A 355,028-nucleotide genomic window follows, 5' to 3' on the forward strand; every position below is an offset into this window, starting at 1 on the left:
GCGCAAACCTGCTCTTCGGCAGGCAGTCGGTATTCCACCGTCTCGACACGTAAGCCATCCAGTTTTGCTTCGCGCCCTCCGCGCTGCTTCTTGCGCTTATAGGTGACCGTCTCGATTAGCGGTTCTTCCTTAGTAGGATCGGCCTCAGCCTCCGCTTCGTTGAACAGGTCGAGCTGATCCGGGTGCGTCTTCTCGCTAGAAGCACCAAAGCGTTTTTGCTGAGCCAGTTGAAACTGTTCTTCGTACCACTTACCGCTGATGATGGACCGTCTACGGTAAGTGGCACCCAGCGCGGAGATAGAGAAATACGGGGATGAATTTGAGGCTTTCTTTAGCTTGCGGTTCCAATACTTAAACTGCTCCAACGTAACGCCATTATCCTCGCACCACTTGGCCACAGAGAGACCACTGGCTTTGTAGCTCGCGATCCGGCTCGACCATTCGTGATGGCGTGCTTCCTTTTTCGTCATTTCGGCAACTCCTCTTCCTTGGTTGCCTTCATCTTCTCACGATTATTAGGCGCTTAGAAGGTGGGTTGGATTTGACGCTTACGTTTAATATGGTGGATTAGCGTTTGTCACCAGCTTTCGATCAGTTCTGATGTATATCGTACCTCAGAATGGTTTAAACGAGGCTCAAACATCCATCATGATATATTTTGTACATCCAAAGGATAGCCATAAGGCACTTTTCGGCTAATGCTGCGATATCTGCTGCACCAAATACACTAAAATCGTAAAACGAGCCACTTTGTCCCATCCTGATGTATAAAGTGCACTCAAGCGATCTCCGCCCTAGGCTTACAGGGTGCCTCCCAGGAGGTAGCTTTCGAATGCGCCGTCTATTCCCGGAAGCGACCACCTTTGTCTGCAGATTTCAACTGTTTATATAGAATCATTTCTCTTTTATTTTAATAAAATATGAAATATAACTACTCTATATAAAATAAATATTGACTATCAGCGAGTGAACAAGCAAAATGAAAGGGGATACATAGGAGGTAAAATGATGAGGAAAAGAACGGTCACTGCGCTGCTGAGCATTACTTTATTTACGGCTTGCACGAATGAAGGAGGAGTGTCTGTGAACACCAATACTAACCGCAATTCTATATCCACACCCGCATTTCAAAATGTATCGGTGCATGATCCGTCCGTAGTCAAAGCCGATGATACTTATTATGTGTTCGGATCACACCTGGCCGCTGCCAAATCCCGGGATCTGATGTCCTGGACGCAGGTATCTTCCGGTGTACAGGACGGGAATCCCCTGATTCCGAACGTTACCGAGGAACTCCGGGAGACGTTGGACTGGGCCCAGTCGGATACACTGTGGGCAGCAGATGTAATTCAACTCGCCGATGGCAAGTATTACATGTACTACAATGCCTGTAAAGGTGATTCCCCGCTGTCCGCGATGGGGATCGCTATATCCGATCATATTGAAGGGCCTTATAAGAACGCCGGGATCTTCCTCAAATCGGGTATGGCCGGACTTGGAGATGACGGTGAGATATATGATGCCACCCAAAAGCCGAATGTAGTTGATCCGCATGTGTTCTTTGATAAAGACAGCAAGCTGTGGATGGTGTACGGCTCGTATTCCGGCGGTATTTTCATTCTGGAAATGGATAGTAAAACGGGGTTTCCACGGCCAGGTCAAGGATATGGTCAAAAGCTGCTGGGCGCCAATCATGCCCGGATTGAAGGCCCTTATATGCTTTACAGTCCTGAAACCGATTACTATTACCTATTCCTCTCTTACGGAGGGCTGGATGCGAACGGAGGCTACAATATACGGGTAGCCCGCTCGAAGTCGCCCGATGGACCTTTTGAGGATGCCGAGGGACAGGATATGATTGATGCGAAGGGGACCGCGGGCGTTATTTTTGATGATCCGGCCTATTCGCCTTACGGGGTTAAACTGCTTGGGAATTTTGAATTGGAGAGTGTGGAAGGGGAAGGCAGAGGGCACGGTTATGTATCTCCCGGGCATAATTCAGCATACTACGATGAAATGAGCGGCAAATATTATTTGATCTTCCACACCCGCTTTTCCGGCCGCGGAGAAGAACATGAAGTGCGGGTGCACCAGATGTTCTTGAACAGCGAAGGCTGGCCGGTTGTGGCTCCGCACCGGTATGCAGGAGAAACTATTGGCACTTATAAGCAGCAGGACGTAACGGGCAAATATCACTATGTGAATCACAACAAAATCATCACGGCGGATATCGTTTTGTCCAAGGTTATTGAATTAACCCCGGACGGCCAAATATCCGGGGCCGTAACCGGGACCTGGGCCCTTGAAGGGGAACATGCAGCGGAGCTGACCATTGACGGAAATGTATATAAAGGGGTGTTTTCCCGGGAATGGGATGCGGCTGCAGAACAAGAGGTTATGACCTTTACCGCGGGCTCCAAAGAGGGCATATCCATCTGGGGCAGTCATGTCTCTGCGGCTACGAAGTGATTTTAACTGGACAAACATGCTACAATAGCTGATAAAGGAGTGATTACATGGCAATCAGCATTCAGGTTCAGAACACGCCGAACCCCAATTCTGTTAAAATCAATACCGATCAGACCATTTTTGAAGGCCCGTCCAGCACATCGCTTAAAAGCGGGGATGCCACAGACCATCCGCTGGCTGCTGCTCTCTTGAGTATTGAAGGTGTAGATAACATTTTTGGCATCCGTGATTTTGTGACGATCAGCAAAACTGCGGATGCAGAGTGGGATACGATTTTGCCGCAAGTGGAACAGGCTTTTGTTTCGGTATATAATTAAAACAGCAGATGAACAACGAACACCTTCAGTTGCCGGGATTGACCCGGTACTGGAGGTGTTTTTGGTCAATCACCCGGTATACTTGGAGATGACGATCACCGCATTATGGCCGCCAAAACCAAAGGAATTGGAAATGCCAATATGCAGGTTCGCTGCCCGGGCGATATTCGGCACATAATCCAGATCGCAGATATCATCGGGTTCTTCCTGATTGAGGGTTGGAGGAACCATGCCTGACTGAATACTCTTTACCAAAGCGATCGCTTCCAAACCTCCGGCAGCCCCCAGCGCATGTCCAGTCATAGACTTATTGGCTGTGACAGGAATCCGGTAAGCCCCGTCACCGAACAGCTTTTTGATGGCGAGCGTCTCGGAACGGTCGCCGACAACGGTGCTGGTAGCATGAGCGCTGATCACATCGACATCCTCCGGCCGGAGCCGGGCTTCATTCAAAGCCAGCTTCATGGCCTGGTAGGCACCGGTTCCCTCCGGATGCGTGGCCACCATATGATAGGCATCGGAGCTGGCTCCATACCCGATCACTTCTCCATGGATCTGTGCGCCCCGGCGAAGGGCATGGGTGAGGGATTCCAGAATAACAATTCCCCCGCCTTCTCCAATCACGAATCCATCCCGTTTCCCGTCAAAAGGGCGGCTGGCCGCCTCTGGTTCTTCATTTCGCGTCGATAATGAAGTCGCGTTCCCGAAGCTGGCCAGTGAAATTTCACTGATTGCCGCTTCGGAGCCCCCGGCAATTACTATATCGGCTCCGCCGTAGCGGATCAGCCGGAAGGCTTCGCCAATGGCGGTGTTGCCGATGGAGCAGGCCGTTACCGGGGATAAGGTTGGCCCCGTTGCTCCCAGCCTGATACTGATCATGGCCGCGGCCATGTTGGAGATCAGCATCGGAATCAACGTCGGGCTGACCCGTTCCGGTCCGCGGGTCCGCATAAGCTCCCCTTGATCCATCAATGTTTGAATCCCGCCCACACCTGAACCAACGTATACGGCCAGCCGCTCCCGGTCGATCTTCTCCAGATCAAGGCCTGAATGCGTCCACGCATCTTCGGCGGCAGCGAGCGCAAACTGGCTGAACCGGTCCATCCGGCGTGCCTCTTTGCGGCCAAATCTGGCTTCTGCATCGAAGTCTTGCACAATTCCGGCGATTTTTGATTTGAAGCCGGTTGTATCAAAGGAAGTGATCGGCGCAACCCCCGATCGGCCCATGATCAGATGCTGCCAGAATTGTTCTACGGTATTTCCAAGTGGCGAGATAAGTCCCATGCCGGTAATGACCACGCGTTCCATAATGTTCCTCCTCCAAAGTGTGTTGTACAATGTATTTTTTCATTTTTGTTATCCTATTACAAGTTGTAGTTTATACTAGTATAATTACTACTATATTGAGGGGATAGGAGGAGAAGGGGATGTCAAATCAGACAAGACTACAAGCCTTATCCGATTTCTTAAAAGCCCGGCGTGCGGCTATTTCACCCGCAGCCGCAGGCCTGCCGGAAGGCACACGGAGGCGGACGCCGGGGTTGCGGAGAGAAGAGGTGGCACAACTCGCAGGCGTTAGCAGCACCTGGTATACCTGGCTTGAGCAAGGCCGGGATATTAAGGTATCCCCCTCCGTGCTGGATTGTGTGGCAAGTGCACTGCAGCTGACAGCGGATGAGCGCAAATATCTCTATGCACTGGCGCTGGAGACAGGACCGGGCAGCACCGCTTTTACCCATGAGGAGCCTTCCGTGATCAGCCCGCCGCTGCAAAAGATTCTGAAGGAGCTAAGCACCTGTCCTACGCTTATATCTGACCGGCGCTGCGGTATCGTGGGCTGGAATGAAGCGGCGGCACATGTCTTTCTGGACTTTGCCAAGCTGCCGCCGGAACAGCGGAATATGATCCGCCTGTTATTTGTGCGTAAGGAATTTCAAAGGCTGGCCGTGAACTGGGAGCAGTTCGTCAGAGGTTATTTATCCATTTTCCGTGCGTATTACGGACAATACATGGAGGATCGCTGGTACGATGATTTTTTGGAAGAAATGAGGGAAGAGCATCCGCTTTTCAACGGGCTATGGGAGCAAAGCCGGGTCAGCTCGGCCCCGGACGTGGTACTGGAATTCAGACATGCCAAAGCGGGAAAAATGCTCTTTCACTTAACCTCATTGCAGGTGCACGGGAGTGCAGACTTGCGGTGCAGTATCTATACACCCGCCGGAGACTCCAATACAGAATTCAAACTGAAGCAGCTAATGGATACTTATAATACGGAACAATAGGAGAACAGCCGAATAACCCCTCTGCTGATTGCTCAGTCAGAGAGGTTATATTAAAGAGGAAGATGCATGGGCAAGTATGGGGCGGATACTCTTTTAGAAGATTAGAAGTCTGAAGTTGCTACTTGAATAAATCCAAATGCAGCTCCTGCAGCAGTAGCTTGTAATGCTGCAACCAAAAGAAGTTGTACGGAAAGTGTAAGACTGTTGCCTCCTGGAATGACATAAGTGATGACCGGGGCATTTACGCGTGTAAGCACCAGGTTGACAGGATTGGCAGAGTTGTTTTGTACGGTTACTGCGGCATTGGTGCCACCAGCCAGATTTTCATAATAAGATTTGCCGACACCAGCAGCTAAAGTGAAAAATTGTTGCGGTAATAAGATAGCCATGGGTATGACCTCCTTTGCGGTTTGATAGAATATTCTATGTGCCAAATCTAGCAATGCACTAGCGAATGCCTCGGTGAGAGAGCACATTTTAATAGGGTACATAGCTCCGCAAAGGATGTTGTCAGCCTATTGTTTTCCGTAGACCCGGTACAAGCCGACTCCGAATAGCATGCCAAGGAACGACAGGGCCGATATGGACAGGAACAGGATTTGTCCGCCGAATGCTTCATAGATTGCGCCTCCTGCGTAGGAAGCTACAATCCCGGACACCCCAAAGAACAACAAAGCAAGTACGGTCTGACCCGTCGCCCGCCATTCCACGGGGACAATTCCGTAGAGATATTGAATCGCCGCCGAATAGAACACCGGAAAGGTCAGCAGCTGCAGGATTTGCAAATAGGCGAGCAGCTGCGGATCGGTCAGCCAGGCGGATAGAAAAAAACGAATGAAATAAAATCCGCCCGCAGCTGCGATGAGTATCAGCTCTTTCCCTTTGCGCAGCCACCAGAAACTTAGAGCAAATACGGCAATTTCACTGATTGCCGCCAGAAACCAGGCCTGGCCTACAAGTTCAGGGCTTCCGCCCAGCTCCCCAATGTAGACGCCAAGGAAGGTATCATTCATTCGGGCCGGGATGGAGCAGACAAAGACGAGTCCAAGGAACAATAAGGTCTCCTTGTTGCTAAGGAATTGTCTCAGGCTGCTTAAAGTAACCGGCTTGCCGCTAACCGGAGCGTCCGGCATCATCCAGCTCACCAGGAGACCAAGCCCGGCAATTCCGGCAAATAGCAGAGCCATGCTGTGTACGCCAAAGTACGACATGACATATCCGGTCAGCAGAGCGGTTACCCCGTAACCCAGCGCTCCGTAAGTGCGAATTGAACCATAGCTGATCCCGGAAGCCTCGGCTATGCGGAAATTCAGGCTCTCGGTCAGCGGATCAATGGGCATTAGGAAGAAATAGAGCAGCATCGCGAATAGAACGAGCTGGAAGTAGCTGTCCGAATCATACAGGAAATATCCGGTGACGGCCGAGCAGAACAGCAGGAGCAGCATCACCTTGCGGATCGTACGGGTCCGGTCGCTGATCATGCCCCATAAAGGCTGGGCAACAAGGGTAATAAAACCGCCGGTCCCGATAATAAACCCGATCTGTGCCGGATTGAGACCTTGTTTGTCCAAGTATACAGGCAGGAAAGGGATGAACATGGCCAGAAGTGCAAAATACAAAAAGTTGAATCCTTTTAACAACCTTGCAGCTTTCATAATTTCCCCCATCTCTCGCGTGTCTTGTGTAGTAATTTCACCATACATCCAGCCTATTATTCTATGATAAAATAAGACTTACTACAAGCGGCAAGGAGAATCAACAACAATGAAACTGGTATCCTGGAATGTAAACGGGCTTAGAGCATGTGTTACCAAAGGTTTTAACGAATATTTCAATGAAATGAAAGCAGATATCTTCTGTGTGCAGGAGACGAAGCTGCAGGCGGGACAAATTGTACTGGACCAAGGCGACGAATATACCCAGTACTGGAACTATGCCCAGAAGAAGGGGTACTCGGGTACGGCTGTGTTCAGCCGCATCAAACCGCTCTCTGTCAGATACGGCATAGAAGAGGATGAGGAAGCCGAAGGACGGATTCTTACACTGGAGTTTGAGGACTTTTATCTGGTGAATGTCTATACACCCAACGCTAAACGTGATTTGTCGAGACTGGGCTACCGGATGGAATGGGAGGACCGTTTCCGCACCTACCTCCTGGCCCTGGATAAGCTTAAGCCGGTCATTGTCTGTGGTGATCTGAATGTGGCTCATGCAGAGATCGACCTCAAGAATCCGAAGCCCAACCAGGGGAATTCCGGGTTTACCGAAGAAGAGCGGGGCAAGATGACCGAATTACTGAATGCCGGATTTATCGACACGTTCAGGCACTTTTACCCGGAGCAGGAGGGTGCTTATACCTGGTGGTCCTACATGCCCAAGGTCAGGGAGCGGAATGTAGGCTGGCGGATTGATTATTTTTTGGTTTCTGCCCGGCTGGCGCCAAGGCTTGAAGATGCCCGGATTGAATGCAGCGTGATGGGCAGTGACCATTGTCCGGTGGTTCTTGACCTTCTGGATGCCTAGAACAAAAAGACAGCGATACGCCCACTGTTGGTGTACCGCTGTCTTTTTTATTGGTTTATGGCAAGCCCCGGGGAGTGATCCGGCCAGGAAATGGTATGTGAAGTCCGGCTGATCTGTTCATAAAGGAGTACCGGATTCTTCTTGAACATTCGGATAATCAGATGGATGATACCGGATAACTGCAGAATGGGGACCAGAATTTGCAGTATAAGCAGACCGGCTGCCGGGATGGACTGGTTCATAGTGGCTTCCAGCAGCAGAACATGCAGTCCGAAGAATACCCAATACAGCAGTCCGTATCTGACGAAAAGCATTCTCAGCGTGACATGCTCACTGCTGCCGCTTACCCGAATCCGCACGATCCATTTGCCGAGTGTCCGCCCGTTGGTGAAATAAGGAAGCAGAATGAAATATATGCCCGTCGCAATCCAGTAGGCAAAGGGTAATTCAAAGACATACAAAATGCCGGTGCCGATCATACAAATCCCGCCGTCGATCATAAAAGCAATTCCGCGTCTGGTATAAGTGACCCGTTTGGCCCCCAGATCAACGCTTTGGTCCAGCTGTTCAATCCGCGGCAGCAAGCCGGAGATCCACTCGGCGATCCGGTAGCCGATAATTCCGCCGAGTGTATTAGCGATTAGATCATCAACATCAAAGACACGGTGAGGATAATCATAGAATCCGTAAATGCCGGTAATCTGTGTAACCTCAAAAAATAAGGAGAGGCCAAAGGACAGCAGAATACAGACCATCCAGCGGGCCCGGAAATAATAATTCAGGAACATGCCGAACGGAACCATCAGAAGGACATTGAAGATTACCTGTAAAAAGGCGCGCTCCCGAAGCAGACTCAAGTAAGTTGACGGTTCAGATCCAACGATATTGGATTCACGCATGATATCCTGAATAAATTGCAGCGGGATCGGCTGCAGTGCGCCCCCAAGCTTTGGCAAATTATGCCGGGAGGCCGGCAGCGGCAGCATGACCAGATAAAAGGCGTTCATCAGATAGAGCAGTAAAAGATAGAGCACAAGAGCTCTAACTTTATTGATATAGCCATGCCGCCTGTACTGGACAATCAGAAAAGGTAGGGTAAAGAATAACGCAGCTACGGGAAAGGTCATAAATGCATAAGAGATCGGAAATAGATACGACTGAAACATAAGCCACCTGCCATAGAGTATATTTTGTAGAGTAGGTTCCGGGATTTCATTATTGTTATTCATAGTCCACGCAAAAAGCCGACAATGAACGAATGTCCATTCTCGGGCCCTCAGCTCAAATTATAGTGTTTTTCGAAAAATATCTCAACTTATTATTTCCAGAGCCACGGCATACATATGTGTGGAGAGGAGCGTGAGTGGGGTGGAAAAGAAGGTCCAACACTATTATCGGCTGAAAATGAAGCAAAAAGAAATGGAGAAGGAGCTCACGGAGCTGCGGCAGGAAATTCTGGCTTACTGCAGCGAGCAGGGGAGTACTGAAACAGAGATCGGGAGCTACAGAGTGAAGCTGGTGACACAGAACCGGAAGGAATATGATGATCAAAAGCTGTACGAAACCCTGGCTGATCCCGAGGTATGGCGGATGGTCTCCAAAACCGATTCGGCGAAGGTGGCAAGCCTTACCAAGCTGAATGTAATTTCGGAAGAGGTTATCTCGCATACCTTTGCGGTGAAGACGGTGACTCTGCTTCAGGTTGATAAAAAGTAGCTGCTTTCGCAAATGCGGCGGATTTACGTTAAAATAAGATGAGCAGTGGACCCGATCCCGGCCAGCCTCTATGCTGCCGGGATCTTTGTCATGTAATAAGACGACGAAAGAAAGAGCAGGAGGAAACAGAATGATGAAAGTCTTTGAACAAATGCTGGACAAATATGCGGAGCTGGTCGTCAAGGTGGGAGTGAATGTGCAGCCCGGGCAGGTGCTGATCGTGAGTGCACCGCTGGAAACCGCTGAGCTTACCCGGCTGATTGTCGGCAAAGCGTATGAAGCAGGTGCCAAATTTGTGCAGGTGGACTGGGATGACGAGGCAGTTACACGTATCCGTTATGAAAAAGCCCCGGATGAGTCATTTGATTACTATCCGCAGTGGCATGCCGACATGCTGGAGAAATTCGCCGAAGAAGGCGGCGCCATTCTACATATTAAAGTACCGAATCCGGAATTGTTCCAGGGCATTGATTCCGCCAAAGTCTCAAGAGCGGTCAAAGCTGCGGCTGTGGCCCGCAAGAACTACCAGAAATACACACGCAACAGCAAAATCAGCTGGTCATTGATTAAAGCGCCAACGCGCGTCTGGGCAGACAAGGTGTTCGCAGACCTTCCGGAGGAGCAAAGAATTGAAGCCATGTGGGAAGCGGTATTCCAGATGAACCGGGTTGGCAATGAAGATCCCGTAGCCGCCTGGCGGGAGCATATCGGGGACTTGAAGGTAAGCCAGGACCGGATGAATGCCAAACGCTACAAGAGCCTGCATTACCGGGCACCGGGTACTGATCTGCATGTTGAAATGCCGGAAGGCCATCTGTGGCGCGGCGGCGGCGGCGAGAATGACAATGGTGTGTATTTTGTGGCCAATATGCCGACCGAAGAGATTTATACGATGCCGCTGCGGACAGGCGTGAACGGAACCGTTGCCAGCACTATGCCTCTGAACCTGAATGGACGGCTGGTAGATGGGATCACGATGACTTTTAAAGAGGGTAAGGTTGTCGACTATAACGCAGAAACCGGACGCGAGCATTTGACTTCTTTGCTGGATACGGATGAAGGGGCTTCTTATCTTGGAGAGATGGCCTTGGTACCGCATGATTCACCGATATCCCGGCTGGGCCGGATTTTCTACAATACCGGCATTGATGAGAATGCTTCCTGCCATTTCGCGCTGGGCAGTGCTTATCCTGTCAATATTGAGGGCGGGACCGGAATGAGTAATGAAGAGCTGCTGGCCAAAGGGGCAAATGTGAGCCTGACCCATGTGGATTTCATGATTGGCTCAGGCGAGCTGGATATTGACGGTGAGCTGCCGGATGGGACCCTGGAGCCAGTGTTCCGCAAGGGGAACTGGGTTCTCTAACGTTATTTTACGAACAAGACAGCAAAACAGCGATTCTCCTGTTACCCGGGGAATCGCTGTTTTTGTTTCGGGTTAAAGCCAAGCGGAATTTATCCCTTTGAGCCAATTATTGGGCCAAGTCTCCTGTGAAAGTATCCCCTTTAACAGGAGACTTCCCGTCTGCCCAGCGGACCGGAATGGATTTGGATGTGAACAGATCCGGGCCGTCCGACACCTGGAAATGCAAGTGGGCTTCACTGGAGTTTCCGGAGTTGCCGAGTAGGCCGATGACTTGACCGGTGGTTACGGAATCGCCGGGTTTGACGGTGACGGATCCTTTTTTCAAATGGGCCAGATAGCTGTATTCTCCGCCATGATCAATGACGACCAGATTGCCTGCCGGCTCCTTCTCGTTCATCACGCCAACGGGTACATTGTCCGCGATGTCGTTCTTGACGGAGACTACGGTCCCGTCAGCCGGTGCCGTAATGTCCAGGCCAAAGGCATGATAACTCTCATTCTTCAGCGGATCACCGGAATAGGAGAATTGATCGACAGCCTGGACGAGATCATAGGCGTACCGCTGGGTCTCATGTTCATAATGGTAGTTGTCCAGCACATTGGTTCCGCCCCAGTAGACCAGCAGGTCATCTTTGAAAGGAGGGGAAAAAGCAGTGCGGGTCATTGTCTGATCAGTCTTTGGATAGGACTGCAGGTTCAGAATTTGGATGCCCAACAAACCGCCCTTCTGATCGAAAACAGCCGAAATTCCTTTATCCCCTGCAGTGCTTTTCCAAGTCCACTGTTCGGTGCCGTTAAGGAGCATCATTGAAGAGGGCGCAAAAGCATCTACACCTTGGACAAATTCGCCCGTCGTTGTTTTAACCTCAGTCTCACCAAACTGCTGCTTCAGCTCCCCGCTGAAAAGAGCGTGGATTTCTTTGTACTTCCCGTCCAGCATGGCCTGCGGGAGGTCTTCTGGCTGCAAAGTGGAGGCTTCTGAGGTTCCTGCTGACTCAACCGGCTGACTTGGTGTCGGAGCTGCTGTAGCCGCTTCGGTTGTCTTTGGCTTCACCTGCTCTGTATTGTTCTGTTCCGCGCCGTTCCCGCATCCGCTTAAAATAACGGCCAGTGCCGCCGTTCCCCATATCATTTTGCCAAAAGGTCTTGTACGTTTCATCTGTTGTGTCCCCTTTCACTGTTTGGACTTTCTCTCATTTAGTATAAAGGCTGAACATTACCACACATGAAACGCCAGCTTAACAGTTCATTAATTATTGTACCGTTTGCGGCAGAAGAATTAAGATTCTGTTAAGATAGCGGCCTCACTGCCGTGATCTAAATCATGTTAAGATATTTGGCAGAGAAGGCTGCAAGGGGGAGAACAAATGAAGGATGCTGCTATTCTGCTTGTTGATGATGAACAAGCAATTATTGAGTTAATCAAAACGGTTCTGCATAAAGAAGGGTATACCCGGGTACATTCATCTGGCACCGGGGAAGAGGCGATTGCGGCCTGCCGGTCCCACACCTATGATCTGATTGTGCTGGATGTGATGCTGCCGGGCAGGAGCGGGATTGAGATCTGTCCTTTTTTGCGGGAGACAACCAATGCGCCCATCTTATTTCTATCCGCGCGGGTTTCCGACTTTGACAAGCTGACCGGCTTTGCGGTGGGTGGAGATGATTATATCACCAAGCCGTTTAATCCGCTGGAGCTGGTGGCCCGGATCAGGTCGCAGCTGCGGAGGTACCTGGAGCCCCTCCGCGGGGCGGATGGTACGGCGGACAAGGCTTATGAGATGAATGGGGAGCCGGGTTCCATATATGATTTTGGCCGGTTTCAGGTGGATGCGGAGGCTGGGGAATTGAAGGTAGAGGGGGAGAAGGTCCCCTGTCCGGCGCTTGTATTTCAATTGCTGCTTTTTTTGTGCAGGCATCCGAACCGGCTGTTTACCAAAAGCGAGCTGTATGAACAGGTCTGGGGCTTGGGAGCTCTCAGTGATGATAACACTGTTATGGTCCATATCCACAGAATCAGAGAGCGTATTGAATATGAACCTGCCAACCCGGTATTTCTGGTCAACGTAAGAGGTATGGGATATAAACTGGTGCAGCAGCCTCAAGGGAGAATCGGGCGGGTATGAATATTCGCAAAAAATTGACGTTGCGGTTTGTGCTGCATTCAGTGGTTGCCGGACTGATTGTACTCCTGATCGCGGGTCTGACCGTGTTTTGGGTAATGCAGCGGTTCTCCGATATCAGCCTGTCCAATAATTTTGCTTCGATTGGATTGGAGCGTCTTGTAGAATCTTCAACGTTTGACGCGGACGGGATCACTTTCGATGTTAAGCTGCTGGAGCAGGTGAAGGAGAATGGCGGCTGGCTGCAAAGCCTGGACGAAGCCGGGAACGTGGAGAGTTCATACCATACTCCAAAGGATGTGCCGCTCCATTATGGGCCGGGGGAGTTCGTGGCCTACTGGAATGGAGAACAGGATTTTCCCTACAATCTGTACTTATGGATTCAGGAAAAAAACGGGCGGCTGTACACCCTCTTGTATGGGGTTCCTAAAATCATACAACCGGTCCTGGATATTCTCGCAAAAACTCCACCTGCCTATTCCGGGGGGAAACCTCATCTGCCAACCGGGCTTACAGAGAAATTGATGGCAAAGGAAGGGTATATTCAGCTGCTGGATGCCGAAGGGAAGGAAGTGGCATCACTTAACCGTCCTTCCTCAGTGCCGGTTAGATACAGTGTGCAGGAATTGGCGCTGCGTTCCGAATACGGCGACCGGTACGGGTATTATACCTCTACTGTGTATCATGCTGACGAAAAGATGACCTACGTGGTCGGCTCACCTGTGGCTCAAGGAAATAAGACAGGCCTGAAGGGGAGTGGCATGCAAGCGGAAACCGAGGTGCTCTTATTGGGTATTGCCGGTATGCTTGCTGCCACCCTGCTGTTGCTCGCGCTGCTGTCCCTGTATAATGCCCACCAGTTCGGAACCCCGATCCTGCATATGCTGGCCTGGCTTGATGCGCTGGGGAAAGGCCGCTTCACCGAACCCTATAACCGCAACAAGCAGCCGCTCAGCCGTCACCGCTCAGGCAAGTGGAAAAAGCGGTACCGGATATTTGCAGACGTCATGCGCTCTCTGGATACCTTATCGGGTATCCTGCAGCGGGACCGCGAGCTCCGTCGGCAGACGGAGGTGCTGCGGGAAGAATGGATCACCGGCATTACGCATGATTTGAAGACACCGCTGTCTTCCATTAAAGGTTATGCCCATCTGCTGGCAGAAGGGCATTATGACTGGTCGCCTGAAGAAGTCCGCAGGTTCTCTGGGGTGATGCTGGAGAAGTCGGCGCATATCGACAAGTTAATCAGCGATCTTGATTTGACCTACCGGATCAAGTCGGGGATTTCACCGCCGCAGATGGAGCTGATTGAGCTGAACGGCTGGCTGGAGAATGCGCTGGACCAGGCCGGGGCCAATCCGGCTTATGGAGAAGGCAGAATCAGATTTGTCTCTGCGGGCAAGGAAATCTGGGTACGGCTTTATGCGCCTTGGCTGGAACGTGTGGTTAATAATCTGACAGCTAATGCTCTGCTGCATAATTCACCGGATACCCGGCTTGACGTCATACTGACCGCTGATGAGGAGGCAGGGCTCTCTATTCTGTTCCGTGACAATGGCCAGGGCATGGATGAATTGACGAAGGCTCATCTGTTCGAGAGATATTACCGGGGGGTGGACACCTTATCTACTACACATGGTTCCGGGCTGGGCATGGCCGTCTCGAAAGGGCTGATTGAAGCTATGGGAGGGGAAATTGCGGTTCAATCCACACCCGGCAGCGGCACAGATATCACATTGTCGTGGGAGAAATCATCGGCAGTACGGGTTGATTCCCCAGGGTAATATGCTAAGATGTGAGGAGGCCTTCTAAATACGGAAGGCCTGTATAGTTATGGAGGGGGACTGAAGATGGAGATCAGAGAAGCGGATCTGCCGGGAATCGGCCGCAAGTATTGTATCCGGACACGGGCGGGTGAGCAGTTGACCATCGTGGTTCATAATGATGAACGGCGTGAAGTGTATCATATGGAAGAGAAGGGTGAGGGGACACTGTCCGTGGTTACACTGGATGACGAGGAGTCCAGAACCGTCTCGGCCATCCTCGCCGGGATTACCTACAAGCCGAAAGCGCTGGAAGCGCAAGAGGTGCTGCTGGATGACCTGGTGATTGAATGGCTGCGGCTGGACAGCACAAGCTGGTTCATTGGCCGGAGCATCGGTGAACTGGGCATACGTGAACTTACGGGTGCGGCTATTATCGCCGTTGTCGAACGGGACAAGCATAAAGTGTTCAATCCGGGACCGGAATATGTATTCACAGCCGGCTCCACGCTGGTAGCCTCTGCTGAACGTTGCCAATTCAAGGCGCTGCAGCGGTTGATGAACAATAGGGATACATTGCATGTTGAGAAGTGATGCCGCCAACAGGCTGCACACTGTGAACGGAGATAATGCCCTCTAATTCAGTGGAATCCACGATGAATTAGAGGGTATTTTGTATAGAGCTCGAGTAAATTACGTCCGGATTGGCACCAGGTCCCATATTTGATAAGATCAGAAAAAGGAGGTTATACCTATGGCCAATTCAATTACTTTATCAGACTATGGAACTGGCGGGGATTCAGGCTACATGCGCATGTCGAACGGGCTGACGTCTGTTTTTATTGATGTGCTGGTACTTAGCGGTTCTGCATTGGCCGGAAGTGATCGGGAGAAGGAGTTCGTCATCTGGCTGGCTCAAAGGGATCAAAATGTCGTCGGAATTGGAACCGTGGGCTTCAGCTTGGATGAATTACCGTGGAGCCGGGAAGATTTCGTGTCCAATCAGGAATTTATGCTCCGCGTCATTGATGGCGCCCTGGCAAAGACAGGGTGGGAGGTGCTGGCTTATGAGCCTGCCTTTGAATATATAGAAAGTGCACTCCTGCAGTTTCGGCAGCTGGTTCTCGCTTTTGGTCCTGAGAAGGTCGATACAAGCCATTACGAGGAGTGGTCCGCAATAGAAGAGGATGATTACTGGCCCACGATTCCACCGGGGTACCCGCAGTGTAGCAAGCACCACGTTTATTTGTCATGCCACGGCTGTGTATTTTGTAATTATGAGAGAAATGAGTCCTCCAGTGAAGTCGAAAAGTAACAACAGTGTCGCTTTTGTCAATGAAACCTCTTGTTCTGTTATGATGAACTTATAAATACCTCTAACATGGTCTCAGCTATGTTTGGGGATGCCAAACTCTGGGTAATTGAAGAGGTATGATTTGGAAGTGAGCAAGGAGGAAGAACTGAATGTCAAGGACTGGGTCTGCTTTAAGTCAACCATGGGAAGGAGGCTATTCAGGTGAACCAAACCAAACGCACAATCATCTGTTAATCCAAGCGTTTCAACAATGCATTTTCAACATAAAGGAACATCTTTCGGATACATATTTGTTTTTGCTGGCGGACGCAAAGGGAATTCTGCTGGATTTGGAGCATAGTGAGAGCCTTCAGTGTATGGTGAGCCGCTCACCCGTTCGATTGGGACTGAACATGTCTGAGCGAAGCTGCGGCGTCAATGCCATTTCGGAAGCAATGAAGCATGGGGGGCCGGTCTATTTACCGCCGGAAGGGCATGGGAGTCCGTTTTTTCGGAATTGGCATTGTTTCTCCACCCCATTAACGATAGGCAATCAGCAGCTCGGCTATATCGATGTCTCCACTATTAATGCAGATATGAAAAGTGAGCTGGTGGCGATCGCGAAGCTGATTCCAGCCCATATTGCGAGCTGCTACCAGGAACAGCTGGCGGCCCGTGAGGCGGCACAGTTTCCCGTGAACTTGACGGATCGGCAGCTTAAAGTGCTGCAGTTGATTTCACAGGGGTTGACGGTTAAGGCCATTGCGCTCAAGCTCAAAATTAAAGAATGTACGGTCAATCATCATAAAAAAATTATTTTTGACAAATTGGGTGTGCAGTCCAGCACAGAAGCTGTTTCCATTGCAAGCCGGCTTTCTTATTTATAGATCCCCTATAGTTTTATATAGGTGGAAATATGAGGTGTCTGTGATAAGCTCTATGGGTATGACAAAAAAGAGAGAATTTACAATTGGAGGGTATCATGTCTAAAAAGAAATTTGCATTCATGTCAGCGGTGATGATGCTGGTGCTGGTGATGGCTACAGCATGCGGGAACAGTAAGAAGGACGTCGACCTTGGCACAACGGAGAAGGGTTCCTATACAAATAGTTATTTTGGCGTATCCCTCAAATTCCCTGAGGATTGGCAGGTTCAAGATGCTGAAGGGATGAACGAGCTTGCGAATGCCGGTAAAGAAGTGATTGCCGGTAATAACGATGTCAAGAAGAAGCAGCTGGATTTGGCCGAAGCCAAGACGCTTAATCTGCTGATGACTTCCAAATATCCGCTTGACGGCGGACAGGTAGGTCCTTCGACGATGATTGTTGCCGAGAAGGTCAGTATGCTGCAAGGTGTGAAGTCCGGCAAGGATTATCTGGAGGCATCCAAAAAGCTGATGGTAGAAAGCCAGCTTCCTTACGACTTTAAAGAGATCTCCACTACCAAAGTCGGCGGCAAAGATATGGACCTGATGCAGGCCACGATCAACAATGGTGAGAAGCTTATTACACAAGACTATTACAGCGCCATCATCGACGGATATGCATTTAACTTTATCTTCACTTATGTAGATGAAGCTACGAAAGCCGAAACTGATAAAATTCTGAGTTCAGTCGAATTCAAATAATATTTGAAATAGACTCCTTAGTTAGTAATGGAACAACCTCATGACCCGGTGTGCTCAACAAGCACTGCCGGGTTTTTACCTATATTGTGATGGAGGCGATTGGTATGCATTTACCCGAATATGGAAGCGAAAACGCCGCTTATCTGCTTCATGTGGAAAGGGAGACTGAGCCAGTGGTTCAGGAAGGGGGAATATATGTCAGAGAACCAAACCCTGCCTATTCCTGGCTGATTGATGTTGAGTTTGACGGGTTTACACTTGCTGATGAAGAATTGCTGAAATTGCTAAAAGGGTATATTGTCTATGGATTTGTCTGCGGGTTAGAGTTTTGGACAAGTGTGGGCAGGCGGGCGGCAGGAGAATGCCACTATACCCAAATTTGCATCTGTGCAGATATCTTCGATAACGTGCAGATGGAAGTCTCCGCAACGGAAGCAGAACTGGAGGCGTTGCTGACACGAATTCCCGGCCTGTTTCGGGGCCGGGGCAGAGTCAAGGTGACCCCACGTGAAAGTCCGGTAGCCGCTGTTGGCCGGGCCCAGGAGATACTTGATGGGTATGAGCAGGAAAAGGCGTGGACAGATGAACACGAGCTTACCGTCAAGCTTGTTGCAGAACCAGGGAAACGATACAAGGGGGCCGAGATTTGGGACGTTATGCTTAGTCTGGGATTGAAATGGGGAGACATGGATCTTTTTCATGCTCAGAATGAGGGACCTGATGGGGACGATTATTTATTCAGTGTCGGTACTGAAACGGAGCCCGGATACTTCTGGCCGATGACGTTGGCGGAGGATGAATTCGAAAACTTGCTGTTCAGCATGAACGTGGTCCGGACGGAGGAACCACAGAAGGTTTTTCTGGCCATGTGGAGAAGTGTGGGGTATGCCTGCAGCAGGCTTGGCGGGAGCCTCCTGAATACATATGATGAACCGGCTACCGCCAATTTCTATTTACAGTCTATCAAACGCACCGAGACACGATTGGCAAGGCGCGGGATAACTCCCGGAGCCGATCTCGCTTTGTTTCTGTTCTAAAAAAAGGCTGCACCATAAGCCATAAGATGGCAGATTGGGACAGTCCTTTGTTTTTTGAGTAGGATAGACGCTAGCGGTCGTCACCAGCCTTCGAGCTGTTCTAATGTATAAAGTACCTCAGAATGGTTTAAACGAGGCTCAAACATCCATCATGATGTATTTTGTACATTCAAATAATAGTAATAAGGCACTTTTCGGCGAATGGCTGCGGTTCCTGCTGCACCAAATACACTGAAATCGTAAAACGAGCCCTCCTTTTTCCCATCTTGATGTATAAAGTGCACTCTAGCGATCTCCGCCCTAGGCTTACAGCGTGCCTCCCGGGAGGTAGCTTTTGAATGCGCCATCTATTCCCGCCTTTTAAAGGCTGATGCTTGACTAGCTGTCATGTGGACGCTTGACGTCTGAGCCGAAAAGGGCTACCCGATGGTATGAACGATGTTTCCTTCGCTGTCTTTGATGTTGGTCCTGACAATACGAAAGGAGATGCCGTTTAAGGAAGGGACGGCAAACGTACCGGCTGCCGGGCGAAATCGAGGCGTAAGCTCCGACACGGTCTGCTGATCCAGTCTTAGAATAATTTCGTTCTCGCTTTCAGCAATTTCCGCCCGCTCTCCAGGTTCAAATACAACCCGGATGCCTGAGCTTACAAGGGATAAGTTCCTTCCCTTTGTAATCCGGCCACGCAGGAGTTTGCCTACGATCTCGGCTTGTTTGGCTCCAAGCTGCAGGGTAGGACCGGGTTGTTCCGCCGGACTATCCGAAGCAGGCTCCCAGGCCAGCTGATCGACGAACAGGAACGCAGTGTTGGAGCCTTCTGTCTCACTGCCTTGCTGGACTGCAGTGGAAACTGAAGGAAGCTTAAGCAGACTGTCCCGCGTAAGATCGGTTAAATATAAGGGCAGATGCTCGGACGCGGCAGACAGCACACCAAAGGTATTCCAGACCTGCATGGCCTCCAGCTCATCCAGCGTAATTCCGATCATTTGCAGGAATTCCACCTTCCCATTGGGGGTATCCATTTCCGGCAGCTGCGGGTCGGTGATGAATGCAAGTGCGGTTAATTTGGTGTCGGCACCCAAACAAATCGGACCGTTGGCATCCATATAATCGCCTGAGCGGAAGACGTTGCCGCTGCTGAAGATATATCTGCCCATATTTTGCAGCAAATTGAGCGCCCAAGCAGGGGGCTCTTCCTCAGCGGCAGACTTGGCCAGTCGGAAAGTCAATTCAAAGCCGTAGCCGCTGTAATTGGGATCACTTGTCTCTTTTTCATAAAGCTCGGAGAAGCCGTAGGTTACAAAATGCCAGTGAGGCAAGGGCTCCTTGACCACATAGGCGCTGATTCCATTAAGAGGGTCCGGTCCCCCCAGATTATAAGGAATGACTGTTCCATAATGTTTGGGCACCTGATCGCCATATAAGTTCTCGAGTGCGGCTTCTATAGCGTCCCAGCCGGGAGCTTCCATTTCATCAAAGTCTTCATTCAGGTTCTGATCATCGCTCATGTGTCTGCCTCCCAGCTTCGTTTGGAGCATATTTTACCATCAAATCTATGAGGACTCAAATAGAGAGCGGCCTGAGAGATTTCGGCTTATTGCATTTGGTTGTACCGATCAATGGTCAGGCTTAAGGTTTTGCCGAATTTTTCGGGTGTCCCCTTTTGGGTCTCCCGGAAGAAGGAGCTTTTTAGATAGAACTCTTCTACACGTTGTTTCTTATTGACCCGTTCGATGATTTCAGCAGCAGCAATTTTTACTTCTTTGGCCTGGTCTACAAAACTTTCCAGCGAATAAGCCTCGAAACCTTCCTGAGTCACTCTCGTTTCGTCAGTTGAATAGGTGGTCAATTGTTTGAGATCTTCTGTCAACACGTCGTATTTGGCTTTGAATTTCACCATATCGAGCTCGAGAATATTATCTGCCAGAACTCCCTGGTCGTCCATTTCTGCTGCCAATTTCTCGGCATCCAGCATAAACATCATTACGCTGTATTTCAGCAACTGGTTATTATCCTTGTATTGCTGAAGTTCAACCTTGGTTCGTTCATCGGCCAATTCTCCAAGATATGTAAAGAAGACCTGGGAGGCTTCTTCATAAGCGGCATTGGCTTTTAGAATGCGGGAATGCATTGTTTTGCTCCCGGCAAACCCGTCGTCCACATACCCTTTGATTTCGTAATACTCATGAGCCTCGCCAAGTACCGCCGTCAGCTCTTGCAGTGCCGGTTCCAGGAGTTTAGCTTGAGGGTCAAGCTTCTCGAAGTTTGGTGCTTTATCCATCAAATCGAAGGCGTTGTTTATGGTCTCATCATCATATTTCGTAATCGATAACAGGGTGGCGCTGAAATATTTATCAATGACCGGTGCGCTTTCCACTCCGAATTCTTCAAAATAATCATTCAGCACATCCTGCAAACGTCCGGTCATAAAGTTATTGAGGTCGACGTAGGCATTGTATTTAGCAAGCTCCAGCATTTCGTTTTCTTCGGCTAAGGCCTCCTCGTCAATGACTTCGGGGGATGGGGTGGGCACGGCGGTTGCCGCTGCGGCAGCAGTAACGCTGTTATCTTGTTCGGGCGTTGCAGAATCGGACGTTCGGGTAGAACAGGCGGTAAAGAGGGTACAGATTAACAACCCAACAGCGAACAACTTAACATTTGTCTTCAAAACAGAATCCTCCACTTTTCTCTAATTAAGATGCAGAAATATAATAGCACTTTGGTTAATTATCTCATATAAAGAATATATTCGAAACTACATTTATATATAGGAGGGTGAATGATGAGAGAGATCTACTTGAAAGAATTTAAAGAGGACAGTTGGGAGGAGATGGTGCAGCTCTATCAGGAGCTGTATAACGAGGTAGAACCCGGTTTGAGAACAAGAGTGGAGAGCAGCGGCATTCCCGAAGATATCCTTAGGGTTCTGCTGCCGGACATGGGAGAGTATCTGCTGACCTGGATGGAGGAACAAGTACCTGCGCTTGGCTATGAGAAACCGTCCGATTATTTAAAAACCGCAGAAGGGACCCGGGCGCTGAAGTCGGCCATTCTACGAATGCCCCGATAAGCAGCCGGAGCGTGTATCCAGGCAGAAGAAATGACCCGCATCTATGGAAGCGGGTCAGGAGCAAAAGGACTTCATGCGGGATTTAATTAGCGGACCATAATTTTGCGTTCACCGGCAAGGAGCCGCAATTCTTTTGGCAGGCGGTCACGTTCGGACTCCGGGATCTCTAATTGAACACCATAATGGAATGAACCGGTCTGCTCTTTGTTCCATTTCAAGGTTCCTTCTATGTATAACGGTTCTTCGTGCAGCACCAGTTCCATTCCTACACGGACATGATTATTCTCTACCTGAATATTCAGGGGAATCGACAAGCGGCAGCCCGAACGGCTGATATCATGGAGTACGGCACTGACAGGTTTTGCCGGAACGGCAGCACCATTGATGCTGAGGATATGAAGCTCGAAGGGAACAGGTTCTTTAAAGTCATAACGGAAGGGTTCATTTCTGCGATTGGTCGACATAGGTACCTCCAACTTTTCCCATAATGGTCTTTCCTATTTCTATCGACAGGAAGTGCCTTGAAATGAAGAGTTGACGCCGGGTTTGGTAGGATGGAACACATTTAGTATAATAATAGAATCATTTACGAAAGAGGCAAACCAGAATGAATGAACTTCTCCAAGGTTTTGCTGCCGAACCGCTATTAATCTATATAGCTTCAGCATTACTCCTGATGCTGATTACGGCCTTAAGTATCCGGGGTCTTATCCGCAGACGGGCCAGAATCCGCCGGGCCGAGCTCGACCCGTACCGGATCACCATCCATGATATTGACCAGATGGAAGGTGCAGATTTTGAACGTTATCTGCACCGTTTTTTTGTGGAACTGGGTTATGAGGAAGTGTACAAGACCCAGGAAAGCAAGGATTTCGGGGCGGATCTGGTCTTTACGGACCGCGAAGGGTTCCGCAATGTGCTTCAAGCCAAGCGCTATCAGCCCGGGAGCCGCATAGGCTTAAGTGCAGTGCAGGAGATCTATTCGTCCATGCGCTATTATGAGGCAGACCGGTCGATTGTGCTAGCCTCGGCTGGATATACGGCTTCCTGTGAGACATTGGCGGGAGTTAACGGGGTCAGACTGCTGGACCGGGATGATCTGCTGGCCTTGATTGAGGATTTCCAATCAGGAGAGCATGAAGCGGCCATGGACCGGATTGAGAGCGAGCCGGAGCTGATCGACTCCCCGTGGAGCGCTGGTTCCGGCTCAAGCCCCAAGAAGGCTGTTCTTCAGCATGAACAAGGCTTCCTATCACGCAGACTTAGGTAGATCTGCACGGAAACAAAGATGGAGGAGGGGGAACATGCCGTATATGTCTATGTATGGGCTCTGTCACTTCCAGTTATGATCCACGATCGGCGTCCATTATTATCAACATAAAGATTCCTTTCCCGGACGGATGCCGGGAAAGGAACGCAGAGAGCGAAGGTGATTAGATCAAACGATAACCTGAAGGCAGGTTGCCGCTGCGGCGGATATTGCGGATTTGCGCCAGGGTCAAACGTTCATTGGTAGAGATGAGTGATTCCACATCGTTACCGTTGATATAATCATCCAGATCACGGATGCTGCGATTCCCGCGCAGGACCCGGAAGTTCCCTCTGAACCGGGTACGTGTGAAAAGTACCAGCGTGGCATTGCTGCTCGTAGAAAAAAAACGTAAGCTTTCAAAGCCGTCCAGAATGTTATCGGTGTTGCGGATACCCAAATTTCCGGTATAAACTCTTGATGCACCGCGGAAGTTCTCATCTTCATAGACAGTCAGGCGCGGGTAAGTCTGAGATATTTGTACTTCTTTGCTCATGTTCATTCCTCCTTTTACAATCAATCTATGTCTTTGATACAAGATTGGAATGGAGGAAGGACTATTAAAGCGCCTGTTTTCTCTGTAATAGGGAAACTATGACGAAGAGGGATTCCGGATGGATGTTGTACCGTGGTTTGAGTTATAACCGCGGATCAGGTCAAGTGGAAGGCATTTTGCCTTTGGGTTCGGCCCGTGAATAGCAACAGGAGATGTCCCGGCAGCCCTTTATGGCTTTGGGGACATCTCCTGTTGTCTGGTGTTGCCAAAAAGTCTAAATTACTGGCTCAAGGTATAAAGATAATAGCCGTAGTCCGTAGGTGTTCCCGCATGGCCCAACTGTCTCAGCATGGCTGTGACATTCCCCCGGTGATACGTTCCATGGTTAACCAGATGCTGGATATAATCCACACAACGGGCACTAAAGGTTCCGGATGGATAGACAACTTCAATATTATCGTGTTGATCGATGAATTGGTGGAGTTGTCCGGCGAGCTCCGCCATCCGTTCTCCCAATTCTTCAATACGCTTGTCTCTGGTTTCCTCGACAATCGTGTTAATCGAACACATCAAACGCTCAACATATTCTTCATTCACCTCAGGGACACCCCCCGAGGTGAAGAAGGACATCCAGCCCCGATCAATGACATAGATATGCTGCATGGCAGCGTAAATCGTCGGGAATACACTGACGATTTCCTTCCGGTACACCTCTGCGGATAAATGCTGTAGATGTGTGCACAGGATCTGGTTGGCCCAAGCATGATAATCCAGTTGCTGCAGGACATATTTCTTCAATTGGTTTTCCCCTTTCGAGTGGGGAATCACGCAGTTTAAGGGCGATTATGCGTCAAACCCCTTAAAAATTAGCCCTTGCTTCATAGAATTTCCCATATCGAACGCCTCCCTGATCTTTTCTAGAATCATAATATCATAAATGCTGCTCCTCTTCACTCAGGTTAGCCACTCTGGAGTTTGTAAGATGCTGTACATATTCTTTCTTGGTCAGTCCGAACAGAATGGAGGACATATATTGTCCATTGGTATAGATGTCCTGGCGGCGGATACCTTCTTCCACACATCCGCTCTTTCTCAGCATGGCAGCTGCCGCTTCATTTCCTTCCAGAACAGCAGTATTGAATTTGTTCAGTCGGCGCTCAAAAAACGCATATTTCAGGAGAATATTCAAAGCATTTGTACCATATCCCTGGTCCCGGTGGTCCCGGTCAATGTGCAGGCGGATATGGAATGTGCCATTCCTTTCGTCAATCCGGTTCAAGTGAATTCCCCCGACATTTTCAGCGTTGAGGTTTTCAATGGTAAATGTCAGGTTGCTGGAAGCGAAATCTCCATAGGTTTCTGTAAAAGACTTTGCTTCTGTGATGGTAGGCGGCAGCTTAACCGCATTCTCCAGAAGGCGGCGCGCCGTCGTATCGAATCGGTTAATGTAATGGGCTTCCCAATCTTCAGGATGAACAGCCCGCAGCCTGATGGAGTCATTTTGCCAAAAATAGTGGGTATAATCGATTTCCCGCATAGGAACCTCCTTAGGTTGTGTCCGCTTGTATATTCTTTTACCCAATAAAAAGACCGGAACCCTCCACATCTGGAGAATTCCGGTCTTGCAGGGACAAGCTTAACGCGTGCCTAGTCTGTCAGGGTTGAGTCTTTTTAATTTATACAGCTCCGGAAGAATAACTCCGAGCAGAATTAGAGCAACGCCGAACCACTGCAACTGACTGACATGTTCATGCAGCACGAAGGAAGAGAGCATAACGGCAACCGGCAGCTCGGCTGCGCCGAGAATACCGGCCATGTCTTCTCCAATGTGAGGAACACCAACCGCGAACAGGACCGGTGGAATGAATGCACCGAACAAACCGAGAAGGAATCCGAACAGGAGCAGCGGCCCCCACAACATGCCATTAAACAGGAAATGCGGCGGGAACAGTATAAACAGCAGCACAAGTCCCCCTGTCACCATCCAGGCACTCCGGTAGGCCGGGTGAACCGAAGGTACAGCTTTGCCGCTAAACAGGATGAACAGGGAATAACTGACGGCGGAAAGCAGCCCCAGGATTATTCCGGTTATATTGAATCCGGCAGTGCCTTGCTCCATGATACCCGCGGCCAGGAGTGTACCCCCCAGCAATACGATCAAAGTCAGCAGTACGACTTTGTTGGGACGCTGGCGTCTGCTCACAGCTTGAATGAGGACGCTGATCCAGGTGAACTGGAATAATAATATGATAGCCAGTGAAGCAGGGATATAGCGAAGCGACTGATAATACAATAGACCGGTGACTACGGTTGGTGCTCCAGCCATCATCAGCAGCAAGCGGTTCTTCCAGGTCAGCTTAGGTGAATTAATAACGCCGGCAGCAGTAACGGTTCCCGGCTGGTTTGGAGTGCGCTTGGCTCTAAGCTTGGTATACCCGGCAAGCAGCCAGGAGAGGATGAATCCGGTCAGCAGCTGGCTGCCAACCACTTCGCCGAGCTGGTAGCCTTCTCCGTAGGCCAAAACGACAATAGTAGACAATACACCATAACTCATTGCCCCCACCAGGACAGATAACAAATATTTCATGGTCAACCTCCTATAATTAAGTACAATAAACACAAAAAATCCCAACCACAGCAGCCAGGAGAAATGAGCTTCATCCTTAGCATCGTAGTTAGGAAGTATAGGCTTCCTGTAGAGACCCCCGCCCTAAATGCCTGAGAGTTTTCCTCCGGCTCACGGGGTTATACGAGAACAATATGCAGTTGTTTTTACGACGACTGTTCAAATATTACACGGCAAGGGAGCTGTTGTCAACTGTGTCCCCATCCCTAAATGCAGTTATAATAGAGAGATGAAGCGAACCGGCAAGGGCAGAGACCGGAAGGAGAGGGTGAACATGAACGGAGAGTTGCATCAGCAGCTGTTAATCACAGCTTTAGGCAATGGCTATCTGATCAGCGGGGAGGAGGCCGTCAGCAAAGAAATGGGTTCTATTGATTATATGGAGGTAAGATTTAGAAATGAACATCATACCTGGAACTGGTCTGAATGGCTTAGGCACCTTCGTCAGGAAAGATGCCAGCGGATGATGCTGAACAGCAATTCAACTTCAGCGGCTTGGCATAGCAGTGCCTACATCAACCAAACTGCACCTGCAGGCGTAACTACCCTGGGGAATTCGGGGGAATCCCTTTGGAGCTCAGAATGGAAACTGGATCCATTCCGGTCACAGACGAAATGGAAGGTCACCTACACGGAGCAAAAGGTCCTTGATCCAAATATGAAGGGGGTTCGGGAGTTCATTCCCATTGCTGAATTATCCGAGGTACTGGCAGAGGTGCTGCACCGGACCGGACGGCTGGCAGAGGATATCGAAGAAGTTTTTTGGAAGAAAAACTTCTTCGACCCGGCTCTTGCCATTCTAGAAGGAACAGCAGCGATACCCCAACTCTGCTTCGACTTGCCTTCCGTCTATTCTGACAAAACGCGTCGGTTGTTGAATGCCGTGTATAAAGCCTGGGTATTTGGAGGCATGGGCTCCTGGAATGACAATCCGCCCTATTCTGCACATCTGAAGGACCGGCAACAGGAATATGACGAAGTCTCTGCGGAACTGTACAAAACACTGCAGCAATGTGCACGTGGAGCTGTGAATTCTGTGGTCCTCTTATGAATGTTAGGGATTTAGTCCGAATGTGGAATCAATCACCGGTACAACTGATAGATATCCGTCATCATGTGCTGAAGACCGGGGACTCTTTTCATGCCTATACCTTTCCAGCCAATGGGTTCTTGTTCGTCCATCAAGGGGCAGCGAAAGTAAATCTTGACAGTGCCGAGTACCTTTCAACAGAATTCAATGTCATGCATAACATCAAAGGGGCCGTCCTTCATATTTCGGGTATCAACCAGCCGGTTGACTATTATTTGCTTTTATACAAACCTCTTGTTGGACAATCCCGCCTTTCCCGGGACGTGCAAGCGGATCTGGTTGGTCCGCAGTCCTATGTCTTTCAGGCCCAATATCCGTTATCCCTATTGTCGCTGCTTGTGCAGATGATTGATCTGTGGACGACGGGTGAAGAACTGGACAGGCTGCAGGTGTCGGGGCTGTTCATCCAGTGGGTGCATGAACAATTTCGCCAGCTGAGCCTGGTGGAGGACGAGCATTTGGAGCCGGATCTGGCCCAGAGAATCGCCCAATATATCCACGAGCATTTGCATAGGACTATTTCTATGGAGACCATGGCGGAAATATTTCATTATAGCACACATCATTTGGCCAGAGTCTTCAAGCGCAAATATGGCTACAGCCCAATCGAATATGCGATTCAGACCCGGATTGCCAGAGCAAAGACCTTGCTTAGCGAAAGCGATGTGTCCATTCGGGAGGTCGCCGAAAGCGTGGGGTATAAGGATTTATATTATTTTAGCCGGATCTTTAAGAGGGTGACCGGCGAGACTCCGGCACAATTTAAGCTGCATAGCCCGCGTTCAAAAAGTTCAATTCGTCCTAAAGAGATGCCGGAATCGTTCATTGCTCCCCGTTGTGGACAACGTTATATTGATAACAATGATAATCATTATCAATATGACACCTGGAGCGTGAATGAAGTGAATGTTCGATTGAAGTCTTCTTTTGCTGTAACTTTGCTGTTTAGTTTGTCTTTACTGCTGGCAGCCTGTGGGGGAGCTGGCACGGATGAACCGGCCGTAGAGACAAGAATGTATAAGGATGCTATGGGAAGACAGGTAGAAATACCGGTAAATCCAAGCAGGACAGTCGTTCTTACTTATGGAGGGTATTTGCTCCCGCTGGACCTGAAGCCGGTAGGTGTCAACCAGGAGACGCTTGACCAGTATCCGCAGGATATGGCTGATGTGGAGAGCATCGGCAAAGGGACAGGCAATAAAGAAGCGATCCTGGCGCTGCTGCCGGATCTGATTATTTTACCGGATTATCTGAGTGAGGATATTATCGTATCTTATGAGAAGATTGCCCCAACCGTCGCTGTTGCCTGGGGAGGCGATCCTGATGTTATCGACACTTTAAGAACTGTAGGTGATATTATGAACCGCAAGCAGGAAGCGGAAGCCTGGATTGCTAAGTTTGAAGGGAAGCTGCAGGGAGTTCGGGACCAGGTAAACATTCAGCTTGAACCGGGAACAACGGCGATTTCTTTCGTTCTCTCAAGTGGAGAAGTGCTGCTGGGGGGCGAAGGCGGGACGCTCGGCAAACTGATCTATCAGGATTTCGGTTTCAAGATGCCTGAGGAATTCAAAGCTTTTGCGGACGGGGGAACCGTCTTGTCGATGGAGAAGCTGGTTGACCAGCCGGCGGATTACTTCTTTACACAAATGGACGAAGATGAATTCAAGCAGATGACGGAGCTGTTCAAGGAACCTGTGTATCAGACCATCCCTGCTGTGAAAAACAACCGGATCATTAACGTATCCCGGGAAAAGTGGAACTACGGTCCTTATACCGTGGAGCAAGGTGTGGATGCCTTAATCCAGCAGGTATCACAGCTGCAGCAATAAACGGTACAGATTTAATTAATCCCAATCCATATAGAATTCAGCTTTCAGCTGTCCAGGTTTGCATTCCGGGCAGTTCAATTGAACTGGAACCTTGTGTTCTATGAATGAGCGTTTCATGGTTTCGTCGCATCTATTACAAGTATAGGAGATAGTGCGACGATTCCGACCTCATCTCCATATATAGTGCAGTTCTTAGTGCGCTGCAGGCAGGACATACAAATAACGTATCGGCGGCATCACATGTCAGCCGGAAGGCTTCTCCCATTCTACTCACCTCTTTTGAGTTCTAATTTCATCCTACCATAATCTCTTTTAAGCAGCCCGTTTTTGCATTCTTAAGGTTAATTTATGATTCGTGTAATTTTATTGTAAGCTCGCAATGGTATAATTATCCAATGCAGTTCATTTTACAATAAAAAAGCAAGGAGGTTATAGGGTGAATATTTCGCTAATGCCACGACAGTGGTCCCCTCAAACATCCGGTTCACTAACTCAATTACAATCGGAGTCACGCAGTCAAGGCAAAAAAGGGATGCAGGATAATGAACTTCAGAAGCTGCAAGAGCATCAGCTGAAATTAAAAGAACATCGCTCCAATTATTTAACGCAAGCCATGGAGAAGAACACCAGTCCAGAGGTTATAAAAGCTGAGCTGGAGCAGATTGATATGCAAATTCAGGACATTGAGAAAACCATTCAGAAACAGCTGATGGAGGATAAGCAAAAATCGCTGGGAATGGATGAAGAGCGCAAACAGGATGTCCAGAAAGGCATTGCTGAAAAAAAAGAAAGGTATGAGAAGGAAGCAAATCCGGTACATCCGGGTGTAGCTTCTACGTACACTATGAATGCTGTTCTTTCAGGGAATATTCAAATAAAGCAGTCGAGCAGTATTAAGCTGGCGCAATTGACGCTGCAAAGTGAAGCGAAGAGCTGGGAACATAGCGATATGGAGAAATCCATGAAGCTTAAAGCGAAAGCAGAGGGTCTGAATGACAAGCTTATGGGCACTGCAACAGAAATTAATGAACATCTGCTGGCTGGTTTAGAAAAGGATGTGAAGGCTGAGGGGAGCAAAACAAACATCCCGCCGTCATCTCAAGGCACGATTCATGAAGACAAGCAGCAGGAGCTTCAAGCTTATGAAGCTGTGAAAAAGGGAAACAAAGAAACGACCGGCGTGTTGCTGGATATTATCGCATAAACAATACATAGCTTCGCCTAAAAACAAATATTTGAGTGTGTTATCCTATGTTTAACAAGGAGGTGGGGAGTGATTAGCTCCCCGCCTATCAAACCTATGTACCGTCCGGTATACGGCAGTTCATAAATTAGTGTTACTTGGCCACGTTAGCAGGCTCATAAATAAGGCAGCGCAGGCTTTGATCCGGATAGCGCATTTCCGCATTATAACTGCTGCCGTCTTCCAGCAGTAGTTTCACCGCTACCATTCCACGTTTGTTATTGGTTACAGTGTCTGTCAGGAAGGCTTTAGTGATCTTCCGGGTTTCCCCCTGTTTGTCTGTTACTATTTTGGTAGCCGCATGAATCCAACTGGCATCCTTTTGAATGAGGCTGGCGGCGGATGTGCTGATTGGGGTTCTTTTTAATGAGAAATTACTGGCGGTTGTATCGACTACGATGCCCGTTGGCCCATCAATGATCACATTATATTGCCAGAACTCCTTGCCTTGGCCACTTAAGGTCAGGGATTTGTAAGGGCTGAATTGAATAGCCCAGGTCCTGCGCTTATCAAGCCCGGCTTCGTCGTAGATCACTTTTGTTTCCAGTTTGGCTACATCAACATCGAAAAGTTTGCCCACACTTGAAGCGGCCAGGACAACGGCCTCTTTCTGACTTAATTCTTCAGGCCCCGGCACGGCTTTTACATGCCGCTTGGACATGACATAGTTCACCCGATAGGACCAATCAATGAACTGTAAGAGTTCCTCGTCGGTCAGCGGACGATCAGGATAAGTGAATGTATTCATTTTCAGGTCATAATAAAAATCTGACTGTCCGGGTTGCATAGGAAAGGAGCCCTTGGGACGAACGCCGTCATAGACATATTGGTCCTCCAGTATCTGTCTCCGCTTAATTTCCGCATCTGTCATTTCCCGGCCAGTGAGACGGGGATCACTATTAACTTGCCTGTCCGCAAAATCATAAACCTGCTGCAGTTCCTCTTCTGTCATCAGCTCCAAATCACTGTTTACAGTGGACACCGGCGCAGGTGCTTCTACTTTCAATACGGGCGCTTTGCTGCCAGACGAGGCCAAGCGGGCCATATCTTGCAGTACAGGTTTATTTTGCGCGGCAACGGGCGTGTTCACAATTCTCGGGACAGCCATTGCGCTGACCGTAAGTACACTTCCAGAGAACAGGAGTACAGCAAGTGAAGCAGTGAATTTCTTGTTGCTCATGTAAATAACCTCCATCAGGATTGGATGATGTTGAATCTTCCTAACCTTAATCCCAAGATGTTATAGAATAAGAGGACAGTTGTTATGAAGTTGTAAAAAGAGACGGATGCTGGTTCCCTCACCGGGAACAGAGTCAAGGGAGAGTCTCGCCTTATGTGCCTCGGCAATTTGCCGGCAAAAGGACAAGCCCAGACCTGCACCGCCGTGTTCACTTGAACGGGCTTCGTCGCCCCGGTAAAATGGCTCAAAGACACGTTTGGCCTGCTCAGCAGTCATTCCGGCTCCGGTATCGCGGATTTCCAGCACGGCATCTCCATTCTGTTCATAGGCCAGCAGCTGGATTGTGCTGCCTGGCTTAGAGGCGTGAATGGCATTTTCGATGAGGTTGACCAAATACGAAGCCAGCAAATCAGCGTCTCCCCAGACCTGAGGAATCGTGTGGTGGAGGTGCAGCTTTATGCCTGCATCGGCCAGCTTGGGTTGTTCTGATTGCTCGACTGCCTGAAAAAGCTCCGTAAGCTCCACCTTCCGGAGAGTGAGTGCCTGGTGCCGGAGCACCGACAAGTCCAGCAGCTTGAAGGCCAGATTCTTCAGGCGCAGGGTTTCACTAAGAATATAACGGCCGGCAGTCTGCTGTTCTTCCTCGCCAATATTGGCGGTAGTCAGAAATTCGGCGAACCCCTGCATGCTGGTTAAGGGTGTCCGCAGCTCGTGGGCCAGATTATCCACCATCCGCTGCTTATCTTCGGCCATCTCGGAGAGCGCGGTGACCCTGTGCTCCACGGCCTCCGCCATCCGGTTGAAGTTCAGGGCGAGCTCGCCGAATTCATCTTTGCTGCGCAGCTGTACCCGCTTCGAGTAGTCGCCTTCGGCAATTGTTTTGCTGGTCTCTGACAGCAGCTTCAGCGGTTTGGTCAGCTGCCGGATCAGCAGATACAGCAGCAGCAAAAGAACCGGTCCGACAATCCAGTTAATCATAACAAAAAAGCGGCTCAGCTCCTGCTGCTTGGCGAACAGCCCGCTGATATCACGCTGGTAGACCAACTGCAGATGCTGGTAGGGAGCGGGGAGCGGGCTGGAAAGCTGAATAGACTGTTCGTCCAGCAGCTCAGCCGGGTCGCGGGTTCCAGAATCGGGCGAGGCGGGGGTCCCTGCCCGGGAAGGGTAAACCCGTTGTCCGTTGTCCCATAGCTGCAGGTGGATTCCCTGCTTGCGGTAATATTCGCTGTAGGACTGGGCAACACTGGCCAACAAAATAGGAGTGATTCGGGTGCCACGTGTCTGGATGGAATTGAGGTTTTCATAAATATTATTTGCGATGAGCAGCTGCTCGCTGGCGGCTCTTTGCGTTTCGCTGTCCATGTTCAACTGCCAGCTTTTTTTCATCACCATAATCACACTTACATCCAGGGCGGCTATGAAGAGGGCGAGTACCGCCAGCAGAATTTTATGCCAGAATCTCATAATCAGACCTGAACTTCCAGGCGGTAGCCCAGCTTAAAAACGGTTTTGATCCGGTCTTCCCAGCCCAGTTTTTTACGCAGCTGCCGGATATGGACATCAACAGTACGGCTTTCGCCTGCAAAATCATACCCCCAGGCCAGTTCCAATAGCTTTTCGCGCGACAAGGCAATATTCCGGTTACGGATTAATACTTCCAGCAGCTCGAATTCCCTTACGGTTAAGTCTACCGGTGTTTGATCCACAAGCACCTGCCGTTCCAGGTAACGCACTTCAACGGTATCGCAAATGAAGCTCGAGGTGCTTTTTTCACTCCTGCGCAGGACCACATTGATTCTTGCCAAGAGTTCAAGGATCTCAAAGGGTTTCATGATATAATCATCCGCGCCCAGCTCGAAACCTTTGATGCGGTCGGCCAAGGAATTTTTGGCTGTAATCAGAATCACCGGAATCTGCAGAGGGGCAATCCGCTGCATGACCTCAAAACCGTTCAGCTCCGGAAGCATCACATCCAGCAGAATCAAATCGGGTTTCTCGTGTTCCAGCATGTCAAAAACATCAGGTCCGCGGTAAGCTTTGCTATACGTATGGCCAACCAGCTTGAGATTCATTGTAATTAAATCACTGATTGGACGTTCATCTTCAACTACCAATATATTTGCCATGCGCTAATTCTCCTCCTGAAATCTCACAGACATCATCTTCACTTCCGTAATACACTATATACAACAACAGGAAGGATTGTCCAGATGTAAGACATGCCTAACAGGCCAGGAAGGTTTCAAAATTACGATGCAGCTTTAATAGGTATGGGAGGATAATATACCCAGAGAATCATTGATACATAGCTAGAAGGAGTGTATACATAAGCATGAAGTTGAAGACTACGTCGCTGACAATCAGATTTATACTGCTGGCCATATTTGTTTTTGTGGTTGTAGTGATTTTTTTGTTCGTCCGGCCTTTTTTTACGGCACTTATCAGTGAAGAGGAGGCGGCTGAAGCTGCGAAGAATTATGCACAGGCAGAATATGGCGAGGAAGTGATCATTGATGAAGTGTTTTTACACGGCGGCTATTTGTCGTATTTGGTGGATGGACACTTTCAAGATGCGGATCAAACGTCATTCAGATTGCTAGTAGATGATGATAATGGGGAAGTCAAAGATTTTGAATTCTCCAAAAGTTATGCCAATATGAAACTGCGCAAGCAGATGGCGGAGTTTCGCGGCGAGCTTGAAGCTGTGGGTTACCTGACACCCAAACGTATGGTATCGGTGTATAAAGATACATATGTGTCTGCTTACAGTTGTGCTGATACCAGAACCTGCCGTATCCAGGAAATTCAGGTGGCGCTGCCTGTAGTCAACAGCCAGACCGAAGAGCAAGCCTTTACCTTTTTATATGAATGGCAAAAGAAATTCCCCGAGCGGATCGACAGTATTTTTGTCGGGAACGTGGAAGGGGAGGGCGTATCCAAATGCCTGCGGCCGGAGAGCAGCTACGAAGACCGCTCTACACAGTACAGCTATGAAGAATTTATGCAGCAAGGGGAATGTGTCAATACAGGGGATAAATAAGGCAGGAGTCCATAACTATGAAAATACGGTGTCTAATGGAGCTCAACTTGTCCTCTAGAGCCCAAACTAGATTATAATAATAAAAACTAGCTAAGGGGATGGGAGTTAGATGAGATGGAAAGTCGTGACGTTGTCCGGGGTGGTAGCTATCCTGTGTGCTGCGGCCCTATTTGTAGGCAATACTGGCAACAAAGAGTCCGCTAAGCAGGAGGCGGGAACAATTAAGCAAATGGTACAGGATTTCAGTACGCGCAAGGCCACAGCGGCCTCGGCTTCGATCACTTCCACGCAATTGATCGTGACCGGTGAGGATTCCAAGGAAGCGGCTTATGACTTGCCGGAGGATGAGTTTTTTCTGTCAATCGCACCATACGAAGAGAGTACACATCCTTGTGCGATCCATAGTCTGACTGGCTGTCAAGGGGAAATGACGGACAAAGAGTTTATCGTAACGATCAACGACGCAGACGGGAAAGTAGTTTTGGACAAGGCTGCAATGAAATCGCAGTCCAACGGATTTATTGATCTGTGGCTGCCGCGCGACCAGACATACCGCATTACAGTAGAGCATGAAGGGAAGACAGCGGAATCCGAAATCTCCACATATAAGCAGGACAACACTTGCCTTACGACGATGCAATTAGGTTGATCACCAGAATGAGGGGCTCCCGTTATTTGTAGTTTCCGGAGGTACTGCTCGTATTTAAATAGCCGGGGAAGCGCTGAGTATAGGCCATTGGCAAGAAAAGTTGGTCCATAGTATATTGAATGTATAAAAGAAACCCTCCTTTAAAATGGATGCCGACACTTCCATTTTACCAAAGAAGGGTTTCTTTTTTTGTGATCATAAAGAAGATGGGGTCGTTCTTACACTTAAACAGCGGAGCGTCCACTTAAGCGCACATGTTTTAAGCACACACGTTGATCCAACTAATAAACAGAGGCTGCCCCAAGCAGCCATTTCATGGCTTTTGGGACACCCCCGTTTGTGGTTTACTCCATTGAGTAACGGCACAGCCGCTAGCTTATTGTGCTTTTACGAATTCAGCGGATTTAATACCGGCTTGGCGGCCAAAAATAATGATTTCAGCAACAGAGTTGCCGCCAATCCGGTTCTGGCCATGTAATCCGCCTGTAACTTCGCCTGCTGCAAAGAGGCCAGGAATAGCTTTGCCGTCTTTATTTAATACTTCAGTGTTCGTATTGATCTTCACACCACCCATGGTGTAGTGGATCCCGGGACCGATTTTGATGGCATAGTAGGGCGCTGTGGACAAGTCGTTGTCCATCCCTGTTGTCCGGCCGAATTCAGCATCCTTTTTGTTCTTCACTGCGCTGTTCCATGTATCCAGAGTGGATTGCAGCTTATCCGCCGGAACACTCATTTCCTTAGCTAAAGCTTCGATGGAATCCGCCTGAATGACGAAGCCCATTTTTTCATACTGCTGGATGGCTTTAACACGGGATTTAACGCCGGAGTCAAAGACAAGGTAAGCTGATTTCTCTGCAAGCGTGTTGATTGCTGCGGTAACTTTATCACGGGTATTCAGTTCATTCGTGAACCGGGTGCCTGCACTGGAAACAAGGAGGGACCCTTCTCCACGCACGGCTTCCCCAATAAGATAAGATTTTTCCTGTTGTACTGTCGGGTGAACTTGAATTTGATCCATATCGACGGTTGTCCCGCCAAGCTTCTCAATCATCTTGATGCCGTCCCCGGTGCTGCCGATCTGGTTCGTGGTCACGTATCCTTCCAGGTCCGGTCTAACCTCGGAGATCATGTCCATATTGGACCCGAAACCGCCGGTTGTCACAACGACAGCAGAGGCAGCAATGGTTTTCTCATCTGTTTGGTTGAATAGGACTTTGACGCCGTTTGCTTTGCCGTCTTGTTGTGTAATTTCCTTAACATCAGCGTTCACAAAAAGCGGGATTCCTTGCTCTTGTACGTTCTTCACCAAACCTTTAACAAGGTATTGTCCAACTGCCGAGCCATCTTCAGGACGGTGTGTGCGCTTTTCGTTCATGCCGCCTGTAATTGTGAGGTTGTTCAGCCTAATCCCGATAGAATCCAGCCAATCAATAGCGCCCGCGGAATTGTCTACGAAGAAACGAAGCATCTCTTTGTCATTTGTATCATGACCGCCTTTTAAGGTCTCTTCATAAAATAAATCATTGCTGTCAGCAATGCCTTGCTCTTTTTGGAATTTTGTTTCGGAAGCGTTCATTCCTGATGAGGATTTGGTTGTATTCCCGCCGGCAACCGGCATTTTTTCCAGAATAACCGGGTTCATACCTTTTTCTTTAGCCTCAAGCGCAGCAGACATACCTGCACCACCTGCACCGACAATGATAATATCATATTCCTCTTTTAATTGATCGAGCGGAGTGTAGCTTGCTTCAGAGGCTCCTGAAACGGCTTCAGTTGTTACTTTCTTTTCACTCTCTGCGCTCTTGTTCCCGCTGTTTCCAGTGTCCGTACTCTTGTTGCCGTTGCCGCATCCTGCGATAGCGAGGATGAGAGAGAGAACGAGAATAAGAGCAACTGCTGTTTTTTTCTTCATTTTAAACCCTGCCCCCTTGTGCATAATTTCACAATTATCATAGCGGCAAAGCTGCTGCTTTTGGAAGCTTACGTAATTAAATAAAACGTTTTGTAACTAAAGTAAGTGAATATCTAACGTACTTCGGGGCCTGCAAGCCCCCATCTCAACTTAAGTGGAGAGAGGGCTTGTACTAGATCCCGCTGGAAAATGGTCTTACCGCTATTTTTTAGACAACCGTAAATTGACTTAATTCGTCTTGAAGCTTCTGGGACATTTGGCTTAATTGTTTCGAGAGTACAGCAACCTGTTCGATGCTATCCAGTTGTTCCTGCGTGTTGGCGCTAACCTCTTCAGTCGATGCAGAGTTCTCCTCAGTGGTGGAAGAGATGATCTCCAGCGCCTGTAAAATTTCATCCTTATGCCTGTGGACAATGGAAGTGTTGTTGCTGATCTGGATCATCCGTAATTTCAATTCCTCCAAATCCTTGTTCAGGCTAAAAAATACTTGCTTGGTATTCTCCACGGCTCTGGCATTTTCCTCGGCAATTTTTAAGCCTTTGGCGGTATGCTCAACCGATATACTGGTTTTTTCTTCAATCGCACGGACCTTTTTGTAGATTTCCTGTGTCGCGAGTTCAGTCTGGTTAGCCAGCTTGCGTACCTCTCCGGCAACAACGGCAAATCCTCTGCCATGTTCTCCTGCACGTGCAGCTTCAATGGAAGCATTAAGCGCCAGCAGGTTGGTCTGATTGGCAATTTGATTCACCGTGTCTACGATGCTCGAAATTTCATGACGGCTCAGATCAATATCTTCAATAATAGATGAAACTGCCTGTGTCGAATTGTGATTTTCTTCCGCCGATTTGGATAACTCTTCAACTACCGCAAGACCCGAGCCGCTTTGGTTGGCAGAGGTTTGCACCATAGCTTCTACGGCCTTTGCATCACTCGCGATTTCGTCGATTTGGCCCGACAATGCTCCGGTTTTGTGTAGAATATTCTCCGATTCAGCGGACTGGTAATTGGTCGCATTGGCAATCTCATTGATGGCTGTAGCCGTCTCGTTCATCGTTACCGCGGTCCTGGAAGAAATGGATTGCAAATTGTGAGAAGACTGGGTTAGGATCTGAGCGGTGTTTCCGACCACCTGGATCATCCCTTGAATCTTTTGGACCATCGTATGAATCCCTTGAGCAATTTGCCCGATTTCGTTGCTGGAATCTGCATCAAATTGCACGGTTAAATCCCCGTCTTCAATCCGTTTGATTTTTGTGAGCAGCTTTGGTATCGATCTTAACAGGTAACGCAGCGTCATATAGCAAATTAGGACCAACAGGATGGTTGCCGCGGCAAAACCGCCAAGCGTAATCCAGGTAAAAGCTTTTAAATCGCTAAGCGCCTCTTGCTCTGAAATGGTCAAGCCGACGGACCAACCCGTATCCGTACTGGTTGCATACCCGATATAACGACGTTCTCCATTATCATTAATTAACTCTACTCCGGATTCGCCGCCAATCATTTTCTTTCCGATCTCCCCAAGATCTCCCGGGTTTTCCGTGATTTTTTCTTTCAATACTTTGTCCTCGTTGGGGTGATATAGGATATCACCTGTTTTGGTGGCAAGAATCGAATACCCGGTACTTCCGAGCGAATAGCTTTGCATAATGGCCGGGATATCTTTGAAAGCAATATCCACTGCAACAAATCCGATCAATTGATTGCTGTCATTTTTGACTGGATAGAAAATTCCCATGAGCAGATTACCCGAATTGATGTCTACATAGGGTTCAGAGTAGTATAAACCGTCTGCTTCGACAGCCGGATTGAAGTAAGGACGGGCCTTGATATCGAAATCAGGTTTGGAAGAAACACCATCATTCTGGAGGAAGTAACCTTTGCCGGATATTCCGGCAACCCAGGCGTCGGCAAAAGAGGGCTCTGCCTTTACAATAGCTGCCAAAGTTGCTACTGTTTCCGCAGCGTGAGGAGAAGTTTTCACCATTTCTGCGGATGGGGTAGTTTCTAAATATTGCTGAAATAATTTGTTCGTTGACATTTGTTTGACAAGCGAACCCTTTTCCTTAAACAATGCATCAAATTGGCTGACGATGCCCTGTGTCTTGGTTAGAAGCATGGACTCTTGCTGAGTTACCAGAATGCTTCGCGTGCTTGCAAACATGAATGTCCCCAGGATTGAAAAGACGACAACAATAATGGCCAACAAAACAATCGACAATGTATTCGCGATGCTGGATGATCTAAATATCCGCTTTTTTAAAATTTGCGACATGTTATCATCTCCCCTGATGTTAACTTGAGCGAATAGCTCTTAGATAATATGTCGGAATTGTGAAGTTATTGTATTAGTATAAACAAGTCTAAATTTTGGTACGCAAATTCTAAATACGGACGGCAGGGTACTATTGTTCACCGCAGCCAGTCTGGAATAGATAGAGAGTAGCCAGATACATATAAAAGCAGGTGCTCCGCAGCTTTAGGGCCGGGGCACCTGCTTTTTGTTTAAGGTCATCCGTTAAAAATAGTTGAGCGACTGCCTCCAGGAACCCTCACATTAGTTACGAGACTTGTATCAATTGCCAATATAGAAGATGCATTGGAACAAAGCTACGAAAAATTCAGGCTCTTGGATCGGGGAAGCGGCTTCGATTTCCAATCTTGTCTTAAACCATTCCGTCGGCTTCATCTTCCACCTAGCCAACACATCCTCTCCCTGCAAGAACTTCGCCCAATCCAACATATCTTTTTTTAACATGTATTCTTGATTTTGATAGGTGATCTTAAATTCCGGGGCGAGCGTTTGCCATGTCGTATAAGTAACACGGAAGAAGTCTTGTGTATTACAGCGTTGGACGATATACTCTGGTCTCCCGAGCCATGGCGCCGTTTTCTTGCATTGAAACACCAGATGCCCATCCGTTGAATATACATTGACCTGTGCGGACCAATCAATATCGAACATATAATTGCACACTTTTACTACGGAGTTCGGATAAACTCTCTGGAACGTACACGCCACATTTCCTTCCTCGTCCGTTACCTCAATACGTTTGGTCGAAGGTTTCAGCTTGGGCGGGTTGTAGGAATAGCTCTTCAATGACGTCTTTCCCTCCTATTGTAAAATTTGACATGCTCCCGCTGCTACCATCCTATCATCAATTGTTTAAATATTGAACTATCCTGCCGTTACCCGCAAAAATTTAACCTTGAATATATAGTCCACTACTGTTATATTACACGTATGGAATATATAAAGGAGATAAACAATGAATCGTCTTTCCAATGTGGAATTTATGTTGCTGCAAATTATTGCGGAATCCAAACTGGCATCGGGGTACCAAATTAATAAGTTGGTAGAGCTAAGAGGCTACAGAGAATGGGCGAATATAAGTACTACTTCTATTTACGCCGGATTGCAGAAACTGAAAGAGAAAGGACTGATCCAAACCGAAGATTCCGGTCATAAGTCCGGCAAAGGACCTTTGCCGTCTACATATGTCATGATGGAAGCCGGTATAGAAGCTTTAAGGAATGAAATCCTCATAAGCTTAACTTCTACACGGGAGCGGGATAACCGTTTTGACCTCGGACTAGCAGCTCTCCCTTTTATAGGGAACAATGAAGCCGTGGAAGCTTTGCAGAAACGGCAGAACTTTCTTGAGGACACATTGAGGAACATAGGGCAGAAATTTGAATCGCAAGGCGGCAATTCATTGCCGCTGCACGTTAGGGCTCTTTTTCTTCACCCGATGAGTCTCATTGAGCATGAACAGTCATTTGTCGCCAATCTGATCAGCGAATTAACAGAGGAACTGGAGGGACATGCACATGATGATTAAAGATTTTACACCTTATATGGGAGAACACTGCGAGACGACAGCGATGGGCAATCTCCTTCAACATGAAGGTATTCGATTATCGGAGCCGATGTTATTCGGTATTGGTCAAGGCTTGGGGTTCATTTATTGGGATTCGAAGGGAATGGACTTTCCTTTTATTGGGGGGAGGGTGAAGCCGGATGAACTGTCCGCTGCCATAGCATCCCAGCTTAATTTGAACATCAGAGTGCAAGAAACCTCGTCTGTGACAAAAGCATGGCAGAATGTGCAAAGCGTCATTGAGCGGGGAATTCCTGTGGGCCTTAAATTAGATTCGTATTATTTAGATTACTTTACGAACAAAATACACTTTGCAGCCCACTATGCTGTGATATATGGCATGGATGACGAATATGCCTATATGGCAGACACAAGCCAACAAGGCGGACTTGTGACAACACGATTGTCGAATTTAACCCTGGCAAGAAACGCGAAAGGGTCCATGAGTTCCAGAAATCGCTCTTTTACAATCGAGCAAACAGGCGCTCTCCCGGCACTTGCACCCGTCATACGATCATCCCTTATCAACAATGCTCAGGACTACTTGAATCCGCCCATCCGCAATTTAGGGAATAAAGGAATCAAAAAAATGAGTGGTGAAATCCTGAATTGGCCTTCAAGAAGCAAGGATCTAGAGAAAGATCTGTGTTTGACTGCTTTACTGATGGAAAAAGCGGGGACTGGCGGTTCCTTATTTCGAAACCTGTATAGAGATTTTCTAAAAGAATGCGTGGATTTGTTCGGTAATTCTAAATTAGAGCGGGCCTACTTTTTGTTTACGGAAATCGCGCCGATGTGGGCAAATGTTTCAGCGCTGATTGATAATGCGGGAAGAACCGGAAATCAAGAGGAGCTAAGACTTACATCTGAGCTTATAGCCGACATTGCGGAGAGGGAACGAGTAGCTATGGAGTTAATATTAACTTTATGAGGGGGATTGTATTGAACTGTATATGCCAGCCTGCCAACTATCGGGAGACTGGCATATGATATCTTATCTTCATTATCGTTTAGAGAGCCGCATATTCCCCTTACTTGCCTGTACCCAGAAAACTCTCCACAATAAACTTCAACTGTGCTTCCAAAGAAATCGGGTCATTATAGTAGGAGCCTTTCTCATCAATAAAAAAGACCTGGTTATTTTTCAGCGCCGGGAGTGACTTCCATACCTTGCTTCCATATACGACATTCGCATCTCCATCATCCCATCCCCAGTTGCTTGTGAAGATGTAGTCTCCGGCATATTCAGGCAGCAATTCAATCGATAAATCTCCGCCGAATTCCTCACCGTCGATCAGAGTCTTCTGGATAATGTCCGGGGCCTTTAACTCAAGGTCTCCGTAGAGGATCTCACCGCCTCTTCCACCTTTGTCACCCCAGGCATAGATGCCTTTTGCATAGGGTTGAAGGATCGACACCGTTTGATCGCTGACAACCTTGGTGATTTCTGGCTTAACCTCAGCAATTTTGGCATTCCACTCTTCAATCCACTGCTGCGCCGCAGCTTCCTTTCCGGTGATTTTTCCGAATTCCAATAACAAATCCTGTGGAGTACCTGAACCATACTTAAGCCTTACCACCGGAGCGATTTGCGCCAGTTGTTCATACTGAGACTCTTCGATGTAGTCAAAAGTGATGATCAGATCCGGGTCCAGTTCCAGGATGGCTTCAGCATTCGGCTCTGCGCCAATATTGATGATATGATCAAGGCGCCCTTCATGGAATGGATTTTTTAATGAGCCATCGGCTGCAGCAATCGGTTTGACATCCAGCACGAGCAAATTACCAATCGCACTTCCTGTCAGATCAATAATCCGCTCTGGATTCTTCGGGATCGTAACTTCTCCTTTACTGTCCATATAGGTTTTGGTTGCTGCAGCAGCATTTCCTGTGTTAGAACTCTCTTTGGCGGTGCCTGCTTCCTGATTGGTTGCACTCACTGGCAGAGAATTATTAGTCCCTGTGCCGTTGTTGTTTGCAGTATTCGAGACAGTAGAGCAAGCACTAATCAACAATGTAAAACATAACAATAATGCCGCAGTGGCAATAGACGCCGGTTTTGTTCCTCTTTTCACTGGTAATCCCCCTAGTTTGCGTAAATGATAATAATTCTCATTGCTTATGATACTATAGCACCGGGAATTATCCGCTGCAAGGGCAGATTTCGGATGAAAATCAGGCGATTTTGGTACAGGTCCGTCTCCCCGGAATTGCAATTTGAATTGTGCCGGAGGCAGACCGTAATGTTTTTTAAAATTCCGGCTGAAGGTATGCGCATCAGGATAACCAACCCGCTCAGCCAGCTCCTGTAGCGGGAAATTTCTGTTTAGTAAATAGTTCGCGGCAACCTCCATACGAATTCCCGTTAATACACGAATCGGACTTCCATTCATCCGGCTCTTGAACAGCTTGCTTAAATAACTGACACTGCAGTCAAACAGCTCGGCTAAGGTATCCAGTGTGATCGGCTCCATATAGTGGTCCTGCATATAACGAAGCGCCTGAACCAGCAAATCCGGCTTGACGGGTTCAATCCCTTGACGCTGCATCTGCCCTAATAACTCATGAATGAATTGGTAAAACAATGTCCTCGCGTGCAAAGAATGCAGCGGGTCGAACGTCATCCAGTCTTCATACATTTGTTCAAGCTTGTTCAGGAGTGGCACAGGGTAAGGTGGATCAAAGCTATATTGGTACTTAAACGGATCCTCCCGTTCGAGCTGCTGCTGCAGCTTTTTGGATGAGGGAAGCATAAGAACTGCCTTATACAAAACAAGCCAATATTCAAATGATTCCTCCGCCAAAATCTGGAGAGCAGCCCCGCGGCCGCCATGTAAAATCTGATTCTGTCTCAATGTAACCTGCAAATCGTCCATTTTCACACGGGCATGTCCTTGATATGCATATACAAAAGCGCTGGCCGGCAGTTGGTAGAGCGGAAGCTCTGTTCCTGCCTCCAGTCTACCACTGCGGATATCCAGCACTTTAACCGACGCATGGTTCCATAGCTTAATATGATCGTTCAGTTTCATCTCAGCTCTCCGTTTATCTATAATTATTCAAATTATAATTGATAGTTATTCTCAATTACAAGCATGGAGTTCATGAAACTTGACGGATGGAAGTGCCTAATTAAGCGGCTGGAGAACTATAATACGAAAAGCCCGCGCCAAGCGCGGGCTCAGGTTACAACAGCAGCCTACTTTGATTCAGGACGGGCCAGTTGGGTGCTCACAAGAGTCATCACTACGGTCAGGCCGAGGAAATACAGCGGCATCGTCAATAACGATCCATTATGCAAAAGGCTCATTCCGGTCGTAATCAGGCTGACGATCACATAGTAGCCCAGTCCAAAGACTGCGCCGGCGGTTCCGAGAACGTCTCCATAATTTACGAGGGCCAGACTGAGGCAATTTGGAATGGTCATCCCGATGCCGAGAAGCAGGATAAAAATATAGACGACAATGAGTACCATACCGCTTAGATTATCATGTATACCGCACGCCGTAAGCATTGTCAGGCTAACAGCGCCCAGCACTGAAATGACCGAGCCGATAACAATAATATGCTCTGGCCGGAAACGGGTTAACATCTTCCGCGACAGCAAAGCGCCCCAGATGGAGGATAATGCCACGAAGATACCGAAGAAACCGAATCGGCCGGGGCTCATATGGAAAAATTCCATAAAAATAAACGGAGCTTCGGCATAGTAGCTAAACAGTATGCCATTGGTTGCTCCAATGAGAAAGCCGAATCCCCATACCCTGCGGTCTGTCAGCAGACGCCTGGTCACGGAAAGGCTACTGATTCTCAGCGGGGCTGCTATTCTGGTCTCAGGCAGAGAAGTCCAGGTATACGCCAAGATAGCCACACTCATGATTACGAGCGTGAGGAATACGGCCCGGAAGCCCAGCGACTGATCCACCCATCCGCCAATAAGCGGTCCTACGGCAGGCATAAACGCCAGGGCCGCAGAGATCTGGGCAAATACCGCATTACGCCTTGCCCCATCGATACTTTCACGTAAAATCGTCTGCGTGACGACAGAGCCGGTGCTGGCACCGAAAGCCTGAATGAAGCGGCAGGCCAGCAACCATTCAGCAGAGCCGGACAGATAACAACCGAGACTGCCCAGGCCATATACGAAAATGCCCCACACCATGGCTGGGCGCCGGCCGATGGAATCGGACAGCCTTCCCCAGCAGTACACACCAAGCGCAAAGCCCAGAAAGTAAATACTGAGCGTCAGCTGAATCATATTATTGCTGGCTCCGAGATGATGAGCAATATCGGGTAAAGATGGTGTATATATCGTTTCGCTAATTTGCGGGAAACCCACAAGTATAATTAATAACAATAATGATGGTTTTGAGATTTTTCTTTGCACAGCGAATATCCCCCTTATTGTTTGAAAATCTCAATAAGCTGGCAAAGAAATTACGGGATCGGGGGTTTGCATTTGCTTAATCTGGAAAATGAGAGCATGATAGGTCACCTTTTTTTAATAGGGAGATAAGGGGGATTTTATCTAAGGAGTATTTTAACAGAATTTCAGATGTGAGACTACGAAGAAAATGGCCATTACCGGTGATAATAAACTAGTAGAAGAGTATATCCAACCTATGAAGAAGCGGATGCCTATTTGCAAAGCCTGTCTGCCCAGGGCAAATAGTTCATTAACTTTAGAGAAGGTCCTTCCGGGCCTTCTCTTTTTGTTATGGCTTTAGCCAGTTGAGTGCGTGAAACGCGCGAAACAAAAAACCACCCGCTATGCGGGTGGAGGGAACGAGGGTTTGACCACTAAGACCATTCCGATAGAATTGAGATGTTCAGGCTCAAACGAAAGGAATGGTCTTAGATGGCAAACAAGAGCTATAGTTTAGCTCACACGAAGTGGATGTGCAAATATCATATCGTGTTCACCCCGAAGTATAGACGGAAAGAAATATATAATCAAGTGAGGAAAGATTTGATCGAAATCTTCAAACGTTTATGTAAATACAAAGGAGTGGAGATTATAGAGGGTCACATGATGCCAGATCACGTCCACATGCTGGTGGCCATCCCGCCGAAGATCGCCGTGTCGACGTTCATGGGATATCTGAAAGGAAAAAGTTCGCTCATGATCTTTGAAAAGCATGCGGGGCTAAAGTATAAATATGGAAATCGATAAATTTTGGGCAGAAGGGTACTACGTAAGCACCGTGGGTCTAAATGAAGCCACCGTAGCCAAATACATTCGTGAACAAGAAGCACATGACCAGGCGATAGATAAACTGAGTGTAAAAGAGTACGAAGATCCATTTAGTGAAAAAAGGAACAAAAAGAAATAAGCCCGTTTAACGGGTAAGTGAAAATGACAAATTACACTGAGCCTGAACAAATGTGTGGTCAGGCTAGCGTCTTTAGGCGCAGTTTGGCAACAGGGGGTTATACCCCAAGAGCAAACCACCCGTTGGACGGGTGGTCCTGATTTTGTAGAAGACCCCGCAATTCTCCTGGGGGGCAGGGTCGTTGCAAAAGTATGTATAATCGTTGACGGCTCTATACCTGGTAGATTTTAAGCTCCTGCTGAAACAATTTGTCTCCATAACGGATGGTACGAGGATATTGTTCGGGCCTTGCCAGCTTGTAAAGTACAGACTGACCTTCATGGTAGTAGGCTTTGTGCTCGCACTCATCATACAGTTTTCGGGACAATTGCTGAATCAGATTGTGATTATCGGTACCGCACCATCCGAACTGTACCATGCCTAGCTGATCAATCGGATCTTGATAGGTGTCCAGGATAATGTAAGTTCCAGGTTGATCCTTATGAACATATTTAAGCACATGACCGGTATGGACAGGCTGCTCCAGAGCATTCTCATAGATGTCATGAAAAGGGATCGTTATGTTCAGAGCGTCCATGATGTTCTGAAAGTTAGGATGCACCAAATATTCTTCAGCATCTTCATCCGGCCAATAAGCCAGTTCATACAAAGGTGCCATAATTAAAAATTGTTGTTTCATTCTGCTCCTCCTTTTATTTTACAATACCTTGTAGTGTAAGAGATCCAGGTTATGCTTGTAAAGGGAGTATTCATACAAATATGGAATCTTACTTCTTCGCAGCACAAAAAAGCCCGCGTCCCCTGCGGGCTTCCTCATATGTCAGGTCCTAGGCCTCTTCTCCCGCCGCCACCGGATTCTCCTCATACGAAATCCAGTCACTCTAACTGCCCGGATACAGCTTCACATTCTTGTACCCGGCCTTTTCCAGCGCCAGCACATTCGGGCAGGCGGTCACGCCGGAGCCGCAGTAGACGATGATTTCAGCGTCCTTGTCCGGCTCGGAGAAATGCTCCGTTATTCTCCGGTTACTCCGGCGGCAGTATAGGACAGCTACTGCAGTATCCATGATCCGCTCTGAGCTGATAGGCCAGACAGCAGGTCGCCTTAATAGATATTTTGCGGTGCGGAGGGTTGGGGTCCGTTCTGAATTTGGGCATGATGCGGAACGGATTGCCGGGAAGTCCAAATACCTCCGGTTCGAGTTCCCAGGTCATAGATTTGAATTGCTCGATGATAAGGTTGCGGCGGCTGTCACCTGCTGCGTCCCGGGCTTCCTCTTCCATATAGGTATATAGCTGATTATAAATATGCTTCCATAGCATCACTGCCTTGGTCTGTGCGGCCTCGGCAAGAGCAAGAATAATCGGTCTAACATTATTCTTATAGAACAAACTAAGCTCATCTAGTAATTCTTCCCCAGAACTAGGTTTGTGGCAGAGATCGTCCCGATTTTCATGGACATGAAAGGAGAATATGGGGAATCCCCCAGTGCGGATGAGCTGTACAGACATGTTGCTCAGGCACAAGGCACGAGCCATCGGGTGTGCAGCCGTGAGCAGTGCATATTTGGCTCCGCAAAGTCCGGCGTACCAGCTGCAAAAGATGGCAGCTGCCAAACGCTTGTCATCTGTTCCGAGCATGGAAGCATACGTTATGAGCAGATGCTCAGCATTTGCAGGCAGGCTTAATTCGGTAAGCGATAAAGTAACCACTGCATTCTCCGCAGCTTCCGAATGGATGAAAAAACGTTCTGCCCATTGTATCTTGTCGGTTTCGCACATCCTTAAATCCCCTTTATTCCGAGTTGCCTTCAAAAGCCTGGAGAACCGAATCAATCGCATAGCGGTTCGCCAGCGGAGACATGCCCAGGTTAAACCAATCCTTGCCCGCCATCGTATACACCTGATTCTTTTTGACCGCATTCATGTTCTTCCACAGAGGACTATCCAGCATGTCTTCATAGGTTTGCTTAACCTCAGCACTGTCCTCATTATTCAGCTGAATAATGAGGTGGTCGGGATTATACTCCGGCAATTTCTCAAGTGATATGGATAATGACAGATCTTTATCGGGGAAGTTCGGAATCATCTCCAGCCCAAGCGTGGTATGAATAAACTTTCCGCGATCGATCTGATCCCCGTAGAGGATGAGGCTGTTAGGCATAACCATCATATACATCACGGTTTCGTTGCCAACCAGTTCATCAAGCTTCTGCTTGGCTTCAGCTTCCTGGGCTGCCAGCTCCTGAATGACCTTCTCTGCAATATCCTTCTTGCCCAGGACCTCGCCTATATCCTTCAGTTCATCACGCCAGTCATCGCGCTGTGGCAGCAGAACCGTCGGCGCGATCTCGGATAACTGGTCATAGTCCTTGCCTGACCACCAGACGGGAGCAAGGATAAGATCAGGTTCAGAGGCCAGTATCATTTCAAAATTCGGGGTTTCTGCAATGCCCATTTTAAGAGTATCCTTGAACGGTTCTTGCAGATAGGCAGGGAAATCCTCATGGTAGTTCTGTACAGCTATGGGTGTAACACCTAATGCTAGCAGAAACTCCGGATAGACTACGGAGAGCCCGACGACTTTGGTTGGATTGGCAGGGATCTTAATCTCACCTTTTTCGCTATTTACTACACGAATGTCCGCTTCAGCTGTGGCGGCAACCTTGGCCTGTCCATTGTTATTTGAGCAAGCTGCCATTACCAATACCAGCACAATAGCCATACTGAACGCCATTCCTGTTCTTATCTGTCTCATTTATTCTGTAACCTCCTGAGTTTCGATACCTTAAGTCTCACTTGCGAGTGAGAATCAATATCACTGTTAGGAGTATAAAACAATCTTTTGGATTCGACTATTGACAATATCGCCAATATTTTATGTACGATTACGCCAAAGAGACAACACCAGGTCGAGGATCAGCTCCTGTGTGAACGATGTATACTCTGTCCAGGGGAAGGGAGGGAGGTGGTCAACGCGCGAATATCCGGCGGGATCAGGATGCTTCCACGACTCCTTGTCTCGGAGCTCAGACCAGACGGCCTGCGAGTGGACATCCTCATCCACAATCAACAGGAGTCTGTCCGCATCCGCAGACCCCAGCTCTTTCAGCGTCAATGTCTGATGGCTAAGCTTGCGATTAACAACGGACGCCGGGAGCAGATGCAGATCATCGTAGAGCACTTCGCCCAAGCTTCGGTTAGACAACACGGTAATCTTCTGACCGGATATTCGGGCAATAAGAAGCTTGTCCTTGGCGAGTTCATGATCTAAGTCCGCCCGGACAGCCTGGGCTTTGCGCTCATATTTGTCTAACCATGCCGCCGTTTCCTTTGACTTGTTGAGGCATTTTCCGATGAATCGTAATTGTGTCCGCCAATCCATTCGGAACCAGGACACGAGATAAGTGGGTGCAAGCTCTTGAAGCTGCTGCTGCATGTCCGGACTTAGCGATTGCTCCAGCCCCAGAATAAAATCAGGATGGAGGGAGGTGAGCTGCTGTATTCTGGTATCGTCATCCTGGGCAAGGGGCAGTACCGCACCAGGCTCATATTTACGGCGGTAATATTCAGTCCAAGGATGGTCAGCCGGAGCTGCGCAGGGAATAATATTCAGGGTAAGCAGTGCCCCAATCAGGCTGCCGTGGTATGCAACAATTTTCAGCTTGGCATTTCGCATGAATGTTGCCGGAGCTACACCGGTAATTTGCTTGAATTTGCGCCTGAAGTAAGGAATGTCCTTGTAACCGACGTAAGCGGCGATATCCTTCAATTTATAATTTGTTTGCGGCAGCATAAGGCTCCTTGCTTGTCTGATCCGGTATTCGGTCAGGTATTCAATCGCGCTGAGACCATATTTCTGCTTGAACAGTCTGATGAAATGCCTTTCGCTAGTGCCTGCCTCGCCAGCCAGCAGACGAATGGAGATCTCTTCGCGGTAGTGTTGCTCTATATATGTCTTGACCCGCTCCATAACAGCATCAGTATCGCTCAGCTGCTGCTGGCCGGCATCGCTCAGAAGACTATACAGCAGCTCATAGAATCCGCTCTGGGCATGCAGCCGCTGCAAGGGGGTTATGCTTCCCATGGAAGCGGCGATGGCCTCACAGTGTTTGCTGTAAGTAATAGTTGAAGCAATCGCTGCTTCTCCTTCCAAGGGGAATGGTATATGAAGCTCCGATGAGCTTGTCTGTTCCTGATGTTCAGGCAGATCATGCTGACCAAATACATCAAACCGCAGAACGTATAATCTCTGGTCTCCTGAACCCTCTAGACCGGCTTCGATCAATTGCCCTGGCAGGCAAACAAACACAAAACCCGCTCTGAGTTCACTATACTTGCCATCTACCGTTATCCAACCCCGGCCAACTATTGGAATCAGGAGCATATGCGATTCAAGAAATTGCAGCCGAAGTGACCACTCTCCATTGGGACTGTTGTTCTGTGAGATGCTTCGAAGCCTGAACCACATCTGATCAAGCTGTCCGAATGTTCCCGCAGGCGGGACGCCATCCTTACCGTTCATTCTTCGCACCACCTTCCGCTATGCATTAACGTGCAGATCCCGGCATCTGAGGCCGCAAGCCACCGGGATAAGGCATCCTTTTCCCGGTTGAAGCCGACGATTCGCTGTGCGGAATATCTGCTGTTTACCGATGAGAGATTCATGCTGCACACTACTTTCCATTCAAATTTGAAACAAAAGGGACGTTTATATTCTATCCATATATTATACTATTTCTTAATCCGTAACTTCAGCAGACTTCGCAGCTGCATGAACCATTATTTTCATACTCAAAGGGGAGAGTGTAATGAAAAAACGCCTGTCTATACCGGCAGCCTTGCTGGTTATCGTGATGCTCGTCGGACAACTTGGACTGTATTCCTCTCCTGTCAAAGCAGCTCCAGATTCAGGGGGAGCGGTCGTAACGGAAACGAAGTCGTCCCACCGCGCAAACCGTCATGACCGGGAGCCGTTCAGGGTGTCAGTCTGGATCGGGTTCAGTGATCGCCTTGTCGTCGGTGGAGGCTAAGGATATTTTCCATCCATTTTGAGGGGGTGAGATTCATATGCCTGCGAGGACAGCAACACTCGAACGACCGACTACCGTTATTGTCACCTTACACAAGTCGCCTGATCATTATAGTGACGGATTTAACGTGTTGCCGTCTTCTTTTTGCTTTTCAATGACTAAGATGGCTTCCAAAATACTATATAGTATTTACATTTTGCAATACACAAGTTACAATAATTCCCATCCAATAACTGGGGATGAATAAAGTGTTAACACGGATTATGTGTTCGCAATTACTTTCAACCACATTGTTTCTCGTCACGTTGGGTTTGTTTTACCTATTAAAGATAATGCTGTCAGGGGAAATTTCGAGTACGACGGGAAGAATTTATTGTGTCATCTTTTTCGTCCCTCTAAGCGCGCTGTGGGTGATGCTTGTAAGCATGTATAATCGAAGAAATCCGAAAGACCGCATTAATGTCTGGGCAGTAATCCCGTTTGAACTTCGACTACTTCTATTGTTTACCCATAACTGCAGGAACAGTCATTTTGATTCCACCCAATGATGTCTATACTATAATCTCTTTCGGATTGATGGAATTGGGTAAATTTCTCGTCTATAGTCTGACAATATTGAAGTATAGCCGCGTCTGATTCTATTAAAACGGGCAGGTTTCAGCCTGGCGGGAAAGACGCAGGATGGCCAAGGGAAAAGTATGGTTTTGCTTATATGAAGTGGATTTGAACCTGATGGGTGACAGATCAGCGCAAATAATGTTCAAAACTAAGTTTATTTCTACTGAGGGGAGATCAAATTTCTATGAATACAGCCGTCAAGTTAATGCAAAAATTCAAAGACCGCGATACCCAGAATAAGCTGAAGGTCTATCGGGACAAAGCGGAGCTCATCAGGAACCGGAATTTGCATGCGTGGGACGATGGGCAGCTTCAAGCGGAATCCCTCCGGCTGCAAGAAAAAGCAAAATCGGGCACGCCTTTAGATGAGCTGCTTGTCGATGCTTATGCGTTAGTCTGCGAGGCAGCGAAGAGAAAGCTCGGATTACAGCCTTACGAAGTCCAGATCATGGCTGCCATTGCTCTACATGAGAGATTTCTGATCGAGCAGCATACCGGTGAAGGAAAAACACTCTCTGCTGTTATGCCTGCATATCTAAATGCACTGACCGGCAAAGGCGTTCATGTGCTGACTTTTAACGATTATTTGGCCAAGCGGGATGCGGAGTGGATGGGCCCAATCTATCGATTCCTCGGGTTAACGATAAATTCGGTTCAAGCCGGCATGAGCCTTTCCGAGAAACGGGAAGCGTATGCCAAGGATATAACCTATGTTACGGCCAAAGAAGCGGGATTCGATTACTTGCGCGACACAATCGCACTAAGCGAAGCCGATACCGTGCATCGTCCTTTCCACTACGTTATCGTCGACGAAGCGGATTCGCTGCTTCTCGACGAAGCGCGGGTGCCGCTAGTCATCAGCAGCGATTCGGCCTCTTTCAGGTCCGACGGCTTTCGTTTCGCAGAAGTGGCTCGGCAGCTCAAACAAGCAGAGCATTACGACTTCGACGAGTTCCAGCGGAACGTTTACTTAAATGAAGGAGGCGCTGCGAAAGCGGAATCGCTGCTGGGATGCGGCAATTTGTACGATAACCATAACAGTCACTTGCTGACGTCATTAAATTGCGCGCTGCATGCGGAATCGTTATTAAAGAAAGACGTCGATTATATCGTCCGGAACGGCAAAATCGAGCTGATCGAAGAATATACCGGCCGAGTGGCGGAGAACCGGTATTTGCCGGACGGGCTGCAAGCCGCGCTTACGGCCAAAGAAGGGCTGCAGTCCGTAGCCGGCGGGAAAATTCTTGGGACGATCACCATTCAACACTTCATCAGCCTGTATCCGCAGATTTGTGGAATGACGGCTACCGCGCATGCTTCCGCTATAGAATTCGAAGATATTTATGCACTGCAGGTCGTGCAAATCCCGCCGAACCGGCCAAACATCCGGATCGACCATCTGCACCGGATTTATACCCATAAAGAAGCCAAGCTTAAGGCACTCGTACAAGAAATTTCATCCGTCCATAGGACGGGACGTCCAATTCTCATTGGTACGTCAAGCGTCGAAGAGTCTGCTATGCTGGCAAAGGCACTAGCGGCTGCCGGCGTACCTTTCCATGTTCTGAATGCTAAAAATGACGCGGAAGAAGCCGACATTATCTCCAAAGCGGGAGAAAACGGTGCAGTGACGGTGTCTACGAATATGGCGGGACGCGGCGTCGACATTCGGCTCGGCGGCGGCGATCCCGTGCAAGCAGAGGTAGTCGCCAAGCTGGGCGGGTTATATGTGATTGGCACCCATGTGAACGAAAGCGTGCGGATCGACGACCAGTTGCGCGGGCGTTCCGGCCGCCAAGGCGACCCGGGAGCTTCCGTTTTTTATGTAAGCTTGGAGGACGAGTTGCTGCTTCGCTTCGGCATCCATAAAGCGGTTCGCGCTCCAAAGCAGAATGAGGCTCTTGAAGAGCCAGTACTCAGCAGCAAGATCACAAGTATTCAGCGTATTGTTATGGGCCAAAACTTCGATATCCACAAGGAACTGAACTGTTATTCAGATATGGTGGAGGATCAGAGGCGGCTTCTATACGAGGAGCGGCTCCGAATTTTGAAAGGCGAGAAGCCGATGAGTCCTTCGGAGCAGCGGGTCAGGCTTTTTTATATCGACGAGTTCTGGGCTGAACATCTTGCGTACATTTCTTACCTTCGCGAAAGCATCCACTTGGAGAGCCTTGCCAGCCGTAATCCGATCGACGAATTTCATGCGCAAATCACCGAAGCCTACGAGCAAATTCCTTCTAAAGTAAATAGTGCGTCGGAAAATATGCTTGAAAGGCTTGGAGGTTCGAATGACCCGGCGGAGTGGGAAAAGCTCGGTTTGAAGAGCCCTGCCTCCACCAGGACTTATATTATCAGTGATCAATACATCCAGAATAAGCGCAGCTCATGGACCGGAACGACTGTATTTGCTTATTGGATTCGCATGATTATGAGGCCGATATTCAGGCTGTCAAAATATTGATACAGCGTAGCTTTTTCAAAGATGATCGCGTTGCCGCCCATATGCTGCACGAAATAATGGCTGATCTGAACTATTCCCAGAAGATTTGGAAACAGGTCGATATGGCCGGCTACGAGCGAACGCTCGATACATGCTACACTGAAAATGTTTTCCGAAGCGAAGCGTTGACTCCCTGTTGACTTGAGATACCTCTTGCTGCTCTGTACGAACTTTACATCGACATATGCACAGCACAAAGAGCCCGCGTCAGATGCGGGCTCTTTGTGCTTACTCTTCCCCCGTAGCCACCGGATTCACCTCATACGAAATCCAGTCACTCCAACTGCCCGGATACAACTTCACATTCTTGTACCCGGCCTTCTCCAGCGCCAGCACATTCGGGCAGGCAGTTACGCCTGAGCCGCAGTAGCCGATGATCTCAGCGTCCTTATCCAGCTTGGAGAAATGCTCTTGCAACTCTTCGGCACTCTTGTAGCTTCCATCTGGATTCTACGTGTCTTTCCAGAAAAAATTAAAGGCGCCCGGTATATGTCCGGCCTTCTTATCCAAGGATTCTTCCAAACCCAAATATCGTTTTGCGGGCACAGGAATCGATGATGATAGGGAAGGCCGAAGCCGGAGGGTTAGCGAGTCCGGTCTCTGCGGAAACCTGGCGCATCTTGTCCACGTCAACCAGCATCTGTGTCTGCACATTCGGCTGAAAAGAACTGGGCACCCGCACCGGCTGATGATCCGTAACCGGGAATTTCTCTGCCTTCCAGGCGCTGAAGCCGCCCTCCAGAATGTAGACCTGTTCGTGTCCCAGATAACGAAGCAGCCACCAGAGCCGGGCGGCGTTCATACCGCTTTCGTCGTCATAGGCGACAATACGTGAATCATTCCCGATGCCAAAGCTTTGCTAGCCGCGCAGCGAATGCTTGCAGGTCAGGCAGTGGATGGCGTCCGCCGTGTTCCTCTATCGGGCTGAACAAGTCCAGCTCCAAATCGAGATAGACCGCCCGGAATATGCTCTTGCTCATAACTTGCTCTGCCTGCCTGGGGTTACCCCAGCGTAAAACGGCAATCCACAATTGTCTGCTCCGGTTCATAGAGCCTGGCCAGCAGCCAGCGTTTGGAAACGGTAGATTCCATAAGTATCCCATCCTTTGCTCAATCAAGATGAAATTTATTCTAACGGAAAAACCAGGGATTGGCAGGATATGATCCAAAAATAGCTAATTCCGGTCCACAAACTGAGCTTCGACGGCAGCGGTTGCCGGCGGCAGCTCCATACCTTGCTTCCAGATCAGAATCGGTTTGTCATCCTCCGGCCCATAATATATGGCCTTGATTTTCGTGGAGGGGTCTGTGCGTTTGCCATTTAATAGTTCGAGGTCTATAGTGTCGTACCTGTTGCCAAGCCCGATCTCCGCAGACTTTCTGGTTTTGATGACAGGCCGCATAGGAGTTATATAAAAGATTCCGTCACCCTCCGTTTGGCCTTTGACTCGATTCACCAGGTATCCATCGGTCATTTTCACATGATAAGCGATTTTTCCGTCCTTGAGCCGGCTTATATCGGTGATCTTGATAACATTAGAGGGTACTTCTGTAATATTCCAGCGGAATAAGCCGGTATACCCTAGAATGATAACGCCGCACACGGCTGTGGCCAGGAGCAGACCTTTGAGAAATGCCGCAGCTTTGGAGCGGTGCCAGTAGCCTTTGAAGCTGGCCAGACCGGTGCTTTCCTGTTTGTTCTTCACTATGACCTCAAAAGGCAGATTGCTGCTCTGTTGCAGCTTGTGCAACGCGGTGGTACATTGCTCGCAGGTAGCTAAGTGGGCCTCAATCGATTCCCTGGTATCTGCGCTGCACACCTCATCATAGTAGAGCGGCAGCAAATCCCCGACGACTTCGCAGGACAGTTTGTTCATCAATTTTCCTCCATTAATAAGTCTTGTATGATGTTTCTTGCGCGGTGAAATGTAACCCTGGCCCAGCTTTCTGTTCTGCCAAAAACCTCACTGATATGGTCAAAGGACAGCTCTCCGAATACCCTCAACGTAAAGACTTCCTTATAAGGCTCTTTCAGACTGTGCAGCAGCTTATGGATTCGCAGGGCTTCTGTTTTGTCAATCAGCTTTTGTTCAATCGAGAGGTTGTTTCCTCGTGTTTTTTCCTGTGGGTCGCCCAGATCGAAGCGTTTTTGTTTGTCCATATACTTGAAGTAGGTGTTTTTTGCGATTTGACACAACCAGACACTGATTTTACAATTGCCTTTGAACTGGTCAATATTTTTCACTGCTTTTACAAAGGTTTCTTGCGTAATCTCCTCGGCAATCTGTTGATCTCTGCTTAGAGACAACGCAAATAAGTATACATCCTGAAAATATTGCTCGTAGATTTGTTCTACATCAGCCACTTGTTCACCACCTTACATATATAAGATCCGATTGCGGGAGATTCGTTACAAAAACAAATAAGAGAAGGGCATAAGCCTATAGATACGATTGTAAGCCAGCTTTGGCCAGAGTGGAATGGAACGCTGAGAAAGCGGAGCGGCGGTTCAAATATATCGACGGGAATTCGCCCACTGAGGAGGAATCTGGACCGTATTCTAGCAAAGATAAAAGGATATCTTCGTGGCGTTGGTTACCTGTTACAACAATAGAAAAGATAAACTAAGAATTGAGAACATTCTAGTTGCTGTGAAATGTTACTGAATACTTGTAGCTCTTTTGTTTGCGCTTGTTGGTATGTTGTTTGGTAATAAGTCACCAGAAGATGATTCAACTAAATAGAACGCAACGAAAACGAAACGTCGCCGTTGGACCAGACGACTGAACGAAACCACGAAACGCAGACGTTTTCGTCGAGACCCTTTGACCTACCTCAAACAGATTGAAAATAAGTTGTGTTAGTAAATTAGTCAACCGTAGCAAAAAATGTCGTGTAGCTGATAATAGGACGAAATATCAAGAATCCATTGACAATAACACAGTTATCCTATAGGATTTAAAAAAAGATAACTGACTGACTAATCAATCGGGAGGGGGGTATGGATTGCTTATAGATGAAAACAACGGAAACATAGATCGTAGAACTCAACTGATGAAGATAGCGCTAGAGAAGTTTGCCCGACACGGATATCATCAGACGAAAATATCTGACATCGTTCAGGAAGCGGGCGTAGCCCAAGGAACCTTTTACTGGCATTTTAAGAGTAAGGAAGCCATTGCGCTGGAGATTATCGAAACGGGCAAGGAACAGCTGCTGCAAGTGATATCCCAAGGTTATCGTCAAGATCCCGGAGATATAACGGATATGGTAAAAGCTTCAGAAGTTCTGTTCCACCGGTTGTTCAATTTCGCCGCAGATAACCGCCATCTTATGGAGATCCTCCTCATGGGAAATGGGGCCGACCAAACAATAAGGAACCGTATTTCGGCTACCCGAAATGCGATGGAGCAAGCTTTTCGCCACAATATAGAAAGAGCGATAGAGCTTCAAATGCTACCTGAGGGAATAGAGGTTGAGCTTCGCGCTGCTTTGTTGATGAGTATGTGTGACGGTTTGCTCTCACGCTGGTTATTTGGCTCCGAAGAAATTCATACAAAGGTTGCGCAAGCCTCTGCACAGCAATTAGCCACTGAATTGGCCAATTTCGAATTTTACGGATTGTTGGGAAGAATATAGAAAAAGGGAGAGAAACCATATGATAAAACGTAAATTTGCTGTGGTTACAATAACAGCTCTAGCAGTGTTCGGTCTGGTTCTAAGTGCTTGCGGAGGGAACTCGGACTCGGGAATTAAAGCAACAAATGAACTGGAACAAATTAAAGAAGCGGGCGTGATCAAGGTCGGTACAATGGGAACCTATCCACCGTATACCTTTTTGAATGAAAAGAAAGAAGTAGATGGCTTTGACCCTGATATCGCCAAGGAAATTGCCAAACGTCTTGGAGTGACAGCAGAATTCACGACTCAGGATTTCTCCGGGCTGATCCCAAGTCTGCAAGCAAAGAAATTCGACATCGTTATTAGCCAGGTTACGATAACAGATGAACGTAAGAAGCAAATTGATTTCACGGATTCTTACATCACGAACAATGTCAAAATTATCGTCAATACTAAAAATACAGATATCACGAAGCTGGAAGACTTCAAGGGGAAGAAGATTGGGGTTGGACTGGGAACGAACGATGAAACCTACCTGCGTACCGAAGTGCTGCCAAAAGTAGGTGATTTCGAGATCAAGACGTATGATGACGTCATTACCTCACTGAAAGATCTGGATGCAGGACGGATTGATGCTACCATTAATAATCTGTATGCCTTGAAACCGGTTGTGGATGAGAATGGCTTTCAGATTAAAGCGGTTGGTGAAGCAATCAAATCCGATATGGCGGGTGTAGCTCTTCACAAGGATAATACAGAACTGCGGGATGCAATGAATAAAGCTTTGGCGGATATGAAGGCAGACGGCACCTACGATACTCTTTTTCAAAAATGGTTCAATGAGACACCCGCAAAATAAATGTTGGAGCGTGCGCCCTATGGCGGGAAGGGGGTAGTATCTATGCAACTCGTGTTCGACAACCTGCCCTTCTTGTTGAAGGGAGCCGGTTTTACCTTACTGCTGACGCTTGTCTCCATGTTCTTCGGTCTGATCATCGGACTAGTGGTGGCTATCGCCCGCCTCAAAGGGAATCTGCCGATTCGGTGGATCGCCCGTTTCTATGTGTCTATCATTCGCGGTACACCGCTCCTGGTACAGATTGTTATCATTTATTATGGGCTTGTGGATTATGGAATTACGCTCGGTTCCCTTACAGCAGCCTATATTGCGCTTAGTGTGAATGCCGGGGCTTACTTGTCTGAGACGTTTCGCGGGGCCATTCTGTCTGTTCCGAAGGGACAATTGGAGGCTGCTTATTCAACCGGAATGACGCCATGGCAGGCGATGCGCAGAATTGTGCTGCCCCAGGCTATGCGCATTGCCATTCCACCTATGGGGAATACGTTTATTGGTATGCTGAAGGAGACCTCACTCGTTTCGGTTATCACGGTCAGCGAACTGCTGCGTCAAGCACAGCTGCTCATTGCCCAATACTATCAATATATGCCTTTTTACCTGGGGATCGGAGTGATGTATTGGATTATGAGTACAGGGCTGGCCTTCATCCTGGAACGGTTCGAACGGAGATTAGCCAAAGCTTACTAAACATGGAGATGACGTTAACATGATAACGACTACAGGCTTATCCAAGCATTTTCAGGATCATGAAGTGCTGAAGAGCATTAATATAGAGGTGGCAGCACAAGATATTGTCGTCGTCCTGGGACCGAGCGGTTCAGGCAAAAGCACATTGCTTCGCTGCTTAAATGGTCTGGAGGACATCTCAGGTGGCAGCTTTGAAGTAAATGGTATTGTGGTGGATGCCACAGCCTCCAGACGTTTGCGTCAGCAGGCCACCAGGAATATCCGCAAGCAGAGCGGGATGGTGTTCCAGCAATTTAATCTATATCCACACAAAACAGCGCTCGGCAATGTGATCGAAGGTCTGATCACCGTGAAGAAGCTGCCGAAGGATCAAGCTGTAACTATAGGCCGAAAGCTTCTGGATCGCGTTGGACTGGCGGACCGTGAAGAATATTATCCTTCCCGGCTCTCTGGCGGGCAACAACAAAGAGTGGCGATTGCCCGTTCTCTGGCCATGGAACCCGCAGTAATGTTATTCGATGAACCTACTTCTGCGCTTGATCCCGAGCTTGTGGGTGAGGTGCTGAGTGTGATGCGTGAGCTGGCTCAGGAGGGCATGACGATGCTGGTCGTGTCGCATGAGATGAAGTTTGCCCGTGAAGTGGCGACCAAAATCATTTTGATGGCAGATGGGAACATCATCGAAGAAGCGGCTCCGCAGCGGTTTTTTGAAGATCCAAAAGAGGAAAGGACGCGCAGATTCTTGCGTCAGATCAATGAAATTTAAGGAAGAAGGTTAAAATATAGTGAAAGTTTCGACAATTTGGAAGGGTAAACGGATGTTTAATTCTATAGGACCTTCAGGTTATTCTGTAGAGATGGATGCAACTCCCAAATACGGCGGAAACGGCGAAGGCATGACTCCCATGGAATTGCTGCTGGCTGGTTTGGGAGGCTGTATGGGTATCGATATCACGATGATTCTGGACCGATTCCTATCTGGGATCACACGACTTGAAATTGAAGCAGATGGCACACGCAAGGAAGCGAATCCTTCCGGATTTACAGCGATTGATCTGTTCTTTCATATCGATGGGGATGTCCCCGATTACCGGCTCTGGAAAGCCATCCTGATGGCTGAGGAGAAGTATTGTGCCGTCTCTGATTCACTCAAGGCAGAGATCCACTTGCATTTAATCCTCAATGGAGTAGAGGTAAAGAAACCCGAGAAAGCAATCTAATGCTATGATTGGACTGAACCAAGAGACGTATGAGTCTGCTGGTTCAGTCCTCCAAATTCCTTATACATATTTCGTGCTAATTTTATTCTTCCCCCGTCGCCACCGCATTCTCCTCATACGAAATCCAATCACTCCAGCTCCCGGGATACAATCTCACATTATTGAATCCCGCACGCTCCAGCGCCAGCACATTCGGGCAGGCAGTTACGCCTGAGCCGCAGTAGACGATGATCTCAGCGTCCTTATCCAGCTTGGAGAAATGCTCCTGCAACTCTTCGGCACTCTTGTAGCTTCCATCTGCATTCTGCGTGTCTTTCCAGAAGAAGTTAAAGGCGCCCGGTATATGTCCGGCCTTCTTATCCAAGGACTCTTCCAAACCCAAATATCGTTCGCGGGCACGGGAATCGATGAGGATAGGGAGGGCCGAAGACGGAGGGTTAGCAAGTCCGGTCTCTGCGGAAACCTGGCGCACCTTGTCCACGTCAACCAGCATCTGTGTCTGCACATTCGGCTGAAAAGAACTCGGCACCCGCACCGGCTGATGATCCGTAACCGGGAATTTCTCTGCCTTCCAGGCGCTGAAGCCGCCCTCCAGAATGTAGACCTGTTCGTGTCCCAGATAACGAAGCAGCCACCAGAGACGGGCGGCGTTCATACCGCTTTCGTCGTCATAGGCGACAATACGTGAATCATCCCCGATGCCGAGCTTCGCTAGCCGCGCAGCGAATGCTTGCGGGTCAGGCAGTGGATGGCGTCCGCCGTGTTCCTCTACCAGGCCGGACAAGTCCAGCTCCAAATCGAGATAGACCGCCCCCGGAATATGCTCTTGCTCATAACTTGCTCTGCCTGCCTGGGGTTGCCCCAGCGTAAAACGGCAATCCACAATTGTCAACTCCGGTTCATAGAGCCTGGCCAGCAGCCAGCGTTTGGAAACGGTAGATTCCATAAGTATCCCATCCTTTGCCTACTTTATTATGGAATTAATTATAGCGGAATAGCCGCTAATTAGTATACATTCATGAATTGGGCTTCGATGTTATCATTCGCGGCCCCGGAATGCTGATCAGGAGCTGGCTATATGGGGAGTAGAACTACCTACATTGCGGACCCCTCGTCGGCAGCTAACATCAGCTGGTATATTTTCCGTGTGGTATTTACATTGCGGACGGTCATATAACGGTATAGTTTGGTGCCGATGAGCTTGGTCATTCCGCTTGCATTGACGTTCTCCCGTTCCACAGAATATAGCATTGCACCAGATACATAGATTAGAGTGCCAATCCCGGACTTAAGCGGCAGCTCGTCCAGTACAGAGGCTGTATTGACCTCATCCCAAAGGAACATCACATCACTTTTCAGCTGCTCATCGTTGCTCCATGAATCAGGAAGGGCTTCAATGACTGTCCGAATCTCATCCATACTGCGGACGATCACCCGAATGCTTAGGCCGAAATCCTTGGCGATGGCTTGTTCGAGTACCTCAGGCAGCTGCTCTTGCGGGTAGGTTTGACTTGCAAAAATAATATTGCCGGAATTAATGTAGGTTGTCACGGAAGTGAGTCCTGCTTGTTCAAAGGTTTCTTTCAGCAGCTTCATGCTGATTTTGTTGTTGCCGCCCACGTTGATGCCCCTTAATAAGGCTACGTAAATCATATGTATCCCTGCCTTTCGCTCTCAATATGATTTTATTATAGAAGCGGCCTGAACGAATGACAAATAATTGGAGATTAACCGGATGCTGAATACGGGTATATATGGAGAGGGTATGTCAGGAGTGAGAGGAAAGCAGGATCGAGTAGAGATTGTAAACAGGAGAGGCGGAAGCTTATGTACTCATTATCTGTAGAGGAACTTGTCGATGTGGAGAATCACGCTTGGGAGGAAGTCAGAGAGCTGTTAAGCCAAGGAATAAGTACATATAGAACGATAACTGCGGAACCGGAAGCCGCCGCGAATACACTGGTTCGTCTGCAGGTGAGCACCAAGTCATATTTGGGAGCTATTGCCTACGAGACCGGCGGGATTGTGTTTGAGCATGGGTGGATTTCGCTGCTTGGCGCGGGTGGAGACGGCATTTATGGCAGCTTGACTTCGTGGAACGGGTTATCGGGTTTTGAGGATACCCCGGCACTTTGTGGGATGCTGATCGTGGCTTATGATATGGCGGGCGGGTTTTTCGGACTGGATACAGGACGTTTTGGCCAGACGGGCCATATCTATTATTTTGCCCCGGATACATTGGAATGGGAATCTACTGAACTAACCTATTCCGGTTTCATCGGTTGGCTGGCTGAGGGGGATCTGAATCTGTTCTATGAAACGTTTCGCTGGGAGGGCTGGCAGGATGCTGTCGGCAACCTTCAGCCAGGCCAGGTGTTTAGCTATTATCCGCCGCTGTGGACAGCAGAGGGCAGCGGTGAGCTCAGCAGCAAAGCGCCGATCATGGTAACGGAGGTCTGGAAAGCGGCAAGCAACGGGTCCTGAACCTCTCTGCATACTTATGGCCGTGTGCTGATATTCACCGCAGCAAGTATGCAATCTGAAATTCTAAACGAACATGGAGTGAAAACAGATGTACAAACTAGAAGACATTTGATTTCTTCTGTCTGACGGACACCATCGAGATGAAGATTGGGCGGCTCAAGCTGCTGCGCTTATCCGCTGAAGTGGATAATTACACGGATATCCTCATCGTATGGCATGCAGGCTCGCAAAAAATCGGTTACTACGATGTAGAACATCAGGAATACAAAGCTTTGGCCAAATTCGCGGATTTCATGGCCGATCCAGTGAAATATATTGGCCTACAACTTGACGGGTAACACAGAAGTAGCGGCAAAACATCTACAGTCCAACATTACAGGAGGTATTCATATGAGCGGAACAGAGCATCTGCAAAAACATCAGATTCACGTTTGGGTAGGCACTTATACCGGGGATGACGACACCTGGAGCCACTATTTCGACCAGGATGAATACGGAGCGGATTGCGGGTTTTGTACAGACACGGGTATGGAATGGTTCGACTATGATTTTTTTGCCGAGTATAACGCAGGGGAAGTGCTTAAGGTTGAAGACGTCTTGCTTGAAGTGCCTTTCTCGGAACAGTTCGAGGACGAACTGTTTGCAGCTTGCCTCCAATATGGGGTAAAAAGAGCCACTCATTGTGTCAGCCTAATGGATTTTGACGGCAGTGCCAAGCCCGGTCAAGCCTATAATCAACTGGTTTATGTCGGTGCATTCAAGGCAATGGCATGAAGAGCGGCGCGGACTCGAACGTTCAGGTACGCTCTGTTGTGTCTGAGGCCCTGCGGTTTCCGGGATCGCAGCACGAGAACATGGGGTATCGGCTGCATCTCCATAAACCGCAGTTGCTGGACGTGGTGCAGTATGATTGGGTGCAAATAACAGTGGGTACAGCCGGCACTTCCTCCTGGGCAGCTTTTAGGGCCGTGGTGATGGATTCTCGCCCCGAATCACTGCTGATCTATGCCAGTCCACAATATGGTCCCCAGCTGCAGCACATGCAGAAACTCAAGCGGATATTCTCGCCTCTACAATCCATCCAAGGGGCGGAGCAGCTTATCGAGAGCTACGGCTATATGCCTCCGTTTCATTACCATGAAATTTCCTGTGTGGCCTGGGAGGTGACCGAGCGCGGTACAGACAAAAATCTGCTGCTGGCGATTCTTTCCTCTCCCGCTGTCCCCGCCTCGCAGCACATTGTCTTCCGCTTTGACGGTGTCCATGAAGACAACCTTTCCCCGTTCGAGGATAAGAATGTGATCCTCCAGCTTGATTTTTCATATGAAGGTGAAAGTATCCGGGTTAAATGTGATTCGGAGCAAGGATTTGGCGGACAATTTCTGTGCCGTTCTGTCAGCATTGGCCGGGACAGTTGAACTTCCAACTCCTTCGTTGCTGGTAGTTCAAGCTCTTTCTTTTTGTTAAAATAAGGGGGGAACGACCAGGCGGTTATACAGAGAAAGGAGCATAAGGCTACGGAATATTTACTAAAACGTCATTGGCCGGAATGGAATGGAACGATTCAGCAGCGCGCCGGAGGATGGAACAATACAACCTTTTTTGTGGAAAATAGAGCAAAGCGGGCGGTGCTGCGCATTTATAACACGCACAGGGACAAAGACAAGATCGAATTTGAACATGACATCTTACATGAGCTGGGCCAGCTGCCCTTATCATTTCAGGTACCCATGCCAATTCCGACGGAATCCGGTGTTACATTGGCACTTACGGAGGAGGGCAAATATGCCTGCCTGTTCAAATATATTGCAGGTGAATCTCCTGTGGCGGAAGATACCGGTTATGCCTTTTCTTTTGGCGAAGCGGCAGGGGAAATGTCCGCAGCTCTTGCAGCAGTAAATACACAGCTGTCGCCGGTGTATCGGCCCTATTATGAACTTCAGCACGCCTATCCGCTGTGCAGCAGGGACAGCATCCGGGAGTTGTGCCAACATCCGCCGGAACCTTTGAGGGAGCTGCAGCTGGAGTTGAACGTTCTGCTCGAGGCTTATGAGGACATTGTTGATTCATTGAGTGAACTGGAGCAGCTGCCCCATCAGCTTGTGCATGGAGATCTGAATGCTTCCAATCTGCTGGTGGAGCGAGGCGATCCCGGGCAAGTGGCTGCGCTGCTGGATTTTGAGTTCTGTACCCGGGATGTGCGGGCGATGGAGCCGGCGGTCATTTTGTCGGGTTTTCTGGGGGAAGCCGGTGAAGAAGAGAAGGTTAAGGAATTCTGCCGGGGCTACAGCCGCCGGGTGCGCCTTGCTGAAGCTGAGATTGCCGCTTTCCCCACACTGATGAAGTTAAGAAAAGTGGATGTATTTCTGCATTTTGTAAGCCGCTTTCTGGAGGGGACCGATAAGTCGGAGGTACTGTGCGAGCAGGTAAAGCTGTTGTCCGCAGATATCCGGCAGCTCTCTGCCCGGAGCTTGGAGATGCAGGAGCAAATGAGGCAAGCGATGATGGAAGAGAGGAAATGAGAGCAGGAGCCGGGAGGAAATCCCGGCTTTTTTTGAAAATATAAGAATTTATATGTTTCACGCTATATATTATCCTTCTATTTCTCGCTGAAACACCCCGTCCTTTAAAAGGACGGCGTAGCCGTTTTCACTTGGAATGCTTAATCGAATAGTTCTTTTCGTGCCATCAATTTTTGCCGCTTCGTCTACGGTAGAGATGCAGGAGCAAATAGGAGACGGCAAATGCTGCTGTAACCAGCCATAAAGGGATACGCGGGTCCAGCTTGTACGCCCAACCGCCGATGATGCCCGCAGGTGCAGTGAAGAGCAGGATCAGTACGGAGAGCATAGAGAAAACTTTAGCCCTTTTATCGTCGTCGATGGCATTCTGCACGGCAGCTTCCAGATAAGGTGAGCTGATCATGAGGCCCACTGCTGCCAGTATGGTGCTGAACCCAATCCAGACAAGGCTGGACGAAGGGTATACCACCAGCATTACATTCGACAGCGCGGAGAGTCCAAAGCCTGCCATCATAGAGCGATTGGCACTCTGATCAGGGATTTTGGGCATAAGCAGCCAAAGTGTCAGCAGCATAATTACGGAGGAAACTGCCGGAAACAGGGAAATGATGCCGCTCTCCAGCAACAAATAATCTGCCAGATACAGCGACAGATAGGTGGTCTTCAACGTCGCCTGAAAGTTGAACAGGATGTACACACCAAAGATCAGCAGCAGATTGCTGTCTGCCCACAGCTCACGGAAAGCGCCGCCATATTCGACCATGCTCTGCTTGAGTCCCAGCTCACGCGTTTCCAGACGTTTTTTGATCCCGGCTTCGGTTTCGCGGGTGGTTAAATGACGGCCCACGAATTGAAAGGTCATGAAAAGAAAAGCGAGCACATACATGATCCGCATGCCCTGGACCATTCCGTAATGGTTCACGAGCAGGCCGCCCAGTGGTGCGAACAACCCGCCGATGACACTGATGATCTGCAGCAATGTGAACACATAAGTCCTGTCGGCGGGTCGGGTGTCTTCTACAATCAGGCAGTAAAAGGCAATATGCGGCACACGCTGGAAGCCGTTTATGACGGCAGCCGCCACAAAAAACCACAGGTTCTGCGAAAAGGCCCACAATAAAGTAGCCAAGCTCCAGCTAAGCAGGTCAAAATATAAAATAGCCCGCTTGCGTCCCAGACGGTCCGTTAAATATCCGCTGAGCAAAGAAGAGAACACCTGCACGATCAGTCCAATGGTGGTAATCCAGCCAATGTTCAACTCCGTCATCCCCAGCTCGTACATATAAAGGGTGGCATAGGTGGAGAACATGCTGAACGGGATCAGGAAAAACGGCTCAAAGGCCAGACAGCCCCGGCTGTTTCCCTGCAGCCGGGCAAATAAAGGTCTTGCCATAAGGTAATCCTCCAGGGTCATAATACAAATCTATTAAAAAGATAATTATATGATAAAGCCAATGACTCGGAAAGTGAATTTTTACGAGTGCAAAATCAACATGGAGTTATTTGCGTTCCAACAACGCAAATAGGATAATTAGCAGAATATAGGGAGAGGGGGACTACTATGGGAGAAGAATGGGTTCACTCGATGAGTGGCGTTCCTTGGACTTCAGCCAAAATGAATAAAGCTGTTCAAAAGCTGAGACACAGGGCTACAATTGGTTTTGCGTATGAGACAGACCACGCGGACGATCTGGTCAAGCTGGATGAGCGGGTATTTGCCAAACGGCCGGATCTGATCCTGCATGTCTGGGCAACAGGGAAAAAAGGGGGATATTCGGAGGAATTCATGGAGTTGCTTGCGGGATTAAAGCATGTAAAGGCGCTGCAGCTGGATTTCCGGAAGGAACAGGATCTGAGCAAGCTGGAAGCCTTGAACAGGATTGAATTCCTGCGTCTCCATACTGCCAAGCCGCTAAATCTTGATTTTATCCGGGCGTATAAGCAATTAAGGTTCCTGGAACTAAGGGGAGGATTTGTTGATTTGACGCCGCTCGCGGATTGTATCCATCTGGATACGTTGATTCTAGGCTGCACGGTTAAGCAATTGGAATTTGCCCGGAATTTGCCGCTGATTTATTTGATGCTGGATAACTGTAAAATAACTTGTCCGCTCGACGCGCTTGCCGGCTCGAAGCTGAAAATGCTGAGCTTGTCTTCCATCCCGAATCTGATTGACATTTCGGAACTTGGAGAGTTCAGGGAGCTGGCTTATTTAAGTTTGACTTTGTCCAAAGTAAAGCAGCTATGCGACTTCTCCAAGCTGGTGAACCTGCGGGAACTGGAATTAAAATATATGAAATCTCTGGAGTCGGTAGCGAGCATCTGGGCGGCCGACAGACTAGAGCAGCTGGTGTTGTCGGAAATAAATACGGGGATCAAGGCAGAGGCTTTTGCTGGACTTGCGCAAATGCAAAACCTTCGCCAGGTGGATTTCCAGTTCATTGATTTCAACAAAGGTCGTATTGCTGCGATGCGTAAACATATGCAGGAGGCGGGCAAGGAACATCTTCTTTATGAGAACATTCCTGAGGACAAGCGGTTGAAGTCTATGGCGATTATGCATCTCTCCAGCATTTTGATGTAGAGATACATGGGGAGAAGCTAAATTACAACTGCAACGGGTACTTCCGTTTTTGGCTTGCAACATGATTTGGGCAAAAAAAATCGCCCCTAAATGTGGCGGAAGTGTGAATTTTATAAAATTACTGCTTATATTATACCATAAAAATACAAAAAAATCAAGTATTGTTTCACTCACCCTCTTAATGCTACAACTGAGATGAGGTGATGGAGAATGGAAAATAAAAGTTTAACTGCGCTCGTCAGTGCGTTCTCAAGAGCGTATCACGCAGAGCATAATCAGATCAAAATTTTTGATGATCAACTGGCCAGACAACTATTGACCGATGAGGAATACGAGAATATTGCCAGCAATATGTCACAGGCGATTGCTTTTTTCCAGCCCGGGTTTGCTGGTTCACAGGAGCAGGCGCTGCGCAGAATCGTTGATCATCAACTGTCTCCATCTCCACTTGGCAGGGCAGCATTTGCTGAACAGGCACTTGCGGTTGCCGCCACATTGGGTGCCAGACAATATATTGTTTTTGCCGCAGGTTACGACACCTTCGCTTACCGCCAGCCGGAGTGGGCAGCGAAGCTGCAAATCTTTGAAATCGATCATCCTGCTACTGCAGCCGACAAACGCAGACGTGTATCGGCCCTGCATTTGGATGCGCCGTCCAATCTGCACTGCATTTCAGCCGACTTTCGTGATCCGGATTGGCAGGACCGTGTGCTGGCCAACCCCGCTTTTGACCCTGCTCTAATCAGCTTTAGCAGCTTGCTGGGAATCAGCTATTATTTACCCAAGGATGTGTTTAAGCAATTCTTGTCAGCGATTGCTTCATTGCTCCCGACCGGCAGCAGCATCGTCTTTGATTATCCCGATGAGCAGACGTTCACGTCGCAGGCAGGTGAACGGGCGCAGAAGCAGGTGATGATGGCCGCGCGGGCAGGGGAGCCCATGCAGGCAAGCTATTCTTATTCGGAGCTGGAGCAGATGTTGGAAGAGGCCGACATGCTTATCTATCAGCATTTGACTCCTGTAGAAATTACCGGACAACTGTTTCACGCCTACAATGACAGCCAGCCTGCACATAAAATAACGGCATTCGATAATGTGAACTACTGTTTGGCGGTTAAACGATAATTTGCTGTAAAAAGCCCCCGTAGGTCGCGGGCTTTTTGCCTTTATTATTCCGCAGGGGAAGGCTCCAAGCTTAGGATCACATTTCCTTTTTTATGTCCTTTTTCCACATACCTGTGAGCCTCGGCACACTCTTCGAGCGGATAACGTCTGTCTATTACCGATTGTAGCTTCCCCGCCTCAACAAGCGCTTTAAGGAAGACCAGATTTTCTTTACTCTGTCTTAGGCCTGCAGCCGTAAACATCGCTTTTTTGCTGCCGATTTTTGAAGTCCATAACATCTGGAGCATAATTCCCAGTGAAGGGGCAGTGGAGAGATAGACACCCTTTGGTTTTAGCGAGCTTTTGCAGCGTGAATATGAATTTTTGCCTACCGCATCAAAAATAATGTCATAGGTCTGACCATTTTTGGTGAAATCCTCTTGGGTATAATCAATTACTTTGGCAGCTCCCAGGGATTTAACTAATCCAAAATTCGCGGCACTGCATACCCCGGTAACCTCTGTACCGAAGTATTTGGCGAGTTGGACTGCATAAGCCCCGACTGCTCCAGAAGCACCATTAATAAGAACTTTTTGTCCACGCTGAATCTTTGCAGCATCTCTAAGGAAAATCAATGCTGTTAACGCCCCGTCACAGACGCCGACGGCTTCAGCATAGCCCATATTGGCCGGTTTTGTAGCCAGCGTTTCGTTTTCACTCAGACATTTGTATTCGGCATGAGCACCGAAGCTTTTTGGACTAACTCCAAAAACCTGGTCACCTTCTTTAAATAACTTTACGTTTTTGCCTATGGATTCAATTTCACCGGCCAGTTCTACCCCCAATATTGCATTTTTTGGTCTTCTGAAACCATACATTAATCGGACAGCAAAGGGGTCGGCCTTGCGGAAAGCACAGTCAGAAGGAGTTACAATTGCTGCATGTATTCTTATCCGTACTTCATCGTCCTTGGGTACAGGTAAGGCTTCCTCCTTGAGCTGAAGAACTTCCGGTGTTCCGTATTTTGTACATACGATGGCTTTCATAAATACTCCTCCTTATTGTCTAAAAAAAACACTTCTTCGAGCGGTGAGTTGAAGACGAGCGCAATCCGAAAAGCCAATTCGAGAGAAGGGGAGTATTTTTCCTTTTCGATGGATACAATGGTCTGCCTGGTTACCCCTACTTTTTCAGCCAATTGTTGTTGTGTCATCTCATTATGTTCAAATCGTAATTTCCGAACGTTGCTGCGAATAAGCAATTTACCCATTCTAGACACCTCTCCGGTAAAGATAGAGCTGCGTGATTACTCCAACCACCTCTGACAGCAGCCCCGAGAAAATAAGGATGATAAACATCGCATAAGGCGGCATGTTCAGGACCAGCGATCCCATCGATAAAACAAAGCCAAGTATAAACACATAATGAGAATTCCGGGACGCTTTTAATTCAATTAACTTGTCAAGCTCATCAGTAAAGGAAGGTTCTTTTTCATTTGTAGTTATTCTGTAAATAATGTTGAACACGATAGTGATGATGATTTTGGCGGCAATCGACACCGGAATCAAGATTAGAATGACAGAAGCCCAGAAACGGAAGGTTTCTGCCGACTCTTGGACGGCTTCCGGGTAGGTTTGAAACACATATAAGCAATAGAAGCCAAAAATCACTATGGTGCTGAATAAAGAAACAACGTTCTTTTTTTCTTGATAGGACATCATTTGCTCCTCCTGTACGTTGAAATATACTTCGAGTAAAAGTATGTGTACATAATGTAATATAAATAATACACAAAGTAAAGTATTTTTAACATTGGTTTGCGAACTAGCATTGATAATGATTTTCAATTAGAACAGAGACAGCAAAATAATCATGCCATAGCTTATGAATAGGTTCAGCAGCTTTTGGCCAGGAGGAATAATTCATGTTAATCCAAACCAGATCCATTATCGTTGAAAAAGGAAACAGTGAACAAGTAGTCGAACGCTTCAGTGGCCCCGGCCCTTTATATGAAATGGAAGGACTGATTGATTATACAGTGATGGTCAATAAAAGGAACAAAGAGCAAGAAGAAGTTCTGGTGATGATTCGCTGGGAATCAGAGGAAGCCTGGAAGAACTGGGAGAAAAGTGACGCACATCTGGAGGGCCACCCCAAGAGCAGGGGGCAGGAGAAGCCGGCTTATGTGGTTAGCACCAGCGTGAATATGTACCAAGTACAGGCTGTAAAAGAAGGTAAGGCTTCCGGTAAGCAGTTGTAGAAAAGTTGCATATTAACACCCCCTTGATCTTAGTCGAAGCCGTCTATTACATTCCCTTTCTATTATGGAGTAGTGCCCTTATTCAGAAGTGAGGTGCACACCAATATACTAGAAAGTAATGAGGTGGAGAGACGCATTATGAGATTAACGGGAAAAAACATCATGAAAGTTCTATTATGTATCGTTATTATGTCGGGACTTACCAACATGACAGGGTTCGGGCTGCCACAGAATCATGCCGAAGCCGCCGCCGAGAGAACCTTTAAGATTGCGGTTCTGCCGGATACACAAATGTATTCCAGGTATAAACCTGAAATTTACAATGCGCAAACGGAGTGGATCAAACGGTTTCAGTACAGTGAGAATATCGTATTCACTACACATCTCGGCGATATTGTCGATCAACGGACCAAGCAGGACGAATGGATCAATGCCGACAAGGCGATGAAGATCCTGGATGCTGCCGGAGCCCGTTACGGATATATTGCGGGAAACCATGATGTTGCCGATTGGGTAGATGATGACAACCGCAATGATAACGATCAATATAATAAATATTTCAACCAGTATTTCAAACCGGCTGTCCGGATGAAAGACAAGGTTGCAGGGGTCTCCCCCAAAGGCTATAGCTCTTATTATACGTTCGAAGGCAACGGCAAAACCTTTCTCGTTCTGTTCCTGGATTGGAGAGCGGGTGCAAATACATTAGCCTGGGCCAATAAAGTTCTGGAGGAGAACCCAAGTTATCCGGCCATTCTGGCTACCCATGAGCTACTGAACATTGCGAGCGACCGCAAAACGGCAACGATGACCGATAACGGGCAAAAGCTGTGGGATCAGTTGATCAAAAGCAACGATCAGATCTTTTTAACCTTAAGCGGGCACAATCATGGCTCAGCTTCCATGGTGAAGACCAATGATTATGGACATGAAGTGTTCATGTCACTGATTGATTATCAAGGTTATTATATGGGCGGAAACGGACTGATGCGCACGCTTGACTTCAATTTGGATGCAGGAACCATTACAGCCAAGACATTCTCCCCATGGGTAATGAATCTTCCGGAAGACACCCGTGATGATTCGTATGATCTGGAGGAATTGACGGAGCCTGAGGCTAAATTTACGGTACATATGAATTTTAATGAGCGCTTCAAGGGGATCTGGGACAGTCAGAACCGGGTACCGCAAGCTGTCAATACGGATATTACGGTCAAAAACGGGCAAACGTTCAAAGGTAAATTAAAGGCGGCAGATGCTGACGGGGATGCGCTTTCTTATGCGCTGCTTGATCCCAAGCCGACGCTCGGCACTGTAACCTTAACAGATGAAGCTAGCGGTGCCTTCACATACACACCGTTTGAGAATGCCTCGGGAACAGATACTTTTGCTTTCAAGGCGAGTGACGGCAAAGCCGATTCCTCACCTGGGAGTGTTACGGTTAAGATCCGCAGTGCAAGTATGGGCAGCGGGGAGGTGGCACACTGGAAGTTCGAAGCTCCGGCAGACGGTTCATTTAACGTTAAGGATATGACGGGAAATGGCAACAATCTGATCCGGGTTGACCAAATGACCAAAGATGTGCCGGATATTACGATGGAGTGGTCTACAGACAAATCACCTTTCTCCAAGAGCGCTGGAAGCCTGCAAATCTCCAGCTACAAAAACCCTGATGAAATCTCTTATCTGCAAACCGTAGACGAGGCGCCAATGAATGCTATGGAGTTCAAGGACGGTTATACTATCGAAGCTTTTGTGCGTATCGCCAAGAACTTTGATGCTGCTAAAAACGGCTGGATGAGCGTACTCGCCCGCGGCGGCACTGGGAAAGATGCGAATAAAACTGACGGTGACCGGGACGAGCCTATTGCGACACTCTCCGTGTCTACCCTCAAAGAAATGCAGTGGGCCGTATATCCTACCAACCTGAACGGGCTGAAAACCAACTGGTCGGGCGAGACCATGTTCGATTGGGTACATGTCGCCGTTGTCAATGACGGACATCTAAGCTATATGTACGTTAACGGCTCGCCGGTGCTGCGCAACAACGAAGGAACGAGCGGGGAGTCGCAAGGAATTGCCACGGCTATGAGAAACGGCAAACCGATTCCTTGGATCGTCGGTGCTTATCATTATGATAATATCTTTGAAAAGGGGTTCAACGGCGGAATTAATGAAATCCGTATCACAGACCATGCGCTGGACAAAAGCGAGTTCCTGATTAACGAAAATGAAACACCGGTGGCGGCTGCAGACACTGTTTCCGTTTCACAAAACACCGTCCTGAATGGCCGTGTTACGGCAACCGATGCGGACCAGAATCCGCTGACCTATCATCTTGCTAAAGAGCCGTCCAATGGAACAATAATATTAAATGAGGCTGACGGAAGCTTTAAATACACTCCAAAATATAATTACAATGGTTCTGACTTTTTCACTTTCCGGGCTTACGATGGTAAAGAGTATTCAGAGGAGACCCGGATTGACGTTACTGTATTGCCGAATCATACACCTGAAGCACTGAACGGCGATTTTAAAGTCACTCCAGGAGAAGTCTACCAAGGCAAGCTCCAGGCTACGGATGCCGATGGCGATCCGCTGCGGTACGCTGTAGTTAAACAGCCGGCTAAAGGCACCCTCAAGGTGATGGATGCTGCCAGCGGGACGTTCACGTATACTCCGGCAGATGGCCAAGAAGGAGTGGACTATTTCACGTTCCAGGCCACGGACGGCAAGAATCAATCGCTGGAAGCGGCTGTCATTGTACAAATCTCAGCAATGCCGGAACAGTCACCGGAATGGAAGGCGGACAATCTCACGTATACTGTAAAGCAGAACGGAAAACTCACGGGTAGCCTGAGTGATGCCTTGAGCCTGGAAAGTATCAGTGCCGGGAACACTGTGATTTTGGTGCAGCAACCGGCCAAGGGAACGGTTTCCGTAACAGATTCCACCTACGGTGAATTTGAATATCTTGCTTATGATGGGGCTTCGGGTATAGATATTATGGGTTTCCAGTTCACAAATGGTGAGAACACTACCAATGTTGCTTATGCCGTTGTTCAAATCTTGCCGAATGGCAAGGCCACGGCCGGCTCGCTACAACTGCAGACCGAGTTGAACACTGCGGTAACCGGACGGCTGTCCGCTACTGACCCTGACGGAGATGCACTTCATTTCCGTGTGACTGCTCTTCCGCAGCACGGCACAGTCACAATAACTGATGAAGTCTACGGGAATTTCATCTTTACACCGGCGAGCGGTTATACCGGAATGGACAGCTTCATCTTTGTTGCAAACGATGGTCTGGAGGATTCCAATACCGCCAAGGTCAGTATCGAGGTGCTTGCTCCGGCAGCAACTCCGGCGCCCGGCAACGGAGGCGGCAGCTCCAATCCGGCACCGGTACCTACTCCGATGCCATCGGCAACGGTTGCACCCACAGCAACAGCAGTACCGACAGCAACACCTGGCCAGACGGCCGGCAAGGGCGGAATGCCATCCTCTACTCCGAACGCTGGGGACAGCGGAGCACCTGCCGCGGCTCCTTTCAAGGATTTAGCCGAATCCTGGGCCAAATCTGCCATTGATAAACTGTATGCCCGAAACGTAATTAACGGGTATGCAGACGGGACCTTCCGGCCGAACCGGGAAATGACACGCGCCGAATTCGCCGCCCTGATCGTGAAGGCGCTCGGCCTTGGCGCAGAGAACGGCGGTTCCTTTACCGATCTGCAAGGGCACTGGGCAGAGCCGGCCGTAGAAGCAGCAGTGAAGGCGGGAATCATTAATGGTGTGGGTGCTGCCAGGTTTGCCCCGGAAGATAAAGTAACCCGCGAGCAAATGGCGGTTATGGCAGTACGGGCTTTTCAGTTGAAGAATGAGGGCAGTGATCCGAACAAATTCACTGATCATACGGAGATTTCCGCCTGGGCGAAAGACTCTATGAACGTGCTGACAGGTCTTGGCGCGGTGAAAGGGTATGCCGACGGATCATACCGTCCGGCTAAATCGGTTACTCGTGCTGAAGCGGCGACACTAATTGCCGCTTTGCTTGAAAGAGAAGAGAATCAATAATATTTTTCGGCTATTAGGCCTGAAGGGCGTCCCGGTTACCGTGCAAACGGATTTCCGGGACGCCTTTTTAAGCATCCCGGCATTAGTCAAAATGAATAAAGCTGATCGTCATATCTTCAGCGTAAAAGGCCCGCATCGGATGCGGGCTCTTCGTATTTGATTTTGGAGGATTTTCCCTGCAATTACTTTACAACGTCAAAATGTTAGTGTACTATTTAACTAATACACAGACACGATGTTTTTTCAGCAGGTAATCCAAACTAATTGTAGGGGATGAAAGTATGAACCAGGAAACCACAGTACAGCATCATTCGGCAGCCGTGCTGCAGATGAAAGGGGTCAGCAAAATCATCAAAGGGAAGGCGATTGTAGATAAATTGTCCTTTGAAATCCGCAAGGGGGAGATTGTTGGTTTGCTGGGACCCAACGGGGCCGGTAAAACAACGACCATCCGGATGATGACGGGGCTCATTAAGATGAGCGAAGGAGACGTGATTGTTAACGGGTACAGCATGCGCGAGCATTTTAATTCCGCTATTGCCCACATTGGAGCTATTATCGAGAATCCGGAGTTCTATCCCTATATGACAGGGCTTGAGAACCTCAGACAATATCAGCGTATGACCGATCAGCTTGAACCGGGGCGTATTGATGAGGTTGTGAGGCTGGTCGGGCTGCAGGATGCGATGAACAAGAAAGTCAAAGCCTATTCACTGGGGATGCGGCAACGGCTGGGCATCGCCCAAGCGCTGCTGCACCGGCCCAAGCTGCTGATTCTTGATGAGCCGACCAACGGGCTGGACCCGGCAGGCATTCGCGAAATGCGTGAATATATGCGGACCATTGCGGAAGTTGAAGGGATTTCGATCCTGATCTCCAGCCACATGCTGGCCGAGATTGAGCAGATCTGTCACCGGGCGGTAGTCATCCAGAATGGACGGCTGATTACGGTGTCCGAGCTGGGCACGGCGCGCAGAACAGATGAGCATGTGATTCTCACGCTGCGTGTGGATTCTGTGGAGGCGGCAGTGGTTGTCGCTGAGCAGCAGGAAGGTGTCGAGCTTATGGAGGCTGAACCGGAAATTCGGCAAATCAGGGTCAAAATGATGGATAGCCGGGTTCCGGATTTTGTGAAGGCGCTTGGCGCACGCGGGGTGGGTCTATACCGGATAAGTGAGGACAAGCAAAGCCTGGAGGAAGAATTTCTGAAATGGACTGGAGGCAATCAAATTGCGTAATTTCAACAGACTGATCGTAAATGAATGGCTAAAAATGTCGCGAAAGAAGTCCTTTCTGATTCCCTTTCTGATTGTTCTGGTACTGCCACTACTGGTGGGCTATGTCAGCCATACCTTCAGTACTCAGACTCCCGAGCCCGGCGGAGCCTTCATGAAAGATTCTCTACTGCCGAGCGGCATCGGCCAGATCGTTACGATTCTGGCTGTGATTGGAACAGCTGGCATGGTAGCCAAAGAATACAGCCTCGGCACGATTAAATTTCTGCTGATCCGCGCACGCAGCCGAACGGTCATCCTGGGCTCCAAATATATGACAGCCCTTTTATACGGATTCACTCTTACGCTGGTAACGCTGATTTCCGGATTTACTGCTGAAATGATCTGGTTCGCTGACGGTATCCAATCACTCGATGTACAGATGATTCTAATGTCTTTGCTGTATGGCTTGGTTTACACGGCGGTATATGTAACCTTTGGTTTTATGATGGGGATTCTGACGACTTCTACGGGAGCCACAATCGGTATTACGATGTTTGTGATCATGCTTGACAAGATTATGATATTCCGGGATTTCTACAAATATATGCTCTTTCCGAACATGAATTTGTCGGTCTATCAGGATGGGGGAGCCCCCCTGCCGGGCATGACACTCAGTTTTTCCAGCATCGTTCTTTCCGTGTATACCCTTCTTTTCCTGCTAATCAGCTTTACCGTGTTCAGACGAAGGGACGTTGCTTGATTATGAAGATTGAATTCGATAATAATCTGCCGATTTATCTGCAGATCATGAATTATCTCAAAGGGGAGATTGTAACCGGGAAGCTGGGCCCTGGCGATAAAATTCCATCAGTGCGCGAGCTGGCCGGAGAGCTGCAGATTAATCCCAATACAGTGCAGCGCACGTTCCAGGAACTGGAACGCGAAGGGATTGTGGAGACGAGACGCGGTATGGGCAGGTATGTCACACAAGAGGAAGAGAAAATTATGATGATCAAAAAAGAGATGGCCAAAGACATCTTGGACCGTTTTATCCGCGGCATGAAGGATTTGGGTTTTAAGGAAGATGATATTGTTGCTGCGGTCAAGGAAAGCGTAGAGAAAAATGAGTAGAATTGAGGGGATAACGAGGATGGACACGGTACTTCAAGTGCATGAGGTCTCGAAAAATTACGGAGCCAAAAAAGCGCTGCGCGGCGTTTCCTTTCAGCTTGCTGCAGGCAAGATCACCGGACTGCTCGGCAGCAACGGCAGCGGAAAAAGCACCTTGTTGAAGATAATCGCCGGATTGACCTATCCTTCTTCGGGGGAGGTCACGGTGCAAGGGACGCGGATAGGTCCGGCCAGCAAAGCTTTGATTTCTTATATGCCGGATCGTCCATTGACGGAGCCTTGGATGAATATAGGGGACGCGCTTACGTATTACGCCGATTTCTATGCGGACTTTGACCGGGAGAAGGCAGAGCGGATGCTGGATTTCATGAAGCTGAAGACCAAGGACCGCGTGAAGCATCTGTCCAAAGGAATGAATGAACGGCTGCAGCTGACTCTGGTGCTGTCGCGCCGGGCCAGTGTTTATTTACTGGATGAACCGATTGGCGGAGTGGACCCGGTAGCCCGGACTGCAATTCTTAACGCGCTGGTGGAGTTCTACGAAGAAGACAGTACCCTGTTGGTCTCCACCCATCTGGTGACGGACATCGAGCGGATTTTTGATGATGTGATGTTTATAAAAGATGGGGAGCTTATCATGCATGGCGAAGTGGAAGAAATTCGTCTTCAGCAGGGGAAAAGCATTGATGAATTGTTCAGAGAGGTGTACGCGGAATGCTAAAGCTGGTAAAATATGATTTTTTGCGCAACCGGGACCAGATTCTGGGGTTGTTTGTGGTAATGGTCCTGCTGCAGGCAGGATTATGGATAACCTCTGAGATCTCAGCATGGGGCACAACAAGCTTGTTGCTCCTTAGTCTGGGCACTTATGTCACCGCCGGGATGGTCTTATTGATCCAGGCCTGCCGGTCATTCAGCTATAATCTTCATTCCTTCAGCCGCAATTTGCTGCCCGTTGCTCCGATAGCCCATATCATGTCAACGCTCATACTTCTGCTGCTCCTGTTGGCAGGGCTGACTCTTATTGCAATCCTGCACATGGGAATCTATCTGCTGTATGATGCCTCATGGCTGCCGGAAGACTTCTGGCAGGTGTTAGCCAGTAGTATGCTGCAAATGATGTGGAGCGCTTTTTTTCTGATGACGATCCTCATGCTGGCCATCACGGTGGCCGCAAGTGTCCGAACCCGCGGGAAGGTCTGGATGGGTATCGTGATTTTTTTCCTGCTGCAGAACCTGCTGACGCTGGCAGAGCAGATCATGTTCGGAAATGCCGCCGGAACCCTCAGCAATGCTTTTCAGTTTCATATCGAGAGCACAGTCAGCGATGGGATGGTTGTGACTCGGTATACTTATAATGTATGGTCCACTCTTTTTGAGGTTGGGGTGGCCGCTGTGGCGATCTGGATCATTACGTTATTGTTCAAGAAAAGAGTGGAGTGTTAAAGACTTCGCTTGCTGCACCTCTCTATAGATCAAAACCAAGACGCCCTCCATGCCGGAGGGCGTCTGTCTTCCATATCCTTATATACTTTCAGGACTGCTTGAGCTGGTCCATAGTTCCAGTTCATGCAGAAGCATGGCTTCTTCAGCTTCGTCAAGATCCAACCTGACGCCGTACTGGTATTGGCCAAGTCCGAACATCCAGCCCCATCGCACGCTGCCTTCAAACTGCAGCTTGTCCTCATTTAATTGAAAATGAATGATAAGCTTGGTGTCGCCTGCCGTAAATCGGAGGTTAAGTGAGGTGCGAACCTTGCATCCTGAACGGCTGAGGTCCAGAAGCACACCTTCCGTTAATTTTCCGGCACCGGGCCCGGTATTGCCGGCCGGCACTTCCAGCCAGCATTCGATGGGCTGATTCATGACATACCGGAATGGTTCTTTTCTGCTGGGGCCTTCCATGATTTGCCTCCGTTCGTTTATTTGCTATTATATCGAAATGAACGCAAGAGAACAATCTCCTATGGTGCTATCTTTCAAAAAGAAGTTTCGTCAAATGGACCTGTATTCATTTCGCCTGCTTTTTGACCGATAAAAGGTGAAAAAGGACCTCTCATGATGATAAAAAGGAGAATGTAACGTGTCATTGAATTTGCGCACAGTGTTTGCCAGCGCATTTGCAGTCATAATTATTTTGCTGACTGTCCTGTTAAGTTATGTGATTAGCAAGCAATCCACCCAATCGGTAGAGGTGAGCATCGGAAGCTCGCTTTCCGGGGTGGCCTATCAGATGTCCGAGAAGCTGGACCATTTCATGTGGTCACGTGCAGGGGAAGTCGAGGTTCTCAGCAAGCTTAATGCGCTTCAGGAGCCTGTTGACAAGGCTGAGATCAGCCGCCTGCTGGACCAGCTACAGGAGAGCTTGCCCGTGTTCACCTGGGTAGGGTTTCTGAATTCCAAGGGCGCCGTATTAGCGGCAACCGACAACATTTTGGAGAGCAGCGATATCAGTCAACGGCCTGTGTACCAGGAGGCGCTGAAAGATACATTCATCGGGGATGTTCACGACGCGGGGCTGCTGTCCAAGCTGCTGCCGAATCCGACCGGAGAGGCCCGGCAGTATGTTGATGTTAGCGTGCCTGTGTACAGCAGCAATCAACAGCTTAGCGGAATCTTAGCGGCCCATTTAAGCTGGGAGTGGTCAGCGGAGGTCGAGAAGTCTATACTGGCTCCGCTTGAGAAGCATCTGAAAGATGTTGAGGTATTTGTCGTGAGCAACAAAGATGACACTATCCTCCTGGGCCCGGAGGGAACGGCCGGTGAACGGATGAGAGGAGAAGCACTGGCGGAAGCCCGTTCGGGCGGCAATTCCTGGCTGGTGGAGTCTGTGGGAGGAGACAAGGAGTATTTGACCGGCTATGCCTATGGGGATGGCTATATGAATTATCCGGGTCTGGGCTGGTCCGTTATTATTCGGCAGCCTGTGAAGGTTGCGTTGGCTCCGGTATCCCATCTGGAAAGATTCATTGTCTTGGCCGGTTTGGCCAGTGCCGTATTATTCGGGGTTGCCGGCTGGTTCTTGGCGGGCTGGATTGTGCGTCCTCTGCGCAATATTACCAGAGCAGCTGATGTGTTAAGCTCCGGGGGAGATATGGAAATTCCATCGTCCAGCAGCTTTAGGGATGTGGCCATCCTATCTGCATCTTTGCGTAATTTGGTCAATAATCTGACCCAAACCGAGACCGCATTGGGAGAAAGGTCCGATAACGCCTATCATGATGAGCTTACGAAGCTGCCAAACCGCTCGGCGCTGGACCATTATCTGGCCCAAGCAGTAAAGCGGGCCAAGCAGAAGCAATCCACCCTCAGCATATTATATCTGGCTTTGGACGGGTTCAAAAAAGTAAATGATACCCTGGGGCCTGCCGGCGGCGATTTGCTGCTGCAGGAAATGGCGCGGCGATTGCTTCTTTGTACCAGGGAACACGAGATTGTGGCCCGCCTCGGCGGCGATGAATTTGTGGTAGTTCTGCATACTTCGGCGGCGAAGCCGATGCATGAAGCGGAGGCAGTAGCTTCGAGGATCATAAGCCATATCAACCTGCCTGTTGATATTCACGGCCAGACCGTATCTGTCGGGTGCAGCGTGGGGGCGGCAGTCTGGAGTTCTCAAGGGCATACGATCAAGGAGACGCTGCAGCTGGCCGGTGAAGCATTATATATTTCCAAACGAAGCGGCAAGAATCGAATTACATTTGAGGCGGCTTCCTGATCCATATTCATATGTACATATATATATACCTGCCTACCTATCGTGCAGATGGCCAGGTCTGAGGAATGGGGCTTAGCGTAATCTCTTCCTGGGCTTGGCCCACCATTTAATCCAGAGAAACCCTTCATCATCACGGAAAAATTTAATGCCCACCCAGCGCAAGGGGGTCCACAGCTCTTTGAAATAATATGAAGGCATAGTCATATAGTCCCTTTCAAATAGTTCTAATATACTATATTCTACGCCAACCCTATGAAGATCTCAACCACATTCACACAAAAAATAGAGATGGATACACCCAAAAGCCCTGTTCCTCACAGAACAGGGCTTTCGGTTAACGTATCTGCCTTGCCTTACACTCCACTGCCTATCTCAACGCTGCCGGGAGGATTCGGCGATTCGGTCAGCCTGGACTTTGAGCGGCGGTCTGGCAGCCCCGTAGTGAGCTTTTCCACTTCATATAGACGTCCCAGGCCTTTCCTGTATCGAGCAGCGCTTTGCAGATGTACATGCCTTCCTCTACTGAACCGGCCTTGCCCGCCAGATGAAGTCTGACGGCACTGTTCAGCAGGGTCTGATTGTAGAAGGCCAGGTGGCCCCCGCCCTGCATTACTGCTTCTGCTGTCATCAGCTGCACGCGCGCGGTCCAGTTTACTTCAGGTACGGCTATATCCAGCCCAAGGGATTCAGGGTCAATAATATCCAGGCTGGATTGTCCATCTGCAATGGTATACACACGGGAGGGACGGTCGATATAGAGGTCCTCGGAGCCTTCAACGCCTTGGACAATCAGCGCCTTTTGGTATCCCAGCTTGATCAGAAGTCTGGCCAGGCGGTCGAATACCGTGTTGTGGTAAATGCCGAAGACAATATAAGGCGAGCAGCCGTAATCAACCAGCTTCTCGGCCGTGTTAAAAATAGTCCGCATCCCCATCTCTTCCCGGATATCACGGATGCCGCCTAGTGGCGGACACCACTTCTGTGCATCTGCATACAGCACATCGCTTTCAGAGGCAGCCAGCATGGCCTCCTCACGGCTATGCCGTGCGATGTCAATCCCGGCTTCAAACATGATATCCTGCAGCGTAATGCCCCATTTGGGAGGCAGGGAATCGGCACCGTGCAGAGTCACTGGCAGACCTGCGGCGGAGAGCAGAAATGCAGTGGGAAAGGTCGCGATAAAGGATATTTTTCTTCCGTCGTAGGGTCCGGCGCAATCCAGGCCTTCACGCTGCGGTGTGCGGTGTGCATATTTCCGGCAGACATGGACGAAGGCTTCAAGCTCCTCCACGCTCTCCAGCTTGATGCGTTCCGCTATCAGAAAAGCTCCGATCTGTACGGGGGAAGCCGTAAGACCCAGGATAGCTTCCGCGGCCCGGGCTGCTTCTTCATAATTTAAATCGCGGGCGCCTCGTTTGCCTCTGGCGACTTCTTTTAATAGGTCGATCATATTGCTGACGCCCCCTTAGGTTTGGTCCTGCAGTAATTGGTACACCTTGACGATGGAGGTGGCGACATCCACCATCCTTTTGCGTTCATTCATAGCCTGTTTGCGGAGCAGATCATAGGCTTCCGACTCGGAAATATTCTTCACCTTGGACAAGATGCCTTTGGCCATGTCAATCCATTTGCGTTCCTCAAGCCGGGAGAGGAGCTGCTCCCGTTCTTTCATCCATTGCTGGCGTTCAAAGCACTGCTTGGCGCTGAAATGAAGGCTCCAGTGAATCTCCTGGGGGTGCATGGAGGGAGCCAGCAGGCCATCCACCATGATGTTATCTTCGCACGCGGTGACGGACAAAGTAGCGGTCTCATCGGTGCACCACCAGAGAATCGGGGCTGTTTTTTGCTGCATGAGCAGCATTCCCCAGTGATTAATCTCTGTAATGGGCAAGTTGAGAATGGAAGCATCGGCTTCTGTGATCCGGGAGATGGCTTCCTCCTCAGTCCCAGCAACTTCCACAAGATAACCGCAGTCCCGCAGCACGGTGTCAGGTCTGCCGGGCGAGCCCGCCGCCGGTTCATTAGCGGTAAGGCTGTTATGAATAACCAACAGGGAATGCATAATTTGACGCCCCTTTAAATCATAATGTCTTAAGTATGATGTTATATTATATAACACAAAAACAGGCTATCTGTCGATAATTTTTAGATTTTTAAATTTTATATGTCATAATTGTTGACGTATTTCAGATTTCTGTAGTATAGTCGATTTAACAAATGAATCAAGAACGAATACAACGATGTATTCGGAATTAGCGGCAATGGCGCCTGCTATCACTTTACGCACTGGGGAATGGTATGATTCCGGGCGGGAGTGGAGCGGGCTTTTCGTGTTTTTCACATAGAGAGGAGATTGAGAGAAATGACTGTATCACGTAAAAAATTGGTGCTTGTAGGCAATGGGATGGCAGGGGTAAGAGCGGTTGAGCATTTGCTGAAGCTGGCCCCGGAAGCATACGACATTACTATATTCGGCGCTGAGCCGCATCCTAACTATAACCGGATTATGCTGTCGTCCGTCCTGGCCGGCGGAGCGAGTATGGAAGAAATCATTATCAATGATCTGGAGTGGTACCGCAGCAACAATATTACACTGCACACAAGGCAGACGGTTACTTCCATAGATACCGTGAACCGCAAGGTGGTTTCCGACGGGGGGATATCCGCACCTTACGATGAGCTCATACTCGCTACAGGCTCCGATCCGTTTATGCTTCCGCTCCCGGGAGCAGACAAGGAGGGGGTCATCGCATTCCGTGATATTAAAGACTGCGAGATTATGCAGGAGACCTCGAAGTCCTACAAAAAAGCAGTGGTCATCGGTGGCGGGCTGCTCGGCCTGGAGGCGGCAAGAGGGCTGCTGCATCTGGGAATGGAAGTCTCGGTTGTTCATATTCACCATTATATAATGGAACGTCAGCTGGACGAGGCAGCCTCCGCAATGCTGCGCAAGGAGCTGGAGGGGCAGGGCATGAAGTTCCTGCTCCGCAAGCAGTCAGAGGCCATCCTCGGCAAAAAGAGGGTCAAAGGCTTGCTGTTCGCTGACGGCAGCATGGAGGATGCGGATCTCATCGTGATGGCGGTCGGCATCAAACCTAATGTGGCCCTGGCCAAGACGGGCGGGATCGAAGTCAACCGCGGCATCGTGGTGAACGATTATATGGAAACCAACATTCCGCATATCTTTGCTGTTGGAGAATGTGCCGAGCATAGAGGGATAGCTTATGGACTTGTCGCTCCTTTATATGAGCAGGGTGCAGTGCTGGCCAAAAGATTAGCCGGAGCGGCCACTGAAGGTTATGCCGGTTCCGTGACCTCGACAAAGCTGAAGGTATCCGGGGTGGATGTTTTCTCGGCCGGACAATTCAGTGAGCCGGAAGGCTCCCGGGCTCTTCGTTTTCAGGATGAGATTGATGGGATCTACAAGAAGCTTGTTATTCAGGACGACACGCTGATTGGAGCGGTCCTCTTCGGGGATACAAGCGACGGCGCCCAGCTATTCTCCATGATCAAGAACAAGGAGACGGTGAAAGGGAAGGAAAAAGAGCTGCTGCTGGGTATTTCAGCGGACGCCTTGTCTTCTTCTGGTGGCGGGAACCGCCTGGAAGCGATGGCTGAAGATGAGATTATCTGCGGCTGCAACGGAGTCTCCAAGGGAGCGATTGCCGAAGCTATTCAGAGCGGAGGCTGCACCAGTGTGGGCGAGATCCGCAGCTGCACCAAAGCTTCGGCATCCTGCGGCGGCTGCAAACCGCTCGTTGAAGGCCTTTTGCAGCTGTACGCCGGAGATGCTGCGGTAACTGTGAAAGAGGGGATTTGCGGCTGTACTCCGATGAGCCGCGACGAGATTGTCGCCGAGATCAAACGGATGGAACTGAAATCCGTTAAGGAAGTTATGAATGTGCTGGGCTGGATGCAGGAAGAGGGCTGTTCCAAATGCCGACCTTCCCTGAACTATTATCTGGGCATGTTGTGGCCGGAAGAATATATGGATGAGAAGGAATCGCGGTTCACGAATGAAAGATACCATGCGAACATCCAAAAGGATGGCACCTTCTCCGTAGTTCCGCGAATCTATGGCGGAATTACCTCGCCTGCCGAGCTGAAGAAGATTGCCGAGATTGCCGAGAAGTTCGAGGTGCCGATGGTGAAGTTTACCGGAGGACAAAGACTCGATCTGCTTGGAGTGAAGAAAGAGGATCTGCCGAAGATGTGGGAAGAGCTGGATATGCCCTCGGGACATGCTTACGGAAAAACACTGCGTACCGTAAAAACCTGTGTGGGCTCAACCTTCTGCCGCTTCGGTACACAGGATGCGATTGGGATGGGGGTCCGGCTGGAGAAAGAGTTCGAACGGCTTAATGCCCCTGCCAAAGTAAAGCTGGCCGTCTCGGGCTGCCCGCGTAACTGCTCCGAAGCGACCATTAAGGATTTTGGAGTGGTTGCCATTGACGGCGGCTGGGAACTGCATGTCGGCGGGAACGGCGGGGTACATGTAAGAGCGACTGACTTGCTCTGTGTAGTGAAGACGGAAGATGAAGTTGTGGAATGGGCCAGCGCCTATCTGCAATATTACCGGGAGAATGCCGCCTGGAATGAAAGAACCTCCAACTGGGTTGAGCGTGTAGGTGTGGAGAGTATTAAGAAGGCGCTGGAGAAGCCGGAAGAGCGGCTTGCCCTGCAAAAGAGAATCCAGACGACTCTCAGCCGGATGACCGATCCATGGAAACAGATTGTGAACGAGCCGGAGCTGCGTAAGAATTTTGAGCCGATCGCAATCGCACAGTCAGAGACAGTATAAATTAAGGGGGAGTTCACAATGACGATGACCAAGATGCTGGTTGGAAAAATTACCGATATAGACCCAAAAGGATCGCGCACCTTCAGGGTGAACGAGACGGAGATTGCTCTCTTTCGTTTATCCGGTGGCGAGGTTCTGGCGGTGGAGAATAAATGCCCGCATAAAGGCGGGACTTTATCGGACGGGATGGTCTGCGGCTCCAAGGTCCATTGTCCGCTTCATGACTGGAAGATCGACCTGCATAGCGGTGCTGTGCAGGAGCCGGATACTGGCTGTGTGACTACCTTTGAAGTAGAAATTGATGAAAACAGCGGCTCTATCTATGTAACCGTATAGTCAACACGCGTCAGCAATCATAATGGGGGATTAGTCATGGATTACGTGAAGCCCGCTGCAGTTCTGACTGCAATGATAGAGGCGGGCAAAAATAAAGCGGAGCTGCCTGTCATGCAGCTTCTGGTACGGGGCATTCTGGGCGGTGCGATTCTTGCCTGTGCCACAACACTTGCCTACACGGCAGTGGCGCAGACCAAGATTCCCATGGTCGGTGCAGTTATTTTTCCGGTTGGATTCGTAATCATTATTCTGCTCGGCCTGGAGCTCATCACAGGAAGCTTTGCGCTGATTCCACTGGCGGTACTGGAGAAGAAAACGACCGTAGGCCGTATGCTGAACAACTTTGTTTGGGTGGCTGCCGGACATCTGATCGGCTGTGTCGTCTACGCTGTGCTATATGGACTCACCCTGACGAAGATGGGGACGGATATGAGCAATCCCCTGATTCAAACGTTAATTACTGCCAGTGAAGCGAAGACTACTGCTTACAAGCATTTAGGCGGCAACGGCATGATGCTGGTTACGATCAAGGCGATGCTCTGCAACTGGATGGTCACATTGGGAGCAGTCATGGCTATGACCTCAACGTCCACCTCGGGTAAAATAATGGCCATGTGGCTGCCGATTCTTATCTTTTTTGGACAGGGCTTTGAGCATACCGTGGTTAATATGTTTGTTATTCCGGCAGGCATGATGCTGGGGGCGGATGTCAGCTTCGGCGACTGGTGGATCTGGAATGGAATTCCGGTGCTTGCCGGCAATTTTATTGGTGGAGTGCTGTTTACCGGAGTCCTGTTTTACCTGTCACAACGAAGCTTTAAAGAAACCCGCAAGGGGGCGGAGCAAGGTATCGCGCCCGTCCGCAAATCAACGGTGACAGAAACTGTAGGATTGGAGCGAAGCCTATGAAGCCGGGAATGGTGTCGATTGTCGGAGCGGGTCCAGGCGACCCTGAGTTGATTACAATAAAAGCAATGCGCCGTATTCAGGACGCGGATATCATTATGTATGACAGGCTGGTTAACGAGGAGCTGCTCAGCTATGCCAAACCCGGTGCCCGGCGCATCTACTGCGGGAAATCCCCGGGCTGCCACTCGATGCCACAAGACAAGATTGAGCAGCTGCTGGTCCAATATGGAGCCGAAGGGTATCGGGTAGTTCGTTTGAAAGGCGGGGACCCTTTCGTCTTTGGGCGCGGTGGAGAGGAAGCGCTCGCTGTGGCCGAAGCGGGAATTCCGTATGAAGTCATTCCGGGAATTACCTCGGCGATTGGTGCTGCCGCTTCCGCCGGAATTCCGCTGACACACCGGGGCCTTGCAGCTTCGCTGGCGATTGTTACCGGCAGCCGCTGCCATGAACAGAATGCTCCGGTTCGCTGGGATGAGCTTGCCCGAGGTGTGGATACAATTGCCGTGTATATGGGAGTGAGCCAGCTCGGCTTCATTCGCGAACAACTTTTACTGCATGGCAAAAGTGCAGCTACACCTGTGGCCCTGCTTGAGAACGGAACTACAGCGCGCCAACGGATCATTACGGGCACGCTGGATAACATCGATAAGCTGGCCGTGGCAATGAAGGTCACCAATCCGGCGCTGATTATCATCGGCGAAGTCGTCAAGGTGCGGGAACAACTGCTTCATCTTCAAAATGATGTGAAATCACAAATTGTCTAAATCTGCTCTGTATCCAATGAAGAGCAATAGGTACGCAGTTCGCAGTAAGAGGTGTCCGGCGGAAAGTCAATTCGACTTCCGGGGCAGCTCTTTTTTGCTGTGCTGTCCACCTTCAAGCAGGGGATCAGCACAAGCATTTCACCCGGAGTCTGCATGTACTAATCAAAAGGATGTGATGAGATGACGGAAGCGGAATTTATGGCCGCCATCGCCCCTTACGCTGTGCAAGATATGCGGCGAACCGGAATTGCGGCTTCGCTTACCATCGCCCAGGCTGCGCTTGAATCCGGCTTCGGCAACAGCGAGCTTACGGTTAGAGCCCATAACCTGTTTGGAATGAAGGGCAAAGGGCCGGCCGGAAGCATAAATATGCAAACTACTGAATACGTTGATGGAAAAGCGGTAAAAGTAACGGCTACTTTTCGCGCTTATCATAACTGGGGAGAATCCGTGAAGGATCATTCGGCACTGCTTTTGAATGGAGTCTCATGGAACCGCAATCTGTACAGCCGGGTAGTGGGAGCCCCGGGACAAACCGCAGCCAGGGAAATCGCTGCAGCCGGTTATGCGACAGATCCGAATTATGCCGCGAAGCTGATTCAAATGATGGACAGGAACAATCTGTACCAATATGACAAGGAAGCCGAGGAGGGGGACGAATTGTCTGCTGAGGATAAACAGAAGCTGACGGAACTTGAAGTGGAGCTGAAAGCCTTACGTGCGCTGCTAGACAGACTGACCGTAAGCAAGGACACCATTAACCTTGTGGCCGACCGGGTGTCAGCGCTCGAGAGCCGCGCCGGGATGGCGGTTCCGGTGTGGGCACAGCCTGCGGTACAGGCGGCGGTAGAAGCCGGATTGCTGGACACCCCGGGAAGCGGAAGTTATGATTTTTACCGAATATTGACCGTCCTGAACCGTGCAGGTCTGCTAAAGGCCGGAAAGGAGTGAAAGATGACATGGGCAATGCTGCGCTGGACAGTGTGCTTGCTTTTGCATCGGTGTTGGCTGTATTTGTGATGGCGCTTGTCCAGCTCGTGAAGAACAGTGTGAATCTTCCGAAAACAATCATTCCTGCCGTCGGGCTGGTTATAGGGCTGCTGGTCGGGGCTCTTGCTTATCCATTCACAGAGATGGAACTGGTGCTCCGGCTGTGGGCCGGTGGGCTCGCAGGGCTGTCGGCGACCGGACTTTTTGAGCTGGCCTTTAACAAGCGGAGTGGGACCACAAAAGACGAGTGAACTGAGCTGATTGTATAGATTGAACCTGAAAATATAAAAAGATGGGAAGAGTGACGGAGGGGGATTTTGGAAATGGAGGAGCGGTAGCGACCGCCCGAAAGCTTTCCGCAGGAAAGCTCGCATCGTAAGCATGAGCTGTCTGCAGATTTCAACCGCGTAGAGCGGTATAAATGAAGAAATCTGCAGACAACAGCGGCTGGAAGTCCAAACATTCGCCGTAGTCGCGATCCAATACCAATTAGAAAAAATTATAAGTCCAATCTATATAGTAGCTCAGGCAGGTTAGACTGGCTTACAAGAAATCAGACTTTTCTCCCCGGTAATCCAACCATGCCATACGGCAAGGTCTGAAATACAATATTGTATGTCCACAAGGAAGGGGGTGCTCATATGGGCACTTATTTAGATGCAAGAACCTCGCAGAATGCCAGTTTTGCCAACTCTATCTCCATACCGATTCTGCTCATCAATACACCGCAGCTGTTTGGACAAATCGGGTTGATTACCGAAGGGGCCGGAGCGAATCCGCGCGTTCTTCTTAAAGGTACTATTTCTTTGCAGATCCCGCTGGCTTTGCTGGGAATTACGATTACGATTGTCAGAGGCACGTTGCCGACGGATCCGCTCGTATATTCTGCTACTTCAACCTTTAATCTAAGTCTTTTGGCTCCGCAAGTGATTGTCTTCTCCGCAGCTGATTTCCTGCCGCCGATTACGCCGCAGCTGACTTACACGGCATTCGTCGCTTCGAACGCGCTCGGGACGATCCGGGTAGGACCGGAAAGCTTTGACGGTATTCTTGTCTCGGATTAGAGGAAGGATATAGGCTTATTGTTGCGTCATTGGCCCAATCGGTAAAGGGACTCGGGGCATATGCTGTATTGTAGTCATAAAGAACGAGGAGGTTATCTCATGGGTGCAGATTGCGGTTATGGCGGCAACGTTGGTGGAGTGGGTATGGGCCCGGGAAGTCCCTGGACATCTACAGGAGCGATTCTGGTCCTCTATATCCTGCTTGTAATTATTTTAAGTGCTTGCATGTTCTAGTGATAATAGCTAATCTGAAGCCCATCTCCGGCATTGCCGGGAATGGGCTTCTTTTAATTATGGTATAATTAATTTAAAATTTAAAGGGAAAGGATGTAATGACTATAGAGATTATGGAACGCTTAAGAAATGAAACGGCCGTTTATCATAAAGAAATTGAACAGAACAAATATGCGGCAGCCATCATGAACCAGTCTTTGACACTGGAGGATTATAGAAATTATCTGGAGAAGTTTTACGGTTTTGTGGAACCTGCTGAAACGCAGGCGGCGGCTTTGCTTGAAGCACAGCAAACGGGATTTGATCTGGGAGTCAGGGGAAAGACGGCGCTTTTGGAAAGAGACTTGCTTTTTTTAGGGGCCAGTGAGCAGGAACTTGAAAAACTTCCCAGATGCAGCGAGCTGCCGGATATTTCTACTATCCCCCGCCTGCTGGGTTTCTTCTATGTGATGGAAGGTTCTACGCTGGGCGGCCAGATGATAACCAAGCTGCTGAAGAAGAATCTGCCGGTCAGTCCCGAAACGGGCCTCGAATATTTTAATGCTTACGGACCGGACACGAAGGAACAGTGGGCCGGATTCCGTCAACTGCTGACTGAGGCATCTGCTGCTCATCAGGCTGATGAGCAAATCGTGGAGGCTGCCAAGGCAACCTTTCACCTGCTGGGGAAATGGTTGGAACTCCACACAGACTAGCAATTCGCTTTGATATGCAAAGGGGCGTCCCACAACCATTCCGCATGGTTGTAGGGCGCCTCTTACGTTTAAACGATAAGTTTATGGAAAGCCGCGGAATCAAAACGGTCCCCCTGCAGAAGCCATTGCCCATTCACATCAAATAGAGTCAAAACGCCTTCCAAGGGTACGCGGTTTTGCTCTTTTCCATCCGGACCAAACAAAATCAGCTCCACCTTATACCTTAAGTCCACTATAGTATCCCTGTGGTCCATCACGCTGAATTGAAGACTTTCCGGTTTTAAAGAAAGCTGCTGTTTATTGGCGATTTTTAATGGCAAAGCGGTGTACCCCGTATCCACAGCTTTTTTCTTAAAATATTCTGTAAAAAAAAGCGTCATCTCTTCATTTCTGGTTTGAAGTGATTCGGTGGATAGGATATCTTCGCAAGCGATAACATTGTATTCTTTATTTTTGTATGCTTCTGCAGCTTTTATTGCCGCATTTATGGATTGTTCATTTAAAGTATTATTCTCTGAGGCAGGAGCTATGTTTTGAGAGTCACTGGTTGATACAGATGAACTGCACGCCGTAACTAATAAAAGTGATAATAAGGAAATGAAAAGCACACTCGGGAACTTCCGCACAATAATCCCTCCTCTATAAGCCAATAGGATAACTTTACCATATATCTCATGTCAAAACCATTATGGCTGTTCGTCCTTGTAACTCATAAAGTGGCAGCAGAACGCAGCAAATCGCTCTGTAATACTTTTTTCGAATCAAAAAGCCCATTAAAGAATATTTCACCTATTAATCGCGGTTTGTTACTCTTACATTGTTATCTAAAGGAGGTAAAAAGGATGAACTATCGGAAATTGGGTGCAAGCGGCTTATCGGTCAGTGAGATTGCTTTTGGAAACTGGATTACCCATGGTGCTCAAGTGGATAATGACACGGCCAAAGCTTGTGTCCATGCTGCACTGGATGCGGGAATTACTACATTTGACACAGCGGATGTGTATTCGGACACGAAGGCGGAGACGGTGCTGGGACAAGTCTTAAAGGAGTGCGGCGGGAAAACATCGAGTTGTGTACCAAGGTCTATCAGCCTACAGGAATAGGGCCTAATGATCGAGGGCTTTCCCGAAAGCATATTATGGAAGCCTGCAACTCTTCGTTGAATAGGTTGCAGACGGATTATATAGATGTTTATTATGCCCATAGATTTGATAAAAAGGTTTCGCTGGAGGAGACCTTTCTGGCCTTCTCGGATCTGGTGCGCCAAGGGAAAGTTCTGTATGTCGGGATCAGCGAATGGACGGCTGAACAGATAACACAAGCGGCGGTTTTGGCCCGGGAGTTGAGAGTTCCCCTGGTGGCTAGTCAGCCACAATATTCGATGTTATGGCGAGTGATCGAAGCGGAGGTGATCCAAGCCTGCGAGCGGGAAGGAATCGGACAGGTGGTCTGGTCACCGCTTGCGCAAGGAATTCTTTCAGGGAAATATCTGCCGAATGAACCGATACCGCAGGGGTCCCGTGCTTCAACTTCAGCGGGTTCTCCATTTTTTGAACGATTAGCTGGTCAGTGGCTGCACACAGAGGTTCTTGAGGCTGTATCCAGACTTTCCTCGCTTGCACGTGAAGCGGGGTTGACGCTTCCGCAATTGGCCTTAGCATGGGTGCTGCAGAATCCACAGGTGTCGGCTGCAATCATAGGGGCATCCAGACCAGAGCAAGTGAAAGAAAATGTTAAGGCTGCAGGGATACGTCTTGAGCCTGAATTGATGAGTGAGACCGATAAGATATTAGAGGGACTAGTTGAGCGTGATCCTAAAAAAACCGGTTAAATACATCTCATTTGCTAACACTTTGCCTGGAATTCTTTTCTTGTAAAATCTCAACAAATGCAGAGATGATGGCCTGATTCGTATCCGTTCTCCAAGCGGCATAGAAGGGGACAGGCGGCGCTTTTTCTTCAAAGGGACGATACACGACTCCGCTGCGCTGGAAAACGGAAACCGAAGAAGGGACAATGGAAACCCCCAGGTTCGCTGCCACAAGGTTTACAATGGTATACATCTGCACCGCTTCCTGTACAACATGGGGATAAACATCATGCTCTGCGCAAAAGCCCATAATAAGATCATAAAAAGGAAGACCGAGCTGACGCGGAAAAAAGATGAAAGGTTCGGAACGCAAAGAGGAGACTGACAATGCCGGCAGCTTAGTAAGCAGATGTTGATCAGGCAATACGGCAACCAGGGTCTCGTTAATCAAGCTGCAATGATTAATATCCTTTGCCGGCTCAATGAAGCGCATGAATCCGATATGGAGAGTACCTTCATGCAAGGCCTGCCATTGCTGAGCAGAAGTCAGTTCCCGTAGATTTAGCTGTATTTTCGGGAAACGTTCCCGGAATATTTTCAGAACATCGACCATCATTCCACCCTCTGCAGAACCGATAAAAGCAATGTTTAAATGTCCAATGATGCCTTGACTTGCCAGTTGTACAGTTTTAATAGATCGCTCCAAGTTGAGATAAGATCATTTTGGCTTCCTCTAAAAAAACAGATCCCGCCGGTGTGATGCGAACTTGACGCTTGTTCCGTTCAAATAGTTGCACACCAAGTTCTTGTTCCAGGGCTTGAATCTGCTGGGTTAACGGAGGTTGTGTCATATTTAATTTCTCCGCTGCACGATGGAAGTGAAGCTCTTCCGCAACCGCAATAAAGTATTGTAATTTTCGTATATCCATTTTGTGGTCCTCTTTCTCAGCAGATAAAGGTTGACGTGCCGTGAAAAACTGCTGTTAAATGCACATTTTACAAGGAATTTCTCCTTTTCCAAAGCAGGATTTACAAGGAGTATTAGTCCAGAACATAAAATCCACCTGTAGCCCACTTCCACCGCAGTTTGGACATTTAATAACTTGACGACCACCACATCTTGAACAATTTGTTTGCAGAGGTATAGTTTTTTTGGGGGGTTCATTTTTTATTGACTTTATATTCTTATTTAATGCCGCATTAATTTCGGTACGCATAACGGGTTCTTCTCTTTTAGCTATTAGACTTAACTCAATAGCTTTTTCGATAGACTCACTAAAAAAATCTTGTTTAATAAACTTTTTCAATGATTGTATAGGGGTAGGGCTATCAAGGATTTTCTTAAGCTTTTTTCGCTCAACTTCAGCAATATTAGAGGAAGATAGATTATTATATAGTAGATTTGCTATTTTGGGATGATCGCAAAGTAGGGCAAGTATAATATCCTCTATCTCAATTAATCCGTTTTTCAACTGGAAAGAATTAAGTTTCTTCTCAACATTTTTAATATCGCCTAGGTAAACATAAGGTATGTATTCTTTCATAGGTACTTCTCCCGTTTCACAAAGTTAAGATTATAAGGATAATAAGACCCCATTACCTTGGTCGGGGGCCATTCTGCATACTATTCTCTTGATATTATAACATAAAGGGGAGATGGCGATGGTTTGGGAGCAGGATGGGCTTTTCCGACAGCGAGTGAAACAGAGATCCAGCGGACAAAGTTGCGAATGCTGTGATTTTGCTGGACAAGCTGTGCTGGGTGTATGAGCAGTACCGGCGCCGTAGAGAGTGACTCTGCCTGGCTGGCCCCCGACGAACGCAGCAGCAGCATAAACGACGACATGCCCGCACAGGAGTTTGCGGGCTTTTTGTATGCCGTCTTTGAATGGTACTGTCGGCTTCCAGTGCGAGGACGCGGTGGCTGATTTCTTCGGTAGGAACAGGTCAACGCTTATGACCTGCGAGCAGCATGACCGTGCCTGCAGGACTATAGAGTTGTACCCGATTTTCTGTGTCGTCAATTAATCGCGTTACCAGTAGCGTCAACTGCTATCTAAGGTGCGAAAGTTGAGTTGTTTAGAAAAAAGGATGCCCCCACAAGGTGGAGCACCCATGCTAACCCTATACTTTTACAATTAAATAAAGGTATAAATTTAATCTGCTTGATGATGTGTTGTGGAGAGATGTGACCCAGACATGTGGATGTCTGGGGAAATTTTCTACAGCATATACAGGGGCTAGCGGATCGGTTGCAAATCCTGCACTGATTACTCTTTCAGTTGATGTTCCGGATAAACGGCAAACCAGATATTCATTCGGATTCAATACAAATGTCCACTTATAAAGTTTAAAGCCTTGACCATGAGCATCACTATCTGCTTCTTGAGGGGTGAACTCAACATCTCGATTCGGTACTACCCTACTTACGGCTCCAGACATTTTTTGTTGCGGAAAATAAGTGTTCGTATGGACCCAACCAGCAGGTGTGGAGGGGACATATGAATTTGCAAAATGGGGATTACGGTACATTCGATTAACAACTCCTTTAGTTGAATGGTCTATCTTATGAACCCATAAAAAAGTTGAACGTTGTCCTTAGAATTTATTTGTAATCAAAAGGAATTGATGTAAAATAATCTCTATTAAAGTGGACGGTGGGTAAAAACTGTCTTTATTTTAAATTACTCTCTTTGTCCCATCCCGGGCGAAGCAGGCTGGCCCTTTTCCGGTCTTATAAAATAGTTTGAAATTTTTGTTGATTTGTGACGATAATAGGAATATAGAAACTTTTACCAAGGGGAGGTTGTGATGCAGAAATTTATATCCTGAATATAGTAGGTGCGACTCTATTTGCTGGAGCCTTGTCCTTTGCGGATTCCGCGGGGCTTATCGGGAAGAAAGTAACCGGAGTATTTACAATTGAGAAAAATGGAAAAAAGGTCGCTGAAAGCGGCTATTATTAACGGATCTGCCTATGCTCCGGTGTGTGCAGTTGCGGAAGCGACTGGAGCGGGATTAACGGTCGAAGGGAAGAAGATAATTATGAGCGAAACGAATACTACGACAGCAGCTAATGGAGGTCACAAGACAATCGCTGAACTGCAGATTGATCGCAAGAAAATTACAGGTGCGATTGACCAACGGAAATTGAATAGCACTGACTTAGAAGCGAATGCCATTCCATTATTTGAGGCATACAAACAAGTAGTCGACAAGAAAAAGACAGAAATAGCTACACTCCAGCAGCTAACCGAAATTGATGCAAAGATCACTGTGTTGCTGAAATAGAATGATAAGAAAATTACTACTATTTTTACTCGTCGTCATGTTCTTATCCGCATGCTCTTTAAATAGCGAGCAGAATTTACAAGAAGAGCCTACGAAATCACCCCAAGAGATCAACCAGGCATTATCAGGCCTGGTAGAGCAGAAGGACGAGGTAGAAGAATTCTCGGCCTATTATGCACAAACAACCCATGAAAACAAAGACAAGAGTGATTTTTACGTTTATTTCATCAGAGACAAAGAAGGTATTGTCTCAAATCTGCGATTTGTGATTCATTATGTAGGTACAGTTCCGATCAACACAAACTGGATTAAGATCAATGCTGATGGACAAATTTTTGAATTTAATAATATAGATTATTCAATACAAAAGTCCTTTTATTATAATACTGCACAGGAAATTTATGAAAGCGATGTTTTTCTTGCTGATCTCAGGATGATAAAGGCAATGGCTAACGCAGACAAAACAATTGTGCGATGTATTGGAGGTGTCTACCAAGAAGACATAGTTTTGAGTAAAGGGCAGAAACAGGCAATGCTGAATGTTCTCAAGGCCTATAAGAATGCCGGAGGGATAAATGAATTCTATGGTGATGAACTTTGAGTCCTTGTACGAGGGCTCTTTTATTTTGCTCGAAAGGAGAAAATAAAGCATCGAATTTTGTCTCAACCACATTAGGATATACATTTGCGAGATGGCTTTACTCGATCTACTTCAAACGAATAATAACTTATGTTGCAAGGACGAATAAAACAACAATCCCAATTAGGATAAGTAGTTTGTTCAGAAAGGACAATAACCTTGAAAATACCTGTCAACCTAATACACATGGTGGGGTATTTTTTGCGTTCAGGAGTTTTCTCCTTACCAGTGATATGGAATTAAATTACATAATAATCCATCCGGATGCATCGAAAAGAGACCTCGCGGATCATTCCGTGAGGTCTCTTTTTAGGAAACTTTTTTATAGGGGTGGGAAAATATCCAGGGCAGTAGTCTTGTAAATAAAACTGAGTTGCGTGCCTTGAAGAAGCTTGTCTGGGGGAAGGAATAAACAGACCGAAGCCAACCGTCCAACTTAACAAGTTGGCGGTTTTTTGCGTTATTTTGGAGAACTCAGAGGCATTATTAACCTTAGACTCATAAGCATATATTACAAATTAACTACCTTACTAAGGGAATAACGGCGATGTGGGTAATAAGTTATTAATCAGATGAGGAGGTTTACCATGAAAAAAACGATCTTAACTTTAACAGTAAGTTTTGTTCTCTCGTCTACCGTGCTTCTGGGCGCATGTAGTAACAACGAAACGGAAAACGTGGGGGAACCGACAGTAGTTCCCACAGCCACATCACCGTCCAACGATGCTACAGTCAGTCCTGAAGTGACCGATGCTCAGAAAGCAACCGAAGTACCGGAAACCACTAGCCCGGATGACAGCGGGCCTCAGGTCTCGGACCGTCCTGCAACCAAAGAATTCGGTGAACTAGAGGGAGGTGTTCCCGGGCAAACAGGAACGCTTACTGAGGGCAATGGATTTTCGTTGTATCTGTTTCATGGCTTCATCCTAGATGCTGACACAGGCCGCTTAGCGCTGGCTGAGGACACCAACTATTATGCAGACATTGAAAAGCTGCCTTCAGACTATAATCTTGCCGAATTGGAAAAGCAGGGCCAAAGCGAGCTGTCTACTTTCGGAACGCCCAACGACTACAGTGGGGAATTGATCGAGCATCCGCTAGGTCATGCCGAACTGTACTTACAAGTTTCCGGCACCAAAGGTTTGGAGGATTATATGGTCTGGAAAAATCAGGCGGGAGAAGCCTATCTCTTTCGCATACACAACCCAAATGGTGAATTGTCTGATGGATTCGCCAGCTGGCTAATGGTTTCTCTATCGACGATTGAAGAGAATTAGTTTATCCCTTCAGGTCGGTTTATCCGAGAACGCTTTGAATTTTTAGCATATATAAAATAACCCGCCGGGCGCACGCCTGACGGGATTTTTTCTGTTTATATTATAAACTCCGTAAATACCGGGCTCCGCAGCATGCCGAGCTTCGGCAGAAACAACATCAGATACGAAGCTGACTTTTCACCGAAGCTCTGTAAAAACCTAAAGTATAAGTAATTTCAGTCGGACAGCGACTATTAAATGAGTTTCATCCGCCGAGTGGGCAAAAGGAAAGTAAGAGAATTGGAATGGAAAAACCCTTGATACATATGTCATTACACAAAAATAATCGGGGCCCTATTTCTAGGGCCCCTTTCATGGGAGAGGAGAAACCGGACGAAGAGCTTATGGGGAAACGTAAGCCTGCTCCGCGGTTGTCTACGACATTTTGTGATGTCGATAATTATATGATGTCCGCTTTTGCCCACTCCTATACATTGAATTTAATAAATTGTTTCGAATGCGGTGTGTCTGCAGGAGAACAGGAGATATGACATATAAAGACAAACTTTTTTATTTCATGCTCCGAATGTGGTACGATAGGCGTGAACTTATGCCGGTTTCGGCATAATAAACAGCAGATATAGAGCGGGTGAACGAACAGGTGAGAGTGGTATCGGGAAGTGCCAAGGGAAGGCCGCTAAAAAGTGTCCCGGGAAGCGGGACAAGGCCTACAACCGATAAAGTGAAAGAAGCGATTTTCAGCATGATAGGCCCTTATTTTGAGGGCGGAGCGGTGCTTGATTTATTTGCAGGAACCGGGGGCCTGGGTATTGAGGCTCTCAGCAGAGGGATGGAGCGGGCGGTATTTGTGGATATGGAGCCCAAAAGCATTGAAACAGTACGCGCCAATCTGAAGTTGGCCAGGCTGGAGGCCGGTGCGGAAGTGTACCGGAACGATGCCGGAAGAGCTTTGGCGGCAATGGAGAAGAGGGGGCGTTCTTTTGATCTTGTCTTCCTGGACCCTCCCTACCGGCTGAAGCACGGCGATGAGCTGATGCAGAGTATGGTGGATAAAGGATTGCTGAATAAGGAAGCTGTGATTGTACTGGAACATGAGTCGGGATACAAGTACCCTGAGGAGATTCCGGGATTTACCTGTCTGCGCCAGGCAGTGTATGGGGATACGACTGTTTCGATTTACAGATATGAGGCCGCTGGCTCAGAAGAAGCCGGAAGTGACGAGGAGGCAAATGATGAGTCTGCAAATTAGGGAAGAGCGTGTTGCTATTTATCCGGGAACTTTTGATCCGGTGACTATGGGGCATATGGATATTATCCGGCGTGCTGCCAAGCAATTCGATCGTTTAATCGTGGCGGTTCTGAACAATTTGAGCAAAAATCCGCTGTTTTCCGTCGAAGAACGGACGGATCTGCTGCGTCAGGTCACAGCGGACATTCCGAATGTGGAAATTGACAGTTTCCGAGATTTGCTGGCCAATTATGTGCGGCAAAAAAATGCCCAAGTAATTGTACGGGGGATTCGCACGATTACCGATTTTGACTATGAGTTGCAGATTGCTTCTATTAACCATAAGCTGAATCCGGATGCTGAGACCATTTTTATGATGACGAATCCGAAATACTCCTATCTCAGTTCAAGCGTTGTGAAGGAACTGGCCCATTTTGGCGGGGATATGATGGATCTGGTGACCCCTGAGGTTGAGCAGGCCATGAAGCTGAAGTTCAACCGGATGAACGGCGGAGCGAAGTGAACATATAGATTACTGACGATAACACCAGCAATAACGCAAGCAGCAGTAATTGCAGGCGGAGCAGCTGGGGGAAAAGGTTCCACATTGTAACGTTCGCTGCAGTGCCGGACGGAGCCGCAGTAAGGCGGGCAATGGCAGGCTGAACAGCACCCGGGGCATAGAGCACCTTCCATAGACAAAAGGTTAACCCAAAAGCATATAGACCGTGCAGCAGGCGAACGGCAGCATAAGGCAGGAACCTGACACTGGCCGGTTTGAGCAGGGTCAGCACCTGCATCAGGGCGCAAACCCCGCTCCAACCCAGTGCTGCGGACAATAGAGCCATGCTCCCCGTATTTAAGGTGCTTGAAGCAGCAGCTTGGCCTGAACCTGAAGTCAGGGCTTGTGCGCCCAGATGAAGCTCAAGCAGGCTGGAAGGCAAGGAGCCCGGAAGACTGGGCAACAGAGATATAATAATATTGATAATAACGGCGAACATAATCATATACCCGCCTACAATCATCAGGTTCTGGACTGCGGAGGCAACGGATTCGCCGAGCAGCTTGCCGAAGCTGCGGCCGTCGCGGGTTCTTGCTTCTGAAGCGGCATGGATGATACGGCGAATCAGGGACTTTTGTACAGTAGTCCGGCTGTTCATGGCCGGCTGTGATTTCTGATGAGGCGGGGGTGCAAATCTGGAGGCGGTAAAGCCGGCCAGCAGTCCCGAGACCCAATGGATGATCAGCAGGGTATACCCGGCTGATGCGCTATGCAGAAAGGTGGCACCCACCACAATCAACAGGGTCACGGGGCTGGCAAAATGGCTTAGGGCAGCCAGGCGGCCAGCCTCCTTATCGGTTATAGAACCTTGCTGATGCAGTTGCATCACCCCTTGGGTGCCTCCCGGGAAGCCGGTTGTTGCCCCCAGCGCGAGCGTCCAGCCTCCTGCCCCCGGCAAGCGGAATAACCGGACCATCAGCGGCTCCAGCAGCACACCGAACCCATGAACCAGACCTGAGGCGGTCAGCATCTCGGACAGAATCAGGAAAGGCAGCAGAGCAGGGAACACCAGTGTCCACCATAGCTTCAAGCCCTGCATAGACGCTTCGAACGATGATTCGGGTGCGAGTACAATGGCAACGGCGAGCAGGATAGCAAACGCTCCGGGGACGAACGGCAGGGAGCCTGTGGCGATCCGGCGTATTTTAGTGTTCATTCTCATATCACCTCTTCATAGCTTAGGGAAGGACGGGTATTGTTAACAGGTTATGCGAAGCAGACAACCGTCATGACTAAGGAAGATTGGTGGTTTTTTTTAACTCATTGAAGTGGTCAGAAAGAAGGGGAGAGCAGTGAAGCAGCTGAAGCGTCGCGCGGGATTGCGTGCCGTCACCTATTTATTTACCTTTGTGATTGTCGTTTATGTGGCGGTTTTTATGAGTACCCCTTATATTGTTTACCAGCCCGGGAGTGCGACTGAAGTGGCTCCAATGATTAAGGTCGAAAATGCGGATCCTGCGGAACAAGGGACATTTATGATGACCACCGTATCTGCAAGCTATGCCAATCTGGTTCTGCTGCTGGCCTCCGCATTTAATTCCAATGCCGAGATTGCCCGCAAGGAGGCGCGGCTGGGGGATCGGACGGAAGAAGAGTATGCAGCGGAGCAGGTTTTTTACATGAGCAGCTCGCAATCTTCTTCAGTGCAGGCCGCCTATAAAGCCGCCGGAGTTCCTTATGAGGATGTGGTCGACTATTTGTATGTTTTCTCGGTTCCTTCAAGCAGCAATCAAAGCCGCTTTCAGCCGGGTGACAAAATCATGAGCGTTGACGGAGAGACGGTCAGTGATCCTGAGGTTTTATCCGCTTTGCTGGCTTCCAGACAAATAGGCGGTCAGGTTGAAGTTGTCCTGCAGCGAGGAAGCGACAAACTGCAAGAAAACGTCACGTTGGTCGAGGTAAAGGATAAGGAGAAAGCAACGACACGCCCGGGTCTCGGAGTGGTCATTGCCGCAGTGCGGAAGGTTGAGCCCAAAGAGGCAGGGAAAGCCGTCAGCTTTGTGGATACCGAGGTAGGCGGCCCCTCTGCCGGCCTGATGTTCACAATGGAAATCTATAACCGGCTGACCCCGGGGGATTTGACCAAAGGGCATCGCATAGCGGGAACCGGAACCATCGATGCAAACGGAGAGGTCGGGGCGATTGGCGGTGTGAAGCACAAGATCGTCGCGGCGGACCGTGAGGGTGCGGAGATCTTTTTTGTTCCGGTCAAAAATTACGAGGAGGCCCGGGCGAGAGCGGACCAAATAGAGACCGCAATGAAGCTTGTGCCTGTGGCCACTTTGGCCGAAGCCCTGCAGTATATGGAGGGGCTGCCGGTCACACCCTGACCGGAGGCTCCAGGAAGTCCCGGTACAGATCGGTCCGCGACGGGGATGTGAATGCTCCGGCATAAGCGGCAGCCGCCTGGAGATCCAGCTCCAGCTGGGGATGGGAGCAAAGCGCTGGCCGCATGACAATCGGCAGACTGGCGCTTTGCTTCATTTTTTTGAGCAAGGCTCGCCCGTTTTCGCTGAAGCCCAGCACCCGGATATAGCCGGGCCCCTCTGCAAGGACGGGTGAGGCAAGCTCTTCTTTTGTATGATTCAGCAGAACATGCAGCAGCAGACGCTGCAGACGTGTATGCGTGTAGCGTTTGGTCTTTAATGCGCCCAGCAGGCCTGTAACCGTGAACTGCTCCATCAGCGGCAGTACACGCAGCAGGCGGTTCTCCAGGCCTTCATTCATGTCATGAAAAGCGCGGAGCCGGGAAGCACTGCTGGTCGCAAGGATATGCCTTAGCGGAACCTGAAAGTTCTCCAGCCCGAGCGGCCCTCTTCCGGCCGCATGTTCGCGTTCCAGGATGGACAAGCTGTAATCAGGGAGATAAGAGGCGGGCGATCCGCCTTCTGCCAGCAGCCTGCGAATAGCGGTGGCGCTGGCAATGGCCGAGCCCGGCTGCAGCGGGTCGTGAAATCCGGCACCCGTCCGGGGCACCGTCAGCGGTCGGATCTTACTGCGGAGCCGCTGCAGGGCGATCAAATAATGGAGGCCGAGGCTGTTGTTCGGCTGGCGCAGCAGCTCTGCAGCCTCCTCTAGGCTCCCGTCGCCGCTGCGGGAACCCACCCAGACCGCCGCCGCCGCTGCGCTGTAAGCGGCGGGGAAGCTCGTTCCGAGCGCCATGCGGCGGCGGATCTCGCCTTGAAGTTCACTGCTTTCCTCTGCCAACACCTTGGCCAGAGGAAGCAGTGAACCCAAAGTGCCCGCTTCGGAGCCGAAGCACAGGCTGTCCACGACCCCGGTCGCTTCCAGCAGGGCCACAGCTCCGAAGGCGAACCATTCCGCCGGCTGCACTGCGTAAGCCACCGGCAGTTCCAGGACGAGGTCGGCGCCCATGTGGAGCGCCATCTCTGTCCGGGCGTGCTTGCTCACCGCCGCCGGCTCGCCGCGCTGGGTGAACGGTCCGCTCATGACGATAACGGTGCTTTGGGCACCGGACAGTTTTTTGGCTTCGTTATATTGATGGACATGCCCATTGTGTAAAGGGTTGTATTCTGCTACAATTCCAACTGTTGTCACAGCGCTTCACTCCAAATCCGTCAAATATTAGGGTTAAGATAGTTATATCATAATCTGGCCCAAATTCTGAAACAATATAAAGGGGAAATGGTTGACAAAGTGTGGAATTACTAGGTATAATAAATTTTGTTTGTTTGGAGTGATATTATGAACATTCAATTTCGCAAGTTAGCGAATGCCGACGAGCCTTTACAGCTCCATGATACTGTGGATGTTAGCGAGGTTGTCAAAGGGCGCAAGGATATTCTGGCTGTTGCACCACTCTCAGTAGACCTTAAAGCGCTGCCCGCGGGAACCGATAGTGTGAACGTGGTGGGAACACTGAGTGGAGAGGTGGACATGTTATGTTCACGTTGTCTCACGGAGGTCAAGAGCAAGCTTAACATTCCTTTCGCTGAGACTTTCAAGTGGCTTAAACAGCCAATTCTTCCGGACGATGAAGATGAGGAACTCATTTACATCAAGGATGAGAGTGTGGATCTTATCCCGTATGTGGAAGAAAATTTCGTACTGCACTTACCGGATTCGGTATTGTGCAAGGCAGACTGTCTTGGTCTTTGTCAGAAATGCGGACAGAACTTGAACGAAGGCACCTGCAGTTGCGACAACACAGTGATCGATCCTCGACTCGCTGGGTTGAAAGACTTTTTCAAATGAAACATTGACTACAAACCAAGCGTCCCGCAGTTGTGCGGGGAAAAATCAAATTAGGAGGTTGAACACAATGGCAGTACCTCAACGGAGAACGTCCAAAACACGCCGTGACAAACGCCGCACCCACTTTAAACTGGTTGTGCCGGGCATGGTGAAATGCGAACAATGCGGAGAGCTGAAACTGGCTCACCACGTATGTAAAGTTTGCGGAACTTACAAAGCAAGAGAGATCATCAAACAATAGTTTGTGTTCTGGAGACGGACGCCTTCCCTCAGGAAGGTGTCCGTTTTTGCGTCCATACTGCTGCGCACACCATTCGCCGGCGTTCCTTGCCCCGCTCTATGGAGCTTGATGTAAAAGGGGGGCGGTCTGGTAAGGGGATATTCAAATTACCGTGGTTAGATACTATGCTTGCTCAAAAGAGGAGTACGGTTCTGATTACCGCGGGTCGATAAGACTAGCAGCGCGGTTTTGGTGTGTTTGGTGGTAGCTTAAATCTCTCTGATCGCGCTCAAAAGTTGAGTCTGATGTATTTCGTACATAGAAAACTAGAAAATAGTCTGCCAAAGTCCGTACGAAAGGCAAAAGTGCCTTACAATGTGCCGCGCGGACCGAATTGACTCAAAGGAAAGGCAAAAATGCCTTAGAATGTGCCGAGGGGACCAAATTGGCTCGAAGGAAAGGCAAAAATGCCTTACAATCTACCAACTCTACCTGAGTGGGCCAAATTAACGTTTGGCATTCACTTTCAATCTGTCTTTACAAACGCTGCCCCATCGGATTTGCTTGGCCTGTCAACGCCGGTTAGCTTTCCGCCACTGCAAACCATCCCCCACCCTAAACCATCCCCCCGAAAAGCAGCGGTTAATGCAGAGTTTAAGACGATTACTGTACTGGAAGTGTGTCAGATGATGAACTCCTTTATTTTTGGCCCAAACAGTCGTACAGACGCCACAAAGCTGGTGGAGATAGGAACCTTCGTACAACTTTCGGCACTTAATTCGAGAAACGAGTTACGAGGGTGAGAGATACTAGATACCTGATACCAAATACCACCCACCAGACACCAGCGCTAGCTACAAGACAGTTTCCCCATTCAATATGTGCAACATTCCAGCCCCGGTTTACAGGGGTTCCTCCATTATCCGGAGGACTCCACATCTACTTCCTCTATCTCCAATCCATTGTTGTTTAAAAACGTCTTTTGAAGTCAATGCTTTATTTTTGCCGCAGCATGCTTTATACTACATATTAGTACCAGGTTCTAAAGAACTTATATGAACGCCATGAAGAGAACAACAGCGGCCATACTGAGGGGCCGGATGCGCTTTTCAGCAAGTTCCAGGAGGTGAGCCGCCATCGAGCGGATGTCCAAGAAAGAGCGCCAGCAGCAGCTGCTTCACCTGATCGGCGGCAATCCTTTTGTAACGGACCGGGAACTGACCCGCCAGCTGAAGGTGAGCATTCAGACGATCCGGCTGGACCGCATGGAGCTGGGAATTCCCGAGCTGCGTGAACGCATGAAGCAAATGGCGGAGCATTCCTATGATCAGGTACGCTCTTTGCCTGCGGATGAAGTGATCGGTGATATTGTGGATTTGCAGCTCGATAAGAGCGGTATTTCCATATTTGAGATACGTGGGGAGCATGTCTTCTCCAGAAATGGCATCGCCCGCGGCCACTATGTGTTCGCCCAAGCCAATTCACTTGCAGTCGCTGTTATCAATGATGAAATTGCGCTGACAGCTTCAGCCGATATCCGCTTTGTACGCATGGTTCGGCTCGGAGAGAAATGTATCGCCAAAGCGCAGGTGCGGTCACAAGCCGGCCGCGGCGGCAAAGCCGAAGTAGATGTCTTTACATATGTCGGTGAAGAGCTGGTGTTCCAAGGCCATTTCATTGTGTACCGGTCTGCAGTCGAAGATAATAGTGAAGGGGGAAACCGCAGTGTTGATCGCCATTGATGCCATGGGCGGGGACAACGCTCCTGAGAGTAATGTCGAAGGGGCGTTGTCCGCGGCCGCGGAGTGGGCAGATACACAGATTGTGCTGGTGGGGGACGAGGCTGTACTTGAGCCGCTGCTGAAGAACAAGCCGGCGAACCTGTCCATTCGCCATGCTGGCGAAGTGATAGGTGCCGATGAAGAGCCTGTGAAGGCGGTGCGCCGCAAAAAGGATTCATCCATGGTCGTAGCCGGACGGATGGTCCGCGAAGGTGAAGCGGACGCAATGATCTCGTCCGGCAACACCGGTGCCTTGATGACAACGGGCTTGCTTGTTGTTGGAAGGATGCAGGGCATCGAGCGCCCTGCGCTGGCACCGATGATTCCGACGCTGGACGATGTCGGAGTACTGGCGCTGGATTTAGGCGCCAATATGGACGCGAAGCCTCAGCACCTGGCACAATACGCACAGATCGGCAGCATCTACCGGAAGAAGGTACATGGGATCGCCAGACCGCGGGTAGGGCTGCTGAACGTGGGGACGGAACCCGGCAAGGGCAACGAGCTGACCAAGGAGGCTTATCCGCTGCTTGAGAATTTGCCGGGCATTCATTTTGTCGGAAACGTCGAAGCGCGTGATGTGCTGACCGGCAGCTGCGATGTGCTGGTCTGCGATGGTTTTGCCGGCAACATTCTGCTGAAGTCTCTCGAAGGGACAGCCGGTGCGATTTTTTCGCTGCTGAAGGAACAGTTCAGCAAGTCGCTGAAGACGAAGCTGGGCGCGGCGATGCTGATGCCGGAGCTTAGAGGCCTCAAGGGCAAGATGGATTACAAGGAGCACGGCGGAGCGCCGCTGCTGGGTCTTGCCGGCCTCGTCGTGAAAGGACATGGCTCTTCTGACGGCAACGCCGTCAAGAATGCGGTCAGACAAGCACGGATCGCGCTGAAGGCGGATCTTGTGCCAAGTATATCGAAGGAAATTAGCGGGAAGTGAGTGACGAAATGAAACAGTTGCGGCCAGTTGGAATTATCGGTACAGGGAAATATGTGCCGGAGAAGATATTAACCAACAGTGATTTGGAAAAAATAGTAGATACCAATGACGAGTGGATTGTCAGCCGTACAGGTATCCGGGAACGGCATATTGCCGCTCCGCATGAGGCGACCTCCGATCTTGCTTACGAGGCAGCACTCAAGGCATTGGAGTCCGCCGGCATGACAGCGGATGAACTTGATCTTATTATCATTGCTACTGTTACACCGGATAGCGCATTTCCTTCCACGGCGTGCATTCTGCAGGATAAGCTTGGAGCAAGAGGCGCGGCTGCCTTTGACCTGTCGGCGGCTTGCTCCGGATTTGTCTACAGCCTGGCAACCGCAGTGGGTTTCATTCAGAACGGAATGTACAACAATGCGCTGATCATCGGGGCGGATACCTTGTCCCGTATTACCGACTACACGGACCGCAACACCTGTGTGCTTTTTGGGGACGGCGCTGGCGCTGTAGTGATCGGGGAAGTACCAGAAGGACGCGGATTCCAGTCGTTCGATCTGGGCGCGGAAGGCTCCGGGGGCCATCTGCTGAAGCTTGAAGCGGGTGGATCTCGCCTGCCTGCCTCCCAGCAGACAGTCGAAGACAAAAAACACTTCATTTATATGAATGGCCGCGAGGTCTTCAAATTCGCGGTGCGTGTGATGGGCTCCGCTACGGAACGTGTCCTGACCAAAGCCGGTCTGGCCAAGGAAGATGTCGATTTGTTTGTGCCGCATCAGGCGAACATTCGCATCATCCAGTCGGCCATGCAGCGGCTTGAGCTGCCGCCGGAGAAATGTGTAATCAATGTCGACAGATATGCGAATACCTCGGCGGCATCGATTCCGCTCGCTCTGGTTGAAGCAGCGGAAGAAGGACGCATGAAGGAAGGCGACGCGGTGCTGATGGTTGGCTTCGGCGGCGGCCTGACCTGGGGAGCTTCCGTACTAATCTGGTAGCAGAAGGAGTTCTATACATGACAAAAATCGCTTTTATCTTTCCCGGCCAGGGCGCACAGTCCGTTGGTATGGGCAGGGATGTATATGAAGCAGTGCCCGCCAGCCGGGCTATATTTGAAAAGGGCGATGAGGTGCTGGGATTTCCGCTCAGCAAGCTTGTTTTTGAAGGTCCGGACAGCGAACTGAAGCAGACTGTGAACACCCAGCCTGCGCTGCTGACCGCAAGCATCGCTTATCTTGAAGCGCTCCGCGGTCAAGGCTTGACCCCCGATTATGTGGCAGGCCACAGCCTTGGCGAATACAGCGCACTGGTGACCGCCGGTGTCCTTTCCTATGAGGATGCAGTTAAGCTGGTGCGCCTGCGCGGCCGGTTCATGGAAGAAGCAGTTCCCGGCGGTCAGGGGGCAATGGCTGCTGTGCTCGGGGCGGAGCGGGAGGCGCTCGCTGAGCTCTGCCGCACCATTTCGGCAGAAGCTGGAGCCGTTGAGCTGGCCAACGTCAACTGCCCGGGGCAGATTGTGGTGTCCGGTACAGCTGCGGGGGTGAACGCTGTCGTGCAGCGCGTCAAGGAGGCTGGCGGCAAGCGGGCGATTCCGCTCGAAGTCAGCGGACCGTTTCATTCCTCGCTGATGAAAGAGGCGGCAGATCGCCTCGCAGCCGAACTTATGAGCGTCACCTTTAATAAACCTTCAGTTCCTGTTATTGTTAATGTTACTGCTGCGCCGGTCACCGATCCCGAAGAAATTCGGGAGCTTCTGGTGCGTCAGGTGTACTCGCCCGTTCTTTGGGAGGACAGTGTGAACTGGCTGCTTAAAGACGGCGTGGATACTTTTGTGGAAATTGGCTCTGGGTCGGTACTGACAGGTCTGATCCGCAAGATTGACAAAAACGTCAAGCTGGTTAACATCAACAGTCTTGAAAATGCCCAGGCTGGCCTTCCACAGGTATAGCATGGATCATTCAGGCCTACGGCTGAAAGGGGAATACACAATGTTCGCAGCATTAAAGGGGCAGACGGCCCTGGTCACGGGCGCATCGCGCGGCATTGGCCGCAGCATTGCGCTGGCGCTGGCCGAGCATGGCGTGAAGGTGGCCGTGAACTTTGCCGGCAGTGAAGCGGCTGCGCAGGAGACTGTAGACCGCATCACGGAGCTTGGCTCGGAAGGGATCGTGCTCCGGGGCAATGTCGGCAAAAGCGACCAGGCGGAGAACCTTGTCAAAGAGGTTCTGAACACTTGGGGGCGCATTGACATTCTTGTCAATAATGCCGGCATTACCCGGGATAATCTGATCATGCGCATGAAAGAGGAAGAATTCGATCAGGTCATTGAGACGAATCTTAAAGGTGTGTTTAACTGCCTGAAAGCAGCAACACGTCCGATGATGAAGCAGCGTTATGGCCGGATCATCAATATTTCCTCTGTTGTGGGAGTGACAGGTAATCCCGGCCAGGCGAATTATTCGGCAGCCAAAGCGGGCATTATCGGGCTCACCAAGTCGGCGGCGAGGGAGCTTTCCTCTAGAGGGATTACTGTGAATGCCATAGCCCCCGGTTTTATTGATACCGATATGACGCGTGAGCTGTCCGAAGAAGTGCGTAGCGAGCTGGTACAAGGAATACCTCTCGCCCGTCTAGGGCAGCCGGAAGAGATTGCTATGGCGGTTGTGTTTCTTGCTTCCCAGGGAGCAGGATATATGACCGGCCAGACCCTTCATGTGGATGGCGGCATGTATATGTAGGTTCAGGCATAGAAACAATCGGGATAGCAGAGAATTAGAGAGGCCTGGATTTGCGTTTTTTGCGCTCTATGGCATTTTGATCTCATATCTCGTATAATACCAAAAGAGGAGGTGAACCGGATGTCCGATGTATTGGAGCGTGTAAAGCGCATTGTCATCGACCGCTTAGGTGCCGATGAAGCTGAGGTAACATTAGAAGCGTCTTTCAAAGATGATTTAGGTGCTGATTCTCTAGATGTAGTTGAATTAGTAATGGAATTGGAAGATGAGTTTGACATGGAAATCTCAGATGAAGATGCTGAGAAGATTACGACCGTGGGTGAAGTTGTGAAGTACATACAATCTCATACCTAGAGTCATATGATTGAGAGTCCCGTTCCTCATGGGCGGGACTTCTCCTCATTTTACAGCACTAAATTTGTCAAAAGGATGCGACTCAGCATCTTTACGGGGAATATAACAGGACTGCGTAATCACGCAGCGACTGAAGTTTATATAGCATTAAACCGAAGTATAATTTACAACCTACAGATGGGGTGATTACGTTTGAGTCATAGAGTGGTTGTAACCGGTATGGGCGTAGTGACGTCGCTTGGCAAGGACCTGGAGACATTCTGGGAGAACCTGATGAACGGCAAATCCGGGGTATCATTGGTTGAAGCCTTTGATGTTAGCGAATATACTACCCGGATCGCTTCTTCTGTCAAAGATTTTGATGCCGAGGCCTTATTCGGCCGCAAGGAAGCCCGCAAGATGGACCGCTTTGTACAGTTTGCCGTAGCGGCAGGCGAAGATGCTCTGAAGGATAGCGGACTTACTATCGGCAAGGATATCGATGCCGAGCGGATCGGTGTATCTGTGGGCTCCGGTATCGGTGGACTGGGAACCTGGGAAGATCAGCACAATATGCTGCTGGAGAAAGGCCCCAAACGGGTCAGCCCGTTTTTCATTCCGATGATGATTGCCAACATGGGCTCCGGCCAACTGTCCATCAATCTGGGAGCCAAAGGTCCAAATACGACACAGGTTACCGCTTGTGCGACAGGAAGTCATTCCATTGGTGAATCGTACCGCTTTATCCAGCGCGGGGATGCTGATGCCATGATCTGCGGCGGTGCGGAAGCAACTATCCGTCCTACAGGCATGGCCGGCTTTTGCGCAATGAGAGCGATGTCGACACGCAATGACGAGCCGGAGAAAGCGAGCCGACCGTTTGATGTGGACCGCGACGGTTTTGTCATGGGAGAGGGTGCCGGAATTCTGATTCTGGAATCCCTGGAGCATGCACAGAAACGCGGGGCAAGAATATATGCCGAAGTGATCGGCTATGGTCTGAGCGGCGATGCTCACCATATGACGGAACCGGATCCCGATGGCGCTGCGCGCTGTATGAAGATGGCTATCCGCGATGCCGGAATTGCTCCGGAAGATATTGATTATATTAATGCGCACGGTACTTCCACACCGGTGGGAGACAAGTCGGAGACAGCTGCCGTCAAGAAGGCATTGGGTGACCATGCCTATAAGGTAGCCATCAGCTCCACGAAGTCAATGACCGGTCATCTGCTCGGAGCAGCCGGTGGCGTGGAAGCGATCATTTGCGGTCTTTCCCTGCAAAAGGGAATGATTGCGCCTACGATCAACCTGGACAATCAGGACCCGGAATGCGACCTGGATTATGTGCCGAATGTTCCGCGTAAAGCGGATCTGAACATTGCCATGTCGAATTCGTTCGGATTCGGGGGACATAACGCAACCGTTATTTTGAAAAAATATAATCAGTAAGGGGACAGCGCAGTGAAAGGAGACCTGAAGCAGCTACAAAATCAACTTCAAATCCAATTTCACGATTCTGGACTTCTGAAGCAGGCTTTCACCCACGCATCCTATGTGAACGAACACCGTTTCAATCAGCATCAGGACAATGAGCGGCTCGAATTTCTCGGGGACGCGGTCCTGGAGCTTACGGTTTCCGAATATTTGTACAACCTGCTTCCGGACAGACCTGAAGGGGAATTAACTAAGCTGCGGGCTGCCATTGTGTGCGAGCCTTCACTGGTTAAATTCGCGGAAAGTCTGGGTTTTGGACGGTATGTATTGCTGGGTAAAGGGGAAGAGCTTACGGGCGGACGCAGCCGCCCGGCCCTGCTGGCCGATGTATTCGAATCTTTCGTGGGAGCGCTTTATCTCGACCAAGGACTGGAAACGGCCCGGAAGTTCCTGGATGATCACGTGTTTCCGCTGGTGGAGACGGACGGCAAGCTGCAGATGCAGATGAGCGATTTCAAGACTGAGCTGCAGGAGTTGATTCAGCATCACGGGATGGGGACGTTGGAATATCGTATCATTGAAGAGCGGGGACCGGCGCATGAGCGCGAATTCGTCTCCGAAGTATTTATGGCGAGCCGTTCGCTCGGCAGAGGAAGCGGCCGTTCCAAGAAGGAAGCGGAACAGCAGGCGGCAGCAGCTGCACTGCTGCGCCTGAAAGAAGACGGCGCCTGAGTGGAACTTAGAAAAGTGAGCGAGCAAAGAGCGGTAAAGGTCTGAATCCGGCAGGAAAGCGGAATTTAGACCTTTGCTGCTCTTTTTTTATATATAGTTAGATTGAACAAGCATCTTAGAAATTTATGGATATCGTGGAAGAAGTGGATGAATTCACGTGGAAATGAAAGGATTTGCCCTTTTTTGTGGTTTGACAATCTTTAATGGGTAGGTTTAACATGTAATTAATTAATATAAATACCATATTAGGGATGTTGAGGCTGGGATGCAGAGATGTCTGAGACTGAATTTGAATACCAGGAGAAGATTCGAAGGCTTGCCGTCAAGATTGTGAAGCATTATCGTGGCAAGGGTCCCGAGAGTGTAAAGGTAAGGCTGGAATATAAGCCCTTAATTATTATAGAGATCCGGGGGATTCTCTCCAGTTTATCCGAAATCTTACTTAAAGAAGGTGCGGTACATCTCATTACAGAATATTGGAAAGTGCTGAAGCCTTATTTGGAGAGAGAGTTTATAGCAGAGATCATAGAAACGCTTGGCAGCCCATTTACATATACATGGAAGATTGAAGATCCGACTCCAGGTGAGAGGGCCATTATTATTCAATTAAATAAATCGGTTTGATTAAAGAGAAAGGGCTTTTGCCCCTTAGCTTTTTAATAAGCCAGTACATGGTGTATTTCTGATTATACTTTGTATTGGCTTTTTTTTGTTGTTATATTGTGCAAAAAATCACAAGGAGTGGTGAGAAACTATGGGGAATAAAGTGCTGACTGTATGTCCGTATTGCGGAAGTGGTTGTCAAATGAATTTACTGGTGGAGGAAGGAAGAATAGTAGGCGCTGAACCTGCGGATGGAAGAACGAATGAAGGGAACTTGTGCCTGAAAGGACACTATGGATGGGATTTTCTGAATGATCCGCAGATTCTAACCGCCCGGATCCGCAAGCCGATGATTCGTAAAGCAGGGACACTGGCAGAGGTATCTTGGGAGGAAGCCATTCAATATACGGCCGAGAAACTAACAGTAATCAAGGAAAAGTATGGACCGGACGCAATCATGGGAACCGGTTCAGCCCGTGGACCAGGAAACGAAGCCAATTATGTTATGCAGAAATTTATGCGCGCAGTTATTGGAACCAATAACGTTGACCATTGCGCCAGAGTATGTCACGGGCCGTCCGTAGCTGGGCTTACCTATTCGCTTGGGGATGGCGCAATGTCCAATTCGATTCCTGAAATTGAGGACACAGATCTGCTGTTTATATTTGGATATAATGCAGCGGTTACCCATCCCATTGTGGCCAGAAGAATCGTAAGTGCGAAGCAGAAGGGCGCAACGATTATCGTAACCGATCCCCGCAAGACGGAGTCGGCCCGCATTGCAGATACTTGGCTGCCCCTTAAAGGCGGCACGAACATGGCGCTTGTCAATGCCTTTGGTCATGTGCTAATTGCTGAGGAGTTATATGACAAGCAGTATGTAGAGAAATATGTGGAAGGTTTTGCGGAATACAAAGCCAGTGTACAGAAATATACGCCTGAATATGCGGAGAGCATTACTGGTGTGCAAGCGGCCGAGATCCGCAAAGTCATGCGGCAATATGCGACTGCAAACAAAGCGATGATTCTGTACGGTATGGGGGTATGTCAATTTGCCCAAGCCGTGGACGTTGTAAAAGGGCTCGCCTCACTGGCGCTTCTGACCGGAAATTTAGGCAGGCCCGGTGTCGGAATTGGTCCGGTCCGGGGCCAAAATAATGTACAGGGTTCCTGCGATATGGGGGCACTGCCAAATGTCTACCCGGGATACCAGCCTATTACTGATGACAAGATCCGCAAAAAATTTGAAAAGGCCTGGGGCGTTGCTTTGCCTCGCAAAGTCGGGTTTCGGATTACCGAAATTCCTCATCTCGTTCTGAAGGAAAACAAGGTGAAGGCTTACTATATTTTTGGCGAAGATCCGGTGCAGAGCGATCCAAATGCTTCAGAAGTCAGAGAGACACTGGATAAACTGGAATTTGTAATTGTCCAGGACATATTCATGAACAAGACGGCCCTGCATGCGGATGTTATTTTGCCGGCCACATCCTGGGGGGAACATGACGGGGTCTACTCCTCGGCTGACCGTGGATTCCAGCGGATCAGAAAGGCCATCGAGCCGCCGGGTGAGGTGAAGCCCGATTGGCAAATTATAAGTGAGCTCGCCACGGCGATGGGCTATCCGATGTCCTACCGGAATACGGAAGAGATATGGGATGAAATGAGGGGGCTCTCCCCAGCGTTTGCCGGAGCCAGTTACCGGAAGATGGAAGAGCAGGGAAGCGTTCAGTGGCCATGTCCGTCCGAAGATCATCCGGGCACACCGTATTTATATAAAGGGAACCGGTTTACCACTTCCAGCGGCAAAGGACAGTTATTCGCCTGTGAATGGAGGGCACCGCTGGAGCAGCCGGATCAGGAATATCCATTGTCCTTGTCCACAGTACGTGAGGTAGGGCATTATTCGGTTCGGACCATGACCGGCAACTGCCGTGCCCTCAGTCAACTGTCGGATGAGCCCGGCTTCATCCAGATTAGTCCGGCAGACGGATCAAGCTTAGGGATAGAAGACGGCCAGCTTGTAAATGTTGTTTCCCGCCGAGGCAGAGTATTAGCCCGAGCGCAGATCAGCAACCGTATCAAAACCGGGGCCACCTATATGACCTACCATTTCTGGATTGGGGCCTGCAATGAGCTGACGGGCGATTATCTGGACCCTGTCTCCAAAACCCCCGAATACAAATATTGTGCGATACGCATCGAGAAAATTGCAGATCAACTGCGCGCTGAACAACAGGTTCAGCAGGAATATGAGGCGCTCAGACATCAAATGCATGTGGAGGCGAGCCCGGTATGAATAATGTACAGCCGAAACCGTTTGTCATTGCCGAAGCGGGCAAATGCATAGGCTGCAAGGCTTGTGAACTGGCTTGTTTCGCAGTTCATAACGATGACAATGGTGTTGGGGCGGTTGTGGGTACAGTTACGGTACCGGTTATTCCCCGGCTGCATGTCATTCGAACAGAAAGCTTCACACTGCCGGTCCAATGCCGCCAGTGTGAGAATGCGCCTTGTGCAGAAGCCTGTCCGGTTCAAGCGATCCGGCAGGAGGAGGGGGTGATAGTTATTCATGCGGAGAGCTGCATAGGCTGCAAAGGTTGTGCCATGGCCTGTCCGTTTGGTGCCATCAGTCTGTATAAAGCCTACAGCAACGGCAAGGTAGTTCCGCAGATTCAGCTGAAGGACCAGCAACACACCCCGCTGGAGCGTATGGCCAAAGTTATCGCCTATAAATGTGATTTATGCCGGACCAGGGATTATGAGGGAGGAGCTGCGGGAAACGTTCCGGCTTGCGTAGAAGTCTGTCCGGTAGAGGCACTGTCACTGGTTCATCCGGATACTCGTTTATCCAGGTCCCGGACAGCCGCGGCTATGCGGCTATAATACCACTCTAATTGAGAAAAGAAGGTTGTGCCATGTCGTATGATCCAATCATTCATATTGACGAACAATTATGTACCGGCTGCAGACGTTGCGCGGCTGTATGTCCTGTGGACGCCATTATCGGCGAACCGGGCCATCCGCAGACCATTGATGCTCATCGCTGCGTCGTTTGTGGACAGTGTGTGCAGATTTGTACCGCTTATGCTGCGGACAACGAGTCGACGCTAGCCTCCCGAGCGGTAAAGTTACAGGAAAGAGGGCAGCTGCCCAATGTGCATGAGCCTTTGTTCGCTGCCTATTCGTCAGGAGATATCCAGAAGGTTAAAGCTGTTCTGGCTGATCCGAAACGGTTCAAGGTGGTCCAGTGCGCCCCTGCGATCCGTGTATCTCTGGCGGAAGAGTTTGGGCTGCCCTTCGGCACTTTAACCCCGGGGAAAATGGCGGCGGCGCTGCGAAGGCTAAAGTTTGACCGCATCTATGATACGAATTTTGCTGCAGACGTGACGATTATGGAAGAGGGCTCGGAGCTGATTGGAAGAGTGATGTCAGGAGAGCGGCTGCCAATGTTTACCTCCTGCTGTCCGGCCTGGGTTAAGCATGCGGAGACGGCAGCACCGGAGCTGCTGAATCATTTGTCCAGCTGCAAGTCCCCGATGCAAATGGGCGGAGCCTTGTTCAAGACATACGGAGCAGAGCTGGATGGGATTGCACCTGCAGATATTTTCAGCGTTGCGGTTATGCCCTGCACCTGTAAAAAATTTGAATGCAGCAGAGAAGAGATGAATGTGGAGGGTTGCCGTGAAGTGGATCTCGTCATTACTACAAGAGAGCTGGCCAGCTTAATCAAGGATCAAGGCATCGATTTCATACATCTTCCCGAGGAGCCGTTTGATTCACCGCTGGGCAAATACTCTGGAGCGGGCTCGATCTTCGGTGTCACAGGCGGAGTAATGGAAGCTGCGATTCGAACGGGGTATGAACTGATCACCCATGAGCAGATTCCTAATCTGCAATTGGATTTTGTCAGGGGAGAAGAAGGAATTCGGACGGCAGAAGTTCAAATTGGAGATTTGGAGCTCAAGGTGGCTGTAGTTGCTGGACTTAAATATGTTGATGCTGTTCTGGCAAAAGTTGGAGAGGGCACCTGCCCGTATCATTTCATTGAAGTTATGGCTTGTCCCGAAGGTTGTGTCAGCGGCGGCGGCCAGCCCAAGCTCTTGCTGGAAACGCAACGGAAATGTGCTTATCAGGCCAGAAAAAGTGCAGTCTACCGCCACGATTCTCATCAGAAGGTCCGCAAATCCCATGAGAATCCCGATATTATCAAATTATATAAGGATTTCTTAGGTGAACCCTTAGGCGATACTTCACATCATTTACTGCATACCAAATTTGTTGACAGAAGCGTTAAGGAGGAGATGTCATGAACCGGTTTGTTATTGCCGATCCCGATAAATGTATAGGGTGTCATACTTGTGAAGTGGCCTGCGTAGTTGCACATGCCGGGAACAATATGTTCCTTGAGGGAGAGTGCGGGGGTGACTTCTATCCCCGGCTGACTGTCGTCGAGACCGACGAAGTTACTGCACCGGTGCAGTGCAGACATTGCGAGGATGCTCCTTGTGCCAATGTGTGTCCGAATGGCTCCATTACGAGCAGAGACAACAGCATTTTCATCAATCAGGATAGCTGCATTGGGTGCAAGACCTGTATGCTCGTATGCCCCTATGGGGCGATTTCAATGGTTCCGGCATATAAGAGTGGCCAGAAGCAACATCAATCCGGGCTTCATTCCAATTCATCGGGTGCATGGAGCCGCAAGGAGAGAATCGTTGCGAACAAATGTGATCTGTGTGAAGACAGCGGTCACGGTCCGGAATGTGTGCGGGTGTGTCCCACAAATGCACTCCAGCTCATCGTTCCAAGTCAGATTGAGGATTCCATTTCCGGGAAAAGACTGGCCAGTGCGCAGTCATTACAGCAATTCGGCGGTTTTTCGCGCCTCTGATTCAGCCACTATAACGCAGAAAGCAAGGTGGAATGTTTGTCTGACATCCTGGTCGATTCGTTTGGTCGTTTACATAATTATGTGCGTATCTCCGTTACGGAGCACTGCAACTTGGGTTGTCAGTACTGCAATCCGGGCAGAGTGGTAGGGGCTACGGAGGCTAACCTGCTTACCTATGACGAAATTGTAAGGACCGTAAGTGTGCTCGCTGAGATGGGGGTAACCAAGGTGCGCCTTACCGGAGGAGAACCGCTGCTGCGTCCGAACCTGGAAGAACTGGTGGCCAGGTTAAGAGCCATCTCCGGGATTAAACGTGTCGGGTTGACCACAAATGGACTGCTGCTCGCCAACAAAGTGCAGAAGCTGCGTGATGCCGGGCTTACGGATCTCAACGTAAGCCTGGATTCTCTAATTCCTGAACGGTTTTCCAGAATCACCGGAGGTGGGGATGTCAGTAAGGTGTTGCATGCTCTGGCAGCCGGTTTTAAGGCTGGATTCGAGGTGCTGAAGCTGAATGTGGTCTTAATGAAGGGGATCAACGATGATGAGATTGAATCCTTTCTGCAACTGACTCTGAAATATCCGCTGTACATCCGATTTATTGAATATATGCCAATGGGTCGTGACCTCAACGGATGGGAAGCGGGATATATGCCCTTGGAAGGGATACTTGAGCGTTGTGCCAAGGCGGGTTTTAGTCTTGAAGCAGATCCGCACTTGGGCAGGGCATCTGGTGAGCCCACAGGAAAAGAAGCGGATTCGGGTCCCGCCCGTTATTTTCGTATCCAAGGAGCAGCAGGGGAATTTGGTTTGATTAATCCGGTCAGCCAGCATTTCTGTAATTCGTGTAATCGGCTGCGTATTACGGCAAATGGTCACTTTAAGCCATGCCTCTGCTGGAACGAAGAACTGTATATCCGGCCTTACATTGGACAAACAGAGCTGCTGAAACAGTTGTTCCTGCGCGCATTGGAAGCCAAACCTAGCCAGCATATGATGTCGGGTCAACCGGGTACCATGCCTCCGTTGAAGGCCACCAATCGCCTGATGTCGCAGATTGGGGGATGAGAAGCAATTGAACGATGATCCATTGTTTCGTATAGAATCGGATTCTTTGGGGAATGCAGCGGTTCCCGTTGAAGCTTATTATGGAATTCACGCGGTAAGGGCGCGGGATAATTTTGCGGTTAGCGGCCGAACGGTGAATCTGCGGATCATCCGGGCTATAGTAATGGTGAAGAAAGCGGCAGCCAAAGTAAATGGCAGGCATGGGGATATTCCCGAACAGGTGGCCGCGGGGATTGTATCTGCTTGCGATGAAATTCTGCTAGGACAGTGGGATAAGCACTTTATTGTTGATGCGTATCAGGGCGGAGCGGGAACAAGCACGAACATGAATGTTAACGAGGTGATCGCCAATCTGGTCATCGAGAGAATCGGTGGCTCCAAGGGGGATTACCAGCTGATCCATCCGATAGATCATGTGAATCTCCACCAGTCTACGAATGATGTGTATCCCACTGCCATGCGAATTGCAATGATTCCGCTGCTTCGCTCGCTTAGTGAAGAGTTTGCCTCTCTACAGGAGGCACTGCAGGAGAAGGAACGGGAATACGCGGATGTGTTAAGGTTAGGGAGAACGCAACTAATGGACGCACTGCCAATTATGGCGGGACAAAGCTTTGGTGCTCATGCCAAAGCGGTCGCACGGGACCGGTGGCGGCTGTATAAGGCGGAGGAGCGTCTGCGTGAGATTAACCTCGGAGGAACGGCAGTGGGCACAGGAATGAATGCCCCCCTTGCTTATATCTATGCCATTGCGGAAGAGCTGCGGGAATTAACCGGAATGGGGCTCTGCCGCAGCGATTTTCCGATGGATGGAACACAAAATATGGATGTGTTTGTGGAAGTCTCAGGTTTGCTCAAAGCCGCTGCGGTCAACTTACTGAAGATATCTGGAGATTTTCGGCTGCTTAATGCCGGACCCTCCGGCGGAATGGCAGAATATATCCTGCCCCCTATGCAGGTAGGTTCTTCGATCCTGCCCGGTAAAATGAACCCGGTCATTGCGGAGGTGGCCGGGTCTGTCGCGATGAAGGTGATTTCCAATGATACAGCGGTCACTCTGGCGGCGGCCAGCGGGCAGCTGGAGCTGAATGCCTTTGCTCCTTTAATCGTTGAATCCCTGCTTGAATCTCTTGAAATTCTTACCCAGGCTGTACGGCTGTTTCATGAACGATGTGTGCAGGGGTTAATAGTCGATGCTGCGCATTGTCTAGAGCAATTGGAATGCTCCGGCGTTATGGCTGCTGCAGTGGTAACGTATCTGGGTTATGAAACCGCAGCTGAACTGGCTAAGTCTGCGGCGGCCTCGGGCCGGCCGCTAAAAGATATTCTCCTGGAACGCGGCCTGATGACCAAAAAGCAGATCGATGCCATATTGCACCCGTTAGAGGTTACCAAACCTGGCATCCCCGGAAGATCAAGAGATGAATAAAGGGTCTAAGATAACGAAGGAGCGCATGTTATGAGCTTAAACGATACCCCGCGTGGTGAACGAATGCACATTGCAGTTTTTGGAAGACGTAATGCCGGCAAATCCAGTGTGATTAACGCTTTAGGCGGTCAGGAGACGTCCATTGTTTCACCCGTCAGCGGGACAACGACAGATCCGGTCTATCAACCGATGGAGTTGCTTCCGGTGGGGCCGGTAGTGCTCATTGATACCGCCGGATTGGATGATAGCGGAAATTTGGGCGAACAGCGGATTCGCAAAACAAATCAGGTTCTGACCAAAACCGATCTGGCATTGCTGGTGATTGACGCTCTCCACGGCGTAGACAAATTTGAGCAGAATCTGTTGCGGAACCTGTCAGACAAGAAGGTTCCGGTTATCCTACTATTGAATAAAATAGATTTGCTCAAAGATCATGGTAACGGCGCGGAACACACTGCAGTGGCGGCCAAGGTAGAAGAACAGCTCCATTTGAAGCCGATAATATTCAGCGCTCTCAGGAATACTGGTGTTACTGAACTAAAAGCTGCAATGGTCAGGGAGTTGCCGAGGGACGAAGACCGGTTCCGGTTAGTGGGCGACCTGCTGCATCCCGGCGACTTGGCTGTTCTGGTTGTGCCGATCGATAAGGCGGCTCCCAAAGGGAGACTGATTCTGCCCCAGCAGCAGACCATTCGTGACATCATGGAATGTGATGCAGTCGCTGTTGTCACTAAGGAACAGGAGCTTGGACACACACTTAAGACGCTGGGGCGCAAGCCGAATGTGGTGATCACGGATTCACAGGCATTTCTCAAAGTTCAGGCAGACACCCCAAAGGATATCCCGCTCACGTCCTTCTCCATATTGTTTGCCAGGTATAAGGGGGATCTCCCTCAACTTGTGCGTGGGGTGCGGGCCATCGAACGTTTGCGGGACGGAGACCGGGTGCTCATTGCGGAAGCCTGCACGCATCATCGGCAGTCGGATGATATTGCTTCCGTGAAGATTCCCCGCTGGCTGCGGGAATTAACAGGCAGACAGCTTCAAATAGAACATGCTGCAGGCAGCGATTTCCCCGCAGGACTTGGGCTTTATTCACTCATCATTCACTGCGGAGCGTGTATGTTGAACCGCAAGGCGATGCTGCAGAGGCTTGAGGAGGCCGAACATGCGGGTGTTCCGATTGTGAATTATGGTGTATTTATTGCCTATGTGCAGGGGGTGTTCCCAAGAGCCATCGAAATGTTTCCGTCTGCAATGCTGGCTTGGGAGGAGGGAGGCAGATAACCATTCATGCATATACTAAAGCGGGGTGTTCCAAAAGCCAAAGCAATGGCTGCTGGGACGCCCCGCTTTTTGTGACAAACCTTAATTTAATGCGACCTAAAACCGTAAATCTCTTTCGCCGTTATGGATACGCTGAAGCTGCTTTAGGGTCGCTTTTTTGACCGATTCCTTGGGAATGCGCTCCAAATTGTCATGAATCGTCTGCTCTCCAATGGCCCGCATCTCCTCATCGGCGTAATCCAGCAGGTATTCCTGAAACGTCATCAGGGAGTTCGGCTGACAGACGTTATGGATTTGGCCGGATTTGGCCAGCTGCATGAAACGGTCTCCCGTGCGGCCTTCCCGGTAACAGGCGGTGCAGTAACTGGGTACATATCCGTCCTGGCAGAGATTTTTAATAATTTCCATTGGGGAACGGTGATCGCCTACCGTGAATTGCGGGTTGTCATCTTTATCTTTGTTCACACTGTATGCGCCAACGCCAGTGGCGGAGCCTGCGCTGATCTGGGAAATACCGAGCTTGATAATCTGATCGCGGAATTCGGAGTCTTCGCGTGTAGAGAGGATCATTCCTGTATAGGGAACGGCAATTCGCAGAACGGCGACGATTTTGGCGAAATCGGGATCGCTGACCAAATAAGGGTAACTGTCAAGGTTCACATTCTCCGCTTCGCGCAGGCGGGGGACGGAAATCGTATGCGGCCCGCAGCCATACGTCTGTTCCAGGTGTTCGGCATGTTTTAGCATGGCTATGGTTTCATATTTGTAATCATAGAGCCCATACAGAACACCAATCCCGACATCCTCGATCCCGGCTTTCATGGCCCTGTCCATGGCGGTCGTATGCCAATCATAATCGCTTTTGGGTCCTTGTGGATGGTGATGCTTATAACTGGGTCTATGATAAGTCTCCTGAAATAAAATATAAGTTCCAATACCCGCCTCAGCCAGCTTGACGTAGTCGTCAATTGTGGTTGCGGCGATGTTGATATTAATCCGGCGGATGCTGCCATTGTCCAGCTTCGTATCGTAGATAGTCCTTATGCAATCGAGAATATAATCGATGGAACAATTACGGGGATCTTCACCCGCTTCCAGCACAAGCCGTTTGTGACCCAGAGACTGCAGAACGGTAACTTCCTGGGCAATATCCTCTAAGGTTAAGCGGCAACGTGTGAATTCGGAATTGGAATGTTTGTATCCGCAGTACACGCAATTATTGACACAGTAGTTGCTGACATAGAGCGGTGCGAACAAAACAATCCGGTTGCCGTAGATCCGTTCCTTGATCTCTCTGGATACCTGAAAGATTTCATGGAGCGTTTCCGGATCTTCCACATATAAGAGGACGGCTGCTTCTTGTGACGTCAATCCTTTACATTGTCTGGCTTTCTCAAGGATTGCGGACACCTTGCCCCGATCGGATCCGGCCGTTTCTCCAAATTGCAGCGCTTCTTTGATCTCTTCGTCCTGAATGAAATCCGCCGGACGACTTTCATTTACTCGGCTCACGAACATCCACTTCTTTCTGGGTTCATTTATTTGGATTGACAAGTAGGGCAACAAGCTGATTTGGGCAGCTTCCTTAAAGAGGAACTTGCTGTGCAGAGGAGCGGGATAGAAATTTCAGACTATCTCCCCGGCCCATATCAACATGGAATCCGGCAGCTTTAATCCGCTGCTCCAGGCAGAATCTGCATTGTGCGGATTCATCACCCAGACAGATTTTGTTGTTGTAAAGCGTATATTGGGCTCTAACAGTTAACGGGGAGAGATTAGGCATGACTACATTGGCCCCTGCTTGCAACGCCAGCTCCCGTCCGTTCGGATGGGCGGTTCCCATAGCTGTTGTAGCAGGAATTAGAGCATTCGGCACGAAGAGCCGGGCAAGAGCAATCATATCAAGTGTATTCATAACCGTCCCGGCCGGCTCGTCCTTTAAGGGAGTGGCCTGATGCGGCAAAAAAGGGCCAATGCCGATCATATCCGGTTCAAGCTCCTTAAGATAAAGCAGATCTTCAGCCAAATCCCCGGGCGTTTGTCCAGGTAAACCGACCATGAAACCTGCACCCACTTGATAGCCGAGAGACTTAAGGGCCGTTAACCGGTTCCGGCGGCTGTCAAAGGCCATGGTGGGGTGCAGGGCTTCGTACAGCTTGCGGGAGGCCGTCTCATGGCGCAGCAAGTAACGGTCCGCACCGGCCGCGAGCAAAGCGGCGTAAGCCGCATCATCCCGTTCACCAATCGACAGAGTTACTGCTGTATCAGGAAAAAGTGTCTTGATGTGTGTAATGATATCTGCCAGCTTCTCCGTGGTATACCAGTCGTCTTCTCCGCTCTGCAGAACAAAGGTACGGTAGCCCAGTTCATACCCTTCCCGGCAGCATTCCAGAATCTGTTCAGGCTGGAGCCGATAGCGGCTGACCGTCTTGTTGCCGGAACGTATGCCGCAATACAGACAATTTTGCTTGCATATATTGGAAAACTCGATCAGCCCGCGTAAAAATACACGGTCGCCATAACGTTCCATTCTTTTCAGATGGGCAAGATGATGCAGCCGTTTTTTTAGATTTTGGTCCAGATTCTTCAGCACAGCAATGATCTCTTGAGATTCCAGTGATTCTTCTTCATATAGACGATCCAGCAATTGTTCCGTTGACATCACTCCCTATTCTGAAGGGTAATAACTATAAAACAAAAAATAACAAAAGTGAATTCCTAGTAAAAATTGTAACAAAAGTAAAATAAACGAACAGTGAGTTTTGTGCTTGAAATTTCTGGTTTACGGAGGGGGGAATGCGGGACAACCGGAGATGCGGTCTGGCCGGGTATACACATTACATGAATTCTGACGAATGAAACCAACGGTAGTGATTCCCAACTGTTCTGCCAGCTCAAGTGCAAGTCCGGTGGGGGCAGATTTGGACAAAATCATTTCGCAGCCTATTTTGGCTACTTTCAATAAAATTTCCGCAGAGATCCTTCCGCTGAAGACAACAATTTTGTTATTGAGATTCATATGCTGCTTCAGGCAGTAGCCGTAAATTTTGTCCAGTGCATTATGACGTCCAATGTCGCTGCGGGCCAGCAGCACTCCGCCGGCATCGCAAATTGCAGCAGAATGGACGCCGCCAGTGCGGTGGAAGAGCTCTGATCCGGTTTGCACTTCCTCCATTAAGCGGAAACAATCGTCAAAAGAGAGAGACACATGTACCCCGTCCGCAATTTTGGCCGTTCTGGCATCATTAACGTAGACGAAACCATGCCGGCTGGACCCGCAGCAGGAAGTTACATATCGCTTGGCGAACAACTGTCGGTGTAGTGGGCTTAAGCGGTCTGTAGTTACGTGGACGAAACCTTCTTCTTCCTGACTCCATATCGCCTTAATATCCTGGATCCCTCTAATGATTCCTTCGGATGCCAAATAACCGATAACCATGTCCTCGATATATTCAGGAGTGCATACCAGAGTGACGAATTCATCGCCGTTAATTTTGACTGTGACCGGATGTTCCGTAACGATAACATCATCTTCCATCGTAATATGGCCACTGCGGTAACGTATAATTTCCCCATGCTGCTCGGGTCCCATTTCCAATGCAACCACCCTTTGTCCTTAGAAATTGAACATCTTAACATTTCCTTTAGTTGGTAAAAGTACTATAAAAACACACTATTACTACATCACTTTTCCTAAAAAGTGTCAATTTAATATCTCACATCCTACCTTTGCGTTCTTCATTAATCAGCGCTATTTTAGGGTGCTTAACGCTATGGTATAATGATGCAGAGGTGACTAACGAGTTATGTTTTTGAAACGGATTGAATTAGCCGGCTTTAAATCCTTTGCCGATAAAACGGAAATGGAATTTGTACGCGGCATTACAGCGGTAGTTGGACCGAACGGAAGCGGCAAAAGCAATATTTCCGACGGGATTCGCTGGGTACTGGGTGAACAAAGCGCCAAATCGCTGCGCGGCGGCAAGATGGAGGATATTATTTTTGCCGGCAGTGATGCAAGAAAAGCGGTGAATTACGGTGAGGTATCGCTCACACTGGATAATGAAGATCACGTATTGCCGCTGGATTTCAGCGAAGTGACGGTAACCCGGCGTGTGCACCGCAGCGGTGAAAGTGAATATTTAATTAACAAACAATCCTGCCGTCTGAAGGACATTACGGAGCTGTTCATGGATACAGGTATCGGGCGTGAGGCTTATTCCATTATTGGACAAGGCCGGATTGAAGAGATTCTAAGCACCCGTTCCGAGGACCGGCGGGGAATCTTTGAAGAGGCCTCGGGGATTGTTAAATATAAATCACGCAAAAAAGACGCCGGGCGCAAGCTGGACGAAACCGAGCAGAATCTGCTGCGCATCCACGACCTGATCAGCGAATTGGAGGATCAGATTGGCCCGCTGAAGGATCAATCCGAGAAAGCTATCCGCTTTAAGGAATTGCGTGAACAATTGAAGCATCAGGAAATTTCGGTGTATGTCCACCAGATCGAAGGGATACATACCGCCTGGCAGGAGGGCAATGCGAGGCTTGAGACCCTGCGGAATGAGCAGCTGGAATTATCTACAGTCGTTTCAGCGCATGATGCAAAGCTGGAGAGCGGACGTTCTGCGCTGCGGACTCTGGAAGAGCAGATTGAGAAGCAGCAGGAACAATTGCTTCGTTATAGTGAAGCTTATGAGAAGAACGAAGGTTACGGCGAGGTATTGAGGGAACGCCGTAAGAACCTGGAGAACAACCGGGAACAGCTTACTTTGACTCTAGGTTCTGTAGGAGAACGCTCCGAAGGCCGGCAGCGTGAGCTTGCCGCTCTGGAGCAGAAGCTGGCCGAGTCCCGCGCTGCACTTGCCGGGCTGCGCCAGCAGCTGGCGGATGAGGAAGCGAGACTGGAAGGTGTCGCTGAAGGGATCAGCCAAAGCAAGGAAGAGAAGCTGAAGAGCGCTCTGCTGGAGCTGATGAACCAGATGGCCCAGGCCCGGAACGAAATCCGCTATGCGGATCAGCAGAAGGAGACCCTGGAGCGCAGACTAAGCCGCAGCGATGAAGAAGGCGACAAATGGACTGCCCGGCTGGCAGAATTGAATGCTGCCCAGAAGGGGCTGCAGCACAAGATCGCTGCACTCGGCAAAGAGCTTGGCGATCTGCGCAGTGCCTATATCTCGGAGAGCGAGCAGCTCAGCAAGCGGCAGAAGCTGCTGGAGGAGACTGGGGCCGGGCTGCGCAAGTGGGAACAGAAACGCGAGGCGCAGGTATCCCGCTTCGAGACCATGAAAGAAATGCAGGATGACTTTGACGGCTTTATGCTCGGCGTTAAAGAAGTGCTCAAGGGAGCACGCAAAGGTCAGCTGAGCGGTGTGCATGGTGCCGTAGCTGAGCTGATCTCGGTTCCCGAGAAGCTGGAGCTGGCGGTAGAGACCGCCATGGGCGCTTCACTCCAGCATGTGGTCATGGAGAATGAAGCGGTATCCCGGCAGGCGATTGCCTTCCTGAAGCAGCGTCAGCTTGGCCGCGCGACGTTTCTGCCGCTGGATGTAATTCGTCCGCGGCAGATTACCGGCAGTGACCGCGGTATGGTCGAGGGTGCGGAAGGTTTTGTAGGCATCGCTTCGGAGCTGGTCGGCTATGATGAGCAATATGCCAGCATTGTGGGCAGTCTGCTGGGAAATGTAGTTATCGCCGAAAGCCTGGAGCAGGCGAACCGTATAGCTGCGCGCTGCCAGTATCGGTACCGGGTTGTAACCCTGGAGGGCGATGTGGTGAATGCCGGAGGTTCGATGACCGGGGGCAGCCAGCACAAGAAGAATAACAGCCTGCTCAGCCGCAAGCGCCAGCTTGATCAGCTCAGCAGTGAAATTGCCGAAAGCGAACGTCAAATTACCAAGCTGAAACAAGGCATAGGCCGGCTGCGCGAGGAGCAGGAGAATGCAAGCGTGAAGCTGGAAGAGCTGCGGCGGGACGGTGACGAGAAAAGACTGGAAGAGCAGCGTGTCTCCGGCGATCTGAAGCAGCTGGAGCAGGAACTGCGCCATGTGCAGGAGCAAGTGGAAAGTGCGGGTGCGGAGCGCAGCGGTTTTGAGAATGAGGTGCGCGGAATGGAGGAGGCCCGGAAGTTGGCCACGGCCGAGCTAATGCGTCTGGAGAAGGAAGAGAAGGATGCCCACGAAGCCATCCGCAGTGCAGAATCCGCACGTAAAGCGAATGAATCGGCGAAGGAAGAGCTTCAAGGCAAACTGACCAGCATGAAGGTTTCGGAGGGGAAGCTGGATCAGGAGATTTTTTCTCTGGAAGAACAACTCCGCCGCACAAGACAAGATGCCGGCTCACAGGACAAGGAATTGCGCCAGAACCGCAGCCTGCTGAGTACCATTGAGCAGGATTTGGCGAACAATGCCCTGGAAGCCGTGAAGCAGAAGGAAGATCTGAACAACTACCGCCTCAAAAAAGAAGAGACAGCGAGCACCCTGGACTTTGCCCGGGCAGAGCGTTCGGCATTGACCCGCAAGCTGGAACTTGAGGAAGGAGAAACGAAGGAACAAAGGTTGGCTTTAAAAGCCGTAGAGGACAAGCTCCGCGCGACCGAAGTATCGGTCGGCAGACTTGACGTGGAGCTGGACAACATTCTGCGCAAGCTTAGTGATGATTATGAGCTGAGCTATGAGCTGGCGAAGCAGCGTTATCCCGTTCCCGAGGATGTGCCTGCGGCTCAGGCTGATGTTCAGCGTTTGAAGCGCAGCATTTCAGCCCTGGGTGAAGTGAACCTCGGCGCCATTGAGGAATATCAGAGGGTGCATGAGCGTTTTACGTTCCTCAGTGGGCAAAAGGATGATCTGGTTGAAGCCAAAACCACCCTCTACCATGTCATCCGCGAGATGGAAGAAGAGATGTCCAAACGGTTCAAGCAGACCTTTGATGCGATCCGGCGCGAATTCGGCACCGTATTCACCAAGCTGTTCGGCGGTGGACGGGCGGATCTGATGCTGCTGGACCCTGAGCATATGCTGGATACGGGGATCGACATTGTGGCCCAGCCTCCCGGCAAAAAGCTGCAGAATTTACAGCTGCTCTCCGGCGGAGAACGTGCGTTGACCGCGATGGCCTTGTTATTTGCCATTTTGCAGGTCAAGCCGGTGCCTTTCTGCGTACTTGATGAAGTGGAGGCGGCACTGGATGAAGCGAACGTGGTCCGTTTTGCCCAATATTTGCGTGAATTCTCCGAACAGACGCAGTTCATCGTCGTGACGCATCGCAAAGGAACCATGGAGGAAGCCGATGTGCTGTATGGCGTCACCATGGAAGAGGGCGGTGTATCGAAGCTGGTATCCGTGAAGCTGGAAGACGAGGAAGCGGAGATAGCCTAAGGGTATTGAGTGTACAAGCTTCACTAAGGAGGTTCTCCAGGCAATGTCCAAGGTGAACATCAGAAGACCCACACTGGAAGATACCGGTGATATGCACCGGTTTTTCCGATTCATGATTACAGATACTTTTCGCAAGGAAGGTGCCGGGGAATGCCTTGAGGATATCGAGCAGGAAATTGCCGGCAAGGTGCAAGCGCTGCAAAGCGATTTGGCAAGCAATGGGGTGGCCAGAACGTTCTTCATCGCGCTGGTTCAGGGACAACTTATCGGCACGATCGAATATGGTCCGGCCAGCAGCCTGATCAACGAATGTACTAAAGGTGCTTTGCAGCATCAGGTAGAAGTAGGCAGCGTATTTGTCCATCCGGACTACCAGGGCAGAGGTATAGGGTCACTAATGTGGAATGTGGTGCTGGTAGCTCTGCTCAGCCATGGGATCGAAGAATTCTGCCTGGACAGCGGGTATGCCGCCGCACAGAAGATTTGGAAGGTCAAATTTGGCGAACCGGATTATATCATGCAGAATTACTGGGGAGCGGGTCAGGATCATTGGATTTGGACCAGACAGACCCGGGATATGAAATTACTGTTCAAGGCGTAATCAGGGTAAGAATAAGAGGAGGAACGCAAGTGAGTTTTTTTCGCAAGCTGAAAGAAAGTATCTCAGGCAAAACGGAAAGTGTAACCAAGCAATTCCGCGATGGTCTGGAAAAAACCCGCAAGGGATTTGTGGAGAAGGTCTCTGACCTGATTATCCGCCGCAAGAAGATCGATGAAGAATTTTATGAAGAGCTCGAAGAAATTCTGATCGGTGCCGACGTGGGTGTGAACACGGTAATGACTCTTGTTGAAGAACTGCGGGCCGAGGTGAAAAAAGAGCGTATCGAGGATGCCTCCGAACTCCAGCCGATTCTGTCCCGCAAGCTGATGGAGCTGCTGCGCGGCGATGATGACAACAGCCTTAATGAAAACCCCGATGGAATTACCGTAATCCTGTTCGTGGGCGTAAATGGCGTCGGCAAGACAACTACAATCGGCAAGCTGGCGCACCGGTATAAGCAGGAGGGCAAGAAAGTACTGCTGGCTGCCGGAGATACCTTCCGTGCGGGAGCGATCGAGCAGCTGGAGGTATGGGGCAAACGTGCCGGCGTGGATGTCATCAAACAGCAGTCGGGTTCTGATCCGGCTGCGGTCATGTACGATGCCGTTCAAGCCGCCAAGCAGCGGAATGTGGATGTGCTGATCTGCGATACGGCGGGCCGGTTGCAGAACAAAAGCAATCTTATGGAAGAGCTCAATAAAATCTTCCGTGTCATTCAGCGTGAAATTCCTAGTGCGCCCCATGAGGTGCTGATGGTATTAGACGCGACAACGGGTCAAAATGCGCTAACCCAGGCCAAGCTCTTCGGTGAAAAAAGCGGCGTTACAGGTCTGGTGCTGACCAAGCTCGACGGGACGGCCAAAGGCGGGATTGTGGTAGCAATCCGCCAGGAGATGAACCTGCCGGTTAAGCTGGTTGGCCTCGGCGAAAAAATGGAGGATCTGCAAACCTTTGATTCCCAGCAGTTTGTGCATGCCTTGTTCGCCGGAATGATCGCCGAGCAGGAAGCGACGGAGGAGAAGTAATTAGATCCTACTTAAAGAAATAGCGACAAGGATGCAAGGGAAGCCGGTAGCAAATACCGGCTTTTTTGGCGTCTGGTCCTACGATAACACCAGAGAAGTTCACCAGATAAAAAATACAATATATGAAAAATTCACAATAGAAAGGCTTAATCTCAAAATAAGCGGTTGCCAGACTTCACGGACCAGAGTAACGTTATTTGGCGAAATCAGCTCATTTTTCTGGTCAAACGGACTCAGGAGCCGCTAATTGATCCCTTGACCTTGTTTTGGGCTAGAGAACATACAATAAGAGCACCTGTGTCCGTATAAAAGGACAATACCCTTCGTTGTCTCAAATAAGAGCATCTGTGTCCGCTCCTTGCACAGCCGGTCCCGGTGGGAACAGCTAAAACCGGGAACTTCCAAAGCACGCTTCACGCTTCTGCAGATCATCGACTTCAGATTAGTAATTATTTTGTGCAAATTTGCACGTTGATGATTAAAATGAAGGTAAAATTGGGTAATCTGAAACAGAGCCATTTCATTTGAAGGATACGGAAGGAGCGAGTGCATTTGAGCCCAAATATAGCGAAAAAACAGCGTTTTCTCGGAAAAACAGCCATTATCACGGGTGCGGGCTCCGGTATTGGCAGAGCAACCGCCATTCAGATGGCAAAAGAAGGTGCAAATGTTGCTTTGTTTGATCTGGTGAATGAGCGTACTTCCGTCTTGGAGCAAAAGCTGAACAAGCTGCGCAAGGACTGCGCTTTGGCCATTGATGTGGATACCTCAGATGCCGGGCGGATGGAAGAAGCCGTGCGCAGAACGGTTGAGCATTTTGGCGGGCTGGATATTGTTTTTGCCAATGCCGGAATTAATGGTGCTGTCGGCCCCATTGAAGAACTGAGTCTAAGCGACTGGGAGCGGACAATCACAGTGAACCTGACCGGGACCTTTCTCACGCTGAAATACACTATCCCGCACCTTAAGGAAAAAGGAAAAGGCAGCATTATTATCACCAGCTCCATTAACGGGAACTCAAGGTTTGCCAGCTTCGGGTGGTCGCCGTACAGTACAACGAAGGCAGGACAGGTAGCATTTGCTAAAATGGCGGCACTGGAGCTTGCCAAATTCAAAATACGGGTCAATGTGATTTGTCCCGGCGCCATCTCAACGAACATTGACGAAAGTACGGAATTCAATGAGGACGTCGAGTCTATTGTTATTCCCATCGAGTTCCCTGAAGGGGCGCAGCCGCTGGCCGACGGCCCGGGCAAACCGGATAATGTGGCAGATCTGGTGTCTTTCCTCGCTTCGGATGAATCGATTCATATTACGGGAGCCCAGATTGTGATTGATGGAGCAGAATCTTTGTTATCCTAATCAAAAAAAGCAGGGGTTAGAGCTGCTGAATATCCCAACATCCGTAGCCGGTCGCTAGACCTGGACTGCGGATGTTATTTGCGTTTACAATAACGGAAGGATCGGATAATATATCCAGAATCGATAGGGGTTAGCAATAAATTCCCGGCAACGTGAAGGGGTTGAGGCTGAAGTGGATTCGGCAATAGCAAAAGGGAAAATCAAAGTCATTCTTACCGGTGCTACAGGAATGGTGGGGGAAGGTGTGCTCCATGAATGCCTGGGGCCGGCTACACCTATTTAACCCGTGATCTCACCCTGAACCTGGCCGGACTGCTCGTGAAGCAGAATGCGGGGATGGTGTTCTGCTATGTATCGGCAGTCGGTGCAGATCCATCCGGGCAAAGCCGGAGCATGTGGGCCAGAGTAAAGGGCAGGACCGAACAGGAACTGCTGAAGCTGCCCTTTAGGCAAGCGTACATGTTCCGTCCGGGTTTCGTCCGGCCTACCCCGGGGCTGCAGCGGACGCATAGCTATTATAAGGCGATCAGCTGGCTTTATCCTGTGCTGCGTCCTTTATTCCCCAAATATGTGATTACCTTAAGCGAAATAGGGCAAGCCATGATTCACAGTGTTACCCGCGGATATGGGCAGCCGGTGCTTGAGAGCAAGGAGATTGCCCATTTGGCGAAGCCCTCCAGCCCGGAGAAGTGATGGCGTGTTACTACAGGGATTTGGTTGAATAAGGCCCTAACTGCTTTTTGGAGAAGCTGTAAGGCGAATTCATATTTTTAAGCCACATGTTGCCTTTAATAATAAGGAGATACACGGCGGTAATGAAATAAACCGATCCGATCACCCAGTCAACCGCTCCCGCCAAATGGTGCGTGACGATGTAGTGGATGTACCATCCGCCGATAGGGAAATGGAACACCAGGACTGCGAATAAACCAGGATTATAAACGGTTTTTGCTTTTAGGTTGGCAAAGATGCCGTGCCAAATAAACTGGAAAAAGCCCATAAAGATCGGAGCAAGCGCCAGCCAGATCACATTCGGAAACAAGACCGGGAGAAGATAAAATACATAGGCGATGATCAGATTAATGACCATGGCGGATTGTGTATTCAAAGGATAACGCTCGGGATGTTCGCTTTTGAATATTACGACGTTAAACAATCCGCCAAAATAACCGGGCCACCGATACTCCTCGAACTGATGCACCAGGATCGCGACAAAGCTAAGCCACAATATTAGATTTAATTCGGACATGTTCTGTAGATTGATCCCTATTCCGATCCCTGTGATTACTCCGACAAGAATACCGAGATCAGGCCAATATTTTCGCAGCAGATTCATTGTTCATCTCTCCTTAGCGTTTTTTAGTTGTGAAAATAACGTTCAAACAATAAGTCGATTTGCCATTCGACGGGATTGACCCGAACTCCGGCTCCGGCTTCGAGAATCGGCAACATCAGTGCCGGCATAAAAATCGCCCCGAATATTTGCATCATCATCATCATCAATAGTTCCGGATTTTGTTCCTTCGTAATCTCCATAAGAATGCCTTGGATCTTGTGGAATCCTATCGCCTGCATAAACTCCCCGTATTCATATTGCGATGTAAACATGGTAGTGCCCATAGTAATAATACGCGCAACCAACTCCGGATACTGCTGGATAACCTGCACATAATGGAGCAAAAATGCTTTTAATCTCTGCTTAGGCGGTAAAGTCAGCTCGTTCAGCACAGTAAATGACTCTTGAAATCCCGACAGCAAAATCTTGATTACTTCATTAATGAGCTTATCCTTAGAACCAAAATAATAATTCACCAGTGAAACGTTGGTGCTTGAGCGGGCTGCGATCTTGCGGATCGTGACACTTTCGAAGCCTTCTTGCCTGAACATGTCCAAAGCAGTACGCAAAATCAATTCTTTTGTTTCGCTGTTCTTATCCGTGAGCGGCATAGTATTCCTCCTGTCATTTAGTAAAACAGTGATTTAAATAACAATTAAAACAATGTTTTAATTAAATGTATCATCCTTTTTATCACAAATCAATGGGCGATAGCGAAAGTTGAAAAACTATTTTAAAACTAAACGAAACTAATATATTGTTGTTATAAAATAAACAAAATGTTATTATGTTTATAAATAATAGAAAAGCAGGTGTTGCTGTTGTCTGAAGATCAGGAAGTCATAAGCATATCGGAGAAGTTCTGGAACGCTTCCATAGAGGAGCTTAAGAAAGGATATGTGTTTGAAGAGAGGGACCGCTGCGGAATGTATGTTTGTCTGGTGTGCGGTGAGGCTTTTGAGAAGGGCGTGATTCATAAGGACGGCGACAAATATTATGAAGCGGAGAAATCCGCAGCTGTACATGTGGAACGTATGCATGGGACCATGTTCCAGTGGCTGCTGGGACTCGATAAGAAATTGACCGGACTTACTGATCTGCAGAAAGGTCTGCTTAATGCCTTCCGGCAAAGCTTGAGCGATGCCCAAGCGGCGCAAGAGCTGGGAATCGGGAGCACCTCGACCGTGCGGAACCATAGGTTTACTCTGCGTGAAAAAGCCAAGCAGGCCAAGCTGTTCCTGACCATCATGGAGCTGGTAGACGAGAAACCGCCGGCAGCTTCTCCTTTTGTCAGCATTCCACGTTCGGCTTCTATGGTTGATGAACGTTTTGCGATTACCGAAGAAGAAAATGACGAAATTCTGAAAGCCTATTTTAAACAGGGACCAGATGGACCGTTGTCGGAATTCCCCAAAAAGCAAAAACGAAAAGCGGCGATTCTGCGCCAGCTTATCAAACGTTTTGAACCGGGGCGGGAGTATAGCGAGAAGGAAGTAAACGAACTGCTGAAAGAGGCATTTGCCGATTACATCACCCTGCGCCGTTATTTGATTGACTATGGTTTGCTGGAACGCGAGGAGAGCGGCAGTCATTATTGGGTGAAAATATAGGCTCAAGCTACTAAACAGCTTACGACTAAACAGGGGAACACGGCTGAGGGCTGGAGGGATTCTGGAGACCAACCGCTGATTTTGGTTCTGAGCCAAATATAAAGGGAGAGAACAAACATGGATAAAGCAAGACGCAAGGAGCTGGCCTACGATTATGCCCACTCCCACCGGCCAATGGGAGTTTTCCGGATGGTGAATACGAAGAAGGACAAGTCTTTTGTAGGCAGCAGTCTGAATTTGGACGGAGTGTGGAATAAACATAAATTTATGCTTGATATCAACGCTCATGACATCAAGGAGCTGCAGACTGACTGGAACAAGGATGGTGAAGCAGCATTCCGCTTTGAGATCCTCGAACAGATTAAACCGGAGGAGGATTTCGTGCAGGAGGTTTCCGACCTGGCTAAATACCGTAAAATGCTGCCCGACCTGGAGCAGAAATGGCTGCAGGAGCTGTCGCCTTACGGGGAACGCGGCTATAATAAAGAGAAGAAACGCGAAGACAGCTAAACCTGGCAGAATGTAAGAAACATAAAGGTATAATCATAGGTGAAAGGAGGGAGGGGTATGGCGATAATGTCATGGCTGGCTGAGCAGCGGATTCAGGAAGCGATGCGCAGCGGGGCGTTTCAGGATTTGCCGGGTCATGGCCAGCCGCTTGAGCTGGAGGATATGTCGGGTGTTCCCGAGGATTTGCGGATGTCCTTCAAAATCATGAAAAATGCCGGCCTGCTGCCCGAAGAAATTACTCTGCGCGCGGAATGTGTTACCTTGGAGGAACTGCTGGCTGCTTGCCACAGCAGCGGGAACAGCAATACGGAAGAAGCCAGAAGCCTGGAACGCAAGCTTTCCCTCAAAAGGCTCCGTCTCCAGGAGTTGCTGCGGGAACGCGGCCTTGATGGGAGCAGTGCATTTAGGCAATATAGTGAGCAGATCCGTCAGAAGATGACGGAGGGCGGGGATTAAAGAAAACGATAGTTCGGAATAAGGTTGGAGGTGTCCCTGAAGCCAGGAAATGGCTGCGCGGGAGACCTCTTTGCGTTGGATAGACATTTGCAAAAAGAAACCGCCTTTGGGTAAATGGAAGAGAAGGCTAACTAATTTAAAATGCCTCTCGTGGGTCATCTGGCGCAGCTGTGGGTGGAAAGAGAGGCAAAAATGCCTCTCATGGGCCGTCTGGCGCGGATATGGGCGGAAGGAGAGGCAAAATGGCCTCTCGTGGGCCGCCTAACGCGGATTTGGGCGAAAAGAGAGGCAAAAATGCCTCTCGTGGGCCGCCTAACGCGGATTTGGGCGAAAAGAGAGGCAAAAATGCCTCTCATGGGTCACCGACGCGGATTTGGGCGGAAGGAGAGGCAAAAATGCCTCTCATAGGCCGCCCGGCGCAGCTGTGGGTTGAAAGAGAGGCAAAAATGCCTCTCGTGGGTCGCCCGGCGTGGATTTGGGCGAAAAGAGAGGCAAAAATGCCTCTCATGGGTCGCCCGGCCAGCTTTGGGCGAAAAGAGAGGAAAAAATGCCCAAAAATGCCTCTCGTTAAAAGTGACGCTCGAGATCGGGTGGCTTTTCTCTCGCCCGTAATCTGCTGAAGCAAGATACTCCTTTTTTGGCAAATTATCAAATAACAGGGGGTATCATCCAGTAGAAAAGTTGCCTATGAAACAGCCCCATTTGACGTTTCTATAAAGTAGACCCATTCGGGGTCCCCTTCATCCAGATTCTCAATGATGCCGCTTGGGATAAAACCCATGGAGAGGCAAACCTGCTGCATGGCCGAGTTGGACGCGTTGGTGGAAGTGAACAGCTTGCCCGTCGGACAATGATCTATGATGTACTGGATAAGCGCACGGGCAACGCCCTGTCTCCGGAAATCGGGGCTTACTATCACCAGTTGAATAAAGCAGCAGCCGAAAAATGAGGTATCGTAGCAGGCAAAGCCTGCGGGTTCACCATGTACAGAACCCAGAACACATTGATTATTGCGAATATAGTTAGCGAGTTGGGACTTACGGCTATCGTTGCCGATTACGCAGCTGTCAATCCGGACCAGAGCGGACAAATCGGCAGGGGTGGCTTGGGCAGTGAACATGAGATGATGTCTCCTTTAGTTAAAATGGATGAAGTATGAGTATCCGCCAAAGCGCGTCTATACCGGCTTGGTCTTGATCTTTGCCGCGCTTTCGCTCATGATTACTAACATAATATCAGATTATGGAGAGATATGATGAAGCAACTTCCTATTATGCAGGTACTGCCCGATCTGCGAAACATATTGCACACTTCCAAGGCCGCCGTATTGATTGCCGAACCCGGAGCAGGGAAAACGACGGCGACGCCCCCGGCTTTTCTGGAGGAGCCATGGCTCGCGGGCAAAACCATTCTTATGCTTGAGCCAAGACGGCTCGCAGCCCGGTCCGCTGCCGTGTATATGGCAGCCTGTCTCGGCGAGAAGGTGGGGCAAACCGTAGGCTACCGGATGCGCGGCGATACCAAGGTCAGCGGCAATACGCGGATTGTGGTTGTTACAGAAGGGGTGCTGACCCGGATGCTGCAATCCGACCCCTCGCTGGAAGAGGTGGGCCTTGTGATCTTTGATGAATTTCACGAACGGAGCCTGCATGCCGATCTGGGGCTGGCCCTAGTGCTGGAATCCCAGGCTGTTCTTCGGGAAGATCTCCGCATCTTAATTATGTCTGCAACCTTGGACGGAGAGCGGGTAGCCGCACTTTTGGACGGAGCCCCTGTGGTGGATTGCCCCGGCCGGACTTACCCGGTGGATACTGTATATGCACCGCCAGGTTCCCAACTGCCACTTGAGCAGGCCGCTGCCGTTGCTGTTAAACGTGCTTTGGCCGAGCAGCCTGGAGATGTGCTGGTGTTTCTGCCGGGAGAACGGGAAATCCGCCGGACCGGGCAGATCCTCGAATCCGGCGTACTCGCTCCCGGGACGGTGGTGCGGCCTTTGTATGGCCAGTTGCCGCAAGCCATGCAGGATGCGGCAGTAGCTGCCTCTGTCCATGGTGAGCGCAAAATTGTGCTGGCTACCTCCATAGCAGAAACCAGCTTGACGATTGAAGGTGTGCGTACCGTTGTCGATACGGGACTGCGGCGGACGCAAAGGTTCTCGCCGCGTACCGGTATGCCCCGGCTTACAACGGTGCCGGTCTCCAAAGCATCAGCCGACCAGCGGCGCGGGCGCGCCGGCCGCACGGCTCCGGGCGTCTGCTACCGGCTCTGGAGCCAGGAGGAGCATGCCCGGCTTCCGGATGATAACGTTCCGGAGATAAGGGAAGCCGACCTGGCGCAGCTCGCATTGGAGCTGGCGCTGTGGGGCGTGCCGGGTCCTGCCGCGCTGGCCTGGCTGGACGCGCCGCCCGCCGCGTCTTACGCGCAGGGCGTGGCCTTGCTGCGCCAGCTCGGCGCGCTTGACGCCGGCGGCGCCATTACGCCGCACGGCCGGCGCATGGCCGCGCTCGGCGCCCACCCGCGCGCCGCGCACATGCTGCTGCGCGCGGCTACGCTTGGCGCCGTGCCGCTCGCCTGCCGGCTGGCGGCGCTGCTGCAGGAGCGGGACCTTTTCAAGGGTCCCGCGGCCCAGGACAGCGACCTCGCGCTCCGCGTAGAGGCGCTGCTCCGGTTCGAGCGCTCCGCCGATACGGGCGGAGCGGACCCGGCGGCACTGCGCGCGGTGCAGCGCGAGAGCCGCCATGCCCTGGCGCAGCTGCAGGCCGCGCCGGGCGATCCCGTGGACAGCAGCCTTAGCGGGCTGCTGCTGTCCTTCGCCTATCCCGACCGGATCGGACAGAAACGCGGGGACGGTGCGTTTCTGCTCTCCGGCGGCCGGGGGGCGGCCATGCGGGAAGATCAGCCGCTGGCGCGCTGCTCCTATATTGTGGCTGCCTCAGTGGACGACCGGGCAGCACAGGGCAAAATTATGCTGGCCGCCGAACTCACCGAAGGCCAGCTGCTTAAGCACCATGCGGACAGCATCACAGAGGAGCTTGAAGTGTACTGGGAACAGGAGAGTGAAAGCGTCAAAGCCCGCCGCCGCAGGATGTTCGGGTCACTGGTGCTGAAAGAAACTACACATGAACGGCCATCGGCAGAGGAAGCGGAGAAAGTACTGCTGACTGCACTGGCTGCGAACGGGCTAGAGGTGCTGCCGTGGGAGAAGGGGACCGTGCAGTTGCGGCAGCGGATGAAGTTCATGCATTCGTTTCGGAAGGATTGGCCGGATGTATCGGATGAAGCACTGCTGAAGTCACTGGACAGCTGGTTGTTACCCTATCTTCAGGGCATGCGCAGCTTTCGGGATCTGCAGCGGGTACCGCTCGCCCGGGCCCTGGAAGGAATGCTCGATTGGCAGGGACGGCAATCGCTGGAACAAGAAGCACCCACACATATCACAGTGCCCAGCGGTTCCCGGATTCCGCTGGATTACGGCAATCCGGCAGCGCCGGTATTGGCAGTAAGGCTGCAGGAGATGTTCGGTCAGGTGGACACACCAAGAATTGGCGGAGGCAAAGTGCCTGTGGTGCTGCATTTGCTGTCCCCGGCCCGCCGGCCGATGCAGGTAACTTCCGATCTGGCCAGCTTTTGGCGCAGCACCTATTTTGAAGTGAAAAAAGACCTGAAAGGGCGTTATCCTAAGCACTATTGGCCGGAGGATCCGCTGCAGGCGGCCCCAACCAACCGGACAAAACCTTACTCCAAAAAGTAGAGGGTTGGTAGATGAATTAAATAATAAGATGTTTGGCCTCCTGCCTACGGGGTAATAATGTAGCGAACGACAATTACTAAGGAGGGCTTCAAGTGACTAAAAAAATAGTAGGTATTTTTGATACGGAACAAGAAGCAACCAGAGCAATTGAAGGTTTGCAAAACCAGGGCGTTCCCAGCAATGAAATTTCAGTAATTACCCGTGATCGTGATGATCTCAAATCCATCTCGGAGGAAACGGGAACCATGGCCCCTGAGGGTGTGGCTACCGGAGCAACAACCGGTGGTGTCGTCGGCGGGGTTGCCGGCCTGCTGGCAGGCATTGGCGCTTTGGCGATTCCCGGGATTGGACCGATTCTTGCAGCGGGACCGATTGCGGCTACACTGACCGGAGCTGCCATTGGTGCAGGCGCCGGCGGACTTGTCGGCGGATTGATCGGACTCGGTATTCCCGAAGATGAGGCCAGAGAATATGAGGGTTACGTGGACAGCGGCAAAATTCTCGTCCTGGTAGACGACAATGGAAGAGGCCGTGATATCCATGGCGTATTCAGGACGAACCGTTCGCTCAATTCCTCGCGTTATGACAGCATCTATTCGGACAGTAATCTAGCAGATTCGGATAGACTTGCGAATGATACGAGAGTAGGCAACACGATGGGCAATAGAGGTTCGATGGATGCACAAGTCGATCCGGATATTTACAATGGTAACAAGATGTAATTATTATCTTTCTTCTATATAAATTATAACTTGTAATTTTTCTGTTTGGGAATGGATCATGACTACGGTGAATGTTTGGACTTCCGGCGGACGTTACCGCTCCTCCAGTTCCAAAATCATCCCCCTCCGTCACTTTCCCTTATTCTTAAATTTTCAGGTTCAATCTATATAATAGATCCCAAGCAAACAACGCGTGCCGATTTCATCGGTACGCGTTGTTTGCTGTTTATAGTACCGCCATGCGGTGGTATAAGCCTTAAACATCGGCCTATTAGCGCTGATCAGGGGTTACCACTGTCCCTTTAAGCGGCATAGGCTCAACATCCGTTCCTTCAAAATACAGCGGTAATCCTTCTGCCAGAATAGGAGCCGGGGTCTTTAACGGGTTCTGGCGCTGGTGATGGATATGTAGATGAGGCTCCGAAGTGGAACCGCTGTTCCCGACATGCCCAAGCAAATCACCGGGCTTCACATGATCTCCAGCCTTGACGGCAACCGTGTCTTTTTTCAAATGATTCAGCAGCAAATAGGTTCCGGTCTCATCCATCTGCAGATAGAGATAATTTCCTTCCATTGATAGTATTTCTTCCGTTCCGGGAGGAATGTCCGCTTCATCATCATAAGCGGCAATGACCGTTCCGGAGACCGGGGACAACACCTCCCGATCCCAGATTCCATAATCCTCAGGGTCTGTACTGCCAGTGTCATAAGGCTCCATTACCAGGTCGTAGGCCCAGCGTTCAGACGGCCACAGGACATGCGGCAGATTATCCGAAGTGGAATCGCCTCCCCAGCCGACTACCGTTTGTTCAGCAAACGGCCATTTCACGGTTACTGAAGGGTGAAGGCTGTGGGCCTTCACGGGATAAGCCAAAGGCACGACATTCAGGGTTAGCAGGATATGCAAGGTCAAGCCGGCAGCTATAAATAAATTTACCATTCGGAGAGCGATCGGCTTATTACGAAGGGATTTCAGTAGAATCAGCAGCACATTAACCATAACGGAAATACCCCCTGCAACAGGGAGGATGAACTTTAGAGCCAGCCAGGCATAAGCACCGGCCAACCCGTGAACCCACAGCACAGTAATCCATAAAAGGACAACAACCAACATCATCAGACTGCTTAAATAACCAAATTTGCGGATATTTCTTACCATAAACGTTCCTCACTTTTTAATAATTGATTGTATTAGTAAGACTCCGTCTAGTTCCAAAACCCTGCAACTTAAATCTGCCCCTACTACCCACCATTCAATATATGAAAAATTCACAATAGAAAACCTAAAAAAACTATATCTAACTCCTACGTGCAAAACCATTATTTAAGAGGGGGTTATATACATAGAATCAAAAAGGAAAAAGGGGACTCTGGCTCCAAATTACAGGTTGTGAAAGTTGGAAAATAGTGCTTATACTAGAGTCACAGAAGGAAACAAAAGGTAATAACACTTATAGGGAGGTGCCTCATGGCATTTATGATCGCCCAACGGGCTTTTATCAAAGTATATTTGATTACGATGGTGGAACAGCATCGGGGATATGGTTATCAGATGCTGGAGGATTTGCGCAGGGATTTCAAGGCTCTCGGCTATGCCCCTCCGCAAAGTGAAATTTACCGTGCGCTGCATGAGCTGGTGCAGCAGGGGATTCTTTACCGCACCAAACAGCTGAAGGGAAATGATCCGAAGGTGGATTTTCAGGAAATCGTACTCTACCATTTCACTTCCGATGGGGAAGAGAAAGCCAAGCTCTACAAAAAACAGGTCAAGACCGATTTGGACCGGTGTCTGGGTATGTTGAACAAAGCGGTTTCCGATAATTTTTGAAGGAGGGGGAATTACAATTCCCCCTCCTCATCATCTCCTGAGCCGGAGGTAACGGGCGAGCTGGCGCTGCCATAATCCTCAACGCTTTCCCAGGCTCCAGCGTCATCAAATCTGCCGCTTTTCTCCTGGCGGTTCTCACCGGCACCTCTGGGCGGAGTGGTCATCACGTCTTCTTCTGCAGGCCGGGCATCGGAGAGATCACGGGCCGGAGTATGCTCAACGGTGTAAGCGGTATAAGGGATGGCTTCCAGCCGTTCATACGGAATTTCTTCTTTGCTGGCTATACAGATGCCGTAAGTTCCCTCGTCCATACGCTGCAAGGCCGCTTCGATTTCCTCAAGCTCTTGTGCAAGCTTATCGTTTATGGCCAAATCTCTGCTGCGCTCGAAAGTCTCTGTTCCCACATCGCCTGGATGATTATCCACAGAGGAGAGCTCGCCGGTTGACATCCGGAGTGAATCCCCCAGAAGGCCTTCGCTTTCGTTGTCTTGAGTAAAATGCTGCTGCAGTGTTTCCCTGCGTTCAAGTAAAGAAGTTTTTAAATGGCTAAGCTGCGACTCGGTCAAATGATTCATGATGCACTCTTCCTTTCTTTGAGAATATTATTGCTGCGTATCATTCCTTACCCCAATACCCCTGGAAACAATCAATCAGAGGTTCAAAGGAGATTCAATATGGGGGGATATTCTCAGGCAGGCTTCGCCCTGTTATAATGAGTACTGCCGGAGGATTGCAGTTTACACATGGAGGTATTAAAGATGGATGAACATATGAAACGAAGATTGGATAAACAAAGAAAACTTTTCAGCCAGCTCGGCATTGGTCTGGATGCACTGACCATTCATGAGAAAGAGTTCAGTATGAAGCTCCGTGGATATGATGCGGAGGAGGTTGATACATTTCTGGACAGTGTAATCAAGGATTATGAGCGCTTTTATGCGACCATTGCCGATTTAATGGACAAGTGGCAGGAGCAGCAGATTGAGCTGCGTGATCTGAAAGCCGAGACCAAGCCGGCACCGGCACCTGTACCAGTGATAACCGGAATTATGCCGCAGGATTTGGAAGAGATCATCGGCAAGCTGGAGAGCAATATCCGTCAGCTTAAAGACAAGCTTCCGCGCAGCGAGGGTTATCTTTAAGAAATGGCCTTATACAGTGACCTTATGGGGGTTAAGCCTTTGTACGACAAACAAGCTAGAGGCCTCAGAATTCGCGGCAAAATCGCTTTGGGCTATTTCCTTATTCTATTGATGCTTGGATTGTTTCTAATCATAGTGTCCACCAGAATTACGAGCCTGGAGAAGGAAACGGTCTTTCTTAGCGATCATGATATGAGGGTGCATGAGCTTACATACCAGATTGAGAAAAGCGTGCTCGATATGGAGACAGGGCAGCGCGGTTACGCGCTGACAGGAGATGTGGAATATTTAACGCCTTATAATAACGGGATGGTGAAGTGGCGGATTGCTTATGCCGAACTGACTGACCTGATCGCCGATAATCCGGCCCAGCTGCAGACTTTGAATACCATTGAAGAGAACATTGAGAAGTGGATCAGAGAGGCCGGGGAACACGTGGTTAACCTCAAGCAGCTGGGCCAGAATGCTGCAGTCAGCGCCTACTTTCAGAAAGATCCCGGCAAAACGATCATTGATTTCGTCCGCACGCAATCGGAATTTTTCCGCGAGAATGAACGGACCCTCACCATGGACAGGATTATTAATCTTAAAGACAGCAACCAAAAGCTTCTAATAATGATGTACATTCTTTGGAGTCTGGTGGCAGTAATGGCTACATTGATTACTTTCATCATCTCAGGGATGATTATCAAGCCGCTTGGCCGGGTCATTCAGGCGATCTACAACATCGCCAGCGGCGGCAATATGTCCGAACGGATCGTAGTCAGGACACATGATGAAATCTATGAACTTGGGGAAGCTACGAACCTGCTGCTGAATACGGTTCAACAGGAACAGTGGAGCAGTGAACAGCTCAACAGTATGGCTCTCGTACTTCAGGAAACTACGGATTTGCCTCTGCTGTGCCGAATCTTTGTGAATAAGCTGGCTATTATGCTGGAGATGCAGTACGGATCAATCTATGTATTGGACAAAGAGGATACGCTGAAGCTTGCCTATGCCTATGCCGGCAGCAAGAACAGTACAAGTGCTGCCGGGACGCCAGCGATTGCAATGGGAGAAGGGCTGGTTGGACAATGTGCTTTGGACAAGCGGGTGCTGGTACTGGAGGACCTTCCGCCGGATTTTATTATTCATTCCGGACTCGGAAGAACTGCACCGCGTTATGGAATTATAGCTCCTGTTGTTTTTGAGAACAGGACCTTGGCTGTGCTCGAGATTGCCTCTCTTACCAAGTGGGCTGCACACCACCAGGATCTCTTGAACCAGCTGCTGAAGATGATGGGAATCTCACTCAACTCGGTAATTACACGCATGGAAATTCAGAAGCTGTACAGTGACTCGCAGGTAATGAATGAAGAGCTCCAGGTACAATCCGAGGAGCTACAGGTACAGTCGGAGGAACTGCAGGACCATACCCATGAGCTTATGGAACTGAACAATGCACTTCAGCACCAGAAAGCGGTAGCCGAATCTGCCGCTGCTGATCTGGAACGTTACAATAAACAGCTTGAACTAAGCTCCAAATACAAGACGGAGTTCCTGGCGAATATGTCGCATGAGCTGCGGACGCCTCTGAACAGTATGCTTATTTTGTCACAGCTGCTTGCCGAGAACCGCAGCGGGACACTGACGGAGGAAGAGCAGAATTACGCTTCTGTCATCCACTCCTCGGGGAGTGATCTGCTTGGCATGATTAATGATATTCTTGATCTGTCCAAGGTGGAAGCCGGCAAGATGCTGGTGGAGCTGGATGCGGTTAATTTGACCGAGCTTCCGTCACTGCTGCAAGGTTATTTTGCCATGACTGCGGAACAAAAGAGCCTGGAGTTCACGATTGAGATAGCAGGCGGGGTTCCTGATCTGTTCTTTACCGATGAAATGCGGCTGCACCAAATCCTCCGCAACATCCTGTCCAATGCCTTTAAGTTTACGGAGAAGGGGAGCGTGCACGTTACTTTATCCAAGCTGGATCAGTTCCATTCCCCGCAATATTCAACAGATGAGCCAGTGTTGGCTTTTGCGGTTAAGGATAGCGGAATAGGGATCTCGGAGGACAAACTTGCCTTGATTTTTGAGGCTTTCCACCAGGCTGATGGTACAACGGCGCGCAAATACGGCGGTACCGGCCTTGGATTGTCCATTTCCCTGCAGCTCGCACGCCTGCTTGAAGGACATATTGATCTAAGCAGCACGCTAGGCAAAGGCAGCACATTCACGCTTATTCTTCCCTGCCGGGAAAAGGCTGCGGATGCAGAGCCGGCTCCTGGGGGTGCCCGGGCGGAAGCCTCGGCAGCGCTTGACTCCGGGATCAGCAGAAGCGGGGAGCTTTTTGACAAGCATTATGCCCAGCTTCAAGGGAAAAGGGTATTAATTGTAGATGATGATGCACGTAATATTTATGCCTTGAACAAAGGCCTTGAACCTTATGATATGGATATCCTGACTGCCCAAACCGGATTTGAATGTCTGCAGGTGATCCGGGAGCAGCCGGATGTCGATATCGTGCTGCTGGATATCATGATGCCGCATCTGGATGGTTATGATACACTCTCGATCATCCGTGAGGAGCTGGAGCTGCAGGAGCTGCCCATTATTGCGATCTCGGCCAAAACGATGAAAGAAGACCGGGAGAAGTGTCTGGCTGCCGGTGCCACTGATTTCATCCGCAAGCCTGTTGATCTTAAGGAGGTAGTCAGCGGATTGTACAGGTGGCTGAGTGCCGGCCACAGCAGGACTGGACGCAAAACTTGACATTCAAAAAAAGACATTGACGGCAGAGAGTCGATGAATTATGATAGTTGCATAAATGATCATTTATACGTTAGTGGCGTGTTACCGTAAAGGGCATGAGCCAAGGATTGTCTTGTGATATATAAGACTGTTCTTGGCTCTTTTTGTTGCTTCAAATTGACAATTATTGGAAGGAGGGGGAGGCCATGGCACGGGGAAGTGAACAATTTCAGGTACAACGTGTAATCGGTAACAACGTGGTAATGGTACAGGGGGAACAGAATGGCAAAGAGTATGTCATTATTGGCAAAGGCATCGGGTTTGCGGTTAAAGGCACAGGAGTCATCGAGGCTGGGGATCACCGGATCGAAAAGCTGTTCAGGCTGGAAGACCGTGAAGAATGGAGCCAGTATCAAATACTGCTGGAAGATATTGATCCCAAAGTAATGCGGATTACAGACGAGATTATAAGCGAGATCGCCAGTCAATTTCCCGGCAAATTAAATGACAAAATTTACTTGGCACTCCCAAGCCATATCCAATTCACCATTTACCGTCTGCGCAACGGAATGGATATTGTCAATCCTTTTTTACAGGAAACCAAAATGACCTTTCCCAAAGAATTTGAGATCGCTTACAGGGCGGCGGAGAAAATAAACAGGGAATTTGAAGTGCAAATCCCCGAGGATGAAGTAGGCTTCCTCACGTATCATGTCTATTCAGCGGTCAGCAATGTACCGGTGGGGCAGCTGGTGAAGGTCTCCAACATCGTCAGTGAACTCGCAGAGCTGATCCGTACAGCACACAATATAACCTTTGAGCACGGCAGTATGAATCATGTCCGTTTGATGATCCATCTGAGGTTTTCGCTGGAGCGGATATTGCAGGGGGCCTTTATTGATAATCCTTTTGTGAAGCACATCAAAAAAGAATACAAAGAAGAATACAAGCTGGCTCAAAAACTTGGAAAAGTAATGCAGCAATCTCTGGAGGTTGAGATCCCGGAGGAAGAGTTATGTTTTCTGGCTATGCATTTGAACCGGCTTCTTCAGACCTCACGCAAAGACAAATAGAGTACTTAAGGAGTGGCAAGTATGTTTTCCAAATGGAAATCCAAAAAAGAAGATAAACAGACCGGGACCACACTGGAGATCATCGCCCCTGTCAGCGGTAAAGCGGTTCCTCTGAAGGAAGTGCCGGATGCGGCATTTTCCGGAGGTCAGATGGGCAGGGGGATCGCTATACAACCGGATGAAGGCAAGCTTATCGCCCCTTTTGACGGAACGGTTGCACATATAGTGAAATCGAATCATGCGCTCATTCTGGAGCATTCCTCGGGAGCGCAGCTGCTGCTGCATATCGGCATCGATACTGTAAGTCTTAAAGGGTCCGGCTTTGTCAGTCATGTTGCCAGTGGAGATGTAGTAAAGGCCGGACAGACCTTGATTGAGTTTGACCTGAAGGGTATACAGGAGGCAGGTTGTGCCACCATCTCACCCATTATTGTGACCGGCCTTGGGGAACAGCAGAGGATTGTGGATGAACTGTATGGCCAGGTGATTGCCGGCAAAGACCGGATTATAACGATAACTTCTCTGTAGCACTCCATAGAGTACGGATAGTATACAATTTAATTATGGAAGGATGATTCATCCATGTTGGCTTTTATGCAAAAGTTAGGGAAATCACTCATGCTGCCTGTAGCTACCCTGCCGGCGGCAGCCATTCTTCAAGGTCTGGGGCTGCTCAATTACGAGAAGGATTTGCATTTGGGGAGTGCGGTAGGAGGGTTCCTGAATCAATACTTTGCCCCTTTCCTGAACGCCGGAGCCGGAGCCATATTTGGCAATTTGGCTTTGATCTTTGCCATCGGTGTGGCTATTGGCTTTGCCGGGGATGCAGTAGCCGCTTTATCGGCACTTGTGGCCTATTTGGTACTGGAGAATGTGCTTGGAATCGTTCCTTTGCAGTTTTCGTTTATAGATGACAAGGTTGTGCTGGACATGGGTGTACTCGGCGGGATATTTGCCGGGGCCTGGGCCGCCTTCCTTTATAACCGGTATCACATTATCAAAATGCCGGATTGGCTCGGTTTTTTTGCGGGCAAACGTTTCGTCCCTATTGTTACCGCTGTATCCACCATGATTTTGTCCGTATTGGTAGGGATGATCTGGAGTCCGATTCAGGATGTGATCAGCCAGTTCGGAAATGGGGTGGTAGACCTGGGGGCAGTCGGAGCCTTTATCTTTGGGACGGCCAACCGACTCCTGATTCCTTTTGGTCTGCATCATGTGCTCAACAGTATTGCCTGGTTTCAAATCGGTGACTTTACCAATGCGGCCGGGGAAGTGGTGCATGGCGATTTGACCCGCTTCTTCGCCGGAGACAAAACAGCGGGAATGTTCATGACCGGATTCTTCCCGATTATGATGTTTGCTCTCCCGGGAGCGGCATTGGCCTTTATACACACAGCCAAGCCGGAGAAACGCAAATTGGTAGGTTCGATCTTTATCGGATCAGCGATCGCGTCTTTCCTGACGGGGATCACAGAACCGCTGGAATTCTCTTTTCTTTTCCTGGCACCGTTGCTGTACGTTGTGCATGCGGTACTAATGGGCTTGTCCATGGCTCTGATGTACATTCTGGATGTGAAGCTGGGTTTTGGTTTCTCGGCCGGACTGATTGATTACTTGGTGAACCTTAAGCAGTCTACGAATGCCTGGATGCTTATACCGGTAGGTCTAGCCTTCTTCGTTCTGTATTATGTACTCTTCCGCTTCATTATCACCAAGTTCAACCTCAAGACACCCGGGCGCGAAGATGAGAATGAAGACGAAGAATTAAAAACCTCTTCCGGACAAGGCAGAACAGCTCTTTCTGGTTCAAGCCGTGCCGCCCAAATATTGGATCATATCGGCGGCGCGGGGAATATCCGCAGTATAGATGCCTGTATCACCCGGCTTCGTCTTGTAGTTAACGATGAAAAGGCTGTAAAGGATACGGCTTTGAAGCAGCTGGGGGCTTCGGGAATCATGAGACTGGGGCAAGGGGCAGTACAGATTGTATTTGGACCGCAGTCCGAGCAGATTAAAGATGATATCAAAAAACTGATGTAAGAATAAAGAAGGTAAAACCAGATATTCTCATATTAAATAAGGAGCTGTCTCAAAGGGAATGTTCTCCCGTACCGCTTTGGCAATCTGTCGGGAGAGTAGATGCGCTGCGTGTAGGCGTAAATAATGACTTTGGTGAGCATTTCAGGATGGTAGCTGTCGCGGCCGCCGCCGGGGTAGGCAGCGTCAAAGAAGGTGTTATCCAGCCGATTCACAGCTGTGTTAACGATACGAACGAGGTAGTTTTCTGGAATATCTTCTTCCAGATCCATTGGCAAGCAAAGTGGGTCCATGGGTTATTGAATGTACAAAGAAACCTCTCCTTTGAAATGGTTGGTCGCACTTCCATTTTATTAAAAGAGAGGTTTCTTTTTTGTGTTTTTTAAAGATTGAAGATTCGTTTTCCGCTTAAACAGTGGAGAGGACGGACTGATTGTGGAAAAGCGGTAGCGGTCGCCTTTGTCCACAGATTTTCACCACTAAAGAGAATAAATAAAATCTGGGGACAACAGCGGTTGGAACAACGGTCCGTTCGCGGAGCGTCCGCTCAAAAAGCCTAAGTATATCTGACGTAAAAAAAGGCTGACCCAAGCAGCCATTTCATGGCTTTTGGGACACCCCCTTTTGTCTAATTACGTTAAGCCATCTAATTTAAATGGATTTGACAACCGATATAATACTGCGTATGTAAGCACGAAAGACGAAAGGACGAGAGAGAGAATGTCAATGCTCAAGAAAACGGTGGATCAAGGGCTGTCACAACAAGAATCGGGGAATGTAGAGAATTATATGGCTTTTGAGGATAAGCTGATCCTCCACAGAAACAAGCTGATGGGCTATATGATTCTGCTCATATCACTGTTTGCTGTACCTATGCTGGCCATCTATGAGAACGTCACCAATGGTATCATTATTATTATTACCGCCATCGTAATCAACGGGGGCTTTTTCTATTTGCTGAAGAGCAAAATCGCCTTCAGACAAATTCCTTATATGATTGTGGTGCTCTCCAGTTTATTAATGATTTATTTAAATACGATGGACCCCAGTCTGATCTCATTAGTCAGCTTTGCTGTGCTGCTGACTCTGTATCCTACTTACAAACCGCTGCTGGTGTACAGCATCATTAGCATTTTACAGCTGAACTACTTCATCCTGTATCCTGCAGCTTCCGAATCTCCATCCTTTATGTGGACCGATAATGTCAAGCTGATCATGCCTTTGATCGTGTTGTTCGTACTATCATATCTGTCGCGTCAATTAATAAAGAATGTATTCGAACGCACGCTTGAATCTAAACAAGCGCAGCAGAATATGGAGTTTATGCTTGAACAAATGAAGTCATCCATCCAAGAAATGGGGGCCTTTAATCGCAAATTGCAAAAAAGTGTAAAGGTAACCGGTGAGATTACGGGTGAACTGACGATCGGGTTCACGGAGATGACCCGGGGGGTTGAGAGTCAGGCAGTAAGTGTAAGTGATATTTCGAGTGCCCTTAGCGAAGTTAATACAGCGATTCAGACCGTAGCCGACAACTCCAGCATGATGCGTGAATTGTCCAACACAACAGCGGAATCCGCCGGGCGGGGGAATGAGAAGATCACGGAATTGTCTCACAGCATCACAGACATTCGTGCGATGATGGAAGGGATGGCCCTCGCCATGGAAGAACTCCATGAACAGAACCACAGCATCGGGACAATCGTAGAGACCATTCAGTCGATTGCAGCGGAGACCAATTTGCTGGCCCTCAACGCAGCCATTGAAGCGGCTCGTGCGGGTGAGCAGGGCAGAGGATTTGCCGTAGTTTCTGCACAGGTTCGGAAGCTGGCGGAGCACTCCCATCAATCAGCGGAAGAAATCGCCGGGCGTCTGGGCAGCTTGAGAACCAAAGTGGAGCATTTGTCCTCCCAAATGGAGCAGGGCAAAGTTATGATCCTCACTAGCGAATCTACTGTTAAGCATTCGGAGCAGGTCTTCCGGGAACTGTCCGAGATCGCAGTGCAAGTCGTGAAGCAGGCCGAGGAAGTCGAGGAGAAATCGATTCATGTCCGCAACTCTTCCGATGTGATTGTTACAGAGGTTGATTCTATCTCGGCAGTCACAGAGGAATCCAGTGCGGCTTCTGAGCAGATCCTGGCCAGTGTAGAGGAACAGAAGATGATCGTCGATGAGGTTGTCGAAGGCTTTGAACGTTTGGAAGAGCTTATAGAAAGCCTTGAGTCCTTATCCAGGCAGGCAAGCTGAATGAATCCATAACCGATACCGGGGCAGTTCCTTTGATTTACAAAGGGGCTGCCTTTTTGTATGTTTGAAGAATGAATATGATTATTTTCGAGAATGTTGATACAAAACTGAAACGGCGTCCGTCTTACTTATAGCTGCAGCTGATAAGGAGGATTTACAACATGGAAATTCCGAAATCGGAAGTTTTTCAAAATATATTTTATGAGCATTACCCTATAGTAAGGCGAAAGCTGGTCGCACTGGTGCGTGACGAGGCGGCAGCCGATGATCTCGCACAAGATGTATTCCTCAGGCTCTACCGTAACCCACCCGATGATCCCGCGGCAATAGGTGCGTGGCTGCACAGAGTGCTTACCCGGATCGGGTACGATTATATGGATAAGAAAGCAAGAGAGCGGCGTCTGCAAAATAAACAGGAGCTGTTCTACGACCAAGGGCCGGCTTCCCCCTCGGGAGAGGAAGCGATGCTGCGCAAGCTCGACCAGGAGGATGTCCGGGAATGGCTGGAGGAACTGCCTGAGCGGGACCGTCAAGCGTTGCTGCTGCGCTACTCCGGCTATAGTTATGCGGAGATCGCCGGTGAACTTGGAGTCCGGCCGCCCGTGGTTGGCACCTTGCTCCATAGGGCGACTGCCAAATTAAGACAACATGCCACTAGCGCACAATCCTGACCCAATAGAAAAGAGTTCAAAATTAGGAGGTATTACGAATATGAGCAACAATTCTGCTGAACATAAAGAGGAACAACGCAAAACAGATGAAGCCTGGAGCAGGCTGCAAAACAAGCTGGGGGAAGAAACAATGCATCCCAAATGGGCGGAGTGGGAACAGGGCATGACCCTGGCATCCGCTTCAGTAGCGAATGGGAATACCGCATCTGCACCCGGGCCGCAGGCGACTGAGCCACTGCCGCTTACGGCAACGATGCAAACTGATCCCACTAGAGTAAAAGCAGGGCGGGCTCGCCGCCGGAAAATGAGCCGCAGCCGGAAATGGGCTACTGCCGCAGCCGGGCTTGCAGTGTTTGCGGTGATTCTCTCCACACCTGTCGGAAATACAGCCATGGCCGCGATATTGGGACAGTTCCGGATGGAGAAGGTTACGGTTGTTCAAGAGGATGATCTCCGGAATATGTTTTACCAGATAGACAGTAACGGAAACATCAATGAGACAGTGAATGCATATGGAACCTTTACAAGTGCCTCCGGAACGTTTGGCGGAGAGGTCAAGGCAGATCAACTGAAGGATAAGCTGGGTTATCCTGTAATACATGCGGCACTGAATAATCAGTCTCAGGTCTTGAACGTTTCACCATCCCGTGAAATTACGTTGAACCTGAATGTGTCTAAGGTCAACGAAACCATGCAGCGGCTGGGAGCCAAAGAGCTGCTGCCTGAATCAGTAGATGGCAAACCGCTAACTTTGCAGACCCCCGAAATCGTATACTATGACCTGACCACAGAGGATGGGAAGTGGAGCAGCTTATCACAAATGAAGACCCCGACGCTGCAGGTAGACCCTTCTATTGAAATAGAAGAAGCCCTGAAGGCAGTTGTGAACTTCCCGCTGCTGCCGGATTATCTGAAAAGCAGCCTGGAGCAAAGCAGTGTCCTTTCCGGTGAACTGCCGATGCCTATTTTTGCCGGGAAAGATGCGGAGCAGTTGGAGATAGCGGGTACAACAGTTATCCTGGATCAAAAAGAATATGGTGACAGTGTAACATTTGAAGCTGTCTGGATTCGTGACGGTCTGATGTACAATCTGAGTGGAGGAAATAGGTTTGCAACCAAAGAGAACATAATTGCGAAGGTACAGGAGCTGATACAGTCATGAGTCAGGCAGCCATTGAAGCCATAGGACTAACCAAGGTATACGACAATGGGCGTGGCTGCCGTGATGTAAGCATAACTGTAGGGAAAGGGGAAGCCTTTGGCTTCCTCGGCCCCAACGGTGCCGGCAAAAGCACTTTCGTCAAAATGCTGGTCGGATTAATTATGCCGACAAGCGGAAAAGCCCAGCTGCTCGGCCATCCAATCGGATCACTGGAAGCCAAAGCACAAATCGGTTATTTACCGGAGCTATATCGCTACCAGGAATGGCTAAGCGGAATCGAAGTCATCCGGCTGCATGCCAGATTATGCGGGCAGGAACGTTCGGTCACGGAAGAAAGAATTCCCCGGCTGCTTGATGAAGTGGGCATAGGGCAACGCGGAAAAGACAGGGTAAAACATTATTCCAAAGGGATGCAGCAGCGTTTGGGTCTGGCGTGTGCCTTGGTCGGAGATCCGGCCATTCTGTTTCTGGATGAGCCTTCCTCGGCCATGGACCCGATCGGACGCAAAGAGGTGCGGAAAATTCTGGAAGGACTGAAGCAACGAGGCAAGACCATTTTTCTTAACTCACATCTGCTGGAGGATGTAGAATTGCTGTGCGACCGGATGGCGCTGCTGAATAACGGCGTTATCCTGCGGCACGGCAGTGTATCCGAGGTACTCAACAAGCGAATGAGCTGGCGTTTTAAAGTCGGCGGATTTTCGCCTTTTTTGCTGTCCTGGCTCAAAGAGATTACAGATCTCCATATTGAGCTGATTGTCCCGGTGCAGCCCCCCGGTGCTGACGGACCCGGTACAGTCGGTGATGGGCAGGACCCAAGTGTGGTGTGGCTGGAGGCTGAACTTGCGAATGAGGAGCAGGCCGGCTGGTTGAATGCGCTTATGAATGAGCAGGGGCTGACGGTCTACGAAATTACGCGGACAAAAGAACGGCTGGAGGAGTGGTTCATGAGCGCTGTCTCTGGGCTCAGCCACAGGGGGGAAGACGAATGAGCATTATTATGAGTATGACCTGGAAGGAAATGCTGCGCAAGCGGGTGATGCTGCTGACCCTGATTATGACGTTTGTCTTTCTGGGGGCGTTCTGGTTTGTAGCCGGGACTATCGGAAGTCGCGGCATGCATCAAGGGAATGCCTTGGCCAGAGGAGAACAATTGCTGGTAGATTTCGCCAATGGCTCCATTATCCTTTCTTTGGGATTCTTTTTTGGATCATTTGTTCTAGCTTTCCTGGCCATCTTCAGCTCATTCTCGGCCATCTCCGGAGAGGCCGAGCAGGGGGTCATGCAGGCGCTGCTGCCGCGCCCGCTCCCCCGCTGGAAATGGTATTTGGGCCGTTGGCTCGGCTACGTTACGCTTGGAGTATTATACGCGTTGCTGCTGTTCATCGCTATTCTGCTAATTACCGAGTCTCATGCGTCCATACCCAATGACCCTCAGGCCTGGTTCACTTCGTTCCTGCTGTTCGCGTCCACTGTCCCTCTGCTGATCACAATCTCGATGCTCGGGTCAGGGTTCTTCACTGCACTGGGCAACGGGGTATTTATGACCATGCTGTATGGTGCAGGCTGGCTGGGAAGTATGATTGACAAACTCAGCAGCTCGCTGAAGCTGGAGACAGAGGCGCTGAACTCGCTGCAGATGTTAACCGGATTGATATCGCTTCTGATCCCTGCCGATGGTCTGCAGCGCCGGATGCTGGCGGAGCTGTTCAGCCTGGACGATATGGGGAATCTCATGAATTCCATGGGTACTTCTATGTTCGGATTAAATGATTTCTCAAATTTACCGTCCAACAGCTTTGTGATCTATGCGGCTGTCTATATGATTGTCTTATTTCTGGTCGGGATGTTGCGTTTTCAGCGCAAGGATCTGTGATCCCTTACAAAAATAGCGCCCTTGGGGCTTCCGGAACTACCGGAAGTCAGCAAGGGCGCTTTTGCGCGAGAAACCGTATCAACGGTTCACGCTCATTTCTTCAATCCAATCGCTGGACCAGTTGCCGATTTCTCCGAGAATCGGAGCCAGTGCGGCGCCTTTATCCGTTAAGGAATACTCAATGCGTACCGGCATTTCGGGATAAACAGTCCGCTGAATAACCCCTTCGTTCTCCAATTCTTTCAGGCGGTCGGATAATACCTTGCCGCTGAGGTTGGAAAGGCAGCCTTCAATTTCGCCAAAACGGCGCGGCCCGGTCATGAGTACAAAGACGATCAAGGCGACCCATCGTTTGCTGAGCAGATCAACCGCTTTTTCAAAGCGAGGGCACATTTCAAAATCCTTCATTTCAATCACCTCTGCATTCATTATATCATAAACTTACATAAAGTAATTATAAATATTTAAAGATATATTATAACTTGACGAACTTATATTACGATGATAAACTAACTTACAAATAGTTACTTAACTAATGAGGTTAAAGGAAGGTGCACTCATGATTAAACCAGATATCATAGCTTTGTTACAACATAAAATCAAAAGAATAACCATGGATGATTCTACTAATATATTGGTCGGACCCATTACCTTGCCTGTGAATCTGGATGGAGAGACAATAACCTTCAAATGGTACAGCTGGCTCAAAGGGGTGGATGAAGATCTGGCGGAAGACAGCAGCGAAGCGACGGAGAAACTGATTGAACGTTTGTCTTCAATGAACCTGGCGGAAGGCCAGCAATCCAGCGTATTGGTATACGGAGACTTTGCCGAGGCCGAGGATGCTATGATTCGGATGCACAGTATCTGCCATACGGGCGATATTTTTGGCAGCAAACGCTGTGACTGCGGATTCCAGCTGCACCAATCTATGAGAATGATAGTGGAGAACGGCGCGGGTGCTTTATTCTATCTCGCCAACCATGAAGGCAGAGGCATCGGCCTGTTCAGTAAAGCGATGGCTTATATTTTGCAGGAAGAAGGATACGATACTGTAGAGGCGAATCTGGAGCTTGGCTTTGCGGATGATGTACGGAACTATTCGGATGCCATCGGTGTGCTCAAGTCCCTGCGCCAGCAACCGGTAACGCTGATTACCAACAATCCGAAGAAACTGGAAGCGTTGAAAGCTGCGGGCATGAATGCCGTGAAGCGGGTTCCGCTGTGGGGCGATGTCTCCTCGTTCAACGAGAAATATTTGCGGACAAAGGTGGCCCGTTCCGGTCACCTCGAAGCCGTTAAGGATGCAGAGACCGCTTCCTGATCTATTATCACCCGGAATGAAAAGTAGATAGTGTGCTTTTCCATTCCTTCGATTATAATGGGATACTGAACCTAATTCTTAGATTAGCGAGGTACAATATGGCTGCTATTCAAGTGCAGGACTTGCGCAAAACATTCAAAGTCCAGAAAAACCGCGAGGGCCTCAAAGGGGCCTTCGCTGATTTGTTTAAAAGGGAATACACCGAGGTCACAGCGGTCAAGGACATTTCCTTCACCATTCCGGAAGGGGAGATCTGCGGATACATCGGCGAGAACGGGGCCGGTAAATCCACCACGATCAAGATGCTGACCGGTATTCTGGTGCCGACTTCCGGAACCCTGTCTGTCGGAGGTTATGTGCCGTATACGGAACGTGAACGGTTCGTCCGCAATATCGGCGTGGTCTTCGGCCAGCGCAGCCAGCTCTGGTGGGATATCGGTGTCATCGAATCCTTCCAGCTGCTGCGCAAGGTATACCGGGTCTCCGAGCAGGACTTCAAGAAACGGCTGGACGAGCTGGTGGAACGGCTGGAACTGCAGGATCTGCTGAACCGCCCGGTCCGCAAGCTTAGTCTGGGTCAGCGGATGCGGTGCGAGCTGGTGGCTGCGCTGCTGCACAATCCGTCGATCCTTTTTCTCGATGAGCCGACGATCGGACTCGACATTGTTGTGAAATCGGAAATCCGTGACTTTCTGAAGGATATGAATCAGGAGCATGGCACCACTATTCTGCTGACAACACATGATTTGCAGGATATTGAAGCCCTTTGCTCCCGGGTAATCATGCTGGATGACGGACGGATTATTTATGACGGCGGTCTGGAAGAGCTGAAGCAGCGCTGGGGCACCGGACGCGAGGTTCTGTTCCAGTTCGGGACTGCGACCAAGCTTGCCCAGCTGCAGCAATGGACGGAAGGAATGCCTGTAGCCTGGACAGCTGAGAACGAGCTCGGCGCCAAGGTGTGGATTCCGCTTACGCTGAATGTCTCGGATGTGCTGGGAAGTGTGGTTGGCAAGGCGGACATTACGGATATCAAAATCATTGAAACGAATACGGATGACATTGTCCGCAGCATTTATCAATCGGGATCTGCCGAGAAACCGGACGAGATGGCGGCTGCACTCAAGGATGAAAGAGAGGCCCAGCATGTCTGATAAGCTTAACGCTGCGAGCTCTTCCGGTTCTCCGGCTGCTGGAGGCTTGAGACTGCTGCTCGGCGCCTATTTTGATTTCATCCGCATCCGCTTCCTGACTATGCTGGCTTACCGGGTCAACTATTATTCCGGCATTTTGATTTATATCCTTAATATCGGGGTGAATTACTTCACCTGGATGGCTATTTATGGCGACGGCGAGTCGCTGGGCGGCTTCACAGCGGCACAGATGACTTCCTATGTCGCGGTATCCTGGATGGCGCGGGCCTTTTATTTTAATAATCTGGACCGGGAGATCTCTACGGATATTCGGGATGGCAGCATTGCCATTCAGTTCATCCGGCCCTACAACTATGTTCTGGTCAAAATGATGCAGGGACTTGGCGAAGGCCTGTTCCGTTTTATGATGCTGATGATCCCGGGCATGGTTATTGCCATACTGCTATTCCCGGTGCAGTTGCCGACAGATTTGTCTGCGTGGGCAGGGTTTCTCGTCATGCTCTTCTTCAGCTTCCTGATCAGTTCACAGATTAATATCATTACGGGATTATCGGCGTTTTTCGTCGAGAATAACGAGGGTGTCATGCGCATGAAACGTGTGATCGTGGATTTGTTCTCCGGACTGATCGTCCCGATCACTCTTTTTCCGGACTGGCTCTCCTCCATACTTAAGGTGTTGCCGTTCCAGGCGATAACGTATCTTCCAGGCTCCGTGTTTACGGGCCGGGTGCAGGGAGTGGGAATCTGGAATGTTCTGGGCATCCAGGTATTCTGGTTCCTGCTGCTGCTGATTCCGATTGTCTGGTTATATCATGCGTCGCGGCAGCGTCTGTTCGTGCAGGGAGGGTGAGGAAGAAGTGTATTACCTGGGATTATTAGTGGAATATTTAAAGAACTACATGAAGACCCGGCTTACCTACCGCGCCGATTTCTGGGTGGAGGTTGTGTCGGACCTCTTGTTTCAGGCCACCAATTTTATTTTTATTCTGGTGATTTTTATGCATACAGACAGCCTCGGGGGCTGGAATCAGAATGAAGTGGTATTTGTTTATGGCTTTTTTATGGTTCCGTTTGGTGTATTCAGCTGCTTTGTGAATATGTGGGGCTTCAGCGAGCGTTATATTGTCAAAGGCGAAATGGACCGGATTCTGACCCGGCCTGCCCATAATCTCTTCCAGATTCTGCTTGAGAATGTGGACCCGCCTTCCTTGATGGGCTCGTTCATCGGCCTGGTAATTATGGCGATCAGCGGTGCGAACCTGGGGCTTCCGTTCGAGTGGTGGACGATTCCTGCCTTGATTGTATTGACATTAAGTGCGGTAGCCATCTATACAGGCATCTATACCACGCTTACTTCATTATCGTTCTACTCCGATGCCCCGACAGGGATTCTCCCGCTCATGTACAACATACAGACCTACGGACGTTATCCGGTTACGATCTACAACCGGGCGATTCAAGTATTGTTGACCTGGATTATCCCGTTCGCCTTCGTCGGCATCTATCCGGCTGCCCTTTTTCTGGAAAGGGATGAGATGAGGAACATGGCACTCCTGACCCCGGTGGTGGGAGCGGTGTTTATGACGATTGGGCTGTTGTCCTGGAATTATGGGGTAAGAAGATATAAAGGAGCAGGCTCGTAACACAGCAACTGCTGGAACATGAGGGCAGTCCGGAGCATCGGACTGTCCTTTTTAGTCTGCCCTGACGGGGCTTAACTTAAGAATTGGTATGCTTCCTCCGGCCGAAAGTGGCTATGGGTATAACCGCTTTGTTCCTGTACGCTGTCTTTATCCAATCGCTAAGGGAGAGACACCGTATATGAAGGAGTATGAAATTGATTTTAGAAAAGGACTGGCGGATTCTCTGCCCATTGTTGCCGGATTTATTCCGGCTTGTTTCACGTTTGGCATAGTTGGAACAAGCTTGGGACTGAGCGGGATGGCCGTGTTCCTGCTGTCTGCATGGGTCTTCGCGGGGGCGAGTCAATTCATTGCAGTCAAGCTGCTGGCCGCAGGAAGCTCTGCGCCGGTTCTTTTGTTGATTACGTTGATAGTGAATCTGCGGTATTTATTCATTGGTGTGTCCTTTGCCGGGAAGCTTAAGCAGGGGTTAAGCCTGCCCGCTAAACTCGGAATCGGATTCACCCTTACCGAGGAGGTCTACGCCGTCGCTATGGCCAGAGCTTCCGCAATACAGGGCAATGAGGGAAAACAAGCGGATGTGAAAAAGAAGCTGCCGCCAGCCTATCTGGCTGGCCTGCAATTCCCCCCATATGCAGCGAACCTGCTCGCCACGGGAGCCGGCATTTCATTAGCGGGTTACGTCCCGTCCATGTATTTACCCGCCTTAAATACTTCATTATATGCCTTGCTGATTGCGCTGGTAGTACCCCAAATCCTGCGGAAGCCGACCCATTTGGGGACTTGCTTGTCCGCTGCCGGCTCTTCCTGGCTGCTGCATCCCTATCTTGGGGACTTGACGGTGCTGGCGGCAATGTCGATAGGAATGATCGCGGGCATGTTCTTTCGTTCAGGCCGGCTGCAGACAGGAGAGGAATACATATGATAGCGATCATTGCAGGCATGGCGCTTATTACCTTTGTGCTGCGGGCCGCCCCCCTGCTGCTGGCTGACATTATCGGCCGCTTTCCCGCCAGAATCCGCTTGCTGCTGGATCATCTGCCCATTGCAGTCATGAGTGCATTAATTATCCCCGGAATCACCCAGGTTGACCCGGACTCTACTCTTGTGGGTATTGTATCCGGGATAACCGCTGTTATACTGGTTGTAACCAATAAAATGCCTCTGCTGCTTGTTATTCTGGGTGCCGTTGCGAGTGCGGTTATCACGAAGTTATGTATGTTGTCTTAACAGCTGGGTGAAGGATCGTAAAAGGGAGAATCGGCATGAAGCATGAACTACTGGTCAACTTGGACAGAGTACGGAATATCCCACTAAGCCGGCAGATCTATGAACAGATCCGGGAGCAGATTCATTCCGGCGCTTTGGGCGGCGGGGATGGGATACCGCCAAGCCGGGTTTTGTCCGAACAGCTTAGCGTATCCAGAAGTGTTGTGCTGGAAGCCTATGATCTGCTGCAGGCAGAAGGTTATCTGGTGACAAAGCCGGGAGCGGGAACGTTTGTGGCTTCGTTGCCGATGAATAATCATAACCGGACTGAAATATCCAACGCTTCTGCCAGCACTGGCACACGGCCTGTATTCCCTGTGCAGGGGCCACAGTTTGCCGGTCCATTCATGGCAGTGGAGACGGGAGGCAATCATGTCTCTTGCGATTTTCGGCATGGGGTGCCGGCTTGGGATGCTTTTCCCATGGACCGCTGGCAAAAAGCCCTGCAGCACGCCTGCCGTCAGGCCTCGCCAGATACCTTGGGGTATGGACGGGTAGAAGGTTCACTTGCTCTAAGGCAGGAGATTGCCAGATTAATACGGTCTACCCGTTCTGTTCCGGTCCAGCCTGAACAAATTGTCATTACGGCTGGGGCAACGCAGGCGCTTCATATTCTCTCCCGGTTATGTCTGGCTGGAGGGGGAAAAGTCATCATGGAGGACCCGGCCCATCCTGTTGTCCGGGAGATGTTCCAATTCTCCGGCGGCGAAGTTGTGCCGGTCCGGGTGGACGAAGAGGGGATCAAGGTGGATGAGATCGGGGAGAGTCTCAAGCTGGCGGATTCAAGGGGAGCGCAAAAGACAGCGAAGCTGGTCTATGTCACCCCGTCTCATCAATTTCCGCTGGGGGTGACCCTGTCCTTACGTCGCAGAATGGAGCTGCTGGAGTGGGCCAAAACCCAGGATGCCTATATTATCGAGGATGATTATGACAGCGAATACCGGTATAACGGTCCCAAAATATCGGCGCTCGCCGGGCTGAATTCGGGTGGAAGAGTGATCTATGTCGGCAGCTTCAGCAAAGTCATGTTTCCCGCTCTGCGAATCGGATATGTCATTCTGCCGCCTTCTTTGCTTCAGGGCTTCCTGGCCGTAAAATGGATTACGGACCGATTGTCGCCAACACTGGACCAGGAAGCACTCGCCGAGTTCATCCGCAGCGGGCAATACGCCCGGCATGTGGCACAGATGGGCAAGCTGTATGCGGCACGAAGGGCTTGTCTGGTTACCTGCCTAATCGGGGCATTCGGAGAACGTCTGAAATATTATGGAGACGAAGCGGGGTTACATCTGCTGGTGGAGCTCGATTCGTCAGCAGATGAAGAGCTTCTGGCAGAGACTGCTTTAAAGTACGGAACCCGAATTTATCCGGCCTCGGCTTATTTTATATCACACAAACCCGCGGGGCCTGTATTTCTGCTGGGTTATTCCAATCTTGGTGAGAACCAGATCCGGAGGGGAGTAGAGAGCATGGCGAAAGCAGAAGCGGAAATCCGGCTTTTGGTGCCTAACGAATGATGCATGCACTCTTGTCGCATGATATGTGTAAACAATGGAGCCTGCCGGACTTCTATTTTGACAAAGGAGGACACAAGATGAAACGGGATATTCAGCAAGTACCCTATGGTTATGAACCTCCCGCTGAGCAGCGGAAAGGGACCTTGATCTATTATGATTCTTTTGAACATACCTCGGATGAGGAATTGGAGCAGGCTGCCCGTACAGCAGAAGAGCGCCAGTTCCAGAAGCTGGTTCTGTATCCCCTGCATGAGGAGACCGTACGCCGCATGTCGAAGGAGCCGGTTCGTTCATTCTACAAAAGAGAAGACCGGCTGCATGAATGGAAGCGGGAACAAGGCCGCTCTTATATCACAGTAGAAGGCTTAGAAGGCAAACGCAAAAAATACACCCCCCTGGACTCCGCGCTCCGTCATGTGGCTGAGGTGTACCCGTCGCCGTATTTTCTGTATTTGACACCGGAGATGGCGAACCAGTTTGCTTCTTTTTCCTCTTTTGAAGAATGGATTGTGAAGCTTCGCCTGCTGCTGTCGTCGGCTCCCGATTCGCTGCATCCGCGTCTTTTGAAATACCAGCACCGCTGGGATGTGAATGGGGAAGAACGTACGGAGGAATGAGCCTGTGAGAGGCTCTTTTTTTGTTTGTACATTCTTCAGAATCAGTGAAGTGAGCAATTCGAAAGAAATGTGGGCTGCTAAAAATGTTAAAATTTAATTGAAAAACAATTGACATTCTTTATGAAAACGTGGTTTCATTATGTAGACCGATTGTTATAATGCAAAGGGAGTGTCAAGCTTGTCGAACAAGCCGAATGCGCGTGAAGCGATTGTGGATTGCGCGTCGAAATTGTTTTTCACACAAGGCTACCACGCAACAGGACTGAACCAGATTATTAAAGAGAGTGAATCACCGAAGGGATCTCTTTATTATTATTTTCCCCACGGCAAAGAGGAACTGGCTTTAACCTGTATCCATCGCACCAGTGACATTGTCACAGAGAAGCTCAAGGATCTTGCAGATACCAGCCCCGGTATCGGTGAGGCAATGAGAGAATTCTTGCTGGGCATGGCCGAGGAAGCGGTAAGTTCTTCTTATGAGCGAGTGGTTCCATTCAGTTTCTGGCTGGCGGTGGAGACGTCCTGTGTGAGTGAAGAGTTGAGGCAGGCCTGCCAGACTGTATTCAGTGATTGGCAGGAAGTTGTGAAGCAGCATCTCATGGAGGAAGGTGTTGGCGAGACGGAAGCAGCCGACAAAGCCTCTGTTGCGGTGTCCTTGTTTGAAGGCGCATTGCTCCAGACGTTGACGTTCCGGGATGAACAGCCGCTGCTTGCGGCAGCGAAGCTGATCCCAGCATTACTCAGTTAGAGAGAATATAGAGAAAACATATTTGGGAGGAACAAAGAGTGGAAGCTACAATGCAAGGCTCAACACAGCCTGGAGAAAAAAAGTTTAAAACGATACCGATTCTGGTTTCTTTGCTGCTCAGCGGATTTATCGGCATGTTCAGTGAAACAGCGTTAAATGTGGCATTAAGCGATCTGATGAAGGTTCTGAGCATTACCCCCACCACAGCACAGTGGCTGACAACGGCTTATCTGTTGACCTTGGGGATTCTTGTCCCGATTTCGGGTCTTTTATTGCAATGGTTTTCCACCAGGCAGCTGTTTGTGGCTGCACTGTCTTTTTCCATACTGGGCACATTTCTGGCAGCAATTTCACCAAGCTTCGAGTTCCTGCTGACGGCCAGAGTTGTGCAGGCCATGGGCACAGCGCTGCTGCTGCCGCTGATGTTCAATACGATTCTGGTCATTATTCCTGCTGAAAAAAGAGGTGCGGCCATGGGGATGATCGGTCTTGTCATCATGGTTGCCCCGGCGGTGGGACCAACGATTGCCGGACTGCTGATCGAGAGCCTTAGCTGGCACTGGATTTTCTGGCTGTCGCTGCCGTTTCTGGTGCTTGCACTGGTGTTCGGCATTCTGTTCATGCAGAATGTGACCAAGGTCACGAAACCCCGGATCGACCTGCTGTCCATTGTCCTGTCATCCATTGGATTTGGCGGCATTGTGTTCGGATTCAGCAGCGCTGGGGAAGCGGAAGGATGGGGAAGTCCGAAAGTCATCTTTACCATTGCCATTGGTGTAGTGGCGCTTGTATTGTTCGGCATTCGTCAAATGAAGATGAAGCAGCCAATGATTAATCTGCGCGCTTTTAAATTTCCGATGTTCGTTGTAGGTGTAGCCATGGTCTTTATCTGTATGATGGTTATTTTGTCCTCCATGCTGATTCTGCCGATGTATTTGCAGCAGGGCCAAGGGTACACAGCATTTAAAGCGGGCTTGCTCTTGTTGCCAGGCGGGATCATTAACGGATTGATGTCTCCGATTATGGGCCGTTTGTTTGATAAATACGGACCAAAATGGCTGGTGATTCCGGGCCTGATTATTGTGGCGGTAACCTTGTGGTTCTTCTCCGGAATTACGGCTGCATCCACGGTGGCCTTTGTAATTGTCCTCCATAGTACACTCATGATTGGTGTGTCAATGATCTTCATGCCGGCTCAGACCAACGGTATCAATCAATTGCCGATAGAATTGTACCCGGATGGAACGGCGATTATGAATACCCTGCAGCAGGTAGCAGGAGCTATCGGTACCGCGCTGGCAGTAAGTATCATGACTGCAGGCAGCAAAAATTACCTTAAGACGGTAAGCGATCCTGCCGATCCTTCAAATGCCCTCCCGGCGTTCACCGAAGGGGTACAGAATGCGTTTATGTTTGGTATGGGAGTAGCAATTGTGGGTCTGATTCTGGCCTTCTTTATCAAACGTGTCATTGTGCAGCATAAAACACAAGCATCCATGCACTAAGCGAGTGACGTATGAGCACATAACTGCAGTTAGCCCTTTCCCGGCTTTAGAGCCGGGGAGGGGCTTTTTTGACTGTAAGGAAGAAAGCGGTTAGAATGATACATAGAGTTACGATGTATAGATAAACTAGGTATATCAGTGTTGACTTTAATAACCAACGAAAACCGAAAGGGGGAGATCAAATGAAAGTAGGCAAAGAAATGCTGAAGGGCAGCACCGGAGTGATGGTCCTGACGTTGCTCTTGGACAAACCGCTGTACGGTTATGAACTGATCAAAGAGCTGGAGCAGCGGTCACAGGGAGTATTCCGTTTAAAGGAAGGGACATTATATCCGATCCTCCATGCAATGGAAAGCGAACGTTGGGTGGAAGCCTACTGGATGGAAGTCGAAGGGCGCAAGCGTAAATACTACAGAATACTGGAAGAAGGCAAGGAGAAACTGAAGGAAAAGCGGGCGGAATGGCTTTTATTCAAAGGTGCTGTAGATTCGGTGCTGGGGGAGGGGAACGCATGAGGACGGCCCATGAAGAGGTGGAGCGTTATCTGGATACGGTATGCTCGCAGGTGAAGGCCAAAGAGATGCATGTTGAAATTCGGCGGGAGCTTGGCTGCCATATAGAGGATTTGGTGGCGGATAAAGTAGAAGAAGGCGAGAGCGAAGACCAGGCCACTGTGTGGGCATTGGTTCAGATGGGTGATCCGGTCCAACTGGGCAAAGGATTGCATCAGGTACATAAACCTCGAATTCCGTGGGGGATCCTGGCAGCCATGGTGTTATTCTCAGCGATCAGTTTGCTCGCCATGGGGTCTGTCGAAGCCAGCTCGGAAGGTGCGATGGGTGAAATCGGGTTTATGAGGAATCAAGGCGTTTATATTGTGATGGGCATGGTGCTGATGCTGGGGATGTATTTTATAGATGTTCGTAAGTTGAAGAAGTACTCATGGCTGCTATATGCCCTAACGTTATTTGGGGTTTTCGCGAAAATTGGCTGGGACACTGAAATAAATGGTACCGGTAGATGGTTCGTTATGGGCCCTTTTTCGATAGATTTTGTTGCCTGCAGTCCTTATTTTTTTGTGGCTGCGCTGGCTGGGATTTTTTCGAAACAAAAGTTAATGGGCAAACAGAGTATTTTTTTCAACGATATTCTTAAGATCCTCGCTCTGTTAGTGCCTTCATTCCTGTTCATCCAAGTGCGTAGCTACCCGGAGTTGGTTATATATATCCTCTCATCCTTGGCCGTGTATGGCTGGGTTTCGCGCAGAAGGTGGACAACACTGTTCATTAGCGGACTTTATTTGAGCGGCGGATTAATCTACCTATGGAACAGCCCGTACTTGAGAGAAAGATTATCGAATAGGTTCAGCTATACACACGATCCGAATGGCAATGGCTATATTTATGTCAAAATAAAAGAAGCACTGAGCTCTGCCGGCTGGAGCGGACACGGATTCGGGGCCCACCAGGGAAATCTCCCCTACGTCTACGCCGATATGCTCCCGATCTATCTCATCCGCTGTTTCGGTTGGGGAGGCGGGTTGCTGCTGGCGGCCCTGGTAGTCTGGTTCCTCATCAAGCTGATAGCTGCCCTCCATGCCGTCCGTAATCCCTATGGTAAGACACTTATTGTGGCACTTGGCGGTATGTTATTCCTGCGTCTGTTATATGGTCTTTCCTTGTGGAGCGGCTCCATGCTTGTAGTAAGCCTGCCATTTCCGTTCCTCAGCTATGGCAGTCATGTACTGATAGAATATGCGGCAGTGGGTCTGCTGCTGGGAATCTACCGGAGAAAAGACATGTTGCCCGAAGTACAGCTTCCCGCTGCCCAATAAATACCTGCCGGTTCAGCGGCAATTGTTTCAGCTTCATCCTTGCCGTCCAATCATAAGTATGAAGATAAACTGAATATCGGAGGGTTATATGAAACATTCTAACGGCTTGCATCGGAATCGTAAAAAAGCACTGCTCCTCGGTGTTGCTATTGCCATGGGCTCAGTTACAGGCGCTGCCGCAGGGGACGTGCAGCAGGCTTCGGCTGCCCAAGTGCAGCAGCCTTCTGCGATCTATGCGCAATTCCAGAAGCAGTTGAAGAAACCGGGCAATCTGATTCAGGCACGCAATTATCTGATTAATCATATCAATCAGGTCAGTGTATGGAATGCCACGGTAATGACACTGCAGCTGGAAAATGCACAACTCGCGGATATAGGGGATTACTCGGAGAAAATATACCCTGAGCACATCCAAATGGCCGTGGAGAAGGCTTCCGTTAAAGGAGGGTTGACTTATACCAACCTGCTGAACAACCTCCCGGATGCCAAAGTCCGGGCCCTGCTGATCGAAGGCCGCGATAAAGGCTATAAAATGGAAAGCAGTGAAGGCCTGTATTATCCGGTTATGCATTATGAGGCGTTCAAACGCTTCAAATCTTTTGTCAGCCAAGAGGTCGCCGCTTATATTGATATTATGGCAGCAGAGTCCAATCATCCGACCGCCTTTGATGCAGGAATTGTAATTCCTTGGGAAGAGCTGATTAAACGTACGCTGGCGATGGAGTCTTTTATCCGCCAATATCCGAATTCTAACCGGGGCGCTGTAATCAGGGAAGAATTCAAATATGCCAGACATCAGGTTTTCTACGGATTGGATAATACACCTGCCTATGGTTATGAGTCCGATGATACGCCGTCCACGCTCGATCCGGAGCTGAGGCAAGCATATGAAGCCGCAATAGTAAACGGGGTGGGCAACAGCGAAGTGCTGGCCCAAATCAAAAAGCTGCTCACACTGCTCGAAAGCACCGATTATACGTACACCGCAGAAATCGACCGCTACTTGGAGCCTTTTCAGCTAAATTAAAGAGTAGAGCCTCTTAACGCTGTTAAGGGCTCTTTTTGATCAGGAGGAATAACGGTGCAGGCAATAGGCAAATACGCGAGGTTCTGTTAGAATATCTGTATAAAACGTTTACATATTCTGAATAAGGAGGGATGGATAACCGATGAAACGGGTAACCGTGAGAACGCCCAACGCCATCTTGGCGCTGCTGTGCATCTTGCTGCTGAACGGGTTGTTCTCCGGACATGCTGATGCAGCTTACGTAGGATCATCGACAGACTCCGCGCTGCAGCAGCTGAAGCTTTCAAAGCAGCATAACCTCCCCAAAGGGTTTGTTTATCTGGACGAGGTTATTCCCACTGCGCAATATGAGATCAGGTATTATGGAGACAATAACTTCACCGGCAGGCGGGTGACCGGATATAAGGCTCCGCTGGCCATCTTCTCGCAACAAGCCGCAACTGCGCTCAAGGCAGTAAGTGATGACTTGGACCGCAAAGGCTATATTCTCAAAATTTATGATGCCTATCGCCCCCAAAAAGCGGTCAACCGCTTCAAAAGCTGGTCGCTGGACGCCTCGGACACCAAGATGAAACAGCAATATTACCCAACGCTCAACAAACGTGATTTGTTCAAGCTGGGGTTCATTGCTTCTAAATCCGGTCACTCCAGAGGCAGTACCGTTGATCTGACACTGGTCCATAAGAGTACGGGGGAGCAGGTGGATATGGGAAGCCCGTTTGACTTCTTCGGAAATATCTCCTATTACGACAATCCGTTGATCAACAAGACACAGCAAGCTAACCGGGCGATTCTCAAGGCGGCGATGGCCGCGCAGGGATTCAAGCCGTACAGCAAGGAATGGTGGCATTTCACCCTGATCCAAGAACCCTTTCCAAAGCGATATTTTGATTTTGATGTAGAGTGAGCATAATAATATTAACTATGGAAGAGGAGGATTCGATTTTATGAACAAAATCGCCGCCGTTATCCTGAGTTTTATTTTGCTTGCCACAGGGTCCTGGAGCTTAACTGCCGGTAAAGTCTCCGCAGCTTCGGGTACAGCCGGCATTATCTTGAACGGCCAGGCCTTGAAGTTTGACGGACCCGTTCCCTATCGCAGCGGCTCGACACTAATGATCCCCTTGCGTGAAACCGCCGAAGCCCTGAGATACAAGACCACCTATCAACAGGATAAAGGAACCATTCAGCTGGTTAGTCCGCAGCTTAAGGTGGAGTTCAAGCTTGAAGTTCAGGAGCTTACCCTTAATGGCACGGACAAGGTTCCTTTTAAAGGTTCAGCCGTTTTTAAGTACGACCGGGTGTATGTGCCTTTGTCCTTTTTTTCGGCACTGGGATTCGTCACCGGATATGATGAGGCAGCCAATCTGGCTCAGATCTACTCTCCGGACGTAACAGCCGGAGCCATTGCCGGATTATTGTCAGCCGGGAAGTATCAGGAGCTGCAGGAACGTTTTTTCAGTGAAGCCCTGAAGCTTGATGCACCGGCATTGCAGCAGTCATGGGAAGGGATAGTGCTCCCGGGCGGAAATTATCTGGGCGTCAAGACCACTCAGAGCAGCCGCAGCGAGGATCAAATGACCATCCAAAGTGTGTTGTCCTTCTCCGGAGCTGAGGCAGAGCTCGAACTTCTGCTGGACGGTTCCGGCAAACTGATCGAACTGCGGCTGACGCCGGTCAGCAGCAGCCCAAACCATGATCTGCCCTAAGCAGGGATTGTATACCTGAGAATTCTTGAACAAGAGACTGTGCGGCTCCCCTAAGGAGCATGCGCAGTCTCTTTGACGTCTGTGACTCCGTCCGGTGCAAATATGCAGGATGTGTACTTGACAAAGAACAGGAAGAGGAGTAAATTAAAATTCTAATTAATCAGTGTTTAAATCGATGATTAGAAACAGGAGGGACAGGAGAACTGTTATGGACAAAGGCGAGAACACAATACAACCAGACAGAGATACGAAACAGGTGATTCTCAATGCTACAGTAGAGTTGATTCATCAGGAAGGCTTCAAATGTGCGACCCTCCGCAAGATTGCTGCCAAAGCGGACACGAATCTGGCGTTAATCAATTATTATTACGGTTCCAAGGACCAATTGCTTAGTGATGCGGTGCGGATGCTCATTTCTACCTTCGATGACGTGTTTGAACCGCTTGACAACAAAGATTTGGCCCCCATAGACCGGATGAAGCAATTTTTCGTAAACTATGTCAACCGCCTGCAGCAGTATCCGGGGTTGGCCAGACAGATGGTAGATCAGGGACGGCTTATCATGGGCTCCAAGGACGAGTATGCCCGCTATTGGAAGGTTATGAAAGTACAGAAAATGCACAGCACTTTGCAGGAAATTACAAATGAACACGATGAAGTCAAGCTTACGATGATATTGCTGCAATTACATGGTGCCGTTGTACTTCCTGCAATTATGATGTCCTGTCTCCCCGGGGAACAAGAACAGTCCGAACCGATTTGTTCTTTTATGCCCATTGAGGAGCAGATCGATCATTTGTTTGAGCATTTCTTTCATCAATATAATATATAAAGAAAAGAGTGGAGCATTGTATGTCTAAAATAAACAATGGAAGTGTCGCCGCAGCGGAACAGCCTTTCTCGCTGAAAGCGATCCTTCCGCCGCTGCTGGCGATTATTGTCGGCATGATCATGGTTATCCTGGATGGCACGGTAGTGAATGTCGCAGTCCCCGAGCTGGTTAAGTATTTCTCTTCGGATCTCTCAACAATTCAATGGGCCATAACCGGGTATACGCTAGCCTTGGCGGCTGTCATTCCGCTTGCAGGCTGGATGACAGACCGCTATGGTTCCAAGCAAGTCTTCCTTGCTACTGTGACAATGTTCGTGCTTGGCTCCATATTGTGTTCCGTAGCACAGACTTCATCACAGCTGGTTCTGTTCCGGGTTATTCAAGGTTTGGGAGGCGGCATGGTCGCTCCTATCGGTATGGCCATGGTCTTCAAGCTGGCACCTATTGAACGAAGAGGCTCCATCATGGGTATGCTTGGCATTCCGATGCTGCTTGCTCCCGCAATGGGTCCGATCCTGTCCGGTTGGCTGGTGGAGTCCGTCAGCTGGCACTGGATCTTCCTGATTAATCTGCCTATCGGTATTATTGCCATCATTCTTGGCGTGAAGTACTTGCCGAAGTCAGAGAAGAAAGGCAAAACCCCGCTGGATCTGTTCGGGATGATTCTGGCGCCGATTGCCTTCTCCATGCTGGCTTATGGAGTAAATGAAGGGGGAGGCATCGGCTGGTCGTCCACTCAGGCGATAGCAGGACTATCGGTGGGAGGCGTGGCCCTCATTCTCTTCATCATCGTTGAGCTTCGGCACAAGTATCCGCTTCTGGAACTGCGTGTATTCCGTTCCACGGATTTTACCCGCGGCATTATTTTAACCTGGGTAACTCAAGCTGCCTTATTCGGGTCCATGCTGTTTGTGCCGCTGTATTTGCAGCAGATCCGTAATTTCACTCCACTTGAGACTGGCCTCATCCTGCTGCCACAGGCTTTGGCTTCCGGAATCGGCATGCCGCTCGGCGGACGGCTGTTTGACAAGATTGGCGCCCGTCCGCTCGCCTTTGTCGGACTGACGATTATCTCAACTGCATTATTCCTGCTCTCGGGAATTACAGTGGATACCAGCCTCCCTGTCATAATGGTATGCCTCGGCTTGTTGGGACTGGGAATGGGCTTGTCTATGATGCCGCTGAATACTCATGTGCTGAACTCCGCGCCCCGTGAATGGGTCGGCCGCGTTACTCCGCTTACAGCGGCAGCACAGCAGGTAGTGGTGTCCTTTGCAGTCGCCGGCATGACCGGTTATCTCACCAGCCAAATCACCACACATACGGCTGAAATGGCTCAAGGCAGCAACCCGCTCAGCGCTGCGGTTCTAGGCTTCAACGATGTATTCTTTTTGTCAGGCTGTATTGCTGTAGCCGGTGTTGTCATCAGTACTGTTCTGCGCAAACCCAAGTCATGGGGGAAGGCTTCGGGCGATGAGGCTTCGGCAGTGGAGCCGGCCATGATGTCCGGGCATTAATTGAGTTTAAGCATTAATAAAAATAGGATCAGTAAACCTAAAACACCCCGTACAGCCATTTAACCTTGGCTGTACGGGGTGTTTCCATTTCAGGACATGATGCTGCCGGTCTATCCGGCACGCCGTTTACGCTGCGAAGTACCTGGTGCCCAGGTCATTTTACCCAGCAGCTCTGGGGCCACAATTCCGAGCAGGACAAGTGCGGCACCGCTATAGCCCTGCAATGACAACACCTCACCGGCAAACAGGTAGCCGAACAAAGCTGCAAATACCGGCTCCAGGGCGAAGATCAGACCGGTTCGGGTCGGAGAGGTGTATTTTTGGGCCACCGGCTGAAGAATAAACCCGCAGGCACTGCAAAGGATGCCAAGTGCCAATATAGCCATCCAGGTGGGCAGGGAAGAGGGCAAAGAAGGTGTCTCCAGCAAAGTGGACAGGACCAGCGCATATCCCCCGGCAAAGCCCAGCTGGAGGATGCCAATACTTAGCGAATCGCTAGTCTTGACCGCCTTTCCTGTAACAAGGATATGGGCGGCGTAGAATACAGCTGACAGTATGCACAGGAAGTCTCCGGGGCGAATCTGGAAGGAACCGTTTAAAGTGAGCAGCCCGATTCCGGCAATAGCTAACGTGGCGCCAAAAATCTGCGGAGGGCCTACCTTTTTTTTGAATACCAGGACTTCGAGCAGGGGGACAAAAATTACGGTTAGCGCAACCAGAAATCCGGCATTGGAGGTCGTAGTGGTCTTCAGTCCAAAGGTGATGCAGGTAAATACGCCCAATAGCAAAAATCCCAGCAGCGCTCCGTATTTCAAAGTTCTGATATCTACTCGTCTTAGACGTTTGTGGAACAAAGCTGCGGCCAGTATAAAAGCAAGCCCGAAACGAAGCGCAATCAGATTGAATTCACCGAGTGTATCAAGGCCCATTTTCATGAAAATATAAGAGGACCCCCAGAACAGGGTTACAATCAGCAGCAGCAGTTCGGCCTTCAACGGTTTCATTCATCATCATCCTTCTTTATTTCAGCTGGATATAGTATAATACGCTCGAATCCATAAGTTAACTGAATGTTTATCATGACTTGCATGAGCTAATCTAATGTAAATACAGGAGGAGATTCCGGTTTGAGCATCCATAAATATGAGGTTTTTGTGAAAGTGGTAGAGCTGGGCAGCCTGACAAAAGCAGCAGAGCTGCTAGGATTCACCCAATCCGGAATCAGCCATACACTCAGTGCCCTCGAAGCGGAATTTGGCTTCACTCTGCTGATCCGAAACCGCTCTGGCGTCAAATTAACGATGAACGGAGAGCAGGTACTGCGGCCAATCCGGGAAATTCTGCAATGGAATGAGCAATTGAAGCAGGAAGTCGCAGCCATTCACGGGCTGGAAGTGGGGACATTGACGGTTGGCACCTTCACAAGTGTGTCCGTGCATTGGTTGCCTGATATGATCAAACAGTTCCGCAGAGAGTACCCCTATATAGAGTTCAAGCTGATGGAGGGCGGGTATCTGGAGATTGAACAGTGGATTGAGGCCGGGGTGGTGGACTGTGGTTTTCTGTCGCTGCCAACCCGTGAGAAATTCGAGGTCATCCCATTGAAAAAGGACCGGATGCTGGCCATCGTCGCGAAAGAGCATCCCATTAGCAGTGCCCCGTATTTTCCGCTGCCGCAGATTGCCCATGAGGATTTCATTATCCCGAAGACCGGCTCGGATTATGATGTCCGGCGGGTGCTGGAGAAAGCCGGGATTGTGCCCAATATTAAATTCTCGGCCGGGGATGATTACGCGATTATGGCGATGGTCGAGAAAGGGCTTGGGATGAGCATATTGCCGGAGCTGGTATTGAAGCGCCAGAACTATAATATAACTATGCTGGAGCTAGAGGAACGGAGCTTCCGCTCGCTGGGCATTGCCGTCAATTCCATCAAACATGCTTCTCCGGCCACACGCCGGTTCCTGAAGCATGTAGAGCAATGGCTGAAGGTGAATATTTAATGAAGAAATAAATGGATAAGGGATTGACGGTGGTCATTCTTCATGAGAGAATGTACGCGTGTACATTTTACTTGCAGGAGGAGGATTTCCATCGCCAGCCGACAAGAGGTGGCCAAGCTCGCAGGCGTCTCCGAAGCGACAGTCTCCCGGGTGCTGAACAACGTGGGACCGCTCAAAGAAGAAACCAAGGAACGGGTGCTGGCCGCCGCCCGCCAGCTGGGTTATACACCAAGCTCGCTGGCACGCAGTTTTGCCCGCCAAAGAAGCGGGAACCTGGGTGTAGTCATGCCCTATCTGCCCAAAGCCCGCCTGTTCTCCGCTTATTATTTCTCAGAAATTCTGAGTGGAATCGGAAGCAAGGCCAGGGAGGAAGGGAATGATCTGCTGATGTTGTTTCGTGATCCGGCCGAAGTTATGGATTACAGTGGTCTGTTCCGGATGCGCAAGATTGATGCCTGTATTGTGCTGGGAGCCAAAGAAGATCCTGCCGAAGTAGCTGCACTCCGCAATCTCAAGGAAGAAGGGCATTCCTTCTGTCTGATCAACCAGCACTTTGAGGGCGAGGACTTTCCTGAAGTGGATGCGGATCACATTGACGGGAGCTACCAGGCGGTTATCCATTTGCTGGAGCAGGGTTTCCGCAAGATTGCCTTTCTGAACGGACCCGAAGTCTATTCCAACAGCAGAGACCGGCTGACCGGCTATACCCGGGCGCTTGCGGCGAAGGGGCTTCTCCCTGAACCCTCGCTGCAGTTCAGAGGTAACTTCAGCCGCACCAGCGGACTGGCGGCAGCGCGGGAGGTTGTGGCTAATCTCGGACAGATTGATGCTGTGTTTGCAGCCAATGACCGTATGGCGATCGGCCTGCAGCAGGGTCTGCGTGAGCTGGGAATTCCGGGAGCGCAGATGCCTGCCATCATTGGCTACGATGATTCGGAGGCCGCTGAATTGACGACACCTTCCTTGAGCAGTGTGCGCGTCCCCTTTTTTAAGCTGGGAGAGCTGGCTGCGTTCAAGGTGCTTGAAATGACGGCCGTCAGAGATACAGAAACTTCTTCCCGGGCGACCCGGATTCAATTGCCTACTGAGCTCATAGTTCGTGCTTCATCTACATTCATGATTCCCAAGGAGGACTAAGATGACACAGCTTCGTATCGGAATGATTGGTTACAAGTTTATGGGAAAAGCCCACAGCAATGCTTACCGCAGCCTGCCCATGTTTTTCCCAAAGGCGCTGCAGCCACAAATGTCTGTGATCTGCGGACGAAACGCCGAAGCACTGGCAAATGCGGCCAACCAGCTCGGCTGGTCGGAAAGTGTAACGGACTGGAAGGAGCTGATTGCCCGCGATGATATTGATCTGATCGATATCAATGCGCCCAGCAACGCCCACAAGGAGATCGCACTGGCGGCAGTCAAGGCGGGCAAGCATATTTTCTGTGAGAAGCCGCTGGCCCTGACGCTCGCAGATTCCCGGGAAATGCTCCAGGCAGCAGAAGATGCCGGTGTGGCTCACATGGTTGGCTTTAACTACCGATTCTCTCCGGCCGTTAGATTGGCCAAAAAGCTCGTCGAAAGCGGCCGTTTGGGAAAAATCTATCATTTTCGGGCCTGGTTCCTCCAGGACTGGATTCTGGACCCTGAGTTCCCGCTGGTATGGAGGCTGCAAAAGGAGGTAGCGGGTTCCGGCTCACATGGTGACTTGGGCGCGCATTTGATAGATCTGGCCCATTTTCTGGTGGGTGATATGAAAGAAGTTATCGGGATGAGCGAGACCTTCATCAAAGAGCGGCCGCTCGCAGCTGAAATGACGGGTCTGAGTGCCAAAGGGAGCAAGGATGGACCGCGAGGAGAGGTTACCGTTGATGATGCGACACTGTTTCTGGCCCGTTTTGCAACCGGTGCCATGGGCAGCTTTGAAGCGACGCGGTTTGCGGCCGGCCATCGTTCCACCAACTCTTTTGAGATCAACGGGAGTCTGGGCAGTGTGAAATTCGACTTTGAACGGATGAATGAGCTGGAAGTCTATCTGACCAGTGATGAAGAGGATGTGCAAGGATTCCGCCGTGTTCTCGCCACCGATCCGGTGCATGAATATGCGGAGGCCTGGTGGCCACCGGGGCATACGATCGGGTTCGAGCATACCTTTATTCACGAAATGCTGGAGTTGTCCACCGCCATTGCGGAAGGCCGCCAGCCGGAGCCGAATTTTCATGATGGCGTGAAGTGCCAGGCTGTCCTGGAAGCGGTAGAACGTTCGGTTGACGAGCGGCGCTGGGTTTCCCTGGCGGAGATGTAACCATTCTAATTAAAGGAGTGTTGACGATGAAAAAAGCATTGATCGTATGGGGAGGCTGGGACGGCCACGAACCGCAGCAGGTTGCAGAAATATTCGCCGGACTGCTGCAGAGCGAGCAGTTTGAGGTTGAAGTCTCGGATACCCTGGAGGCATTTGCCGATGGCGAGAAGCTGCGTGGACTCGATCTGATCGTTCCTGTATGGACGATGGGGCAAATCTCGCAGACGCTGGTGGACAATGTCTCTGCTGCTGTGCAGAACGGGACAGGACTGGCGGGATGCCATGGCGGGATGTGTGATTCCTTCCGGAACAATGTGGATTGGCAATTTATGACCGGCGGACAATGGGTTGCCCATCCCGGCAATGACGGTGTCGATTACACCGTGCAAATCTGCCAAAGCTCAAGCCCGCTCGTGGAGGGTCTGGAGGATTTCAAGGTTACTTCCGAACAATATTATCTGCATGTTGACCCTGCTGTGGAAGTACTGGCGACCACCCGGTTTCCGGTAGTAGATGGCCCCCATAAGCTGAACAAGGCGGTCGACATGCCGGTGGCCTGGACCAAACGCTGGGGCACCGGCCGGGTCTACTATAACTCGCTTGGACATCATGCCGATATTGTTGAGCTGCCGCCTGTGAAGGAAATGATGCGGCGTGGATTGGTATGGGCAGCAGCAGGAAAAGATCTGGTGAATGTAGTGAATCCGGCTGCAACCTACAGCGGCATGGCTGACAGTCAATAAAATTCCGGGAGCGATCAACCAATGGACAAAGTAAAAGTAGGCATTATCGGCTGTGGTAAAATCAGCAGCATTTATATGGAAAACTGTCAGAAGTTCGAAATGCTTGAGCTTTTAGCTTGTGCAGATATGGATCTGTTGCGGGCACAGGAGCAGGCAGACCTATACAAGATTCCCCGGGTCTATACCACCCGCCAGCTGCTGGATGATCCCGAGATTGAAATCGTTATCAATCTGACCATCCCGGCAGCCCACGCCGATGTCAGTTTGCAGGCGCTGGAAGCCGGCAAACATGTGTATGTGGAGAAACCGCTGGCGGTTACCCGGGAAGAAGGCCGTCAGGTTCTGGATTTGGCAAAAGAGAAGGGCCTCTTGGTAGGCAGTGCGCCCGAAACCTTCTTTGGCGCGGGAATCCAGACTGCACTCAAGCTGATCGAAGATGGTGTGATTGGACGGCCGGTTGCCGCAACCGCGTTCATGATGAGCCGGGGGCACGAGCATTGGCATCCCGATCCGGAGTTTTATTATGCCGCTGGCGGTGGACCGCTTTTTGATATGGGGCCTTATTATTTGACAGCCCTGGTGCAGCTGCTGGGGCCTATCCGTACAGTGGCCGGAATGACAAGCAAAGCACTGGAGGAACGTACGATTACGAGCGAGAAGAAAGCCGGGCACAAAATTCCCGTGGACATCCCTACCCATGTCGCCGGAACACTACGCTTTCAGGACGGGGCGGTGGCTACACTGATCACCAGCTTTGATATTTTTGGCGGAAGCAGCCTGCCGCCGATCGAAATCTATGGGACGGAAGGAACGCTTCAGGTTCCTGACCCCAATACCTTTGGCGGCCCTGTAAGGTACCGGAAGCTGGGCGAGAATGAATGGACGGAGCAGCCGCTGCTGCCGGGTTATGACCAGAACACACGCGGCATCGGGCCGGCTGACATGGCTTACGCCATCCGCAGCGGACGCGAACACCGTGCCAGCGGTGAGCTTGCCTACCATGTGCTGGAGGCCATGTGGGCCTTCCATGATTCATCTGATTCCCGGCAATTCTACGACATGCAGAGCTCCTGCAGCCGCCCGTCAGCTTTGCCTTCCGGACTGGCTCCCTACACTTTGGACTGACCGTGTATTGATCCAAGCAGGGTCCTTCACACAGAAAGACCGCATTCCATTATTCATTGGAACGCGGTCTTTCTTCATGATAAGAAGAGACTAAAAAGTAATAACCTGCTTATGCCTGCTGTACCTTCACTGCTGTCTCTGGATCCGGTGCTGCAAGCCTGGACGAAACGATAAGCAGGACTACGGCAACCGCTACCCCGGCAGCGCCAATCCATGTGATGGACAGCAGCGAAACCCGGTTCAGTACCATGCCTCCAATCCCTGCACCGGCAGCCATGGAGAGCTGCATCGCGGAGCTGTTGAGACTCAGCATAATACCTGAGGATTCAGGAGCAAGCGTCACCAGGTTATATTGCTGCGCCGGACCGGAGGACCAGGCAGATAACGACCAGAGAATCAGCAGAGGGAATACAAGGATCCAGTGACTGGCCGCTAGTGCCAGCAGCACCAGCATCACGGTATGCACAAGCATCCCTGATAGCAAGGTGGGCAGGACTCCCCAGCGGTCAGCGCTGTAGCCTCCGAGCTTGGACCCGACCAGACTGGCAATGCCAAAGGCCAACAATGCGGCGCTTAAGGTCTGTTCACTCATTCCTGTAATCGTTAGGAGGTAAGGGGAAATATAGGTGTAAGTAATGGAGTATCCGCCGAGCCAAAAGAAACTTACTGCCAAGCCCATAGCAATTCTAGGGTTTCTCAGAAGACCCAGCTGCTGCCGCAGAGGGATTGGCGCATCTCCATCGGTAGCGGGGATACTCCGATGAATGACAATCACAGCAAGGAGAGCCAGCAGCCCGATGCCCCCAAAGACCCACTTCCAGTCATAGACAGCAGCAATCATTCTGCCGAGCGGCACCCCAATGATTAGCGAAGCTGTAAAACCCATTACAACTGTAGCGATGGAGCTGGCCTGCCGGCCCGGCTCTGAAATTTTGGCAGCCAAGCTTAAAGCTGTAACGACGACCACACCTGCGCCGAGCGCCATCAATACTCTGGCAGCCAGGAACCAGCCATATCCCGGCAGCACAAAGGCCAGCATATTGGCCACTGCAAAAAGGGCCAGCGAAAACAGGATCAGTCTGCGCCGTTCCCAGCGGACCGTCAGGGCCATAGATACGGGAGTGCACAGCGCGTAGACCAGTGAAAATACCGTAATAAGCTGGCCTGCGGCGACCAGGGAGATGTCCAGGCTGCCTGCTATTTTATCGAGAATCCCTGCAATGATATATTCTGAAGTCCCGACCAAAAAACTCACAAGCGCCAAAATATAAACTTTTAACGTATTCGACATGTAAGAAACGCTCCTTAAATTGTTTTTATATTTCTAAATATATCGAAATAATAAGCAAAAAAAATCAGTCCAGCAAATAGGGAATATATTTGCGGGCTGTCGCCACATTCAGGCTGTAATAGATATAAGTACCTTCTTTGCGGGAGTCAAGCAAACCGCTCTCAGCCAGCTGCTTCAAGTGATGCGACAGCGTGGAGAGGGGGATCGACTCCAGGCGGCTTTCCAGCATTGCCGGGCAGAGGTTATTATCCTTGATGAGCTCCAGCAGGATCTTGTAGCGGGTAGGCTCGCCCAGTGCTTTATGAACCTTGACGGCTTCCCTGTTTTCTTTGCTGACTTCGACCATGTTCATCATACTCCTTCCTGATATATTTCTATATTCATGGAAATTAAAATATCATGTTCTGCCGGAAAAGTAAACCCTGCACCGATAAATCCTTTTATTTGCGCAGGGCTGAAGGGGTAAGGCCTTTATACTGTTTAAACAGCTTGGTAAAATAGTTTGGATTGTCACAGCCGACGCGGCCGGCAATTTCGGTGACGGTGAGATCCGTATTCAGCAGCAGCTTTTCGGCTTCAGCCACACGGCAGACATTGACATAGTCGATAAAGGTGCGGCCGGTGAGCTTTTTGAAGGTTTTGCAGAAATGATAGGGGTTCAGGCTTACAGATTTGGCCGCTTGCTCCACCGTGATCTTGTCATCGTAATGCAGCTCCAGATATTCAAGCAGCGGCTTAAAACGCTCCCGGTTCATGGAATGACGCTCATGGGTCCGTCCCGACGTCTGCTGAGGTCTAAATGTACGGGACAGCAGCAGGAGCAGCAAATGGAGCTGATTCTTAATCACAAGCTGATACGCCGGGCGGCTCTCCTGAAATTCCTCAATAATTAAATCCATCAGGGCAAGGGAGGAAGCGCAGGCAGGGACCTCTTTGAACGGCATCACCGGAAACTGGTATTGATTCTCCAGGTAAGGAGCTACGAACTGTTTGTGCTGGGGATCCTGGTTCCAATCCTTGTACATGGAGCTGTGAAAAACAATGGAAACAAAGCTGACCGCTTCATTCTGCAGGGCATAAGCAACATGAAGCCCCCCTGAAGGGACAAACAGGATTTCTCCCGCAGCAACTTCATAGGGCTGGCTGTCCACATGGAATATGGCATGGCCCTTTTTCATAACGATAATCTCCAGATGTTCGTGCCAATGCATATACATAATATTCTGTTCCGCTTTAGCCTCCGGGAAATCATTGAAAAACAAGCGGAACGGATAGATGGTTTGTTCCGGCAGAGGATATTCTTTTAGTTCTTTCGGATAATTCAAGGACCTGTCAACTCCCACAAGATTCAGCTATAAATACACAAGATAAGAAGAGATTTCACATAAAATGAGCAATATACTAAGGTAGCTGAATTAAATATAAACCAATATTGGAGTGGTATACAAGATGAAAGACACATTGCGGATCGGAACTTTGGTAGGAGGCGGAGATGCGGTGAGAGTAATCCCGCAGATCGTAGGCCACGGCTTCGAATCCTTTAGCTTAACTTTCTGGCAGACTACTGGAGCTACGGATCTGGCGGAGACTGCCAAACGTGTGCGGGAGCTGGCTGAAGAGCATGATTTTATCATATCTACTGTAGGCATCTTTGGTAATCCGCTTACAAACGAAGGGGATAATTCGGATACTTTGGCAAGTTGGGAGCGCTTAATCGACCATGCACATTTGTTTGGCACTGACCTGATTTCCGGATTTACAGGCCGTCTGCCCGGTGCATCCATTGACGATTCCCTACCCAGATTTGCTGAAGTTTTTGGTGAATTGTCCAAACGGGCGGCTGACCGCGGACTGCGGATTGCTTTTGAGAACTGCTCCATGGGAGGCAATTGGCAATCCGGTGAATGGAATATTGCCCACAATCCGTCAGCCTGGGAGAAAATGTTCAATGCCGTACCCGCTGACAATCTCGGTCTGGAATGGGAGCCCTGCCACCAGATGGTTGCCCTGATCGATCCGCTTCCGCAGCTGCGCAAATGGACGGACAAGATCTTCCATGTGCATGGCAAGGATGCTACGATTGCCTGGGATATTATCAAGGAATATGGCATTCATGGACCAAAGGAGTATGTGTGGCACCGCACCCCGGGCTTCGGAGATACGAACTGGTCGGATGTCATTACCATCCTGCGGCAAGCGGGCTACAAAGGCACCATTGACATCGAAGGCTGGCATGATCCGGTATACCGTGATGAACTGGAAATGACGGGTCAGGTTCACGCCCTCAATTATCTGAAGCACTGCCGTGGTGGCAGCTTCGTGCCAAATCCGGTCTAAACCTATACAGCGAGGAGAATTTCAATGATCGCACAGTATCGTGTGGCCGTTGCCGGTTGCGGAGGCATGGCGAATGCCTGGATAGAATATGCCCTGGGACGGCAGGATACGCAGATCGTGGCCCTGGTGGATATCCATCTGGAGGCGGCACAGGCGATGGGCATCAAGCATGGGCTAAGTTGTCCAGCGTATACGGATATCAAACAGGCAATCGAAGAGACGAAAGCCAATGTGGTGTTTGACGTGACGGTTCCGGGCAGTCACTTTAGTATCGCCAGTACGGCCATGGAACAAGGCTGCCACGTGTTCGGCGAGAAACCGCTGGCTGAAACCATGCAGCAATGCAATGAGATTGTTGCCCTGTCGGAGCAGACCGGGCGGACTCATGCCGTGATGCAGAACCGCCGCTTCGATCCACGGATTCGTTCGCTGCGCGGTCTTCTGGAGAACGGCACCATTGGCCGAACCGGTTATATAGGGGCCAGCTTTTTTCTGGCTCCTCATTTCGGCGGATTCCGTGATGCAATGAACAGTCCGCTTTTACTGGATATGGCGATTCATACCTTTGATCAGGCACGTTATATCACGGGGGCAAATCCGCAGACCGTCTACTGTCAGGAATTTAATCCCCCCGGCTCCTGGTATGAGGGAAACGCAGCGGCGATCTGTATTTTTGAGATGAGCGATGGCTCCGTATTCTGTTATCAGGGTTCCTGGTGTGCAGAAGGCGCTCCCACCTCCTGGGAAGCAGCCTGGCGGGTTATCGGTGAGAAAGGCACAGCCATCTGGGATGGCCTGGACATGCCATATGCGGAAGTGGTCACAGCGGAAGAGCAGGACGGCAAATTTGTGCGGGATCATCTGCGGATCGAAGGAGAAGCTGTTGTGATGGACAAAACATTCCATCAAGGCTGTCTGGAAGAGATGTTCCTGGCCCTCGCCGAAGGGCGTTCTCCTGAAACAGATTGCCATGATAACCGGTACAGTATGGCGATGGTCCTTGGTGCTCTGGAAAGTGCAAAAAGCGGGAATAAGATTGAGCTTTCAGCCTTTATGAACACAAAAGATTAATATGAATCACAATTTAAGAAACGGCCAGGGTTCCTAAAGGACGCTCAGCCGTTTCTTTTTTTGTGCTATAATTTAACTTTATGACGATGTGCGGACTTAGGGAATGGTTCCCGGCAAATACATAATTAAATTTGATTGAGGTGTCTGAATTTGTACAAGTTTATCCGATTTATTCAACCTTATTGGTTCGCAGCCATCCTGGGGCCGCTTTTTATGCTGCTCGAAGTCTGTATGGATCTGCTTCAGCCGAAGCTGATGGCCAGCATTGTGAACCAGGGGGTGACTGCAGGGAACCTGAGGCATATTGCTGATACGGGAGCATTGATGCTGGCTGTTGCTGTTGTCGGCTTGATCGGCGGGGTCGGCTGCACGGTCTACTCGACCATTGCTTCGCAGAGTTTTGGTGCGGATCTGCGGCAAGAGCTTTTTCAAAAGGTGCAATCCTTATCCATCCGCAGTCTGGACCGTTTCGATTCCGGCTCTGTTGTTACCCGGCTTACCGGAGATGTTGTGCAACTGCAGAATCTGGTACTGGTCGTACGCCGGATGTTTGCACGCCAATTGTTCCAGTTTGCCGGAAGTTTGGTTATGGCTTTTATTATTAGCCCGCGTCTGTCACTGCTCTTGCTGGCAATGATTCCATTGTTGGTTCTGTTTCTGTATGTAACGACCCGGCTGACCGTTCCCCTCTACGGAAGAGTGCAGGAGAAGCTGGATCAGTTGAACACGATGATGCAGGAGAACTTGGCCGGGATTCGGGTCGTCAAAGCCTTTGTGCGCAGCCGGCATGAAGAACAGCGTTATGGAGACAGTAACTCCAATTTCCTGAAGGCCAGTCTGAAAGCGGCGAAGCTCGTCGCCATTAATACACCGGTGATGTCGCTGATTCTTAACTTCAGTGTGGTAGGGGCGTTGTGGTATGGAGGTGTTTTGTCGAGAGAAGGAGTGCTGCCGGTAGGAGATTTGGCGGCATTCCTCACTTATATTACCCAATTGCTGTTCGCTACGCTCGGCATGGGCAACCAGTTAATGACCCTCTCCCGTGCCAAGGCTTCAGCAGACCGGATAAATGATGTTCTGGTTGTGCCCGCAGATCATGTTGGCGAAGCTGCAAGCGGGAAAACGCCCGCGGCGGCTATTGAGAAGCTTGAATTTCGCCACGTCAGCTTCAGCTATGACGGCAACCCGGAGCATGCTGTGCTGCGCGAGATTAATTTTACGGCACTGCGGGGCCAGACCGTTGGAATTATCGGGGTGAACGGCTCCGGTAAATCCACTTTGGTGAGCTTGATTCCGCGGTTCTATGATGTGACACAGGGGCAGATTCTCCTGGACTCCTGCAATATAAATGACCTGCAGCCTGAAGTGCTGCATCAAAAAGTGGGGATGGTGCTTCAGCAGTCACTGCTCTTCAGCGGAACGATTCTGGACAATATCCGTTATGGCAAACCGGAAGCGGGACTGGAGGAGGTGGAAGCGGCAGCGAAGCTGGCTCAGGCGCATGATTTTATTATCGGCTTGCCTGACGGCTATCAGACCCTGCTTGGCCAACGCGGTGTGAACTTGTCCGGAGGGCAAAAGCAGCGGATTTCCATCGCCCGGACCCTAATGCTCAAACCGCAATGCATTATTTTGGACGACTGTACCAGTGCGGTGGATCTGAACACGGACCTGCGTATACGGCAGTCTCTGCAGAACGTCATGAAAGACAGCATTTGTCTGATCATCGGCCAGAGAATCGCGTCCATTCAGCATGCGGATGTCATTCTGGTGCTGGAAGAAGGGCGGATTACAGCGCGGGGTTCGCACCAGGAACTGCTGCACAGCAGTCCCCTTTATCGGGAGATTGCAACATCCCAGCAAGGAGCACAGCCATGAATTCGACATCTGCGACATTAAAAAAACTGGGTGGCTACCTGCTTCAGCAGCCAATCCGCCTGATCTTGGTCATTGCTTTGACGGTGGCCGCTGCCGGCCTTACATTAGCATGACCTTATTTAATTGGTGCCGCCCTGGACCGGTATATTATCCCGGGAGAATATGATGGATTTCTGCAGCTGTGTCTTCTTCTGACCGGTGTATATGCCGGAATCAGTCTGGTGAACTGGCTGCAAAGTATTATTCTTGCCGATGTCTCGCAGCGGACCGTCTGGAGCCTCCGCAGGGATCTGTTCCATCACCTGCAGCAGCTGCCGGTCCCTTTTTTTGCCGGAAAAAGCCATGGTGAGCTGATGAGCCGCACAACCAATGACATCGACAATGTCTCTAATACGCTGAACCAAAGTTTGGTGCAGATCATTTCAAGTGTGATTATGCTGTTCGGCTCCTTCACTCTCATGCTTATGTTAAATGTCTGGCTGACGCTGGTCGCTCTGGTAACAGCACCCTTGATCGCAATCGCAGCCAAGCAGATCAGCCGCAGAACACAGGCGGGCTTCAAAACACAGCAACAGGAGCTGGGTCAATTAAACGGTTTTATTGAAGAAAGCGTCTCCGGGCATAAGGTGGTCTATTTGTTCCACCAGGAAGAGCGGATTGCTGCCCAGTTTAGCGAAACCAATGAGAAACTGAAAAAAGCCGGAATAAAGGCCCAGATTCTCTCTGGCACAATGGGTCCATTAATGAACCTGTTCAGCCATCTTAGCTATCTGCTGATTGCAGCAATAGGCGGCTGGTTGGCTGTCCGAGACTTGGCTACGGTTGGTGTGATTATCAGCTTCCTGGGATACTCCAAGCAGTTCAGCGGTCCGCTGAATGAAGTGGCGAATCAATACAACATGATTCAATCGGGGGTTGCCGGTGCAGAACGTGTCTTTGAAATGATGGAGGTGCCTTCGGAATACGAGGAGGGCTTCCTGAAACCTATGGAACCGATTGCCGGCAAGGTGGAATATAGAGGGGTTGGGTTTGGGTATGATTCCGGCAAGGCTATTCTGCGGGAGATCTCCTTCACTGCAAATCCTGGAGATACGATTGCACTCGTGGGGCCAACGGGGGCGGGGAAAACGACGATTGTCAATTTGCTGGGCCGTTTTTTTGAAGTGGACGAAGGCCAGATTCTGATTGACGGCACCGATATTCGCAAAGTGGACCGAAACAGTCTGCGTTGCCAGCTCGGCATTGTGCTTCAAGATGCGCATCTGTTCTCAGGTTCAGTCCGCGAGAATATCCGTTATGGCAGACTGGACGCCTCCGATGAAGAAGTGGAACAAGCGGCGGAGCAGGCTTATGCCCATTCGTTTATTATGCGCTTGCCGCAAGGGTATGAGACGGAACTGTCCGCCGAAGGCGGCAATCTCAGCCAGGGCCAGCGGCAGCTGATTACCATTGCCCGCGCCATTCTGGCTGATCGGGCGCTGCTCATTCTGGATGAGGCGACCAGCAGTGTCGACACGCTGGCGGAGATTCATATCCAGAAGGCCATCAGGAAGTTGATTGCAGGACGTACGAGCTTTGTTATAGCCCATCGGCTCAGCACCATACGCCACGCCGATACCATCCTGTTTATTCAGGAGGGCAGAATTGCCGAGCAGGGCAGCCATGAGGAGTTAATGCAGCAGCAAGGCCTTTATTTCAAACTCCATGGCAAAGGCCAGCGGAGCGAGAATGAAGAGGACGCTGCACCGGCAGCAATGTCGCGGCAGTGAGCCGGGGAGACGCCGAATTCAAAGGCATTTATGCCTCCCGTTCCGGCTGGATCAGCGGAACGGTTGAATTCAAAGGCATTTATGCCTTCCGTTCCGGCTGAATCACCGGAACGGCTGAATTCAAAGGCATAAATGCCTTTCGTTCCGGCTGAATCACCGGAACGGCTGAATTCAAAGGCATAAATGCCTCCCGTTCCGGCTGAATCAGCGGAACGATTGAATTCAAAGGCATTTATGCCTTTCATTCCGGCGGGATCCGCGGAATGGCTGAATTCAAAGGCATAAATGCCTTCCATTCCGGCTGAATCAGCGGAACGGTTGAATTCAAAGGCATAAATGCCTTCCGTTCCGGCTGGATCAGCGGAACGCAAAGGGGCTGTTTCATTCGTCATCTAGCGATGACTCATGAGACAGCCCCTTCGTTTTTAGAACCCTTTATATTGTGGTTCTTCTTTTTCAAGCTCCTGTACCCTTGATTCTACTTGCTGTACGATTTGTTTGGTTTGATCTGCGGCATTGGTGAATAAAGTTTTGGCATCCTGATTCTGTGTTTCCAGGGCGAATTGCTCCAAACTCGCTTGAGCTCCTTTTAAAGAGGCTACACATGTCTTGACCTGTGAGGCAACTGTCATTGTTTTGTCCCTCCGTTTCGTTGGTATGTGACTGATTGCTACCTGATAAGGATGAACCTCAGCTTCCTGTATTATTCAGGGAGGTTGAAGTTTGAAACAACATAAGAGTAATTAAATCCCAGTTTTATTCTTAGCCATTTTACAAATAATGAAATAAGGAATTGAAGATCCCTGGGAGGTTATTACGCATGCCTGAATGGCTGGAGGTTATTGTACGCACACTTTTTGCTGTGGTGGTCCTGTTCTTGTTAACAAAGCTGCTGGGGAAAAGACAGGTGTCGCAGCTGTCCTTTTTTGAGTACATTACAGGCATCACCATTGGTAGTTTGGCTGCATATATTTCACTGGATACAGACAAGACCTGGCACCTGGGGCTTATCGCCCTTATGGTATGGGTGGCGGTCTCACTCGGTATCGAATTTCTGAAAATCAAAAGCAAAAAGGCGCGGGATTTCATTGATTTCAAAGCCCAAGTCCTGATTAAAGATGGTAAAATTCTAGAAGATAATATGAAAAAAGAACGTTTGTCCGTGGATGAGCTGCTCGAAGAGCTGCGCAAAAAAGATGTATTCAAGGTTGCCGATGTGGAGTTTGCCATTATGGAGTCCGACGGTGCCATTAATGTGCTGCTGAACCGCGAGAACCAGCCTCTGACACCCAATCATTTGGGCGTCAAAGTAGCTCCGGAGAAAGAGACAAAGGCAGTAATTATGGACGGAAAAGTGATGGATGAACCACTGGATGCACTGTCTCTGACCCGTGGCTGGCTCCAGGGTAAGCTGGAAAAACTTGGCTTGAATCCCGAGAATGTCTTCCTGGGACAAGTTGATTCGTACGGCGAGCTGACCGTTGATTTGTATGCCGACAAGGTGCAGCCTCCCAAGCTGCAGGAAAAACCGCAACTGTATGCAACCCTGAAAAAATGTGAAGCGGATCTCGAAATGTTCAGCCTGTCCACCCAAAATAAAGCGGCCAAGCAAATGTATGAGGATTGCTCCAAGGATATGGTAGCCATGCTGGACACCCTGAAGCCATACCTGCAAAATTAATCAGATTACAATTTACTCAGACGGGACCAGCCGCTGATATCGGGCAGGGTCTGTTCCATGAAAGGGCCTGCGGTATGATTTGTTGTCAGTGTCAGGTTATCCTGTCCCAGCTTAACCCCGAATAATTGCTCCAGATGAAAGACACCGGACGGCAGGCTGGCGGATTCATATACAGCCAGAGCGACCGCAGCAGCAGTCATTGCCGTTATTCTGGCTTCCTCGGAACCTTGAATGCTCCATTCACTGAGGGCGGGAGCACCATCTTTTTGTCCGTAGGCATCCACTTTTACAGCGAACATGTCCGAGCCAAAGCGAAGTTTGCCAAAGGACTTTACTGCAAGCTTTCGCATCATACGGCCCCGAAGAAGAGGCATAAGCCCCAGCTTTTGCATAAAGGCCAGTGCAGCTGTCGAGAATCTGGAATCAAAGCATAATCGGGTAGCAACGGATGAAACATCAAGCGAGCCGGGCAGGGTCTGCTGATCGGAAAAAGGGAACCGGAACGCTTTTCGCTGTCCTAAACGGCCGCCAAAGTCCGTTTTTCGGCCGGCAGTGAAGCTGTTCACGGGAATCCGGCTTCCCTTTTGCGTGATGTCATAAGTGGCACTCAGATTATCCACGGTCCATTCAATGGCTGCCTGTCCATGGCTGTCACCGAGACCGAGCATAATTGAAATTTCAATGCGCTGCGTCTGATCCATCGCAAGTTTGGCTTCCCGGGCCAGGAGATTGGTAAGACCAGGTGCCAGGCCTACGCTAATTACAGCGCTCCCCTTAAGCCCGGACTCCGTGGTATTCAGCGCTTCAAGCTGCGTCAAAAACGCTCCATTTGCCGAGACATCGACATAATGTGTCCCGCTGTTTAAACAGGTGATGACGAAAGAAGGGTTCTCCTGATCCAGACACATCACCACAAGCTTCACCCGCTCAAGCCGCTCTGCAGGGAAAGGATCACCCAGATTAAGCTGAAGTGGCCGGACCTTCCCGCCGGTGGAGGCACAAAACTGCTCTGCCCGTTCCAGGCTGCGGCCTGCCGCAAAGACATTGCCCGGGTAACGGGCAGCCAGCAGCTTACATATTTGCCCTCCGACATGACCATACCCTCCTATTACTATGATGTCCTTTTTCATTGACCAGCACCTGCTTTCTTAATGGCAAACCAACCCTCAATCAGATAAGAAGTGAAATAACGGTTGACCCCGGTAAAACCTGCTTCAAGCAGCAGAGCTTCTATCTCGTCAGCCGGGATCGGATGGGAAGTTACACCTATGGACGAATCGAACTGATCCCAGCCCTCCAGGGTAATGCCATTGTCCAGCATATGTGTTTTCCAGGCCTTCATTTGCAAGGACCAGGCCTCTGTGCGGATGTCACCCTGGATAGCAGCTGCAAAAAATGGAGCACCAGCCTGCATCCGACTAGCGATTTCACGGAGCAGCTGCAGCTTTTGCTCTTTTCCTTTGAGGAAATGCAGCACCAGCATACAGGTAGCCGCATCATAGGGGTTGCCATAAGCCAGATTATGAAGATCACATTGGTGCAGCGTGACCCTGGCGCCAAGACCGGCAGCGGCCATACGGTTTCTGGCGATTTCCAGCATCGCTTTGGAGGGATCTATCCCCGTGAAGGACCAGCTCTCATGTGCCCCCAGGGTTACCAGCTCTTGTCCGCCTCCGGCTCCAACGATAAGAATATTCGCGGTGTGGTGTGCTTCCAAGTGTACCGATAATAGACGGTCCAGCATGTTGTACAGCAGGGGGTAACCGGGTATTTTTAAGGCGATTGTGCGCTCATATTGTTGTACATCGGGATGCTCCCAGCTTCTCGGGATATCCTTGCGGGATTCATTCATTGTAGCCTCTCCTGACGGGATGATATAATATCTTTTTATAACTAATAACTATTCTCAATTATCGGGAAGAGGAATGAAATACACCATCCCAGATATCTGGGATTATAGAAGGGGAACGGCGATGCACGAAGGGATAAAAGCCATTAAACGGCTGTCAGAGAAGCACAACACAGAGCAAATGTCTTCCCAAAAATATAGAGAAACGGTAATTGCCAGGCTGCGCGAGGCCGTTCCTTTTGCAGCGGCCTGCTGTACGGTTGTGGATCCGTATACCTTGCTCTCAACGGGGGCGGTTACCGAGCAGGGAGTCGAGAATATACACAGCAAGCTGTTTGAGCATGAATATTTGCAGGACGATTATAATAAATATGATGAACTCGCACAGGCCAGAGTGCCGGTGGCAACGCTGAGCGCGGCAACAGGTGGACAGTTGGAACGCAGCAGCCGTTACCGTGAAGCACTGCAGCCTGCCGGATTCGGAGATGAGCTGCGGGCGGCCCTGCAGAGCGAAGGGGCTTGCTGGGGATATCTCACCTTGTTCCGTTCGCAGGATTCCGCTATGTTTCAGGAAGAGGAACGGGCGCTTGTCGCTTCCGTCACACCGGAGATTGGGGCAATGCTGCGCAGTTACACCTTGCAGCTGGCGGCAGTGAAACGGTCTGCGCAGGAAGAGGAGCATGGAATTATGGTTCTGTCTGAACAATTAATTCCCTTAACCTTTAATGCCGTTGCCCGTAAATGGCTGTCAAGGCTCCGGGAAATGGAACAACTGGGCGATGATACCCTTCCAAACCCGGTGAGAGCGGTTTGCTCGCGGGCACTTGCAGATAGACAGAGCGGCAACGCAGCAACTTCCAGAGCCAAAATAAGTCTGCGCCTCGCTCAGGGGAACTTTTTGACTATTATGGCCAGTCTGCTGGAGGGACCTGCTGGACTTACACAGCTGGCAGTGTTATTTGTGCCTGCCAAATCTTCCGATATTTTGCCGATTATTGCCGAAGCCTATGCACTGTCGGTGAGGGAGCTGCAAATTGTGGAGCATATTGCCAAGGGCTTATCCACCAAGGAGCTTGCTGAAGTCCTGCACATTTCCCGTTACACCGTACAGGATCATTTGAAATCGATTTTTGCCAAAACGGGGGTTACCAGCCGCAGAGAGCTGAACTGGACGTTATTCTCACAATATAATCTGGATTAGATAGCAGCTAATCCGGATTGTTGTCGTCGTATGGGAATCCAAACGATGGTCGAATACAATTTCACTAATTTGTAATCATATGGAATAAAAAAGCTGTACAATTACAAAAATTTACTTATAGTATAGATAGGCTCCTTCAACTAAGTGACCGCTTGCCTGGTAGGCCTGTATCTGCTCAGGAGGGGAGGAGGAAACGCGAAAGCCCGCAAATGAATGCCCAGTACGGAAGAGTGGTTAAAAATAAAAAACACGGAGGTAAATGTTCACGTGAAAATTAAATCGAGATTTTCGTATGTATTTATGATTGCGCTTTCAACTGCCCTTGTAGTGACCGGCTCTGCGTGGAACACGCCAACAGCTCAGGCTGCCAATGTTTTTAGCGATAATTTTGAGAGTGGAAATGCCGGGAATTGGAGCAGTACAACAGGTACATGGAATGTGGTGCAGGACGGGGGTTCGTATGTGTATTCTCAATCTGGAAATACGGAAGGGCGAACCTCTGCGGGCAGCAGTTCATGGAGTGATTACAGTGTGCAGGCTGATGTCAAAATAGATGATTTCAATGGGAACAACCGCACTTATGTAAGCGGGAGATATGTGGACGGCAACAATTATTATGCGGCTTCAATCTCCAACAGCAATGGAGGAACACTTGAAATCCGCAAAAAGGTAAGCGGTTCCAGCACTACACTGGCTTCCAAAACAGATATTCCGATTACTGCCGGTACGGTCTACACGGTAAAGCTTGAAATGAACGGGAGCAGTATTAACATGTACTTGAATGGTGTGCTGCAACTAAATGCACACGATAACATTTTGACTTCAGGCGGTATTGGCCTCATTGCCTATAAAACAGCGGCTAAATTCGATAATGTGATTGTAGACGGCGCTGATGGTACCACACCAACACCAACACCAACAGTAGCGCCTACAACTGCTCCAACCCCTACAACGGCACCAACAGCAACCCCTGCCCCAACCGTAACTCCAAGTCCAACAGTTGTACCTACAACAGGGCCGACTGCAACTCCAGTCCCTACTTCACCTCCAGTGAGCAATGCACTTTATGTCTCACCGGAGGGTTCGGCCGGCAATGCAGGAACCCTTGGCAGTCCAACAACCTTATCCTCGGCCATCACCAGAGTAACACCCGGCGGCACGATCTATATGCGCGGAGGGAATTATAGTTTCTCTTCGCCGGTAACCGTTGAACGTGATAACAGCGGCAGCCCGGGCCAGCGTAAAAGTATAGCCGCCTATGGAAATGAAAAGCCGGTTCTGGATTTCAGCGCCGAGTCTTTTGGTTCAACCGAGCGGGGCTTGCAGATTTTTAGCCACTACTGGCATGTAAAAGGGCTGGAAGTGAAGGGAGCCGGCGACAACGGCATCTTCATTGGCGGCAACTATAATATTGTGGAGAATGTAGAAGTTCACCACAACCGGGATTCCGGGCTGCAAATCAGCCGTTATTCCTCCTCACTGTCCAATATGAGTGATTGGCCGAGCTATAACGAGATCATCAATGTCTATTCCCACGACAATTTTGACCCGGACAACGGGGAGGATGCCGACGGGTTTGCCGCCAAGCTGACCATTGGACCGGGCAATGTTTTCGACAAATGTATTGCTGCCTGGAACACCGATGACGGCTGGGATCTTTATACCAAATCGGAGACCGGGCCTATTGGTGTTGTCACGATCAAGAACAGCATCGCTTACAAAAACGGACAGACATCGGACGGCAATACCACAAGCAACAGTGACGGGAACGGCTTCAAGCTCGGCGGCGAAAAAATTGCCGTCAACCACATTGTGCAGAACAGTGTCGCCTTCCAGAATAAAAAACACGGTTTTACCTACAACAGCAATCCGGGCAGTATCCAATTAAGCAACAATACCTCCTGGAGCAACGGACAAAGCAATTTTGCTTTTGATACGGGTACACACCTGTTCACGGGCAATTTATCCTTTGCGGGCGGAGCCAGCGATAAGACCAGCGGTACGGATGTCCAGAGCTCTAACGTCTGGTGGAAAAGCGGCAAAAGCGTCAACGCCAAAGGCCTGGTGGCCAGCAGCAGCGATTTCGTCAGTCTTACCCCTTCCGTAGTCCGGAACGCGAATGGAACGATCAGCTTGGGCAACTTCCTGAAGCTGGCCGGCGGCAGTGATCTTATCGGCAGCGGCACGCCGAATGGTACCAATATTGGAGCAACCTTTCAGTGAATGCGGCCGCAGCAACCAATCGTGTAAGGAGGAATGATTATGTTGCGTAAAAGTGGGCAGCTAAGGAGCCTTTCCGGAATGGGTCTGTCGATCCTGCTGGCCTTTATGCTAGTTCTGCCGGGGAATGCGGGGGCAGCCGGTTCATCGGAAGTTTATAATCTAAGCGGCTTTTCGGCAGGCAATACTGGTGGGGGAATAATAGAAGAATCCAATACGGCACTATACAAAAAAGTCTACACAGCAGCGGATTTGGCGGTTGCGCTCAAAAAAAATTCCGGCTACAAGGTCATTGAGATTATGAACGATCTAGATCTCGGCTGGAATGAGCTTCCGGCAGCGGCCCAAACTTCACCCTTTGCCAAAAACAATTCACCGCTCACCCATCCGGTACTTCTCCAGACCGGAGTGAGCAAGATCAACATTGACGGGTTTGACGGCCTCACGATCTTTTCGGCGAATGGTGCCACGCTCAGACATGCAGGCTTCACCATCAAACGCAGCTCCAACGTCATCATCCGCAATCTGGAATTTGACGAATTATGGGAGTGGGACGAGGCGAGCAAAGGCGACTATGACAAAAATGACTGGGACTATGTCACCCTGGAGCAGGATGCCAATGTCTGGATCGATCACTGTACGTTCAACAAAGCCTATGACGGATTGGTGGATTCCAAAAAGGGAACGTCAGGTGTAACCATCTCCTGGTCGGCTTTCAAGGGGGATGACGGGAGTCCGGGCAGCTGGGTAACCCAGCAGATCAACGCGCTGGAAGCCAACAAATCCGCTTATCCCATGTATGCTTATCTGCGCAGCAGTGCTGTAGGACTCAGCAAAGACGATATTATTGCGGTAGCGGCCTCACAAAAGAAAGGTCACCTGGTAGGCTCGAATGCCTTTGATTCCAGCAATGCCAAGCTGTCCATCACCCTGCACCACAATTATTATCTTGATATTCAGGACCGCTTGCCCCGGTTAAGAGGGGGAAATGCACATGTATACAACATTCTGGTGGATAACTCGGCTTCCTGGGCAGCCAAAAAACGCTTAACCTCCGCCATGGAAACGGCAATCGCCTCTAAAGGGTATCACTTTGGTGTAACGAGTAATGGGGCTATTGCCACGGAAGGAGGGGCCGTCATGCTGGAGAACTCGCATCTTATTGATGTGTTCTATCCACTCCGCAACAACCAGACCGATCCTTCGGATGGAAGCTATACCGGTAAAATCAAAGCCGTTGACACGATGTACTCGCTGGATGGAACTGCCTTCCGTGGAAACAGCGAAAGCTCAGGCAGTCCGCTTGCACCTGTGCCCGCGGCGATCCTTCCGTTCTCCTGGACGGGAATTTCTTCATTGCCTTACAGCTATACCCCGGATGACCCGTCCACCCTGCTAACCCGCTTGACAGCAGCAGAAGGCGCGGGAGCCGGCAAGCTTAGCTGGGCCAAAGAGAACTGGCTGAGAACAACATACTGAACTCATCCGGTAGGATTTAAGTGAATTCTAGCTTTACCCTCTACAATGGAAAAGATTTGGTAGAAGGGTGTCCTGCAAGCTATAATATGGCTGAGGGATACCCTTTATTTTTGCAGGAAGAGAGGAGATTGTCTTATGGAGTACATAAAATTGGGATCAACCGGCCTTGAGGTGTCACGGCTTTGCCTGGGCTGCATGAGCTACGGCATACCCGAACGCGGCGCTCACGCGTGGACGCTGGGAGAAGAAGAGAGCCGCCCTTTTATTCAAAGAGCACTGGAGCTGGGCATTAACTTCTTTGATACAGCCAACATTTATTCGGACGGAACGAGCGAGGAAATCGTCGGCCGGGCGTTAAGGGATTTCACCACACGCGATGAAGTCGTGATCGCCACCAAGGTTCATGGCCGGATGCGTCCGGGACCCAATGGCGGCGGGCTGTCGCGCAAGGTGATTATGAGCGAAATTGATCATAGTCTGAAGCGGCTGGGTACGGATTATGTGGATCTCTATCAGATTCACCGCTGGGATCACGAGACTCCCATTGAAGAGACGCTGGAGGCGCTTCATGATGTGGTAAAAGCAGGGAAAGCCCGCTATATCGGCGCTTCTTCCATGTATGCCTGGCAGTTCATGACTGCCTTGCATGTAGCTGAACGCAATAACTGGACCAAATTCGTCTCTATGCAGAACTACGTTAACCTGCTGTACCGTGAAGAAGAACGTGAGATGCTGCCGCTCTGTGAAGTTAATGGGATTGGCGTTATCCCGTGGAGCCCGCTGGCCCGCGGACGTCTGACACGGGATTGGGAGGTCTCGAGTGTCCGTTCCGACACCGATGAATTTGCCAAACAGCTCTACTCCAGGACAGATGAGGCAGACCGTCTGGTTGCCCTTAGGGTCAAAGAAATTGCTGAAGAACGCGGAGTGCCGCGGGCACAGATTGCCTTGGCCTGGGTTCTGCAAAAGAAGCCGGTCACCGCACCGATCATCGGGGCGACCCAAATGCATCATCTGGATGACGCAGCGGCAGCCGTTAATCTTAAGCTCAGCGACAGTGAAATTATCCGGCTGGAAGAGCTGTATGTTCCGCATCCGGTCACAGGCGGCTTGAATAATTTCAAATAATGATTTTCAGGGAGTGCCTCGAAAGCCGTAGAAACGGCTGCTGTGGCACTCTGTTTTTTGACGCATGATTCAGGAAAGTCGCCCAGCCAAAATAGTCTATTTCTTCTCCATGGAGGCGCTTTCTGTTATGATGATCCTAGTATATTCCTTTTCCAAGGATAGGAAGGTGTTCATTTTCATGAATCTTCAAGAGGTTACAGAACTTATCCAATCATTAAAAACCAATCTGGCTACCGTCATTGTAGGTAAAGAAGAGGGTGTAGATCTGCTGCTGACTGCCCTGCTGGCCAATGGGCATGTCCTGCTGGAGGATGTGCCGGGTACCGGCAAAACCCTGCTGGCCAAAGTGCTCGCCCGCTCGCTGGACTGTTCATTTAAACGCATTCAGTTCACTCCGGATCTGCTGCCGTCGGATTTAAGCGGAATCAACTTTTATAATCAGAAGCTGGGTGAATTTGAGTTCCGTCCAGGGCCTTTGTTTACGGGTATTCTGCTCGCAGACGAGATTAACCGTGCAACGCCCCGTACCCAGTCGAGTCTCCTGGAGTGTATGGAGGAACGGCAAATAACCATTGACGGAGTGACTCACAGTCTGGAAGCACCCTTCCTGGTCATTGCAACCCAGAATCCGATTGATAATCAGGGCACTTTCCCGCTCCCGGAAGCCCAGTTGGACCGCTTTCTGATGCGGATTACCACCGGTTACCCCACCTTCGAGGAAGGTGTACATATTCTTCAGCGTTTTCGCGAGAGCAATCCGCTGGAGGAGGCCCGTCCTGTAGCTTCAGGCCGGCATATTGTGGAAGCCCAGCGATTCGCGGCAGCCGTACGGGTCAGCGAAGAGCTCCTGGGCTACATTGTCCGAATCACCGAAGCTACACGCAACTCTTCCACCGTGAAGTTAGGCGCAAGTCCCCGCGCCAGCGGGGCGCTGCTCCGCTCTGCCCAGGGTTATGCGCTGATTCAGGGCCGCCCCTATGTCACTCCGGATGATATCAAAGCGGTTGCTGTTCCGGTTCTGGCACACCGCCTGCTGCTGCAGCATGGCTTGAAATCCCGGGAAGGCCAGGCTGCCGAACTTGTGCAGCAAGTGCTTCGTGAAGTGGACGTTCCTGCAGAACCTGCTGTGCCCTTAAGAGGCGGAAGGGTGGAGTAGGTGATGACTCTCCCTGGATTCATCCTCAGCACCTTGGCTCTTCTTATGGTGCTGACCGTCATTTATCAGCGCAGCGCGTTGCGCCATGTGAGCTACAAGCGGTATTTCTCCGAGCAGGCTGTGTTTGAAGGGGATCGCCTTGAGATGGTTGAGGAGATCGTGAATGCCAAGCTGCTGCCGCTGCCCTGGCTGCGGCTCGAATCGAGCATTGCCCGGGGGCTGGAGTTCGGCATCCAGGAGAATCTCGGGATCAGTACGGGCGAGATTTATCAGAATCATGTCAGCATGTTTTTTCTGAAACCGTACAGGCACATCAAGCGGCGCCATTCTGTAAGCTGCAACAAGCGGGGATTCTACCGCCTGGAGTCGGTAACGATGACAACCGGGGATCTGTTCGGTCTGGCCCGTAAAGTGAAGACTTTCCCGCTGCAGCTGGAGCTGCTCGTGTATCCGGGGCTGCTGGATATCGGCAACCTGCCACTGCCGGTTCACAGCTGGCTGGGAGAGTTGCCGGTGAAGCGCTGGATGGTGGAAGACCCGTTCCTGACGGCGGGAATCCGGGAATACAGTGCAGGCGATTCGATGGGACTCATCAATTGGAAGGCAACAGCCCGCACCGGGGTAATGCAGGTTCATAAAAAAGACTACAGCGCAGACACCCGGCTTGTGATCTGTCTGAATGTGGAAATCAGCGAGTCCATGTGGAGAAATGTGACCGATGTACAGCGGATTGAACAGGGCATCCGCTACGCAGCCACCGTAGCGGAGTATGCCCTCCTTCATGGGATCGAAACAGGGTTCATTTGTAATGGAAGCCTGGGCGGGGACGGTGCCAAAACGCCTGTAACCACTGAGTCCATGGCACAGCTGGAGGACTTTCTGGAGCTGTTGGCCAGGCTGACCCTGGACCGGACAGTGCCGATGAACCGGCTGCTGGAGCTGCAGGCTGAAAGTACTGCGGCAAGTAGCGATTTCCTGATTATTTCCTGCCATCAGGGAGCTGGTCTTGAAGCTGCTGCGCAGCAGCTTCAGGCACTTGGTCACGGCGTCGAATGGCTGGTTATTCCGGAGCAAGGGAGGGAAGGCGCATGACTTTGTTTCCTCCTTCCAGAATCCGCGGGACTCTAAGGCTGTGGGGGCGATGTTTCCTGGAGCTTCTATTGTCCTTGCCGTTATGGATTCTGGTTCAAGTCTACGCGTTAACCGGGCAGCCGGGCACGTTGTGGATCTATCTCCTGCCGCTCCTCTCCCTGGCAGGCGTCCTGCTCAGTACACTCTGCAATGTGCGGTGGAAGCAGCTGGTTTGCGCCCTGGGAATCGGTTTTGCTTTTGGATTCCTGGCCGGCGGTTTTGAGTCCAGGGACAGCTTTATTTGTATTGCGTCAGGAGGGTTATGTGCGTTTCTCGGGATGACCGCGCCATCGCGCAGCAGCAATACAACAACCTATTGGTCAGGAATTGCCCTTTATTTTGTTGCGGTCCTCACCTTTGGACAACTGCCGGACTTGCAGTCCAGCGTCCCTGTACTGACCTGGAGCGGCAGCATCTGCCTGATCGTGATTCTTCTGTCAACTAACAGCCAGCATCTGCGTTACAGCTCATTTGCAGGAGATGAAGCTCCTTTGCCTACAGGACTGCGCAGGCATAACCGGTGGTTCGTAGCCGGGTTCATTCTGGCTGCTGCGGTATTGGCTGCAGGTGCCGGGAAATGGCTGGGGGCTCTCGCGTGGAATGCGGCAAGAGCATTGATTGGCTGGTTCCTCCAATTGTTCTCGGGCAGCGAAGAAACACCGGTCCAGAGTCAAGCCCCACCTCCGGCGGCCCCGGTGTTACCGGCGGCGGAAGCAACTCCACCGGGGCTTTTGGCCAAGCTGCTGGATCTTTCCTTTTACCTGTTGGCTTCATTGGTCATTGGATTCTTGGTCTATTACGGGCTTCGCTGGCTCTATAGAAACACAGGCGGGATCTGGCACAGGGTGATAGCTGCACTGCTGGCTATGCTGCGCAGAGAACAGCCGCAGACAGAACCTGCCGCTTATCGGGATGAGGAGAGAAACGTTTTTACCTGGGAGCAGGCCGTTCGGGGAATGAAAGACTTTCTGAACAGAAGCCTGACGATAGGCTCCCGCCGGGACCGCTGGGATCAGACAGGAAGCAACCGGGAACGAGCCCGGTGGATGTACCGTGAGTGGCTCGCAGCCAAGCGGGGCAAGGGCTATGAAATTAAGAGGTTCCTGACGCCTCAAGAGACAGCAAAAGATGTCTTGGACTGGACTGCCCGGAATGACAAGCAGGCGCAAAAGCGGGGAATCAATGACCCAAGCTCCCAAAAGCTGATTGAACTGTATGAACAAGCCAGATACGGGGATCAGGAGCCTACGGATGCTGAAGTGGCTGCGCTCAAAGCAGAACTAAAGTTATAAATGGAGGAAAGGTTCACCGTCCATGACTCTGTACTTAACTACAGATTGTAAGATAAGTCTATAAAATCTGTAGGAGGTATTGGTTATGAGGACAGATATCGGCATGCCACAAAGGTAAACCCGTGGAGATCCGGTCGGAAATGGCGAAGTACGGCTGAGGGGGTATGCCTTTGAATTCAGCCATTCCGGTGAATTAGCCGGAACGGAAGGCATAAATGCCTTTGAATTCAGCCATTCGGGTGAATTAGCCGGAACGGAAGGCATAAATGCCTTTGAATTCAGCCATTCGGGTGAATTAGCCGGAATGGAAGGCATAAATGCCTTTGAATTCAACCATTCCGGGGATTCAGCCGGAATGGAAGGCAAATGCCTGCATTGCTGACACTACTGCATTCGAACCTGAAAGGATTACCGGACCAGTTCATCCAGGCCAGGCGACCATGAAGCCTTATTGAGCGATGTGATCAGATTTGCCCGAACGTACCCGAGTGTCGGGTGTTGAAGAAACCGTGGAAATAGGGGACAACTGGTGGAGCATATTTCAGTTCCTGGCAGCTCTGCTACTTGAGGGGCAACAGGTTATCAGGAATATAGGATCCATAATAGCTCAGAAGAAAAACCGCAGAAGCATTAATGAGAGTATTCCGGCTATTACAGATCCAAGCAGACTACGTGTCCGGATAGCCACCCAGAAGGTAGGCAAGGCGGCAATCCACTCCATATTGCTGGCCAGCAGTGATAACTCCCCATCCTGGATGAACAGCTCCTCTGCAATCAGAGCGGACATGACGGCGATGGGGACATAATTTAACCAGCGCATGCCCCAGTCGGGAAGATTGATCCGGCTGAGCAGCATGAGCGGAAGAACCCTTGGAACGAACGTAACCAGGGCAGCCCCCGCAATAATCAAAAAAATATCCATTCTTATTTCCATTTTTCAATCCCCATTCCGCAGGTCGCTGCCACAAGTGTAGCCGTGATTACACCCATGCTGGGCGACCATAATAACGAGACCCCCACCGCAATCAGCACAGCAATTAGACCTACGGCAATATCAATGGCATATTTTTTGCGGCTCTGTACGGCCATTACCAATAGGCCAATGAACATTGCAGGCAGGGCAAAATCCAGACCGAAGCGCTCCGGGCTCGTAATCCATTGGCCCAGAAACGCCCCCGCTAAATTGGCGATGATCCAATTCAGGTAAGCAGCTATGTTCAAGCCATGCATCCATTTCTCACTGATGTTCCTGCGACTGGCACTTTTGTGAATCGCCACACCAAAGGTCTCGTCCGTGAGCAGAGAACCGACCAGCATATTGCGCAAGGGCGTGAGATGCCGGAAATAAGGCGATAAGGCAGCGCTAAGCAGCAAATGACGCAGATTCACGAACAATATGGTAATTACAATGCTTGCAGCACTGCTACCGGCTGCAATCATCCCCGAAGCGATGAACTGGGCAGAGCCGGCATATAGAATAATCGACATCATGGCAATTTCGGCTATTGTAAGCCCGGCGGTTTTTTCGACGACCCCGGCAGCAAAGCCAATGCTTAAATATCCCAATAGCGTGGGCAGGCAATCTTTCACTCCCTTTAGGAAGCTGTCCTCATTCTGCGGGGCCGCATGCGGTTCCAGCCCGGCCGTCTCCAGTTTCATTAAAAACTCCCTCCTTTTAAGCATAAAACAAATACTATAAGAGCAATTTTCAACACTGTCAATTCCCCAGCTTGCTTCAGGCCCCTCTTGTATTTAGTACCAACCAATTCTCCAGCGAATGAACCGATCCTGCGGGGCACTGTTTCTGAAGCGATTGGTTCATCCCATGGCTGATTGCATGATTGTTGTCCGCGCCAAGGTCCCCTTAACATGTGAAGAGAGGAGCCTGCTCGTCATTCACACCATCATTTGCTAAAGGGGGCCCAAGATCGTATGGCTGAGCTGTCGGAAACATCAATGCTGCATCCCGGAGTTACAGTCAATAAACCCGTCAAACCAAGCTATTTGCGGAACATCAGGAAACACTGGATGCTTTATGTCATGATCCTGCCCGGTATTTTGTTCTATATTATTTTCAAGTACATTCCGCTGGGAGGAAGCGTGATCGCTTTTCAGAACTTTCAAATTATGAAAGGAATTTGGAATAGCCCATGGGTGGGCCTGGACAATTTCAAGTTTATTTTTACGTACCAGGATTTCTATCATGTTCTCCGGAATACGGCGCTGATTGCCTTTTACAAGCTGGTGATCGGTTTCCCTGCTCCAATCCTGCTGGCGCTGATGTTCAATGAAGTGAGGAAAATGCTGGCGAAACGCTTTTTGCAGAGTTTGTTCTATCTGCCTCATTTCCTCTCCTGGGTGGTCGTCGGGGGGATCGTCTTTGAAGTGCTGGCCTCGGGTGGATTTGTAAACGCTGTCCGTGGCTGGTTCGGCTTCGAGCCGATTCTGTATATGCAGCAGGAGCAGTATTTCCGGCCCATTGTCGTTCTGTCCTCCATATGGAAAGAGGTAGGATGGGGAACCATTATCTACCTCGCTGCGATCAGCGGCATTGATCCGACCCAATATGAAGCGGCCGTGATGGACGGAGCCAACCGGTGGAAACAGACGATTTATATTACTCTACCCGCGTTGTTCCCGACCATCCTTATCCTGTTCCTGCTGAATATCGGAAATTTCCTGGAGCTGGGCTTCGATCAGGTCTATAACCTGCTGACACCGATGACCTATTCGGTAGGGGATATTATCGAGACTTATGTATACCGCTCGGGTGTACTGCAGGGGCAATACAGTGTAACGACGGCCATCGGACTGTTTCAGTCCATCATCGGCTTCATTCTGCTCTGGATCTTCAACCGGCTGGCCAAAAAAACCGGAGAGGGGTTGTGGTAATGAAGCAGACCTTTGGGGAAAAGTGTTTTCAAATAGCCAACTATGTCTTCCTGACGGCTGCTGCCTTTACCATGATCCTGCCGCTGCTGCATCTGCTGGCGGTTTCCCTAAGCTCTCCGGTTGCGGCAGACTCCAAGGAAGTTTTCCTGTGGCCGGTCGGCTTTACATTCGCTTCCTGGAAACATATTTTGCAAAGCTCGGGGTTATGGCAATCTTTTGGTGTAACCGTGTTCATAACGGTAGCGGGTACAGCGCTGAGTATGCTGTTTTCAGTGCTGACCGCTTTTCCGCTGTCGCGCCGGGAGTTCCTCCTCCGTAAGCAAGTGATGCTGGGCATCGTCATCACGATGATATTCAATGCGCCGATGATCCCGTTCTTCCTGACGGTAAGGGAGCTGGGGCTGATGAATTCGCTATGGTCCTTGCTCATTCCCGGCGTCATCGGCACATTCAATATGGTTATCCTGCGCACCTTCTTTATGAGCTTGCCGAAGGAGCTGGATGATACCGCCCGGATTGACGGCTGCCATGATTTCCGGATTCTGTTCCAGATCTATCTGCCGCTCTCCAAGCCGGTGCTGGCCACGGTCAGCCTGTTCTATGCCGTAGGGTACTGGAACACGTTCCAGCGGGCGGTACTTTTCCTCCGTGATCCCGGGCTGTGGCCGCTGCAGATGAAGCTGCGGGCCTATCTAACCAGCCCGGAGGAACTGGCTCAGGTGAACATGTTCCTCGGCGATTATAACTTCAACACAACCACGTTAAAGGCGGCGACGATTCTTTTTGCAAGCGTTCCCATCATTTTGGTGTATCCTTATTTACAGAAATATTTTGTGAAGGGTTCCCTGCTGGGGTCGCTGAAAGAATAATACATTACCAAGGGGATGATTCCATGAGAAGACAATTGACCCAAAAGATTGTACCGCTACTCCTCAGTCTTGCCGTGCTGCTGGTGGCCGGCTGCGGCGCAAGCACCCCGAACGCCGGAAGCAATGAAGGTACAGCCGGTAAAGGGAACTCTGGAGCTGTCAAAGTCAAAGTATTCAAAAGCCATATGGGCATCGGCAGCTTGCCGGCTGCCGATGATCCGCATGTGAAATACATCGCGGAACAAACAGGGGTTCAGTATGAGCTGATTACCACACCTCCCGGCTCGGAGCCTTCCGAATATTTGAACCTGATGATCGCCTCGGATGAGCTGCCGGATATCCTGCGTCCGATCGGAGGCGTCGAGCAGACGCTGATCCAGCAGGGGGGAGCGCTGCCGCTGGATGAACTGCTGCCTGAATATGCCCCGCATGTCTGGGAGAGCATTCCCCAGGAAGCTTGGGACATCGTCCGCTCCGCTTCCCCTGACGGCAAAATCTATTATGTGCCCAAGGTGTTCCTGGTGCCGGAACGCGCCCCCTTGATCCGCAAGGATTGGCTGGATAAGGTTGGCCTGGAGATGCCAAAGACCGAAGCTGAATATGTCGAACTGCTCAAAGCCTTCCGCGACAAGGACCCGAACGGCAACGGCAAAGCGGATGAGCTGCCGACAAGCGGAAGGGAATTCGGCCGATGGATGGACCATCTGTTCGCTATTTACGGGGTGGCGATGTGGGAAGGGTATCCCGAATGGGATGAATACGATGGGAAAATCCAATATGCAGGGACTACCGATAATATGCGGGAAGCCATCAAGTTCATCCGCATGCTTTATGAAGAAAAGCTGCTGGACAACGAAACGTTCCTGAACAAAGGGGAAGTCTGGCAGGCCAAAATCAACAATAACCTTGTGGGCAGCTGGTACCATTTGCCGGCGAATGTGCGTGACCGGTACAATGCGATGCTGACCCAGGCTCCGGATGCTTATATTGCGGCGATGCCGCTGCCCAAAGCCGAGGGTTTTGAAGCCTTCGTAACCCAGAAGAGCATGGGCGAACCGGAATGGATGATTCCGGCCGCCAAGCAGGAGAATGCTCCGAATGCCCTGAAACTGCTGGATTTCTTCTATAATTCCGAGAATGATGAATTTGTCCGCTTCGGGCTTGAAGGGGAGCAGCATGAAGTCAAGGACGGGCGCAAAGTAATTATCCCGCCTGCCGACAACAAACCGCTTGCACTTGGGATGAAGAATTTGACCACCGCAGACGACATGAACAAGCGGATTGAAGAGACGTATCCAGCGGACCAGCAGCAAATGGTCAAAGACATGTTCAAAGTGAGCACCGCCGATGCCCGGCAAATTGCCGGTGACGGTCTTCCGGCTTCCGTATATGAAGGTTATCCCGATATCCAGTCCCACAAGCTGTTCCAGGAGGTATTGACCAAGATTGTCATCGGCGAGCTGCCGCTGGAGGCTTATGATGAATACGTGAAGAAATGGAATGCTTCCGGGGGCGAAGCGGTAACCCGGCGGGTGCAGGAATGGTATGAGAAGGTGAAAAAATGAGAAAAAGATATGCCATCTGCGGTGTCAGCGGCAGAGCTTTGGGCCAATTCGCCAAACCGATCCATGAGCTGTTCTCCCATAATTCGGAGGTCGTAGCCCTGCTGGATACGGACCCTGCACGTTTTGAGGCCTATCGCTCCCGGTTCCCGCAGCATACGGAGGTTGCTGTATATGGAGCTTCTGATTTCGGGGTCATGGTCGATGAGATGAAGCCGGACTGCATCATCGTCGCCGGCAGGGATGATACCCATGTGCGCTATATTACAGCAGCGCTGGAGCGTGATCTGGACGTGATCACCGAGAAACCTATGGCCACTACGGGGGCTGATGCCAGACGTATTCTGGAAGCGGAAGCAGTGAGCCGGGGCAAGGTGACCGTAACCTTCAACTACCGCTATATGCCGATTCACATGCGGATCAAGGAGATGATTCAGGAGGGCAGGTTAGGCCGCATCACCTCCATAGACCTTAACTGGTATATCGACACCCATCACGGCTCCAGCTACTTTAAACGCTGGAACCGGGAACGGGCCTTCTCGGGCGGGCTGTCTGTCCATAAAAGCACCCATCATTTTGATCTGGTCCAGTGGTGGATCAATCAGAAGCCGGTGGAGGTCTTTGCCTACGGAGCCCTGAACTATTACGGTGCTGAAGGTGAATGGAACCCGGCACGGGAAGATGGAAGACACTGCCGTACGTGCAGAGTCTCGGAAGACTGCGCCTATTATTCCCGCTGGACGCCGCGCAGCCGCCAGGTCCGGGTGCCGGATGACCACCTGAACCTGCTCGGCGCAGACCCTAAGGATTTCCCGTACACGTCATACCGTCCGGACCAATGCATTTTTGATTCCACTATCGAGATTGAAGATACGTATACGGCAGCTGTGAAATATAACGGGGGAGCGCTGATGAGTTATTCGGTCAATTTCTCTCTTCCTTATGAAGGTTACCGGCTGGCGGTAAACGGCACACGGGGCAGGCTGGAGACACTGGAATACCATATGCCCGCCCGCACGCCTTTTCCCACACCGGTCCAGACCATTGACTTCTTTCCGCTGTTCGGATCGAAGGAGACCATCCATGTCGTACACCGTGAAGGGGGGCATGGCGGGGGAGACCCGCTGCTGCTTGAGGATATTTTTCTGGGCGAGGACCGGAACCGGCCCTACCGGATTCTATCGGGGGCCGCAGACGGCGCTTATTCCGTTGCCGCCGGGGAGGCGGTATGGCGTTCCGTGGAAGAACACCGGCCCATTGCCATAGACGAAGTGCTTGACGGCTGGGGAAGTACAGTGCCGGCCCAGAAAGTGAGGGAGCAGTGAACATGAGCAGACACGGATATTTCGAGCCGGAAGAGAGCATCGCCTACCAGAGCGGTGAGGACGTAATGCACACCCTGATGACCATTGCGGCAAGATACATCGGGGCCAATCCGCCGCACCCTCCGGTCTACAGGGTAACCAGGCCAGGACCTGTGCGCAAGACGGATGACCACCGCTACTGCTTTCCGGTGGGAGAACTGTTCCCCGGCATGCGGCAGGAACAAAAGGTGTATGCCTGGGCAAAGCTCTGGAGCGACAGCGAGCATGACTTCATTTTTCATGTGACCTGCTTCGGCCCGCTCAGGATTTACCATAATGGAATTGCTGCCTATGGCTCCGCAATTGATGAAGAATATCCAGCGCTCCCTCTGCTGAAGCTGAAACTCCGGCTGCTTAAAGGCTGGAATGATTTCGTGCTGGAATTCAGCTGTGGACAGCATGGAAGCGGCGGCCTGTTCGGCACCGGCTCCAGGAAGAACAAACCCCTGCACTTCATTGTGCCTTCTCTGGAGCGGGAGGGGGAGGAAGGCTGGCTCTATACGGAGCCGCTTGATGCCCCGCTGTTAAAGATTCCGGCAGGTCCCCTAAGGGAGGAGGTTACCGGGGTGAGATGGCTGCCCCGGCAGGAAGAGTCTGGAGCTGCACCGCCAAAGGGACAGCTGGCAAGGATGTATGGCCTGTCAAGCGGAATGTCTGCCTATGCGTGGACGAAGATCAACGGCACGTACTGCGGCCGGGAGCCTGTGATGATCTCCGGTGAAGCCTTCAGTCCGGTGGAATTCTCGGTTGACGGGCAACTGGTCTTCCGGCAGGAACGGGCGGGAACCTTCCGCTTCGAGCTGCAGCTATCCCCTGCCAGCCATAACCTGACTGCAAATTGTCTCTGCGGTGAGCAGGCTTGGGGTTTCCGGCTGGACCCGGCTTCGCTTGCGCTATTGACTCCAGCCCAGGATGTAAAAGGCTACAGCGGAAAATGGCTGTACCTGGGTCCCTTTCAGGCCGGGCAGGAAATTGACCTGGCTGCCTGCCAGACCATGAAGCAAACGGTCCGCAGCGGAACGGATGAAGAAGTGTACTGGCGGACGGAGCTGCAGGACGGAGAGGTGCGTCCGTTCCTGGAGAATGAATGGTTCGGCAGATGGAACTATCCGCTTGGAGTCACCTTATATGGCCTGCTTCAGCTCGGAAAAGCGGGGCACCGGCCGGATATCCGCGACTACGTGCTGGACCATATCGAATTTGCCTCTTCACGTTTCAGCTATTCCTTATGGGACAGAGCCCGTTACGGCGCTGCGGGCCTCAATAATCAGCTCTCGCATATCGACAGCCTGGATGACTGCGGATCTTTTGGAGCCACCATGCTGCTGGCCGGGCAGGAGCGCAAGCTGGAAGGTGCCGCGTTGACTGCAGCTCATATCGCGGACTATATTTTGCATCGGCAGGACCGTCTGGAAGATGGCACTTTATACCGCAAGGTTGGTGTCTCAAGAACCATGGATAATACCATGTGGTGTGATGATCTGTACATGAGCATCCCTTTTCTGTGCAGATATGCGCATTGGTCGGGTGACGGAAAGGCGCTGGATGAAGCGGCAAGACAGGTGCTTTTGTATAAAAAATACCTCTATATTCCTGAGCGGCAAATCATGTCTCACGTGTTTGATGTGGAACGGGGCCAGCCCACACTTACCCCATGGGGCAGAGGCAACGGCTGGGTGCTGTTCTCCTTGTCCGAGCTGCTGACGGTCTTGCCTCATGAGCATCCTTCCTTCACAGCTCTCCTTCAGTTCTACTGGGAATTGTGCGCAGGATATTTGGGACTGCAGGGCAGGAACGGATTATGGCATCAGGTGCTGACAGATCCCGAGTCGTATGAAGAAACTTCCTGTACCTCAATGTTCATCTATTCGTTCGCCCGGGGGGTACGTCTGGGCTGGCTTTTGGACCCGGAGCCCTATTCCCAAGCTGTTCTGCGGGGCTGGAAGGGACTTACCCGGCGGTCGATCGACAAACAGGGAAATGTATACGGGGTATGCCGGGGCTCCAGCTACGCTTTCTCCAATCAATATTACAAACATGAGCTGAGCTGGAATCTGAACGATACACATGGGATCGGTATTGTGCTTTTGGCCGGACTTGAAGCCATGTCCATGCAGGATTGGCAGGTGCACGCTCCGGCAGCGGAAAGAGTCGGGACTGCGGCCAAACCGGGGAGCCGGACCCCTTAAGGAGACAAAATAGGCTGCAGGGCCGGGTCGTATTGGGCAAGCGGGCACTGTATAATGGCGGTATATTGCACATAAGGTGGGAGATAACTGTGACCCTTTCCTTTTTAAAGTGGCTGAAATTCAATTTCACCAATACCCAGACCCGGCTGCTGCTGATCCTGACCATTGCCGTCTTTATGATTATTATCGCGGTCGGTATGACCACGTATTACTCCTCCAAATCGGTATTGCAGCAGGAGCTTAGTGAACCGCAGCACCAGATGCTGCGCATCAGCATGAATGACATTGATGAGGTTATCCGGGAAAGCGACCAGATCGCGGTAAAAATCGCACTGAACAGCAACGTGTATAAATTTCTGACGAATGAAGTCCAGGGCTCTTACCGCAACATCACGGAGCTGCTGCAGTTTCTGGAAACTTTAATCAGCAGTACACCTTTTATTAAGAGCGCTTACATCTATGATATGGAGCGGGAGAGCATGGTTGCTTTTCCTCAAGGGTACAGCTCCAGCAAGGCCAATTTTCCCGATTCGGATTGGGTGGGGGTGGCTGCTGAACTTCAGGACCGGCCCATGCTGGTCAAGCAGCGGGAGATCCCCGCAGGTTCAGGGAAATCCGTGTCGCAAATTACACTTTACCGGAAGATTATGCTAGCCGGGCAGCTGAAGGGGATGATCGCGGTGAATTTCAAGACGGAGCAAATGTTTGAGCATATGCTGCTCTCCTCCGTCTCCCACCTCGACAGCCACCGTTTCATTCTCGATACCGACAACCAGCCGTTGTATGATCTCGGCAATTATGCCGTCGGAGAGGAGGCGGTTGGTCAGGTGCTGACCCGGCTGGAAGGTGAAAAGCTTGGTGAATTCAAGCACGAAGGCAAACTTCTGCTGGCTTCACAGATCATTTCGCCGTACACCGGCTGGCGTTACCTGTCAGTGATATCGCAGGACAGTCTGCTGGCCAATGCCCAGAAGATCCGCGATATCGTCTTCGTGGTATCTTTGATGGCTCTTGTGGCCGGGGCGGCCACAATCACTTTCTATAATGCCGCCGCCTTCAGACCCGTAAGACGGATGAGGCAGCTGCTCAGCGGTTATGACCGGGAGCGGATCAGCCCCGAACTGATTGATCTGGAGAAAATAACGGGCCAGCTGCTTACGGATCATGCCCAGCAAGCCATTAATCTGCGGCAGACCCTTCCGGAAGCCTCCTCCAAATTTCTGACGGATATTTATACCGGCAATATGACAGGTAACCGGGAAATCGGCGAGAAGTGGAGCCGTTACTTCAAAGATTGGAATGATGAGCCGCTGGCGGTCGCCATGTTATCCATCGACGATTATCACGCCTGGTGCGAACGCTTCAAGAAGTCGGATCAATCACTGCTGAAATTTGCCATCGCTAATATCATTGCTGAGCTGCTGTCCGGACAGTGGCGGATGCTGTCTTCTGATCTGGGCAGAGACCGGATGCTGGTCATGCTGCAGCCGCTTGCGGCGGGCAGGGACATCAGGGCAGCGGGGGCCATCGGAGAAGCGCTTACGATGATCCCCCGGCTGCTCAAGTTCCAGGTCTCGGCCGGCCTCAGTGGATATCATGACGGGTTCACGCGTCTTCAGCAGGCGATGCATGAAGCGGAGAGCGCACTTGACTACAGATTGTACCGCGGATATGAACGCGTGATTCCGTTTGAAGATATTTCCGGCAATCAGCTGCCGGAGAGCGCTGCTGGAGAACATGAAATCATTGCCAAGCTAACTGAAACCATCGAAGCCGGCAGGGGAGAAGAGGCCCTGAAAGTGCTGGATAAAATGATCAGTCGCATTAAGGGCGAGCAGTGGCACCCTTCCTCGGCGCTGGCGTTTCTTACGTCTGTTGCAGAAACGCTGGAACGCATCCGTCTGAACCGTGAGACAGAAGGCTGCGGAATCGAGGTGTCCGGTTTGCGGACAATGCATCTGGAGGCGGCCTGGACTCTGCTGCGGCGGCAGGCAGAAGCATTGGCCGAATGGTTCGGCAGTCTGCTGCTCAGTAAGGATTTCATTCTGTGCCAGCAGATGATTGCATTTATGAACGGCCATCTGGAGGACAATGTAGGCATTCAGGAGATTGCCGAACATGCCGGCATCGGCACCAGTCTGGCCAGCCAGCTGTTCAGGCAGGAAATGAACGATACCCTTCACGGATATTTCACGAAGCTGCGGATGGAACGGGCCTGCGAGCTGCTGCTCGATACGGATTACAGGATTTCCGAAATCGCCTCCATGGTGGGCTACCAGCATGAGAACAGCTTTATTCGCGTGTACCGCAAATACAAGGATATTACGCCGGGCAAATACAGGGAGATGATGCGCAGCCGCAGAGATTCTCTGCTGGGTTCCTAAGATCCCCTGCCCGCTTAATGAGAAGGAGGCAGCGCCATTTATGGATCGTAAATCGGTCGTCACCAGGAACCATCCGGTATTGACACAGCTTGAGCCCAGGTCGCCTTTATCCGTAGGCAATGGAGAATTTGCGTTCAGCGCTGATTTTACAGGCCTTCAGACCTTTCCGGATGCCTACGAAATCCCCCTCGGCACACAGTCCAATTGGGGGTGGCATTATACCGGCGGCCATCAAGTCTTCGGAGATCAGGATATTACCTATCAGGCATTTGAAACCTACGGGCGCAAGGTGCTGTACCCCATGAAACCGGAAGACAAGGAAGAAGCTTACCACTGGCTGCGCCAGAATCCTCATCGTCTTCAGCTTGGGCGGATTGCGTTTCGGCTGCTGCGGGAAGACGGGGAGGCAGCAGGCGTTGCCGATGCGGTTCCGGTGCGCCAGGAAATGAACCTCTGGACTGGTGTCCTGCACAGTGAGTTCACAGTGCAGGGAGCTGAGGTGAGGGTGGAGACAGCCTGTGACCCACAGCGGGACTGCATAGCCATTCGTGTGCACTCCGGGTTAATCCGTGAAGGCCGCCTGCAGCTGTTCCTTGTTTTCCCGTCACCCGATATGACCCACCGGAGCTGGTCCAAATCTGTATTCCCCGACTGGAAGCAGGACAGCAGACACCATACCGAGCTGACGGAGGCCAGCATGGCTTCCGCTTCGCTGAAACGCAAGCTTGATGAAGATGAATATGCCGTGAAATGGATCTGGGATGCGGGCCGTCTGGAGCAGACCGGACCCCATGAATTTACGCTGCTTCCCGAGGTTGTCCAGGACACCGGCTGCTGGTCCTGCAGTATAGCTTTTGCTGCCCGGGAGCCGGAGCCGCAGCCGGCGGAAGTTGTACTGCGCACAAGCTCGCATCACTGGGAGGAATTTTGGAACAACGGAGCAGCGATGGACCTGTCCGGCAGTACAGATCCCCGTGCTGCCGAGCTGGAGCGCAGAGTGGTGTTGTCCCAGTTCCTGTGCGCCGTGCACAGCGGAGGGTCCATGCCGCCGCAGGAGACCGGCTATATGTACAACAGCTGGTTCGGCAAAATGCATCTGGAGATGCACTGGTGGCATGCTGCCCATTTCCCGCTGTGGGACCGTGCCGACTTGCTGCGCAGAAGTATGGACTGGTACCTGACCATCCTGCCGGAAGCATGTGAACTGGCCCGATCCCAAGGTTATGCCGGGGCGCGCTGGCCCAAAATGGTCGGCTATAACGGGCGGCAGACCCCGTCACCGGTAGCGCCTGGCTTGATCTGGCAGCAGCCGCATCCGATGGCACTGGCCGAGATGTGTTATTTGGCCCGGCCTGAGCGGTCCGTACTGGAACACTACAAGGACATTGTATTTGCAGCGGCTGACTTTATGGTGTCCTATACCTATTGGGACGGGGAAAGAGAAGCTTATGTGCTGGGTCCGCCGCTGATCCCCGCGCAGGAGAATCATGCCATGAACGAGAGCTTGAATCCGCCGTATGAGCTGGAATACTGGAAATTTGGGCTGGAGATTGCCGTGCAGTGGGCGGAGCGGCTGGATCAGCCGGCCAATCCGGCCTGGACGAAGGTGGCTTCGCATATGGTGAGGCCCCGGCAGGAGAACGGGGTTTATCTTGCTCATGAGAATTGTCCCGGCACCTTTACCGACAAGAACCATGACCATCCCTCGATGCTTGGAGCGCTTGGACTGCTGCCCGGATCGCTGATCGATAAAGAGATTATGAGGAATACACTGCTTAAAGTCAAAGAATGCTGGGACTGGGAATCCGCCTGGGGCTGGGATTTTCCCATGTGCGCCATGACAGCGGCCAGACTGGGGGAACCGGAGCTGGCGGTGGATTTTCTGCTGACGGATGCTACGAAGAACACGTATTTGCCAAATGGACACAATTATCAAAGACCGGGCCTGTGGGCGTATTTGCCGGGGAATGGCGGTCTGCTGACGGCTGTCGCCATGATGGCTGCGGGCTGGGCCGGCGGAGAGGAACGGGAGAATCCGGGATTTCCGCAGGATGGAAGCTGGTCTGTGGAGTGGGAAGGGCTGAAACCCCTGCTCTGATCAGCCAGCCACTCACTTTAGAGAGGAAGGGGCAAGCCACATGACGAAAGGAACAGTAACCCCTGCAGAATGGAAAATGTATCATGACCGGATAACCGGTCTTCCGGTCCGGCAATTGACGGACTACATGGCGCACAGCCATCATTTGTATTTTACCGAAAACGGGTGGTACGACAAATGGCGACGGCTGCTGTTCGTCTCGGACCGGGGCAATTCGGCCAATCTGTTCTCGATTGATATGGACAACGGTGAAATCACGCAGCTTACAGATTACAAGAACAATGACCAGTTGGAGGCCTGTCTCCATCCAGAGGGCACTTATGCCTATCTTAGACGTGGGGAGGCCGTTATATCGCTTGACCTGAACTCACTCCAGGAGCGGCTGCTGTATGAATGCCCTGCCGGATACAACATCGGCAATCTCAGCTGCACCGCCGACGGCTTGTCCGTTCTGACCTGCATCCAGGAAGACCTGTCCGGCAGGCTGGATCTGGATCTTGGCAACGGATATGTCGGCCACCGGGAGCTAATGGAGGCTGCGCCTTCCAGCATCATTTTATCCATCAACCTTGCCTCAGGCCAGACCAAAGCGGTATACCCGTCCGATTGCTTCATCACCCATGTGAATGCATCGCCCACCAGGCCATGGTTAATGACCTTTTGTCATGAAGGTCCCTGGCATCTCGTGGATCACCGGATCTGGGGCCTCAACCTTGAGACGGGTAAGGTCTGGAGAATCCGTGAACGGCTTGCTCCCGGTGAAAAGGTGGGGCATGAATTTTTTTTCCCGGATGGGGAGCGGATTGGCTATCATGGCTTTCGCCCTGACGGCACCAATTTCTTCGGAGCCATCCATTACGACAATTCTGATCTGGAAGAGACAGAGTTTCATTTTGATACCTGGCACGCCCACGCAGACGGATTATCCCAGGCAGTGGCCGACGGCAAGGGGAAGGTGAAGACCCTGAACCTCTGGCGCAGGACGGCGGAGGGTCACTTTGATGTGCCCCGGGTTCTGTGCGAGCTGCGCTGCAGCTTTCATTCGCAGAAAGTGCATGCCCATCCCCGGTTCACCGGACAAGGGGAGCGGATCGTGTTTACAAGCGACCGAACGGGGTACGCCAATGTCTATCTCATTGATCTTCCGCAGGATACATCCACGCTGCCTGTGCTTGAAAGCTGACCAAAACTATATAGGTGGGCGGATCATCAAAAGGAGGGATTTCGATATGGCCGAAACTTCGGCAAAGGTTATTGTACAGGAGCGCAGAATGTCCGTCAAAATTGCAGATACCCTGCTCTCCGAATGCACGGATGGCAATCACCCGAAGCTTGCGGGCAAATGGGGGTACGTGGGCGGGATGACGCTGATGGCCCTGGAACGGGCAGCCGTATGGAACCGGGAGCGGAAATACGCTGAGCTTGTTGACCATCACATGGATGAACTGATAGAACAAGACGGGACTATCCTGACGTATCGGCTGGAGGATTACAATCTGGATATGATCAATGAAGGCAAAAATCTTTTCACCTTGTGGAAACGCACCGGTGAAGACAAATATTATCAAGCGATCCTGCAGTTGGCTGCCCAATTGAAAGGACCGCCGCGCACAAGTGAAGGCGGGTTCTGGCATAAGAAAATATACCCGTTCCAGATGTGGCTGGACGGTATTTATATGTCCTCGCCGTTTCTGGCCGAATACGCCAGCATCTTAGATCATCCGGACAGCTTCGATGAAGCGGCGCGGCAGATTCTGCTGATCGAGCAAAAGACCCGCAATCCCCGGACCGGCCTGTTGCATCACGCCTGGGATGAGAGCAGGGAACAGCGCTGGTGCGACAAGGACACCGGCCAATCCTTTCATGTCTGGGGCCGGGCCATGGGCTGGTATGCGATGGCGGTGGTGGATGCGCTGGAGCATTTTCCGGTCGATCATCCGCAGCGGGGGCAGATCATGGGGATCTTTGAGCGGATGTCCTATGCAATCGCCCATGCCCAGGACCAGGACAGCGGGCTGTGGTATCAGGTGATGGACCAGAACGGCAGGGAAGGCAACTATCTGGAGGCCTCCGCTTCCTGTATGCTAACCTACGCGCTTGCCAAAGGTCAACGCCTGCATTATTTGGCCGAGCTGGACCGCAAAGTCGTTGAAAATGCGTATGCGGGTATCTTGAAGCAACTGGTCACCGAGGATGAAAAGGGAGTGCACCTGCACCGGATTTGTCACGGTGCCGGACTTGGCGGAAAGAAATACCGCGACGGTTCTTATGCCTATTATATCAGCGAACAGATCGTCAGCGATGTCCAGATGGGAGTAGCCCCATTCCTGCTGGCCAGCATTGAAATGGAGCAACGGGGAGCAGGGGGAGAGTGAAAAAGCGAAGCGGGCAAATGGACACAAGGCCAGAAAGGAATAGGCTGCGGCTTAGGTATCCCGCTGCCTGGTGGCAAGGGATGTGGCGCGAGGCGCTTCCTTCCGGCAACGGAAAGCTTGGCGCCTCTGTGCAAGGGGGCATCCAGGAGGAAACGGTACTGCTCCTGCACAGTGAATTGTGGCACTGGGGCCGGAAGGATGAGCTGCCCGATGTCAGTCATACATTGCCGGAGACCCGGCGGCTGATGGACGAGGAACGATACCTCGAGGCAAGCTGGCATCTGAGCCGGACCTTGCAGGCAGAGGGATATGCTTCTAGGCTTTCCTCCCGTTTTCCGCTGGCGGCATTGACGGTGTCGATGAACTGTGAGCGCGCTTTCCGCAAATACCGCCGGGAACTGGATATGGACACGGGCGAGGTGCAGGTCCGCTGGCAGGAGGGGAGCCGGAGCTATTCGAGAAGCTTATTCGTCTCCCGTGCCGATGATTGTATCGTCTATGAGCTGGAAGGCCGGGAACTGGAGGAGGCTGGCACGGCTCAGGCAACAGGGGCAGCAGACAAGCCATTGCTAGCGGGGACAGTAGGACTCCGGTTTCACCCGGGCGACCGCGTGCGGGAAGACGAGGAGTTCAGCGCGCTGAAGTTGTCAGTAACAGTCAGAGCAGAAGGCGATTACCTGTTATATAGCGGCCGAAATGACGACGGCCAGGACTTTGGTGCGGTGCTGCGCCTGATACGGGTGACAGAAGAGCCCATTCAGGTAGGGAGTTCGGCTGACGGAGCCTTAAGCGAAAAGCTCCATTTCCAAACGTCAGGCAAGCTGCTTATTCTTGTCAAAATGTTTGCCGCAGGCGAGCGGGAGCAGGAATGGGCGCGGCTGAAGCAGGAGCTGGCTGCGCTTGGCAGCGATTACGGTACGCTGCTGGCGGGGCATACTGCGCTGCATCAGCCGCTTTTCCGCTCAGCCGAGCTTGATCTGGATGATGCGGCGGATGACGGACGTAGTAATGAAGAGCTGCTGCTGGAAGCCTATGAAGGTGAAGCTCCCACCGGGCTAGTCCGCAAGATGTGGGCTTATGGCCGGTATCTGTTCATCAGCGGAACCTCTGAGGACGGTAGCTTGCCTTTTGGACTATACGGCTTGTGGGGGGGAGACTACCGGCTGATCTGGGGTCATAACATGGCCAATGAGAATGTGCAGATGATGTATTGGCATGCCCCCGTCGGGGGATTGTCCCGCCTGAACCAGCCGTTATTCCGTTATTACAACGGATTGATGGAGGACTTCCGGGACAATGCACGCAAGCTCTTTGGCTGCGGCGGTATCAATATCCCGGCTGGAACAACGCCCGGTAATGGTGTCCCGAATCAGATTGTCCCGGTCATCATGAACTGGACCGGGGCGGCCGGCTGGCTGGCCAGACATTATTATGAGCATTACCAGTATACGGGCGATAGGCAGTTTCTGCTGGAGGAGGCTTTGCCTTTTATGAGGGAAGCGCTGCGCTTCTATGAGGATTTTCTGGTGCTGGACGCAGACGGGCAATATACTATATACCCGTCTGTCTCCCCGGAGAACACGCCGGAGAATTTCATGCCAAGGGACGGGCAGCAGCTGGCTCACCCTATGCCTACAGCAATCAATGCCACAATGGACATTGCCATTATCAAGGAATTACTGCAGCATGTCATTGAAGCCAGCCGTACCGCCGGAATCCACTCCGGCGAGATTCCGCGCTGGGAAGCCATGCTGGAACGTTTGCCCTCCTATATCCTGAATCAGGAGGGGGCTGTGAAAGAATGGCTGCATCCCGCTTTTGAAGACCGGCGTAATCATCGTCATCTTTCCCATGTGTATCCTGTTTTTCCGGGACAGGAAGTCACCCGGGAGGAGCAGCCGGAGCTGTTCCGGGCCTTCGAGACGGCCGTGCATCAGCGGCAGCTTGGCGCCCAGAGCGGCTGGTCCCTCGCACACATGTCATCCATATACGCACGGCTTGGCGACGGGGAACGGGCCCTGGAATGTCTGGATATCCTCGCAAGGTCCTGTATGCTTAATAATGGCTTTACCCTGCATAACGATTGGCGCAATATGGGAGTGTGCATGTCTATGCCCGCAGCACCCGTGCAGCTGGATGCCAACCTGGGCTGGGTCAATGCGGTGCAGGAGATGCTGCTTTATGTATCGCCGCAATGGATCAAGCTGCTGCCGGCACTGCCTGCGCGGTGGACGAGGGGTTCTATTCACGGCTGGTGCATACCGGGAGGCAGCTTGTCTCTTGCATGGGATCGGACAACAGGAACTTTTCAGGCAGAGCTGACCGCCAGCCGCCGGATCACCACGAAACTTCAGCTTCCGGAATGGATCACTGCTTGTAAATTGCATAGCAGGAAAGACAGCAGCTTGGTTTGGTCCGCTGCGGACGGCGGCTATGTGCTTGAACTTGAAGCCGGTGGAAAACTGGTTGTTGAGCAGACAGCATTCGGAAAATAGAAGATTGGTAACAACATTTGAGTGTCGAAACAGCGCATTTTGCGCTGTTTTTTCGTGTAAATTCGTATAAAAAGGAACAAAATGGTTACAATCAGCTCAGAAGGGTTACAACTTGGATACAATTCCCTTTGCCCCTGGCTCTATAATTATTTTAGTAAATAATTATGGGGGGAAATTAATGAGAAAGTCTGGAAATACATACATCGCATTGTTACTGAGCACCTTTATCATCAGTCAGCTGAGCGGCCCAGCAGCCTCGGCCGCTTCTTCTGTGCCCACATCCGGGTTGTTGAGGATAGCTGCAGCTGTACCCGCTTCAACAACCTCAACTGCCAGCAACCTGGGTTCTGTCGTGCTCGGTCCGAATATCAAAGCAACCCTTGAAGATGTGAACCTGTGGCCACAATCGGGCGGAAATATTCTAACGTATACACTTAACTATTCGAACGGAAGCGGCAGCAACGCCAATCTGATCCAGTATTTCCCCAGAGTGGCTACGCCGGGGGGCACTGTGATTGCCGCTAATCCTATAACCAGCGATGCCCTGAAGAAAAAAGTGGCTCCAAAGGGCAACCTGCGGGTGACCTATTATGTCAACGTCGGCAAATTAAACTCACTCAAAGGTGTAAAATTCCCGATGTACGTCTGGGACACCAAGACCAAAGGTTATCTTAAGCATGCGGGCAGCTTCAATCTGCCGGCCAACTATTCTCCGGTCACCCCCATCGGCAAAAGCCAGACCACTGCCATGGGAGACATCCCGGTTGCCGCAGGTGCAGAATCGCTGCAGCTGTACAAATATGAAGGAAAAGTTTATGCCAAGATCGGCCTGAATCTGACCAACAAAGGCAATAAAGTTCTCAGCGATCCCGGCTATTCAGCTTATCTGGTTACAGCCAGCGGTACAGCGTTTGAACTGGCACTGGACAGCGCCCAAGCCGGTTACAAAATTCAGCCCCAGGAGAAGAAGCTGATCTATTATCTGACGGAGATTCCGCCGTATCTAAAGACGGATAATATGAAGCTGCAATTTACGCAAAAGGACGCAACACTGAAGGTGGAGCTTCCCAAGTCTGCATTCAAGCTTCCTGCCGCAACAACGCCCAATTTGGTCGTAGGCCGCGGAGTTGTGAAGAAAATTATGATTAACAACAACACTATTGAGACGCTTCTGAGCAATGCCAATGTATATGCGGAGAACGATAAGGGGATGTGGACCTTTCAGCTTCGTGTAAAAAACACCGGCAACAAGGCCGTTACTTTACCCACCTATGAATTGTCCGTGAAGTCGGCTAAAGGCAAAACCTTTCCGATTGACGCCAAATCACTGAACGGCATTACCATAAAGCCGCTGGAAGAGAAAGTCATCCCGCTTAGTGCACAGCTGCCGCTGGAGGTGGAGCAGAACACCCTGCAGCTGCTGATGATTGAAGCCTTCAGTGCCGGCCAGTCCCAGTCCCAGCCTCAATCCCAACCTGACCCTGGCGCGGCCACGCCGGAGGCCAATGCCGGGGGCAATGCTGGGGGCGGCACGGGTGAAACACCAGTAATTCCCGGGGCTACCGCCAAATTGTCAATCCCGGTCGCTTATTTCTCAATTCCATATACCTTGCGTGCCGATACGCAAAAAGGCTTGGATTACACAGCAACTACCCCGTACGGAACTTTCACTTACAGCCTTGAATCCATACAGCGTTTCCCCTGGAAAGCCGAGGATATTGTTGTAGCCAAAGTCAAGCTTACTAATACACAGTCAGCGGCGCTCTCTTTACCTGAGATTAAGGGAGGCATCAAGGCAGACAACAGTGATTTTACCGCTTCGACCGAGCTGTTTATGGACAAGGAGACGGCGACTCTGGCACCGGGCAAGACGGCTGATGTCTTTCTGATGACCAAAATTCCGTACACCCAGGATTTCAGCACTCTTAAACTCAATCTTTTCTCTGTCATCAAAGAAGAAAATGTGCCGATTCTAACGCTTAGCACCACCAGCATGATGAATGCGGTGGAGCAGATTGAACAAGGGGGCAGCTACAGCATTAGCAGCACTGGCAAAAATGCCAAGGTGAAGGAAAGCAAAACCACGATTTATGAAGGGCAAAACGCTAATATCGTCTACACGGAAATGCTTCTGAGCAGTGAGGAAAAGAGACAAAGCAAGATGGCCCGTCTGCAGGGTTATTACAAAATGGCCGATGGGCAAATCTATGAGGCTACCTCCAATCAGCCGGAAACTGCCGCCACACCTGGCGGCCAGCAGCTAATTTCCTTTTGGGCCAAGCTCCCCAAATCCGTTGGGACTTCCGATGCGTCGCTGTATCTGGGCCCGGGGGTTACCGGCAACAAGCTGACTGAAACAGGCCAGGAGCCAAGCGGATTTATTAATATCGCTTCCCTGGCGCTTAACCCGGTTGTAACACCGCCGCAGAAGGATTTGAGCGCAGTCAAGCTGAACCCTTACACCTTATCCGTGCAGCAATCGGAGGGCCGGAACTTAAAGGGCAGCGACACTATCAGCATTTCGATGAACTATAATCTGCTGCGTGACAGCAGCTACGAAATGGGTGCTTTTAATCATAAGCTGGTGCTCAAAATGACGGATCCTTATGGCCAGTCCCAGGAAAAAAGCCTGGCGCTGGGTACAGAGCTGACAGAAGGAAATAACAACTCGTACGCGGTTTCCTTCAGCAGCAACATGTATAAGAACCTGGCCGGCGGGACCTACCGCATAACACTTTATGATGAGTTCCAAGGTGAGCGGATCGAATTGGCCAGCCAAGCCTACAATTTGACCATTGAACGGGTTCAGACGAACGACAAGAACTGATCATCTCTATTACAAGTACGCGAAGGAGCAGCTCCTATGTTGCGAGTGGAAAAGGTAAGTCATACTTTCAAAAACGGCAGTGAGACCACCTCGGTGCTTCATGACATCAACTTTGCCGTAAAGCAGGGAGAGATGGTGGCCCTGCTGGGCAGTTCGGGTTCGGGTAAATCTACGATGCTGAACCTGATGGCCGGGCTGATGAAGCCGACTGAAGGCCATATTTTTATCGCTGACCATGACTTGGTGAAGATGAGCGAGAACAAATTGTCCGTGTTCCGGCGTAAGCATATCGGATTTATTTTTCAGGCTTATGAGCTCATCACCAGCTTGACCGTGCGTGAGAATGTGGAGCTGCCGCTGGTATTCCAGTCGGTAGCACCCTCGATACGCAAGCAGAAAGCAATGGCTTTGCTGGAGAATGTGGGGATTCCCGACAAGGCGGATTTATTCCCATCCCAGCTGTCCGGGGGCCAGCAGCAGCGTGTCAGTATAGCGCGTTCCCTGATTACGGAGCCCTCCGTTATCTTTGCCGATGAGCCTACGGGAAATTTGGATTCGAAGACCGAAAAGGAAATTATCGGTATTTTGCTGAATTTGAACAAAAAAATGAAGACGACCTTCATTGTCGTTACCCATGACCAGGAGGTTGCGGAGCAGATGCAGCGGATCTTTACGCTTCGAGACGGTTATATGATTACTAAGAAGCAAACCCCTGCCGAACCGGAGTCCGAAGGGGGTGAAGTCCATGCGGATTAGTGATATCACCCGGCTGGCCTGGGATCAGATCAAGCGGCGGAAGGTCGTCACAGGTTTGTGTATGGCAGGTCTCTCCATTGGCTGTGCCGCCATTATTGTGGCACTTAGCATCGGGGACTCCGCCCAGAGTTACGCCGACCGGGAAGTGAACCGCAATTTCAAAATGGATGAAATTACGGTCAGGCCGAATGAAGGCATTCCGGGGCAGGGCGGAGGTTCGGGAGCCGGAAATTCCGCCAATAAGTTTGACCCGGGCCGGCTGACCCGCCAAAAAGTGGAGATTATCCAGAAGTTAAATCATGTGACCGCTGCGGCTCCCTTTCAGGAAGTGGGCTATGTCCAAATGCTTACGGTGGATAACAAGATTTCGGATGCGCAGATCATCGGTACAGATCTGAGTTTGTTAACCAAATATGGGAATAAATTCAAACAGGGTGGGCCCTCCGATACCTTGGGTGGCGTTATTCTCAACTATGGGGCTACTCTGGGCCTGATCGATTCGGAAACGCGGAAAAATCTCTACGAGAAGATGAATGGCACCTACGATCCGAAGGTGATGGAGCAATATGACAGCTTAAGCAGGCTTCCATCCGACATGTATCAGCAGCAGATTCAGCTGCAAGCGCCGGATATGGCCTCACAAACAGGAAAAATGCTGACAAGCTCTCAGATGCGGGTTATTGGTACACTGGCGCTTCCGAGTGGCATGGACGAGAATATGGCCATGTATGACAAGAAAATTTATGTTTCCCTGGAGACCGCAGAGCAGCTCTCAGAGGAGCTTAAATTAAATGCGAACAACGGCGCGGATAGCAGCAGCAGCTCGAAAACCGGAGTTTTCAACTCGGCCATTGTCAAAGTGGACAGTGTGGATAACATCGTCCAGGTAGAGAAGCTGGTCCAAAAGCTGACTCTTCAGACCAGTACAAATCTGTTCCAGAAAGAACAGCTTGCCGAAACCTTTAGCATGTTCAAAAAAGTGGCGCTCGGAATCGGTGTGTTCATTCTGATCATCGCTTCCATCTCAATTATTGTAGCAATGACCATGTCTACCCATCAGCGGCGGCGCCAGATTGGCATAATGAAGGTACTGGGTGCCAATATGGGGCAGATCCGGAACATGTTCATTACAGAAGCTGCATTGCTGGGACTACTGGGCGGATTGCTCGGCATTGGATTTTCCTATCTGATCGTATCAGGCATCAACAAGCTTGTCGGAACAGGCGGCGGATTCGGCGGCGGAGAAGCTCTGGTCATTTACATTCCGCTCTCCACGCTTCCGGTCGGTATAGCTTTTGCCATCATGACGGGAATTATATCAGGCATTTATCCGGCAATCAGCGCATCCAGAACCAATGCGCTCACCGCGATCAAACGGGATTAGACATTTATAAGTTGAAAGGAAGCTGGGCGTGATGAAAAGGATTATCAAGTGGATCATATTTGCGTTGATCATCTTGGGAGCAGGGTATTTCCTGTACACCCAAATGAATAAGCCTACAGCAGAGATGGAGAATATTGAACCGCCGCAAGTCATTAGCTTTGAAGTGACCCAAGAGACAGTGACCAGCTCCGTCCAGGTCAAGGGGAAATCGAAGTATCAGAACGAGACGCGTGTATATGCGCCATTTGCATCCAAGGTCAAGAATTGGAAAGTGGAAAACGGTGGACAGGTGAAGAAAGGCGATGTGCTGTACAGCCTGGACCAGGAAGCTCTGGAGAATGAAATTGCCACTGCTGAAGCTGCCATCAAAAAGGCAAAGCTGGAGGCGGAGCTGAATACCTTTGTAAGCCAGCAGGAAGAGGAGAACGCCGTGCTTGGAGCGACAGAGGCCGAGCGGTTAAAAGTGCTTGCCGCACAGGAAACGGCACGCCTGGGCAATGAGCTGAATGAGGTTAACGCCAATATTCAAGCGCGGGAACTGGAAGAGAAAAAGGCCAGGCTCCAGACAGCGATTTATCGTGCGCCTGCTTCAGGGATCTTTCTCTTCGATAATTCAAGCGAACGTCCGCAAGCCGTAACGGACAACCAGTATATTGGCAAGATTGTAGACCTCAGCAAGCTGGAATTTATAGCTCAGGTGGGGGAGCAGGATGTTTTCCGAATTAAGAAGGGCATGAAAGTCAAGGTCAAATTGACAGCCATGAAGGAGCTTACATTGACCGGTGAGGTGACCAAGGTAGCGAAATTTGCCACGGCCACCTCCGGGGAGAACAATGCCAGCACTAGCTCAACACCGCAGTTTGAAGTCGTCATCTCCCTGCAGCCTGACGAACACCTCATAGGCGGACTTAGTCTCAACGGAGAGATTGAAACCACCCGCAAAGAGAATGCCGTTGTCGTATCGAGCATAGCCATCCAGCATGAAGGGGATCTCTCCTATGTTATGCTGGACAAGGGCAATGGCCAATACGAACGTACCGAGATCAAAACCGGGCTGGAGACTAGTGACAACACCGAAGTGCTGTCAGGACTGAAGGTTGGGGACAAGGTAGTGCTGCAGTAAATTATCACTGCTTATTGATTTATTCAGGAATCGTGTGGGACCAGTTCACAACATCTTTGTTAAGTTTGTTCAGGTCAGGAACAGCTACCGGTTCATCGCTTAGAGCGTATCTGGCTTTCAGGCTTAATATCCGGTTGACACTTTCGTCAATGCGCGACTCGGCAATGGTCCCGTTCCTGACACTGAGCAGCAGCGCCTCACGCACTTTCCGTTCATTGCTGTATTCATGGGCGATCAGGAGGATATCGCTGCCTGCCTGGACCGTGTCCACAGCAGCTTCTGCCAGATCATAATTCTTCAGAATGGCACCCATGGTCAGGTCGTCAGTAATCACAACCCCTTGGTAACCCATAACCCCGCGCAGCTGCTCTCCGATAATAATCGGGGACAGCGATGCGGGTTTGTCCTTGTCCAGTTGGGGGAACAAAATATGTGCAACCATTACCGCAGCCGCATTCTCCTTGATGGCCGCCTGAAAAGGCAGCCATTCCAGCTTGGAGAGCTCGGCTGCGGTTTTGTTCACCACAGGGAGCTCCAGATGCGAGTCTACCGAAGTATCGCCATGTCCGGGGAAATGCTTAACGACCGGCACAACCCCTTCGCTCTCGATGCCTTTCATCTCAGCGATACCAAGCTTGGTTACCAGGGGGGCATTGCTGCCGAACGAACGGTCTCCAATGACCGGATTATCCGGGTTGCTGTTAATATCCAGCACCGGCGCAAAGTTCATGTTGAACCCTGCGGCAAGTACCTGCCGGGCGAGCAGGCTCCCCATCATCCGGGCTGATTGAGGGTCATTGGTTCTGCCGACCTTGCCGTTTGCAGGAATAGAGGCATACTCCGCCGGCATCCGGCTGACTTTGCCGCCTTCCTGGTCCACACTCATGAACAACGGGACAGGGTTGCTTTTATTGCTTTGTTTCAGCGCATTCACCAGACTGACCATGCCATCCAGTCCTTTAATATTGTCAGCATACAAAATGATGCCGCCAACCTTGTCTTCAGCAATCATCCTTTGGGTTTCCGGGTCAGGTTGAGTACCGTCAATCCCGACCAGGAGCATTTGGCCGATCTTATCCTCCAGGGTCATGGCAGCTATTGTCAGCGCTACAGGATCATTATTGCCGGCGGTCTGGGCTGGAGCCTCTTCATTACGCGGCGGCGTGGTAGTCTTGTCCGTTGGCGAAGGGATAACCGAAGGAAGCGGTGTTGCCGCCGAAGCAGAAGGAAGAGGCACGTGTGAAGCACTTCCCTCAAGGCTGCCCGCGCTGTTGCAGCCGGCGAGTATACTCAAGGTCAGAGCCAGAAAGGCTGTAGCCAGCAAGCGGGCTTGTCTCGGTTGCTGTTTGATGTACTGCTTAATACGTAAGCTTGGCGATAACATAGGGCAGATGTATCCTTTCCTCAGGCATATAATATAACTATAACGCCTGCTGTGAGTTTGACAAGGAAAATACCTTTATCGGCCAGCTGGGATGCCAGGGCACTTGCTGACATTCTGGCACGATGATAAGATGGAGGAGACCACTTACATACCAAACTTTGAAGAACGAGGTGACTGTCCAATGAAGGATGGATTATTAGTAAACGCCCTAAATGAACAAATGAATTTTGAATTTTATTCGGCTCACGTATATCTTGCTATGGCGGCTTATTGTTCCGGTGAAAGCCTGGACGGTTTCGCTAATTTCTTTTTGGTACAGGCTGAAGAAGAACGGTTCCATGCCATGAAGATCTATAAATTCCTCAATGACCGCGATCACCGGGCCACACTCGCCGCGTTGCCGCAGCCAAAGAATGAATATACCTCTATGCTGGATGCCTTTGAGCATGCCTTTGCCCATGAACAACAGAACACCAAGAAATTCTATCACCTGGCTGACCTTGCTCTGGACGAACGCGAACATGCGACCATCTACTTTCTGAAATGGTTCATTGATGAGCAAGTGGAAGAAGAAGCGCTGTTCAGCAACATTATTGCCAAGCTCAAACGCATCGAAACAGACAGCAATGCCTTCTATATGCTGGATGCCGAGTTCGCCGGCCGCTCTTTTACACCGCCGGCCGAATAACAGGGTCCAGGTTCGCTACAAGCCCAATTTCTCAATGAAACAGCTGAGAAATTGGGCTTTTTTGTGTTGCTCCAATAACACCCGTAGTAATTCCAGGTATTGGGTATCTTGCTTTACCAGGAAGAATGGAATATAATTTACCTACCGGTAAGTAAATTATAGGAGGTCTTGGGAATGGGGAACAAAGAAAACACGCATAAAAATATTGTGGAAACTGCATTCAAAATGTTTTCTGACAACGGTTTTGATAAAACAAGCTTGTCGATGATTGCCAAAGAGGTTGGGATATCCAAACCGGCCATTTATTATTATTTTGAGTCAAAGGAGCAATTAATCGATTATATATTCGACGAAATCTGCAAGGAAATCGAACATCAAAACGATTTTTCATTGGACCGTATTTCGATCGATAACTTTGAAGCAGAACTGATCTCGATTGGCTATCGGATGATAGAAGAGCATGAGCATGATGAATATTTTAATAAAATTTTTAACGAATATATCCTATTGGCATCCCGGAATGAGAAATATCGGAATCGGCTGTATGAGATACAAAAAGGTTATTTAACAACCTATTATGACCTATTGAAATTCGGTGTGGAGATTGGGGCAGTATCTGCTGGAAATATAGAATCGAAAGCCAATCTGCTCGGGATGCTTATCGATAATATTGGCAACTTCATGTTAACGGGATTTCAACTGGATTACAGGGGGATTTGGAAAGAAGCTGTCACAAGTGTTCTAAAGGAGGATAAATCATGACGGTTTCATCTCCAACCAAACGTGTTGAAGGACTGGATTTTGCCAGAGCCCTGGCTTTGTTCGGAATGCTAATTGTCAACTTTGCTGTGATCACGGGAGTTGAAGGAAAGGGCTCAGACTGGCTTATCCGGTTTACAGGTATTTTTCAGGGCAGGGCTGCGGCGGCATTTGTTATGCTGGCGGGTATCGGAGTTGCATTGATGACAAGAAAAGTCAGAAACAATGCTTCACCCGCAAGTATTCGCAGCACCCGCCTGGATTTATGGAAACGTTCAGCTTTTTTATTGGTGTCAGGTCTGCTTTTATATGCTGTAGGCTGGACGGGAGACATTCTTCACTATTATGGCGTGTACATGTTCATTGCAGCTTTTTTAATCACGGTTCCCCGGAAGGTTGTTATTGTGGCAGCAAGCGGTGTTGTGATCATGGCTCAAACCATGCAAGTGACATTCAACTATATGAACGGATGGCACCCGGAACAGCCTTTTATGGAATATCTCGACTTCTGGACGGTGGAAGGATTTTTAAGAAATCTGCTGTTTAACGGTTACCATCCGGTATTTCCGTGGATTTGTTTCTTTTTGATCGGTATGGTCATTGGCAGGCTGGATTTATCTAACCCCTTAGTAAGAAAAAAGCTCCTTGTGACTTCATTGCTATCAGCAATTATAGTAGAATCTTTATCCCGGATTCTATTGCAAACGTCGCTTTCGGTGCTGGATGTGGAAAGTGCTGAATACTTGTTTCAGACCGGCCCGGTTCCGCCCAATCTTTTCTATATCTTATCCAACTCCTCTACTGCACTTGTTGTGATTATCCTATCTGTCTATTTTGCTGAGAGGTTTGCCGGACATTGGTTTACCAACGCTATTGTGAACACCGGCCAAATGACCTTAACCCATTATGTCAGCCATGTCCTGATCGGGATTGGGCTCCTATCCTTCTTAAATCGACTGCAGAACCAGTCACTGGCTTTTTCACTCCTGTTCTCCTGTTTGTTTTTTGCTGCAAGTATCTTATTCTCTGTGTTATGGAAAAGAAAATTCACTAGAGGCCCTATGGAGCTGCTTATGAGAAAAATATGCTAAAAGTTTACCTAGGGCAAACAATATTACATCATACAACACAATTCCTGCCGCTCAACTCTCTTTGGCAGAGTGAACTATTGCGCGGGTCGGCAACACTGTTTCTCTAGACCCACCCGATTCCCGGAGTGTAGTATAGAACAATACTATTCTTTGGGGGTTCTTTTGTTGGAAAATTACAGTGACATTAAACAAGGCGAAAGGGGCGCTTGGCTTAGTATAGCTGCGTACATCCTGCTGGCTGCCATCAAGCTGATGATTGGGGCCGCTTCAGGCTCGCAGGCATTGCATGCGGATGGTCTGAATAACAGTACGGATATTGTAGCTTCCATAGCGGTTCTGGTTGGGCTCAAGATTTCCCGCCGGCCTCCGGATTCCAACCACAGCTATGGGCATTTCAGAGCAGAGACCGTCGCTTCTTTAATTGCTTCCTTTATTATGTTCGCTGTAGGTTTTCAGGTACTGTATCAGGGGGTAAACAAGTTCATCCAACCCGTGATGGAGCAGCCGGATTTGCTCGCAGCCTGGACGGCAGCCGGCTGCGCGGTTGTTATGATGGGGGTATATATGTACAACATCCGGCTTGCGCGCAGAATCAACAGCAATGCAATACAGGCGGTGGCTCAGGATAACCGCTCGGATGCGCTGGTCAGTGCAGGTGCTTTTATCGGCATTCTGGGTTCCCAGTTCGGCTTGCCCTGGCTTGACCCGCTGACCGCGTCGCTCGTAGGTCTGATGATCTGCAAAACGGCCTGGGATATTTTCCGCAAGGCAACACATGATCTGACGGATGGTTTTGACGCCGATGAGCTGGAGCAAATGAAGCTGACTGTGGCCGAAATAGATGGGGTAAGGTCTATTAAGGAGATCAAAGCCCGAATCCATGGCAATAATGTTCTGGTGGATACGACGGTGCTTGTCAATCCGGAGCTGAATGTGGTGCAGAGCCATGATATTACCGAAGCGATTGAAGACCAGCTCAAGCATCGCCATCGGGTCTCCAACGTTCATGTGCATATTGAACCCATTTAAAGAGGATCACGAGGAGCTGCCAGGATGACCTGGCGGCTTTTTTGTTGTATAGGAAATGATGCAATGCCCAAAATGTGGATATCTTGGAACCTTCAGATGATATAGCGGTGCAGTGGGATTGGGCTCCATCCGCGGAGTGAAGCGGACAGAGAAGACCTTATTTTGAGAAAAAGTCTGCTTTCCTGGGGGATTCGGACTCAGGAGCCGTTATATCGTTCGATTGAGCCTAGAATGAAGGGAGATAGGACAATTAGCGGAATCTCTGTCCGATTATCCTGCTGAATAGCCGAATCCTCCCCAATAGCGGAATCTCTGTCCGTTTGTCCTGCTAAATAGCCGAATCCTCCCCAATAGATTTCCTGTCCACATCAGCCGCGGATAGATCGTGAAGGGACCGCATCATGTCCGCAGAGGGACCCACGCAAAATCGCACGGTCAACAATGCATGTCCTAACCTTAGCTTATGGGCGAGAGTTGTGCGCATTGTACAACAATGTGAGTTCTATGCAAGCCAAATGACGATAATCTTGCCTATTGTTCAATAACCATCCGGGCCTAGTTAAGCTCCGAGTTGTTATTCACCCGTTAGGGTGATTTTGTTCTTGTGCTGAACATGGATCTTCACCGTCAGAGGTTGACTTTTACCTATCAACCATGTATATAATAACACTATGTTATTAACAATAAGATATTATCTAATAAAACACTCAAGGAGCCTAAACTATGTCCCCCAAAAATGCAGTCGACCGCAACGGTTTGACCGAACAGAAATTTCTGGAAGTATACGATGCCGGCACTTTTGAACACCCGTCCGTTACTGTGGATATGCTGATCTTTACCGTTTTGAACAGAGCCCAGGATAATTACCGGAAGCTGCCGGATAAATCCCTGCAATTGCTGTTAATTAAAAGGGGAGAGCATCCTTTCTTGGGGCAATGGGCGTTGCCCGGCGGGTTCGTTGCTGTCTCTGAGAGCATTGAAGCGGCTGCCCGCCGGGAATTATACAGTGAGACAAACATAGACAATATCTATATGGAGCAGCTGTATACCTGGGGGGACGTTAACCGTGATCCCCGCACACGCGTTATCAGTTGTTCCTACATGGCCCTCGTTGACCGTTCAACGCTGAATGTCCAGGCCGGCGACGATGCCGATGAGGCGGCTTGGTTTGAAGTGGGTTATGAGGTTATCGAGGAATTCCGCCGGGAGACTGCGGATGGCAGTGAGCTGGAAAGGCTGCTGCGCATCTCGCTCAGCAGCGAGACCGACAGCTTGTCAGGCACCGTACGCATTCTGGAATCTGTGCAAGGCCATGTCAGGCAGCTGAAACGCGAAATCGTGGAGAGTAACGGGATTGCTTTCGATCACGTCCTGATGATTCAATATGCGATAGAGCGTCTAAGAGGCAAGGTCGAGTATACCGATATTATTTTCAACCTGATGCCGCCGCTGTTCACTTTGTCCGAGCTGCAGAGAGTTTACGAGATTATTCTTGGAAAAGAGCTGCTGGCGGCCGCCTTCCGCCGGAAAATCGCTGATGCGGTAACCGAGACGGAGGAATTCACCAAAGATGCCGGCCATCGGCCGTCCAAGCTATACCGTTATAATCAGCTCAGGAATTTTATGCCATAGAAAGTGAGGGTGTATGATGGAGAAATTCACTTATTTCCACAAAAGTGAATCCCCTTTTTCCCAGCTGTACCCGGCATTATTTGAAGTGCATGATGTCCAGTTTATCAGTGCGGAGCAATACATGTTTTACTCCAAAGCCATGCTGTTCGGTGACATTGAGCTGGCTGAACAGATCCTCCGTGCCCGGCTGCCGAGTGGGCAGAAAGCTCTTGGCTGCATGGTGCGCAGCTTCGACCCTAAGGTCTGGGATCAGCACTGCAAAGCTATTGCCTATGCAGGCAATTATGAGAAATTCATTCAGAATGAGGAACTGCTGCAAGTCCTGCTGGATACAAAAGGCACCACACTCGTCAAAGCCGGCAGGTCGGACCTTATATGGGGCGTAGGTCTTGCAGAGGATGATCCGCGCATACATAACAGGTCGTCCTGGCAAGGACATAACTTACTGGGTGAGATTCTGACGCAGCTTCGTGAGAATCTGATCCATGGAAATTGACCTGTACATAACAATCATGGACGCTTTTAATCATTTAATACCTTGAACTGTCCAGTTCATTCTTATAAACTGAAAAGATGCTGATTTCAAAATATCATCCCATCCACAATATCAAAAGGAAGTGCAATCATTTCTACTTTTACGGAGAACAACAAATATAAAGCAGACTGCGAGCAATGTTTTGGCCTGTGCTGCGTAGCTCTGCCTTATGCCAAGTCCGCTGATTTTGCTTTTGATAAAAATGGGGACACGCCCTGTCTCAATCTGCAAGCCGATTATCGCTGCGGGATTCATACCGCGCTAAGAAGCAAAGGATTCCGTGGCTGTACGGTCTATGAGTGTTTTGGTGCAGGACAAAAGATCTCACAGGTTACTTATGCCGGTAAGGATTGGCGTGAACACCCCGGTAACGCTAAAGAAATGTATGATGTTCTGCCTGTCATGCAGCAGTTGTATGAAATGCTGTATTTTCTGAATGAGGCAATGGGGCTGCCAGAGACTGCCTCTATGCATGAGGAGCTGCAGGCAGCACTTACAGCAACGGAGCGGCTCACTGATCTGAGCCCCGCTTCCATTCTGGCGCTGGATGTTCCCGCCCACAGGGCGGTTGTGAATGTTCTGCTGCTCAAGACCAGTGAACGTGTCCGTGCAGGAGCTGTCCCTCCGTTGCCGAATGCCAAAATACAGCACAAAATCAGCAAGGGAAGCGATTTTATCGGTGCAAATCTGCAAGCAGCCAACCTTCGGGGGGCCAATCTGAGAGGGGCTCTGCTTATTGCCTCCGACCTAAGAAAAGCCGATATCCGCAAAGCTGATCTGATCGGCGCCGATTTAAGAGATGCCCATCTGGGCGGTGCCGATTTGACCGGGAGTATTTTTCTGACCCAGGCGCAGGTGAATTCCGCGAACGGCGATAGGACTACGCGATTACCGGCTCATCTTAGCATTCCGGAGCATTGGTTATAAGCCACTGGCATCTCTGACCGCAGAGATGCTCTTTTTCGGGCTTTTCCGCGGCGGCTGCTGCTGGATATCCCTCTGCAATTTGTCATGCTCACCGATCACTTTTTATTCTACGTTAATCTTTTATGTTATGCTTTGAGGTAGAGTATACAGATCAAGAACAAAGGGGTGTGACTATTGAAAAAAATGCGAATGTTAGCTTCAGCATCGGTTATGGTGCTGGTGTTGGTCCTTGTCAATTTGTATATTGGAATGCATGTCCGGATTCTTATTGGCTACTTGCTGCCAGAGTTGCTTTCCGCGGTGTTTTGGCCGGTATTCCTGCTGATTGCTTTTGCCTATATGATCGGAATGCTCCCTTGGCCGCAAGCGGTGAAGCCCGTTGGCCGGTTTTTTAAGGTGCTCGGCTCCTACTACTTGGCCTGTATGGAGTTCGCAGTGATCGTGCTGCCGTTGACGGATTTGCTGTATTGGGTGCTGGGACTGACAGGGGTTGACCGTACTTTGTTTACTGCCGAAGCTGGCGCAGCACTTACGTTCCTGCTGGTGGCTTTCCTGGTGTGGGGTTCAAGAAATGCCTGGAGCACGATCGTTCGCACTCATCGCCTTCCTGTTGAGAAGAAATCAAGCACTAGTGCAGCTCTGACTGTTGCCGTGGCCTCAGACCTGCATCTGGGCAATATCGTCGGCAACCGGCATCTCCGCAAAATGGTTGCTGAAATCAACAGCATGGAGCCCGACGTTATTCTGCTGGCCGGTGATGTGCTTGATGACAGCATTGAACCGTTTGTCCGCAACCGGATGAGCGAGCAGCTCAAACTGTTAAAAGCGCGCTATGGGGTGTATGCCGTCCTCGGGAACCATGAATACTACGGCGGTTCGATCAAAGAATATACCGAGCTGATGGCCGGCATCGGCATTAAGGTGCTGCAGGATGAAGTGGTTGAAGCCGCTGGCACTTATATTGTTGGCCGAAAAGACAAAACTGCCGAAGCCATGGAAGGAGGCCGATTAAGCGTCGCTGCCTTACTGGAAGGACTCGATCTCTCACGTCCTGTGCTGATGATGGATCATCAACCGACCGGATTCGGTGCTGCTGCCCAGGCAGGGGTGGATGTCCTGCTGTCAGGTCATACCCATCGTGGTCAAATTGCCCCCAATCACTGGATTACCAAACGTCTGTTTGAGCTGGATTGGGGATATCTGCGCAAAGAGAACCTGCACGTGGTAGTCTCTTCGGGATATGGAACCTGGGGGCCGCCGATCCGTCTGGCCAGCCGTTCGGAGCTCATTAAGCTGGAAGTCATGCTCGAAGGCAGCAGACATTACAGCGAAGAGCCCATATCGGCCAAAGCTGTGTTAATCTGAAGAATCTGCAAGGATAGCATGGACTTATTCTGAATTCCGGTACCTGTTAGGGTGCCGGTTTTTTTGCAGGCTTCAACAGAAGGGGCTTTGACAAAACCCAGGGAATGTTATACTTTAAATATAGTTAAGCGCTAAACTAATGGAGGGTGAACCTAACTGATGGAGGATTTGCAGGAATATGTACTGGACCCGCCCTTGACTACCCGCGTTTTTTTCACTTTGGTGGAGACAACCGCGAATCTTGTAGCCGTATCCGAGAAATATTGGCAGTCTACCGGCCTCAATGGTGCTCGCATCCGCATTCTGGTTGAGATTACAAAGCAGGGCGGCAGCATACTCCCTTCAGTTCTGGCGGAGCGGATTGGCGTTACCAAAGCCAATATCAGCCTGCTGCTTGTTCCGCTGGAGAAAGACGGCTATATTACCCGCTCCAGTCATTCACAGGATGGCCGAAAAACCGTAATTTCCATAACCGGGCAAGGGCAGCAGCTCTTGACCGGACATCTTCCGGAGAACCGCCGGGCGGTGGCCACGCGGATGCAGGGGTTGGATGAGCAGGAAATGTTAATGTTGATTTCTTTATTGCAAAAGCTGAATGGAGGATGAACCCATATGAAGATTCTAATCACAGGAGCCACAGGTCAACTGGGGAGTTTGATTATTGAACAGCTTTTGCAAAAGCGGCCCGCTGGCCAAGTCATCGCCGGCGTCCGCAATCAGGAACGGGCAAAACGATATACGGATCAGGGTCTTGAGGTTCGGTTCGTGGATTACGACCAGCCGGAGTCGCTTGCCGCAGCTTTTAACGGGATTACCCATCTGCTGCTGATCTCAAGCTCGCACAAGGACGATCAGGTCCGCCTATTGCAGCACAAATTTGTTATCCAGGCGTCCAAACAGGCCGGTGTGCAGCATCTTCTGTACACCAGCTTTGCTTTTCCGCCGCAAGGTCCAATTCCTCCGAACCATGTCCATCTGCTCAGTGAGCAGGCCATTATGGAATCCGGATTGGAGTATACTTTTTTGCGCAATGCGTTGTATATGGATGTGGTAGCTGTGTTCGGCCTGAATGAAGCCGTTGCCGGTGGTGAACTTATCACGCCTCCGGGTGAATGGTCATTTAATGCGGTTACGAGGCAGGACCTAGCATGCGGGACCGCAGCTGTTCTGGCCTCAGGCGGCGGGCAACACAAGCGGATTTATGAGCTCACTGCATCTCGTCCCTGGAATTTCACAGCCTTGGCTGAAGCGTTAGCCGAGCTGACCGGCAAGCAAGTTGTGCACAGAACAAGCGCTGAGTGCAAGCACTTTATCTATGATTTTCTCGGCAGGATCGACACTGCTTCGACTTCGGCAGATCTGGAGCATTTGCTGGGCCGTCCAGTAACCGGACTGAAGGACAGCATCAGGCCTTTTGTTCAATCCGCTGCAGGCAAGAAATAATCACTTGACTTGGTGTCAACACCAGGTTGTAGGATAACCCTATATGAATGAGAGCAATAATCCCAACATTTTATCGATAGGGGGCTAAGTGACGGTATGAACAAGACCATGGAGAGCTACTCAATGAAACAATTTGTGGAAAAAACAGGGTTTACCGAAGACGCGATCCGTTATTATGAGAAGTTTGGCTTGCTGGAGCAAGTGAAACGCAAAACGAATGGACACCGTGTGTATGACGGTAAGGATCTGGAAAAGATGGTGCTTATCAAATGCCTGAAAAAATCCGGGATGCCACTGGAAGAAATGAGGCTGTATGTGCAGCAATCCGCGGAGGATGACGAGCAAACCATCGCTGAACGGGATCGGATTCTTAATGGGCATAAGCAGAAAATCGAGGAGCAAATGGCGCATTTGCAGACCATCTTAGATTTCATCAATGCCAAGGTCCAAAGCGGCAAAAAAATGGGCGAGTTCTAAACAGATTTGGGAGTGTGAAGACATGAAGAGGATTCTAGTGACCGACGATGACGCCAATATCCGCACTTTATTAAAGCATGTGTTAACCCGGGAGGGCTATCACGCAGTGGAAGCCGAAGACGGGCAAGAAGCCATACGTATGCTGAAGGTGAATACGGTAGATTTGGCGGTCGTGGATGTGATGATGCCGCATGTGAATGGATTGGAGTTATGCCAATATATCCGCGAAACCTACGATATCCCGATTATCTTACTAACCGCGCGCCAGCAACTCAGTGACAAAGAGCAGGGTTATTTGCGGGGGACGGATGACTATGTGACCAAGCCATTTGAACCGGAGGAACTGCTGTTCCGGATCAAGGCGTTATTCCGCAGGTATTCCATAGTCTCCGCCGACAAGATCCGTTTGAACCGCCTGGTGATTGACCGCAAGAATTACGAGATTAACGTTGAAAATGAGGTCTTGCTGCTTCCGGTAAAAGAGTTCGAGCTGCTGGCACAGCTGGCGCAATACCCGGGGCGGTTATTCACGCGCAGCGAGCTGATAGAGCTGGTGTGGGGAGCGGATTACGAAGGAGATGAGCGGACAGTGGATGTGCATATCAAACGACTGCGCGGGCGGTTTCAGGACTATCAGGAGGACTTTGTCATCCGTACTGTTCGGGGCATCGGTTATAAAGTAGAGCTGGGAAGCGTATGAAATCACTATATGTACGAATGTGCCTGGTCTTTTGCTCCGTAATTATCATCAGCAGTCTGCTCGGGTTTCTGGTCTCCAACCTCTATTATCAAGCCCAGGTCAAACCCAAAAACGATGCCAAACTGACTAGTATGGCCACACAAATCCAGCAATTTGCCGAACGCCATCCCGGCCAGCTGGATGATTTCCTTTCAACTGCCGCCGGGCTGGGCTATAAGCTTTATTTAACCAACGCCGCCGGTGACGAGCGTTATTACGGCAAGCCTTTCCGGGAAAAGGACCTGGAGAAACAGTATGTGGAGCTGGTGCTTGACGGGCAGATCTACCATGGAATTGCCGAATTTCCTGGCAAAATGTTCATCACCGGTTTTTTTGACAACCAAATGAAGAATTCGATTGGCGTTCCGCTGCAGACGGAGACCGGCCGATATGCGTTGTTCCTCCGTCCGGATGCCGAAGTGCAATTCGGTGAGCTGCGGATCTTTTTTGCCGCCATTATCGGGTTGACCCTTCTCTTCAGTCTCGGTTTTGTTATGATTACCGTCTTTCATGTCGTGCGTCCGATTACGCGTCTTACCGCAGCAACCAAACGGATATCCAAAGGAAGATACGATATCAAGCTGAATACCTGGCGGCGCGATGAAATCGGCCAGTTGGCTTCGCATTTTATGCTGATGAGCCGTGAATTGGAACGGACAAACCGGGCACGTCAGGATTTTGTCGCCAATGTATCGCATGAGATCGAATCTCCGCTGACGTCCATTCAGGGTTTTGCCCACGCGTTAAAAGATCCGTTGCTGCCCGATGCCCAGCGCCTGGAGTATCTGGCTATTATTGACGGGGAGAGCCGCCGTCTGTCGATGCTCAGCAAGCAGCTGCTCACTTTGTCTTCGCTGGATTATGAGGCCCATTCGCTGCAGCGGCACACTTTTGATCTGAAGGCACAGCTGCGGCAGGTCTTACAGATTATGGAGTGGCGGCTAACGGAGAAAGAACTGGCCGTCCGTCTGAACGTTCCCGATATTTCACTCCATGGGGACGCCAATCTGTTATATCAGGTGTGGATGAATCTGCTGTCCAATGCGATAAAATATACCGCGGATGGCGGTTCAATTGCGATCTCCGCTGAGCTTGCTGATCGTGAATGCAGGGTTACCGTCTCGGATACGGGTGAAGGTATTCCTCCCGAAGAGCTCCCAATGATCTTTGACCGGTTCTACAAAGTGGACCGTGCCCGCACACGGCACACGCACAGCAGCGGATTGGGGCTGGCCATAGTCCACCAAATCGTGGCTGCACACGGCGGCAGCGTTGAGGTTAGCAGCATTCCGGGGGAAGGGACTACATTTACAGTGCGGCTGCCGCTTTTGTAATTCATTATTCATACTCCGTTCATCTTCTCCTTCTAAACTGGGCTTATACAGATTAAGAGGAGTGGTATTATGTTTCTAGCTTTACGGGAGATGCGGCATGCCAAAGCCAGATACCTGCTGATTATGGTCATTATGCTGCTGGTCTCATTTCTGGTCCTGTTCGTCACCGGACTGGCCAAGGGACTCGCCTATGCGAATATTTCGGCAGTGGAGAATATGCCCGCTAATTATTTTGTGGTCCAGGAAGATGCCGACCACACGTTCAGACGCTCACAGATGACAGTCCAAGACCTTCAGACTGCGAAGTCGGTCGCCGGAGACGCCAATGCCGCGTCACTGGCCGTTCAGACAAGCACCGTTACCGCTGCGGAGAACAAGCTAAAAGTGGATGTCACTTATTTTGCAGTGGACATGGAAGGAATGCTGGCTCCTCGCATTACTGAGGGCAAGGCCGTTACGAATGATCAACGGGGCAATGTCATTGTCGACCGGAAGCTTGCCGAATCGGGCATTGTCGTCGGCAGCAAGCTGTATGACCAGGCCACTGGCCTGGCTTGGACCGTTGCCGGATATACCGAAGACAGCTCGTACAGCCATACTCCGGTTGTGTATATGAACAATACAGACTGGCAGGCTATGCGGACAGGTGGAGGCCAAGGTAAAACGTCAGCAGAGTCAGTCCCCTATAATGTGATTGCTCTTCATGGCAGTTCAGAGCAGGCACACACGATCACCGAAACTCTGGATCAGGTAGAGGTTATTACCCAAAAAGAGGCCGTTTCAAGTATCCCGGGTTATTCCGCTGAACAGAGCTCGCTGATGATGATGATTGTGTTCCTTTTTGTGATTTCCGCGTTTGTACTCGCCGTATTCTTTTATGTGATCACGATCCAAAAGACCAGCCAGTTCGGTATCCTCAAAGCAATGGGGACCCGGATGTCCTATTTGGCCTGGAGTGTAGTGGGTCAGGTACTGCTTCTATCTGTAGTCAGTCTGTCGATTAGTCTGCTGCTGACCTTCGCGATGAATGCTGCACTCCCGGACTCGATGCCGTTTCAGCTGGAGCCTTCCACACTGATACTCACCGGTTGTTTATTCATCGGAACCTCGCTGGTTGGCTCCTTGATCTCGGTGGGCAGAGTGGCCAAAATTGATGCGCTCGAAGCGATAGGGAGGGCTTACGCATGAGTACGAAGCTGATGATGAAGCAAGTGACCCAGACCTACGGGGACGGGGATTCCACCCTGTCAGTGCTGAACAACCTGGATTTTGAGGTGCAGGAGGGGGAGTTTGTCGCAGTACTGGGTCCATCCGGATCGGGAAAAAGCACATTCCTGTCCGCAGCCGGAGCACTGCTCACGCCCACCAGCGGTGAAATTTACATCGACGGGGAGTCTATTATACAGAAAGATAAAACCCAGCTCACCGAGCTGCGCCTGCACAAAATCGGCTTTATGTTTCAGAGCGCGCAGCTGTTGCCATATCTGAAAGTTGAAGAACAGCTGCTCTACGTGGCCCGGCTGGCCAAACTGAACGCGAAAGAAGCCCGGCAACGCGCCGCAGATCTGCTAAAGAGGCTGGAGATCAGCGGGAAAAGAAACCAATATCCCGAGCAGCTCTCCGGTGGGGAGAAGCAGCGCGTCGCGATTGCAAGAGCCTGGATGAACAACCCGGCGATTCTGTTCGCAGATGAACCGACCGCAAGTCTGGATTACAGACGCGGCAGGGAAGTGGTACGTATGATTGCCGACGAAGTCAAAAAAGAACGCAAAGCAGCCGTGATGGTTACACATGACGAACGGATGCTGGAATGGTGCGACCGCGTGCTGCATCTGGAAAATGGCAAGCTGGTGGAGAAATAACGGCTTCACCTTTGGAGCTGTCTCAAAAGCGTTTTATGCAAAATGTAGACAGCTAATCTTATAAAAATCGTAAACAAGCAGTGAGTCTCCGGTTATTGGAGACTTGCTGCTTGTTTTTTGGGTTCATTGCGGCTTGTTTCAGGAAATTATGGACAAGTGAAAGCCGCCAGACTCCGAGCGTCACTGTTTCCTTCCCTCGATGCAGCAAGCGCCGGAATTTCCGGTTGTTCTTCAGTTGATCTAATACACTTTCCGGCTTACTGATGCCTATTAGGCCGAACGGAAGGCAAAAATGCCTTTGGATAAGTCTTGCTCAGGCCTTTGGATGAAACACTACCCAGCTTTCCGCGAACCCTTGGCATCACATTTTCGTACTGCTGGAAATCATTGTGTGTCTACTTTTTGGGGAAAACTTGTTATGGTATTAAGAATCTGCGGGCCAAAACTGATAAATTACAGAGGTGAATTGAAATTATGGTCAAAAAACACTGTTTATTCTGTGATGCGATCGTCCCCATTGAGCCTGGAGCAGCTTCTGACAAATATATAGGATGTTATTGCTCCCCGGGCGGGTTCTACAGCCTTGCGGCTGACAGCTATGAGCCCATCAACGCCTTGTCTCATCACATCAAACGCGAAGTCTTTCCCATAATATCCGCTTATATCCGGGAACAGACCGACCGTGGTAACCCGGTTATATTATCCTTGCCGGAGGTTGAGCGGCTGGCTGTTTCTCCGGAAATTCCGGTAACTCTGGAGGATAAAGGGGGACGTTTCCTGGCTTATCTATATAGACATTCCGATGGGCCGGAAGAACCCGTGGTGATTCAGCCCCTTGCGCACAGCTATAACCTGACTTATTCTCCGAACCTGCAGGAGCTTGTGTATATTATAGATAAGCTGGGGAATGAAGGCCTGATTATTAGAGAGGGCATGTCTTTTAAGCTGACGCCAAAAGGGTGGGGCGAAGCATCGGCCCATGCCGGGGGCCGCAAGCTGAAGCCCGGCTGTCTGCTGATCGCAGCGGATGAAGCCACCTACAGGGAGTGGGCTGATATCGTTGTCCCCCAATTGGAACAGTGCGGCTATCAGCTCCGCTTGTACAACCATAGCGGCCTTGAAGCCGGTGACAGGTATACTTTGGAGCAGCTCTCCGGAAACAAGCTGATTATCGCCGATCTGACCGGTTCAGCACCGGGCGTTTTATTTGCTGCGGGATATGCGCTCGGCCAACAGATTCCGGTTATCTGGACGGAGCACGTCAGCAGCAGCTGCAAGCTGTCCGTTCAGCCTGATCAGATTCGTCCGCTGGCATGGGACGATCTGGAGGAGCTGGCTAGCTTGATCAAGCAGAGGTTGATGAAGTAGGCATTTCCACACAGGAATAGTCTTCAAAAAACACTGAACAGACGAAAGGGGAGGTCCCAATCAGCCATTTTTTGGCTTTTGAGACCTCCCCTTTGTTTTGGGGTTACACTCTCCGTGAACGCCGGCTAAACGCCCGAATAGGCCATAAAGCCACCATCTACTGGCACTGTAATCCCCGTGACAAAACCTGACATTTGCTCATCGGCCAGCCACAGCAGAGTGCCCAAGAGATCCTCCGGTTTGCCGAAGCGCCGCATTGGTGTATGGGTGATGATTTTGTGCGATCGTTCAGTTAGTTGTCCATCCTCATGCATTAACAGCTTCTCATTCTGCTTCGTCAGGAAAAACCCAGGGGCAATCGCATTAACGCGAATCCCCGATTCTGCAAGGTGCACAGCCAGCCACTGCGTGAAGTTGTTGATTCCAGCTTTGGCTGCGCTGTAGGCCGGCACCTTGGTCATTGGCGACACTGCGCTCATGGAAGAGATGTTGATGACTCCGGTTCCCGGACGGCCCAGCATCTGTCTGGCAAAGATCTGCGTAGGAATCAGCGTACCGATCATATTCAGATCCATTACCTGGCGGAATCCGGGAATGCTCAGATCAAAAAAAGATTGGACCTCCGGATTCTCCAGGTCAGCCTCGCTGAAAATTTCGTTTGTTGTATTGGCAGACGGATTATTCCCGCCCGCTCCGTTAATTAACAAATCGCAGGCGCCAAAATGTCCGCTGACTTCCTCGGCAGCCCGGGTCACGCTGTCCTTGTCTGTCACATCACAGGCAAGGGCTAGCGCTTGGCCTCCGGCTGCCTTTATTTCAGCTGCAACCTCCTGCCCCTTGTCCAAAGTGCGGTTCAAGATGACAACCTTTGCTCCCTGACGCCCGAGTTCCACGGCCATTGCCCGGCATAAAATGCCGGCACCTCCGGTAACAACAGCCACCTTGCCCGCCAGCGCGGGTTGTAATGCAAGCTCAGCCATGGGTAACGCCTCCTTCAACAGCTGCATTCCAGCCTTTATGATAAGCCTTAACAATTCCGGGAAAATCGACTGAGTCGTCTTCGGTACGATGCGAGGTCTCATGATTGTTAACGTTCTCAATAACCTGGGACCTTACATTATCCTCCACACCGGGAATTTGCACGATTTGTGCCAGGATGGCGGGATCATTGTCTTCTCCAAAACAGCGCAATCCCATACGTATCTTCATTCACCTCTTCTTATTTGTAATAGTGGGGGTATTTCTGTTTGAGCATCGTCTGATCGGCAATCGTTAACTCCATATGTTCTCGCATCAGGCTGTCGCCATGCTGCACATCCTGCTGTTCTATAGCTTCATAAAGAAGCAGATGCTGCTGATACAAGTATTCCCAGTCATAGTCTGCGGCTAGCCTAAGCATACGACTCCGGTTGAGATGAACTTTAATCTGCTGCACTACGTCCCACGTGTTCTTTTTGGAGCAGCCTTCAAAGATCATGTGGTGAAACTCCTCATCGAGCTGAAACATAGATTTGTAATCCTGCTCCTCGATACAGACCCTTTGCATCGCCAGGTTCCGCTTCATAGAAGATAAGCTGTTGGCGGGAAATGCCGCACACGCGAGCCGAATGACAGCCCGTTCCAGATGCTCACGCATGAAACGGGCTTCTTCCACCAGTACGGAGTCGATCAAGGAGACCACTGTACCGCGCTGCGGATATACTTCCAGCAAGCCTTCCTGGGCCAGGCGGACAAAACTCTCACGGACAGGAGTGCGGCTCACATTAAATTTAATCGAGATTTCTTTCTCCGAGATCCCTGTGCCGGGTGGAAGCTCCAATTGAAGAATCTGACTCTTCAGTACTCGGTAGACGGCATCGCGGGTGGAGACGGACTGTAAGGTCTGGCTCAAATCCAATAGTTAACCTCCTGTTGGTTGAATAAATTCTTTCTGTAAATTAATCCTACTACACTTGTATGGTAGTATGGTAGTGAGAATTTACTTTTTTTCCATTTGGGCCAAATAATAAGCATATTCCAAGGGACGGGTATGGATAATTTCCCGGTTAATAAACGTTTCGATATCGTAGTAGATATCTTTTTGCGGTTTACCGTTTAATTCTATAATCCAGAGTCTCAGCTGTTCGTCGAGTACAAAATCTACACTGAGTTCACCCAAGGAGCCCATATGTGAATCTGCAACTTGGGCCGCCATGAGGCTTGCCTTATGCAAGGTCTGCAGGGTCTTACTCAGTTTTTTGGGTGTTAACAGCCGTTCGAAAAGTTCGATCGAGTCATGGACACTTTCACACATACTAGTATTGAAATATTGCTCATAGGCCACCCTTGAGGTGATCGCTGAAATAGTCCAACTGCCTGAAATATCCTTTTGTACCAGCACACGGATGTCAAAATAGCATTGATTCAGCTGCAGCGTGCGGATACCTTGCTGAACTATATAATCCCCTGGTTTCAGAATGGCTGTAAGCTTCTCCCGGAGACCCTCATATTTCCGGCAAATGGCCAGCGGAGCAAGGGTGTGCAAAGAAATATGAGTGTCCCCCTGCTCCTTGCGTTCAATACGGTAGACGGAATTTCCTCTCACCCCGTAAGTCGGCTTAATATAGAGCAGTTGGTGTTCCTTCAAAAGTTGGTCCAGATCTAAGGTATTGTAACTAAATGTCTCAGGTATAAGGTATAGGAGTTCTGTCTGAAGCAGACTGTTATGGAGCTCCCACTTGTTAAAAAAGTTAATGCTGTTGAAGCACTTTTTCTCCCCAATTAGCGCCCCAAGACGTCTAACTGTAGTTGATTTCTTATTAAATGCACGGTTATACACTACATCCGGGAGCGGAAAGCGGCGTTCTTTAAAAGCCCGCTTACTTAAATATTGTCCTTTAATTCTGCGTTCCTTCCACATGATATCTTCAGGAGTAAAGGCGAAAAGCTTGAGATTCAGATGGCGGTGCTGTTGATGAAGCGCCAAAATGTTTTTTCTGCTGCTCCTCCGGGCTACAAGAATCCCTACTAATGGACGATCTTTCAACGTTACCACTCCCCCGTCTTCAACATGCTGGAATATTAAATGCCAGCATGGACATAACGGCATGGGACAATAACATAACTCAATAATGATTGAGCGAATGCAGGACTTGATTAGCCTATTTTTAGACCGGAATGGGCTTTTGCCGTGTGTATCGCCAGCAGCTTTTAATATAATGTATGGCATTTGACTAGAAGGAGTTGAGCCAATTGGGGAAATGTAAGTGTCCACCTGGCCCTCCTGGACCGGAAGGACCGGAAGGACCACAAGGACCGCGAGGACAACAAGGACCACAAGGACTGCAAGGACTGCAAGGACTGCAAGGTATTCCGGGGCCGGCTGGGGCGACCGGTCCTGCTGGACCAGCGGGAGAACGGGGACCCCGGGGATCGGAAGGGTTGATGGGCCCTGCTGGTCCAGCCGGTATAGCAGGAGCACCGGGAGCTCCAGGCCCGGCAGGAGCGACCGGTGCGACAGGTGCGGTGGGTGCAACAGGGGTAACGGGTCCGCCTGGCGGCTTAACGGGACCGGTAGGGCTAACCGGAGCGACGGGTCTAACAGGTGCACCTGGAATCACCGGAGCAACGGGTCTAACAGGCGCTCCAGGCATCACGGGAGCAACGGGAAATACCGGGCCGCAGGGTCCTGAGGGCGGTGCAACCGGCGCGACTGGACCAACTGGACCAGCTGGTGCGGTTGGTCCAGCAGGACCAATAGGACCGGCAGGGGCGGTCGGACCAGCAGGACCAGTAGGACCGGCAGGCGCGGTTGGACCAGCAGGACCAGCAGGTGCAGTAGGACCGGCAGGACCAGCAGGACCAGCAGGTGCGGCAGGCGCAGTTGGACCGACGGGAGCTACCGGCGAAGTGGGACCGGCAGGAGCAGTTGGAGCTACAGGTGCAACCGGTGCTACTGGAGGTGTGTTAGGCTTCGCGGATTTCTTTGCACTGATGCCGCCTGACAATGCAGCAACTGTGGGAGTCGGCACAGACGTAAGTTTCCCGCAAGATGGGCCTACCAGCGGAACATCCATCTTCAGAATTAGTGCCAGTTCCTTTAATTTGGCAGCCATAGGCACTTATCAAATCTTGTTTCAAGTCAGCGTAACCGAAGCTGGGCAGTTGATTCTAACACTTAACGGTGCAGATCTGGCTTACACGGTCGTTGGGCGGGCTACAGGCACATCTCAAATCGTAGAGATGGCCATTGTACAAACAAGTGTAATCAATTCGATTCTTACTGTGCGAAATCCTGCCGGGAACTCCACGGCGCTTACTATTACGCCATTGGCTGGAGGAACACGTCCAGTCTCAGCACATTTGGTGATCACACAGCTAGCTTAGAGTGATCTGCGACTCGGATTAATCAGCTGCCCGCGAGCTTGGCGCAAGCAGAACCCCTCCACTACTTCGTACTCTTGCGGTAGGCGGAGGGGGTGACTCCGGTGCTTTTTTTGAAATATTTGGAGAAATGGGCCAGTTCCATGCCGACCTGCTCCGCAATGTCCGAGATACCGGAATCGGAATAGGTCAGCAGTCTTTTGGCGAATTCCATCCGTTTGAGCTGTACATAATGCATGGGTGGAACGCCGGTGAATTTTTTGAAATAAGGAATGAAATAATTCGGATGCAAATGGACAAGCTCGGCCAATTCTTCAACTTCCATGGGATAGGGCAGACGTTCGTCGATATAATTAAGCACATGAGCCAATTTGCCTTGTTCACTGGTCTGGAAGAACTCGTTCATGAAATCGGTATAGCCGCCGGATTCCAGACATATTGCCAGCAGTTGAAGAAGTGAGGCATGGATGCGCAGTGTGGAGAGAAAATCGTTATTCTGATATAGCCGGATCATCTCGGCAAAAATTCGCCGCACTTCATCCGGATCTGGCGCATCGCTGATATAGAGCTTATTCGCCGCATGGAACAAAGGCCACTCCCCAATTCTGGCATCAAAGTGGCAGAAGTACCGCGCATAGGGATTGTTCATAACCGTAACTGTTGATTGGGTAGTCCCGGCAGGCATAATCATAAGCTGATGGGGCTTGGGATAATGGGTTACCCCGTTTAGAGTTACGCTGCCTTCACCGCTGTCCAGGAAATATAGCCGATTGAACGAAGGCGACTGTTCTGTCCGGTTCCACCCGTAATAAGTGTTGCGGTAATGGGCATGCGTAACGGTTACAGTCAGGTTCTCAAGCAGGCGGCCGGGAATCGCATTGGGCGTATTCATCCTGAACTCCTTTGCAAACGTTTTATTTATAGTATACCTGATCTTATTTATCAATTACATCTTAGTTTTATACAAAAACAACTTAGTTCCCTTCATGTTCTTTCCCTCAGAAAAGGGTTATTCTCATAACATAAACTCATATGGGGAAGTGACTAGGTTTGGAGACAACAGTCCGCTTTGGAATTATAGGAATCGGCAATATGGGCCGGGCGCATGCGCTTAGTCTGCTGGAAGAAATCCAGGGTGCCGAGCTGGCCGCCGTTTGTGACCTGCGTCCAGAAAGTCTGGAATGGGCCGGGGAGCATTTGCCGGATCATGTGCTGAAATTCAGTCATACGGGCGATTTATTCACATCGGGGGCTATTGATGCCGTCTTAATCTCCACCCCGCATTATGATCACCCGACTCTTGCTGTTGAAGCTTTTAAGCATGGGCTTCACGTCCTGGTGGAGAAGCCGGCGGGTGTATATACCAAAGCCGTACAGGAAATGAATGATGCCGCCGCTGAGTCGGACCGGATCTTTGGCATTATGTACAATCAGCGCACCAATCCGCTTTATCAGAAACTTCGCGACTTGATAGGTTCGGGGGAGCTCGGGGAGATCCGCCGGACGAACTGGATTATTACCAATTGGTACCGCTCTCAGAGCTACTATGATTCGGGCGGCTGGCGTGCAACCTGGGCAGGTGAAGGCGGCGGAGTACTGCTGAATCAGGACCCGCATCAGCTGGATTTGTGGCAGTGGACCACAGGAATGATGCCTACACGGGTTAGAGCCTTTTGCCAATTTGGCAAATACCGCAAGATTGAAGTCGAAGATGATGTGACCGCTTATGTGGAATATGAGAACGGGGCAACCGGCCTGTTCGTGACGACTACCGGTGAAGCGCCGGGGACCAACCGGTTCGAAGTGACGGGCGACAACGGTAAAATTGTACTGGAAGACGGGAAGCTGACCTTCTGGCGCCTCCGTACGCCTGAGCCGCAGTTTAACGCTGAATACAAGGGGGGATTTGGCTCGCCGGAATGCTGGAAATGTGAAATTCCGGTCGAATCTGGCGATGGAGGCCAGCATAAGGGCATTCTGCGCAATTTCACGAATGCCATTCTGAAAGGGACGCCGCTTTTGGCTCCGGGTGAAGAGGGGATCCTGGGTCTGACCCTTTCCAATGCCATATATCTCTCCGCCTGGACCGACAACTGGGTAGAGCTGCCGATTGATGCGGATTTGTTCTATGAGAAGCTCGCGGAGAAGATTCAAAGATCCAACTTTCAAAAGGATGGTACCCAGGGCGCAACTCTGGATGTTTCGGGAACCCACTAACTTTCCCATACAAATGATGCAGAGAGGATTGATATGATGAAACGCTCAACGATTGCTGTTCAATTATATACTCTTCGTGAATATACCCAGACCCCCGAGGGCCTCAGAAGCACATTTCAAAAGCTTGCCGACATTGGCTATCAAGCCGTTCAGGTGTCGGGAATCGGTCCGATAGATCCGAAGCTGGTCAAGGAGTACGCCGACGAATCGGGCCTGACCATCTGTGCGACCCATGTACCCTGGAATCGTCTGCAGAATGATCTGGATGCGCTTGCAAAGGAGCATTTGCTGTGGAACTGCAAATATATTGGCCTCGGCGCACTCCCTGCTGAATACCGGAGCAGCCTCGAAGGTTACCGCTCTTTTGCCCGAATCGCTTCCGGCATTGCCCGCACGCTGAAAGATAAATATGATTTGCATTTCATTTACCATAATCATGATTTTGAGTTTGAACGTTTTGAAGGGACTACGGCGCTGGAGCTGATGGTAAAGGAGACGTTACCTGAAGACGTCGGCTTTGAACTGGACTTGTATTGGGTACAGGCCGGGGGCGGAAGTCCGGTGGAATGGATACACAAGGTGGGCGGCAGGATGAAGGTAGTTCACCTCAAGGATATGGTTATTGCCGATGGAAAGCAGGTATTTGCCGAGATCGGCGAGGGAAACATGGACTATCCAGCAATTATTGAGGCCTGCCGCGATACGGGAGTAGAGTGGTATGTGGTTGAGCAGGATGTCTGCCGCCGCGACCCGTTTGAAAGTGTGAAGATCAGCCTGGATTACCTGCTGCCTTATGCAAAGGAGGATTCCTTGTGAGCAGGAAAGACGGAATGATGTATGCCCCTTCCCATGAAAGCAAACCTGTTGTAAAACCCGGCGAATTTGTTATCGCCGCCATGGCCCTGGATCACGGTCATATTTATGGTATGTGCAATGGGCTGGTCGAAGCGGGAGCACAGTTGAAGTGGGTATATGATCCTGATCCCGCCAAAGTAAAGGCATTCCTGGAACGTTATCCGGGCGCTCTGCCCGCCCGCTCTGCCGCTGAAATCCTGGAGGACCCCGAGGTGCATCTCGTGGCCGCTGCCGCTGTTCCTTCCGAACGTGGTCCGCTGGGTGTGAAGGTTATGGGGGCCGGCAAAGATTATTTTACGGACAAAGCTCCTTTTACATCGCTGGAACAGCTGGGAGCTGCCCGCATTCAGGCCGAGTCCACCAAGCAGAAATATATGGTGTATTACAGCGAGCGGCTTCATGTAGAGAGTGCTGTATATGCAGGAGAGCTGATCCGGCAAGGTGCGATTGGCCGCGTTCTCCAGGTCATCGGGATGGGGCCGCACCGCTTAAATGCCCCCAGCCGTCCGGACTGGTTCTTCCAGCGCGAGAAATATGGCGGAATTTTGTGCGATATCGGGAGCCATCAGATAGAGCAGTTTCTCTTTTATAGCGGCTGCCGGGAGGCTACGGTACTTCACAGCAAAGTCGCCAACTATAATAACAGTGCCTACCCGGAACTGGAGGACTTTGGAGATGCAACCCTGGTGGGAGACAACGGGGCTACGCAATATTTTCGTGTAGACTGGTTTACGCCGGACGGTCTGGGAACCTGGGGGGATGGCCGTACCATCATCATGGGGACCAAAGGTTATATCGAGCTGCGAAAATACAGTGACATTGCCCGTTCAAATACGGGGGATCATGTGTATTGGGTGGATTCGCAAGGGGAGCATTATGAGCAGGTAAGGGGGAAGATCGGTTTTCCTTTCTTCGGGGAGCTGATCCTGGACTGCCTGCATCGGACGGAGCATGCCATGACGCAAGCCCATGCCTTCAAAGCGGCAGAATTATGTCTTATCGCTCAGGCTCAGGCTGTCAATCTGACACCCGAGACCTTAAGATAACAACGCGCCGACATAATGAAGATCGGATGGTGCTATAGATGAAAGAACTTGGAGCAGCCATTATCGGCTGCGGAGCCATATTCCCCTTGCATGCCAAGGCGATTCAGGCCACAAAGGGAGTGACACTGCTAGCGGCTGTAGACCGGGAGGTTTCCTTAGCAGAGCAGGCAGGACACGAATTCGGTTGCCTGGCTGTAAGTGATTACCGCGAGCTGCTGAGCAATCCGGATATAGACGTTGTGCATTTATGCACTCCCCATCACTTGCATGCAGAAATGGCCATTGAATTCCTGGCTGCGGGCAAACATGTGCTCACCGAGAAACCGATGGCCGTCAACCTGGCTGCGGCGCAGCGTATGCTTGAAGCGGAGAAGCGCAGTAATGCACAGCTCGGCATCGTATTCCAGAACCGTTATAACGAGGCTTCGCTTAGCATCAAAAAGATCATAGAATCCGGACAATTGGGCCAGCTGGTGTGTATGAAAGGCATTGTTACTTGGCACAGGAGCAAAGAGTATTACACAGGTAGTCCATGGCGGGGCCGTACTGAAACCGAAGGCGGCGGCGTGCTGATGAACCAGACCATCCATACGCTCGATCTGCTGCAATGGTTCGGCGGGGAAATCGCCTCGGTCCGGGGTTCTGTAACCACAGATGCGCTGGATGGAATCATTGAAGTGGAAGATACGGCCCATGCCTACATTATCTTCAGGAATAAGGCCACCGCCTTGTTCTACGGAACGAACGCGTATCGCGTCAACTCTCCGGTTGAGCTGGAGCTGGTATTTGAACAAGGGTCCCTTCATTTACGCAGAGATCACCTATATCTATGGCAAGAGGGAAAGGAAACACTGTTATGCGAACCCAGCTTCGCAGTAACCGAAGGGAAATCTTATTGGGGAACCGGACATAACCGTCTGATTCAGGATTTCTACGACCATCTCGCGTCAGGCCGTGAATTCTGGCTGAATGGTGCCGAAGGCATCAAGTCGCTGGAGTTGATTGCGGGCATTTACAGTTCTTCGATGACTAATTAGACTTGACCCCTCTGCCCCAATCCGTGTTAAATAGAGTAGACACATGATGGAACGCGAGAGAGGGAATAGACAATGGAACGGGCAATGTTTGCAGGAGGCTGCTTTTGGTGTATGGTTACACCTTTTGAAGAGCTTCCGGGAATTCACGGAATCGTCTCGGGGTATGCTGGGGGTTCGGTCGTGAATCCAACTTATGAACAGGTGAAGACTGGGACTACAGGTCATTATGAAGTTGTACAAATTACGTACGATCCGGAGCTGTTTTCTTATGAGCAGCTGCTTGAGCTGTATTGGCCGCAAATCGATCCGACCGATGACGGCGGGCAATTCCAGGATAGAGGGAGCCAGTACCGGACGGCAATTTTTTACTATTCGGATGATCAACGGATGTCTGCCCTTGTCTCCAAAAGCAAGGTAGTGCTCAGTAAACGGTTTCAGGGTCCGGTCGTAACGGGAATCCTGCCAGCCCCCACCTTTTACCGGGCGGAAGAATTCCACCAGGATTATCACAAAAAAAATCCCAAACACTACAAAGAAGACCGGGAACAATCCGGCCGGGATTCATTTATTACCAAACACTGGTAGAGTGTTGATGTAATTGTAGAGAGGTGTCTCATTAGCCATGCGAATGGCTGCTGAGGCACCTTTTGTTAATCAGCCATGAATTGTACGTTTTTTTGCGGAACCCCGGCTTTGCTTCATACTTTCTACACATTTGCCCCATATACTACGGACGCTGATGCTACAATTAATAGGCCGAGACAGACCTGTGTTCAATATAAACAACAACTACACTGTAGAAGGTGACCCTATGTCAAAGATCCAGGCACTGATCGTAGACGATGAATGGAATATGAGAAATTTACTGCGGATATACTTACGGAAGGAAGGTTTTGAGACATCTGAAGCTGCAACTGGACAGGAAGCGCTGGCCTGGGTGAACAAGCAATTCTTTGATGTTATATTGCTGGACGTGATGATGCCGGACATGGACGGCTGGCAGGTTTGCAAGGCCATCCGGGAGACCGCTTTGGTCCCCATCTTGATGCTCACGGCCCGCTCGGAGACGAAAGACAAGGTCAAGGGGCTGGGAATCGGTGCAGATGACTATCTCACCAAACCGTTTGAACCGCAAGAGTTGCTGGCCCGGATATATTCGCTTTTGCGGCGGTCCTCACTGACTCCTCTGGCCAGGCCACAGGATCATTCGCTGAAATTCTCCGGGCTCACTATTTCTCCGGAAGCCCGGGAAGTGCATATTTTGGGAAGGGCTGTAGATTTTACGCAGAAAGAATTTGACTTATTGTCTACATTGGCCAATAGCGGACAACGTGTGTTTACGAGGGATGAACTCTTCTTCTGAAGAGATGATCAGAACCTTCGCAGAATTCTCTAAAGTCAGTATATTCATGATCGCACAGGACCTGGAGATCAAGCTTCATTCAGGGGGACATGATTCTGCTGACCGCTCTTTTATCCGCATGGGAGAGGTGCAGCATATTTTCTCCGGTGAACAGGTAAGCTTTTTGTATAAAGATCCTGAAGGGCACCGATATTTTGTCAACGGACAACCTATCAAGGACAGAGGAAAGGTTCGGTCCGCTCTTTATGTGATGTCTTCCGCAGCCAGCATGGAACAATCACTCAAAGGTGTGCGTAATATTCTGCTGCTAACGGGGGTGGGCGCATTTATCCTGGCATTCGGTATTACATGGGTTATAGCGCGGATACTGTCAAGGCCACTGGTACAAATGCAGCAAGCTACCCGCAGAATTGCCATCGGTGATCTGGAGCATCGGCTAAGCATTACAAGCAAAGATGAGCTCGGGTTTCTTGCCGAAGCAATCAACGACCTGGCTATAGATCTGCAGCGGTACCGGGATACCAGGCAGGAGTTCTTCGCCAACATCTCGCATGAGCTGCGTACGCCGATTACGTATTTAGAAGGTTATGCCAAAGTGGTGCGCGACGGCTTGTATGAGACCGAAGAGGAAAAACAGCTGTATCTGGATATCATTTACCAGGAGGCACACCGGATGGAGCATCTGGTTGATGATCTGTTCGAGCTGGCCAAGATGGAAGAAGGCAAAATTTCACTTACTCCGGTGTGGGTCGATTTCTCCGCGTTGGTACAACAAGCTGTCCGCAAAATGGAGTTGAAGGTCAATGAGAAGGGAATAAAACTCTTTGTCACTCTCAGGGGAGAGCCCTTTCAGATCCAGGGTGAGGAAAAGAGGTTGGAGCAGGTGATACTAAATATCCTGGAGAATGCTGTGCGTTACACCGAGCAGGGCCAGATCCATGTTCAGCTGAGCTTCACTGCCGATTCCCTGTTATTCAGTGTAGAGGATACCGGAATTGGCATTCCGGAGGAGGAGCTCCCCTTTATTTTTGAGCGTTTCTACCGTGTGGAGAAATCTCGTTCCAGGCAGTATGGAGGTACCGGCCTTGGGCTGGCTATCGTGAACAAACTGGTGCAGCTGCATGGGGGAAACATTGTCTTTACCAGCCAAGTCGGTGTAGGGACCTGTTGTACAGTCCAGTTCCCCAAGAAATGGGATGAAGCTCTTCCGGAAACCGAGGATAAATAGAACAAGAGACTACGCTGCTATAGCGGAGTCTCTTTGTGTTCTAAACCGATCAGTGGCCCATTCCTGCCATGCTGCCCATAATTTCCGGATTGACCATTCCAAATATCATCGCAATATGCGCCACCACCAGAAAACCGCTGATCAAGAGGAAATGAAGCTTCATCTGCCCCTCTTCCGTCCGTTTGCGGGCGATAAGCCTCAGATCTAACAGCGCTAACGGCAGCAGGAAAAGTACACCACTTAAATAAAAGCCCACAGCGACCACATCCACCCAGGTATGCCACTCGCCGTTGAGGGTCAGGGGTACAAAAGCTGTTGGAAACAGGTAAAGGAAAATCCCTGTGAAATATAGACCCGCGAGAATACTGCATACCCGGTTAAAGGCTCTCAACGGCCCGTTCCAATTCTTGCTGAAAAGGATCATAAACTCGGTCACGGTGATCGTTTCTGCAAAAATAACGGGAATCGCCATAAACAGAATCAGATTCCAAGGCTGGTTGTCCGCAAGCAGGGACATGTAATGTGTCATATTCATTCTGAAGTCCTCCAGTATCCATTTTCACTGCAGGACTATTCTATAAAATAAATGTGTGGAAAGTATGTTGCGGAGATTGTCCAATGCACGTTCTTCAAGAGAGGGTCAACGCTCTATAAATAGTGTTGCACAGTGCGACTTGCCCCGGTATGATATCACTATTCAGTAGTTTAAAAGAGAGACGATTCTACCGGAGGGAGCAATTACTTAAGTGGATGAACGACATTTAAAGAACCTGTTATTTGATCTGGATGGCACCTTGACCGATCCCAAAGAAGGTATTACCAAAAGCGTGGAGTACGCGCTGAACAAATTTGATATTCAAGTGGAGCATCTGGATCTGCTGATCCCGTATATTGGCCCGCCTTTATACAATTCCTTCATGGAGCTGAACGCTTTCACCGCTGAACATTCACTTCGGGCGGTGGAGTTCTACCGGGAACGTTACCGCAGTGTAGGTATTTATGAGAATAAAGTCATCGCCGGGATTCCGCAGCTGCTCGAAGAGCTGCAGACGATGGGCTTCGATCTATACGTCGCCACTTCCAAGCCAACGGTATTCGCAGAAGAGATTCTGAAGCATTACGGGCTGGATCATTTCTTTAAGCATGTCGGCGGCAGCAATCTGGACGGGACGCGGGCGCTGAAGAAAGACGTTATTCAGTATGTGCTTGACGAGAACTCGCTTCACCCGGAACAGTCACTGATGATCGGTGACCGCAAGCATGATATTATCGGAGCCCAGGCTTGCGGCGTAACCTCGCTGGGTGTCACCTTCGGTTATGGTCCGGAAGAAGAGCTGCTGGCAGCCGGTGCGGATTATATAGCCTATCAGGTTAGTGAAATACGTGAGCTTGTCCTGCAGATAAATTTAAACGAATCTTAAACTAGACCTCCACCCCAATTTAATCTTGCTCCAGTAGTATTGAGAGCATAATAAGAAGCGGGGGAGATCAAAACATGCGTATATTGGAAATGGTTGTATTGGGATTCGGTTTGCTGCTGCTGATCGTGTGTACTGCGGGCAATGGGAAATACCGCAAGATCAGATGGGCGGTAAGTGCCGCAGCCGGGATTGCCTCGGTTCTGCACTTGCTCGTGGAAGGTTACCGGTGGCAGTTGTACCCGGTGTATATCGTTACACTGGTCTTGATTATAACTACACTATTCAGACAAGACGGGGTTAAAAAGACGCGGCGTATCATCCGATATCCTTTGTTGGGCTTCGCCGGCTTGCTGCTTGCGTTATCCGTGTTTCTGGCTGCTGCCATGCCGGTATTTAAGCTGCCCAAGCCGGATGGGGAAGAGGCCGTTGGAACAGTGAGCTATCAGTGGACAGATCAAGAACGGCTGGAGTCCTACACGCCTGAGCCGAAGGATGTACGTAAGCTAATGGTCCAAATGTGGTATCCCGCCAAGACGGTGAACGGAACGCCAATGACTGTGTTTCCGGAAGAGCCGGCGCTTTTTCGGGAATATATGAACGTGTTCGCTGAGTCGATGCATTTACCCGGCTTTGCGCTCGATTATTGGAAATATGCCCGCAGCAACTCTTTTGAAGAGGCTCCGGTACAAGCTGCAGAACGTCCCTACCCGCTGATTATCATCAACCATGGTATGGGCACCTCCGGATTATTGCAAACTTCACAAGCGGAGCACCTTGCCAGTCATGGCTACATTGTAGTGGCTATTGATCATACATACAGCACCGCGGCAACAGCATTCCCGGATGGCACAGTAACCAATTTCCGTTCAGAGACGTCCTCGGATGACTTCTTCGGCAGTGCAGGCGCAATCGGTGAGCTATGGACACAGGATGTTGCCTTCGTAATCCGTCAGCTGGAGGCCATGAATTCAGGGCAGGTGCAAAGTCCGTTTGCAGGCTGCATGGATATGAATAATATCGGCACTATGGGACATTCCTTCGGTGGAGCAACCGCCTTTGAAGCTGTCTATTCTATAGAGTCCATCAAAGCGGGAATTAACATGGATGGGACCCTGTTCACTGTCGATAACCGCAGTCAAATCAACAAACCGTTTATGTTCTTACAATCCGATAATGCTGTCCAAATAAAAGAAGCCTACGATAAGGATACCCTTCCGGATAACGTGCGGGAGCACCTGCTCAAAGAAATGGATATTATCAATCGGGTAGTAGAGCGGGGCGGATTTCACCTGCGCATCAAGGGCAGCGCACATTACAATTTTACAGATCTGCAGCTCTATTCTCCCTTGATAAAATACACCGGAATGACCGGGGACATCGAAGGACACCGTGGAGCCGATATTGTAAACCGTTATGTGCTTGATTTCTTCAACCACTATTTGAAGGGAACGGGCGGTGAACTGCTGAGCGGACCCCGCAAAGATTATCCGGAAGTGGAATTTCAGCAAACCACCATGAATAAGGGAGTGTTCTAGGCAATGTCAATGTCAATGTCAACATCCAACCAATTGCTTGAAGTCCTGCAAGGCGAAAAGGTATTGCTGGCTCCCATGACAGAGAGTCATCGTTCCGGGCTGATGGACGTGCTGCAAAACCCGCAAATCTGGGAATTTACATGGAGAAAGATCACCACAGCCGAGCAAGTAGATCAGTTGATCGATACTGCTTTAATGAATAAAGAGAACGGGACAGAGCTTCCTTTTACGATGATAGAGAAATCTACCGGACGCATTATCGGGACCACCCGCCTTTTTCTCAAGGAAGCCCAGCACCGGAATGCCGAAATTGGCTGCACCTGGATCTCCCCGGATTACTGGAGAACAAAGGTGAACACCGAGGCCAAGTCGCTGCTGCTGCATTATGTTTTTGAACAACTGGCTTATCTGCGGGTGCAATTCTCCGTCAGCGGGTATAATCTGCGGTCTCAACAGGCCGTTGCACGTTTGGGGGCTGTCAAAGAAGGGGTACTGCGCAAAAACCGCATCAAAACTGACGGGACCATTCATGATAATGTCATCTTCAGCATCCTGGATGCAGAATGGCCGGCGGTGAAGGAGAATTTAAATTATTTGCTGAATGTGAAATATTCTTAATCATCTCCCCTAAATTGTGGTATATAGTATCAAGACCACAAAAGTCGTACAGTGGGATTTCCGAGGGGGCGTATCAATGAAAAAGAAAAAGAAAGCAATTATACTAATGGCGGCATTGCTGCTTCCGGGTTTGTGGAGTGCTGGACCAACCGGAATGGATAAGGTCTCGGCGGCTGGTTCCCATGCCAGGCTTATAGAAACAGCTGCTCCGGCAGCCCAAGGCCCAACAACAGATTTGAAAGGGGCCGTAAACGGCAATCTGCCGATTCACATGACAATTAAGGTGGAGCCGGGAGGCAAAGCGACTGGCAGCTACTACTATGACAAACACAAGAAGACCATTCGCCTGACTGGAAATGTCTACAAAAATCAGGTAACCCTCAATGAATATGATGCCAAAGGTACAGAAACCGGCCGGTTCCAGGGCTGGTGGTTCCCGTCTACCGGCTTTGTCGGGGTATGGATCAGTCCGGACGGCAGTCGTCAGCTCCCCGTCGAGGCTTTGACGGCAGCGGCTGCTGCCAATCTCAAGAATCCTTCCGCGGCAGACTGGACCGGTGAATGGAATATGACCGCAGAGATCCCTTTCAGGAATGCCAGGGTACAAATCAGCGGCATCCAAAAAGATAAGCTCACCTTCACGATTGGTGCCCAGGACGGCGGCCATTCCGGCATCATCGATGAAGGCTCCGCCTATCTGCGCAACCGGATTGCCATCTACAAAGAGAATGACGGCTCTGTGGTCTTTTTCTATTTGCTGAATAACCAACTATATGTTGTAAGTCCATCCCCGGTATACTCTGCAGGAGCTAATGTTACCTATACCGGAGCGTATTATAAAGGCCCGGCTAAAGACAGCATTTTCACCTTAAAGGATCTGGGTGTCTTTAAGACGAATGCGGAGGATAAGGCTTTCCGTAAGGTGGTGGGCGATGATTATGAACTCTTTTTGTCCAGTATGCAATTATTGACGCGGGAGAAGGATCAGGACGGATTAAAGGCTACAGTGGTCAAAGGCGGGGTACGCGGATTGTTCACTGTTATGGAAGCTATTGTAATGTATGATGCCAAAGGCCATTATTGGGCTGCGGTGATAGGCAGTCAAAATACCGACAGTGAGGAAGTAGAACTCCCGCAGGTCCAGTTCTACACCAATGTCCCGGGAACCACCAAACTTCCCAAAACCATTGATACGTGGAGACAAAGCTTTCCCGAATATAAAGTCATCTTTATGAATAAATAAGGTTCCATAACACGAATCGAAATAGCCAGATTCATATATTATTGCTATAATAGAAACATATATTCGTGCCTGGATTGTTTGCACAGGCTGCGAAGCCTAGCCCAGCATCAGCCTTTAAAAGGTGGGAATAGATGGCGCATTCGAAAGCCACCTCATGGGAGGCACGCTGTAAGCCTAGGGCGGAGATTGCTAGAGTGCACTTTATACATCAGGATGGGCAAAAGTTGGCTCGTTTTAGGATTTCAGTGTATTGGGTGCAGCAGAAACCGCAGCATTAGCCGAAAAGTGCCTTATGGCTATCCTTTGAATGTACAAAATACATCATGATGGATGTTAGAGCCTCGTTTAAACTATTCTGATGTACGATATACATCAGAACGGATCGAAGGCTGGTGACGAACGCTAATCCATATCAAACAGCCTTCAGTCAGGCTTTCCTTATTTTAATCTGATGCTGCACTAGCCCATATTCATCCCGTCAGGGAGCAGATATGGGTTTATGTTTTTTTGTGAGGGTGATTCTGTGAAATCCATGCTGCTGCAAGTATTGGAGCAAAGATTTGGTGCTGTTCGCAGGTCCAGGCGGAAAGTGGAGCTAACCTCTCTGGAAAAGGACTTGATTCGTTCATTCGGAGCTCCTGTGGATTATGAACGGGCCGGCGGATTTCAGAGCATGGCTTCCTGTCTGGAGGAGCTTGCGGCAGAAGGATGTTTAACGCCGGTTAAGTCCAGCTCCAAAAGCTTCAAGTCTCCATTTATACATACCCGATACTGGTTAGCCGAAAGCCTCCCGCTACAGGCGGGTTGGGATCATTCTGCCATGTTAAGCCTAAGGAAGAAGCTCGATCTGGACTACTTTGAGAAGCATCCGGAAGGACAAACTCCGGAGACCTGGAGTAGGCTGGAACGGCTCTATACATTTATGCTTTTGGCGGAAAGCCGCGAATACATCACTAGGGAAGAACGGTCGCTGGAGCTGTTCGGGCAGGAGAAATGGCTTTCCGAACCGGAAGGCAGACAGCTGCTAACCAGGCTTGGTCTGTCTCTGGACAGCCTGAAGGCAGTAAATGCCCATGAGCCTTTTATCTATTACATCCGTCATTCGCAGACTGTCCGGAACATTCTGATTGCGGAGAACAAATCCTTTTTCCACTCCTCCAAACGGCTGATATGCAGCGGACTTTCGATTTGCGGTCTGTCTGTAGACCTGCTGATTTATGGTGAGGGCTGGAAAATTGACCGCAGTCTGCTTTTTCTGGAAGAGATCGAGATTGATCCCGGGCAAGTCAGCTTGTATTATGCCGGGGATATGGACAAGGCGGGCTGGAATATTTATGGAAAGCTGAAGTTCAGCTATCCAGAGTTGAATCTGCAGCTCGCAGCTCCGATTTATGAACAGATGATGTATTATGGCGAGTTTGGCTATCCCTATGACAATGACAAGGAACAGTTATGCAATCCGGCTCACCTGGAGTTGGTGCGGCAGGAGCTTTCCGCATACCCGGAGCTGCTCCGATATGCAGAGTGGCTGCTTGCGGTGAACCTGCGGGTTCCACAGGAAGTCTTAAATTATGAAGTGATGGCGAGGTTGGCACAAGAATGAACTGGTCTGATTTTGGTGAACGGAACAAACGGCTCAATCCCCTATGGAATCTGGGAGCAGGCATGAACCTTGGCGATATTCAGCCCTATAAAGAAATGATTGCTTTAAGTGTGCTGCTGCAAGTCTATTATCTGGAGCTGGAATCCAATGAGCGAAGATCCCGGGAGGATTTTACCACTTTGGCCTGGACTGCGCTGGAACGGTTTGGCATCGCCCATCTCGGAACGGCTGAATCGGTGGAGCGGCTGGTGGACGGACTGCTGTGGAGCGGGAACGGCGGAGACTTTGAGTCCTTCTATTATGATGATTTGACCGGGCAGATGTCTGTGCAGAAATATAAATATTTTGCCGTAGATGAGGATGCTACTCGCAGCAGCTGGGAAGAGAACGGGCGGACGATCTACAGGCTCTCCGAGTATGCGATGGAGCTTATCTTCATGAGCCATGAGATTATTGATGAATTCCAGATCAGCATCAAGCTGCTGGAGATTCAGATGCATATCAAACACGGACGGGTAACGCGGGCCCTGCAGGACGTGAATGAACTGGTCTCCCGGGTCCGCAAAATGACGCAGCAGCAGCAGGAATACCGGAACGCTCTGCGCCGTAATCCCAAGCATATATTCAGCGAGCTTGGAGTGGCCCGGCATCGGCGGCTGGAGGAAATCAATCAGCAATTCGACGAGGAACGCAAGCATTTTGACAATATCCATCGTTCGCTGGCCAGACTCGCGAATGATGAGAAGGACGTTATTGATTTCAATGAAATCCGCTTGCTCTCCGAGCGGGTCGAGCTCTCCAGACGGGTGCATGATGAGCTGGCTGAGGTGGTTCTGAATATTTTTGAGATGGAGACCAATCTGAGGCTGAATTACCCGGAATTGTTCTGGGGAGCCTCCGGCTTTAACTTCCGTACCCATGTGTGGGAAGAATGGGTCAAGGAGGAAGGTTTGCCTGACGGAGACGGCCTTGAGCTGTTGATAGGCGGACTGTTCGCGCCGGTCCAGGACTTTATCTACCCGCTGCCCTGGGCCTGGGAGGAACAGGAGATCGGCTTCATCCCCGAATTATTGGCCGATGATCCGGACGAAGCGGGAGAGGCGGAGCCTGCTGTATATATTCCGAGAGGTATTCCCTGGGCAGAAGTAGTGGATTTGTGGCAGCCCGTTTTTACGACATTGCTGGAAGAGGGAAGCTATACATTCAGCGCCGCGGCTTTGCCCCCTCAAGAACAGCAGAGATGGGCACGTACACCGGACGCGGTCGATTTATGGGTGCAGTTTTTTCATACGGAAATTACGGTTCAGGAACAGGCGGAGGAAGGCGGAGGAGCCGCAGACGAATGTCAGCAGCTGGTTCGTCAGCTGCTTGCGGAGCATCCGCAGTTTGAGAGCCTGCGCGGGAAGCGGCTCCGCGCGTTCATTGCCTCCGGACAGACGGAACTGGTACGCTTGCCCGGTCTGGAACTGAGCCCTTATACCCTTACGATTGTAGAAAGGTGAGAACATACAGCATGAGTTATTCGCTTGAACAAATGCAGCAGGCTTCACGGCTATATTTTGAGTTGCTCCGCAAAAAGGTCATTCCTCTGGATGATCCAGCAGCAACGGAATGCCTCCAGGATGCCGGGGCTTATGATGCGCTGCAATATATCGCCAAAGAAGGCGGATGCCGCGTAATGAATTCAGGCCACCGTCTTCATCTGCTGGTCAACCCGCTGGGATCGGTGTTTGCCACCAACTTTACTCAGCTGAAGAACAAATACTCCCGGATTGAACGCAAAGCGCATTTACATACCATCAACATCATTATTCTCGTATTTCTGGCCGAAATGGATCAGGATGAGACTCACTTCAAAGCGGGACAGGACAGTATGTCCTACCTTCAAATTGCCGATCAGGTGTCCTCGCTGTTCCAAACCTGGCTGCAGCTGGATCAGGACGGACGGTTCAGCCAGCAGTGGCGGCTGGATATTCAGGCCATGCACAAGATATGGAGTAGCCTGTATATGCAGACCAAAAGCCAGGAGGAAAGCGATCTGCTGACACGGGGGTCCAATTCACGGATCGGGCTGATTCATGAAGGAATGAAGCTGCTGGAAGAAGAGAAGCTGGTCTTTATCTCGGAGACAGAGAAACGGATTTTCCCCCGGGAAGAGCTGTACGAGCGCATGCGTTACCTGTACCACGATGTGGACCGGTACCAGGAATTAAAGGCGCTGATCGGACGAACTTTAGCCGGGAAGGACGGTGAACCCCATGCCGCGCATTGAACGCATCCGCATAACCGGACTTAAATACGAAAAAATGCTCAAGAAATACGACGATATGGTCCTGGATCTCTGCAACGAGGACGGGCCTGCCAATACGCTGATTACGCTGATGAACGGCGGCGGGAAAGGCGTGCTTCTACAGTCCATTTTTCAGCTGCTCATTCCCAAGACCCCTTGGGGGAAAGACAGTGAGAACCAGGTGGAGGCCTTTTTCCATAATCACAAAAAACAGCTCAGACCCTATACCTTTCATGTAGCGATCGAATGGCGTCTCGATAACAGCGAACAAAGTGTCTATATGACCACAGGCATAGCCATGACTGCCCATAACTCACTTGACCAGCAGGACATCAAGGTGGACTATTTGCTGTATGCCATCAATGATTATGGGGAAGCAGCAGACATCACGTTGTCCAGCCTGCCCTTGTTTGACGAAGAAACGGCAGAACCAGCCAGCTTTGAAACGATCCAGCAGTTTGTGCGTGACCGGCGGGGCGAAATCATCCCTTTCGGCAGCCACAGCGCTGACATGCGGAGATATTACGATTTCCTGGCGACCCGGGATATCCACATTGCCGAGTGGCGCAATATGCGGCGGATCAATGGCGAAGAGGGCGGCATTAAGGGATATTTCAAAAAAAATGATGCCTTCACCAACCATAATCTGTTCGAAAAGCTGATCATTCCCGAAATCGGCTCAAGCCTGAACGAAGGACTGCGGGAAGATGACAATACCCTGCAGCGCATGTTCATCGATGCGGCCACCGTAGCCCAGCGGCTGCCCATGCTGGAACAGCGGGAGCAGGCTTACCGTGAATTTCTGGAATTGGCGGCCCCGCTCTATTGTCTGGTGAACCAGGGTGCGGAAGTGGAGCAACGCGTACAGGAGGCTGAGCGGCTTGGCCGGCAGATCTATACCGTACTGCTGGACGAGCTGCGGTATGCCGAGAACGAACGAAGCAGGACTGCGGAGGAGCTGGCAGGACATTATCTGGAGGCCAAACAGCTGCGTTTTGAGGCGGACAATCTTAAGTATCTGCGCAGCAAGGAAGAAACAGAGCAGAAACAGCAGGAAGCCAAACGGCTTGGCGACGATCAGGCAAGGGCACGTTCCCGGCTCGACGATTCCAAAACGCAGGAGAAAAAGCTTGAAGTAGATTATTATCTCGCCAAACGTCAGCTTCACACCCGGCAAATCGAGCAGTGGCAAAAAGAAATTCAAGCCATTGAAGGCTCTCTGGAGATCAAGGAACGCCAGGAAGTTATCCACACTGTGAAAGAGGAGCTGCGGCAGCAGTGGGACAAGGTCTATCGCCTCTGGCAGCAGACGCTTGCGGGATTTGGGGTTTCCCGGCGCTCCCTGGCTGCTGAAGAAAGTTTGCTCCGCAAGGAACGCGAACGTTTCCTGCTGGAGCTCGCAGGCCTCGACAACCGGCTGGGTGAACTCACCGTTGCCATCCGGCGATATACCGAAGAGATGGGGGAATTCTCCGCCCGTTACGGCACGGAAGCAGCCAACGCACCGGCAGCGGCGCTTCAGCGGACATGGAGTTCCGCCCGCAGCATTGCGGACCGGATAGCCAGTCTGGAAGAACAGCGCAAGGAAGCCGAAGCCGGCAAATTGGCCCTGCATAAGCAACATGCCGAACTTCAGGAGAAACGCCGTGTCTCGGAGCGGGAGCTGGAACAGCTCGAACGCCTGCTGGAGATGCAGCTCGGCAAAGAATCGCAGATCTGGTCACAGCTAGTAGTGCTGATTGAAATGTATGAAGAGCATAACCGCTTTGGGGCCACGGGTCTTTTTGAAGAGAAAGATTCCATACCGGGCAGGTTTATCCGCAAAATCGATGAAGTCGAGCAGCAGACGAAACGGCTCAGACGGCATTATTATCACCAGCTGCTGGATGTAGAGCTGCAGACTGAAAGCTACTGGCTCCCAAATTCCGATATTATGGCCATCAAGGACATGCTGGACGCGCTGAAGATCCAGTCACTGCCGGGCAGTTCCTATCTGAATGACCGTCCATATCTTGAACGGGAAGAAGAGCTGGAACGTCATCCCATGCTTCCGTATGGACTGATCCTGACCCGGCGGGAAGCTGACCGGATTCCGCCGGATCTGCTGAAGGATACGCTGCTGAAGTCAGCGGTTCCGCTTTTTATCCGCGAGGATATGGGGGAAGCTGCCGCGAGTTCTTTCCTGTTCCTCTCCAATCAAGGTCCGCAAATGGTTCTGCAGCCTGACCGGTTCCTGAACTGGAAAAATGGAATCCAGGCTAAGCTCAAGGAGCAGGAACAGGAGCTTCAGGATTCAGAAGCTTACTTGGCCAAATTGAAGTCATCCCGCCTGGAGTTTGAACGTATCTTCCAAAGTGACAACTCCGTGACACTTGCCGGCAGGCAGCAGCAGTTGACCGTGCAGCACGAAGAAATACAGCGGAGTACACATGCGCTGAATGTCGAGCTTGAAGCAAACGAAGACTTGCTTATCCAAATTGGCCGGGAGCTCAGCGAAAATGAGGTTATGCACAAGGAGCATGAACAAAAAACGGCTGCCCTGCAGGAGTGGATAGAACGGAGCAAGCGGCAGGAGCTGGATTATAAAGAGAAGCAAAAAAACACCCAGCTCAAGAGCCAGCTGGGCAAAGAGATTGCTGCAAAAGACCAGCAGCTCGAGCATCTAAGTGTTGCCATCGAAAGTCTCGGCGCGGAGCGTGAACGCTGGATGGGCGATGCCAAATATTCTTTGCTTCCCAGAGTGCAGCAATGTTTTCCCGAAGTTGTATTCCCGTCTGACGTTCTTACCGCTGATGTGGAGAATAATGAGGCAATAGATCCAGGCGAACAGGATCTTCTGCTTCAGCAGCTCAGCCATGTAGAGAGTCTACAGCAGTCGCTTAGCGAGAATCAGGTAGAGATCAAGACCCGGGCGGCCCAGATCAAAGGCGCCAGTGAGAATCTGGCTGAGCTGGAGGCAAGCCTGAATCAGGTTGATGTCTTGTGGCGGAATGCCCCCGAGCCTGTGGATTCAGCCGATGCCATCATGACCGCGAGGACCCGCCAGAAATCGGATACCGCTATGCTGGATGAGGATTACCAGAACATCCATGATGCTTATATCCGCTGCCAGACCGAAATGGAGAATCTGCAGAAGGAACTGCGCAAAGCGGAAAAAACAATCAAAGAAAAACATGAGCGTAGCGTAGAGATCTGGAAAGAGTCCCTGGACCCTAAAGAACAGGACATTCAGTCACGTACGCAGGAGAACGAAAGATTGCTGGCTCTGTGTAAGAGAGGTCTGGAACGGATGGACGCACTGCTCCAAACCATATCCAATCAGGTTAAGATTATGCAGACGCATACCCTGGACCGGGTTCAGGCGCGGGATGTGCCAGAGGAGCTGCGGCTCCGTGTACGGGAAGGCTGCGAGCCGCTGGTCTCCGACTGGCTGGTGCAGAGCAAGGAAAGCCGGGCGGCCCGGGACGAAATTGTCCGAAAAGTGAAGGAAGAGAAACATTCACTCAGTGCGAGATTGGCCAAGAGCGGCTGGAGCGCCGAACTGGAGACCAAGATTCAGGATCGTTTGAACCTCGTCCATTGGGAGGACTTCGCCATTGCAGGGCAGGTTCTTGATTCCATGCTGCGCAGTTCACAAGACCAGATTGAGAGTATCGTCAGCGATAAAGAAAACATGGAGCTGTCCCGCAAAATGTGGGTGGGGCGGGCTTCAAAGCGGGTTGTTCAGATCATTGATATCCTGAAGCGCATGGAGCGGCGGATGATTATCCATAATGAAGGAAACCATGCCTTTCCGCTTGTACGGCTGAATTACAAGAACATTACTGTGCCCAAAACAAGCGATGATGTGGAATCCATGGTGAGCGACTACTTTAACCGCTGTATCCAGGAGCTGCTGCAGAAATACCCCAAGATCGAGCAGGTGCCTGCACTGGCGGTCAAGGAAATCATCAACGATGGCCGGGTAGTCTACGCGGCGCTCCAGAACCGTTTCCCGGTTCTACAGGTCTACAAGCCGGTGACAGAGAATTATTTTCTCTATGCCGCACCGGAAGAATATCATTATTCGGATTGGGAGGTCATTAACCGCGGAGCGCTGGATGAAGCTGTCGGCAGCGGCGGGCAACGCCAATCGGTCCAACTGCTGGTAGCCATGATGATTATGACCCACAAACGGGTCAACCGCGAGAACAAAGGCTGGACGGTCTTTTTATATGATAATCCGTTTGGCGAAATGGTCTCGAATAATGTGCTTGACCCCGTGTTTGAAATCTCGAAGGCGCTCAAATTCCAGTGGCTGATCGTCACACCGCCTGAGCTGGTCAAGAACGATGTCAGTGTTCGTTTCGGGGTTTATTGGCAGCTCTATTTTGGAGGGAATAAAGGGGATATGCTGGAATCCACCTTGGTTAAAGGCGGGCGGAAATTGATTCCGGTCTCGCTGTTCTAGATAAACAAATGATGGCTTTTGAATGGGGGGGGTCCGCAAGCCGCAATGGCTGTTGGACGCCCCTTTTGCTTGAAGGGTAGCTGCATTCACCTGCCTATTCTGCAGTATTAAATTTAGAAGAACCTCCTTTTGTGGAAATGCAACTATTCTAGTGATAGTACGTATCCGATAATAGAATAAGGTAATATAAGGGAGGTATAGAGGAGACATGATCCATAAAACCTTAAAAACGATGCTCGCAGCGCTCCTGCTGAGTGTATGGATTCCCACTTTCGGCCTTGCTTCAAGCTCTCTGCCGAAGCATAATAGTTCCTTCTACGTGAACGACTTCGCGGATGTCATTGATCTGAAGAGTGAGAATTTCATGGTGAACTATGGGGTGCAATTACATAAGAAGACTGGAGCACAGGTAGTGGTAGTCACGGTAGATTCCACTCACGGAACTTCGTTAAAGGAATACGCCACCTCATTGTTCAATAAATGGGGCGTGGGGTCTGCCGAGAAGAATAACGGGGTGCTTGTGCTGCTATCCATTCAAGATGATGATTATTGGGCTGTGCAGGGTAAAGGAATTGAGAACACGTTAACGGACGCTAAGATGGGGCAGATTTTGTCCACATACCTGGAACCGGACTTTGCAGCCAAGGGCTACAGCAATGGGGCACGCAAAACCTATGGGGCTTTTATTCAATTCTTTGGCGGAACATGGAACGAATCGCTGAATGCAAGCAGTGTGGTCGCCGACAATGCCGGGGTTTTCAAAAAAGTGACCATCGACTATCTGAATCAATCCGCCAGCAGATATCACGCCACAGCCGGAAGCAGGGTCTATATAGTTACCGTTAAGAATATCGGAGATCAGACCTTGCAGGAGTATACGTATAAGAAATTCGCTTCGGCAGGAGCACGTGCCCAAGATGTGATGCTGGTGCTTGATATTGGAGGCAGCAACTACCATGTGCTGCAAGGGAAGAATATCGATAAGGTTCTGACCAATAATAAAATTAAAGGTATTCTGGACACGGCGCTGGAGCCTTTGTTTGCTGCAAAAGACTATTCCGGCGGGGCTGTCGCAGTCACAAATGTTTTTTATGAGTTCTTTCTTTCCAGAGCCGATAATGGCGTAGCTGTTAGCGCTGTGCCCAATCCGCATGAGGTAGCCGATTACAGCGGTGTTTTAATTTTTGGTTTTGTGATCTTTGTCATCCTAGTCGTGTTAGGCGCAATACGTACCGTTAAGCGCAACCGAAACCTGTCCGAGTATGGCCTTGCCTACAATCCCTACAGTCGGAGGAATGTCCGGCGCTACGGAGCCTGGACGCGGGGTCACGGGTACTGGTATGGTGAACAGTGGAACTATTACCCGCAGCAGATGACTTACGTTGGAAATACCGGCGGAGGCGGTGCTTCGAGTGAAGGTGGCGCTGGGCGTTACTACGGTGGAGACAGTAATCATGGCGGAGGCGGCTCAAGCAGCGGTGGCGGTGCGGGGCGGTATTCCTCGGATGACAACGACAATGACGACTACAGCTCTTCGGGTGACGGGGGCAGTGCAAGCAGCGGTGGCGGCGTAGGCCGCCATTAAATAACGGAGAGGATGGATGAAGAATGGAAGTGAAGAATATCCCTTGGGCAACAGGAACCTGGACGACACCACCCGTGTCAGTATTAGAAGAGGATGGGGCGCTTATTGTTCAAGGCGCGGAAGGCAGCGACTACTGGGAGAAGACATTGTATGAATTCCAGCATACCAATGGTCATGCGCTCCTTGCCCCCTGGGAGGACGACCAAGGAGTTGAAGTCACGTTCCGGCTGGACAGCTTTACGGAATTATATGATCAAGCCGGATTAATGCTCTGGGTGAGCCCTCTGCAATGGATCAAAGCAGGGATTGAGTTGAATGATGGTATCCCACACATAGGCGCAGTAGTCACCGACGAATATTCCGACTGGTCCCTCTCTCCTGTAGCTGAATGGGCAGGAGCAACTGTTACGATCCGGGCTTCACGCATGGGTGATGCCGTCATCATCCGTGCTCGTACTGAGGAGAAGCCATGGCGGACGATCCGGGTAGCGCGCTTTCCGCATACCTCCGGCAAGCAGGCGGGCCCCTTCCTGTGTGCGCCCACCCGTGCAGGCTTTCACGTTACCTTCACTGGTTGGAGGCACACCTTGGCGGATGTTGACTTGCATACCGACCCGCCTGTCTCTTCATAATCTTGCAATATTCGTTAAGAAGCTGAGGCGGCAGGAGAGACCTGTCGTCTTTTGTTGGCCCGTCATAACTTAATTGTATACCCGGATACCGGCCATTGCCGTAGCGTCAGACTTCTATGTATGCTACGATGTTTTCTAGTATGAAAAAGAGCATCATCGGAAAAGGCAGCAGGTTGGGTTAGAGGAGGAATCAGGTTGACACTGCAACAACTCCGCTACGCGATAGAAATCGCCAACAGCGGATCTATGAATGAAGCCGCCAAGCGGCTGTTTGTCTCCCAGCCGAGCCTGTCCAATGCCATTAAAGAGCTGGAGAGCGAGCTTGGCATAACGATCTTTGAACGAACGAACCGCGGGATCAGCGTGTCTGTGGAAGGAATTGAGTTCCTGGGTTATGCCCGCCAAATCATCGAGCAAGCCGAGATTATGGAGAACCGGTACACCGGGAAGAAGCGCAGCCCGGTTTATTTTTCCGTATCCACGCAGCATTATGCCTTTGTTGTGGATGCTTTTGTGAAGCTGATGAAGCTTAGAGAGATTTCCGAATACAATCTAAGTCTGCGGGAAACCCAGACCTATGAGATTATTGAGGACGTGCGGACGCTGCGCAGTGATCTGGGGATTCTCTATATCAATGAAAGCAACTATAAGGTGATGAACAAATTGTTCAGCGACGGGAATCTGAAGTTCACTCCATTGTTCAATACCAATCCTCATGTCTACATAAGAGCCGGACATCCGCTCGCCACGTTTGAATTGATCAGGCTGGAGGATATCCTGCCTTATCCCTATATTACTTTTGAACAGGGGGACAACCATTCCCTGCATTTCTCGGAAGAAATGCTAAGCTTCACCCAAATCGAAAAAAATATTAAAGTAAATGACCGGGCCACGCTGACAAATCTGCTGATGGGGACCGATTGCTACACCGTGGGGACGGGAATTCTGGCATCGGAGTTGAATGGGGAAGCGCTGATCACGATCCCTTTTGAGAGCAGTGAAGTATTCACCGTGGGCTGGATTGCCCATAAAGACCGCAGACCCAGCGAAATCGCCTCCGGCTATATAGAAATCCTGAACGATATCGTTGCCCGGAACTATTTTGACCTAAACCACTTCTTACTATAACGGCAGGAGGAACGTATGATAAGCCCAGTTACCGGAACTCACAGGAATGCTCCACCCTTTCGCTGCGATATCGTCGGCAGCTTCCTGCGTACAGAAGAGATAAAAGAAGCCCGCTTGAAGCATGGCAGCGGGGAGATCACGGCGCAACAGTTATATGAAACGGAGAATGTTGAGATTGGTAAGCTTGTGGAGCAAGAGAAAGCGCTGGGTCTGCAAGTCGTGACGGATGGCGAATTCCGCCGTTCGTGGTGGCATCTGGACTTTTTCCTGGGCATTCAGGGCACGGAGAAGATCAGCTTGAATCAAGGTTCTGTTAAGCCGGAGGCGAGCCGTGCAGAGAGCTTTCGGATTGTGGACAAAATAACGTTCGCAGACCATCCCATGATCCGGCAATTTACTGACTTCCATAAGCTGGCCGGCGGCACTGCCGCCAAGATGACGATTCCTTCCCCGGCATTGTTCCACTTCGTGGAGGATTATAATGGCAACAACGTCTACCCGGACCGAGAGACCCTGTTCACAGATATTATCCGTGTGTATCAGGATGCGGTTCAGGCATTTTATGATGCGGGCTGCCGTTATCTTCAGTTCGATGATACCACCTGGGGTACCCTGTGCAGCGGCAGGCACCGGGCACATCTGCGCAGCCGGGGAATTGATCCCGAGGAGCTCGCGCTGGATTATGTCAGACTCATCAACGAGAGTATTAAGAACCGTCCGCAGGATATGACGATTGCCTTGCATGTCTGCCGGGGCAACTTCCGCTCTACCTGGTTCGCGGCTGGGGGATATGAACCGGTGGCGGAGACTTTATTCGGTCAGGCAGAGGTGGATGCTTTTTTTCTGGAGTATGATAATGAACGCGCCGGAGGCTTTGAGCCGCTCAGATTCATCAAGGATCAATTCGTCGTCCTTGGACTGGTCACCACTAAACATGGCGGACTCGAGAGCAAAGAAATGCTCAAGGCCCGCATTGAAGAGGCGGCACAGGTTGTGGACATCAATAAGCTCTGTCTCAGCACCCAATGCGGGTTCGCTTCTACCGAAGAAGGCAATATACTGACCGAAGAAGAACAATGGGACAAAATACGCCTGGTGATGGAAACCTCACAAGAGATATGGATATAGCCAATCCTAAGAGAAGCAAAGCCGTAAAACGAAAATGTGACGGCTTTGCTTCTGCTAGTATACTAATTCCAGTGCATAGCCTCTGCTGCCCTTTACGAGAGTTAACTAACAAGAGTATAATAAATAACGATTGTTTTTAATCAACGGTGAAAGCGAGCGAGATCATATGGGACGCAAGTGGAATAATATCAAAGAAAAGAAAGCCTCGAAGGATGCTAACACAAGCCGTGTCTATGCAAAATTCGGCGTTGAAATTTATGTAACCGCCAAGAAGGGCGAACCCGATCCTGAAGCCAACCGGGCACTCAAAGTCGTGCTGGAACGGGCCAAGACCTACAACGTCCCTAAAGCTATCATCGACCGGGCATTGGAAAAAGCAAAAGGCAACGGGGAAGAAAGCTATGAAGAGCTTCGCTATGAGGGCTTTGGACCAAGCGGTTCTATGATTATCGTAGATGCATTGACCAACAACGTGAACCGTACCGCTTCTGCTGTACGTTCCGCTTTCAGCAAGAATGGCGGGAATATGGGCGTAAGCGGATCTGTGGCCTATATGTTCGAACCAACAGCGGTCTTTGGCGTCGAAGGCAAAACAGCCGATGAGGTCATGGAGCTCTTGATCGAAGCGGATGTTGATGTCCGTGATGTGCTGGAGGAAGAGGAAGCTGTTATCGTCTATGCCGAGCCGGATCAATTCCATGCCGTTCAGGAAGCATTCAAAGGTGCGGGTGTGACTGAATTTACGGTGGCCGAGCTGACCATGCTGGCTCAGAACTATGTCACTCTTCCTGAAGATGCCCAGGTGCAATTCGAGAAGTTGATTGACGCACTGGAAGATTTAGAGGATGTGCAGCAGGTCTACCACAACCTCGATTCAGAAGAATAACCTGTCTCACAGGAGCTGACTCAAAAGCCATGTAATGGCTGATTGGGCCAGCTCTTGTTGTTTGGAGCAGGAAGGAATATATTGGATATACAAAGGGGTCGCTCCTTCTAAAATGGTTGCTTAACACTTCCATTTCCCAAAGGGCGATTTTTTTGTGATTTTAAAAAGATTCCACACCAAGTGCCCGCGTCTATCCTGCTCAAAAGCGAGGACATTTACGTGTGTTTTACAACAATATTGCTTTCATTTAACGTTCAGCCCTTCGTTAATCCCGCGGCGCAACTCTTCGGCGTACAAATAGTCGCATAAAAAGACTGTCTTGACGGCTTTACCCAGCTCTCCTAAGGCTTGGAAGTTGGATGCTTCAAGTTGTTTCGCGTGAACCGTTTCAAGATAGCTTCCGTCTCGGCGGTACCAAGCCGCAGTGCAGTAGCGTACTTCATCATTTGGTCGTATTGCTGACGGATCAGTTCCCAGTTGATCGGCCTGGTGAGAACCGGCTGGAGGTTAGAATAAGCATCGGCCATGCCGGGTTCGGGTCGGTACAGTTTCTGTGAATGAATCGCCTTGAGACGCAGCATGAGCTGGTATCCCAGCAAATAACAGAAGGCAAAGGCGACTTCGCTCTGCCCGTGGGAATCGACGTAGTTCTTCTCGACTTCCATATCGGTACAGTGGCGAAGCAGTCCCTCCATCATGGCAGCGACTTCCGACGAGCAACATGATTTGAGTTGCGAGTAAATGCACGTTGAATTTTTCTCAACATGCCAGTAAATCATCACACCGCGGCCTCGGTACCGGATGTGCCATTCCGTCATGAGGTTCTGATCCCATGCGCCGAATTTCTTAGAGTCTGACGCTCAGGACGTTGTACCCTCACCCCAAACCTCTTGCATCCTCACCTTGAAAATGTGGTTGACGACATCGGCTATGGCATTTCGCAAATTGTCTTTATGAATGAACTTGTGTCTTACATACAGCAAGTCCTTATAGGACTCGCCATGATCCCCAGCACTCACACGTTTTAAGCCCGTGTTGGTTCCAAGGCCGTAGAGCGAGAGAATGAGTCTTTTTTGCAGTGTCTCCCGATCCAAAATTTCTCGATTGGCAACTGTCTTAAATTGTTCAGTGAATCCAATTCGCAGGTCCGTTTCTTTCATGATGTCGAGCAGGCTCGTCATTGGCCAGCGTCGAAGCAACTCGCCTTTTAATCGGGGTAGGTTCATCGGCTCCGCTTGGGGCTCCAGAGGTGAAACTCCGATCCAACCGCCCGCTTTTTCTGTAATGCGACCTTTGGATTCTTTGGCATCCCGGCATTTAGCTTCTCCAGCCCCTCGCTCATCGCTTGTTTCAGCGTCGTAATAAAGGCTTCCGCATCGAGCGGATGTTTCAATGCTTTGTAGTTCTCTTCCCGGCGCTCTTCAAAATCAGCGGGCAGGTCTTTGTCCGGATCACGGTATCGATTTGCGCCCACGACCCATACTTCTTTGCAGCGTAGTTTGTCACGCAGCGCTTGAAGGGCGCTGATTTCATAATTTATCCGATTAATGCGTTCCTGTCCATTATCGTCCTTCTCGACTACGATATCTCGGTTCACGCGATTGACGCCGTCAATCGGGCTATTCTCGAAGGAGGGGAAGTAATGTAACCCTGAGTCCGCATAATTTTGGAATTAGTTGCACAAACAAACGCGTAATCCTTCTTTGGGATAAGGCTCTGACATGGATGTGTACATACATTTACTGATTATAGTGTCCGGAGGTATAACGACAGGCTGGTTTCTCAAAATTTTTCAACAAAAAATGACATGGGTAGGTTCAATTTGGGCGTATTGTTGTTTGTGATTTAGATAACATAAAGTTAACCTTGTTCATAAATAATGTTAATTTTATGTCATTCATCGCTTTAATTGCTCTGATATAATTTCTGCTAGGTAGATGAAAGGGGAATATAGTGTTGAAAAATGAGCTTGGTATAGTAATGTTGTTGAGTGCCGTTTTTTGCTTTCAGGATGTGGATCAGATAAGCCTACAACGGTTACGCGAGGTGCGAGCGAGCTCCCAGTTAACAAGTAACAACTCAACCGGAACAAAATACTGAGGCAAAACTGATAAAAGCATCGGAAAATAAAGAAAAAGTATCGCCCCATTTGTTATACAGCAGTGAAGGATTACTCGCTGTATGGAAGTAGCTTTTAGCACATGGTGATATAAAAACGATGGAACAGGAGATTTTAATCCATACGGGGATTAATTCAGTTAGCAAGCGAGTAAACATGCGAAAACATAACTTTATAGTAGGAGTGTGAGATATGAAAAAAACATTATTGGCTTGTATTATGATAATGTTGATGCTAGCATCGGCTTGTGGAAATGTTGAAAAGACATCAAATCCAAATACTTCTAGTGAGCCTAAACCTGAAACTCAGGAGGCTATTATTCAAAAAAACACATCCGATGATTGTACTGTAGAACGTATAAGTTTGGATAGTGAAACTGAAAAATATTTCTATGGAAATTGGAAAGTTGAGAAGCTTTTAGGATTTGCAAATTCATATAATGATGCTTCTGAATATCCAACAGGGCAAAAATTTATTGGAGATGAAATTATAATCAAAAAAGACTTTTTTTCATCAAAAGGACTTAAAAAGTATAAGAAATATCAATATGAACTAAAAAATCCATTATATCAGATTACAGCGACATGCAATAACTCTGACTCTTTTTATAGATTATATAAAATAGATATCCCAGACTTAAATATAAATGATGTAGTAAAAGCAATAGATATAAGTGACCCTTCTACAAAAATGCTCATACCTGTAGGTTTAAGTTTTTTTGTTGTTAATAACGATAGGCTTATCTTGTTATCAGAGGCAACTATTTTTGAGCTTAAAAAAATTACTGATTAAATGAATGCGATTCTGAAAATGCCTGTGAATATAATTTTTTAAACAAGAAAGGTCAGCCTTTAGGCTGACCTTTCTTGTTTATGTCGTAAAACGATTAAACTACAGCATTTTGGCTAAGGCTGTGTCCGGCAAGCTGGCTGTCAAGGGCAATTTCAAGCAATCCGGCAAGGGCACACTGGTTCTGAACGTGGGCAAGGACAGTCCTCGTTTTTTTGTATAGCTCGTTTGAGTCATGCTCCAATCAACAATAACAGGTATACTTATCTGAATGTTTGGAAAAATTAGGGTTGAATTTACTCAAGGGGGTGAACAATGGTTACAACCAGAACAACCTGGCAGACTGCATCTAGAGTAAGGCGGGCCCTGATACCGCTTATCCTGTTTTTTCTGATAATGCCTGTTTCCTATGGCACGGTCAGGGCCAATACCAAACCGGAAGCGATTCCACTGCAGCCGATTATAGATGCGGCGAACTCTGGAGATACGCTCACGCTCGAACCCGGAACGTACCTTGGGCCAATCCACATTGACAAAAGACTGACGATAAGCGGGGGCGGGCGATCAACACTCTTAAACCCTTCTCCCAAGGCAGAGGTAGCTGTGCTGATCCGTTCGGACGGTGTGCAGCTCCAGAATCTGAACATTCAGCAAGATAACGACGGCGAAGCGGCAGCGGTTCGGGTCGAAGCCGATCAGGTGACATTGAAGAACCTGTCTATTCATACCGCAGGCTTTGGCATTGTCCTTCGAGAAGCCAGTGGGGCTGTTATTACGAATAATAAGATCCGCTGGTTTATCCCCAAAGGCTCTGCGGCAGGTACCCGTGGAAATGGCATTGATCTCTACAATTCTCATGGCGCATCAATCAGCAAGAATGAAATCTCTTATTTACGTGATGGCATCTATCTGGAGAACAGCCGGAATACAAAGGTAGACCAGAACAGGCTTTCTTATTTGCGCTATGGGGTCCACTGCATGTATATCAACGGATCGTCCGTTACGGACAACATTGGAGAATATAATGTCACTGGAGCAATGGTAATGGGAGTGAAGGATGTAGTTGTGTCCGGCAATTCTTTCCGCAAGCAGAGTCAGAATGTCCATTCCCAGGGGATTCTGCTCTATGATGTGCGCACTTCCCGTATCTTCAACAACTTGGTGGAAGGTAACCGGGTTGGGATTTTCATGCAGCAATCCTCCGGCAACACCCTTCGGAACAACCTGGTACTGCGGAATTTTGTCGGAATTCAGTTTGAGGGTGCGGAGGACAACCGGTTCCAGCGCAATGGGTTTATTGCAAATGTGATTGAGGCCCAGGCATCGGGCAGCCAGAATAATGAGCTGAACGGGAACTTCTGGGATTCATTTCAGGGACTTGATATTTCAGGGGACGGCTTCAGTGATCTTCCCTATGCCATCAATCCGTTCTATCAGCAGCTGATTGAGCGGGAGGCTGCATATCAATTATTTTTTCAATCTCCAGGGATGACCTTTTTGAGTGATATGTTCAATAGCGGTAAAGAGCAGTGGTCTGCCGATTCCGCTCCGTTGTTGCAGTTTGAGTTGGAAACAGGAGCTGGGACAGGGGCAGATGAAGGCGGGGGCCAAGGACCGGTAATGGTGGTGGGATGGCTCCTCATGTTTGTGTCCGTGATTACAATACTATATATGGGGGTTTTACGATTATGAAAAAATGGAGTGCACTGTTTATCCTGTTAATGGGTTTGGTTATTGTGACGGCTTGCGGAGCAAAGAAGTATGAACCTTTGGCGATTGATGAAGCCGTGGATATTTGCGTAATTTGCAACATGCAGGTTAAAGATGATGCTTTTGCCACACAACTGACGACTAAAGACGGGAAAAACTATAAATTTGATGATATCGGCTGTATGAACGAATGGAAGAAACAGAACGGAACCGAAGAGATTGGAATGGACTATGTCCGCGACTATAACGACAAAGAGTGGATTGAATTCAGCAAAGCCAGCTATGTCTATGATAAATCTTTACGTACCCCTATGGCCTATGGAGTAGTCAGCTTTAAAGACACGGCTGCTGCAGAAGCTTTTGTAAAAGAACAAGGGGTTGGCACCGTCCTGACTGCAGAAGAGCTGGCCTCCCATGAATGGAAACAAAATACCGATATGATGAACATGGATATGCATGGCGAAGACAGCCATATGGACGGGCATATGTCTGAAGATCAGGAAGGCACGCACTCTGACCAGGAAATGGATATGTGATCATGAGCGATATGCTGCAAGTCGCCCGCAGAGAGATCAAGATGGGCTTCCGTAACCCCTGGGCCTATTCTTTTTTGGGGTTGTTCTGTACATTTAGCTTGGGCTTACTACTGATTAATTCACAAAATGTGGTGCAGGGTTATACTGCTGTTACAGGCTCTATGTTAAGTCTGATCCTGTATCTGCTGCCTCTGATGACCTTATTCCTGGGTTCTTTTTCATTGACTTCCGAGAAGGAAGAGGGCAGCTGGCAGCTGTTGTCTACGTACCCGATAGGAACCTTATCTTTTATTCTGGGGAAATATACAGGCCTGTTCGTCGTGCTGCTGGCGATTGTTGCCTTCGGCTATGGCCTGATGGGGATGATCAGCGGGTTAATCGGTGTAGCTTTTGACACAGGGACTTATTTTCTCTTTTTGGCTTTTTCTGCTGGACTGGTCCTGCTGTTCCTGACTTTGGCTCTGGTCATCGGATCATTGTCCCGGAATCGCTGGCAGGCGCTGACGGTCTCCGTTTCGGTCTGGTTTTTTACCGTGATTGGCTGGCCTACCTTTTTAATCGCTATTTTGGGGCTATTGCCTTATCTGTGGATCAAGCCCTTGCTGGTTACCTTAACGCTGCTGAATCCTGCTGAGCTGGTCCGGCTTTTTGTTGTGATCAAGCTGGGCGGGGGTTCTGTGCTCGGGCCGGAATATTATCAATGGGTAGAGTGGATCGGGAGACCTGATGGCAGCCTGTTGTTTATGGGGGTCTGTCTGGTCTGGATTCTGGTCTCCATCCTGGCTGTATATTGGATATGGGAGAGGGGACGTAAGCGTGGATAATCCGTTAGTGAATGTAGAAGGAGTCTCCAAGGTTATAAGAAAGCAGACTCTCGTTGAAGGGATCAGCTTTCGGATTCCCAAGGGAAGCGTACTTGCGTTATGCGGGGGCAATGGGGCCGGTAAAAGCACGGTTCTGCGGATGCTTGCGGGTATTCTTCAACCCACTCGGGGAGAGATCACGGTCGGCGGTCTGCGCTGGGACAAATCGCGCAAGCGATTCTCGCAGCAAATTGGATATATGCCGGATGATTATCAGTTTAACCAAGGGCTGACGGCAGAAGAAGCCTTGTCTTTTTGGGCCGCACTGCGTAAAGTTCCCAAACGGAAGGTGAGAGTGAACGAGGTTCTGGCATTGGTGGGTTTGGAGGACAAAAGAAAACGTCTGGTCAACACCTTTTCCAAGGGAATGCGCCAGCGGATCTTGTTCGCTCAGGCCTTGCTCGCCAAACCCCCGCTGCTGATCATGGACGAGCCAACCAATGGTCTCGATCCCTTCTGGATGAATGAATTTGTGAAGCTGCTGCAAAACATCAGGGAAGAGGGGCATACCGTAGTTTTTTCCACGCATCAACTGGAAATAGCGGATAAGGTTGCGGATCAACTTGTTTTTCTCAGCGATGGCCGAAATGTAGGAGCGGGTTCCACCGGGGACTTTCGCACGGAATATGGCTCTCTGTACTCTGCCTTTAATCACAGCCTAGGTCTGAAATGAGTATCTCTCTGCGCCGTACTGTAACCCTGCTGATTCTTGCTGCTGCTGTTGCTGCCGCGTTATGGGTATTCTATCAATCCGGAAACAACAGGGAAAAGGGGACTGCCGGAAGAATAGCCGCCGGTATGCCCGCTCCTGAATTTGAAGCCACCACCTTAGATGGACAGAAGGTACGCCTGAAGGATTATCAGGGCCAAACTGTATTAATCAATTTCTGGGCCTCCTGGTGCAAGCCTTGTGTACGGGAAATGCCGCTGCTTAACGAAGTTCACACTGCTTCGGACTCTGGAGTAGAAACTTTATTCATCAATGTAGGGGAGTCGAAAGGGACCGTATCGGAATTTATGAAAGCTCAGAAGTTTTCGTTCCCCGTTTCCATCGATGTTACCGGCAAAATTTCGACAGCATACGAAGTCACTGCATTGCCGGCTACATTTATCCTGGATAAGGCTGGCTACATCAGAAACGCGCAATTGGGTGAAATCACGGACTTTGCCTTGCTAGAGCAGTGGCTTGCGGAAGCCGAACATTCAAAATTCTAATTACCAGAAATAGAGCTCGTTGAGCTCAATAAAGCTGGCTGAACCCGGCAATGTGGGGCAGCTTGAGCAAGCGGCGGCTTTGTAGGTGGGGGCAATCGTATAAGTCTGAAAGTACATTAATTCCCCTTCTGTTATCAGACTGAAGCCGCCATCCTTGCGCTGCTGAACCGTAAAGGAATCAAGCGGCCGGGACAGTCCGGTGCCAATCGCTTTGATATAGCTTTCTTTTAACGTCCACAGATTATAAAAAAAATCCAGCTGCTCCCCGGCGGGTTTGCTTTTTAACGCCGCTTTCTCCTCCACAGAAAAAAAACGCTCTGCAACTTCCAGATCTATAGGTTTTATCTGCTCAACATCCACTCCGAGAGCCCCTTCATTAGTGCCCCAGATCATCAGTACCCAATCTCCTGAATGAGAGACATTATATTCAAAATCGGGATACCCGGACACTCCCGGTTTGCCGAAGGGATTCTGCTCGAACTGAATATGGCCATTGCGTTGGCCGAACTGGCCGCAGAGGATGTACCGCACCAGTATCTCGCCAAATAAAGAACGGTGCGCATCTTTGATATGAATAAACCGGGTAAGGCGTTCGCGCCGGGCTTTCGACACCCGGGCTGTAAAATAGGCATAACTCTCCGGGCTTAGCTGCTCCGGAAGCTTGAAGGCAATAATTTTGGACATAGTAGGGCCACCTGTCTTGGAGAAATTTAATGGTTTCGTCTTTGTGAATGTAGTGAAACGTTAAGTTTGTTATCTAAATAAGGACAGCTCTGCACTTCTGGCATACTTATTTGGACTCACTCCCTCTATCAATTAGTACTAATAGCTCATCCCGGAATTTGCACACCGCAGGACTGCCGGCATTTTACAACAGAATAGGACGTCGAATGCTGTAGTTATATACAAGAATCTCTTAATTGTCTTAAATTTTAATTTAATATTGAAATTGAGATATAGTCCTAAAGAATGGTATTTTTTTAAAAATTTCCATAGTATAGTTGGTGGTATAAAGCTTTCGGCAAAATCAGTTTTAATACTACAATAATATTCAATAAAAGCAATATTACGGGAGTGGTATCATGTCATTGGAGAATGAATATGAAGATCATAAGGCGGATATTGCCATTATTGGCCTCTCCATCCGTCTGCCTGGCATAGATACCGTTTCACGGTTCTGGGAAGCGGTCCTGAGCGGAGAAGAGGTAGTTGCTAACGTATCCCCACAGGATGCAGCAGAAGGTGGAGCGGCGGAAAAGCCGAATTTTATTCACGCCAACACCAACATTCGGAACATTGAGAACTTCGATGCCGCATTCTTTAATTTCAACATAAGAGAGGCATCCTTGATGGACCCTCAACACCGTCTGCTCCTGGAGACAGCATGGGAAGCGCTGGAGTCAGCGGGATATGATCCCGGGAGATATGACGGTCTTATCGGGATGTACGCTGGCGTGTACGCGAATTATTATCAAATGTTCAACCTGCTGCCGCTTATATATGGCAACGGAACAGCCTCCGAACTTCAAATGCAGATCGCCAGCGAAAAAGACCATGCGGCAACGATGGCCGCCTACAAGCTGGGCCTTACCGGTCCGGTGCTGAATGTTCAGTCCGCCTGTTCCAGCTCGCTGGCGGCTGTCCATTTGGCTTGTGAGAGTCTGCTTACCTACTCCAGCGACATGATGGTATGTGGAGGTGCAACGCTCGGCATTCCACAATCCCACGGCTACTACTATCAGGACAACGGGTTGTTGTCGGCTGACGGGCATCTGAGAGCGTTCGATGCTCAGGCTACCGGCACCTTGTACAGTGATGGTGCAGGTTGCGTTGTACTGAAACGCTTTAGTGATGCCCTGGAGGACGGAGACACGATTCATGCCGTAATCAAGGGTTCGGCCGTCAATAATGATGGTGCGCTCAAAGCCGGATATACAGCTCCCGCTGTCCAAGGGCAGATTCAAGTGATTGAACGTGCACAGATGATTGCTGGTGTAAACGCCGAGGACATCAGTTACATAGAAGCCCATGGCACCGGTACCCCTCTGGGCGATGCGATCGAGTTAGAGGCACTGCATGAGGTGTTTGCCAGACATACAGGAAGAAGCGCGTTTTGCGCGTTGGGTTCGGTCAAAGCGAACGTTGGCCATACGGGGCCGGCGGCAGGCATCGTGGGGTTAATCAAGACAGTGATGGCTTTGCGGGAGAGGACGCTGCCCCCCGCAATTCACGCAGATTCACCACACGACAGGTTAATGACGGGCCACAGCCCGTTTTATCTGAATCCTGTTCCACTGGAGTGGAGTTCCCCGAATCAGCGGCGTCTGGCAGGAGTCAGCTCCTTTGGGCTTGGAGGCACAAATGTTCATGTCATCCTACAAGAAGCGCCCGTGCTAAGAGAGTCTCCGTCCTTACGGCGCAGCAACCTGTTTGTCCTCTCCGCCAAAAGCAAGGAGGGGCTCAAGAGGCAAAAAGAATCCTTACAGCAGTTTCTAAGCTCTGCATCAGAAGAACTGCTGGCGGATGCGGCCTATACCCTGCAGACCGGAAGGAAGCTGTTTGAACACCGCGCAGTTTGGCTGTACGGCAGCGGGGACGAGCCGGAATGGATGGAGCGCGAGAATGACACGAAGGGTAATCAAGGACTAACGAGTCTGCCCTTGTTCTATTTCCCGCATCCGGTTAATTTCGACGCAGCCGAGCCCGGGGACTGGATCACTGAGGAACCGGTATTCTATAGAAGCTACGTGCAGAGTATGGAACTTGCCGGGCAAATGTTCGGCAGGGGAGACCCGGCATTTCCTGATCGTGCCACATACCCTATAGCCGTACAGATCTCCTTGTTCAAACTCTGGGACAGCTGGGGAATCCAACCTTCAGGGTGCCAAGGTTCGGGCAGCGGATTATTCGCCGCCGCTTGTGCCTGCGGCCTGCTGACATTGGAGGATGCCCTGTATCTTGGCAGCTCTTACTTATCCGCACTCACAACTTCAGGTCAGGAGCGGAGTGTGTATGTCCGCAACTACCGGCAGCGAGCCGTCAGTCTGAAGACGGGGCCGATGAAGATCCCCCTTACAGCGCCGCTGGGGAAGAAGCCGATGAATCAAACAGAGTGGAGCGACAGCCACTTGTGGACAACGTATCTGATGGATGCCTTAGAAGAGGGAGCTTCATTACAGGGTGTCGTTAACAACGTTAAGGACCGGCTGGTGCTTGAGATGAGGCTTGATGAAGATTTGGTGCGCCCGGCTGAAGGTCAGGGAGCCACAGTCTGGAGGAACGTCTACCGCCTTCTCGGCAAAGTCTGGCTGGAGGGCTGCCCCGTCAATTGGAAGGGATATTACCAAGGGGAACGCCGCCGCCGCGTTGAATTGCCTGCTTATCCATTTGAAAGAACACGCTGCTGGGTGGAGCGTGAAGCTTCTGCACTTGATTCTGGCGAGCCGCTTACGCCCGCCCCGGAACCTGTCAGCTTACGGCCGGAGCAGCTGATCGGATATACCGCACCACGCACAAAGGTTGAACAGGACCTGGTTGAAGCTTGGGAGTTGTATCTGGGAGTGGCCCCGATCGGAATTAACGACAATTATTATGAACTTGGAGGCAACTCACTGCTGGCGGCCTCCTTGCATGCACATATTTGTGAAAGGTTTTGTGTAACGCTTGGACTTGAAGTTTTTTTGGAACAGCAGACGATAGCCCGATTAGCCAAATCCATTGAATCCTGGAAATTTGATCCTACCTCTACGAAAGGCGGACACTGAAATGGATCTTGTGAATAAGGCCTTGCATCGTTTAAGCCATCCCCAAAAGAGAGTTTGGTATACCGAATGCCTGCATCCCCGGGCAGCCGTACATCATATTGGCGGCTGTGTCCGTGTTCACGGAACGCTTGATTTCACCCTTTTGGAAACCTCGATCCACAGTGTGATCCAGTCTCATGAAGGCTTGCGCTTGCGTCTGCGGGCGCAGGAAGGTGAACCGCAACAATATGTAGCGAATACTCCGCTGCCGCCGTTGCCCCGTTACGACTTCAGCTCATCTGCCAATCCACAGGCAACATATGAGGAATGGGTGAACATGGAGGCGGCCAAACGATTTGAACTTTTCGATTCCCCTTTATACCACATCGCCATCTTTAAGGTGGGGGAGCAGGATAACGGTTTCCTGCTGAAAGCCCATCATATTATCTGCGACGGCTGGTCCATGGATCTGCTGACCAGACAAATTCTTGGACGTTATCAATCGCTGGTCAGAGGAGACAACTCTGCCTGTGCCGCGTCCGAACCCTCCTATTTGACTTATCTTGATCTCGAATCACAATATCTGCACTCCCGGCGCTGTCAGAACAACAAGCAATTCTGGGAGAATAAATTTGACGTTCTTCCCGAGCCGCTGTTTGACAAGACGGCTGCTGTTCCGGCTGGCAGGCGTTATACCCGCCTGCTCGACAAGCAGGTCTCGGAGCGGATCTCCCGTATCCTGCCGGAGCTTAATGTGTCATTGCCGCTATTACTCTCTGCCGCTTTTGGATGGGTACTTGGCAGGTATTACCAGAGGGAAGATCTGATTCTCTCCATCCCTGTATCGGGCCGCTCTGCAGACACCAAAGCGACGGTTGGCATGTTCACCGGCAATCTCCCGCTGTCGCTGCATCTTAAAGAAGGCCTGTCCATCCGGACTTTTTTGCAGCGGGTACGCCGTGAATATTCACGTAATCTCGCCAATCACAAGTATCCGTATGATTTACTTGCCCAGCATCTTCAGCTCCGGAAGAAAGGCCATGACAGCTTATACCAGGCTGCGGTCAACTACTATAATACCCATCTGCTGAACACCGTGGACGGTATGAAGATCAGCAATGAGGAGTTCTACCCGGGCGAGCAGGCTTATCCCTTGCAATTGATGGTCAAAGACTGGTCCGAGAATGGAACGTTGTTGTTCACTCTGGACTACCAGACTCAGATCATTGGCAAGGAAGAGGCAGAAATGCTCGTGGAATGCCTTCTGCATGTGTTGAACCAGATGGTACAGACACCCGACCTGCCATTAAAGGAATTAACACTGTGCACTGAAAGGCAACAGGAACAAACTTTGATCCAGTACAACCTGTGTTCTGTCCATAACTATCCGGTTGAACAGACGGTTATGAATCTATACGCAGAGCAGGTTCGGCTTCATCCCGATCGGATTGCCGTAAGCTGTGGCGAGGAGAAGCTGACCTTCGGGGAATTGGCGCAGCGGGTCAATGGCCTGGCCGCAGCCCTGACTGCTGAATTTCCGCAAGTGTCCGGCGTGATAGGCGTGCGAATGTTGCATTCTTCCGAACTGGTCATTGCTATTCTGGCGGTTCTTCAGTGCGGTGCGACTTTTCTGCCGCTGGACCCCGGAATTCCGGCAGCCCGAGCGGAGTTTATGCTCCAGGACTCGGAGGCGGTCTGCCTGCTGACCGATCAACAAGAGGAACCGGGCTTCAGCTGGCCTGTACCCACGCGCAACCCCCGGCATCTGCTCCGGAATAGACCATTGTCGGCGGGGGGACAGCAGAAGTCGAGGCCCGAAGGACTGGCTTACATCTTGTATACCTCGGGATCAACCGGAACACCCAAAGGGGTTAAAGTTCTTCATTCTAACCTGGCCAACTATATTACATGGGCGGCGGCGGCATATTTGACAACGGAGCATGAGGTGTTCGCCTTTTATTCCTCAATCGCCTTTGATCTGACGTTGACCTCCCTGTTCGTACCGCTCGTTAGCGGTACGCAGCTGCGAATATACCCTTCCAGCTGCGAGGACTACACCTTGAGCCGGATTCTCAACGAGAACAGAGCTACCGTAATCAAGCTTACCCCTTCCCATCTTGCACTTATGGGAGAAGAACACAGACCGGATGCTGTTTTGCGGACACTGATTGTCGGCGGGGAGAGTCTGAGGACTGGCGTTGCGGCGGCCATTCAGCGAACCTACGGGCCCAAGCTGGCTATTTATAACGAATACGGGCCAACGGAAGCAACCGTAGGCTGTATGATTCACCGTTATGAACCCATAGCCGACCAGGGGGCTGCGGTACCGATTGGGGTGCCTGCTGCAAACGCGAAGCTCTACATATTGGACAGGCATTTGCGTCCACTGCCTCCGGGTGCGAGGGGAGAACTCTACATCTCCGGACCCGGTGTTGCGGCTGGCTATATCCGTCAACCGGAGTTGACGGCGGAACGGTTTTTGCCTGATCCATTGAACGAGGGCAACCGGATGTATCGCACGGGTGATCTCGTCCGGTTGGGCGAAGACGGAGTGATGGAGTATATCGGCCGCTGCGATACCCAGGTTAAGGTTAGGGGTTACCGAATCGAGACAGAGGAGATTGAACATTACCTGCTTGAGATGGAGGGCATTCGTAATGCAGTTGTTATGACTACGGGCGAAGGTCCCGGCATGGAGCTGGTCGCCTGTATTGTTGGAGACTCCCTTTCGGCCGGGGAGATCCGCAGTCATCTGGCTGGTATCCTGCCTGCCTACATGGTTCCGGGACGTCTCCTCTTTAGGACAGAGATTCCGCTCACTGCCAACGGGAAGATCAACCGGAGGCAGCTGGCGCAAGAAATAAATGCCGCTCTGCCACAGGTCCGGGAGTACGAAGCAGTGACTCATACGGAACACCTTTTATCCGCACTGCAGACCGTTCTGGAGCGTAAGGAAATTAGCCTTTCGGACCGTTTTTTCAATCTGGGCGGGGATTCCATCAAGGCGATTCAGATCTCTAGCCTGCTCAAGAATCAAGGGCTTCATCTCAGTGCAGCAGACATTCTGGATCACCCCCTCATTAGTGAAATGCAGCTGCATCTCACGGAAGATAAAGATGTTCAGCCGCAGGGTCCGGCAGAGGGGCTTGTGCCGTTGACACCCATATTGTCGTGGTTTCTCTCCCAAAGGCTGGAGAATCAAGATTATTACCTGCAGTCGATGCTGCTGGAGTTGAGAGAAGATGTTGCGGTGCCTTCCCTTACAGACAGTTTAAGAGAAGTGATCCGTCAGCATGATTCCCTGCGCCTGCATTTCGACCCGGTACAGCAGCAGTTAACTTATAACAACACTCTTCCTGTAAGTGAGTTTCAGCTAAATATACTCGATTTGAGCAGTGTTGAGGCTGAGCGGCGGGAGCAGGAATTCCAATCGTATACAGTTGCGCTTAAAGCAGGCATGCGCCTTACTGCATTGGATCAATTCCCCTTCCGCGCCTGCCTGATTATGGAGCCGGGGCGGGTTCATCGTCTGCTGCTGGCAGCACACCATGTCTGCATCGACGGTGTCTCATGGCGAATTGTACTGGAGGATTTGGGACGATTGCTTCGGGGGAACAGCCAGTTGCCGCCCAAAACCTCATCGTTCCAGCGCTGGTCACTGGCACTGGGTGAACGTGCTGAACCGTTAATCCAGCCGGAGCGGGAATATTGGAGCGGAAATTACAATCTCCCAGAGGATCATGGGTTTTGGTTAAGGCAGCAGGGTAGCCGTGACAGCTTAACGCTTCGTACTCTAACGTTAGGGCTGGCTGAATCGGAGCTATTGCTTGAACAGTGTGAGCAGAGCAAGGGTCTGCTGCCCCATGAGCTGTTGCAGACAGCGCTTGCCCTGGCACTTCATGATACCTGGGGCTGGCAGACGTTGGTCATTTGGCTGGAAGGGCATGGCCGGGAGCCCCTGTTCCCGGAGATCGATCTCTCGCGCACCACCGGCTGGTTCACCAGTCTGTATCCGGTCAGAATTTCGGTAGACCCGGGTACAGGTGTGAACGAGAAACGGGATAATATTCTCGGGCAGTTCAGAGCGGTGCCCCGCAAAGGTCTGGGATATGGCATTTTGGCTTATGGATTGGGACAGATTACCCCGGCTGTTCCCCGGATTATATTCAATTATCTCGGGGAATTTCAGGAGGAATATGGGAACGGGCTGCTGCGTGTTCTGAATGAACCCACAGGGCCAGATATAGCCGGAACCAATACAACGCCATTCGCATTGGAGATCAACGCTTATATTCTGAACCGCAGGCTGTATCTGGAATTGCGGCATCCCTCCAGTATGCCGGACGAGCGCATGGAGCAGTGGATGCGACGCTATGAGGCTCTGCTTGTGGAACTTCTCCGTCAACCGCTTATTCAGAGTGAACCGGACTGGACACCCGCCGATTTTGATGCGGTAGACATAACACAGGAGGAACTGGATTCGTTATTCAAATAACAGGGGGGGATGGAATGAACCGTTTGCTAATTACATTGCTCTGTGCTTGTATGCTGCTTGGTACGACCTTGCTGCCGACAGATTCGGCAAATGCCGCCGGCAGCGGAATCCCGGTGGAGTCCGTCGACGAATATGTGCTTCAAATGATGGATTCGGCGGATCTTCCCGGTGTCTCCATAGCTGTGCTTAAGGACGGCGAGACTTACGTTAAGGGGTATGGCGAGGCCGACACCAGCCGGAATATCCCGGTAACCCCGGACACCTTGTTCGAAGTTGGCTCGAACAGTAAAGCCTTCACCGGTGTCGGTCTGCTGCTACTTGTGGAAAGAGGGCTTGTTGACCTGGAAGCACCGGTTACCCGCTATCTTCCATGGTTAGAGCTGCGGACAGAGGAGGGAGCTGCCGAACCAACGGTCGCCCATTTCCTGTATCAGACCAGTGGACTGGGCAGTAATTCCGTAGCACTGATTGATCCGTCCACCGGAGATACGGCACTCCAGGACACGGTGCGCGGACTAAGCGAGAAGCCGCTCTGGTATCATCCGGGGGCACAATTTCTTTACTCCACCGGAAATTATGATGTGCTTGGTGCGATTATTGAAACTGTCAGCGGGATGTCTTATGAGTCCTATATGTCTGCTGAAGTTCTGGGGCCACTGGGTTTGAGACAGACTTCAGCAGGAAGGGTGGACTTAACCGCCGGCAAGGAAGTTTCCCAAGGCTACAAGCCTGGGCTTGTCGGCAACAGAGCGTATGAGGCCCCCGTCTACCGCGGGAATACACCCGCAGGTTATATTTTGTCGAGCGCTGCTGATCTATCACTCTGGTTGAGTTATCAGCTGACTCCGGCGGAAGCGCCTCCGGAGCTTAGAGAGGCCATTACCCGTGCACAAATTTCCGATGAAACGGTCAAAGCAACAGAAACTCCTCCGTACACGATGCCTTTTCACTATGGCGGGGGGTGGCTCGTATTTGACAACGGAGATCATTCCCTTTTTACGCACGGAGGCAACAATCCGAACTTTTCTTCTTACATCTTGTTTGATCCTGCTCAGCAGACTGGAGTTGCCGTACTGGGCAACCGGAATACGACAGCAACCTACGCCATTTGCCAGGGTCTGTATGCCTTGCAGCAAGGTCTGAAACCTGCCGCTGCACCTATGGATACTATTGACGCTGCGAATGTCGCGGGACGGATCATTCTCATGATCTGTGTGGTTCTGTGTCTCTGGATGATCTACCTGTGTGGCCGGGATCTGCGCTTGATCCGCAAGGGCGTACGGATACGCAGAAGACCGTCTTCCGCTCTATACATCAAGACAGCCGGTTTTGTTATTCTGGCCGCTGTTGCCGTGGGTGTAGCGTGGTATTTGCCCAAACTGCTTTTTTGGGGTTATCCATGGCGATTTATTGTTGTCTGGGCACCGTTTACGATTGCCCCGGCTATGATTTCAATTGCAATCACGGGCATACTGTTCCCGGCCTTAAGGCTGCTCAAAATGTGGTTTCCGCAACGCCCAGAGGTACAAACGGATCGCCGTGCGCATCTTCGTGTGATAGAGGAGGAGGTTACCTTATGACGATTAAGCTGTTTACAATTCCTTATTCCGGCAGCTCGGCAGCCATTTACCTGAAATGGAGAACGCTCCTGCCGGAGCAGATTGAAGTAGTTCCACTTGAATTTCCGGGCAGGGGGAAACGATTCGGCTCCAAGCTATGCGGCAGTATGGAAGAATTGATCGACGATCTTGTTCTGCATATCGGCAGCCAGCTTCAGGGCAGTCCTTATGCATTGTACGGGCACAGCCTGGGAGGGCTGGCCGCTTATGAGCTGAGTGTGCGGCTGCTGGAGAACGGACAGGCCCTTCCTGTACATCTCTTCCTTTCCGGCTGTAATCCCCCCCATTTGCGTTATGGGGAGGAGCAGCTGCATAAACTGCCGGATGCGCTGTTTCTGGAGGAAATTATCAAGCTGGGAGGCACCGCCCAGGAATTGGTTAATAACGCGGAGCTAATGAGGGTTTTTCTGCCGATCATCAAATCGGATTACAGAATTTACGAGTTATATGCCGGCAATGGCAAGTGTGTGAAACTGCCGGTGGACAGCACGGTTATGCTCGGCATGGATGATCCATTAATGCCTGCGGAGAACGGGGCACAATGGGAGCGGTATATCAGCGGGAGTATACAGATCAAAAAGCTGCCCGGCGGCCACTTTTTTATCCATGACCGGCAGGATGATGTGATCGCCACTATCCAGGATACACTTGCAGTTCATAAGTGAGGGGGCCCGAGATGAAGGTTGAGAAAAACAACGTCCAAGATATTTGGCCGCTGCGGCCGCTGCAGCAAGGGATGCTGTTTCATTATTTGCAAGGGGAATACAAAGGTGAATATCTAGAGCGTCTTGTCCTTACCCTGCAGGGACAGGTGGATAACAGGCTGTTCAATCAGGCCTGGTTGTCTGTTTATCGTGCAAATGATGCACTGCGTTCCGTCTTCAAATGGGAAGGTCTGCGGACACCTGTGCAGCTGGTGCTGCGGAGCTGCGAACCGCTGCCGGAAATCTTGGATTTCACGGGTGGTGTGATCCCTGATGGATTCCATGCCTCCTTTTCCAGTGAAGATTTGGAGGTTCTGCTGCAGGCGAAAAGCGTGGAAGAACGGATGCAGCTAACGGTGGAGCTCATGGGCAGGCGGGACCGGGCGAAACATTTCGATCTGACTCAGGAAACCTTGAGAATTGTATTATGTAAGTTCGACGGAGAATGCAGATTGTTTCTTACGTACCATCATATTTTGCTGGATGGCTGGAGTCTGGGCATTATGCTGGAAGAATGGCTTCATGCCTACCGGGCGCTCGCTGAACAACAGGAAGTGTCCCATCCGGCCAAGCCGGGAATGAAAGCTTACCTGGCCGCTGTCAAAAGCTCACGCGAACCGGAGCGGGAAGTGCAGTATTGGAGCGATAACTTGCGCGATTATGAGATCAAACAAACGATACAACCGTTCTACAAACCACGGCGCCCGGGATTCAAACGGGTATCCCTGAACATCCCGGAGACGGCAGCGGCTGGGCTGCGGCTGTTTTGCCAAAACAATGGCATGTCCCTTGCCACCTTGATGAACGGGGCCTGGGGTCTATTGCTCCAGCGGTTCAAACACGTCGATGATATTGTGTTTGGGACCACGGTATCCGGCAGAGGCGTCAGTCTTCCCGGAATTGAACGTATAGCCGGGCTACTGATCAACACGGTGCCGCTGCGTCTTTCCAGCCGCAAGGGGGAGAGTGTACGGGCGTATTTCTCCAGGGTCCAGGCGGCAATCTCAGCCAGGCGTCCGCATGAAATGGCCGGTCTTGCCGAGATCCGAGGTTACGCAGGGATACAAGGTGCGGAGGAATTATTTGATACCTTGCTGGTGATGGAGAACTACCCGCTGGATAAGGTGCTGCTAGAGCAGCCGCCTGCAGGGTCCTCACCGGATGGTACATCCACCCAGGCTCCGTTGTCGTTCAGTTCCTTTGACATGGAAGAGCACACCCACTATCCGCTTACTTTGCTCATCCATGAGAGCGGCGGATTTGAACTGGACTTTATCTATGACCAGGAAATCTATGAGTATTTTGTGGTAAATCAAATGTCGCAATGTTTTGTGCAGCTGCTGCACAATCTGGCCGCGCGGCCAGACGGGAAACTGTCAGATATCAGGATGGCGGAACCTGAAGCACTCAAAATGAACGGACTGCTGTCCCCGACGGAACCAGTGAAGCCATTCCGGGAACAATCCATTCCGCAGTGGTTCTCCATGATGGTGCGCAGCTATCCTAAGCACATTGCTATCATTCATGAGGAAGTCAGATGGACCTATGCTGAGCTGGATCAGATGTCCGACCGGGTGGCGGCCGCGTTGATTCGCCATGGAGCAGGGCCGGAGCAATGCATCGGAATCCGGTCCCGGCGGAGTCCGGAGACGATCATGGGTCTGCTTGCCATTCTGAAATCCGGAGCGGCTTATGTGCCGCTGCACCCGGATTATCCCGAGGAACGCATCCGCTTTATGATTGAAGATTCAGGAATGCGCCTTATGCTGTCGGATACGGACAGCCAACTTCTTTTTATGAAATCTATGGGTGTAGATACACTATGTTACCAAAATATCCTTGAAAATGAAGACCCGGCACCGCTGGACGGTACCGATTATCAGCATTCCGACGGACACCGTCTGGCCTGTATAGTCTATACTTCCGGCTCCACGGGACGGCCCAAAGGCGTAATGATTGAGCATAGAGGGATTGTGCGGCTGGTCAAACATACAGAATTTGTCGATATCGGCACCCGCGATGTGATTTTGCCGACATGTCCGTTTGAATTCGATGTCGCAAACTTCGAGATCTGGGGGGCGTTGCTCAATGGAGCGGCCTTGTACCTGCTGGCCCAGGACAAGCTGCTGATGCCACAGGTACTAAAAGAAACGCTGCTCCAGCATAAAGTAAGTTTGATGTGGATGACTACACCGCTGTTCAATCAATTGGCCAGTGTGGATGAGGCGCTCTTCCGGTCACTGCGTTATCTGATTATTGGCGGAGATACGTTATCGCCAACACAGATCAACAAGGTTAGACTGGCCAACCCGGCCTTGAGACTTGTTAACGGCTACGGTCCTTCCGAGAATTCGGTGCTGTCCACCACATTTGCGATTGAACGGGAATATGAGACCAGAATCCCTATCGGCAAGCCGGTTACAAGCTCCACCGCTTATATCCTGGACCGGGATCAGCAGTTTTTGCCTGTAGGAGCGATTGGCGAATTATGCGTCGGGCTGGAAGGCGTCGCCAGGGGATATCTGAACAATCCTGAGCTGACAGAAGCCAAATTCATTCCCGATCCGGTGTATCCGGAATACAAGATGTACAGAACTGGGGATTTGGCCCGTTGGCTTCCAGATGGAAATATTGATTTTCTCGGCAGGGCCGATAATCAGGTGAAGGTTCGGGGATACCGGATCGAGCTGCAAGAGATCGAACTTGAACTTAACCAACTGACTGGGATTCAAGCCTGTACAGTTATCGTTAGCCAGGTGTCTGATCGGGAAAAGGAGCTGGCCGCCTATTTTGTAGCCAATGACACGCTGCAGGCAGGTTCTCTCAGAAAAGCCTTGCTGGAAAGGCTGCCTGCCTACGCGGTTCCTACGCGTTATATGCAGCTTGCTGCGCTGCCGCTGACGATCAATGGGAAGGTGGACAAACAAGCGTTGCGGAACTTGCCGTTCCCATCCTCTGTCATCGGAGGCACACCTGCACAATCACTGGCCTTCATGGAAATTACGGTGCTGGAAGCCTGGAAGGAAGCGCTCGGGGTGGATCGGATCGGATTGGATGATCCTTTTTTTGATATCGGCGGTAATTCGCTCCTGACGATCCGTATCAGCGATAAGCTGCGAGCCTCCACCGGTATTGAGCTGTCGGTAACCGATTTATTCCGTTATCCAACGGTCAGAGAGCTTGCTGCATACTTGTCGGCAAAACAAACCGAAGCCTCTCCGAACGGCACAAGCCATGCGGATATACTCCCTCAAGCGGAGCAGCAGCCAATGGAAGAAACTTGTGAGGCAACCGGCGATATTGCAGTCATTGGACTCGCTGCCAGGTTTCCGGGGGCTTCAGATCCTGCGGGTTTCTGGCACAATCTGCGGGAGGGGAAGGAGAGCATTTCGTTCTTTTCCGAGGAAGAATTGCGCGCTGCCGGAATTGCCGAGACGCTCCTGCGTGACTCCAGGTATGTGAAGGCCAAGGGGATGCTTGAGGATATTGAATATTTCGATGCGGAGTTGTTCCACTACAGTCCGCAAGAGGCCGAACTTATGGACCCCCAGCTGCGTATTCTGCATGAACTCGCCTGGGCATCCCTGGAGGATGCCGGATACGACCCCATGCGGCATCAGGGCGCAATTGGCCTGTTTGTGGGCGCAACGGTCCATTTGAACTGGGTAAACCGCCTGTTCGATTCGCTTGCGGACGACACGGAACGCTGGCGGGCGGCTAACTTAAATGTACATTCTTTGAGCATGCCCATCTCTTACAAGCTCAATCTGAAAGGCCCGTCCTTAACAGTGGAAACCGCCTGTTCTTCATCGCTTGTAGCGGTACATCTGGCCTGCAGCTCCCTGCTGCGTGGAGAATCCGATCTGGCGCTGGCGGGCGGGGTGTCGATTTCGGTACCCAAGAAATCGGGCTACACCTACCAGGAGGGCATGATTAAATCGCCTGATGGTCACTGCAAGGCGTTCGATACAGATGCCCAAGGGACGGTCAGTGGTGACGGTGCGGGTCTTGTGGTGTTGAAACGGCTGGATCTGGCCGTTCGGGATGGCGACCATATCTACGCTGTAGTTAAAGGATCTGCAATTAACAACGACGGAACGCGTAAAGCGGGATTCACAGCTCCCAGTGTACAGGGACAACAAGATGTGGTAGCGGCTGCCCTGGAAGCCGCAGCCGTCCCTGCGGCCTCCATCAGTTACATTGAGACGCATGGAACAGGCACACCGCTCGGTGATCCCATCGAGATTGAAGCCTTGACCGGGTTGTTCCCTGCCTCCGGAGGAACAAGGACAGCGATCGGGTCCGTCAAGACCAATATCGGACATCTCGATGCTGCTGCGGGAATTGCCGGATTCATCAAGACGGTGCTGGCACTGCATCACAAGCAGCTGCCCCCCAGCTTACATTACAAGCGGCCTAATCAAGCAATCGGCTTCGACAAAAGTTCATTGGTAGTCAATGCCACTCTTCAGGAGTGGCTGCCGCCGGAAGGTTCTCCGCGCCGCGCAGGCGTAAGTTCCTTCGGGATCGGTGGAACCAATGCGCATGTGATTCTGGAGGAGGCTCCGCTATCCGTTACCGCAGATCACGGAAACGGGCAGAACAGGAGTGATGGAACACCGGCATTATTCCTTTTATCCGCTGCTACAGAAGAAGCACTGCTGCAAAAAACAGAAGACTTGCTCTGTTATCTCGATTCGGAAAAAGGCCAAAAACAACAGCTTGGAGATATCGCCTACACGCTCAATACAGGCCGTCAAGAATTGGGCTTCCGGGTGGCCCTGGTTGCCGCAGATCCAGCCGAGCTTGCTGCCGGTCTGCGTGCTTGCCAGAGCGGAACGGGCAATACTGCCCGAATCCGGGAGACCGTCCATGTCGTGTTCGCATTTCCGGGCCAAGGAGCCCAGCATGCTGGAATGGCGCGTTATCTGTATGATACGCAGCCGCTGTTCCGGCGTGAAATGGATCGTTGCCTGGAGCTTGCCTCGCCGCTTATGGAGGCCGATATGCGATCCATCTGGCTGTCTCTGCAAGGGTCAAAGCGCGGGGGACCAACCCCGCCGGGAACTACACTAAATGCAATCGACCAGACTGAAATCGCCCAGCCGCTGCTGTTCATGGTGGAGTATGCACTGGCCCGGCTTTTGCAGCATTGGGGCATCTCTCAGGCGGCTATGATCGGGCATAGTCTCGGTGAATACACGGCTGCCTGCATTGCAGGTGTGATGACGCTGGAGGAGGCAGTCCCGCTGGTTATCCGCCGATCCTCCCTGATGCAGCAGATGGAGCAAGGCGAGATGATTAGCGTTAGCCTGCGGCATGAGCTTGTGCTGCCGCTGCTGGACGAATGGCCTGATCTGTCCGTGGCTGCGACCAATAGCCCGGAACTTACGGTGGTCTCGGGTCCGGCGGCATCGATTCGGGCTCTGACGGCGCAGCTGCAACGAACCGGTCACGAGCCGGTCCGGTTACAGGTATCGCATGCATTTCATTCCGCGATGATGGAGCCGATGCTGAGCCCCTACCGCAAAACACTTCAGGAGATCGCTCTGGCGGCTCCGGCCATTCCGTATATCTCCAATGTTACGGGTGAATTTATCACAGCCGAACAAGCGGTGGACCCTGAGTACTATGTGAATCATGTCCGGCAGACCGTCAGATTCATGGAAGGTGCGGCAACGCTGGCGGAACAGCTGGAGCCTGTATTTCTGGAAGTCGGCCCGGGCCGTACGCTGGGTCAGCTGATCCGCCGCAATCCGGGTATTGGCAGGAACTGTCCTGTTCTTGGCATCATACCCAAAGCCTCCGAGGCCCATTCTGCAGATATTCATCTGCTTCAGGCTCTGGGCGAACTATGGATGATCGGAGTGGCAATCCACTGGGAAAGAGTATATGAGAACCGCAAGGGACGGCGGGTTTCCCTGCCGGTGTATCCGTTCGAGAAGCAATATTACTGGAAATATCAGGAGGGGAGCGCAGAGAATGCTCAACCGGAAACCTCGCTTTCCCCAAAACGTCCGGTTTCCGAATGGGCTTATGTCCCGAACTGGCGTGAAGTAGCATACAGTACGACAAACAGTACGGAAGCAAGCGGGTCTGCCCGCAGCGGTGAGACGGTTCTGTTGTTCACTGAACGAAGTGATCTCGCCGAGCAGCTGGCAACACGGCTGGAAGAGCAGGGAGACCGCTGTATCAGGGTCTACCCCGAAGGGACCTTCCGGAGTGAGCCTGCCGACATTTACACGCTTGATCCCGGTAATCCGGCCCATTATAGCCAATTGTTCAAAGGGTTTGCCGAAGCCGGGACACAGCAGCCCGGACGGATTATTTATTTGTGGAGCCTGGGGCTTGACCAGGCCGAAACCCTGGCTCAGGCGCAAATTGCGGCCAGCCGTAACGGGGGGAACCTTGCCGGCCAGGAGGTGCTGAACCGCTGCCTGTACAGCGTGCTGGAACTGGTTCGTGCGGCCGGGGTAGCCGCGCAAGGCAAACTGCTGGACCTTACGCTGGTCACAAACCAAATGGAGCGGGTCCAGCCGGGTGACAGTGCAGATCCGCTGAAAGCTACCCTGCTAGGAGCAGCCAGCGTCATCCCGCTAGAGTATCCGCAGATCCGGGTACATACGCTGGATCTAGATCCCGAGTCCGCCGCCGCGAATCCCGGACAACTGCTAGCACTACCTTACGAAGTGTCGGACCGGAAGGCCAGTCCACTTCCCATCCGGCAAGCGTTGCGGCGCTCCCGCCGCTATGAACATGGCTTCACCCGGGTGATCCTGCCCCGACGGACCCTTCCGTCCAGCGCTTTGCGCAAGGGTGCGGTGTACCTGATCACTGGCGGCCTGGGCGGAATTGGGCTGGCACTTGCCGGTTATCTGGCCGCTCAATATCAGGCCAAGCTTGTACTGGTAGGCCGCCAGCGGCGTCCGGTACAGGATCGGCTGGAGCAGCTATACGCTGCCGGAGCACAGGTGCATGTAGAATATGCCGATGTTGCCGACAAGACAGCAATGGAACACGTCATTCTCGCAGCGGTGGAGCGTTTCGGTCCGCTGGATGGAGTCTTTCATGCAGCAGGTGTACCGGATAGCAGCATGATCCATAGCGCAACAAGAGAACAGATCGCAGCGGTGCTGCGGCCCAAAATCGCAGGTACCATGGTCCTGTATGAAGTACTGGCAGATCTGAAACAGCCGCCGGCATTTCTTCTGCTGTTCTCTTCGATCAGCGGCACGTTTGGTGCCTTCGGCCAGAGCGGGTACGCAGCCGCCAATGCCTTTATGGACGGCTTCGCCCGCGCACATGCCGGGGAACCGTCTGCGATGCGCGTAGTCAGCATGGATTGGGACACCTGGAGCGAGACGGGTATGGCAGTTGAGGCAGTGAACCGTTATAACGGAACCCAAGCCGGACATGATACGGCAGGTTTCAAATCGGGGCAGACGGACCTTCCGCTGCGCACCTCCCACCCGCTGCTGACCTCGAGAAGCGAAGGGGCTGGAAAGAAGCAGACTGTCTATGTGTCCAAATTGTCGTCAGAGCAACATTGGATTCTGGACGGTCACCGGATGCTTGGCACCTCCATTTTGCCCGGTACAGGATATGTAGAGATTCTCAGGGCTTCTTTTGAAGATATGACCGGTGAAACGGGCCTGAACATTATAGAGCTGTTTTTTGTTCAGCCGCTTGTGGTGGAAGAGGTGTGTGAGCTAAGAACCGTATGGTCCAAAAGCGGCGGCGGCTGGGAATTCTCTATGTCCTCCATAGGCACGGCGGGAGAATGGACCCAACATGCCAAAGGCCACGCAGAGCGTATGGAAACACAGACCGGCTGGACACTCAGTCACGCGGAGCTGGAGGAGCTTCATCAGAACCTGATGGCCGCAACGGTTCCGGCAGCAGCAGAGCTGTCCGGAGAAGGTCTGAAGGTACGCATGGAGTATGGCCCTCACTGGAACAACGTGCGCCGGGTCCTTCGGAAGGGGAGTGAGGCTGTTGCTGAATTGTCACTGCCGGACGACCAGGCCACGGACTCGGCGGATTACGGAGTCCATCCCGCGCTGATGGACCGGGCAACCAGCCTGCTGAACGGACAAGCGGAGGACAGCGGGGCTTACCTGCCTTTTGCTTATAAGCATATCCGGATTCACCGGCCGTTTCCGCCCAGTATCTGCGCCATTCTGCAAGAAGGCGAACCCAATGAGGAAGCCCGGACGTATGTCTGCCGCATTACCGATCCGGAAGGCCGTGTTCTCATGGAAGTCGGAGAATATGTCATGCGTAAAGTCCGTGACCAGTCACTTGAGGACAAGTTACCGGTGGAGCAAGAAGGGAAGCAACTTGCGGTCGGAAATTTCCGGCTCGGGTTAGCCGTGCCGGGTGAACTGAACAGCCTGCACCTCCTGCCCGAATACCGGCTGCCTCCGGGACCGGGTGAGGTGGAGATCCGAGTGGCGGCGAACGGCCTGAACTTTAAGGAAGTGCTGTATGCACTCGGTGTCCTCAAGCTGCCGGATACCTATGGCTTCAGCTTCGGCCTGGAATGCGCCGGAACGGTGACCCGGGTAGGGGCAGGGGTAACCGATTGGTTGCCCGGAGACGAAGTGATGGCGATAGCCGGAGCAAGCTTGGGCAAATACGCACGGGTAGCGGCGGGCTCGGTGGTCCGCAAGCCCTCCCGGATATCTTTTGCTGAAGCGGCCACCGTGCCGATTGCTTTTATGACGGCTTATTACGCACTGGTTGTTCGTGGACAACTCTCCTTGGGCGAGAAAGTGCTGATTCATACAGCAACGGGCGGCGTGGGTCTGGCAGCCGTGCAAATCGCCAAGTGGATCGGCGCGGAGATTTATGCTACGGCCGGCACTGAGGAGAAACGCGCTTACCTGCGTTCGCTGGGCATCTCCCGCGTATACTCCTCCCGGGATCTTGGTTTTGCCGACCAAATCCGCGAATCCGCAGGAACGGTGGATGTGGTTCTGAATTCCCTGACGGGAGCGGCTGTAGAGAAAGGATTGTCTTTGCTGGCCCCGCACGGAAGATTTCTGGAGATGGGCGTAAAGGACATTATGGAGAACAGCAATCTGGAGATGCGGATGTTCGAGAAGGGAATTTCTTTGTCGGCCATCAGCATGGACAGCGGCCTGCCGGGCTATACGAAGCTGTTCCGCGAGATTGCCCGGCATGTGGAAGAAGGCACGTTTACACCACTGCCTGTGATCCCATACCGGCTCTCCGCTGCGGAAGAGGCTTTCCGGTATATGGCTTCGGCCAAACATATCGGCAAAATCGTCATTACCCAGGAACCTGCGGCAGCTCGGAAAACTGAGAAGGTACAGCTCCGGGATGGCATGACCAATGCCGAAGGAATGGAAGTGCTGGAGCATATTTTGGCCAAAGTCATGCGCACGGGAGAGTCCACGGTCCAGTGGCTGCTGTCCACCACCGATTTGAACGCGCGGCATTCCTTGCTTGAGGCTAATGTACCGGAGGGAATCAGCCCGGCGAATACACCGCTTCATTCGGGACGCAAGCGGAAGCGGCAAGCCGGCAGCACCGAATACGCACCGCCGGTTACAGAGACGCAGAAGCAGCTGGCAGAACTGTTTATGGACTATCTGGAGCTTACAGCCATCGGGCTGCATGACAACTTTTTTGAAGCGGGAGCCAGTTCGCTTGACCTGATTCAGATTAATGCCCGAATCAATGCGTTGTCCGCCAAAGATACGTCGATCGTCAAAATGTATTCGTACCCGACGATTCATCTGCTGGATGCCTATTTGTTCACGGACAGGGAAGACCAGCCAGGCAACAGCGAGGTTCTAAAAGATTCCGAAGACCGCAAAAGAAAAGCAAGCCGCCTGAAAACACTGGAGTCCATCAAGGGAAGAAGGTGATGTTATGAGTGAAGAGACCACACAGACCGGCCTTGAGATTGCCGTCATCGGCATGAGCGGCAAATTTCCGGGCGCGGACAATCTGGAGCAGTATTGGGAACTGCTGATGTTGGGAGCCTCTTCGGTAACCCAATTCAGCTACGAAGAGCTTCGGGCCGAAGGGATTGCTCCGGAAAGGCTGAACCATCCCGATTACGTCAAAGCGAAGCCGTATCTGGGCAATGTGTACGATTTTGATGCTTCATTGTTCGGGTATGCCCCCTGGGAAGCCGGGAACATGGACCCTCAGATCCGTCTGTTCCACGAAATTGTCTATCATGCGCTGGAGAATTCGGGTTACCACCCCGACCGCTATGACGGTCAAATCGGCATGTATGCCGGTGCACCGCTCGACTTGAAATGGACAAGCGACCATCTCTCCCGTCATGGAGACGGAGAAGATGTTCTGGAGTCCGGGATTGTGTCGAGCAAGGATTTCCTGAGCCAGCTGATCTCCTACAAGCTGAATCTGACGGGACCCAGCTATACCTTGTACACCGCTTGTTCCACCTCCTTGGCGGCAGTCCATCTGGCTTGCCAGGGACTGCTGCTCGGAGACTGCAATCTGGCCGTTGCCGGAGGCGTTACGCTGGAGCAGCCGGGCAAATCGGGTTATCTCTACCAGGAAGGCACGATTTATTCCAAAAGCGGGGTTTGCCGCCCGTTCGACAGCCGGGCCGATGGCACAATCTTCGGAGAAGGCGCGGGTGCAGTGGTGCTCAAGCGCCTCTCGGAAGCCATAGACGACGGCGATCACATCTACGCCGTGATCAAGGGCTCTTCGAGCAATAATGACGGGCGCAGAAAAGTCGGCTTTGCTGCCCCCAGCCTGGAGGGACAAAAGGAGGTTATCCGCTCCGCCTGGAACCTGGCAGATATTGAACCGGATACCATCGGTTACATTGAAACCCACGGCACCGGCACCAAAGTTGGTGATCCGATTGAATTCACTGCCTTGCAGCAGGTCTTCGGACAAGAGGACAAGCGCCGGCCCATTGGTTCGGTCAAGGGCAACATCGGACATCTTCATGCCGCTGCCGGGATTGCCGGCTTAATCAAAACCGCTTTGTCTCTGGAACGGGAAATGATTCCCCCGACAGCCAATTACGCTGCACCCAATCCGCTGCTGGAGATGGAGAAGTCGGCCTTTTACCTCACCGGGGAGCCGGTGGCGTGGCCCAGAGGGAAGGTGCCGCGCCGCGCAGGCATCAGTTCGTTTGGCGTTGGCGGCACCAACGTCCATCTGATCCTGGAGGAACCACCAATCCGGGCAGAAAGTGAGCCTTCCGGGCTTCCGGCCGTCCTGCTCCTTTCGGCCAAAAGCCCCGCTGCCCTGGAGCGGATGCAGGCGGAACTTTCATACCATTTGGAGAACAGGCGGAACAGTACTCCGCTGGCCGATGTGGCCTACACTCTGCAAATGGGGCGGGGGCAATTCAAATACCGCTTAGCTTGTGTAGCTTGGGGGGCAGAAGAGGCTGTCCGCCTTCTAGGAGGGGCTGGCAGCGGAGCCCGGGTTAACTATTCTGCCGAGGAGCGTATCAACCGCCCGGTCGTGTTCATGTTCACGGGTCAAGGCGCACAAACCATGGGGATGGGGGCGGAGCTGTATCGGCGCCATCTGTCCTACCGCCAGGAAGTGGACCGGCTGGCGGAGCTGCTGCTGCCGAAGCTAGGCCGTGATATCCGCCGCTATATCGGAGCTGCGGAGACAGAAGCTCTGCCCCATGAAGGTACTGCCGTTGAATCGGAGCTGCACCAGACCTGGCTTGCTCAACCCGCATTATTCGTGCTGGAGTATGCACTTGCCCAGGCTTGGATGAAGCTTGGCGTCCGTCCTGCACTCATGGCGGGACACAGTATCGGAGAATACGTAGCGGCGACACTGGCCGGCGTGTTTACCCTTGACGATGCGCTCGATATTGTTGTGGCCCGCGGGCGGCTGATGCAGTCCGCCCCGGGTGGAATGATGCTGGCTGCAGCCATTCCCGCAGCCGAGGCAGACCGGTATGTCAGTGAGGACGTATCGCTGGCAGCTATCAACCAGCCGGGATTATGCGTATTCTCAGGCGAAGAAGGAGAACTGCTGCAACGTCAGGAGGAGTGGAACCAAGCGGGGATATTCACTGCAAGACTGAACACCTCACACGCATTCCACTCCGCACGGATGGATGGCATTCTGGAGCCGTTCCGCGAAGTGCTGCGTTCCAAACGCTTGAATACACCCGGGCTGCCGTTCTGTTCCTGTCTGACAGGGGAACTGATCACGGGCGAGATGGCAGTGGACCCCGAATATTGGACTGCGCAGCTTCGCGGGACAGTGAACTTCTCGGCGATAATCAGCGGCTGCCTGGAGAGTGCGGACTCTGTCTTCCTTGAGGTAGGCCCCGGTCAGACCTTATGCCGTCTGGCGAAAGCCCAGGCCGGAGAGGAGCGCCTGGTGCTGCACAGCCTGGGGGCCACAGGCACAACTGGTGAAACAGCTGTTTTCCTGGAGACCTTATCCCGGCTATGGCTGGCCGGGGTACCCGTTCAGTGGGAGCAGCTCTATCCGCCGCAATCCCGGCAGAGGCTGCCACTGCCTATGTACAGCTTCGACCGGCAGACCTATCTGCCGGGACCAACGCTTCCGGGGCCACTCCGGGCGGCAGCGGCGGAGCCGGACCCTTCCTTGCTCTATCTGCCTGCGTGGAAGCAGGAGCCGCTCACGGACACACCGGGTATGGCCGGTTCGCAGCCTCTGACCTGGCTCATTCTGCGGGAAGAGGGCCGGGTTGCCGGACGGTGCAGGGAGCGGCTTATGGAACGGGGAGACCGCTGCATTGAGGTGCTGCCCGCCGGGCAGTACCGGCGGCTCACACCGGATCTCTTCGAGCTTAATCCGGTCCAGGCCGGGGATTATCTGCAGCTTGCAGATAACCTGCGAAAAGACGGCATTCGCATCGACCGCATTCTCCATGCCTGGATGCTGGAGGAGCAGCCGCTTTCAGGAATTACGGCCGCTACAGAGATTACGGATGCAGCCGCAGCAGAGCGCGGGTACCTGTCGATTGTTCATTTAGCCGCTGCACTGGATGAAGATCTCTGCGGAGCAGAGGTCCGGTTGACGGTGGCGGCCAGCCGGATCTTTACTATCTTCGGATCAGGAGGAACAACAGCGCCGGAGCGGCGCGCCATCCTTGGGCCGATTCTAACCCTGAGCCAGGAGCGGCCCGGCTGGCAGGGCCAGTTGGTGGACTTTCAACCGGAAGAACCGGAGAGACGCCTGACAGACAAGCTCTGGCAGGAGCTCACGTCCCCGCCCGGCCCGGCGGGGGTAGCTGCTTACCGTAGCGGGACGAGGCTGATACAGGCCTTTGACCCGTTTACGGCTCCAGCTCATTATTCCGAAGCAGCGGAAACAACAGCCAAAGAGATCTATCTCGTCGTCTCCCCCGCCGGTGGTGCGGAGTTGATTCGCAGCTTCTTGGCCGCCCGGCCTGGTGCGGAGGTGATAACCTCCGAAGGTCTCGGCTCGGCACAGCTTAAGAAGGCTATCGCTGCGGCGGCTGGAATCTGCGGCCGGATTGACGGGGTGGTGTACGAACCGGAGCTGCAAGTCTTGGAATGGCGGACGCTGGCGGCGTTGTCCGCAGCGGAGGACCTGCAGGTTCCGGCGTCTCACACCTTCCCGGAACTGAACACGCTGCTGCTGGGCTGCGGTGCCGAGATCGGATTTGGCTGGATATTATCCTCCTTGTCCTCCGTAGTTGGCGGCCTGGGCCTCACTGAACTGGCCGCCGCTGCTGGCGTGCTTGATGCGGCTGCGGAAGCGGCGGCCAGCAGGGATATCCCCTGGCTGTCGCTGAGCCGGGATTTCATCCGCAGCCCGGATAGCCCGGCGGGTCCGGGCATTACCCGGGAACAGGAATATACCTTGTATGAACGGCTGTGGCCGATCCGGAGCCGGATCAGCCGGGCTGTCATCTCTGCGCAGCATCCCGTATCCCGGCTGATGACGGCCTCGGAGACACCGCTGCTCCCGGCGGAACCCGATCCATCCGCCCGTCCTTTCGATGCTGTAGGAACTCGTGAGCGCCCGGCCTATCTGGGGGCTTACGAACCTCCGGCGACCGAGCCGGAGACCATTATCTGTGAAATCATCACAGAGCTGCTGGGCGTACATCCAGTGGGTGTACAGGACCATTTTTACGATTTGGGTGGACATTCACTGCTGCTGACACGTCTCTTGTCAAGGATCAAGGATGTGTTCCGCGCCGAACTGCCGCTCCGGACTGTCATGGAGAAGCCAACGGTGGCGGGAATTATCGACAGCCTGATGAGCGAGTGGGGGGATGCCGGGACCGTAGCGGACATTGCGGAGGCTTACCGCGAATATCAGCGGCTGACCTATGAAGGTGTGTAGTAGGCAGATTTCAGGACGGAGGATGAACGATGGAACAAAGGATTGGTGTTGTAGGTTCAGGTGTGATGGGGAGCGGCGTGGCCCAGGTCTTCGCCCAAGGCGGTTACGACACCGTGGTTGTAGAGGTATCCGAAGCGCAGATGCGCAGAACCCGGGAAAAGATTCGGGAGAGCCTTCGTTTTCAGAAAATGATGACCGGTGTGGCGCCGCGGGAGCGTGCTGAGGTTGTGCTGGACCGCATCCACTTCACCCAAGACATTGAGGCACTCGCCGCGTGTTCATTCGTGGTGGAGAATGTGACCGAGAGCTGGGATATCAAACGGGCAGTTTACGATCAGCTCAACAAAGTCTGCACGAAGGATTGCATTCTGGGGGTTAACACATCGGCGATATCGATCACCCGTGTGGCTGCGTTGGTGGAACGCCCCGAGCGGGTGGTTGGGATCCATTTCATGAATCCGGTGCCGCTTAAACCCATGGTTGAAGTCATCAGGGGATATCATACCACCCCGGAGACACTGCAAGTGACTCAGGAATTGCTGGGAACCCTCGGCAAACAAAGTGTAGTCGTTGACGACTCGGTCGGGTTTGTGACCAACCGGGCGATGATGATTTTTGTCAATGAGGCCATCTTCATGGTGCAGGAGCAAGTAGCTACACCCGAGGACATTGATATTTTATTCAAACAGTGTTTCGGACATAAGATGGGCCCCTTGCAGACGGCCGACCTGATTGGGCTGGACACCATACTCAAGTCACTTGATGTACTGTATGAAGGCTATAACGACAGTAAATACCGCCCTTGTCCCCTGCTCAAAAAAATGGTAGATGCCGGACTGCATGGTATGAAATCCGGTGAGGGTTTTTATTCTTACAATTGATTACAGGAGGCTGATCCCTATGAATCATGAGGAAATCAAACAACAGGTAACTGAATTTCTGACCCGCTCCTTGCGCACCAAGGAACTTAAGGACGATGACAATATCCTGGAGCTGGGCCTGGTGCATTCCCTGTTCATGATCCAGCTGATTATGTTCATCGAGAAGACGTTTCACCTGGAGCTGGAAGAAGAGGATCTGGATATGGACAATATCAAGACAGTCAATGATCTGGTAGTGCTGATTGAACGCCATCAACAGACGGGAGCTGCATTTCAATGAATACACCGTTAAAAGCGACCTCCGCCCCAGCCGCCGAAGCGGTTCGCCGCTTTGTGGAGTCGCGCGTCATGCCCCTGGCCGTCCAGATGGATCAGGAGCAGGAGATTCCGCGTATTTTGTTCACCGAAATGGCGGCCGAAGGACTGACAGGCCTGGCGGTACCAGTCAAATATGGGGGAACTGCCGTGGACTACGCCACACTGGGGGCCATCCATGAAGAGCTGGGCCGGGGCTTAGCTTCGGTACAGAATGCCTGTACAGTGTTCGGCATGGTCTGTAAACCGCTTTCGCGTTTTGGGTCGGAAGCCCAGAAGGACAAATGGCTGCCCGCCATTGCAGCCGGCGAAGTGATCCCGGCGATTGCAATCACCGAACCGGGGGTCGGGAGCGATATCTCCAAGCTGGAGACGGAAGCTGTGCAAGAGGATGGCCAAATCATCCTGAATGGCAGCAAAAAATACATCACACTTGGTCAAATCGCCGACTTGTTCCTGGTGTTCGCCCGCCTGAACGGGCGCGGGGTCGCCGTGCTGGTGGAACGGGGAACCCCCGGCTTAAGGATTAATCCGCTGCGTGGGCTGATGGGGCTGCGGGCCAATATGCTGGCTGAGCTGACCTTCGAGAATTGCTCTGTACCTGTGGAGAATCTGGTCGGCAAAATCGGCTTCGGCTTCACCCATGTGGCGAACTATGCGCTGGATGAAGGCCGTTACACCACCGCTTGCGGCAGTGTAGGCCTGGCTCAGGCTTGCCTCGAGCACAGCTTTCATTATACCGGGGAGCGGTTCCAGTTCGGTGAACCGCTGCGAAAGCATCAGCTCGTGCAGAAGATGCTCAGCGAGATGATCACCGAGACCAAAGCCGCGCGCGAGCTGTGTGCCGCCGCCGGGCGGCTGCGGGAGCAAGGTGATCCTGCAGCCATCACGGAGACCCTGGTCGCCAAGTACCATGCTTCCAAAACGGCTGTCCATGCAGCAGACCATGCTTTGCAGCTGCACGGCGCTTCGGGCTGCATGAATGGCAATCCGGTGGAACGGTTGTACCGGGATGCCAAGATTATGGAGATCATTGAAGGGACTTCCCAGATGCATGAGCTGCAAATTGCACGCACCTTCCGTTTGTAACACTGCGCCGCAACTGCGACAGAAGGGTGAGGATCGGATGAACAACCAGGCAGACCTGGCTTTAATATTCCCCGGATCGGGGTCCCAATATAAAGGAATGATGCGGAGCCTCTATGAATCCTCACGGATTGTGCAGGATACGCTGCACGAGGCGGATGAAATTCTCGGCTTTGAGTTATCCCGGCTGATGATGCTCGGCAGCACGGTCAAACTGAACCGGATCGGGCATATGCTGCCGGCCATCTGTGCGGCGAGTGTGGCCCATTACCGCCTGTACCGGGAGCAAGGCGGACCGCTGCCGGCCTATATGGCCGGGCACAGTCTGGGGGAATACTCCGCACTGATTTGCAGCGGTGCCTTGTCTTTTAAAGACGGGCTGCTGCTGGTCAGCTACCGTGCCCGTCTGGCGGAAGAAGTTATGGAAGCTACGGGCGGCGCAATGAGCATCATGAAATCGGTTGATCCTGCACGGGTCGCTTCGCTGTGCCTGGAACTGCAAGCTGAAGGGCGGAAGGTCAGTATAGCCTGCCTGAACTCGCGCAGCCAGATTGCAGTTTCCGGTCAAGATGCGGCGCTGGCGGAGCTGGAGCAGCGGGTTGCAGAAGCATCAGCCCATGCACAGATCAGCTACCTGATCGGGAGTGCCCCTTACCACTGTTCCCTGATGCAGCCGAGAGCGGCGGAAATGGCGGAGGAGCTAAGCAAATATAGCTGGAGCCTCCCCGGATGCCAGCTCCTGTCCAATGTAACAGGACGACCTTATACGTCCATCCAGGAGATGCAGGCACTGCTGCCGCAGCAATTACACAAGCCGGTGCTGTGGCAGGAATCCATCTTACATCTGCTGGAGAACGGTGCGCGGACATTCATTGAAATGGGCCCGCAAAATATCCTCAAGACACTGATGCCCGAAATTTCAGATGAAACCCGTGTGTATGCCCATGATGAAAAGTTGGACCGGATGACCATCCGTGATCTCTTCATCGCAGCTTCCGTCTCATCTGTGCTCAGGCCCAAGGCTGAGCCAGGACCGTCAGCCGCAGATTCGCGTCTTAAAGCGATAGGCATGTGTCTAACCCATGCCATGACTACCCGCAATTACAATCAGGCTGACGCCTCGGATATGCCGTCCTTGCAGCTGTATACGCAAGTCAAACAGTTGAAGCAAGAGCTGGATCAAGGGGGAGTCCCGCTTGGAGAAGAGCATGTTGCCCAGGCGTTGTCCATGTTGCAGGCCGTGTTTGAAGATAAGCGGACCCCGGACAATGAGCGGCAGCTCCGCTGGCAGCAAATCAAGGAAAAGACCGGAGTGGAGCGGCAAGTGGAGGTTAAAGCCGTGGCAAGGAGGGAAACGGAATGAATCTGCCTACTGTGGAGAACGAATGGCTGCAGCTGCTGCGCGGCTTTAACGATACCGCTGCTTCTTATTCACAGGACACCACGCTGGTGCAGCAATTTGAAGCACGCGCGGCGGAGCAGCCGCTTGCACCGGCCGTATATGTGAAGGATGTTGTCTACACTTACGGGGAACTGAACCGTGCAGCGAACCGGCTTGCTCATGCGCTGCGGTTAAGCGGTGCCGGAAGCGGGTCGATTGTAGCCCTGATGCTGGAGCGTTCTTTTGACATGCTGGTTGCCGTATACGGCGTGCTCAAAGCCGGAGCCGCATATTTGCCGCTGGATGCGGAGTGTCCGCCCAAGAGGCTTGAGGCAATGCTGTCTGACAGCTCGCCGGGCTGGGTCATCACAGAGGGTGGAGAGTCCCGACCGTCTGTGCTGCCTTCAACCGCCGAATGGGTGACGTTGGACCATCTGGCGGACCTTGACCTGCCCGGGACGAATCTGCCGGAAGGACCGCAGCCGGGTGATCTGGCTTATGTCATCTATACATCCGGCACCACCGGCGATCCCAAGGGTGTGCTTGTAGAACATGGTGCTCTGGTTAACCGGATCGAATGGATGCAGAAAAAATTCCCGATTACAGACAAGGATATCCTGTTTCAAAAAACAGTGTATACGTTCGATGTCTCAGTCTGGGAGCTGGTCTGGTGGTCAACAGCAGGCGCTGCGGTCTGCCTGCTGCCGCCGCGCAAGGAAAATGATCCGCGTGTGTTCGTGAGACTGATTGAGAAAACAGGAGTCAGTGTGATTCATTTTGTTCCCTCCGTATTGCGATTGTTCCTTGAATATATCGGCAGCGGTTTTGCACTGGAACGCCTGAATAGCCTGCGGTATGTATTCTGCAGCGGAGAAGCGTTGACCGCCCCCCTGGCCCGGCAGTTCTATCATACGTTCCCGGAGGAACAAGGCGTGAAGTTGATTAATCTCTACGGTCCTACGGAAGCGGCGATCGATGTCACCTATCATGTCTGCGAGCGGGATTCCCTGGACGAGCCGGTTCCGATCGGACGGCCTATTGACAACATCCGTTTGTATATACTGCGCGATGATTTCTCGCTGGCACCCATTGGAGAGACAGGCCAGCTCTATATCTCAGGGGCAGGATTGGCCCGCGGGTATCTGAACCAGCCGCAGTTGACGATGGAGAGGTTCGTGCCCAATCCTTATGAACCCGGGCAGCGCATGTACCGTACAGGTGATCTTGCCTCATGGAACAGGGAGGGAGAAGTCATGTACGCCGGGCGGGAGGACGATCAGATCAAACTGCGCGGATTGCGTATTGAGCTGGGTGAAGTGGAGAGCAACTTGCTCCGCAGCGTCCATGTCAAAGCTGCCGTTGCAGGCGTCCGTACAGGGGATACCGGGGAACAATTCCTAACCGCCTTTGTGGTTGCGGCTACGGACGCGGAACCCCTTCCGGAACAGGATAAGTTGCGGGCACTACGGGCCGAGCTGGCTTTGTATTTGCCTGCATATGCGATTCCGACAGAAATGATCTGGATCGACGAGATTCCACTGAAACGGACCGGCAAGGCAGACCGGAGCCTCCTGCTTGCCATTCACGGAGGTAAGGCCGCACGAAGCTAAGGGGGCGGAATGGATGATGATAAACAATGAACTATATGACAAATTATTGCACAAAAAAGGGATTTCAGTTCCGGGACACTCCGCGATTCCCCGTACGGGAGAGACCGGTCCCTTCGGTTTGTCCCCTGCGCAGCGCGGGATTTGGTTCCTCCAGCAGCTACATCCGGCCAGCGCCGCCTTCAATAACAGTGCGGCTCTAAAGATCGAAGGAAACCTTAACACGGACTGTATGCGGGCAGCGCTGCGATCTCTGCTGGAACGGCATGAACTGCTTAATGTAAATTACAGGCTGCACCAGGGCGAGCCGTGTGCCAGTCCTCACGCAGTAGACTTAGCTTTTGAAGAGGTTTCAGCGGAGGCTGCCGACGGGGATGCATCGTCGGAAAGGCTGCATACGCAAATCTCAAATATTGCAGGCAGCACGATGGACCTTGAGCATGATCCGCTGATTGCTTTTACACTGCTGCGCGTAGGTGAGCAGGAGCATATCTGGATCATCCGCATGCACCATATAGTAGCAGACGGCTGGTCCAAGGGGATTCTCCTGCGTGACTTTACACGCCTGTATGAAGCAGCCTTGAACAAGGTAACTCCGGAACTGCAGCCGCTTGCGATCCAGTACCGGGACTATGTTCGGTGGCTTGGCAGCCGGAGCGAAGAGCCGGCGTATGCACGGGATCTGGCCTTCTGGCTTGATAAGCTGGAAGGCGCGCCCCCTATGTTGGATATACCGGCCGACTTTAAACGGCCGAGCACCATGTCGGGCTTGGGGGGGATGGAGACCTTTGAGATAGAGCCTGATGTATATGAGTGCATCAGCAGCTTTTGCCGGAAGGAACGCTTATCGGTGTTTCATTTCCTGCTGACCGTTTTTAAGACTCTGCTCTTCCGGTACTGTGCAGCAGAAGATTTGCTTGTCGGCACGCCGGTAGCCGGACGTACAAGAACCGAACTGGAGCCGCTGATCGGCATGTTCGTGAATACAGTGGTGGTCCGCACACAGCCGCGGGACGACCTGCCTTTTATAGATTATGCAAGGAAGGTTCAGGAAGAGGCCTTGCTCGCTTTTGACCATCAGGAGCTGCCGTTCGATCTGCTTGTCGAGAAGCTGAACCCTGACCGTGAGCGAAGTGTACAGCCGGTCTTCCAGACCATGTTCCAGCTCGATAATCTGGAGATGCCTGTTATGGAAGCGCAAGGGCTCCGCTTGTCACCGGTTCCGCTCGATATCGGGATTGCCCAGAATGATCTGTCCGTATCCTGCTGGGAGGAAGACGGAGGGCTGCGGGGGACTTTTGAATTCAGTTCCGATCTGTTCACCAGAGCAACGGTGAGGCGAATGGCCTTACATTTTGTCCGTCTGGTGTCAGCAGCTCTGGCCTGTCCTCAGCAGGTGCTTGGCCGGCTTGAACTGCTGGATGCAAAAGAGGAGCAGATGATTTTGCGGACGTGGAACGAGACAGCGATGCCGGTGCCGGAACATGGTTTTATATCCTGGATCGAGCGCAGAGCCGTCCAAGCTCCGGCAAGCTGTGCGGTGCTTGAAGGGGAACAGCGGCTTAGTTACCGTGATCTCAACCTGTGGGCGAACCGTCTTGCGGCGCTGCTTGTGGCTAAGGGTCTGACCGCAGAGACACCGGTGCTTGTCTGCCTGCCTTCCTCGGGACGTTTTGTGGCGGCCGCGCTGGCTGTATCCAAAGCGGGAGGAGCCGTGGTGCCTGTTGATCCGGCTATGCCCAGGGAACGCATCCGGCAGATGGTGGAGGAGCTTGGCGGCCATGGATTTGCACTGAGCGATGCTGCACATGCCGCGTTACTGCCCCTTCCGGACGAGCGCTTGATCTTGCTGGGGGAGCAGCCTCCAGTGTTCAGCGGGCAAGACGAACGAAGACCGGAAGCTGAATTGTCGCCGCAGGGGCTGGCTTTTATCATCTTCACTTCCGGTTCGACAGGGGTCCCAAAAGGTGTCCTTTTGGAGCGGCGCAGCATCGACAATCTGGTCCAGTCTTTTCTATCTTCGTACCAGGTAACGGACGGGGATCGCCTTCTGCCCATTACATCGGTTGCTTCGGCCAGTTTCATCGGGGAATCGCTGCCGATTCTGGCAGCAGGAGGGACGCTTGTGTTGCCGGAGACCGAAACCGTGCTGCACCCGGGCAAGCTGCGGGCGTATATGGAACGGCACCAAATTACGATCCTCAGCACGGTGCCATCCATGATAAGGCGCTTAAACAGCGACGGAGGAACCAATCCGGGACTGCGCCTGATTCTTAGCGGCGGGGAGACCTTGCTGCCAAACCATGTGGACAGGCTGCGCGGCGTCGAAATTGCCAACGGGTATGGATTGTCAGAATCGGGCGTGTGCAGTACATATACGCTGCTGAAGCCGGGAACGGACGGGGCACAGACGGTTTCCGCTTCACTTGGCAGGCCTGTAGCCAATCAGCAGGTCTATGTACTGAATGCTCATCTGCAGCCGGTTCCGATTGGGGTGAAGGGACAAATCTGCATCTCTGGCCACGGCCTGGCCCGCGGATATCTGAACCGGGGGGATTTGACTGAAGCGGCCTTCGTTCCCCATCCGTTCCGCGAGGGTGAGCGGCTGCTTCTTACCGGAGATACCGGATATTTGCTCCCCGGCGGTGAGCTTGCTTTCATCGGCCGCAGCGACCGTCAAGTCCAAATCCGCGGATACCGGATTGAACTGAGTGAAGTGGAGCGGCACCTGTGTGCCTGCCCGGAGGTCGAGGAGGCGGCCGTGCATCCGCAGCCCGATTTTGAAGGCAACCTGCGCCTGATCGCCTACTATACGGTCCGCAGCCAAACGAGTATTATCGGCCGGCAATTGGCTCATTGGCTGGAGCCGCGGATTCCTTCTTATATGAAGCCCGCCGCTTATATTCAGCTGGACCATATTCCCTATAATGCCAATGGCAAGCTGGAGGTTTCGGCCCTTCCGCAGCCCGGAGAGAGCCTTGCTTCCGGCGGGTCAGCCTATGAGCAGCCACAGACGGCTATGGAGACAAATATCGCACAGGTCTGGCAGGAGATTCTTCAGCTTCCGCACTTTGGCGTGGAAGACAACTTTTTTGATCTGGGGGGACATTCGCTGCTGCTCGCCAAAGTTCATGACCGGCTTAGCCGGGAATTCCCCGTTCCGCTGACGCTGGTGGATTTGTTCAGATACCCGACCGTCCGTTCACTTGCCGGCTATCTCAGCGAAGGCGTTCGCGATACTCCGGGGACTGACATTTATGAGACAGCCGCGAAGCAAAAAAACGCATTTCTCCGTTACCGGAAAACAGCTTCTTCCGTAGCGGTTCGCAGCACTACAGAGAGGGAGGAATAGATGCTATGAGTCATCCTGAATATCCTTATAACGGAAATGAAATTGCGGTCATCGGCATGGCGGGAAGGTTCCCCCAGTCCGAGAATCTGGAAGCCTTCTGGCGAAATCTGACGGAGGGGAAGGAGTGTATTTCCCATTACTCCAGCCGGGAGCTGGAGGAGGCCGGCATTGATCCCGGGATCCTGAGCCAGCCGAATTATGTCAGGGCCAAAGGGGAAATCGGCCAGCTGGATGCGTTCGATGCCGCTTTTTTTGGGATCAATCCCAAGGATGCGGAGCTGATGGACCCCCAACACCGGATGATGCTTGAGTGTGCCTGGGAAGCGCTGGAGCATGCGGGCTATGAGCCGGGGCAATGCGGAGGTTCTGTGGGTGTTTTTGCCGGAAAAAGCATGAGTTCATATCTGTTCCTGAACCTCTATCCCCATATTCAAAAAATGCTGGCCACCGGCAATTTGCAGGCAGCCATCGGCAATGACAAGGACAGCATGGCGACAACGATCTCCTACCGTTTGAATCTCAAAGGTCCGTCCATGGCGGTGCAGTCTTCGTCGTCGACCTCTCTGGTCTCCGTCTGCATGGCGGCGCAGAGCCTGCTGACCTACCAATGCGACATGGCGCTGGCCGGAGGCATTACGGTTGGCCCTCCTGAACGTGCAGGCTACCTCTATGAACCTGGAGGAATTATGTCGGCGGATGGGCACTGCCGCGCTTTTGACGAGAACAGCAGCGGATTTGTTCCGGGCAACGGCTACGGTCTTGTCGTACTGAAACGGCTGGATGAAGCGATCCGGGACAAGGATCATATCTGGTCTGTCATCAAGGGGTTCGCCGTCAACAATGACGGGGCGGACAAAATCAGCTACACCGCGCCAAGCGTAGGCGCTCAATCCGAAGTTATCGCAGCAGCCCAGGCTCTTGCAGAGGTTGACCCGCAGACGATCGGTTACGTTGAAGCGCATGGCACCGGCACCCGAATGGGAGATCCCATTGAAATCGAGGCGTTGACCCAGGCGTTCCGCCATGGCACGAATCAGCGAGGGTATTGCCCGATCGGTTCGGTTAAGACAAATATAGGACATCTGGATTCTGCGGCCGGTATTGCCGGATTCATCAAAGCGACGCTCATGCTGCACCACAAGCAAATTCCGCCGACACTGAATTATAAGCGCCCCAATCCGGCAATTGACTTTGCCGGCAGTCCTTTTTACGTAAATACGGAGCTTGCGGATTGGACTGAACAAGCTTACCCGCGCCGTGCCGGAGTGAACTCGCTCGGAATGGGCGGCACCAATGCCCACGTGATTCTTGAAGAAGGTCCGCGTGAGTACAGCGAACCCGCAGCGCCGGGGTGGCATATCCTGCCGGTATCGGCGAAATGCGAGGCTTCCCTGGCCGGCAATCTGGCCCGGTTGCAGCAGCATTTACGCGAAGACACGCAGACGGAACTGCCGGATGTAGCCTATACGCTGTCGGTGGGCCGGCAGGCTTTTGGGAACAGGGCGGCTGTGGTCTGCTCCACACGGGAAGAGGCTGTCCTGGCGCTGGAAACGGCCGATCCGCAAGCGGTATTCCAGGGAGAAAGTCCTTCCAGGAACCGACCTCTGGTCTTTATGTTCACGGGACAAGGTTCGCAATATGCGGGGATGGCGGCAGGGATATATGCTGCTGAACCGGTATTCCGGAAATATTACGATCAATGCGCAGTACAGATCAAAACCCTGACGGGGATGGACATCCAGCCCTTGATGTTGTCCATGGAGAAGCACCCGCAGACACTGGATGTAAACGAGACTGCGCTTACCCAACCGTTGTTATTTGCTGTTGAATATGCGATGGCCCAGCTGCTGATCAGCCGGGGATTCCGGCCGCAGGCCATGATCGGCCACAGTCTGGGGGAATACGCCGCAGCGGCAATCGCCGGTGTGTTCAGTCTTGAAGATGCGGTTCTGCTGGTCTGCCGCAGGGCGGAGTGGATGTCCCGGACCGATAGAGGAGTGATGCTGGCCGTTGGCCACAGCCGTGAGGCAGTAGCCGGTTATCTCCAGGAGAGCATTACGCTGGCTGCGGTCAACAGCCCGGGTCTATGCGTGCTGTCGGGTGAAGAGGGAGCCATTGCCGGACTTGAACGGCTGCTGGCGGAGGAAGGAATCTATAATAAGCGCCTGTCCACCTCCCACGCCTTTCACTCCCCGCTGATGTTGCCAGTGCTTGCTCCGTACCGCGAGCTGCTGATGCAGGTGGAATTAAAAGAGCCTTCCATTCCAGTGATGTCCTGTCTTACCGGAGCCTGGCTGCGGGCTGAGGAGGCTGTCGATCCGGAATACTGGACCCGGCATATTCTCGAACCGGTTGTATTTTTGGACGGGCTTGAGGCCCTTCTTCGTGAAGGGAACAAGCTGTTTGTAGAATTAGGGCCAGGCTCCGCGTTGTGCAGTCTGGGGCGGCAGAACCCGGCGGCAGCTGAAGACAGTGTATGGGTGCCCGTCATGCGTCCTGCCCACAGGCTGGACGAGGACGCGCGTGTGCTGGCACAGGCCATAGCCAACCTGTGGGTCTGCGGTGCTGAACTGGACTTTGCACTATATTACGGGAATGAACCGCGGAGACGGGTGCCGCTGCCAACGTATGCTTTCTCACGCCAGAGCTACTGGGTATATCCCGAAGCAGCCCCGTCCGTTGCTAATGCCGGTCTTGCCCCCGGAACTGAAGTATCCGGGATAACGACACCGGTCAGTACCGGTCCCGAACACCGGTATACCGGACACCATGCCCGCCCTAAGGTATCGGCAACGTACCGCGCGCCGGAGGGAAGGATCGAGCAGCAACTCGTGGAGATTATGGAGCGGGAACTCCATCTTCAACCGGTGGGTGCGGATGATGACTTTTTCGAGCTGGGAGGTCATTCGCTGCTGGCAACCCAGGTGTTGGACCGGATTCGGCAGGTGTTGGGCGTACAGCTGTCCATTGAGAGTATCTTTTTAAATCCAACCGTAAGTGGAATGGCCCAACTGCTGGAGAACACTTCCGGAGAAGCCGTCAAGGAGCAGTCCATTGAACGTCTGTTTCAGGAAATGGCTGCCATGAGCAGCGGCGAGATTGCCAGCGCGCTGGCAGAAGACAAACTCAAGCCGAGTGGAGGGAAGGGGTAATGGCCGAACAAGCAGCCCTATCCTCATTGTCGCCTGAGCAGAAACAATGGTTCCGGCTGCAAATGCGTGAACGGGGAATCCCCGTGCTGCAAATTCCTCTGGAGGTAAGGTCCCGCGATGACAATGGATTGCCGTTGTCTTACAGCCAGGAACGTTTGTGGCTGATGGAACAGCTGGGAGGCACCGCCTCCAGTTATCATCTGCATCAGGCAATCCGGATTACCGGCCGCCTTCAGACCGAGCACCTGGAAGCCAGCTTGCGTCTGCTGGCATCGTCGCACGAGAGCTTCCGGACCTCCTTCACTGCCAAGGAAGGAAAGCCGCAGCAGCACATCGCCGCCGGCAGCAGCATCCCTCTGCAGCGGGTCAAGGTCACCGGAGCATCGGAAGCGGAGCGGCTGGTGTTGGCCGAGCAGGCCGCCCAGCCCCTGCTTACGCAGCCGTTTGATCTCGGCAAGGCGCCCCTGCTGCGAACCGGATTGTACGAGCTGGAAGAGGATGATCACATCCTTGTGTTCGTCATTCATCATATTGTTGCGGATGGCTGGTCGCTTAGATTGCTTACTAGTGAATGGATGCAGTTCTATAACGCATTATGCAAGGGCCAGAGCCCTATACCTAAGCAACGTATGTACGATTATGCAGATTATGCCTGCTGGCAGAGAGAGTGGATGCAGGCAGACATGCTGGCGGAAGGCCTGAATTACTGGAAGGAACAGCTGCGGGGCGTTGATCCTTTCTATACCATCCCTTCCCATCGCCCGCGTCCGCGCCTGCTGACCTCGGGTGGAGACAGCTGCATGCTGCGGATCGAAGCGCCGGAGCTTGAAGCCCTGCGAGCTCTAGCACGGTCCGCCGGCGCATCGCTTTTTATGACGGTAATGGCTGCTTTCAACGTGCTGCTGTACCGGTATACGGGCAGAGGAGATGTTGTGGTCGGCACCCCCACAGCGGGAAGATGCCGGGAAGAAACCGAAGAGATGCTCGGCTGCTTCGTGAACAATCTGGTATTAAGAACGGATATCCGCGAAGCAGGCAGCTTCACCGAAGTCTTGCAACTGACCACTCAGACGGTGCTTGGAGCCCTGAAAGCTCAGGAGGTCCCGTTTGAGCATGTACTGGATGCCCTAAATCCGCTCCGGGATATGGCCTACTCGCCTTTATTTCAGCTCTTTTTTATCTTCCAGCAGGGCGGCATGCCGCCTGATCAACTGGACGGCGCTGTCTGTACGCCGCAGAAGTGGACACAGCCGTCCGCCAAATTTGATATGACGCTGGAGGTTATCGAACATCTTGATCATCTGGATGTAATGCTGGAATACAACACCGATCTTTATGACAAAAGGCTGGCAGAAGGACTGCTCGCAAACTATGTCTGGATGCTTGGTCATTTGCCGGCGCAAGCCCACTTGCCGCTACCGCAGCTTCCATTGATCTCTCCGCTTGAAGAGACGAAGCTGCGTACCGCCGGTACCGGTCCGGGTGCCGCTTACCCGGAGCGCTCCACACTGCATTCGCTTGTGGAGCGTCAAGCCGCGGCCACGCCGCCCGCCGTGGCTGTGGTCTGCGGCTCACGATCCTATACGTATGCCGAGTTATATGGGGCGGCAGAGAAGTTAGCCGCATATTTGCAGCTCTCAGGCTGCGCTGGACCGGGGCACCGTGTTGGCATCTGCGCCAGTCCTTCGTTCGAGCTTGCGGCAGGTATCCTCGGCATTTTGATCAGCGGCAGCGCTTATGTTCCGCTCGATCCGGCTTTTCCGGAACAACGGCTGCAATTCATCGCGGGACATGCTGAACTGGACTGCATTCTGATAGATCATCCGGCGGAAGCCGACCGGTTCGGCGAACATCGCTGCTGCGACATCAGCCCCGGCAGCGAATGTTGGCAGACCCATGGTGCTCTATCGGACTCCAGGTTATCTGATCAGCCGCATCAAGCTTATATGATTTATACCTCAGGAAGTACAGGCCAGCCCAAAGGGGTTGCCGTCACTCACAGGAACGCGGTCCATTTCCTGTATTCCATGCAGGAGCTGCTGCATATGACGCCTGAGGATTCACTGTTGTCCGTCACAACCTGTTCGTTTGATATATTCTTGCTGGAACTGTTTTTGCCATTATTCACAGGGGCATCGGTGATCTTCCCGCAGGAGGGAAGCAGCGCTGATCCAGGGCTGCTTATGGGAGAAATCGATCGTTATAAGCCAACCTTTATGCAGGCAACTCCGGTATTGTGGCGTTTGCTGCTGGGGGAGGGCTGGAAGGGTTCGGAGTACATTAATCTGCTCAGCGGTGGCGAGGAGCTGAAGCCCGAGCTGGCCGCACAATTGTTCCGCCGGGGTAAAACGGTATGGAATTTGTACGGCCCCACCGAAACGGCGGTATGGTCACTGGCCCATAAGCTTACACCGGATGATCTTCAGCACCAAGTACCGATCGGCAGACCGATCGGCCGTACGAGCTGTCTGGTGCTGGATGATGAGCTGGCTCTTTTGCCGATGGGGGCCGAAGGCACGCTGTATATCGGAGGTGACGGCGTAACGGATGGTTATCACCGTCAGCCGGAGCTGACGGCGCAGAAGTTCATTTTGAACCCGCTGGATCAAGCTGGCGGGCTGCTGTTCAATACGGGGGACCGGGTCCGGCTCCAACCTGGGGGCGAAATGGTCTATCTCGGCCGCAAAGACCAGCAGCTCAAGCTGCGGGGTTTCCGTATCGAACCCTCGGAGATTGAGCAGCAGTTGAACCTTCAGCCTGGCGTTGCGGCCAGCGCCGTGGTGGCTTGCGATGACGGACAGGGAGAACAGCTGCTGGCCGCTTATTGGGTACCGTCCCCTTCAGCGACTAACAAGGCGGCCGTTCCTGACGAAGCAGAGTGGAAGCAGACATTGCGCGGAGTGCTGCCCGGCTATATGATCCCGGCGCGTTTCATTAAGCTTGCTGAGCTGCCGTTGACACCAAACCGCAAGGTAGACCGGAAATTCCTTGCAGGGCTGCCGCTGGACAAGGCGGTGTTGACCCGCAGCTACACAGCACCGCGGAGTTCGTCTGAAATCCGGCTCGCCGAGGTATGGGGCGAGGTGCTGAACCGGACCAGCGTCGGCATCCACGATCATTTTTTTGATCTGGGCGGTAATTCTTTGTTGGCTGTCAAGCTGCTGACAGAAATCCGCTCCAGGATGAAGGTGGAGTTGACGCTGCGCCAGTTGCTTATCGCTTCCACTATTGCCAATGTGGCAGCGGAATTGGACGCGGCTGGGGTGACACCTTTGTCAGAAGAGGATGGAAACACGGCTAAAGCCGATTTGCCCGAATTTAAGGTGTCGCCGCATGAAGCCTTTGAAGCCTTTCCGTTGACCGAAGTACAGATGGCCTATTGGAGCGGGAGAGGGACAGGCAGTGCTGCTACCCACGTCTACCAGGAGATGGAGTTTGCCGGTCTTGATATTGGACGTTTCGAGCAGTGTTTCCAGGTGCTCGTGAAGCGCCATCCCATGCTGAGGGCAAGGGTATTGCCGGACGGCGTGCAGCAGATTCTGGAAGAAGTCCCGCCTTACCAAATAAGAATAGTCGACGCCAGCGGCTGTTCCGAACCGGAGCGCGTCTCACGGCTGGATGGCATTCGACAACTGATGTCGCACACGATTCATAGCGGCAGTTGGCCGATGTTCGCCATTGAGGCGACCCGGCTGCCCGAAGGCCTTACCAGGCTGCATATCAGCTTTGACCTTATGATCGCCGATGCACGGAGTTTTCAGATTATTCTGGAAGAACTGGCTGAGCTGTATGCCGGAGCGGCCATATGGCCACCACTGGAAGCAACTTTCCGTGATTATGTCTTGTCCTTGCTGTCCATAACCTCCGCAGACCGTTACAGAATGGCACAGTCCTATTGGCAAGAGCGCATTCCCTGTCTCCCGGCCGGTCCGCAGCTGCCAGCAGCAGTCTCTCAGGGACCGAAGCGGCAGGAATTCAAGCGCTGGAAGGCCGTTCTTCCGGCCAGGCTCTGGTCGAAACTGTCGGCGGCGGCACGCAGACGGGGCTTGACCTCTTCCGCCTTGCTGCTCACTTGTTATGCAGAGGTGCTTGCATTGTATGCCAAGCAGCCGCATTTCTTATTGAATCTTACGCTGTTCAACCGGCTTCCTCTGCATCCGCAAATGGATCAGCTGGTTGGCGACTTCACTACCATCAGTCTGCTGGAGGTCGATTATCGTGAGCCGGGCCCCTTCAGCAGAAGGGCTGAACAGCTGCAGGAGCGCCTGTGGACCGACCTCGACCACCGGCTTTATAGCGGCATCCGGGTGACGGAACAACTTCTGGCCAATAGCATACTGAGTGAACCGGTCCCGGTGGTGTTCACCAGCCTGCTGGATTTGTCTGGAACAGATGGGGCAAAAGACGGGTTCGATCAGATTTTTCAGCGGAGGAATGAACCCGAGACGGAAGCGCGCAGCCTGTCGGAGACCCCTCAGGTATGGCTGGATCACCAGGTAGCTGAACGGGACGGCGAGCTTCACTACAATTGGGACGCGGTAGAGGGCAGGTTCCCCGCAGGAGTGCTGGAAGAGATGTTCTCCGTATATGGAAGCCTGCTGCGCCGTTTGACGGAAGAAGAGGATACCTGGGAGCAGCTGCTGCCACTGGCTGGTCCGGGTGCAGCCGGATTCGCACACCGCCTTAGACTGGCGGAACTTGATACTAGGCACCGGCGTGAACCGGAGATGCAGGACATTGCCCTGCATCAGGGGTTTCAACGAATGGCCCACAGCCAGCCTAATGCACCGGCTCTGATCGCGGGCGGCAATTTATTCTCCTACGGGGAGCTGAACCGCAAATCCAACGCTGTTGCACATCAGCTGGTGGCATATAGCGTTCAGCCGGGGACCTTGGTCGCTGTGGTGATGGACAAGGGCTGGGAGCAGGTGGCAGCGGTCCTCGGAATTATGAAGGCCGGAGCCGCCTACCTGCCGGTAGATGCGAGTCTGCCCGCATACCGCATCAGCGAGCTGCTGGAGCTTGGACAGGTGCAAGTCGCACTGGTACAGTCCTCAGCCCTTCCGGGTGACTTTGCCGCCACCGGCATTCGGAGCATAGAGGTCAATGAGAATACCGGAGACGAAGATACGCCGGAATATGGCAGTGACGTCGACGGGACAGGCGATCAGCTGGCCTATGTTCTATTCACTTCCGGCAGCACCGGAACGCCCAAAGGGGTGATGATAAGCCATCAAGCTGCGGTCAACACGCTGGCCGACATTAACCGCAGCTACAGGCTGAACCCGCAAGATGTCGTGCTTGGCCTTTCTTCGCTAAGCTTCGATCTGTCCGTATTTGATATCTTCGGCTGCTTGGCGGCCGGAGGCACGCTAGTGCTGCCGGACCCGCAGCGGCTGCGTGATCCGGGACACTGGCTGGAGCTGATGCAGAAGCAACGAGTCACGGTCTGGAACAGCGTTCCCGCCTTCATGAACATGCTTTTGTTGTATGCTGCATCTGAAGTTCGGCTGGATTCCCTTAGACTGTGCCTGCTGAGCGGAGATTGGATTCCTTCCAATCTTCCGGGAGCCATCCGCCGCCTGAACCCTGGGGCCGAGGTGATTGCACTTGGCGGAGCGACGGAAGCAGCGGTCTGGTCGATCCAGTTCCCGGTTCACACTGTCGATCCGGCCTGGGCTAACATTCCCTATGGACTGTCCATGTCCGGCCAGCGTGTCTATGTGCTGAATGCACGGATGGAAGAATGTCCGGTAGCGGTGCCCGGAGAGCTGTATATTGGCGGGGTTGGCGTTGCCGTCGGCTATTGGCGGGATGAGGTCCGCACTGCTGAACACTTTGTGATGTCTCCCATTACCGGAGAACGACTCTACCGGACGGGGGATTGGGGCCGCTATGGAGCAGACGGGGTCATTGAATTCCTTGGACGTGACGACCTTCAGGTCAAAATCAGCGGTTACCGCATTGAGTTAAGTGAAATCGAAAGCGCCCTGAAGACATGGCCCGGCGTTCAAGAGGCTGCTGTGCTTGCGGAAGGAGAGGAGGACGCGAGGCGTCTGCGCGCTTTTGTGATCCTCAGGCCTGACCGGCAACCGCTGCCGGACGCTGCTGCCCTGCGAGCCCATCTGAGATCCCGGCTTCCAGGCTATATGGTCCCATACAGTATAAGCCTTCTCGAAGAATTTCCTTTGACGACCAACGGGAAAATTGACCGCAAAGCACTCCTGGCCACTCCGCCTGAAACGGCTCTGAACGCAGCTGGGCCGCCGAAGTCCGAACTGGAAGAAGCTATTCTCTCCATTTGGAGGGAACTGCTGAATCGCCAGATCATCGGCCGGGATGAGCATTTTTTCGACCTGGGCGGCAATTCGCTGAAGCTGGTTCAGATGCAGTTGAAGCTGCAGGAGATGCTGGACCGCGAGATCCCTATTGTCGAGCTGTTCAGGCACACCTCAGTTGCGGCGCTGGTTGAATTTTTCGGGAGTGCTCCGGCGGACAAAGATCAGCCAGGCAAGGAGCAAAAAGCGGCGGAACGGGCAGACAGACGGTTTCAAGCCAGACAGACGCGCCGCAGATGATTATTACAAGAGGAGGAAACACAGTGAGCAATGAACAGTCGGAGCAGGATATAAGCAATGATATCGCCATCGTCAGCATGGTGTGCCGGTTCCCGGGGGTGGATTCCGTAGAGCAATATTGGGAGCTTCTCGCCAGTGGGACGGATGCGCTTCGGTTAAGCCCCGCACCGCCAGGACCAGGCATCGAACCCCTGACCCGCTTAGGGAGCGAAGGCCTGATCCCGGTGAATACCTCACTGAAGGATACGGAGAAATTTGATGCTTCCTTCTTCAAGCTGACCGGTAGGGAAGCCGAAATCACGGACCCGCAGCATCGGCTTTTTATGGAGAGTGCCTGGGAAGTGCTGGAGAAGGCGGGGTATAATCCGCTGAATTATCCCGGTCTGATCGGTTTGTTCGCGGGGGTCAGCACCAGCACTTACCTGATTAACCACTTGCTTGCGGACAGGGACGGGAATGAATCCGTCAGTGATTTGCAGCTGATGATCGCCAATGATAAAGACCATATGACGGCACAAATCGCCTATCGTCTTAATATTTGCGGCCCTGTGGTTGCCGTGCAGACTTCTTGTTCGACTTCTCTCGTGGCGACGCATCTGGCCTGTGAGAGTCTGCTCAGCGGACAATGCGATCTCGCGCTGGCGGGTGGGGTGACCCTTAAATTCCCGCAAGTTCCGGGCTATGTACACCACCAAGGGGGTCTGACTGCTACGGATGGCCTGATTCGCGCTTTTGACGCAGAGGCAACCGGGACTGTATACAGCAATGGCCTGGGAATTGTCGTATTGAAAAGGCTTGAAGATGCGCTGCGGGACGGAGATACAATCCAGGCCGTGATCAAAGGGTCGGCGATTAACAGCGACGGCGCGAACCGGATCGGCTACGCCGCTCCGGGTGTGGATGGGCAAGCTGCGGTTATTGCTGAAGCCATGAGTATCGCCCAAGTCGCTCCGGACGCGATCACCTACGTTGAAGCGCACGGCAGCGGCACACCGCTTGGAGATGATATTGAACTTGAAGCGCTCACCAGGGCATTTGCCCCGGCACGTTCCAATCGTTTCTGTGCGATTGGTTCGGCCAAAACCAATATCGGACATGTCGAGATGGCTTCCGGGGCAGCCGGCCTGATCAAAACGGCACTTTCGCTCAAGCACCGGCAAATTCCGGCAAGCCTTCATTTCGAGACTCCGAATCCCAAGCTGGAGGCACACAATAGCCCTTTCTATGTGAATGATATGTTGTCGGACTGGGAAGCCGGTGAACAGGGGCGTTATGCCGGAGTCAGCTCCTTTGGACTAGGCGGAATCAATGCCCATCTGGTGCTGGCAGAAGCACCCGTTCAGCCGGAAGGGGATGCAGAGAACAGTTGCGACCTTCTGGTCCTGTCGGCCAAGACAGCAAGTGCCTTGGAGCGGATGTGCGCCAATATGGCCGCCTATATAGAAGAACACCCGCAGCTGAATCTAAGCGATGTGGCCTATACCCTTAAGACAGGCCGGGCGGTATTTGCCGTCTCCACCGCAATTGTATTCCGCGGGCGCACCGATCTGCTGGAGCAGCTGAGGGCTGCCGGGGTCACAGGGGTTACCCGTCCGGGAGCTATGGCGGAGGGCAAACCTGCGGTTTGTTTCAGCTTCTCCCGGAACTGTGTGCTCTCTGCCGAAGCGGCTCGCGATTTATATGAATCAAATCCGTCCTTCCGGCATTGGATTGGCGAGTTGTCCGACCAAATCCGCCGGTCGTACCCACTGGACCTGAGGCATTCTGTCCGATCCGGGCTTGCACCGGAAGCTTCCGTGACCGGGAGAATACTGTCGTTTGCGCTGCAATTGGCGCTTGGGCGCCTGTTTCTCGGCTGGGGCATTGAGGTATCCTCCATCATCGGTACAGGTACAGGAAGTTGGGTCGCACAGGTACTGAAGGGTGAATGCGCCTTGGAGGAGGCGTTAACTCAGGTCTGCAGCGAAGGCACAGACAATAGTTCCGGCCATGCTCCCGGTCAGGCAGAGCAGGCCTATATTCTTAACCTGGGCGAGCCCGGACAAGCGGGCGGCCAGGTGGCTGCAGCAGGACAACCAAGCGGACTATATTGGCTGCAAAATGAAATCGCCCGGTTGTGGCTGGCTGGCGCCGGACCGGATTGGCCGCGGTATTACGAAGGGGAACGCAGACGCAAGCTGGAGCTCCCAACTTATCCTTTTGAACGGGGGGTATTCTGGATTGGCCCATCCAGCGGGCGCACCGGAGCAGCTGATGCGAGGGAAATTAGCCAAGAGAACAAGCCTGTAGGCGATTATTACCGGCAGAAAGTCAAAGAAATCTGGGAGCAAAGCCTTGGTGTGGAGATCGCGGATGGACAAGAGACCTTTTTCGAGCTGGGCGGACATTCCCTGCTGGCGACCCAAATTTTGTTTGTGCTGAACAAAACCTTCCGGACGGAGATTACACTCCAGCAGTTTTTCGATCATCCCACAGTGGACGATCTTGCCGCATTGGCGGCGGAACAAGCGGGGCAAGGCGTCAGCGCTTATACAGATCTTCCCGAAGTGCAGATTGCCCTGGCGGAGCGTTATGATCCCTTTCCGATGACCGATGTGCAAAAAGCCTACTGGATCGGCCGTTCGGAGGGCCTGGAGCTTGGGAATGTATCGACCCATATGTATTTTGAAAATGATGTCGAGGAGCTCAATCTGCAGGTATTTCAGCAGGCGTTCCAAGCCCTGATTGACCGTCATGACATGCTTCGTGCGGTGATCCTTCCGGATGGGCGGCAGCAAATTCTGCCTCAGGTTCCCGAATATGTGATCCGTTCCTATGACATGGCCTCTTTTGGGGAACAGGAGCGGAACGCGCATGTGCGGTCCATTCGTGAAGAGATGTCGCACCAGGTTCTGGATTGCAGCCAGTGGCCGTTGTTTGATGTCCGCGCGACACGGCTGCCGGAAGACCGGGTCCGGCTGCATATCAGCGTTGATCTGCTGATCGCCGATGCCTGGAGCCTGGAGCTGCTGCTGCGCGAGCTCTCTGTGCTGTATTTGAATCCAGCCCATCTCTTCGAGCCGCTGACGTTGTCGTTCCGTGATTATGTGCTGGCCACGGCAGAGATTGAGAAAAGCGAATTATTCCGCCGCTCCGAGGCGTATTGGCAGAGCCGGCTGGATACTCTGCCGATGGGACCGCAGTTTGAGCTTGTGAAGGAACCGTCGCAAGTACTCAAGCCGGAGTTCAGACGGCGGCAGCATGTGTTATCCGCCCCCGACTGGAAGCAGCTCAAAAAGAGGGCGGAGGGTTACGGCATTACTTCTACGGTGGCGCTAATGTCCGCTTTTGCCGAAGTGTTGACGTTATGGAGCCGCAAGGCGCATTTCGCACTTAATCTGACCTTATTCAACCGTCTGCCGATCCATCCCGAAGTGGGCGAAGTCATTGGGGACTTCACTTCTCTGACCTTGCTGGAAATCGACAACCGTGAACCTGGCGCGTTCATCCGCCGGGCGTTGCGCCACCAGCGCAGGCTGCTTGAGGATATGGATCACCGTTATTTCAGCGGTGTGCGGGTAACACGGGAGCTGCTGGCCAAATATAAAGAACCGTCAAAGGCAATCGTACCCGTGATCTTTACGAGCATTCTGAACCAGACGGAGCAAGCCGGGGGCGAAGGCCAGTCCGCTCAGGCCTTGCAGGAGGACCGCTACAGTGTCTCGCAGACCCCTCAGGTGTGGCTGGATCATCAGGTGCTGGAACGGGATGGGGAACTGCATTTTAACTGGGATTCGGTAGATGAACTGTTCCCGGACGGCATGCTGGACGAGATGTTTACGGCCTATTGCCAGCTGCTGGCGTTGCTGGCTGGGGAGTCGCAGGTCTGGGATGAACCCCTGCCCCTAAGCATGGAGCTTGCGCGCAGAATGCCGCATCGTGAACGTCTGCACGAGGTTGCATCGTTCCATTCTGCGCCGCTGCCGCCAAATTCGTCACCTGGTTCCCTGTTGGAGCGTTACCATAACCATGTCCGGAATCGACCGTCCGCTGTAGCGCTTATCGCCTCAACGCGGCAGTTGAGTTATTCCGAATTGAATCACTACGCTGATTATGTGGCCGGTCAACTTCTTAGAAATGGGATCAGGCCGGGTGAACCGGTGGCCGTTGTGATGCATAAGGGCTGGGAGCAGATTGCCGCCGTTCTTGGAATTCTCAAGGCCCGCGGGGCTTATCTTCCTGTGGATGCCTCGCTTCCGAAAGCCCGGATTGCAGAGCTCCTGCGGCTTGGACAAGTTGCAAATGCCGTCGTAGAGCCTCATTTGGATCACACAGATTGGCCGCAGCTTGTGCCGATTGTGCTTACCGAGCAGTGCACACCGGACGGCACCTACGGAGCAGAAGACCCGGAAGCGGCGGACCGCCTGGCGTATATTATGTTCACTTCAGGGAGCACGGGGGTTCCCAAAGGGGTCATGGTCAATCACCGCGCTGTTCTTAATACCACTGAAGATATTTTGCACACTTATCATGTGGGTCCGCATGATGTTATGTTCGGCTTGTCCGCGCTGAACTTTGACCTGTCGGTATTTGATATCTTCGGCATGCTTTCTGCAGGAGGCACACTCGTACTGCCGGACAAAGATCATCTCCGGGACCCTGCACATTGGCTGGAGCTGATGAACCGGACAGGTGTGACCCTCTGGAATACAGTGCCGGCACTTTTGAGCATGCTTACCGAACTGGTCAAGGACATGAAATCACCGGTCTGCGGTTCGCTGCGTCTGGCTCTGCTTAGCGGCGACTGGATACCGCTGGGTCTGCCCCAAGCAGCCAGCCGGTTGAATCCGGGGCTAGAGGTAGTCTCATTGGGCGGAGCCACCGAAGCGGCCATTTGGTCGATCGCTTATCCGGTCCGGCAGGTCTTGCCAGGCTGGACCAGCATTCCTTACGGACGTTCCCTTGCCGGTCAACGGGTATACGTGCTGAATGAGCGGATGGAAGAATGCCCTGTTGGCGTAAGCGGGGAACTGTACATTGGGGGAGAAGGACTCGCAATGGGCTACTGGCAGGATGAACCACGTACCCTGGAAAGGTTCATCCGCCATCCTCTGAACGGCCAGCGGCTCTACCGCACCGGTGATCTAGGGCGGTATGCGGCAGACGGGAATATTGAATTCCTGGGACGGGAGGATTTGCAGATTAAGGTACGCGGTCATCGCATTGAGTTAGGCGAGATCGAGGCTGCCCTGAAATCTCATCCTTATATCAAGGAGGCCGCGGTACTTGCTCAGGGGGAAGGCGAACGCAAGCGATTGTCCGCTTATGTGACCGTGGACCGTGAACAGGCTTACGGGGTCTCGGGTATGGCCGGGCAGGAGCTGATTACGGGCGCGGTGGACCGGATGTTGTTCAAACTGAATGAACCTGCACTGCGAAAGAATCTATCCGGCCAAAGCTACAGTCTGGACGATGCAGCAGAAGGTGCCGTCCCCTTCTTGCGGCGGCGCAGCTACCGCAGCTTCGTGAAGGAGCCGATTTCCCGGCGGCAATTCGGGGCATTTACGTCCGCTTTGTCGCAAAGAACCTTCGACGGCCTGCCTTTTCCCAAGTTCCAATATGGTTCAGCAGGCGGGCTGTATCCGGTTCAGGTCTACTTTCACCTGAAGCCGGGGGCGGTAGAGGATCTTCCGGCCGGGCTTTATTATTACAACCGCAAGGAGCATCAGCTAGTACTGCTTGAAGAAGACCCGCGGATAGATGCTGCCGTTCATGCGCCGGGGAACCGCGCTGTTTATGAGGCTTCGGCCTTCCAGATTTTCCTGATCGGCAGCATGGACGCAATCGCCCCTATGTACGGGCAGAAGGATGGACTGGGTTATTCGATGATGGAAGCCGGGATTATCTCGCAGCTGCTGGAAGATAAAGGTCCTGAGCACGGGATTGGTTTGATTCAGATGGGGACTCTGGGCTTTGACCACATTCGGCCGATGTTCCGGCTGCACGCAAACGATGTCTATCTGCATTGCCTGCTTGGAGGCGGAATTACGCCAGAGCAAATGACCCTGGCCGGCCAGGTTGACGAAATGAATCTCTATTCTTCCGATAAAACTGCCACCAAAGAGAGCAAACCGGACATCGGCAAAGCCCTGACAGCCTATTTGAAAGAGAAGCTGCCTTCGTACATGGTGCCGTCCGCAATACAGGAACTGGAGAATTTTCCGCTGACGGCCAATGGCAAAGTGGACCGCAAAGCGCTTGCACATCAGGAACCGCAGCTCCCGGAAACCAATGAAGCGGCCGCTCTCATGACCGGTGAACTGTCCTCGGGATCAGCTCAGCTCTTGCAGCGGATTACGGACGCCTGGCGTCAGGTTCTGAACCGTCAGGATATTGGCCTGCATGACAACTTTTTCGATCTGGGCGGTGATTCGATCACCATGGTGGCGCTGTTCCGTGAATTGCAGGAGGATTATGGGAGCAGGCTGACCATGGTAGAACTGTTCAGATATCCAACGATTACAGAGTTGTGTGAATTCTTGCTGGAAGATGAAGCTACTTCCCGGCCTCAGGACGGACTGCCTCTGGAGCGGGAGCGGGCCGATTCCCGGCGCAGCGCTCTGGCCCAGCTGGCCGGCAAACAACGGCAAGGCCGATAAAAGAATCCGAGTTACAGGAGGAATGAAGGATGAAGAAATTTTTGTTGCTGCTATTTATTGCGGTGCTGGCCTGTCCGGGCGGCTCCGCCTTATCGGCTCCCGCTCAAGCGGTCAAGTTCTCTTGGAACGGTACACCCATTACCTTCACAGGAGCTTCACCGGTTCAAGAGGGAAAGACATGGCTGGTGCCGATTCGGCCCGTCGCTGAAGAACTGGGTGCAGAGCTTAAGTGGAATGCCAAAGGAAAAGAGCTTACCCTGTCAACGTTTGCCCGGACGGCAATACTGGTCATCGGCAGCAAGCAGATGAAGGTCAACGAACAGACTGTTGCTCTTCCAACCGCTCCGAAGCAACATAAGTCCGCTATCCTTGTCCCTGTGGAGGCATTGGAAGCTATCGGGCTTGAAGCGGCCTGGAATCCGGCGAAGACCGCAGTGGATCTGAAGCCGGAATTCACCGTTGTCAAAAAGTATGTTTTTCCCATTCAGGTCGCAAGCGTCCGTTACCGCGGCCAATACGAGGAAATCACGAAGGTCTTTACCCTGCTGGACAACGAAGTGAAAGACGTCATCAATGGCAAGGGCATGAGTCTGTATTATGAGCAGAATTATGAGCAAGGGCACGACACCGAGATTTGCATCCCCGTCAGCAAAGCGGTGGAAGGCAAATCCATTGAATACAACGGCCAGACGATTCCGATTGTCACCAAAACGCTGGAGGGCGGTTATTTCCTGTCGGTGGTTCACCAGGGAACGCCGGATACTCTGGGTGACGTCTGGGCGCAAATGGACTTATATGCCAAAAATACACGGGTCGAGCTTACATCGCCGTCACGGGAAGTCTATGTGCAGGAGGATCTGAAGGATTACCGTAAGCAGGTTACCGAAATTCAGCTCCGGTTCAAAGATCTATGAAGCATTATAACGAAGGTACATTTTGCTGGGCCGAGCTGGGCAGCGGCAATCCGGCAGCATCCACTGGATTCTATACCGCATTATTTCCCTGGACAACGCAAAGCACAACCATGGAAGACGGGCGCAGCTATACAGTATTCCAGTCGGACGAACAGGATGTGGCTGCCATGTATTCCTTGGGCGATACCCAGCTGCCCTCCTTCTGGGGGTGTTACATTGCCGTTCAGGACGTGGGTATCGCGGCTGAGCGGGCTGTGTCACTGGGAGCAGAGATCATCATTGCTCCAAGACGCATAGGCGATAAAGGCATCATGTGCGCATTCCGTGATCCTACCGGAGCGATGGTTGCTTTATGGGAAGCGGCAGAGCATCGTGGCTCGGGTGTTCAGCACGAACTGTACAGTATAGACTGGCATGAGCTGTACACAACGGATTTAGACACCGCCGCTCATTTTTATACGGAACTGCTGGGGTGGTCAATGGAAGAAGTGCCAACTCCGTCGGGCCGTTATCTCCAGTTCAAAGCAGGAGCAGACTACGCAGCCGGCATAAAGGCCATCCCCCAGGACATGGTGAACATGAGCAGTGGCTGGGGACTATATTTCAAGGTTCCCGGTTGCGGGGAGATCATCCGTCAAGCCGTTGCCTTGGGAGGTACTGTGGTGATCCCCCCAACGCCTGTGCCGGGTGGCGGGACATTTGCCACTTTGCAGGACCCGCAGGGAGCTTTCTTTTCCATTCAGCAGGGGTTCTAGGGTAACAATCATCCGGGATAGCTCTTAATTAACCTAAGGTTGTCCCGGGTATTCCTATAATGAATAGTGAGGTAGTGACACAATGACCTATTTGCAAATTACCAAAGAAAATATCGGACAAGAACATATCTGCTGCGCACTCGGCGCTAAGCAATATGAACAGGCGGTCCGGGACAAAAAGCAATGGCTGAGCGAACGGATGGAGGAAGGGCTGGTATTTTACCGGCTGAATGACCGGGCGAAGGTTTTTATTGAATATTTGCCTGCCGAGAAGGCATGGATACCGCTAAATGCCCCTAACTATATGTATATTAACTGTCTGTGGGTATCGGGCAGACACAAGGATAGCGGTCATTCCAAACAGTTGCTGGATAAATGTATAACAGATGCCCAGGCCCTGGGGATGGATGGCATTGTGCATATTGTAAGCAAGAAGAAGATGCCTTATTTAAGCGACAAACGTTATTTTGAGCATATGGGATTTCAAATCGCCGATGAATCGGCTCCTTATTTCGAGTTGGCTGTGCTCAAATGGAACGATGAAGGGGAACAACCGTCTTTTGCACATTCCGTGAAGTCAACACCGGCCACAGACAATGGAATTTGTATCTATTACACGGCACAATGTCCATTTGCCGTGGGCATTCTGGAGGATTTGCGGGCTGTGGCGAAGGAAAGGGGCCTTCCGTTTACGGCTCATCTCCTGACTACCAGGGAAGAAGCTCAGGCCGCCCCCTCGGTATGGACCACCTTCAGTCTATTTCTTAACGGCAAGTTTATCACCCATGAGATTATGAGTCCGGGCAAGTTTGCGAAACTGCTGGACAGTGCCAAATAGAACAGATACAGGGAGGAAACAACTTGAATGTAGCTTATCTTGCCGCTTCCGACGTGATCCGGCTGCTTGAACAGGGCGACGTTACTTCCAGGCAACTGCTGGATTACTATTACGGCCGGATGGACCTTGTGAATGAACAACTCAATGCCGTAGTGCAGCAGCAGCGGGAAACTGCCTATGCCCAGGCGGATCAGGCGGACCGTGACAGAAAAGAAGGCCGGAAGCATGGGCCGCTGCATGGTTTGCCCCTTACGGTGAAGGAGTCTTTTGATGTCAGCGGAATGCTTACTACATCCGGAGCCCCGCATCTTAAACATAATATCGCCGCAGGACATGCAGTCACGGTGCAACGCTTGATCCAAGCTGGCGCCATCATCCTGGGAAAAACCAACGTGCCGACGATGACCTCAGACTGGCAGACCTATAACGACCTGTACGGCACGACCAACAACCCTTGGGACATAAGCTTAACCCCGGGCGGTTCATCCGGCGGCAGCGCGGCCGCCTTGGCAGCGGATTGCACGCCTGTGGAATTCGGCAGCGATCTGATCGGCTGCCTGCGGATTCCTGCGCATTATACTGGCGTATACGCCCACCGTTGCAGTCTTGGAATGCTGTCGCTTAGAGGGCATGTCCCCGGCAATCCTCCCGGTGATCCAAGCGAACCCGACTTGTCGGCGGCTGGGCCCTTGGCCCGCAGCGCCAGGGATCTGCGGCTGATGATGGATGTCCTGTATGATCCGTGGGTGGATGTGTCTGTTGCCCCTGATTTCCGCAAAAACACCTTAAAGGAACAAGCGAAGATTAGAGTGCTGACCTGGTTTGAAGCGCCGGGGCATCAACTCGATGAACGGATTAAACGGAGATATGCCGATTTTACAGAAGCCTTATCGGGGATGGAGGGGGTGGAGGTTCACCACGGGATGCCTCCGGAGATCCGGATGGACGATTTGTTCGAGCTGGCTATGAAGCTGTCCGGACGGCTTGTCGGCACCTCCTTCAACTCAAGGCAGCGGCTTACTGCCAGTCTGGCCTCTCTTGGACTGCGGGCCTCCCGTTTGGTAACGAAGGCTTTTCCCGAAGGGCTTGACGAGTATTACCGGGCGATGAATCAAAGTGAGGGGGAACAAGCGGAGACGGACCGTCTGCGCCAACACTATAACGGCATGATCTCATCCTTGCTTCAGGAATATGACGTTCTGCTGCTGCCCATCAGTCCGGTGCTGGCTATTCCCCATATGCAGCAAGCGGTACATAGAAGGGCTCTGGATGTGAATGGACAGGCAACCGGATATAACGAGCATTTAATCTGGAACATCCCCGCGACTGTGTTTGGGCTGCCGGCCACGATTTTGCCGCTGAACCGCGCAAGCGATGAATTGCCTTGCGGAATACAGATTGTCAGCGGGCATTTCAAAGACCACATCAGCATTGATTTTGCCGAAATATGCGAGTCACTAACGGGCGGATTCCAAATTCCGCCGGGCTATTCGTAAAAAGACGTTATAATAGACGTTATAATATAGGCAGGCTCAGATCCATAATTAGCGGTTGACTGGGGCCGGGCAATAACTGGTACCGGACCAGCTGTGCCAGGAAGCGGACTCCTTGGACCTTATTTGAGGAATCGAAGGATGTTGTCCTGTTATGCGGACACAGGAGCGCTTATTTCATGATCTCTAGCCCAAAATGAGGGCCAATGGATCAATTAACGGCTCCTGAGTCCGTTTGGCCAGCAAAATGAGCTGATTTCGCGAAATAACGCTTCTCCAGTCCGTAAATCTGTCAATATCTTATTTTGCGGTAGAGCTAAAATACATTTCTGGGGTGTATCATGACGATTTTTTCAAAGAAAAACAAACAAGATTTATTATCCATGAAGATGGAGATTAAGATCAGACAAGAATATAAGAATATCTCTAAGCACAAGAGGGTACTAATGCCTGTTATTGATTGGGGGATTTCCTTATATATCAACGGTTATGAATTAGATAAAGATGAAGTGTTTGTAGAAGATGTTTTTTTAAAATCGTTACTTTATTCGGGGAAATATCCAATGTTTACTTGTACATGCGGGATTTTCGGTTGTGGAGGGTATTATGTAGACGTTCTACTTAACAATGAAACGGTGATTTGGACTACTCATCAGTCACTGTTTGAGGATAAAGCAATAAAGAGTTCTAATAAATTTGTTTTTTCATGGAGCAATATCATCGAATTTTCAGAAGAATTAATGCAAAGATTAGAAGAGCTCAAAAGTACGATGATATCCCATGAATTGGAATTCCGATACAATCTTGAGAAATATAAGGACGTTATGCACGAAATTAAAATTAAATGAAAAGAAGACTGTTCATCATATTTGACAGGTTGAAAGATTTGTTGATATTATGGATACATATAGTCTTTAAAATCAAGGGATATTCAATAACCCAGATTATGCCCTTCACTATTATTCCCTTCACACGATGTTTTGTTTGATTGCCGGTGCGCGGGCACCGGTAGCGGGACAGCTTTGCTGTTAGGGCAATACTAAGCTTTGATTAATTATAGATATCATGTATCTTCAAAGTTTATAAATCATTCAGACAAAAAGGAGACTGTAACTATGACTAGCGAACCCGCTACCAATTACTGGAGTACTCAGGCGTATGTCAATAAGGCGGATTATGTTAAACCGGGAACCGAGATCTTATCCATGCTGCAGCCTGGGCCCAATGAGCGAATTCTGGACGTGGGCTGCGGGAATGGGGACTTAATGGCTGAGGTTGTAGCAGCCGGAGCGTTACCCGCAGGTATCGATCTTTCGGAGGAAATGGTGAGGCGGGCCAGACAGAAGTACCCTGAATTGAATTTTCAGGCGGAAGATATTTGTCATTACCGGACAGATGTCCGCTTTGACGCTGTATTCTCCAATGCAGCTTTCCACTGGATCAAGGATGCTCCCGCAGTTGCTCAGTCCATCTGGCTGGCACTCCGGGAGGGCGGCCGATTCGTAGCCGAATTTGCCGGCAGTGGCAATGTTGCCGTGCTGACCTCCGCTATGCAGCAGGTGCTGGAGGAGCATGGTTATGCGTGGGCGGGACGGAACCCCTGGTATCATCCCACCATTGGTGAATACGCCAGCCTGCTGGAGCAGACCGGCTTCCGTGTCACTTTGGCTCAGCACTTCGACAGGCCAACTCCGCTAAAGGGGAATACTGGAGTCCGGGGCTGGCTTGACGGGTTCGCCGGTTATTTCTTCAGCGACGTCACCTGTGAAGATCGAGCGACGATCTACCGCGCCATTGAGGCAAAGGTTAAGCCACATCTTGAGCGGGGAGGCCAATGGATGGTCGACACCAGCCGATTGCGCATCATAGCCATCAAGGAATCCGTTTAAGGACATTTGTGTCATAAGAAGCCGCCTATAACTGGCGGCTTTTTTTGTTGCAACGATAACCTTTCTTGTTCTTGAAGGTACTAGAGGGTACAAAGGTATATGTCGTAATATTATATAGTGATGTCGCATACTCCTACTTAAAAAATACATTCCAGTGTGTTACCTTATTCAATAGATGTCAGGATATTATATATGAATGGGAGGTAATAAAATTGAGTATTCGAATGGGTATGGCCAGTTATTGGCATGTTCATGCCTGGGATTACACCAAGCAGGCGCAAGAGCATCCGGATACGGTCATAACGGCTGTATGGGATGAAGATCCGGTCCGTGGCAGGGAAGCCGCCGCCAAGCTGGGGGTTCCTTATTACGAATCATTACAAGACATGCTGGCACAACCAGACCTGGACGCCATCATCGTGGATGCTCCGACGAACCGTCATAGGGAAGTCATTATCGCCGCAGCCAGAGCGGGCAAACATATTTTCACGGAAAAAGTGATTGCCCCTTCCCTGCAGGAAGTCCGGGAAATCATGGAGGAGATTGAGCGGAGCGGTGTGAAGCTTACGGTCTCCCTGCCCCGTCTAAACGATGGCTATACGCTCGCTATTCAAGACATTCTGGCCCGTGGTCAACTTGGCGACATCACCTATGTAAGAGTACGGCTGTCCCACAATGGTGCGCTGGCCGGGTGGCTTCCGGAGCATTTTTACAGTCTGGAGCAATGCGGAGGCGGAGCGTTAATCGACCTCGGCTGTCATCCGATGTATTTGACCCGGTTGTTCCTGGGGCAGGAGGTGACGGGAGTCAGTGCGAATTTCGGCTATGTCACAGGGAAAGAAGTTGAAGACAACGCCGTGGTGACTCTCTTTTCCGGTTCGGGGGCTATCGGAGTGGTGGAAGCGGGCTTCGTGAACAGCCATTCCCCGTTTACAGTCGAGGTGCACGGCACGGAAGGAACCGTCTTATTTGGAACTCCGGAAGACAAGCTGCTGCTTAGATCCAATCAAGCGGAGAATCAGGGAGAAGCCTGGATTGAGGTGCCACCGTACAGCCGGCGTGAAAGCGCTTTTGAACAGTGGGTCGGGCATATTCAGAACAACACGATTGCGGAAAGCAACCTTCAAATGGCGGTGGAGTTGACGAGTCTGATGGAAGCGGCCAACCGTTCGGCCAAAGAGGGGAACGTCATCCGGCCGGAAGCGGTAAGCCTGCAGCCATGAACAGCCTGAAGTTGACTCCCTTCCCGTTTGAGGTCATGTTCGAGAAACAGGATCTCTTGGAGAGGCTCGATATTAAGATTACCTGGGGTCAATATGAGATCAAGGTACTGCGGTTTCATTTAACTTCGTTTGAGCCGGGAAGAATCGTTGATTTTCATAATCATGCCGAATTTGAATTCCATTTCATTCCGCGGGGGAAAGGTACGGTCATCCTCGAAGATCAGACCTTTTCGTTGTCCGAAGGGATGTTGTACCTGACAGGCCCCGGCGTCATGCATTACCAGGCAGCCTCAAACGAGGAGGCAATGGACGAATTGTGCCTGCATGTCGACATTATCCGCCATGATTCAGCGAATGCCGATCCTTGGGAGACGGCGGAAGCGAAGGAATGCATGGAGAAACTAAGCACGCTGCCGCTCAAGCCCGAGCTGGACCGCCACGGGGCGATGAATTGTTTTTTGGAAGCGTATGAGGTGTGCGACGGGAAACATAGAGGATATTATACCTCGATTAAACAGCTGGTGATCAGCATTTTGTTAAAAGCGGTGAGAGCTTATGATTCGGGCGAAATCGGCACCGAAGCCCCCTTCCGGAATATGGTCGCCTACCGGTATCAATATGCCGTCCAGTATATGGAGGCCAATTCTCCGGCGAGTCTGACGCTGGAAAATGTCGCTGAAAAGCTGAACATCAGCCCGCGGCAGCTGCAGCGTATATTTCGCCAGATGAATGCTGACAAGCCTTTCAGCAAAGTGCTGGAGGACATCCGGTTGACATCCGTCTGCCAGCGGCTCGTGGAGAGCGCCCAGTCCATTGAACAGATCGCCCAGTCGGAGGGATTCTCAAACGCAACCTATCTGCATTCCGTGTTCCGCAAGCGGCTTGGAATGACGCCAGCGGCCTACCGGAAGACCAAGCAAGCCAAATGATATCGAATTAGAGGAGGAAATAAAATGAGTAAAGTATATCAAGTAGGGATTGTAGGGTGCGGCGGGATCGCTAACGGTAAACATCTGCCCAGCTTAATCAAATTGAACAACGTAGAGTTGACTGCTTTTTGCGATATTGTTGTGGAGCGGGCGGAGGAAGCCGCTGCCAAATACGGAAGTGAAACCGCCAGGGTATATAGCGATTACCGGGAAATGCTCGAGAAGGAAGCGCTGGATATCGTACACGTGCTGACTCCGAACGACTCCCATGCCGAAATTGCCATCGCTGCGCTTGAGGCCGGCAATCATGTGATGTGCGAGAAGCCGATGGCGAAGACGGCGGAGGATGCCAGAAGGATGGTCGAAGCGGCGAAACGAACGGGAAAAAAGCTTACGATCGGATACAACAACCGTTTCCGCGCGGACAGCATGTATTTGAAGAAGTTATGCGAGGATGGCGACCTCGGACATATTTATTTAGCCAAAGCTCATGCGATCCGGAGAAGGGCCGTACCGACCTGGGGTGTGTTTTTGGATGAAGAGAAGCAGGGTGGAGGTCCATTGATCGACATCGGCACCCATGCGCTGGATCTGACACTTTGGATGATGGATAACTACAAGCCTAAAGTTGTACTGGGGACGAAATACCATGAGTTGTCCCAAAAAGAAAATGCCGCAAATGCCTGGGGACCTTGGGATCCTAAAAAGTTCACGGTAGAAGACTCCGCGTTTGGGATGATTGTCATGGAAAACGGCGCCACTGTCATGCTGGAGTCCAGTTGGGCCATCAATTCTCTTGAGGTGGATGAAGCCAAATGCAGCTTAAGCGGTTCGGCAGCAGGGGCGGACATGAAGAACGGGCTGCGCATCAATGGAGAGGAGCATGGGCGTCTGTACACCAAGGAAATTGACCTGGGTTCAGGCGGTGTTGCCTTCTATGACGGCAAGGCCGAAAATGCGGCTGACGTCGAGATGAGAAGCTGGATTGAAGCGGTTGATCAGGACCTGGAGCCCGTGGTCACGCCGGAGCAGGCTTGTGTGGTATCCGAAATTCTGGAGGCGATCTACGAATCGGCGCGGACCGGCAAGGCCGTATATATGAACTGATCCCTCGCGGAAAAAGCGGGGGACGTGGAGGAGACACTTTATGAATGAGTTTGTCAAACATTCTGTCGTGATCGTGGGCTACGGAGGCATGGGCAGCTACCATGCCAAATTAATCAAGGACAATGGACGGCTGGCGGTGGTCGGAACCTATGATACCGACGCCCGGCGTGGAGAGGCTTCCGAAAAGGAGGGTTACCCGGCTTACCCAAGCTACGATGCTGTATTGAATGACCCGGCGGTAGAGACGATTCTTATCGCTACGCCGAACGATGTACACAAGGAACTGGCTGTGCGGGCTTTTGCGGCGGGGAAGCATGTCATTTGCGAGAAACCGGTGACGATGTCCGTGGAGGATTTCAAGGAAATGACTGCGGCGGCGGAGCGTGCAAATCGGGTCTTGATGGTACACCAGAACCGGCGCTGGGATGAGGATTTTCTCATTATCAAGCAGATGTATGAGCAAAAGACGATCGGCGAGCTGTTCCAAATCGAATCGAGAGTTCACGGGGCCAACGGCATTCCGGGAGACTGGAGACATCTCGAAGTCCATGGCGGTGGCATGCTGCTGGATTGGGGCGTTCATTTGCTGGATCAGCTAGTATTTATGGTGGACAGCAAAATCACCAGCGTGAGCAGCAGGCTCAGCTTTATTTTGGGCGATGATGTGGATGACGGATTTGAAGCGCTGCTGCAGTTTGAGAATGGTCTTTCCGCGCGGGTCGAGGTCGGGACGACAAATTTCATAACGCTGCCCCGCTGGTACGTGAAGGGAACGGAAGGCACCGGCATGATCGAGGACTGGTCCATGGTCGGCCGGATCGTAACCCGGAACCGTGAGGTGGAGCATGTGGAACCCAAACCGATCCAGGCGGGCGTCGGTTTGACCAAAACGATGGCTCCGCCATCGGAATCGGCAACCCTGACGGGGGCGCTGCCGGAACCGTTCCGCCAGCCGAGCAGTTTTTATGACAATTATGTATCGGTTCTAGAGGGGACAGGGAATCCGATTGTCAAAAACGATGAAGTCCTTCGGGTGCTGAACCTGATCGAGGCGATTTTCCGCTCTGCGCGGGGCGGTGAAACGGTTAAGAATTTTGATTTTTATTGATAAAAAGCAGCAGGTAATACCCCGGTCTTATAATCCATAGGACCGGGGTATTACCTTTATTTTGAACAAATCGAACAGCGGAATCGATACTGATCTAACTCGAGACGCGTCATGCCGCGCTCAATTATGCGTGATGTATTCTCGGCATGGGCAGCGGTTCCTTTCCTAGCTCGGCCCATACATATTTTAGCAACAGCTCCGTCTTCAGCCGTTCATATTCCGGTTCGTCCCACAGATATTCTGATTTTATCTCGCCCTCAAGCGCACGTTTGCATAGCTGTGACACCTGGTTCGGGAAGTAATGACTTTTTGCGACCTCGGTAAACACCTCGTTGTTTGGCCAGTGCAATTCCTTCACGCTGGCGTTCTCGAATCAAGGCACGCTCAAACTCTGAAAAAGCCCCCATCACCGACAGCATAAGGTTGGACATAGGTGATTCTTCACCATCCATACTATGGAATCACCACTATATCTCCTTCGCGTACAAACGCGAATAATGCTTCTAGTTGCGGTCTGTTGGTATCTTTACCGGATGCTTTATCCCGTAAACAGCCGATCTAACTGAACTTGTTCTAATTGCCTTTCTGGATTCTGATCAAAGCTACTTACTCGGACATAACCAATGCGACCATCCATACCGAAATAAACTATTCTTTTTTGGTAGAATCAACCACGAAAGGATAGTTTTTTTTATGGACCTAGATATTACAGGGGGCCAGTCAACGAAATGACGTAAAACCCACGCTAATATAATATTTGGAAATAGAATATCAATTTTGAAATGCCTACACGTCCTCAGCGTATATTTACGTTAAATTGGCGGCTCCACCAGTCTTTTATCGTTAAGCAAAATCGCGATCAGTATGATGGTTGATTTTCGTTTTGAACGGTACGTGGTGCATAAGCGCAAAGAAAGACGCGTACGCCTTCAGTGATGATACGTTTGGTTTGTTCCTCCTCTAATGTCCCGGTTTTTCTCGGTTGATTAAATACCAATAAAAACGTTAATGCTGCGAAGTGCTTTGCAGCCATTTTAGGATCAAGCACATCGAGCAATCCGTTTTGTCCAAACTCTGTAAACCTCCTGATAATCCCCTCTTCAGTTGCGTTATCCAGCCTTTCAAAAAACGAGTCTGGCAGGTTGGCGGCTTCCACCATAACCAGACGGATCAAAGCAATGTAATCGGACGAACCGTTCGCAGAAGCTACGATTTGTTTGCAAAATAAGATGAGCGCCTGCTCCAGATCCTCGAATTCCCAGAGGTGGTCTGAAATCCCTTGCTCAATCATGTCCAGAACCGCCGAACTGGATACTTCCACAACGGCAAGCAGTAGGTTCTGTTTGTCGCCATAATAATCATAAACTGTCCGTTTGGAAACTCCCGCTTTAGCTGCGACCGCATCGACGCTGGAACGATCAAACCCATCTGAAAGAAACAGGTCTCGTGCCGCCGCAATAATTTTAGCTCGTTTGTCTGAAGAGCCTTTGCGGATTTTCTTATTTTCCGTATTATCCATTCTTACGTTTCCCCCTTATAGGTATACTATCAGAAATCGATTAGAGTCCTGCTTTACAAACTACACTGTACGGTGTAGTATAACAAATGTAGCATATCAAATCAATGATAAAGGAGGATTCTATCCATGAATACCCTGCCGTCTTTTGTTGATGTTCTCATTGTCGGGGCCGGACCCACAGGGCTTACACTTGCCTGCGACCTTGCCCGTCGAAACGTCGACCATCGTATTATTGAACGAAGCACCTTATATAACGTTGCATCTCGCGCCAAAGGAATCCAGCCTCGCTCGCTTGAAGTCGTCGATGATTTGGAGGCCGTTCACTACATTATTGACACAGGTGTTGTGGATTTGCCTGTTCGTTATTATACCGCAGATGGCAGGAGTGTGGACAAGCCGGCTATTACCGTTGCAGCCAGCGCCGAACTTGAGACACCCTATCGTGATCCGGTCTGGATTGCTCAATTTGATGTGGAAAAAGCATTGCGCGACCGATATGCAGTGCTTGGCGGTCAAGTTGAGTTGGGCATGGAAGCTGTAGGGCTTGTTCAGGATTTGGATGGTGTAACGGTAACCGTGAATACACCACAAGGAGAAGAGCAAATTCGCGCTCGTTATGTAGTCGGCGCTGACGGGGGCAAAAGCAATATCCGCAAGTTTATTCACTTGCCGCTGGTTGGGGAAACACACGATCATGAGCGATGGTATCTTGGCGATGTACGATTGGAAGGGTTAGATCGTGACCATATCCATATCTGGACATCTTCGGAGGGGATGGTCGGGGTGACACCGCTGCCGAAATCCGATATTTGGCAACTGCAGGCTACAATTCCGGCAGACATCGAAGAACCAGATCAGCCGTCGCTAGAGGCGTATCAAGCCATGTTTGACCGTCGCGCCGGGGCCGGACGTGTTCGGCTCACGGATGCTTCCTGGCTGTCCATCTACCGGGTCAACGTCCGTATGGTTGAATGTTACCGCAACGGCCGGGTTTTCCTTGCCGGTGATGCTGCTCATGTTCATTCGCCGGCCGGCGGTCAAGGCATGAATACGGGGATGCAGGACGCGTACAACCTCGGCTGGAAGCTGGCGGCTATCATACGCGGAGCGGACACTGCCTTACTCGACACGTACGATGAGGAGCGCCGCCCTGTGGCTCAAGCCGTGCTCGAGGACAGCACGAAGAAGATGGGAGGGGTCGTAGGAACGGCGACTGAAGGCGGAGGGTTGTCCCAATCCTTGAGCACCATATCCGACGATCTGACGAGTGGGCTTCTCATTTCCTATCGGTCAAGTTCTCTTACCTGTCCGTCTGCTCGAACAAATGTTATCCGTTCATTTCCTGGAGATCGTGCTCCTAATGCTACGGGCCTGCAAGGCACCGGGTTTGCAGGAAGTGTCTTTGACCTATTGCGCGGCCCGCACTGGACGCTTTTGGTTTTTGCAAACTGCATCGATCCTTCTCTGAAGAACTTCACCAACGACGAACTCCATGTGCATTATATCCTGCCATCAAAGCCGGAGGGGGCGGAAGGCATAATAGACACAGCAGGGAATGCCTATCGAATTTACGATGTAGCAAGTAAAGAACTCGTATTGATTCGTCCCGACGGTTACATCGCACTGCGTACCTCCATTGAGGATACCGCATCGATCTTGAATTACTTGAATTTCATTTATCGCGAAAACTGATTTGGAAAAGCCGCCACTTTTAATGAACCGAGTTTAAATTGATGATATGGGAAGGACTGTTTCTATGGAAGAAATTATTCGAACCGTTAACCTGACAAAGCAATACGGAAATAAAGTCATTGTAGATCGCGTTTCGATTTCCGTTAAAAAAGGAGAAATCTATGGATTCCTGGGGTTGAATGGCGCAGGGAAAACGACAACCATTCGAGCTCTTCTCGGAATGAGTAAGCCTTCTTCCGGAGAAGTGTATTTGTTTGGTCAGCGCTGGACGAATGGGAATCCAAATTTGTCGAGACGAGTAGGTTATATGGTGGAAGTACCTTATGCCTACCCTAACTTTACGGTTAGGGAAAACTTGAGTTTGATGGCCAGGTTGCGAGGATTACCGGTTCCGAGGGCAGTTGACGAAATTATGGAGCAATTGAATTTGACCCAATATGCGGATAGTAAGGCAAGAGATTTGTCACTTGGTAACGCGCAGAAACTTGGACTGGCCAAAGCGTTAATTCATAATCCGGACGTTCTGATTCTTGATGAGCCAACTAATGCACTTGATCCAGCCGGAATTGTCGAGATAAGGGAAATGCTGAAAGCTCTAGCTTCTCAACATGGGGTTACCGTGTTTATATCGAGCCATATCCTTGAGGAGATGTCCAAATTGGCTTCTCGAATCGGCATTATTCACAAAGGCGTATTGCTTGAAGAACTGACAACAAAAGACTTTGAAACCATCCGCCGAAAGCAGCTGATGATCGGAACGAAAGATGATCGGAAGGCTCAAGCTATTCTTTCAGACTCCGGGTATGCGGTACATTCGACTTCGAATAATTGCCTTGCACTACCGGATGATCATGCCGTGAAGCATCCCGAACTTATTGCGAGATTGCTTGCTCAACATGAAGTGCCGCTCACCATGCTTAAAATTGAAGAAGAGAATTTGGAACATTATTTTCTTAAAGTAATCGGAGTTGAGGAGGGGAAACTGAATGAGACCATTGTTGACAGCCTGTAGCGTTGAAGTTTACAAATTGCGTCGATCCTTTGTTTTATGGGGCACGCTTCTGTTTATATTATTTGTCATCACGTTGTACTTGGGACAGCCCGATTGGCCTTCTTTTTTTGAACGGACTGCGTTTTTGTATGCATCCGTGTTTGGGCTGCTGGGGTTTGGATTGGTGACAAGCTGGACATTTGGCCGTGAGTATGCTGATCGGACGCTCAAGGATTTGCTCGTTTTGCCTATATCGCGCGGTAAAATAGCGATTGCCAAATATGTCGCAATTATATTCTGGTGTTTTGTAATGATGTTGATCAGCTTTGCTTATGCCTTAGTACTTGGTTTTGCTATTGGACTTCCTGGATTTTCGTTTGCGATTGCACAACATTATTTGTTCCTAATACTTATCATTGGCGCTCTCCACCTATTATTAAGTGCCCCTCTTGCCCTATTGGCCTGTATATCACGCGGTTATCTGGTGCCGATCGGCTTTGCTTTTACAACTTTGATGCTGGCATTGGTATTCGGGCCTACTGCTATTGGCACGTATCTGCCCTGGTCTGTACCTGCTTTGCATTTGAAGGAAAACGGCGTCGCATCATTTCCCTTGGCAGGTATCAGTTATTTTCTGGTATTTTTAATAGGACTGGCAGGCTTCATTGGGACGGTTAAATGGTTGCAAAACAGGGAGCAACGATGATTTACTAGAAAATACTTCTGCATAGAAATACACTTGGAAGGAGAAGATCAATGTGCCTTCTAACTCTTTGAATCGCTTCATTATTTTCCACTGGACTAAATTTCTCATGTTGATGCTTGATTCCACTACTCAACAATTCAATATAATAATCGACAAAATCAGTGTGGCGTATCCAAGGATGCGCCTGGGTGTAAACGGGGCGCATCTGTTCAAAATTAGAATTTATCATCCGAAACGTATATGGCTAGACTCTAACTCCAGTAATACTAAGTGGCGATAAGTTTACACTTTTTCAGCTTAAAGGAATAAATAATGACAATCCGGTCATGTTTAAAACCTTAGCGTATATTTTCGTTAAAATGTTGACGGTCCCCCATATTACAGCAAAACACCTGCGACACTATGTAAAAGAGGATATCCCCATGGAGCAGGCTTAATGGGCCTTTTTTTGTTCAAGGATACTTCTGGCAGTAGCTTCGTCCGTGATGAGCATATGGATGAAACGTCCGCTCAGCGCTGCCAGAATACAATCAATTTTGTGCAGTCCGAAGGCCATGCCCACTACCGTCTTGATTTTTTGTAATTGCTCCAGCCCCAGTCCAATCACTTTATTGTTGATGGGGTGGGAGTTCACGGTTCCATCCTGGTTGATGAAGCGGGAATTTATGTCGCCTGCGATATTCATAGCTTTGAGTTCGGCTATAACCTGCTCTTTGAGATAACCTGATCTCTCCATGGTTGACATGGAGAATGGATTCCCGATGCCAACCAGTGCCAGATCGATCTGTTCACCTTCGCGCAGGACCTCGGCTATATTCGGGAGCTGGCTGATTTGCTGTTTCAACTCTTCAGTTTCGACTATGGCCGGAGCGTATAAGGTGTTGCAGGAACCCCCCAGCTTTTTGGACAATTCATAGGCAATCTGATTGGAATGCATCTCATTTCTGTGATTGCCGGTTCCCCCGACGAGCGGGACGATTTTGATATTTTCTTTTTTTTCCAGCGGAAACTCCCGCACCATATGATACAGGGTATTCCCCCAGGAGACACCGATGCGGTCCCCGTTGTTGATTAACTTAAGCACAAATTGAGCCGCGGCTTTTCCGACAACACGGGACAACAGCTCTTTATTCAAATCCTTGGTAGGCACCACCAGCACCCGCCTCAGCTGAAAGACCTGTTCCATCTCTTTCTCCAGGGTGGAGATTTCCTGGTCATCATCATGTATGACAATTTCGAGAATGCCTTCATCGCGTGCACGCTGCAGCATTTTGGAAATGATCGGCCGTGACACCCCGATTTGCGCCGCTATTTTTTCCTGGGTCCATGATTCGTAGTAATACATTTTACAGACCTTCACCATGATTTTGCGTTCCTCTATGTTCACATATCGTCCGCCTTTACCCGAAATAATGCCGCATATACCCACTATAGATTGCATTTTGCCAGAGAGTCAAGCACGTATAAAACAGGATAATTTTACCTTGGTTCAGATTTGACACTTTGTTGACACGGACAATACAAAGCCTGCTTACAATTGTAACTGTCCGGAACATATGTAAACGAATGCTGCAGAATTCAGAATCAACAACGGGGCCGAGGTGCACATATGAAGGTGAAAATACTGGGTTACTGGGGGGGATATCCAGCAGCAGGGGGAGCTACCGCCGGATATCTGGTAACCACTGCAGAGGGGCAGATACTGCTCGATTGCGGCAGTGGGGTGATGAGCCGTTTTCCCTTTGAGAGCCGGGTGGAGTCATTGTCAGGGGTGATTCTGTCACACCTGCATCATGATCACACGGCGGATCTGGGGATTCTCCAATATGCCGCCGCAGGAGCGATTCGCAATGGGCGGATGCCGCACAGACTGGCGCTTTATGCGCCGGCCGAACCTGCGGACAAGCTGAAGCCGCTGGTTGAAGCCCATACCGATATCCACATTATTAATCCTGCACAAAAGGTATGGATGGCCGGAGCGGAAATTGAGTTTGTACCGGTGCAGCACACTATTCCCTGCTATGCGATCAAGATCACCTATCACGGCAAAGTGCTGGTTTACTCCGGAGACACCTCCTATTGTGACTCTTTAATTGAACTGGCCCGGGATGCAGATATTTTCTTGTGCGAGGCTACGATATGCAGAGGAAGCGTACATACCACCGGAAGGGGGCATATGGATGCAGGGGAAGCCGGGACGATTGCCAGCAAAGCCAAGGTTAAAAAGCTTGTATTGGTGCATCTGCCCGGTGACGGCAATTTGGAGCAGATGCGCTATGAGGCCAGCCAGACCTTCGGCGGGCCGGTAGATTTGCCGGAACCGTCACGGGTGTATGTAGTGTGAGCAGGAAGGAGTAGAGACAGCTATATGTATAAGTTGCTGGCCCTGGATATGGATGGGACATTGCTGAACCCGGACAAGATCCTGACGGAAGAGACCAAACGCTCCATTCAAGCACTGATGCAGGCGGGTACAGCAGTAACCATCGCTTCGGGGCGGTTTCCGGCTTCCGTATGGCTGCATGCCAGAGCGGCAGGTATGAATTTCCCGCTCGTGGCACTGAACGGAGCGGTTACGCTGGATACAGCAACCGGGAGTCTTCTTGCCGGTCTGCCCCTGGCTGCCGCAGATGCGCTGGGACTGGCGCGAACGGTACAAGAAGCGGGAGCCTATGTACAATTTTATGGCTACAATACACTTTTTGTACCGGAGCTTAATGAGTTCAACATTCGCTGGCCGTTGGCCAATGTAGTAGTCCAGCCGGACAGGGAACTGACGGAAGAGAATTATAGTGAGCAAACGGGGCTGATCCAGGTAGAGCCGATGAATGGGAATATAGAGGTCTTTGTGCAAACAACGGCAGAACCTATGTATAAAGCGGCTGTGATCAGCGACGATCAAACGGTCCTTAACAGGCTCCTGTATACTTTGCAGGAATCGGGGAGGTTCCAGTTGACCCGTACCGGCAGCCGCAGGTTCGATGTGAATGCGGCCGGAGTCAGCAAACATTATGCACTGGAACAACTGTGCAGTGAACGAGGCATTGCCTCCTCCGAAGTGGCTGCAGCCGGCGATTATGACAACGATATTGAGATGCTGCGCTGGGCCGGGCTTGGTATAGCTATGGGGAATGCGAAGCCGCATATCCAGACCATTGCACAGGTGGTTACTGGCAGCAATACCGAAGATGGCGTGGCTCAGGCTATTAAGCGCTACATACTTTAAAGGTTTATTCTACTATTATGCTCGACCAAGGGAGAGGGATAAGAATGAGAAACGTTAAAAAAAGCTTGATGCTGCCAGTGTTGGCGGCAATGCTGGTATTCAGCGGCTGCGCAGCACCGACAGAGCAGAGTGCCAATGAGGGCAACGGAAATGGAGCAGCGGAAGCGGCGGGGATTTCAGGTCAGCTTTCATTCTATACTTCCCAGCCGGAAGAGGACGCTACCAAACTGGCTGCAGCCTTTACCAAGAAATACCCGGATGTCGAAGTGAAGATTTTCCGCTCCGGCACCGAGGAAGTGACCGCCAAACTTCAGGCGGAGCAAAAAGCCGGCCAGACTCAGGCAGACGTACTGCTGCTCGCCGATTCCGTAACTTTTGAGAGTCTCAAGGAGCAGGAATTGCTGCAGTCTTACAAATCTCCTGAACTTGGCAAGATCCCTGCAGAGCTGGCGGATGCGGATGGAATGTATGCAGGTACGAAGGTGATGGCTACCGTCCTGGCTGTCAATACTCAGAAAGTAACCACACCTCCGACCTCCTGGAAGGTGCTTATTTCTGACGAGAGCAAGGATGCCAGTATGATGCCAAGCCCGCTATATTCGGGGGCGGCTGCCTATAATATTGGGGTATTCAGCCGGACTGAAGGGTATGGCTGGGAATTCCTGCAGGGCATAAAGGATAACGGAATGGCTGTTATTAAAGGCAACGGAGCAGTGATGAAGGCGGTAGCGAGCGGGGAGAAATCCTATGGAGTAGTCGTAGATTATCTGGTGGCGCGCGAAAAAGCCAAAGGTTCACCGGTTGAGCTGTATTATCCGGAAGAAGGCGTCCCTATTATTACCGAACCTATCGCGATTATGAAAGAGTCACAGAATCTGGAGGCTGCCGAAGCTTTTGTGGATTTTGTCCTGTCGGAGGATGGACAGAAGTTGTCCGCTGAGATTGGTTATACGCCTATCCGTGAAGGTATAGCTGCCCCGGAAGGCTTGAAGAGCTTCACAGAAATGAAGGTACTTTCAGCAGATCTCGTACAGCTGACTGCGGAGCGTGAAGCGGACAAGCAGCAGTTCATTAAAGTATTTGGTGAATAGAGGATGGAGCGTTCCGACATGTCAGAAGTACAGTCCTACACAACCCCACACTCTCAGTTGGATCAAGGGAAAGGGCGCAAGCCCTTTTCTGTTCTTTCCCGCATCTTTGGAAAAAAAGGAGCTGCTGCCTGGCTCGGTGGCGCAGCCGTTTTGCTGTTCTTTGTTCTTCCCATTCTGAAGCTGATCCTGCTCAGCTTTCAGGGGGATGAGGGTTTAACCCTGGCACATTACAATGAATTATTACAGCAAAAACGCTTCTGGAGCACGCTGCGCAGCACGGCAATTATTGTAGCCGGTTCAACTGTGCTTTCATTGGTACTTGGAATAGCAACCGCCTGGCTCATCGCATATACGGATGTTCCCCGCAAACGGATGCTGCATATGGCTATTTTGCTCTGTTTCATATTGCCGTCCTATATACTCACTTTGTCTTGGTCTTCGTTTATGGGAACCCAGGGGATTGTAGCCAAGCTTCTGGAGGGGTTAAGTCCCGGACTTATGCCTTGGAGCATGTATAGCATGGGGGGGATCGTGTTCGTAATGGGAATTCATCATTTCCCGCTGGTCTATCTGCTGACACTGGATGTTTTCCGCAAAATCCCCCGTGATCTGGAATGGGCCGCCCGGGCAGGAGGGGCGGGCAGAATCGAAACCTTCCGGCGGATTACGCTGCCGGTTGCTCTGCCGGGCCTGACTGCCGGAGGGCTGCTCGTTTTTCTGGCATCGCTTGATAACTTTGGGATACCGGCATTTTTGGGTACACCCGTAAACATTTCTGTGCTCAGTACACTGATTTATGAAGAGATTATCGGGTTTGGCCCATCGGCTTTTGCCCGTGGCGCCTCACTGTCAGTCCTGCTCGGTCTGGCCGCCATTATGGGAAGTCTGCTGCAATGGCTGCTGCTGCGCAAAAGCCACGCCTCGGATACGATTCAGCCGGATGTTTCACCGCGGTACGTATTGGGCAAAGCCGGGAAGTGGGTGTCCGCACTGTTGTGGTCTTTTCTGCTGCTGGTTACGGTAGTTCCCTTATCCTCGATGTTGTCCATGTCCCTGAAAAAAGCCTATGGACTTGGGCTGACCGTGTCCAATCTGACGTTGCATAATTACCGTTACATTTTATTTGAAAATCCACGGGTGTGGCAGGCGATTCAGAACAGCCTTGTATTGTCAGGAGTAACAATGCTGGTCTGCCTGCTCATCGGTTCCTGCTTTGCGTATATGCGGGTCCGCAAGCCGTCACGGCTGAACAGACTGGCTGAACTGGCTGCCTCTGTGCCATACACCTTGCCTGGCATCGTATTCGCTTTGTCCATGATTCTGGTATGGATGGAGCCTGTACCCGGCTGGAACCCCGGTATTTATGGAACGATGGCCATTCTGTTCATTGCATATATCTGCCGGTTTATGATTCTTCAGGTCCGTTCCGGCGTTACGGCCTTCATGCAGGTCGATTCCTCCATGGAGGAGGCGGCGCGTATCTCGGGCGCCGGTCTTTGGCGGAGCTGGACAGCCGTGCTGCTGCCGCTTACGCTTCCGGGAATATTGACCGGGGGATTGCTGGTTTTTCTGACGGCACTGACGGAGCTGACGGTATCGGCGCTCCTGTACTCATCCGGTTCCCAGACGATAGGCGTTACCATATTCAGCTTTGAGCAGGCAGGGGAAACCCTGTATTCAACTGCACTGTCCAGTCTGATCGTCGTGCTGATAGCGGCGGGAGGAGCACTTGTGCTGCTTGTACAGAAATGGGCGGCGCGTAAGGGAGTGCGATCATGAGTATTGAAATGAAGCAAATCAGCAAAACCTTTGGAAGTAGCCAGGCTTTGCATTTTATCGACCTGACCATAGAGGAAGGGGAGTTTGTAGCGATTCTGGGGCCTTCCGGCTGCGGAAAAACAACGCTGCTGCGCATCCTTGCCGGATTCGAGCAGCCCACTACGGGACACATCAGTTTAAACGGCAAAGTAGTTGCCGGCGACGGAATTCTTCTGCCGCCCGAAAAACGCAGAATCGGGATGGTGTTCCAATCCTTTGCGCTTTGGCCGCATATGAATGTTACGGAGCATATCCGTTTTCCGATTCGCACACATAAAGAAACACCGGCAAAGATCAAGCAGAATGAACAGGAACGTGTGTCTCAGGTGCTGGAGCTTACAGGACTTTCGAAGCTGGCCTTGCGTATGCCGCATGAGTTGTCGGGCGGGCAGAAGCAGCGGGTGGCGATCGCACGGGCAATCGCTCCCGAACCTTCGCTCTTATTAATGGATGAGCCGCTTAGCAGCCTGGACGCCATGCTCCGCATGGATATGCGCCGTGAGATTCAGGATGTACACCGCCGGACCCGCTCAGCGATTGTCTATGTAACCCATGACCAGGGGGAGGCTTTGGCGATGGCCGATCGTATTGTGGTCATGAAGGATGGCCGAATTGAGCAAGCCGGTACGCCGCAGGATATTTATCTGCACCCTCAGACCGAATTTGTGGCTAAGTTTGTCTCCAAAGCCAATCTTGTCGAGGGCAGATGGGTCAATAACCGTTTTGTTCCGCAAGAAAGTGACGGTGTCGACTGGCCGGGGCTGCAGATCGCTACCCATTTTAAGAATCATGGGCTGTACCCAGTCCGTCCCGACCAGTTCATTCTGGCAAAGGAAGGCGGGGCTGGACTTTCAGGCGAGGTGATCAATGTACAGTTTCAAGGTAAGGAGTTTCATTATAATATCCGCTGTGGCAGCAGGAATTGGGAGGTTATTTCTCCCCTGTCGTTCGGCATGAATGAGAAGGTCGCCCTCAGCCTGGCCAAAGATTGAGGAGCTCCTTGTTCCAGAATACACTGCGCAGAGTGAAAGGATGGGAAGGGATGCCAGCTCAACAGAACAATTCTGGAAAGCCCCCAGCTTTTGTTATGATGGCGAGGACCGGGTGACCTTTAATTTGCAGGGCACAGGATTCTTTCGGCTGATCTTCCATACCGGGGCCAAAGTCAAAGAACGGACAGAACAGGGTCCTCTTATTGAAGACAAGTCAGGGCTGCTGGAGTGGGCTGGGTCTGACAGAGCTATCATGAAATTTACGGACAAGCTTGATATTGAGGCGAAAAAGGCAGATCTGGTGGACATCGTGGCCAAGTGGATACAAGTGACCTAGGAGGTTCATGTCCCGAAAAGCTTAAGAAGCCGCGATTTACGCGGCTTTTTTCTTTTTGCCGCTTTGGCGGATTTTGTCCAGAATTTAACTGGGTCTCGAGCCCAATTGTTATACCTCCAAGGACGGGTTAAGATAGAAACCAATTCTATTAAGGGAACAGAAAGGAGCAGCTTGGACATGGAACTCGCTCTGGAACCGATTTTGGACACAATGAAACAGGAGATCGACAAATGGATAGCCTACATAAGCGATAAAGATGCGGAAAAAATTGTGAAGCGTACTACACTGCAGGTGGGGATTCACGATAACGCTCTGCTCGAATATTCCAAGGGCAAGGTTGATGTTACCGATACGGAGCCTGACTCCCCGATGTTAGTAGGCGGGGCCAGACCCGGTGAGCCGCTGACGGAAGAGCAAGTGCGAATGTGGATTGTCCCTGAACTTGCTGCTTATATGCAGCTTAAATTGGATGGGCTTCCGCCTGCGTTAATCGATTATCAATTTACGTTTAACGGCAAGTTCCGGGTGCAAGAAGGCAGAGTCAACGTTTGCATTCTCGCATATGTCAATGAGACGAAGAAGACACAGTTGCTGGAACGAATCTCCTCCTATATCGCGAAAAAGCTGGAGACGGGACAATATCCGACCAAACCCTTGGAGACGTTTTTCCTATCCAGGCACCTGTTGGACATGCGGCTGTTTCCGGATGCGGAACCCGGCTGGATCCTTTCCGTCTTCGAGACTATTCAACAAATCAACAAAGGGAACAAACATCTGGCAGAGCACCGGTCTTCTCTGATTAACGCTTTGCGGAATTGGGTGGAGAATTTATGGTTGCCTCAATATTTCGATAATCTGGGGACACAGTGGCAGAGAGAATATAAGATTAAAAGCGATGCCAAACTGGAGAATACCGAGCAAGGGCCGGTTGAACTGGCCATCTATGCCGCAATATTGATTCTGAAATACGAGCCCTCTTACAGTAGAAGCACAGGACTGTCTATTTTGAATTGCGCCACCGAACTGGGAAGCGTCCGGGCAAAACGCCTGACTAAGGAAGGCAGCGGAACGTTTGCCAAGGAAGAGGTCAGCTTTCGCGACGAACGGACGGAATGCACAGCGAACGATGTGTTTGCCGAGGTGACAATAGCCATTAAGCTGGAAACGGAGGAGAGCTATGCGCGTGCGCTTCGGTTTCTGACTCGTTTATTAAGCCTGGGCTTTCCCAAAAGCTACCAAATCAAGCTGAAGTCGGGTGTCAAGCAATGGTTGCCGGTCAAAGGACTGGCCAAGTCGGGTACACATCGCTTTTTCGCCAACGCCCTGGAGTATCCGAATTTGCATCCCTTGCTGGAGGAGTATGCCCGCTCAGCGATGGAACCGTTTGAATGGTATGCAGATACTGAAGGAGAAAAAAGTTGCATGCCGGGCAGTTATGCCGTCTTTGGCCTCGGATTGGCAGATGGGGCTTACTTTCCTTTAGTAGAAGAATATATGGGGAAGGTTGACGAAGAACACCAGTCTGTTCAGAACAACTTTACGGTCGCTTTGGCCGAGCGGCATGGGGTTAGTATGGAGACGATTCCAACACTGGTGAAGTGTATGCTGCACAGCACGGACTCGATGAAGCTGAAGATTAAAGACGATCTGGAAGACGAGAGGCACCTTGGGCTGCTGCTGGATCAGGTTCGGGGGCTTCAGAGCTATGAGGTCGAGCATATCGTTTATTTGATCTGGGGCGGAACGGACAAGCTGAAGAAAACAGCCGCCAAAGCCGAAGGGGCCCGGAGAGAATGGTTCTCCGAGCTGGCACAGGCGGCGAGACGCCGTTAAGCTTAGCGGTTAAACCAGGGTCAACCCTACACGGTTACTTCTTCGCTTTGATTACAGCAGAAACGATATACTGGTCAACATTGGCGCCGGGAATCCAATCTTTGATGAATGATTTGGATTCATCTTTGGGCTCGATAGAAATATGGGTAAACCCGCTTTCTTGGAGCATGGATTCCAGGTCTGCAATGGAAGAAGCGCCAGAAATACATCCCGAGTAAAGTTCATCAAAGTTATTTTTGATCTCAGGAGGAAGCTCAGCCGTGGTCACGATGTCCGAGATGGCAAGACGTCCTCCCGGCTGAAGAACCCGGTAGGCTTCACGGAATACCTGTTGTTTATCTGGAGAAAGGTTAATGACACAGTTGGAAATAATGACATTCACTGAATCGTCGGCGATAGGAAGGTGCTCAATTTCACCTAACCGGAATTCCGTATTGGCAAATTGTCCTTTGGCGGCATTATTCCTTGCGCGGGTAATCATTTCAGGTGTCATATCCACACCGATGACATGGCCTTGAGGGCCTACCTGGCGAGAGGCCAGAAAGCAATCAAATCCGCCGCCGCTCCCGAGATCTACAACATGCTCACGCATCTGCAGTTCAGCTATGGCCTGCGGATTTCCGCAGCCAAGCCCCAAATTAGCGCCTTGCGGAGCAGCAGCCAAATCTATGCTGGAATAGCCGAGTTTGGCAGAGATGGCATCGAAATCGGCGGGGGAGTCACAGCAGCTTTCAGTAGCAGGAGAACAGCAGGAAGAGGCAGGACTGATGTTTTCTACTGCAATTTTCTGATACCGGCCTCGAACATTTTGGCGGATTTGATCGTTTGTAGGCTGACTCATTTTACAACACTCCTTCAGATTTTTTTAGAGTAAAAAGCCTTTCTAAAAACTTGCAAAATGCAATTATAAGTTAAGAGAAATCACCCGGTAACGGGTTTGCAGCATTTGCTGGATTTCCCCATAGCTTCATTAAAAAGCTTAATGGATCGAAGTAGAGTTTCTGTTTCGAACTCACTCATATTCGAGAAAACCTCATTCAGAAATTCATTCATTTGTTGATCAATCGTTGCAGTGACCCTGCTACCTTCGGGAGTTAGTGACAGCGTATAGATTCGCCGGTCCGTGGGATCAGGAGTCTTTTGTACCAAATTCATTTTCATCAAACTTTGGACTTGCCGGCTAAAGGTAGTAATATCGGTGCCGAGCGTTTCAGCAACCTGTTGCATGGAAGGATTGTGGCTCCGATCGATCTCATACAGCAGATGGCTTTGGTTAACCGAGAGGTCACATCCATCTACACTGCAACAGGTTTTGTTCAGCAAGCCAAGCCGCCGGGTCATGATTTGAAATAACTCGCGTGGATTTTCCATTGTGCTCACCTCATGTAAATAGTTATATAATATTTAATTGTAATATGCAAGTATATTTTATTCGGATTTGATTATTTATTATAACAGGAGTGAAGCTACTTTCTCCCGGAATTACGTTTCTCCACAACATATTTATAAAGATCATGGAACTCATTGGTTTCAATATCTTGACCTACATAAAAATACAGGGAGGGATCACTCACCGGGTATGCATGTGAATTATAAGTGAGGTGCATAAAATCAAACTCCATCTTATCCAGCTCAAAGTCGATTTGATAGACAGTTTTCGCAAACTCGTGACTTCAGTCGTGAGTTAGAACACTTCGGATAGGGTGTGTCTTATGCTACACTAACTATCCGACACATGTTTAGGTGACTATTGCAACAATCCCTTTAGTTTTAAGCTTTATATAGGAAAATAACACTGACATATTTTATTCTGTAGGCATAGGTGATTATATGTCAGAAATAAAGCGGTTACGCCTATGCTATTCAGTATCACATCGCATGGTGCGTAAAGTACCGACACAAGATTCTTGTCGAAGAAAT

Annotated in this window: 295 protein-coding genes and 10 pseudogenes; 226 read left to right on the plus strand and 79 right to left on the minus strand. The window is 51.0% G+C overall.

The annotated features are described in order from the left end of the window. Together IEY53_RS05035 and tnpA (IEY53_RS36265) are read right to left on the minus strand one after the other, a co-directional pair. Positions 1 to 251: pseudogene (locus IEY53_RS05035) on the minus strand (transposase domain-containing protein); the annotation flags it as partial. A gap of 117 nt (positions 252 to 368) precedes the next feature. Beyond that, positions 369 to 470 (minus strand): annotated as a pseudogene (tnpA, locus tag IEY53_RS36265) (IS66 family insertion sequence element accessory protein TnpA); the annotation flags it as partial. Positions 471 to 1,008: 538 nt separating this feature from the next. Here tnpA (IEY53_RS36265) and abnB point away from each other — a divergent pair. After that, entirely contained in the window at positions 1,009 to 2,469 is a 1,461-nt protein-coding gene (gene abnB, locus IEY53_RS05040) for an arabinan endo-1,5-alpha-L-arabinosidase AbnB (RefSeq protein WP_189022641.1), read from the plus strand. 47 nt (positions 2,470 to 2,516) lie between these two features. Continuing rightward, positions 2,517 to 2,786 carry a NifU N-terminal domain-containing protein gene (locus tag IEY53_RS05045; protein WP_189022643.1) on the plus strand — a complete coding sequence of 90 codons (270 nt, stop codon included), beginning with the start codon at positions 2,517 to 2,519 and terminating at the stop codon, positions 2,784 to 2,786. 69 nt (positions 2,787 to 2,855) lie between these two features. Here the strand turns inward: IEY53_RS05045 and fabF (IEY53_RS05050) are convergent, their stop codons facing one another. Beyond that, complete coding sequence (fabF, locus tag IEY53_RS05050) at positions 2,856 to 4,094, minus strand: beta-ketoacyl-ACP synthase II (protein ID WP_189022645.1); 1,239 nt, start codon at positions 4,092 to 4,094, stop codon at positions 2,856 to 2,858. Positions 4,095 to 4,213: 119 nt separating this feature from the next. Between fabF (IEY53_RS05050) and IEY53_RS05055 the strand changes: the two genes are divergently transcribed. Beyond that, positions 4,214 to 5,068, plus strand: a complete 855-nt coding sequence (locus IEY53_RS05055; RefSeq protein ID WP_189022647.1) for a helix-turn-helix transcriptional regulator — start codon at positions 4,214 to 4,216, stop codon at positions 5,066 to 5,068. A 101-nt stretch (positions 5,069 to 5,169) separates the two neighbouring features. On the opposite strand, the gene IEY53_RS05060 is transcribed toward IEY53_RS05055, so the two are convergent. Then, positions 5,170 to 5,457 carry a hypothetical protein gene (locus IEY53_RS05060; RefSeq protein WP_189022649.1) on the minus strand — a complete coding sequence of 96 codons (288 nt, stop codon included), beginning with the start codon at positions 5,455 to 5,457 and terminating at the stop codon, positions 5,170 to 5,172. A gap of 126 nt (positions 5,458 to 5,583) precedes the next feature. Continuing rightward, the gene (locus tag IEY53_RS05065) at positions 5,584 to 6,723 is read right to left on the minus strand and encodes an MFS transporter (protein WP_189022651.1); all 1,140 of its coding nucleotides are present in this window, start codon (positions 6,721 to 6,723) and stop codon (positions 5,584 to 5,586) included. A 109-nt stretch (positions 6,724 to 6,832) separates the two neighbouring features. Here IEY53_RS05065 and IEY53_RS05070 point away from each other — a divergent pair, with 109 nt between their 5' ends. After that, positions 6,833 to 7,591, plus strand: a complete 759-nt coding sequence (locus tag IEY53_RS05070; protein ID WP_189022652.1) for an exodeoxyribonuclease III — start codon at positions 6,833 to 6,835, stop codon at positions 7,589 to 7,591. 47 nt (positions 7,592 to 7,638) lie between these two features. Here IEY53_RS05070 and IEY53_RS05075 read toward each other — a convergent pair whose 3' ends face one another. Further along, positions 7,639 to 8,757: a VanZ family protein gene (locus tag IEY53_RS05075; RefSeq protein WP_189022654.1), complete on the minus strand. Its 1,119-nt coding sequence runs from the start codon at positions 8,755 to 8,757 to the stop codon at positions 7,639 to 7,641. 238 nt (positions 8,758 to 8,995) lie between these two features. Between IEY53_RS05075 and IEY53_RS05080 the strand changes: the two genes are divergently transcribed. Further along, a complete protein-coding gene (locus IEY53_RS05080) occupies positions 8,996 to 9,307 on the plus strand; it encodes a hypothetical protein (RefSeq protein ID WP_189022656.1) in 312 nt (103 codons plus the stop codon). A gap of 133 nt (positions 9,308 to 9,440) precedes the next feature. Then, positions 9,441 to 10,673 carry an aminopeptidase gene (locus IEY53_RS05085; RefSeq protein WP_189023140.1) on the plus strand — a complete coding sequence of 411 codons (1,233 nt, stop codon included), beginning with the start codon at positions 9,441 to 9,443 and terminating at the stop codon, positions 10,671 to 10,673. Positions 10,674 to 10,779: 106 nt separating this feature from the next. Here the strand turns inward: IEY53_RS05085 and IEY53_RS05090 are convergent, their stop codons facing one another. Then, positions 10,780 to 11,832, minus strand: a complete 1,053-nt coding sequence (locus IEY53_RS05090; protein WP_189022658.1) for a M23 family metallopeptidase — start codon at positions 11,830 to 11,832, stop codon at positions 10,780 to 10,782. Between the two features lie 208 nt (positions 11,833 to 12,040). Here IEY53_RS05090 and IEY53_RS05095 point away from each other — a divergent pair, with 208 nt between their 5' ends. The 7 genes from IEY53_RS05095 (at position 12,041) to IEY53_RS05125 (ending at position 18,517) form a co-directional block, all read left to right on the plus strand. Beyond that, a complete protein-coding gene (locus IEY53_RS05095) occupies positions 12,041 to 12,799 on the plus strand; it encodes a response regulator transcription factor (RefSeq protein ID WP_189022660.1) in 759 nt (252 codons plus the stop codon). After that, on the plus strand, positions 12,796 to 14,580 hold the full coding sequence (locus tag IEY53_RS05100) for a sensor histidine kinase (RefSeq protein ID WP_189022662.1): 1,785 nt from the start codon (positions 12,796 to 12,798) through the stop codon (positions 14,578 to 14,580). The genes IEY53_RS05095 and IEY53_RS05100 overlap by 4 nt, the downstream gene beginning before the upstream one ends. A gap of 66 nt (positions 14,581 to 14,646) precedes the next feature. Beyond that, positions 14,647 to 15,153: a cation:proton antiporter regulatory subunit gene (locus tag IEY53_RS05105; RefSeq protein ID WP_189022664.1), complete on the plus strand. Its 507-nt coding sequence runs from the start codon at positions 14,647 to 14,649 to the stop codon at positions 15,151 to 15,153. 160 nt (positions 15,154 to 15,313) lie between these two features. Then, a complete protein-coding gene (locus IEY53_RS05110; RefSeq protein ID WP_229695999.1) occupies positions 15,314 to 15,874 on the plus strand; it encodes a hypothetical protein in 561 nt (186 codons plus the stop codon). A 296-nt stretch (positions 15,875 to 16,170) separates the two neighbouring features. After that, positions 16,171 to 16,740, plus strand: coding sequence for a helix-turn-helix domain-containing protein (locus IEY53_RS05115; RefSeq protein ID WP_229696000.1), 570 nt, complete (start codon positions 16,171 to 16,173; stop codon positions 16,738 to 16,740). A 95-nt stretch (positions 16,741 to 16,835) separates the two neighbouring features. After that, entirely contained in the window at positions 16,836 to 17,480 is a 645-nt protein-coding gene (locus tag IEY53_RS05120; protein ID WP_189022668.1) for a hypothetical protein, read from the plus strand. Positions 17,481 to 17,584: 104 nt separating this feature from the next. Beyond that, the gene (locus IEY53_RS05125; protein ID WP_189022670.1) at positions 17,585 to 18,517 is read left to right on the plus strand and encodes a cell division protein ZipA C-terminal FtsZ-binding domain-containing protein; all 933 of its coding nucleotides are present in this window, start codon (positions 17,585 to 17,587) and stop codon (positions 18,515 to 18,517) included. Between the two features lie 419 nt (positions 18,518 to 18,936). On the opposite strand, the gene IEY53_RS05130 is transcribed toward IEY53_RS05125, so the two are convergent. Then, entirely contained in the window at positions 18,937 to 20,025 is a 1,089-nt protein-coding gene (locus IEY53_RS05130; protein ID WP_189022672.1) for a suppressor of fused domain protein, read from the minus strand. Between the two features lie 86 nt (positions 20,026 to 20,111). Then, entirely contained in the window at positions 20,112 to 21,185 is a 1,074-nt protein-coding gene (locus IEY53_RS05135; RefSeq protein WP_189022674.1) for a YiiG family protein, read from the minus strand. A gap of 114 nt (positions 21,186 to 21,299) precedes the next feature. Here IEY53_RS05135 and IEY53_RS05140 point away from each other — a divergent pair, with 114 nt between their 5' ends. Next, positions 21,300 to 21,587, plus strand: a complete 288-nt coding sequence (locus IEY53_RS05140) for an antitoxin Xre/MbcA/ParS toxin-binding domain-containing protein (RefSeq protein ID WP_189022676.1) — start codon at positions 21,300 to 21,302, stop codon at positions 21,585 to 21,587. 86 nt (positions 21,588 to 21,673) lie between these two features. Here IEY53_RS05140 and IEY53_RS05145 read toward each other — a convergent pair whose 3' ends face one another. After that, positions 21,674 to 22,051, minus strand: a complete 378-nt coding sequence (locus tag IEY53_RS05145) for a PilZ domain-containing protein (protein WP_189022678.1) — start codon at positions 22,049 to 22,051, stop codon at positions 21,674 to 21,676. A 143-nt stretch (positions 22,052 to 22,194) separates the two neighbouring features. Between IEY53_RS05145 and IEY53_RS05150 the strand changes: the two genes are divergently transcribed. Continuing rightward, positions 22,195 to 22,857: a restriction endonuclease gene (locus IEY53_RS05150; protein ID WP_189022679.1), complete on the plus strand. Its 663-nt coding sequence runs from the start codon at positions 22,195 to 22,197 to the stop codon at positions 22,855 to 22,857. Positions 22,858 to 23,020: 163 nt separating this feature from the next. Here IEY53_RS05150 and IEY53_RS05155 read toward each other — a convergent pair whose 3' ends face one another. From IEY53_RS05155 to IEY53_RS05170, 4 genes are all read right to left on the minus strand, one after another. Further along, positions 23,021 to 23,392, minus strand: a complete 372-nt coding sequence (locus IEY53_RS05155; protein WP_189022681.1) for a hypothetical protein — start codon at positions 23,390 to 23,392, stop codon at positions 23,021 to 23,023. 279 nt (positions 23,393 to 23,671) lie between these two features. Next, positions 23,672 to 24,190, minus strand: a complete 519-nt coding sequence (locus IEY53_RS05160; protein ID WP_189022683.1) for a DinB family protein — start codon at positions 24,188 to 24,190, stop codon at positions 23,672 to 23,674. Between the two features lie 133 nt (positions 24,191 to 24,323). Further along, on the minus strand, positions 24,324 to 24,929 hold the full coding sequence (locus tag IEY53_RS05165) for a GNAT family N-acetyltransferase (protein ID WP_189022685.1): 606 nt from the start codon (positions 24,927 to 24,929) through the stop codon (positions 24,324 to 24,326). 99 nt (positions 24,930 to 25,028) lie between these two features. Then, positions 25,029 to 25,979, minus strand: a complete 951-nt coding sequence (locus IEY53_RS05170; RefSeq protein ID WP_189022687.1) for an EamA family transporter — start codon at positions 25,977 to 25,979, stop codon at positions 25,029 to 25,031. Positions 25,980 to 26,292: 313 nt separating this feature from the next. On the opposite strand from IEY53_RS05170, the gene IEY53_RS34970 reads away from it, so the two are divergent. The 3 genes from IEY53_RS34970 (at position 26,293) to IEY53_RS05185 (ending at position 30,141) form a co-directional block, all read left to right on the plus strand. Next, positions 26,293 to 27,069, plus strand: coding sequence for a hypothetical protein (locus IEY53_RS34970; protein ID WP_229696001.1), 777 nt, complete (start codon positions 26,293 to 26,295; stop codon positions 27,067 to 27,069). Between the two features lie 20 nt (positions 27,070 to 27,089). After that, positions 27,090 to 28,937, plus strand: coding sequence for a helix-turn-helix domain-containing protein (locus tag IEY53_RS05180; RefSeq protein ID WP_229696002.1), 1,848 nt, complete (start codon positions 27,090 to 27,092; stop codon positions 28,935 to 28,937). A gap of 436 nt (positions 28,938 to 29,373) precedes the next feature. Further along, entirely contained in the window at positions 29,374 to 30,141 is a 768-nt protein-coding gene (locus IEY53_RS05185; RefSeq protein WP_189022691.1) for a hypothetical protein, read from the plus strand. A 133-nt stretch (positions 30,142 to 30,274) separates the two neighbouring features. Here IEY53_RS05185 and IEY53_RS05190 read toward each other — a convergent pair whose 3' ends face one another. The 3 genes from IEY53_RS05190 to IEY53_RS05200 are packed head-to-tail and all read right to left on the minus strand — an operon-like array spanning position 30,275 to position 33,486. Next, complete coding sequence (locus tag IEY53_RS05190; RefSeq protein ID WP_189022693.1) at positions 30,275 to 31,360, minus strand: hypothetical protein; 1,086 nt, start codon at positions 31,358 to 31,360, stop codon at positions 30,275 to 30,277. A 60-nt stretch (positions 31,361 to 31,420) separates the two neighbouring features. Further along, the gene (locus IEY53_RS05195; RefSeq protein WP_189022694.1) at positions 31,421 to 32,824 is read right to left on the minus strand and encodes a HAMP domain-containing sensor histidine kinase; all 1,404 of its coding nucleotides are present in this window, start codon (positions 32,822 to 32,824) and stop codon (positions 31,421 to 31,423) included. Positions 32,825 to 32,826: 2 nt separating this feature from the next. Then, a complete protein-coding gene (locus tag IEY53_RS05200; RefSeq protein ID WP_189022697.1) occupies positions 32,827 to 33,486 on the minus strand; it encodes a response regulator transcription factor in 660 nt (219 codons plus the stop codon). Between the two features lie 206 nt (positions 33,487 to 33,692). Between IEY53_RS05200 and IEY53_RS05205 the strand changes: the two genes are divergently transcribed. Then, entirely contained in the window at positions 33,693 to 34,400 is a 708-nt protein-coding gene (locus IEY53_RS05205) for a hypothetical protein (RefSeq protein WP_189022698.1), read from the plus strand. Positions 34,401 to 34,509: 109 nt separating this feature from the next. Next, entirely contained in the window at positions 34,510 to 35,049 is a 540-nt protein-coding gene (locus IEY53_RS05210; protein ID WP_189022699.1) for a CueP family metal-binding protein, read from the plus strand. A gap of 376 nt (positions 35,050 to 35,425) precedes the next feature. Here the strand turns inward: IEY53_RS05210 and IEY53_RS05215 are convergent, their stop codons facing one another. The 3 genes from IEY53_RS05215 to IEY53_RS05225 form a co-directional block, all read right to left on the minus strand. After that, a complete protein-coding gene (locus tag IEY53_RS05215; protein ID WP_189022700.1) occupies positions 35,426 to 36,964 on the minus strand; it encodes a flavocytochrome c in 1,539 nt (512 codons plus the stop codon). A gap of 208 nt (positions 36,965 to 37,172) precedes the next feature. After that, positions 37,173 to 39,236: a methyl-accepting chemotaxis protein gene (locus IEY53_RS05220; RefSeq protein ID WP_189022701.1), complete on the minus strand. Its 2,064-nt coding sequence runs from the start codon at positions 39,234 to 39,236 to the stop codon at positions 37,173 to 37,175. Between the two features lie 300 nt (positions 39,237 to 39,536). Then, positions 39,537 to 40,061, minus strand: a complete 525-nt coding sequence (locus IEY53_RS05225) for a tubby C-terminal domain-like protein (RefSeq protein ID WP_189022702.1) — start codon at positions 40,059 to 40,061, stop codon at positions 39,537 to 39,539. Between the two features lie 169 nt (positions 40,062 to 40,230). Here IEY53_RS05225 and IEY53_RS05230 point away from each other — a divergent pair, with 169 nt between their 5' ends. Together IEY53_RS05230 and IEY53_RS05235 are read left to right on the plus strand one after the other, a co-directional pair. Next, positions 40,231 to 40,803: a PadR family transcriptional regulator gene (locus tag IEY53_RS05230; RefSeq protein ID WP_189022703.1), complete on the plus strand. Its 573-nt coding sequence runs from the start codon at positions 40,231 to 40,233 to the stop codon at positions 40,801 to 40,803. Further along, positions 40,787 to 41,773: a BtrH N-terminal domain-containing protein gene (locus tag IEY53_RS05235; RefSeq protein ID WP_189022705.1), complete on the plus strand. Its 987-nt coding sequence runs from the start codon at positions 40,787 to 40,789 to the stop codon at positions 41,771 to 41,773. Before IEY53_RS05230 ends, IEY53_RS05235 begins: the two co-directional genes overlap by 17 nt. A gap of 100 nt (positions 41,774 to 41,873) precedes the next feature. Here the strand turns inward: IEY53_RS05235 and IEY53_RS05240 are convergent, their stop codons facing one another. Then, positions 41,874 to 43,874, minus strand: a complete 2,001-nt coding sequence (locus tag IEY53_RS05240; RefSeq protein ID WP_189022707.1) for an AraC family transcriptional regulator — start codon at positions 43,872 to 43,874, stop codon at positions 41,874 to 41,876. Positions 43,875 to 44,041: 167 nt separating this feature from the next. Further along, positions 44,042 to 45,229, minus strand: a complete 1,188-nt coding sequence (locus IEY53_RS05245) for a multidrug effflux MFS transporter (RefSeq protein WP_189022709.1) — start codon at positions 45,227 to 45,229, stop codon at positions 44,042 to 44,044. 471 nt (positions 45,230 to 45,700) lie between these two features. Here IEY53_RS05245 and tnpA (IEY53_RS05250) point away from each other — a divergent pair. Then, positions 45,701 to 46,175, plus strand: a pseudogene (tnpA, locus tag IEY53_RS05250) (IS200/IS605 family transposase). Positions 46,176 to 46,386: 211 nt separating this feature from the next. Here the strand turns inward: tnpA (IEY53_RS05250) and IEY53_RS05255 are convergent. The 5 genes and pseudogenes from IEY53_RS05255 to IEY53_RS05275 all read right to left on the minus strand — a co-directional run bounded on the left by IEY53_RS05255 (position 46,387) and on the right by IEY53_RS05275 (position 50,700). Then, the gene (locus IEY53_RS05255; protein ID WP_189022711.1) at positions 46,387 to 46,854 is read right to left on the minus strand and encodes a hypothetical protein; all 468 of its coding nucleotides are present in this window, start codon (positions 46,852 to 46,854) and stop codon (positions 46,387 to 46,389) included. A 202-nt stretch (positions 46,855 to 47,056) separates the two neighbouring features. Then, positions 47,057 to 47,185: pseudogene (locus IEY53_RS05260) on the minus strand (rhodanese-like domain-containing protein); the annotation flags it as partial. A 16-nt stretch (positions 47,186 to 47,201) separates the two neighbouring features. Continuing rightward, the gene (locus IEY53_RS05265; protein WP_189022713.1) at positions 47,202 to 47,957 is read right to left on the minus strand and encodes a (2Fe-2S)-binding protein; all 756 of its coding nucleotides are present in this window, start codon (positions 47,955 to 47,957) and stop codon (positions 47,202 to 47,204) included. Positions 47,958 to 47,970: 13 nt separating this feature from the next. Beyond that, entirely contained in the window at positions 47,971 to 48,933 is a 963-nt protein-coding gene (locus IEY53_RS05270) for an ABC transporter substrate-binding protein (protein WP_189022715.1), read from the minus strand. Between the two features lie 120 nt (positions 48,934 to 49,053). After that, entirely contained in the window at positions 49,054 to 50,700 is a 1,647-nt protein-coding gene (locus IEY53_RS05275) for an AraC family transcriptional regulator (protein WP_189022717.1), read from the minus strand. A gap of 286 nt (positions 50,701 to 50,986) precedes the next feature. Here IEY53_RS05275 and IEY53_RS05280 point away from each other — a divergent pair, with 286 nt between their 5' ends. Both IEY53_RS05280 and IEY53_RS05285 read left to right on the plus strand, forming a co-directional pair. Next, positions 50,987 to 51,208 carry a hypothetical protein gene (locus IEY53_RS05280; RefSeq protein WP_189022719.1) on the plus strand — a complete coding sequence of 74 codons (222 nt, stop codon included), beginning with the start codon at positions 50,987 to 50,989 and terminating at the stop codon, positions 51,206 to 51,208. 802 nt (positions 51,209 to 52,010) lie between these two features. Beyond that, on the plus strand, positions 52,011 to 54,287 hold the full coding sequence (locus IEY53_RS05285) for a preprotein translocase subunit SecA (protein ID WP_189022721.1): 2,277 nt from the start codon (positions 52,011 to 52,013) through the stop codon (positions 54,285 to 54,287). Positions 54,288 to 54,554: 267 nt separating this feature from the next. Here IEY53_RS05285 and IEY53_RS05290 read toward each other — a convergent pair. The 3 genes and pseudogenes from IEY53_RS05290 to IEY53_RS05300 all read right to left on the minus strand — a co-directional run bounded on the left by IEY53_RS05290 (position 54,555) and on the right by IEY53_RS05300 (position 56,691). After that, positions 54,555 to 55,418 (minus strand): annotated as a pseudogene (locus tag IEY53_RS05290) (sulfurtransferase). Positions 55,419 to 55,501: 83 nt separating this feature from the next. Next, positions 55,502 to 56,203, minus strand: coding sequence for a zf-HC2 domain-containing protein (locus tag IEY53_RS05295; RefSeq protein WP_189022723.1), 702 nt, complete (start codon positions 56,201 to 56,203; stop codon positions 55,502 to 55,504). Next, positions 56,203 to 56,691 (minus strand): RNA polymerase sigma factor, encoded by a 489-nt coding sequence (locus IEY53_RS05300; RefSeq protein ID WP_189022725.1) that lies wholly within the window; start codon positions 56,689 to 56,691, stop codon positions 56,203 to 56,205. The genes IEY53_RS05295 and IEY53_RS05300 overlap by 1 nt, the downstream gene beginning before the upstream one ends. A gap of 689 nt (positions 56,692 to 57,380) precedes the next feature. On the opposite strand from IEY53_RS05300, the gene IEY53_RS05305 reads away from it, so the two are divergent. Genes IEY53_RS05305 through IEY53_RS05325 form a run of 5 tightly spaced genes read left to right on the plus strand, consistent with a single transcriptional unit; the run spans position 57,381 to position 60,713 of the window. Further along, complete coding sequence (locus IEY53_RS05305; RefSeq protein ID WP_189023146.1) at positions 57,381 to 57,965, plus strand: TetR/AcrR family transcriptional regulator; 585 nt, start codon at positions 57,381 to 57,383, stop codon at positions 57,963 to 57,965. Between the two features lie 19 nt (positions 57,966 to 57,984). Beyond that, positions 57,985 to 58,806 (plus strand): substrate-binding periplasmic protein, encoded by an 822-nt coding sequence (locus tag IEY53_RS05310; RefSeq protein WP_189022727.1) that lies wholly within the window; start codon positions 57,985 to 57,987, stop codon positions 58,804 to 58,806. A gap of 42 nt (positions 58,807 to 58,848) precedes the next feature. Beyond that, positions 58,849 to 59,493 (plus strand): amino acid ABC transporter permease, encoded by a 645-nt coding sequence (locus IEY53_RS05315; RefSeq protein WP_189022729.1) that lies wholly within the window; start codon positions 58,849 to 58,851, stop codon positions 59,491 to 59,493. Between the two features lie 19 nt (positions 59,494 to 59,512). Continuing rightward, on the plus strand, positions 59,513 to 60,259 hold the full coding sequence (locus IEY53_RS05320; protein WP_189022731.1) for an amino acid ABC transporter ATP-binding protein: 747 nt from the start codon (positions 59,513 to 59,515) through the stop codon (positions 60,257 to 60,259). A gap of 19 nt (positions 60,260 to 60,278) precedes the next feature. Beyond that, positions 60,279 to 60,713, plus strand: a complete 435-nt coding sequence (locus tag IEY53_RS05325; protein ID WP_189022733.1) for an OsmC family protein — start codon at positions 60,279 to 60,281, stop codon at positions 60,711 to 60,713. Between the two features lie 82 nt (positions 60,714 to 60,795). Here the strand turns inward: IEY53_RS05325 and IEY53_RS05330 are convergent, their stop codons facing one another. Both IEY53_RS05330 and IEY53_RS05335 read right to left on the minus strand, forming a co-directional pair. After that, complete coding sequence (locus IEY53_RS05330) at positions 60,796 to 61,659, minus strand: sulfurtransferase (protein WP_189022735.1); 864 nt, start codon at positions 61,657 to 61,659, stop codon at positions 60,796 to 60,798. 149 nt (positions 61,660 to 61,808) lie between these two features. Then, complete coding sequence (locus IEY53_RS05335; RefSeq protein ID WP_189022737.1) at positions 61,809 to 62,366, minus strand: DUF1697 domain-containing protein; 558 nt, start codon at positions 62,364 to 62,366, stop codon at positions 61,809 to 61,811. Between the two features lie 174 nt (positions 62,367 to 62,540). Between IEY53_RS05335 and IEY53_RS05340 the strand changes: the two genes are divergently transcribed. From IEY53_RS05340 to IEY53_RS05360, 5 genes are all read left to right on the plus strand, one after another. Beyond that, entirely contained in the window at positions 62,541 to 63,197 is a 657-nt protein-coding gene (locus tag IEY53_RS05340) for a DUF2625 family protein (protein WP_189022739.1), read from the plus strand. 140 nt (positions 63,198 to 63,337) lie between these two features. Then, positions 63,338 to 63,535 carry a hypothetical protein gene (locus IEY53_RS05345; protein WP_189022741.1) on the plus strand — a complete coding sequence of 66 codons (198 nt, stop codon included), beginning with the start codon at positions 63,338 to 63,340 and terminating at the stop codon, positions 63,533 to 63,535. Between the two features lie 52 nt (positions 63,536 to 63,587). Next, on the plus strand, positions 63,588 to 63,971 hold the full coding sequence (locus IEY53_RS05350) for an immunity 22 family protein (RefSeq protein ID WP_189022743.1): 384 nt from the start codon (positions 63,588 to 63,590) through the stop codon (positions 63,969 to 63,971). Next, entirely contained in the window at positions 63,968 to 64,615 is a 648-nt protein-coding gene (locus IEY53_RS05355) for an Imm50 family immunity protein (protein ID WP_189022745.1), read from the plus strand. The genes IEY53_RS05350 and IEY53_RS05355 overlap by 4 nt, the downstream gene beginning before the upstream one ends. 75 nt (positions 64,616 to 64,690) lie before the next feature. Next, positions 64,691 to 65,719, plus strand: coding sequence for a phosphotransferase (locus tag IEY53_RS05360; RefSeq protein WP_189023148.1), 1,029 nt, complete (start codon positions 64,691 to 64,693; stop codon positions 65,717 to 65,719). Between the two features lie 166 nt (positions 65,720 to 65,885). On the opposite strand, the gene IEY53_RS05365 is transcribed toward IEY53_RS05360, so the two are convergent. After that, positions 65,886 to 67,112 carry an MFS transporter gene (locus tag IEY53_RS05365; RefSeq protein ID WP_189022747.1) on the minus strand — a complete coding sequence of 409 codons (1,227 nt, stop codon included), beginning with the start codon at positions 67,110 to 67,112 and terminating at the stop codon, positions 65,886 to 65,888. Positions 67,113 to 67,280: 168 nt separating this feature from the next. Between IEY53_RS05365 and IEY53_RS05370 the strand changes: the two genes are divergently transcribed. After that, complete coding sequence (locus tag IEY53_RS05370; protein ID WP_189022749.1) at positions 67,281 to 68,303, plus strand: leucine-rich repeat domain-containing protein; 1,023 nt, start codon at positions 67,281 to 67,283, stop codon at positions 68,301 to 68,303. A gap of 210 nt (positions 68,304 to 68,513) precedes the next feature. After that, on the plus strand, positions 68,514 to 69,428 hold the full coding sequence (locus tag IEY53_RS05375) for a class I SAM-dependent methyltransferase (protein ID WP_189022751.1): 915 nt from the start codon (positions 68,514 to 68,516) through the stop codon (positions 69,426 to 69,428). Between the two features lie 44 nt (positions 69,429 to 69,472). Here the strand turns inward: IEY53_RS05375 and IEY53_RS05380 are convergent, their stop codons facing one another. Genes IEY53_RS05380 through IEY53_RS05390 form a run of 3 tightly spaced genes read right to left on the minus strand, consistent with a single transcriptional unit; the run spans position 69,473 to position 71,125 of the window. Further along, a complete protein-coding gene (locus tag IEY53_RS05380; RefSeq protein WP_189022753.1) occupies positions 69,473 to 70,453 on the minus strand; it encodes an NAD(P)-dependent alcohol dehydrogenase in 981 nt (326 codons plus the stop codon). Beyond that, complete coding sequence (locus tag IEY53_RS05385) at positions 70,450 to 70,677, minus strand: helix-turn-helix transcriptional regulator (RefSeq protein WP_189022755.1); 228 nt, start codon at positions 70,675 to 70,677, stop codon at positions 70,450 to 70,452. Before IEY53_RS05385 ends, IEY53_RS05380 begins: the two co-directional genes overlap by 4 nt. Position 70,678: 1 nt before the next feature. Next, positions 70,679 to 71,125, minus strand: a complete 447-nt coding sequence (locus tag IEY53_RS05390) for a hypothetical protein (RefSeq protein WP_189022757.1) — start codon at positions 71,123 to 71,125, stop codon at positions 70,679 to 70,681. A gap of 206 nt (positions 71,126 to 71,331) precedes the next feature. Between IEY53_RS05390 and IEY53_RS05395 the strand changes: the two genes are divergently transcribed. The 7 genes from IEY53_RS05395 (at position 71,332) to IEY53_RS05425 (ending at position 79,538) form a co-directional block, all read left to right on the plus strand. Further along, positions 71,332 to 71,667 (plus strand): antibiotic biosynthesis monooxygenase, encoded by a 336-nt coding sequence (locus IEY53_RS05395; RefSeq protein WP_189022759.1) that lies wholly within the window; start codon positions 71,332 to 71,334, stop codon positions 71,665 to 71,667. A gap of 162 nt (positions 71,668 to 71,829) precedes the next feature. Then, positions 71,830 to 75,744, plus strand: coding sequence for an Ig-like domain-containing protein (locus tag IEY53_RS05400; protein ID WP_189022761.1), 3,915 nt, complete (start codon positions 71,830 to 71,832; stop codon positions 75,742 to 75,744). A 281-nt stretch (positions 75,745 to 76,025) separates the two neighbouring features. Next, a complete protein-coding gene (locus IEY53_RS05405) occupies positions 76,026 to 76,982 on the plus strand; it encodes an ABC transporter ATP-binding protein (protein ID WP_189022764.1) in 957 nt (318 codons plus the stop codon). Beyond that, positions 76,975 to 77,721, plus strand: a complete 747-nt coding sequence (locus IEY53_RS05410; RefSeq protein ID WP_189022766.1) for an ABC transporter permease — start codon at positions 76,975 to 76,977, stop codon at positions 77,719 to 77,721. Before IEY53_RS05405 ends, IEY53_RS05410 begins: the two co-directional genes overlap by 8 nt. A 2-nt stretch (positions 77,722 to 77,723) precedes the next feature. After that, a complete protein-coding gene (locus IEY53_RS05415) occupies positions 77,724 to 78,092 on the plus strand; it encodes a GntR family transcriptional regulator (RefSeq protein WP_189022768.1) in 369 nt (122 codons plus the stop codon). A gap of 19 nt (positions 78,093 to 78,111) precedes the next feature. Continuing rightward, positions 78,112 to 78,813, plus strand: a complete 702-nt coding sequence (locus IEY53_RS05420; RefSeq protein WP_189022770.1) for an ABC transporter ATP-binding protein — start codon at positions 78,112 to 78,114, stop codon at positions 78,811 to 78,813. Further along, on the plus strand, positions 78,807 to 79,538 hold the full coding sequence (locus tag IEY53_RS05425; protein ID WP_189022772.1) for a hypothetical protein: 732 nt from the start codon (positions 78,807 to 78,809) through the stop codon (positions 79,536 to 79,538). Before IEY53_RS05420 ends, IEY53_RS05425 begins: the two co-directional genes overlap by 7 nt. Before the next feature lie 78 nt (positions 79,539 to 79,616). On the opposite strand, the gene IEY53_RS05430 is transcribed toward IEY53_RS05425, so the two are convergent. Beyond that, positions 79,617 to 79,997, minus strand: coding sequence for a PilZ domain-containing protein (locus IEY53_RS05430; protein ID WP_189022774.1), 381 nt, complete (start codon positions 79,995 to 79,997; stop codon positions 79,617 to 79,619). A gap of 178 nt (positions 79,998 to 80,175) precedes the next feature. On the opposite strand from IEY53_RS05430, the gene IEY53_RS05435 reads away from it, so the two are divergent. Next, the gene (locus tag IEY53_RS05435) at positions 80,176 to 81,807 is read left to right on the plus strand and encodes a GGDEF domain-containing protein (RefSeq protein ID WP_189022776.1); all 1,632 of its coding nucleotides are present in this window, start codon (positions 80,176 to 80,178) and stop codon (positions 81,805 to 81,807) included. Between the two features lie 403 nt (positions 81,808 to 82,210). On the opposite strand, the gene IEY53_RS05440 is transcribed toward IEY53_RS05435, so the two are convergent. Together IEY53_RS05440 and IEY53_RS05445 are read right to left on the minus strand one after the other, a co-directional pair. After that, positions 82,211 to 83,257: an anthranilate phosphoribosyltransferase gene (locus tag IEY53_RS05440; RefSeq protein ID WP_189022778.1), complete on the minus strand. Its 1,047-nt coding sequence runs from the start codon at positions 83,255 to 83,257 to the stop codon at positions 82,211 to 82,213. 15 nt (positions 83,258 to 83,272) lie between these two features. Next, complete coding sequence (locus tag IEY53_RS05445; RefSeq protein ID WP_189022780.1) at positions 83,273 to 83,869, minus strand: ANTAR domain-containing response regulator; 597 nt, start codon at positions 83,867 to 83,869, stop codon at positions 83,273 to 83,275. A gap of 300 nt (positions 83,870 to 84,169) precedes the next feature. Here IEY53_RS05445 and nirB point away from each other — a divergent pair, with 300 nt between their 5' ends. From nirB to IEY53_RS05485, 9 genes are all read left to right on the plus strand, one after another. Continuing rightward, a complete protein-coding gene (nirB, locus tag IEY53_RS05450; RefSeq protein WP_189022782.1) occupies positions 84,170 to 86,608 on the plus strand; it encodes a nitrite reductase large subunit NirB in 2,439 nt (812 codons plus the stop codon). A gap of 24 nt (positions 86,609 to 86,632) precedes the next feature. Further along, on the plus strand, positions 86,633 to 86,944 hold the full coding sequence (gene nirD, locus IEY53_RS05455) for a nitrite reductase small subunit NirD (RefSeq protein WP_189023150.1): 312 nt from the start codon (positions 86,633 to 86,635) through the stop codon (positions 86,942 to 86,944). Between the two features lie 36 nt (positions 86,945 to 86,980). Beyond that, positions 86,981 to 87,853 (plus strand): formate/nitrite transporter family protein, encoded by an 873-nt coding sequence (locus IEY53_RS05460; protein ID WP_189022784.1) that lies wholly within the window; start codon positions 86,981 to 86,983, stop codon positions 87,851 to 87,853. Continuing rightward, positions 87,850 to 88,617 carry a uroporphyrinogen-III C-methyltransferase gene (gene cobA / locus IEY53_RS05465; RefSeq protein WP_189022786.1) on the plus strand — a complete coding sequence of 256 codons (768 nt, stop codon included), beginning with the start codon at positions 87,850 to 87,852 and terminating at the stop codon, positions 88,615 to 88,617. The genes IEY53_RS05460 and cobA overlap by 4 nt, the downstream gene beginning before the upstream one ends. Before the next feature lie 180 nt (positions 88,618 to 88,797). Then, positions 88,798 to 89,568, plus strand: a complete 771-nt coding sequence (locus IEY53_RS05470) for a glycoside hydrolase family 73 protein (protein ID WP_189022788.1) — start codon at positions 88,798 to 88,800, stop codon at positions 89,566 to 89,568. 23 nt (positions 89,569 to 89,591) lie between these two features. Further along, entirely contained in the window at positions 89,592 to 89,858 is a 267-nt protein-coding gene (locus IEY53_RS05475; protein WP_189023152.1) for a holin, read from the plus strand. 390 nt (positions 89,859 to 90,248) lie between these two features. Continuing rightward, positions 90,249 to 90,671: a hypothetical protein gene (locus tag IEY53_RS05480; RefSeq protein ID WP_189022790.1), complete on the plus strand. Its 423-nt coding sequence runs from the start codon at positions 90,249 to 90,251 to the stop codon at positions 90,669 to 90,671. A gap of 99 nt (positions 90,672 to 90,770) precedes the next feature. Continuing rightward, positions 90,771 to 90,905, plus strand: coding sequence for a YjcZ family sporulation protein (locus tag IEY53_RS34975; protein WP_215184384.1), 135 nt, complete (start codon positions 90,771 to 90,773; stop codon positions 90,903 to 90,905). Between the two features lie 113 nt (positions 90,906 to 91,018). Then, positions 91,019 to 91,600, plus strand: a complete 582-nt coding sequence (locus IEY53_RS05485; protein WP_229696003.1) for a biliverdin-producing heme oxygenase — start codon at positions 91,019 to 91,021, stop codon at positions 91,598 to 91,600. Between the two features lie 68 nt (positions 91,601 to 91,668). Here the strand turns inward: IEY53_RS05485 and IEY53_RS05490 are convergent, their stop codons facing one another. After that, complete coding sequence (locus IEY53_RS05490; RefSeq protein WP_189022794.1) at positions 91,669 to 92,226, minus strand: hypothetical protein; 558 nt, start codon at positions 92,224 to 92,226, stop codon at positions 91,669 to 91,671. Positions 92,227 to 92,442: 216 nt separating this feature from the next. Here IEY53_RS05490 and IEY53_RS05495 point away from each other — a divergent pair. Beyond that, positions 92,443 to 93,431, plus strand: a pseudogene (locus tag IEY53_RS05495) (aldo/keto reductase family protein). Between the two features lie 7 nt (positions 93,432 to 93,438). Here IEY53_RS05495 and IEY53_RS05500 read toward each other — a convergent pair. From IEY53_RS05500 to IEY53_RS05510, 3 genes and pseudogenes are all read right to left on the minus strand, one after another. Then, positions 93,439 to 94,339, minus strand: a pseudogene (locus tag IEY53_RS05500) (LysR substrate-binding domain-containing protein). A 54-nt stretch (positions 94,340 to 94,393) separates the two neighbouring features. Continuing rightward, positions 94,394 to 94,954, minus strand: a complete 561-nt coding sequence (locus IEY53_RS05505) for a hypothetical protein (protein ID WP_189022796.1) — start codon at positions 94,952 to 94,954, stop codon at positions 94,394 to 94,396. Positions 94,955 to 95,534: 580 nt separating this feature from the next. Continuing rightward, entirely contained in the window at positions 95,535 to 95,942 is a 408-nt protein-coding gene (locus IEY53_RS05510) for a hypothetical protein (protein ID WP_189022798.1), read from the minus strand. Between the two features lie 390 nt (positions 95,943 to 96,332). On the opposite strand from IEY53_RS05510, the gene IEY53_RS05515 reads away from it, so the two are divergent. From IEY53_RS05515 to coaD, 5 genes are all read left to right on the plus strand, one after another. Continuing rightward, a complete protein-coding gene (locus tag IEY53_RS05515; RefSeq protein ID WP_189022800.1) occupies positions 96,333 to 96,701 on the plus strand; it encodes a hypothetical protein in 369 nt (122 codons plus the stop codon). A 1-nt stretch (position 96,702) separates the two neighbouring features. Further along, positions 96,703 to 97,302, plus strand: a complete 600-nt coding sequence (locus IEY53_RS05520; protein WP_189022802.1) for a hypothetical protein — start codon at positions 96,703 to 96,705, stop codon at positions 97,300 to 97,302. A 626-nt stretch (positions 97,303 to 97,928) separates the two neighbouring features. Beyond that, complete coding sequence (locus tag IEY53_RS05525) at positions 97,929 to 98,618, plus strand: DUF8580 domain-containing lipoprotein (RefSeq protein ID WP_189022804.1); 690 nt, start codon at positions 97,929 to 97,931, stop codon at positions 98,616 to 98,618. Positions 98,619 to 99,258: 640 nt separating this feature from the next. Next, complete coding sequence (rsmD, locus tag IEY53_RS05530; protein WP_189022806.1) at positions 99,259 to 99,867, plus strand: 16S rRNA (guanine(966)-N(2))-methyltransferase RsmD; 609 nt, start codon at positions 99,259 to 99,261, stop codon at positions 99,865 to 99,867. Next, positions 99,851 to 100,369, plus strand: coding sequence for a pantetheine-phosphate adenylyltransferase (gene coaD, locus IEY53_RS05535; protein WP_189022807.1), 519 nt, complete (start codon positions 99,851 to 99,853; stop codon positions 100,367 to 100,369). Before rsmD ends, coaD begins: the two co-directional genes overlap by 17 nt. Here the strand turns inward: coaD and IEY53_RS05540 are convergent. After that, complete coding sequence (locus tag IEY53_RS05540) at positions 100,341 to 101,564, minus strand: nucleoside recognition domain-containing protein (RefSeq protein WP_189022808.1); 1,224 nt, start codon at positions 101,562 to 101,564, stop codon at positions 100,341 to 100,343. The two genes, coaD and IEY53_RS05540, sit on opposite strands and share 29 nt — an antisense overlap. Before the next feature lie 136 nt (positions 101,565 to 101,700). Between IEY53_RS05540 and IEY53_RS05545 the strand changes: the two genes are divergently transcribed. Further along, positions 101,701 to 102,738 (plus strand): SepM family pheromone-processing serine protease, encoded by a 1,038-nt coding sequence (locus IEY53_RS05545; RefSeq protein ID WP_189022809.1) that lies wholly within the window; start codon positions 101,701 to 101,703, stop codon positions 102,736 to 102,738. On the opposite strand, the gene IEY53_RS05550 is transcribed toward IEY53_RS05545, so the two are convergent. Beyond that, entirely contained in the window at positions 102,728 to 103,966 is a 1,239-nt protein-coding gene (locus tag IEY53_RS05550; RefSeq protein WP_189022810.1) for a nucleotidyltransferase, read from the minus strand. The two genes, IEY53_RS05545 and IEY53_RS05550, sit on opposite strands and share 11 nt — an antisense overlap. A gap of 147 nt (positions 103,967 to 104,113) precedes the next feature. On the opposite strand from IEY53_RS05550, the gene IEY53_RS05555 reads away from it, so the two are divergent. The 18 genes from IEY53_RS05555 to hydF all read left to right on the plus strand — a co-directional run bounded on the left by IEY53_RS05555 (position 104,114) and on the right by hydF (position 122,076). Next, entirely contained in the window at positions 104,114 to 104,623 is a 510-nt protein-coding gene (locus IEY53_RS05555; protein ID WP_189022811.1) for a YceD family protein, read from the plus strand. 67 nt (positions 104,624 to 104,690) lie between these two features. Then, positions 104,691 to 104,864: a 50S ribosomal protein L32 gene (rpmF, locus tag IEY53_RS05560; protein ID WP_019911234.1), complete on the plus strand. Its 174-nt coding sequence runs from the start codon at positions 104,691 to 104,693 to the stop codon at positions 104,862 to 104,864. A 1,124-nt stretch (positions 104,865 to 105,988) separates the two neighbouring features. Next, complete coding sequence (fapR, locus tag IEY53_RS05565) at positions 105,989 to 106,585, plus strand: transcription factor FapR (protein WP_189022812.1); 597 nt, start codon at positions 105,989 to 105,991, stop codon at positions 106,583 to 106,585. Then, positions 106,569 to 107,558, plus strand: a complete 990-nt coding sequence (gene plsX / locus IEY53_RS05570; RefSeq protein WP_189022813.1) for a phosphate acyltransferase PlsX — start codon at positions 106,569 to 106,571, stop codon at positions 107,556 to 107,558. The genes fapR and plsX overlap by 17 nt, the downstream gene beginning before the upstream one ends. 8 nt (positions 107,559 to 107,566) lie before the next feature. After that, a complete protein-coding gene (locus IEY53_RS05575; protein WP_189022815.1) occupies positions 107,567 to 108,556 on the plus strand; it encodes a beta-ketoacyl-ACP synthase III in 990 nt (329 codons plus the stop codon). 17 nt (positions 108,557 to 108,573) lie between these two features. Continuing rightward, positions 108,574 to 109,506, plus strand: a complete 933-nt coding sequence (fabD, locus tag IEY53_RS05580; RefSeq protein WP_189022817.1) for an ACP S-malonyltransferase — start codon at positions 108,574 to 108,576, stop codon at positions 109,504 to 109,506. A gap of 40 nt (positions 109,507 to 109,546) precedes the next feature. Then, entirely contained in the window at positions 109,547 to 110,296 is a 750-nt protein-coding gene (gene fabG / locus IEY53_RS05585; protein ID WP_189022819.1) for a 3-oxoacyl-[acyl-carrier-protein] reductase, read from the plus strand. Positions 110,297 to 110,416: 120 nt separating this feature from the next. Beyond that, positions 110,417 to 110,650: an acyl carrier protein gene (locus IEY53_RS05590; RefSeq protein WP_019911228.1), complete on the plus strand. Its 234-nt coding sequence runs from the start codon at positions 110,417 to 110,419 to the stop codon at positions 110,648 to 110,650. Between the two features lie 192 nt (positions 110,651 to 110,842). Next, on the plus strand, positions 110,843 to 112,081 hold the full coding sequence (gene fabF / locus IEY53_RS05595; RefSeq protein ID WP_189022821.1) for a beta-ketoacyl-ACP synthase II: 1,239 nt from the start codon (positions 110,843 to 110,845) through the stop codon (positions 112,079 to 112,081). 12 nt (positions 112,082 to 112,093) lie between these two features. After that, on the plus strand, positions 112,094 to 112,798 hold the full coding sequence (gene rnc, locus IEY53_RS05600; protein ID WP_189022823.1) for a ribonuclease III: 705 nt from the start codon (positions 112,094 to 112,096) through the stop codon (positions 112,796 to 112,798). 273 nt (positions 112,799 to 113,071) lie between these two features. After that, on the plus strand, positions 113,072 to 113,422 hold the full coding sequence (locus IEY53_RS05605; RefSeq protein WP_189022824.1) for a Na-translocating system protein MpsC family protein: 351 nt from the start codon (positions 113,072 to 113,074) through the stop codon (positions 113,420 to 113,422). 130 nt (positions 113,423 to 113,552) lie between these two features. Continuing rightward, positions 113,553 to 115,697, plus strand: coding sequence for a formate dehydrogenase subunit alpha (gene fdhF / locus IEY53_RS05610; protein ID WP_189022826.1), 2,145 nt, complete (start codon positions 113,553 to 113,555; stop codon positions 115,695 to 115,697). After that, positions 115,694 to 116,284 carry a 4Fe-4S dicluster domain-containing protein gene (locus IEY53_RS05615; protein WP_189022828.1) on the plus strand — a complete coding sequence of 197 codons (591 nt, stop codon included), beginning with the start codon at positions 115,694 to 115,696 and terminating at the stop codon, positions 116,282 to 116,284. Before fdhF ends, IEY53_RS05615 begins: the two co-directional genes overlap by 4 nt. A gap of 32 nt (positions 116,285 to 116,316) precedes the next feature. Continuing rightward, a complete protein-coding gene (locus tag IEY53_RS05620) occupies positions 116,317 to 117,711 on the plus strand; it encodes a [FeFe] hydrogenase, group A (protein ID WP_189022830.1) in 1,395 nt (464 codons plus the stop codon). After that, complete coding sequence (locus tag IEY53_RS05625; protein WP_189022832.1) at positions 117,708 to 118,292, plus strand: 4Fe-4S dicluster domain-containing protein; 585 nt, start codon at positions 117,708 to 117,710, stop codon at positions 118,290 to 118,292. The genes IEY53_RS05620 and IEY53_RS05625 overlap by 4 nt, the downstream gene beginning before the upstream one ends. Positions 118,293 to 118,319: 27 nt before the next feature. Next, positions 118,320 to 119,360 carry a GTP 3',8-cyclase MoaA gene (gene moaA, locus IEY53_RS05630; protein WP_373293806.1) on the plus strand — a complete coding sequence of 347 codons (1,041 nt, stop codon included), beginning with the start codon at positions 118,320 to 118,322 and terminating at the stop codon, positions 119,358 to 119,360. A gap of 7 nt (positions 119,361 to 119,367) precedes the next feature. Beyond that, a complete protein-coding gene (locus tag IEY53_RS05635; protein WP_189022836.1) occupies positions 119,368 to 120,789 on the plus strand; it encodes an aspartate ammonia-lyase in 1,422 nt (473 codons plus the stop codon). A 30-nt stretch (positions 120,790 to 120,819) separates the two neighbouring features. Further along, positions 120,820 to 122,076, plus strand: coding sequence for a [FeFe] hydrogenase H-cluster maturation GTPase HydF (gene hydF / locus IEY53_RS05640; RefSeq protein ID WP_189022838.1), 1,257 nt, complete (start codon positions 120,820 to 120,822; stop codon positions 122,074 to 122,076). A gap of 96 nt (positions 122,077 to 122,172) precedes the next feature. Here hydF and hydG read toward each other — a convergent pair whose 3' ends face one another. The 3 genes from hydG to fdhD form a co-directional block, all read right to left on the minus strand. Further along, positions 122,173 to 123,588, minus strand: coding sequence for a [FeFe] hydrogenase H-cluster radical SAM maturase HydG (hydG, locus tag IEY53_RS05645; RefSeq protein WP_229696005.1), 1,416 nt, complete (start codon positions 123,586 to 123,588; stop codon positions 122,173 to 122,175). A gap of 73 nt (positions 123,589 to 123,661) precedes the next feature. Next, positions 123,662 to 124,738: a [FeFe] hydrogenase H-cluster radical SAM maturase HydE gene (gene hydE, locus IEY53_RS05650; RefSeq protein ID WP_189022839.1), complete on the minus strand. Its 1,077-nt coding sequence runs from the start codon at positions 124,736 to 124,738 to the stop codon at positions 123,662 to 123,664. Positions 124,739 to 124,858: 120 nt separating this feature from the next. Further along, a complete protein-coding gene (fdhD, locus tag IEY53_RS05655) occupies positions 124,859 to 125,614 on the minus strand; it encodes a formate dehydrogenase accessory sulfurtransferase FdhD (protein WP_373293813.1) in 756 nt (251 codons plus the stop codon). Positions 125,615 to 125,882: 268 nt separating this feature from the next. Here fdhD and smc point away from each other — a divergent pair, with 268 nt between their 5' ends. The 5 genes from smc to IEY53_RS05680 all read left to right on the plus strand — a co-directional run bounded on the left by smc (position 125,883) and on the right by IEY53_RS05680 (position 133,133). Further along, a complete protein-coding gene (gene smc, locus IEY53_RS05660; protein ID WP_189022841.1) occupies positions 125,883 to 129,452 on the plus strand; it encodes a chromosome segregation protein SMC in 3,570 nt (1,189 codons plus the stop codon). 43 nt (positions 129,453 to 129,495) lie between these two features. Then, positions 129,496 to 130,053, plus strand: a complete 558-nt coding sequence (locus tag IEY53_RS05665) for a GNAT family N-acetyltransferase (protein ID WP_189022843.1) — start codon at positions 129,496 to 129,498, stop codon at positions 130,051 to 130,053. Positions 130,054 to 130,082: 29 nt separating this feature from the next. Beyond that, on the plus strand, positions 130,083 to 131,078 hold the full coding sequence (ftsY, locus tag IEY53_RS05670; protein ID WP_189022845.1) for a signal recognition particle-docking protein FtsY: 996 nt from the start codon (positions 130,083 to 130,085) through the stop codon (positions 131,076 to 131,078). 552 nt (positions 131,079 to 131,630) lie between these two features. Next, positions 131,631 to 132,440, plus strand: a complete 810-nt coding sequence (locus tag IEY53_RS05675; RefSeq protein WP_189022847.1) for an SDR family oxidoreductase — start codon at positions 131,631 to 131,633, stop codon at positions 132,438 to 132,440. Between the two features lie 255 nt (positions 132,441 to 132,695). Further along, positions 132,696 to 133,133: a Rossmann-fold NAD(P)-binding domain-containing protein gene (locus IEY53_RS05680; RefSeq protein ID WP_229696006.1), complete on the plus strand. Its 438-nt coding sequence runs from the start codon at positions 132,696 to 132,698 to the stop codon at positions 133,131 to 133,133. Between the two features lie 10 nt (positions 133,134 to 133,143). Here IEY53_RS05680 and IEY53_RS05685 read toward each other — a convergent pair whose 3' ends face one another. Together IEY53_RS05685 and IEY53_RS05690 are read right to left on the minus strand one after the other, a co-directional pair. After that, a complete protein-coding gene (locus IEY53_RS05685) occupies positions 133,144 to 133,776 on the minus strand; it encodes an HXXEE domain-containing protein (RefSeq protein ID WP_189022848.1) in 633 nt (210 codons plus the stop codon). 23 nt (positions 133,777 to 133,799) lie between these two features. Continuing rightward, complete coding sequence (locus IEY53_RS05690) at positions 133,800 to 134,387, minus strand: TetR/AcrR family transcriptional regulator (protein WP_189022850.1); 588 nt, start codon at positions 134,385 to 134,387, stop codon at positions 133,800 to 133,802. A 210-nt stretch (positions 134,388 to 134,597) separates the two neighbouring features. Here IEY53_RS05690 and IEY53_RS05695 point away from each other — a divergent pair, with 210 nt between their 5' ends. From IEY53_RS05695 to IEY53_RS05705, 3 genes are all read left to right on the plus strand, one after another. Then, entirely contained in the window at positions 134,598 to 135,386 is a 789-nt protein-coding gene (locus IEY53_RS05695; protein WP_229696007.1) for a DUF2087 domain-containing protein, read from the plus strand. A gap of 117 nt (positions 135,387 to 135,503) precedes the next feature. Further along, positions 135,504 to 135,896: a GIY-YIG nuclease family protein gene (locus IEY53_RS05700; protein WP_189022852.1), complete on the plus strand. Its 393-nt coding sequence runs from the start codon at positions 135,504 to 135,506 to the stop codon at positions 135,894 to 135,896. A 57-nt stretch (positions 135,897 to 135,953) separates the two neighbouring features. Next, complete coding sequence (locus IEY53_RS05705; RefSeq protein ID WP_189022854.1) at positions 135,954 to 136,352, plus strand: DnaJ family domain-containing protein; 399 nt, start codon at positions 135,954 to 135,956, stop codon at positions 136,350 to 136,352. 685 nt (positions 136,353 to 137,037) lie between these two features. On the opposite strand, the gene IEY53_RS05710 is transcribed toward IEY53_RS05705, so the two are convergent. Next, complete coding sequence (locus IEY53_RS05710) at positions 137,038 to 137,472, minus strand: GNAT family N-acetyltransferase (RefSeq protein WP_189022856.1); 435 nt, start codon at positions 137,470 to 137,472, stop codon at positions 137,038 to 137,040. Positions 137,473 to 137,607: 135 nt separating this feature from the next. Between IEY53_RS05710 and hrpB the strand changes: the two genes are divergently transcribed. Both hrpB and IEY53_RS05720 read left to right on the plus strand, forming a co-directional pair. Then, positions 137,608 to 140,103 carry an ATP-dependent helicase HrpB gene (hrpB, locus tag IEY53_RS05715; protein ID WP_189022858.1) on the plus strand — a complete coding sequence of 832 codons (2,496 nt, stop codon included), beginning with the start codon at positions 137,608 to 137,610 and terminating at the stop codon, positions 140,101 to 140,103. 92 nt (positions 140,104 to 140,195) lie between these two features. Beyond that, the gene (locus tag IEY53_RS05720) at positions 140,196 to 140,825 is read left to right on the plus strand and encodes a general stress protein (RefSeq protein WP_189022860.1); all 630 of its coding nucleotides are present in this window, start codon (positions 140,196 to 140,198) and stop codon (positions 140,823 to 140,825) included. A 271-nt stretch (positions 140,826 to 141,096) separates the two neighbouring features. On the opposite strand, the gene IEY53_RS05725 is transcribed toward IEY53_RS05720, so the two are convergent. Next, positions 141,097 to 141,984 carry a M23 family metallopeptidase gene (locus IEY53_RS05725; RefSeq protein ID WP_189022862.1) on the minus strand — a complete coding sequence of 296 codons (888 nt, stop codon included), beginning with the start codon at positions 141,982 to 141,984 and terminating at the stop codon, positions 141,097 to 141,099. Between the two features lie 309 nt (positions 141,985 to 142,293). Here IEY53_RS05725 and IEY53_RS05730 point away from each other — a divergent pair, with 309 nt between their 5' ends. Continuing rightward, complete coding sequence (locus IEY53_RS05730; protein WP_189022864.1) at positions 142,294 to 142,653, plus strand: replication termination protein; 360 nt, start codon at positions 142,294 to 142,296, stop codon at positions 142,651 to 142,653. Between the two features lie 11 nt (positions 142,654 to 142,664). Here the strand turns inward: IEY53_RS05730 and IEY53_RS05735 are convergent, their stop codons facing one another. Next, complete coding sequence (locus tag IEY53_RS05735) at positions 142,665 to 143,228, minus strand: TraR/DksA C4-type zinc finger protein (RefSeq protein WP_189022866.1); 564 nt, start codon at positions 143,226 to 143,228, stop codon at positions 142,665 to 142,667. 183 nt (positions 143,229 to 143,411) lie between these two features. On the opposite strand from IEY53_RS05735, the gene IEY53_RS05740 reads away from it, so the two are divergent. The 5 genes from IEY53_RS05740 (at position 143,412) to nagE (ending at position 149,644) form a co-directional block, all read left to right on the plus strand. Next, the gene (locus IEY53_RS05740; RefSeq protein WP_189022868.1) at positions 143,412 to 143,795 is read left to right on the plus strand and encodes a DivIVA domain-containing protein; all 384 of its coding nucleotides are present in this window, start codon (positions 143,412 to 143,414) and stop codon (positions 143,793 to 143,795) included. Between the two features lie 39 nt (positions 143,796 to 143,834). Then, positions 143,835 to 146,549, plus strand: coding sequence for a CHASE3 domain-containing protein (locus IEY53_RS05745; protein ID WP_189022870.1), 2,715 nt, complete (start codon positions 143,835 to 143,837; stop codon positions 146,547 to 146,549). A gap of 185 nt (positions 146,550 to 146,734) precedes the next feature. After that, the gene (locus tag IEY53_RS05750; protein WP_189022872.1) at positions 146,735 to 147,601 is read left to right on the plus strand and encodes a PRD domain-containing protein; all 867 of its coding nucleotides are present in this window, start codon (positions 146,735 to 146,737) and stop codon (positions 147,599 to 147,601) included. 21 nt (positions 147,602 to 147,622) lie between these two features. After that, positions 147,623 to 148,129 carry a PTS sugar transporter subunit IIA gene (locus IEY53_RS05755; RefSeq protein WP_189022873.1) on the plus strand — a complete coding sequence of 169 codons (507 nt, stop codon included), beginning with the start codon at positions 147,623 to 147,625 and terminating at the stop codon, positions 148,127 to 148,129. A 54-nt stretch (positions 148,130 to 148,183) separates the two neighbouring features. Beyond that, positions 148,184 to 149,644 carry an N-acetylglucosamine-specific PTS transporter subunit IIBC gene (nagE, locus tag IEY53_RS05760; RefSeq protein WP_189022874.1) on the plus strand — a complete coding sequence of 487 codons (1,461 nt, stop codon included), beginning with the start codon at positions 148,184 to 148,186 and terminating at the stop codon, positions 149,642 to 149,644. A 51-nt stretch (positions 149,645 to 149,695) separates the two neighbouring features. Here the strand turns inward: nagE and IEY53_RS05765 are convergent. Continuing rightward, positions 149,696 to 149,934, minus strand: a pseudogene (locus tag IEY53_RS05765) (transposase); the annotation flags it as partial. A 433-nt stretch (positions 149,935 to 150,367) separates the two neighbouring features. Between IEY53_RS05765 and IEY53_RS05770 the strand changes: the two are divergent. From IEY53_RS05770 to IEY53_RS05790, 5 genes are all read left to right on the plus strand, one after another. Further along, positions 150,368 to 151,888: a methyl-accepting chemotaxis protein gene (locus IEY53_RS05770; protein ID WP_189022876.1), complete on the plus strand. Its 1,521-nt coding sequence runs from the start codon at positions 150,368 to 150,370 to the stop codon at positions 151,886 to 151,888. A gap of 161 nt (positions 151,889 to 152,049) precedes the next feature. Then, positions 152,050 to 152,559, plus strand: a complete 510-nt coding sequence (locus IEY53_RS05775) for a sigma-70 family RNA polymerase sigma factor (protein ID WP_189022878.1) — start codon at positions 152,050 to 152,052, stop codon at positions 152,557 to 152,559. Between the two features lie 40 nt (positions 152,560 to 152,599). Beyond that, positions 152,600 to 153,721, plus strand: a complete 1,122-nt coding sequence (locus tag IEY53_RS05780) for a hypothetical protein (RefSeq protein ID WP_189022880.1) — start codon at positions 152,600 to 152,602, stop codon at positions 153,719 to 153,721. After that, complete coding sequence (locus tag IEY53_RS05785) at positions 153,718 to 154,713, plus strand: ABC transporter ATP-binding protein (protein WP_189022882.1); 996 nt, start codon at positions 153,718 to 153,720, stop codon at positions 154,711 to 154,713. Before IEY53_RS05780 ends, IEY53_RS05785 begins: the two co-directional genes overlap by 4 nt. Then, a complete protein-coding gene (locus tag IEY53_RS05790; protein WP_189022883.1) occupies positions 154,710 to 155,597 on the plus strand; it encodes an ABC transporter permease in 888 nt (295 codons plus the stop codon). Before IEY53_RS05785 ends, IEY53_RS05790 begins: the two co-directional genes overlap by 4 nt. A gap of 78 nt (positions 155,598 to 155,675) precedes the next feature. Here the strand turns inward: IEY53_RS05790 and catR are convergent, their stop codons facing one another. Next, on the minus strand, positions 155,676 to 156,005 hold the full coding sequence (gene catR / locus IEY53_RS05795) for a catDE operon transcriptional regulator CatR (protein ID WP_189022885.1): 330 nt from the start codon (positions 156,003 to 156,005) through the stop codon (positions 155,676 to 155,678). A gap of 151 nt (positions 156,006 to 156,156) precedes the next feature. On the opposite strand from catR, the gene IEY53_RS05800 reads away from it, so the two are divergent. From IEY53_RS05800 to IEY53_RS05880, 17 genes are all read left to right on the plus strand, one after another. Next, positions 156,157 to 156,921 carry a GTP cyclohydrolase II gene (locus IEY53_RS05800; RefSeq protein ID WP_189022887.1) on the plus strand — a complete coding sequence of 255 codons (765 nt, stop codon included), beginning with the start codon at positions 156,157 to 156,159 and terminating at the stop codon, positions 156,919 to 156,921. Between the two features lie 98 nt (positions 156,922 to 157,019). After that, positions 157,020 to 158,075, plus strand: coding sequence for an ABC transporter ATP-binding protein (locus IEY53_RS05805; RefSeq protein ID WP_189022889.1), 1,056 nt, complete (start codon positions 157,020 to 157,022; stop codon positions 158,073 to 158,075). A 55-nt stretch (positions 158,076 to 158,130) separates the two neighbouring features. Continuing rightward, positions 158,131 to 158,925 carry an ABC transporter permease gene (locus tag IEY53_RS05810; RefSeq protein WP_189023160.1) on the plus strand — a complete coding sequence of 265 codons (795 nt, stop codon included), beginning with the start codon at positions 158,131 to 158,133 and terminating at the stop codon, positions 158,923 to 158,925. Continuing rightward, entirely contained in the window at positions 158,888 to 159,718 is an 831-nt protein-coding gene (locus tag IEY53_RS05815) for an ABC transporter permease (RefSeq protein ID WP_189022891.1), read from the plus strand. Before IEY53_RS05810 ends, IEY53_RS05815 begins: the two co-directional genes overlap by 38 nt. Before the next feature lie 178 nt (positions 159,719 to 159,896). Further along, on the plus strand, positions 159,897 to 160,643 hold the full coding sequence (locus IEY53_RS05820; protein WP_189022893.1) for an AzlC family ABC transporter permease: 747 nt from the start codon (positions 159,897 to 159,899) through the stop codon (positions 160,641 to 160,643). Beyond that, positions 160,640 to 160,948, plus strand: coding sequence for an AzlD domain-containing protein (locus IEY53_RS05825; RefSeq protein WP_189022895.1), 309 nt, complete (start codon positions 160,640 to 160,642; stop codon positions 160,946 to 160,948). The genes IEY53_RS05820 and IEY53_RS05825 overlap by 4 nt, the downstream gene beginning before the upstream one ends. A 35-nt stretch (positions 160,949 to 160,983) precedes the next feature. After that, positions 160,984 to 162,504 carry a MocR-like pyridoxine biosynthesis transcription factor PdxR gene (pdxR, locus tag IEY53_RS05830; protein ID WP_189022896.1) on the plus strand — a complete coding sequence of 507 codons (1,521 nt, stop codon included), beginning with the start codon at positions 160,984 to 160,986 and terminating at the stop codon, positions 162,502 to 162,504. 77 nt (positions 162,505 to 162,581) lie between these two features. Next, the gene (locus tag IEY53_RS05835) at positions 162,582 to 163,121 is read left to right on the plus strand and encodes a hypothetical protein (RefSeq protein WP_189022898.1); all 540 of its coding nucleotides are present in this window, start codon (positions 162,582 to 162,584) and stop codon (positions 163,119 to 163,121) included. Between the two features lie 169 nt (positions 163,122 to 163,290). Then, positions 163,291 to 163,869, plus strand: coding sequence for a TetR/AcrR family transcriptional regulator (locus IEY53_RS05840; protein WP_373293807.1), 579 nt, complete (start codon positions 163,291 to 163,293; stop codon positions 163,867 to 163,869). 50 nt (positions 163,870 to 163,919) lie between these two features. Then, positions 163,920 to 165,374 (plus strand): DHA2 family efflux MFS transporter permease subunit, encoded by a 1,455-nt coding sequence (locus tag IEY53_RS05845; protein WP_189023161.1) that lies wholly within the window; start codon positions 163,920 to 163,922, stop codon positions 165,372 to 165,374. Positions 165,375 to 165,556: 182 nt separating this feature from the next. Next, complete coding sequence (locus IEY53_RS05850; RefSeq protein WP_189022902.1) at positions 165,557 to 165,889, plus strand: PadR family transcriptional regulator; 333 nt, start codon at positions 165,557 to 165,559, stop codon at positions 165,887 to 165,889. Then, on the plus strand, positions 165,886 to 167,208 hold the full coding sequence (locus tag IEY53_RS05855) for an FtsW/RodA/SpoVE family cell cycle protein (RefSeq protein ID WP_189022903.1): 1,323 nt from the start codon (positions 165,886 to 165,888) through the stop codon (positions 167,206 to 167,208). Before IEY53_RS05850 ends, IEY53_RS05855 begins: the two co-directional genes overlap by 4 nt. A gap of 88 nt (positions 167,209 to 167,296) precedes the next feature. Next, positions 167,297 to 168,235 carry a hypothetical protein gene (locus tag IEY53_RS05860; protein WP_189022905.1) on the plus strand — a complete coding sequence of 313 codons (939 nt, stop codon included), beginning with the start codon at positions 167,297 to 167,299 and terminating at the stop codon, positions 168,233 to 168,235. A gap of 142 nt (positions 168,236 to 168,377) precedes the next feature. Then, positions 168,378 to 169,142: a M15 family metallopeptidase gene (locus tag IEY53_RS05865; RefSeq protein WP_189022907.1), complete on the plus strand. Its 765-nt coding sequence runs from the start codon at positions 168,378 to 168,380 to the stop codon at positions 169,140 to 169,142. 40 nt (positions 169,143 to 169,182) lie between these two features. Next, positions 169,183 to 169,944: a stalk domain-containing protein gene (locus tag IEY53_RS05870; RefSeq protein ID WP_189022909.1), complete on the plus strand. Its 762-nt coding sequence runs from the start codon at positions 169,183 to 169,185 to the stop codon at positions 169,942 to 169,944. A 208-nt stretch (positions 169,945 to 170,152) separates the two neighbouring features. Then, the gene (locus IEY53_RS05875; protein ID WP_189022911.1) at positions 170,153 to 170,776 is read left to right on the plus strand and encodes a TetR/AcrR family transcriptional regulator; all 624 of its coding nucleotides are present in this window, start codon (positions 170,153 to 170,155) and stop codon (positions 170,774 to 170,776) included. Positions 170,777 to 170,796: 20 nt separating this feature from the next. Beyond that, positions 170,797 to 172,293: a DHA2 family efflux MFS transporter permease subunit gene (locus IEY53_RS05880; RefSeq protein ID WP_189022912.1), complete on the plus strand. Its 1,497-nt coding sequence runs from the start codon at positions 170,797 to 170,799 to the stop codon at positions 172,291 to 172,293. A 110-nt stretch (positions 172,294 to 172,403) separates the two neighbouring features. Here IEY53_RS05880 and IEY53_RS05885 read toward each other — a convergent pair whose 3' ends face one another. Continuing rightward, positions 172,404 to 173,297: a DMT family transporter gene (locus IEY53_RS05885; protein WP_189022914.1), complete on the minus strand. Its 894-nt coding sequence runs from the start codon at positions 173,295 to 173,297 to the stop codon at positions 172,404 to 172,406. Between the two features lie 123 nt (positions 173,298 to 173,420). Between IEY53_RS05885 and IEY53_RS05890 the strand changes: the two genes are divergently transcribed. Genes IEY53_RS05890 through IEY53_RS05910 form a run of 5 tightly spaced genes read left to right on the plus strand, consistent with a single transcriptional unit; the run spans position 173,421 to position 178,463 of the window. Continuing rightward, a complete protein-coding gene (locus tag IEY53_RS05890; RefSeq protein ID WP_189022916.1) occupies positions 173,421 to 174,296 on the plus strand; it encodes a LysR family transcriptional regulator in 876 nt (291 codons plus the stop codon). 42 nt (positions 174,297 to 174,338) lie between these two features. Next, positions 174,339 to 175,433, plus strand: a complete 1,095-nt coding sequence (locus IEY53_RS05895) for a LacI family DNA-binding transcriptional regulator (RefSeq protein WP_189022918.1) — start codon at positions 174,339 to 174,341, stop codon at positions 175,431 to 175,433. 1 nt (position 175,434) lies between these two features. Then, on the plus strand, positions 175,435 to 176,595 hold the full coding sequence (locus tag IEY53_RS05900) for a Gfo/Idh/MocA family protein (RefSeq protein WP_189022920.1): 1,161 nt from the start codon (positions 175,435 to 175,437) through the stop codon (positions 176,593 to 176,595). A gap of 26 nt (positions 176,596 to 176,621) precedes the next feature. After that, positions 176,622 to 177,338 (plus strand): ThuA domain-containing protein, encoded by a 717-nt coding sequence (locus IEY53_RS05905; protein WP_189022922.1) that lies wholly within the window; start codon positions 176,622 to 176,624, stop codon positions 177,336 to 177,338. A gap of 21 nt (positions 177,339 to 177,359) precedes the next feature. Next, on the plus strand, positions 177,360 to 178,463 hold the full coding sequence (locus tag IEY53_RS05910; RefSeq protein ID WP_189022924.1) for a Gfo/Idh/MocA family protein: 1,104 nt from the start codon (positions 177,360 to 177,362) through the stop codon (positions 178,461 to 178,463). A 109-nt stretch (positions 178,464 to 178,572) separates the two neighbouring features. On the opposite strand, the gene IEY53_RS05915 is transcribed toward IEY53_RS05910, so the two are convergent. From IEY53_RS05915 to IEY53_RS05925, 3 genes are all read right to left on the minus strand, one after another. After that, a complete protein-coding gene (locus IEY53_RS05915) occupies positions 178,573 to 179,754 on the minus strand; it encodes an MFS transporter (protein ID WP_189022926.1) in 1,182 nt (393 codons plus the stop codon). Positions 179,755 to 179,818: 64 nt separating this feature from the next. Continuing rightward, positions 179,819 to 180,100 carry an ArsR/SmtB family transcription factor gene (locus IEY53_RS05920; protein WP_189023163.1) on the minus strand — a complete coding sequence of 94 codons (282 nt, stop codon included), beginning with the start codon at positions 180,098 to 180,100 and terminating at the stop codon, positions 179,819 to 179,821. Between the two features lie 94 nt (positions 180,101 to 180,194). Further along, on the minus strand, positions 180,195 to 181,079 hold the full coding sequence (locus tag IEY53_RS05925; protein WP_189022928.1) for a helix-turn-helix transcriptional regulator: 885 nt from the start codon (positions 181,077 to 181,079) through the stop codon (positions 180,195 to 180,197). A gap of 124 nt (positions 181,080 to 181,203) precedes the next feature. Between IEY53_RS05925 and IEY53_RS05930 the strand changes: the two genes are divergently transcribed. The 4 genes from IEY53_RS05930 to IEY53_RS05945 all read left to right on the plus strand — a co-directional run bounded on the left by IEY53_RS05930 (position 181,204) and on the right by IEY53_RS05945 (position 186,809). Continuing rightward, positions 181,204 to 182,091 (plus strand): sugar phosphate isomerase/epimerase family protein, encoded by an 888-nt coding sequence (locus IEY53_RS05930; RefSeq protein ID WP_189022930.1) that lies wholly within the window; start codon positions 181,204 to 181,206, stop codon positions 182,089 to 182,091. Positions 182,092 to 182,115: 24 nt separating this feature from the next. After that, entirely contained in the window at positions 182,116 to 183,162 is a 1,047-nt protein-coding gene (locus IEY53_RS05935) for a Gfo/Idh/MocA family protein (RefSeq protein ID WP_189022932.1), read from the plus strand. Positions 183,163 to 183,312: 150 nt separating this feature from the next. Further along, positions 183,313 to 185,040 carry an ABC transporter ATP-binding protein gene (locus tag IEY53_RS05940; protein ID WP_189022934.1) on the plus strand — a complete coding sequence of 576 codons (1,728 nt, stop codon included), beginning with the start codon at positions 183,313 to 183,315 and terminating at the stop codon, positions 185,038 to 185,040. A gap of 122 nt (positions 185,041 to 185,162) precedes the next feature. Beyond that, positions 185,163 to 186,809: an ABC transporter ATP-binding protein gene (locus IEY53_RS05945; protein ID WP_308424207.1), complete on the plus strand. Its 1,647-nt coding sequence runs from the start codon at positions 185,163 to 185,165 to the stop codon at positions 186,807 to 186,809. Here the strand turns inward: IEY53_RS05945 and IEY53_RS05950 are convergent. Continuing rightward, the gene (locus IEY53_RS05950) at positions 186,731 to 187,201 is read right to left on the minus strand and encodes a hypothetical protein (protein ID WP_189022936.1); all 471 of its coding nucleotides are present in this window, start codon (positions 187,199 to 187,201) and stop codon (positions 186,731 to 186,733) included. The two genes, IEY53_RS05945 and IEY53_RS05950, sit on opposite strands and share 79 nt — an antisense overlap. 33 nt (positions 187,202 to 187,234) lie before the next feature. Then, the gene (locus IEY53_RS05955) at positions 187,235 to 187,441 is read right to left on the minus strand and encodes a DUF1657 domain-containing protein (RefSeq protein ID WP_189022938.1); all 207 of its coding nucleotides are present in this window, start codon (positions 187,439 to 187,441) and stop codon (positions 187,235 to 187,237) included. A gap of 188 nt (positions 187,442 to 187,629) precedes the next feature. On the opposite strand from IEY53_RS05955, the gene IEY53_RS05960 reads away from it, so the two are divergent. Then, entirely contained in the window at positions 187,630 to 188,490 is an 861-nt protein-coding gene (locus IEY53_RS05960; RefSeq protein ID WP_189022940.1) for a DUF421 domain-containing protein, read from the plus strand. A 5-nt stretch (positions 188,491 to 188,495) separates the two neighbouring features. Here IEY53_RS05960 and IEY53_RS05965 read toward each other — a convergent pair whose 3' ends face one another. Both IEY53_RS05965 and IEY53_RS05970 read right to left on the minus strand, forming a co-directional pair. Beyond that, positions 188,496 to 189,620 carry a saccharopine dehydrogenase family protein gene (locus IEY53_RS05965; protein WP_189022942.1) on the minus strand — a complete coding sequence of 375 codons (1,125 nt, stop codon included), beginning with the start codon at positions 189,618 to 189,620 and terminating at the stop codon, positions 188,496 to 188,498. Further along, positions 189,617 to 190,342: a class I SAM-dependent methyltransferase gene (locus IEY53_RS05970; RefSeq protein WP_189022944.1), complete on the minus strand. Its 726-nt coding sequence runs from the start codon at positions 190,340 to 190,342 to the stop codon at positions 189,617 to 189,619. The genes IEY53_RS05965 and IEY53_RS05970 overlap by 4 nt, the downstream gene beginning before the upstream one ends. A gap of 121 nt (positions 190,343 to 190,463) precedes the next feature. Here IEY53_RS05970 and IEY53_RS05975 point away from each other — a divergent pair, with 121 nt between their 5' ends. The 7 genes and pseudogenes from IEY53_RS05975 to IEY53_RS06005 all read left to right on the plus strand — a co-directional run bounded on the left by IEY53_RS05975 (position 190,464) and on the right by IEY53_RS06005 (position 199,946). Then, positions 190,464 to 191,540 (plus strand): helix-turn-helix transcriptional regulator, encoded by a 1,077-nt coding sequence (locus tag IEY53_RS05975; RefSeq protein ID WP_189022946.1) that lies wholly within the window; start codon positions 190,464 to 190,466, stop codon positions 191,538 to 191,540. A 1,059-nt stretch (positions 191,541 to 192,599) separates the two neighbouring features. After that, positions 192,600 to 193,763: pseudogene (locus IEY53_RS05980) on the plus strand (right-handed parallel beta-helix repeat-containing protein); the annotation flags it as partial. A gap of 105 nt (positions 193,764 to 193,868) precedes the next feature. Next, on the plus strand, positions 193,869 to 195,239 hold the full coding sequence (locus tag IEY53_RS05985) for a pectate lyase family protein (RefSeq protein WP_373293814.1): 1,371 nt from the start codon (positions 193,869 to 193,871) through the stop codon (positions 195,237 to 195,239). A gap of 135 nt (positions 195,240 to 195,374) precedes the next feature. Then, positions 195,375 to 196,367: an aldo/keto reductase gene (locus tag IEY53_RS05990; RefSeq protein WP_189022950.1), complete on the plus strand. Its 993-nt coding sequence runs from the start codon at positions 195,375 to 195,377 to the stop codon at positions 196,365 to 196,367. A gap of 178 nt (positions 196,368 to 196,545) precedes the next feature. Continuing rightward, positions 196,546 to 197,523, plus strand: a complete 978-nt coding sequence (locus tag IEY53_RS05995; RefSeq protein WP_189022952.1) for an AAA family ATPase — start codon at positions 196,546 to 196,548, stop codon at positions 197,521 to 197,523. A 3-nt stretch (positions 197,524 to 197,526) separates the two neighbouring features. Next, positions 197,527 to 198,615, plus strand: a complete 1,089-nt coding sequence (locus IEY53_RS06000; RefSeq protein WP_189022954.1) for a DUF58 domain-containing protein — start codon at positions 197,527 to 197,529, stop codon at positions 198,613 to 198,615. Beyond that, the gene (locus IEY53_RS06005) at positions 198,612 to 199,946 is read left to right on the plus strand and encodes a DUF4129 domain-containing protein (RefSeq protein ID WP_189022956.1); all 1,335 of its coding nucleotides are present in this window, start codon (positions 198,612 to 198,614) and stop codon (positions 199,944 to 199,946) included. Before IEY53_RS06000 ends, IEY53_RS06005 begins: the two co-directional genes overlap by 4 nt. Before the next feature lie 607 nt (positions 199,947 to 200,553). On the opposite strand, the gene IEY53_RS06010 is transcribed toward IEY53_RS06005, so the two are convergent. Together IEY53_RS06010 and IEY53_RS06015 are read right to left on the minus strand one after the other, a co-directional pair. After that, on the minus strand, positions 200,554 to 200,880 hold the full coding sequence (locus tag IEY53_RS06010) for an AzlD domain-containing protein (protein WP_189022958.1): 327 nt from the start codon (positions 200,878 to 200,880) through the stop codon (positions 200,554 to 200,556). Next, the gene (locus IEY53_RS06015; RefSeq protein ID WP_189022960.1) at positions 200,871 to 201,605 is read right to left on the minus strand and encodes an AzlC family ABC transporter permease; all 735 of its coding nucleotides are present in this window, start codon (positions 201,603 to 201,605) and stop codon (positions 200,871 to 200,873) included. The genes IEY53_RS06010 and IEY53_RS06015 overlap by 10 nt, the downstream gene beginning before the upstream one ends. A gap of 297 nt (positions 201,606 to 201,902) precedes the next feature. Between IEY53_RS06015 and IEY53_RS06020 the strand changes: the two genes are divergently transcribed. From IEY53_RS06020 to IEY53_RS06085, 14 genes are all read left to right on the plus strand, one after another. After that, on the plus strand, positions 201,903 to 202,838 hold the full coding sequence (locus IEY53_RS06020) for an ABC transporter permease (protein WP_189023167.1): 936 nt from the start codon (positions 201,903 to 201,905) through the stop codon (positions 202,836 to 202,838). Further along, the gene (locus tag IEY53_RS06025; RefSeq protein ID WP_189022962.1) at positions 202,838 to 203,707 is read left to right on the plus strand and encodes a carbohydrate ABC transporter permease; all 870 of its coding nucleotides are present in this window, start codon (positions 202,838 to 202,840) and stop codon (positions 203,705 to 203,707) included. The genes IEY53_RS06020 and IEY53_RS06025 overlap by 1 nt, the downstream gene beginning before the upstream one ends. A 23-nt stretch (positions 203,708 to 203,730) precedes the next feature. Further along, on the plus strand, positions 203,731 to 205,272 hold the full coding sequence (locus tag IEY53_RS06030; RefSeq protein WP_189022964.1) for an extracellular solute-binding protein: 1,542 nt from the start codon (positions 203,731 to 203,733) through the stop codon (positions 205,270 to 205,272). Then, positions 205,269 to 206,594 carry a Gfo/Idh/MocA family protein gene (locus IEY53_RS06035; protein WP_189022966.1) on the plus strand — a complete coding sequence of 442 codons (1,326 nt, stop codon included), beginning with the start codon at positions 205,269 to 205,271 and terminating at the stop codon, positions 206,592 to 206,594. The genes IEY53_RS06030 and IEY53_RS06035 overlap by 4 nt, the downstream gene beginning before the upstream one ends. Positions 206,595 to 206,596: 2 nt before the next feature. Continuing rightward, entirely contained in the window at positions 206,597 to 208,822 is a 2,226-nt protein-coding gene (locus IEY53_RS06040; protein WP_189022968.1) for a glycoside hydrolase family 88/105 protein, read from the plus strand. A gap of 89 nt (positions 208,823 to 208,911) precedes the next feature. After that, on the plus strand, positions 208,912 to 211,206 hold the full coding sequence (locus IEY53_RS06045) for an AraC family transcriptional regulator (protein WP_189022970.1): 2,295 nt from the start codon (positions 208,912 to 208,914) through the stop codon (positions 211,204 to 211,206). A 40-nt stretch (positions 211,207 to 211,246) separates the two neighbouring features. After that, positions 211,247 to 213,304, plus strand: coding sequence for a glycoside hydrolase family 65 (locus tag IEY53_RS06050; protein ID WP_189022972.1), 2,058 nt, complete (start codon positions 211,247 to 211,249; stop codon positions 213,302 to 213,304). A 40-nt stretch (positions 213,305 to 213,344) separates the two neighbouring features. After that, positions 213,345 to 214,487, plus strand: coding sequence for an oligogalacturonate lyase family protein (locus IEY53_RS06055; RefSeq protein ID WP_189022974.1), 1,143 nt, complete (start codon positions 213,345 to 213,347; stop codon positions 214,485 to 214,487). Positions 214,488 to 214,533: 46 nt separating this feature from the next. Beyond that, complete coding sequence (locus IEY53_RS06060; protein WP_189022975.1) at positions 214,534 to 215,679, plus strand: glycoside hydrolase family 88/105 protein; 1,146 nt, start codon at positions 214,534 to 214,536, stop codon at positions 215,677 to 215,679. Further along, positions 215,676 to 218,174: a glycosyl hydrolase family 95 catalytic domain-containing protein gene (locus IEY53_RS06065; protein WP_229696010.1), complete on the plus strand. Its 2,499-nt coding sequence runs from the start codon at positions 215,676 to 215,678 to the stop codon at positions 218,172 to 218,174. Before IEY53_RS06060 ends, IEY53_RS06065 begins: the two co-directional genes overlap by 4 nt. Before the next feature lie 178 nt (positions 218,175 to 218,352). Then, a complete protein-coding gene (locus tag IEY53_RS06070; protein ID WP_189022978.1) occupies positions 218,353 to 221,001 on the plus strand; it encodes a hypothetical protein in 2,649 nt (882 codons plus the stop codon). Between the two features lie 36 nt (positions 221,002 to 221,037). Further along, on the plus strand, positions 221,038 to 221,757 hold the full coding sequence (locus IEY53_RS06075) for an ABC transporter ATP-binding protein (RefSeq protein WP_189022979.1): 720 nt from the start codon (positions 221,038 to 221,040) through the stop codon (positions 221,755 to 221,757). Beyond that, positions 221,747 to 223,141: an ABC transporter permease gene (locus IEY53_RS06080; RefSeq protein ID WP_189022980.1), complete on the plus strand. Its 1,395-nt coding sequence runs from the start codon at positions 221,747 to 221,749 to the stop codon at positions 223,139 to 223,141. Before IEY53_RS06075 ends, IEY53_RS06080 begins: the two co-directional genes overlap by 11 nt. 31 nt (positions 223,142 to 223,172) lie before the next feature. Next, the gene (locus tag IEY53_RS06085) at positions 223,173 to 224,264 is read left to right on the plus strand and encodes an efflux RND transporter periplasmic adaptor subunit (RefSeq protein ID WP_189022981.1); all 1,092 of its coding nucleotides are present in this window, start codon (positions 223,173 to 223,175) and stop codon (positions 224,262 to 224,264) included. Between the two features lie 19 nt (positions 224,265 to 224,283). On the opposite strand, the gene nagZ is transcribed toward IEY53_RS06085, so the two are convergent. Next, positions 224,284 to 225,648: a beta-N-acetylhexosaminidase gene (gene nagZ / locus IEY53_RS06090; RefSeq protein ID WP_189022982.1), complete on the minus strand. Its 1,365-nt coding sequence runs from the start codon at positions 225,646 to 225,648 to the stop codon at positions 224,284 to 224,286. A 181-nt stretch (positions 225,649 to 225,829) separates the two neighbouring features. Between nagZ and IEY53_RS06095 the strand changes: the two genes are divergently transcribed. The 16 genes from IEY53_RS06095 to IEY53_RS06170 all read left to right on the plus strand — a co-directional run bounded on the left by IEY53_RS06095 (position 225,830) and on the right by IEY53_RS06170 (position 240,897). Further along, entirely contained in the window at positions 225,830 to 226,336 is a 507-nt protein-coding gene (locus IEY53_RS06095) for a ferritin (protein ID WP_189022983.1), read from the plus strand. Between the two features lie 174 nt (positions 226,337 to 226,510). Next, complete coding sequence (locus IEY53_RS06100) at positions 226,511 to 227,098, plus strand: TetR/AcrR family transcriptional regulator (protein ID WP_189022984.1); 588 nt, start codon at positions 226,511 to 226,513, stop codon at positions 227,096 to 227,098. Then, complete coding sequence (locus IEY53_RS06105) at positions 227,095 to 228,186, plus strand: DUF418 domain-containing protein (protein ID WP_189022986.1); 1,092 nt, start codon at positions 227,095 to 227,097, stop codon at positions 228,184 to 228,186. The genes IEY53_RS06100 and IEY53_RS06105 overlap by 4 nt, the downstream gene beginning before the upstream one ends. 165 nt (positions 228,187 to 228,351) lie before the next feature. Continuing rightward, positions 228,352 to 229,215 carry a cation diffusion facilitator family transporter gene (locus IEY53_RS06110; protein WP_189022988.1) on the plus strand — a complete coding sequence of 288 codons (864 nt, stop codon included), beginning with the start codon at positions 228,352 to 228,354 and terminating at the stop codon, positions 229,213 to 229,215. 723 nt (positions 229,216 to 229,938) lie between these two features. Beyond that, on the plus strand, positions 229,939 to 230,847 hold the full coding sequence (locus IEY53_RS06115; protein WP_189022990.1) for an NUDIX hydrolase: 909 nt from the start codon (positions 229,939 to 229,941) through the stop codon (positions 230,845 to 230,847). 16 nt (positions 230,848 to 230,863) lie between these two features. Further along, positions 230,864 to 231,343 carry a riboflavin biosynthesis intermediates N-glycosidase gene (gene ybiA, locus IEY53_RS06120; RefSeq protein ID WP_189022992.1) on the plus strand — a complete coding sequence of 160 codons (480 nt, stop codon included), beginning with the start codon at positions 230,864 to 230,866 and terminating at the stop codon, positions 231,341 to 231,343. Positions 231,344 to 231,469: 126 nt separating this feature from the next. Further along, on the plus strand, positions 231,470 to 232,309 hold the full coding sequence (locus IEY53_RS06125) for a pentapeptide repeat-containing protein (protein ID WP_189023171.1): 840 nt from the start codon (positions 231,470 to 231,472) through the stop codon (positions 232,307 to 232,309). Between the two features lie 183 nt (positions 232,310 to 232,492). Then, complete coding sequence (locus tag IEY53_RS06130; RefSeq protein WP_189023173.1) at positions 232,493 to 233,674, plus strand: metallophosphoesterase; 1,182 nt, start codon at positions 232,493 to 232,495, stop codon at positions 233,672 to 233,674. 159 nt (positions 233,675 to 233,833) lie between these two features. Continuing rightward, a complete protein-coding gene (locus tag IEY53_RS06135) occupies positions 233,834 to 234,280 on the plus strand; it encodes a MarR family winged helix-turn-helix transcriptional regulator (protein ID WP_189022994.1) in 447 nt (148 codons plus the stop codon). Positions 234,281 to 234,286: 6 nt separating this feature from the next. After that, positions 234,287 to 235,117 (plus strand): NAD(P)H-binding protein, encoded by an 831-nt coding sequence (locus IEY53_RS06140; RefSeq protein ID WP_189022996.1) that lies wholly within the window; start codon positions 234,287 to 234,289, stop codon positions 235,115 to 235,117. A gap of 96 nt (positions 235,118 to 235,213) precedes the next feature. Beyond that, on the plus strand, positions 235,214 to 235,594 hold the full coding sequence (locus IEY53_RS06145) for a MerR family transcriptional regulator (protein WP_229696011.1): 381 nt from the start codon (positions 235,214 to 235,216) through the stop codon (positions 235,592 to 235,594). Between the two features lie 22 nt (positions 235,595 to 235,616). Continuing rightward, positions 235,617 to 236,294, plus strand: a complete 678-nt coding sequence (locus IEY53_RS06150; RefSeq protein ID WP_189022998.1) for a response regulator transcription factor — start codon at positions 235,617 to 235,619, stop codon at positions 236,292 to 236,294. After that, a complete protein-coding gene (locus tag IEY53_RS06155; protein ID WP_189023000.1) occupies positions 236,291 to 237,667 on the plus strand; it encodes a sensor histidine kinase in 1,377 nt (458 codons plus the stop codon). Before IEY53_RS06150 ends, IEY53_RS06155 begins: the two co-directional genes overlap by 4 nt. A 69-nt stretch (positions 237,668 to 237,736) precedes the next feature. After that, positions 237,737 to 238,855 carry an ABC transporter permease gene (locus IEY53_RS06160; RefSeq protein WP_189023002.1) on the plus strand — a complete coding sequence of 373 codons (1,119 nt, stop codon included), beginning with the start codon at positions 237,737 to 237,739 and terminating at the stop codon, positions 238,853 to 238,855. Continuing rightward, positions 238,852 to 239,529: an ABC transporter ATP-binding protein gene (locus IEY53_RS06165; protein ID WP_189023004.1), complete on the plus strand. Its 678-nt coding sequence runs from the start codon at positions 238,852 to 238,854 to the stop codon at positions 239,527 to 239,529. Before IEY53_RS06160 ends, IEY53_RS06165 begins: the two co-directional genes overlap by 4 nt. Positions 239,530 to 240,003: 474 nt before the next feature. Then, on the plus strand, positions 240,004 to 240,897 hold the full coding sequence (locus IEY53_RS06170) for a hypothetical protein (protein ID WP_189023006.1): 894 nt from the start codon (positions 240,004 to 240,006) through the stop codon (positions 240,895 to 240,897). A 125-nt stretch (positions 240,898 to 241,022) separates the two neighbouring features. On the opposite strand, the gene IEY53_RS06175 is transcribed toward IEY53_RS06170, so the two are convergent. The 4 genes from IEY53_RS06175 to IEY53_RS06190 all read right to left on the minus strand — a co-directional run bounded on the left by IEY53_RS06175 (position 241,023) and on the right by IEY53_RS06190 (position 243,862). After that, a complete protein-coding gene (locus IEY53_RS06175; RefSeq protein ID WP_189023008.1) occupies positions 241,023 to 241,877 on the minus strand; it encodes an SDR family oxidoreductase in 855 nt (284 codons plus the stop codon). Then, positions 241,870 to 242,106, minus strand: a complete 237-nt coding sequence (locus IEY53_RS06180) for a hypothetical protein (protein ID WP_189023191.1) — start codon at positions 242,104 to 242,106, stop codon at positions 241,870 to 241,872. The genes IEY53_RS06175 and IEY53_RS06180 overlap by 8 nt, the downstream gene beginning before the upstream one ends. Before the next feature lie 10 nt (positions 242,107 to 242,116). Further along, positions 242,117 to 242,794, minus strand: a complete 678-nt coding sequence (locus tag IEY53_RS06185) for a GntR family transcriptional regulator (protein WP_189023010.1) — start codon at positions 242,792 to 242,794, stop codon at positions 242,117 to 242,119. An 81-nt stretch (positions 242,795 to 242,875) separates the two neighbouring features. Further along, a complete protein-coding gene (locus IEY53_RS06190) occupies positions 242,876 to 243,862 on the minus strand; it encodes a YheC/YheD family endospore coat-associated protein (RefSeq protein ID WP_229696012.1) in 987 nt (328 codons plus the stop codon). Positions 243,863 to 244,128: 266 nt separating this feature from the next. Here IEY53_RS06190 and IEY53_RS35855 point away from each other — a divergent pair, with 266 nt between their 5' ends. Continuing rightward, positions 244,129 to 245,262, plus strand: a complete 1,134-nt coding sequence (locus IEY53_RS35855; RefSeq protein WP_189023014.1) for a collagen-like domain-containing protein — start codon at positions 244,129 to 244,131, stop codon at positions 245,260 to 245,262. Between the two features lie 61 nt (positions 245,263 to 245,323). Here the strand turns inward: IEY53_RS35855 and IEY53_RS06200 are convergent, their stop codons facing one another. Continuing rightward, a complete protein-coding gene (locus IEY53_RS06200; RefSeq protein ID WP_189023016.1) occupies positions 245,324 to 246,151 on the minus strand; it encodes an AraC family transcriptional regulator in 828 nt (275 codons plus the stop codon). A gap of 158 nt (positions 246,152 to 246,309) precedes the next feature. Between IEY53_RS06200 and IEY53_RS06205 the strand changes: the two genes are divergently transcribed. The 7 genes from IEY53_RS06205 (at position 246,310) to IEY53_RS06235 (ending at position 253,005) form a co-directional block, all read left to right on the plus strand. Continuing rightward, complete coding sequence (locus tag IEY53_RS06205) at positions 246,310 to 247,476, plus strand: Gfo/Idh/MocA family protein (RefSeq protein ID WP_268240756.1); 1,167 nt, start codon at positions 246,310 to 246,312, stop codon at positions 247,474 to 247,476. Positions 247,477 to 247,509: 33 nt separating this feature from the next. Then, positions 247,510 to 248,292 (plus strand): sugar phosphate isomerase/epimerase family protein, encoded by a 783-nt coding sequence (locus tag IEY53_RS06210; RefSeq protein ID WP_229696013.1) that lies wholly within the window; start codon positions 247,510 to 247,512, stop codon positions 248,290 to 248,292. Then, positions 248,289 to 249,377 carry a Gfo/Idh/MocA family protein gene (locus IEY53_RS06215; RefSeq protein ID WP_189023018.1) on the plus strand — a complete coding sequence of 363 codons (1,089 nt, stop codon included), beginning with the start codon at positions 248,289 to 248,291 and terminating at the stop codon, positions 249,375 to 249,377. The genes IEY53_RS06210 and IEY53_RS06215 overlap by 4 nt, the downstream gene beginning before the upstream one ends. Before the next feature lie 38 nt (positions 249,378 to 249,415). Next, positions 249,416 to 250,414 carry a Gfo/Idh/MocA family protein gene (locus IEY53_RS06220; protein WP_189023020.1) on the plus strand — a complete coding sequence of 333 codons (999 nt, stop codon included), beginning with the start codon at positions 249,416 to 249,418 and terminating at the stop codon, positions 250,412 to 250,414. A 72-nt stretch (positions 250,415 to 250,486) separates the two neighbouring features. After that, positions 250,487 to 250,999, plus strand: a complete 513-nt coding sequence (gene msrA / locus IEY53_RS06225; protein ID WP_189023022.1) for a peptide-methionine (S)-S-oxide reductase MsrA — start codon at positions 250,487 to 250,489, stop codon at positions 250,997 to 250,999. A gap of 226 nt (positions 251,000 to 251,225) precedes the next feature. Continuing rightward, a complete protein-coding gene (locus IEY53_RS06230; RefSeq protein ID WP_189023025.1) occupies positions 251,226 to 251,777 on the plus strand; it encodes a response regulator transcription factor in 552 nt (183 codons plus the stop codon). Beyond that, the gene (locus tag IEY53_RS06235) at positions 251,761 to 253,005 is read left to right on the plus strand and encodes a sensor histidine kinase (RefSeq protein ID WP_189023027.1); all 1,245 of its coding nucleotides are present in this window, start codon (positions 251,761 to 251,763) and stop codon (positions 253,003 to 253,005) included. Before IEY53_RS06230 ends, IEY53_RS06235 begins: the two co-directional genes overlap by 17 nt. 49 nt (positions 253,006 to 253,054) lie before the next feature. Here IEY53_RS06235 and IEY53_RS06240 read toward each other — a convergent pair whose 3' ends face one another. Next, complete coding sequence (locus IEY53_RS06240; protein WP_189023029.1) at positions 253,055 to 253,540, minus strand: DUF6803 family protein; 486 nt, start codon at positions 253,538 to 253,540, stop codon at positions 253,055 to 253,057. A 211-nt stretch (positions 253,541 to 253,751) separates the two neighbouring features. Here IEY53_RS06240 and IEY53_RS06245 point away from each other — a divergent pair, with 211 nt between their 5' ends. From IEY53_RS06245 to IEY53_RS06305, 13 genes are all read left to right on the plus strand, one after another. Next, complete coding sequence (locus IEY53_RS06245) at positions 253,752 to 254,426, plus strand: HAD family hydrolase (RefSeq protein WP_189023031.1); 675 nt, start codon at positions 253,752 to 253,754, stop codon at positions 254,424 to 254,426. 74 nt (positions 254,427 to 254,500) lie between these two features. After that, positions 254,501 to 255,961, plus strand: coding sequence for an alpha/beta hydrolase family protein (locus tag IEY53_RS06250; protein WP_189023033.1), 1,461 nt, complete (start codon positions 254,501 to 254,503; stop codon positions 255,959 to 255,961). A gap of 3 nt (positions 255,962 to 255,964) precedes the next feature. Next, positions 255,965 to 256,579 carry a GNAT family N-acetyltransferase gene (locus IEY53_RS06255; RefSeq protein ID WP_229696014.1) on the plus strand — a complete coding sequence of 205 codons (615 nt, stop codon included), beginning with the start codon at positions 255,965 to 255,967 and terminating at the stop codon, positions 256,577 to 256,579. Positions 256,580 to 256,655: 76 nt separating this feature from the next. Further along, positions 256,656 to 257,822 (plus strand): hypothetical protein, encoded by a 1,167-nt coding sequence (locus IEY53_RS06260; protein WP_189023035.1) that lies wholly within the window; start codon positions 256,656 to 256,658, stop codon positions 257,820 to 257,822. Positions 257,823 to 258,354: 532 nt separating this feature from the next. Next, positions 258,355 to 259,425, plus strand: a complete 1,071-nt coding sequence (locus IEY53_RS06265) for a Wadjet anti-phage system protein JetD domain-containing protein (protein WP_229696023.1) — start codon at positions 258,355 to 258,357, stop codon at positions 259,423 to 259,425. Beyond that, positions 259,422 to 260,927, plus strand: a complete 1,506-nt coding sequence (locus tag IEY53_RS06270; RefSeq protein WP_189023039.1) for a hypothetical protein — start codon at positions 259,422 to 259,424, stop codon at positions 260,925 to 260,927. The genes IEY53_RS06265 and IEY53_RS06270 overlap by 4 nt, the downstream gene beginning before the upstream one ends. Before the next feature lie 11 nt (positions 260,928 to 260,938). Then, positions 260,939 to 261,697, plus strand: a complete 759-nt coding sequence (locus IEY53_RS06275; RefSeq protein WP_189023041.1) for a DUF6063 family protein — start codon at positions 260,939 to 260,941, stop codon at positions 261,695 to 261,697. Next, positions 261,684 to 266,165, plus strand: a complete 4,482-nt coding sequence (locus IEY53_RS06280; RefSeq protein ID WP_189023043.1) for a coiled-coil domain-containing protein — start codon at positions 261,684 to 261,686, stop codon at positions 266,163 to 266,165. The genes IEY53_RS06275 and IEY53_RS06280 overlap by 14 nt, the downstream gene beginning before the upstream one ends. 208 nt (positions 266,166 to 266,373) lie before the next feature. Continuing rightward, positions 266,374 to 267,750: a TPM domain-containing protein gene (locus tag IEY53_RS06285; RefSeq protein ID WP_189023045.1), complete on the plus strand. Its 1,377-nt coding sequence runs from the start codon at positions 266,374 to 266,376 to the stop codon at positions 267,748 to 267,750. 23 nt (positions 267,751 to 267,773) lie between these two features. Continuing rightward, positions 267,774 to 268,382 (plus strand): DUF1349 domain-containing protein, encoded by a 609-nt coding sequence (locus IEY53_RS06290; protein ID WP_189023047.1) that lies wholly within the window; start codon positions 267,774 to 267,776, stop codon positions 268,380 to 268,382. Between the two features lie 195 nt (positions 268,383 to 268,577). Continuing rightward, on the plus strand, positions 268,578 to 269,510 hold the full coding sequence (locus IEY53_RS06295) for a LysR family transcriptional regulator (protein ID WP_189023049.1): 933 nt from the start codon (positions 268,578 to 268,580) through the stop codon (positions 269,508 to 269,510). Positions 269,511 to 269,525: 15 nt separating this feature from the next. Next, on the plus strand, positions 269,526 to 270,638 hold the full coding sequence (locus IEY53_RS06300) for a 5-methyltetrahydropteroyltriglutamate--homocysteine S-methyltransferase (protein WP_189023052.1): 1,113 nt from the start codon (positions 269,526 to 269,528) through the stop codon (positions 270,636 to 270,638). A gap of 166 nt (positions 270,639 to 270,804) precedes the next feature. Next, positions 270,805 to 271,524: a YebC/PmpR family DNA-binding transcriptional regulator gene (locus tag IEY53_RS06305; protein ID WP_189023054.1), complete on the plus strand. Its 720-nt coding sequence runs from the start codon at positions 270,805 to 270,807 to the stop codon at positions 271,522 to 271,524. Between the two features lie 249 nt (positions 271,525 to 271,773). Here the strand turns inward: IEY53_RS06305 and IEY53_RS06310 are convergent. After that, positions 271,774 to 273,193 (minus strand): annotated as a pseudogene (locus tag IEY53_RS06310) (Tn3 family transposase); the annotation flags it as partial. Positions 273,194 to 273,835: 642 nt separating this feature from the next. Between IEY53_RS06310 and IEY53_RS06315 the strand changes: the two are divergent. From IEY53_RS06315 to IEY53_RS06340, 6 genes are all read left to right on the plus strand, one after another. Further along, complete coding sequence (locus tag IEY53_RS06315; protein WP_189023056.1) at positions 273,836 to 274,435, plus strand: hypothetical protein; 600 nt, start codon at positions 273,836 to 273,838, stop codon at positions 274,433 to 274,435. Between the two features lie 312 nt (positions 274,436 to 274,747). Then, positions 274,748 to 276,124 (plus strand): right-handed parallel beta-helix repeat-containing protein, encoded by a 1,377-nt coding sequence (locus tag IEY53_RS06320; protein ID WP_229696015.1) that lies wholly within the window; start codon positions 274,748 to 274,750, stop codon positions 276,122 to 276,124. Next, a complete protein-coding gene (locus IEY53_RS06325; protein WP_189023058.1) occupies positions 276,121 to 276,678 on the plus strand; it encodes a nitrous oxide reductase accessory protein NosL in 558 nt (185 codons plus the stop codon). The genes IEY53_RS06320 and IEY53_RS06325 overlap by 4 nt, the downstream gene beginning before the upstream one ends. A gap of 2 nt (positions 276,679 to 276,680) precedes the next feature. Further along, on the plus strand, positions 276,681 to 277,502 hold the full coding sequence (locus tag IEY53_RS06330; protein ID WP_189023060.1) for an ABC transporter permease: 822 nt from the start codon (positions 276,681 to 276,683) through the stop codon (positions 277,500 to 277,502). Next, positions 277,495 to 278,214 carry an ABC transporter ATP-binding protein gene (locus IEY53_RS06335; RefSeq protein ID WP_189023062.1) on the plus strand — a complete coding sequence of 240 codons (720 nt, stop codon included), beginning with the start codon at positions 277,495 to 277,497 and terminating at the stop codon, positions 278,212 to 278,214. The genes IEY53_RS06330 and IEY53_RS06335 overlap by 8 nt, the downstream gene beginning before the upstream one ends. Next, positions 278,211 to 278,756, plus strand: coding sequence for a TlpA family protein disulfide reductase (locus IEY53_RS06340; protein ID WP_189023064.1), 546 nt, complete (start codon positions 278,211 to 278,213; stop codon positions 278,754 to 278,756). The genes IEY53_RS06335 and IEY53_RS06340 overlap by 4 nt, the downstream gene beginning before the upstream one ends. Here the strand turns inward: IEY53_RS06340 and IEY53_RS06345 are convergent, their stop codons facing one another. Next, the gene (locus IEY53_RS06345; protein WP_189023066.1) at positions 278,757 to 279,440 is read right to left on the minus strand and encodes a 4'-phosphopantetheinyl transferase family protein; all 684 of its coding nucleotides are present in this window, start codon (positions 279,438 to 279,440) and stop codon (positions 278,757 to 278,759) included. A 398-nt stretch (positions 279,441 to 279,838) separates the two neighbouring features. Here IEY53_RS06345 and IEY53_RS06350 point away from each other — a divergent pair, with 398 nt between their 5' ends. From IEY53_RS06350 to IEY53_RS06470, 25 genes are all read left to right on the plus strand, one after another. Next, a complete protein-coding gene (locus tag IEY53_RS06350) occupies positions 279,839 to 282,520 on the plus strand; it encodes a type I polyketide synthase (protein WP_189023068.1) in 2,682 nt (893 codons plus the stop codon). Position 282,521: 1 nt separating this feature from the next. Then, on the plus strand, positions 282,522 to 286,994 hold the full coding sequence (locus tag IEY53_RS06355) for a non-ribosomal peptide synthetase (protein WP_189023070.1): 4,473 nt from the start codon (positions 282,522 to 282,524) through the stop codon (positions 286,992 to 286,994). Between the two features lie 14 nt (positions 286,995 to 287,008). Beyond that, on the plus strand, positions 287,009 to 288,574 hold the full coding sequence (locus IEY53_RS06360) for a serine hydrolase domain-containing protein (protein ID WP_189023072.1): 1,566 nt from the start codon (positions 287,009 to 287,011) through the stop codon (positions 288,572 to 288,574). Further along, positions 288,571 to 289,278, plus strand: a complete 708-nt coding sequence (locus tag IEY53_RS06365) for a thioesterase II family protein (RefSeq protein WP_189023074.1) — start codon at positions 288,571 to 288,573, stop codon at positions 289,276 to 289,278. The genes IEY53_RS06360 and IEY53_RS06365 overlap by 4 nt, the downstream gene beginning before the upstream one ends. Positions 289,279 to 289,289: 11 nt before the next feature. Then, a complete protein-coding gene (locus tag IEY53_RS06370; protein WP_189023076.1) occupies positions 289,290 to 299,213 on the plus strand; it encodes a non-ribosomal peptide synthetase/type I polyketide synthase in 9,924 nt (3,307 codons plus the stop codon). Between the two features lie 4 nt (positions 299,214 to 299,217). After that, on the plus strand, positions 299,218 to 303,657 hold the full coding sequence (locus tag IEY53_RS06375; protein WP_189023078.1) for a type I polyketide synthase: 4,440 nt from the start codon (positions 299,218 to 299,220) through the stop codon (positions 303,655 to 303,657). A gap of 29 nt (positions 303,658 to 303,686) precedes the next feature. Continuing rightward, positions 303,687 to 304,538 (plus strand): 3-hydroxyacyl-CoA dehydrogenase family protein, encoded by an 852-nt coding sequence (locus IEY53_RS06380; RefSeq protein ID WP_189023080.1) that lies wholly within the window; start codon positions 303,687 to 303,689, stop codon positions 304,536 to 304,538. Between the two features lie 19 nt (positions 304,539 to 304,557). Continuing rightward, a complete protein-coding gene (locus IEY53_RS06385; RefSeq protein WP_189023082.1) occupies positions 304,558 to 304,818 on the plus strand; it encodes an acyl carrier protein in 261 nt (86 codons plus the stop codon). Next, a complete protein-coding gene (locus tag IEY53_RS06390; RefSeq protein WP_189023084.1) occupies positions 304,815 to 305,942 on the plus strand; it encodes an acyl-CoA dehydrogenase family protein in 1,128 nt (375 codons plus the stop codon). Before IEY53_RS06385 ends, IEY53_RS06390 begins: the two co-directional genes overlap by 4 nt. A 37-nt stretch (positions 305,943 to 305,979) precedes the next feature. Further along, on the plus strand, positions 305,980 to 307,302 hold the full coding sequence (locus tag IEY53_RS06395) for an ACP S-malonyltransferase (RefSeq protein ID WP_189023086.1): 1,323 nt from the start codon (positions 305,980 to 305,982) through the stop codon (positions 307,300 to 307,302). Further along, positions 307,299 to 308,930, plus strand: coding sequence for a non-ribosomal peptide synthetase (locus tag IEY53_RS06400; RefSeq protein ID WP_189023088.1), 1,632 nt, complete (start codon positions 307,299 to 307,301; stop codon positions 308,928 to 308,930). The genes IEY53_RS06395 and IEY53_RS06400 overlap by 4 nt, the downstream gene beginning before the upstream one ends. Before the next feature lie 13 nt (positions 308,931 to 308,943). Beyond that, positions 308,944 to 312,279, plus strand: a complete 3,336-nt coding sequence (locus tag IEY53_RS06405; RefSeq protein ID WP_189023090.1) for a non-ribosomal peptide synthetase — start codon at positions 308,944 to 308,946, stop codon at positions 312,277 to 312,279. Positions 312,280 to 312,284: 5 nt separating this feature from the next. After that, complete coding sequence (locus IEY53_RS06410) at positions 312,285 to 315,431, plus strand: type I polyketide synthase (RefSeq protein ID WP_189023092.1); 3,147 nt, start codon at positions 312,285 to 312,287, stop codon at positions 315,429 to 315,431. Further along, complete coding sequence (locus IEY53_RS06415; protein ID WP_189023094.1) at positions 315,431 to 322,009, plus strand: non-ribosomal peptide synthetase; 6,579 nt, start codon at positions 315,431 to 315,433, stop codon at positions 322,007 to 322,009. The genes IEY53_RS06410 and IEY53_RS06415 overlap by 1 nt, the downstream gene beginning before the upstream one ends. Before the next feature lie 23 nt (positions 322,010 to 322,032). Beyond that, a complete protein-coding gene (locus tag IEY53_RS06420; RefSeq protein WP_189023096.1) occupies positions 322,033 to 328,647 on the plus strand; it encodes a non-ribosomal peptide synthetase in 6,615 nt (2,204 codons plus the stop codon). 29 nt (positions 328,648 to 328,676) lie between these two features. Beyond that, a complete protein-coding gene (locus IEY53_RS06425) occupies positions 328,677 to 329,561 on the plus strand; it encodes a stalk domain-containing protein (protein WP_189023098.1) in 885 nt (294 codons plus the stop codon). Then, positions 329,558 to 330,316, plus strand: coding sequence for a VOC family protein (locus tag IEY53_RS06430; protein WP_189023100.1), 759 nt, complete (start codon positions 329,558 to 329,560; stop codon positions 330,314 to 330,316). Before IEY53_RS06425 ends, IEY53_RS06430 begins: the two co-directional genes overlap by 4 nt. Positions 330,317 to 330,398: 82 nt before the next feature. Continuing rightward, positions 330,399 to 331,154 carry a GNAT family N-acetyltransferase gene (locus IEY53_RS06435; protein ID WP_189023102.1) on the plus strand — a complete coding sequence of 252 codons (756 nt, stop codon included), beginning with the start codon at positions 330,399 to 330,401 and terminating at the stop codon, positions 331,152 to 331,154. 23 nt (positions 331,155 to 331,177) lie between these two features. Further along, a complete protein-coding gene (locus IEY53_RS06440; protein ID WP_229696016.1) occupies positions 331,178 to 332,650 on the plus strand; it encodes an amidase family protein in 1,473 nt (490 codons plus the stop codon). A gap of 443 nt (positions 332,651 to 333,093) precedes the next feature. Continuing rightward, positions 333,094 to 333,495 (plus strand): hypothetical protein, encoded by a 402-nt coding sequence (locus tag IEY53_RS06445; protein ID WP_229696017.1) that lies wholly within the window; start codon positions 333,094 to 333,096, stop codon positions 333,493 to 333,495. Between the two features lie 267 nt (positions 333,496 to 333,762). Continuing rightward, positions 333,763 to 334,536: a class I SAM-dependent methyltransferase gene (locus IEY53_RS06450; protein WP_189023106.1), complete on the plus strand. Its 774-nt coding sequence runs from the start codon at positions 333,763 to 333,765 to the stop codon at positions 334,534 to 334,536. A gap of 212 nt (positions 334,537 to 334,748) precedes the next feature. After that, a complete protein-coding gene (locus tag IEY53_RS06455; protein WP_229696018.1) occupies positions 334,749 to 335,759 on the plus strand; it encodes a Gfo/Idh/MocA family protein in 1,011 nt (336 codons plus the stop codon). Beyond that, a complete protein-coding gene (locus IEY53_RS06460) occupies positions 335,756 to 336,688 on the plus strand; it encodes a helix-turn-helix domain-containing protein (RefSeq protein WP_189023108.1) in 933 nt (310 codons plus the stop codon). The genes IEY53_RS06455 and IEY53_RS06460 overlap by 4 nt, the downstream gene beginning before the upstream one ends. Before the next feature lie 24 nt (positions 336,689 to 336,712). Next, entirely contained in the window at positions 336,713 to 337,795 is a 1,083-nt protein-coding gene (locus IEY53_RS06465; protein ID WP_189023110.1) for a Gfo/Idh/MocA family protein, read from the plus strand. A gap of 40 nt (positions 337,796 to 337,835) precedes the next feature. Beyond that, a complete protein-coding gene (locus tag IEY53_RS06470; RefSeq protein WP_189023112.1) occupies positions 337,836 to 338,903 on the plus strand; it encodes a Gfo/Idh/MocA family protein in 1,068 nt (355 codons plus the stop codon). Between the two features lie 257 nt (positions 338,904 to 339,160). Here the strand turns inward: IEY53_RS06470 and IEY53_RS36270 are convergent, their stop codons facing one another. Next, positions 339,161 to 339,355 carry a recombinase family protein gene (locus IEY53_RS36270; protein WP_229696019.1) on the minus strand — a complete coding sequence of 65 codons (195 nt, stop codon included), beginning with the start codon at positions 339,353 to 339,355 and terminating at the stop codon, positions 339,161 to 339,163. Between the two features lie 407 nt (positions 339,356 to 339,762). Then, positions 339,763 to 340,422 carry a TetR/AcrR family transcriptional regulator gene (locus IEY53_RS06480; protein WP_189023114.1) on the minus strand — a complete coding sequence of 220 codons (660 nt, stop codon included), beginning with the start codon at positions 340,420 to 340,422 and terminating at the stop codon, positions 339,763 to 339,765. A 126-nt stretch (positions 340,423 to 340,548) separates the two neighbouring features. On the opposite strand from IEY53_RS06480, the gene IEY53_RS06485 reads away from it, so the two are divergent. From IEY53_RS06485 to IEY53_RS06495, 3 genes are all read left to right on the plus strand, one after another. Further along, a complete protein-coding gene (locus tag IEY53_RS06485; RefSeq protein WP_189023116.1) occupies positions 340,549 to 342,114 on the plus strand; it encodes an FAD-dependent monooxygenase in 1,566 nt (521 codons plus the stop codon). A 64-nt stretch (positions 342,115 to 342,178) separates the two neighbouring features. Beyond that, complete coding sequence (locus IEY53_RS06490) at positions 342,179 to 343,126, plus strand: ABC transporter ATP-binding protein (RefSeq protein ID WP_189023118.1); 948 nt, start codon at positions 342,179 to 342,181, stop codon at positions 343,124 to 343,126. Beyond that, a complete protein-coding gene (locus IEY53_RS06495) occupies positions 343,101 to 343,811 on the plus strand; it encodes an ABC transporter permease (protein WP_189023120.1) in 711 nt (236 codons plus the stop codon). Before IEY53_RS06490 ends, IEY53_RS06495 begins: the two co-directional genes overlap by 26 nt. 433 nt (positions 343,812 to 344,244) lie before the next feature. Here the strand turns inward: IEY53_RS06495 and IEY53_RS06500 are convergent, their stop codons facing one another. Next, the gene (locus IEY53_RS06500; protein ID WP_229696020.1) at positions 344,245 to 345,198 is read right to left on the minus strand and encodes a sugar-binding transcriptional regulator; all 954 of its coding nucleotides are present in this window, start codon (positions 345,196 to 345,198) and stop codon (positions 344,245 to 344,247) included. 222 nt (positions 345,199 to 345,420) lie between these two features. Here IEY53_RS06500 and IEY53_RS06505 point away from each other — a divergent pair, with 222 nt between their 5' ends. From IEY53_RS06505 to IEY53_RS06535, 7 genes are all read left to right on the plus strand, one after another. Then, on the plus strand, positions 345,421 to 346,155 hold the full coding sequence (locus IEY53_RS06505) for an MBL fold metallo-hydrolase (protein WP_189023122.1): 735 nt from the start codon (positions 345,421 to 345,423) through the stop codon (positions 346,153 to 346,155). Between the two features lie 24 nt (positions 346,156 to 346,179). Then, positions 346,180 to 347,037: a Cof-type HAD-IIB family hydrolase gene (locus IEY53_RS06510; RefSeq protein ID WP_189023124.1), complete on the plus strand. Its 858-nt coding sequence runs from the start codon at positions 346,180 to 346,182 to the stop codon at positions 347,035 to 347,037. A gap of 44 nt (positions 347,038 to 347,081) precedes the next feature. Further along, positions 347,082 to 348,128: an ABC transporter substrate-binding protein gene (locus tag IEY53_RS06515; protein ID WP_189023126.1), complete on the plus strand. Its 1,047-nt coding sequence runs from the start codon at positions 347,082 to 347,084 to the stop codon at positions 348,126 to 348,128. 18 nt (positions 348,129 to 348,146) lie between these two features. Continuing rightward, entirely contained in the window at positions 348,147 to 349,907 is a 1,761-nt protein-coding gene (locus tag IEY53_RS06520; RefSeq protein WP_189023128.1) for an ABC transporter permease, read from the plus strand. Further along, positions 349,904 to 350,938, plus strand: coding sequence for an ABC transporter ATP-binding protein (locus IEY53_RS06525; protein ID WP_189023130.1), 1,035 nt, complete (start codon positions 349,904 to 349,906; stop codon positions 350,936 to 350,938). Before IEY53_RS06520 ends, IEY53_RS06525 begins: the two co-directional genes overlap by 4 nt. Positions 350,939 to 350,978: 40 nt before the next feature. After that, a complete protein-coding gene (locus tag IEY53_RS06530; protein WP_229696021.1) occupies positions 350,979 to 351,275 on the plus strand; it encodes a DUF1801 domain-containing protein in 297 nt (98 codons plus the stop codon). Between the two features lie 177 nt (positions 351,276 to 351,452). Further along, on the plus strand, positions 351,453 to 353,108 hold the full coding sequence (locus tag IEY53_RS06535) for a DUF6138 family protein (RefSeq protein ID WP_189023134.1): 1,656 nt from the start codon (positions 351,453 to 351,455) through the stop codon (positions 353,106 to 353,108). 34 nt (positions 353,109 to 353,142) lie between these two features. Here the strand turns inward: IEY53_RS06535 and IEY53_RS06540 are convergent, their stop codons facing one another. Together IEY53_RS06540 and IEY53_RS06545 are read right to left on the minus strand one after the other, a co-directional pair. Beyond that, complete coding sequence (locus tag IEY53_RS06540) at positions 353,143 to 353,949, minus strand: arsenite methyltransferase (RefSeq protein ID WP_189023136.1); 807 nt, start codon at positions 353,947 to 353,949, stop codon at positions 353,143 to 353,145. Positions 353,950 to 354,029: 80 nt separating this feature from the next. Next, complete coding sequence (locus tag IEY53_RS06545) at positions 354,030 to 354,479, minus strand: MarR family winged helix-turn-helix transcriptional regulator (RefSeq protein ID WP_189023138.1); 450 nt, start codon at positions 354,477 to 354,479, stop codon at positions 354,030 to 354,032. Between the last annotated feature and the right edge of the window lie 549 nt (positions 354,480 to 355,028).

Origin of the sequence: Paenibacillus albidus, assembly GCF_014644435.1 — a bacterium.
Taxonomy (GTDB): Bacteria; Bacillota; Bacilli; order Paenibacillales; family Paenibacillaceae; genus Paenibacillus_AQ; species Paenibacillus_AQ albidus.

What these genes read in the sequence shown, in the direction of transcription:
- abnB (WP_189022641.1), top strand. Translation starts at nt 1,009, where the DNA reads ATGAGGAAAAGAACGGTCACTGCGCTGCTGAGCATTACTTTATTTACG.
- IEY53_RS05045 (WP_189022643.1), top strand. Translation starts at nt 2,517, where the DNA reads ATGGCAATCAGCATTCAGGTTCAGAACACGCCGAACCCCAATTCTGTT.
- fabF (WP_189022645.1), bottom strand. Translation starts at nt 4,094, where the DNA reads ATGGAACGCGTGGTCATTACCGGCATGGGACTTATCTCGCCACTTGGA.
- IEY53_RS05055 (WP_189022647.1), top strand. Translation starts at nt 4,214, where the DNA reads ATGTCAAATCAGACAAGACTACAAGCCTTATCCGATTTCTTAAAAGCC.
- IEY53_RS05060 (WP_189022649.1), bottom strand. Translation starts at nt 5,457, where the DNA reads ATGGCTATCTTATTACCGCAACAATTTTTCACTTTAGCTGCTGGTGTC.
- IEY53_RS05065 (WP_189022651.1), bottom strand. Translation starts at nt 6,723, where the DNA reads ATGAAAGCTGCAAGGTTGTTAAAAGGATTCAACTTTTTGTATTTTGCA.
- IEY53_RS05070 (WP_189022652.1), top strand. Translation starts at nt 6,833, where the DNA reads ATGAAACTGGTATCCTGGAATGTAAACGGGCTTAGAGCATGTGTTACC.
- IEY53_RS05075 (WP_189022654.1), bottom strand. Translation starts at nt 8,757, where the DNA reads ATGTTTCAGTCGTATCTATTTCCGATCTCTTATGCATTTATGACCTTT.
- IEY53_RS05080 (WP_189022656.1), top strand. Translation starts at nt 8,996, where the DNA reads ATGAAGCAAAAAGAAATGGAGAAGGAGCTCACGGAGCTGCGGCAGGAA.
- IEY53_RS05085 (WP_189023140.1), top strand. Translation starts at nt 9,441, where the DNA reads ATGAAAGTCTTTGAACAAATGCTGGACAAATATGCGGAGCTGGTCGTC.
- IEY53_RS05090 (WP_189022658.1), bottom strand. Translation starts at nt 11,832, where the DNA reads ATGAAACGTACAAGACCTTTTGGCAAAATGATATGGGGAACGGCGGCA.
- IEY53_RS05095 (WP_189022660.1), top strand. Translation starts at nt 12,041, where the DNA reads ATGAAGGATGCTGCTATTCTGCTTGTTGATGATGAACAAGCAATTATT.
- IEY53_RS05100 (WP_189022662.1), top strand. Translation starts at nt 12,796, where the DNA reads ATGAATATTCGCAAAAAATTGACGTTGCGGTTTGTGCTGCATTCAGTG.
- IEY53_RS05105 (WP_189022664.1), top strand. Translation starts at nt 14,647, where the DNA reads ATGGAGATCAGAGAAGCGGATCTGCCGGGAATCGGCCGCAAGTATTGT.
- IEY53_RS05110 (WP_229695999.1), top strand. Translation starts at nt 15,314, where the DNA reads ATGGCCAATTCAATTACTTTATCAGACTATGGAACTGGCGGGGATTCA.
- IEY53_RS05120 (WP_189022668.1), top strand. Translation starts at nt 16,836, where the DNA reads ATGTCTAAAAAGAAATTTGCATTCATGTCAGCGGTGATGATGCTGGTG.
- IEY53_RS05125 (WP_189022670.1), top strand. Translation starts at nt 17,585, where the DNA reads ATGCATTTACCCGAATATGGAAGCGAAAACGCCGCTTATCTGCTTCAT.
- IEY53_RS05130 (WP_189022672.1), bottom strand. Translation starts at nt 20,025, where the DNA reads ATGAGCGATGATCAGAACCTGAATGAAGACTTTGATGAAATGGAAGCT.
- IEY53_RS05140 (WP_189022676.1), top strand. Translation starts at nt 21,300, where the DNA reads ATGAGAGAGATCTACTTGAAAGAATTTAAAGAGGACAGTTGGGAGGAG.
- IEY53_RS05145 (WP_189022678.1), bottom strand. Translation starts at nt 22,051, where the DNA reads ATGTCGACCAATCGCAGAAATGAACCCTTCCGTTATGACTTTAAAGAA.
- IEY53_RS05150 (WP_189022679.1), top strand. Translation starts at nt 22,195, where the DNA reads ATGAATGAACTTCTCCAAGGTTTTGCTGCCGAACCGCTATTAATCTAT.
- IEY53_RS05155 (WP_189022681.1), bottom strand. Translation starts at nt 23,392, where the DNA reads ATGAGCAAAGAAGTACAAATATCTCAGACTTACCCGCGCCTGACTGTC.
- IEY53_RS05165 (WP_189022685.1), bottom strand. Translation starts at nt 24,929, where the DNA reads ATGCGGGAAATCGATTATACCCACTATTTTTGGCAAAATGACTCCATC.
- IEY53_RS05170 (WP_189022687.1), bottom strand. Translation starts at nt 25,979, where the DNA reads ATGAAATATTTGTTATCTGTCCTGGTGGGGGCAATGAGTTATGGTGTA.
- IEY53_RS34970 (WP_229696001.1), top strand. Translation starts at nt 26,293, where the DNA reads ATGAACGGAGAGTTGCATCAGCAGCTGTTAATCACAGCTTTAGGCAAT.
- IEY53_RS05180 (WP_229696002.1), top strand. Translation starts at nt 27,090, where the DNA reads ATGTGGAATCAATCACCGGTACAACTGATAGATATCCGTCATCATGTG.
- IEY53_RS05190 (WP_189022693.1), bottom strand. Translation starts at nt 31,360, where the DNA reads ATGAGCAACAAGAAATTCACTGCTTCACTTGCTGTACTCCTGTTCTCT.
- IEY53_RS05195 (WP_189022694.1), bottom strand. Translation starts at nt 32,824, where the DNA reads ATGAGATTCTGGCATAAAATTCTGCTGGCGGTACTCGCCCTCTTCATA.
- IEY53_RS05200 (WP_189022697.1), bottom strand. Translation starts at nt 33,486, where the DNA reads ATGGCAAATATATTGGTAGTTGAAGATGAACGTCCAATCAGTGATTTA.
- IEY53_RS05205 (WP_189022698.1), top strand. Translation starts at nt 33,693, where the DNA reads ATGAAGTTGAAGACTACGTCGCTGACAATCAGATTTATACTGCTGGCC.
- IEY53_RS05210 (WP_189022699.1), top strand. Translation starts at nt 34,510, where the DNA reads ATGAGATGGAAAGTCGTGACGTTGTCCGGGGTGGTAGCTATCCTGTGT.
- IEY53_RS05215 (WP_189022700.1), bottom strand. Translation starts at nt 36,964, where the DNA reads ATGAAGAAAAAAACAGCAGTTGCTCTTATTCTCGTTCTCTCTCTCATC.
- IEY53_RS05220 (WP_189022701.1), bottom strand. Translation starts at nt 39,236, where the DNA reads ATGTCGCAAATTTTAAAAAAGCGGATATTTAGATCATCCAGCATCGCG.
- IEY53_RS05230 (WP_189022703.1), top strand. Translation starts at nt 40,231, where the DNA reads ATGAATCGTCTTTCCAATGTGGAATTTATGTTGCTGCAAATTATTGCG.
- IEY53_RS05235 (WP_189022705.1), top strand. Translation starts at nt 40,787, where the DNA reads ATGCACATGATGATTAAAGATTTTACACCTTATATGGGAGAACACTGC.
- IEY53_RS05240 (WP_189022707.1), bottom strand. Translation starts at nt 43,874, where the DNA reads ATGAAACTGAACGATCATATTAAGCTATGGAACCATGCGTCGGTTAAA.
- IEY53_RS05255 (WP_189022711.1), bottom strand. Translation starts at nt 46,854, where the DNA reads ATGAAACAACAATTTTTAATTATGGCACCTTTGTATGAACTGGCTTAT.
- IEY53_RS05265 (WP_189022713.1), bottom strand. Translation starts at nt 47,957, where the DNA reads ATGTGCGAAACCGACAAGATACAATGGGCAGAACGTTTTTTCATCCAT.
- IEY53_RS05270 (WP_189022715.1), bottom strand. Translation starts at nt 48,933, where the DNA reads ATGAGACAGATAAGAACAGGAATGGCGTTCAGTATGGCTATTGTGCTG.
- IEY53_RS05275 (WP_189022717.1), bottom strand. Translation starts at nt 50,700, where the DNA reads ATGAACGGTAAGGATGGCGTCCCGCCTGCGGGAACATTCGGACAGCTT.
- IEY53_RS05280 (WP_189022719.1), top strand. Translation starts at nt 50,987, where the DNA reads ATGAAAAAACGCCTGTCTATACCGGCAGCCTTGCTGGTTATCGTGATG.
- IEY53_RS05285 (WP_189022721.1), top strand. Translation starts at nt 52,011, where the DNA reads ATGAATACAGCCGTCAAGTTAATGCAAAAATTCAAAGACCGCGATACC.
- IEY53_RS05295 (WP_189022723.1), bottom strand. Translation starts at nt 56,203, where the DNA reads ATGAACAAACTGTCCTGCGAAGTCGTCGGGGATTTGCTGCCGCTCTAC.
- IEY53_RS05305 (WP_189023146.1), top strand. Translation starts at nt 57,381, where the DNA reads ATGAAGATAGCGCTAGAGAAGTTTGCCCGACACGGATATCATCAGACG.
- IEY53_RS05310 (WP_189022727.1), top strand. Translation starts at nt 57,985, where the DNA reads ATGATAAAACGTAAATTTGCTGTGGTTACAATAACAGCTCTAGCAGTG.
- IEY53_RS05315 (WP_189022729.1), top strand. Translation starts at nt 58,849, where the DNA reads ATGCAACTCGTGTTCGACAACCTGCCCTTCTTGTTGAAGGGAGCCGGT.
- IEY53_RS05320 (WP_189022731.1), top strand. Translation starts at nt 59,513, where the DNA reads ATGATAACGACTACAGGCTTATCCAAGCATTTTCAGGATCATGAAGTG.
- IEY53_RS05330 (WP_189022735.1), bottom strand. Translation starts at nt 61,659, where the DNA reads ATGGAATCTACCGTTTCCAAACGCTGGCTGCTGGCCAGGCTCTATGAA.
- IEY53_RS05335 (WP_189022737.1), bottom strand. Translation starts at nt 62,366, where the DNA reads ATGATTTACGTAGCCTTATTAAGGGGCATCAACGTGGGCGGCAACAAC.
- IEY53_RS05340 (WP_189022739.1), top strand. Translation starts at nt 62,541, where the DNA reads ATGTACTCATTATCTGTAGAGGAACTTGTCGATGTGGAGAATCACGCT.
- IEY53_RS05345 (WP_189022741.1), top strand. Translation starts at nt 63,338, where the DNA reads ATGAAGATTGGGCGGCTCAAGCTGCTGCGCTTATCCGCTGAAGTGGAT.
- IEY53_RS05350 (WP_189022743.1), top strand. Translation starts at nt 63,588, where the DNA reads ATGAGCGGAACAGAGCATCTGCAAAAACATCAGATTCACGTTTGGGTA.
- IEY53_RS05355 (WP_189022745.1), top strand. Translation starts at nt 63,968, where the DNA reads ATGAAGAGCGGCGCGGACTCGAACGTTCAGGTACGCTCTGTTGTGTCT.
- IEY53_RS05365 (WP_189022747.1), bottom strand. Translation starts at nt 67,112, where the DNA reads ATGGCAAGACCTTTATTTGCCCGGCTGCAGGGAAACAGCCGGGGCTGT.
- IEY53_RS05370 (WP_189022749.1), top strand. Translation starts at nt 67,281, where the DNA reads ATGGGAGAAGAATGGGTTCACTCGATGAGTGGCGTTCCTTGGACTTCA.
- IEY53_RS05375 (WP_189022751.1), top strand. Translation starts at nt 68,514, where the DNA reads ATGGAAAATAAAAGTTTAACTGCGCTCGTCAGTGCGTTCTCAAGAGCG.
- IEY53_RS05380 (WP_189022753.1), bottom strand. Translation starts at nt 70,453, where the DNA reads ATGAAAGCCATCGTATGTACAAAATACGGAACACCGGAAGTTCTTCAG.
- IEY53_RS05385 (WP_189022755.1), bottom strand. Translation starts at nt 70,677, where the DNA reads ATGGGTAAATTGCTTATTCGCAGCAACGTTCGGAAATTACGATTTGAA.
- IEY53_RS05390 (WP_189022757.1), bottom strand. Translation starts at nt 71,125, where the DNA reads ATGTCCTATCAAGAAAAAAAGAACGTTGTTTCTTTATTCAGCACCATA.
- IEY53_RS05395 (WP_189022759.1), top strand. Translation starts at nt 71,332, where the DNA reads ATGTTAATCCAAACCAGATCCATTATCGTTGAAAAAGGAAACAGTGAA.
- IEY53_RS05400 (WP_189022761.1), top strand. Translation starts at nt 71,830, where the DNA reads ATGAAAGTTCTATTATGTATCGTTATTATGTCGGGACTTACCAACATG.
- IEY53_RS05405 (WP_189022764.1), top strand. Translation starts at nt 76,026, where the DNA reads ATGAACCAGGAAACCACAGTACAGCATCATTCGGCAGCCGTGCTGCAG.
- IEY53_RS05415 (WP_189022768.1), top strand. Translation starts at nt 77,724, where the DNA reads ATGAAGATTGAATTCGATAATAATCTGCCGATTTATCTGCAGATCATG.
- IEY53_RS05420 (WP_189022770.1), top strand. Translation starts at nt 78,112, where the DNA reads ATGGACACGGTACTTCAAGTGCATGAGGTCTCGAAAAATTACGGAGCC.
- IEY53_RS05425 (WP_189022772.1), top strand. Translation starts at nt 78,807, where the DNA reads ATGCTAAAGCTGGTAAAATATGATTTTTTGCGCAACCGGGACCAGATT.
- IEY53_RS05430 (WP_189022774.1), bottom strand. Translation starts at nt 79,997, where the DNA reads ATGGAAGGCCCCAGCAGAAAAGAACCATTCCGGTATGTCATGAATCAG.
- IEY53_RS05440 (WP_189022778.1), bottom strand. Translation starts at nt 83,257, where the DNA reads ATGATCGACCTATTAAAAGAAGTCGCCAGAGGCAAACGAGGCGCCCGC.
- IEY53_RS05445 (WP_189022780.1), bottom strand. Translation starts at nt 83,869, where the DNA reads ATGCATTCCCTGTTGGTTATTCATAACAGCCTTACCGCTAATGAACCG.
- nirB (WP_189022782.1), top strand. Translation starts at nt 84,170, where the DNA reads ATGACTGTATCACGTAAAAAATTGGTGCTTGTAGGCAATGGGATGGCA.
- nirD (WP_189023150.1), top strand. Translation starts at nt 86,633, where the DNA reads ATGACCAAGATGCTGGTTGGAAAAATTACCGATATAGACCCAAAAGGA.
- IEY53_RS05460 (WP_189022784.1), top strand. Translation starts at nt 86,981, where the DNA reads ATGGATTACGTGAAGCCCGCTGCAGTTCTGACTGCAATGATAGAGGCG.
- cobA (WP_189022786.1), top strand. Translation starts at nt 87,850, where the DNA reads ATGAAGCCGGGAATGGTGTCGATTGTCGGAGCGGGTCCAGGCGACCCT.
- IEY53_RS05470 (WP_189022788.1), top strand. Translation starts at nt 88,798, where the DNA reads ATGACGGAAGCGGAATTTATGGCCGCCATCGCCCCTTACGCTGTGCAA.
- IEY53_RS05480 (WP_189022790.1), top strand. Translation starts at nt 90,249, where the DNA reads ATGGGCACTTATTTAGATGCAAGAACCTCGCAGAATGCCAGTTTTGCC.
- IEY53_RS34975 (WP_215184384.1), top strand. Translation starts at nt 90,771, where the DNA reads ATGGGTGCAGATTGCGGTTATGGCGGCAACGTTGGTGGAGTGGGTATG.
- IEY53_RS05485 (WP_229696003.1), top strand. Translation starts at nt 91,019, where the DNA reads ATGGAACGCTTAAGAAATGAAACGGCCGTTTATCATAAAGAAATTGAA.
- IEY53_RS05505 (WP_189022796.1), bottom strand. Translation starts at nt 94,954, where the DNA reads ATGAAAGAATACATACCTTATGTTTACCTAGGCGATATTAAAAATGTT.
- IEY53_RS05510 (WP_189022798.1), bottom strand. Translation starts at nt 95,942, where the DNA reads ATGTACCGTAATCCCCATTTTGCAAATTCATATGTCCCCTCCACACCT.
- IEY53_RS05520 (WP_189022802.1), top strand. Translation starts at nt 96,703, where the DNA reads ATGATAAGAAAATTACTACTATTTTTACTCGTCGTCATGTTCTTATCC.
- IEY53_RS05525 (WP_189022804.1), top strand. Translation starts at nt 97,929, where the DNA reads ATGAAAAAAACGATCTTAACTTTAACAGTAAGTTTTGTTCTCTCGTCT.
- coaD (WP_189022807.1), top strand. Translation starts at nt 99,851, where the DNA reads ATGAGTCTGCAAATTAGGGAAGAGCGTGTTGCTATTTATCCGGGAACT.
- IEY53_RS05540 (WP_189022808.1), bottom strand. Translation starts at nt 101,564, where the DNA reads ATGAACACTAAAATACGCCGGATCGCCACAGGCTCCCTGCCGTTCGTC.
- IEY53_RS05555 (WP_189022811.1), top strand. Translation starts at nt 104,114, where the DNA reads ATGAACATTCAATTTCGCAAGTTAGCGAATGCCGACGAGCCTTTACAG.
- rpmF (WP_019911234.1), top strand. Translation starts at nt 104,691, where the DNA reads ATGGCAGTACCTCAACGGAGAACGTCCAAAACACGCCGTGACAAACGC.
- fapR (WP_189022812.1), top strand. Translation starts at nt 105,989, where the DNA reads ATGTCCAAGAAAGAGCGCCAGCAGCAGCTGCTTCACCTGATCGGCGGC.
- IEY53_RS05575 (WP_189022815.1), top strand. Translation starts at nt 107,567, where the DNA reads ATGAAACAGTTGCGGCCAGTTGGAATTATCGGTACAGGGAAATATGTG.
- fabD (WP_189022817.1), top strand. Translation starts at nt 108,574, where the DNA reads ATGACAAAAATCGCTTTTATCTTTCCCGGCCAGGGCGCACAGTCCGTT.
- fabG (WP_189022819.1), top strand. Translation starts at nt 109,547, where the DNA reads ATGTTCGCAGCATTAAAGGGGCAGACGGCCCTGGTCACGGGCGCATCG.
- IEY53_RS05590 (WP_019911228.1), top strand. Translation starts at nt 110,417, where the DNA reads ATGTCCGATGTATTGGAGCGTGTAAAGCGCATTGTCATCGACCGCTTA.
- IEY53_RS05605 (WP_189022824.1), top strand. Translation starts at nt 113,072, where the DNA reads ATGTCTGAGACTGAATTTGAATACCAGGAGAAGATTCGAAGGCTTGCC.
- fdhF (WP_189022826.1), top strand. Translation starts at nt 113,553, where the DNA reads ATGGGGAATAAAGTGCTGACTGTATGTCCGTATTGCGGAAGTGGTTGT.
- IEY53_RS05615 (WP_189022828.1), top strand. Translation starts at nt 115,694, where the DNA reads ATGAATAATGTACAGCCGAAACCGTTTGTCATTGCCGAAGCGGGCAAA.
- IEY53_RS05620 (WP_189022830.1), top strand. Translation starts at nt 116,317, where the DNA reads ATGTCGTATGATCCAATCATTCATATTGACGAACAATTATGTACCGGC.
- IEY53_RS05625 (WP_189022832.1), top strand. Translation starts at nt 117,708, where the DNA reads ATGAACCGGTTTGTTATTGCCGATCCCGATAAATGTATAGGGTGTCAT.
- hydF (WP_189022838.1), top strand. Translation starts at nt 120,820, where the DNA reads ATGAGCTTAAACGATACCCCGCGTGGTGAACGAATGCACATTGCAGTT.
- hydE (WP_189022839.1), bottom strand. Translation starts at nt 124,738, where the DNA reads ATGTCAACGGAACAATTGCTGGATCGTCTATATGAAGAAGAATCACTG.
- fdhD (WP_373293813.1), bottom strand. Translation starts at nt 125,614, where the DNA reads ATGGAAGATGATGTTATCGTTACGGAACATCCGGTCACAGTCAAAATT.
- smc (WP_189022841.1), top strand. Translation starts at nt 125,883, where the DNA reads ATGTTTTTGAAACGGATTGAATTAGCCGGCTTTAAATCCTTTGCCGAT.
- IEY53_RS05665 (WP_189022843.1), top strand. Translation starts at nt 129,496, where the DNA reads ATGTCCAAGGTGAACATCAGAAGACCCACACTGGAAGATACCGGTGAT.
- IEY53_RS05680 (WP_229696006.1), top strand. Translation starts at nt 132,696, where the DNA reads ATGCCTGGGGCCGGCTACACCTATTTAACCCGTGATCTCACCCTGAAC.
- IEY53_RS05685 (WP_189022848.1), bottom strand. Translation starts at nt 133,776, where the DNA reads ATGAATCTGCTGCGAAAATATTGGCCTGATCTCGGTATTCTTGTCGGA.
- IEY53_RS05690 (WP_189022850.1), bottom strand. Translation starts at nt 134,387, where the DNA reads ATGCCGCTCACGGATAAGAACAGCGAAACAAAAGAATTGATTTTGCGT.
- IEY53_RS05700 (WP_189022852.1), top strand. Translation starts at nt 135,504, where the DNA reads ATGGATAAAGCAAGACGCAAGGAGCTGGCCTACGATTATGCCCACTCC.
- IEY53_RS05705 (WP_189022854.1), top strand. Translation starts at nt 135,954, where the DNA reads ATGGCGATAATGTCATGGCTGGCTGAGCAGCGGATTCAGGAAGCGATG.
- IEY53_RS05710 (WP_189022856.1), bottom strand. Translation starts at nt 137,472, where the DNA reads ATGTTCACTGCCCAAGCCACCCCTGCCGATTTGTCCGCTCTGGTCCGG.
- hrpB (WP_189022858.1), top strand. Translation starts at nt 137,608, where the DNA reads ATGAAGCAACTTCCTATTATGCAGGTACTGCCCGATCTGCGAAACATA.
- IEY53_RS05725 (WP_189022862.1), bottom strand. Translation starts at nt 141,984, where the DNA reads ATGGTAAGAAATATCCGCAAATTTGGTTATTTAAGCAGTCTGATGATG.
- IEY53_RS05730 (WP_189022864.1), top strand. Translation starts at nt 142,294, where the DNA reads ATGGCATTTATGATCGCCCAACGGGCTTTTATCAAAGTATATTTGATT.
- IEY53_RS05735 (WP_189022866.1), bottom strand. Translation starts at nt 143,228, where the DNA reads ATGAATCATTTGACCGAGTCGCAGCTTAGCCATTTAAAAACTTCTTTA.
- IEY53_RS05740 (WP_189022868.1), top strand. Translation starts at nt 143,412, where the DNA reads ATGGATGAACATATGAAACGAAGATTGGATAAACAAAGAAAACTTTTC.
- IEY53_RS05750 (WP_189022872.1), top strand. Translation starts at nt 146,735, where the DNA reads ATGGCACGGGGAAGTGAACAATTTCAGGTACAACGTGTAATCGGTAAC.
- IEY53_RS05755 (WP_189022873.1), top strand. Translation starts at nt 147,623, where the DNA reads ATGTTTTCCAAATGGAAATCCAAAAAAGAAGATAAACAGACCGGGACC.
- nagE (WP_189022874.1), top strand. Translation starts at nt 148,184, where the DNA reads ATGTTGGCTTTTATGCAAAAGTTAGGGAAATCACTCATGCTGCCTGTA.
- IEY53_RS05770 (WP_189022876.1), top strand. Translation starts at nt 150,368, where the DNA reads ATGCTCAAGAAAACGGTGGATCAAGGGCTGTCACAACAAGAATCGGGG.
- IEY53_RS05775 (WP_189022878.1), top strand. Translation starts at nt 152,050, where the DNA reads ATGGAAATTCCGAAATCGGAAGTTTTTCAAAATATATTTTATGAGCAT.
- IEY53_RS05780 (WP_189022880.1), top strand. Translation starts at nt 152,600, where the DNA reads ATGAGCAACAATTCTGCTGAACATAAAGAGGAACAACGCAAAACAGAT.
- IEY53_RS05785 (WP_189022882.1), top strand. Translation starts at nt 153,718, where the DNA reads ATGAGTCAGGCAGCCATTGAAGCCATAGGACTAACCAAGGTATACGAC.
- IEY53_RS05790 (WP_189022883.1), top strand. Translation starts at nt 154,710, where the DNA reads ATGAGCATTATTATGAGTATGACCTGGAAGGAAATGCTGCGCAAGCGG.
- catR (WP_189022885.1), bottom strand. Translation starts at nt 156,005, where the DNA reads ATGAAGGATTTTGAAATGTGCCCTCGCTTTGAAAAAGCGGTTGATCTG.
- IEY53_RS05800 (WP_189022887.1), top strand. Translation starts at nt 156,157, where the DNA reads ATGATTAAACCAGATATCATAGCTTTGTTACAACATAAAATCAAAAGA.
- IEY53_RS05805 (WP_189022889.1), top strand. Translation starts at nt 157,020, where the DNA reads ATGGCTGCTATTCAAGTGCAGGACTTGCGCAAAACATTCAAAGTCCAG.
- IEY53_RS05815 (WP_189022891.1), top strand. Translation starts at nt 158,888, where the DNA reads ATGCGTCGCGGCAGCGTCTGTTCGTGCAGGGAGGGTGAGGAAGAAGTG.
- IEY53_RS05820 (WP_189022893.1), top strand. Translation starts at nt 159,897, where the DNA reads ATGAAGGAGTATGAAATTGATTTTAGAAAAGGACTGGCGGATTCTCTG.
- IEY53_RS05825 (WP_189022895.1), top strand. Translation starts at nt 160,640, where the DNA reads ATGATAGCGATCATTGCAGGCATGGCGCTTATTACCTTTGTGCTGCGG.
- pdxR (WP_189022896.1), top strand. Translation starts at nt 160,984, where the DNA reads ATGAAGCATGAACTACTGGTCAACTTGGACAGAGTACGGAATATCCCA.
- IEY53_RS05835 (WP_189022898.1), top strand. Translation starts at nt 162,582, where the DNA reads ATGAAACGGGATATTCAGCAAGTACCCTATGGTTATGAACCTCCCGCT.
- IEY53_RS05845 (WP_189023161.1), top strand. Translation starts at nt 163,920, where the DNA reads ATGCAAGGCTCAACACAGCCTGGAGAAAAAAAGTTTAAAACGATACCG.
- IEY53_RS05850 (WP_189022902.1), top strand. Translation starts at nt 165,557, where the DNA reads ATGAAAGTAGGCAAAGAAATGCTGAAGGGCAGCACCGGAGTGATGGTC.
- IEY53_RS05855 (WP_189022903.1), top strand. Translation starts at nt 165,886, where the DNA reads ATGAGGACGGCCCATGAAGAGGTGGAGCGTTATCTGGATACGGTATGC.
- IEY53_RS05860 (WP_189022905.1), top strand. Translation starts at nt 167,297, where the DNA reads ATGAAACATTCTAACGGCTTGCATCGGAATCGTAAAAAAGCACTGCTC.
- IEY53_RS05865 (WP_189022907.1), top strand. Translation starts at nt 168,378, where the DNA reads ATGAAACGGGTAACCGTGAGAACGCCCAACGCCATCTTGGCGCTGCTG.
- IEY53_RS05870 (WP_189022909.1), top strand. Translation starts at nt 169,183, where the DNA reads ATGAACAAAATCGCCGCCGTTATCCTGAGTTTTATTTTGCTTGCCACA.
- IEY53_RS05875 (WP_189022911.1), top strand. Translation starts at nt 170,153, where the DNA reads ATGGACAAAGGCGAGAACACAATACAACCAGACAGAGATACGAAACAG.
- IEY53_RS05880 (WP_189022912.1), top strand. Translation starts at nt 170,797, where the DNA reads ATGTCTAAAATAAACAATGGAAGTGTCGCCGCAGCGGAACAGCCTTTC.
- IEY53_RS05885 (WP_189022914.1), bottom strand. Translation starts at nt 173,297, where the DNA reads ATGAAACCGTTGAAGGCCGAACTGCTGCTGCTGATTGTAACCCTGTTC.
- IEY53_RS05895 (WP_189022918.1), top strand. Translation starts at nt 174,339, where the DNA reads ATGAGAGAATGTACGCGTGTACATTTTACTTGCAGGAGGAGGATTTCC.
- IEY53_RS05900 (WP_189022920.1), top strand. Translation starts at nt 175,435, where the DNA reads ATGACACAGCTTCGTATCGGAATGATTGGTTACAAGTTTATGGGAAAA.
- IEY53_RS05905 (WP_189022922.1), top strand. Translation starts at nt 176,622, where the DNA reads ATGAAAAAAGCATTGATCGTATGGGGAGGCTGGGACGGCCACGAACCG.
- IEY53_RS05910 (WP_189022924.1), top strand. Translation starts at nt 177,360, where the DNA reads ATGGACAAAGTAAAAGTAGGCATTATCGGCTGTGGTAAAATCAGCAGC.
- IEY53_RS05915 (WP_189022926.1), bottom strand. Translation starts at nt 179,754, where the DNA reads ATGTCGAATACGTTAAAAGTTTATATTTTGGCGCTTGTGAGTTTTTTG.
- IEY53_RS05920 (WP_189023163.1), bottom strand. Translation starts at nt 180,100, where the DNA reads ATGGTCGAAGTCAGCAAAGAAAACAGGGAAGCCGTCAAGGTTCATAAA.
- IEY53_RS05930 (WP_189022930.1), top strand. Translation starts at nt 181,204, where the DNA reads ATGAAAGACACATTGCGGATCGGAACTTTGGTAGGAGGCGGAGATGCG.
- IEY53_RS05935 (WP_189022932.1), top strand. Translation starts at nt 182,116, where the DNA reads ATGATCGCACAGTATCGTGTGGCCGTTGCCGGTTGCGGAGGCATGGCG.
- IEY53_RS05950 (WP_189022936.1), bottom strand. Translation starts at nt 187,201, where the DNA reads ATGACGAATGAAACAGCCCCTTTGCGTTCCGCTGATCCAGCCGGAACG.
- IEY53_RS05955 (WP_189022938.1), bottom strand. Translation starts at nt 187,441, where the DNA reads ATGACAGTTGCCTCACAGGTCAAGACATGTGTAGCCTCTTTAAAAGGA.
- IEY53_RS05960 (WP_189022940.1), top strand. Translation starts at nt 187,630, where the DNA reads ATGCCTGAATGGCTGGAGGTTATTGTACGCACACTTTTTGCTGTGGTG.
- IEY53_RS05965 (WP_189022942.1), bottom strand. Translation starts at nt 189,620, where the DNA reads ATGAAAAAGGACATCATAGTAATAGGAGGGTATGGTCATGTCGGAGGG.
- IEY53_RS05970 (WP_189022944.1), bottom strand. Translation starts at nt 190,342, where the DNA reads ATGAATGAATCCCGCAAGGATATCCCGAGAAGCTGGGAGCATCCCGAT.
- IEY53_RS05975 (WP_189022946.1), top strand. Translation starts at nt 190,464, where the DNA reads ATGCACGAAGGGATAAAAGCCATTAAACGGCTGTCAGAGAAGCACAAC.
- IEY53_RS05985 (WP_373293814.1), top strand. Translation starts at nt 193,869, where the DNA reads ATGCTAGTTCTGCCGGGGAATGCGGGGGCAGCCGGTTCATCGGAAGTT.
- IEY53_RS05990 (WP_189022950.1), top strand. Translation starts at nt 195,375, where the DNA reads ATGGAGTACATAAAATTGGGATCAACCGGCCTTGAGGTGTCACGGCTT.
- IEY53_RS05995 (WP_189022952.1), top strand. Translation starts at nt 196,546, where the DNA reads ATGAATCTTCAAGAGGTTACAGAACTTATCCAATCATTAAAAACCAAT.
- IEY53_RS06000 (WP_189022954.1), top strand. Translation starts at nt 197,527, where the DNA reads ATGACTCTCCCTGGATTCATCCTCAGCACCTTGGCTCTTCTTATGGTG.
- IEY53_RS06005 (WP_189022956.1), top strand. Translation starts at nt 198,612, where the DNA reads ATGACTTTGTTTCCTCCTTCCAGAATCCGCGGGACTCTAAGGCTGTGG.
- IEY53_RS06010 (WP_189022958.1), bottom strand. Translation starts at nt 200,880, where the DNA reads ATGGAAATAAGAATGGATATTTTTTTGATTATTGCGGGGGCTGCCCTG.
- IEY53_RS06015 (WP_189022960.1), bottom strand. Translation starts at nt 201,605, where the DNA reads ATGAAACTGGAGACGGCCGGGCTGGAACCGCATGCGGCCCCGCAGAAT.
- IEY53_RS06020 (WP_189023167.1), top strand. Translation starts at nt 201,903, where the DNA reads ATGCTGCATCCCGGAGTTACAGTCAATAAACCCGTCAAACCAAGCTAT.
- IEY53_RS06025 (WP_189022962.1), top strand. Translation starts at nt 202,838, where the DNA reads ATGAAGCAGACCTTTGGGGAAAAGTGTTTTCAAATAGCCAACTATGTC.
- IEY53_RS06030 (WP_189022964.1), top strand. Translation starts at nt 203,731, where the DNA reads ATGAGAAGACAATTGACCCAAAAGATTGTACCGCTACTCCTCAGTCTT.
- IEY53_RS06035 (WP_189022966.1), top strand. Translation starts at nt 205,269, where the DNA reads ATGAGAAAAAGATATGCCATCTGCGGTGTCAGCGGCAGAGCTTTGGGC.
- IEY53_RS06040 (WP_189022968.1), top strand. Translation starts at nt 206,597, where the DNA reads ATGAGCAGACACGGATATTTCGAGCCGGAAGAGAGCATCGCCTACCAG.
- IEY53_RS06050 (WP_189022972.1), top strand. Translation starts at nt 211,247, where the DNA reads ATGGATCGTAAATCGGTCGTCACCAGGAACCATCCGGTATTGACACAG.
- IEY53_RS06055 (WP_189022974.1), top strand. Translation starts at nt 213,345, where the DNA reads ATGACGAAAGGAACAGTAACCCCTGCAGAATGGAAAATGTATCATGAC.
- IEY53_RS06060 (WP_189022975.1), top strand. Translation starts at nt 214,534, where the DNA reads ATGGCCGAAACTTCGGCAAAGGTTATTGTACAGGAGCGCAGAATGTCC.
- IEY53_RS06070 (WP_189022978.1), top strand. Translation starts at nt 218,353, where the DNA reads ATGAGAAAGTCTGGAAATACATACATCGCATTGTTACTGAGCACCTTT.
- IEY53_RS06075 (WP_189022979.1), top strand. Translation starts at nt 221,038, where the DNA reads ATGTTGCGAGTGGAAAAGGTAAGTCATACTTTCAAAAACGGCAGTGAG.
- IEY53_RS06080 (WP_189022980.1), top strand. Translation starts at nt 221,747, where the DNA reads ATGCGGATTAGTGATATCACCCGGCTGGCCTGGGATCAGATCAAGCGG.
- IEY53_RS06085 (WP_189022981.1), top strand. Translation starts at nt 223,173, where the DNA reads ATGAAAAGGATTATCAAGTGGATCATATTTGCGTTGATCATCTTGGGA.
- nagZ (WP_189022982.1), bottom strand. Translation starts at nt 225,648, where the DNA reads ATGTTATCGCCAAGCTTACGTATTAAGCAGTACATCAAACAGCAACCG.
- IEY53_RS06095 (WP_189022983.1), top strand. Translation starts at nt 225,830, where the DNA reads ATGAAGGATGGATTATTAGTAAACGCCCTAAATGAACAAATGAATTTT.
- IEY53_RS06100 (WP_189022984.1), top strand. Translation starts at nt 226,511, where the DNA reads ATGGGGAACAAAGAAAACACGCATAAAAATATTGTGGAAACTGCATTC.
- IEY53_RS06105 (WP_189022986.1), top strand. Translation starts at nt 227,095, where the DNA reads ATGACGGTTTCATCTCCAACCAAACGTGTTGAAGGACTGGATTTTGCC.
- IEY53_RS06115 (WP_189022990.1), top strand. Translation starts at nt 229,939, where the DNA reads ATGTCCCCCAAAAATGCAGTCGACCGCAACGGTTTGACCGAACAGAAA.
- ybiA (WP_189022992.1), top strand. Translation starts at nt 230,864, where the DNA reads ATGGAGAAATTCACTTATTTCCACAAAAGTGAATCCCCTTTTTCCCAG.
- IEY53_RS06130 (WP_189023173.1), top strand. Translation starts at nt 232,493, where the DNA reads ATGCGAATGTTAGCTTCAGCATCGGTTATGGTGCTGGTGTTGGTCCTT.
- IEY53_RS06135 (WP_189022994.1), top strand. Translation starts at nt 233,834, where the DNA reads ATGGAGGATTTGCAGGAATATGTACTGGACCCGCCCTTGACTACCCGC.
- IEY53_RS06140 (WP_189022996.1), top strand. Translation starts at nt 234,287, where the DNA reads ATGAAGATTCTAATCACAGGAGCCACAGGTCAACTGGGGAGTTTGATT.
- IEY53_RS06145 (WP_229696011.1), top strand. Translation starts at nt 235,214, where the DNA reads ATGAACAAGACCATGGAGAGCTACTCAATGAAACAATTTGTGGAAAAA.
- IEY53_RS06150 (WP_189022998.1), top strand. Translation starts at nt 235,617, where the DNA reads ATGAAGAGGATTCTAGTGACCGACGATGACGCCAATATCCGCACTTTA.
- IEY53_RS06155 (WP_189023000.1), top strand. Translation starts at nt 236,291, where the DNA reads ATGAAATCACTATATGTACGAATGTGCCTGGTCTTTTGCTCCGTAATT.
- IEY53_RS06160 (WP_189023002.1), top strand. Translation starts at nt 237,737, where the DNA reads ATGTTTCTAGCTTTACGGGAGATGCGGCATGCCAAAGCCAGATACCTG.
- IEY53_RS06165 (WP_189023004.1), top strand. Translation starts at nt 238,852, where the DNA reads ATGAGTACGAAGCTGATGATGAAGCAAGTGACCCAGACCTACGGGGAC.
- IEY53_RS06170 (WP_189023006.1), top strand. Translation starts at nt 240,004, where the DNA reads ATGGTCAAAAAACACTGTTTATTCTGTGATGCGATCGTCCCCATTGAG.
- IEY53_RS06175 (WP_189023008.1), bottom strand. Translation starts at nt 241,877, where the DNA reads ATGGCTGAGCTTGCATTACAACCCGCGCTGGCGGGCAAGGTGGCTGTT.
- IEY53_RS06180 (WP_189023191.1), bottom strand. Translation starts at nt 242,106, where the DNA reads ATGAAGATACGTATGGGATTGCGCTGTTTTGGAGAAGACAATGATCCC.
- IEY53_RS06200 (WP_189023016.1), bottom strand. Translation starts at nt 246,151, where the DNA reads ATGAATACGCCCAATGCGATTCCCGGCCGCCTGCTTGAGAACCTGACT.
- IEY53_RS06210 (WP_229696013.1), top strand. Translation starts at nt 247,510, where the DNA reads ATGATGAAACGCTCAACGATTGCTGTTCAATTATATACTCTTCGTGAA.
- IEY53_RS06220 (WP_189023020.1), top strand. Translation starts at nt 249,416, where the DNA reads ATGAAAGAACTTGGAGCAGCCATTATCGGCTGCGGAGCCATATTCCCC.
- msrA (WP_189023022.1), top strand. Translation starts at nt 250,487, where the DNA reads ATGGAACGGGCAATGTTTGCAGGAGGCTGCTTTTGGTGTATGGTTACA.
- IEY53_RS06230 (WP_189023025.1), top strand. Translation starts at nt 251,226, where the DNA reads ATGTCAAAGATCCAGGCACTGATCGTAGACGATGAATGGAATATGAGA.
- IEY53_RS06235 (WP_189023027.1), top strand. Translation starts at nt 251,761, where the DNA reads ATGAACTCTTCTTCTGAAGAGATGATCAGAACCTTCGCAGAATTCTCT.
- IEY53_RS06240 (WP_189023029.1), bottom strand. Translation starts at nt 253,540, where the DNA reads ATGAATATGACACATTACATGTCCCTGCTTGCGGACAACCAGCCTTGG.
- IEY53_RS06250 (WP_189023033.1), top strand. Translation starts at nt 254,501, where the DNA reads ATGCGTATATTGGAAATGGTTGTATTGGGATTCGGTTTGCTGCTGCTG.
- IEY53_RS06255 (WP_229696014.1), top strand. Translation starts at nt 255,965, where the DNA reads ATGTCAATGTCAATGTCAACATCCAACCAATTGCTTGAAGTCCTGCAA.
- IEY53_RS06260 (WP_189023035.1), top strand. Translation starts at nt 256,656, where the DNA reads ATGAAAAAGAAAAAGAAAGCAATTATACTAATGGCGGCATTGCTGCTT.
- IEY53_RS06265 (WP_229696023.1), top strand. Translation starts at nt 258,355, where the DNA reads ATGCTGCTGCAAGTATTGGAGCAAAGATTTGGTGCTGTTCGCAGGTCC.
- IEY53_RS06270 (WP_189023039.1), top strand. Translation starts at nt 259,422, where the DNA reads ATGAACTGGTCTGATTTTGGTGAACGGAACAAACGGCTCAATCCCCTA.
- IEY53_RS06275 (WP_189023041.1), top strand. Translation starts at nt 260,939, where the DNA reads ATGAGTTATTCGCTTGAACAAATGCAGCAGGCTTCACGGCTATATTTT.
- IEY53_RS06280 (WP_189023043.1), top strand. Translation starts at nt 261,684, where the DNA reads ATGCCGCGCATTGAACGCATCCGCATAACCGGACTTAAATACGAAAAA.
- IEY53_RS06285 (WP_189023045.1), top strand. Translation starts at nt 266,374, where the DNA reads ATGATCCATAAAACCTTAAAAACGATGCTCGCAGCGCTCCTGCTGAGT.
- IEY53_RS06290 (WP_189023047.1), top strand. Translation starts at nt 267,774, where the DNA reads ATGGAAGTGAAGAATATCCCTTGGGCAACAGGAACCTGGACGACACCA.
- IEY53_RS06300 (WP_189023052.1), top strand. Translation starts at nt 269,526, where the DNA reads ATGATAAGCCCAGTTACCGGAACTCACAGGAATGCTCCACCCTTTCGC.
- IEY53_RS06305 (WP_189023054.1), top strand. Translation starts at nt 270,805, where the DNA reads ATGGGACGCAAGTGGAATAATATCAAAGAAAAGAAAGCCTCGAAGGAT.
- IEY53_RS06315 (WP_189023056.1), top strand. Translation starts at nt 273,836, where the DNA reads ATGAAAAAAACATTATTGGCTTGTATTATGATAATGTTGATGCTAGCA.
- IEY53_RS06320 (WP_229696015.1), top strand. Translation starts at nt 274,748, where the DNA reads ATGGTTACAACCAGAACAACCTGGCAGACTGCATCTAGAGTAAGGCGG.
- IEY53_RS06325 (WP_189023058.1), top strand. Translation starts at nt 276,121, where the DNA reads ATGAAAAAATGGAGTGCACTGTTTATCCTGTTAATGGGTTTGGTTATT.
- IEY53_RS06330 (WP_189023060.1), top strand. Translation starts at nt 276,681, where the DNA reads ATGAGCGATATGCTGCAAGTCGCCCGCAGAGAGATCAAGATGGGCTTC.
- IEY53_RS06340 (WP_189023064.1), top strand. Translation starts at nt 278,211, where the DNA reads ATGAGTATCTCTCTGCGCCGTACTGTAACCCTGCTGATTCTTGCTGCT.
- IEY53_RS06345 (WP_189023066.1), bottom strand. Translation starts at nt 279,440, where the DNA reads ATGTCCAAAATTATTGCCTTCAAGCTTCCGGAGCAGCTAAGCCCGGAG.
- IEY53_RS06350 (WP_189023068.1), top strand. Translation starts at nt 279,839, where the DNA reads ATGTCATTGGAGAATGAATATGAAGATCATAAGGCGGATATTGCCATT.
- IEY53_RS06355 (WP_189023070.1), top strand. Translation starts at nt 282,522, where the DNA reads ATGGATCTTGTGAATAAGGCCTTGCATCGTTTAAGCCATCCCCAAAAG.
- IEY53_RS06360 (WP_189023072.1), top strand. Translation starts at nt 287,009, where the DNA reads ATGAACCGTTTGCTAATTACATTGCTCTGTGCTTGTATGCTGCTTGGT.
- IEY53_RS06365 (WP_189023074.1), top strand. Translation starts at nt 288,571, where the DNA reads ATGACGATTAAGCTGTTTACAATTCCTTATTCCGGCAGCTCGGCAGCC.
- IEY53_RS06370 (WP_189023076.1), top strand. Translation starts at nt 289,290, where the DNA reads ATGAAGGTTGAGAAAAACAACGTCCAAGATATTTGGCCGCTGCGGCCG.
- IEY53_RS06375 (WP_189023078.1), top strand. Translation starts at nt 299,218, where the DNA reads ATGAGTGAAGAGACCACACAGACCGGCCTTGAGATTGCCGTCATCGGC.
- IEY53_RS06380 (WP_189023080.1), top strand. Translation starts at nt 303,687, where the DNA reads ATGGAACAAAGGATTGGTGTTGTAGGTTCAGGTGTGATGGGGAGCGGC.
- IEY53_RS06385 (WP_189023082.1), top strand. Translation starts at nt 304,558, where the DNA reads ATGAATCATGAGGAAATCAAACAACAGGTAACTGAATTTCTGACCCGC.
- IEY53_RS06390 (WP_189023084.1), top strand. Translation starts at nt 304,815, where the DNA reads ATGAATACACCGTTAAAAGCGACCTCCGCCCCAGCCGCCGAAGCGGTT.
- IEY53_RS06395 (WP_189023086.1), top strand. Translation starts at nt 305,980, where the DNA reads ATGAACAACCAGGCAGACCTGGCTTTAATATTCCCCGGATCGGGGTCC.
- IEY53_RS06400 (WP_189023088.1), top strand. Translation starts at nt 307,299, where the DNA reads ATGAATCTGCCTACTGTGGAGAACGAATGGCTGCAGCTGCTGCGCGGC.
- IEY53_RS06405 (WP_189023090.1), top strand. Translation starts at nt 308,944, where the DNA reads ATGATGATAAACAATGAACTATATGACAAATTATTGCACAAAAAAGGG.
- IEY53_RS06410 (WP_189023092.1), top strand. Translation starts at nt 312,285, where the DNA reads ATGAGTCATCCTGAATATCCTTATAACGGAAATGAAATTGCGGTCATC.
- IEY53_RS06415 (WP_189023094.1), top strand. Translation starts at nt 315,431, where the DNA reads ATGGCCGAACAAGCAGCCCTATCCTCATTGTCGCCTGAGCAGAAACAA.
- IEY53_RS06425 (WP_189023098.1), top strand. Translation starts at nt 328,677, where the DNA reads ATGAAGAAATTTTTGTTGCTGCTATTTATTGCGGTGCTGGCCTGTCCG.
- IEY53_RS06430 (WP_189023100.1), top strand. Translation starts at nt 329,558, where the DNA reads ATGAAGCATTATAACGAAGGTACATTTTGCTGGGCCGAGCTGGGCAGC.
- IEY53_RS06435 (WP_189023102.1), top strand. Translation starts at nt 330,399, where the DNA reads ATGACCTATTTGCAAATTACCAAAGAAAATATCGGACAAGAACATATC.
- IEY53_RS06445 (WP_229696017.1), top strand. Translation starts at nt 333,094, where the DNA reads ATGCCTGTTATTGATTGGGGGATTTCCTTATATATCAACGGTTATGAA.
- IEY53_RS06450 (WP_189023106.1), top strand. Translation starts at nt 333,763, where the DNA reads ATGACTAGCGAACCCGCTACCAATTACTGGAGTACTCAGGCGTATGTC.
- IEY53_RS06460 (WP_189023108.1), top strand. Translation starts at nt 335,756, where the DNA reads ATGAACAGCCTGAAGTTGACTCCCTTCCCGTTTGAGGTCATGTTCGAG.
- IEY53_RS06465 (WP_189023110.1), top strand. Translation starts at nt 336,713, where the DNA reads ATGAGTAAAGTATATCAAGTAGGGATTGTAGGGTGCGGCGGGATCGCT.
- IEY53_RS06470 (WP_189023112.1), top strand. Translation starts at nt 337,836, where the DNA reads ATGAATGAGTTTGTCAAACATTCTGTCGTGATCGTGGGCTACGGAGGC.
- IEY53_RS36270 (WP_229696019.1), bottom strand. Translation starts at nt 339,355, where the DNA reads ATGGATGGTGAAGAATCACCTATGTCCAACCTTATGCTGTCGGTGATG.
- IEY53_RS06480 (WP_189023114.1), bottom strand. Translation starts at nt 340,422, where the DNA reads ATGGATAATACGGAAAATAAGAAAATCCGCAAAGGCTCTTCAGACAAA.
- IEY53_RS06485 (WP_189023116.1), top strand. Translation starts at nt 340,549, where the DNA reads ATGAATACCCTGCCGTCTTTTGTTGATGTTCTCATTGTCGGGGCCGGA.
- IEY53_RS06490 (WP_189023118.1), top strand. Translation starts at nt 342,179, where the DNA reads ATGGAAGAAATTATTCGAACCGTTAACCTGACAAAGCAATACGGAAAT.
- IEY53_RS06495 (WP_189023120.1), top strand. Translation starts at nt 343,101, where the DNA reads ATGAGACCATTGTTGACAGCCTGTAGCGTTGAAGTTTACAAATTGCGT.
- IEY53_RS06505 (WP_189023122.1), top strand. Translation starts at nt 345,421, where the DNA reads ATGAAGGTGAAAATACTGGGTTACTGGGGGGGATATCCAGCAGCAGGG.
- IEY53_RS06510 (WP_189023124.1), top strand. Translation starts at nt 346,180, where the DNA reads ATGTATAAGTTGCTGGCCCTGGATATGGATGGGACATTGCTGAACCCG.
- IEY53_RS06515 (WP_189023126.1), top strand. Translation starts at nt 347,082, where the DNA reads ATGAGAAACGTTAAAAAAAGCTTGATGCTGCCAGTGTTGGCGGCAATG.
- IEY53_RS06520 (WP_189023128.1), top strand. Translation starts at nt 348,147, where the DNA reads ATGTCAGAAGTACAGTCCTACACAACCCCACACTCTCAGTTGGATCAA.
- IEY53_RS06525 (WP_189023130.1), top strand. Translation starts at nt 349,904, where the DNA reads ATGAGTATTGAAATGAAGCAAATCAGCAAAACCTTTGGAAGTAGCCAG.
- IEY53_RS06530 (WP_229696021.1), top strand. Translation starts at nt 350,979, where the DNA reads ATGGGAAGGGATGCCAGCTCAACAGAACAATTCTGGAAAGCCCCCAGC.
- IEY53_RS06535 (WP_189023134.1), top strand. Translation starts at nt 351,453, where the DNA reads ATGGAACTCGCTCTGGAACCGATTTTGGACACAATGAAACAGGAGATC.
- IEY53_RS06540 (WP_189023136.1), bottom strand. Translation starts at nt 353,949, where the DNA reads ATGAGTCAGCCTACAAACGATCAAATCCGCCAAAATGTTCGAGGCCGG.
- IEY53_RS06545 (WP_189023138.1), bottom strand. Translation starts at nt 354,479, where the DNA reads ATGGAAAATCCACGCGAGTTATTTCAAATCATGACCCGGCGGCTTGGC.